General features: G+C 51.8%; 427 protein-coding genes, 4 pseudogenes and 1 riboswitch (2 of these 432 only partly in view). Of the genes and pseudogenes, 304 read left to right on the forward strand and 127 right to left on the reverse strand.

Annotation, left to right across the window (positions count from 1 at the left end; all coding sequences use genetic code 11):
• The 5 genes from H8B09_RS16635 to H8B09_RS16655 all read left to right on the forward strand — a co-directional run.
• A protein-coding gene (locus H8B09_RS16635) for a sensor histidine kinase (RefSeq protein WP_191204680.1) crosses the window boundary here: on the forward strand, nucleotides 1–1,151 show its 3' portion. The gene continues 229 nt to the left of window position 1, outside the view; 1,151 of the gene's 1,380 nt are visible here — the last part of the coding sequence; its start codon lies off the left edge, out of view; the stop codon is at nucleotides 1,149–1,151.
• 65 nt (nucleotides 1,152–1,216) lie between these two features.
• Nucleotides 1,217–2,344 carry an ABC transporter permease gene (locus H8B09_RS16640; RefSeq protein WP_191204681.1) on the forward strand — a complete coding sequence of 376 codons (1,128 nt, stop codon included), beginning with the start codon at nucleotides 1,217–1,219 and terminating at the stop codon, nucleotides 2,342–2,344.
• Entirely contained in the window at nucleotides 2,341–3,018 is a 678-nt protein-coding gene (locus H8B09_RS16645; RefSeq protein ID WP_191204682.1) for an ABC transporter ATP-binding protein, read from the forward strand. Before H8B09_RS16640 ends, H8B09_RS16645 begins: the two co-directional genes overlap by 4 nt.
• Nucleotides 3,019–3,111: 93 nt before the next feature.
• A complete protein-coding gene (locus tag H8B09_RS16650) occupies nucleotides 3,112–3,510 on the forward strand; it encodes a VOC family protein (protein WP_191204683.1) in 399 nt (132 codons plus the stop codon).
• Between the two features lie 213 nt (nucleotides 3,511–3,723).
• Nucleotides 3,724–4,188: a DUF8821 family protein gene (locus tag H8B09_RS16655; protein WP_191204684.1), complete on the forward strand. Its 465-nt coding sequence runs from the start codon at nucleotides 3,724–3,726 to the stop codon at nucleotides 4,186–4,188.
• Between the two features lie 99 nt (nucleotides 4,189–4,287).
• On the opposite strand, the gene H8B09_RS16660 is transcribed toward H8B09_RS16655, so the two are convergent.
• A complete protein-coding gene (locus H8B09_RS16660; protein WP_191204685.1) occupies nucleotides 4,288–5,832 on the reverse strand; it encodes a trypsin-like peptidase domain-containing protein in 1,545 nt (514 codons plus the stop codon).
• Nucleotides 5,833–6,046: 214 nt separating this feature from the next.
• Nucleotides 6,047–10,486 carry a helix-turn-helix transcriptional regulator gene (locus H8B09_RS16665; protein WP_191204686.1) on the reverse strand — a complete coding sequence of 1,480 codons (4,440 nt, stop codon included), beginning with the start codon at nucleotides 10,484–10,486 and terminating at the stop codon, nucleotides 6,047–6,049.
• A gap of 632 nt (nucleotides 10,487–11,118) precedes the next feature.
• Between H8B09_RS16665 and H8B09_RS16670 the strand changes: the two genes are divergently transcribed.
• On the forward strand, nucleotides 11,119–19,770 hold the full coding sequence (locus tag H8B09_RS16670) for an invasin domain 3-containing protein (RefSeq protein ID WP_191204687.1): 8,652 nt from the start codon (nucleotides 11,119–11,121) through the stop codon (nucleotides 19,768–19,770).
• Between the two features lie 213 nt (nucleotides 19,771–19,983).
• On the opposite strand, the gene H8B09_RS30545 is transcribed toward H8B09_RS16670, so the two are convergent.
• The 3 genes from H8B09_RS30545 to H8B09_RS16680 form a co-directional block, all read right to left on the reverse strand.
• Complete coding sequence (locus tag H8B09_RS30545) at nucleotides 19,984–20,655, reverse strand: transposase (RefSeq protein WP_224753691.1); 672 nt, start codon at nucleotides 20,653–20,655, stop codon at nucleotides 19,984–19,986.
• A gap of 5 nt (nucleotides 20,656–20,660) precedes the next feature.
• A complete protein-coding gene (locus H8B09_RS30550) occupies nucleotides 20,661–21,131 on the reverse strand; it encodes a hypothetical protein (protein WP_224753692.1) in 471 nt (156 codons plus the stop codon).
• 198 nt (nucleotides 21,132–21,329) lie between these two features.
• Nucleotides 21,330–22,400 (reverse strand): DUF4349 domain-containing protein, encoded by a 1,071-nt coding sequence (locus H8B09_RS16680; RefSeq protein WP_224753693.1) that lies wholly within the window; start codon nucleotides 22,398–22,400, stop codon nucleotides 21,330–21,332.
• A gap of 288 nt (nucleotides 22,401–22,688) precedes the next feature.
• Here H8B09_RS16680 and H8B09_RS16685 point away from each other — a divergent pair, with 288 nt between their 5' ends.
• The 3 genes from H8B09_RS16685 (at nucleotide 22,689) to H8B09_RS16695 (ending at nucleotide 25,581) form a co-directional block, all read left to right on the forward strand.
• Nucleotides 22,689–23,531 (forward strand): YitT family protein, encoded by an 843-nt coding sequence (locus H8B09_RS16685; protein ID WP_191205143.1) that lies wholly within the window; start codon nucleotides 22,689–22,691, stop codon nucleotides 23,529–23,531.
• A gap of 324 nt (nucleotides 23,532–23,855) precedes the next feature.
• On the forward strand, nucleotides 23,856–24,122 hold the full coding sequence (locus H8B09_RS16690; protein WP_191204689.1) for a CD3324 family protein: 267 nt from the start codon (nucleotides 23,856–23,858) through the stop codon (nucleotides 24,120–24,122).
• Between the two features lie 130 nt (nucleotides 24,123–24,252).
• Nucleotides 24,253–25,581, forward strand: coding sequence for a serine hydrolase domain-containing protein (locus tag H8B09_RS16695; RefSeq protein WP_224753694.1), 1,329 nt, complete (start codon nucleotides 24,253–24,255; stop codon nucleotides 25,579–25,581).
• Nucleotides 25,582–25,673: 92 nt separating this feature from the next.
• Here the strand turns inward: H8B09_RS16695 and H8B09_RS16700 are convergent, their stop codons facing one another.
• Entirely contained in the window at nucleotides 25,674–26,345 is a 672-nt protein-coding gene (locus H8B09_RS16700; RefSeq protein ID WP_191204691.1) for a TVP38/TMEM64 family protein, read from the reverse strand.
• Nucleotides 26,346–26,525: 180 nt separating this feature from the next.
• Between H8B09_RS16700 and H8B09_RS16705 the strand changes: the two genes are divergently transcribed.
• The 5 genes from H8B09_RS16705 to H8B09_RS16725 all read left to right on the forward strand — a co-directional run bounded on the left by H8B09_RS16705 (nucleotide 26,526) and on the right by H8B09_RS16725 (nucleotide 31,332).
• Nucleotides 26,526–27,737 (forward strand): MFS transporter, encoded by a 1,212-nt coding sequence (locus H8B09_RS16705; protein WP_191204692.1) that lies wholly within the window; start codon nucleotides 26,526–26,528, stop codon nucleotides 27,735–27,737.
• Between the two features lie 70 nt (nucleotides 27,738–27,807).
• Nucleotides 27,808–28,854: an AraC family transcriptional regulator gene (locus H8B09_RS16710; RefSeq protein WP_191204693.1), complete on the forward strand. Its 1,047-nt coding sequence runs from the start codon at nucleotides 27,808–27,810 to the stop codon at nucleotides 28,852–28,854.
• A gap of 54 nt (nucleotides 28,855–28,908) precedes the next feature.
• Nucleotides 28,909–29,703: an SDR family NAD(P)-dependent oxidoreductase gene (locus H8B09_RS16715; RefSeq protein WP_191204694.1), complete on the forward strand. Its 795-nt coding sequence runs from the start codon at nucleotides 28,909–28,911 to the stop codon at nucleotides 29,701–29,703.
• A gap of 41 nt (nucleotides 29,704–29,744) precedes the next feature.
• On the forward strand, nucleotides 29,745–30,719 hold the full coding sequence (locus H8B09_RS16720; protein WP_191204695.1) for a helix-turn-helix transcriptional regulator: 975 nt from the start codon (nucleotides 29,745–29,747) through the stop codon (nucleotides 30,717–30,719).
• Nucleotides 30,720–30,819: 100 nt separating this feature from the next.
• Nucleotides 30,820–31,332 carry a DinB family protein gene (locus H8B09_RS16725; RefSeq protein WP_191204696.1) on the forward strand — a complete coding sequence of 171 codons (513 nt, stop codon included), beginning with the start codon at nucleotides 30,820–30,822 and terminating at the stop codon, nucleotides 31,330–31,332.
• Between the two features lie 47 nt (nucleotides 31,333–31,379).
• Here the strand turns inward: H8B09_RS16725 and nspC are convergent, their stop codons facing one another.
• The 3 genes from nspC to H8B09_RS16740 form a co-directional block, all read right to left on the reverse strand.
• A complete protein-coding gene (gene nspC, locus H8B09_RS16730) occupies nucleotides 31,380–32,507 on the reverse strand; it encodes a carboxynorspermidine decarboxylase (RefSeq protein WP_191204697.1) in 1,128 nt (375 codons plus the stop codon).
• Between the two features lies 1 nt (nucleotide 32,508).
• Complete coding sequence (locus H8B09_RS16735; RefSeq protein ID WP_191204698.1) at nucleotides 32,509–33,756, reverse strand: saccharopine dehydrogenase family protein; 1,248 nt, start codon at nucleotides 33,754–33,756, stop codon at nucleotides 32,509–32,511.
• 652 nt (nucleotides 33,757–34,408) lie between these two features.
• Nucleotides 34,409–35,434 (reverse strand): YeiH family protein, encoded by a 1,026-nt coding sequence (locus H8B09_RS16740; protein ID WP_191205144.1) that lies wholly within the window; start codon nucleotides 35,432–35,434, stop codon nucleotides 34,409–34,411.
• A 203-nt stretch (nucleotides 35,435–35,637) separates the two neighbouring features.
• Between H8B09_RS16740 and H8B09_RS16745 the strand changes: the two genes are divergently transcribed.
• The 3 genes from H8B09_RS16745 to H8B09_RS16755 all read left to right on the forward strand — a co-directional run bounded on the left by H8B09_RS16745 (nucleotide 35,638) and on the right by H8B09_RS16755 (nucleotide 38,171).
• Nucleotides 35,638–36,519 (forward strand): LysR family transcriptional regulator, encoded by an 882-nt coding sequence (locus H8B09_RS16745; protein ID WP_191204699.1) that lies wholly within the window; start codon nucleotides 35,638–35,640, stop codon nucleotides 36,517–36,519.
• Between the two features lie 73 nt (nucleotides 36,520–36,592).
• On the forward strand, nucleotides 36,593–37,534 hold the full coding sequence (locus H8B09_RS16750) for a LysR family transcriptional regulator (protein ID WP_191204700.1): 942 nt from the start codon (nucleotides 36,593–36,595) through the stop codon (nucleotides 37,532–37,534).
• Between the two features lie 124 nt (nucleotides 37,535–37,658).
• Nucleotides 37,659–38,171: a cysteine hydrolase family protein gene (locus tag H8B09_RS16755; protein ID WP_191205145.1), complete on the forward strand. Its 513-nt coding sequence runs from the start codon at nucleotides 37,659–37,661 to the stop codon at nucleotides 38,169–38,171.
• Nucleotides 38,172–38,236: 65 nt separating this feature from the next.
• Here the strand turns inward: H8B09_RS16755 and metE are convergent, their stop codons facing one another.
• The 4 genes from metE to H8B09_RS16775 all read right to left on the reverse strand — a co-directional run bounded on the left by metE (nucleotide 38,237) and on the right by H8B09_RS16775 (nucleotide 42,849).
• The gene (metE, locus tag H8B09_RS16760) at nucleotides 38,237–40,507 is read right to left on the reverse strand and encodes a 5-methyltetrahydropteroyltriglutamate--homocysteine S-methyltransferase (RefSeq protein WP_191204701.1); all 2,271 of its coding nucleotides are present in this window, start codon (nucleotides 40,505–40,507) and stop codon (nucleotides 38,237–38,239) included.
• 95 nt (nucleotides 40,508–40,602) lie between these two features.
• Nucleotides 40,603–40,806 carry a hypothetical protein gene (locus tag H8B09_RS16765; protein WP_191204702.1) on the reverse strand — a complete coding sequence of 68 codons (204 nt, stop codon included), beginning with the start codon at nucleotides 40,804–40,806 and terminating at the stop codon, nucleotides 40,603–40,605.
• Between the two features lie 93 nt (nucleotides 40,807–40,899).
• Complete coding sequence (locus tag H8B09_RS16770) at nucleotides 40,900–42,141, reverse strand: sensor histidine kinase (RefSeq protein WP_191204703.1); 1,242 nt, start codon at nucleotides 42,139–42,141, stop codon at nucleotides 40,900–40,902.
• A 27-nt stretch (nucleotides 42,142–42,168) separates the two neighbouring features.
• Nucleotides 42,169–42,849: a response regulator transcription factor gene (locus tag H8B09_RS16775; RefSeq protein ID WP_224753738.1), complete on the reverse strand. Its 681-nt coding sequence runs from the start codon at nucleotides 42,847–42,849 to the stop codon at nucleotides 42,169–42,171.
• Nucleotides 42,850–43,105: 256 nt separating this feature from the next.
• On the opposite strand from H8B09_RS16775, the gene H8B09_RS16780 reads away from it, so the two are divergent.
• Entirely contained in the window at nucleotides 43,106–44,245 is a 1,140-nt protein-coding gene (locus H8B09_RS16780; RefSeq protein ID WP_191204705.1) for a 5-methyltetrahydropteroyltriglutamate--homocysteine S-methyltransferase, read from the forward strand.
• A 139-nt stretch (nucleotides 44,246–44,384) separates the two neighbouring features.
• Here H8B09_RS16780 and H8B09_RS16785 read toward each other — a convergent pair whose 3' ends face one another.
• On the reverse strand, nucleotides 44,385–44,945 hold the full coding sequence (locus H8B09_RS16785; RefSeq protein ID WP_224753695.1) for a GbsR/MarR family transcriptional regulator: 561 nt from the start codon (nucleotides 44,943–44,945) through the stop codon (nucleotides 44,385–44,387).
• Between the two features lie 229 nt (nucleotides 44,946–45,174).
• Between H8B09_RS16785 and H8B09_RS16790 the strand changes: the two genes are divergently transcribed.
• The 4 genes from H8B09_RS16790 to H8B09_RS16805 all read left to right on the forward strand — a co-directional run bounded on the left by H8B09_RS16790 (nucleotide 45,175) and on the right by H8B09_RS16805 (nucleotide 49,876).
• Nucleotides 45,175–46,416 carry a quaternary amine ABC transporter ATP-binding protein gene (locus H8B09_RS16790; protein ID WP_191204707.1) on the forward strand — a complete coding sequence of 414 codons (1,242 nt, stop codon included), beginning with the start codon at nucleotides 45,175–45,177 and terminating at the stop codon, nucleotides 46,414–46,416.
• The gene (locus tag H8B09_RS16795) at nucleotides 46,409–47,248 is read left to right on the forward strand and encodes an ABC transporter permease (protein WP_191204708.1); all 840 of its coding nucleotides are present in this window, start codon (nucleotides 46,409–46,411) and stop codon (nucleotides 47,246–47,248) included. The genes H8B09_RS16790 and H8B09_RS16795 overlap by 8 nt, the downstream gene beginning before the upstream one ends.
• Complete coding sequence (locus tag H8B09_RS16800) at nucleotides 47,241–48,137, forward strand: glycine betaine ABC transporter substrate-binding protein (protein WP_191204709.1); 897 nt, start codon at nucleotides 47,241–47,243, stop codon at nucleotides 48,135–48,137. Before H8B09_RS16795 ends, H8B09_RS16800 begins: the two co-directional genes overlap by 8 nt.
• Nucleotides 48,138–48,334: 197 nt before the next feature.
• Nucleotides 48,335–49,876 (forward strand): histidine kinase N-terminal 7TM domain-containing diguanylate cyclase, encoded by a 1,542-nt coding sequence (locus H8B09_RS16805; protein ID WP_191204710.1) that lies wholly within the window; start codon nucleotides 48,335–48,337, stop codon nucleotides 49,874–49,876.
• A 47-nt stretch (nucleotides 49,877–49,923) separates the two neighbouring features.
• Here H8B09_RS16805 and H8B09_RS16810 read toward each other — a convergent pair whose 3' ends face one another.
• From H8B09_RS16810 to H8B09_RS16820, 3 genes and pseudogenes are all read right to left on the reverse strand, one after another.
• Nucleotides 49,924–50,460 carry a P-loop nucleotide/nucleoside kinase family protein gene (locus H8B09_RS16810; RefSeq protein ID WP_191204711.1) on the reverse strand — a complete coding sequence of 179 codons (537 nt, stop codon included), beginning with the start codon at nucleotides 50,458–50,460 and terminating at the stop codon, nucleotides 49,924–49,926.
• Nucleotides 50,461–50,496: 36 nt separating this feature from the next.
• Nucleotides 50,497–50,688: pseudogene (locus tag H8B09_RS16815) on the reverse strand (Rrf2 family transcriptional regulator); the annotation flags it as partial.
• Nucleotides 50,689–50,724: 36 nt separating this feature from the next.
• Nucleotides 50,725–51,477 (reverse strand): SDR family oxidoreductase, encoded by a 753-nt coding sequence (locus H8B09_RS16820; RefSeq protein WP_191204713.1) that lies wholly within the window; start codon nucleotides 51,475–51,477, stop codon nucleotides 50,725–50,727.
• A 252-nt stretch (nucleotides 51,478–51,729) separates the two neighbouring features.
• On the opposite strand from H8B09_RS16820, the gene H8B09_RS16825 reads away from it, so the two are divergent.
• The 5 genes from H8B09_RS16825 to H8B09_RS16845 all read left to right on the forward strand — a co-directional run bounded on the left by H8B09_RS16825 (nucleotide 51,730) and on the right by H8B09_RS16845 (nucleotide 54,731).
• Nucleotides 51,730–52,314 carry a TetR/AcrR family transcriptional regulator gene (locus tag H8B09_RS16825; protein WP_191204714.1) on the forward strand — a complete coding sequence of 195 codons (585 nt, stop codon included), beginning with the start codon at nucleotides 51,730–51,732 and terminating at the stop codon, nucleotides 52,312–52,314.
• A 5-nt stretch (nucleotides 52,315–52,319) separates the two neighbouring features.
• A complete protein-coding gene (locus tag H8B09_RS16830; RefSeq protein ID WP_191204715.1) occupies nucleotides 52,320–52,949 on the forward strand; it encodes a VC0807 family protein in 630 nt (209 codons plus the stop codon).
• A complete protein-coding gene (locus H8B09_RS16835; protein ID WP_191204716.1) occupies nucleotides 52,946–53,446 on the forward strand; it encodes a GNAT family N-acetyltransferase in 501 nt (166 codons plus the stop codon). Before H8B09_RS16830 ends, H8B09_RS16835 begins: the two co-directional genes overlap by 4 nt.
• 62 nt (nucleotides 53,447–53,508) lie before the next feature.
• Entirely contained in the window at nucleotides 53,509–53,760 is a 252-nt protein-coding gene (locus H8B09_RS16840) for a hypothetical protein (protein WP_191204717.1), read from the forward strand.
• 173 nt (nucleotides 53,761–53,933) lie between these two features.
• Nucleotides 53,934–54,731, forward strand: a complete 798-nt coding sequence (locus tag H8B09_RS16845; protein WP_191204718.1) for a TetR/AcrR family transcriptional regulator — start codon at nucleotides 53,934–53,936, stop codon at nucleotides 54,729–54,731.
• A 68-nt stretch (nucleotides 54,732–54,799) separates the two neighbouring features.
• Here the strand turns inward: H8B09_RS16845 and H8B09_RS16850 are convergent, their stop codons facing one another.
• From H8B09_RS16850 to H8B09_RS16860, 3 genes are all read right to left on the reverse strand, one after another.
• Nucleotides 54,800–56,347, reverse strand: coding sequence for an MFS transporter (locus H8B09_RS16850; RefSeq protein WP_191204719.1), 1,548 nt, complete (start codon nucleotides 56,345–56,347; stop codon nucleotides 54,800–54,802).
• A gap of 211 nt (nucleotides 56,348–56,558) precedes the next feature.
• Nucleotides 56,559–58,901 carry an ABC transporter permease gene (locus H8B09_RS16855; protein WP_224753696.1) on the reverse strand — a complete coding sequence of 781 codons (2,343 nt, stop codon included), beginning with the start codon at nucleotides 58,899–58,901 and terminating at the stop codon, nucleotides 56,559–56,561.
• Complete coding sequence (locus H8B09_RS16860) at nucleotides 58,901–59,605, reverse strand: ABC transporter ATP-binding protein (RefSeq protein ID WP_191204721.1); 705 nt, start codon at nucleotides 59,603–59,605, stop codon at nucleotides 58,901–58,903. Before H8B09_RS16860 ends, H8B09_RS16855 begins: the two co-directional genes overlap by 1 nt.
• Before the next feature lie 354 nt (nucleotides 59,606–59,959).
• Between H8B09_RS16860 and pyrH the strand changes: the two genes are divergently transcribed.
• Nucleotides 59,960–60,694: a UMP kinase gene (gene pyrH / locus H8B09_RS16865; RefSeq protein WP_191204722.1), complete on the forward strand. Its 735-nt coding sequence runs from the start codon at nucleotides 59,960–59,962 to the stop codon at nucleotides 60,692–60,694.
• Between the two features lie 58 nt (nucleotides 60,695–60,752).
• On the opposite strand, the gene H8B09_RS16870 is transcribed toward pyrH, so the two are convergent.
• Nucleotides 60,753–61,640: a cation diffusion facilitator family transporter gene (locus tag H8B09_RS16870; protein ID WP_191204723.1), complete on the reverse strand. Its 888-nt coding sequence runs from the start codon at nucleotides 61,638–61,640 to the stop codon at nucleotides 60,753–60,755.
• A 263-nt stretch (nucleotides 61,641–61,903) separates the two neighbouring features.
• Nucleotides 61,904–62,653 carry a copper amine oxidase N-terminal domain-containing protein gene (locus H8B09_RS16875; RefSeq protein WP_191204724.1) on the reverse strand — a complete coding sequence of 250 codons (750 nt, stop codon included), beginning with the start codon at nucleotides 62,651–62,653 and terminating at the stop codon, nucleotides 61,904–61,906.
• A 220-nt stretch (nucleotides 62,654–62,873) separates the two neighbouring features.
• On the opposite strand from H8B09_RS16875, the gene H8B09_RS16880 reads away from it, so the two are divergent.
• The 7 genes from H8B09_RS16880 (at nucleotide 62,874) to helD (ending at nucleotide 71,209) form a co-directional block, all read left to right on the forward strand.
• Nucleotides 62,874–63,602, forward strand: coding sequence for a class I SAM-dependent methyltransferase (locus H8B09_RS16880; protein WP_224753697.1), 729 nt, complete (start codon nucleotides 62,874–62,876; stop codon nucleotides 63,600–63,602).
• A gap of 33 nt (nucleotides 63,603–63,635) precedes the next feature.
• The gene (locus H8B09_RS16885; protein ID WP_191204726.1) at nucleotides 63,636–64,388 is read left to right on the forward strand and encodes a class I SAM-dependent methyltransferase; all 753 of its coding nucleotides are present in this window, start codon (nucleotides 63,636–63,638) and stop codon (nucleotides 64,386–64,388) included.
• A gap of 72 nt (nucleotides 64,389–64,460) precedes the next feature.
• Nucleotides 64,461–64,940: a DinB family protein gene (locus H8B09_RS16890; RefSeq protein WP_191204727.1), complete on the forward strand. Its 480-nt coding sequence runs from the start codon at nucleotides 64,461–64,463 to the stop codon at nucleotides 64,938–64,940.
• A 192-nt stretch (nucleotides 64,941–65,132) separates the two neighbouring features.
• Nucleotides 65,133–66,044 (forward strand): DUF4097 family beta strand repeat-containing protein, encoded by a 912-nt coding sequence (locus H8B09_RS16895; RefSeq protein WP_224753698.1) that lies wholly within the window; start codon nucleotides 65,133–65,135, stop codon nucleotides 66,042–66,044.
• Between the two features lie 127 nt (nucleotides 66,045–66,171).
• The gene (locus H8B09_RS16900) at nucleotides 66,172–66,465 is read left to right on the forward strand and encodes an ArsR/SmtB family transcription factor (protein ID WP_191204728.1); all 294 of its coding nucleotides are present in this window, start codon (nucleotides 66,172–66,174) and stop codon (nucleotides 66,463–66,465) included.
• 121 nt (nucleotides 66,466–66,586) lie between these two features.
• Nucleotides 66,587–67,594: an NADP-dependent oxidoreductase gene (locus tag H8B09_RS16905; protein ID WP_191204729.1), complete on the forward strand. Its 1,008-nt coding sequence runs from the start codon at nucleotides 66,587–66,589 to the stop codon at nucleotides 67,592–67,594.
• Between the two features lie 1,200 nt (nucleotides 67,595–68,794).
• Nucleotides 68,795–71,209 carry an RNA polymerase recycling motor HelD gene (gene helD / locus H8B09_RS16910; RefSeq protein ID WP_191204730.1) on the forward strand — a complete coding sequence of 805 codons (2,415 nt, stop codon included), beginning with the start codon at nucleotides 68,795–68,797 and terminating at the stop codon, nucleotides 71,207–71,209.
• Between the two features lie 119 nt (nucleotides 71,210–71,328).
• On the opposite strand, the gene H8B09_RS16915 is transcribed toward helD, so the two are convergent.
• Both H8B09_RS16915 and H8B09_RS16920 read right to left on the reverse strand, forming a co-directional pair.
• Nucleotides 71,329–71,814: a pyridoxamine 5'-phosphate oxidase family protein gene (locus H8B09_RS16915; protein WP_191204731.1), complete on the reverse strand. Its 486-nt coding sequence runs from the start codon at nucleotides 71,812–71,814 to the stop codon at nucleotides 71,329–71,331.
• A gap of 86 nt (nucleotides 71,815–71,900) precedes the next feature.
• Complete coding sequence (locus H8B09_RS16920) at nucleotides 71,901–72,992, reverse strand: stalk domain-containing protein (RefSeq protein WP_191204732.1); 1,092 nt, start codon at nucleotides 72,990–72,992, stop codon at nucleotides 71,901–71,903.
• 249 nt (nucleotides 72,993–73,241) lie between these two features.
• Here H8B09_RS16920 and sigV point away from each other — a divergent pair, with 249 nt between their 5' ends.
• Nucleotides 73,242–73,727 (forward strand): RNA polymerase sigma factor SigV, encoded by a 486-nt coding sequence (sigV, locus tag H8B09_RS16925; protein WP_318152646.1) that lies wholly within the window; start codon nucleotides 73,242–73,244, stop codon nucleotides 73,725–73,727.
• 18 nt (nucleotides 73,728–73,745) lie between these two features.
• Nucleotides 73,746–74,618: an anti-sigma-V factor RsiV gene (gene rsiV, locus H8B09_RS16930; RefSeq protein ID WP_191204734.1), complete on the forward strand. Its 873-nt coding sequence runs from the start codon at nucleotides 73,746–73,748 to the stop codon at nucleotides 74,616–74,618.
• Between the two features lie 64 nt (nucleotides 74,619–74,682).
• On the opposite strand, the gene H8B09_RS16935 is transcribed toward rsiV, so the two are convergent.
• Nucleotides 74,683–75,309, reverse strand: coding sequence for an AmiS/UreI family transporter (locus tag H8B09_RS16935; RefSeq protein ID WP_191204735.1), 627 nt, complete (start codon nucleotides 75,307–75,309; stop codon nucleotides 74,683–74,685).
• 32 nt (nucleotides 75,310–75,341) lie between these two features.
• Nucleotides 75,342–76,418: a dimethylsulfone monooxygenase SfnG gene (gene sfnG / locus H8B09_RS16940; protein ID WP_191204736.1), complete on the reverse strand. Its 1,077-nt coding sequence runs from the start codon at nucleotides 76,416–76,418 to the stop codon at nucleotides 75,342–75,344.
• Nucleotides 76,419–76,907: 489 nt separating this feature from the next.
• On the opposite strand from sfnG, the gene H8B09_RS16945 reads away from it, so the two are divergent.
• The 8 genes from H8B09_RS16945 to H8B09_RS16980 all read left to right on the forward strand — a co-directional run bounded on the left by H8B09_RS16945 (nucleotide 76,908) and on the right by H8B09_RS16980 (nucleotide 84,057).
• Complete coding sequence (locus tag H8B09_RS16945) at nucleotides 76,908–77,807, forward strand: 3-hydroxyacyl-CoA dehydrogenase (RefSeq protein WP_191204737.1); 900 nt, start codon at nucleotides 76,908–76,910, stop codon at nucleotides 77,805–77,807.
• Between the two features lie 379 nt (nucleotides 77,808–78,186).
• Nucleotides 78,187–79,173, forward strand: coding sequence for a phosphotransferase enzyme family protein (locus H8B09_RS16950; RefSeq protein ID WP_191204738.1), 987 nt, complete (start codon nucleotides 78,187–78,189; stop codon nucleotides 79,171–79,173).
• Between the two features lie 141 nt (nucleotides 79,174–79,314).
• Nucleotides 79,315–80,061, forward strand: coding sequence for an MBL fold metallo-hydrolase (locus H8B09_RS16955; protein ID WP_224753699.1), 747 nt, complete (start codon nucleotides 79,315–79,317; stop codon nucleotides 80,059–80,061).
• A 113-nt stretch (nucleotides 80,062–80,174) separates the two neighbouring features.
• Nucleotides 80,175–80,783, forward strand: coding sequence for a TetR/AcrR family transcriptional regulator (locus H8B09_RS16960; protein WP_191204739.1), 609 nt, complete (start codon nucleotides 80,175–80,177; stop codon nucleotides 80,781–80,783).
• 173 nt (nucleotides 80,784–80,956) lie between these two features.
• Complete coding sequence (locus tag H8B09_RS16965; protein ID WP_191204740.1) at nucleotides 80,957–81,718, forward strand: SDR family NAD(P)-dependent oxidoreductase; 762 nt, start codon at nucleotides 80,957–80,959, stop codon at nucleotides 81,716–81,718.
• Between the two features lie 169 nt (nucleotides 81,719–81,887).
• Nucleotides 81,888–82,355: an SRPBCC family protein gene (locus H8B09_RS16970; RefSeq protein WP_191204741.1), complete on the forward strand. Its 468-nt coding sequence runs from the start codon at nucleotides 81,888–81,890 to the stop codon at nucleotides 82,353–82,355.
• A gap of 160 nt (nucleotides 82,356–82,515) precedes the next feature.
• Nucleotides 82,516–83,421, forward strand: a complete 906-nt coding sequence (locus H8B09_RS16975; RefSeq protein WP_191204742.1) for an SDR family oxidoreductase — start codon at nucleotides 82,516–82,518, stop codon at nucleotides 83,419–83,421.
• A 45-nt stretch (nucleotides 83,422–83,466) separates the two neighbouring features.
• Nucleotides 83,467–84,057, forward strand: a complete 591-nt coding sequence (locus tag H8B09_RS16980) for a TetR/AcrR family transcriptional regulator (RefSeq protein WP_191204743.1) — start codon at nucleotides 83,467–83,469, stop codon at nucleotides 84,055–84,057.
• Nucleotides 84,058–84,121: 64 nt separating this feature from the next.
• Here the strand turns inward: H8B09_RS16980 and H8B09_RS16985 are convergent, their stop codons facing one another.
• Together H8B09_RS16985 and H8B09_RS16990 are read right to left on the reverse strand one after the other, a co-directional pair.
• Nucleotides 84,122–84,871: an SDR family NAD(P)-dependent oxidoreductase gene (locus H8B09_RS16985; RefSeq protein WP_191204744.1), complete on the reverse strand. Its 750-nt coding sequence runs from the start codon at nucleotides 84,869–84,871 to the stop codon at nucleotides 84,122–84,124.
• A gap of 47 nt (nucleotides 84,872–84,918) precedes the next feature.
• Nucleotides 84,919–85,674, reverse strand: coding sequence for an SDR family NAD(P)-dependent oxidoreductase (locus H8B09_RS16990; protein ID WP_191205148.1), 756 nt, complete (start codon nucleotides 85,672–85,674; stop codon nucleotides 84,919–84,921).
• A gap of 146 nt (nucleotides 85,675–85,820) precedes the next feature.
• On the opposite strand from H8B09_RS16990, the gene H8B09_RS16995 reads away from it, so the two are divergent.
• Nucleotides 85,821–87,095 (forward strand): helix-turn-helix domain-containing protein, encoded by a 1,275-nt coding sequence (locus H8B09_RS16995; RefSeq protein WP_191204745.1) that lies wholly within the window; start codon nucleotides 85,821–85,823, stop codon nucleotides 87,093–87,095.
• Between the two features lie 83 nt (nucleotides 87,096–87,178).
• On the opposite strand, the gene H8B09_RS17000 is transcribed toward H8B09_RS16995, so the two are convergent.
• On the reverse strand, nucleotides 87,179–87,625 hold the full coding sequence (locus H8B09_RS17000) for a MarR family winged helix-turn-helix transcriptional regulator (protein WP_191204746.1): 447 nt from the start codon (nucleotides 87,623–87,625) through the stop codon (nucleotides 87,179–87,181).
• Between the two features lie 168 nt (nucleotides 87,626–87,793).
• On the opposite strand from H8B09_RS17000, the gene H8B09_RS17005 reads away from it, so the two are divergent.
• From H8B09_RS17005 to H8B09_RS17025, 5 genes are all read left to right on the forward strand, one after another.
• Complete coding sequence (locus tag H8B09_RS17005; protein WP_191204747.1) at nucleotides 87,794–88,999, forward strand: MFS transporter; 1,206 nt, start codon at nucleotides 87,794–87,796, stop codon at nucleotides 88,997–88,999.
• A gap of 61 nt (nucleotides 89,000–89,060) precedes the next feature.
• Nucleotides 89,061–89,690, forward strand: a complete 630-nt coding sequence (locus H8B09_RS17010) for a nitroreductase family protein (protein WP_224753700.1) — start codon at nucleotides 89,061–89,063, stop codon at nucleotides 89,688–89,690.
• A 365-nt stretch (nucleotides 89,691–90,055) separates the two neighbouring features.
• Nucleotides 90,056–90,871, forward strand: coding sequence for a GNAT family N-acetyltransferase (locus H8B09_RS17015; RefSeq protein WP_191204749.1), 816 nt, complete (start codon nucleotides 90,056–90,058; stop codon nucleotides 90,869–90,871).
• 126 nt (nucleotides 90,872–90,997) lie between these two features.
• A complete protein-coding gene (locus tag H8B09_RS17020) occupies nucleotides 90,998–91,546 on the forward strand; it encodes a hypothetical protein (protein ID WP_191204750.1) in 549 nt (182 codons plus the stop codon).
• A gap of 296 nt (nucleotides 91,547–91,842) precedes the next feature.
• Entirely contained in the window at nucleotides 91,843–92,496 is a 654-nt protein-coding gene (locus H8B09_RS17025; RefSeq protein ID WP_191204751.1) for a FusB/FusC family EF-G-binding protein, read from the forward strand.
• Between the two features lie 128 nt (nucleotides 92,497–92,624).
• Here the strand turns inward: H8B09_RS17025 and H8B09_RS31295 are convergent, their stop codons facing one another.
• Entirely contained in the window at nucleotides 92,625–93,128 is a 504-nt protein-coding gene (locus H8B09_RS31295) for a hypothetical protein (RefSeq protein ID WP_397376081.1), read from the reverse strand.
• Nucleotides 93,114–94,010, reverse strand: a pseudogene (locus H8B09_RS17030) (endo-1,4-beta-xylanase); the annotation flags it as partial. The gene H8B09_RS31295 and the pseudogene H8B09_RS17030, both read right to left, overlap by 15 nt.
• 567 nt (nucleotides 94,011–94,577) lie before the next feature.
• On the opposite strand from H8B09_RS17030, the gene pnuC reads away from it, so the two are divergent.
• The 6 genes from pnuC (at nucleotide 94,578) to H8B09_RS17060 (ending at nucleotide 101,268) form a co-directional block, all read left to right on the forward strand.
• Nucleotides 94,578–95,270, forward strand: a complete 693-nt coding sequence (gene pnuC, locus H8B09_RS17035; RefSeq protein WP_191204752.1) for a nicotinamide riboside transporter PnuC — start codon at nucleotides 94,578–94,580, stop codon at nucleotides 95,268–95,270.
• On the forward strand, nucleotides 95,260–96,273 hold the full coding sequence (locus H8B09_RS17040; protein WP_191204753.1) for an AAA family ATPase: 1,014 nt from the start codon (nucleotides 95,260–95,262) through the stop codon (nucleotides 96,271–96,273). Before pnuC ends, H8B09_RS17040 begins: the two co-directional genes overlap by 11 nt.
• A 35-nt stretch (nucleotides 96,274–96,308) precedes the next feature.
• Nucleotides 96,309–97,205 carry an ADP-ribosylglycohydrolase family protein gene (locus H8B09_RS17045; protein ID WP_191204754.1) on the forward strand — a complete coding sequence of 299 codons (897 nt, stop codon included), beginning with the start codon at nucleotides 96,309–96,311 and terminating at the stop codon, nucleotides 97,203–97,205.
• A gap of 73 nt (nucleotides 97,206–97,278) precedes the next feature.
• Nucleotides 97,279–98,169, forward strand: a complete 891-nt coding sequence (locus tag H8B09_RS17050; RefSeq protein WP_224753701.1) for an AraC family transcriptional regulator — start codon at nucleotides 97,279–97,281, stop codon at nucleotides 98,167–98,169.
• 468 nt (nucleotides 98,170–98,637) lie between these two features.
• The gene (gene ade / locus H8B09_RS17055; RefSeq protein WP_191204756.1) at nucleotides 98,638–100,377 is read left to right on the forward strand and encodes an adenine deaminase; all 1,740 of its coding nucleotides are present in this window, start codon (nucleotides 98,638–98,640) and stop codon (nucleotides 100,375–100,377) included.
• A gap of 96 nt (nucleotides 100,378–100,473) precedes the next feature.
• The gene (locus H8B09_RS17060; protein ID WP_224753742.1) at nucleotides 100,474–101,268 is read left to right on the forward strand and encodes an alpha/beta fold hydrolase; all 795 of its coding nucleotides are present in this window, start codon (nucleotides 100,474–100,476) and stop codon (nucleotides 101,266–101,268) included.
• A gap of 4 nt (nucleotides 101,269–101,272) precedes the next feature.
• Here H8B09_RS17060 and H8B09_RS17065 read toward each other — a convergent pair whose 3' ends face one another.
• Nucleotides 101,273–101,794, reverse strand: coding sequence for a GrpB family protein (locus tag H8B09_RS17065; protein WP_191204758.1), 522 nt, complete (start codon nucleotides 101,792–101,794; stop codon nucleotides 101,273–101,275).
• Nucleotides 101,795–102,129: 335 nt separating this feature from the next.
• On the opposite strand from H8B09_RS17065, the gene H8B09_RS17075 reads away from it, so the two are divergent.
• From H8B09_RS17075 to H8B09_RS17095, 5 genes are all read left to right on the forward strand, one after another.
• The gene (locus H8B09_RS17075; protein ID WP_191204760.1) at nucleotides 102,130–102,528 is read left to right on the forward strand and encodes an LbetaH domain-containing protein; all 399 of its coding nucleotides are present in this window, start codon (nucleotides 102,130–102,132) and stop codon (nucleotides 102,526–102,528) included.
• 26 nt (nucleotides 102,529–102,554) lie between these two features.
• Nucleotides 102,555–102,974 (forward strand): VOC family protein, encoded by a 420-nt coding sequence (locus H8B09_RS17080; RefSeq protein WP_191204761.1) that lies wholly within the window; start codon nucleotides 102,555–102,557, stop codon nucleotides 102,972–102,974.
• Nucleotides 102,975–103,097: 123 nt separating this feature from the next.
• On the forward strand, nucleotides 103,098–103,880 hold the full coding sequence (locus tag H8B09_RS17085) for a sigma-70 family RNA polymerase sigma factor (protein WP_191204762.1): 783 nt from the start codon (nucleotides 103,098–103,100) through the stop codon (nucleotides 103,878–103,880).
• A 70-nt stretch (nucleotides 103,881–103,950) separates the two neighbouring features.
• Nucleotides 103,951–104,346, forward strand: coding sequence for a VOC family protein (locus tag H8B09_RS17090; protein WP_191204763.1), 396 nt, complete (start codon nucleotides 103,951–103,953; stop codon nucleotides 104,344–104,346).
• Nucleotides 104,347–104,528: 182 nt separating this feature from the next.
• Nucleotides 104,529–105,161 (forward strand): DUF2306 domain-containing protein, encoded by a 633-nt coding sequence (locus tag H8B09_RS17095; protein ID WP_191204764.1) that lies wholly within the window; start codon nucleotides 104,529–104,531, stop codon nucleotides 105,159–105,161.
• Nucleotides 105,162–105,222: 61 nt separating this feature from the next.
• Here the strand turns inward: H8B09_RS17095 and H8B09_RS17100 are convergent, their stop codons facing one another.
• The gene (locus H8B09_RS17100; RefSeq protein WP_191204765.1) at nucleotides 105,223–106,062 is read right to left on the reverse strand and encodes an AraC family transcriptional regulator; all 840 of its coding nucleotides are present in this window, start codon (nucleotides 106,060–106,062) and stop codon (nucleotides 105,223–105,225) included.
• A gap of 123 nt (nucleotides 106,063–106,185) precedes the next feature.
• On the opposite strand from H8B09_RS17100, the gene H8B09_RS17105 reads away from it, so the two are divergent.
• Both H8B09_RS17105 and H8B09_RS17110 read left to right on the forward strand, forming a co-directional pair.
• Complete coding sequence (locus H8B09_RS17105) at nucleotides 106,186–107,184, forward strand: Gfo/Idh/MocA family protein (protein WP_191204766.1); 999 nt, start codon at nucleotides 106,186–106,188, stop codon at nucleotides 107,182–107,184.
• Between the two features lie 19 nt (nucleotides 107,185–107,203).
• Nucleotides 107,204–108,142: an aldo/keto reductase gene (locus tag H8B09_RS17110; protein WP_191204767.1), complete on the forward strand. Its 939-nt coding sequence runs from the start codon at nucleotides 107,204–107,206 to the stop codon at nucleotides 108,140–108,142.
• 89 nt (nucleotides 108,143–108,231) lie between these two features.
• Here H8B09_RS17110 and H8B09_RS17115 read toward each other — a convergent pair whose 3' ends face one another.
• Nucleotides 108,232–108,822 carry a TetR/AcrR family transcriptional regulator gene (locus H8B09_RS17115; protein ID WP_191204768.1) on the reverse strand — a complete coding sequence of 197 codons (591 nt, stop codon included), beginning with the start codon at nucleotides 108,820–108,822 and terminating at the stop codon, nucleotides 108,232–108,234.
• Between the two features lie 335 nt (nucleotides 108,823–109,157).
• On the opposite strand from H8B09_RS17115, the gene H8B09_RS17120 reads away from it, so the two are divergent.
• From H8B09_RS17120 to H8B09_RS17145, 6 genes are all read left to right on the forward strand, one after another.
• The gene (locus tag H8B09_RS17120; RefSeq protein WP_191204769.1) at nucleotides 109,158–109,589 is read left to right on the forward strand and encodes a BlaI/MecI/CopY family transcriptional regulator; all 432 of its coding nucleotides are present in this window, start codon (nucleotides 109,158–109,160) and stop codon (nucleotides 109,587–109,589) included.
• Entirely contained in the window at nucleotides 109,586–110,386 is an 801-nt protein-coding gene (locus H8B09_RS17125; RefSeq protein WP_191204770.1) for a M56 family metallopeptidase, read from the forward strand. Before H8B09_RS17120 ends, H8B09_RS17125 begins: the two co-directional genes overlap by 4 nt.
• Before the next feature lie 60 nt (nucleotides 110,387–110,446).
• Nucleotides 110,447–111,235, forward strand: coding sequence for a prolipoprotein diacylglyceryl transferase (gene lgt, locus H8B09_RS17130; protein WP_191204771.1), 789 nt, complete (start codon nucleotides 110,447–110,449; stop codon nucleotides 111,233–111,235).
• Nucleotides 111,236–111,394: 159 nt separating this feature from the next.
• The gene (locus tag H8B09_RS17135) at nucleotides 111,395–112,294 is read left to right on the forward strand and encodes an AraC family transcriptional regulator (protein WP_191204772.1); all 900 of its coding nucleotides are present in this window, start codon (nucleotides 111,395–111,397) and stop codon (nucleotides 112,292–112,294) included.
• Nucleotides 112,295–112,468: 174 nt separating this feature from the next.
• Nucleotides 112,469–113,056 carry a TetR/AcrR family transcriptional regulator gene (locus tag H8B09_RS17140; RefSeq protein ID WP_191204773.1) on the forward strand — a complete coding sequence of 196 codons (588 nt, stop codon included), beginning with the start codon at nucleotides 112,469–112,471 and terminating at the stop codon, nucleotides 113,054–113,056.
• A 12-nt stretch (nucleotides 113,057–113,068) separates the two neighbouring features.
• Entirely contained in the window at nucleotides 113,069–113,830 is a 762-nt protein-coding gene (locus H8B09_RS17145) for a glycosyltransferase (protein WP_191204774.1), read from the forward strand.
• Nucleotides 113,831–114,169: 339 nt separating this feature from the next.
• Here H8B09_RS17145 and H8B09_RS17150 read toward each other — a convergent pair whose 3' ends face one another.
• Both H8B09_RS17150 and H8B09_RS17155 read right to left on the reverse strand, forming a co-directional pair.
• The gene (locus H8B09_RS17150) at nucleotides 114,170–114,937 is read right to left on the reverse strand and encodes a DUF1829 domain-containing protein (protein WP_191204775.1); all 768 of its coding nucleotides are present in this window, start codon (nucleotides 114,935–114,937) and stop codon (nucleotides 114,170–114,172) included.
• Nucleotide 114,938: 1 nt separating this feature from the next.
• Nucleotides 114,939–115,379 (reverse strand): DUF6978 family protein, encoded by a 441-nt coding sequence (locus tag H8B09_RS17155; RefSeq protein ID WP_191204776.1) that lies wholly within the window; start codon nucleotides 115,377–115,379, stop codon nucleotides 114,939–114,941.
• Nucleotides 115,380–116,092: 713 nt separating this feature from the next.
• Between H8B09_RS17155 and H8B09_RS17160 the strand changes: the two genes are divergently transcribed.
• The 9 genes from H8B09_RS17160 (at nucleotide 116,093) to H8B09_RS17195 (ending at nucleotide 122,230) form a co-directional block, all read left to right on the forward strand.
• Entirely contained in the window at nucleotides 116,093–116,494 is a 402-nt protein-coding gene (locus H8B09_RS17160) for an RrF2 family transcriptional regulator (protein WP_191204777.1), read from the forward strand.
• Between the two features lie 78 nt (nucleotides 116,495–116,572).
• Complete coding sequence (locus tag H8B09_RS17165) at nucleotides 116,573–117,487, forward strand: NAD(P)/FAD-dependent oxidoreductase (RefSeq protein WP_191204778.1); 915 nt, start codon at nucleotides 116,573–116,575, stop codon at nucleotides 117,485–117,487.
• A 179-nt stretch (nucleotides 117,488–117,666) separates the two neighbouring features.
• On the forward strand, nucleotides 117,667–117,921 hold the full coding sequence (locus H8B09_RS17170; protein ID WP_191204779.1) for a hypothetical protein: 255 nt from the start codon (nucleotides 117,667–117,669) through the stop codon (nucleotides 117,919–117,921).
• 256 nt (nucleotides 117,922–118,177) lie between these two features.
• Nucleotides 118,178–118,870: a response regulator transcription factor gene (locus H8B09_RS17175; protein ID WP_191204780.1), complete on the forward strand. Its 693-nt coding sequence runs from the start codon at nucleotides 118,178–118,180 to the stop codon at nucleotides 118,868–118,870.
• Nucleotides 118,871–118,949: 79 nt separating this feature from the next.
• Complete coding sequence (locus H8B09_RS17180; protein WP_191204781.1) at nucleotides 118,950–119,873, forward strand: ATP-binding cassette domain-containing protein; 924 nt, start codon at nucleotides 118,950–118,952, stop codon at nucleotides 119,871–119,873.
• Nucleotides 119,866–120,606, forward strand: a complete 741-nt coding sequence (locus tag H8B09_RS17185) for an ABC transporter permease (protein WP_191204782.1) — start codon at nucleotides 119,866–119,868, stop codon at nucleotides 120,604–120,606. Before H8B09_RS17180 ends, H8B09_RS17185 begins: the two co-directional genes overlap by 8 nt.
• Before the next feature lie 23 nt (nucleotides 120,607–120,629).
• Nucleotides 120,630–121,553, forward strand: a complete 924-nt coding sequence (locus tag H8B09_RS17190) for a sensor histidine kinase (RefSeq protein WP_191204783.1) — start codon at nucleotides 120,630–120,632, stop codon at nucleotides 121,551–121,553.
• Between the two features lie 28 nt (nucleotides 121,554–121,581).
• Complete coding sequence (locus tag H8B09_RS30885; protein ID WP_263576138.1) at nucleotides 121,582–121,716, forward strand: hypothetical protein; 135 nt, start codon at nucleotides 121,582–121,584, stop codon at nucleotides 121,714–121,716.
• Nucleotides 121,717–121,738: 22 nt separating this feature from the next.
• Nucleotides 121,739–122,230, forward strand: coding sequence for a GyrI-like domain-containing protein (locus H8B09_RS17195; protein WP_191204784.1), 492 nt, complete (start codon nucleotides 121,739–121,741; stop codon nucleotides 122,228–122,230).
• Between the two features lie 44 nt (nucleotides 122,231–122,274).
• Here the strand turns inward: H8B09_RS17195 and H8B09_RS17200 are convergent, their stop codons facing one another.
• Entirely contained in the window at nucleotides 122,275–123,483 is a 1,209-nt protein-coding gene (locus H8B09_RS17200) for an MFS transporter (RefSeq protein WP_191204785.1), read from the reverse strand.
• A gap of 106 nt (nucleotides 123,484–123,589) precedes the next feature.
• Between H8B09_RS17200 and H8B09_RS17205 the strand changes: the two genes are divergently transcribed.
• Entirely contained in the window at nucleotides 123,590–124,549 is a 960-nt protein-coding gene (locus tag H8B09_RS17205) for a helix-turn-helix transcriptional regulator (RefSeq protein WP_191204786.1), read from the forward strand.
• A gap of 135 nt (nucleotides 124,550–124,684) precedes the next feature.
• Here H8B09_RS17205 and H8B09_RS17210 read toward each other — a convergent pair whose 3' ends face one another.
• Nucleotides 124,685–130,444: a CLIPPER-2 domain-containing protein gene (locus H8B09_RS17210; RefSeq protein WP_191204787.1), complete on the reverse strand. Its 5,760-nt coding sequence runs from the start codon at nucleotides 130,442–130,444 to the stop codon at nucleotides 124,685–124,687.
• 482 nt (nucleotides 130,445–130,926) lie between these two features.
• On the opposite strand from H8B09_RS17210, the gene H8B09_RS17215 reads away from it, so the two are divergent.
• From H8B09_RS17215 to H8B09_RS17225, 3 genes are read left to right on the forward strand one after another with little or no spacing between them, the layout of a single operon-like run.
• The gene (locus H8B09_RS17215) at nucleotides 130,927–131,427 is read left to right on the forward strand and encodes a MerR family transcriptional regulator (RefSeq protein WP_191204788.1); all 501 of its coding nucleotides are present in this window, start codon (nucleotides 130,927–130,929) and stop codon (nucleotides 131,425–131,427) included.
• A 2-nt stretch (nucleotides 131,428–131,429) separates the two neighbouring features.
• The gene (locus tag H8B09_RS17220) at nucleotides 131,430–131,861 is read left to right on the forward strand and encodes an SRPBCC family protein (RefSeq protein ID WP_191204789.1); all 432 of its coding nucleotides are present in this window, start codon (nucleotides 131,430–131,432) and stop codon (nucleotides 131,859–131,861) included.
• A gap of 35 nt (nucleotides 131,862–131,896) precedes the next feature.
• Nucleotides 131,897–132,337 carry an SRPBCC family protein gene (locus tag H8B09_RS17225; protein ID WP_191204790.1) on the forward strand — a complete coding sequence of 147 codons (441 nt, stop codon included), beginning with the start codon at nucleotides 131,897–131,899 and terminating at the stop codon, nucleotides 132,335–132,337.
• Between the two features lie 59 nt (nucleotides 132,338–132,396).
• On the opposite strand, the gene H8B09_RS17230 is transcribed toward H8B09_RS17225, so the two are convergent.
• Nucleotides 132,397–134,115, reverse strand: a complete 1,719-nt coding sequence (locus tag H8B09_RS17230) for a sulfatase-like hydrolase/transferase (RefSeq protein ID WP_191204791.1) — start codon at nucleotides 134,113–134,115, stop codon at nucleotides 132,397–132,399.
• Nucleotides 134,116–134,330: 215 nt separating this feature from the next.
• Here H8B09_RS17230 and H8B09_RS17235 point away from each other — a divergent pair, with 215 nt between their 5' ends.
• The 4 genes from H8B09_RS17235 to tyrS all read left to right on the forward strand — a co-directional run bounded on the left by H8B09_RS17235 (nucleotide 134,331) and on the right by tyrS (nucleotide 140,000).
• Nucleotides 134,331–134,678, forward strand: a complete 348-nt coding sequence (locus H8B09_RS17235) for a hypothetical protein (RefSeq protein ID WP_191204792.1) — start codon at nucleotides 134,331–134,333, stop codon at nucleotides 134,676–134,678.
• Nucleotides 134,666–136,429, forward strand: a complete 1,764-nt coding sequence (locus tag H8B09_RS17240; protein ID WP_191204793.1) for an ABC transporter ATP-binding protein — start codon at nucleotides 134,666–134,668, stop codon at nucleotides 136,427–136,429. Before H8B09_RS17235 ends, H8B09_RS17240 begins: the two co-directional genes overlap by 13 nt.
• A complete protein-coding gene (locus H8B09_RS17245; RefSeq protein ID WP_318152647.1) occupies nucleotides 136,401–138,266 on the forward strand; it encodes an ABC transporter ATP-binding protein in 1,866 nt (621 codons plus the stop codon). The genes H8B09_RS17240 and H8B09_RS17245 overlap by 29 nt, the downstream gene beginning before the upstream one ends.
• Nucleotides 138,267–138,731: 465 nt before the next feature.
• Nucleotides 138,732–140,000, forward strand: coding sequence for a tyrosine--tRNA ligase (gene tyrS / locus H8B09_RS17250; RefSeq protein ID WP_191204794.1), 1,269 nt, complete (start codon nucleotides 138,732–138,734; stop codon nucleotides 139,998–140,000).
• Between the two features lie 82 nt (nucleotides 140,001–140,082).
• Here the strand turns inward: tyrS and H8B09_RS17255 are convergent, their stop codons facing one another.
• Nucleotides 140,083–140,349, reverse strand: a complete 267-nt coding sequence (locus H8B09_RS17255) for a hypothetical protein (RefSeq protein WP_191204795.1) — start codon at nucleotides 140,347–140,349, stop codon at nucleotides 140,083–140,085.
• Nucleotides 140,350–140,610: 261 nt separating this feature from the next.
• On the opposite strand from H8B09_RS17255, the gene H8B09_RS17260 reads away from it, so the two are divergent.
• The 13 genes from H8B09_RS17260 to H8B09_RS17320 all read left to right on the forward strand — a co-directional run bounded on the left by H8B09_RS17260 (nucleotide 140,611) and on the right by H8B09_RS17320 (nucleotide 149,831).
• Nucleotides 140,611–141,177 carry a TetR/AcrR family transcriptional regulator gene (locus tag H8B09_RS17260; RefSeq protein ID WP_191204796.1) on the forward strand — a complete coding sequence of 189 codons (567 nt, stop codon included), beginning with the start codon at nucleotides 140,611–140,613 and terminating at the stop codon, nucleotides 141,175–141,177.
• A 132-nt stretch (nucleotides 141,178–141,309) separates the two neighbouring features.
• Entirely contained in the window at nucleotides 141,310–142,434 is a 1,125-nt protein-coding gene (locus H8B09_RS17265) for an ABC transporter permease (protein WP_191204797.1), read from the forward strand.
• A complete protein-coding gene (locus H8B09_RS17270) occupies nucleotides 142,434–143,144 on the forward strand; it encodes an ABC transporter ATP-binding protein (RefSeq protein WP_191204798.1) in 711 nt (236 codons plus the stop codon). Before H8B09_RS17265 ends, H8B09_RS17270 begins: the two co-directional genes overlap by 1 nt.
• Before the next feature lie 246 nt (nucleotides 143,145–143,390).
• On the forward strand, nucleotides 143,391–143,972 hold the full coding sequence (locus H8B09_RS17275) for a sulfurtransferase TusA family protein (RefSeq protein ID WP_191204799.1): 582 nt from the start codon (nucleotides 143,391–143,393) through the stop codon (nucleotides 143,970–143,972).
• Nucleotides 143,973–144,018: 46 nt separating this feature from the next.
• Nucleotides 144,019–144,414, forward strand: coding sequence for a DsrE/DsrF/DrsH-like family protein (locus H8B09_RS17280; protein ID WP_191205151.1), 396 nt, complete (start codon nucleotides 144,019–144,021; stop codon nucleotides 144,412–144,414).
• A 48-nt stretch (nucleotides 144,415–144,462) separates the two neighbouring features.
• Entirely contained in the window at nucleotides 144,463–144,690 is a 228-nt protein-coding gene (locus H8B09_RS17285; protein ID WP_191204800.1) for a sulfurtransferase TusA family protein, read from the forward strand.
• 311 nt (nucleotides 144,691–145,001) lie between these two features.
• Nucleotides 145,002–145,799, forward strand: coding sequence for a sulfite exporter TauE/SafE family protein (locus tag H8B09_RS17290; RefSeq protein WP_191204801.1), 798 nt, complete (start codon nucleotides 145,002–145,004; stop codon nucleotides 145,797–145,799).
• Nucleotides 145,800–145,885: 86 nt separating this feature from the next.
• Entirely contained in the window at nucleotides 145,886–146,482 is a 597-nt protein-coding gene (locus H8B09_RS17295) for a class I SAM-dependent methyltransferase (RefSeq protein ID WP_191204802.1), read from the forward strand.
• Nucleotides 146,483–146,612: 130 nt separating this feature from the next.
• Nucleotides 146,613–147,095 carry a MarR family winged helix-turn-helix transcriptional regulator gene (locus H8B09_RS17300; protein WP_191204803.1) on the forward strand — a complete coding sequence of 161 codons (483 nt, stop codon included), beginning with the start codon at nucleotides 146,613–146,615 and terminating at the stop codon, nucleotides 147,093–147,095.
• Nucleotides 147,096–147,123: 28 nt separating this feature from the next.
• A complete protein-coding gene (locus tag H8B09_RS17305) occupies nucleotides 147,124–148,347 on the forward strand; it encodes an MFS transporter (protein WP_191204804.1) in 1,224 nt (407 codons plus the stop codon).
• 177 nt (nucleotides 148,348–148,524) lie between these two features.
• On the forward strand, nucleotides 148,525–148,953 hold the full coding sequence (locus H8B09_RS17310; RefSeq protein ID WP_191204805.1) for a hypothetical protein: 429 nt from the start codon (nucleotides 148,525–148,527) through the stop codon (nucleotides 148,951–148,953).
• Entirely contained in the window at nucleotides 148,931–149,416 is a 486-nt protein-coding gene (locus H8B09_RS17315; RefSeq protein ID WP_191204806.1) for a nitroreductase family protein, read from the forward strand. The genes H8B09_RS17310 and H8B09_RS17315 overlap by 23 nt, the downstream gene beginning before the upstream one ends.
• A gap of 55 nt (nucleotides 149,417–149,471) precedes the next feature.
• Nucleotides 149,472–149,831, forward strand: a complete 360-nt coding sequence (locus H8B09_RS17320) for a prolyl oligopeptidase family serine peptidase (protein WP_191204807.1) — start codon at nucleotides 149,472–149,474, stop codon at nucleotides 149,829–149,831.
• A 124-nt stretch (nucleotides 149,832–149,955) separates the two neighbouring features.
• Here the strand turns inward: H8B09_RS17320 and ahpF are convergent, their stop codons facing one another.
• Both ahpF and ahpC read right to left on the reverse strand, forming a co-directional pair.
• Entirely contained in the window at nucleotides 149,956–151,488 is a 1,533-nt protein-coding gene (gene ahpF, locus H8B09_RS17325) for an alkyl hydroperoxide reductase subunit F (RefSeq protein ID WP_191204808.1), read from the reverse strand.
• Nucleotides 151,489–151,501: 13 nt separating this feature from the next.
• Entirely contained in the window at nucleotides 151,502–152,065 is a 564-nt protein-coding gene (ahpC, locus tag H8B09_RS17330; protein ID WP_191204809.1) for an alkyl hydroperoxide reductase subunit C, read from the reverse strand.
• Nucleotides 152,066–152,492: 427 nt separating this feature from the next.
• On the opposite strand from ahpC, the gene H8B09_RS17335 reads away from it, so the two are divergent.
• A complete protein-coding gene (locus H8B09_RS17335) occupies nucleotides 152,493–154,466 on the forward strand; it encodes a GTP-binding protein (RefSeq protein WP_191204810.1) in 1,974 nt (657 codons plus the stop codon).
• 9 nt (nucleotides 154,467–154,475) lie between these two features.
• On the opposite strand, the gene H8B09_RS17340 is transcribed toward H8B09_RS17335, so the two are convergent.
• Nucleotides 154,476–155,327 carry a CPBP family intramembrane glutamic endopeptidase gene (locus H8B09_RS17340; RefSeq protein WP_191204811.1) on the reverse strand — a complete coding sequence of 284 codons (852 nt, stop codon included), beginning with the start codon at nucleotides 155,325–155,327 and terminating at the stop codon, nucleotides 154,476–154,478.
• Nucleotides 155,324–155,968 (reverse strand): TetR/AcrR family transcriptional regulator, encoded by a 645-nt coding sequence (locus H8B09_RS17345; protein WP_191204812.1) that lies wholly within the window; start codon nucleotides 155,966–155,968, stop codon nucleotides 155,324–155,326. Before H8B09_RS17345 ends, H8B09_RS17340 begins: the two co-directional genes overlap by 4 nt.
• Nucleotides 155,969–156,179: 211 nt before the next feature.
• On the opposite strand from H8B09_RS17345, the gene H8B09_RS17350 reads away from it, so the two are divergent.
• From H8B09_RS17350 to H8B09_RS17370, 5 genes are all read left to right on the forward strand, one after another.
• Nucleotides 156,180–157,304 carry an SGNH/GDSL hydrolase family protein gene (locus tag H8B09_RS17350; RefSeq protein WP_191204813.1) on the forward strand — a complete coding sequence of 375 codons (1,125 nt, stop codon included), beginning with the start codon at nucleotides 156,180–156,182 and terminating at the stop codon, nucleotides 157,302–157,304.
• Nucleotides 157,305–157,387: 83 nt separating this feature from the next.
• Nucleotides 157,388–158,059 (forward strand): hypothetical protein, encoded by a 672-nt coding sequence (locus H8B09_RS17355; protein ID WP_191204814.1) that lies wholly within the window; start codon nucleotides 157,388–157,390, stop codon nucleotides 158,057–158,059.
• Between the two features lie 110 nt (nucleotides 158,060–158,169).
• Nucleotides 158,170–159,732 carry an SAM-dependent methyltransferase gene (locus H8B09_RS17360; protein ID WP_191204815.1) on the forward strand — a complete coding sequence of 521 codons (1,563 nt, stop codon included), beginning with the start codon at nucleotides 158,170–158,172 and terminating at the stop codon, nucleotides 159,730–159,732.
• A gap of 127 nt (nucleotides 159,733–159,859) precedes the next feature.
• A complete protein-coding gene (locus tag H8B09_RS17365; RefSeq protein ID WP_191204816.1) occupies nucleotides 159,860–160,408 on the forward strand; it encodes a GNAT family N-acetyltransferase in 549 nt (182 codons plus the stop codon).
• Nucleotides 160,409–160,423: 15 nt separating this feature from the next.
• A complete protein-coding gene (locus H8B09_RS17370) occupies nucleotides 160,424–160,930 on the forward strand; it encodes a GNAT family N-acetyltransferase (RefSeq protein ID WP_224753703.1) in 507 nt (168 codons plus the stop codon).
• 80 nt (nucleotides 160,931–161,010) lie between these two features.
• Here the strand turns inward: H8B09_RS17370 and H8B09_RS17375 are convergent, their stop codons facing one another.
• Nucleotides 161,011–161,577 (reverse strand): TetR/AcrR family transcriptional regulator, encoded by a 567-nt coding sequence (locus H8B09_RS17375; protein WP_191204817.1) that lies wholly within the window; start codon nucleotides 161,575–161,577, stop codon nucleotides 161,011–161,013.
• A gap of 224 nt (nucleotides 161,578–161,801) precedes the next feature.
• Between H8B09_RS17375 and H8B09_RS17380 the strand changes: the two genes are divergently transcribed.
• From H8B09_RS17380 to H8B09_RS17395, 4 genes are all read left to right on the forward strand, one after another.
• Nucleotides 161,802–162,356: a cysteine hydrolase family protein gene (locus H8B09_RS17380; RefSeq protein ID WP_191204818.1), complete on the forward strand. Its 555-nt coding sequence runs from the start codon at nucleotides 161,802–161,804 to the stop codon at nucleotides 162,354–162,356.
• Nucleotides 162,357–162,361: 5 nt separating this feature from the next.
• Nucleotides 162,362–163,552: a multidrug efflux MFS transporter gene (locus H8B09_RS17385; RefSeq protein ID WP_191204819.1), complete on the forward strand. Its 1,191-nt coding sequence runs from the start codon at nucleotides 162,362–162,364 to the stop codon at nucleotides 163,550–163,552.
• 353 nt (nucleotides 163,553–163,905) lie between these two features.
• A complete protein-coding gene (locus tag H8B09_RS17390; protein WP_191204820.1) occupies nucleotides 163,906–164,274 on the forward strand; it encodes a DUF4180 domain-containing protein in 369 nt (122 codons plus the stop codon).
• Nucleotides 164,275–164,366: 92 nt separating this feature from the next.
• Nucleotides 164,367–165,266, forward strand: coding sequence for an SDR family oxidoreductase (locus H8B09_RS17395; protein ID WP_191204821.1), 900 nt, complete (start codon nucleotides 164,367–164,369; stop codon nucleotides 165,264–165,266).
• Between the two features lie 158 nt (nucleotides 165,267–165,424).
• On the opposite strand, the gene H8B09_RS17400 is transcribed toward H8B09_RS17395, so the two are convergent.
• A complete protein-coding gene (locus H8B09_RS17400) occupies nucleotides 165,425–165,853 on the reverse strand; it encodes a hypothetical protein (protein WP_191204822.1) in 429 nt (142 codons plus the stop codon).
• 268 nt (nucleotides 165,854–166,121) lie between these two features.
• On the opposite strand from H8B09_RS17400, the gene H8B09_RS17405 reads away from it, so the two are divergent.
• Nucleotides 166,122–166,331 (forward strand): hypothetical protein, encoded by a 210-nt coding sequence (locus H8B09_RS17405; protein WP_191204823.1) that lies wholly within the window; start codon nucleotides 166,122–166,124, stop codon nucleotides 166,329–166,331.
• Nucleotides 166,332–166,421: 90 nt separating this feature from the next.
• Here H8B09_RS17405 and H8B09_RS17410 read toward each other — a convergent pair whose 3' ends face one another.
• Nucleotides 166,422–167,180 (reverse strand): SDR family oxidoreductase, encoded by a 759-nt coding sequence (locus tag H8B09_RS17410; protein ID WP_191204824.1) that lies wholly within the window; start codon nucleotides 167,178–167,180, stop codon nucleotides 166,422–166,424.
• A gap of 168 nt (nucleotides 167,181–167,348) precedes the next feature.
• On the opposite strand from H8B09_RS17410, the gene H8B09_RS17415 reads away from it, so the two are divergent.
• From H8B09_RS17415 to H8B09_RS17440, 6 genes are all read left to right on the forward strand, one after another.
• The gene (locus H8B09_RS17415) at nucleotides 167,349–167,954 is read left to right on the forward strand and encodes a TetR/AcrR family transcriptional regulator (RefSeq protein WP_191204825.1); all 606 of its coding nucleotides are present in this window, start codon (nucleotides 167,349–167,351) and stop codon (nucleotides 167,952–167,954) included.
• Between the two features lie 115 nt (nucleotides 167,955–168,069).
• Nucleotides 168,070–168,579: a C40 family peptidase gene (locus H8B09_RS17420; protein ID WP_191204826.1), complete on the forward strand. Its 510-nt coding sequence runs from the start codon at nucleotides 168,070–168,072 to the stop codon at nucleotides 168,577–168,579.
• 160 nt (nucleotides 168,580–168,739) lie between these two features.
• Nucleotides 168,740–170,521, forward strand: a complete 1,782-nt coding sequence (locus tag H8B09_RS17425; RefSeq protein WP_224753704.1) for an HSP90 family protein — start codon at nucleotides 168,740–168,742, stop codon at nucleotides 170,519–170,521.
• Entirely contained in the window at nucleotides 170,518–171,579 is a 1,062-nt protein-coding gene (locus tag H8B09_RS17430) for a hypothetical protein (protein WP_191204827.1), read from the forward strand. Before H8B09_RS17425 ends, H8B09_RS17430 begins: the two co-directional genes overlap by 4 nt.
• Before the next feature lie 610 nt (nucleotides 171,580–172,189).
• Complete coding sequence (locus H8B09_RS17435) at nucleotides 172,190–173,872, forward strand: PAS domain S-box protein (RefSeq protein ID WP_191204828.1); 1,683 nt, start codon at nucleotides 172,190–172,192, stop codon at nucleotides 173,870–173,872.
• A complete protein-coding gene (locus H8B09_RS17440) occupies nucleotides 173,826–174,203 on the forward strand; it encodes a sensor histidine kinase (protein ID WP_191204829.1) in 378 nt (125 codons plus the stop codon). The genes H8B09_RS17435 and H8B09_RS17440 overlap by 47 nt, the downstream gene beginning before the upstream one ends.
• A 48-nt stretch (nucleotides 174,204–174,251) precedes the next feature.
• On the opposite strand, the gene H8B09_RS17445 is transcribed toward H8B09_RS17440, so the two are convergent.
• Nucleotides 174,252–175,034: a class I SAM-dependent methyltransferase gene (locus H8B09_RS17445; RefSeq protein WP_224753748.1), complete on the reverse strand. Its 783-nt coding sequence runs from the start codon at nucleotides 175,032–175,034 to the stop codon at nucleotides 174,252–174,254.
• 338 nt (nucleotides 175,035–175,372) lie between these two features.
• Between H8B09_RS17445 and fba the strand changes: the two genes are divergently transcribed.
• The gene (gene fba / locus H8B09_RS17450; protein WP_191204831.1) at nucleotides 175,373–176,230 is read left to right on the forward strand and encodes a class II fructose-1,6-bisphosphate aldolase; all 858 of its coding nucleotides are present in this window, start codon (nucleotides 175,373–175,375) and stop codon (nucleotides 176,228–176,230) included.
• 167 nt (nucleotides 176,231–176,397) lie between these two features.
• Nucleotides 176,398–176,754 carry a nucleotide excision repair endonuclease gene (locus H8B09_RS17455; protein WP_191205154.1) on the forward strand — a complete coding sequence of 119 codons (357 nt, stop codon included), beginning with the start codon at nucleotides 176,398–176,400 and terminating at the stop codon, nucleotides 176,752–176,754.
• A 57-nt stretch (nucleotides 176,755–176,811) separates the two neighbouring features.
• Here the strand turns inward: H8B09_RS17455 and H8B09_RS17460 are convergent, their stop codons facing one another.
• Together H8B09_RS17460 and H8B09_RS17465 are read right to left on the reverse strand one after the other, a co-directional pair.
• Nucleotides 176,812–177,240, reverse strand: a complete 429-nt coding sequence (locus H8B09_RS17460; protein ID WP_224753705.1) for a DUF2752 domain-containing protein — start codon at nucleotides 177,238–177,240, stop codon at nucleotides 176,812–176,814.
• On the reverse strand, nucleotides 177,203–177,547 hold the full coding sequence (locus tag H8B09_RS17465) for a DUF4234 domain-containing protein (RefSeq protein ID WP_191204833.1): 345 nt from the start codon (nucleotides 177,545–177,547) through the stop codon (nucleotides 177,203–177,205). Before H8B09_RS17465 ends, H8B09_RS17460 begins: the two co-directional genes overlap by 38 nt.
• A 165-nt stretch (nucleotides 177,548–177,712) precedes the next feature.
• Between H8B09_RS17465 and H8B09_RS17470 the strand changes: the two genes are divergently transcribed.
• Nucleotides 177,713–178,735, forward strand: coding sequence for a phosphotransferase enzyme family protein (locus H8B09_RS17470; RefSeq protein WP_191204834.1), 1,023 nt, complete (start codon nucleotides 177,713–177,715; stop codon nucleotides 178,733–178,735).
• Nucleotides 178,736–178,847: 112 nt separating this feature from the next.
• Here H8B09_RS17470 and H8B09_RS17475 read toward each other — a convergent pair whose 3' ends face one another.
• Nucleotides 178,848–180,137, reverse strand: coding sequence for a TraB/GumN family protein (locus tag H8B09_RS17475; protein WP_191204835.1), 1,290 nt, complete (start codon nucleotides 180,135–180,137; stop codon nucleotides 178,848–178,850).
• A 339-nt stretch (nucleotides 180,138–180,476) separates the two neighbouring features.
• Here H8B09_RS17475 and H8B09_RS17480 point away from each other — a divergent pair, with 339 nt between their 5' ends.
• Nucleotides 180,477–180,896, forward strand: a complete 420-nt coding sequence (locus H8B09_RS17480; RefSeq protein ID WP_191204836.1) for a universal stress protein — start codon at nucleotides 180,477–180,479, stop codon at nucleotides 180,894–180,896.
• A gap of 114 nt (nucleotides 180,897–181,010) precedes the next feature.
• On the opposite strand, the gene H8B09_RS17485 is transcribed toward H8B09_RS17480, so the two are convergent.
• On the reverse strand, nucleotides 181,011–182,477 hold the full coding sequence (locus H8B09_RS17485) for a methyl-accepting chemotaxis protein (protein ID WP_191204837.1): 1,467 nt from the start codon (nucleotides 182,475–182,477) through the stop codon (nucleotides 181,011–181,013).
• A 533-nt stretch (nucleotides 182,478–183,010) separates the two neighbouring features.
• Entirely contained in the window at nucleotides 183,011–183,571 is a 561-nt protein-coding gene (locus H8B09_RS17490; protein WP_397376082.1) for a hypothetical protein, read from the reverse strand.
• 198 nt (nucleotides 183,572–183,769) lie between these two features.
• On the opposite strand from H8B09_RS17490, the gene H8B09_RS17495 reads away from it, so the two are divergent.
• Nucleotides 183,770–184,657 carry a response regulator gene (locus H8B09_RS17495; RefSeq protein WP_191204839.1) on the forward strand — a complete coding sequence of 296 codons (888 nt, stop codon included), beginning with the start codon at nucleotides 183,770–183,772 and terminating at the stop codon, nucleotides 184,655–184,657.
• Between the two features lie 95 nt (nucleotides 184,658–184,752).
• Here H8B09_RS17495 and H8B09_RS17500 read toward each other — a convergent pair whose 3' ends face one another.
• Nucleotides 184,753–185,829: an LLM class flavin-dependent oxidoreductase gene (locus tag H8B09_RS17500; protein WP_224753706.1), complete on the reverse strand. Its 1,077-nt coding sequence runs from the start codon at nucleotides 185,827–185,829 to the stop codon at nucleotides 184,753–184,755.
• Nucleotides 185,830–186,098: 269 nt separating this feature from the next.
• On the opposite strand from H8B09_RS17500, the gene H8B09_RS17505 reads away from it, so the two are divergent.
• Nucleotides 186,099–186,413: a hypothetical protein gene (locus H8B09_RS17505; protein WP_191204840.1), complete on the forward strand. Its 315-nt coding sequence runs from the start codon at nucleotides 186,099–186,101 to the stop codon at nucleotides 186,411–186,413.
• A gap of 474 nt (nucleotides 186,414–186,887) precedes the next feature.
• On the opposite strand, the gene H8B09_RS17510 is transcribed toward H8B09_RS17505, so the two are convergent.
• Complete coding sequence (locus tag H8B09_RS17510; protein ID WP_191204841.1) at nucleotides 186,888–187,343, reverse strand: hypothetical protein; 456 nt, start codon at nucleotides 187,341–187,343, stop codon at nucleotides 186,888–186,890.
• Nucleotides 187,344–187,639: 296 nt separating this feature from the next.
• Between H8B09_RS17510 and H8B09_RS17515 the strand changes: the two genes are divergently transcribed.
• The 8 genes from H8B09_RS17515 to thiE all read left to right on the forward strand — a co-directional run bounded on the left by H8B09_RS17515 (nucleotide 187,640) and on the right by thiE (nucleotide 194,707).
• Complete coding sequence (locus H8B09_RS17515) at nucleotides 187,640–188,665, forward strand: SDR family oxidoreductase (protein WP_191204842.1); 1,026 nt, start codon at nucleotides 187,640–187,642, stop codon at nucleotides 188,663–188,665.
• 21 nt (nucleotides 188,666–188,686) lie between these two features.
• Entirely contained in the window at nucleotides 188,687–189,292 is a 606-nt protein-coding gene (locus H8B09_RS17520) for a pentapeptide repeat-containing protein (RefSeq protein WP_191204843.1), read from the forward strand.
• A gap of 81 nt (nucleotides 189,293–189,373) precedes the next feature.
• On the forward strand, nucleotides 189,374–189,838 hold the full coding sequence (locus H8B09_RS17525) for a heme-degrading domain-containing protein (protein ID WP_191204844.1): 465 nt from the start codon (nucleotides 189,374–189,376) through the stop codon (nucleotides 189,836–189,838).
• Nucleotides 189,839–190,154: 316 nt separating this feature from the next.
• Nucleotides 190,155–191,015 (forward strand): MerR family transcriptional regulator, encoded by an 861-nt coding sequence (locus tag H8B09_RS17530; protein WP_191204845.1) that lies wholly within the window; start codon nucleotides 190,155–190,157, stop codon nucleotides 191,013–191,015.
• A 65-nt stretch (nucleotides 191,016–191,080) separates the two neighbouring features.
• Entirely contained in the window at nucleotides 191,081–192,007 is a 927-nt protein-coding gene (locus tag H8B09_RS17535; protein ID WP_224753707.1) for an NAD-dependent epimerase/dehydratase family protein, read from the forward strand.
• A 265-nt stretch (nucleotides 192,008–192,272) separates the two neighbouring features.
• A complete protein-coding gene (gene thiM / locus H8B09_RS17540) occupies nucleotides 192,273–193,079 on the forward strand; it encodes a hydroxyethylthiazole kinase (RefSeq protein ID WP_191204847.1) in 807 nt (268 codons plus the stop codon).
• Between the two features lie 120 nt (nucleotides 193,080–193,199).
• The gene (gene thiD, locus H8B09_RS17545) at nucleotides 193,200–194,021 is read left to right on the forward strand and encodes a bifunctional hydroxymethylpyrimidine kinase/phosphomethylpyrimidine kinase (protein WP_191204848.1); all 822 of its coding nucleotides are present in this window, start codon (nucleotides 193,200–193,202) and stop codon (nucleotides 194,019–194,021) included.
• The gene (thiE, locus tag H8B09_RS17550) at nucleotides 194,018–194,707 is read left to right on the forward strand and encodes a thiamine phosphate synthase (protein ID WP_191204849.1); all 690 of its coding nucleotides are present in this window, start codon (nucleotides 194,018–194,020) and stop codon (nucleotides 194,705–194,707) included. The genes thiD and thiE overlap by 4 nt, the downstream gene beginning before the upstream one ends.
• Nucleotides 194,708–194,882: 175 nt before the next feature.
• Here the strand turns inward: thiE and thrS are convergent, their stop codons facing one another.
• Nucleotides 194,883–196,802 carry a threonine--tRNA ligase gene (thrS, locus tag H8B09_RS17555; protein ID WP_191204850.1) on the reverse strand — a complete coding sequence of 640 codons (1,920 nt, stop codon included), beginning with the start codon at nucleotides 196,800–196,802 and terminating at the stop codon, nucleotides 194,883–194,885.
• A 461-nt stretch (nucleotides 196,803–197,263) separates the two neighbouring features.
• On the opposite strand from thrS, the gene H8B09_RS17560 reads away from it, so the two are divergent.
• Nucleotides 197,264–197,767, forward strand: a complete 504-nt coding sequence (locus tag H8B09_RS17560) for a GNAT family N-acetyltransferase (protein WP_191204851.1) — start codon at nucleotides 197,264–197,266, stop codon at nucleotides 197,765–197,767.
• Between the two features lie 75 nt (nucleotides 197,768–197,842).
• Nucleotides 197,843–198,121 carry a hypothetical protein gene (locus tag H8B09_RS17565; RefSeq protein WP_191204852.1) on the forward strand — a complete coding sequence of 93 codons (279 nt, stop codon included), beginning with the start codon at nucleotides 197,843–197,845 and terminating at the stop codon, nucleotides 198,119–198,121.
• Nucleotides 198,122–198,387: 266 nt separating this feature from the next.
• Here the strand turns inward: H8B09_RS17565 and H8B09_RS17570 are convergent, their stop codons facing one another.
• A complete protein-coding gene (locus H8B09_RS17570) occupies nucleotides 198,388–198,540 on the reverse strand; it encodes a hypothetical protein (protein WP_191204853.1) in 153 nt (50 codons plus the stop codon).
• Between the two features lie 270 nt (nucleotides 198,541–198,810).
• On the opposite strand from H8B09_RS17570, the gene H8B09_RS17575 reads away from it, so the two are divergent.
• The 3 genes from H8B09_RS17575 to rlmN all read left to right on the forward strand — a co-directional run bounded on the left by H8B09_RS17575 (nucleotide 198,811) and on the right by rlmN (nucleotide 201,940).
• Nucleotides 198,811–199,236, forward strand: a complete 426-nt coding sequence (locus H8B09_RS17575; RefSeq protein ID WP_191204854.1) for a MerR family transcriptional regulator — start codon at nucleotides 198,811–198,813, stop codon at nucleotides 199,234–199,236.
• Between the two features lie 206 nt (nucleotides 199,237–199,442).
• On the forward strand, nucleotides 199,443–200,672 hold the full coding sequence (locus H8B09_RS17580; RefSeq protein ID WP_191204855.1) for an MFS transporter: 1,230 nt from the start codon (nucleotides 199,443–199,445) through the stop codon (nucleotides 200,670–200,672).
• 206 nt (nucleotides 200,673–200,878) lie between these two features.
• On the forward strand, nucleotides 200,879–201,940 hold the full coding sequence (gene rlmN, locus H8B09_RS17585) for a dual-specificity RNA methyltransferase RlmN (protein WP_191204856.1): 1,062 nt from the start codon (nucleotides 200,879–200,881) through the stop codon (nucleotides 201,938–201,940).
• A gap of 71 nt (nucleotides 201,941–202,011) precedes the next feature.
• Here the strand turns inward: rlmN and H8B09_RS17590 are convergent, their stop codons facing one another.
• Together H8B09_RS17590 and H8B09_RS17595 are read right to left on the reverse strand one after the other, a co-directional pair.
• Nucleotides 202,012–202,863, reverse strand: coding sequence for an aldo/keto reductase (locus H8B09_RS17590; RefSeq protein ID WP_191204857.1), 852 nt, complete (start codon nucleotides 202,861–202,863; stop codon nucleotides 202,012–202,014).
• A gap of 4 nt (nucleotides 202,864–202,867) precedes the next feature.
• Nucleotides 202,868–204,103 carry an MFS transporter gene (locus H8B09_RS17595; protein WP_191204858.1) on the reverse strand — a complete coding sequence of 412 codons (1,236 nt, stop codon included), beginning with the start codon at nucleotides 204,101–204,103 and terminating at the stop codon, nucleotides 202,868–202,870.
• Between the two features lie 203 nt (nucleotides 204,104–204,306).
• Here H8B09_RS17595 and H8B09_RS17600 point away from each other — a divergent pair, with 203 nt between their 5' ends.
• Nucleotides 204,307–204,684, forward strand: a complete 378-nt coding sequence (locus tag H8B09_RS17600; RefSeq protein ID WP_191204859.1) for a winged helix-turn-helix transcriptional regulator — start codon at nucleotides 204,307–204,309, stop codon at nucleotides 204,682–204,684.
• 54 nt (nucleotides 204,685–204,738) lie between these two features.
• On the opposite strand, the gene H8B09_RS17605 is transcribed toward H8B09_RS17600, so the two are convergent.
• On the reverse strand, nucleotides 204,739–205,392 hold the full coding sequence (locus H8B09_RS17605; protein WP_318152649.1) for a lysoplasmalogenase: 654 nt from the start codon (nucleotides 205,390–205,392) through the stop codon (nucleotides 204,739–204,741).
• A 91-nt stretch (nucleotides 205,393–205,483) separates the two neighbouring features.
• Here H8B09_RS17605 and H8B09_RS17610 point away from each other — a divergent pair, with 91 nt between their 5' ends.
• On the forward strand, nucleotides 205,484–206,851 hold the full coding sequence (locus H8B09_RS17610) for an aldehyde dehydrogenase (protein WP_191204861.1): 1,368 nt from the start codon (nucleotides 205,484–205,486) through the stop codon (nucleotides 206,849–206,851).
• A gap of 79 nt (nucleotides 206,852–206,930) precedes the next feature.
• On the opposite strand, the gene H8B09_RS17615 is transcribed toward H8B09_RS17610, so the two are convergent.
• From H8B09_RS17615 to H8B09_RS17660, 10 genes are all read right to left on the reverse strand, one after another.
• Nucleotides 206,931–207,590, reverse strand: coding sequence for a hypothetical protein (locus tag H8B09_RS17615; protein WP_191204862.1), 660 nt, complete (start codon nucleotides 207,588–207,590; stop codon nucleotides 206,931–206,933).
• A gap of 287 nt (nucleotides 207,591–207,877) precedes the next feature.
• Nucleotides 207,878–208,570 (reverse strand): stalk domain-containing protein, encoded by a 693-nt coding sequence (locus H8B09_RS17620; protein WP_191204863.1) that lies wholly within the window; start codon nucleotides 208,568–208,570, stop codon nucleotides 207,878–207,880.
• A gap of 13 nt (nucleotides 208,571–208,583) precedes the next feature.
• Nucleotides 208,584–209,720: a TolB family protein gene (locus H8B09_RS17625; RefSeq protein WP_191204864.1), complete on the reverse strand. Its 1,137-nt coding sequence runs from the start codon at nucleotides 209,718–209,720 to the stop codon at nucleotides 208,584–208,586.
• A gap of 148 nt (nucleotides 209,721–209,868) precedes the next feature.
• Nucleotides 209,869–211,152 carry a sensor histidine kinase gene (locus H8B09_RS17630; RefSeq protein ID WP_318152650.1) on the reverse strand — a complete coding sequence of 428 codons (1,284 nt, stop codon included), beginning with the start codon at nucleotides 211,150–211,152 and terminating at the stop codon, nucleotides 209,869–209,871.
• A 217-nt stretch (nucleotides 211,153–211,369) separates the two neighbouring features.
• Entirely contained in the window at nucleotides 211,370–212,065 is a 696-nt protein-coding gene (locus H8B09_RS17635) for a response regulator transcription factor (RefSeq protein WP_191204866.1), read from the reverse strand.
• A gap of 163 nt (nucleotides 212,066–212,228) precedes the next feature.
• A complete protein-coding gene (locus H8B09_RS17640; RefSeq protein ID WP_224753708.1) occupies nucleotides 212,229–213,341 on the reverse strand; it encodes an AbrB family transcriptional regulator in 1,113 nt (370 codons plus the stop codon).
• Between the two features lie 34 nt (nucleotides 213,342–213,375).
• Complete coding sequence (locus H8B09_RS17645) at nucleotides 213,376–214,110, reverse strand: MBL fold metallo-hydrolase (protein WP_191204868.1); 735 nt, start codon at nucleotides 214,108–214,110, stop codon at nucleotides 213,376–213,378.
• A gap of 218 nt (nucleotides 214,111–214,328) precedes the next feature.
• On the reverse strand, nucleotides 214,329–216,047 hold the full coding sequence (locus tag H8B09_RS17650; protein WP_224753709.1) for an S-layer homology domain-containing protein: 1,719 nt from the start codon (nucleotides 216,045–216,047) through the stop codon (nucleotides 214,329–214,331).
• A 99-nt stretch (nucleotides 216,048–216,146) separates the two neighbouring features.
• On the reverse strand, nucleotides 216,147–218,372 hold the full coding sequence (locus tag H8B09_RS17655) for a fibronectin type III domain-containing protein (RefSeq protein ID WP_224753710.1): 2,226 nt from the start codon (nucleotides 218,370–218,372) through the stop codon (nucleotides 216,147–216,149).
• 174 nt (nucleotides 218,373–218,546) lie between these two features.
• Nucleotides 218,547–219,659, reverse strand: a complete 1,113-nt coding sequence (locus H8B09_RS17660; RefSeq protein WP_191204871.1) for a HupE/UreJ family protein — start codon at nucleotides 219,657–219,659, stop codon at nucleotides 218,547–218,549.
• A gap of 166 nt (nucleotides 219,660–219,825) precedes the next feature.
• Here H8B09_RS17660 and H8B09_RS17665 point away from each other — a divergent pair, with 166 nt between their 5' ends.
• The 3 genes from H8B09_RS17665 (at nucleotide 219,826) to H8B09_RS17675 (ending at nucleotide 223,631) form a co-directional block, all read left to right on the forward strand.
• Nucleotides 219,826–221,067: a YibE/F family protein gene (locus H8B09_RS17665; protein WP_397376079.1), complete on the forward strand. Its 1,242-nt coding sequence runs from the start codon at nucleotides 219,826–219,828 to the stop codon at nucleotides 221,065–221,067.
• Between the two features lie 329 nt (nucleotides 221,068–221,396).
• Complete coding sequence (locus H8B09_RS17670) at nucleotides 221,397–222,110, forward strand: hypothetical protein (RefSeq protein ID WP_191204872.1); 714 nt, start codon at nucleotides 221,397–221,399, stop codon at nucleotides 222,108–222,110.
• A 75-nt stretch (nucleotides 222,111–222,185) separates the two neighbouring features.
• A complete protein-coding gene (locus tag H8B09_RS17675) occupies nucleotides 222,186–223,631 on the forward strand; it encodes a polysaccharide deacetylase family protein (protein WP_191204873.1) in 1,446 nt (481 codons plus the stop codon).
• A gap of 58 nt (nucleotides 223,632–223,689) precedes the next feature.
• Here H8B09_RS17675 and speE read toward each other — a convergent pair whose 3' ends face one another.
• The 3 genes from speE to H8B09_RS17690 all read right to left on the reverse strand — a co-directional run bounded on the left by speE (nucleotide 223,690) and on the right by H8B09_RS17690 (nucleotide 226,454).
• Complete coding sequence (speE, locus tag H8B09_RS17680; protein WP_191204874.1) at nucleotides 223,690–224,568, reverse strand: polyamine aminopropyltransferase; 879 nt, start codon at nucleotides 224,566–224,568, stop codon at nucleotides 223,690–223,692.
• A 244-nt stretch (nucleotides 224,569–224,812) separates the two neighbouring features.
• On the reverse strand, nucleotides 224,813–225,994 hold the full coding sequence (locus tag H8B09_RS17685) for an NAD(P)/FAD-dependent oxidoreductase (protein WP_191204875.1): 1,182 nt from the start codon (nucleotides 225,992–225,994) through the stop codon (nucleotides 224,813–224,815).
• Nucleotides 225,995–226,061: 67 nt separating this feature from the next.
• Nucleotides 226,062–226,454, reverse strand: coding sequence for a DUF1641 domain-containing protein (locus tag H8B09_RS17690; protein ID WP_191204876.1), 393 nt, complete (start codon nucleotides 226,452–226,454; stop codon nucleotides 226,062–226,064).
• Nucleotides 226,455–226,815: 361 nt separating this feature from the next.
• Here H8B09_RS17690 and H8B09_RS17695 point away from each other — a divergent pair, with 361 nt between their 5' ends.
• The gene (locus H8B09_RS17695) at nucleotides 226,816–227,502 is read left to right on the forward strand and encodes a glycosyltransferase (protein WP_224753711.1); all 687 of its coding nucleotides are present in this window, start codon (nucleotides 226,816–226,818) and stop codon (nucleotides 227,500–227,502) included.
• An 84-nt stretch (nucleotides 227,503–227,586) separates the two neighbouring features.
• Here H8B09_RS17695 and H8B09_RS17700 read toward each other — a convergent pair whose 3' ends face one another.
• The gene (locus H8B09_RS17700; protein WP_191204877.1) at nucleotides 227,587–229,872 is read right to left on the reverse strand and encodes a GDYXXLXY domain-containing protein; all 2,286 of its coding nucleotides are present in this window, start codon (nucleotides 229,870–229,872) and stop codon (nucleotides 227,587–227,589) included.
• Nucleotides 229,873–230,048: 176 nt separating this feature from the next.
• Between H8B09_RS17700 and H8B09_RS17705 the strand changes: the two genes are divergently transcribed.
• From H8B09_RS17705 to H8B09_RS17755, 10 genes are all read left to right on the forward strand, one after another.
• Nucleotides 230,049–230,357, forward strand: a complete 309-nt coding sequence (locus tag H8B09_RS17705) for an MGMT family protein (RefSeq protein ID WP_191204878.1) — start codon at nucleotides 230,049–230,051, stop codon at nucleotides 230,355–230,357.
• A gap of 128 nt (nucleotides 230,358–230,485) precedes the next feature.
• Nucleotides 230,486–232,525 carry a molybdopterin-containing oxidoreductase family protein gene (locus tag H8B09_RS17710; RefSeq protein ID WP_191204879.1) on the forward strand — a complete coding sequence of 680 codons (2,040 nt, stop codon included), beginning with the start codon at nucleotides 230,486–230,488 and terminating at the stop codon, nucleotides 232,523–232,525.
• Between the two features lie 231 nt (nucleotides 232,526–232,756).
• Entirely contained in the window at nucleotides 232,757–233,272 is a 516-nt protein-coding gene (locus tag H8B09_RS17715) for a hypothetical protein (protein WP_191204880.1), read from the forward strand.
• A gap of 19 nt (nucleotides 233,273–233,291) precedes the next feature.
• On the forward strand, nucleotides 233,292–233,903 hold the full coding sequence (locus tag H8B09_RS17720) for a sigma-70 family RNA polymerase sigma factor (RefSeq protein ID WP_191204881.1): 612 nt from the start codon (nucleotides 233,292–233,294) through the stop codon (nucleotides 233,901–233,903).
• Nucleotides 233,890–234,918 carry a hypothetical protein gene (locus H8B09_RS17725; protein WP_191204882.1) on the forward strand — a complete coding sequence of 343 codons (1,029 nt, stop codon included), beginning with the start codon at nucleotides 233,890–233,892 and terminating at the stop codon, nucleotides 234,916–234,918. The genes H8B09_RS17720 and H8B09_RS17725 overlap by 14 nt, the downstream gene beginning before the upstream one ends.
• Before the next feature lie 14 nt (nucleotides 234,919–234,932).
• Nucleotides 234,933–236,051 carry a hypothetical protein gene (locus tag H8B09_RS17730; protein ID WP_191204883.1) on the forward strand — a complete coding sequence of 373 codons (1,119 nt, stop codon included), beginning with the start codon at nucleotides 234,933–234,935 and terminating at the stop codon, nucleotides 236,049–236,051.
• On the forward strand, nucleotides 236,048–236,932 hold the full coding sequence (locus H8B09_RS17735) for a DUF8832 domain-containing protein (protein ID WP_191204884.1): 885 nt from the start codon (nucleotides 236,048–236,050) through the stop codon (nucleotides 236,930–236,932). Before H8B09_RS17730 ends, H8B09_RS17735 begins: the two co-directional genes overlap by 4 nt.
• Nucleotides 236,933–237,074: 142 nt before the next feature.
• Nucleotides 237,075–238,823: a methyl-accepting chemotaxis protein gene (locus H8B09_RS17740; protein ID WP_191204885.1), complete on the forward strand. Its 1,749-nt coding sequence runs from the start codon at nucleotides 237,075–237,077 to the stop codon at nucleotides 238,821–238,823.
• Nucleotides 238,824–238,903: 80 nt separating this feature from the next.
• Nucleotides 238,904–239,599, forward strand: a complete 696-nt coding sequence (locus tag H8B09_RS17745) for an S-layer homology domain-containing protein (protein ID WP_191204886.1) — start codon at nucleotides 238,904–238,906, stop codon at nucleotides 239,597–239,599.
• Nucleotides 239,600–239,731: 132 nt separating this feature from the next.
• Nucleotides 239,732–240,472 carry a DsbA family oxidoreductase gene (locus H8B09_RS17755; protein WP_191204888.1) on the forward strand — a complete coding sequence of 247 codons (741 nt, stop codon included), beginning with the start codon at nucleotides 239,732–239,734 and terminating at the stop codon, nucleotides 240,470–240,472.
• Between the two features lie 73 nt (nucleotides 240,473–240,545).
• Here H8B09_RS17755 and H8B09_RS17765 read toward each other — a convergent pair.
• Nucleotides 240,546–241,354: pseudogene (locus tag H8B09_RS17765) on the reverse strand (GNAT family N-acetyltransferase).
• A gap of 166 nt (nucleotides 241,355–241,520) precedes the next feature.
• On the opposite strand from H8B09_RS17765, the gene H8B09_RS17770 reads away from it, so the two are divergent.
• On the forward strand, nucleotides 241,521–241,808 hold the full coding sequence (locus H8B09_RS17770; RefSeq protein ID WP_191204891.1) for an alpha/beta-type small acid-soluble spore protein: 288 nt from the start codon (nucleotides 241,521–241,523) through the stop codon (nucleotides 241,806–241,808).
• Between the two features lie 120 nt (nucleotides 241,809–241,928).
• Here H8B09_RS17770 and H8B09_RS17775 read toward each other — a convergent pair whose 3' ends face one another.
• Both H8B09_RS17775 and H8B09_RS17780 read right to left on the reverse strand, forming a co-directional pair.
• On the reverse strand, nucleotides 241,929–242,861 hold the full coding sequence (locus H8B09_RS17775) for an ABC transporter substrate-binding protein (RefSeq protein ID WP_191204892.1): 933 nt from the start codon (nucleotides 242,859–242,861) through the stop codon (nucleotides 241,929–241,931).
• Between the two features lie 183 nt (nucleotides 242,862–243,044).
• Entirely contained in the window at nucleotides 243,045–243,608 is a 564-nt protein-coding gene (locus H8B09_RS17780; protein WP_191204893.1) for a pyridoxamine 5'-phosphate oxidase family protein, read from the reverse strand.
• Between the two features lie 120 nt (nucleotides 243,609–243,728).
• On the opposite strand from H8B09_RS17780, the gene pdxR reads away from it, so the two are divergent.
• Entirely contained in the window at nucleotides 243,729–245,267 is a 1,539-nt protein-coding gene (gene pdxR, locus H8B09_RS17785; protein WP_191204894.1) for a MocR-like pyridoxine biosynthesis transcription factor PdxR, read from the forward strand.
• Nucleotides 245,268–245,325: 58 nt separating this feature from the next.
• On the opposite strand, the gene H8B09_RS17790 is transcribed toward pdxR, so the two are convergent.
• Nucleotides 245,326–245,757, reverse strand: a complete 432-nt coding sequence (locus H8B09_RS17790; protein ID WP_224753712.1) for a cupin domain-containing protein — start codon at nucleotides 245,755–245,757, stop codon at nucleotides 245,326–245,328.
• A gap of 223 nt (nucleotides 245,758–245,980) precedes the next feature.
• On the opposite strand from H8B09_RS17790, the gene H8B09_RS17795 reads away from it, so the two are divergent.
• The 9 genes from H8B09_RS17795 to modB all read left to right on the forward strand — a co-directional run bounded on the left by H8B09_RS17795 (nucleotide 245,981) and on the right by modB (nucleotide 253,499).
• A complete protein-coding gene (locus H8B09_RS17795; RefSeq protein WP_191204895.1) occupies nucleotides 245,981–247,138 on the forward strand; it encodes a serine hydrolase domain-containing protein in 1,158 nt (385 codons plus the stop codon).
• A 181-nt stretch (nucleotides 247,139–247,319) separates the two neighbouring features.
• Nucleotides 247,320–248,099 carry a YheC/YheD family protein gene (locus H8B09_RS17800; protein ID WP_191204896.1) on the forward strand — a complete coding sequence of 260 codons (780 nt, stop codon included), beginning with the start codon at nucleotides 247,320–247,322 and terminating at the stop codon, nucleotides 248,097–248,099.
• A 61-nt stretch (nucleotides 248,100–248,160) separates the two neighbouring features.
• Nucleotides 248,161–249,126 carry a phosphotransferase family protein gene (locus tag H8B09_RS17805; RefSeq protein ID WP_191204897.1) on the forward strand — a complete coding sequence of 322 codons (966 nt, stop codon included), beginning with the start codon at nucleotides 248,161–248,163 and terminating at the stop codon, nucleotides 249,124–249,126.
• Nucleotides 249,127–249,219: 93 nt separating this feature from the next.
• Nucleotides 249,220–249,861 (forward strand): TVP38/TMEM64 family protein, encoded by a 642-nt coding sequence (locus tag H8B09_RS17810; RefSeq protein ID WP_191205159.1) that lies wholly within the window; start codon nucleotides 249,220–249,222, stop codon nucleotides 249,859–249,861.
• 29 nt (nucleotides 249,862–249,890) lie between these two features.
• Complete coding sequence (locus H8B09_RS17815; RefSeq protein ID WP_191204898.1) at nucleotides 249,891–250,661, forward strand: threonine/serine exporter family protein; 771 nt, start codon at nucleotides 249,891–249,893, stop codon at nucleotides 250,659–250,661.
• A gap of 51 nt (nucleotides 250,662–250,712) precedes the next feature.
• On the forward strand, nucleotides 250,713–251,198 hold the full coding sequence (locus H8B09_RS17820; RefSeq protein ID WP_224753713.1) for a threonine/serine exporter family protein: 486 nt from the start codon (nucleotides 250,713–250,715) through the stop codon (nucleotides 251,196–251,198).
• On the forward strand, nucleotides 251,198–251,410 hold the full coding sequence (locus tag H8B09_RS17825; protein ID WP_191204899.1) for a hypothetical protein: 213 nt from the start codon (nucleotides 251,198–251,200) through the stop codon (nucleotides 251,408–251,410). The genes H8B09_RS17820 and H8B09_RS17825 overlap by 1 nt, the downstream gene beginning before the upstream one ends.
• A gap of 490 nt (nucleotides 251,411–251,900) precedes the next feature.
• Nucleotides 251,901–252,710, forward strand: a complete 810-nt coding sequence (gene modA / locus H8B09_RS17830; RefSeq protein WP_191204900.1) for a molybdate ABC transporter substrate-binding protein — start codon at nucleotides 251,901–251,903, stop codon at nucleotides 252,708–252,710.
• A 123-nt stretch (nucleotides 252,711–252,833) separates the two neighbouring features.
• Nucleotides 252,834–253,499 (forward strand): molybdate ABC transporter permease subunit, encoded by a 666-nt coding sequence (gene modB / locus H8B09_RS17835; RefSeq protein WP_191204901.1) that lies wholly within the window; start codon nucleotides 252,834–252,836, stop codon nucleotides 253,497–253,499.
• A 144-nt stretch (nucleotides 253,500–253,643) separates the two neighbouring features.
• Here modB and H8B09_RS17840 read toward each other — a convergent pair whose 3' ends face one another.
• Nucleotides 253,644–254,696 (reverse strand): lipoate--protein ligase family protein, encoded by a 1,053-nt coding sequence (locus tag H8B09_RS17840; RefSeq protein WP_224753714.1) that lies wholly within the window; start codon nucleotides 254,694–254,696, stop codon nucleotides 253,644–253,646.
• Nucleotides 254,697–254,972: 276 nt separating this feature from the next.
• Between H8B09_RS17840 and H8B09_RS17845 the strand changes: the two genes are divergently transcribed.
• A complete protein-coding gene (locus tag H8B09_RS17845) occupies nucleotides 254,973–256,400 on the forward strand; it encodes an MATE family efflux transporter (protein WP_191204902.1) in 1,428 nt (475 codons plus the stop codon).
• Between the two features lie 69 nt (nucleotides 256,401–256,469).
• On the opposite strand, the gene H8B09_RS17850 is transcribed toward H8B09_RS17845, so the two are convergent.
• The 3 genes from H8B09_RS17850 to H8B09_RS17860 all read right to left on the reverse strand — a co-directional run bounded on the left by H8B09_RS17850 (nucleotide 256,470) and on the right by H8B09_RS17860 (nucleotide 258,753).
• Nucleotides 256,470–257,027: a hypothetical protein gene (locus tag H8B09_RS17850; protein ID WP_191204903.1), complete on the reverse strand. Its 558-nt coding sequence runs from the start codon at nucleotides 257,025–257,027 to the stop codon at nucleotides 256,470–256,472.
• Between the two features lie 195 nt (nucleotides 257,028–257,222).
• Nucleotides 257,223–257,948, reverse strand: a complete 726-nt coding sequence (locus H8B09_RS17855; RefSeq protein ID WP_191204904.1) for a Gmad2 immunoglobulin-like domain-containing protein — start codon at nucleotides 257,946–257,948, stop codon at nucleotides 257,223–257,225.
• Nucleotides 257,949–258,174: 226 nt separating this feature from the next.
• Nucleotides 258,175–258,753 (reverse strand): GNAT family N-acetyltransferase, encoded by a 579-nt coding sequence (locus H8B09_RS17860; protein ID WP_191204905.1) that lies wholly within the window; start codon nucleotides 258,751–258,753, stop codon nucleotides 258,175–258,177.
• Between the two features lie 305 nt (nucleotides 258,754–259,058).
• On the opposite strand from H8B09_RS17860, the gene H8B09_RS17865 reads away from it, so the two are divergent.
• From H8B09_RS17865 to H8B09_RS17875, 3 genes are all read left to right on the forward strand, one after another.
• Entirely contained in the window at nucleotides 259,059–259,379 is a 321-nt protein-coding gene (locus H8B09_RS17865; RefSeq protein ID WP_191204906.1) for a PadR family transcriptional regulator, read from the forward strand.
• Entirely contained in the window at nucleotides 259,376–259,957 is a 582-nt protein-coding gene (locus H8B09_RS17870) for a DUF1700 domain-containing protein (protein WP_191204907.1), read from the forward strand. Before H8B09_RS17865 ends, H8B09_RS17870 begins: the two co-directional genes overlap by 4 nt.
• 66 nt (nucleotides 259,958–260,023) lie before the next feature.
• The gene (locus H8B09_RS17875) at nucleotides 260,024–260,848 is read left to right on the forward strand and encodes a DUF4097 family beta strand repeat-containing protein (protein ID WP_191204908.1); all 825 of its coding nucleotides are present in this window, start codon (nucleotides 260,024–260,026) and stop codon (nucleotides 260,846–260,848) included.
• Between the two features lie 114 nt (nucleotides 260,849–260,962).
• Here the strand turns inward: H8B09_RS17875 and H8B09_RS17880 are convergent, their stop codons facing one another.
• Both H8B09_RS17880 and H8B09_RS17885 read right to left on the reverse strand, forming a co-directional pair.
• Entirely contained in the window at nucleotides 260,963–262,018 is a 1,056-nt protein-coding gene (locus H8B09_RS17880; RefSeq protein WP_224753715.1) for a Glu/Leu/Phe/Val dehydrogenase dimerization domain-containing protein, read from the reverse strand.
• Between the two features lie 415 nt (nucleotides 262,019–262,433).
• Nucleotides 262,434–264,209, reverse strand: coding sequence for an ABC transporter ATP-binding protein (locus tag H8B09_RS17885; RefSeq protein ID WP_224753716.1), 1,776 nt, complete (start codon nucleotides 264,207–264,209; stop codon nucleotides 262,434–262,436).
• A gap of 422 nt (nucleotides 264,210–264,631) precedes the next feature.
• Here H8B09_RS17885 and H8B09_RS17890 point away from each other — a divergent pair, with 422 nt between their 5' ends.
• The 3 genes from H8B09_RS17890 (at nucleotide 264,632) to H8B09_RS17900 (ending at nucleotide 269,076) form a co-directional block, all read left to right on the forward strand.
• Nucleotides 264,632–264,874, forward strand: a complete 243-nt coding sequence (locus H8B09_RS17890) for a hypothetical protein (RefSeq protein WP_191204909.1) — start codon at nucleotides 264,632–264,634, stop codon at nucleotides 264,872–264,874.
• 168 nt (nucleotides 264,875–265,042) lie between these two features.
• Nucleotides 265,043–267,040, forward strand: a complete 1,998-nt coding sequence (locus tag H8B09_RS17895; RefSeq protein ID WP_318152651.1) for a GTP-binding protein — start codon at nucleotides 265,043–265,045, stop codon at nucleotides 267,038–267,040.
• A gap of 158 nt (nucleotides 267,041–267,198) precedes the next feature.
• The gene (locus H8B09_RS17900; protein ID WP_224753717.1) at nucleotides 267,199–269,076 is read left to right on the forward strand and encodes a PAS domain-containing protein; all 1,878 of its coding nucleotides are present in this window, start codon (nucleotides 267,199–267,201) and stop codon (nucleotides 269,074–269,076) included.
• 173 nt (nucleotides 269,077–269,249) lie between these two features.
• Here the strand turns inward: H8B09_RS17900 and H8B09_RS17905 are convergent, their stop codons facing one another.
• Nucleotides 269,250–269,402 (reverse strand): DUF1540 domain-containing protein, encoded by a 153-nt coding sequence (locus H8B09_RS17905; RefSeq protein ID WP_191204912.1) that lies wholly within the window; start codon nucleotides 269,400–269,402, stop codon nucleotides 269,250–269,252.
• 330 nt (nucleotides 269,403–269,732) lie between these two features.
• On the opposite strand from H8B09_RS17905, the gene H8B09_RS17910 reads away from it, so the two are divergent.
• Entirely contained in the window at nucleotides 269,733–271,511 is a 1,779-nt protein-coding gene (locus H8B09_RS17910; RefSeq protein WP_191204913.1) for a cellulase family glycosylhydrolase, read from the forward strand.
• Nucleotides 271,512–271,927: 416 nt separating this feature from the next.
• Here H8B09_RS17910 and H8B09_RS17915 read toward each other — a convergent pair whose 3' ends face one another.
• Complete coding sequence (locus tag H8B09_RS17915; RefSeq protein ID WP_191204914.1) at nucleotides 271,928–272,605, reverse strand: NAD(P)H-dependent oxidoreductase; 678 nt, start codon at nucleotides 272,603–272,605, stop codon at nucleotides 271,928–271,930.
• 137 nt (nucleotides 272,606–272,742) lie between these two features.
• Here H8B09_RS17915 and H8B09_RS17920 point away from each other — a divergent pair, with 137 nt between their 5' ends.
• Complete coding sequence (locus H8B09_RS17920) at nucleotides 272,743–273,177, forward strand: winged helix-turn-helix transcriptional regulator (RefSeq protein ID WP_191205164.1); 435 nt, start codon at nucleotides 272,743–272,745, stop codon at nucleotides 273,175–273,177.
• 55 nt (nucleotides 273,178–273,232) lie between these two features.
• Here H8B09_RS17920 and H8B09_RS17925 read toward each other — a convergent pair whose 3' ends face one another.
• From H8B09_RS17925 to H8B09_RS17955, 7 genes are all read right to left on the reverse strand, one after another.
• A complete protein-coding gene (locus H8B09_RS17925) occupies nucleotides 273,233–274,423 on the reverse strand; it encodes a response regulator transcription factor (RefSeq protein ID WP_191204915.1) in 1,191 nt (396 codons plus the stop codon).
• Nucleotides 274,424–274,453: 30 nt separating this feature from the next.
• Nucleotides 274,454–276,433, reverse strand: a complete 1,980-nt coding sequence (locus H8B09_RS17930; RefSeq protein ID WP_224753718.1) for a cache domain-containing sensor histidine kinase — start codon at nucleotides 276,431–276,433, stop codon at nucleotides 274,454–274,456.
• A 115-nt stretch (nucleotides 276,434–276,548) separates the two neighbouring features.
• Complete coding sequence (locus H8B09_RS17935) at nucleotides 276,549–277,406, reverse strand: carbohydrate ABC transporter permease (RefSeq protein WP_224753756.1); 858 nt, start codon at nucleotides 277,404–277,406, stop codon at nucleotides 276,549–276,551.
• Between the two features lie 79 nt (nucleotides 277,407–277,485).
• Complete coding sequence (locus tag H8B09_RS17940; RefSeq protein WP_191204917.1) at nucleotides 277,486–278,376, reverse strand: carbohydrate ABC transporter permease; 891 nt, start codon at nucleotides 278,374–278,376, stop codon at nucleotides 277,486–277,488.
• A 121-nt stretch (nucleotides 278,377–278,497) separates the two neighbouring features.
• The gene (locus H8B09_RS17945; protein ID WP_191204918.1) at nucleotides 278,498–279,829 is read right to left on the reverse strand and encodes an extracellular solute-binding protein; all 1,332 of its coding nucleotides are present in this window, start codon (nucleotides 279,827–279,829) and stop codon (nucleotides 278,498–278,500) included.
• A gap of 604 nt (nucleotides 279,830–280,433) precedes the next feature.
• Nucleotides 280,434–281,750, reverse strand: a complete 1,317-nt coding sequence (locus H8B09_RS17950) for a deoxyguanosinetriphosphate triphosphohydrolase family protein (protein WP_191204919.1) — start codon at nucleotides 281,748–281,750, stop codon at nucleotides 280,434–280,436.
• Nucleotides 281,751–282,021: 271 nt separating this feature from the next.
• Nucleotides 282,022–282,972 (reverse strand): L-lactate dehydrogenase, encoded by a 951-nt coding sequence (locus tag H8B09_RS17955; RefSeq protein ID WP_191204920.1) that lies wholly within the window; start codon nucleotides 282,970–282,972, stop codon nucleotides 282,022–282,024.
• A 233-nt stretch (nucleotides 282,973–283,205) separates the two neighbouring features.
• Between H8B09_RS17955 and H8B09_RS17960 the strand changes: the two genes are divergently transcribed.
• The 4 genes from H8B09_RS17960 (at nucleotide 283,206) to H8B09_RS17975 (ending at nucleotide 287,485) form a co-directional block, all read left to right on the forward strand.
• Nucleotides 283,206–283,625 (forward strand): hypothetical protein, encoded by a 420-nt coding sequence (locus tag H8B09_RS17960; protein WP_191204921.1) that lies wholly within the window; start codon nucleotides 283,206–283,208, stop codon nucleotides 283,623–283,625.
• Nucleotides 283,626–283,711: 86 nt separating this feature from the next.
• On the forward strand, nucleotides 283,712–285,103 hold the full coding sequence (locus tag H8B09_RS31045) for a trypsin-like serine protease (RefSeq protein ID WP_191204922.1): 1,392 nt from the start codon (nucleotides 283,712–283,714) through the stop codon (nucleotides 285,101–285,103).
• Between the two features lie 214 nt (nucleotides 285,104–285,317).
• On the forward strand, nucleotides 285,318–286,001 hold the full coding sequence (locus H8B09_RS17970) for a response regulator transcription factor (RefSeq protein WP_191204923.1): 684 nt from the start codon (nucleotides 285,318–285,320) through the stop codon (nucleotides 285,999–286,001).
• The gene (locus tag H8B09_RS17975; protein WP_191204924.1) at nucleotides 285,998–287,485 is read left to right on the forward strand and encodes a sensor histidine kinase; all 1,488 of its coding nucleotides are present in this window, start codon (nucleotides 285,998–286,000) and stop codon (nucleotides 287,483–287,485) included. Before H8B09_RS17970 ends, H8B09_RS17975 begins: the two co-directional genes overlap by 4 nt.
• A gap of 39 nt (nucleotides 287,486–287,524) precedes the next feature.
• Here H8B09_RS17975 and H8B09_RS17980 read toward each other — a convergent pair whose 3' ends face one another.
• On the reverse strand, nucleotides 287,525–288,163 hold the full coding sequence (locus H8B09_RS17980; protein ID WP_191204925.1) for an SGNH/GDSL hydrolase family protein: 639 nt from the start codon (nucleotides 288,161–288,163) through the stop codon (nucleotides 287,525–287,527).
• A gap of 241 nt (nucleotides 288,164–288,404) precedes the next feature.
• On the opposite strand from H8B09_RS17980, the gene uxaC reads away from it, so the two are divergent.
• From uxaC to cyoD, 6 genes are all read left to right on the forward strand, one after another.
• The gene (gene uxaC / locus H8B09_RS17985; RefSeq protein ID WP_224753719.1) at nucleotides 288,405–289,832 is read left to right on the forward strand and encodes a glucuronate isomerase; all 1,428 of its coding nucleotides are present in this window, start codon (nucleotides 288,405–288,407) and stop codon (nucleotides 289,830–289,832) included.
• Between the two features lie 172 nt (nucleotides 289,833–290,004).
• A complete protein-coding gene (locus H8B09_RS17990; RefSeq protein ID WP_191204927.1) occupies nucleotides 290,005–290,277 on the forward strand; it encodes a hypothetical protein in 273 nt (90 codons plus the stop codon).
• Nucleotides 290,278–290,668: 391 nt separating this feature from the next.
• On the forward strand, nucleotides 290,669–291,544 hold the full coding sequence (cyoA, locus tag H8B09_RS17995; protein ID WP_191205166.1) for a ubiquinol oxidase subunit II: 876 nt from the start codon (nucleotides 290,669–290,671) through the stop codon (nucleotides 291,542–291,544).
• Between the two features lie 49 nt (nucleotides 291,545–291,593).
• Nucleotides 291,594–293,573 (forward strand): cbb3-type cytochrome c oxidase subunit I, encoded by a 1,980-nt coding sequence (locus H8B09_RS18000; RefSeq protein WP_191204928.1) that lies wholly within the window; start codon nucleotides 291,594–291,596, stop codon nucleotides 293,571–293,573.
• Nucleotides 293,573–294,190, forward strand: a complete 618-nt coding sequence (gene cyoC / locus H8B09_RS18005; protein ID WP_191204929.1) for a cytochrome o ubiquinol oxidase subunit III — start codon at nucleotides 293,573–293,575, stop codon at nucleotides 294,188–294,190. Before H8B09_RS18000 ends, cyoC begins: the two co-directional genes overlap by 1 nt.
• A gap of 1 nt (nucleotide 294,191) precedes the next feature.
• The gene (gene cyoD / locus H8B09_RS18010) at nucleotides 294,192–294,533 is read left to right on the forward strand and encodes a cytochrome o ubiquinol oxidase subunit IV (protein ID WP_191204930.1); all 342 of its coding nucleotides are present in this window, start codon (nucleotides 294,192–294,194) and stop codon (nucleotides 294,531–294,533) included.
• Between the two features lie 104 nt (nucleotides 294,534–294,637).
• On the opposite strand, the gene H8B09_RS18015 is transcribed toward cyoD, so the two are convergent.
• Nucleotides 294,638–294,895, reverse strand: a complete 258-nt coding sequence (locus H8B09_RS18015; RefSeq protein WP_191204931.1) for a helix-turn-helix transcriptional regulator — start codon at nucleotides 294,893–294,895, stop codon at nucleotides 294,638–294,640.
• A gap of 186 nt (nucleotides 294,896–295,081) precedes the next feature.
• Between H8B09_RS18015 and H8B09_RS18020 the strand changes: the two genes are divergently transcribed.
• Entirely contained in the window at nucleotides 295,082–295,471 is a 390-nt protein-coding gene (locus tag H8B09_RS18020) for a helix-turn-helix domain-containing protein (RefSeq protein ID WP_191204932.1), read from the forward strand.
• A 78-nt stretch (nucleotides 295,472–295,549) separates the two neighbouring features.
• Here the strand turns inward: H8B09_RS18020 and H8B09_RS18025 are convergent, their stop codons facing one another.
• Nucleotides 295,550–296,692, reverse strand: coding sequence for a PdaC/SigV domain-containing protein (locus tag H8B09_RS18025; protein ID WP_224753720.1), 1,143 nt, complete (start codon nucleotides 296,690–296,692; stop codon nucleotides 295,550–295,552).
• A 287-nt stretch (nucleotides 296,693–296,979) separates the two neighbouring features.
• Here H8B09_RS18025 and hmpA point away from each other — a divergent pair, with 287 nt between their 5' ends.
• Nucleotides 296,980–298,206: an NO-inducible flavohemoprotein gene (gene hmpA, locus H8B09_RS18030; protein ID WP_191204933.1), complete on the forward strand. Its 1,227-nt coding sequence runs from the start codon at nucleotides 296,980–296,982 to the stop codon at nucleotides 298,204–298,206.
• A gap of 138 nt (nucleotides 298,207–298,344) precedes the next feature.
• On the opposite strand, the gene H8B09_RS18035 is transcribed toward hmpA, so the two are convergent.
• Nucleotides 298,345–298,845, reverse strand: coding sequence for a Crp/Fnr family transcriptional regulator (locus H8B09_RS18035; RefSeq protein ID WP_191204934.1), 501 nt, complete (start codon nucleotides 298,843–298,845; stop codon nucleotides 298,345–298,347).
• A gap of 106 nt (nucleotides 298,846–298,951) precedes the next feature.
• On the opposite strand from H8B09_RS18035, the gene H8B09_RS18040 reads away from it, so the two are divergent.
• The 6 genes from H8B09_RS18040 to H8B09_RS18065 all read left to right on the forward strand — a co-directional run bounded on the left by H8B09_RS18040 (nucleotide 298,952) and on the right by H8B09_RS18065 (nucleotide 305,326).
• Nucleotides 298,952–299,350: a Fur family transcriptional regulator gene (locus H8B09_RS18040; RefSeq protein WP_191204935.1), complete on the forward strand. Its 399-nt coding sequence runs from the start codon at nucleotides 298,952–298,954 to the stop codon at nucleotides 299,348–299,350.
• Nucleotides 299,320–300,090 (forward strand): response regulator transcription factor, encoded by a 771-nt coding sequence (locus H8B09_RS18045; protein ID WP_191204936.1) that lies wholly within the window; start codon nucleotides 299,320–299,322, stop codon nucleotides 300,088–300,090. The genes H8B09_RS18040 and H8B09_RS18045 overlap by 31 nt, the downstream gene beginning before the upstream one ends.
• 202 nt (nucleotides 300,091–300,292) lie before the next feature.
• Nucleotides 300,293–301,417 carry a catalase gene (locus tag H8B09_RS18050; RefSeq protein ID WP_191204937.1) on the forward strand — a complete coding sequence of 375 codons (1,125 nt, stop codon included), beginning with the start codon at nucleotides 300,293–300,295 and terminating at the stop codon, nucleotides 301,415–301,417.
• 168 nt (nucleotides 301,418–301,585) lie between these two features.
• Nucleotides 301,586–302,065 (forward strand): hypothetical protein, encoded by a 480-nt coding sequence (locus H8B09_RS18055; RefSeq protein ID WP_191204938.1) that lies wholly within the window; start codon nucleotides 301,586–301,588, stop codon nucleotides 302,063–302,065.
• Nucleotides 302,043–303,080 carry an S-layer homology domain-containing protein gene (locus H8B09_RS18060; RefSeq protein WP_191204939.1) on the forward strand — a complete coding sequence of 346 codons (1,038 nt, stop codon included), beginning with the start codon at nucleotides 302,043–302,045 and terminating at the stop codon, nucleotides 303,078–303,080. Before H8B09_RS18055 ends, H8B09_RS18060 begins: the two co-directional genes overlap by 23 nt.
• A gap of 362 nt (nucleotides 303,081–303,442) precedes the next feature.
• Nucleotides 303,443–305,326: an S-layer homology domain-containing protein gene (locus H8B09_RS18065; RefSeq protein WP_191204940.1), complete on the forward strand. Its 1,884-nt coding sequence runs from the start codon at nucleotides 303,443–303,445 to the stop codon at nucleotides 305,324–305,326.
• 78 nt (nucleotides 305,327–305,404) lie between these two features.
• Here H8B09_RS18065 and H8B09_RS18070 read toward each other — a convergent pair whose 3' ends face one another.
• Both H8B09_RS18070 and H8B09_RS18075 read right to left on the reverse strand, forming a co-directional pair.
• Nucleotides 305,405–306,406 (reverse strand): FecCD family ABC transporter permease, encoded by a 1,002-nt coding sequence (locus tag H8B09_RS18070; RefSeq protein ID WP_191204941.1) that lies wholly within the window; start codon nucleotides 306,404–306,406, stop codon nucleotides 305,405–305,407.
• The gene (locus tag H8B09_RS18075; RefSeq protein WP_191204942.1) at nucleotides 306,393–307,415 is read right to left on the reverse strand and encodes a FecCD family ABC transporter permease; all 1,023 of its coding nucleotides are present in this window, start codon (nucleotides 307,413–307,415) and stop codon (nucleotides 306,393–306,395) included. The genes H8B09_RS18070 and H8B09_RS18075 overlap by 14 nt, the downstream gene beginning before the upstream one ends.
• Before the next feature lie 242 nt (nucleotides 307,416–307,657).
• On the opposite strand from H8B09_RS18075, the gene H8B09_RS18080 reads away from it, so the two are divergent.
• Together H8B09_RS18080 and H8B09_RS18085 are read left to right on the forward strand one after the other, a co-directional pair.
• A complete protein-coding gene (locus tag H8B09_RS18080; RefSeq protein ID WP_191204943.1) occupies nucleotides 307,658–308,638 on the forward strand; it encodes an ABC transporter substrate-binding protein in 981 nt (326 codons plus the stop codon).
• 190 nt (nucleotides 308,639–308,828) lie between these two features.
• Entirely contained in the window at nucleotides 308,829–309,332 is a 504-nt protein-coding gene (locus H8B09_RS18085; protein WP_191204944.1) for a CcdC family protein, read from the forward strand.
• 64 nt (nucleotides 309,333–309,396) lie between these two features.
• Here the strand turns inward: H8B09_RS18085 and H8B09_RS18090 are convergent, their stop codons facing one another.
• The gene (locus H8B09_RS18090) at nucleotides 309,397–310,251 is read right to left on the reverse strand and encodes a sugar phosphate isomerase/epimerase family protein (protein ID WP_191204945.1); all 855 of its coding nucleotides are present in this window, start codon (nucleotides 310,249–310,251) and stop codon (nucleotides 309,397–309,399) included.
• Nucleotides 310,252–310,516: 265 nt separating this feature from the next.
• Here H8B09_RS18090 and H8B09_RS18095 point away from each other — a divergent pair, with 265 nt between their 5' ends.
• Nucleotides 310,517–310,966 carry a MarR family winged helix-turn-helix transcriptional regulator gene (locus H8B09_RS18095; protein WP_191204946.1) on the forward strand — a complete coding sequence of 150 codons (450 nt, stop codon included), beginning with the start codon at nucleotides 310,517–310,519 and terminating at the stop codon, nucleotides 310,964–310,966.
• 80 nt (nucleotides 310,967–311,046) lie between these two features.
• Nucleotides 311,047–311,586, forward strand: coding sequence for a glutathione peroxidase (locus H8B09_RS18100; RefSeq protein ID WP_191204947.1), 540 nt, complete (start codon nucleotides 311,047–311,049; stop codon nucleotides 311,584–311,586).
• Between the two features lie 66 nt (nucleotides 311,587–311,652).
• On the opposite strand, the gene H8B09_RS18105 is transcribed toward H8B09_RS18100, so the two are convergent.
• Both H8B09_RS18105 and H8B09_RS18110 read right to left on the reverse strand, forming a co-directional pair.
• Nucleotides 311,653–312,234, reverse strand: coding sequence for a hypothetical protein (locus tag H8B09_RS18105; RefSeq protein WP_191204948.1), 582 nt, complete (start codon nucleotides 312,232–312,234; stop codon nucleotides 311,653–311,655).
• Nucleotides 312,234–312,764, reverse strand: coding sequence for a hypothetical protein (locus H8B09_RS18110; RefSeq protein ID WP_191204949.1), 531 nt, complete (start codon nucleotides 312,762–312,764; stop codon nucleotides 312,234–312,236). The genes H8B09_RS18105 and H8B09_RS18110 overlap by 1 nt, the downstream gene beginning before the upstream one ends.
• A 270-nt stretch (nucleotides 312,765–313,034) precedes the next feature.
• Here H8B09_RS18110 and H8B09_RS18115 point away from each other — a divergent pair, with 270 nt between their 5' ends.
• Genes H8B09_RS18115 through H8B09_RS18135 form a run of 5 tightly spaced genes read left to right on the forward strand, consistent with a single transcriptional unit; the run spans nucleotide 313,035 to nucleotide 320,722 of the window.
• On the forward strand, nucleotides 313,035–313,478 hold the full coding sequence (locus H8B09_RS18115; RefSeq protein ID WP_191204950.1) for a DUF6385 domain-containing protein: 444 nt from the start codon (nucleotides 313,035–313,037) through the stop codon (nucleotides 313,476–313,478).
• A 48-nt stretch (nucleotides 313,479–313,526) separates the two neighbouring features.
• Entirely contained in the window at nucleotides 313,527–314,456 is a 930-nt protein-coding gene (locus H8B09_RS18120; RefSeq protein ID WP_191204951.1) for a DUF6385 domain-containing protein, read from the forward strand.
• Between the two features lie 18 nt (nucleotides 314,457–314,474).
• Entirely contained in the window at nucleotides 314,475–316,607 is a 2,133-nt protein-coding gene (locus H8B09_RS18125) for a glycosyltransferase family 2 protein (protein WP_191204952.1), read from the forward strand.
• On the forward strand, nucleotides 316,558–318,459 hold the full coding sequence (locus H8B09_RS18130) for a tetratricopeptide repeat-containing glycosyltransferase family 2 protein (protein WP_191204953.1): 1,902 nt from the start codon (nucleotides 316,558–316,560) through the stop codon (nucleotides 318,457–318,459). Before H8B09_RS18125 ends, H8B09_RS18130 begins: the two co-directional genes overlap by 50 nt.
• 4 nt (nucleotides 318,460–318,463) lie before the next feature.
• Nucleotides 318,464–320,722 (forward strand): tetratricopeptide repeat-containing glycosyltransferase family 2 protein, encoded by a 2,259-nt coding sequence (locus H8B09_RS18135; protein WP_191204954.1) that lies wholly within the window; start codon nucleotides 318,464–318,466, stop codon nucleotides 320,720–320,722.
• Between the two features lie 512 nt (nucleotides 320,723–321,234).
• On the opposite strand, the gene H8B09_RS18140 is transcribed toward H8B09_RS18135, so the two are convergent.
• The 3 genes from H8B09_RS18140 to H8B09_RS18150 all read right to left on the reverse strand — a co-directional run bounded on the left by H8B09_RS18140 (nucleotide 321,235) and on the right by H8B09_RS18150 (nucleotide 324,591).
• Complete coding sequence (locus H8B09_RS18140) at nucleotides 321,235–322,371, reverse strand: glycosyltransferase family 4 protein (RefSeq protein WP_191204955.1); 1,137 nt, start codon at nucleotides 322,369–322,371, stop codon at nucleotides 321,235–321,237.
• Between the two features lie 5 nt (nucleotides 322,372–322,376).
• Nucleotides 322,377–323,102, reverse strand: coding sequence for a glycosyltransferase (locus tag H8B09_RS18145; RefSeq protein ID WP_191204956.1), 726 nt, complete (start codon nucleotides 323,100–323,102; stop codon nucleotides 322,377–322,379).
• Nucleotides 323,103–323,220: 118 nt separating this feature from the next.
• Nucleotides 323,221–324,591 (reverse strand): hypothetical protein, encoded by a 1,371-nt coding sequence (locus H8B09_RS18150; protein ID WP_191204957.1) that lies wholly within the window; start codon nucleotides 324,589–324,591, stop codon nucleotides 323,221–323,223.
• Nucleotides 324,592–324,734: 143 nt separating this feature from the next.
• Here H8B09_RS18150 and H8B09_RS18155 point away from each other — a divergent pair, with 143 nt between their 5' ends.
• On the forward strand, nucleotides 324,735–326,105 hold the full coding sequence (locus H8B09_RS18155; protein WP_397376080.1) for a sodium-dependent transporter: 1,371 nt from the start codon (nucleotides 324,735–324,737) through the stop codon (nucleotides 326,103–326,105).
• Nucleotides 326,106–326,267: 162 nt separating this feature from the next.
• Here the strand turns inward: H8B09_RS18155 and H8B09_RS18160 are convergent, their stop codons facing one another.
• The 3 genes from H8B09_RS18160 to H8B09_RS18170 all read right to left on the reverse strand — a co-directional run bounded on the left by H8B09_RS18160 (nucleotide 326,268) and on the right by H8B09_RS18170 (nucleotide 330,511).
• Entirely contained in the window at nucleotides 326,268–328,148 is a 1,881-nt protein-coding gene (locus H8B09_RS18160) for an ABC transporter ATP-binding protein (RefSeq protein WP_191205169.1), read from the reverse strand.
• A 113-nt stretch (nucleotides 328,149–328,261) separates the two neighbouring features.
• Nucleotides 328,262–329,995 carry an ABC transporter ATP-binding protein gene (locus H8B09_RS18165; RefSeq protein WP_191204958.1) on the reverse strand — a complete coding sequence of 578 codons (1,734 nt, stop codon included), beginning with the start codon at nucleotides 329,993–329,995 and terminating at the stop codon, nucleotides 328,262–328,264.
• A 36-nt stretch (nucleotides 329,996–330,031) separates the two neighbouring features.
• Nucleotides 330,032–330,511, reverse strand: coding sequence for a MarR family winged helix-turn-helix transcriptional regulator (locus H8B09_RS18170; RefSeq protein WP_191204959.1), 480 nt, complete (start codon nucleotides 330,509–330,511; stop codon nucleotides 330,032–330,034).
• A gap of 178 nt (nucleotides 330,512–330,689) precedes the next feature.
• Between H8B09_RS18170 and H8B09_RS18175 the strand changes: the two genes are divergently transcribed.
• The 3 genes from H8B09_RS18175 (at nucleotide 330,690) to H8B09_RS18185 (ending at nucleotide 334,007) form a co-directional block, all read left to right on the forward strand.
• Nucleotides 330,690–332,351, forward strand: coding sequence for a glutamine--tRNA ligase/YqeY domain fusion protein (locus H8B09_RS18175; RefSeq protein ID WP_191204960.1), 1,662 nt, complete (start codon nucleotides 330,690–330,692; stop codon nucleotides 332,349–332,351).
• A gap of 257 nt (nucleotides 332,352–332,608) precedes the next feature.
• A complete protein-coding gene (locus H8B09_RS18180; protein WP_318152654.1) occupies nucleotides 332,609–333,391 on the forward strand; it encodes a YveK family protein in 783 nt (260 codons plus the stop codon).
• Nucleotides 333,372–334,007 carry a CpsD/CapB family tyrosine-protein kinase gene (locus H8B09_RS18185; RefSeq protein WP_191204962.1) on the forward strand — a complete coding sequence of 212 codons (636 nt, stop codon included), beginning with the start codon at nucleotides 333,372–333,374 and terminating at the stop codon, nucleotides 334,005–334,007. The genes H8B09_RS18180 and H8B09_RS18185 overlap by 20 nt, the downstream gene beginning before the upstream one ends.
• A gap of 54 nt (nucleotides 334,008–334,061) precedes the next feature.
• On the opposite strand, the gene rocD is transcribed toward H8B09_RS18185, so the two are convergent.
• Entirely contained in the window at nucleotides 334,062–335,255 is a 1,194-nt protein-coding gene (gene rocD, locus H8B09_RS18190; protein ID WP_191205170.1) for an ornithine--oxo-acid transaminase, read from the reverse strand.
• 476 nt (nucleotides 335,256–335,731) lie between these two features.
• On the opposite strand from rocD, the gene H8B09_RS31050 reads away from it, so the two are divergent.
• The 22 genes from H8B09_RS31050 to H8B09_RS18300 all read left to right on the forward strand — a co-directional run bounded on the left by H8B09_RS31050 (nucleotide 335,732) and on the right by H8B09_RS18300 (nucleotide 361,508).
• Nucleotides 335,732–337,846 carry an S-layer homology domain-containing protein gene (locus H8B09_RS31050; RefSeq protein WP_191204963.1) on the forward strand — a complete coding sequence of 705 codons (2,115 nt, stop codon included), beginning with the start codon at nucleotides 335,732–335,734 and terminating at the stop codon, nucleotides 337,844–337,846.
• Nucleotides 337,847–337,953: 107 nt separating this feature from the next.
• The gene (locus tag H8B09_RS18200; protein ID WP_318152655.1) at nucleotides 337,954–338,754 is read left to right on the forward strand and encodes a YveK family protein; all 801 of its coding nucleotides are present in this window, start codon (nucleotides 337,954–337,956) and stop codon (nucleotides 338,752–338,754) included.
• Nucleotides 338,735–339,427 carry a CpsD/CapB family tyrosine-protein kinase gene (locus tag H8B09_RS18205; protein WP_191204965.1) on the forward strand — a complete coding sequence of 231 codons (693 nt, stop codon included), beginning with the start codon at nucleotides 338,735–338,737 and terminating at the stop codon, nucleotides 339,425–339,427. Before H8B09_RS18200 ends, H8B09_RS18205 begins: the two co-directional genes overlap by 20 nt.
• A gap of 141 nt (nucleotides 339,428–339,568) precedes the next feature.
• Nucleotides 339,569–340,465 (forward strand): UTP--glucose-1-phosphate uridylyltransferase GalU, encoded by an 897-nt coding sequence (gene galU / locus H8B09_RS18210; protein ID WP_191204966.1) that lies wholly within the window; start codon nucleotides 339,569–339,571, stop codon nucleotides 340,463–340,465.
• 296 nt (nucleotides 340,466–340,761) lie between these two features.
• Nucleotides 340,762–341,418 (forward strand): sugar transferase, encoded by a 657-nt coding sequence (locus tag H8B09_RS18215; RefSeq protein ID WP_224753763.1) that lies wholly within the window; start codon nucleotides 340,762–340,764, stop codon nucleotides 341,416–341,418.
• Between the two features lie 19 nt (nucleotides 341,419–341,437).
• Nucleotides 341,438–342,727: a glycosyltransferase gene (locus H8B09_RS18220; protein WP_191204968.1), complete on the forward strand. Its 1,290-nt coding sequence runs from the start codon at nucleotides 341,438–341,440 to the stop codon at nucleotides 342,725–342,727.
• Nucleotides 342,728–343,088: 361 nt separating this feature from the next.
• Nucleotides 343,089–344,411, forward strand: a complete 1,323-nt coding sequence (locus H8B09_RS18225; protein WP_191204969.1) for a hypothetical protein — start codon at nucleotides 343,089–343,091, stop codon at nucleotides 344,409–344,411.
• 47 nt (nucleotides 344,412–344,458) lie between these two features.
• Nucleotides 344,459–345,664 (forward strand): glycosyltransferase family 4 protein, encoded by a 1,206-nt coding sequence (locus H8B09_RS18230; protein WP_191204970.1) that lies wholly within the window; start codon nucleotides 344,459–344,461, stop codon nucleotides 345,662–345,664.
• Nucleotides 345,665–345,702: 38 nt separating this feature from the next.
• Nucleotides 345,703–346,776, forward strand: a complete 1,074-nt coding sequence (locus tag H8B09_RS18235) for a glycosyltransferase family 4 protein (RefSeq protein ID WP_191204971.1) — start codon at nucleotides 345,703–345,705, stop codon at nucleotides 346,774–346,776.
• Between the two features lie 59 nt (nucleotides 346,777–346,835).
• Entirely contained in the window at nucleotides 346,836–347,843 is a 1,008-nt protein-coding gene (locus H8B09_RS18240; protein ID WP_191204972.1) for an NAD-dependent 4,6-dehydratase LegB, read from the forward strand.
• A gap of 25 nt (nucleotides 347,844–347,868) precedes the next feature.
• Nucleotides 347,869–349,044: a LegC family aminotransferase gene (locus tag H8B09_RS18245; RefSeq protein ID WP_191204973.1), complete on the forward strand. Its 1,176-nt coding sequence runs from the start codon at nucleotides 347,869–347,871 to the stop codon at nucleotides 349,042–349,044.
• 25 nt (nucleotides 349,045–349,069) lie between these two features.
• Nucleotides 349,070–350,230: a UDP-N-acetylglucosamine 2-epimerase gene (gene neuC / locus H8B09_RS18250; protein ID WP_191204974.1), complete on the forward strand. Its 1,161-nt coding sequence runs from the start codon at nucleotides 349,070–349,072 to the stop codon at nucleotides 350,228–350,230.
• A 51-nt stretch (nucleotides 350,231–350,281) separates the two neighbouring features.
• A complete protein-coding gene (neuB, locus tag H8B09_RS18255) occupies nucleotides 350,282–351,355 on the forward strand; it encodes an N-acetylneuraminate synthase (RefSeq protein ID WP_191205171.1) in 1,074 nt (357 codons plus the stop codon).
• Nucleotides 351,355–351,990, forward strand: coding sequence for an acetyltransferase (locus H8B09_RS18260; protein ID WP_191204975.1), 636 nt, complete (start codon nucleotides 351,355–351,357; stop codon nucleotides 351,988–351,990). Before neuB ends, H8B09_RS18260 begins: the two co-directional genes overlap by 1 nt.
• A complete protein-coding gene (locus H8B09_RS18265) occupies nucleotides 351,987–353,042 on the forward strand; it encodes a nucleotidyltransferase family protein (protein WP_191204976.1) in 1,056 nt (351 codons plus the stop codon). The genes H8B09_RS18260 and H8B09_RS18265 overlap by 4 nt, the downstream gene beginning before the upstream one ends.
• A gap of 2 nt (nucleotides 353,043–353,044) precedes the next feature.
• Nucleotides 353,045–353,734 carry an acylneuraminate cytidylyltransferase family protein gene (locus H8B09_RS18270; protein ID WP_191204977.1) on the forward strand — a complete coding sequence of 230 codons (690 nt, stop codon included), beginning with the start codon at nucleotides 353,045–353,047 and terminating at the stop codon, nucleotides 353,732–353,734.
• A gap of 228 nt (nucleotides 353,735–353,962) precedes the next feature.
• Nucleotides 353,963–355,249, forward strand: coding sequence for a lipopolysaccharide biosynthesis protein (locus H8B09_RS18275; protein ID WP_318152656.1), 1,287 nt, complete (start codon nucleotides 353,963–353,965; stop codon nucleotides 355,247–355,249).
• 20 nt (nucleotides 355,250–355,269) lie between these two features.
• Nucleotides 355,270–356,658, forward strand: coding sequence for a hypothetical protein (locus H8B09_RS18280; protein ID WP_191204979.1), 1,389 nt, complete (start codon nucleotides 355,270–355,272; stop codon nucleotides 356,656–356,658).
• Nucleotide 356,659: 1 nt separating this feature from the next.
• On the forward strand, nucleotides 356,660–358,051 hold the full coding sequence (locus H8B09_RS18285) for a sugar phosphate nucleotidyltransferase (RefSeq protein WP_191204980.1): 1,392 nt from the start codon (nucleotides 356,660–356,662) through the stop codon (nucleotides 358,049–358,051).
• Between the two features lie 3 nt (nucleotides 358,052–358,054).
• The gene (locus H8B09_RS18290; RefSeq protein ID WP_191204981.1) at nucleotides 358,055–359,386 is read left to right on the forward strand and encodes a UDP-glucose dehydrogenase family protein; all 1,332 of its coding nucleotides are present in this window, start codon (nucleotides 358,055–358,057) and stop codon (nucleotides 359,384–359,386) included.
• 40 nt (nucleotides 359,387–359,426) lie between these two features.
• Nucleotides 359,427–360,488, forward strand: coding sequence for a hypothetical protein (locus tag H8B09_RS18295; RefSeq protein WP_191204982.1), 1,062 nt, complete (start codon nucleotides 359,427–359,429; stop codon nucleotides 360,486–360,488).
• 9 nt (nucleotides 360,489–360,497) lie between these two features.
• Nucleotides 360,498–361,508, forward strand: a complete 1,011-nt coding sequence (locus H8B09_RS18300) for a copper amine oxidase N-terminal domain-containing protein (protein ID WP_191204983.1) — start codon at nucleotides 360,498–360,500, stop codon at nucleotides 361,506–361,508.
• A gap of 26 nt (nucleotides 361,509–361,534) precedes the next feature.
• Here the strand turns inward: H8B09_RS18300 and H8B09_RS18305 are convergent, their stop codons facing one another.
• Nucleotides 361,535–361,858 (reverse strand): hypothetical protein, encoded by a 324-nt coding sequence (locus H8B09_RS18305; protein WP_191204984.1) that lies wholly within the window; start codon nucleotides 361,856–361,858, stop codon nucleotides 361,535–361,537.
• Nucleotides 361,859–362,062: 204 nt separating this feature from the next.
• Between H8B09_RS18305 and gmd the strand changes: the two genes are divergently transcribed.
• Complete coding sequence (gene gmd / locus H8B09_RS18310; protein WP_191204985.1) at nucleotides 362,063–363,022, forward strand: GDP-mannose 4,6-dehydratase; 960 nt, start codon at nucleotides 362,063–362,065, stop codon at nucleotides 363,020–363,022.
• Nucleotides 363,023–363,050: 28 nt separating this feature from the next.
• Here the strand turns inward: gmd and H8B09_RS18315 are convergent, their stop codons facing one another.
• Nucleotides 363,051–363,365 carry a hypothetical protein gene (locus H8B09_RS18315; RefSeq protein WP_191204986.1) on the reverse strand — a complete coding sequence of 105 codons (315 nt, stop codon included), beginning with the start codon at nucleotides 363,363–363,365 and terminating at the stop codon, nucleotides 363,051–363,053.
• 333 nt (nucleotides 363,366–363,698) lie between these two features.
• On the opposite strand from H8B09_RS18315, the gene rfbC reads away from it, so the two are divergent.
• From rfbC to rfbD, 3 genes are all read left to right on the forward strand, one after another.
• Nucleotides 363,699–364,256, forward strand: a complete 558-nt coding sequence (gene rfbC, locus H8B09_RS18320) for a dTDP-4-dehydrorhamnose 3,5-epimerase (protein ID WP_191204987.1) — start codon at nucleotides 363,699–363,701, stop codon at nucleotides 364,254–364,256.
• A gap of 5 nt (nucleotides 364,257–364,261) precedes the next feature.
• Entirely contained in the window at nucleotides 364,262–365,287 is a 1,026-nt protein-coding gene (gene rfbB, locus H8B09_RS18325) for a dTDP-glucose 4,6-dehydratase (RefSeq protein WP_191204988.1), read from the forward strand.
• A 62-nt stretch (nucleotides 365,288–365,349) separates the two neighbouring features.
• Nucleotides 365,350–366,201 carry a dTDP-4-dehydrorhamnose reductase gene (rfbD, locus tag H8B09_RS18330; protein ID WP_191205172.1) on the forward strand — a complete coding sequence of 284 codons (852 nt, stop codon included), beginning with the start codon at nucleotides 365,350–365,352 and terminating at the stop codon, nucleotides 366,199–366,201.
• A gap of 227 nt (nucleotides 366,202–366,428) precedes the next feature.
• On the opposite strand, the gene H8B09_RS18335 is transcribed toward rfbD, so the two are convergent.
• The 3 genes from H8B09_RS18335 to H8B09_RS18345 all read right to left on the reverse strand — a co-directional run bounded on the left by H8B09_RS18335 (nucleotide 366,429) and on the right by H8B09_RS18345 (nucleotide 368,789).
• Nucleotides 366,429–366,578 (reverse strand): hypothetical protein, encoded by a 150-nt coding sequence (locus H8B09_RS18335; RefSeq protein ID WP_191204989.1) that lies wholly within the window; start codon nucleotides 366,576–366,578, stop codon nucleotides 366,429–366,431.
• A 72-nt stretch (nucleotides 366,579–366,650) separates the two neighbouring features.
• The gene (locus H8B09_RS18340) at nucleotides 366,651–367,883 is read right to left on the reverse strand and encodes a nitrate/nitrite transporter (protein ID WP_191204990.1); all 1,233 of its coding nucleotides are present in this window, start codon (nucleotides 367,881–367,883) and stop codon (nucleotides 366,651–366,653) included.
• A 351-nt stretch (nucleotides 367,884–368,234) separates the two neighbouring features.
• On the reverse strand, nucleotides 368,235–368,789 hold the full coding sequence (locus H8B09_RS18345; protein WP_191204991.1) for an ANTAR domain-containing response regulator: 555 nt from the start codon (nucleotides 368,787–368,789) through the stop codon (nucleotides 368,235–368,237).
• A 397-nt stretch (nucleotides 368,790–369,186) separates the two neighbouring features.
• Between H8B09_RS18345 and nirB the strand changes: the two genes are divergently transcribed.
• The 3 genes from nirB (at nucleotide 369,187) to H8B09_RS18360 (ending at nucleotide 373,278) form a co-directional block, all read left to right on the forward strand.
• Nucleotides 369,187–371,649: a nitrite reductase large subunit NirB gene (gene nirB / locus H8B09_RS18350; protein WP_191204992.1), complete on the forward strand. Its 2,463-nt coding sequence runs from the start codon at nucleotides 369,187–369,189 to the stop codon at nucleotides 371,647–371,649.
• A 58-nt stretch (nucleotides 371,650–371,707) separates the two neighbouring features.
• Nucleotides 371,708–372,040, forward strand: coding sequence for a nitrite reductase small subunit NirD (gene nirD / locus H8B09_RS18355; RefSeq protein WP_191204993.1), 333 nt, complete (start codon nucleotides 371,708–371,710; stop codon nucleotides 372,038–372,040).
• Between the two features lie 140 nt (nucleotides 372,041–372,180).
• On the forward strand, nucleotides 372,181–373,278 hold the full coding sequence (locus H8B09_RS18360; protein WP_191204994.1) for a uroporphyrinogen-III synthase: 1,098 nt from the start codon (nucleotides 372,181–372,183) through the stop codon (nucleotides 373,276–373,278).
• A 76-nt stretch (nucleotides 373,279–373,354) separates the two neighbouring features.
• Here the strand turns inward: H8B09_RS18360 and H8B09_RS18365 are convergent, their stop codons facing one another.
• The gene (locus tag H8B09_RS18365) at nucleotides 373,355–374,272 is read right to left on the reverse strand and encodes an AraC family transcriptional regulator (protein WP_318152657.1); all 918 of its coding nucleotides are present in this window, start codon (nucleotides 374,270–374,272) and stop codon (nucleotides 373,355–373,357) included.
• A 300-nt stretch (nucleotides 374,273–374,572) separates the two neighbouring features.
• Between H8B09_RS18365 and H8B09_RS18370 the strand changes: the two genes are divergently transcribed.
• The 3 genes from H8B09_RS18370 (at nucleotide 374,573) to H8B09_RS18380 (ending at nucleotide 378,201) form a co-directional block, all read left to right on the forward strand.
• Nucleotides 374,573–375,517, forward strand: coding sequence for an ABC transporter permease (locus tag H8B09_RS18370; protein WP_191204995.1), 945 nt, complete (start codon nucleotides 374,573–374,575; stop codon nucleotides 375,515–375,517).
• Between the two features lie 15 nt (nucleotides 375,518–375,532).
• Nucleotides 375,533–376,405, forward strand: a complete 873-nt coding sequence (locus H8B09_RS18375; protein ID WP_191204996.1) for a carbohydrate ABC transporter permease — start codon at nucleotides 375,533–375,535, stop codon at nucleotides 376,403–376,405.
• Nucleotides 376,406–376,506: 101 nt separating this feature from the next.
• Nucleotides 376,507–378,201 carry an ABC transporter substrate-binding protein gene (locus H8B09_RS18380; RefSeq protein ID WP_191204997.1) on the forward strand — a complete coding sequence of 565 codons (1,695 nt, stop codon included), beginning with the start codon at nucleotides 376,507–376,509 and terminating at the stop codon, nucleotides 378,199–378,201.
• Nucleotides 378,202–378,322: 121 nt separating this feature from the next.
• On the opposite strand, the gene H8B09_RS18385 is transcribed toward H8B09_RS18380, so the two are convergent.
• Nucleotides 378,323–378,490 carry a hypothetical protein gene (locus H8B09_RS18385; RefSeq protein WP_191204998.1) on the reverse strand — a complete coding sequence of 56 codons (168 nt, stop codon included), beginning with the start codon at nucleotides 378,488–378,490 and terminating at the stop codon, nucleotides 378,323–378,325.
• 51 nt (nucleotides 378,491–378,541) lie between these two features.
• Between H8B09_RS18385 and H8B09_RS18390 the strand changes: the two genes are divergently transcribed.
• From H8B09_RS18390 to H8B09_RS18410, 5 genes and pseudogenes are all read left to right on the forward strand, one after another.
• The gene (locus H8B09_RS18390) at nucleotides 378,542–379,144 is read left to right on the forward strand and encodes a TetR/AcrR family transcriptional regulator (protein ID WP_191204999.1); all 603 of its coding nucleotides are present in this window, start codon (nucleotides 378,542–378,544) and stop codon (nucleotides 379,142–379,144) included.
• Nucleotides 379,145–379,148: 4 nt separating this feature from the next.
• Nucleotides 379,149–379,463 (forward strand): annotated as a pseudogene (locus tag H8B09_RS18395) (DMT family transporter); the annotation flags it as partial.
• Nucleotides 379,464–379,570: 107 nt separating this feature from the next.
• Nucleotides 379,571–379,894: a DMT family transporter gene (locus H8B09_RS18400; protein WP_191205001.1), complete on the forward strand. Its 324-nt coding sequence runs from the start codon at nucleotides 379,571–379,573 to the stop codon at nucleotides 379,892–379,894.
• A gap of 202 nt (nucleotides 379,895–380,096) precedes the next feature.
• The gene (locus H8B09_RS18405; protein ID WP_191205002.1) at nucleotides 380,097–380,681 is read left to right on the forward strand and encodes a helix-turn-helix domain-containing protein; all 585 of its coding nucleotides are present in this window, start codon (nucleotides 380,097–380,099) and stop codon (nucleotides 380,679–380,681) included.
• Nucleotides 380,665–381,363: a YhfC family intramembrane metalloprotease gene (locus H8B09_RS18410; protein WP_224753721.1), complete on the forward strand. Its 699-nt coding sequence runs from the start codon at nucleotides 380,665–380,667 to the stop codon at nucleotides 381,361–381,363. The genes H8B09_RS18405 and H8B09_RS18410 overlap by 17 nt, the downstream gene beginning before the upstream one ends.
• Before the next feature lie 257 nt (nucleotides 381,364–381,620).
• On the opposite strand, the gene H8B09_RS18415 is transcribed toward H8B09_RS18410, so the two are convergent.
• Nucleotides 381,621–381,884, reverse strand: a complete 264-nt coding sequence (locus H8B09_RS18415) for a hypothetical protein (RefSeq protein ID WP_191205004.1) — start codon at nucleotides 381,882–381,884, stop codon at nucleotides 381,621–381,623.
• 186 nt (nucleotides 381,885–382,070) lie between these two features.
• Here H8B09_RS18415 and H8B09_RS18420 point away from each other — a divergent pair, with 186 nt between their 5' ends.
• The 5 genes from H8B09_RS18420 to H8B09_RS18440 all read left to right on the forward strand — a co-directional run bounded on the left by H8B09_RS18420 (nucleotide 382,071) and on the right by H8B09_RS18440 (nucleotide 387,356).
• Nucleotides 382,071–382,934 (forward strand): DUF72 domain-containing protein, encoded by an 864-nt coding sequence (locus H8B09_RS18420; RefSeq protein WP_191205005.1) that lies wholly within the window; start codon nucleotides 382,071–382,073, stop codon nucleotides 382,932–382,934.
• 51 nt (nucleotides 382,935–382,985) lie between these two features.
• Nucleotides 382,986–383,816, forward strand: a complete 831-nt coding sequence (locus H8B09_RS18425) for an aldo/keto reductase (RefSeq protein WP_224753722.1) — start codon at nucleotides 382,986–382,988, stop codon at nucleotides 383,814–383,816.
• Nucleotides 383,817–383,941: 125 nt separating this feature from the next.
• Complete coding sequence (locus H8B09_RS18430; RefSeq protein ID WP_191205006.1) at nucleotides 383,942–384,370, forward strand: RrF2 family transcriptional regulator; 429 nt, start codon at nucleotides 383,942–383,944, stop codon at nucleotides 384,368–384,370.
• A gap of 89 nt (nucleotides 384,371–384,459) precedes the next feature.
• Nucleotides 384,460–384,771: a thioredoxin gene (gene trxA, locus H8B09_RS18435; RefSeq protein ID WP_191205007.1), complete on the forward strand. Its 312-nt coding sequence runs from the start codon at nucleotides 384,460–384,462 to the stop codon at nucleotides 384,769–384,771.
• A gap of 191 nt (nucleotides 384,772–384,962) precedes the next feature.
• Entirely contained in the window at nucleotides 384,963–387,356 is a 2,394-nt protein-coding gene (locus tag H8B09_RS18440) for an S-layer homology domain-containing protein (RefSeq protein WP_191205008.1), read from the forward strand.
• 146 nt (nucleotides 387,357–387,502) lie between these two features.
• On the opposite strand, the gene H8B09_RS18445 is transcribed toward H8B09_RS18440, so the two are convergent.
• Complete coding sequence (locus H8B09_RS18445) at nucleotides 387,503–387,646, reverse strand: hypothetical protein (protein WP_191205009.1); 144 nt, start codon at nucleotides 387,644–387,646, stop codon at nucleotides 387,503–387,505.
• A 92-nt stretch (nucleotides 387,647–387,738) separates the two neighbouring features.
• Here H8B09_RS18445 and H8B09_RS18450 point away from each other — a divergent pair, with 92 nt between their 5' ends.
• The 26 genes from H8B09_RS18450 (at nucleotide 387,739) to H8B09_RS18575 (ending at nucleotide 412,413) form a co-directional block, all read left to right on the forward strand.
• The gene (locus tag H8B09_RS18450; protein WP_191205010.1) at nucleotides 387,739–388,647 is read left to right on the forward strand and encodes a DUF6612 family protein; all 909 of its coding nucleotides are present in this window, start codon (nucleotides 387,739–387,741) and stop codon (nucleotides 388,645–388,647) included.
• Between the two features lie 98 nt (nucleotides 388,648–388,745).
• A complete protein-coding gene (ychF, locus tag H8B09_RS18455; RefSeq protein ID WP_191205011.1) occupies nucleotides 388,746–389,846 on the forward strand; it encodes a redox-regulated ATPase YchF in 1,101 nt (366 codons plus the stop codon).
• A 208-nt stretch (nucleotides 389,847–390,054) separates the two neighbouring features.
• Nucleotides 390,055–391,791, forward strand: a complete 1,737-nt coding sequence (locus H8B09_RS18460) for a methyl-accepting chemotaxis protein (protein ID WP_191205012.1) — start codon at nucleotides 390,055–390,057, stop codon at nucleotides 391,789–391,791.
• 134 nt (nucleotides 391,792–391,925) lie between these two features.
• A complete protein-coding gene (gene prfA, locus H8B09_RS18465) occupies nucleotides 391,926–392,999 on the forward strand; it encodes a peptide chain release factor 1 (RefSeq protein WP_191205013.1) in 1,074 nt (357 codons plus the stop codon).
• Between the two features lie 49 nt (nucleotides 393,000–393,048).
• Entirely contained in the window at nucleotides 393,049–394,002 is a 954-nt protein-coding gene (prmC, locus tag H8B09_RS18470) for a peptide chain release factor N(5)-glutamine methyltransferase (protein ID WP_191205014.1), read from the forward strand.
• 304 nt (nucleotides 394,003–394,306) lie between these two features.
• A complete protein-coding gene (gene spoIIR, locus H8B09_RS18475; RefSeq protein WP_191205015.1) occupies nucleotides 394,307–395,143 on the forward strand; it encodes a stage II sporulation protein R in 837 nt (278 codons plus the stop codon).
• 179 nt (nucleotides 395,144–395,322) lie between these two features.
• The gene (locus H8B09_RS18480; protein ID WP_191205016.1) at nucleotides 395,323–396,453 is read left to right on the forward strand and encodes an L-threonylcarbamoyladenylate synthase; all 1,131 of its coding nucleotides are present in this window, start codon (nucleotides 395,323–395,325) and stop codon (nucleotides 396,451–396,453) included.
• 92 nt (nucleotides 396,454–396,545) lie between these two features.
• A complete protein-coding gene (locus tag H8B09_RS18485; RefSeq protein WP_191205017.1) occupies nucleotides 396,546–397,121 on the forward strand; it encodes a manganese efflux pump MntP in 576 nt (191 codons plus the stop codon).
• 22 nt (nucleotides 397,122–397,143) lie between these two features.
• Nucleotides 397,144–397,731: a low molecular weight protein arginine phosphatase gene (locus tag H8B09_RS18490; protein WP_191205018.1), complete on the forward strand. Its 588-nt coding sequence runs from the start codon at nucleotides 397,144–397,146 to the stop codon at nucleotides 397,729–397,731.
• A gap of 95 nt (nucleotides 397,732–397,826) precedes the next feature.
• Nucleotides 397,827–397,906, forward strand: a riboswitch (ZMP/ZTP riboswitch).
• Between the two features lie 308 nt (nucleotides 397,907–398,214).
• Nucleotides 398,215–398,673 (forward strand): ribose 5-phosphate isomerase B, encoded by a 459-nt coding sequence (gene rpiB / locus H8B09_RS18495; RefSeq protein WP_191205019.1) that lies wholly within the window; start codon nucleotides 398,215–398,217, stop codon nucleotides 398,671–398,673.
• A gap of 32 nt (nucleotides 398,674–398,705) precedes the next feature.
• The gene (locus H8B09_RS18500; RefSeq protein WP_191205020.1) at nucleotides 398,706–399,323 is read left to right on the forward strand and encodes a TIGR01440 family protein; all 618 of its coding nucleotides are present in this window, start codon (nucleotides 398,706–398,708) and stop codon (nucleotides 399,321–399,323) included.
• Nucleotides 399,324–399,410: 87 nt separating this feature from the next.
• Nucleotides 399,411–400,658 (forward strand): serine hydroxymethyltransferase, encoded by a 1,248-nt coding sequence (gene glyA, locus H8B09_RS18505; RefSeq protein ID WP_191205021.1) that lies wholly within the window; start codon nucleotides 399,411–399,413, stop codon nucleotides 400,656–400,658.
• A gap of 139 nt (nucleotides 400,659–400,797) precedes the next feature.
• The gene (locus H8B09_RS18510; RefSeq protein WP_191205022.1) at nucleotides 400,798–401,907 is read left to right on the forward strand and encodes a UCP032817 domain-containing protein; all 1,110 of its coding nucleotides are present in this window, start codon (nucleotides 400,798–400,800) and stop codon (nucleotides 401,905–401,907) included.
• Nucleotides 401,908–402,046: 139 nt separating this feature from the next.
• Nucleotides 402,047–402,676 carry a uracil phosphoribosyltransferase gene (gene upp, locus H8B09_RS18515; RefSeq protein ID WP_191205023.1) on the forward strand — a complete coding sequence of 210 codons (630 nt, stop codon included), beginning with the start codon at nucleotides 402,047–402,049 and terminating at the stop codon, nucleotides 402,674–402,676.
• Nucleotides 402,677–402,789: 113 nt separating this feature from the next.
• Entirely contained in the window at nucleotides 402,790–403,938 is a 1,149-nt protein-coding gene (wecB, locus tag H8B09_RS18520) for a non-hydrolyzing UDP-N-acetylglucosamine 2-epimerase (RefSeq protein ID WP_318152658.1), read from the forward strand.
• Between the two features lie 186 nt (nucleotides 403,939–404,124).
• Nucleotides 404,125–404,400 carry an AtpZ/AtpI family protein gene (locus tag H8B09_RS18525; RefSeq protein WP_191205024.1) on the forward strand — a complete coding sequence of 92 codons (276 nt, stop codon included), beginning with the start codon at nucleotides 404,125–404,127 and terminating at the stop codon, nucleotides 404,398–404,400.
• On the forward strand, nucleotides 404,397–404,810 hold the full coding sequence (locus tag H8B09_RS18530; RefSeq protein ID WP_191205025.1) for an ATP synthase subunit I: 414 nt from the start codon (nucleotides 404,397–404,399) through the stop codon (nucleotides 404,808–404,810). Before H8B09_RS18525 ends, H8B09_RS18530 begins: the two co-directional genes overlap by 4 nt.
• On the forward strand, nucleotides 404,810–405,565 hold the full coding sequence (gene atpB / locus H8B09_RS18535; RefSeq protein ID WP_191205026.1) for a F0F1 ATP synthase subunit A: 756 nt from the start codon (nucleotides 404,810–404,812) through the stop codon (nucleotides 405,563–405,565). The genes H8B09_RS18530 and atpB overlap by 1 nt, the downstream gene beginning before the upstream one ends.
• Before the next feature lie 107 nt (nucleotides 405,566–405,672).
• Nucleotides 405,673–405,897, forward strand: a complete 225-nt coding sequence (atpE, locus tag H8B09_RS18540) for a F0F1 ATP synthase subunit C (protein WP_191205027.1) — start codon at nucleotides 405,673–405,675, stop codon at nucleotides 405,895–405,897.
• 167 nt (nucleotides 405,898–406,064) lie between these two features.
• Entirely contained in the window at nucleotides 406,065–406,547 is a 483-nt protein-coding gene (gene atpF / locus H8B09_RS18545) for a F0F1 ATP synthase subunit B (RefSeq protein ID WP_191205028.1), read from the forward strand.
• Complete coding sequence (locus H8B09_RS18550) at nucleotides 406,544–407,092, forward strand: F0F1 ATP synthase subunit delta (RefSeq protein WP_191205029.1); 549 nt, start codon at nucleotides 406,544–406,546, stop codon at nucleotides 407,090–407,092. Before atpF ends, H8B09_RS18550 begins: the two co-directional genes overlap by 4 nt.
• A gap of 15 nt (nucleotides 407,093–407,107) precedes the next feature.
• A complete protein-coding gene (gene atpA, locus H8B09_RS18555; RefSeq protein ID WP_191205030.1) occupies nucleotides 407,108–408,622 on the forward strand; it encodes a F0F1 ATP synthase subunit alpha in 1,515 nt (504 codons plus the stop codon).
• 86 nt (nucleotides 408,623–408,708) lie between these two features.
• The gene (gene atpG / locus H8B09_RS18560) at nucleotides 408,709–409,587 is read left to right on the forward strand and encodes an ATP synthase F1 subunit gamma (RefSeq protein WP_191205031.1); all 879 of its coding nucleotides are present in this window, start codon (nucleotides 408,709–408,711) and stop codon (nucleotides 409,585–409,587) included.
• 92 nt (nucleotides 409,588–409,679) lie between these two features.
• Nucleotides 409,680–411,086: a F0F1 ATP synthase subunit beta gene (gene atpD, locus H8B09_RS18565; RefSeq protein WP_191205032.1), complete on the forward strand. Its 1,407-nt coding sequence runs from the start codon at nucleotides 409,680–409,682 to the stop codon at nucleotides 411,084–411,086.
• A gap of 24 nt (nucleotides 411,087–411,110) precedes the next feature.
• Nucleotides 411,111–411,509, forward strand: coding sequence for a F0F1 ATP synthase subunit epsilon (locus tag H8B09_RS18570; protein WP_191205033.1), 399 nt, complete (start codon nucleotides 411,111–411,113; stop codon nucleotides 411,507–411,509).
• Between the two features lie 100 nt (nucleotides 411,510–411,609).
• Nucleotides 411,610–412,413 carry a tyrosine-protein phosphatase gene (locus H8B09_RS18575; RefSeq protein ID WP_191205034.1) on the forward strand — a complete coding sequence of 268 codons (804 nt, stop codon included), beginning with the start codon at nucleotides 411,610–411,612 and terminating at the stop codon, nucleotides 412,411–412,413.
• A 52-nt stretch (nucleotides 412,414–412,465) separates the two neighbouring features.
• Here H8B09_RS18575 and H8B09_RS18580 read toward each other — a convergent pair whose 3' ends face one another.
• Genes H8B09_RS18580 through H8B09_RS18610 form a run of 7 tightly spaced genes read right to left on the reverse strand, consistent with a single transcriptional unit; the run spans nucleotide 412,466 to nucleotide 419,219 of the window.
• Complete coding sequence (locus H8B09_RS18580; RefSeq protein WP_191205035.1) at nucleotides 412,466–413,557, reverse strand: GerAB/ArcD/ProY family transporter; 1,092 nt, start codon at nucleotides 413,555–413,557, stop codon at nucleotides 412,466–412,468.
• A gap of 14 nt (nucleotides 413,558–413,571) precedes the next feature.
• Nucleotides 413,572–414,807, reverse strand: a complete 1,236-nt coding sequence (locus tag H8B09_RS18585; RefSeq protein ID WP_224753725.1) for a GerAB/ArcD/ProY family transporter — start codon at nucleotides 414,805–414,807, stop codon at nucleotides 413,572–413,574.
• Entirely contained in the window at nucleotides 414,704–414,934 is a 231-nt protein-coding gene (locus H8B09_RS18590; RefSeq protein WP_191205037.1) for a hypothetical protein, read from the reverse strand. Before H8B09_RS18590 ends, H8B09_RS18585 begins: the two co-directional genes overlap by 104 nt.
• Nucleotides 414,931–416,046, reverse strand: coding sequence for a GerAB/ArcD/ProY family transporter (locus H8B09_RS18595; RefSeq protein ID WP_191205038.1), 1,116 nt, complete (start codon nucleotides 416,044–416,046; stop codon nucleotides 414,931–414,933). Before H8B09_RS18595 ends, H8B09_RS18590 begins: the two co-directional genes overlap by 4 nt.
• A 32-nt stretch (nucleotides 416,047–416,078) precedes the next feature.
• Nucleotides 416,079–416,306, reverse strand: a complete 228-nt coding sequence (locus H8B09_RS18600) for a hypothetical protein (protein ID WP_191205039.1) — start codon at nucleotides 416,304–416,306, stop codon at nucleotides 416,079–416,081.
• Complete coding sequence (locus H8B09_RS18605; protein ID WP_191205040.1) at nucleotides 416,303–417,472, reverse strand: Ger(x)C family spore germination protein; 1,170 nt, start codon at nucleotides 417,470–417,472, stop codon at nucleotides 416,303–416,305. Before H8B09_RS18605 ends, H8B09_RS18600 begins: the two co-directional genes overlap by 4 nt.
• A gap of 1 nt (nucleotide 417,473) precedes the next feature.
• Nucleotides 417,474–419,219: a spore germination protein gene (locus H8B09_RS18610; protein WP_191205041.1), complete on the reverse strand. Its 1,746-nt coding sequence runs from the start codon at nucleotides 419,217–419,219 to the stop codon at nucleotides 417,474–417,476.
• Between the two features lie 162 nt (nucleotides 419,220–419,381).
• On the opposite strand from H8B09_RS18610, the gene H8B09_RS18615 reads away from it, so the two are divergent.
• From H8B09_RS18615 to murA, 15 genes are all read left to right on the forward strand, one after another.
• A complete protein-coding gene (locus tag H8B09_RS18615) occupies nucleotides 419,382–419,816 on the forward strand; it encodes a Dps family protein (RefSeq protein ID WP_191205042.1) in 435 nt (144 codons plus the stop codon).
• A gap of 317 nt (nucleotides 419,817–420,133) precedes the next feature.
• Nucleotides 420,134–420,526, forward strand: coding sequence for an NADH-quinone oxidoreductase subunit A (locus tag H8B09_RS18620; protein WP_191205043.1), 393 nt, complete (start codon nucleotides 420,134–420,136; stop codon nucleotides 420,524–420,526).
• On the forward strand, nucleotides 420,511–421,023 hold the full coding sequence (locus H8B09_RS18625; RefSeq protein WP_191205044.1) for a NuoB/complex I 20 kDa subunit family protein: 513 nt from the start codon (nucleotides 420,511–420,513) through the stop codon (nucleotides 421,021–421,023). Before H8B09_RS18620 ends, H8B09_RS18625 begins: the two co-directional genes overlap by 16 nt.
• A 3-nt stretch (nucleotides 421,024–421,026) precedes the next feature.
• Entirely contained in the window at nucleotides 421,027–422,031 is a 1,005-nt protein-coding gene (locus tag H8B09_RS18630; RefSeq protein ID WP_224753726.1) for an NADH-quinone oxidoreductase subunit C, read from the forward strand.
• A 1-nt stretch (nucleotide 422,032) separates the two neighbouring features.
• The gene (locus tag H8B09_RS18635) at nucleotides 422,033–423,139 is read left to right on the forward strand and encodes an NADH-quinone oxidoreductase subunit D (RefSeq protein ID WP_191205045.1); all 1,107 of its coding nucleotides are present in this window, start codon (nucleotides 422,033–422,035) and stop codon (nucleotides 423,137–423,139) included.
• Nucleotides 423,139–424,152, forward strand: a complete 1,014-nt coding sequence (nuoH, locus tag H8B09_RS18640) for an NADH-quinone oxidoreductase subunit NuoH (protein ID WP_191205046.1) — start codon at nucleotides 423,139–423,141, stop codon at nucleotides 424,150–424,152. The genes H8B09_RS18635 and nuoH overlap by 1 nt, the downstream gene beginning before the upstream one ends.
• Nucleotides 424,153–424,177: 25 nt before the next feature.
• Nucleotides 424,178–424,627, forward strand: coding sequence for an NADH-quinone oxidoreductase subunit NuoI (gene nuoI, locus H8B09_RS18645; protein ID WP_110041942.1), 450 nt, complete (start codon nucleotides 424,178–424,180; stop codon nucleotides 424,625–424,627).
• A complete protein-coding gene (locus H8B09_RS18650; protein ID WP_191205047.1) occupies nucleotides 424,628–425,155 on the forward strand; it encodes an NADH-quinone oxidoreductase subunit J in 528 nt (175 codons plus the stop codon). It abuts the gene before it with no gap.
• 1 nt (nucleotide 425,156) lies between these two features.
• Nucleotides 425,157–425,459, forward strand: coding sequence for an NADH-quinone oxidoreductase subunit NuoK (nuoK, locus tag H8B09_RS18655; RefSeq protein WP_191205048.1), 303 nt, complete (start codon nucleotides 425,157–425,159; stop codon nucleotides 425,457–425,459).
• A 7-nt stretch (nucleotides 425,460–425,466) separates the two neighbouring features.
• Nucleotides 425,467–427,323 carry an NADH-quinone oxidoreductase subunit L gene (nuoL, locus tag H8B09_RS18660; RefSeq protein WP_191205049.1) on the forward strand — a complete coding sequence of 619 codons (1,857 nt, stop codon included), beginning with the start codon at nucleotides 425,467–425,469 and terminating at the stop codon, nucleotides 427,321–427,323.
• Nucleotides 427,320–428,939: a complex I subunit 4 family protein gene (locus H8B09_RS18665; protein WP_191205050.1), complete on the forward strand. Its 1,620-nt coding sequence runs from the start codon at nucleotides 427,320–427,322 to the stop codon at nucleotides 428,937–428,939. Before nuoL ends, H8B09_RS18665 begins: the two co-directional genes overlap by 4 nt.
• Before the next feature lie 3 nt (nucleotides 428,940–428,942).
• Nucleotides 428,943–430,559: an NADH-quinone oxidoreductase subunit N gene (locus tag H8B09_RS18670; protein ID WP_191205051.1), complete on the forward strand. Its 1,617-nt coding sequence runs from the start codon at nucleotides 428,943–428,945 to the stop codon at nucleotides 430,557–430,559.
• 530 nt (nucleotides 430,560–431,089) lie between these two features.
• Nucleotides 431,090–434,029, forward strand: a complete 2,940-nt coding sequence (locus H8B09_RS18675; RefSeq protein WP_191205052.1) for a S8 family serine peptidase — start codon at nucleotides 431,090–431,092, stop codon at nucleotides 434,027–434,029.
• A gap of 21 nt (nucleotides 434,030–434,050) precedes the next feature.
• Nucleotides 434,051–434,302, forward strand: a complete 252-nt coding sequence (locus tag H8B09_RS18680) for a DUF1146 family protein (protein ID WP_191205053.1) — start codon at nucleotides 434,051–434,053, stop codon at nucleotides 434,300–434,302.
• Nucleotides 434,303–434,744: 442 nt separating this feature from the next.
• Nucleotides 434,745–436,121 carry a UDP-N-acetylglucosamine 1-carboxyvinyltransferase gene (murA, locus tag H8B09_RS18685; protein WP_191205054.1) on the forward strand — a complete coding sequence of 459 codons (1,377 nt, stop codon included), beginning with the start codon at nucleotides 434,745–434,747 and terminating at the stop codon, nucleotides 436,119–436,121.
• A 66-nt stretch (nucleotides 436,122–436,187) separates the two neighbouring features.
• On the opposite strand, the gene H8B09_RS18690 is transcribed toward murA, so the two are convergent.
• Complete coding sequence (locus tag H8B09_RS18690) at nucleotides 436,188–436,976, reverse strand: hypothetical protein (protein WP_191205055.1); 789 nt, start codon at nucleotides 436,974–436,976, stop codon at nucleotides 436,188–436,190.
• Between the two features lie 159 nt (nucleotides 436,977–437,135).
• On the opposite strand from H8B09_RS18690, the gene H8B09_RS18695 reads away from it, so the two are divergent.
• The 10 genes from H8B09_RS18695 to H8B09_RS30565 all read left to right on the forward strand — a co-directional run bounded on the left by H8B09_RS18695 (nucleotide 437,136) and on the right by H8B09_RS30565 (nucleotide 446,668).
• A complete protein-coding gene (locus tag H8B09_RS18695; RefSeq protein WP_191205056.1) occupies nucleotides 437,136–438,695 on the forward strand; it encodes an efflux RND transporter periplasmic adaptor subunit in 1,560 nt (519 codons plus the stop codon).
• Nucleotides 438,692–439,435 carry an ABC transporter ATP-binding protein gene (locus H8B09_RS18700; RefSeq protein ID WP_318152659.1) on the forward strand — a complete coding sequence of 248 codons (744 nt, stop codon included), beginning with the start codon at nucleotides 438,692–438,694 and terminating at the stop codon, nucleotides 439,433–439,435. Before H8B09_RS18695 ends, H8B09_RS18700 begins: the two co-directional genes overlap by 4 nt.
• Nucleotides 439,401–440,576, forward strand: a complete 1,176-nt coding sequence (locus H8B09_RS18705) for an ABC transporter permease (protein ID WP_191205057.1) — start codon at nucleotides 439,401–439,403, stop codon at nucleotides 440,574–440,576. The genes H8B09_RS18700 and H8B09_RS18705 overlap by 35 nt, the downstream gene beginning before the upstream one ends.
• 137 nt (nucleotides 440,577–440,713) lie before the next feature.
• Nucleotides 440,714–441,901: a stage II sporulation protein D gene (gene spoIID, locus H8B09_RS18710; protein WP_224753727.1), complete on the forward strand. Its 1,188-nt coding sequence runs from the start codon at nucleotides 440,714–440,716 to the stop codon at nucleotides 441,899–441,901.
• A gap of 121 nt (nucleotides 441,902–442,022) precedes the next feature.
• Nucleotides 442,023–442,739 (forward strand): M23 family metallopeptidase, encoded by a 717-nt coding sequence (locus H8B09_RS18715; protein WP_191205058.1) that lies wholly within the window; start codon nucleotides 442,023–442,025, stop codon nucleotides 442,737–442,739.
• 214 nt (nucleotides 442,740–442,953) lie between these two features.
• Nucleotides 442,954–443,238 (forward strand): sporulation transcriptional regulator SpoIIID, encoded by a 285-nt coding sequence (spoIIID, locus tag H8B09_RS18720; protein ID WP_110041929.1) that lies wholly within the window; start codon nucleotides 442,954–442,956, stop codon nucleotides 443,236–443,238.
• 134 nt (nucleotides 443,239–443,372) lie between these two features.
• Complete coding sequence (locus H8B09_RS18725) at nucleotides 443,373–444,380, forward strand: rod shape-determining protein (RefSeq protein ID WP_191205059.1); 1,008 nt, start codon at nucleotides 443,373–443,375, stop codon at nucleotides 444,378–444,380.
• A gap of 199 nt (nucleotides 444,381–444,579) precedes the next feature.
• Nucleotides 444,580–445,446, forward strand: a complete 867-nt coding sequence (locus H8B09_RS18730; protein WP_191205060.1) for a flagellar hook-basal body protein — start codon at nucleotides 444,580–444,582, stop codon at nucleotides 445,444–445,446.
• 29 nt (nucleotides 445,447–445,475) lie between these two features.
• Nucleotides 445,476–446,288 (forward strand): flagellar basal-body rod protein FlgF, encoded by an 813-nt coding sequence (gene flgF / locus H8B09_RS18735; RefSeq protein ID WP_191205061.1) that lies wholly within the window; start codon nucleotides 445,476–445,478, stop codon nucleotides 446,286–446,288.
• Nucleotides 446,289–446,308: 20 nt separating this feature from the next.
• On the forward strand, nucleotides 446,309–446,668 hold the full coding sequence (locus H8B09_RS30565; protein ID WP_224753728.1) for a DNA-directed RNA polymerase subunit beta: 360 nt from the start codon (nucleotides 446,309–446,311) through the stop codon (nucleotides 446,666–446,668).
• Between the two features lie 441 nt (nucleotides 446,669–447,109).
• Here the strand turns inward: H8B09_RS30565 and H8B09_RS18745 are convergent, their stop codons facing one another.
• A complete protein-coding gene (locus H8B09_RS18745; protein ID WP_191205062.1) occupies nucleotides 447,110–449,299 on the reverse strand; it encodes an Ig-like domain-containing protein in 2,190 nt (729 codons plus the stop codon).
• 343 nt (nucleotides 449,300–449,642) lie between these two features.
• Here H8B09_RS18745 and H8B09_RS18750 point away from each other — a divergent pair, with 343 nt between their 5' ends.
• From H8B09_RS18750 to H8B09_RS31055, 8 genes are all read left to right on the forward strand, one after another.
• Entirely contained in the window at nucleotides 449,643–450,227 is a 585-nt protein-coding gene (locus H8B09_RS18750; protein WP_191205063.1) for a CDP-alcohol phosphatidyltransferase family protein, read from the forward strand.
• Nucleotides 450,228–450,422: 195 nt separating this feature from the next.
• Complete coding sequence (gene fabZ / locus H8B09_RS18755) at nucleotides 450,423–450,854, forward strand: 3-hydroxyacyl-ACP dehydratase FabZ (RefSeq protein ID WP_191205064.1); 432 nt, start codon at nucleotides 450,423–450,425, stop codon at nucleotides 450,852–450,854.
• A 118-nt stretch (nucleotides 450,855–450,972) separates the two neighbouring features.
• On the forward strand, nucleotides 450,973–452,685 hold the full coding sequence (locus H8B09_RS18760; protein WP_191205065.1) for a phospho-sugar mutase: 1,713 nt from the start codon (nucleotides 450,973–450,975) through the stop codon (nucleotides 452,683–452,685).
• A gap of 13 nt (nucleotides 452,686–452,698) precedes the next feature.
• Nucleotides 452,699–454,867, forward strand: coding sequence for a DUF5693 family protein (locus H8B09_RS18765; RefSeq protein WP_191205066.1), 2,169 nt, complete (start codon nucleotides 452,699–452,701; stop codon nucleotides 454,865–454,867).
• The gene (gene csaB, locus H8B09_RS18770; protein ID WP_191205067.1) at nucleotides 454,831–455,961 is read left to right on the forward strand and encodes a polysaccharide pyruvyl transferase CsaB; all 1,131 of its coding nucleotides are present in this window, start codon (nucleotides 454,831–454,833) and stop codon (nucleotides 455,959–455,961) included. The genes H8B09_RS18765 and csaB overlap by 37 nt, the downstream gene beginning before the upstream one ends.
• Nucleotides 455,962–455,984: 23 nt before the next feature.
• On the forward strand, nucleotides 455,985–456,779 hold the full coding sequence (locus H8B09_RS18775; RefSeq protein WP_191205068.1) for a WecB/TagA/CpsF family glycosyltransferase: 795 nt from the start codon (nucleotides 455,985–455,987) through the stop codon (nucleotides 456,777–456,779).
• Between the two features lie 111 nt (nucleotides 456,780–456,890).
• Nucleotides 456,891–458,021 carry a glycosyltransferase family 4 protein gene (locus tag H8B09_RS18780; RefSeq protein WP_191205180.1) on the forward strand — a complete coding sequence of 377 codons (1,131 nt, stop codon included), beginning with the start codon at nucleotides 456,891–456,893 and terminating at the stop codon, nucleotides 458,019–458,021.
• A 185-nt stretch (nucleotides 458,022–458,206) separates the two neighbouring features.
• Nucleotides 458,207–461,373: the 5' portion of an S-layer homology domain-containing protein gene (locus H8B09_RS31055; protein ID WP_191205069.1), read on the forward strand. 985 nt of this gene lie beyond the right edge of the window; only the first 3,167 of its 4,152 coding nucleotides appear in the window; its start codon is at nucleotides 458,207–458,209; its stop codon lies beyond the right edge, outside the window.

A 461,373-nucleotide genomic window follows, 5' to 3' on the forward strand; every position in this document is an offset into this window, starting at 1 on the left:
TGACGGACGGTCAATCGGACTCGCAATTCTATGGGCGGAACTTCCGCGAGCAGGATCTGGACAAGCAGGACATCGGGCTCGTACTTGGCGGGGGCACTTATCACGGTGTGGCGCAGTTTCCGAACAAGCCGTTCATCACTGGTTTCTTCGATAACCGCCTGAGCAATACAGTGGGTGTTCCTGTTCAAGCGTCCGGGAAGACCTTCGCCTTGTTCATGCGTCCCGATGTCCTGCTCCAGTTCGGCGAGCTTCGAACCTTCTTCGCACTGGTCGGATTGCTCACAGTCATCATCAGCATTTTATTGTTCCTCATCAGTACCCGCTATATTGTGAAGCCGATTACGCGGTTAACCGATGCTACCAAACGTCTTGCTCAAGGAAACTATAATCATCGACTGTCGACGGGAAGACGCGATGAGATCGGCCAACTGGCTGAACATTTCATGACGATGAGCCGGGAATTGGAGCGGGTGGATCTTGCGCGCCAGCAATTTGTATCGAATGTGTCGCATGAAATCCAATCGCCGCTTACATCCATCCAAGGGTTCGCCAAAGTATTAGCGCAAGGGGATCTACCGGAAGAGGAACGACAACAGTATGCTTCGATTGTTGAAGCCGAGAGCCGACACCTCTCCATGTTGAGCAAGCAGTTGCTGCTGCTCTCGACGCTGGAACAAGGAGAAGAAGCGCTGAACAAGAAGGACATTTCGTTACGCGGTCATATCCGTCAGGCAGTCGAGATGCTTCACTGGCAGCTGGAAGAGAAGGATTTGCTGCTAAAGCTGTCTATACCTGAGTCTGTTTCGGTTCACGGCGATGAAGTATTGTTGATGCAAGTATGGACAAATTTGTTGAACAACGCGGCAAATCATATTCCGTCGGGTCGAAGCATTGAAGTGCTTGCGGAGGATACGCAATCGTTCACCCGCGTCGTCATCTCGGATACTGGAGAAGGGATTGCTCCTGAGCATTTGCCTTATCTATTCGATCGGTTCTTCCGTGTCGATCGTGCACGAGAACGCGCTTCGGGCCGAACGGGCTTGGGGCTCGCTATCGTCAAGAGGATTGTGCAGCTGCACGAGGGAACGATTGAAGTGAGCAGCTCGCAAGGCGAAGGTACAAGATTCACTGTAACGCTTCCCAAATTGTAATTTGTTATTTATGCGCCATTTATATTCGCTTCCTATACTGGAGACATCCAAAGGAGGGAAGCATTATGTATTTGGCCATTCGAGAAATGAGATTCGCGAAAGTTCGCTATTCGCTGATTGCAATAATTATGCTGCTTGTCGCCTTCCTGGTTTTATTCGTTACCGGGCTTGCGCGAGGGCTTGCCTATGATAACGCGGCATCGATTCAGAATATGAACGCGTCGCATTTTATTATGGAGAAGGATTCGAATCATCGCTTCACCCGCTCGCAGGTCACCGAACAAGTATTGAACCAAGCAGGTTCGGTTGCAGGACACGAGAACGTGCAGCCGCTTGGCGTTAGGATGACTACGATGACGGCAGAGGGGACAGCCGGCAAGCTGGACGTAACGATTCTAGGAATGAATCCAGAGGGCTGGTTGATGCCCAAGGTTACAGAAGGCGCAGCGATTCCATCCAACGGGTCAGGTCGTGTGCTTGTGGATCGTAAGCTGAAGGATTCGGGGGTTATTGTTGGTACGGTTCTGCTCGATCAGGCTTCAGGCTTGAAATGGACGGTCAGCGGGTTCGTCAGCCATGAATCATTCAGCCATTCGCCTGTCGTGATTCTGAATGAACAGGACTGGCAGCAGCTTCAGTCGTTGGCAGCGATGCGACCAGGGACTGGACAGTCTGAAGACGGAAAGATCTATAATGCAGTTGCCGTACAGGCGACTAAGCACCAAGCGGAGCAGCTAGCCGCAGCCTTGCCGGACTCCGAGATCGTCACCAAATCCGACGCTGTCTCAGCCATTCCTGGCTATAAGGAAGAGCAGGGTTCGCTGTGGATGATGATTATCTTCTTGTTTATCATTTCTTCATTTGTACTGGCGGTATTCTTCTATGTTGTTACGATTCAGAAGAGCAGTCAATTCGGCATCCTTAAGGCGATTGGCACACGGACGGCGTACCTGGTGCGAAGCGTTACGCTACAAGTATTGCTCCTATCCGTAGGCAGCCTATTGATAAGCATGCTGCTTGTTGAAGGGATGAAGTCGGTCCTGCCTGACGGTATGCCGTTCCTGCTGGAGTCGTCTACATTGGCGTACACGAGTGGCGCCTTTATCGCGGTGTCGGTAGTCGGGTCATTGCTTTCCGTCTGGAAAGTAACCAGAATAGACGCCTTGGACGCGATTGGGAGGAGTGCGGCATGAGACACAGACTGATCCTGGATAATATCACACATACCTTCGAGGATGGCGGTATGCAGCGAACCGTGCTTGATCACCTGAACCTGCATGTATCGGAAGGGGAATTTGTTGCTGTTATGGGGCCGTCCGGTTCCGGGAAGAGCACATTCCTATCGATAGCTGGTGCGCTGCTTAAGCCGACCAGCGGCGTGGTCTTGCTAGATGGGGAATCATTAGCGGGCAAAGAGAACAACGCCTTGTCCGACATGCGCCTGCACAAGATCGGGTTTATTTTTCAAAGCGCCAACTTGATTCCATATTTGAAGGTGGAAGAACAGCTGATGCTGGTTGCAAAGCAGGGCGGCATGAAGAAGACGAAGGCGAATGAACGCATTCGGGAGCTGTTGCACAAGCTGGGCTTGGAACACCGCAGGAATGCCTATCCCGATAAGCTGTCAGGCGGCGAGCGTCAGCGCGTTGCCATCGCAAGAGCGCTCATGAATGATCCAGCGGTGCTGCTGGCGGACGAACCGACGGCGAGTCTAGATGCCGCAAGAGGAATGGATGTTGTCCGGATGATTGCCAGGGAGGCTCAAGAGCGAGGCAAAAGCGCCGTTATGGTTACGCATGACGAACGGGTGCTGCCGCTGTGTGACCGTGTTCTTTATTTGGAGAATGGCTGTTTAATCGAGAAATAAAAATAATTTTTTTTTCAGACATGTCGATTCTGCCGTCATAGGTTCGTCGCCTTAATAGGAGTTCAAATAAACGACTATGGAAGGACGATGAACATGACAACACAACTGAATGCTTATATTCAATCGGAGGATGCGAGAGCGCAGGCTGCATTCTATATGCAGGCACTGGGCGGAGAGGTCCATTCGGTGATGACTTACGGGCAAATCCCTGGAGCGCCGGAAGAAAACAAGGACAAAGTGATGCATATGGTTCTGTCTGTGGCAGGAGGCAACATCCTGTTCCTGGCTGATTCCCCTTTCGGAGCATCCCCATCAGGAAGATCCGTTTCACTATCGCTTACGTTTGATGACGAGGCGAAAGCTCGTCAATCTTTCGAGAAATTAGCTCAAGATGGCACTGTAAAGTACCCGTTCGTGATGCAGTCTTGGGGAGCCTATTATGGAGAGATTGAAGATAAGTTCGGAGTCAATTGGATGATTGTGAAGAAGTAAACTATTGAGATGTTGGATGTTCCGACAGGTAATCGAGCGGATCATTAGTCGCTATAAGGAGCATGGTCTATTCGCAGATCATGCTCTTTTTATTTTCCGACCGTAACGATAAACACAGACGTTTAACTTGGAGCGTTTTTGGTATAATATTTGGTAGATCGATAGGGTGCATAGAAGTACGGCCTTAAGAACAACAGAAAACGAGGGATGGAAATGGCGTATACCGTTGATTTTAAGAATGTGTCTACCGTTGGCCTGGAATCGTCGCCTGTAGCAGAAGCGCTGGCAGGGCTGCGTGCGAATGAAGCGCGTTATTTTATGAACAAATACAAGCATGAGTTTACAGTTGTTCCGGCTAGCGAGAGCCAAGCCGATATGGATTATGTGAACAAGATTCTGAAGGAAGAGCGGAATATCGAGTTCGCAGCGAAGCCGCTCGAGACGTCGCGTTTTCAAGTGGAGAACATCGACTGGACTTATGTCTTTTATGAGGATGGTCTTTCGGTCAATGTCTTATATACGATTGATGACCCTAAGAAGCGGGCCGTTGGCTTCAAGCTGTCTGATGGCATGGAAGTGCCGAAAGAGCTCGAAGAGAAGTTTAAGTTTGCTAGGCAAAAGTCTAAGCTGGCCGGTACGATTCGCGGCTCTTACTTCGTCATCAAAGGTGAATATTAATCATTCATGAGCCTCTATCCCGAGTATGGGATAGGGGCTTTATCTTTATAAGAAGAAGAGGAGGACGGCCTGATCGGTCCGCCCTCCCGCAATCTTAGGTCACTTCTCCGAGTCCGACTGTTCCTTCTCCGGCCTTGCATTTGATTCCTCTGCCTTCATGGAGGGTTCCCCGACTGATGGGGGAGCCAATGGTCTTCGTTCCAACTTGAAATTAAACTTTCGCAGCAGCAGGAGGATAATGACCATAAGCACTGCGAGTATAATCACGCCGCCGGCAACGAGCACAATAACGGTCCAATTCGTTCCGGTCTCGGCGGGAGCATTGTTCATTTTCATACGGGAATCGGAAATAAACGTCTGGATATAAGGGTAGCCGGGATTGAGCTCATTGACTTCACGGAATTTATCAAGGGCGCGGGCATACTTGCCTTCATTGTAGAGGGCCAGCCCTTCTTTATACAGGGCAGTCAGTTGGCTTTCCGCCGGTGTGACGTTCAATTCCTTCAGGAACTGGTTGGCGATATTAATCGGGATGACAAAATTCATGCCCTGAACTTCGGCGCCATTGTTGGAATCGATACTGCCGAACGTGGCGACGCCGATGACTTCCCCTTGCGCATTAAAAACAGGACCGCCGCTGTTGCCATGAGTCATTGCAGCGTCGACCTGAAGGATATCCCAACCGCCAGGCATCGTCTTGCGAGCACTGATGAGTCCCGACGTGAGCGACGATTCCACTATACTTTCTTCGGCCAGCATCGGGTTAAAGGTGGCGGCGCCCGGATAGCCGATCACATAAATTTGATCCCCTGTACGCAGCGCGCTGTCATCGCCAAGCGGGACCGTTGGCAGATTGTCTTCATCGATTTTGAGAATGGCGATGTCCTTGCCTGGGCTTGGCTCTCCGCGTTTCTTAACCTCGCTGGCGAATCCCTTCTGCAACACTTGAACGCCAGGTATGGCAACGCCCATCTGGGTGTACACTTGGGTTTGAACTTCGGCAAGCGTCGTGTATCGGATATAGAAGCCGGCGGCCGCGTTACGCAGCTGCTGTAGGGTTTCTTCCGTTGGCTTGTAGTTGGATCCTTGTAGCTCGTTAACAAAATCGGTAACGTCCTGCTCAATCAGCTCCTGCAATCCTGTCGTAATGAGAAGCTCTTTAAGCTGGTCCTCAGGCGTGTAGACCACATGGGCATTGGTCAGAATATAGCCGTCCGGGGTAATGATGAAGCCGGTTCCCGTCGCGCCAGCCTTCACTTCTCGGGTCGTTACGACATCGGTTGGAATGAGGTATTTGAAAGGGTCTTTGAAGATCGCTGCCAGTATCGCATCCATGATGGCGTTGGTGTCGTTGCTCAGTGTCCCATTCATAATGTCCGCAGCCAGCTTGTTCTGCAGCTGCGCAATGGCATCCTGCGACATGACCACGCCAGGCGTAGACAGTTTAGCCGTATACAGGGTTGCGATCATGACAACACCGGGTTTGTTCGTGTCGGCAATGACCCTTGGGTCCATAGGGCTCTGTTCCGCAGCATCCGCTGGCAGGGCGCACACGGCAAAGACCAATACAGAAGCAAGGAAGAGGACGATCAGTCGGCTAGGCACTTGTTTCAACCGACGATAATCCCCGCGAGAGTAATTCATTCAAGCTCCTCCTTAAGAAACCCCCTATTTATGGTAACAAATGGGGAATTTTAAAGTACGGAACGATTATATTGGGCAGGGCCTGCGATTAGAATAACAAATGACATCAGCGGTGCGGTCACATATGTTTATATTGTGGATCAGTAGAGTATTAACCAATAGAGACCCACAGCTTTGCGCTGAGGGGCTCTTGCTTGATGAATAGAGGCTTTTGTTATTGATTTCCTTCGAGCAGCTTCAGCTGTTTCGCTTGCGCTACCGCTTTCGTACGGCGATTGACCTTGAGTTTGGCGAAAATGTTCTTCACATGCACTTTCACCGTGCCAATCGCGATAATTAATCGATCAGCGATTTCTTTATTCGACAGTCCCGCCGATAACAACGCGAGCACCTCCAGTTCACGTTCCGTCAGCGGCTCCTCCATCATGCCATCGGGCACCGAAGCCTCTTCTTCATCTGCAAGTTCGGAAGGGGCGGGTTCGTGGGAATTTTGCAGTAAGCACATAAAGATGCCATGCGAAGCCATTGCCAGCAATACGGCGGTACGGTCAGGAGCGAAGATGCCCTTCGCGAGCTTGTTCTCAAGGTAGAGCACGCCCAGAGTGGAGCCGTGAACTGTAACAGGCATGCACAAGGCGGATTGCGGTCGGTGCTTCGCTATATACGGATTATGGATGAGCCAGCTTTCCTCGCCGTCGTTATAGAGAATCTCTTCTCGCGTACGGAAGACATATCGGATAATGCCCTCCGGCAGAAGTGCGCTGTCGCTCAGCGGCCATGGGGACGCCGCAGCCTGCCGCTCCGCATCGGAGTAGGCCTGAACAAGCAAATGATCGTTGCTGGCCGTAAGCAGCGCTCCTTTGCTCGCGCCGGCTGCTTTCATCAGCGTGCTCATAATTTCAACCAGCACAGTATCAATGTCCAGCTGGGTCGTCATAGCTTGGGTTGCCTTTAGTACGGCCTTGAGATCGAGGTTATCTGCGGATTGCGAAGCTTCCTGCGCATTGTTCGCTTGCAGTTTCCGATCCTCATGGCTTATAACGATCGACGGTCGTCCATCAGCGGATGTTGAATCAGCTTCCTCCTTGCCCAGCCATTGCCACAATAATTGCTCGAGCGGCGTCACCTTAATCATAACGCCCCACTCCCGATACCCTTCAATCGACAACTGCAAATAATGAACGGCCGTCTTGTTCTTGCCAATCCGCCAGTAATGAATGGCAGCGAGCTCGCCGGCGATGCCCGTCACGTGGCAGTCGCCTTGTTCTCTTGCTTCGCGGAGCGCCTTGTCATACATCTCCTCCGCCGTTCTGTCATTGCCAGAGGCACGGTGAAGCTCAGCTTGGAGGAGATCGTACCGGGACTGATAGTTCATCGGACTCCACGTAGCCCATTTTTGAAAAAGACGTATCTTTCGCATATTCCGCTTCGATTGCCGCTGCGAACGATTATAGCAGGCGAAAGATGCGAGCGTCTCATAGAAGACGCATTCCGGCCAATGAGGCAGATGAGTAGCATAAGCCTCGAAACCTGCAGCTTGATCAGCCCAGCCGATGGCATCTTCATACTTGCCAAGCAGGAAGCATAGCTGCGTTTTATAAGTAATGTATTGATACATAGTGGTGGCCGAAGTCTCTTCCTTGCGAATAAGGTCCAGGAAACGTGCTTCGTCAAAACCACCGCCGCTGAACGAGTCCGGCGCATCCGTCTTTCCTTGAAGGGCGAGGATGATCTGTTGGTAGAGGTGGAAGTTCTGTCTGACGAACTCGTCGTTGGTCGTATCCAGCACCGCCATATACTCCGCAATCGTTCGGGCTAACTCGATTAATGTTGCCCTCGTGTACAAGGAATTGACATGGCCGCCCATCGCATAACTGGCGAATACGTAGTCGCCGGAGTTCATGCCATGCTTCAGTGCTTGGGTCAAATAATAGTCGACCTCGCCCGCGTTCCCGGCGAATTGGCACAGCACCGCGCCGAACATCGTATAGGTTCTGCTCTTGATCGATGCGCTGTCGTAACCATCGGCGAGTTCCAGACCTACCTTGCTGATCGCGTAACCTTTATCGGGTTTTCCTCGCGCCGTTCCCAGCAGCATGCCGAATGCGGAATACATAGCTGCAGACGCTGGCGCCTTGCCGTATTTGAGCGTTAAGTGAACGGCTCTGCATACGAGCAGGAAGAACACCTTCTTGTCGGTGAAGAACGTGGACGGGATGATCGCATGGATGAGATTCATCGCGGCGATCCGACTCGGGTCCGTCATTTCTTCTATGGCAGCAAGCTTGTCGAATCGGTTGCGCAGCAATGATTCAATACGCAAGCCTTCCATTAACAATGTCGGTTTGCCCGGTGCGGGAGAGAGCCAGACGTGATGCTCTTTCAGGCTTTCAAGGCCAAGGGCTGTGCTTTCCAAATACTTGCCCTGATTAATGTACTGCGTAATTCGAATCAATTGCACTCGGCTGCGCTCAATTGGGTTGCGTGCGCGCAAGAGCAGCTTATCGATTTCTTGTTCCGACACAGCGTAATTGCCGCACAAATACTCGCATTCGGCTCGCTCGGCATGCAGCTCGAAACGAAGCTCGAAATGTTCGTTCCAATCCGTAGGAGACAGCAGTTCTATGCCTTTAGCGAAATAGCTCAGCGCCACATCATAAGCGGAGGAGGATTTGGCGCGTCTGCCGGCCTCCAGATTCAGACTTGCGAGTTCCAGTACTTTGCGTTCATCTGTAATCAGTCGAGAACCTCGATTCAGATGGTTAACACGATCGAATGTGCGATCCCCGATTTCTGCTCCGCTCAAGCAAGTCCCGATTTGAATATGTATTTTTTGCTGGTCATCCTCGCCGATCCCGCTGTAGATCAGCTTCTGAATATGATCGTGAGCGAATCGGTAAGTGTCCGCGTCTAATCGAACGATGAGACCTTCTGCTTCCACTGCAGCCCATTCCTCGGTTGGCTCTCCTTCCATTCGTGCGGCCTCGAATATGAACTTCGGCAGGAAGGTACTTCCGACGCAGGCAGCAATCCGGAGCAAGCCCAAGGCACGGTGCGGCAAGCGCTGCAGCTTGCGCCCCATTAAATCTAGGATGGCGTAGCTCGGCAGCTGTTCGATGATCCGGCCCAAATCCCACTGCCATCTCCGCTGTCCCTGACAGTACTGCAGGACGTTGTCGTCTTGTAAACGAAGCAGAACTTGTTTGAAGTGAAACGGGTTGCCGTCAGTCGCATGGTACAGAAGCTCCGTCAATGCAAGCGCATCGTCTGCCGGGCAGTTCAGCGTTTCCATCACGATCCGGTTCATGTGCGCCTGGTTTAGCGGCTCTAGATGAATGTGACGGACGACGGCTTGATCGGTCGCACGTCCTCCCGGTTCATATCCAGGCAGTTTGCTCGAATCCATCTCGGTATGCCGATACGTTCCGATGAACATCAGGTATTGGCATTCAGGATCGCTCAGCAGAGCATGGATCAACTGCAGGGAAGAGGCATTGGCCCACTGCAAATCATCAACGAACAGGATAAGGGGGTGCTCTTTACCCGCCAGCGCTTGAATGAATTTGCGGAACACATACGTAAACCGTTTCTGCGATTCGTTGACCTGCAATTGTTCGACCTCCGGCATGTTGCCGAGCAGCAGGCCAACTTCCGGAATGATCTCCGCCATGATGGCTGCGTTTGGTCCCAAGGCATTCCGCAGCTTGCGCTCCCATTGTGCGACCTTGTCTATCCTCTCACCTAACAGATGACGCATAAATCCGCGAATAGCTTGAATGATCGGATAATAAGGGCTTTCTTGCGGCAACTGCTCGAACTTTCCGGTGATGCAGTGAAATTCACCGTTCTGCAGATGCCTCCGAAACATCTCATTTATTATGCTTGATTTGCCGATACCGGCTTCGCCAGACACGTATACGATTTCTGTCGAACCCAAGCACGCGGCATGGAATGCTTGCGTAAGCGTGACCAGTTCATGTTCTCTCCCATTAAAATGCTGCTCCAAGCTAAACGTCTCATGGGCCCGTCCGATTTTGTCCAGATCCGCAATGAGAAAGTCGATGCTGGGGTACCGTTTATCCGGATTTTTCTCCAACAGCTTGAAGACAATCGATTCAAGATGGGCACTCCATGATGGTGCTGCGTCGTTCATCGGAGGCGGACTTTGAGCCAAATGCAAGTATACCCATTCAAGAGCGTTATCAGCGACGAAAGGCAGCTGACCGGTTAACATTTCATAGAACATGACGCCTAGGGAGTAGAGGTCGCTTCGCTCGTCCACCGCACGCAGCATTCGGCCGGTATTCTCCGGCGAACAATAGGGCCAGCTGGCCTCCGCGATCGTTTGTCCGGGGGGACGCAGGTAGCCGTCCGGCGTGCGTTGGATCGCGTATCCGAAGTCCTGCAAACTAACCTTATGGTTATCGGCGGATATGAGCAAACGTTCCGGACGCAGGTCGAGATGAACCATATGATGCAGATGAAGTTCGCCGATGCACGATGCAATGGCTCTCGCCATACTGAGGAATGCATCTGCTTCTAGGTACGAGGGCGACTCCCTATTCATCCATTCTCTGAGCGTAATCGCTGCTTTATCTTCTAAGTCCCCGTCCAATCGGAGACGATCGTACGGGGGCAGGTTGACCACTTTCATTACGTAACACCTCTGGCTTTTACGAGTCGAGTTGGCTTATTACCTATCATTTTAATAGAAGAAGTGCCATTTTGCAGAAAATTATCGAATTTTGGCTATAAATCGGACCTCGAATACCTGTCTTGCTCGAAAAATACCCCTTATTAGGTATTCAGCAATAGAGGCAGCTCCAGTAAAGTTGGAACAAGAGCACAAATTGGAGAGGATCAGGTGAGGTTAAGATGGCTTTTTTAGGCGCTTTTCTAGCAGTTCTGATACTTGGCGCAATAATCTACGGCAAGATATGGTGGGATGGACCAGGAATGAATTGGAAGTTTACGAGGTGGTATTTCGGTCTTTTTTTCGTTGGAGCGCTGATTACGGGGATATGCGTTCATTTTGCGGTCTAACCGGAAGAGAGTAAACCGGGGAGTTCTTGCATATAGGAGGAACGGCTCTTTGTGGAGCAGGCAGAATGGTGTGCGTTGAATACTAGTTTACTAGAATGGAATACCTAGATTTATTAAATTAATATAGAATAAAACCTATCATTTCAATTGCAATTCCAATGAAATAATCAGAATGAACTGCATGAATAACTGAATATTTCTCATCTTCATGCCGAAATGGCTATGATTTAAGGAGGCTTCTAAGTGAAAAGGTTCAAATCATTGCATCAATGGCTCGCAGTTATTCTTGTTATTACGCTTAGTATCGGGGCGCCGTCCGGGGAATTCGTACATGCGGCGGGGGCAGAAATATTGGATCAAGCTCAGCCCACATCCGGTGGCAGTAATGTATGGGCAAACGCCACCTATCAGAGGTATCAATCGTTTACACCAGCCATTTCAGGGAATCTGAGCCGAATTGAGCTGAATATCGCAGGCTTTTTAAATCCGGGATTCCTTCAGGCAGCTGTATATAAAGAAACCGATTTATCGACTCCTCTTGCTACAGCGCAACTAACGGGTTTCGGTGAGGGCTGGGTTTCCTTGGATTTCACAGGTACGATGCCTTATCTTAAGAGAGAAACGATGTATCGAATGGTTGTTTCGACTCAGAACGGTGGCTCGTCTGGTATCGGATGGTACTCGAATAACAGTAACCCCTATCCAAGGGGGCGAAGCGATGTCGCCCTGATGGACTTTCTTTTTAGAACGTATATGATTCCGGACTATTCGTTATCCACGAGCGAGAGCTCGGTAGCTGTCGCTAGTCCAACGCTTACGGCGAATGGGACAAGCCAGACGACCGTAACGGTTACATCAAAGGACGCGCAAGGTACCCCTATGACAACGGGCGGCGCTTCGGTTGCGATTAATGCGACGAGCGGTACAGTTGGTCCGGTGACCGATAATGGCAATGGCACCTACACGGCGATATTAACCGCTCCCACGGTTGCGGGCGCATCAACGATCAGCGCTACGATGGGCGGGACCCCCATCGGATCGACGACCAACGTGATGTTTGTGCCGGGCGCACCTTCCTTAACGACAAGCACGCTTGCAGCAACGACCGGTACATTGATTGCAAACGGTTCGAGTACAACCTCGATTGTCGTAACATTGAAGGATGCCTATGGCAATAAATTGAATTCCGGCGGAGCCTCCGTTGCGATCAACGCGACGGCAGGTACAGTCGGCAATGTTACTGACAATGGCAACGGCACTTACACAGCGGTTTTGACTGCTCCGACAACGGTTGGCACCTCGAATGTAAGCGCCACGGTCGGAGGCAGCACCATCGCTTCCACTGCCAGCGTACAATTCGTTGCTGGCGTCCCATCTTCGACGACAAGTACGCTAACATTAGGCAGCAGCAGCCTGCTGGCGGATGGAACAAGTCAGACAACAGCGACAATGAGCCTGAAGGATGCGTCCGGCAACGCCATTAAAGGCGACACCGTTACGATGACATCAACATTGGGCACGATTGGTGCTGTAACGAACAATGGCGATGGCAGTTATACGGCGACGTTAACCGCTCCGACTTTAGCGGGCACTTCAACTATTACGGCTACGGTCAGCAGCAACAGCCTCACCAAGACGGCTGCCATGCAATTCGTGCCTGGGGCTCCGTCCACGGCTGTAAGCACGATAACAGTGGGCAGCAGTACGTTGACGGCGGACGGCACGAGTCAGACGATCGTGACGGTCACATTGAAGGATGCTAATAGCAACATGATAACCAGCGGTGGTGCTTCAGTAGCTATTGCTGCTTCATCAGGCACAATCAGCGCTGTAACGGACAATGGCAATGGCACCTATACAGCGACGCTGACCGCGCCAACGGCCGTCGGCACTTCAATCATTAGCGCCAAGGTTGGCGGCAATGCAATGGCTTCAACAACCAGCGTGCAGTTCATTGCTGGAGCACCATCTGGGATATCGAGCACAATAACAGTGGGCAGCAGCACATTGACAGCGACTGGGACAAGCCAAACCGACGTGACAGTGACGTTGAAGGATGCGCAGGGCAACGTGGTTACGACGGTTGGCCCGTCTGTTTCTATCACTGCGACGAAGGGCACTATCGGTGCGGTAACGTATAATGGCAATGGCACCTACACGGCAACGCTGACTTCAGCTACGGCGGTCGGTACATCAATCATCAGCGCCGCGGTTAACGGAAGTGCAATTGCAGCGACTGCGAACGTACAGTTCACAGCGGGGGCGCCATCTGGGGCGACCAGTACCGTAGTAGTTGGCAGCAGCACATTGACGGCGGATGGCACGAGCCAGACGGTAGTAACTGTAACTTTGCAGGATGCCCACGGCAACGCCATTGCAACCGGAGGCGCATCGGTTGCGATTAACGCAACGAAGGGAACAGTCAGCGCCGTAATGGACAACGGCGACGGTACCTATACAGCAACGCTGACCGCGCCAACGACAGTCGGAACCTCAACCGTCAGCGCCACAATTGCCGGCAACGCCATTGCATCGACGGCCAGTGTACAGTTGGTGCCCGGCGCACCATCTACAGCGGTCAGCGCGGTTGCAGTAGGGAACGGAACGTTAACGGCAGACGGGACGAGTCAAACGACGGTAACGGTCACGTTGAAGGATACGCACGGTAACGCAATTACAATCGGCGGTTCCTCGATTACGATCGCCGCCACGAAAGGTACAATCAGCGCCGTAACGGACAACGGCGACGGCACTTACACGGCGACGCTGACTGCACCGACGTCAGTTGGTACATCGACGGTCAGCGCTAAGATCAGCGGCAGCGACATTGCATCCACAGCCAGTGTGCAGTTTGTGCCTGGCGCGCTTTCCGGAGCGGCCAGTACAATTTCTGTGAGTAATAGTGCGCTGACAGCGAATGGCACGAGCCAGGCGTTAGTGACCGTTACGCTGCAGGATGCTTATGGGAATGCGATGACAACCGGCGGCGCGTCCGTTGCTATAACAGCGACGAAGGGCACAGTCAGCGCAGTAATAGATAATGGCAATGGCACTTACACGGCAACACTGACTGCGCCGACGACGGTGGGCACATCAACCATCGGTGCAACGGTTGCCGGCAGCGCTATTGCAACGGCGGTTAGCGTGCAGTTCGTGCCTGGCGCGCCATCCATCGCGACCAGCACGGTTTCTGTGGGCAATGCAGCGATTACTGCCGATGGCACCAGTCAGACGGTAGTAACCGTAACTTTGCTGGATGCCCAAGGCAACGCCATTACAATCGGCGGAGCATCGGTTGCGATTACCGCAACGAAAGGTACGATCAGCGCCGTAACCGATCAAGGCGACGGCACCTACACGGCGACACTGACTGCACCAACATCGGTCGGTACGGCGGCAATCAACGCCAAGATCGGCGGTAGCGCTATTGCCTCGACTGCCAGTATTCAGTTTGTGCCAGGAGCTTCTTCCGCAACGACGAGTACGGTTATCGTGGACAATGGTACGCTGACGGCGGACGGAACGGGCCAAGCGACAGTAACGGTAACGCTGAAGGACGGTCAAGGCAATGCCATTACTACGGGTGGCGCATCGGTTTCGATAGCCACGACGAAGGGTACAATCAGCACGGTAATGGATCAAGGCGATGGCACTTATACAGCGGTGCTTACCGCGCCAACTACAGTGGGCATAGCGATAGTTAGCGCATCGGTTGGCGGCAACGTCATTGGGTCGACGGCAAGCGTTCAGTTCATACCTGGTGCACCATCTACCGCGATTAGTACAGTCGCGGCGGACAGCAGTACGCTGACAGCGGACGGAACAAGCCAGACAACCGTAACGGTATCGTTAATAGATGCGCATGGCAACCCTATTGCGAATGGTGGCGAATCCGTGGCCATTACGGCAACGAAGGGCACCGTCAGTGCGGTAACGGATAAAGGTGACGGTACGTATACCGCAACGTTGACCGCACCGACGACAGTGGGCACTTCAACGATCAGCGCCAAGATTGGCAGCAGCGCGATTGCTGCGACGTCTAGCGTACAGTTCGTTCCTGGAGCACCGTCCACGGCGGCGAGCATGGTTGCATTGGACGACAATGCGCTGACGGCAGATGGAACAAGCCAGACAACGATTACAGTAACGTTGAAAGATGCGCATGGCAATGCAATAACAAACGGCGGCGCAACGGTTTCCATCGCCGCGACGACAGGAGCCGTTAGCACAGTAGCGGAACAAGGCAATGGGGTCTATACGGCGACATTGACTGCGCCAACGACGGTTGGTACTTCGACCATCAGTTCCATGATCAACGGCGGCGCGATTGCATCAACAGCCAGCATACAATTCGTACCAGGCGCATCATCTGCAGCGACGAGTACGGTAACAGTGAACGATAACACATTGACAGCGGACGGAACAAGTCAGACAACTGTAACGGTAACCCTGAAGGATGCACACGGCAATGCCATTACAAATGGTGGCTCATCGGTTGCGATCATCGCAACGAAAGGTTCGATTAGCACGGTAACTGATAAAGGCAATGGCACTTATACCGCGAAATTAACAGCCCCAACGACGACAGGCGAATCAACTGTCAGTGCTACGGTAGGCAGTGTCGCAATCGTATCGACAGCCAAGGTGCAGTTTGTTCCAGACGCCGCTTCAACGGCGACAAGTACAGTGATAGTCGGTAACGGTACGTTGACGGCAGACGGAACGAGTCAGACTACGGTAACGGTAGCACTGAAGGACGCGCAGGGCAACGCCCTTACCAACGGCGGCGCAACGGTTGCAATTACGGCAGCGAAGGGCACCATCAGTGCAGTAACGGATAACGGAGATGGCACTTATACAGCGACGTTGACAGCACCGACAGTAGTGGGCACTTCTAAGATCAGTGCCAAGATCGGAAGCAATGTGATTACATCAACAGCTAGCGTACAATTCACACCAGGCGCACCAGCTGCAGCAACCAGCACGGTTGCGGTGGACCATAGCACATTGACGGCTGATGGAACGAGTCAGGCGACTGTAACCGTGGCATTGAAGGACGCGTACGGTAACGCCATTACGACGGGCGGTTCCTCTGTGACCATCGCTTCGACGAAGGGCACGGTTGGAGTAGTAACGGATCAAGGCAATGGTACTTATACTGCGGAGTTAACTACACCAACGACAGTCGGCAATGCGACGATAACGGCATCGGTTGGCGGCAGTGCGATCGCGTCAACAGCCAGCGTACAATTCGTACCAGGCGCATCATCTGCAGCGACGAGTACGGTAACAGTGAACGATAACACATTGACAGCGGACGGAACAAGCCAGACAACCGTAACGGTATCGTTAATAGATGCGCATGGCAACCCTATTGCGAATGGTGGCGAATCCGTGGCCATTACGGCAACGAAGGGCACCGTCAGTGCGGTAACGGATAAAGGTGACGGTACGTATACCGCAACGTTGACCGCACCGACGACAGCGGGCACTTCAACGATCAGCGCCAAGATTGGCAGCAGCGCGATTGCTGCGACGGCTAGCGTACAGTTCGTTCCTGGAGCACCGTCCACGGCGGCGAGCATGGTTGCATTGGACGACAATGCGCTGACAGCAGATGGAACAAGCCAGACAACGATTACAGTAACGTTAAAAGATGCGCATGGCAATGCAATAACAAACGGCGGCGCAACGGTTTCCGTCGCCGCGACGACAGGAACCGTTAGCACTGTAGCGGATCAAGGCAATGGGGTCTATACGGCGACATTGACTGCGCCAACGACGGTTGGTACTTCGACCATCAGTTCCATGATCAACGGCGGCGCGATTGCATCAACAGCCAGTGTACAATTCGTGCCTGGTGCACCATCCACTGCAACGAGTACAGTTGCAGTAGATGACAGCACGCTGACAGCGGATGGAACGAGTCAGGCAATCGTAACGGTCACGCTCAAGGATGCGTATGGCAATTCCATTGCAAGCGGTGGCGCAACGGTTGCCATCACGGCATCGAATGGCTCGATAGGCACCATAACAGACAAAGGCAATGGCACGTATACGGCAGCATTAACGGCACCAACGACGGTTGGCACATCAATTATCAGTGCCACGGTCGACGGCAGCCTTATCACATCGACAGCAAGTGTGAATTTCGTACCCGGCGCTGCTTCTACGGCGACAAGTAAAGTAACAGTCGGTAACGGCACGTTGACGGCAGACGGAACGAGTCAGACTACGGTAACGGTAGCACTGAAGGACGCGCAGGGCAACGCTCTTACCAACGGCGGCGCAACCATTGCAATTACGGCAACGAAGGGTGCCGTCAGTGCAGTAACGGATAACGGCGATGGCACTTATACAGCGACATTGACGTCACCGATAGTAGTCGGCACTTCTAAGATCAGTGCCAAGATCGGAAGCAGTGTGATTACATCAACAGCTAGCGTACAATTCACACCAGGCGCACCAGCTGCAGCAACCAGCACGGTTGCGGTGGACCATAGCACATTGACGGCTGATGGAACGAGTCAGGCGACTGTTACGGTAACATTGAAGGATGCGCATGGTAACGCGATCACGAATGGCGGTGCATCTGTTGAGATTGCTGCAACAACAGGAACCGTCAGTGCAATAACGGATCAAGGTGATGGTACCTATACGGCAACACTGACTGCGTCGACGACGGCTGGTTCCTCGAACATCAGTGCTAAGATCAATGGCAGCGCCATTGCATCAACAGTCAATGTGCAGTTCGTACCAGGCTCGCCGTCCACCGCGACTAGTATGGTCACGGTTGACCACAATTCGCTGACGGCAGATGGAACCAGCAGCACAACGGTAACGATTGCATTGAAGGACGCGCACGGTAATGCCATTACAGACGGCGGCCAATCCGTTACGATTACGGCTGCGAAGGGCACCGTCGGAACCGTAATGGATCATAACGATGGTACTTATACGGCGACAGTAACTGCGCCGACGACAGTCGGAACTTCAACGATCAGCGCGAAGATCGACAACAGTGCAATTGCATCCACAACAAGCGTGCATTTCGTGCCAGGCGCACCAGCTGCAGTGACCAGTACAGTTTCAGTCGGCCACAGCACACTGAAGGCAGATGGAACTAGCAGCACAACCGTAACGGTAACGCTGAAGGACGCGTACGGCAATGCCATTAACAGCGGCGGTGCATCCGTTACGATTACCGCAACCGGTGGTACGATCAGCGCTGTAACTGACCATAACGATGGTACTTATACGGCGACGCTCACTGCACCAACAACGGTGGGTACCTCGAAGATCAGTGCCGTGGTTGGTAGTAAAGCTATCGCATCGACGGCCAGCGTACAGTTCATGCCAGGCGCAGCATCTGCAACGAACAGCAAGATAACAGCAGATCATCATGCGTTGACAGCTAATGGAATCAGCAAGACGACAATAACGGTTACCTTGAAGGATGGGCAAGACAATGCCATTACGAGTGGCGGAGAGACTGTTGCGGTCAGTGCTTCGATTGGTACGATTGGCGCTGTAACGGATCATGGGGATGGTACCTATAGCGCGGTACTTACAGCACCAGGATTCTCTGGAACAGCGACAATCACTGCTCAAGTCAATGGCACAACACTAGCATCGACATTGGAAGTCTCGTTTACAACCGAAGTCGTCAATGATCCGCTTGCAATTACCATCAACGGTTCTCAGGTGTTTGGGGTTGTATCTAGCCATACGAATCCTAATGGCGAGAAGTTTATGGAGATTCGCCCTGATGCGAACATGCTGACCAAGCCTTTATCCGGTACAAAAGATAAGATAGTGACGGTCACCGTACCTTATGAAGCAGACAGCTATTCGCTAATGCTTCCAGGCAAAGCTGTCGTGATGTTTGCTGATCAATCGGCTTCCATTACATTCGTTACGAAGCTGGGTCAATACCGTTTGCCTTTGCATGAGATCATCAGTCAAGGTTCAAATTGGAGCGATGGGGATGACATCTCGATTACGATTAAAGCAGGCCAAGTCAATGAGATGACAGGGCTGCAGGATGCGGCAGATCAAAGCGGCCTCCAATTAATCGGACAACCGCTTCATTTCCAAGTTCAAGTGCTGCACCAAGGCGAGAGCAAGGATATTACAGGGTATAACGGATATGTCGAACGCATCATGTTCCTGCCGACGAATGCAGGTGCTGCTTCAACGGTCATGGTATGGGATGAGAACGGGAAGCTTCGTCCAGTCCCAACCATGTTCATTGAAGCGGATGGACGGCAAGCTGCTGTTATCCATAGCATTACGAACAGTGTCTACGTGCTCGTATCTAAGACCTCCGGGCTCAATGACATTAAAGAACACTGGGCAACGAACGAAATTGCCGACATGAATCGCAGAGTGATCATTAATGGTGTGGATGGAAGCCGTTTTGCACCGGAGGCATCGATCACTCGTGCAGAGCTGGCTGCGCTGTTGGCAAGAGCATTGGGATTGCCGGAAGCGGAGCAGTCCGCTGGATTCCGAGACGTAAGCGATTCAAGCTGGTACGGCGGATATGTAGCTGCTGTTAAAGCCTATGGGCTGATGGACGGTTACGAGGATGGAACATTCAAGCCGAACAAACAGATCACACGCCAAGAGGCGATCGTTACGATTGTTCGGGCGATGCAGCTGATCACGGGTCTTACGGGTTCCGGCACTGCTGGGGCGCAAGCGGATTTTAGCGTTTATAGCGATAATGCGCAGGTAGGCGCTTGGGCACGCGATGCCATTCAGACTGCCCTCGATGAGGGTCTGATGAAGGGTTATGGCGATGCGCTTTATCCGAATAAGTCATTGACCCGCGCCGAGACGGCTGTTCTCCTGTATCGAATGCTGCAGAAGGTCGGATTTATCAACGAGTAAAACGAGGATAATTTATTTTCTCCCGAATAAAGGCACCCCATCATGGGCAATGTCATTAAGTTAGACTCAGAGACAGGATCATGAATAGAAAAATGAATCCGAAACGGCATGGGGAAAACTCCCATGCCGTTTGTTTTCTGTACAATGAATAAAAATGGATACAGCAAACAAACGGATGGAAAATCCGCTTAAAAAATGTTCATACGAACCGAATTATGCTACTCTGTAAACGAAGCTAACTGCAGATTTGCAACGGATTTTGCGCGTATTCTGCTGCCCTGGTCGAATGGGTCGAATCGGCAAAACGTTTCTTCGAATCAGCGCTTCAACATCGGGCGGGGGTTCCTCATCTCTTGAGCGCAGGAAATGTCTACAAACGTGAACGGCAACCGTGAAGTTGACTTGGTATTGATGCTGTTTATCCATTTGAGAAATGACGACGTGCGAGGTCATCATTTCCGTAAAATTGTACATGATCATTCTTGCGAAGACCTCTTGGATGACGGACTCTCGTCTCTTTGCGTGAAAATTCGTCAGACCGACGGTATACTTTAATGCTCTGAACGAGGTTTCAATTCCCCATCGCATGTTATAGATGGACCTAAGTTCATCCGGTGGGAAATCGTCGGCGGAAAGATTCGTAATGACAGTTTCATAACCGCCACTCGGCAGGACGAATCGAACAACACGCAAGGAAATTGGGTAAAACAACTGCTCTTTCAAATCCAAAAAATCAAAGGTAGACGTAGAAGGGACGAACTTGTAAATTTCAGGATGGGCTTTGACCTCATTGGTTTGTTTTTTGGTGAGTACCAGATGAATTTCCTTATCAAACGAACCACTAGCGGGCAAGCGCAAGCCCGAGAGAATACCACTGGAGCCCAAATCCTTTACCCGTATGACATAGTTCCATCCTTTGCGTTCAGATTTAGAAGATTGTAGCCTCTTGCGTCCGGTTGACTTTGAAAATAGGTATCTGTATCCGTAGGGTCAGTGGCAAAATGCAAATCCGAACCGTCAATGGCAAGTAACCGATACCCTCGGTAACACTTGAGATCCTTATGCGATTGCGTAAATTTGTGAAACAAGAACTCCACAGCAGAGGGCAGAATCTTATTCCTCTGTTGCACAAAAGCAGAAGTGGTTGCTGTGTTAGCATCATAGCCTTGCGATTCTAAGAGTTCCTTGTAAAGGCTGTTGCCACCCATTGAAATCAGGAGTTGCATAACTGTTTCAAAGGGAAGCTTTTTCTTCCGTGTAAAATCTTTTTCAGGGTTTTTGACATAAGGTGCTGGTGTCGCTGACATTTCTCGTATGAGGGATGTCAGCTTTTGTTTTAATGAGCTTGCGTAAGCATTCATGTGGTGAAAACCTCCTCATTTTTTCAAGGGGCCTCGCCACACATTTCCAACTGCTTGTCAAGTTCTTTTACTCTTTTTCACGAAAAAAAGGAGCAGGCTATCTTTCGATAACCTGCTCCTTTACATGGATATTTGGTTCAGCACCTTAACTTAATGACATTGCCCATCATGGGGTGCCTTTTCTCATGCTATAAGGAATCACTTCTGGTCATCGTTATTACCGTCGCCTTCAACATCGCTATCAATATCAACAGGAGTTGCCGGGTCATTCACCGGCGGAGCGATCTGAGCCGCAGGAACGGGAGCTGTCCGTTTGCGGCGGCGATTCACAATAATAACGATAAGGATGATGATTGCGGCAATCGGAAGAATCGGGAGCAGGAATGCTGCGATAATAACAAGCGCCTTGCCGAATGCAACGATCATATCCGAGCTCTGCTGCAGGGCATCCCCGGCTTTCTTCATCAATCCTGGTTTCTCGTTCAGATCCAACTCCGTGCTATTATCGCCATTCAGGTTCTGATACATATCGATGTTGATGGTGGAGTACGCAACATTCTGGTCGATGTAGCGCATGCGGCCCTTAATCCGTTCAATATCCTCCTGAACTTGCGCGAGTTCATTAGAGAAGGCGACGAGATCCTTTGACGTCTTGGCGCTCTCCATGAAGGAGATCAACCGTGCCTCAGCGACTTCCTTTGCTTTCAACCGAGCCGATAGATCCGCGTATTCTTCGGTCACATCCTCGCCGTTGATGCTTTTGCTCAGCTTCTTGTCGGGCAGCTTGTCGATCGCACTGATGAACGAATTGAAGCCCTTGGCCGGCACTTTGATCTTGAACGAGCCGCTCATACGATTGGTTGACTCATTTTCTGTAAAAGAAAGCAGGTAGCCGCCGCTGCTCGCGATAAGCTTATCGATCGCACTCCGCGCACCGGCGAAGTCTTTCACTTGCATCTGCAGATCGGCCGTATAGATGACCTGCCGATTGAAGTCCGCTTGGGCAGCCGTATCTGCTATTCCACTGCCCGACTGACTAGGCGCCTCCGCTGCAGTGTTCGCCGCAGCGTTGGTGTCCGCGTCCGAATGTCCGTCCGCCGCCTCTGAACTAGCCGCTGACGCAGACTCCGTCGAAGTCGTTGCGTCAGCGGCCTTTAACTCCGATCTCCCGCTGTCGCTGCTGCCGCATGCGACTAGTCCTGCCGCGAGCAGCAAGACCGCAAGCCATACCCCGATAATCCGAAACATTGTTCTTCTCTCTTGTTTCATATCGATCCCCCTATGGCAATGGTTTATCTGGAATTATCTAGATGCCAACTTTATAGACGTATCCGCCAACGCAAAGTTGCAGGATGATTGGACACAGCCCTTGTACCCAGCAAAAAAATAGCAACGAGAGGCCGAAAGTGGTATCATGCAGTCAACAGGTGGCTATCCTTTAGCTTATATTTGGAATTCGCAAAGCGTATTTCAGCCTAGATCAAACCGAAATGAGGGTAAGACATGAAGACGGGACAGATGGGACAGGCAGGACAAGCAGCACGCAAACAGCCTGCCATGGCAAGAAAGGTACTACGAGGGCTTATGGTGGTTATAGGAGCATTCATAACATCATACGGGCTTGAAGCCGTACTAATACCGAACAACGTGTCCGACGGCGGCGTGACGGGTCTCAGTATCGTGGGATCGGAGCTAATTGGATTACCATTAGGACTTCTAATCGCGGTGCTTAATATTCCATTCATTTTTCTCGGGTACAAGCAGATTGGCAAAAGCTTCGCTATCTTCTCCGTGCTTGGCATTGCTTCACTGGCCGTCGGCACAGCTGTTATGCATGAGTTAACGCCAATCATTGAAGGCGATACGCTGCTCATTACCGTCGTAGGCGGTATTATTATCGGCTTCGGCATGGGTCTTGCTCTGCGGAATGGCGGCGCATTGGACGGCATTGATATGCTGGCTGTACTGCTGTCACGCAAACTGCCGTTCGGAACCAGTGACTTGATCCTCTTCCTGAACACCTTCGTGTTTATCGTCGTGTCGACCATATTCGGTCTGCAAGGGGCGATACTGTCGGGTATTGCGTATTTCATTGCCTCGAAGGTCATCCATATCGTTGAAGAAGGTCTCAGCGGGGCCAAAACGTTCAAAATCATTACCAAGCACCCAGAAGTCATGGTCGAGACGATTCGTGACCGACTCGGACGCGGCGCTACCTATAATCTCGTGGAGGGCAGTTACTCCAACGAGCAGTTCAAAGAAATCACATGCGTCATTAACCGGCTGGAAGAGAGCAAAATGAAAGAAATCATCCATGAGCTCGATCCAAGCGCATTCGTTATGGTTTACGACGTGGCGGAAGTAAAGGGCGGAAACTTTAAGAAGAAGGACATTCATTAGGTGTGAAATCGATAAGGCCAGTTGCCCGGTACAGTGCCGGAGACTGGCTTTTTATATAGCATGAGCTGTTCTTGAAGTTGGAGAGAATAAAAGGAAAATAAAAACGTATGTAGAATATAAAGGTGAGCCATAGTCTCATCAAGGACAGCTTGGAAGGAGAATGAATATGGTTGGAATGAATCGCAAACCGCTTCGCTCTGTGCAAAGTCTACACTACAAACAACGGCGGTTGTTTGCATAGAGCTTCGTTATACCTTTACCGCCATATCGTAGTGCGGGCTTTGCCACCCTTCAACATTTCATATGTTAAGGAGCAGAGCAGCGATGAAATATTTAAACGCAGACGCAGTACTTCCGGAAGAGTTGATCAAAGAAATTCAAAAGTATGTGCAGGGCGAAATTCTATATGTACCGATTCCCGAGGGGCTCCGTAAGAAGTGGGGTGAGAACTCTGGAAACCGAGCATACCTGCACAGCCGAAATACAGAGATTCGCCAGAAGTTTCAAGCAGGGGGCACGATTGCGGAGCTTGCCGATCATTATTGTCTGTCCTGCGAGAGCATTAAGAAAATCGTCTACACTAGAAAATAGTTCGCCTTAGCCGCATTGGATCCCATCCGATGCGGCTTTGTTGTGTATGAATTGACTATAGATGACTCTTCCATATCCCGATCGGCTGGCGGTTGATACGATTGGATCAACGAATGAAGGGGGCAAAGATATGATACAGAGTAATCCCGATTTAGCGGGTCAGCTGCATGAAATGCTAACCGAATTTGCGACACAAGAGCAGATGCCGGGTTTATCCGTTGGCATCGTTAAGGACAACCGAGTTTGGTTTGTTGGTGAATATGGAACGGCAGATCTATCAACATGCACTCCCGTTGAACGAAGCACATTGTTCCATCAAGCCTCCGTATCCAAGACCTTCGTTGCCTCGGCCGTTATGCAGTTAGTCGAACGCCGCCAAGTGGATTTGGACGCCCCTGTCTCGCAATATCTGCCTTATTTCACAATAGACGACGAGCGATATTACAGGATTACAGTACGGCAGCTATTGAACCATAATTCAGGTATGCCTGACGAGGACGACTACGGATGGGGCAGGCCGGAATATGATGAGCAAAGTCTTGAGCGTTATGTACGGGGTCTGAGCGACCGTAAGCTGCTAAGTGATCCTGGCGAGAAATTCGCCTACAGCAATATCGGCTTCGAAATTGTTGGCGATCTTATCGCCAAGGTTAGCGGAATGAGCTTTGAGCAGTATATGCGAACGTATATCCTCGAACCGGCAGGAATGCGGTCCAGTTCGTTTCTGAAACAGGAGGTTGAGACACAGCTGTCTTCACCTCACGTGCTTGGTGCCGCTAACGGATACGGAGTCAGCGTAAGCGACATTTTTCCCTATAATCGGGCGCACGGTCCAAGCTCTACATTGTATACGAATGCAGAGGACATGTGTCAGTGCATGCTGATGCATCTGAACCGAGGAGTTGCGGAGAACGGTAATGAAGTGCTGCAGCCTGACAGCTATGATACGATGTGGAAACCACATGCTGCGACCGGTTTTGCCCTGGTGAATGCGCAGGTTGGGCTCAGTTGGTTTATTGGTGAGTATAACGGGCAGCGGATTCTTTCCCATACGGGATGGGATACTGGCTTCTTGAGCAATCTGTTTCTCCTTCCTGAATCGAATATCGGAATTGTCGTTATGACTAACTGCGAATATTTGTGGATGGACAATGTATCTTATCCAATTATCGATTGGATGCTTGGCTCGAACATCAAGCATATTAAGCGTTCCGCCGCTCACGCGATCGCCGCAGTTGCTGCATCCGCCGGAGTAGACGAGGCCGTTGCGGAATATCAGCGAATGCAGATGAACGAGCCAGATCGGTACTATACAGCGGAGTATCAGTTTATTCAAATTGCCGATGCGATGAAATGGAGAGGTCACAGGGAGGATGCTGTCCGAATTCTAAAAAGCGCCTCAATAATCCTACCCGACAGCGACGCCATTAGGGATAAACTGCAGGAGCTGCAATCATAGTTGTAGCTAAAAGGGGATACTTCGTGTGAGGGTCCATTCTATATGGAAAAGCAAAGAAGGCAGGTCCGGATTTCCGGCCTGCCTTCTCTCGTTTATAAGTTAACCTCATTCGATTTCTTATGTCTCTTCTTATTAATACGATAAAGATAAATGCCCGCTAGGACGACGATGACGGTCACAATAATGTAGATCCGGTTGTGAGCCGATGCGGATATTAAGCCGAAGGACAACGAGGAGAGGACGAGGCCATAAACCAGGTTGCCGATCGTCGTTGCGAGAACGAAATGCGTTGTTCGGATCGTGCTTAACCCCGACGTAATATTGATTAGGTTAGTCGGCATAAGCGGAAGAATACGGCCGAACAGCACGTAGGTGAAGCCGTTCTTCTCGATCCTAGCCTGAAACTGTTGGATCTTGGGCGAACCCGCGAATACGTCGCGGAATAAATAACGGATCGACAGGAAGACCAGCGTGCTGCCAATGACGCTGCAGAAACAACCGTACAGATAGCCCTCTAGGAAACCGAATAACGTTATATTGGCTGTAATGACCAAGATAAGCGGAATGAACGTGAAGATGTTCTGCAGCGTCATAATGACAAGCATAATCAGCATGATGAGGCCGATATCATCGTGTGCGATCTCTCGGATCGTATCCGGTGTTAAGTCTGCGACAGTGTAGCCGCTGCTTCTTATTAAGTAGAACAGGAACAGCAGGAAGACCAGATAGCCTGCCAAGCGTATTATTAATTTACGTTTATTCATGAAGAACCACATACTCCTTTAGGTTACCTAACTAATTATATTATAGCGAAAATTACCCCGAAGATGTAAGCAGTAATAATGAGTAATTATGCGAATCGGGGAGACGCGCCGCTGCTCTTATAGTAGAATGAATGCTGCTAGCCTTTATTAGTTGGTTTGAAAGGGTTGAAGTACAGCATCATGGAAATCACACAACATGCCAATCGTCGTTCAGGAACAGCCAAATCGGGCTTCCCGATTTCTCTGCTCTCGTTAACGATTGGCGCCTTCGCTATCGGTATGACCGAATTCGTCATTATGGGGATTCTGCCTAATGTGGCAGACGATCTGAACGTATCGATCTCCGCTGCTGGACAGCTCATTACAATGTACGCATTAGGTGTGGCAGTAGGGGCACCTATTCTTACCGTATTAACGCACCGGATTCCACAGAAGAAGCTGTTGATCTTCCTTATGCTCTTATTCATTGTGGGCAATGGTGTATCGGTGATAGCACCGAATTACGCCGTTCTTATGGGAGCGCGGGTGCTCACTGCCTTGACGCATGGTACCTTCTTCGGCGTCGGAGCGGTTATTGCAGCAAATTTAGTTCATCCTGATCGAAGAGCTGGGGCTGTATCTGTCATGATGGCGGGACTCACGATCGCCAACATTCTTGGCGTGCCGCTCGGCACCTACATCGGGCAGCATATGGGATGGCGAGCCTCCTTCGGTGCTATTGCGCTGATGGGCGTTATCGCCTTAATCGGCGTCGCTATTCTCATACCGCGTCTCAAGCAGGAGAAGTCGATCAGCATCAAACAGCAGATTGCAGCGCTGATCAGTCCGAAGCTATTGGTGTTCCTGCTCATCTGTGCGCTGGGCAACTCGGGCTTGTTCGCTGTCTTTACGTACATCACGCCGCTGCTTGTCGATATCACAGGCTTTGCTGAACATAGCGTGACTTGGATTCTCGTTCTGTTCGGCATCGGCGTTACGGTCGGCAATATCGTCGGCGGCAAGCTGGCGGACTGGAAGCTGATGCCCTCGATTCTTGGCATCTATTGCGTAATCGTCATTGCGCTAACGGCGTTAACGTTCACGATTCATAATGAGATCGCTGCGGTGGCAACGATCTTCGTCTGGGGGGCGGGTTCATTTGCCGTTATGCCAGGTCTGCAGGTTCGGATCATGAGTATCGCGAAAGGCGCACCTGCGTTGGCATCTACGTCGAGCCATTCAGCAGGCAATCTCGGCAATGCGGTTGGTGCGTTCGTTGGCGGATGGGTCATTACGCACCTGTCACTGTCATCTCTTCCTTGGGTGGGTGCGATCCTTGTAGGTCTAGCGCTGGCGGTTGGAGCGGGCAGCATGGTTTCGGAGCGCCTTGCAGTCACTCGCAATGAGAAGTAATCATTCATAAGGAAGGGGCACCTGAGAGGGTGCCCTTTCGGTTTCAAATCGAAAAGGGGGAAGAATGGTCATGCATTCTGCATCGAATAGGAGGTCGTTGATCGCCAACCGTATCCGAATTCATCCGGGGTTTTGGACGGGACTACACCAATTGGGCATTCCCGCCTCTGAAGTTGCTCGCCAAGCACAATTGCTGCCTGCTATTGTCACGGATTCAACAGTAGCCGCTTCCGAATACTTCGCGATCTGGCAGGCTTATTCGGACCTCATTGGGGATACCGCTGATGCAATTATCAGGCTTGCCACTGCCTTCGAGACCACGCATTACCCTCCGGCTGCATTGGCCACTTTTCATGCTCGTGACTATCGGGACGCACTTAATCGAATGGTTCGATACAAACGCTTGTGTCCACCTGAGAGCTTGCAGTTATTCGAGAATAGTGACTACTGTACGATACAACTGGATTGGTTGGATACGGAACAACCTGGGCCACCGGTACTCATAGGTATAACGCTGGCGTATCTTCTAGAGCTTGGCCGTCGGGGCACGGGGCAACCCCTTAAGGCACAGTCGGTTGAGTTTATGCATCCAATGGGTAACTTATCTGCTCTCGAAATTTATTTTGGCTGCCCCGTCCGAGTTGGTGCGGGATGCAATCGTCTAACATTGTCTCAGGAAGATCTGGATCGTCCCTTCGTCTCCTACAACGAGGAACTGCTTGAGATCCTGACTCCTGTTCTGGATCAATCATTGAATGAGCTGCAGCCCATCCCCTCTATTGCAGAGAAGGTCAAATGGATTATGAAGCGGAGCTTCGCAAGGGGGCGGCCTGATATTCAGCATATCGCATCCGAGCTTGGGATGAGCAACCGCACCTTGCAGCGCCGACTGACTGACGAAGGCGTGAGCTTCAAGCAGCTTCTAGCACAAGCCCGGCATGAACAGGCGCTCGTTCATTTAGCAGATCCGTCGGTAGAAATTAAGGAAGTGGCTTTCTTAACGGGGTATGAGGATATCAATTCGTTTTATCGCGCTTTTCGCACGTGGGAGGGAGATACGCCATCGAATTGGCGCGCTAAGCATGAACATTGGCGTGGTGGGCTAGTTACGGATTAATCCAATCGGGCTACGATTATTATCGAGAACGTTGATAATAAGGAGATATGCATCGTGGATATGGGATTAATGAATAGAACAGCACTCGTCACAGGGTCGACAAGAGGCATCGGTAAAGCTATTGCAAAAGAACTTGCGAGGGAAGGCGTCAACGTGTTGATCAATGGACGCGATCAAGAAGAGGTTGAACGCGTTGTCCAAGAGATTAAGGCGGAGTTTCCGGCGACCACGCCCCGTAATGCGGCCGCAGATATCGTTGACAGCCAACAAAGGGCTGCTTTATTTAATAAGTTTCCCGATATTGATATTCTAGTGAACAACATGGGTATCTATGAGATTATGAAGTATGAAGATGTAAGCGATGAAGTGTGGGAAACGTATTTCCGCACGAATGTGCTAGCCGCCAATGGACTATGCAAGCTCTATTTGCCCCAAATGCTGAAGCGTGAGTTCGGACGTATTCTGTTTATTGCGAGTGAAGAAGCTGTAATGCCGTCTGGGTTAATGCCTCATTATGGGGTAACTAAGTCCATGCTATTATCCTTGTCCAAGAGCTTGTCAAAGCTTACAATCGGTACAGAAGTAACGATCAATACACTTTTGCCGGGACCTACACTATCTGAGAATGTGCATCAAATAATTGAAAGTGTCTATGCGAATGAGGATATGACTTGGGCGGAGAAAGAGAATCGTTTCATGACAACGAACCTGCCTCAATCCGAAATTCAACGCTTCATCCGACCAAGCGAAATTGGCAGATTAGCCGCATTCGTATGCAGTCCATATGCATCGGCATTCAGAGGCTCTCCAATCCGGATGGATGGAGGCATGGTACCGACTATCTTCTAATAGACGCTTTCTTCAATATCGCGTGGAAATGAGGAATTCCGGTGGCCAAATGGGATAACATGCTGTCCATGCTGTGGATGCTTCGATCAGGCAGGAAGCTTACGGCTGCGCAGATTGCAGACAGTCTGGAGATTAGCGTCCGCACCGTGTACCGATATATCGATGCGCTATGCGCCAGCGGCGTGCCGGTTGTTGCGGAAGCGGGCCACGATGGCGGTGTTCGCATTCTGGACAGCTTCAAGGAGACGCCATTGTTCTTCAACGCCATGGAGCTGAAAGCCCTCGTGGATGCGTATAAATTTGCGCAGGGTGCAGGTTATCCGTATGCAGAGGAGCTGGAGAGCGCGCTCAAGAAGGTGGAGAACGGCCTGCATGAGGAACAACGGCATGATCTATTCCGCCAGACGAACGGCCTGGATGTCATCTCGCCAGCCCGGCCGCCCTCCGTCGTTCCATTATTGAGGGAGCTGGAACAGGCGGCGCAAGAAGGATATACCGTTCGTATCGCTTATCGCAAAGAGAAAGCAGAGCAGGCCGATGAACGTGAAGTCGATCCGTATGGCCTCGCGTATGACCGGAACGAATGGTACATGGCTGCATTTTGCCATCAAGCCCATGCGATACGGACTTTCCGAGTCGACCGCATCGAACGTTTGGAGCTGACTGAGGCGAAATTCGTGAAGCCGGATCATTTCTCCGCATCCGCCTATTTCCGTGTTCAATCGGAGAGGAACCGGGAGTCGGAAGAACCACCAATCGTCATTCAAATCGAGGGAGAACCCGATGCGCTGAACGCATTGTGCAGTCATTGGCATCTGCGCCACTATGTGATGGAGCGGACGGATCGCGATGTTCGATTTCTGCTCGACGCCGCGACGATGAATAAGTATCTGCCAATGTATCTGATCACATTCGGCACTTCCATTCGTATACGGGAGCCGCAGGAGCTGAAGCATACCATTAAGGAAATGGCGTATCGTATCGCGCGCAATTGTGAAGAAGATGACTCCGCTTGAACTTCGCTGACAGCCATTGTCAGTGAAGCTGGTATACGATAAAGGCAAGGTAAAAGCAACCAGCCACACATTAACGTATACAAGAAAGGTGGATTTCACTATGCTTCATCATGCACACCAATTGTACGATTACAATTTCTGGGCGAACGATCGGCTGTTCGCTCATCTTCAGCAGCTTCCGGAGGACGTGTTCAACGCCGAGATAACAAGCGTGTTCCCGACTGTATCGGTCACGCTCGGCCATATGTATGTGTTCGAGATGCTATTCATGTCCGTGCTGTCAGGGCTCTCGAACGAAGCTATTTATCCCGAGATGATGAAGTGGAGAGTGAATGTTCAGGGCCGCACGCTTGCTGAGATGCAGGAGCTCTTCGCTGAAGCTGCCCGGCAGTTCCGTGAACTGCTAGATCGTACGCCTGATCCGGATAAGCCAATCACCATTGAGCATCCTAGTTATGGCCGAATGGATACGCGCTTCTCTGACATCTTGCAGCATGTCGTTAACCATGGGACGTACCACCGTGGCAATGTCACCGCAATGCTGAGGCAGCAAGGACATACGGGCGTCTCGACGGACTATATCTTTTATTTGGCTGAACGTGTTTCAATCTAGATATGAAAAAAGCAGGCATCGGTCATGAACCGATGCCTGCTTCTATTTCACGCTAGACGCGTCTTGAAATCTTCATAACCGAACTCGCGTACGACACGGCAGTCGCCGTCACGGCCTTTAACCGCAATAGCCGGAAGCGGCATGCCATTGAACGTGTTCGTCTTGACCATGGAGTAGATCGCCATGTCTTCGAACACGACGCGGTCGCCTTCTTGGAGCGGACGATCGAACGAATAGTCGCCGATAACGTCGCCTGTGAGGCAAGTTTGACCTGCAAGGCGATACGTGAATGCTTTCTCGCCAGGCTCGCCAGATTGTTGAAGCGGCGGTCGGTATGGCATTTCCAAGACGTCTGGCATGTGGCATGTCGCAGATGTATCGAGAATGGCAATATCGATGCCGTTCTTATGAAAGTCGAGAACGGATGCAACCATGTAGCCTGCGTTCAGCGCAACCGCTTCGCCTGGCTCCAGGTATACCTCTAAGCCATAATCGTTCTGCATACGTTTGATGCAAGCTTCGAGTCTTGGGATATCATAATCATCTCTTGTAATATGATGCCCACCACCGAAGTTGATCCATTCCATCTTCGGCAGCCATTCGCCGAATTTCTCCACGACTGCATTAAGCGTCGTCTCGAGATCGTCGGAGTTCTGCTGGCACAGCGTATGGAAGTGCAGTCCCGTCACGCCTTCAAGCAGCTCCGGACGGAACTGATCGACAAGCGCGCCGAAACGCGAGCCCGTGGAGCATGGATCATAGATCTCATGTCCAATCTGTGTCGAGCATTGCGGATTGATGCGCAGGCCAACCTTACGGCCAGCCTTAAGCGCCTTATCCTTGAACTTCTCCAGCTGGGAGAAGGAGTTGAAAATAATGTGATCGCAGATGGACAGAATCTCATCCAATTCCTCAGCCCGGTAGGCAGGGGCAAAGACATGCGTTTCTTTGCCCATTTCTTCGTAACCGAGACGTGCTTCAAACAAGCCGCTTGCCGTTGTTCCGCTCAAGTATTCGCCAATCAGGGGGTACATGGTTGTCATGGAGAATGCTTTCTGGGCTAGAACGATCTTCGCTCCCGTACGCTGCATAACGCCGCTGAGGATCTTCAGATTTTTCTCGATGAGCGCCTCGTCGACGACATAGCAAGGTGTAGGTAGCTCTTCGAACTTCATCTTAGCGAACCATTACCGGTTGTTTTGCAACTGCAGGTGCATCCTGACCGTCATCAACCAATACCGGATTAAAGTCTTCTACCCATGGAAGTCCCCATTTGTTCAACTCTTCCATGAATGGATCTGGATCGAACTCTTCAACATTGTATACGCCTGGTTTGTTCCATTTGCCTGTCAGAACCATTGCGGCGCCGATCATTGCAGGAACGCCAGTCGTGTAAGAGATCGCTTGCGATCCCACTTCTTTGTAGCACTCTTGGTGGTCGCATACGTTGTATACATAGTACGTTTTTGCAACGCCGTCTTTTTTGCCTTGGAAAATGCAGCCGATATTCGTTTTGCCAACTGTACGTGGTCCAAGCGAAGCTGGATCTGGCAGAACTGCTTTCAGGAACTGCAGCGGGATGATTTGTTTGCCTTCGAACTCGATTGGTTCGATCGACGTCATGCCCACGTTCTCCAGTGCGCGAAGGTGCGTCAGGTAGCTTTGGCCGAACGTCATGAAGAAGCGGATACGCTTCAGACCTGGCATGTTCTGTGCAAGGGACTCCAGCTCTTCATGGTACAGCAGGTACATATCTTTAGGGCCGACTTCAGCGAAGTTGTACTCGCGTTTGATTTCCATTGGCTTCGTTTCGATCCATTCGCCGTTCTCCCAGTAGCGGCCGTTAGCCGATACTTCGCGAATGTTGATCTCTGGGTTGAAGTTCGTTGCGAACGGATAGCCATGGTCGCCGCCGTTGCAGTCGAGAATGTCGATGTACTCGATCTCGTCGAAGTAGTGCTTCAGTGCATAAGCGGAGAATACGCCCGTTACGCCTGGGTCGAAGCCGCTGCCGAGCAGTGCCGTGATGCCGGCTTTCTCGAAGCGCTCGCGGTATTCCCACTGCCAGCTGTATTCGAATTTCGCCGTATCATGCGGCTCGTAGTTGGCTGTATCCATATAGTGTGTCTTCGTCGCCAGGCATGCATCCATGATCGTGAGATCTTGGTAAGGCAGAGCCAGGTTCATAACGATGTCTGGTTTAAACTCGTTGATCAGCGCAATCAGCTCTTCAACATTGTCTGCATCAACTTGTGCAGTCGTAATTTTCGTTTTGCCGCCATCGAGTTTTGCTTTCAGATCATCGCATTTCGATTTCGTACGGCTTGCGATACAGATTTCTTCGAAAACCTCACTGTTTTGAACACATTTGTGGATGGCAACCGATGCCACACCGCCACAACCAATTACTAACGCTTTGCCCATTTCTCAATCCCCTTACCTCATGAATTTTTTGGTTAAAAATAACAAATACCCGGCAAACGATCGATTTTTACGCACAAAAAAAACAAGTCGTAAAAACGCATCGTCGCGAATCACACTTGTTTGATATAAATTACGAATATTAAATGTCACCATCACATGGGACATGGCTTTTTAAGGAAGCACATTAATATTCAAAATATATCGATAACGGATCAGAGTCTATATAGCAAATAATCGCCTTTAATACTCTTATTGATCGTTTCACAAGTTGATGCGCTCTTAACGCATTGGTCGTAAAGAAACCAGAACTTATAAAATTTGAGCTCTTCGCTCAATCAATAAGGCAACAAAGTTGCCAATCGGCATTTGACCCGGCTGTCCGTATGGCCTTAACGTCCGTAAATGGATGTGGTCAAAAATTATTCGCTACTGGAAAGATCCTCGTATATTTTGAATAACAACTTTCCAACAACACAACTCATAATATCATAAACTTCACAGATAGCAATAAGAAAATAATTAAAAAGTTTTTAGCATTTTTCGACAAGCCTTTTCCGACAGCTTAGGCAACAGGTCCAGGCGGTCAATAATGGGCAAAAATGAAGCCGACTTGCTTATAGGTTCCCGTTCAATATCGACCAATACCGCCCGCTTAATTCAAGCCGAACAGCTTCACGAGCGCATAACCTAAGCCTGAGAGCAGCACCGATCCGATCAGTCCGGCTGCGAATGATCGAATTCCAAGACGGCGGAACGCAATAAGATCAACATTGAGGCCAAGTCCGGCCATCGCCATTGCAATGAGCAGATAGGCAGCGAGAACCAACTGATCAACCAGCGCGGCTGGAATAATCCTCATTGTATTCACACAGCTTGTTAGAAGGAACCCGACAATGAACCATGGAATCGGGATCGACCGGAAGCCCACTTGCCGTGCAGCGCCGCTCTCTTTACGATCCGTACGATTAACCCAGACGCCAATCAGAATAGCAACAGGGACAAGCATCGCAACCCGTGTCAGCTTCACAACGATGGCGAGATCAACTGCATCTTGCCCGACTGGTGCAGCTGCAGCGATTACGTGCGCTACTTCATGTAACGTTGCTCCTGAGAAAATGCCGTATCCGGCAACCGATAGGCCTAGGATCGGATACATTACTGTATACAGCAGCGTGAAAATGGTGCCTAATATAGCCACCGTGGCTGCGCCTATGGCCGTTTCGTCATCATTAGCTCTGATCTGCGGCGAGATCGCGACAACAGCCGCTGCTCCACAGATTGCTGTGCCGCAAGCCGTTAGAAGAGCTAACCGCTTCTCGACTTTCATCAGCTTGGCGATCCCGTAAACGGCGAATATCGTAAAAGCGATATTGATTGCCGCTATAGCAATAACTTGTGGTCCTGCTTGGATGATATCGGCTAGGTTGAGGCGCATGCCCAGCAGGATGATGCCGCAGCGGAGCAGTTTCTTATTCGAGAAGGCGACTCCTGCCATCATCGATTCAGGTACGCCAAAGGCGGCTCTCCATGCGATGCCGAGAATAATAGCAATGACAAGCTGCCCCATTATGCTAAACAACGGAAGGCTTGCGGTGTACTTGGCGATAATAGCAAGCAATGCCGTCAATCCGATTCCGTGTGCCAGCGCACCGTTATTCTTCTTCGCACCCTCCATCATCGTGTAGACTCGAGCCATTGCCATTGTCCTCATTCCTTTATTGTAAATTCATATACGCTCGTGTTGGTTATGACCTTACTATAAGGAGTTATGGCTCGAAGGAGAAATACCGATCTGCTATCTCTATCATTAGGAATACTTATGATTGAGTTGTTGCTGCTGATCAATGGGGTTACAATAGTGGTAATAAGGGAGGAATGTCCATGATCGTGGAAACCATGCGCGTATTCGTTACGACAGCCGAACAGCGCAATTTCTCCCGGGCGGCTGAGCTGTTGAATTTGTCGCAGCCGGGCGTGAGTCTGCATATCCGCAATCTGGAGAATGAATTCGGCACGAAGCTGATGATTCGGTCCCCGAAGCTTGTGAAGCTGACGGAAGCGGGAGAGATTTTGTATCAGCGCGCAAAGGATATATTGGCGTTGTATGAGGCGGCGAAGCAGGATATTTACCGCCTTCATGATATGGTGACAGGCTCCTTGCATATCGGGGCGAGCTTCACGATAGGCGAGTATGTGCTGCCGCGTCTGCTTGCATCGTTTGCGGAGCAGTATCCGCAAGTGGAGATGGACTTGACCATCGGGAACACGGAAGCCATCATCCAGAGCATTCGCGAGAGCGAACTTGATCTGGGTCTGGTGGAGGGAGAGGTCCATGCGACCGACCTCATCATCACGCCGTATATGAGGGACGAGATGATTCTGGTAGCGGCGGCTGGACATCCGCTTGCATCATTGAAGCTAATAAAGACGGACGCCCTTCATCACCAGGTGTGGGTCGTTCGCGAAAGCGGCTCCGGCACACGGGCCTTTAGCGACCAGTTCATTGAACAGGCTGGCCTCGATGTGAAACGCTCGTATGTGTTTAACAGCAGTCAGGGCGTGAAGGAAGCCGTGTCCGCCGGATTAGGCATTGCGATTCTCTCCCGCCTCGTCGTACAGCGCGAGTTAGAGGCAGGCGAGATTATCGAGATTCCAATCGAAGGAGTCCGATTCGAGAGGAACTTCTCGCTCATTCGAACAAGGGATCAGGTAGCAACGATGTCTGTTCAGATGTTCATGGAGAGGTTGCTCGCCAAGGGGTAAACCATTCTCGAGCATCTCCAACTATTAATTTTTATTATGGTTGTAAAGGTATGGAAAGGAGGGTTCATTGCCGGTGACATTGCAGCAATTAAGATACATTCTAACGATCGTGAGCTGCGGTTCGATTAGCGAAGCGGCCAAGAAGCTTTTTATTTCGCAGCCCAGCTTGTCCAGTGCGGTGAAGGAGATCGAGCAGGAGTTCGGGATCGAGATCTTCCTGCGATCGCCGAAGGGGATCGTGTTATCGAATGACGGGGCAGAGTTTCTATCCTATGCCCGGCAGGTAGTGGAACAGGCGGAGCTCCTCGAGCAGCGGTACACGAACCAGAAGCCGTCCAAGAAGTTATTCTCGATCTCCACCCAGCACTATGCGTTCGCGGTTCAGGCGTTCGTCAGTTTGCTGAAAGAGATGAATATGGACGAATACGAGTGTACGCTGCGCGAGACGCGGACGTACGAGATTATCGAAGATGTTCGTAATTTGCGGAGCGAGGTCGGAATTCTGTATCTGAACGATTTCAATCGGAAGGTCATTCAGAAGCTGCTCAGCGAGAATCATCTGCGATTCCATCCGCTGTTCCAGGCAGATGCCCATGTGTTCATCAGCTCGGAGCATCCGCTTGCCGATCGGGACGAGGTGGATATCGAGGAGCTTGACGATTATCCTTGCCTGGCGTTCGAGCAGGGCGATTATAACTCCTTCTACTTCTCAGAGGAAATGCTCAGCACACGGACGTACAAGAAGAAGATACTTGTGAGCGACCGAGCGACACTGTTCAACACGCTTATCGGACTGAATGGGTATACCATCAGCTCGGGCGTGCTCAATAAGGATCTCAACGGCGAGCAGATTAAGTCCGTCCGTCTACGGACGGAAGAGAAGATGCAGGTTGGCTATATTACGAATCAGAAGGCGAGCTTGAGCCAGCTGGCGACCGCGTATGTGCAGAAGCTCAGAAGCGTTATTAAGGATTTTGGACATTCCGTCATCAACGAAGAGGATGGGCTCAAGTGAGCCCGTCTTCTTTTTGTATAGTGAAAAACTGGATGAAAACATCATGCGAACGGGCAGGTTAGTCTATTAATTAGGATGATATAATTAAATGATAAAGTTTAAGATAGATAATGAGGTGGAAATGATGGAAACTTGCGCGGATGTTTTGATCATCATCGATTTGCAGAATGGCGTATGTTACGACAACGAGCATCTATTTGGATTAGACAAGCTACTCGCTAAGACAAATGAAAGAATCTCCTTGTACAGAAAGCTGAATAAACCTATTATTTTCGTTCAACACTGCGATGAGGATTTAGTGCCTGGAGAGGAACCATGGGCGATTCATGCTGAGCTCGATGTTCAAGCGCAAGATTTGTTGATTAGAAAAATACATGCAAACTCTTTTTACAAAACGAACTTGCAAGAAGTCTTAGATCAATTAAATGTGCAGCGTATAGAATTCTGCGGCGCCCAAACGGAATATTGCATGGATGCTACGATTAAATTCGCTCATGGATTGGGTTATCATAACCTTATGGTTAAAAATGCGACCTCCACTTTAAATAACTCATTTATGTCTGCAGAGGACACGATTTGTTTCTATGAAAAGATGTGGAGTCATCGATATCTAGAATTCATACAAGATGACAATTAAATTAAGCATATAGAAACCCGCCTTGTCGCCAAGGCGGGTTTCTTGTGGTTAACGCTGTCTATCCATTAAAGCGTTGCACGAACCTCTTGAGCTGCTTGGATCAGATGTTTCAAGCTTGCCCATGTTTCAGCTTCGCCACGCGTCTTGAGACCGCAGTCAGGGTTCACCCACAGCTTAGCAGGGTCGATCTTATCCAGCATACGGCCAAGACCTTGCTTCAGCTCATCTACGCTTGGTACGCGCGGGGAGTGAATGTCGTACACGCCTGGGCCAACTTCTGTCTTAAAGCCGCACGCATTGATGGAATCGATAATCGACAGGTCCGAGCGCGAAGCTTCGAACGTAATGACGTCAGCATCCATCGCGTCAATATCGCGAATGATATCGCTGAATTGGCTGTAGCACATATGCGTGTGAACTTGCGTATCCGCTTGAACGCCGCTGTGCGTAAGTCTGAAGGCAGGAATCGCCCAGCTCAGGTATTCACTCTGCCAATCCGATTGGCGAAGCGGCAGCTTCTCGCGCAGTGCAGCTTCGTCGATCTGAATGATCTCGATTTGGTTTGCTTCAAGATCCAGAACTTCGTCGCGGATCGCAAGTGCGATTTGCAGGGCGCTGTCCTTCAAGCTGATGTCTTCGCGAGTGAACGACCAGTTCAGAATCGTTACAGGACCCGTCAGCATGCCTTTAACAGGCTTGCTCGTCAGGCTGTTCGCATAAGCCGAATATTCAACCGTCATTGGCTTCGAGCGACGGATATCGCCCCAGATGATTGGAGGCTTAACGCAGCGCGTGCCGTACGATTGTACCCAAGCGTTCTGCGTGAAGACGAAGCCGTCGAGGCTTTCGCCGAAATATTCAACCATGTCATTGCGCTCATATTCACCATGAACGAGGACGTCAAGGCCGATCTCTTCCTGCTGTGCGATGCATTGAGCGATTTTATCAAAGTTGAACTGCTTGTACTGCTCTTCGCTAATCGCGCCCTTCTTGAACGAAGCGCGGTTCGCACGAACGTCAGCCGTTTGCGGGAAGGAGCCGATTGTCGTCGTTGGCAGCAGCGGCAGCTTGAACTTGTCCCGTTGAATTTGCTCACGCTCTGCGAATGCAGGCAGTCTCGTGAAATCAGCGTCTGTCAGCGCAGCTGCTCTTGCTTGTACGGATGCATCGCCTGCAAATCGCGATCCGCTGAACAGTTTGTCGTTCGCTATATACAGCGGTGAAGACTTCGTATATTCAAGCGCCGTGATTGCTTTGAGTTCGGCAAGCTCCTGCAGCTTTTCTTCCGCGAATGCAAAATAGTTCTTCGTCGTCTCAGGCAGCTTCGTCTCGTTCTTCAGCGTGTAAGGAACGTGAAGCAGCGAGCAGGATGGACCGGTCACGACTTGTGCTGCATGCTGACCAATCTCTTGGATAAGCGATAGCGTCTTCTTATATTGGTTTTTCCAAATGTTCTTGCCGTTAATAACGCCAGCAAACAATACTTTACCTTGCTGGAATCCGAATTGTTTCAGAAGCGCCAGCGTTTGCGTACCTTCAACGAAGTCGAGGCCGATACCGTCGAAAGGCAGGGATTGAAGCGCTTGATAGCAGTCGCGAACATCGCCGAAGTACGTTTGAACAAGTACTTTCACATTGCCTTTCGCCGCAAGGATTTGGGAATGGAGCTCGGCGAATAACGCGATTTCCTCATGGGACAGGTCCGTAACGAGTGCTGGCTCGTCCAGCTGCACCCATTCAGCGCCCAATGTGTTGAGCTGCGCAAGTACTGCTTTATAACCTTCAACAAGTGCGCCGACGAAGTCCTTCGCTTGCTTGGAGCCAGTGAATTTCGCAAGCTTCAGCAGCGTGAATGGACCAACGAGCACAGGCTTCGTCGTGATGCCGAGCTGTTTCGCCTCGTTGAATTCGTCGAACAGCTTCGTTCCTGCCAGACGAATGTCGGCAGAATCTTCGATTTCAGGCGTCATGTAGTGATAGTTCGTGTTGAACCATTTTTTCATCGCCAATGCTTTAACGTCGCCGTGTTCGCCCTGATAGCCGCGCGCCATTGCGAAGTAAGTCTCCAGCGGGCTCAGACCAAGCACGCGGTAACGCTCAGGGATGATGTTGAACAGGCAAGCTGTGTCGAGCAGGCCGTCGTAGAACGAGAAGTCGTTCGAAGGGATGTAATCAATGCCTTGAGCCTTTTGCAGCTTCCAGTGCGATGCTCTAAGCTCAGCCGCCGTTTGGTTCAGCTGTTCGAGCGTGCCCGTGCCCTTAAAATATTTCTCCGATGCAAATTTAAGCTCTCTAAGCGCTCCAACGCGTGGATAACCGATGATTGATGTTTTCAATGTCAATCGCTCCCTGTCATGTATTGGCTTCAGTATAGGGGCGATAAGCAGCCATAGAGAAACACTTAAAAACTATTCAGGGCCATAGATTTTACCTATAGCGGGAGGTGGGATAGCACATAGAGACAGGTTAACGCTGCCGCTGCGTAGTAGATGCCGCCTGCTAGAAAGAGGGGAGACATGAGCAGCTCAGGAAGGTTGCGTACCGTTAGCCCGCCCTGCACTTGAATGGCCTTCTTCCAAGTAACTTGACCAGCAGTCAATAAAATAACGTTCACGAGAAGCAGTAACCAACTCATAAGGCATTCCTCCTCTTATCTTATCAATAGCGATTATAGAGGAGGGTTCTTAATGCCATGCTTCTGAAAAGCTTATCAAATCCTTAACTTTTGTTAACGATTTGCTGAAGGCTGCCTTATAGGCAGTGTAATCTCGAACACGGTGCGAATGCGCCCGCTGCGCACGGATACTTTGCCTTCGTGAACTTCCGCGATGCTTTTGACGATAGCAAGACCAAGCCCTGTGCCGCCGCTGGAACGCGAACGATCCCCGCGGTAGAAGCGGTCGAATATAAATGGCAGATCACTGGGCGGAATAGGCTCGCCGTAGTTCATAACCCGGACAATAGCGGCTTCGCCTTCCTGTTCGATCTCGATATCCAAGTATTTGCCGCTGCTGCCATAACGGATGGCGTTGGTCAGCAGGTTCTCGAAAGCGCGCACCAGCAGACCGCCGTCGGCTTCAATCAGGAGAGGGTCATCCGGTGCATCGAGCCGATAAGACATAGACGCTTGGTCTAGCAGAGGAACGAATTCTTCCACAAGCTGCTGCAGCAGTCCCGTTAGGTCGAGTTCTTCTATGGCGAGCGGCATGCCGCTGCCGATGCGGGTGTATTCGAACAGATCGTCAATCAGTCTTTTGAGCGCGCGCGCTTTGACATAGGCGATATTGCTATAGTGGCGCAATTCCACTTCATCCCGATAGCGGTCTTGTTCAATGACCTCTAGGAAACCGAGGATAGAAGTGAGCGGGGTGCGCAAATCGTGGGACACGCCGGTGATAAGGTCATTCTTCGTCTTCTCGGCAAGGCGCTCATCCTGCATCGAACGGTCAAGCTGCTCCGCCATTCGGTTAATGCTTTCGGTGATGCGCGTCAGCTCCCCATAAGACTGATCCGAATCGAACCGGTAGTCGAGACGGCCGGAAGCGACCTCGTTCACGCCCTCCGCGATGCGGTTGGAATACTGCTTTAATTGCCCGGCTAATCGGTCCAGGCTGGCTGCCGCCTGACCGATCTCGTCCTGAGACGGCGTTAAAGTCTCGACATTGAAATTACCGTTCTCTAAGTTGAGCAATGCCTTGTCCAGCTCTTCCAGGCGGCGAATCGTATTGCGGCTGAAGAAATTGTAGAACAGGCATAGAGAGCTGATGCCGATGATGACAAGGACAGGAGCGGAGCCGATGCGGTTGACGATGATTTTGAGAGGGCTGCTCAGCAGTTTGATCTGAATCAGATACTGAGCGAGTAAATAGCAGCCATACAGGATCAGGGTGGTTAGCAGGATGCTGCCCAGCGTGGCGCCGAAGAACTTCCAGCGAACGGACTTCAACCATTTGTATGTAAGTGGGTTCATACGCGCATGTTTCCTTCCACAGGCGAATTAATCGGGGTCGATTTTGTAGCCGATGCCCCAGACAGTCTTAATATAGCGTGGCGCTCGCGGATCCGGCTCGATCTTCTCCCGCAGTTTGCGGATGTGAACCATTACGGTGTTTCTGGATTCCATGAACGGCTCGTTCCACACCTCCTGGTAGATTCGATCCATGCTGAATACGATGCCGCGATTGGAAGCCATCAGTTGCAGAATAGCGAATTCGCGGGGCGTCAGCTTCACTTCTTCGCCGTCTATCGTAACTTTATGAGTAGCAATGTTGATGCTTAAGTCATCGATCTCGATCAACGTATTGTCCGCATTAGGGGATCGGCCGAATTGCTTATAGCGTCGCAGGTGCGATTTGACGCGAGCGATCAACTCAAGCGGATTGAACGGCTTCGTCACATAGTCGTCGGCTCCCAGACTTAATCCCGATATTTTGTCGATATCCTGATTCTTGGCGGATAGAAGGATGATAGGCAGCTCACGGGTCTCGCGTATCTTCATGCAGGCCTCCATACCGTCCATTCGCGGCATCATGACGTCCATAATAATGAGATCGACGGAATGCTTTTCTAGAATTTCAAGCGCTTCTACCCCGTCAGATGCCTTCAGCAGGATATAGCCTTCATTTTGCAAATATATCTCCATCAGTTTAATGATTTCTTTCTCGTCGTCGACGAGCATGATCGTTCTTCTGGACACTGCAATTTCCTCCTGAGCGACAGATTAACCATTTATTTATGTTCACTATAGCATGCCCGCAGGAATGGAAGTTCTTAAAACATACTTAAACTTTGGAAGTTTATTCGCAAGCCCCAGCCATTGTCATGCTAGGTATAGGTATAACTTATAGCCCTCCATCGTTTATCCGTATGACGGAATAGCCGCCCGCCCGTGCTATATTTACTCGTACCTAATAGATGAAACGAGGAGAATGAATATGAGCACACAGACCAAAGCTAACAAACGTACCGTTACTCCTTTTCGATATGATATCGTGGGCAGCTTCCTGCGCCCAAGCGCATTGAAAGAGGCTCGATCCAAGTACCAAAATGGCGAAATTACGGCAGCGCAGCTTACGGAAGTGGAGAACGCCGAGATCGTGAAGCTTGTACAGAAGCAGAAGGAAGTTGGCTTACAGGCTGTAACGGACGGCGAGTTCCGCCGCTCTTGGTGGCATCTGGACTTCTTCTGGGGTTTCGACGGGGTAGAGCGGACGATCATCGACCAAGGCTACCAGTTCAACGGGGCGCAATCGAGACCGGAGACCGCATCCCTGACGGGCAAAATCAAATTCAGCAGTCATCCTTTCGTCGCGCACTATACATTCCTGAAAGCTGCTGCAGGCGATGATATTGTTGCACGCCAAACGATTCCTGCGGCTGCGCAGTTCCTGTTCGAGCTGGATCGCACAGAGAATCAGGAAAGCACGAGGACGATTTATCCGAACCGCGAAGAGTTGCTTGCGGACATTACGCAGGCTTACCGGGGAGCGATTCTCGCCCTGTACGAAGCGGGCTGCCGCAGCATTCAGATCGACGACTGCACGTGGGGCGCGCTGTGCGACGAGCAATTCTCCGCATTCATGGCACAGATCGGCGTCAATCTTGCGGATTACGCGAACGAGTTCGCGAAGCTGAATGCGGCCGTCATCGCAGACCTGCCGGAAGATCTTGTCGTTACGACCCATGTGTGCCGAGGCAACTATGTTTCGACTTATGCCGGCGTTGGCGGCGGCTACGAGCCGATCGCGCAGACGCTGCTCGGCATCGATAACTATGCGGGTTTCTATCTTGAGTATGACACGGACCGTGCGGGCGACTTTAAGCCGCTTCGCTTCCTGAAAGACGATCAGCAGGTCGTGCTTGGCTTGTTCTCCTCGAAATTCGGTGAGCTGGAGAGCAAAGAAGACATTCTGAAGCGCATTGAGGAAGCATCACAATACGTGGATTTGAACCGAATTTGCCTCAGCCCGCAATGCGGCTTCGCTTCGACGGAGGAAGGCAACCACCTGACGGAGGAGCAGCAATGGCGCAAGCTTGCTTGGATCAAGGAGATTGCAGAAGAGATTTGGAACTAATTTAATTCATATTTATATAGAAGAGAGGGGCCTCTGCCATTGGCGAAGGTCCCTCTGTGTTATTCACTTGTATCATTCACTAAGAACACGAAAGCCCCGATTCGCTAACCATTAGCGGGTCGGGGCTTTCCTACGTCAGCTAGCCATTATCCTTCGGCACAAGCTTGAAAATTTCTTGCGATTCGAGCGTTTCGATAAGACGAATGAGCCATTGATAATACCGGATTGCTTCTTCGATCTTAGCAAGATCAAGCTGTACCTGCTGCTCCAGCTCCTCGTCGCCGGGGTACTGCTCGACAAGCGCCAGCAGCTCGAATCTCGATTTGCGGAGCGCATGTAAATTAATTTCCGCCGCTTTCCGCCACTTAATCGAGAAGAAATCAGCGAAGGTCTGGTACCAGTCGTGCTCGACCTCGTACAGGTCTTTGCGGGAGCCTTTCTCCCACACCTTGTTCACCATTTTGAGGTCGACGAGCGTTCGCACGCCGGTGCTCATGCTGGTCTTGCTCATCTCCATCGCTTGTCTCATATCGTCGAGCGTCATCGGTTTATTTTGAAAAAACATGAGTCCGTACAGATGTCCCGTCGATGGCGTGATGCCATACAGATCCATATTGTTGCCAACCGCTTCAATCACTTTCTTCCGCGTCTTAAGCAAAGCCAGCTCCTGTTCAGGGCTGAGACCGCCTCTGCGCTCCATCTTCATTCACCTGACCTTTGTATATTCGTAATTGTAAAGAACAATCTCGGCCTTGTAAAGAAACCAGTTGGATGGAAAAAGAGAGGAAACGGGAGCATTCGGGAGTATACTTCGTACAGAAATAACTGTACGTACTGTTACAACGGTTAGCATTGTTGACACTGGACAACAAAACTTTTTACACTTATAGGGAAGAAAGTGCGATCATGCAAAGGAAGGGGTGAGCTGGATGGCTATCATAGAGGTGAATCAAGTCACCAAAGTGTTTGGTAACGATCCAGAATCAATTCTCCGCCTAATGGATGACGGGTGGAATAAAGAGAAGATCTATCGCGAGAGAAAACATACGGTTGGCGTGAACAACGTCAGTTTCTCCGTTAATGCAGGTGAAATCTTCGTAATAATGGGCCTCTCAGGCAGCGGCAAATCGACGCTCGTGAGGATGCTTAACCGGCTTATTGAGCCGACTCGCGGGAGCATCTCCATACATGGCAAGGACATTGTGAAGATGAATAAGGAAGGTCTGATCAAGGTGCGCCAGAAACAGATCAGTATGGTGTTCCAAAAGTTTGCGTTGTTCCCGCACCGAACGGTGGCTGAGAACGTGGAATATGGCCTTGAAGTACAAGGCGTAGATAAGGCGGTACGCAGGAAGAAAGCGATCGAGTCGCTTACGCTCGTCGGGCTTGGCGATTATGCAGACAGCCTGCCGTCTCAGCTGAGCGGCGGCATGCAGCAGCGGGTTGGACTCGCCAGAGCGCTGGCGAATGACCCGGATATTCTGCTTATGGACGAAGCGTTCAGTGCGCTTGATCCGTTGATCCGCAAGGAGATGCAGGATGAGCTGCTGGAGCTGCAAGATAAGATGAAGAAGACCATTATCTTCATTACACATGATCTGGATGAAGCGCTGCGCATCGGCGACCGGATCCTACTCATGAAGGACGGCAGTGTCGTACAGGTCGGCACACCGGAAGAGGTCATGATGAATCCGGCTAACGAATACGTCGAGCGGTTCGTCGAAGATGTCGACCTGTCGAAGGTGCTGACGGCAGCCTCCGTCATGCGCCGTCCGGAGACGATTACGCTTGACCGCGGTCCGCGCGTTGCCCTCCAGTTGATGCGGGAGAGCGGCATCTCGAATTTGTTTGTTGTTGACCGTGGCCGCAGGTTGATGGGTGTTATTACGGCGGAGGATGCTTCCGCAGCCGTTCGAGAGGGCAAGACGCTTGCGGACATTGTCATCCACGACGTTGCCGTAGTGGACAAAGACAAGCTGCTGTATCAGCTGTTCGACATCTGCAGTACATCCAAGCATCCGGTTGCCGTCGTGAACAGCAATAATCGGCTTATGGGCGTAATTGTACGTGGTGCGGTGCTTGGCGCGCTCGCAGGCAATCCGGATCAACGGGCTGATCAGCCTGCCGAACCGATAGCCGCATTGACGGAAGGGGTGAGCGCTAATGTCTAAGCTTCCTCTTGATAAGTGGGTAGAGAATATTGTTGACGCGCTGGAGACGGGCTTGAAGCCGTTGTTTCATGTCATCTCCTTAATTATTGAGGGGATCGTGAACGGCATCGCCAACACCTTCCACTGGCTGCCGGCGCTTGTATTCATCGTCTTAGCCGCAGCGCTTGGCTATTATCTCGGCAAGTGGAAATTTGCAGCATTCACAGCGGTTGGACTGCTGTTAATCGATAATCTTGGCTTGTGGGAGCACACGATCGATACGCTGGCGCTCGTGCTGACCTCGGCGATCCTCTCGATCGTCATCGGCGTGCCGCTTGGCATCGGTTCGGCACAGAGCGATCGAGTGAGGGGCATCGTAACGCCGCTGCTTGACTTCATGCAGACCATGCCAGCATTCGTGTATTTGATTCCGGCCGTTACGTTCTTCGGCCTTGGCGTTGTACCGGGCGTTATTGCCTCGGTCATCTTCGCGGTGCCGCCAACGATCCGACTGACGAACTTGGGGATTCGCCAAGTGCCGGAGGATCTGGTGGAGGCCGCGGATGCCTTCGGTTCAACGAGCAGACAGAAGCTGTTCAAGCTGCAGATTCCGTTGGCGATGCCATCCATTATGACAGGCATCAATCAGACGATCATGCTGTCGTTGTCGATGGTCGTTATCGCATCGATGATCGGTGCGCAAGGTGTCGGCGCCGATGTATATGGCGCGGTGACGCAGATTAAGACAGGCGAAGGGTTTGAAGCGGGACTTGCAATCGTCGTGCTGGCGATTGTGCTGGACCGTATGACACAAAATATCGTGAGAAAGAATAGGAGAGGGTCGAATGTTTAAACACGCTTCGAAGCTGTTATTGGTCGTAGGGTTAACGGGTGCTATCGCAATAACCGGGTGCTCGAGCGGAAGCAGCGACGCGAGCGGAGGCACAGTCGGGGACCAGGTGAAACACAAGATCGTCGGGATCGATCCGGGCGCCGGCCTGATGAAGCAGACAGAGAAGGCGATGACGGATTACGGTCTATCTGACTGGAAGCTGGTCGAGGGTTCGAGTGCAGCAATGGCTGCCGCGCTTGATAAAGCCTACAAGAATGAAGAGCCTATCATCGTTACGGGCTGGACGCCGCACTGGATGTTTGCCAAATATGACTTGAAATATCTTGAGGATCCGAAGGGCTCTTACGGCCAAGACGAGGAGATTCATACGGTTGTTCGCAATGGATTGAAGGAGGATGCACCTTCTGCCTATGCAATGCTCGACCGCTTCGAATGGACGCCGGACGAGATGGCTGTCGTCATGAACGCGGTTGTAGACGGTACGAAACCAGAGGAAGCCGCTGCACAGTGGGTAGAGGCGAATGCCGATAAGGTTGATGCATGGGTGAAGGATCTTCCGAAGGAATCCGGCAAGAAGCTGAAGCTTGCGTTTGTGGCTTGGGATTCGGAGATTGCGAGCACGAACGTCGTGAAGCAGGTGCTCGAGCAGCGTCTTGGTTACAAGGTCGAGATGCTGCAGGTGGAAGCGGGCCCGATGTGGGCAGGCATCGCCAACAGCAGTGCGGATGCGATGGTAGCGGCTTGGCTGCCGACTACGCACCAGGATTACTACGATAAGTACCAAGGACAGTTCGAGGACTTGGGTGCGAACTTGGTCGGAACGAAGCTTGGTCTTGTGGTTCCGTCCTATATGGACATTAACTCGATTGAGGATTTGATTACGAAGTAAAACGGTTAGCAGGGATAGCTAAGTTTGCATACAGCCCTTATAGGATTCATGAGTGACCCCGACACGCGATATGCGGTCGGGGTTTTGTATTGCAGCTGCAGGCTTAACATCATATTTTATCCAATGGTTATCCTATTTATGTATGTCGTTATATGCTGTAGAATGGTGTCAAAACCGCACATTATTGGAGACAACGAATGGCGAATCCGCAGCTTACAGCGTATATTTCCCTTGTTACAACGTCGGGTGTATTGATTTTAGTATTATTTATTTATTCTTTTGTCAAAAGAAAACAGACTCCGTTCGCCTATACGTTCATGTTGTTCACCTTTACGCAATGTATTTATGTTTTCGGCCACGCGTTTGAACTGGCAAGCAATACGCTTGAGCAAATTAAGCATTGGACGATGGTGGAATACGCCGGCATGCCTTTTGCAGCCGTGCTTGGCTTGATCGTCATCCTGAAGTATATCGGCAAAACCGTTTCCCTTCGGACGGGCTTGCTGATGTGCGTGATCCCTTTCATTAGTTTCCTCATGGTGTTGACGAACGATTACCATCACCTATTCTACAAAGCGATGTATCTACGGGCGGATGCCCCGACGCCGATGGCGGACGTGTCGATCGGACAATGGTATATCGTGCATGGCGCCTACACGTTCGGCAGCTTGTTTACAGCTACAGTGCTGCTAATCAGAAGATGGAGAAGCACGAAGAAGGCGTATCGGTTCCAGTTGGCGACGCTCATTATTTCGCAGCTGCTGCCGATGTCAGCTGCTTTCGTCTACCTTCTCGGGCTTACACCGTACGGCATGGATCCGGTACCGATCACGATGTGCGTGACCGCGTCCCTGTTTATTTGGTCCATCGCAGCGAGTCGTCTGCTTACGATTGTGCCAATCGCTAAGGAGAGTATCTTCGAAAGCATGCGGGAAGGCGTTATCGTGCTGGATGCCAATCGGCGGATCATCGATTACAATCAGGCGGTTAAAGGAATGATTCCTTTCCTGCACAGCGGTGTAATCGGGACAAGCTTGGATGATATGTGGCCTCAACTAACGGGAAAGGCTTTCCCTGATGATGTCTCTATGGACGGCTTGGAGGAAGAAGTGCACTGGCCAACTGCGGAGGGAGTCTCCAGTTATCAAGTGAGGTCTTCCTTAGTTACGAATAAGAGAGGCGATGCGATCGGCATGCTGTTAATGCTGATTGATGTGACGGAGCAGCGCATGCTGCAGGAGCAGTTGAAGAAGCTGGCCTATTACGATGGATTGACCGGCATCTATAACCGGACGCAGTTTCTCGAGGAAGGCAGGGCACTGTTGGAGGATACGAACAGAGGACCAGTCTCGCTAATTCTGTTTGACATCGACCACTTCAAGCAAATCAATGATACGTACGGGCATGAGACCGGCGACCAGGCGCTCATCCATATCGTGTCGGTCTGCCAACGTTTCATTGATCCGGAGATGCCATTCGCTCGTTACGGGGGAGAAGAGTTCGTTATTGCAGTGCCAAGTGCGGCGCTGCCCGAAGCCGCCCGACTGGCGGAGAATATTCGAGCGGCGCTGCAGCACAATGCGATGCATGTCAAGGGGCAAGCCATTGCGGTCACGTCGAGCTTCGGCGTCGTGCAGCTTGGCGATCACGAGTCGCTGGAGGCGATTCTGCGCAGAGCCGATGAAGCCTTGTATACATCCAAGAAAGATGGGCGTAACCGTGTTACGGCAGCGGCATAAGCAACGAGATAGAAGAGCAAGCCAAGGCCATCCTTTATCGGATGGCCTTATTTGTTCTGCATGCTATGTGCCATTACCAACGATAGGGCCTGATTAGTTAGCGACTCGGTATCCTGTACCGTATCCAAAATAATCTCGCCATCAAGAAGCTGCTCGGCATTCGCATCTTGATAATGCTGCTTAAGCTGCGCCAGGTTCGTAATTAACTGATTCGGGAGCGGCTGCATGCTTCGCTTCGTAAGTCTGTCCGACCAGACGGAATCATCGCTGCATACGCATTGAAATGCATGGAGCGTGCCACCCCGTGACTCGATCCAATCCTTTAGGTTGAGTGCATCACGGATATGATTAAAGCCGAAATCCAATACGATCGAAGCTTTGGTGTAGATGATGGTCTCAAGAAAACGGTACAGGAAGTCGAAGCAAATCTGATTCCTAGATCCGTGTTCGGTCACACGGCTGGCAATGGAGTCATAGAGATCATCCTTATGCAGGACAGGCAGCTGAAGCCTCCTTCCCAGCTCGTTAGACAGTGTTGTTTTCCCCGTGGCTGACTTGCCTCTGAATAAGATAATGATGGACATGGCGTTTCTCCTCTTCTGATTGCCTCTCCTATTACATTACCTCTCATACAGCTCGTCTAACGTATATTTGCTCAGAACTTTCGTGAATTCCTTCTCTGTCTCCGATAAGATTCGAGACAGTACCTGGGTCGTATAGTCCGGTTCTGTCTGCTTCGTGCTGAGCGCATTGTTCATAAGCGCTTGATAAATATCGAGCAGGCGGATCTGATCGGGCGCTTTTGCCAACTGATATCCCCCATATCTGCAGCCCGCGCGCGTAACGTACTATTTCGCCATCGCGTTCGATACGAAGTCAGGGAAGTACTTGCCCCCGAATCGCAAATATTTGGACAGACCGGGAACGACTCGTTTCTTGTTGCGCTCCATTCCTTTCATGCCATGCTTAACGAGCGTCTGCACGCTCATATCGGGAATGCCGCGGTTATCCGTCGTTGACGGCTGAAGCTTCGTCTCCGATACGAGCGGGGGAACGAGCTCCATGACATGAATATTCTTATTAGACTTCTTGAGCTGGATTCGAAGGGCGTCGGTGAACATATGTATACCTGCTTTGGTGGCCGAGTACACGGGGTGGTTAGGAGACGATACAAAGGATAGGCCGGAGCTTACCGTTACTATCATCGCTTCCTGCTGCATCGACAGCTGCGGTAACAGCGCCTGCGTCAGCCATATCGTTCCTTTCAGATTCGTCTCAATCTCAAGCGTAGACTGCTCGAACAGAGCGCTTGGGTCCAGCAGATTGAATTCGCGCATTATGCCCGCGGAGTGGAATAGAATGTTGGTCTCCGGATAGTTATTGCGGACAAAATCAGCAATTGCACGTACCGATTCGGGATTCGATACATCCCCTTGGAGACCGATCAATCCTGGATTCGTCTTCGTTACCTCGTCAATCATCGCTTGATTACGACCTACAATAATAACGTTATTGCCGCGTTTCAACAATTCCTGTGCAAAGCCAAGGCCAATACCCGACGTACCGCCTGTAATTAGAATCGTATTGTTCGAAAGCTTCATCGCTAATCTCCTCTGCGGGCTGCGTTGTTTAGTTCCATAAGGGATTGTACTTCAATTTCCTCAAATGCTGAATACCTCTTCGATTTTTTCCTGTTTCTCCACGGTTACGCGTTTCTTGAACAGCTTCATTTTTCCGCGAACACCCAATTTTTGTTCCAGCTGTTGACAAACCGACTGTCGGTCTGTAAACTAAAACCATAAACATACCAACGGTCGGTTTGGTGACAACGACAAGAGAAAGCAGGATGAATCATGACAAACATAAATACAAGTTTCCAGACGATACTCGATACAGTAGAAGAGCTCGTAAGAGAGAAGGGCTGCAGACAAACGACGCTGCAAGACATTATTAATCGGTCGGGACTGTCGAAGGGAGCGATCTACCACTATGTAACCGGCAAGGATGAGCTGCTTGGGCTGGTGCTGAAATCACGTATTGAACAGATCAATGATCGGTTCCATGAGGCCGTGAACAATCCGGCAACGAATGGTCTTGAGAATCCGCTTCAGGTGATTGTGGCCGGCATGGCGAAGACCTCGAGTCATGAGGATGTTACGAACAAGATTTTCATCTATTTGCTCAGTCAGATGGATAATCCGAAAGTGTCGGAAATTATGAATAGCTTATACGATTATACGCTGAACACAAGCACGCAATGGATCGAGATCGGCCAGCAGCACGGCGTCATCCCGCCGACGATCGATAAGGTGAAGGCTGCGGAGAGCATGCTCCTATTCACTTACGCCATGCGCGTTCAGAATACGATTAAGCAAGATGCGGGCAGTATGACAGCACAAGATATGATGCAATTCATGGCCCGAACTTTAGGGAGGTAATGATAATGTCCACACGCAAATATGTCATTTTCACACTGCTGGTGAACGGGGTTATTCCATGGGCGCTCTACGTCTGGCTGTCGCACTCGATGTCCAGCATCGCAGCGCTCACGATCGCGACGATGATTCCGCTGGTCGATAACCTGTTCTATCTTGTGAAGAACCGCAAGCTGGACGCATTCGGCTCATTGATGCTGTTTACCTTTGTCTTAACCTTGGCGCTGGTGGCGCTCGGCGGAAGCGAGAAAATCCTTCTCATAAGGGAATCGCTCATTACGGGTGCTGTCGGTGTTGTGTTCCTGGGCTCGCTCGTTTTCCGGCGTCCGCTTATTTTTCACCTGGCACAACGGTTCATCGGCAGCCCTGACTTCGGTGACAACTGGGCATACAGCTACTTCCGGTTCGTGATGCGGCTAATGACTTTCGTGTGGGGCATCATGATGCTCCTTGAAGCGGCAGTTCGTACGTTCATGGTGTTCCAGTTGACGACAGCGCAATTTCTTGCAGCTTCGAATTTCATCTTGTATGGGTTTATTGGAGCAGCGATTGCCTGGACGGTTGTGTATCGGAGATATTCGGCCAAACGCTTGAAAGCAATCAAAGCGAACACGGAACATAAGGGGATTACGGTATGACAATTCAGGTCCTGCATGGCGAAGACAAGAAGTCGGTATTGTCCTTATTTCGGATCGTTACGAAGGATTTGCAGGGGCGGGGCATTCGTCAGTGGGACCGGTTCTATCCGAACCGATGGATTATCGGAAGTGATATTAAGCGCCACAACATGTTCGGGATCCGAATGGATGGCCGCGTCGTAGCAGCCGTCGTTGTTGATGCGAACCAAAGCGACAAATATAAGAGTCTCGCTTGGAGCGACAGGGACGGAACGCCGTCGTGTATCCACCGGTTGGTCGTGCACCCGGAATATCAAGGCAGAGGGCTCGGCAAGCAGCTCCTGCAATATGCCGAGGCGCTTGCGAAGCAGCAGGGAAGCAGCAGCATCCGGCTGGATGTCTACAAGGGTAACCCTAGTGCCGTCAATATGTACAGCCGCGCCAACTATAAGCAAGTGGGAGAAGTGAAGTATCCGATGAGGGAAATTCCTTATCTGGTCATGGAGAAGGTGCTATAGCGGTGGTGGGCAGGGATATGCCGAGGCAGGTTTATTTGACATTGAAAGGGGATCTCCTTGCGATGGATCAGCAGAGTCCAGTTTTCATTTTGATTCAAATCGTTCTTCCCATTGGCGTGATCTTTGCCCTTGTCTATAAGTACGTGGATTTCGTAACCCGAACAACGCATGTTGTTTGCCCGATGTGCCGCAGCAGCTTCAAGCTGACGAAGCAGGCTTTTGCATTCTCGCTGAAGACAGGGGTCATGAATGAGCGCGTGGTCACTTGCCCGGCTTGTGGGCATCGAGGCGGCATGCCGGTTATGAAGGACTAGAATGTAGAGGGCCGTCCGTGAAGGATGGCCCTTAAACGTGCTGCTGAAGTCTGTGTTTCTGCGTTAATAATCAGCCGACGGCAATCTCCCTTCACGATTTTAATGCAAACGTGATATACTGTTTATATTGTACACAATTTACTCGAAACAACTGGGTCTCCAGGAGGGATACAATGAGCGAACAAGATATAACACTGGATGAAGCGGCGAAGGCGCTTCCTGCCGGCGCAGCACTCAGCTGGGGGCTGGTGAAGCCCTCGCAGCGCGGTCCTAAGCGGGAGATGAGCATCGAGCAGATCGTACAGACGGCCATCGATATTGCGGATAAGGATGGTCTTGCAGCTGTTTCAATGGGCCGAATCGCATCGGCGCTGGGCTTCACAGCGATGTCTCTTTACCGCTACATTCCAAGCAAAGACGATCTATTAATTCTCATGCAGGATGAGGCATGCAATTTTCCACTGCCGCCAGAGCGACCGGCTTCGGAGTGGCGGGAGGGCTTGCGCGAATACGTGATGGGAACGATTAACGTTTTCCGTAAACATCCCTGGTACGGCGATATTCCGATCTTCGGCATTCCGATCACGCCTAACAATCTCCGCATCGTCGACTGGGCGCTGCGGCCGTTAAGGGAAATGCCGCTGAACGACTATGAGAAAATGTCCTTTGTGCTGCTGCTAAGCGGATATGCCCGCTCCTGCGGAATGATTCAGAGGGACATCGATCGCGCTGTACAAGCCGGTTCCAGCGAGCGGGAGTTCGGCGGACTCAATTACACGGCAGCGCTTCGACTGCTAGTCACGCAGGAACAGTACCCGAATCTGCAGCCTTTGATTATGTCAGGTGTCTACACCGAAGAGAACAGTGGCGAGAATCCGGTTGGCAATGACTTGGACTTCGGACTAGAGCGGATTCTGGACGGCATTGAACAATATTTGAATCAGAAGAAGCAAGCTGATATAGATCAGTAAGGCTTCTCTGATTGCACAAAAAGGCTTCTCCAAGGGCATCAACCTTGGAGAAGCCTTTTTTTTACGTGTTACGACGCAGTAACGACAGCTGGTTTACTATCGCGCAGCAGCACGATTGTGACTGCAGTTGTCAGCAGCAGGATGACACCGGAGACAAGGCAGGTAAAGTGCATAGCGGTCATGAAGGCATCGCGAGATGCGTCGACCACCTGTAAGGCAGTATCTACAGGCAAATGCCGAGCGGCGGCTGATGCTCCCGCAATGGTCTGCTCTGCAGCTTGTGCGGCATCAGCCGAAAGCCCCGATGGCAGGTGAGGTGCGACGGAATGGCGGTAGATCGCCGCGAGTACACAGCCCAGGAGCGCAATCCCGAATGCGCCGCCAAGCTCGCTGGACGTTTCGAGCAGACCGCCAACCGCTCCTGCGCGGTCGGTTGGCGTTACGCCAATGACATAATCGGTGACGAGCGTCATGACGGAGACAATTCCCGCCGCAACCAATCCGGCTCCGACAAGCATGATGAGCAGCGGCGAGAAGCCATCTACACGAACCTGGGTCAGTATGCCGAATCCGATTGCCGATAAAGCGAAGCCGCCGGCCATCACACGTGGTCTTCCGTGCGTCAACGACAGCTTAGCCGCCAATGGAGCTGCTGCGCCGACGGCGATGGAAGGCAGCACACTCCAGAGGGATGCGGTGAACGGAGAGTACCCAAGAACCGACTGGAGAAATTGAGTGTTGATCAACGCGCTCGCCATGAGCGTGAAGGTCGCGATCAGGTTTACGAGGATCGAACCGCCCGTCCGGCGGTCTTTCAAAGTGCGAATATCGATTAGCGGGTTGGAGATTGTGAGTTGGCGGATTACGAATATAGCTCCGACGAGCAAGCCGGCTGCGAGCAGCACAGTAGGTATGACCGCCCATCCGTCCTCTGCGATCGTCTTGACGCCATAAGTGACAGGGAGTATGGTTGCGAGCGCGAGAACTGAGCTGACCATATCGATTCGATTGCGTACGGTGCTGCGTGACTCGGGCAGAAGGAATGGCGCAATGAGCAGCAGCAGTGCCATGGCTGGGATATTAATGAGGAACACGGCGCCCCAGGAGAAAGAGTCAATGAGAAGGCCGCCAATAATCGGTCCAACGGTTACGCCGCTGGCCATAACGGCGCTCCAGATCGACATCGCTTTGGTCCGCTGCGTCTGATCCTGGAACATCGTACGAACGAGCGCCAACGTCGATGGCATAAGCGTCGAGCCCGCAATTCCTAGAATGCCGCGAGCGAGGATAAGCGTTTCGGGGGTGTGAGCATATGCGGCGAACAACGAGCATAACGCGAAGCCGATCGAGCCAATCATCAGCAGGCGCCGGCGTCCGATTCGATCGCCGATGGCACCCATCGTAAGCAACAGGCCGGCAAGAATAAACCCGTATACGTCGAAAATCCACAATTGCTCGGTAGCCGTCGGTTGCAGATCGGCAGCGATAGCAGGTGCGGCGAAGAATAAGACAGAGACATCCATCGATACGACCATCAGCGGAAGACACAAGATACATAATGCGATCCATTCTTTACGACCAGCTAGTTTGCCGGCAGTAGGGGCAGCGTTGAACATTGAAATTCACTCCTTATTGTTTATGACTTAAACAGTTATCTATGGATACAGTATATTAGGTAAACAGTATATGGTCAACACAAAAACAAAAAAATAATTTGCGTGCCTATCCGACTCCGGAAACCGACCAAATGGTACGAATAAATCTAAGCGCAAGCGTGGTTAAACAGCAGAAGAAAAAAGGCCATCCGTTTGCGGATGGCCTTGAACGTTACTCGACGCTTTTGAGCGATTCAATCATGTTAATGTTCGAGACCTTGCCCCTGAGCAGCAGATTGGAGAGTGTAGTGAGCAAGAATGCAACAGCAACTGCGATCAGAATAACCGGGATGCTCAATTGATTCGGGATTTGCTGATGCGTGCTGGACAACGCTTGAATGATAACGCTATATACATAGCTGCTGATCGGCAGAGCGACGATGGCGGCGAACACGGTGAGCATGATATTTTCCAAGAAAATGAGCCTGTAGATCTTGCCGCGTTGATAGCCCAGCACTTTCAAGGTTGCGAGCTCGCGACTCCGCTCATAAATATTGATGGACGAGATCGTGTAGATGGCGCCGAAGGATAGAATGACGGCCGAGACGATGAACATGATGAATACGAAGCTGTTCTGCTTCAGGATATATTGCGCTGACTTTTGCAGATCCTGTTGGTCGGCAATCGTATCAACGTTCGGATTGCGCTCGAAGAAGGAACGCACCGATTCAAGCGCCTCTGCATTGTCCACCTGAACTAGCAGTGAAGTCGGATGATAGTCGATGCCAAGACTCTTCAGATAGGCCGGTGTGGCGTAAAAAGACGGATTCGAATACTGCGACGATAGGCTCGCGACCCTCATCTCCACCGTCTGATCGTTCATCGCGGGGGACGTGAACTTGAGCTTGATTCGGTCCCCAACCGCTATATGATAATGATCAGCGTAAGATTGAGGCACCAATACGCCGTCATTCGATAACGCAATCTCGTGGTCATCCGCGCCATAATAATGAATGAGACGATTCCCCGGCTCCGTTACGATTAACGTGGCATTCTCCTTCGTATCGTCTTGGAGGAGTGCGACGGGGTTGGAGCTTAGATCGTAGCTAGAGGCGATGCTCGGAGGCAATTCGCCAGTCGTATCCGGCGAAAAACCGGTCTTATAATCGATGCGCAGATCGTAGCTGTACACCTCTTCCACCTGATTCGCAACCTTGAGCAGCGCCATCTGCGTGCCGAACGCGGTAATCAATAGAACGGTGCTCACAACGACCCCGATGGAGCTTGCCAGAGCCTTCTGTTTATTGAGAAAAATATTACGCAAAATCAGCTTGTAGCTGTACGAAATCGACCGCCACAAACCCGGTATCCGTTCGATGACGAGCTTCTTCATCTTCTTAGGAGGTTTGGGCCGCATCGCCTGTGCCGCATGCTCCTTCAATAACGATCTGCTGCTGAAGTAACAAGCGAGCATGCCGAACGCTGCAGAGAGCAGAATCGGAGGAATGACCGAGTAGAGGGGGAGCGAGAACGTGATGCCAGGCAGCGAATACGCCCTCGCATTGGACTCTCTGATCATTGGGATAAACAGCGCCGCGGCGAGCGCCCAGCCTGCAATCGATCCAACGATGCTGACCAGCACCGGATAGCCCATATAGTGAAGCATGATGCTGCGGTTCCGAACGCCAAGCGCTTTCATAATGCCGACCTGCTTGCGCTGGGAATCAATGATTCGCGACATTGCGAGGAATAGAATAATGGCTTCAATGATAAATAAGACGAGCGGGATGACGCGGCTCATCAGCTTATTGTTGTAGATCGTTTCGCTAATTTGGGCATAGTTAAACGTCCGATCCTTGGTAGTAAGATCGAGATACGGCAGGTTCATTCTTGCGGATGCCGCCTCAACAGCTTGCCCCAGCTCATTAGGATCGTAGCCATCCTTGGCGAGAATCATGACTTCGTTATAGGCGGAGTCTTCCGAGCCTGAGACGCTAGGGATGGCCGCTTCTGCTAGATAGGCCGCTCCGTAGAGAAGATGGTCCTGCGTGTCGCTTAGCTTCGTATGTTCAACATTCTCGCCTAGTCCGCTAATGGTCCATGTAAAGCTGTTATCGCCGACACTCATGCGGAGCTCGTCTCCAACATGGTACTGATGCGCCTCCGCATAGTGGGAGTCGAGCAGAATCTCATGGCTCGTTGAAGGAAGGTGACCCTCAATCAGTGCTGGCGTATTGATGGCGTTCTTGGCGGGAAGAGAATGAACGACTAACGATGCCTTATAATCGCCCCAAGCCTGTGTGGCGTCCAGCGTGTAGCGGCCCTCTATCCGGCTTATCCCCTCAACTGTGCCTAAAGTCGCCACGTCAGCCTGCGATATTCGATCATAAGATACGTATAAGTCACCTAGATGATGTTCTTCAAAATAACCCTTCGTATAAGCGCTGAGGTTGTTGCTATAAGTAACCAGTCCCGCATAGAAGAAGGCGCCTACGGCGATAACGAGCGCAAAGGCGACGAATTGCCCTTTGGCCTGCCAGATATCGCGGATTGACTTGACCCACAGCTTATTCATCACCATTCAATCCCTTCAATGCTCTGTTTGTTGGTATTAATGGTGACGCTCTCGATCCTGCCGCTTCTCACCTTAATGACTTTATCTGCGATGGGCGCAATCGCCGTATTGTGGGTGACCAGGACGACGCATTTCTTCGTGTCCCGGTTCAGATCCTGAAGAAGCTTCAAGACGGACTTGCCGGTTACGTAGTCCAAAGCTCCGGTTGGCTCATCGCACAGCAGCAGCAGAGGGTTCTTCGCTACCGCCCTGGCGATGGCGACACGCTGCTGTTCACCGCCGGAGAGCTGAGAGGGGAAGCTGCGGGCACGATCCCGTAACCCCACTTGGTCCAAAATCCGCTTAGCGTCAAGATGGTCGCTGCATACCTCCGTTGCGAACTCCACATTCTCGAGCGCGTTCAGATTCGGAATCAGGTTATAGAACTGAAAGACGAAGCCAACTTGCTCACCGCGGTAGGCTGTTAGCTGCCGGTCCTTGAACCTCGTAATGTCTTGGCCGCCGACGAATACTTGACCAGCAGTCGCCGTATCCATTCCGCCGAGAATGTTCAGTATCGTGCTCTTGCCAGCGCCGCTGGCGCCTAGAATGACGACGAATTCTCCTTCATTGATCAAGAAATCGACCCCATCCAGCGCTTTGATCTTTACCTCTCCAACTTGGTATTGCTTCGACACCTGCTTGAATTCAATGAGTTTGTTCACCTATTATCGCTCCCTACCCCTAATGTAGAATGATTACTAATCATCACTAGATCATCCTCCTGTCATAGCCAACTATAATTTAGCAAATAAGACTACCCTATCCATGGTTCGGAGTGATGAACTTGCGCTCGGCCTTAGGATCGAGAGTTTCTACTTCCATCGATTTAGGTCGTTGCGCGCAGCTCGTATCATCGATATAATAAATCGATGGAAGAATAGGGAAGGGGCGGGAATATGAGAAGACTGAGGAAGAGAGCCATGCGCATGAATTCCATTTTTCATATTTCTGTTCCATTGAAACACTAAAGCATTTATTGCTTTAGTGTTTTTTATTTTCATGGAGGTGTACATGGGATGAGGTATTCGAGGGTGCTGATTAAGCTGAGTGGTGGAGCGGTTGCGGGGAACACGGAATTTGGTTTCGAGCCGGAACGACTGGAGCATATCGCGAATGAAGTCATGTCTGTGGTGGGCTTGGGAGTGGAAGTGGCGCTCGTAATCGGCGGAGGCAATATTTTTCGCGGGAATATGGCGGAGAGCTGGGGAATTGAACGGGCAGAGGCCGATAACATCGGAACCCTTGCAACGGTCATTAACTCGCTTATGCTGCGAGGCGTGCTTAAAGCGAAGACCGACAAAGAGGTCCGTGTCATGACGGCCATCCCGATCACATCCGTGGCGGAACCTTATATCAGACTCAGAGCCATTCACCATCTGGAACAAGGTTATGTCGTCATTTTCGCCGGAGGCAATGGGCAGCCGTATGTCACCACCGATTATCCTTCCGTCCAACGTGCAATTGAAGTGAACTGTGATGCCCTGCTAGTCGCCAAACAAGGGGTGGATGGCGTGCTTAACGCCGACCCTAAGTACGATAGCCATGCGAGAAAGTTCAAGACCCTTCACTACAACGATGTCCTGAAGCACAACCTGAAAGTCATGGATCAGTCGGCCTTCATCCTCGCTCGAGATTATAATCTGCCGATGCATGTGTTCAACTTCGATCGACCCGGATCCATGAGAGAAATATGCGAAGGCGCCAATCACGGAACGCTTATAAGCGGGGACTCGGTTCTGGAGCTGGAATAACGCTGTGTACAAAAACAAAACACTCACTGCTGCATGCAGCGGTGAGCGTTTGTCATTGCTATGCATAGAAAGGATTCAGGTGCACGAGCACTTCATCCACATCGGAGTGACGTTTCATAATCGACTGTTTAATTTCGCGCGAAATATCATGTCCCTCTTGAATCGTAAGCTCGGCAGGGATGCTGACTCGCACATCGACCAGAATATAGTGGCCATGGTCTCTGGCCCGAACGCGGTCGATTCGTTTCACATGTTCAACGGACTTAATGATCTGACAGAAGTCATCCAGCTTCTCTTTGCTTACCGTCGTTTCCATCAGCACGTTGGTCGCTTCTTTGCCGATATCGATCGCCAGCTTCAAGACGAAGTACGATACGATAATGCCCGCAATCGGGTCGCCGTACGATAAGTAGCTGATCCCATAATGCTCGCCAACGAGCGACAGGCTAATACCAAGCACAGCAGCGATCGAAGCATACACATCGGCAAGGTGGTCGTAGGCGGTAGCCAGTAAGCCTTTGGAGTTCGATGCTCTTCCTAACTTGATGGTATAACGATACAACCAGAACTTCCACACAAGCGATATGAATGCGGCCAGCAGGGCGATATAACTTGTTGGATGAGGGTCTTCGAACAGACTCGTCACCGCATGATAAGCCATATAGAACGATGCGACAGCGAGGATAAGGCCTACAATGCCGGACGCGAGCACTTCCGCTTTGCCATGCCCATAAGGATGATCCTCATCGGCCGGGCGCTTCGATATTTGCATCGACCCCAGGGCAGCACCCGTTGCAATGACATCTCCTGCGTTATGTACGCCATCTGCTAAGAGAACAGGACTGCTGAATACAAGACCAACAGAGATTTTGCCCACGGTTAGAAAAATATTGCTGAATAAGCTGATCCAAACGGCGATGATGGATTGATTGCTGTCCTTACTCAATACAAGTGCCTCCAATGTTCACAATATCCTGTGTCATTATAGTTTACAGAAACCGTGTGGGTCTAGAGAAACAGTCTTGCCCCGATCAACTACTTTTCGTTGCGCGCAAAGAAGTTTTAACGTTCTAATAGTTTTGCCTTAGGCCAACACTGCACCCTTCTCACTATGCTCGCAATAAACAATAAAGGCCATCCTATGAAGGATGGCCTAATACACCGATTATTTATTCCACTATTGTGTAAAGATGCTGCACCAAGCTCAAATTACCTGGCCGCATACAAAATGGTAAGCCCTTGCTTTGTTGTTTGGTTAATGATCGTGAAATCCAATAATTTCTCTTTATCTTGCACAATGTTCAGGGAGGCCTTATAGGTTTCTCCATTAACGTTGAATTCACCCGATCCAACGCCAGCCTCGAACTTGACCGTGAATTTAACGCCATTTAGTTCCGGGCTACCCTTATAGGTCACCTCAGCCTCTGCTTGCGTATCGGAGTTGAAGTCCAGCTTCATAGATCCATTCGGCCTACTCCAGACCTCATCGAATAGATCACGTGCCGAAGCTTGCACGACAGGCTGCGTTGCTGTTGTAGTCGAATTAGGATTTGTTGCGATCGGATTCGATCCTGTTGCAGTTGGCTCGGGCTTTGTTGCGGCCTGTCCCGTCTCTGTTGCGGTCGGTTCCGGTTTTGTTACAACCGGATTCGTTGAATTAGATTGGACAGGTTCCTTGGATCCGGCAGTGGAGTCAATCGAAATGGTCTGTGTCTTATTGTCCCACTTAACCGTCGCTCCAAGCTCCTCTGCCACGAATCGTGCAGGAACATATGTAGAGTTCTTATAGTTCAATACGGAATAGCCATCCTCGAGCTTCTTCTCTTCGCCGTTAAACTTGAATGTAATACCATCTTTCAGAAAGGCAGAAATGGCAGTACTCTGAGAGGCAGCAGCTGCTCCAGCACCTGTTATCATCGATCCTAACAACACACCAATTACGAGCTGTTTGTACTTCATCCGTATCATCTACTCCTCTTGTTTATAATTTCCATGCAACTAAGTTAGACGATCTAGTTAAGTAAAATGTTTCTATATTATACATATAAATTAATTTCAAGCTGATGCAGGGACACGCTGCGGCTTTATTTGTTTGCATGTAGTTAGAAGGAGGATGCATGCCTTAAATGGAATATACTGTGTTGGTTTCTCACTTGAAGAGGAGGCTAACCAATGGAACTTGTACAAGAGCAATATCTCGAATCCAATAAAAAAAAGCTGGGACGAAACAGCCCCGCGCTTCTTCGGAAGAACGGTGCTGCCGGTGTACGGCCCATTCCTGCCGATCGGGGAAATGACGAACAAGAGGGTCCTTGAAATCGGCTGCGGAAGCGGGCACTCCCTGCAATATATGGCCGCGCAAGGCGCTGTGGAATTGTGGGGAATCGATCTATCCGATACGCAGATCAATACGGCTCGGGAGTTGCTCCAAGAGCATGAGGATAAGCTGCATCTGTTCCAAGGGACCATGGAGAACAACCCTGGCGTCCCAAGCGAGTATTTCGATGTTGTCTACTCTATCTATGCGCTTGGCTGGACCGTTGATCTTGGCAGGACGCTTCGCAATGTCTTCAACTACTTGAAACCAGGCAGTACCTTCATTTTCAGCTGGGAGCATCCGCTTCACAGTCGCGTGAGCCAGCATGGCGATCAGCTCGTCATCAGCAAATCCTATCATGATGAAGGCCTGCAGCAATGCGAGCCATGGAATATTCCCGCGATTATGAATCAGGTGAAGCTTGGTACATACGTAAATGAGCTCATACAGGCAGGCTTCCGAATCGAGCGGGTGGTGGAGGACGTTGTCATTCAAGAAGAGAACCGATCAGGGGATCCTGTTGTGTGGTACACCCCTATGAAGGCCGCGATCATCCCTCCTGCATTCATCATCAAGTGCACGAAGCCATAGCGGTACTAATGATCTAACAGGAGTGAAAGACACGTGAATAGCTACTACGGCGAGCTTTGTACCAAATTATATGAAGTCGACAAGTCAATTGCTGCGGGCAAGGAGCTTGAATTTTACCTTTCTTATGCGGATCGTGACAATTCGACGTTTCGTGTGCTCGAGCCGATGTGCGGCAATGGGCGGATGCTGATTCCTTTTATGCTCAATGGGATTCAGATCGAAGGCTTCGACATCTCGGAGGACATGCTCAAGGCGTGCCGGGAGAAAAGCGAGCGTTTAAATCTTATGCCTCACCTAACATTGCAGAAGATTGAGGAATTCGTTAGTCCACACCGATATGATCTCATAATGATCCCGTTCGGATCGTTTTCTCTGCTGCCCACTGATCTGGTTGGACCAAGTCTTGCGAATATGAAGGCTGTCCTTGCCGACCAAGGGAAGCTGCTGCTGACCACGATGATGAAATATGACGGCATAGTTGAAATACCGGAGTGGAAAGAAACAGGCAGGACGGAGATAGACGGCGAGTGCATCGTCACCTATCGCAAGGTTCAATACGACATGGAGCAGTCCATGCTTCTTACTCAGCTGAAGTACGAGCTCGTAGTGAACGGCCAGGTAGTTCAGACGGAGTTGATGGATTTTCCGCTTCGCCTTTATAATGACGGGGAGTTTGAGGCGCTATTGGAGGAGAATGGTTTCCAATATGTCTTGCATCAAGTGAAGGACGGATACGGAGAGGGCACACGATTCCATGTATTCGAATGCTCATTGACCCGCGCATAGTCCGCATTTGAAGAGCAGCTGCTGCTTTGACTATAATAAGAGGGACATTGACCTTATGGAGGGAACATACCTATGTACCGTGCGACAGAAGATTTTGTACAAGATTGGGCTGCTTCGGCGGCAGGAACGCTTGCTGTAATGAATGCCATCACGGATGACACAATGGATACGGCGATTGTGGAAGGGCACAGCACACTCGGCTGGCTGGCATGGCACTTGACGGGTACGGCAGGTTTCTTCGGTCAGATCGCAGGAATGCAGATTCCAGGCGTGGAACGCGGCGCTGCCATTCCAGCCCATATCGCTGACATTCTCAGCAAATATGAAGAAATCAACGAGGCATATGCACGTGAAGCGGCGAAGCTAACGGACGAGCAGATGGTGGAAGAAATCGATACGTTCGGAAAAACGATGCCGCGCGGCAAGTTCCTTCGCCTGTTGATCGATCATCAGACGCATCACCGCGGCCAAATGACGGTTCTTCTCCGTCAAGCGGGTCTGCCGGTGCCAGGCGTTCTCGGACCAACGCGCGAAATGCAAGCTAGCAAGTAAAACGTCAGAAACCGTGATAGCACTTGCTATCACGGTTTTTATTAACACGGTGACTACGAGCAACCCCGACCAAAGTCCATGGCCCGAACCATTCCGCAGCAGGTATGTAGCGACTCCCAATTGATGTAAACTGAGAAACAAGATGAGGATGGAGCAAGACCTCTTAGGGTCAATGGGGAGGATGAAGTCAAGATGAGCATGAGAAAATTTGTCGGCTTTATATTGGTCATGGTCGGTATTCTTGTATTTGTTCAATATCAGTTCGGCGGCAGCCGTAAGAGCGAGGATTATGACCGTACGTGGACCTTTGATAATAAGGAGATGCACGAGCTTAAGATCGCAACGGACAGTATGGGATTGGACGTTAAATTCGTGAAAAGCACGGACGGCAGCAACTCCGTTCGGATCGCAGGGCGGGCGAAAGAGGATATCGTCGACAAAATCAAAAGCACGGAGCTTGAGGGCGGCCAGCTGGACATTGATTTGAACGGCAAATGGCATATCGGATTCCCAAGTTTCTCCGATTTCCGGTCGAGTAATCAAATCGTTACGGTGACACTGACGGATGAAGCGGCAAAGGCACTGGAAACCTTAAATATAAGCGGTGATTCCAGCTCCCTGAGCGTAACAGGCGCATCTGCGCTGAATGGCAGCATCAAATCGGATTCGGGCAGCATCAGACTCGAGAACTACGAAGGCAAGGCGCTATCGGTAAGGTCGGATTCCGGCAGCATCAAGCTCAATGATTATCAAGGCGATACGCTGTCAATGAAGTCGGACTCGGGCAGTATCCGTGCCGAGAATGTCCGCTCGGAAGTGAAAGCATCCTCCGACTCCGGCAGCATCACGATTGAACGCCTTCAAGGTACGGCTGAGCTGAGTTCAGATTCGGGTCATATAGAGCTGGTGAAGGAAGACAGCACTGGCGCGAATGTGAAGAGTGATTCCGGCAGTGTTCGAATCGAGGTTCCTGTTTCTTATGGCGGAACATACGATCTAAAGTCGGATTCTGGATCGATTCGCAAGCCCGATCAGCACGGAACGTCCAGCGAAGTGATCAAGGTGCGTACGGACAGCGGCAGCATTCGGGTTGAACAGCAATAATGCATAGTAATGGCAGGCCACTCCTTATCGGGAGTGGTCTTGTTTATGCTGCTGCTGGTCGTTAAACGAGGCGATATGGAAATCGCTTTAGCTTGACAGGGCAGTTGTCGCTTTGTAGGATAGTTGTATGACTATCAAACAATCGACTGTTGACGACGACAAGCGGGCACTTGCCTTCAAGGCGCTTTCCGAGAAGAAGCGGATCGAGATCGTTCGTTACTTGCAGCACCAGCCGGACCATAACAGCTGCGGCGAGATTGCCAGAGCAATGGGGATGGACAAGTCCAACGTAACGTACCATCTGAAGATTATGTATGACGCTGACCTTATCCGCTACGTGCGGGAAGGACAAAATAAGAAAATTTTTGTGCAGGAAAATCAATTTCAGGCCATATTGCCAGGTTTCTTGGAGAGCCTATAACGGTGCCAAGGAACTTATTTTTTGGATAGATAGTTTGAAAGTTTTAAAACTATTAACCAAGGTTGCTTGCCGTCATCCGTCTGATCGTTACACATCCTATATATGAAAGTGGGAATTAACCATGATGAATAAACAAATTACGCTGCAATCGCGCCCGCAAGGCTACCCGACAGATGAAACATTTGCGGTAAAGGAAGTGCCAGTACGCCAGCCGGAGGAGAACGAGGTTGTCGTCAAATCCATTTATCTGTCCGTTGACCCGTACATGCGCGGCCGTATGAGCGCAGCAAAGTCGTACGTAGAACCGTACCGGATTGGCGAGGTCATTGAAGGCGGCGGCGTCGGCGAGGTTGTGGAGTCGCGTTCGGAGCAGTTCAAGCCGGGCGACAAAGTGCTTGGCATGCTGAACTGGCAGCTGTACAGCGTACACAACGCCAGCGCGCTGCGCAAGGTGGACGACCAAGCAGCGCCATTGTCGGCTTATCTCGGCGTTATCGGCATGACGGGTCTGACCGCTTATTTCGGATTGATGGATATCGGCCGTCCGAAAGCAGGGGAGACGGTGGTCGTCTCGGGAGCAGCAGGCGCGGTTGGATCGATCGTCGGGCAAATTGCCAAGATCCAAGGCGCACGCGTCGTCGGCATCGCGGGTTCCGATGAGAAAACGAAGTGGTTGACCGAGCAGCTCGGGTTCGATGCCGCAATCAACTACAAAGAGGCAGCAGATCTGTCTGCGGCGATCGGGCAGGCTTGCCCGCAAGGCGTGGACGTCTACTTCGACAATGTTGGCGGCGCGGTTACCGATGCGGTCATGAACCACCTGAACGACTATGCGCGCGTTCCGCTGTGCGGTTCCATCTCGGCCTATAATGATGCATCTGGCGGCAGCGACATTGGTCCACGTCCTTACGTGAAGCTGATCAAGACGCGTTCGCTTATGAAGGGCTTCGTGCTTGGCGAGTATATGGATCGTCTGCCTGAGGGTGCTCGGGCGCTTGGTCAATGGCTGTCCGAAGGCAAGCTCCGTTATGAGGAGACGATCTTCGAAGGCTTCGACCGTATGCCAGAAGCATTCATGGAGCTGTTCAAAGGCTCCAACATCGGCAAAATGCTCGTGAAGGTTGACTAACCACGGCTGCAATAACCGCGCATAGCTCACTTGGATCAGCGGTGTTAATAACAAGCCGTTTACCTAATTTGTAACGTGAGTTCCGTTTACGGGTGCAAATAGGTATAAAAAATGACGCTCAAACTGACAAAGTCAGTGGGCGTCATTTTTTGTGATATTCATGCGATCTGGCCTGTACTGCAGAATTATGGCTTAATCAAGGCTATCTTATGCAATACCGGAGAAGAGGGCTGCGTTTTGTATGATTTTTCGTACAAATCACCAGAGTCCATGCAGTTTTCGGACGATTTTGTATGATTTTTCGTACAGATCGCCTGGGTTCATGCGGATTTCGGACAGTTTTGTATGATTCTTCGTACAAAAGCTCAAGAATCAAAGCAGGGCCAGCCTGTTGTATACGATTTTTCACACAAATCATCGCTATGAAGCTGGCCAACGGACCACAGTGACCTTATTCTCGCGAATCGGCCTAGTTTAGCGTTCTAATGAATCCAGGAGACGTTATATGCTACTTTACAGATTATTTGAAATGGATTTATACGGAATAGTGATGCTGGAGTCCGTTAGCGCGGCTTAGGTTCATTTTCACAACAATAGCGCTGCCTCAGTTCCTTAGTGTGTCTGAGACAATTGTGCCGTCTTAATATATACGTTCGCAGCAGCATAATGACATACATGCAGGTTAACGAACCACAGTGACCTTATTCGCGCGATTTGGCCTAGTTTAGCGTTCTAACGAATCCAGGAGGCGCTATAGGTTACTTTGCAGACGATTTGTAACGGCTATATAAGGAATAGTGATGCTGGGGTTCGTTAGCGCTGCTTATGTTCATCTTCGACACAATAGTGCCTCCTCAGTTCCTTAGCGAGACCATTACCGTACCGTACACACGTTAATCCAATTGTTTTCCTACTGCCAGTTTGCTGCAGATTCGTTATGCCTGGGTAGCAATAACGGCAATAACGGCCTCATGCCGGGATCCGTCATTCACCGATAAACAAAAAAATCGGCCATCGGCCGATTATGGGTAAAATTTGAAATTGCACGCCAAGATGCGCTGTGGTATGATTAGAAAACCACTGAGCAGTTTTTAAAGTTGAGTAAAGTTAACCCATCTTATTTACACTTTAATCTTACCATGAGACTTGAAGCAATGTCAAATGTTTTTTTGCACAATCGGAAGGGAGTGTACGCAGGCTATGACGAATGAACAGGACTGGAAACAGGAGCAGGAACGACTGGATCAGGTGACCGAGAAGCTGCAGGCGAGAATCGAACAACTGGAGCCGGAAGTGGCTGGACTTCGGAATCAAGCGAATGACATTCGCAAACGTTTCTGGGAGGAAGTGACCGTCAACACAGGCTCGCACGAGGATTTCGAAGAGACGGTGCACAGCATTAGCCAGCAGGAGGCGCTGTTATCGGACCGCGAGCGCAGCTACCGGATGCGGCAGCAGCAGTGGCGCAGCGTGAATCGGCTTCTGCCGTCTCCGTACTTTGGCCGTATCGACTTCAATGAAAACGGAATGGGATTCACCGAGCAAATCTATATCGGCGTATCTTCTTTCGTTGATGCCGATGGCATGAGCTTCCTGATTTATGACTGGCGTACACCGATTGCGAGCATGTATTACGACTATTCGCCGGGAACGGCCGATTACGATACGCCAGGCGGCAGAATTACGGGGCAGATGGAGCTGAAGAGGCAGTACCAGATCCGCGGAGGCAAGCTCCAGAATGTGTTCGATACGAGTGTGACCATCGGTGATGAATTGCTCCAGCAGGTGCTTGGCAAAGGTGCAGACCCGCAGATGAAGAGCATTGTAGCTACCATTCAGAAGGAGCAAAATGCGATTATCCGGAACGACAACAATCGGATGCTCATCGTACAAGGAGCGGCTGGCAGCGGGAAGACTTCTGCTGCGCTTCAGCGGGTCGCCTATCTGTTGTACAAACATCGCGAGCGGCTGAAGGCGGACCAGATCGTATTGTTCTCGCCCAATCCGATGTTCAACAGCTATGTGTCGACCGTCTTGCCCGAGCTCGGCGAGGAAAATATGCAGCAAACAACCTTCCAAGAGTATCTCGTATACGGAATTGGCAAGGGGATGCAGCTGGAGGACCCTTTCGATCAGATCGAATACGTACTGAACGAGCAGTCGACGCAGGCTTACGAGGCGCGGCTTCAGGCGATTGCTTATAAGGCATCCGAGGCATACCTTCAGGCGCTGCGGAATTATGCGAATTGGCTGGGACGAGAAGGGATGAAGTTCCACAGCATTCGTCTGCGGGACCGCGATCTGATTACGGCGGAGCAGATAAAAGCTCAATTCTATAACTATGATCCGTCCATTCGTCTTGCTAATCGGGTTACACTGCTGCAGGAGTGGCTGTTGAAGCAGCTCACCGGACTAGAACGCCAAGAGCAGGATGCGGACTGGGTAGAGGAAGAGATCAACTACCTGGATAAGGATCAGTATGCCGCTATTGATAAAGAGCTGCGAGACGATCGAAGCATATTTGAATTTTCGCGGGTATATGAGGAGCTTCGCGAGCGTAACAGCAACAAGGTTCGCCGGGACGAAGGGGACTTCGATTACGCCGAGCAAGAAGAAGAGATGCTTCGCCGCATGCTGGTGAAGGAGTATTTTGCACCGCTCCGCCGAAGCGTGAAGCGAATGAAGTTCATCGACGTCGTCGGGCTGTATACGCAGCTGTTTGACGGTACAGACGTTTATGCTGCGATGACCGGTGAGACCGAGGTGCCGAAGCTGTGGGAAGCGATTTGTGAACAGACGAAGGAGAAGCTGAGCCGTCGCGAGCTGTTCTACGAGGATGCAACGCCGTTCCTGTACATGAAGGAGCTGGTTGAAGGCAATCGGATGAGTACGGAGGTACGGCATGTATTCGTCGATGAGGGCCAGGACTATTCGATGTTCCAGTATGAGTTTCTTAAACGGTTGTTCCCTCGCGCTCGCATGACCGTGCTCGGCGATTTAGGGCAGGCGATCTTCACGCAGGCAACGGAGCTGTATGGCGCGCAGTCGCCATTGATTCAACTCTACGGAGAATCGGAAACGAGCCTTATTCGTCTCGTTCGCAGCTACCGATCAACGCGCGAAATCGTGGCATTCACGAAGTCGCTACTCATTGGTGCACAAGAGATCATTCCGTTCGACAGAGGCGGGGAGAAGCCGCTTCTTTTGCAGGTGGAGAGCTCCGGTCAGCTGGCTTCGCGAGTAGCTGAGCAGTTAGCTGCACTTCGCGCCGAAGGTTATGATTCGATAGCGGTAATTACGAAGACAGCAGCTGAGAGCAGCGAGGTGTATGAGCTTCTGCAGGCGCAGAATTGCCCGTCGCTGCGCCTTGTTACGAAGCAGACGCCTACGTTCGAGAAGGGAACGCTCGTTATTCCCGCCTATCTAGCGAAAGGCGTGGAGTTCGACGCGGTCATTATTTACGATGCCTCGTCGAAGACGTATTACCGGGAGAGCGAGCGCAAGCTGTTCTACACCGCATGCACGCGCGCGATGCATCGGCTTGTGTTGTGTGCGGCAGGGGAGTGGACGCCGTTCCTGGCGCAGGCGGACGATTCGTTGTATGAGCTAAGGTGAAAGCGAAGACGGACTGCCCATGAAGGTGGGGATCCGTCTTTTCTGCCGGCGAGCGGCCTCGAAGAAGAATAGAAACAAGCCCCGATCCACCGTGAAAAAGGTGATCGGGGCTTTTTCAACTACAAATCCACCGTTTGATTAATGGCGGTTCCTTCAGTATTCTTGCCCAGCATTCTTCGGAACAAGAACTTCGCCATCTTGAATTTGTTGCCGGAATCCCAATACTCTGCAGCATCGGCCGTTACTTTGATCAACACGAGATTCGGATCGTCGTAGTTGGTCTCCAGCACCTTCTCGTACATCGGATTCCAGAACTGCTTAATCTTCTCCGCACTTTCTACAAGCTCGGCTTCGCCGCGGATGGAGACGTACGATTGCCCTGCATAAGCCACGTTCACCTGTTTGTTATGGAGCAGCTCATGGAATTTGCTCGTATCTTTCTTCGTCAGGAACCATAGGGTTCCGTCAAAAGCGGCCTCCTGCGTTTTCATGGGGCGCGATACGAGTCCATCGTCTGAAACGGTGGTAAGCATAGCGATCTCAATGCCTTTGATCAATTTATGAACGGTCTCGGCTGCTTCTTGATCTGCGGTGACGGTTTCCATCGGTGCCATTCTCCTTTGTTTGCATGTATGGACTCGTCGTTAGTATGTCCGAGCTCGCGACGGACTACATGCAGACATTACAGGGCTTACTCCGAGAACAAAATGGTAGCCCCGACAACTTCGCTGAAGAAGCGGACCGGCACATACAATTTGCCCTCCATTAGGATCGGCGCGGCGCCAAGCGATCGCGTCTTCTGATTAACCGAATACGCATCTTTGCCTGTCACGACTGTCGTCTTGAACGACGAATCCGCCGTCGTTACTTCCGCTGAACGATTCTCCGCATTCCACTTGATCTTGAGGCCTAGCGCTTCGGCCACTTCACGAAGCGGGAGAATAGCTGCCTTGCTTCCTTCCTCCGTAAGTGCAACCACTGCTTTCTGTTTCCCATTCAAGCTAATTACAAAGGCATCGCTGCTGCCGGCGCCCTCCGACGTACTCGGGTTATCTAACGCAAGACGGAATTCAGGCGAACCGACGTAACCCGGTGCGATCGAATACTTCTGGAACACGATGACGGCCTCATTGTTCTCGACGTGGAACGACTGTTCCTCCCCAATTCCTTTGAAATCGTCAGCGAAGTACTGGTCAGGGTTCGCGCTTATTTCCTTGCGGACTTGCGCATCAATAATGGTCTTATAGTCTGTTCCGAACAGTTCAGGCAACGTGACGCGCGTCGCTTCGCTTGCATTGCGGATCGTGTACGTATCGACTCGCGGTGCGCTTGTGCCGCCTGTAAACCCTTCTGTCGTTACGACCAGCGAGACGATGCCATTGTCTGCCCCGTCCGATTTTAACGCATAGCTGATGTACAGCTCGTATGGACGGAAAGCATAGCCATCTGCTGCGGCTTGCTCGCTTGCGCTGGCAGCCTCCTGCTCCCAGTTGGCTAGATCTTGTTGTGCATGAGACAACAGAATCCAGTTCAATTCCTCTTGATAATGCATGTCCAGCATCCCTGCCAGCTGCGGCACACGAATGTTGGTGCTCAGCAGATCGGTCTTGGAGGTAAGTATCTGTTCTTGAATGGTTACGGCCTGCGAAAGCTTAGCCAAAATTGGAACGGCTTTAACAGGGGAAAATAAGGTATCAGCAGACACCGGCACGATACCGCCAACGCCGATGGCTCCTACACATAGACTGAACGCAACACTAAGTTTAAGTACACTTTGTCTCATCGATATGATCTCCTCGCGGTTTTAATTCGGAACACCAGCAAGACTCACGAGCAGTTGGATAAAGTTTTGCTGTCACAAAACGTTCACATTTGACCGAGGAAAATCATTCTTATCCTTCATTCGCAAACTAAATGCGGAGCTAGGTCGTCTTGCCTGTGGTTAACCAGTAAGTTTCATTGTCAGTCCGAACCGATCAGCGACTCTCTTACGCTGTAAATTGTCATGACAACAAGGGAGCGATATACCATTGTGAGCAGCCGAAATTCCGCACTTGTTCCATTCATTATGGAGCATCAAGATAATATCTATCGACTAGCGTACAGCTACGTTCATAACAAGGACGATGCGCTGGACGTGGTGCAAGAATCGATCTACAAGGCGATGAAGACGAAGTCGCCGCTGCAGGACAGCAGCGCGATCAAGAGCTGGTTCTATCGCATCGTTGTACACACCGCGCTTGATCTACTGAAGAAGCGCAAGAGGGTGCAGCCGATTGAGGATGAGCAGCTGCATGCCATCATGGACGAATCAGAGGATCACTATTCCGATGTAGATATGACACGTTCATTGGAGCAGCTTCCGGACAAATATCGGATAGTCGTCGTGCTCCGTTATTTTGAAGACCTGAAAATCGAGGAAGTGGCAGAGGTGCTGCACGAGAATGTGAATACGGTGAAAACCCGTCTGTACCATGCCCTTCGTTTACTCAGAATCGAAATGAGCCAACCATCCTAATGAGCAGGAGTTGTCCGAATGGATCACCGTCTTGAGCAATTGAAAGAGCAGTATTCTCAAATTCCGATACCGGAGGAACTGAACGCTGTCGTGCTTCAGGCCTTGAACCGCAGCAGCAGAAGAAGAACGGCCCGCCGTCGGTGGATTTCCGCTGCAGCCGCAGCGATTCTAATTGTCCTCATTGGCATCAATACAAGTCCGGCAGTCGCTAATGCCTTTGCCTCTATTCCCGGTATCGGGCAATGGGTCAAAGTCGTAACGATTCGCGAGTATTTCGTAGAGGATGAACGTCATAATGCTGATATTAAAGTGCCGGAAATTTCGAATCTTGGCGACGATAAGCTCAGCGCAGGGCTGAACGAGAAGTATCTAGCGGAGGGCAAACAGCTGTATGAGCAGTTCCAGAAAGATATGCAGGAGCTGCGCGACGGTCATCTTGGGGTGGACGCCGGTTATGCCGTGAAGACGGACACGGAGGATCTGTTCGTCATTGAGCGTTATGTCGTCATCTCCATGGGATCGTCAGAAGAGAAGCTGAAGTACGATACGATCGATAAGCGCAACCACATTGCGCTGACGCTGCCGATGCTGTTCAAGAATGATCAATATATAAAAGCGATCAGCGAGAACATTATCGAACAGATGCGGCAGCGAATGAAAGACGATCCGAACCAGATTTATTGGATTGAGGGCGCTGCGGATGAACTATCCGAAGATGAATGGTTCAGGACGATCAAGCCGGATCAAAGTTTCTATATCGATGCTTCCGGTCATCTCATCGTGGTCTTCGATAAATACGAGGTAGGCCCAGGTTATATGGGGGTACAGCAGTTTACCATTCCGACCGAAGCTATCGCGGAATTGCTGGCGAGCGATCAATATATAAAGTAAGTTGACGCTCGTCCAACAATGCCGAAGCCGCCCTATCCACAGCAAGGCAGGATGGGGCTTTATTTTAGGCTGATACAGGCTTCGAATTACGCTCTTTGTGTCTGATCGCTGGGCTAGTTCGGACGTACAGTACGATAGCGGCTATGACGAATACGAGTGCGATGATCTCGACAAGCGTCGAGCTAACTTGGTCCCATTGGCCAATGAGGATGAGGAATCCAGGAATTGTAGCGGTGAGCAAGGCCTCGATTAAAGTGACCCAGCCTGTGAAGGCCGCTATCTCCTTGTTCAATGCGAGCAGCAAGAAGAACAGCGTCCATAGGAAAGCCCACATCAGCCAGATGATTCCGAACTTCACATCATCGAATTGCACGAAGCTCATAGTTGCATAACCGAGCGCAAGCAAGGCAACCCATAAGGAGAACCATCCGATGCCGGATGCGCTGAAATTCGTAAGATTGGATATTCCCACGAATAAGAAAGTCAATCCAAACAGGAATACGCCCGATGCGTTGAATATCGTCCACTGATCGCCGCCTGCTGTGAAGATGACATAGAACGGAGTGATGACTTGTATGGTGCCGATAAATATATTGAACAGGCCGGCGCTCTTATTATCTACATGCCCGAGCAGCATCAAGGCATTGAGAAATAGAACGGCACCGCATAGCATAAGACCAACCGTTTGCATAATGAGAAACCTCCCGATCTTCTAGATCGCTATTAATTTACAAGTAGTGCTGCGAGACGGGCTTCCTTCTCCCGCACGAGCGGAATGACTTTATCCCCGAATGCTTTGATTTCCTCATCATAGTGAAGGAAGCCGGTCAGAATAAGGTCGACGCCGATTCGTTTCAATTCGATGATGCGGTCTGCGACCTGTTCAGGCGTTCCGATTAATCCTGTTTTGAAGCCATCGTTATATTGCACCAGATCGTTGTAATCGGAATTGGCCCACATGCCCTCCTGCTCGGGAGATGCTTTGCCGGCGAACAGAACCTGGCTTCGGAACCCTCCTACCGCTTCGGGGTCGGAGTGAGAGATGATGTCCCGCAATACTTGTCTAGCCTCTTCCTCCGTGTCGCGAACGATAATGAATGCATTCGCGCCGAATCGAATGCTGCGGTTGTTGGCAGCAGCGAGTGCCTTCACTTCATCAATTTGTTTCTTGAAGCCGTCGATCGTATTGCCGTTCATGAAATACCAATCGGATACACGTGAAGCCATCTGCCGGGCGGCAGAGGAGTTACCCCCTTGGAAGACTGGCGGCGTGGAAATCGGCTTCGGCTTCAACGGCGCGTTATTCAGGCGATAGAAGTCGCCTCGGAAGTTCGTTTCATCCTTCGTCCACAAATCGCGCAGCACGCGAATGAATTCTTCCGATCTCCGATACCGCTCATCGTGATCGAGCCATGGCTCGCCATAGCTTTGAAACTCCCCCTTAAACCATCCGCTTACAATGTTGACGGCAACGCGACCGCGACTGATTTGATCAATGGTGGAGAGCATTTTGGCAACCGTGCCGGGGTGCCACAGTCCGGGAAGCACAGCGGCAATTAAATTGATCTTCGAAGTGACTGTCGCTAGGGCGGACGCTAAGGCAATAGCCTCCAGCTGATTCTCGGCACCGTAGCTTGCAATAAATCTCGTCTGCAGCAGGGCATACTCGAAGCCTGCCTCTTCGGCGATTTGGGCATATTTCGCATTGTCTTCAAACGACCACCCTGTGCGCTGAGGAATCTTGGAGATGACTAGTCCTCCGCTAACATTGGGTACCCAGTAAGCAAATTTCAATGACATACCTATCTCTCCTTTAACAATGGGTTTATATCAAGAGGCAAGCCCCGTGATCATGAGGATAAAGAAAGGCGCCTCGCGGAGTTGAACTCCGAAGAGGCGCCTTTAGTGGACTAAACGGCATTATTCGATTTGATCGGAGAATTGGTTGACTGTGTCTAAACTCTTATATTCCGATGAAATTTATAAGATTTATTACCCCCATTATTATCGAAAAGATGAATCGTTTACAACAATCAATTTCTCGAATATCGATGTGAATCCAACAATAGTGAATCCGTTTGTTGCAGATCTAAGAAATAAACCTATGAATGGATTAGTTATGTGGGGCAAGCGGATAGGGGAAAAGGTAAGCATAAGTTAAATATAAGCAGTCTGCTGGTGTTGGTTATCCAACAATGATTGTTTATTTGTCGGTATATGGCTACTGGATGACTTCTGAATCCGTAGGGCAAACTGTAACGTCATCAAACGTTGCAGAGGAGAGTCGCGATGGATTTCAAAAAGGTTACGGTAGCCGGCAGCGGCGTGTTGGGCAGTCAAATTGCGTACCAAACGGCGTTCAAAGGCTTTCAGGTTACCGTCTACGATATTAACGACGAAGCGCTTGATAAAGCGAAGGAACGAATTAAGGAATTGAAGCCCCGCTATCAGGCGGATCTAGGGGCGACGCAGCAAGAGGTCGATGCGGCTTACGAGCGGTTGTCTTTCAATAGCGACCTAGCAACGGCTGTCGCCGATGCGGATCTGATCATTGAGGCGATTCCGGAGGTCGTGCCCATCAAGACCGACTTCTATCAGAAGCTGGGTCCGTTAGCGCCTGCGAAGACCGTATTCGCTACGAACTCCTCGACGCTGCTGCCAAGCCAGTTCGCGGAGGCGACGGGGCGTCCGAGCCAGTTCTTGGCGCTGCATTTTGCCAATGAGATCTGGAAGAACAATACGGCTGAGATTATGAAGCATCCAGGTACGGATGACAAAGTGTTCGAGGATGTTATCGCATTCGCGCGTGCGATCGGCATGGTCGCGCTGCCGCTGCAGAAGGAGCAGCCGGGCTACATTCTGAACTCGCTGCTTGTTCCGTTCCTCGACGCGGGCCAGAAGCTGCTGGTAAGAGGCATCGCGGATCCGGAGACGATCGACAAGACATGGATGGTTGCGACAGGAGCGCCGAAAGGGCCATTCGCGATTCTGGACATCGTCGGCATCACGACCGCCTACAATATCGGTAATGCGAAGGCGGAAGCGACGGGCGATCAAGAAATGAAGAAGATCGCGGAGCTGCTGAAGACGGAGTATATCGATAAGGGCAAGCTGGGTATGGCGACGGGAGAGGGCTTCTACAAATACCCGAACCCTCGCTATTTAGATCCTGATTTTCTGAGAAGTTAAAGTTAAATAGGGCATTGATAAGATAGGGCTTCTCCCGGCTGGTTTAGCTGTGGAGGAGCTCTTTTTGTATAACGGCAATTGGTATTACTTCCATTCAAGCATGGTGTCGGTTAAGATACATATAACTTGTTCTGAAGGGAGTGAGCGGCATGAAACGCCGGGCTAATTCGACAATGATGACTTATATGGTGATTGCTAACTGAATATAGCTGGTGGACGCGAGTCCCCCACTTTCTTGAGATATACTGCTCATTTTTCCTGGTACAATGCGAGGGTTGTTTGTGATGCCCTCCTTATATAAGGATAAACAAGACCGCAGGTATAGCCTCGCGGTTTTTTCGTGCGCGCATTTATAAATAAGTAGACGAGGAGCATGCCCATGCTGAAATTGAGATATTTGTACACGAACGAGGATTTGGCCGCAATGATTTTGCGCAATTGGGAGTTTGACGAGGACTCCTTGGAGATGTTCCAGTATTACCGGATTTCCTCGAATGCGATTTATCCCTTCAGACGTGAAGGGGCCGTGCAGCTGTTGCGTTTCGCACCAATAGCGGAGAAGCGTAAAGAGAATGTGGAAGCCGAACTTGCGTTCATCGCTAACTTGCGTACCGAAGGGTACGGGGTGATGGAGGCGGTGAAGTCCAAGCGGGGAGAAGAGCTAATCGAGGTGCGGACGCCATGGGGTGATTATTATGCTTCTGTGTTCAAGCGAGTGCCAGGCGTGCAGATCGGCAAGACGGAGCTTCGCGATGGCATTGTGTTCAGCCATGGTCAGGCATTAGGACGGCTTCATAAGCTGAGCAGTCATTATGAGCCTATGGGCAGCAAGAGATGGTGCTACGAAGATGTGCTGATGTGGATCGAGGAGGAGTTGGCTGAATTTCCTCAAGAGACGGCCGCGCTGCGGGAAGCTGAGCGGCTGCGGGTATATTTTGCCCAAGTTCCGAAGACAGTGCGTAATTATGGGCTCGTACATTATGACTTTGAGTATGACAATGTGTTCTACGATGAGGCGACAAGCAGCTGTTATGCAATTGATTTCGACGATGCGATGTACCATTGGTATGCGATGGATATCGAGCAGGCGCTGGACAGCTTGAAGGACTGCATTCCGGAGGAGAGCTACGAGCGGAAGAAGCAAATCTTCATCGACGGCTACCAATCGGAGCATGAGCTTGCGGAGGGCTTCGAGGCAATCGTACCAGCCTGCAGGCGGTTCGCGAATCTGTATGGCTATGTCCGCGTGCTCCGCTCCGTTGCAGAGCAGTGGGAAAATGAGCCGGAATGGATGGTTCGGCTGAGAGAACGACTAGAGCGGTCGATGGTGGGGAAAGCCAGCCAATTCGATACGGACATCCAGTAAAACTAACTGTATGGGACTATAGCACACTCCGTTCGCGGAGTGTTTTTTTTGTTAGGCAGGCGGTTTCGTATTGACAATAATATCCATTAAATCCTAATATAATTACGAAACCGTGTAGTAATCTAATTGGGAGTCGAGAGGATGATCGAAATGATCGTACAGAAGCTTCAATGGGCAGGCATACGCATAGAGTCGGGCAATACGCGAATTGTAATCGACCCGCTGTACAATTTCCCGGTGAAGTTCGGGCAGCCGCATGAAGCGATGCTGCCGCTCGATCAATATGGACCGGTCGATGCTGTTCTTATTACGCATCATCATGGCGATCATTTCGATCCAGCGGCTATCGCATCGTTCTATGGTTCCGATATTCCGGTCTACCTCCCAGAAGGGTCACTCAAGTATGTGGAGAACAGCGAGCTTACGAATCTCCAGGGCGTTAAGCTTGGCGAGACGGTAGTGATCGGTTCAGCGAAGGCGACGGCATCCTACGCTGCAGATGGGCTTGGAGACCCGCAGATTTCATGGGTTGTGGAAGGCGGAGGCAAGAAGCTGCTCCATAGCGGCGATACGTTGTGGCACGGCTATTGGTGGCGGATGGTCCGTAAGCATGGAGCATTCGATGTGGTATGTCTGCCAGTCAATGCGGCTGTCGTGCAGTTCCCGGGTTTAATGCCAAGCGGCCAACCGATCACGATGTCGCCAGAGCAGGCAGTGTCCGCTGCTGTCGTGCTGGAGGCTGCCGTTTTGCTGCCGATTCATTATCGCGCCATTCATCGTCCGCCGCTGTATACAGAGACACTCGATATTGTAGAGCGGCTTGAGGAGGCAGCACGGGACCGAATGAAGCTTGCCATCTTGCAGTCGGAAGACACGCTCATTGTATAACAGCTCGAACGGGGCGGGACGCGAATACCTTTGCAAGAAGATGACGAGATGGCTATATTAATTACGTATCGGTATCGTAACGCAATCCATTTTCGAATCGGGGAGAGTCTACAGTGAGTTCTGATATTCCACCACGCAGACCAGGCAGGCCGCGCAGCGAACAGGCGGATGAAGCCATTCTAAGAGCAGCCCGTGAACTCATATTGGAATTTGGTGTACAAAGCTTCAGCATGGATATGCTTGCTCTTCGGGCAGGCGTCAGCAAGCCGACGATCTACCGCAGATGGGGAACGAAGGAGGAGCTGTTAACGGACGCCATCGGTTACGCTTCGGAACAAACTGTAATTCCTGATACGGGCGACGCATTGCTCGATTTGCGTCAGCTGTTGGAGCAGATGCTCGGCTCGTTAGAAGAGCGCTTCGGAGGTAAGATAGCCTCTGCGCATAAGATGATCGCAGGCATTATCGATTCGCAGCAGTCCCTTCAGCAATATGAAGAGAACTTCATCCGGCCGCGCCGCAAGGCTTACCGGGAGATCATCCAACGCGGCAAGCGAAGCGGGCAAATCCGGGAAGATGCGGACGAAGAAACACTGATTGACTTGGTAAGCGGCTCTTATTTCTACTGCTTGCTGTTCAAACCGCAGGAGATGACCTCGGGCCAATGGCTTCAGCAGGTATGGCGGCTGCTGGAGGACGGGATAGGCAAACTGCGAACGTAGGCTTGAATTGAGCGGTGCAACGGACTTTTCATTCGATAATGCAGCCCCGCCTTGGACAGGTGGGGCTGTTTGCATGGCAGAAGCATTGTTCTCCTTCTAAGACTAAAAATAGAAATGGTGCGAATACTACCCTTTGGTTCACATGGCAGTTGAATTGAAGGGAGAGCTTATCTATGACAACAATGAACGGTAAAGTCATCATTATTACAGGCGGTGCCAGCGGTATCGGTAAGGAGACAGCGCTGAAGCTGGCGGTTCAAGGTGCAACACTTGTTATTGCGGACTACAATGATGCTGCTGCGCAGCAGCTTGTGACAGAGCTGGAATCGTCGAATGTGACAGCGGCTGCTTATAAAGTCGACGTCTCCAAAGGAGACGAAGTCAAAGCACTTATCGATTGGACGGTTCAGAAGTACGGAACGTTGAGCGGCATTTTCAACAATGCGGGCATTGGCTTGGTTAAGCCGTTCCTAGAGATGGATCCTGCATCGTACCACCGTGTTATTGATGTGGATCAGCACAGCGTCTACTATGGCATGTATTATGCGGCGCGGAAAATGGTCGAGCTCGGCGTGGCCGGTACGATCGTCAATACAGCTTCGATCTACGGTACGATGGCGGCGATCGGCAGCTTTAATTACAACGCAGCGAAAGCAGCTGTCGTTATGATGACCAAGTCCGGTGCGCTGGAGCTTGCCGAACATAATATTCGGGTCGTTGCCGTTGCGCCTGGTTTCATCAATACGCCGATCCTCGGCAATGACGACTCGATTAAGAATCATCTTGGTTCCCTACATATGAGGGGCAGAATCATTCAGCCGGAGCAGGTTGCGAGCGTCGTAGCATTCTTGTTCAGCGAAGCGGCAAGCGCCATTAACGGCCAGACGATTCCGGTTGATGACGGTTATCTGAGCTTTAAAACAAAGCAGGGTTAATCCAATAGATAAGGTATTTATGAGAGAAGTCCTTCAACCGCGACTTGGCGGCGAAGGGCTTCTTTTTATCGTATATGCCTTTTAATTGGGGTCTGCATTCCGGATTTAGAAATGGGCGAGAAATGTTATAGTGATAACATATAGGAAGACCTAAGAAGGGGGTAAAGCAATGACAACTTTGAATGGAATACCAGTCGCGAAAGCCGAAATGATGATCCGTAAGCCGGTGACAGAAGTGTTCGAAGCCTTCATTGCCCCGGCCATTACGACGAAGTTTTGGTTCACGAAGAGCAGCGGACGACTGAAAGAGGGAAGCCGCGTTCGATGGGAATGGGAGATGTACGGCGTGTCGGACGAGCTGAATGTGCTAGCGGTTGAACGCAATGAGCGGATCCGAGTTCAGTGGTCGGATGGTACGGAGACGGAGTGGAGCTTCACCCCGAGAGCGGATAATGAGACGATGGTGACGATCACAACCTCTGGATACACAGGCAATGGGGACGCAATCGTTGGACGAGCTATCGACGATATGGGAGGGTACACGATTGTACTCTGCGGAGCCAAGGCTTACCTGGAGCATGGCATTCAGCTCAACCTCGTAGCGGACAAGGCCCCTTATGCGAATGTGAATCGATGAAAAGAAGGAAAAGCAAAGCCCGGCAGCCGAGTAGGCAGCCGGGTTTTGTTCATGAATATAAGCTCATAATTGGGCGCAGACCCCGGTTATAAAGTGAAGATGTCGTTCATACATTGTAAATAAATGAATGACTCATTCAATCATTACTGGAGGGGTTCCTATGAACGGACTGAACCAAGAAGATTACGCAGGTGTGAAAGGGCAATACGCCCTTATAACAGGCGCGACGAGCGGGATCGGATTAGCGGCTGCCTATGCGCTGGCGGCAAGAGGGATGAATCTTGGCATTGTTGCACGTAACGAAGCCAAAGCCGATGAAGTTGCGGCGCGGCTGCGGGCATCCTGCAGCGAGTCGATTAACGTTGATGTTTTTATCGCGGACCTATCCTCGCAGCATTCCATTCGGGACGTGGCGGACCAAATTGCGGCCAAATGTCCAAAGATCGACCGCTTGATCAATAATGCCGGCGCCATGTTCGTCGAACGCAGGTTAACGGCGGATGGGTTAGAGATGACCTGGGCGGTTAATCATATGGCGCCATTCTTGCTGACTACCCTTCTCCTAGAGCGGGGGATGCTGGCTGAGCATGCACGCATTATTACGACATCGTCGCATGGCCACAAAATGGCCAGAAAAGGCATCAGCTTCGAAGATTTGAGCGGGAAGCGGCAGTTTGGGCTGTTGGGGAAAATGACCGGCGGTCCGAATTTTCGATATGGCGAGACGAAGCTGGCGAATATATTGTTCACATCCGAGCTGGCGCAGCGGCTGGAGGGTACAGGTATTACAGCTTATAGCTTTGATCCCGGGCTTGTCTCCACGAACTTCAATCAGGACAATGGTCTATTGGCAAGAATGACGATGGCGGTCATGAAACGTTTCGCGAGCACGGCCGAGCATGGGGCGGAAACGTTGGTCTGGCTGGCAGAAACGGACGCGGCGAATTTAGCCAATGGGGGCTACTACGCAGATAAGCAGGTGAGGATACCTTCTGCAGCGGCACGCGATAAGGAAGCAGCGAAGAGACTATGGGAAGTGAGCGAAGCACAAGTACATGTATCCTAACCATAACGGATAGGCTTACTCCCTACAGAGGAAGAAGGATTCCATATGCCAAGAGTAGCGAAGGAACTGGCGGAGCAGGCTTTCGACGAACGGAGAGAGCAGATCAAACGGGCGGCGCTCCGGATTTTTGCGGAGAAGGGGCTTGCAAGTACGAAGATGAGCATGATCGCGGATGAGGCGGGCATTAGCCACGGGCTGACTTATCGCTATTTCCGCTCGAAAGAGGAGATCTTCGTGCTGCTCGTAGAAGAGGCGATCGAAGAGGCCGCGGAGGCGCTTCGGAATATTGGGCAACTGCCAGGGACGCCGCTGGAACAAGTAAGAGCATTCGCGCTTCGGCTGCTTGACGAGGGTCATCGACATTATTTTATGCTCGTCCAGCACGCGCACAAGTCAGAGGACGTTCCCCCTAAGGCGAAGGAGGCTGTGCAACGTTATTCTCCTCAGTCCACGGTCGAACTGCTAATCCCTATCTTCATCCGAGGGCAAGAGGCGGGACAATTCGCGGAGGGTGATCCGTGCAGGCGGATGATTCTGTTCCTGTCAATTCTGACGGGGCTTATGCTTCAGGATTCAAAGTTGCCGGGGGTTGAATGGGCGCAAGAGGTGAATCGGCTGATGCGCGTATTGACCTAATGCAAAGGGCTATACGCACAAAGACCTTCACTGATACTCCCCAGTGAAGGTCTTTGTCGTAGCGTTAACGCAGCATGATCGATCCGCCATCGACCATAAGCGTCTGACCGGTCATATAGCTCGCATCGTCGCTTGCGAGGAATACAGCAACGCGTCCGATATCTTGCTCGCAATCTCCCATCCGCTTGAGCGGAATGCCGTTGATCATAGCCTCATACTCGGCAGGGAAGTATTCGCTCCACTTCTGCACGCCCGGCGAATTGGCGATCGGGCTGATTAAGTTGACGTTAATGCCGTCAACGCCCCATTCATTCGCGGCTACGCGCGACAGACCGCGAATGGCCTCCTTCGCCGCTCCGTAAGCGCCCTGCGTCGGCATGCCGCTAAGTCCTGCGCCGGAGGCGAAGTTGATGACCGACCCCTTGTTCTCCTTCAAGTATGGATAGCAGTGCTGCATCAGGTGGAAGGTCGGGTAGAAGCTTGTATTGAACGACAGCGCCAGATCTTCCGGCGTCGTCTCCGTGAGCATGACCTGCTTGGAGACATGCGCATTATTGACCAGAATATGAACCGTTCCGAATGCTTGCACCGTTTCATCCACGATGCGTTTGAGCTCGGCTTGGTTTGTAATATCGGCTTTGATGAATTTGCCTTGGCCGATTTCATTCAGTTCCTTCTCCGTAGCCAGTCCGCCCTCGTTGTTGACATCCACAATGACGACCTTAGCGCCTTCCTTGGCCATAGCGTGCGCAATGCCGCGACCGATGCCGGAAGCGCCGCCTGTAATGATGGCTACGCGATCTTGTAGTTTCATGATGTAATTCCTCCTATATGGAAAGTTATAATGAGTGAAGATTCGAATTATAAGGTCAAACCGCCGTCAACAAGCACGATAGAGCCGGTCATGTAGCTTGCTTTGTCGGAAGCGAGGAATGCGACAACCTCTGCAAGCTCATCCGGCTGCGCATATCGTCCCATGCGCATATTGCCGATTTCCTCCGGCACGTAGCCGCCCGTCATGAAGGTTTGCTCGACGCTCTTCGTCAGCGCGGTCTCTACGCCGCCCGGGCAGATGCCGTTGATCCGGATGCCCTTCTTCACATATTCGATTGCAGCGCCTTTCGTCAGACCGACGACAGCATGCTTACTGGCAGAATAAGCCGATGCGCTGTGCTCGCTCTTCACGCCGGCCGTTGAGGCCGTATTGATGATCGTACCGCTCTGCTGTTGTTCCATGACTTTGAGTACATATTTCATGCCGAGGAATACGCCTCGGACATTGACGTTGATGACGCGGTCGAATTCGTTCTCATCGATGTCCGCGAGCTTCGCAAACTTCTGAACGACTCCAACATTGTTGAAGAAAATATCGATGCGGCCGTAGGCATCCATCGCAGCTTGTACATAATGCTGAACATCCTCGGTCTTCGAGACGTCGGCTTGTACGAAGATCGCCTCGCCGCCTTGTTCATGAATCAGTCGAACGGTCTCCTGACCAGATGCTTCGTTGAAATCAACGACCACGATTGTGGCGCCGTAGCTGGACATTTTCAAACTGCTTGCACGACCGATGCCGCTTCCTGCTCCCGTAACGACTGCTATTTTATGATCCAACATTTCGTTCATCCCTTTCGAGCGTGGTAGCAGATGTTTCACTGCAACCTCAGTGTAATGCGCTTTCATAACGGTTAATTGTATTTATTCATGATTTGTTGTACTTTTTTCATCATAGATGGTTAACCCTAATTGCGATGGAGGCTCGTATGAATACGTTAATCGAGCTCAATACATTCGGCAGGCTGCTTCATCATGCGCTGCAGCTTCCGGTATTTGTTATACAGCCAGGGCGGACAATCGATTCGGTCTACGTCGATGCTGTCATTGCCGACAATCCATACTTTGCACCGATTCGCGAACAGATCGCCGGTTATGCCTATGCGTTGTATGCAGCGGATCAACCGATTCATTTTACCCGTACGCGTCTTCAATACTTCTTCGTCAATGCGCTTGATGAGGAACGGCTTGTGGGGACGCTTGTCGTTGGGCCATACTTGCATGCGAGGATAGAAGAAGGTGCAAGCAATGAATTCGATATGCTGCATGCCGAGAATCGCGGGCGGCTGCTCGACTTATATGGACAGCTTGCGATCGTCGCGGAGGAACGAGCGCAAGCGATAAGTCTCATGGTTTACTTCGCCATTCGCAGGCAGGCGGTTGATCCGTCCATTACGCCTCTTTCAGCCGATGTGCCGATGCTGGTCCCGGTTGTGGAGAAGCATGAGCGGGAAACGGAGCTGTCTCGAGGCAGACGCAGCGGCCTGCTGCATACGAATCTGTCGCATGAGCGTGTGCTGCTTCAATATGTCCGTGCAGGGGAAAGCGAGCGGGTTCGGGACTTCGTCATGGAGTCCATTATCGGGGAAGACGAATTCGGTCTGTTATCCAAGCGAAGCCGCCTTCGCAGCGAGAAGAACCTGATGATTACAGGCATTGCCCTGATTTGTCGGGCAGCGATTGAGGGCGGCTTACACGAAGAGGATGCGTTAACGCTCAGTGATAGCTACATCCAGCTGCTGGAGGAGAAGGACGCGCTGCAGGAGGTCAGCATGGTCATGGCGGAGGCGCTGTTCGACTTCGTCGATCGGGTGGCGGACGTACGTCGAGGCCATTATTCGCCCGCTGTGCAAGATTGTCTGCATGAGATCGCCAACCAATTGTACGGCGAGATTACGCTTGATCGGCTCGCTGAGTTAACGCATCTGAGTCCGAATTACTTGTCTGGCTTATTCAAGAAAGAGGTAGGTCTTACGATTTCGGAGTATGTGCAACGCGAACGGATCGAGGAGGCGAAGAGACTGCTTGCTCTGACCGACTATCCGATCACCGACATCGCGACATGGCTTAATTTCAGCGACCAAAGTTATTTCAATAAGGTGTTCAAGCGATGGCAGGGCAGCACGCCGAAGAGCTATCGACAATCCGAGCAGCGTCCGGGGCGCAAACGTACCGAGCTGACCAGTACGGAACAGAACCAATAGGATAAGAAGAGACCAATCTCCCGATCGGGGACTGGTCTCTTCTGCATGCGCGAAATGCGTAAGTGCTTCGTTATTCCTGTTCATCAGACCAGCGTAATCAGCAGCTCCTTCAGTTGCCCGCGCTGCTCGGCCGAAAGCTTCTCCATCAGTTTCTCAGCGATTTCGGCGCTGACGGATCGAATCGTCTTGATATGGGGCTTGGCCATATCCGTCAGCGATAAAATAGTGGCACGTCGATCCGTAGGGTCGACCGTGCGCTGAATCAGTCCATTGTGCTCTAACGCATTAACGAAATCGGTCACCGTACGCGGTTTCAGCTCTAGCTTGGCCGCCAACTCGTTCATGCGAATTTGCTCGGCCTTCCAGACCTCCATAATGAGGCGCAAGCGCGGACCCGATATCGGAATGGGCAGGTTTAGCGCGGCCAATTGTTTCTCGAACTCGAATTTTAATACGCGGGCGGTCGTAACTAATAAATAGAAGATATCAGCGGATTCTTCATCCGGTTGGTCGTATGCAGATGTATTCATTCGTTCGAAGGCCTCCCTTCGCCATAAGTATAACCTTATCTTACTTGATCGCGTCTTTTTTTCTCAATCTAAGGTCGTATTGACGCTGCGTCCGTTAGTAGGTAAACTCACAGTATCATCAAATTAGTGAGGTTGCTCACTAATTATCGTTATTATGGAGGTACCATTATGGAAAATGCACAACAGCGGCGAGCCGAGAAGCTATGGACAGCCGATTTCATCCTGATTACGTTTGCCAGCTTCTTCTTGTTCTTCGGGTTTCAAATGCTGCTGCCGACACTGCCTGTGTACATGCAGGACTTAGGCGGGGACAATACGGCTGTCGGGCTGATCATCGGCATATTTACGATATTTGCGTTAGTGGCGAGGCCTATTGTAGGTGCGGTTATGGGCGATAGCAAGAAAGGTTGGCTGATGACCGGGCTTCTTCTCTGCTTCGTCATTATTTCGGGTTACCATTGGACAACGTCGGTCGCATTGCTGCTATTAGCACGCTGCGTTCATGGCGTTGGCTGGGGAGTTGTTACGGTTACTTCCGGTACTTTAGCGGCAGATGTTATTCCCGCAGCACGGCGGGGAGAGGGCATCGGTTACTTCGGGCTCGCGAGTACGCTTGCGATGGCGCTGGCGCCTGCGATCGGGTTAGCTATTCTTAACGGCTCGTGGCAAATGCCAGGCGTCATCTTCGTTGCGGCTGCCAGCACGGTATTGTCGTTCCTCTGTACGTTGGGCGTGAAGAGGAAGCGTAACAATAAGGACGTTCATACCGCTAACGTCGAGGGGCCGCAAGCGAAGCCGTCTTTCCGCTCGCAGCTATTCGAACCGAAAGCGTTATTCCCATCCCTTCTCGCATTGCTGATCGGAATCGTCTACGGCGGGATCGTCAGCTTTATTACGCTTTTCGGCAAAGAGGCGAATATCGGCAATGTAGGTTTGTTCTTCACCCTTAATGCCGTTTGCTTGCTCATCGTACGTCTTATCTCAGGGCGGTTGTTCGACCGAAAGGGCCATGTGTGGGTTATCCTGCCTGGCAGCATGCTGATGGCTGTTTCGCTGATTGTGCTGTCCTACACGGACAGTCAGACCATGCTTGCGATTTCGGCGATTTTATTCGGATTCGGCTTCGGTGCCGTACAGCCGTCGCTGCAAGCATGGATCTTAAATCGCGTGGAGCCTGCCCAGCGGGGGCCGGCCAATGCAACCTTCTACTCCATGTTCGACCTTGGCATCGGCGGCGGCGCCATGATTCTTGGACCTCTTGCAGAAGCGACCAGCTACGCTGCGATGTATCGCTATTCGTTCCTTGTTATTGTGCTTTTCTGCATCGTATATGTGTCATATATGTGGAGAAGAAACAAATCCTCTTTAAAATAATAAGTAAGTTACCGATATATAGTAGGTATTCATCATTGTATTTTGCACCTACTAGGAGGTAATGGAAGTGAGCGAATTTCAATCCGTCCTTATCGACCGTCGATCCGCTAATCGATTCGTCGAACATGTAGAAATACCCCGGCATGAGCTAGAAGAAATATTCGCATTAACGAAATATACGCCGACTGCTTATAATCTGCAGCATGCGCATTTCGTAGCGGTAACGGATCGTGGTCTGATTGAGCGCATTTACGAAGCAGCGTATAAGCAGTATAAAATTAGAACCGCTTCGGCCGTCATCTTTGTACTGGGCAATACGAAAGCGCATCTGAATGCTGCTGAGCTTAACGAAGGCTTGAAGACGTTAGGGTTGCTGAGCGAACAGGAGTACACGACGGTCGTCGACAACACGATCTCGTTCTACGAGAGCCGTGGAGAAGATTTTCAACGGGAAGATGCTGTGCGCAATGCAAGCTTGTCGGCCATGAATCTCATGTTAATCGCTAAGGACAAGGGCTGGGATACTTGTCCGATGCACAGTATTGAAGGAGAAGCGCTCCAAGCTCTGATTGAAGTGCCTGAGGGCTTCATCCCTGTTATGATGATCACGATCGGCAAAGCTGCTCCAGACAGTATGCGTCCTCGCGGTTATCGCAAGCCGACAGGTGAATACGTCACTTATATCGATTAAAATGGAACCCCAGTACTGACAACGTACTGGGGGTTTCTGCGTCTTCTTTTGCTTTATTCGCTGTTGACGAGCAGGAATAGCGCCTATACAATTATGGGTATTAATTACAAGGTGGTCGTTTCGTGTTTGTGACTGTACTTAACGTTTGAATTGCATAGGAGCTAGGCCTCTCGGTTCAGTATGATTGCCTGAAAAACGTCTTTACGAGACGTTTCTTTCATGCTGCCGCCCGGACGCTTCTGGCCCAAACGTTAAGCACGCGTATATCAGTCAATGTCCCTTAGAGGCATGGAATGAGGATGTGTTGACGTCCGAAATCCGTGCCTTTTTTATTTGGCATCCAATATGATGAAGGAGCTATGACGATGACAAACCTAAACGCCCCGATCGTTATCGATATTTCACAGGAATCCATGATCCGCTCGATAGACAACAGCTTGTCCTGCTATCCCTATTATCTTGCTCGCCTGCCTCACGCTGAGATTCATGAAGATGATGATCTTCTCTGGATCGATTCAGGAGTGCCGATCTATTTCTTCAATGGCGTGTTCAGAAGCACGATAGCCGCAGGCCACGCGAGACAGCGGATTGATGCTATCATACAAAGCTTTCGCGCTGCCAAACAGTCTTTCATCTGGCAGATCGGACCTACCTCGCAGCCATCCGATCTTCCGCAGCATCTGCTCGCTGCGGGGTTTCAACATGATGAGTCTGAGCCTGGCATGGCGCTGGACCTTTATCATTTTCAGGCTGAGGATGTGCAGCCATCTGCTGGAATTGTTGTCCGGCAAGTTGTTAGCGAAGACATGCTGAAGGATTGGGTGAATGTATGGGCATTTGGCGCATCGGACCACATTCCGCTTCTGCAGCAGATGTATGCCCAATTAGGGTATCAAGATTCTAGCTATCGCTATTACGTGAGTTACTTGGAGGGGCAGCCTGTTGCGACCGTCATGCTGTTTCTTGCTGCAGGCGTTGCAGCCGTTCACCATGTGGTGACGTTGCCTGAAGCGAGGAATCGGGGAATTGGAACTGCGGTTACGGCTCATGCCCTGGCAGAGGCGAAGCGCGAAGGTTATCGCATTGCAATCCTGACGGCCTCCGAGGACGGCTTTAACATTTATAGAAAGCTGGGGTTTCAAGTGTACAGCACCATTCACAAGTATGTATACCATGTCTAATTGAATAACATGATGGACGGAACCGCGAATCTTCAGCATCGTATATACATATATAACCATGCCTTGAACGAGAGGTATATTGCACTGGCAGGCCCTTATCCTATTCCACAATAGAGGAGTGGCAGTGTGGACTATATTCGTGACTATACGATGTATGCGGCGGTGTTCGGCATGTTCAGCTTCAGCTGGTTCGGATGGGCGCAGGAACGGCCAAGGGCTGGCTGGCGCAAATATCTCGGCATCGCATCCGGGTTGGCGCTGCTTGTCTGTCTCGTTGGCGTCTATCTGAGCATTAACAACTGGAGCAAGCCGTCGGCTTTGAATGACAATGCTTCGTTCACCACGTATTTGGTCACCTTTTATACGGAATTCATCGTTGCAGGTGTAGGGGCTTTTTTATTCCTCCGGAGGAATAAGAAGGAGTATGTTGCGCCGTGGATTGCACTGGTCGTAGGTGTGCACTTCAGCGGCTTAGTCAGCGTCTTCGACGACCCTGGCCTGTATGTACTCGCTGCGCTCCTCGTTGCGGTAGCGGCTGTTGCGATCTTGATAGCTCCTAGGCTGAACGTAGCCACTAGTGCGATTACAGGAATTGGTGCAGGGACGGTGCTGCTTATCTATGCCATTATAGGATTAGTCCGTTATTTGGCTTGGTATTACGTTCTGGACATATAAGCTTTTACCAACCTTTGAAGGCTGCTCGGTCCTTAATTTTGTGACGTCGGGCAGTCTTTCTTTTGCTCAGAAGCTGCATTATAATAGTGACAATTCGAACTTAGGGGGTTAGATACGATGGCAATGGCTCGAGATTGCCGGACTGGCACAGCCTCATGCAAAGCCTGAGAGGGAGGCGATCTTTGCATGGGAAGGCCACGGCTTCGCCCATAATAACGCATTTATCGTTTCTAGTGATGGCTTTGCACCTTATTGACCCACCATTATTCAACTAACAATAAGGGGCTGACATGCCAATGTGCGAACCATTCATTAGAGGTTATCAATATAATTTTATTCGAAATCAAGCCGATTACGTCCTTCATACCCTCCGCACGGTCGGGGATCCGAAGGTCGTGGAAGGCGTCCGTTCCAGCGCGCAGGCGAAGGTTGCGGAATTGTTCCCGGATGTGACGGACAGTCGGATGACGATGCTCGAATCGATCGCGGATCTGCGAACAGGCGAAGATCTGCAGAAATATGTGCAGGGGCTTGAACCTTACCTTACCGCGTTCCCGCCCATTACAGAGCAGCAGATTCGGAAGCTGTTCCCGAAGAACAAGAAGCTGAAGCTGCCCGATCTGGCGCAGATCGACTTCCGCTACGTTTCTTACCTGAGCTGGATTGATATTTCGACGAACAAGATGTTCATCGTCTATCACAAGGACGGCAAATTCGTAGGCGTGGAGGGACGTTTCACGGAGACGAACAAGAAAAGCTACTGCTTCGTGTGCAACCGTTACGAGAAGCTCGCTTTGTTCTCTGCGATATCCCGCAAACGGCCGACGAATGCCTCGCCTGATTACTACAAGTCGGTGGGTAACTATGTTTGTACGGACGGCCATGTCTGCAACAAGAATGTTACCGATATTGCGCCGCTGGAGAAGTTCATTGAGGCAGTGGTGGAATAGCATTCTAACGAACAGCGATAGGGCAGTCCAAGGGCCGCCGTCATTAACTTAAGGCATAAGGCCCGGAATCAAGAAAAAGAGCAGGTTATCATCATGATAACCCGCTCTTTTTTGCGCGAATGGAATGTTTAATTCCACAGATACACGTTATCGACGTACACCGATGCTGTGCCGGAAGAATTGCTTGCGTCAATGAACTGAATGCCGTATTCCTTGATATTGGTTTTATCGATGCCCGTCAGATCGAGCGTGAGGTTGATCGTGCCGTTCGCGCCTATTGTCGCCCAGCCGCTGTCTTTCCAGGCGTAGTTGCTGCCGTATTTGACATACAGCTTAACGCCCAAGCCAGAACCATAACCGCCCCATGTGGAACCGTGTACGGTTGCCCGGAGCTGATTGAAGCCCGTCACGTTGAAGGTGCCGGTTTTGTACATGTAGTGCGCCGAACCGCTCGCCATCGGGATGTCTACTTGCAGGGAGTGGGTATTCTTGGAGGCCCATGCCGTGGTGGACCATGGTCCGCCGCTAATAGTTCCGCCAGCCCAGCCTTCCGTGCCCGATTCGAAGTCATGATAAATGCTCGCGGTTGTACCTCCAGAACCTCCGTTGTTTCCGCTCAGATAAGTTTTCAGCCACTGGAGCGCAGGACGCTCCGTGCCGTTAGAGTTGAGCAAATGCGTGCCGTTGATCCATGTTTGGCCTTGAATATAGCCCCACAGCGTAATGCCTTTCACATTCGGATTCTCCCACAGCACAGGGAACTTCTGCTGATACCGAGCGAGCTGGGTCGCGTCATCGCCGGTCATGTCGAGCTCGGATACATAAATCGGCAATCCCGTTGCCGACAGCTTGCCCAAGACCGTATTCATCGTGCTGACGGATACGGTATCCATACTGAATTGGTGACATTGGATGCCGATGCCGTCGACCAATCCGCGGCTCTTTAGAATGTTGATGATATTGACGTATTGATCCGCTAAGTTAGGATCGTTAATGATGCCGTACTCATTAATGAGCAGCTTGGAGTTCGGGAATGCTGCCCGGGCTTGCTGGAACGACCAGACGATCCAATCCCATCCGGTTGCGCCGTCGCCGCCGATCGCGTTGCGGTAATCCGGCTTCGCGTGCAAAGGCTCGTTGACGACGTCAACATATTCGGAGCCGCCATATCGTTGGCCGGCTAATTGAATCCACTGCGTTACTTCCGCCTTCTGATCAGCAGCCGACAGGCTGCCGACCCAGCTCGGCTCTTGACTTCCCCAGACGAGCGTATGGAACTTGAATGGCATGCCATTGCTCTTGGCATAGTTATAAGACGTGTCCGCTTGCCCCCAATTCATCGAGTTGCGCGCGCCTTCGACGGAGCCCCACTTAGTCCCGTTCTCCGGCGTTACCTGATTCCAATACGTACCGAAGCTCGATGGGACGCTGCCTGCTATGATATTCCCTAGAAATTTGCTGCCGCTTACAAGACTGGCTTGTGCATAATCAACCGAGAGGGATGTAATAAGCATTCCGGCCAAAGCTATCGTACCAACAAGCTTTGTAAGTTTTTTTGCGAACAGAACAATTCCTCCTTCAATGGGTTCAATTTCTCTCTGTTTGCTCATGCAGTCAGGGATGCTGCGCTCCTCTCCAATAAACAACAGAAGCAGTTATGCTGAAAGTTCTACCACCTCCCTCGTCTGTAAATGTAAGCACTTACAACGGGATTATAGCGAATGAAAACACCGCAATATACAGGGGAAAATATAGGGGTTTACCCCTCAAAATCTAGATGTGAGCAGCACGGCGCAGACAGCAGACAGGCCCATTCGTAAATGTACCATTAAGAACATAAATTTGGTCACCAAAAGAACATCCGGTATAGCTGTTCATATATCCTGCACGCCTTAATCGGCGCCGTTCCGTAAGCATGCCGACCGCATAAGCGGCGCTCGGCAGGACGAAACGAACAACCCAAATTGGAAAAAGCTGTTGACATCTCATTCTTTTGTGTCATAATGACTATATAAATCAATAAAGTCGATATGACAATGTAAAATGCTTCTTTTACACTTTACCAACAGGGGGTACGCGTAATGAACAAACCAATCACAATGGCAGCGCTTTGCTTGGCGATGCTGGCTGTTGCTTATTTCACTTCATCAACGATGCTCGAGATGTCGGCGACGATTACAGGGCTGCTAAGCGTCTGGCTGACGGCTCGCGAGAATATATGGGCGTGGCCGATCGGGCTTATTAATGTATCATGCTTCTTCTACATGTTCTGGGACGTTAAGCTGTATGCAGATATGACGCTGCAGGTATTCTTCCTCATCTTGAGCATCTATGGCTGGGTCGTCTGGCTGACGAAACGGGGCTCGGGACGGGTAAGGCCGACTCGCCGTATCAGCAGAGGGCTGGCCATCGGACTGTTTATGCTGCTGCCGCTCGCAACGTGGGGCTGGGGCGCCTGGCTTGCAGCCTACACGGACGCATCGATTCCGTATCTGGATGCTTTTATCGCAACTTTAAGTCTGATTGCTCAGTATCTTCTTTCATACAAAATCTTAGAGAACTGGTATTGCTGGCTGCTTGTCGATGTGCTGTCAGTGGGCATGTATGCGTATAAGGAACTTTATGCGGTCGCTTTCTTATACGTCATATTCTTGGTTATTGCAGCTGCAGGACTGTATTCGTGGCGTAAGCAGTGGCGGGCATCGAATGGTGTGAATGGCGGGTATGGTGAAATCGCCGCCATGCACGAGGGGGAGATCAGCTATGAGCGATAAGAAAATCGGACTGACACTGGGCAAATATGCACCATTCCATCGCGGACATCAGCATGTCGTCGATACGGCATTGATGGAGATGGATGAGGTCATCGTCATCATATATGACTGCCCGGAGACCATTGATGTTCCTCTTACGGTCCGGGCGGAATGGATTCGTCGTCTATATCCTGAGGTGCGGGTGCTTGAGGGATGGGATGGTCCGACAGAGATTGGGGATACGCCGGAGATTAAGCGAAGCCAAGAGCAGTATGTGCTTGGGCTGCTGCAAGGCCAGCGGATTACCCATTTCTACAGCAGTGAGTTCTATGGTGAGCATATGAGCGAGGCGCTTCATGCGGTGAACCGATTGGTAGATCCAGAGCGTACGCAGTTCCCGATCTCTGGCACACGTGTCCGTGAGATGCCCTATGAGGAGCGCACATTCGTGCATCCAGTTGTTTACCGCGATCTGATCGCGAAGGTCGTATTCCTTGGTGCGCCATCGACGGGCAAAACGACGCTCGCCGCCCATATGGCGGAGCGGCACGCTACGGTATGGATGCCAGAATACGGCCGCGAATATTGGGAGCTTCACCAATCCGACCGCAGGCTGACACAGGAGCAGCTGGTGGATATCGCGGAAGGTCACAGGGAGCGGGAGGATGCGCTAGCGCTTCAAGCACGCCGTTACTTGTTCGTGGATACGAATGCGATTTCGACGTATATGTTCTCGCTCGATTATCACGAGGCTGCTCATCCTCGCCTTGCAGCTCTGGCAGATGAAGCTTCGAAGCGATACGACCTCGTTTTCCTGTGCGAGGATGACATTCCTTACGATGATACGTGGGATCGATCGGGTGCCGTTCATCGCGGTAAGTTTCATAAGCAGATTAAGGCGGATCTGCTCATGCGACGCATTCAGTTTATTCCGCTTCGGGGAAGCTTGACGGAGCGGGCTGACCGAGTCGACGAGGTGTTGAGACAGTTTGTGAAATATCGGAGCTTGGGCGAACGGCTGTAAGTTGACGGTCGATTGTAATGATGGGGGCGAAAGAGATGGTAGAGCCATTAAGTTTGCTGGATCGAATTCGGGGCGGACTGTACGGTGTCGCTGTCGGTGATGCGCTCGGGGGAACGACGGAGTTCATGTCGAGGACGGGGATACAGAAGACGCATGACTATCTGACGGAAATAATCGGCGGCGGCGTGTGGGATCTGGAGCCGGGCGAAGTGACGGACGACACGATGATGACGCTATGCGTGGCGGATGGCATTATGGAGCAGCCCGATGCGCCGATGGCGGCGATCGGGGAGCATTTTCTGACGTGGTATCGTTCAGACCCGAAGGATATTGGTAATATCATTCGGTACGTGTTGAGCAGATATGACGGTAACTGGATGGAAGCTGCATTTGTGGCTCATATGGACTTGGGGCAGAGCGCTGGCAATGGAGCATTGATGCGCTGCTTGCCAGTGGCGTTGGCATACGCCAATTTGGAGGAAGTAGAGCGAGTGTCCCGGCAGCAGGCGAAGATGACGCATTACGATGATCGCTGCGCCGCAACCTGTTCGATGTACAATCGGATTGCCTATCGGATGTTGGTAGAGGGGGCGGGGCTAGAAGAAGCCATCGCGGTCGATATCGCGGGCACCGAATATACCGATCTGCTGCAGCCAGGCGCACAACCGAACTGCGAGCCAACGGGCTTCGTCGTCGATACGATGCGCTGGGTACTGCATCTGCTGCTCACCTCGAACAGCTTCGAAGAGGTTGTTCAGCGGGCAGCCAACGAAGGCGGAGACGCCGACACCATCGGTGCGATTGCCGGCGGCCTGGCGGGTATTCACTACGGGTACGCCGGAATCCCACAGCGATACGCGGAGCGGATTTTGATCAAAGAAAGACTCGATGTGTTGAGTGAACGATTGTACGCGCTGCGGCTGGGCAGGTAAGATGGACAAATCAAAGCATTCGCGCACAGGAAGCGGAGGGCTGCCCCTTTTAAACTGAAGATGCAGAAAGGAGATGAGGCTGGTGGAGGCGTTCAGATTACTGCGGCAGGCGATCGATTATATCGAAGATCATTTGCAGACGACGATTGAAGTCGAAGACGTCGCGCAAGCGGCGATGTCCTCGAAGTATCATTTTCAACGAACGTTCCATGCGCTGACGGGCTTTACGGTAACGGAATACGTACGAAACCGCCGACTTACGCTTGCAGCGGAAGAGCTGGCGAGAGGGGATCGTAAAGTCATTGATGTGGCCTTGAAGTACGGCTATGAGAGCCCCGAGGCGTTCGCCAAGGCGTTTCAACGGCTGCATGATGTGACTCCGCTTGCCGCCAAGAAAGGGAATGTAAAGCTCAAATCGTTCCCCCGCATCTCCTTTCAAATCCAGATTAAAGGGGAAACGGAAATGAACTATCGCATCGCGGAGGGCAAGGCTTCGACAGTAGTTGGCAAGGCAGTTGTGATTGCGAGAGATCCGTACACGGAAATACCAGCCTTCGTGGAGGACATTTGGACGAACGGCACGCATGACCGTATTAATGCAACAGCAGGCAGACCTGCAGGCTCGCTGCTGAGCGGGTACCACTTTGATTTCAGCGAAGACGGAATGAGATATTACTTGATGGGATCGGATCTGCCGGAAGGACAGACAGTACCCGATGATTTTACGTTGCTCCATGTTCCGGATCAGATCTATGCGGTTTTCGACGATCGAGAGGTCTTCCCTAACGATGCGGAGACTGAGACGGGCATTCAGAAGGTGTGGAAACGCATCTATTTCGAGTGGTTCCCATCCTCCAGCTTCGAGCAAGTAGAGGGGCCGTGCATCGAAAGGTACTATTGGACCGATGACAGCCATACGGAATCAATCTGCGAAGTGTGGATTCCGGTCAGGAGAAAGGCGTAGCCGCCTCCTTTTAATAAGGGCACATGAATAGCTGCATCTTTTTTGTGTTTTCGTTTCGAGTTTCTCGAAAAAACAAATTCTTACAGGTTAAACGTCACTCGTCTAACGGTCCCCACAGTGGTTATTTCGATCAAACTGGAAGTTTGTCGTGCGCAACGGTTGTGAAAGTGGCTATGGCGGCAAAATCGGAAAATAGAGCACCATGTAGGGCTAATAAGCCCGAATACAACCTTTAGAAATCAAAATGGAACGTTTCAGCCTAAATAGGCTCATACGGCAACCATTAGAACGAAAACGCAGCAATCGCATTAGCGTTGCGGGTATCGTACCACTAATAAATCGTGTATGCTTTCAAGAAGGCCTTCCTCCGGGAGGTCTTTTCTAGTCGTAGGCGGATATTTTCCAACTGCCAACCAAACAATACTAGTTGGTCTGTTCCAGCTTTTGAACGCAAAGGAGCACTTATAAATGAAAATAAACGCTGCAACGTTGAAGAAGAGAGTCGCCGTAGCGGCCAAGCGAGAACCTGCAGATACGGTCGTGAAGAACGGGACGATCGTTAATGTGTTCACGGGACGTCTGATGAAGGGTGACATTGCGATCGTGGATGGCGTCATAGCGGGGATTGGTACATACGAGGGGCGCGAAACGATTGATGCGAGCGGCAAAATCATTGTTCCCGGCCTGATCGACGGGCATGTTCACATCGAGAGCTCGATGCTGCTGCCGAAGGAGTTCGCGAAAGTCGTGCTGCCGCATGGCGTTACAACCGTCATTACGGACCCGCACGAAATTGCTAACGTAGCAGGGGCGGAAGGCATTCAATATATGCTTGATGATGCCGAGGGTCTGCCGCTGGACGTATACGTCATGCTGCCTTCCTGTGTCCCTGCCACAGGCTTTGAAAGCAATGGAGCTACATTGAATGCGGACCAATTATCGCCTTTCCTATCCGACCCTCAAGTGCTCGGGCTCGCTGAAGTGATGGACTTCCCCTCTGTAGCCAGTGGGGATGACCGCATGATGGATAAGCTCGTGACGACTCAGCGCCATAATGGTCTCATCGATGGACACGCAGCGGGTATCGGCAGAGACGATCTGAACATCTATATGGCGGCAGGCATCCGAACCGACCACGAAGGCATCAATAGCCAAGAAGCGCAAGATCGGCTCGACCTTGGGATGTATCTTATGATTCGTGAAGGTACGGTAGCCAAGGATATGGAGGCGCTGCTGCCGGTCATTACGGAACGTAATGCGAGACGATGCGTGTTCGTCACTGACGACAAGCTGCCGGATGATCTAATCGAGGAAGGCAGCGTTGATCACATTGTACGTCTTGCCATTAAGAAGGGTCTGGATCCGATTATCGCGGTACAAATGGTGACACTTAATACGGCGGAATGCTTCGGGCTTCGCCATCTTGGAGCGGTTGCGACGGGCTATCAAGCAGATTTCCTGCTGCTCGACGACCTGAATAGCTTGTCGATTCATGAGGTATACAAGAAAGGAAAGTGCGTCGCCCGGGGTGGCAAAACTACCGATTCTTACAGCGTTCCATCATCGGACGTTCAGCGGCAAGTATTACCTTCGATTCATGTTCGGGAAGTGACACTCGGAGATCTGAAGCTGCCCGTACACTCCGACGAGTGCAATGTCATTGAGATCATTCCGAACCAGTTAGTTACCCATCACCGGGTCGAGAAGGTGACCGTACAGGACGGCGCCTTCCGTATCGATACCGGTAAGGATCAACTGAAGCTGGCGGTTGTGGAACGGCATAAGGCGACAGGAAATATTGGACTTGGCATTGTACGGGGATTTCAGCTGTCCCGCGGTGCGATTGCAAGTACGGTCGCGCATGACTCGCACAATATCGTAGTGGTTGGCGCGTCCGATGAGGAAATGCTGACGGCCATTCAGCGCGTAATCGCGATTAATGGCGGGTTAGTGGTCGTCGATGGCCATGAGGTTGTTGCAGAGGTTGCGCTTCCGGTTGCAGGGTTAATGTCAGATCGCCATTACGAAGAAGTCTATGAATCGCTGAAGGCTTTGAATGCTGCACTAACGCGAATCGAAGCCCCTCAGAATTTCAATCCGTGTCTGATGCTGTCTTTCCTAACGCTGCCGGTCATACCGGAGCTGAAGCTGACGGACAGAGGTTTGTTCGAATTCTCGTCCAACTCGCATATTGAAGTCTCAGTATAGCGAACTCCGTCAGATAAGAGGAAGAATAACGATTGTCCCCTAATATACCTTATATGTATAGGAGCAAGCATCAATTAGGGGGGATCTAACTTGAACATGATTGAATCCCGTACGCTGATGTTCAACAAGGCCCATATTCACTATTCCATATCTAAGGAGCAGCATCCGGATTGCATCTTGATGCTGCACGCTGCTTTTGCAGACCGTCATATGTTCGAAGAGCAGATGAGTGCGTTTATGAGCAAATATCGGGTCATCGCCATCGATATGCCCGGGCATGGGGATACTGTGACCAAGGGTTCGTCGGTTACGATAAAGCATATGCCCGATATTATCAAACGATTGCTCCGCGAGAATGAGATTAATGCCTGTCATTTGGTCGGCGTTTCGCTGGGCTCATTAATTGCTCAAGCTTATGCCGACCGGTGTCCGGAGCAAGTCCGTTCTGTAACAATCGTTGGTGGATACTCGATACATAAAGCGAATGAACAGCTGATAAAGGCGCAGCGTAAAGAAGGCCTTCGATGGCTCTTGTACATCCTGTTCTCGATGAAACGGTTCCGCTCGTACGTCACAGCTGTTAGCTGTCATACGGAACAAGGCCGAGCCATATTCACTGCTGCAATAAACCGATTCAATAGGAGCTCGTTCGCCGCCATGTCCGGCTTGGATCGGTTATTCGTTCCTCGAGAAACGTCTATGACGTACCCCCTTCACATTATGTACGGGGAGCATGATCTGCCGCTGGCAGCAGAAGCGGCTGTGAACCTGCATAAGCTTGAACCCAAGTCGGAGCTGACCAAGCTGCAAGGCGCGGGACACTGCGCCAATCTGGATGAACCGCTCTTATTCAATGATAAGGTTGAGCGGTTTCTCAATACGGTAGGCTGACTAATCACAATTCCGCTGTCTTATACCAATCCAGCGCTTTATGCTCCAGTTCCTTCACGAAGGCATCTTTGCCGTCCGAATAGGTCTCGATACTGGTAGGAAACTGGTCGGCGAGGCTGGTTTTAAGCTTCCCATACTGTTGTGCATCTTTAGGATGCGATCGCAAATAATCTCTCACGGCCAGATGGCGGCTCGTATCCTCGAGGTTGTCCGCTTGGAACACATGTACCTGATGCGTGCGATGGTCGCCGCCCTTGCGATAATATCTTCTGCCGCGCATTCCGAACTCACCCATACATTCGTAGCCAAGTGCAGTCATCTCCGCATCATAGGCATCTATTCTGCTAATGTCCCGTACCACTGGCATCATATCGATAATCGGCTTAGCGCTAAGTCCTGGAACGGAAGTGCTGCCGATATGATGAATATCGATCAATTCATCCGCGAAGATCGCGCGAATGCGCGCAGACTCTTCTTCATACCGCCGTGCCCAGTCTGCATCATAGGGCTTTACAATGACGTACATTTGATCAGCCTCCTTAGCTGGAAGTTAATTATATACCGTCTAATCATCTAATTCACAATTTTCGTTCATATGGTGAAGTAGTCGATAAGTTCGGAGGGGATGTTGATGATCGATCGTCTGCGTTCGTTTGCGCATTATTTGAAGCCAGAACGCCACCATTGCCAGAATCGAAGGCGCCGGCCATTAGCAGCACAGCTTTCAAGTCCGTTCGCAAGCATAATTGGCGATGTGACGATACGGGATAATGCTTTATCGCACCAGGCGCGAGTATTCGCGCGGATGAGGGGACGCCGTTCCATATCGGAAGCGGCAGTAACTTGCAGGATGGCGTTATTTTGCACGGATTGGATGATGAGTTTGTCACCGTCAACGGAAATCGCTACTCCATCTATATAGGCTCGTCCGTTACATGTGGGCATGGGGCAATCGTACATGGTCCTTGTGCAGTAGGAGATGGCTCGTTCATTGGCTTCCAATCAATTGTATTCGATGCAGTGCTCGGACAGGGCGTATTCGTCTCCAACCATGCGCTGGTAACGGGCGGTGTGCGAGTGGCAGACAATCGATTCATCCCACCGGGTGCGGTCATTGATACGCAGGAGCAGGCGAACCGTCTCGGACAGACGCCGCAAGATAAGAAGCAGTTCGTCAAAGAGGTGCAGCGGATTAATCAAGCGTTCCCGGCAAGCTATCAGGTGCTGTTCGGGAAGAAGAGGTGCATAATGCCCTATTAGTAATCTCGCGAGGAGAGTAGACGACGGTGGAGCAGACGGAAGTAAAGCAATTGGTTCATGCAATTGTTCAGGTGCGAGTGCCGGTTCGTGACATTGACGAGTCCGTTGCGTGGTATGAGAAGCATTTTGGCTTTGTTCATGCCTGGAAGATCGAAGATGAGTCAGATCTGAAGCTGGAGCCGGGCGCTTTTCTATTCTTGAAGCGGGTGGGGCCTCAGCAATTGCCGCTGCGCATCGAATCGCAGGGTAAGCCGTACGCCATGCTGTGCTTGAAAACGTCCAACATTACGGAATGTCACCGTAAGTTGGCTGAGGTCGGCGAGACCGTAACGGAAATTACGAATACTTGGGGAATCGACCGTCTTCTTGAATTCGATGTCATCGATCCTTCAGGTAACGTGATCAATGTCGCTAACTATCCTGACCTGCCAATGGAAGGTTTCTAAGCTATCGTGCTGCATAAATATTAGAGAGGGTCATCCGTGCAGGATGGCCCTCTTACCGTTTCATTCCATCCAGTCAATGGGATCAACTCGACTGCCCTTATTTTTCGGTGCTATATTGATATTGTGACAAAATGTGTAAACCCCTCTTTCCGCGTTAACCAGATAACCGACAAGGAGTTGACCCTACTGGACGAATTCGCGAAGCTGGAGCCTTACATACCGGGATTAAAGATTTACTGTCGCTCCTTAACTGGCAGTGACTGGGATGCTGACGAATTAGTGCAGGATGTTTGGACGAAAATATGGCTTGCATTAGAGCGAGACCCCGACCGGCCAATCAGCCGATCCTTCTTGTTCCGCATTGCGAAGAACGCGTGGATTGACCGTTATCGGAGGGAGCGTAAGCGGCAGGGTGATGCGGAATATGTTGAGGATTATCTACCGTCAATTCCGTTCGGCGTAGAGGGGTCGCTAGCCCGCGAACTGCTCGAGCAGCTGGCAGAATCGCTTAATCCGAGACAAATGGTGCTCGTCATTCTGATTGATGCCTTCGCATTCAGCGCGGCGGAGTCGGCGGCTTTGCTCCGTATGACAGAGGGTGCGGTGAAGGAGGGGCTGAAGCGGGCGCGTCGACGATTGCAGGCCTTCAAGTCTGGCAGTCGGCAGAACAATGGACAAGCCGGTGGCAAGCATAAGAGTCCGGATGGGACTGCAATGACCGCCTCATTGTTCGAGACATTCTTGAAGGGCTTCCGCCAAGGCGATGCCGATATGATTTGCCGGGCTTATCTCAGTCTGGCCGCACAAGGCGTCACAATTGAGAAAGTATCGCGAGAAGCGGGACGCTACTCATTCACGATGCGAGACCCGAATGGTCACTTGATCGAATTTGTCCAAAATATATAACCCGGCCCGTTTCTTTGCGACTGCCTCTTCCGTTATATAGGGTGAAAAACAACCCGAGGAGGAATTCCCCATGTCTGTTCCGAGCATGAATCAGATTGAGGCAGCCATCGTAACAAGCTATATCTACATTCCGGTGTCGGATGTAAACCGCTCTGGTGAATGGTACGCGAAGCATCTTGGCTTTCAATGGAATCCTGAGCCGGGACACAATATTGAGCTTCGCACAACAACGGGTGTCTGGATGTTCATGCGAACGGATTATCCGCTTCCTGTTGCAGCAGATTCTGCCCGAAGACCTGTATTCGGCCTACAAGTGACGGACATTCATATGCTTCATCGAACACTGCGGGAACAGGGACTGCAGGTGGGCGCAATTACCGAGGACGAGGGCGGCAGCATCTTCGTGCTCACTGTTCCAGACGGAAATTTGATCGAGATTTGGGGCGGCTGGCCGAGCGCTTGCTAATCTCATTCTCAAATGTGACGAGCAAGGCACCGATAGGGTCGGTGCTTTTTGTGTTGATTTGGTGACAACAGTGCAATTAACGGAAAACTGGACTCGTCAGACTAGCTATTATCCTTATAATAAAAAGAGACCGTACGGTTCGGTATTTTTTATCAAGATAAATAGACGGAGTGGATGATGGAATGACTGGGAGCAGGAAAGCGTATTGGCTGATGGTGTTGGTTGCGGCAGTCTTCGTTGTATACGCCGTATATACCAATTTTATCGGCGATCCGAAGGCAGCGGCCTTCCTGGATCACAAAACAGATCTAAAGCGTGCTCTGCATGTAAGCAGCTGGCTAACCGTAATGAAGGTGCACGTCGTGTTCGCCTGTATAGCTATGATCGCGGGGGCCATCAATTTCTCATCAGCGATATTGAAGCGGAGTCAGCGCCAATTTCACCGTTGGAATGGTTATTTGTACGCAGTGTCTGTTCTAATTACCGTCATTACGTCCGGCTACATGGCACCTTATGCAACCGGGGGAAAAGCAGCCAGTATGGCGTTTAACCTTATCAACATTATCTGGCCGATATTCACGATTATCGCTATCGTACAAATACGCAAGAAGAAGCTTCCGCAGCATCGGGAGTGGATGATACGAAGTTATGCGTTTGTCTTCACCAACTTATTGATTCACACGCTGCATACGCTGCTCAATGATGGATTCGGCATGGATTATGCCAACAGCTACGTCATTTCGATCTATGCAACGATTATGTTGCTTCTTCTGGCATCGGAGATGGTGATTCGTACCGTACTGAGACGAACTTAAGTCAAATTTCGTAAACATGGACAAACCGGCCCGCCCTCATAAGGCGAGCCGGTTATTTGCGTTATACCCCATACAATCTCCGGTATGCTGTAGGCGTCATTCCTTCATGCTCCATGAACCGTTTGTTGAAATAGCTGACGCTTGGGTAGCCTGCTTCCTCTGCAATCTGCCCGATGTTGTCATCCTTCCGCTCCAGCAGCCACTGCTTGGCTGCCTGCAGGCGGCAGCGAGTAATGAAATCCATCGGCGTCATACGCGTAGCGCTCTTGAACAGCTTACAGAAATAATAGGGCGTCACGCCTGCCTTATCCGCCCATTCTTCTAGAATAAACGGCTTCACCGCATCCTGCTGCATCAGGGGCAGAAGCTCCATGATCCGCTCGCCCGATGTTCCGGCCTTGCTCCCCGCAAGCGCAACCGCATGCTCGACAAAGACCGTCAGCAGCATATAGGTGAGCATGGACAGATGAGCGGGGCGCAGCATCCGGTTCGTCTCCGCCTCGTCAAGCAGCTCTTCATGAGCCTGCTCCCACACCTTGGGCTGGCCCAGCTTCCATAGTGGGTTGCGGTGAAAGCCATGTTGAATGAGATAATCGCTCAGTCCAGTTCCGCCGTAGAAATGAAACCATCGCACATCCCAAGGATCATCCTTGTTGCTGTAATAGCGCTGCTTCTGAAGAGGAAAATAAAGCACGGCTTCCCCAGCCCTAAGCTCATGCACAATCCCATCGATCTCGGCATAACCCCTGCCCGAAACGCAGTAATGAATATTGAAATTGTTAAGGGCTCCCGCCTCGCGTTCTACGCTATGCTCCGGATCATAACGGTATTGGCCTACGGATTCCGGGAAACAGAAGTAGGGCATATTCGGGAGCGTAAGCAGCAGACTTTGTCGCTTCATAGCAGCGTCCTCCAGAACAATATTGTTATAACCAAACACAAAATAATATCATTTTAATTTTAAATACCATCTCCTATAATCGCAATATAATCATAAATATTTCAAACAAAGCGAGGGTGAAGCATGAGTGAAAAGCTCAAATGGGGCATTATGGGATGCGCCAATATTGCACAACGCGCAGTCATTCCAGGCCTCCACTTATCAGAACTGAATGAGGCGGCTGCCATTGCAAGCCGTGATGGAGACAAAGCACAACGCACCGCCGAGGAACTGAATATCGGAACCGCCTATGACAGTTATGAAGCGCTTCTCGCGGATCCCTCGATTGACGTCATTTATATTCCGCTTCCCAACCATATGCACAAGGAATGGGCAATTCGCGCAGCGGAAGCGGGCAAACATATTTTGTGCGAGAAGCCTCTCGCCTTGAACGCTCATGAAGCGGCTGAGATGGCTGAAGCGGCGGACAAGGCCGGCGTTCTGTTATCCGAGGCTTTTATGTACCGTTACCATCCGCGCTACGAACAGATCAAAGATTTGATCGCATCCGGCGCGATCGGCGACGTTCGCGGCATCCGAAGCGCGTTTACATTCAACAACCCGAATGACTCGGCGAACGTCCGCTTCCGCAAAGACTGGGGTGGCGGTTCCATCTATGATGTAGGCTGTTACCCGATTAACGCAGCGCGGCTGCTGCTCGGCCAAGAGCCGGAGGCCGTAACGGTGAACGCTTTCTTCTCCCCCCAGCATGATGATGTCGATATGATGGCTTCCGGTTTGATTGAATTCGGAGGCAATGTATCGCTCACCTTCGACTGCGGCATGTGGGCGGCGTTCCGTAACCCGCTCGAGGTGCTTGGCACGGACGGTATTATTGAGGTTCCATCGGCATTCGTGACGCCTACGGAGGACAGCGGCCATATCTATCTGACAACCGGCGGCGAGCGCCGTAAGATTGAGGTCCCCTATGTGAATGCCTATACGGAGCAGGCGGATTCCATGGCCCGTTCGATTACGAACGGCACTCGACTCACTTTCCCTACCTCAGATGCGATCAGCAATATGAAAGTCATTGATGCATGCTTGTTGTCCGCCCGTGAACGGACGAGAGTCACTTTATAATCCAAGGAGGCAGCAGAGGATGGAATATTTAAAGCTTAAGGGATTGGACAAATCGGTATCCCGTTTAATGAAAGGCACGGATTACTTCTCCCATGACGCCTATGAGAAAGCTTCTGCCAACCTGGATGCGTACTTCGCTATCGGCGGCAACTGCCTGGACACTGCCCATATCTATTGCGGGGGACAAAGCGAAGAAGTGATTGGACGTTATCTAAAGGAGCGCGGCACACGCGATCAATGGGTTATTCTGACGAAAGGCGCCCATCATGATGAGGATGGACCGCGCGTCAACCGCGAAGCGATCCGCAGCGATTTGATGACGAGTCTTGAACGCCTTCAGGTCGACACGATCGATATGTACGGCTTGCACCGTGACGATCCCCATGTTCCTGCCGGCGAAGTGATCGAAATTCTGAATGAGCATATCCAGTCCGGCGCAGTGCAAACCATCGGCGTATCCAACTGGACTTGGCAGCGAATTCAGGAGGCGAATGACTATGCTGCGGCCCGCGGACTTGTCGGCTTCTCGTTCAGCAGCCCGAACTTAAGCCTTGCGAAGGCGAACGAGCCGTTCTGGGCAGGCTGCGTCTCGGCAGACGAAGAGACGATTCGTTGGCATGAAGCGAATCAGCTTCCGCTGTTCTCCTGGTCATCGCAGGCGCGCGGTTTCTTCACCGGCCGCTTCTCGAAGGAAGACCGCAGCAACGCCGATCTGGTGCGCGTCTTCTACAGCGACGATAACTGGGAGCGTTATGAACGCGCGAAGCAGCTGGCCGAGGAGAAGCAAGTGACGCAAATCCAAATTGCGCTCGCTTATGTCCTTAACCAGTCCTTCCCGACTTGTGCGCTAATTGGCGCCCAATCGCTTGAAGAGCTTCGCTCCTGCGACGAGGGCTCGCGAGTCAAGCTAACCCGCGAAGAGATGAACTGGCTCGACCTTGGCTCGGATCAGAAATAAATGCAGAAAGCACGCTCCTTATCCGCGGAGCGTGCTTTCCTGTGTTATATCGAATATATGAGATAAGTGCTCCGGAGGGGCGGCTGCGATTACGCTTTGTAGGCGTCAAGCAGCTGCTTGATGTTGTCCATTGCATAGCTGACGTGGCGATTGTCCCTAGTCAGTCGGCTTGCCATAATGGCCCCTTCAATGGATGAGAAGAGGAAGGAAGCTGTTGATTCGGTGTCCATGCCGCCGCGAAGCTCTCCGCTCTGAATGCCTTGAAGGAGCAGCGATTGAATGAAGCCAAGCATTTGCGTATAGGCGCCGACTGCGTGATCGCGCAGAACAGGGAAGGAATGATCGCTTTCGACGGCTGTATTTAAGAAGGGGCAGCCCCCTTGGATAGGCGGATTATAAGCGGTGTCGCGATAGATGCTGCACATCGCGAGTATTTTGCCAATGGCCGTATCTTGACTATCTACCGCCGCGGAGAAATGCTGCCACAGCACTTGTCCCGCATATTGGAACGCTTCGATTGCGATCTCGTCTTTGTTGGCGAAGCTGCGATAGATCGCGCCTTTGGTGAGATCAGTAGCGTCCATAATATCCTGCATCGTCGTCGCCGCATAGCCCTTCTCGTTGAACAGATAGGCGGCTTTCTCAATGATTCGGAGTTTCGTAAGTTCACCTTTACGCATGATTCGAGGTCCTCTCCGTATACTTACTATTATTACGTGTTCAAAAAGTTCGGTTTTCAGCACCAAGAAGGTTGGATCAAGCGGGGAATGAGGATCGGAGCGTAGTGGTTTGCTACGTGAGAACCGGAAGTCACAGCTTCATCCAAGATTCGACGTCGAATACTCTTCTTGTGATGCTTCGTGATCAAAAGCGGTCTTTTTGAACTACCTCTATTAGCTAATTATAGCACAACGGTTGTTGCCTAATGGATATTGCCTTATCTAGTGCATTCCCCTGTTATTGACAGCCCGTGGTCTATCATACTACAATGTGTAGTATATAAGGATGTGAGGAAATGAAGATCAAGAAGCTGAACGTCGGCGGAGAAGGACTGAATCGATTTTTTGGACCGCTTGAGGCGAAGATTATGGACCTGCTCTGGTCTTCTGAAGGGATGAGCATTAAGGAAGTGCAGTCCATTCTGAACAAAGACAATCCAATCTCGATTAATGCGGTGACGACCGTTATGAACCGGCTGCTGGAGAAGGGCCATCTGACTAAAGCGCTGGTCGGTACGGGCCGTACGCAAGCGGCGCGGTTCAGCACGGTGCAGTCGAAGGAGCAGTTTCTGTCGGAGCAGACGAAAGCCGTATCGCAAGGGCTGATTCAGGAGTACGGCAGTCTTGTCGTCAGCCATATGATCGACGCGCTGGAGGATGTCGATCAAGAGATGATCGCCAAGCTGGAGCATAAGCTAAGCGAGATTAAGAAGAGGAACAAGCAATGAATGCGGCGCCGAGGCTGAGATGGGTGTACGGGCTTGCGATTTTCTTCGTTGTTACGGTAGGTGTGCAGCTTGCGTTGTATACGAACCATTCGATACACAGCGATAGTAGGCAATGTCTGCTCGTGGCGTACATTGAGATCGGTCTGCTGGCCGGCTATACCCTCGTAAGAGCGGGATGGCGGCTCGGAGCACAGGCATATCTGTCACACAAATGGATGAAGCATTTCCGCTCGATCCAGCAGGTGAAGCTGACGAAGCGTCTCCACTACAAATATCGCGATCTTGGCGTGGGACTGCTCGTCGTCAGAGATGATGCTTTCGTCGCGATGGCGATCGGCATGCGGAAGCAGACGATCATCCTCTCCGATACCGTGCTGGACATGTTCAGCGAAGAGGAGCTTAAGGCGATCATTATGCATGAATGGCATCACTGCCGCAATCATGACAATGCGAAGCTGTTCTTCACGAAGCTGCTAACGGAAGCATTCGGGTACCTGCCGATTATGCGTCCCATCTACCGGTATTGTCATACGTGGATGGAGCTGCTTGCGGATCGTTTCGCTATCGAACGAATGGGTACAGAATTGCCGCTGGCAAGCGTACTATTGAAGCTGTCGAAACTGGTCAACATGAGGCAGCATGCGGCTGCTGTACATTTTGCCTCAGCGACGATGGAATATCGGATTGCGCAGGTGCTTGAGCCGGATCAGACCGTTAAGGTGAAGATCGCGATTGTGCGACCGCTGCTTATATCTTTGTCTTTCTTGCTGTTGATGATGATTAGCGGGGATTCCTAAAATCCCTTATTTTTTGACCTATTATACTACGTAATGTAGTGCAATTGAGGAGGCGTTATTGTGAGTGTTGAATTGTTTTCTATTGGCGGATTTACGCTGTACACGCACGGTGTCATCACCGCGCTAGCCGCGATGCTGGCGCTTGGAGTGGCGCATTACTTGGCTGCGGGGACACCCTATCGGGAGCATATTACGAATATGGTGCCTTATCTGTTCGTAGGGGCGATTGCAGGCGCGCGAATCTGGCATGTGTTCTTCTTCCAGTGGGGGTACTATTCGAAGCATCTGTCCGAAATTATTGCGATCTGGAATGGCGGTATTTCGGTGCAAGGCTCTCTTATTGGCAGCTTCATCGCGATGATCGTATACACAAGGAAGCATCGGCTGTCCTTCTGGGGACTTGCGGATGTGCTTGCACCGGCGATTGTCCTGGGTCAATCGATTGGTCGTATCGGATGCTTCATGAACGGCGACGCTTATGGCTCGCCAACGGGACTTGGCTTTGGCATGATCTATCGGGAAGGCACGCTAGCCTACGATAAATATGGCGCTGTGCCCTTATGGCCAGCTGAGCTGTTCGAGAGCCAGTGGGATCTTATTATTTTCGCTGTGCTGCTGATACTCAAAGGTCGGAAGCGGATGACAGGCATGTTGTTCTTAACCTATAACATCTTGTATTCGATTGGCCGGTTTAACCTCGAGTTTCTTCGCGGCGACTCACCCCGTTATTCGTTTGACTGGACAGCAGGTCAATGGACCAGCTTCGTGGTAATCGTCATTAGCATGTGTATGATGGCGGTGCTGTACGCCTATAATCGGCGTGGAATGCAGCAGGCTCCGGCCGCTTAGCTTCTTTGTTTCATTAGGTTATTGGAGGCAGGCAATAGTCACTGGCAGCCATGTTATACTGCAATATAGTAAACACTTCACGAACAACTTTCTTGTGCACAAATAGTTGCGAGACAAAAGAGCAGCTTTTTTATACTTTGATTGAGAGGAGGGGATAGGATGGAATGGCTTGAGCGGATGAACCGGGCAATGGACTATATTGAGACCAACCTGACTGACGAGATTATGCTTAGTGAGGTATCCCGTAGAGCTTGCTGCTCATCCCATCAGTTTCAACGAATGTTCTCGTTCATTACAGGCGTCACACTGGCGGAATATATTCGGCGCCGAAGACTTACGCTTGCTGCGTTGGAGTTACAAAACAACGAGGCTGCGAAAGTGATCGATGTGGCGATAAAGTATGGCTACGAGTCGCCGGTTTCTTTTGCCCGAGCGTTTCAATCGCTTCACGGTATTACGCCGGCAATGGCTAGGCAAGATGGCATTATGCTTAAGGCCTACCCTCGCTTATCCTTCCTCATCACAATCAAAGGAGCGGAAGCGATGGATTATCGTATAGAGACGAAGGAGTCATTCGAGGTATTCGGCATGGAGGGCATATTCCGCAGCGATGGAGAAAGCGGCGAGACAAGCACGCCCGCTCATTTCTGGCAGCAATGCCTTGCCAATGGCGAAGTGGAGAAGCTCGCTGCCAACGCCGGCGAATTGCCTTCTAGCGTGAACCCGGAGTTCAACAAGGTGCATGCGGTATGTTCGTATCGGAATACGGGGACGGATACGTTTCCTTATATGTTGTTCGCTTTTAAGAGCAGCACCAGTCAAGCCGATGGCTATAGGTCGGTTACGATTCCTGCGCATACATGGGCCATATTTCCGTCGGAGTTGTTCGATTGGAGCGCATTCGACGGGGTCATTGAATCGCTGTATCGTCGCTTCTACACCGAGTGGCTGCCGACCTCCGGCTATGAGCAGGCGGAAGGAATGGAGTTCGAAATGTACGGAACTAAAGAAGGTCTGCAATTCGTGGAGTTGTGGTTTGCAGTACGAAGAATCGGATAAGGATATTTGCACAATAAACAGCCGTCCTATGGGATGGCTGTTTTATTTTCCATAAGATGTAACAAATTGTTTAAATGTATCGAACTAAACATGGTTTATATCAAATTAGTAAAAAGGTAATATTAACCACATACCGAACGGTCGGTATGCTGAACGACGAAAGGAAGAGTTCCGTTGAACCAAGAGTCAGACAAGGACAAGGTCACTAAGCAGCGTATTGTCGATTGTGCAAGGGCTTTATTTTCGCAGAAGGGTTATGCCGCCACCTCGATTCAGGATATTTGCAAAGCAGCTGGCTGCAGCAAGGGCGGGGTGTATCACCATTTTGCGAACAAGGAGGGCCTGTTCGTGTACATTGCCGACACAGCCTTCGCGGGGTCCTGGGGAGAGTGGTCCAAACGTTCTGCAGCTATCGACGATATGGAAGAGCTGTTCTATGTGTTTGCGGACTATTTCGTTGATACGCTGCAGCGGCCGTTATCCAAGGCGGCGGAGGAATTCATGCGGGTTGCGGCGGGCAGCGAGAGTGCCGTTCGTTTTATCGGGATTATGAATGAGTACATGCGGAATTTTGAAGATTTTATCGGCAGAGTCATTGCTTCAGGTTTCTTAAAAGAAGAAGATCCGAAGACATTAGCATTCATCGTACTAAGCTTCTACTCCGGTCTAAGCGACAGTCACGCTTTCTTGTCCAAGGATGAGATGAAGGTGCTGTTCCGCAAGTCGACCGAGCTGTTGCTATCCGGCATTCGACGCTCATAAGGAGGAGTGAGTATGTTCATTGGTGCAGATTCCAGCGAGAAGATTAAGTTATCCGTCATTATTCCCGTGCATAATGAAGAGAAATATATTGCAGGCTGCTTGGATTCGATTCAACAGGCGGCTAAGTCATTCACGGGGACGATTGAGGTTGTTGTTGTGCTGAATCGATGCGAGGACCGTACGGAGGAAATCGCCCGTTCTTACAATTGCGTCATCGTTCGGGAAGATGCGAAGAATCTGTCGGTCATCCGCAACGCAGGCGTTAAGGCGGCAAGAGGGGAATGGATCGTGTCTATCGACGCTGACAGCCGCATGGCTGAGAACATGCTGTCCGAGGTAGAGAAATTGCTGTCCAGCGGGCAAATGATAGGTGGCGGTATAGGGGCGATCCGGATGGAGCGGGTTTCGCTTGGCATTATATGTTCCCTGCTCGTTGTGCTGTTACCTCTGATGCTCAAGTACGGCAATATCTCCGTCGGGATGTTCTGGTGCCGCAGGGAAGATTTCCTCGCGATTGGCGGTTTTAACGAGCAGATGCTGATGACGGAGGATGCAGACTTCGCTAAACGGCTGAAGAAGCATGGTCAGAAGAAAGGGCAGAAATTCGGTACGATTCGCACGGCAAAGCTATTCACGTCGACTCGGAAATTCGATACGCATGGAGACTGGGGTTTGTTCAAAAATCCGGGCATCATATTAGGCTACTGGACCGGCGGCAAAGGAAAAAGCAAACAGGCGGCCGATAAGGCGTATTACGAGAACCAAGCGAGGTAAATCTGGATGATTATGCGTATGGAACACAACTCATGGATTGCAAGGAATGGATAAAGCGAGATGAAGCGTTGTGACGCATTGTAGGGCTACAACCTGATGACAGGGGACGAATCCTATCACTTTTATCACAGCTATCGTGATGGGTGAGGTGATAGGCAACGCTATACGATCCCTAAACCGAAGTTTTCGAAAATACGTACACTATTTATCTAGGAAGAGCGTGACGGTACTAGCGTAATCCGCGAATAGGTTGTTACACTATTTATCGTAATTAAACGAAGAGAAGTCAATATATTCAAAAATACGAAATCCACTCTGACAATCTATGCCAGAGTGGATTCATCCCGTTAATTGATCAATGTATTCATTTCTTTTTGACCATAATATCGGTTGAACTTCATATTCATTAAATGCATTAATTATACCGGGACGTATAGATTTTTCTGAGTCATTTAGTATAGCGAAAAGTTTAGAGTCTGGTCTCCGGTTTTCTTTGGTCTCGACCCATGCGAAAAGAAGGTTTTCTGAATTTTGTTTTGTCGGGTTATTAAGCGCATGAAGTATTCTTTCAGGGAATTGCTTCGATCTAGGTACAGCAAAATGAAAAGTTTGGGGAAAGCCACTTCTTCCTGTAAAGCTGATGTTCTCCACAAATCGTATATCGTTATCGAATAGATACTGATCTACTTCTTCAAGAAAGATACTTTGAACGTTTTCTCTAGATGTCATGAACATGTCGTTCACCGTCATCATTGATTGAACTAGCATATGTTTTTTCTGTGGAAAGGCCTCTACTGTTGTTTCTACGAATAGTTCTTCTTTTGGGGAGACCTTAACACCATATCCATTAAGAATGGTTTGTAAAAGCTTCTTTCGTTTTGGTGACGAAAAAACATCACAGCCAGAAAGTTTTAGGTCAGTTAGAATATACCCTGCATCACTTAGGGTTAACTTAGTGCCCGTCTGTTGGACGTAAATCTGTAGGTAATCATTGTGCCTGTCCATAAAAGGAGTAGTTATCTCAACTGCATTTTCTAGCTCTTTAAACGTTATTTTTTGCTTAAGCCAACTGACATACGAGTCAGATAACTGTTCAACCAAACTCAAATTAGTTCACCTCGATTTGGCTAATTACTTCAGGTATTTTATTTATATTATTATACTCTAGGAAGTTAATTAATACCTGAACTAAATCATTGGGATCTGTAATAATTTCACTTGACAAAGGATAGGCCCACTTATCATCATAACCCTCTCTATATATATGGATATGCGGACATGGGATTTCAGTTCCATCGGGATTAGGATGAGCTGGTCCTTCGATATCAATTCTTAGAAGATTAATAGATTTTTTATATCTGGTTTGATAAGTGCACTTTTTTACATTCAATGTTTTGCGTTGGATATCAATTTGAAACCTATCACTTGTTTGAGAGGAGGAAGCCTCTAAAGTTATATATGATTGTAGTGAGGGGAAATTAATTTTGTTTGCGCTAACTAATGTTTTGACTGCATCAAGCAATCTACGTGCCTCGGGATCGGTCAGCATTTTGAGTTCCTCTCCTCATCCTATTTATACTATAATATTACAATTAAAGGATGATTTTGAGAAACCTTTTTTTGGTTGACACTTGTCCAAAGAGAAACTATGAGTAGATCTAGGAACTTAAAACAGGTTCATATTTAAAAAATATATTGAGTACGATGCAAAGCATTCAGGTGGGCGGTACATAAGAGAAAGCGAACTAAAGAGATCATTTAGCTTCCTCTGATGGATCATGCGCTGTAACTGGCAGTCAGCAACTTAAGGAACTTCTGATATTTAGCTATGGCGAAGAGACACTGCAATACGTCGAGACTTTAAAAGCTATCCACGTGTAGCCTAACGGTTGCGACAGAAGCTTATTTGGCTGCAAAGCAAGGATTTCACACTTTAACGGTTCTGAATGATGGCTAATTGAGCATATCCGCCCTATAACGAATGGAAATGAGGCCAATAAATCCGGGCACAACCGTTACAATTCGGAAATCGTCTTATAAGCGTAAATAAGCACTATCGCATCCGTTAGGCGCGTTACAGCAGGCTATTGCTGTTGCATGAAGGTAGAGGCACCCAGCACAGGGTGCTGCGTTAGGTAACGAAATCGAAATCTGAAAGGCAGTCCCGGCCTCAATTCCTGGGCTATCAAATGAGGCGCTTGCCTTCCGCACACATTAACGCTATTATAGATACATAAAGTCCTTAATGGAGGTTGACCCATCATGAAATATTCCCAAGCAACCGACTACGCGCTTCATGCGATGCTCTATCTCGTAGCATCCGCGCCGGATAAACCGGTTGGCGTGCAGCAGCTAGCGGAGAAGCTGGGCGTATCGCCGACCTATCTCTCGAAGCTGATGACGAAGCTCGTCAAAGCGGGACTTATTGTCTCAACGCCAGGTGCGAACGGCGGCTATCGGCTGCGGAAGGCACAGGACGAAATCTCTTTTCTCCATGTCATTCAAGCGATTGAAGGAACGGCAAGCTTGCTGGAATGCAGCTTGGACCATGGGGATGAATGCTTGATCCAGCAAGTCGTATTGGATGCAGAGCGTCAGATGGAGCAGTTGCTCGCAAGCAAGAAATTGGTTGATGTCGCAAGACGTCTGCCTGCAACGGATTAAGTTCCGTTTTTTCTTGCTCCTATTATAGATATAGAGAGTCTTTAATATCTTTAATTAAATTCAAGGAGGAACTTACAAATGAACAAGTATGACTGCATTATTATCGGCGGCGGCCCGGCAGGACTAAGCGGTGCGCTTGCACTAGGCAGAGCAAGAAAGAACGTTCTTGTGCTCGATGATTCACGGCCGCGCAATGCGGTAACGCATGAAATGCACGGCTTCCTATCACGGGATCGGATCAAACCAAGCGAGTTCCGGCGTATTGCGAAGGAGCAAATTAGCGAGTACCCAACGGTACAATTTGCTGCAGAAACAGCAGTATCGGTCGAGGGAAGCGATGGAGAATTCATGATTACAACCGCTCAGGGACAGACCTATACGAGCCGGAAGATATTGTTCGCAATCGGGAAGAAAGATATTCCGCTGCCGATCGCTGGACTCTCAGACGTGTATGGCAAGAGTGCGTTCGTATGCCCATACTGCGACGGTTGGGAACTGCAGGACCAAGAGCTCGTGATCATCGCGAAGGGGGCAGGGGCGTTTCATTTGGCCAAAATGATTCCCGGATGGTCCAGTCGTTACGCGATTTGCACCAACGGGCCGGACGAGTTGACGGAAGAAGAACGCGAGGAGCTGCGCCAGCATGGCGTGCCTGTGTACGATGCGCCGATTCGTTCCATCGTATCGAATGACGGGAAAGTCGAGCGTGTAGAGTTGGAGGACGGCACATCGGTATCGTGCACGGGCATATTCTTCGCGCCGCAGCTTACGATAGGGTCTGAACTGCCTGCATCCATCGGCTGTGAGATGAAGGAGACGGGATCGGTTATTACCGACGCGCTCGGCAGAACGAATGTGCCTGGTGTCTACTGTGCAGGCGATGCCGGAACGGAAATGTATCAGGCTATCGCAGCGGCATCCACAGGGGCGATGGCAGCCATGAGCATTAACGGTGAACTGCTTATGGAGAGCTGGAACCGTTCCAATTATTAAGCCCTTGTATACAAAGGCTGCAATTTCCAATAAAATAGAAGTTAAGTGTTCCAACTGCAAAGTCCATCTCTTCGGTGGACTTTTCGTCTGTATTCCAATTGAATCGGATAACCGTACCCGTATCCATGAACAAGATCAAGCGGACATATTGGGCTTTCCATGTTAAGGAGTGAACTGTTTTGAATCAAGACAACAATAAACCAGTGAATGCCAGATTGAAAATGTCGTTCGATATTATTTTCGTAATTGGCCTGGTGCTTATGATTATTAAACTGGTCTTTCTTGTGTTGGACAAAGTGATTGGCCTCGCTGTTCCGGCATTTAACGATAAGTTTATTTGGAATATCGGGCCGCTCGCGTTGATGGTGATCGGTGGAATTGGCTCCGGCGCGTTGAAGGAGAAACAGAAAGGGACGGATAAGGGGGAACGCTAGCCGTCTCTGTCTAATCCATAAACCCCACATCATACTCATTAATAGACGCGGAGGAATGAGTTTAGCCGTACCGCTCTGAACGGGTCTCCTAGACAGTATGGAGCAAGAGACAATATGACTGATACATGCGGCTGCACCTGAAAGATAGGGGCAGTCGTTTTTTAAAATGCAAATTGAATGGAGCTCCGCCATTCCTCTACAATAGTTGGTAGAACCCGAGCGAATGAACGGACTAGAGAGGAGCACATACACACGTATGACGACGCCAATCCGCATCCTCGTTGTCGAGGACGATAACGATATTAATGCATTGTTGTGCAGCATTATTCGCAAGAGCGGCTACGAGCCGCAGGCGGCGTATTCGGGCACGGAAGCGCTGCTGCATCTGGCTAACGGAACGTGGGACATGGTGCTGCTCGATCTGATGCTTCCCGGGATGAGCGGGGAAGACGTTATGCGCCGGGTACGCGAAGCAAGCCACGTGCCGGTGCTTATTATTTCGGCTAAGCTCGATCAGCGAACGAAAGTGGACATGCTGCGAACGGGGGCAGACGACTATATTACGAAGCCTTTTGACATCGAGGAAGTATCGGCACGGATTGATTCCCAGCTCAGAAGGTCTCGCCGCACAGCCGAACCGTCATCATCCAAGGAGCTTCGTCATAAAGACATCGTCGTTGATCCAGAGGCACGGACGGTCAGCGTCGGAGGTCAACCAATCACATTAACCGCACGGGAATACAGCATCCTGCTGCTCTTCCTATCCTCCCCGAAGAAGGTATTCACCAAAGCGAACGTCTACAGAAGCGCGTGGGGAGACGAATTTCACGACGACGATAATACGATCAACGTACATATGAGCAATCTGAGAAACAAGCTGTCGCGCGCGAATCCGAACGAGGAATATATCGAGACGATCTGGGGTATGGGCTACCGGCTTCGAACTTAAGCTTTTCTTAAGAGTTGTCTTAAGCGCTGCTTATGTTTTCCTCTCTATACTGGGAAACATCATCAGAAGGAGGAGAACCATGAGCGAATACGTAATGAGAACGAACCAGATCTCCAAACAATATAAGCAGCAATGGGCGCTTCGCCAAGTGAATCTAGCCATTCCGAAAGGTGCGATCTACGGATTCATTGGGCAAAATGGCGCTGGCAAATCGACGATGATCCGTCTTGCCGCAGGCCTTGCGTTCCCGACATCCGGGGAACTTGAGCTGTTCGGCGCGACAGGCGGGCAGGCACTGACCGAGGCAAGACGCCGGATCGGCTCGATCATTGAAGGGCCGGCGCTTTATCCGCAGATGAGCGCGGCAGATAATCTGGAGGCACACCGGCTGCTGAAGGGCATCCCGGGGCGCGAGTGTGTGAAGCGGACGCTCGAGCTTGTCGGCTTGGAGGGTACAGGGAAGAAGAAAGCGAAGAACTTCTCGCTAGGCATGAAGCAGCGGCTTGGGCTAGGCATAGCGCTGCTCGGCGATCCGGAGTTTCTGATCCTCGACGAGCCGATTAACGGACTCGACCCGATGGGCGTCGTTGAGATTCGCCAGCTCTTGATGAAGTTGAATCGCGAATATGGCATTACGATTCTGATCTCCAGCCACATTCTAAGCGAGCTTCATCTGCTGGCCACCCACTTCGGAATCATTCATCACGGACGTCTGCTGGAACAGTTAACGGCAGCCGAGCTTAATGCGAACTGTCAGCAGTATCTGCATATTAAGGTGGACGATCCGCATCGAGCGGCGTTTGTCATTGAGACAGCTTTGAGCACAACCGATTACGAGGTAAGTCCGGATGGGACGATCAAGCTGTTCCAATTCGTACACACGCCGGGCAAAGTATCGACTGCACTGGTAGGCGGCGGACTTGTCATTGAGCAGTTCATGCCGATGGGCGCCGATCTTGAGGCCTATTTCACCAGCCGGATCGGAGGTGCTGCACATGAATAACCTCATCAAGGCGGAATGGTTCAAGCTGCGGAAGGATCGGTCGTTCCGGGCGCTTATTTGGATTCTGACGGCTATCTCATTGTTGTACATGGCCGACAGCATCTATGACGGTGATTTTCAGCTCGACTCGTTGTATGCCAACGATATACTGGGGATTAATTTTCAATTTATGCAGCTCGTACCTTGCATTCTAGCCGGGTTCTTCATTTCAGGAGAATATGCGACCGGTACGATGAAGAGCATTGTATCATCCGGAAACAGCAGAATTCAGGTCTATGCAGCGAAGCTGACCGTATTCACGATAGGGGCGGCCATTCTATCTATGCTGCCTTTGCTGCTGATGACAGGCGGAGTGGGCATATATGTTGGCTTCGCCAATCTGCCGGATGGCGTATTCGTCTTACAGACTGTCGGGCTGACGCTGCTGTATGCTGCCGCATTCGGCTCGATCATGACGCTGTTCGCGACGTTGTTCACCGAAAGCGGCAAGTCGATCGGCTTTCTTCTGATATTCTTTATGTTCTTCGGTTCGCTGCTCCAAGCGCTCAGCGCGAAGCTGACTTTCCTGGAGCCGCTATGGGATTACTCCGTGTTCAAGCTGTTGTTTAGCATTGCGGACGTGAAGTCGCTGGACGGAAGCCAATGGTTTACGCAGCTTGCTGTTCCGATCGCTACGATAGTTGTTTTCGGGTGGTTGGGCTGCCGTATTTTTCAGAGAAAAGAAATTAAATAAACAACAGGCGGTGAGCGCTAAGCATGTTCTGGATCGCAGGTTTAGGTGTGATAACGGGCGCGCTGGCGCTCGTCTTGTCGTATCGGCTGAAAGGTGAAATCCGAAGAACGACGCGGCAGCTGCAGCAGTGGAATGACGGCAGGACTGCGAAGAAGCTGGATGTCATCGTTCAGGATCGAGACATGGAGGCGTTGGCCGAGCAGATCAATCGGCAGATTGATCGGACCCGGCAGGCGAACGCGGAGAAGACGCGGACGGAGAACGAGCTCAAGCAGGCGATTTCGCATATCTCGCATGATATCCGAACGCCGATGACATCGATTCTTGGCTACGTTCAGCTGATCGAGAGCGAGGAGCTGTCCGAGACACAGAAGCGGGAATATACAGCCGTTGTCCGCAAAAGCGCACTCCGACTCAAAGCGCTGCTCGAGGATTTCTTCGAGCTGTCGGTCATCGAATCGCCGGACTATGCGCTGAGCATGGAGAAGGTAACGTTGGGCGAGCTTGTGCTGGAGAGCTTAGTCGGTCATTATGAGGCGTTCAACCAGCGGCATATTGAACCGATTATCCGTCTGCCCGAGGAGGAGATCTGCGTCGTGGCCGATGCCTCGGCGGTGAAGCGGGTAATCGAGAATCTCGTTACGAATGCCATCCGATACTCGGCTGGCGACGTCTCGATTCAATTGGAACGTACGGCTGGCTCCTCCTCCGTGCGGCTCACGATTCATAACTCCGCTCCGCGTCTGCTGCAGGCGGATCTAGCGCATCTGTTTGATCGGTTCTACAAGGCTGATCAGCAGCGGACGGAGAGGGGAACGGGACTCGGCCTATCGATTGCGAAGAGCCTGATGCACAAGATGAACGGCCGTTTGACCGCGGAGCTGCAGGGCGGTGTGCTGTTTATGTACTGTGAATGGCAGTCGGCCGAGCAGGATAGTGCGGGGTGAATGAAGAATTTCAGACGAACCGCGTATTATGGTGCGTGTAACGAAGCCGCTGATTGTGCAGCCCCCGCGTATTCTAGTGCCTGGACAGGCGGCATTCGAGCTGCATCTCGTCAGCAATTCTATCCTTGAAGTTATGTTCCACATGAGACGAATCGCCAACTAAGCGCGAAGAGGGGACGAATGAAATGTCGAATCAATCGGAAATGATTCAGCAAGCCATCCCGATCAGCCGTCAAGATTTGCCGGAGCTGCAGTTTGTCGGCATGATCGTCAACGTATCGTTTAAGCATGGAGACTTCAGTCGTATTGGCGAAGTGAAAGAGGCCTTCATGCGCAGAAGGGCAGAAATCCAGAACGTCATTGACCCGGACTACTTCTATGCGCCATGGTACAGCTGCGAAGTCATGTTCACGTACTTCTACTGCATGCAGGTGAGCAGTCTCACGCATGTACCAGAAGGAATGATGGGCTTCTCGGTGGCGGCGCATACGTACTTGAGGGCCGAGTATGATGGCGTATCGCCTTGGGAGCCTGATCCGTACGGGGAGCTGCATCGCTATCGTGCAGAACATGGACTGAAGGAGCACACGAACGCAATGGTGATCGAGAAGTACGCCTTCGCCAACGAAGGCAGGGAAGGTCGCATTACGATCGATATATTTGGTCCGATTGAATAAGCAGAAGCCCTCTAGCGGCAATAGCCGCCAGAGGGCTTTTATTGTCAGGAGGGGCGGACCTCTTGTCCGGATAGTACCTTCTCGTTGTTTGGTATACTAGCTTCCCGGCGAAGAACGCCGCTGAGCAAGAAGGCAGCAAGCGACAGAGCAAGACAGATGCCGGCGAAATAACCGATCGACGAGAAGCCGCCGAGTTGGACGTAGAGAAGACTGGCTGCCCATGCACCAATCGTGTTCGCCCCATTCATCGTTGCGTTGGCAAGGCTGGAGATCGTACCGCGAATGGAGGCGTTCAGCGAAGTGAGACCCTCCATGGCGATCGGAAAGATGATACCCAGTGTTGCGAAAATGACCAAATAGCTGGCTGTCACAACGGACAGACTGGCGATATGAGGCATAACGGCATACAGCACGACGACCAAGAGCATGCCCGTCGTGACAGCTCTTATTGCACCGAGCATTCGGACGACATAGGCGCTGACCAGACTGCCGAGAAGCGTCCCGAACCCGAGGAACATCATAACGTTACCGATCTGCCCCACATGAAGTTCGAATTTATCGGCCAACCATCGGCCTGTAAAGGCGATAGCCGTACCGCTGCCCAGGTGTAGGAGAAGGTAAGCGAAGAAACCGCCTCTTGCTTTGCCGCTTCTTATGAGCGGTGCATATCGGCGAAGGATCACAGTTGGACCGCTTGGCGCCGTACGCGGTTTGATATCAGGAAGCATGTAGAATACGCCGATGCATAGCAGCAGCGAAACTCCGCCGACGGTCCAAAATGGTACCGACCAGTGAGCAGCGGCAAGCCAGCTTCCAATAGGTACGCCAAGCGCTTGGGCCGTGGCGAGACCCGAGAAGGCGATGCCCATCGTCCGCGAGATGGCTGCGGGAGGCATGACGGCCGGGATAGAGGCCCACACCTGCGGTGCTGTGAACGCGGCGCTGACGCCAGCGAGGAAGCGGAATAAACACATCGTCCAGAAGCTGTCAGCGAAGCCGCACAGGATGGTGGAGATCGAGAAGCCGAGCAAGCCGCACACCATGACGGTTCTGCGGTTCCAGCCATCGGATAATGGGCCGGCGATGAGGGCGAAGATGGAGGAGCCGAGCGTATAGGCGCCAAGCATCCAGCCGGCGATGTCGGTCGATACGCCAAACTCATGCTGAAGGGTCGGAAGAAGCGGCGAGATGAGGAACGTATCGGTTCCGATCATGAACATGACGATGAAGAATAACATAGTAAATTTCCGCACGATGGATCACTCCTACTTGTTTAGGTCCTTACGCACCTATCGTACGGTATAATGGTGACAGACTTTGTCATCAACTCGGAATAAGGTAGGAGGGAGGTGGTCCAGGTTGCCGAAGTCCAAGAGATTGATGGAATTAATGATGACCGTCAACCGCAAGAGGCGGTTCAAGGTTCAAGAGCTTGCGGATGAATTCGGCGTGTCCAAGCGGACGATCCTGCGGGACTTGCAGGAGCTCAGCGAACTTGGCGTTCCGTTATATTCCGAGGTAGGGCCGCATGGCGGCTATCAGGTCGTACGAGAACGAGTGCTTCCGCCGATCGCCTTCACGGAAGGCGAGGCGGTGGCGATGTTCTTCGCCGTACATGCGCTGCGTCATTATTCATCGCTGCCTTTCGAAGCAGAATCGGCATCTGCGCTTAGCAAGTTTTATCTGCATATGCCTGGCGATGTAAGAGACCGGATCGATAGCATGAAGGACCGGGTCGACTTCGTGGCGCCGACGAGATGGAGCGACGCGCCATGCCTAGCGGAACTGCTGGATGCTGCCATAAAGCAGAGCGTACTCGTCATTCAATACGAGTCGCAGGAGCGGGGAGCAGAGAGTCGCCGGATTCAGCCGGTATGCATTTATGCGAATAACGGCTTCTGGTACTGCACAGCCTACTGCTTCAATCGGCAGGATTATCGCGTATTCCGATGTGATCGAATTCGCGAGGCGGCGTACGATACGTCAGGGACAGTGCCGATGCAGCTCAAGGATGTTCGTCTTAGTCGGAGGGATGCCAGCCAGCCAAGAGACCCGATTCGTCTCCGGGCGGTACTAAGCAAGACTGGCGTTCAGCGCTGTGAATCCGAGTTATGGCTCGCTCCGCTGCTTCAAGTACGGGAAGACGGCAGCGGCGTGATCGATAAGGACGTTTCTCGAGATGACATGACATTCTATGCGGAATTTATGATTGGCTTGGGCGACGAGGTTGCCTTAGAGGAGCCGTACGAACTGAAGGAAGCGATCCGAACGAGGCTCGCTGCACTGTTAGCCCGATACGAAGGATACGCTGCTCAATAGAAAGAAACCAGCCCTCCAGCGGATATAGTCGCTGGAGGGCTGGTCATTTTGAATCCTATGTTGCTCTATATGGGGTCTACTTCGATGAACCGTGCAAGAGCCTCGTTCTGACGGATGCGTTAGTCCAGTTATCGTCTACTCTTCTTCTTCGGCAATGACCTGCACCGATGCGCTGGCTGTACGAGTCGGACCGTTATCCGAGGTGAGTGTCACGGGGCTCACGAAGATCGTGTCCTCTTCAACATCAGGAAGTACGAAGGGGACTCGCAGCGTCTCGCATGCCCCGACTTCAAGCCTTTCAATAAGCAGTTGTATGCGGAGCAGCGGGGCAACGATTCGAACGTTAATGAGCGGCACATTTCCTGTGTTGCATGCTCGAATGGTGAACACGACCTTCTCGCCCGGACTTCCCGTTGGACGATCGACCGTTTCGGTCAAAGAAGCATCCGGCAGTGACTGCACCGTGATCACGACTTCCTGCTGCTGAGGAGGTGTCTGGTCAGAGAAAATCGTAACGATGTTGCGGAATAGAGTCGCTCCTCGCGTTCCGGGCGGTATCGGCAACTGAAGCGAGAATACATGTCTCTCTCCAGGCGCAAGCGTTGGAATAACGGCCCGGAAATTAAGCAGAGAATCGGAAACGTGCACATGCGTCAACGTTTGGTTCGTGATATTGGTGACGGTGATGGTCTTGACCACGGTCTCCCCTGGTTTTGGCGTTTCAGGGGTTGCTTCAATCTTAAGCTCCGGCAGTTCAACGGGATCGGCAATGGCAACTCTCTCCTCGTCTTGCACAGGCGGGGAACCAGGTGCCTGTTCATCCCAAGTGACGGTGACTCGATTCGCGATGATGCTGCCGAATGTCGTGCCCGCCGGTACAGTGAATGTGAAATTCACCCGCTCTGTCTCGCCCGACGCAATGACCGGAATCGTGAACGATTGGCCTGTTAAGGAGTCGCGGACGACGACGTTGGTTGCTGGAATCCCGCCGGTGTTAGTGACTTCAATGGTGTAGTGGATCGTTTCGCCCGGCTCCGCGGCAGTTCGATCTGAACGCTTGCGCACGACTAATGTCGTCACCTGCGCAGGGGTTACGATCACCTCGCTAACCGTCTCTTGCGGCGGCGATTGGTCTGAACTGGCGATGAATGTATTGCGGATGACGCTGCCCGGCACCGCATTCGCTGGAACGATGAACGTCACGGTTCTGGTAATCGTCGCATTCGCCGGCAGCTCTGCAATCGTCTCGCGCAGCCCCAACAGCGGATCGGATAATGATACATTCGTCTGCGGGATGCCGACCAGGTTCGTTACGGTCAACGTATACGTAATGATATCGCCTGGTGCCGCTGTATTCCGGTCCGAAATCTTCTGGACCAACAACGCTGGTACAACAGGCTGGATCACGATCACTTCATTAACCGTCTCCGCTGGTGGCGACTGATCCGAGCTAGCGACAAGCGTATTGCGGATGATGCTTCCTGGCAACGCATCTGCTGGAACGACAAATGTTGCGGTTAGGGTGACGGTGCCATTCGCCGGCAGCTCCGCAATTGTTTCGCTCAGCCCAAGCAGCACATCGGTCAACACGACATTCGTCTGTGGAGCATTATTCAGATTGGTAACGATCAACGTATAAGTGATGGTGTCGCCTGGTGTCACCGTATTCCGGTCAGGAAGCTTCTGAACCAGAAGAGCTGGCTCCGGCGGCAATTGAACAACCACCTCATTAACCGTTTCAGCTGGTTCCGATTGATCCGAGCTAACGATGAATGTATTTCGAATGATACTGCCCGGCACTGCACCTGCGGGCACAGTGAACGTCAGTATCCGGGTAATGGTTGCGTTTGCCGGCAATTCTGCGACCACCTCATTCAGCCCAAGCAGCGCATCCGTCAGCACAACGTTTGTTTGTGCGAAATTACGCAGATTCGTTACGGTGAACGTATAGGTGATGGTTTCGCCCGGAGCGGCCGCATTGCGGTCGGAAACTTTTTGAATGAGCAGCGCAGGCCCTGGCAATTCTTCGACAATGACTTCGGAGATCGTCTCCTGCGGCGGCGATTGGTCCGAGCTTGTGATGAACGTATTTCGAATGATGCTGCCGGCTATCGCGCCACTCGGAATCGTAAAGGTTACGGTTCGAGTAACAACCTCATTCGCAAGCAGAATAGGGATGGTCTCGCTAAATCCCACAAGCTCATCCAGCAGTACGACGTTCGTCTGCGCGAAATTGCGCAGATTGGTAATGATCAGCGTATAAGTGACCGTCTCGCCCGGTGGGGCTGAATTGCGGTCGGGAAGCTTTTGAATGAGCAACGCCGGTCCCGGCGGTTCTACCACTACGACCTCGTTGATCGTTTCCTGCTGCGGCGTTTCATCCGAACTGACGACGAACGTATTCAGGATAACGGTGCCGGGCGCTGTATCCACCGGTACGGTAAACGAGAACGTGCGAGCGATCGTCTCGCCCCCAAGCAGGACGGGGATCGTCTCGCTAAGTCCCAGCAGCGCATCGAACAGTACGACATTGGTCTGAGGAACATCGAGCAGATTCGTTACGGTCAACGTGTAAATCACCGTGTCCCCTGGCTCAGCCACTGCTAGGCTCGATTCTTTCTGAAGCGACAGACCGGTACCAACCACTATAACGATCGATTCGGCTTGCTCTGGGCCCGTTTGATCCGACTGAACGGTAACAATATTAACAATATCCGATCCGATCGGCGTATCACGAGGGACGGTGAATGCAAACAAATGATCCTGAACTTCCCCTACATGAAGGATAGGCACCACGAAGTCGATCCCGAGGACCGGATCAAAGATTCTAATGTTGGTTAGCGGCACATTCCCTATGTTTTCCAATGTAATGATGTATTGAATCGTCTGTCCGATCACGGCCGTAGGCGTATCCGGAATCTTGCGGACCCCTAGTCGAGGATCTACGAGCACCGTCACCTCCGTGCTATCGGATACGGGCTCGCCGATCTGATCCGCGAAGGCGATTGCCGTATTAACAAACGTAATAGGTTCGATCTCGAACGGGACGAAGAAGGACACATGGAACTGGATCGTTTGCCCGACGCCAAGGACAGGAACATGGAAGTTTTCGCCGGTGAGGTCCTCGAACACTTGGATGTTCGTAAGGTCCGCATTGCCGGTATTGCTGATCGTGATGGTATAGTTAACAAACTCGCCAGGGGAAACGAAGTTTCGATCGGCTGTCTTCGTAATCTCCAGCCTAGGAACCGGCAACACTTCGACCGTCGTGCCGATTTCCTCTGGATTAGGCAGGTTGTCAGCAGTAATCTTGAGGGTATTGACAATCGTGACGCCTGCTTGCGCATCCGGGGGAATGACGAACGGCCAATCGATGACATTCACTTCTCCGGGCGCAATGTTACTCCATAATTGGTCCAATCCGAGGAGCGGATCGATAAGATGGACATTAACCAAATCGGCATCTCCGTGATTCTCCAGCGTAATCGTAAAGACGACGGTATCCCCCGGGAAAGCGGCAGGCGGATTAACCGTCTTGTTAGCTACGAGCACCGGAGATCCCGTGACGAGAATTTCCGCATCGGCCGTAAGGGGCTCTCCGAATTGATCGGAGGTAATGAACACTGTATTTCTGATGATTCCCAAAGGTTGATCGAAAGGAACCGTAAATTCAAACTTGATGACATGGACAGAAAAAGGAGGGATCTCGGGTATGGTTTCAAAAATGCCGAGCAGCGGATCTTGAACATGCACATTCGTTAGCGTTGCCGCGCTAGGGTTCTGGATTTCGATGGTGTAGGTTACGGTTTCGCCGCGAAGCACCTCGAAACGGTCCGGAAATTTAATAACGCCTGTCCCCAAGCTCAGACAAATCCTGATTACAAAGGCATCGCTGCCCCCATGCAAGAACGGCTGAAATGCGCCAGGCGTAACCGGAAAATCGGCGGAAAAGGTTTGACCGGTTACAAATACGCAACCTGAGCTGTCGACGGCAACGGCGTTGCCCACATCGCTCGAGCTGCCCCCAATGTAAGAAGAGAATACGAGCTCATTGCCTTGAATGTTCAATTGCGAAATGAAAGCATCACCGCCGCCGTGGGAAGATGGCTGGAATGCGTCAGGCGTAGTAGGAAAGTTGAACGATGTGGTGCTTCCCGTTACATAAGCAAAGCCGTTCAGCAGTGTTATGCCATTGCCTGCGTCCGACTCGCTGCCACCAAGAAAAGTCGAATAGACCAAATAATTGCCTTGAGGACTGAGCTTTGTTACAAAAGCGTCGGAGGATCCTCCGTTATACCCCTGTTGGAACGCTCCTGGCGTGGTCGGAAAATCAAACGAAGTGGTGCTTCCGGTCACGTATGCCTGACCCAGCTCATCGACCGAGATGCCCCTGCCCTCATCGTCGCCATTGCCGGTTAAATAGGTGGAGTATTCTAGGACGGATCCGAACGCACCTATTTTCGATACAAAAGCAGCTATAACGCCGGTCAGCGAGATTTGAAAAGCGCCAGGCGTCGTTGGAAAGTCTGGTGATGTGGTAGTGCCTGTGACGTATGCGCTGTCCGATCCGTCGACTGCGATACCGTGTGCTTCGTCAAGTCCTATGCCTCCAAGCAGAGTGGAAAATTCAAGCGCGCTGCCAGCAGCATTGAATTTGGTGACAAAAGCATGCTCATTCGCGATAAAAGGTTGGAGCTCGTTGATGATAGGGAAATTGAAGGAGGATGTGCCTCCCGCAACATAAGCGTTCCCTGCGCTGTTTACGGCGATAGCGAAGCCAGTATCCACGCCTTCTCCGCCGAGAAACGTGGAGTAGACCAGAGAGCCCCCGCTCGGACTTAATTTGATCACGAATGCATCTTGGGTTCCACCGATGAATGGCTGAAACGCGCCTGCCGTTATCGGAAAGTCGGGGGAAAGAGTCTGCCCCGTCACATAAGCGCTGCCCGCGCTGTCAATCGCAATGCCGCGGCCCAGATCCGAACTGATGCCCCCTAGGAAAGTCGAATAAACGAGCGCTGTGCCAGCTGCATTCACTTTGGTCACGAATACGCTCGAGGATCCATCTTTGCCAGGTTGGAATGCGCCAGGAGTGGTTGGAAAGTCTAGGGATAAGGTTTGCCCCGTTACATAGGCATTGTCCTGATTGTCTACTGCAATGCCGAAACCGATATCCGTATCGCTTCCGCCAAGGTAAGTGGAATAGAGCAGGAACATCGGATCAATAATGAGTTCAAGGTCCGGCCGGTAGTCTTCCCCGACTGCGAAGCTGTAGACGCTAGATTCTTGCCCGTCGGGCAAAAGAAACTGGCTCTCCACCGCAACCCTGCGGTCATTAATCATCTGATAGCTTACGGGTCTCTCCTCCACCAGGATGCCTAACGGGGTGTGGATCTGAAGATCGCCCTCTTCATTTAGGGATAACCGTTCTGCACCGCGGTATACGAACCGGATATCCTCGAGATTGGCGCCAGGCTTTACCACAACGTCGTATTTGAACTTTCCAGTGTCCCCGTAGAAGACAAGGTCAACGCCTGGCCACAGCTCTTCATAGACAATCTCCCGATAGTTCGGCATGTCTGTACGCCACTTCGTCGGATCATTGCCCATGAAATAATGGGATTTATTCGAGTCCTCGCGACGGGCTGTGATTCGAGGGGACCCATTCGCACCGATAAATTGCAAGGAGAGCGCTGTGCCCGTCGACTCATTCAGCTCATTTTTTCTGGTAAATACAAATAGAACCTCATCCGAGGAGAAGCCAATCTGACATCCTGGTTTACTGGACAGAAAGTGGATTTCTCTACGGGACTGCCCGACATTAGGCACGAAGGTCAGCGGGAAGTTCACAAATTCCTCGAAAGGCATCCGGCTTTTTGTTTGACTCGGTAACACAGGTATCCCTCCTCAAATATCAAATTGAAGTCTCGCGATTACCCGGTCTTAACATAGCCCTCAAGGAGACAAGGCTGTTATCAGGCTCATAAATAAAAGTCCTTCAATGTTACTAGAGGCATTACGGAGCAGCTTGATGAATACATTGGGAATACCCCTTTATCCGACCTAGCCCCCCTCTCTTTAATGGTCCGTTGAATGGCTCCCCACGCAAGTGCTTCTACACGCATACTGAACCACAATCATCCACTCCTATGTCTATTGACGTTTATCCCGAATTAGTCTAATAAATCATTAGAATGGAACGAAGACCCTCTCTGTGCATACAGCGAGCAAAAGGTTTAGTCTGCTGTCGGAGTCGGGCGGATTATTTCTCAGGAAATTATTTTCATTTTTTATCCGAAAACACTTGCACCTTACGTTACGTCATCTTTTATAGTGAAGATACCGGTAAACAAGTTAGCGCTAACGAGGGATCTGTGATGACGCAATATTGGAAAGTAGGAGATTTGGCTGAGCTGACAGGGCTTACGGTTCGCACGCTGCGGTTCTATGATCAAATCGGGTTGTTCTCGCCATCGGGCCAGACCGACTCCGGTCATCGACTGTACAACGCATCGGACCTGTCGCGCCTGCAGCAGATCGTATCGTTGAAGGAGCTGGGACTGTCGCTCGAAGAGATCAAGTCGGCACTCGAAGGGAAACAGATTAGCCCGGCAGAGATTGTGAAGCTCCAGATGACGAGGGTGAAGGAGCAGATTCAGCAGCAGCAACAGCTGTTGGAGCAGCTTCAGCATGTATCCAAGCGGATGCAGGGACAAGCTCCGCTGACGGTTGATGATTTTACGGGATTGCTGCAGGCGATGCGAATCAGCCATGAGAAGGTCGTCATTGAGCGGCAGAAGAACTGGGAGCATCGGCTGAATGCGCTAGGAAATTTTATTGTCCGTGATTATGAAGGCAACCATACGAAGGAGGAATAACGATGTCCGAACGATTCGTCAAACACGCAACATTTACGGTGGAGCGCACCTACAACGCTTCGCTGGCAAGCGTCTACCAAGCTTGGTCTGACTCTGAGGCAAAAGCTCGATGGTTCTCGAAGGCCGAAGTATTCGATTTCCGTGTCGGTGGACGAGAATACAGCAGCGGCGGGCCGCCGGAAGGCCCAATCTTCACGTTCGATGCCTGCTACCAAGAGATCGTACCTGAGCAGCGCATCGTCTATTCGTACACGTTGGATATGGGAGAGACGCGTATCTCCGCTTCGCTCACAACGATAGAGCTCATTCCGGTCGAGGAAGGCACGAAGCTGGTGTTCACCGAGCAAGGCGCGTTCTTCGACGGTCACGATACGCCAGAGATCCGCGAGCACGGTACGGGCGAGATGCTGGACGCACTCGGCAAGTCGCTTTAAGAAGTTGAATACGCACTTTAAGGAGGGCGAAGACCATGACATCGGTTGTGGGGCAAAATGAGATCATCACCGCACGTCAATTCGACGTACCGAAGGAACGAGTCTATGAAGCGTGGACGACGCCCGAGCTTCTCGCTCGTTGGTGGGGGCCTAATGGCTTCACCAATACGTTCCACGAATTCGACCCGCGCCCAGGCGGCGACTGGCGGTTCATCATGCACGGACCGGACGGCGTCGACTATCCGAATCATAATACGTTCGTAGAGCTTGTCCCCCATGAACGCATTGTTCTGCGTCATAACGAAACGCCGGAATTTCAAGTGACGGCGACTTTCGAGGATGCGGATGGCGGCACGCTGGTGACGTTCCGCCAGCTGTTTAAGAGCGCGGAGGTATTCGAGCAAGTGAAAGCATACTGCATCGATGGCAATGAGCAGAACTTCGATCGGCTTGAGACTTTGCTAAGGAATGAATAAGCGTAAGAAGTATGGCATGGGAAGAGACCGCTGCGGATAAGGCAGCGGTCTCTTTGTCGTTAACGTGTCTGCCGAGGCATTAGTCGTTTTAATGCGCGCTGCTTGGCAAGCACGCTCATCATGGATGCGAACACATCGGAGTAGGCGTCCGAATAAGCGGGATGAGCGAGATTGCGAGTCTCGAGCGGGTCATCGGTCAGGCAGTAGAGCTCGTGTTCATCTGGAACGGGAGTGATCTTGATCCTAGGAACCCACGCGATCTCGGCTGGATTCTGGGCAGTTCTAGCTGGCCAATAGGTGGCGTCCTGTACGCCGGGCGTGCTCCAGAATTTCGGATCGTCCGCGTAGCGTGAGAGCTTCCATCGTTCGCTTCGGCCATTGCGCTTCAGGGTTGTAATGACCGTCTCAATATGATTCGGCTGCGCGGCGGGTGGATAAGGAATGCCAAGCGGGCTGATCTGGTGCTGCCCGCGCAGCATATCGTCGTCGGTCATGAAGTAGATCGGCGATTCGCTTACCGTTCCCGACGCATGCTCTATGAGGGGACTAAGATTGCGTCCAACTAGCGGCCGCGCTTCGCTGAAGCGGCCTTGCAGCCTACCCCGAACGCCTTCAGCCGAAATGCTCGCCAGCCCGAGCAGCGTTGGCAGCAGATCGAGGTGGCTCGTCATTCGATTAACCGAGCGGGCGTGCGGAATAAGCTTTTTATTATAAACAATAAGCGGAACGTGAAGCATCTCTTCGTATGCACAGTACATTTTCTGATGCAGCCCGCCATGTGCGCCGAGCAGATCGCCATGATCGGATGTGAAGACGATAATCGTATTCTCGAAGCAGGAGGAATGGGTGATCGCCCCGAGAATCTTCTGCAGCTGCTGGTCGGCGTTCTTCTGCAGTTGATAATAGAGCCTGCGATAGTACGAACGATCCGTAATCGGCTGCAGCGCCACTGCGTATAGGTCGCGGTAGCTGGCTTGGCATTGAGGCTTCGTCTGAAGATTCTCGTGCAGGGTAGGAGGCGGCGCAACCTCTGGTACTGACGGATCCACATCGAATCGGAACTGCGGCAGACGGGCGGTCAAGTCGCCATATAGAACGATATCATGCGGATTGACGAGCGAGGCCGTAATCAGCCACGGCTTGCGATGACCGCTGCTGCTCTTGCGATCAAGCTCACCGATTAATCTCACAACCTCATCTGCATAAAATTCATCCCTGCCGCTTGCTCCGTAGCCGGCGGACGACCCGGAGTTGCGCGGATTCCGGCCATGCGGTTCAGGGCCAATCCAACCTGAGAAGCCGAACGGCTCCAGCCGATCGGCCTCCTTGTACAAATGTTGATCCGTATTCGGCATTCCCGTCGGATCATAGCTTGGCAGGGCATTGTTCGTCCCCGGGATCATAATATCCTCATCGGACAGATGCCACTTCCCTCTGTAGTAGGTTTCATACCCCGCCTCTCGAAAATAATCGCCCATCGTCGGCACTGTATTCCGATCGAGCCAATACAGATTCGAATCAGCCGCCTGCTTGGCGATGCCGTCCGTCTGCGTAACCCCATGCAGCGACGGATATTGGCCAGTAAACAGGGTGGTTCGGCTTGGCGCACACGCTGCGCTCCCGATGTAGTGGCTGTGGAACTCCAATCCGTTCTCTCTCAGCCATTGCTGCGCGAGAAGATTGTTCCTGCGCCATTCCTTCATCTCCGCATTCTCATAGGGAGGCGGATACCGCTCTTCGTCGACGAGAAGAAGGAGGATGTTAGGCTGCTTGACCATAAGTAGAGCCTCCTGTGCCCAAATAATTGGTATAACGTATGCCAGGGGCTAGGCGGCTAGAAGCGTGCAGAGCATAGGTATAACCGATAGTTGCAACAATGCCGCTCTCCTGCGGTCGATTCTCATTAGATGAGAGGAAACAATGGTATTTGACACATTGCATACATTTGTATACATTAGTTTGTATACAAATGTATGCATAAGGAAGTGTGACGATGAGAGAACAAGAAGGCCCCATGTCCGAAGGCAGGCATGGAGGCGGAAGAAATAAAGGGCATCGGGGAAGGCATCACCATCACCACCATGGTGCACAGACGTTCCGCAGAGGACGGGCGATTGAGTTTTTAGAGCGGCTTCACGTGAGACGCGAGACATTAAGGCAGCAGCTGAACGCTCCTGAGCTGGAGGCAATTCGGCAGGTAGTGCTTGGTGAACTGAAGGCGATCGAGCTTGTAATTGAGGAATATACAAGGCATTTCGAGCTGCAGCCGGCTCCGGAGACGGCTGAGGATGAGCAGGTGGAGCCGGTCGGAGAAGGAGACGGTGAGCCATGTGGGGACTAGCTTCGTACATTAAGCCTTATTTGAAATTCGTTATACTGGGCCCGTTGTTCATGATTCTGGAGGTATTCTTCGATCTGATGCAGCCGAAGCTGGCCGCGCATATCGTCGATTTCGGTGTTGTCGCACGGGACTTCAACGTGATCGAGCGGACAGGTATTCTAATGGCTGTCGTCACCGTACTCTCGCTTGTCACGGGCGTCGGATGCAACTTGTTCGCCAGCCGCGCATCCCAGAACTTCGGCGCAGATATTCGCGAGGCGTTGTTCAAGAAGGTGCAAACTTTCTCGTTCGACAACATGGATACGTTCAAGTCCGGCTCGCTCATTACACGGATGACGAACGATGTTGTGCAGGTGCAGAACCTGCTGCAGATGGCGCTGCAAGGGCTGGTGCGGGCGCCAAGTCTGCTTATCGGCAGCGTCGTCATGGCGCTTATCATTAACCTTCGGCTCGGACTCGTTCTTCTGGGTACATTAATCGTCCTTATTATCGTATTGGTCTTATTAATTCGGTCCTCGTCGCCGCTGTTCGCGGCTGTACAGACGAAGCTGGATGCCGTGAACACGCGCATTCAGGAGAACCTCGCCGGTATCCGCGTCATCAAAGCATTCGTACGCTCCGGCTATGAGAAAGAACAGTTCCAAGCCGTTAACCGCGACTATACGGAAATCTCGATTCGGGCGGCGCGCTTCATCGCGCTCAACTCCCCGATCGTTACGTTTATTATGAACGGGTGCCTTGTGGCTATTCTTCTCTATGGCGGTAATCAAGTATCGTCGGGCTTGGGTAAAGTCGGCGACCTGGTTGCTTTCGTTAACTATGTGGTGCAAGTGCTCTCTTCTCTTGTTATGGTCAGCGGATTGCTCATGAACGTTACGCAAGCGAACGTATCGGCGAAGCGCATCCGCGAGGTACTCGATACGCACTCCGCAATCGAAGAATCCAAGCAGGAGAAGGCGGCACCGATCGCTGCGGAGCATGTGAAGCTGGAGCAAGTATCCTTCTCTTACAACGGTTCTACCGCAGTGAAGGATCTTGTCCTGAAGGATATCAACATCGAGGCGCGGCGCGGTGAAACGGTTGCGATTATCGGGGCGACAGGCTCAGGTAAATCGACACTCGTTCAGCTGCTGCCAAGACTGTACGATGTAACATCTGGCTCCGTCCAGATCGATGGCACCGATATCCGTGAGCTGCCGCTGCTCACGCTGCGAAGGCAGATCGGCATGATTCTGCAGGATGCGTTTCTGTTCACTGGTACGATCCGCGATAACATTGCGTTCGGCAAGCCGAATGCGACGCAGGAAGAGGTCGAAGCTGCCGCAATGACGGCGCAGGCGCATGATTTCATCAGCAAGCTGCCGGAAGGCTACGACACGAAGCTTGGCCAGCGGGGCGTCAACCTATCCGGCGGGCAGAAGCAGAGGTTGTCGATTGCTCGGGCGCTGCTCGTTAAACCGCCGATTCTCATCATGGATGACAGCACGAGCGCACTCGACCTTATTACGGAGAGACGTCTTCGCGATGCGTTGAAGCAACTGACGGAAGACAATATCACATTCCTCATTGCACAGCGCATCTCGTCGGTGATGGAAGCGCAGCAAATTCTCGTCATCGACGAGGGCGAGATTGTTGGCAGAGGTACGCATACAGAGTTGTTGGCGACGTGTGACGTCTATCAGGATATTTATCGATCGCAATACGGCAAGCAGGAGGTGTCTTGTGGCAAACAGCAATCCTTCCGATCCTAATGCATCCACCAATAAGGCATCTTCGAACTTTGATCAGATGGGCTTCCGCCCGGGCGGCGGACCTCAGCATGCAGGGGTACCGAAGGTGCGATCGAAGAACGCATCGGGCACGATGCGTCGCATTTGGGGCTATCTGAAGCAGCAACGTCAGGCGCTGTTCTGGGTCATTCTGTGTACGGTGCTGACATCTGTCTTCGCACTGCTAGGTCCTTATCTGATCGGACGAATGATCGACGATTACGTCATGCCGAAGCAATTCGACGGCTTCGTGCGAATGGGTATGATTTTGCTAGGCGTATACTTGCTTAGTGCGTTATTCACCTGGTTCCAGCAATACATGGCTTCGAGTCTATCACAGAACACGGTGCGCGATATGCGGGAGGATCTGTTCAACCAATATCAGCGGCTGCCTGTACAATTTTTTGACCAAAAGACGCACGGTGAACTCATGAGCCGGACGACGAACGATATCTCGAACGTATCCAACACGCTTAACCAGACAGTCGTACAGCTTATCTCCAGTGTACTGATGCTTGTGGGCAGCTTGGTTATGATGCTCACTTTAAGCCTCTGGATGACGCTCATTACGATGCTTACGATACCGCTGGTTGCATTTATAACAAAGCGGATATCGAAGTACATGCGCCACTACTTCTCGGAGCAGCAGAAGCAGCTAGGCGAGGTGAACGGCTTCGTGCAGGAGAACATCTCGGGCCTTAAGGTCGTGAAGGTGTTCGGCAGGGAAGAGAAAGCGGTCGAGCAGTTCCGTGAAATCAACGAACGACTGCGCGCAATCGGTGTGAAGGCGCAAAGTTTGTCCGGTTCGATGGGCCCGATGATGAATACGATGCGCAACATCAGCTTCCTTGTTATCGCGGTATTCGGTGCGGTCTTCGCGTATCACGACATGATCACGGTTGGCGTCATTGTCAGCTTCCTGAACTACTCCAACCAATTCAGCCAGCCGATCAACCAGCTCGCCAACCAGTACAACATGTTCCAGTCCGCAATTGCAGGCGCGGAGCGTGTATTCGAAGTGCTTGATCTGGAGCCGGAAATCTCAGACGACACTGCACCGAAGTCTCAGCAGGCGCTCATTCATGGCGAGGTTGTGTTCGAGGATGTATGCTTCGGCTATAAGCCTGAGGTTGATGTGTTGAAAGGCGTGTCGCTCCATGCGCATCCAGGCCAGATGATCGCGCTTGTCGGTCCGACTGGTGCGGGCAAAACGACAGTGATCAACCTGCTGACGCGGTTCTACGATATCCGTTCGGGGCGCATTACGATCGACGGCGAGGACATTCAGCAGCTGGATAAGCAGGCGCTTCGCCAGCAGATCGGGCTCGTGCTGCAAGATGCCTATGTGTTCTCGGGTACGATCCGAGATAACATCCGCTATGGCCGATTGGATGCGACAGATCGGGAGGTCGAAGAGGCAGCGCGCCTGGCGAACGCGGACGTTTTCATCCGCAAGCTGCCACGCGGCTATGACACGGAACTGAGTGCCGAAGGCAGCAATTTGAGTCAAGGGCAGCGCCAGCTTCTTACGATTGCACGTGCGGTGCTCGCTAATCCGTGCATCCTGATTCTCGATGAGGCGACGAGCAGCGTTGATACGCGCACGGAGCTCCATATTCAAGAGGCGATGAAGACGTTGATGAAGGGCCGAACCAGCTTCGTTATTGCCCACCGGTTGAGCACGATTCAGGAGGCCGATGCGATTCTGGTCATCCAAGATGGGCAGATTACAGAACAGGGTACACATGATCAATTGATTGCACGGAATGGATTTTATAATCACATGTATCAGAACCAATTTGCCGCAAGTGCGCAGTAAGTTGACTCTCGAATACGGAGAGCAGGTGCACTGTGCAGAGATTGCTGGCCGGTCTGGTAGGTTGTGACCGATGGTTGACACCCGATTGGATATGTGATTAAATGTGTAACAATATTCAAATAATTCAATACCTGAACAAACATTGATGGATAAAGCAGTGCGCTTAAGCGCCTGTAGTAGGATAGCCGAAGAGTGCTACAGAGAGCCGGTGGGTGGTGCGAACCGGTGCAGGTCAGCTGTCTGAATTACAATATCCGGAGTTTGGAGAAGCGGCCCAGCTCATACTGGCGTCACTTGTCCCGGCATGTAATCATGTCGTTATACGAATGAGCGAAAGAAGCATCGGCAGCTTCTTTAATTAGGGTGGTACCGCGAGAAGACAGTCTCTCGTCCCTTTACAGGGATAAGAGGCTGTCTTTTTTATTTTATCCATGGATACAATCATTCGAGGGAGAGTAGATGAACATGGAGAAGGAAGCACAATTGCAATTGTCGGCAGAACAGCAACGCGAGGTAGAACGTCAACTAAGCATTATTCGCAGAGGTGCAGCAGAGATTGTTCCAGACGATGCGTTGGCGCGTAAGATAGCGGCATCCGTTGTGAACGGCAAGCCCCTGAAGGTGAAGCTGGGTCTAGACCCTTCTGCGCCGGACATCCATATCGGACATACCGTTGTGCTTCACAAGATGCGGCAGTTCCAAGATCTCGGCCACGAGGTGCAGCTGATCATCGGCGATTTCACCGGAAAGATCGGCGACCCGACAGGCAAATCCGAGACGCGGAAGCAGCTGACGGAAGAGGATGTACGGCGGAATGCAGCAACCTATGAGGCGCAAATGTTCAAAATCCTCGACCCGCAGAAGACGAAGTTCTACTTCAACTCGGAGTGGCTCGGGGCGATGAAGTTCGAAGACGTGCTGCAGCTGGCGGCGAAGCTGACGGTTGCCCGCATGTTGGAACGGGATGATTTCGCTAAGCGCTACGCGAACAACCTGCCGATTCACATTCACGAGTTCTTCTACCCATTGATGCAAGGTTATGATTCCGTATCGCTCGAGAGCGATATCGAAATCGGTGGTACCGATCAAACGTTCAACATTCTGATGGGACGGACGCTGCAGAGCGCATTCGGCTTCCAGGACAGCCAAGCTGCTATCCTGATGCCACTGCTCGAAGGTCTTGATGGCGTTCAGAAAATGAGCAAAAGCCTCGGCAACTACATCGGCATCGACGAAGCGCCCAACGATATGTTCGGCAAGACGATGTCGATTCCGGATGAGCTTATGCTCAAATACTACGAGCTGAGCACAATGATTACGAACGAGGAGCTCGCCGCGCTGCGCCAAGGTCTGCAAGACGGCACCGTTCATCCGCGTGACGCGAAGGTTCAACTGGCGAAGCAGTACGTCAGCATGTACCACGGTGAAGAGGCGGCCGAGCAGGCGGAGCAGCATTTTGTAACGGTGTTCTCGAAACGCGAGATGCCTGACGAGATCGAACCGTTCCAGGTTGATGCAGAGCTGCTTGAAGACGGCGGTGTAATCGTGAGCAAGCTGCTCGTGGGGCTTGGATTCGCATCGTCCAGCAGCGAAGCGCGCCGCAGCGTCGCGCAGGGTGCAGTGAAGCTGAACGGCGAGAAGCTGCTCGACCCGAACGCGCGTATTGCGGTCAAGGGCGGCGACATCATTCAAGCGGGCAAGCGCAAGTTCGCGCAGCTGGTGATCAAAGGATAAAAGAAGAATCGCTATCGAGGAGCATGAGCCCTGTAGCCTAACAAGCCCGATGCTTTAACCAAGCAACGGGCTTTCTTTCTTGCTATTTGATAGGGTAGCGTTCGATAATGGATTGATGCGCTTCGGGGTGCTTCAGAATAAAATCTCGCGCTTTATTCATTTCGGACGGAGGCAATTTCCCGGCCTCAACAGCAATCACAATTTGCGAATAATATTCTGCTTCTTCAACGGTAAACTTTCTCTCGATCGGCGACGGCGTGGCTTGTCCGTTGTTTGCTTGCGCATAAACGGCAGCGCCGCCTACTGCCAGCGTCGCAACGACAGCGCACAGAATCAGTGTCTTCTTCAATTTCTCTCTCCTTTTTTTACAAGATCATACATACGACGCTTATTCATGATCAAAAGTTTCGAGGTGAACCGAGTTTTGTGCTGCGTTCACATCCCGCGTTAAACGGAATGGCAGTTCCGTCGTTCAAGTCGTAATGGAGCTCGTTACGGCAATTGACAGCATAAATTGATTCTACTTCCCCTTGTTCAATACAATATTGGCTGTCTTTCTCCCTCAAATTTGATAAACTAATGACATTCGGACGGATAGGAGATGGTGTGAATGGGCCGGAAGAGAAGTTATACGGAAGCGGAGCTGCTCGATGTAACGAAGAAGCTGCTGCTGGAGCATGGCTATGACGGCTTCCACCTGAAGCTGTTGTCCGAGCACCTGGTTGGGGCGCGCAGTACGATCTATCAATATTTCGCGAACAAAGAGGAGATCGTGGCGGCGTGCATGAAGCGCGTGATGCGAAGCATCATGTCCAAGTCGGCAGAGGTCGATGAGACCGACTCCCTTGCTGCGCTGCAGCAAATTCTATATGTTTACGTGGAGGAGTCGGACTTCCACCAGTTGCTGGGCGACGCGCACAAGATCAATGTAGCGAATTCCGAAGCCGCAGCGCGCGACATGTCATATATCGAGCAAGGCCACGAGGAGTTAAAGGTCCAATTGGGCCGCATATTCGCTAAGGCAAACGGCGAAGGAAATCTCCGGCAAGACGTGCCGCTTCCCGCGCAAATTAGTGTGTTCTTCAACCTCATTAATACGCCGAATGTACTCCGCATGCCGCTTGACGAGTGGAGCAAACTGTTATTCAGCATGTGGATGAAGGGCGTTGCGAAGTAACGCTTCGTCGTTAATTTATTTGACACCAGTGTCTAATATATTGTTTAATGGATTTGATGAGAATTCGAAGCAGCAATAGCGCGCATCGAATCAGACACAAGTGTCAAATAAGTTAGGGGAGTGAGTTTTGGCATGTATCTAGCATGGCGAGAAATCAAACGGAATCGGATGAAATTCTCATTGATTGCAGTGATTTTCATCCTGATTGCTTGGCTTGTGTTTATCCTGTCCGGTCTTGGCAATGGCCTGCAGACGCTGGCTGCCGCCTCGTTCAAGAACATGAAGGCAGACTATGTCGTGCTCGAGCAGGGCTCGAACGCCTCGGTGAGCAAATCGCTGCTGTCGGCGGACGGCATCGATATCGTCAGTAAGATGCCGAACGTGCGCGGCGCTTCGCCAGTGGGCACCACGATGGGAACTGTGCTCAAGGGCGATGCCTCGGATCCTGCAGCGGGCAAAGTAGATGTCGCGATGATTGGGATCGAAGCCGGCAGTTTCCTTGAGCCGGCTGTCATTGAAGGCAGCGGCCTGTCCAGCGATCGAGCGGATGGCGCGATCGTGAACAAGTCGATGAAGGATGAGGGCTTCAAGCTCGGAGACACGCTGCGGCTCGATGGCTCGAACGAAACGCTCACTATCGTTGGTTTCGTCGAGAATGAGACGTATAACCACGTCGCATCTGTTTTCCTGCCGATCGATAAGTGGCGGACGATTACGTTCGCAGCGCCGGGCTCCGACAAAGGCATCCGCAATCCGGTCAATGCCCTCATCCTGCAGGGCAGCAAGATCGATCCTGATGCTGTAAACGCTGCGCTGCAGGGGACCGACACGGTTACGCTGGCAGCGGCCATTATGGGCATGCCCGGATACAAAGAGGAGAGCGGAAGCATTACGATGATGTTGGCCTTCTTGCTCGTCATCTCGGCATTCATGCTAGGCGTTTTCTTCTATGTGTTCACGCTTCAGAAGTCCAATCAGTTCGGTGTCCTGAAGGCTATTGGCGCAAGAAACGGTTTTCTTGGCAAGGCCGTTGTTTCGCAGGTTATGGTGTTGTCTATCTTTAGCATACTTGTAGGGGTAGCCCTCACATATGCCGTAGCGTCGTTCTTGTCGAAGGCCATGCCATTTATTCTGGATACGAAGCTGGTTATCATTTATTCTATCATTCTGCTTGTCATTGCATTGCTGAGCTCGTTGGCATCGGTTCGCAGCATTACGCGAATCGACCCATTGAAGGCGTTAGGGAGGGTTGAATAATGGCACAAGGATTAGATATGCATGGGGTCAGCCACTATTACAACGAGGGCAGCAGCCGGACGACCGCGCTGGACCGTGTTTCCATATCGGTAGAGCCAGGCGAATTCATCGCGGTCATTGGACCCTCAGGCTCGGGCAAAAGCACTTTTCTTTCCGTTGCGGGCGCGCTTCTTCAAGCGTCCGAGGGCGAAGTCAAGTTGAATGGAACATCGATCTCAAGCGTCTCCGCCAAGGAGCTCTCTCGCATAAGATTGCATGATATCGGCTTTATTATGCAGTCATCCAATCTTGTTCCTTATTTGAATGTGGAGGAGCAGCTGCACATTATTAAGAAAATGGCTGGCAAGGTCACGAAACAGGACAAAGCCTATGCAGCTCAACTGCTTGATGAGCTTGGACTTGGCGAGAAGCACAAAGCTTATCCCGATGAGCTTTCCGGCGGCGAGAAGCAGCGAGTGGCAATCGCCCGGGCGCTGATGAATGATCCGCAGGTCATTCTCGCAGACGAACCGACGGCCAGCCTGGATACGAAGCGAGCCCACGAAGTTGTCTCCTTGATCGCCAAGGAAGTAAGGTCGCGCAGGAAAGCGGCAGTTATGGTTACCCATGACGAGCGAATGCTCACTTATTGCGACAGGGTTTATCGGATGGCAGATGGTCAATTAACGTTGGACCAGATGCAGCCGGCTCAAGAACTAGTAAGCCGTTAAGCGGCTTCTTGCAATTTCAATTGCATGGCGTACCAATGGCCAAGGACGGAGTGACTCCGTCCTTGGTTTCTTTGTTTATGGTGAAATATACCAAGTTGACAATTGGGAGCTTCGAGCGTAAGATGATGACATGCAATTCAATACCTGTAGGGGTATGAGTATAAGATTAAATGACGTATTCTTCGGTCGCTTATCCAGCACAATAAATTCGGGTAAACAACAATCATTTCAGGGAGGGGTTTGATCATGGCTGCTAACGGCATTAAGGCCAACCATACGCTGGACTGCAAAGGTCTTGCCTGCCCGATGCCCATTGTTCGTACGAAGAAGGCAATGGACCAATTGGACCCAGGGCATGTCATTGAGGTGGAAGCAACGGACAAAGGCTCATTGGCCGATATCCAAGGTTGGGCAAAGAACACGGGGCATCATTATTTGGGAACGGTGCACGAAGGGGAAGTGCTGAAGCACTACATTCGTAAAGCATCGGCCGGAGAAGCTCAGCCGGAGCGTAAGTTTCCTCGTATCGTTTCGAACGAGGAGCTGGAGCAAGTGCTCGCTTCGGCAGGGAAGCCAACGATACTGGATGTGCGTGAGCCTGCGGAATACGCATTCAGTCACATTCCGGGCGCTAAGACGATTCCGCTTGGCGAGCTGGAGAATCGAGTGGGCGAGCTAAGTCAGGAAGAGGACATTTATGTGGTCTGTCGCACGGGCACTCGCAGCGATCTTGCCTGTCAACTGTTGGAGAGCAAGGGTTTTGCTCGCGTCCACAATGTGGAACCGGGCATGAGCGGCTGGGCAGGTGCATCGGAGAGAGAAGCTTGAGTTACAGTGAAAATCACAATTAATTAAACCTATTAGGAGGCTATTCATAATGACTAAAGTAGCAATCATCGCAAGTAACGGCGGACTGTTTGACGCATACAAAGTATTCAACATCGCAACGGCTTCTGCAGCAACCGAAGCGGAGGTAGCTATCTTCTTTACCTTCGAAGGGCTGAATCTCATTCACAAAGAAGCGCATGCGCAGCTTCCTCTTCCAGCGGGCAAAGAGCAGTTCGCAGAAGGCTTCAAGGCGGCCAATGTTCCTGGCATTCCTCAGCTTGTGGAAATGGCTCAAGAGCTGGGCGTCAAGATGATTGCCTGCCAGATGACGATGGATGTCATGAATTTGCCCAAAGAGGCATTCATTGATGGCATCGATGTAGGCGGAGCTGTTACATTCCTTGATTTCGCTAAAGACGCTAACGTAACGCTCTCGTTCTAATCCGTCTTTCAATAGCAAGAACAGAATATATAAGTGGGAGGAATAACAATGAATGTAGATTTGAAGGTCGATGCTAGAGGTCTCGCATGTCCAATGCCGATCGTACGGGCGAAAAAAGCGCTAGACGGCTTGCAGCCGGGACAAATCATGGAGGTTCTGTCGACGGATAAAGGCTCGATCAACGACTTCCAAGCTTGGATTAAGCAAACGAACAACGAGCTTGTCGAGCACAAGGCTGAGGATGGCCTATTCAGCTTCTATGTGAAGAAGAAATAACTCTGAGCAACGAGCATGGGCTTCTTCCGTGCTCGTTGCTTTAGGTCCGATCATATACAATTCGAACGCCTAACGTGCAGTAGTTCTCTTCCTTGTAATGACCATGCGGACATTGTTTGGTGAAGCATACAGAGTTATGGGAAGCCACGAGCTTCTGTTTGCAGCTTGGGCATGTTGGAGTGAACAAAGCTTTAATACGTGCGAACATGCTAATCGCTCATTTCTTATTTGTTTTGTTGGTTTTATTATAGTTGATCATACAACATTCGTATATGGCCATTTTTTACTTTTTCTCATGAGAGGGGGCTGCAATGGATACACTTTTCTATATCACCATGACGCTTCTAGGATTTGTCGGCTCCTTCTTCTCGGGCATGCTCGGCATTGGGGGCGCTGTCATCAACTATCCGCTGCTGCTTTATGTGCCTTCCGCTTTAGGCGTTGGACATTTGTCCGCGCATGATGTCGCTGCGATCAGCATGTTCCAAGTATTTTTCGCCTCGCTGGCAGGCGTTCTGGCTTACCAGCGGAGAAGCGGAACAGAGGGCAGTGTTCTGCATAAAGGACTTGTTGCCTATATGGGAACAAGCATCTTGGTTGGCAGCTTGATCGGAGGCGTCGCTTCGGGCGGGCTTGATGCTGATGGCATTAATCTTATTTACGGCATATTGGCGGTAGTTGCGGTTATTCTTATGTTGATTCCGAACCGAAGCGCCCAATCTGGCTCGAATGAAACGCTTCAGTTCAATAAATTCATTGCGGTTAGCGCTGCTTTTATCGTAGGCATCGTTTCCGGCATTGTCGGCGCTGGCGGCGCCTTTATGCTTATCCCGATCATGCTGACGGTTCTTCGCATTCCGACTCGCACGACTATTGCGTCCTCTCTGGCTATTGTGTTCATCTCCGCGATTGGAGGCGTTATCGGTAAGTTGATTGGAGGCGGCATACCGCTGTGGCCGATGGTATTTACCGTTATAGGCAGCTTGATCGGCGCTCCCATAGGCTCCAAGGTGGGCGCCAAGTTGGATGTCCGTCTGCTTCGATATGGTCTGCTGATTCTAATCGGATTCACCGCGGTTAAAGTTTGGATGCCCATACTTGTGAAGTAACCGTCTTCTATCTAGATGGTGCGGCGACACGAAAGAACGAACATTAGCTGCATGAAGCATAGAAACATAGAAGGGGCTGCTTGCACTTGAAGAAGGAATGGAATGAAAGGTTCGGTTCAACGGATTATGTTTATGGGGTACAGTCGAATGCCTTCATTAAGGATCATTCATCCCGTCTAACCGGGACTCGCATTGTCGCTTTCGCGGAGGGCGAGGGCCGCAATGCCGTCTACTTAGCCACACAGGGCTTTGACGTCACAGCTTGGGATTACGCGGATAACGGGCTCAAGAAGACCGAGCAGCTTGCTGAGCAATCAGGGGTTAAGGTGAAGACGGAGTTGGTGGATTTGATCCATGACTCTGTAGTGCCTGGAGCATATGATGGTGCCATCATGGTGTTCGGCCATTTCCCGAAGGAAAGCCAGCCTGCTGTATTGGAGAAGCTGATTGCCGTCGTGAAGCCTGGGGGAACGGTGATGGTCGAGGTTTATTCAGAGGAACAGCTTCGATACAAGACGGGTGGTCCGAAATTTGCCGATATGCTGTATCGTGCACAGGACATGTTGGCGTGGGCAGAACAGCATCAGGTGGTTCATTTCTTTTATGGCGAACAGATAAGGGAAGAAGGCAAGCTGCATACCGGGGCCGGCCATGTCATTCAAGTCATTCTAATCAAAACATAGCGCAAACAAGCAGATAACCCGCGAGTCGGTCACTTCCTTAAGTGAATGTCTCGCGGGTTTTATTTGACTTATTTAGTTGTTTGACTTATAGTTGTCTAAGCAACTAATTTACAGTGAAGGTGATCTGAACATGTCGGAGACATCGAATAAATCACACGATAACAGCCAGCTGCCGATCGGATTCGCGCTCGGGTTAACGTATAGGAAAGTATCGGGATTGTTTCAGCATCGGCTGAGTCCCTATGGCGTTACGCCAGAGCAATGGTCGGCGCTTTATCAGATCGATCGATCGCAAGGACTGATTCAGAAGGAAATTGCAGAACGGACGGGTAAGGACAAGCCAACGACAACGCGCATTCTGGACCATCTAGAGAAGAAGGGCCTCATCTACAAAAAGCCCGGCGAGCGCGACCGGCGGTCGTTTCTCGTCTATAGCACGGAGCTCGGAAAGTCGGTCATTCGTGAGACGACGTCGATCGAGGATAGCGTAACCGAGGACGTTCGCAGCTGTCTGACCGATCAGGAATATGACAAGATGCTGGAACTGCTGCAGCGCATTCGCGAGACGATTGGCAGTCTTGACAGCGCGGGCCGGCAGACAGAGGACGAGTAAGAACAATAACATAAAGGGGGACGCAACTATGCAGCAGGAACAATCACAGGCTCCGTTATGGACACGGCCTTTTATTGCATTGACCGCTAGCTTTTTTCTCTTATTCTTAAGTTTGCAAATGCTCATCTCCTCCTTCCCCGCCTATGTTAAGGAGGAATTCCACGTTGGCAACGTACAGGCCAGCATGGTTACATCCGTATTCGCGCTGTCGGCTATCGTCGCACGGTTCGCAACGGCTGCTCTTATGCGCCGGTTCACTCGGATGAAGCTGTTGATCGCCGGACTTATTATTGCAGGCATTACGACGGCGCTGTATACAACGGTCGGTGACTTCTACAGCTTCTTGGGGCTGCGGATCGGCTATGGCATCGGCTTTGGTATGGCGAGCACGATTCTGCCGACGTTCGTTTCCAGTATCATTCCGATCAAACGAATGGGCGAGGGCATTGCTTATTTCGGACTGTCGACCAGTCTAGCGATGTCGGTCGGGCCTTCCATCGGACTTAACGTGATGGATCAGGCGGGCTTCGGCCCGCTCACGATGGTTGGATTGGCGTCTGTCGTGCTTATTTTCCCTGTTCTGTTGGTATCGCGCTCCAAGCGCACACCAATAGAAACGGAGGCTCAGGCGCCTAAATCGAATGCCTCTGGCAAACCGGCGAAGATTGGCGTCAGTCGCAACCTAGTATTCCCTGTCATCCTGAATGCAATGCTGTCCATCACGTATAGCGGACTGCTCAGCTTCCTTGTACTGTTCGGCAAAACGGTACATATCGAGCAGGTTGGTCTGTTCTTCCTGTTCAATGCCGTTACGATCATCCTGATTCGTCCGATCTCAGGACGCATCTTCGACCGCAGAGGCCACCGCGCCGTTCTGATTCCAGCAGGCGTACTCGTCGCAATCAGCATGGTGATGTTGTCGAACGCCCATAGCATGCCGATGCTGATCATCTCCGCACTTATCTATGGACTCGGCTTCGGTGCTATTCAACCAACGATTCAGGCATGGATGATCCGTTCCTCCAAGCCAGAACAATACGGTATGGCGAATAGCATGTACTACAACTCGACCGACTTCGGCATCGCGATCGGCTCGATTCTGCTGGGCGTCGTATCGTCGGCAACGAGCTATCCGACGATGTACATGTACTCAGCCGGTGTTATGGCGTTGTTCGCCGTTCTGGTTGTGGTGCAGGCGGTTCTAGCGATTCGGAAGAGCAAGTCGGAGCCGTCGGGCGTACTTCCTTTGTAAGAAGTAAAAGTGTTAGATGTAAGAGCATCTCATCCGAGGTGCTCTTTTTTTTGTTTGCTCGGGGCAAGAGCGGTCTTCTCCCTTCGCTTGACATTACCTTTATCGTGGTATACATTTGTATACATAACGATAAACGTATACAAATGTATACATTTATACAGTGAGGAGGAAGTGGAAATGCGAGAAGGCAAACACGGAGGGCATCAGGGACATCGTGGACATGATCATAGAGGTCATGGTGATCATGGAGGTCGTGGCGGACGTGGGCACAGACATGGGGAAGGCCATGAGCATGGCAAGCACCGGTTTCACAGCGCGCAGACGTTCCGCAGAGGCAGAGCGCTCGCTTTCCTGGAGACATTGAGCCTTAAGCGCGCCACGCTGCTCCAGCAATTGAATCAGCCGGAATATGAGGCGATTAAACCTGTTATCAGTGGTGAGCTGAAGGCGACGGATGCAATCATTCAAGAGTTCATCCATGCATTCGAGCTGCGCGAGATGCCGCCGCAAGAAGATACGCCAAGCGATGAAGATAATGATACAGCTATAGACAAAGCAGAAGATGGAGAGGAAGAAGCGACACATGACAGTAATCGACTTGATTAAAAGCCGTCGTACAATTAAAACGTTCAAGCCTGACCCGATTGCCGAAGATGACCTGCTTGCTTGGCTTGAAGCAGCGTCCTATGCACCGAACCATCGGCTGAACGAACCGTGGGAAATTCGTATGGTCGGACCCGAGACGCGTGCAAGACTGCGGCATAAAACGGACTTCGGCGGCGCGCCCGTCGTGCTTGCCATCGTCTCAAGACCCGCGGCTACGCCATTCGAGCGAGACGAGAATGTAATGGCGGTATCCTGCTTCGTTCAGAACCTGTTGCTTGCAGCGCATGAGGGAGGCGCCGGCGTATATTGGGCTTCACTCGGTGCGCTGCCGCATAACCGCGACATTCTAGGCGTACCGCAGGACTATGATGTCATCGGCGTGTTCGGCATCGGTTATGCTGCCGAGGCGCCTGCTGCGAAGCCTAGAACGGCTATTGATGCACGCATTACTTATTTGGACTAATTCATTAGAAGGAGCCGAGGCGGATGTCTGAGCTTACGCAATCCATTGTAAGCAAATGGTTAGATGTACCCTATGGTACGGAGTCTGTCAGGTTCATCATGCAGCAGACTCGCCGGAGTCGCGGCTGCTTGGCAGCGCCATTGCAGAGGTGCCGGAGCTTGTACGAGCGGCGAATCCGGAGACGTATATCTCGGAGCGTACGCCACCGTTCCTGATACAGCACGGGACGCATGATCCGCTTATTCCGACGATGCAGTCGGTCATCTTCGCGAAGAAGCTGCAGGCTGTGATCGGCAGCGACAAGGTGAGCTTGGAGCTGCTCGAGGGTGCCTGCCATGGCGGCGAGGCATTCGAGACGCCGGCCAATGTGAATCGCGTGCTGGACTTCATTGATAAGTATCTTAGAACCGGATAAAGAATGCGGACGAGTGAGGCTGTTCCCCGAATGAATGGGGGGCAGCCTCCTCTTGTGTTTACCCCAACAAAAGCGAAAAAGCCGCCTAACGATCGCAGAGACCGTTAAGCGGCTGGATAATAGCTTAGTAGTTACGAATCAGGTAGTCGAATGCACCAAGCGATGCAGTAGCGCCCGAACCCATCGAAATGATGATCTGCTTGTACGCGCTGTTCGTGCAGTCGCCTGCAGCGAATACGCCAGGGAGCGTCGTTGCGCCTTGACGGTCAACAACGATCTCGCCCATACGGTTGCGCTCAACGTTTTCGCCGAGCCAATCCGTATTCGGTACGAGACCGATCAAGACGAACACGCCTTGCAGCTCGATGTGCTGCTCCGCACCTGTGTCGCGTTCAACGTAGGTAATGCCGTTTACTTTGTCCGTACCCGTAATTTCCTTTGTTTGAACGTTCTTCAGTACTGTTACGTTAGGCAAGCTGAACAAGCGCTTCTGCAATACCGAGTCGGCCTTCAGTTCTGGCATAAACTCAAGCACCGTAACGTGGCTTACGATGCCAGCGAGGTCAATCGCGGCTTCAATGCCGGAGTTGCCGCCGCCGATAACGGCTACATGCTTGCCTGCAAACAGAGGACCGTCGCAGTGCGGGCAGTAGGCTACGCCTTTGTTCTTGAACTCTTGCTCACCCGGAACGCCAACATTACGCCAGCGTGCGCCAGTCGAGACGATAACCGTCTTACTCTTCAGGACAGCACCGTTCTCGAGCTCAAGTTCGATCAGGTCTTTCTTCGTGAGACGCTTCGCGCGCTGCAGATTCATAATATCGATGCCGTATTCCTTCGCATGCTCTTCAAGGCTCGCTGCAAGCTTCGGACCTTCCGTGTACTTGACACTGATGAAGTTCTCGATGCCGAGCGTATCCATGACTTGACCGCCGAAGCGTTCTGCCACGATACCCGTACGGATGCCTTTGCGAGCAGCGTAGATTGCTGCGCTTGCGCCAGCAGGGCCGCCGCCGACGACGAGCACATCGAATGGCTCTTTATCGGAAAGTTCCGATGCATCTGGGCCGGTGCCGAGCTTCGCAAGAATTTCTTCGAGCGACATACGGCCGCTGCCGAACGATTCGCCGTTCAAGTATACCGTAGGTACAGCAAGAATGTCCTTGCTCTCTACTTCTTCCTTGAACGCCGCGCCATCGATCATCGTGTGCGAGATGTTCGGGTTCAGAACGCTCAGCACGTTCAGCGCTTGCACGACATCCGGGCAGTTGTGGCAGCTCAAGCTGATGTAGGATTCGAAACGATATTCACCCTTGATCGCCTTGATTTGATCAATAACGTTCTGATCGACCTTCGGCGCTCTGCCGCTCACTTGCAGGAGGGCGAGCACAAGGGATGTAAATTCATGTCCCAGCGGGACGCCAGCGAACGTAACACCAGTATCTTCGCCAACACGGTTGACGCTAAAGCTTGGCGTTCTCTCGAGCTGCGCCTGCTCTACGGTAATCCGGGAAGACATGCTGGCAAGTTCATTGACCAATGCCAGCATCTCTTCAGATACGCTATCCGACCCCGCATTAACCTTCAGCACGACGTCGCTTTCTAAGAGCTGCAGATACTGATTTAACTGTGCTTTGATTTCGGAGTCGAGTGCCATAGATATCCGCTCCTTAGATTTTGCCTACGAGATCGAGGCTTGGTTTCAGCGTTGCTGCGCCTTCTTGCCATTTAGCAGGGCATACTTCGCCTGGATTGTTGCGAACGTATTGAGCTGCTTTGATTTTGCCAACGAGGATGCTTGCGTCACGGCCGATGCCGCCAGCGCTGATCTCAACGGATTGGATAACGCCGTCTGGATCGATGATGAACGTACCGCGATCAGCCAGACCGTCCTCTTCGATCAGAACGTCGAAGTTGCGGGAGATCGTATGCGTAGGGTCGCCGATCATTGCGTACGTGATTTTGCCGATCGTTGCCGAGCTGTCATGCCAAGCTTTGTGCGTGAAGTGAGTATCCGTGGATACGGAGTATACTTCAGTGCCAAGTGCTTGCAGAGCAGCGTATTGGTTCTGCAGGTCTTCGAGTTCCGTAGGGCATACGAACGTGAAGTCCGCTGGGTAGAAGCATACTACGCTCCATTGACCTTTGAAGTTAGCTTCCGTAAGTTCGATGAATTGACCGTTTTTAAAAGCGGTTGCTTTGAATGGCAGTACCTCTTTACCGATGAGAGACATGTTCATTACCTCCAAATATATATGGTGTTGCCTGGCATACTGTACGGATGACCGGTAGCGTGCTGGGCTGATAATCATTGTCTGTTAATAATAATTCTAATCTAGCTTTTTGTCAAGAAATCTGACGTCTTATTTCTAGGCTTGAATCGGACTTGATCTGGCACTCGACAAAGTCCCACACGATACTGTGTTCCAAGAACAGTCAAATCATTCATACAGACGTATGTAATCGCGCCAACTGGGCGTAGACAAGGTTCATTTTACCATAAATACAGACGCCATACTATGTGCCATGGAGAACGATTCTCACTATTCACAGAACTATAACATATAGGAGATATCAGGACGAAATCCGCCCTCATGAGCTATGATAATGGAACAGGGAATCACGATATTTACAATCTAACGGGGAATTAAGGAGAGTCGCATGAGACCGATAACATTAGGCATGTTCGCGCACGTCGATGCGGGGAAGACGACATTGGCCGAGCAACTGCTTTACCATACGAATAGCATTCGGGAACGAGGACGTGTTGATCACAAGGACGCTTACCTCGACAGTCACGAGATTGAGCGGGCGCGAGGCATTACCGTATTCGCAGATCAGGCGGTCATGTCCTATAAAGATGCTACTTATTATTTGATCGATACGCCGGGGCACGTCGATTTCTCGCCGGAGATGGAACGAGCCATACGGGTGATGGATTACGCCATTCTTGTCGTAAGCGCGGTGGAAGGGGTGCAGGGACATACGGAGACGGTGTGGCAGTTGCTGCACAAGCATCGCATTCCGACGTTCTTCTTCCTCAATAAAATAGATCGCGTTGGCGCTGACGTCGAACGGGTAATGGACGAGATTCGCATGCATCTGACGGCGGATGCGTGCAGTCTGACCGGTAACTTCGCTGGCGGCGAGGTTGGTGAAACGCTGCGGGAGAGCCTGGCGGAGCGGGATGAGCAAGTGTTGGACGTATTCCTATCCGGTTCGGGGGATCGGGCCTATTGGCTCCAGACCCTGCGCGAGATGGTCGGCGGGTGCGTCATTTATCCGTGTGTAAGCGGCTCAGCACTGCAGGACGAAGGTGTTGAGGCATTTCTGGACCAACTGCACCTATTGACGTTGAACGAGGTGAGTGGCGAGGAGCAGGCCAAGTTCGGTGGACGCGTCTACAAAATCCGTTACGACCAAAGCGGTGTGCGTCATACGTACATAAAGGCGCTGTGCGGAACGTTGAAGGTGCGCGATGAGCTGACGTATTGCATCCGCGGGAGCGAAGGCGACGAGCAGCTAACCGAGAAGGTCACTCGGCTGCTCATCGTGAATGGAACTCGGTCCCAGCCGGTTGATCAGGTGGCCGCAGGCGATCTGTTCGCCGTTATCGGGCTTTCGGCTGCGGAGACGGGGCAAGGTGTAGGCGCCTGCTCGGACAGGCTGGATTATGAGCTGGTACCTACATTGACTTCGAAGGTGAACTTCCCGGATACGCTCAATGTGAAGGATGTGCTTCGAGCATTCCGTATGTTGGACGCCGAGGATCCGTCCTTGAATGTAATCTGGGAGGAGACGCTGCAGGAAATCCATATCCACGTTATGGGCGTCATTCAGCTCGAAGTGCTGCAGCAGATCATGAGGGATCGGTTCCAGATACCGGTGACGTTCGGCACTCCTGAGATCTTATATAAAGAAACGATTGCGAGCTCCGTCCGAGGCTGCGGCCACTTCGAGCCTCTGAAGCATTATGCCGAGGTGCATTTGCTGCTTGAACCGGCCGAGCGAGGGAGTGGTCTGACGTTCGAGAGCGTATGTCATCCGAATGAGCTAAGCATCGGCAGTCAGAATGTAATCCGAACGCATCTATTCGAGCGTGAGCATCACGGCTTGCTAACGGGTATGGCGTTAACAGACATTAAAGTTACGCTGCTGAAAGGTGCAGGGCATAACGAGCATACGCATGGCGGCGACTTCCGCGAAGCAACGTTCCGCGCGCTGCGGCAAGGGCTGGAGAAGGCGGACAATGTGCTGCTGGAGCCGTATTATCTATTCAAAATCCGTGTCGAGCTCGATGATCTCGGCAAAGTGCTGTCGGACATTCAACGGGCGAGCGGCCGGTTCGACCCGCCGCATACGACGACGACGCACGCCGTCATCACAGGCAGCGTGCCTGTTGCCACCTTCATGCATTACAGCGCCGAGCTTGCCGCGAATACGCATGGCAGAGGCACGATTCATCTCGCATTCGGCGGCTATGACCGCTGTCATAATGAACAAGAGGTCATTGAACGCAAGGCATACCGGAAGGATGCGGACCCGCTGTATTCGTCTTCCTCGATCTTTTGCGCGAAGGGACATGGATATATCGTGCCTTGGGATGAGGCAGAAGCGAAGATGCATCTGTTATAGAGAAATATGCTAAGCCGATCTTGTTAGTGGAGACAGCTGCTGACCCGTCCCCGAATCGAGGAACAACGCTTTGTCCTTCGCAATGATCCAGACCGCAATGATAGCAAGCACAACCGTCACGACACATTTGGTGAAATTGGTGATCAGGAAAGCCTCCGAGCAGACAACGACGACGGCATGGAAGACGATCGCGGCAATCATGCTGCGGTTGTTCTTGTAGTAGAGCCAGTTGGTGATAATGGTCAAGGGAATGACGCTGATGAAGAAATTGATGGCGAAAACGATATTCTCCTGAAGCAGATTGTAGTGATAGTAGTCTTGTACGAAGAACAGCGGCAGATGCCAGACTGCCCATAACGCACCGAATAGCAGCGTTGAATGAAGCACTCGGAACCGACTCCGCAGGCTGTCAATGCCGTAACCGCTCCAGCCAAGCTCCTCCAGCGCTGGGGCTAGGAATGGAATGATCCAGTTCAGCACGGCGCTGCCTTCGGTGATGTTGAATTCAGCTGTCAGTCCCAATTGATCGATGGACTCGCCCAGAGGCAGCGATACGAAGATCGAGATGATGATGACGGCCGGCATAAACAGCAAGATGAACGGAACATAGGCGGGCTTGATAAGCTTCGGGTTAACCAGCTTATTGTTGAAGTCACGTCGGAGCGGCCTGCTGCGTGAAGTAAAGATCAGGATGAGCGCGGTGATCAGCGGCCCGAGCAGGCCAAGTCCCATCCAGGAGCCAACCGTCGTTTCAGTCCCTCCATGAGTGCTGTACCATGCGGCTGTAAACCAAGTGATCCAAGTGATAAGAAAGGTAATGGCGAAAAATCGTAGTGGTCGATAGGTCCATGACGTTGTCATACGTTGCCTCCTGATCCGCTTAATAGCTGCGTAATAAAGTGGAATGTGCCTTGTGCTGCCCCGAGAATCGTTTCCATCACGTAGACGAAGGCCTGCGCCTTCTTCAGCAGCTCCTCCGGCTGCCAATGAAATAGCCCCTCATCGAACAGAAACTGCGAGGATACGAGAAGGAATTCGACAGATTCTTGGGGATAAGGGGTTGCGAATGCCCCTTCTCGAATGCCTTCCTCTACAACAGCAGTCAGCACCGGGGTCAGCCGCGTGATCGTTTCGATCAAGCTCTTCTGATGCATCTCGGCATTATTGATTTGGTGCAGCTGCTCGATCATTTGCTCCTTGCGCGGCGTGTCCGACATGTTCTGTGCCATTACGATATGGAAGATCTTCTCCGGTGCCGTAAGCGTTGGGTTACTCGCAACGACCTGTGCGGCTTCTACACCACTTGTAATGAATCGATCGATGATCGCATCCATAACCTCTTCCTTTGACTTGAAGTAATAATAGAAAGTCCCTTTGGCAATGCCGATTGCGGACAAAATATCATTGATCGTCGTTTGCGTATATCCCTGTGAGGCGAACAGCATCTCGGAAGCGTCCAATATTTCATTCCGGCGCTCTTCGGGTTTCTTGATGTTCCGCATTGATTCATCTCCTTCTATTATAGACCGACCGTCAGTCTATACTAATTATATCCAATTACAACAGGTGGTCAACAGCAAAATGGATTTATAGGAATTATTCGGAAGACCACTGGTTTGGACCTTATGATTACAGTGCACTTAGAATCGTTCTTGACGAACGCAGCGGCTGCATCAAATATAGAGATAGACAAGCGAATTGGAGGGGTATTCATTGAGAACGGAAGAGCAATTGCAAGTACATGCACTAACCGATATCGATCACCTCAAGATTCATGGCAGAACGACAGGGCGGCTGTCCCCGCTGACGTTGTTCTGGACCGGCAGCGGGATGGAGCTGAACGCGAAGGCTTCAGAGCTGTGGATTGAGGTTGAAGCTCATTACTATAGCTACGAGCCTTGGATTAGCATCGTCATCAACGGTGCTGTGGTCAGCAGGCAGATGATTACGGAAGGTCGTCGGTGGATTTGTGTCTTCCGTGGGATGAACGGAGACGCGGTAAAGAACGTTCGGATTGTGAAGGACGTGCAAGCGATGAGCGAGGATCCGCGCTGCTCTCTACAGATTCATGCAGTGAAATTCGACGGCGAACTGCTTCCTGTTGAAGATCGGCCTAATAAAATAGAATTTATCGGAGACAGCATCACCTCAGGTGAAGGTTCGACCGGAGCGAATCAGGAGGCGGACTGGATTCCGATGTGGTTCAGTGCGCTCGACAATTACACGGCAATAACGGCAGATGCGCTGAATGCCGACTATCGTGTGGTCTCGCAGAGCGGATGGGGCGTCCTGACAAGCTGGGACAATAACCCGAACAACAACATTCCAGCCTACTACGAGCAGGTATGCGGTCTGCTTACAGGGGATGACAATGAGGGGCTTGGTGCGCATGAGTCTCATGACTTTGCTGCTTGGCAGCCAGATGTCGTCGTTGTGAATCTCGGAACGAATGACGGAGGAGCGTTCTATTCGGCAGAATGGCGTGATCCGTCAACTGGCGAAATACATAAACAACGCCTCAATGAGGATGGCAGTTTTAATGGGGAAGATTTAGCGGCATTCGAATTGGCGGCCGAGCAATTCCTCGTGAAGCTGAGACGGAATAACCCGAAAGCACATATTGTGTGGGCTTACGGCATGTTGGGAACGCCGATGCTGCCTGCTATTAGCCGAGCGGTTGAGGCATATGCCAATCAGTCAGGCGATCGCATGCTCTCGATCTGCGAGCTTCCGAATACGACGGACGAAACGGTTGGGGCAAGAAGCCATCCCGGTCTCCTAGCGCATCGGCAAGCGGCATTAGTGTTAACGAAGCATATTGAGCGGCTGCTAATTTAAGGACGGCCGCGACCGCTATTTGAACCATACATTCCATTCCACGGTGATCACATACAGCACGCAGGGACACGGAGGCGTAGACAATGATTCAGCGATACATCTATCGGGCGGCATGGCAGCAGGGTCGGAAGGAAGAAGGGATCGAAGCGCTGGCGGCGAGCGGGCAAGCATTGGAGCTTGTACAACAAGGGCGTCTCATGACGGCGGCGGCCTTTCACTGGCGCGACAATTTGTTCCTTTACTATGAGTGCATGGAAGGGGAGGTTACTCCTGATGAGTTGGCCGGTGCGACAGAGACCTACCTAAGCGACTGGCCAGGGCAAGCCGAGCCGCGTAAGTGGATTCGGATGGTCGATGTGTTCCATTTCAACGAACCCGCGGATACCGAGCATTGGCTGCGGAAGTCGCCGGTTGAGCAACGACGCGGCCGCGTTGCGCATCTGAAGCCGGATATGGTGAGCAGCTATATTTATTACCATTATCAGCTTCAGGAGGAGCGGGCGTTCTTCGGCCCCAAATATGAGATCATCGGCATGCACGAGAATCTGTTGTTCGGGTATCAGGAGTTTCCGAGTGTGGTGGAAGAGCCAACGGTACAAGGACGCTTGAACACGAAGGGGACGCCGGAGAATTGGGGCGACTCGCGGATGGATCTGCATTTTCAGCCGTGGGACGATGATGGCTATTTGTATTTCAAACCGATTGAGCAGATCTTCGCGTATTATATTGGGGATTTGAAGCAGGAAGACGAATAAGTCAATTAGCGCCAAAACAGCCGCATTGCGGGAGTGGGTTGTTCTTTGATGGTCGCCTTTGTTACGATAAGAGATAAGAAAATTACGTTCAGAAGGCAGGATAATGAACCATGACAGCAAACAACGGCCAGCGATATCGCTTCACAGAGGCACCGATCTGGGAGCTGCAGCGGCAGTACTATGAGCAATTAGGAATACAGGCGTGGACGAACGATCGAGTTCCTCAATATATAACGAGCAACCCGATGATTGCGACTGCCTATGCAGAGATGATCTTGGGCGTTATGCAGGATCGGGCAAGCCAAGGGCATACGTCGGATACAGTTTATATCGTGGAGATCGGGGCAGGAGCGGGAAGATTCGCTTATCATGTCCTGCATGAGCTCTGTGAGCTTGTCGACTATGCAGGCAGAGAGCTGCCACCGTTCCGTTATGTGATGACGGACCTGGCGATGAGCAATGTGACCGCGTGGCAGCAACATCCGAAGCTGCAGCCTTATGCGGCGCAAGGGCTGCTTGATTTTGCAACATTCGACGGGGTGAATGATACGGAGTTGAATCTGTTCGCGTCTGGTCTGACCCTTCGTCCAGGGGATCTGCAGCAGCCGGTCGTCGTTATCGCGAACTATTTCTTCGATAGCATTCCGCAGGAGCTGCTCTATATCGGGGATGGGCGCATCTACGAGGTTGATGTGTTCGTGGAATATAAAGAGCAGGAGACTGTTTCGAAGGATAAGGCGGCAGACAAGCTGAATCAGATCTCGCTGCGCTACGAGCATCGTCGTGAACCGTCGTATGAACGAGAGGACTTTCCGTATCGCGATCTTGTGAAGCTCTACCAGGAGGAGCTGGAGGATTCGCATGTTTTGTTCCCTGTTGCGGGCTTAACTCTTCTAGAGCGGATGGATGCGTTGTCCCAATCGGGCTTCGTATTAGTTACAGCGGACAAAGGCGACCATCTGATCGACTGCTTTAAGTTCGCTGAGCCGCCGATTCTAACGCTGCACGGCAGCTTCTCGCTGACGGCCAATTACCATGCGTTTAAGCATGTGTACGAGCAGAAGGGGGCACTTGCGTTGTTCCCGAAGCAGCATTATCGTAATATCAATGTCGGCTGCATCATCAATATGAAGAATGCATCGCACTGCGATCAGACGAAGTTGGCGTATCGCCGATTCTTTGAACGTTTCGGGCCGGACGAATTTTTCAGCTTGAAGGAATGGTTCGATCAGTGTCTGGATACGATGGGTCTTCAACAGATATTCGGCTTCTGGCGTCTGGGCGGTTATGATGCGGAGTTCTTCATCCACAGCGCCAAGCGGATTTCGAGTCTGCTGCCGGATGCGAACGAGGAAGAGATCGAGGATCTCTACCACGGCATTCATCGCATGTGGTCAACGTACTATGTCATGGCGCAGCGGTATAACCTTGCACTGGATGCAGGACTGATCCTGTTCGAGATGGACAAGTACGAGGATGCCAAGCGTTATCTGGAGATTGCGGTAGAGGAAGAGCAGGGGGACGTTGTCTCGACGGTGTTCTATTGCCTCGCTGTATGCAGCTTCGAGCTTGAGCAGGAGGACGATGGAATCCGCTACTTGAAGGAACTGCTTAAGCTGGAGCCGGACCATGAAGAAGCGGCGGCGCTGCTGGAAGGCTTGGAGCAGGGCTGATTGCTGTGTGGGTTATACGAAGCATCTATTCGCCATTCCGAATAGGTGCTTTTTCCCGTTTACAGATTATTACTTATCGTCTATAGTATTGCTTAATTTTCATAGAGAAGAGGAGGGCGGTTGTGCGATGACTCATTCCATGACATTCATGCAAACAAATCGATTGACGCTGCGCCTGCTGGAGCCGCAGGATGCGGAGCCGATGGAGCAGATGGTTTCGGACAAGGAGGTAGCGGATACGACGCTTGGTATTCCACACCCATATCCGACAGGCTCTTCGGTTGGTTTCATTCAAGGGAGAATGGAGGCGGCTGAACGGGGCGAAGGTTATTCCTTCGCGGTCATCCGCACGGAGGATGAGTGCTTCCTTGGTGTCGTTGGGCTTCGCCTGCAGCAGGAGCACAATATGGCAGAGATGGGCTATTGGATCGGCCGTCCTTACTGGGGCAGCGGCTATTGTACAGAGGCTGCGGAACGCGTCCTTCGGTTTGCTTTCGAAGAGCTTGCGCTTAACCGGGTTTATGCGGCTGCAATGACTCGCAATCCGGGTTCGTATAAGGTAATGGAGAAGGTGGGCATGAAGCATGAGGGCGTGCTGCGCAGTCATATTCGTAAAGGCGATGCGTACGAGGATTTGACCTATTACGGGATGCTTCGCAACGAATTCCACGTGTAAAGGGAGGTGGTCACCATGATCCATATCCGCTTGCTTGATGCAACTGATGCTAATCGCTATCACGCGCTGCGGTTGCGAGGGCTGACGACAAATCCGGAGGCTTTCGGTTCAACTTATGAGCGGGAGGTTGGGTTCACCCTCGACTTCGTCGAGCAGCGGCTGAAGCCAAGCGAAGACAAGTTTACGCTCGGAGCAATTGATTCGGAGGGCGTCTTAGTGGGGATCGCGACATTCGTACGGGAGAGCAGCACGAAGATTAGGCACAAGGGCAATGTGTTCGGCGTATATACGACACCGGAAATGCGAGGACAAGGGGTCGGCCGTTCGCTGCTGCTTGCGCTTATTGAACGAGCAAGGGATTGTGAAGGTCTGGAGCAGATCAATATTGCCGTCATTACTGACAACGCGCCTGCCCGCAAGTTGTATCAATCGCTCGGGTTCATCTCATATGGCACGGAGCATCATTCGTTGAAATATGAAGGGCAGTATTGGGATGAGGACTATATGGCGTTAAAGCTCTAAATTTTTTATTATCGTAAAAAAAGGCCAGTACCATGATGGATGCACGGCGGCATCCATCGCGGTACTGGCCTTTTTCGCGTTTAGTCTTGCAGCTGCGGCGGAATAAACGTACGGCAAATCTCATCCAAGATTTGATCGGGCGTAAGTCCGCGAACATCCAATTGGAACAAATAGGCGTCGCTGGCGAGCGTCGTCAGCAGCATATCGGCCCGGAAGGTGCTGTGTCCGCCGGTTAACTCGGACAGGTTCATCTCTTCGAACAGACGAACGACCAGCTGGTGCAGCTCCTCGTATACCGGGCTGATCGTCTTAGGCTTGGATCGCGTACCGGCCGAGTTGTCCTCGACACCTGCAAGGAGCTGTTTCTTCCGCTCTCTGAAGCGGATAAACAGCTGAAGCATTCCTCTCAGCCGCACAGCTGGCGGCTTGGACTTATTGCTCTCCAGATAGGAATCGATATCGTCGAACAGCAGATCCAAGTTGTCCTTCATCAGATCGAGACATAGCTCACTCTTATTCTTATAACGGCGATAGAGCGTACCCGGACCGATCTTCGCCTCTGTCGCAATTTGGTTCATGCTGACCTGCTCGACGCCGTGCTGCTCGAACAGCCGCAGTGCGGCTTCAATGATGCGCTGCCGATTCATCGCAGCGTCACGCCGTTCGGGACGCGTTACAATGCCTTCTTCCTCACTTACGATACGATCACCTCCTTGCCTGAAGCCTTTATAGCTATCCCTATTCTATCATGTTATCGCTGCATGGACACATTGCTGATTGGGGGTGCTTGACAAGCGGAGATGTCTCCGTTTATTATCAAGTGGAGATGTCTCCGCTTAATGTTAGCATAGGGAAGAGGAGTGGGCAACGAATGAGTAAATCAGCTTTATTAGTGATGGATTTGCAGAATTCAATCATATCGCGTTACGCATCCAATCCAGAGGTTATTGCACCGTTCCAGCAAGCGATCGAAGCGGCGCGCACACACCACATTCCTGTTATTTATGTACGAGTAGGGTTCATGGAAGGCTACACTGAAGTTCATCCTCGGAACAAAATGTTCGGTCGTCTCGCGCAGTCCGGCATTCCAGCGGGAGGCGAGGGAATGCAGATCCATGACTCGGTTAAGCCTCAGCCTGGTGAGCCAGTCATTACGAAGGTGCGCGTCAGCGCCTTTGCCGGCAGCACATTAGAACAGATTCTACGCGCCCAAGAGATCGATACGCTTATCTTGTCCGGTATCTCGACGAGCGGCGTTGTGCTGTCGACGGTTCGTGAGGCGGCAGATAAGGACTATTCCATCACGGTATTGTCCGATGCCTGCCTCGATCTTGACCCTGAAGTACATGGCGTTCTGATGGATAAAGTCTTTCCGAGACAGGCGGATGTCATGACGGTAGAAACATGGGCAGGCTCCCTAGCTTAAGGGCTATGCCGATCTGGAGACGCAATCTGATCGTCTGCTGGTTCGGCATGTTTGCCACCGGCATCGGCATGAGTCAGCTTGCGCCTGTACTGCCGCTCTACATTGAGCATCTAGGCGTTGACAACTCAGATTCAGTCGCCCAGCTATCGGGTTTTGCCTTCGGCGTTACGTTCATCCTATCCGCAGTGTTCTCTCCGATCTGGGGACTCATGGCGGACAAATACGGCCGAAAGTTGATGCTGCTTCGCGCCAGCCTAGGAATGGCGATCGTGGTAGGCTGCATGGGCTTCGCTCCGAACGTCTATGTCCTCATTGGATTAAGGCTGCTGCAGGGCGTAATCACGGGATACAGCACCGCCTGCACGACCTTGATCGCGACACAGACAGACAAGGAACATGCCGGCTATGCGCTGGGCACGCTCTCGACAGCGAGTATAGCGGGTTCACTGCTTGGGCCGACAATTGGCGGATTCATTGCGGAGAACGTTGGGATGCGGGATGTGTTCGTGTTGACAGGCGGGTTTATGCTGATCGCGTTCTTCTGTACCTTGTTCTTCGTGAAGGAGACGTTCGTTCGTGAAGACAAGCAAGTTATAAGCGCACGGGAGCTGTGGCGTCAGGTGCCAGAGAAGAGCCTGACCATTACGTTATTCGTGACATTCTTCGTCCTTACGACGGCGCTCTATTCAATTGAGCCAATCATGACCGTGTACGTCTCCGAGCTGTCCGAGCATCTGACCCATGTAGCGCTGATCGCTGGACTGACCTTCTCGGCTTCTGGCCTGGCGAACATCCTTGCCGCACCAAAGCTTGGCAAGCTCTCGGATCGAATCGGCGCGCACAAGGTAATTCTGATCGCACTGCTGGCGGCAGGCATACTGTTCATTCCGCAGGCGTTCGTCCGAAACCCATGGGAGTTGATGGCGCTTCGGTTCGCGCTTGGCATTACAGCAGCGGGACTTGCTCCGTCCGTGAACATCCTGCTGCGCAAAATAACGCCAGCGTCGCTCACTGGACGCGTGTTCGGCTTCAATATGTCGGCGATGTACCTCGGCGCCTTCGGGGGCGCGGTGCTGGGCGGACAGGTAGCCGCGTGGCTCGGCGTCCGCTATGTGTTCTTCACGACCAGCGCACTGCTGCTCGTGAATGCTGCCTGGGTATACCGTAATGTGTACCGAAAGCTGCAGTATTGTTGAGCGTTAATTCATCGAATAGGAAAGGCCCCCTTGCACATATGCATGAGACGATGGTTTTACGGCCGTTGGCTTGCCAAGTCTCATTGATTACGTCATGTGTATGAAGGGGGTCTTATTCATGTCCGGGAACTCGTCTCAAGCAGGCCGAAGCATCCAGCGTAGTTTGCAGGATCAGCCGCCGATGTGTTCGTCATCGACCAGGTGCTGTTATATGCGAAGCTCATTGCCGATATTCGTCTTGAAGAAGAAGAGGAATAACGCTGATCTTTGTCCAAAATAATAGAAGGCACAGTGCCTGCGCACTGTGCCTTATTTTTTAACGAGTACACAGTAGAGGAAGGAGCGTCTGCACGATGCAGATTCAAGTAGACCAGCAGGACGGTTCGAACGTTGCCATTATTAGAAGCAATGAGGTTGTCATCAAGGAGGTGCAGGACGCATTGGACCTGATGGCAACGGTGAGTTATGAGGTGGACTGCCACAAGCTAGTGCTTTACAAGTCCAATCTTACAGAAGATTTCTTCGAGCTGAGGACGAAGCTTGCGGGCGATATATTGCAGAAATATGTGAACTATGGCGTCAAGCTGGCGATTGTCGGCGATTACAGCGGATATGACAGCAAGAGCCTGAGAGATTTCATCTATGAGAGCAATCAAGGAAAGCAGTTCTTCTTCGTAAGCAGCGAGCAAAAGGCGCTTGAGGCGCTGCACGCCGTTCGATAACGACAATAGATAAAGGGACGCCGGTCGGTCACCAAAGCCAAGATGGGCGAATATCCTGCTTATGCGAAGTATGGCGAAGGAGGATATGAACGGTGATCCCTTATTATCCGTATTACGGTTATGAGACGCACTGCACCCAGCGACCGATTACATTCCCGCCGCAGCATCAGAATGTACAGCCTGGTCTTGAATACCTCATGAATCCGATCCCGATCTCGGACAACCCGCAGTACAAGGGAAGCGGGAAGCTGACGGGGAAGGCGGCTATCATTACAGGGGGAGACAGCGGTATCGGCCGCGCGGTAGCGATTGGTTTCGCGAAGGAAGGCGCGTGCGTTGCCATTGTCTATCTCTATGAACGCAAGGATGCTGAAGCGACGAAGCAAATGGTGGAGAAGTACGGCGGTCGCTGCCTTCTTATTGAGGGCGACTTGCGCCGGCCGGCATTCTCGGCCGAGGTCGTTCGCCGAACATTGGAGGCTTACGGAAGATTGGACGTGCTCGTCTTGAATCAAGGCGTTCAGTTTCCGCAGACCAGCATTGCGGACATAACCGATGAGCAGCTCGAGAATACGTATCGGACGAATATATTCCCGATGTTCTATATGACGAAGGCGGCACTGCCGCACTTAAAGCCGGGCAGCGCTATCGTGAATACGGCTTCTGTGACCGCTTATGCGGGCGCGCCGCTGCTGGTCGACTACTCGTCTACCAAAGGCGCGATCGTATCGTTCACGCGTTCGCTGTCGCTGCAGCTGGTGAGCAAAGGCATTCGGGTGAACGCCGTAGCGCCAGGCCCGATCTGGACGCCGCTTATCGTGTCCAGCTATTCGGCAGAGCACGTGAAGACGTTCGGCCTGGAGACGCCGATGAAGCGGGCGGGCCAACCGTTCGAGCTTGCGCCGACCTATATTTATCTAGCATCTGACGATTCTTCCTTCGTAACGGGGCAGGTGCTTCACGTTAACGGGGGTATAATGACCGAGACCTAAGCGGAGCGGTTCATCCATATCCGTATCCGTATGTATGAGCAATCATAGAGGCCCATTCCTTCGCGGAATGGGCCTTAAGCTTTTCGGAAGCAAGGCAAAAAGCTCCATCCATGTTGCGGTTCCTACATAAGAGGGAGCTTAGGGCTTGACCGGTTACATTACTCGCTGATCAGAATGCCGTCGAAGTTCTCAGGGCCAACACGAATCGTGCCGAGCAGGTTGGACGATACAAATGCTGTGTAGACGAGCAGTCCATCATCAGGGATCGGCGGATTGTAATCGTCAGCAGAGAACGTCAGGATTTGTGCCGTTGTAATGCTGAGCTCGAATGTCGAATTCAACGAATATACTAGCGGATCCGTAGGCGCCGTACCTCTTACAACTGTGATCGTAATGCCAAGCAGTGCAAGCGGCAATTGCAGCGCGATCGTGCCTTTCAGCTGAACGCGTGGTGTTGCGCCTACTCCTGCAGTATTAAGACCTATCTGACCAAACAGCTCGGGAGCGTCAACAACAAGGATTGGGATTGCTATGGAGTTGCCATAGCTTGCATTTTGGGATGTTTTGCCATCAATAAGTCTGCCCATATGCGCATCCTCCTCTCTACTAAGACTAATATAGCTTATGCGAGAATCATAGAAAGGCGTGAACAAGACCTCTGATCTTATGGAAGTCGGGGAATTATTATATAGCCACAATCATCCGACCACGAATAATCCGAGAAACGTTGGAGACGATATTAGGGATTTAGACAAGGGAATGGATGCTGCCCAATCACAGGCTCTGCGCGGTCATTATACAGGTACTCTTGATAGGGGCTCACTTCGCAGGCGCGGGAAGGAAAGGAGGTGCGAGATGATTCCGTTTCTTCTGGTCGTTCTTTTTGGCGCTGTGCTCTTCTATTATTATTGGAAGCGTAAGCGGCTGAAACGGGAGATGGCTGTCTTTGCGGTTCTGTTAGTTGCCAGCATCGCGCAACTGTACACGCTTCTTACAGACAAGCCGTTTCGGATTGCGGCAGTCATTGCGGCAGTTATTCGAGGGGCTGCTTCGTTGGCGGAGTAACCCGTTGTGGTCACAAAAAAAGCTGCACCGCGATTAATTACCCCGCAGTGCAGCTTCTTCTTGTTGGCACTATCCGATTGCTGGATTAATTTAATAAGCCGTCCATCCCGCATCGGCCGCAATAACCGTGCCGTTGACGAAGCTGGACTCGCTCGAAGCAAGGAATAGCGCGACCTTCGCGATTTCCTCTGGTTCGCCGGTACGCGGGTTGATGGACATGCCGGCCATAGCGCGCTCAGCTCCGAAAGGATTGGGCGCTGTCAGCGATGCCGCAATGTTCGTGGCGACGCCGCCCGGCGCGATCGCGTTGCAGCGGATGCCCTGTTTCGCATATTGGAAGCCGACGTTCTTCGTGAAGCCGACAACGGCGTGCTTCGAAGCCGTATATGCCGCACCGGCGCGGGAACCATGCAGACCGCCTGCGGAGGCGATGTTGACGATAACGCCGGCTTGCTTCTCCAGGAACAGCGGCAGCACTTTGCGCGTCGTGCGCATAGGGCCCGTCGTATTGACCGCGAATACGCGATCCCACAGCTCGTCCGTTAGATCGCCCGCAGGGACGAAGTTGTCCATAATGCCGGCGTTGTTCACCAATATATCAATTGTGCCGAACTTCTCGACGGTTGCATCGATCAGCTGCTGCACATCTTCTTCCTTCGCTACGTTCGCTGCCACTGCTAGGGCAGTGCCGCCTTTGGCCTCGATTCCGTCTACAACGGCTTGCGCAGCTTCAATGCGCAAGTCGGATACAACAACTTTCGCTCCTTCAGCCGCATACAGCTCGGCAATTGCTTTCCCCATACCTGATGCAGCGCCTGTCACAACAGCAACTTGTCCAGAAAGTCTCATTCGGATGACCTCCAAAGGTTAGTTAGTAGACAGATGTTGAATAACCATACATCTGTTTAATTCGAGTATAATGAGTATAGAACCAGTCAAACAATGAGTAAAAACAGAGCGTTTGTTAGTTAACGATCATTTCGACGCCATTTGTTGAATAATGAAGGATGGTTTTTTATGACCGGGATGGGCAAAAAAGTGGATAGACGCGTCCTGCGCAGCAAGGAAGCGCTCAAGCAGGCGCTGCTTCGCTTAATGGAGCAGAAGGATTTCGACGCCATATCGATAACCGAAATCGTCGAGAAAGCCAACTATAACCGTGGAACGTTCTATACCCATTACGAGAACAAGGAAGCGCTGCTAGGCGACATCATGGAGGACTTGATTCAAGACCTGATGCAGTCCTTCCGTGCGCCTTATGAGCATCAGGACATTTTCCGAATCGATGAGCTTACGGCGAATTCCGTTCAAATCTTCGAGCATATTTATGCCAATGCAGCCGTCTACGCGATACTGCTCAAGAGCAAGGTCATCCTCAGCCTGAAGGAGCGGATGTTCCAGGCTATTAAGCAGATCACGATGGAGGAGCTCGTCTACGAGAACACAGACAATAATATTAATCCCGAGCTATCGGCTGTTTATGCGATTCACGCCTTGCTTGGCCTTATTTTTCATTGGATCGAAGGCGGGTTTAAGTATCCTCCGTCTTACATGCAGGAGCAGCTTATTCTCATGATTAACTGGCGGCCGCGGGAAGCGAGGACTAACCATAAGAGGAAATAGATTTATGTGTGTTGTAATTATTGGTAAATTAGAAAGCGCTTAGATTCCACTAGTTGGCGAAAACAGCATGTTATACTACCCCTACAGCACGAGACCAACAACAGGGAGGTACAACATGACACTCAATTGGATGAAAAAAACGGTCATTGCAACGACCTGCTGCTTCGCTCTTCTGTCTGGCGCATCCGTTATTGACGGCATCAATGTCGGACAAGCCCATGCGGCTGCCGCGACGACAACATCCGCGAAGGCGGACGGCATTATCGCTTACGCGAAATCGCTGCAAGGCAAAGTAACGTACAAGTTCGGGACGAACAACCCGAGTAAGCTTATATTCGATTGCTCCTCATTCACGAAATATGTGTTCGGCAAATACGGCGTCAGCCTGAAGTGGGGCACGAGCAGCCAACGCCTGCAGGGCAAGTATGTGGCGAAGAGCAATCTGCAGAAGGGCGATTTGATCTTCTTCAACAACGGCAAGACGTCGACGATCAACCATGTCGGCATCTACATTGGCAATGGCAAATTCATTCATAACACGATTGGCACGAACATGAACGGCATCTATATCCGCAACCTGAGCGATTATACGAAGCGCTATGCAACAGCAAGACGCGTACTGTAATCCGATCTTGCACCACGAAGCCTTGAACGCCGCGGCAGCGGAATTCAAGGCTTTTTCCTTCTGTTATGTTCCTATCGAAATTTGATATAGCATACATAGATTCCTTTGTTATACTAATCTTGCAGCTCGTATTTTATCCATTACCATTGAAGGTGCCGACATGAAAAATTTGAATTTTCAAGTTAATCTGCAAGGCGTTATCGATCTGTTGTCCAATCATCTCTACTCCGAACCAGGCGTGTTCATCCGTGAATTGCTGCAGAACAGCGTTGACGCCGTTACTGCCCGCAAGCGTCTCGGGCATACGTTCGATGAGACGGTTAAAGTCGAAATTTTCTCTTCGCACACGATCTCTTTCACGGATAACGGCTGCGGCCTGACAGAGGAGGAAATTGAGCAGTTTCTCGCGCGGATTGGCGGTTCTGCGAAGCGAGAGGATCAGGACTCGGCGGATGATTTCATCGGCCAATTCGGTGTCGGGTTGCTGTCATGCTTTGTTGTCAGCGAGGAGATCGTGCTGATCACACGTTCCGCTAATGAAGATGCTGAGCCGTTAGAATGGCGGGGTAAGCCGGACGGGACATACTCGATCAAGAAGCTGAAGCGGCAGGTGCCAGTCGGAACAACGGTTTATTTGAAGGCGAAACCGGAATTTGATGATTATTTTGAATATTACCGTGTCAGCGAGCTGCTGGAGAAGTATGGGCAGTATTTGCCGACGCCGGTTATGTTAATAGAAGAGAAATATGAACGGACGATTAACGAATCGAAGCCGCCGTGGCTGATGGACAAGCCGGAGGCGATGGCATACGTTGAGGGCATTGCTTACAATAAGCCGTTGGACATTATTCCGCTCACCTCGGTGATCGGCGGCGTACAAGGTATTGCGCATATTTTGCCTTATGCGGTCAGTCTGCAGGACGAGAAGAAGCATCGGGTGTATCTCAAAAATATGCTGCTCTCCGATCGGATGACGAACATTCTTCCACCGTGGGCGTTCTTCGTCAATGGCATTATTAATACGAGCAGCTTGCGTCCGACCGCATCGCGTGAAGCTTTCCAAGAGAACGATCTATTCTTCGCCGTGCGAGATGAGCTGGGCGAGTGTATCAAACGTTACCTTATTGAGCTTGCGAATCGGGATGCCGATCTGTTCCGCCGCCTTGTCCTTATCCATTATGCCTCGATCAAGACAATGGCGGTTGAAGATGATGAGCTGTATGCGTTGTTCATTCGTCATTTGCGCTTCGAGACTTCATATGGCGAGCTGACGATGGCTGAGATTTTACTTGATCATCGCTTGGTGTATGTGACGACGACGCTTGATGAGTATCGTCAGGTAGCTCGTGTGGCGCGTGCCCAAGAGCTCTTGGTTGTAAACGGCGGCTACGTGCATGATCTGGATCTGGTACGCAAGGTAACGGAGATAGCCGAAGACGTTACGGTCGACATTCTGAACACGCTGGAGTTCGCCAATCAGTTCGAGGAGCTTGATCTGGAGGACAGGCTTACGGTCCAGCCGTTCATCGATCAGAGCGATGCACTTCTGGAGAGCTTCCAGTGCCGTTCGCTCGTCCGTTGGTTCGAGCCTGCGGATATTCCGGTATTGTATAACACGAATCAGGACGTGAATTTCTTCAAGCTCGCGGAAGAGAGTGAACAGCGGGCCAATGAGCTCTTCGCGGATATTGTCCACGTCATTCGCAACGACCTGTATGATACGCCATACGCGAAGCTGTGCTTCAACTATAACAACCCGATGGTCCGCAAAGCGATGGAGTCGAACGATCCTCAGCTGCGCAAGGCGAGCATCGAACTGTTCTACACGCAGGCGCTGCTGCTTGGCAATCATCCGATGGGACCGGCCGAACTGCGAATGATGAACGATTCGCTGCTGCAGTTCATGAACCGTGGGCTCGATGGAGCCGAGGTTGCGCGATGAAGAATCGTTACGATGAACTGAGACGCAGCAGCTGGAGTATGCCGGAGGGCAAGCAGAAGCTGTTGGTGCTGGAGGAAATGATCCGGATTGCTGATCGGTATATGACGGAAGAGGACGCCTACAATGCGCGCACCAGTTATTTTGCTGCTGCAGCGGAAGCCGGTACGCAGGAAAGAATGATCACCGCGTTCGCATGGTGCCTAGCTAAGTACGATCAGTCGCCGGGTTCCTATTCCCAACATGAGATCATGTGGTATTACAAATGGGTCATCGGGATGATATGGCGTTTCCCTGTATTCCGTCTGGAACAGATTGAGGCCGTATTCGAAGACTTTAAGCGGCGATGCATCGAATACGGATACTCGCTTCGTACCTATTACCATAAGCGAAGCGTCTACCTGCTCTCGCGGGGACTTACGCAGGAAGCGACAGAATGCTATAAGCAGTGGCGTACAGCGTCCCGTGACGCGCTGGCGGATTGCCGGGCATGCGAGCAGAACGCGTTCGGCCATTATCTCTTCTCGGCTAATCAGCTAAAGCGGGGAATGCAGGCGGTAAAGCCGATTCTGGATGGCAAAATGGTCTGTCGATCCATCCCGCAAGCAACCTATAGTGAAGTGATGGTGCCGCTATTGAAGCTGAAGCAGTACGAAGAGGCTGTTGCGGTAGGCAAGAAGGCATTCCGAACGATCAAGGGACCTCAGTTTATTGAGGAGCAGGGCGTGTTCCTCGAGTTTTTCACTGTGACGGATCTGCCGAAGGCTGTGAAGATTTACAACGAGACGATCCGTTATGGGCTGGAATACAAGCCCAGTTGGGAACGGTTCAACTACTTGTTGTCTGTACGGCTGTTTCTGCAGGAATGGCATCGGAAGAAAAGGCGGAAGAAGCTGGTGGAGGATGGACGCGTAACCTTGGATTGGCTGGAACAGGAGATTGCCTCTCTCGCGGATGCCTTTAATCGTCGAAACGGCGACGATTATATGCTGGCTTATATGACAGACAAAGAGACGCACATGAGCCGTATGATTGAGGCATTTCAGCAGCGGGTCGAATAGGGTAACAACCACATATCAACGAAGAGCAACGAAATAAAGGACTAAGAAAGCCTCCGGAGCCAAGATAACTGTGGATTCGGAGGCTATTATTATACAATTTAGGTGTATGATTATGGGTTTTTAGAATATTCACGGAAATGACGCCTAGCCTTGGCATCTATTTGCTATAATGATGCTGCGGAATCTTGCAGTTACAACTCAAAGAATTTATTAGTTTTCCTAGTGTGAAGGAAAAGAACAATCGTTGTTAACAATAAATTCCATCCCCGAACGCGGTTTCCCACCCTATAAGCATCGGTAAAGGTTTTCCCATTCCATTAATGACTAGTGAAGAATTGAAGATTGAAGAATTGAAGAATCGTCCAGTACTCCATTACTTCGGCGATCGGTGGAGTTATCGGTAACAGGTAAAGCACATGTTCTGACTGCGGGGTCAACTGGCAGGAAGAACGAATATGAGATCTGGATAATGGAGGAAAGGGCCTCTTCCGTATAAGAAAGGTTAGTGAACTAGGTGGCGTACAGTAATGAAGGAGTTTAAATTTTTGAATCGAATACATCCATTTAACATGATTAAACGGCTAGATAGATGTCCATCTGGGGGGGGAGCATGATAAATAACAAAAAGTATTATGTGCATCTAGGTTTCATGCTGCTAGCGGCATGCGCGGTCTGGCTGGCAGTGTGGCGCAAGGAGACATTCACCGGAACAATCGTCAGCAACGGCATTCAACTAGCTGCCTCCTTCTACACGATGATGATGATGTTTCGTGCTTATCGATTATCGAACAAGCAGTCGAAGCTTTGGCTGTTTTTTGGTCTGGGCATGCTTGACCATACAATCGCGCAACTGGGCTGGACATCACAGGTGCTGCTTACAGGGAGTGAACCCCTTTATCTCGGGTTTCCGGGATACTTATGGTTGCTTTACTACGGATTTATTATTATCGGTATTTATTATCAGTACCGGGATAGGCTTCGAAGCGCGAAGATCGCGCGCGGCTTCATTATCGAGATCTTACTGCTCGTCGCAGTGGCGAGCACGCTGTATTGGAAGCTTCAACTTGAACGGCTGTTCATACAAGACAACCATATACCGAATGAAGTTATCGGTTATATGCTCGCTAACTCCTCGGCGAATGCGGTCGTCATATTCCTGCTGCTTTATCTCTCCTTAACGGGCCGATCAGGTTATACTTCACTTGCGAATCGGTTGCTGCTGTTAGGATTTATTCTGCGGCTTGCCGGTAATACGATGTTTATTTACTTCTTGCCGGGAATTAACTCTTGGATCAACGATGTTTGCTGGCTGCTCGGAACCTTGATGACAGGTTTTGCTGCATTGCCGGAGCTGGATCGGCGCGTTCATGCGGACGCAGCGACTGCACCAGAAGGCTCCTTCACCTTGTTTTTACGGCGGTATGGGCTCATTCTGATCGTGAATGCGGCGCTCATCGTCATGATCTGTTACAACGGGAAGCTCACGATTCTTAGTGTTGGCGCAATTCTTACGATCGTATTGCTCGTTGTACGGTTAACAGTCGGCATTTATGAGTTGGAATCAACGGGCGCAGCGTTAATACAAACGGACATCAATTATCGGAACTTCGTCGAGAGCTCGCTATTCGGCGTATTTATCGAGCAGGAAGGCAGACTTGTCTATGTAAATCAGCAATTAGAGAGCACATTTGGCGTAAAGTCGGGGCAGATGCTCGGCAAACCGCTCGCCGATTATATCGCTGTCATGGATCGGACAAGGCTGAAAGAGCAGTTTCTTTCGATAGCGGATGTAAAGCACTCCACTCGTCTCAGCGTAAAGGCGATCGGAGCGCATCAATCGGAGCTTTTTCTAGAGTTGCAAGCTTCAGGTGCCTTCTATGAGGGACAGCCGGCTATATCGGGTACGCTGCTGGATGTGACGGAGAGCAAGCTGTCCGAGCAGCGGATGATTCGTTCGGAGAAGCTGTCGGTAGTCGGACAACTAGCGGCGGGTGTAGCACACGAGATTCGCAATCCGCTAACGGCACTTAAAGGCTTTACGCAGCTGCTGCACAAGTCGGCGGGCGGCAATCAACGCTATTACGAGATGATGCTGACGGAGCTTGAACGCATTAATTACATTGTAGGCGAATTTAATGGTGCTCTCGCGGCCAGGCCAGTTGAGCCAGCTTGTTCCTTACAACATGGGGCGTATGCTGGAAGACATCGTGCCGATAATGGAGTCGCAGGCGATTCTGACCAACGTTATGATTCAAATCAATGTGCAGCCCAATGTGCCGGACGTGCTCTGTGACGTCAATCAGATCAAGCAGGTGCTGGTCAATCTGATGAAGAACGCCATTGAGGCGATGCCCGAAGGCGGAGCGCTTCGTATCCGTATTCAAGAGGATAAGGCGAAGGATGTACGGATTGAAATTGCCGATGAAGGAATCGGCATCCCGAAGCACGTCATAGAACGTCTCGGTGAACCGTTCTACACGACGAAGGAGTCCGGCACAGGGCTTGGACTAACGGTTTGCTTCAAAATCATTCAGGCTCATGGCGGCGTTCTATCGCTGAGCAGCATTCCGGGTCAAGGGGCAGTGGCGGAGATTCGTCTGCCTTCGCAAGACAAGCAGTCGTGAGTAAATTGAAGAGCAGCAGGCATTGTGCGCCTGCTGCTCTTTGGTTGACTAAGATAATGAGGACTTCTTGATGTGGATGCTGTTCCATGAGACCGGCGGATCAATAATGTTGCTATTGCGATCGAATATCGGGGATTGATAATCATCTTGATTATAATTTCCGAGCGGCACATATCGTCCGGCGATGGATGTATCTTGTACGTTGTATTGCGAGAAGTGAACGATGAGCAGGCCGTCCGGCCGCAGCAAGGGGTCGAGCCGTTCAATCTGCTCTTGGAAGCGTTCGAACGGGTAGATGTTCTTCAGGCTGCGAATCCCTTTCCGGGCTGTATCCATAGGCTTGCGCTGCATGACAGCCATACAGAATATGGCATCGTATGGGCCGTGCTTCTGAATCTCTTCAGGTGAAGAATAGATGAATGAGATCTTGTCGTCTACAGGATGCGATCGGCAAATAGCGAGGCTGCGCAGGTTAATCTCGGCACCAACGATGCGGGCATTCGGAAAATACTGACGGAGCGACAGCACTTCCTCGCCGGTCGAGCAGCCAAAGGAAAGGATGTTAAGCGGTTCTTGCGTCGCCTTATAATGATTGTACAAGTAGTTGCGGCATGCATGGAACAAAATCGGGTAACGGTTCAACAAGGTCGTGGATGAGGTCTGATGGACCTGCTGCCTGTTGAACAATCTCAAACGAATAATGGATCGGTAATTCGGATCGGTCATACCGCGTTTCAAGATATGAGCCATTCGCCAGCCCTTCGCTAGCGGATATACAGCGAGTCTAACCAAAGGATGTTTAGAGTGCTTCAACTGCCTGGCTGTCACCATAATCGACAATTCCGATCCCTCCGCCTTCGGCATCTTTATTAATACTTACAATTTAACAAAATAATGACAGACGCTCAATAGAGTTGAGAAGGATATAGACAAACCGGATCGTAGTACGAAGGCTTGCGGTCACAATGTTGGCACGAAATGGTTTCCAAATTACAGCCCTGCTATTGGTAGTTTTATCACTAATTTTGTGATAACATGTAGGAATATAAGTAGAACGTGAACGTGGAAAGCCGAAAGCCCCCATTCCGTTCGGGCCGATTATAGCTCAGGCTATAATTGGGTATGATTGAAAGGTTGACACCTGTAATTATTTTTAAGGAGGATTTACAATGGCATTGGTTTCGATGAAAGAAATGCTTATCAAAGCTCTGGCGGAAGGTTATGCAGTTGGTCAATTCAACATCAATAACCTCGAGTGGACGCAAGCGATCCTGGCGGCAGCTCAAGAAGAGAAATCGCCAGTTATTCTGGGCGTATCCGAAGGCGCAGCTCGTTACATGGGCGGCTTCAAAGTTGTTACGGCAATCGTTAAATCCCTGATCGAAGAAGGTAACATCACGGTTCCAGTGGCAATCCACCTCGACCATGGTTCTAGCGTTGACAAATGTAAAGCGGCTATCGACGCAGGCTTCACGTCTGTTATGATCGACGCTTCGCATGATCCGATCGAAGAGAACATCCGCATCACTTCGGAAGTTGTTGAATACGCTCATGCACGCGGCGTTTCGGTAGAAGCTGAAGTTGGTACGGTTGGCGGCCAAGAGGACGACGTAGTAGCTGAAGGCGTTATCTACGCTGATATCAATGAGTGCAAAGCGATCGTTGAACGCACAGGCATCGACTGCCTCGCGCCAGCGCTTGGTTCCGTTCATGGTCCTTACAAAGGCGAGCCTAAACTGGGCTTTGCTGAAATGGAAGAAATCTGCAAAACGATCAGCCTGCCACTCGTATTGCACGGCGGCACAGGTATCCCTACGGAGCACATCCAAAAGGCGATCGCACGCGGTACGGCTAAAATCAACGTTAACACGGAAAACCAAATCGCATTCACGAAAGTTGCTCGTGAGATCCTCACGAACGACCATGACGTTTACGATCCACGTAAATTCCTGGCTCCAGGCCGTGAAGCGATCAAAACGACGGTTATCGGTAAAATCCGCGAGTTCGGTTCGTCGAACAAAGCGTAATCCATATACAATGGACAAGGGTTGGACCCGCTGCATCAGCAGTGGTCCAGCCCTTTTTATATGCCGTATAGAAGCGCCGCTGCCCTTGTTCATGCTGAAAATGGTGTTGTGCGGAAATATATGATAGTGTGATGATAGATGCAGTTAACGACGAGGGAGTGAACGACGTGATTACGATCACGATGCCAGCAATGGATGTTTCGATCGAGAAGCAGAAGAACCCGCAGATGAGCAACATTTATGGGTTTACCGATTTCCATCTCATCACGCGGGAGAAGGGCGGTATTTTCTTATTCTACAATGACCGGCAGGAGCTGCTGTTCGTTGGGAAGGCGCGCAAGCTGCGGCCGCGGATCAAGAAGCACTTTGAAGATACCGTATCGCCGATGAAGAACTACCGTGATGAGGTAGCAACCATCGAGGTTTATGTTGTTGAGGATGCGGTTGAACGTGAAATATACGAGACCTATATCATCAATAAATACCGCGCGAAGTACAACGTGGAGAAGGTACTGTACAAGTAAAATAATGCTCACATACAAAAGCGCTGCAGAATCATTCTGCAGCGCTTTTGTTCCTGTTTAATCGATGATAGTCGGGGCTAAGAAGTCGCCGATCGGAATATTGCGAACGATGCCGAACGCAATCGTGAGGGTTAGCATGACCGCCATTACGGCACGTCCTGCCCGTCGATGCTGCAGTCTCATGCACAGCCAGTAGACCGCATACATTGGAGCAAGCGTGAAGACCAGCGGATTATACCGGAGCGCTTGGGCAACTTGACCATGCAGCAGGCTGAGCGCTGCCCGCGTAATGCCGCAGCCAGGGCAGTATAAACCCGTTACAAGGTGGAACACGCAAGGGATGCCGATATCTGTAAGCGGAAGCCATATCAGCAAGTACAGCAGACCGGCACAGGCGATTAGTGAACCGCGGATCAGAAGGCGACGCCCCGCCGGATCAACTGAGAGGTTACGCCAACCGGTTAACATCCAATTGTACGATTGCATAAGTCACAATGCCGAGACCGAAGAAATTCAATACGAGGTACAAGATCGAGTTGTCGGATGCGATCATGCCGCGTTGACGTTGCGCTTCTTGCACTTGTTTACCAACCTGGTAAGCCCACACATAGGACCAGATGCCGCAAGTGACAAGCGTAAGCAGGAAGTGCTTGCCTCCCGTAAAGTTATGATCTCCGCTTAATTTGCCCACATCATTGGTCAATACAATGAACCAATAAATACCGTAGATGCCGCACGTAATCAGAGTAAGGATAATAGATACTGCAATATTTCTTTGTGTGACATGAACCATTGGACACCATCCTGAACGTATTTTTACAAGGTCATCTACTATAAGAGAGCAGAACCTATTATTCCTATATCGACATCGAATTGATAGTTCTTTAGATCTACTGGTTGACGCTCTAACATTTTGAAATTAACATATGGGATATTATAGGGAACGGGGGATGCATCTTTGATCAGTCCTAGTAGAGAAGAAGAACGCTTAGCAGCATCCGCTGCAGACAAGTACGGTTTCAGCATGGAACGAGTTCGTTATCTCGGAGGAAGCCAGAATCAAATATATGCATACGAGCATGAGGGAAATGCCTATATCATTAGATTTACGCCGGTGAGCAACCGCACCGAGCAGCAAGTGCTAAGTGAATTGGACTGGATCCAGTATCTTGCTGATAATGGAATCGCCGTATCTGCGCCTGTGTTATCGCTCGACGGCAAGTTGACCGAGCAGATCATGCTGGCGGATGGTAGTGCTTGTCACTGTATCGTATTCGGGCGAGCGCCAGGCAAACAAGTGCCGTATCCTGATTGTCTGAAGGATAATGCCCTGTACGAGCGGCTTGGCGAACTAACGGGCAGACTTCATGCCTTGTCGCGCACTTATCAGCCGTCGGATGACGCGATGACACGTCGGCATGATTGGAGCGACAACTGGTTTCTTCGCCATATTGACCTGATTCCAGCAACACAGCATTTGGTCCGCAGTAGTTATAACCGACTGCTGGACGAGCTGCGGGCTTTGTCGCAGGACCCAGAAGCGTATGGGCTCATACATGGCGATATAAACGTAGGCAATTTCACGGTGGATGAGCAGGGAACCATCACGTTGTTTGATTTTGATGAAGCCGAGTACAGCTGGTTTGTCGAGGATATTGCGATTCAACTGTATTACCTCGTCTATGTCTATGGGGGAGAAGAGGGAAGAGCGAGCCGCAAAGAGCAGGCAGGTCGCTTCATGGAGCATTTCATGCAGGGTTATGAACGCGAGTATAGGCTGGACCGTCAGTGGCTGCGCTTGATGCCGCTGTTCCTACGCGTACGGGAGCTGATTGTTTACATCGGAGCGTTCCGACGCTGGGATGGCGTTGATGAGACGTTCAGCAGTTCAGACAATCAATGGTTCAAGGATTGGATTGCGGAGAGTCGGCACCGCATTGAGCAGGGCATTCCGATCGTCGATATTTGGACGGAGCAATAATAAGCATTACGGACTTTCCCATTCATGCACAAAAGCCTCCAGAATAACCGCGCCGTTGAGGCGCGGAGGATTCTGGAGGCTTCTTCCTACTGTAATGATGAAGTCCGGTAGACTATTGCTTCTCTACCGTGTATCCGTCTTTCGTCAACTGCGTGACGATGCCGTCATCGCCAATCATATGCAGGCTGCCGACTGCGACGAAATACGTCTTGTGCTCGGTGCTGTTCAGGAAGCCCTCAATCTTGTTGGTCATTCCTTTATTGCGATCGGCGATGAACGCTTGGTAGTATTCATGATCTACGTTTTGCTGCGCATTCGTGAGCGTAAGAAGTGTAGTCTCATCTCCAGTCTTCCACATGTTGAGTAGCGCGTCGACTGCGTTCTGGTCTTCACCTGAGCTAGGATCGTTATAAGCTTTGATTGCATCGACCAATAGGCTTTCCTGTAGGTCTGCAGAGAGATTATCGAATAGGCCATATTGTTGTTCGGCCGTCTCCAGCTGAACAATTGGTTTACTCGATTTCAGAGCTTGCTGCATCAAGTACTGGTCAATGCCGAGCTCAGCCTGGTAGCCGGCATCGCTGATCATTAATGAAGGGATTGTTAGGGAAACAACCCACGGCTCATATTTGTCCAGCGTGTTCTCGGGAGCCCCTAGGCCCTTCAGAATAGCAGTAACTCCTTTATAGGTGTCGGCCGATACATGATCTTTCAGCGTGGTGCCGTCTTTATAAGTGCCTAAGTCATCGAGGATTGCGCCGATTTGCTCCTGCGTGTACTGCGTCAAATCAACCTCGACGCCAAGGTAGTCGGCGGACTTGAAGGCCGCTTCAAGCTCTGGGCGAAGCGGATACGTCGCTTTGTCGGCCACGTGGATCGTGCCGAGCAGGTAGACCGTGTTTCCGTTCTTCTCGACCTTCCACATAAATCCCTTGCTTTGTGCAGCCGCTTGGACCACAGGGGATGTCAGCGAAATGGTATGCGTGGCTTGCGCCCAGCTTACATTGTAGCCGGTCGACTGGCCAACGAAGCGCAGCGGTACGAAGGTGACGTTATGGACGATGCGGGCCGCAGTCGTGAGCGTCACCTTCTCGCCGTTAACGGTTGCTGTTTTGCTGCCGATTTGCAGGCTGAAGGATAAGTCGCCTTTGGCGCCGGATACGGTTTTTGTCGTGTTATTCCATGACAGGTCGATGCTCAGCGTCTCAAATAAGGAACGCATAGGTACAAACGTTGTACCGTTGTCGACGAATGGCTCTGCCGAGCCCTCGCCTAGTTGGATCGGCTTGCCGTCCAGCAGGACCGTTGTGGATGGCTGCGCAGCAGCATAGCTGGTCGCCGAGAAGACGGATAACATGACGATTAGTGCAAGCAATAGAGAACTTAACTTTTTCAATTTCATGCGGACGTAATCTCCTTCATTCGTTGGAATGTCTGACTGATGGCCAGATGGAGTGGATTCGACACTGGATAACCAAATTCCTTTTGCTGGAAAATGGTTGTGATCCATTTTGACTACTTAAATTCCACATGTTCAAACAATATCCACAAATTTACTTGCGAGTACTCGAGTTGGCTGCACGCAAGTTTACACGGCAGGACCAGCGGTTATGGTCGTTCCTCTTTAGGAGATGGGATACTCTGATTATCCATTCATGTTATTGACGTTTACGTTAGCGTTAGTATTGGGTTATAATAAGAATAGCAAGGACGAAACCATTGTCGAGGAGGCGCATACCAGATGTATAACCGAATTGTTGTTCCGATTGACGGGTCACCGCAAGCATGGAAGGCACTCGATCATGCCATTGATCTGGCTCATGCGCACTCATCTGTTCGTTTGACCGCACTTCACGTCGACGCATCCGTTTCCCTGAATGAGCCGGTATTTGGAACAGAGCTGGATCATGCTGTTGCTGCAGAGGACAAGCAAGTAATCGATTCTGCGATTCGCAAGCTTACGTCGGCTGGCGTAAATTTTCAAGCGATGCATCAGTCAGGAAGCCCATCTGAAGTGATCTGTCAGACCGCCACACAAGAGCAAGCGGATCTCATTGTAATGGGCAGCCGAGGACTTGGCCTTGTGAAGGAAATGCTGCTCGGAAGTGTGAGTCATGCCGTCGCCCAGCACGCGATTTGCCCTGTACTGCTAGTCAAATAATGATTGTCCGATTGTAGGATAACGATGATAAAAAGGACCTCAGTCTCGCTATACAGCGAGGGACTGAGGTCCTTTCATATGTATGTGCAATTCCTGAGATCGGCGGGACCGTTGTTACTTCCGATCGGTCATTCGGCTAAGATCCGAGGTCAGCTTGTCCAACTGCAGGAAGCTCTCGACAACCTCGAGAATGCGGCTGTCCTGCGTAGTCATGCTGGCAGACATCTCCTCAATCGAGGCCATATTCTCCTCGGTAATGCTTGCGATCGTTACGATCTGGTCCGTAATCCGCGTATACTGTTCATGCAGCTCGTTCGCGGATCGATCCACCTGTGACGATTGCTGCTCCAGATGGATGGCGTCTTGGGTGAGCGAGCGCATAACTTCGACAACCTTCTGTACGGCAGTGCTGCCATCTGCGACCGACTGCTGGCCTTGAAGTACCTGCTCGGCGGCTTGAAGCGTTTTCGATCGGATGCTCTCTAGAATCGTTTCAATCTCCTCTGTCGACTGCTGCGAGGTTTCAGCGAGCTTGCGGATTTCGTGCGATACGACGCCAAAGCCTTTGCCATGCTCGCCTGCGCGCGCAGCCTCGATCGCGGCATTCAGAGCAAGCAGGTTCGTCTGGGTGGAAATATGCTTGATCGTTGCGAGGATATCGCTGATTTGCGTGTTCTGCTCGCCAAGCTCATTCATCAGCTTCGCTGCCGTGTCGATCGTCCCGTGCACTTGCTTCATCTGCGTATCCAGCGATTCCGCTTCTTCGCTGCCAACCTTCGTCAGCTGTGCCGAGCTTACGGAGAGCTGCGTCATCTCTGTCGAGCGGTCAGCAAGGGATGTAACGGATTGCTCAATGTAGCGAATGGACTCGCTAATATCGTTGATGCTGGATGTCTGTGTTTCAATGCTGGACGTAATCTCTGTGAAGGCGGTCGTTACTTCTTTGGAGATTGTGCCTGTGGAAGTGATGTTTGTTTTCAGGTTGGAACTGAAGTCATTGAGCATAGAGACCGAAGCAGATACTTGACCGACGAGATCGAGCGAATGGTTCTTCTCTTGAATGGCTTCCTCACGCTGCTTGAATACTTCATTCTGCAGACGTTCGCTGAACCTTGTTGAAGCGAAGAGCGGGATGGCAATCATGAAGAAGTACATGAACATCGTCACGATGTCGTTCTCGCCGAATACCTCTGCCCCGTATTGTTCAAATAGCACAACCGTAAGCGCAGCGCCCATCAATGAGGAAAACGCAATTGCCCGGGAGCTGGAGTACAATGTCATAATGGCCAGATTGACATAGACAAGGAAGTAGGTCGTAATGATTGGACCCGTATAAACCAATAAATACGTTAGAACTGTCACGATCGTTGAGATGAAATACATGATGTACTCGGTCAACCAGCGTTTCATGTGCAGGATCGTCGTTAATCCGCATGTAATCGTCCCGACGATTGCGAGCATGATGATAGAGTCTGCACCCGCGTTAGTAAGAGTGTCGACGACAACCCCAAGGAGCAGCATCCCCCATATGATATAGACAAGCAGTTTGTTGCGGCGGTGCAATGTTTCTAGAAAATCCACAATTCATCCTCCTTTACTAGTTATATTTACGGATAATTAGCTCAATAATAGCACAAAGCGGCAATATTCGACATAATTTTAGTAAAATTTTGCTATTATTTGCCGGCGGCTGCGTCATTTCATAATCCGTATTATGGAACGGCTGTTTGTTTGCCGTACGCAAGTTGTGCTAACGAATCTAACAAAACTTACTGTCACAACCTAGAAGCGATGTTGGCATTAATGAACGGAGCTATTCTTATTTGATATCGGCAGGGAATTATTAGTCGATTAGTCCACAAATAAGATTACATGAATTCTTTACATGATCAGACGTGAAAGACTGTCTATATTAAGCTTTCTGAAGTTCGTCTGCATAGGCGGGAGAAGGTTAAGTACGGGGTAGCTGAAGGTGGAGTATGGAGAAACACATGCGTGTGTTGTCCTAAAGTGTATGTACAACGGCAAAAGGCATCCCATCACGGGTCCCATCACGGGATGCCTTTCTCATCTATTAGGCGGGACAATCTGAAGTCCTTACGTTGGCTCGCAACTTATTTCGCGTACCATCCACCTGTGTTTTTGTGCCAAGGTTTCCAGACGGGCTGCTTCTTACTCGACTTGTTGATGGCTTTGCCCCCGCCGCCAACTGCTTGCTGCTGCCGTGTGCCAGGGCTCTCGATGGCGGAGTTCGTGCCGCTTGTGCTGTATTTGCCGGCGCCGCTTGCTACTTGGGTAGCCGAGGCATTCGCAGCGTTCTTCGGAAGCTTCACAATCTGATCGTTGAGGACGATAATGACTTCTTTGCGGTGAGCGCGATGTGCATGCTGCTGCCCATGCTTGCTATGAGATCCATAACCGCGACCCAGACGGCTGTGTTTCTCAGGCGACCAGACATTCTTGGCGGTTCCGCCCGCACCCACGCTCTGCTGCTGCTGCGTATGCGGCGACTTGATTGCTGCGTTGCTGCCTGCCGCGCTGCTGCGTCCTGCTCCGCTTGCGAGCTGCGTCGTGTTCGGTGCATTCGTGAACTGATGGTTGACCACGAATACGAGTCTATCAATGCCGTGAAGCGGCGTCCGAGTAATGATCCGCTTGCCGCGTTTCTCAATAATAACGGTCAGACGATCCCTTCGTTTGGACACATTGACCCTCCTCAATTGGACTTGATTAAGTATATGTCCTCCTCTAGCAACGGCAAGGGATGGATGCCGTCTGTATGTATTTCTATATCGGTTGTTGACTCTGGAGCGGCTCCAACGTTTAGAATGGGAATTGTTCCGGAACAAGCAAGCATCCATGGAGGTTTCTTAATGTACAAAATCGGTGAGCTATCGGAAATGACAGGTCTGCAGACCGATACGATTCGTTACTATGAGAAAATCGACCTGCTGAAGCCTAGCCGCGTCGATCCTAACAATGGTTATCGTTACTACAGCAATGACAATGCGAAGCGGCTTTTTGCCATTATCGAGTGGAAGAAGTACGGCTTCAGTCTCGACACAATACGTGAGCTGATGCAATGCACTGATAACGAGCGGCTACGAGAAGTGTTCGGACATAAGCTCAAACAGCTAGATATGGAGCGTAATCAATTGGATAAGACGATGCGAATTCTTCAGCAGCGATTCAATGCGATGATGGAGGATTCCACTATGGGACGAAACAGAGTGCTTCTTATTGATGATTCGGCGTTCATGCGAATGATGCAGACAGATGGTTTGAACAAACACGGATATGAAGTAGTGGGCGAAGCGGAGGAGGGGGAAGCGGGAATCAAGCAATTTGAGACACTGAGCTCCGATCTAGTCGTCATAGATATTGGACTGCCCGATATGGATGGCGTGGCGGTCGCCCGTACAATACGTGAGATGGACAAAGGGGTACATATCGTAATGTGCTCTGCACGTGGGCATATCAGTCAAATCGTAGCATCCTTACAGGCGGGGGCTGACGAATTCGTCGTCAAACCGTTTCAGATGGAGACGCTGGTCGCCGCTGCGGAACGCGAGCAACGGGACGGGTACGAGGAATCTACGATGTCGGCGCTGCTGGCAGATCGTCGTATCGCCGAGAATGTGAATCATGTACTTTCTCAGCCGGTGATCGACGCTTTACTTCATGTGTGCAGAGAAGGCTTTCGACCAGGCGATGACGCTTATGAATCATTCTGGAATGATGTATCCATCATGACCCCGTAATGAGAAGAAGAGAATCAACAAAAACCAGCGGCGGCCCTAGACCTTATCCGGTCCTGGGCTGCCGCTGGTTCATCTCTCGGTTATGCAGCTGCTGTTTACTTTCCGTTCGACTCCAGACGAGCGAGTTCCTTATGAACGATTGGCGCGACCTTCGTGCCGAGCAGCTCGATCGCGCGAAGCACCTCGCGGTGCGGCATCGTGCCGACGTTCACGTGCAGGAAGAAGCGCGTGAGGCCAAGGTTCTTCCGCAGCAGAACGATTTTCTCTGCGACATATTCAGGGTCGCCTACATAAAGCGCGCCGCGCGGGCTGCGCGAAGCGTCGTAAGTGGCGCGGTCATAAGCACGGCCCCAGCCGCGTTCGCTGCCGATCTTGGTCATCTGTGCTGCCGTTGGCGCATAGAACGATTCGACTGCCTGCTCCATCGTATCGGCGATAAAGCCATGCGAGTGCGATGCAATTTGCAGCTTCGACGGATCATGGCCAGCTTGCAGCGCCGCACGCTTATACAGATCAACAAGCGGCGCGAAGCTCTCCGGCATACCGCCGATAATCGCGAACGCAACAGGCAATCCGAGCATACCTGCGCGAATAGCCGACTCTGGATTGCCGCCTGTAGCGATCCACACCGGCAGCGGCTCCTGTACTGCACGCGGATAGATGCCCAGATCCTTGATCGCTGGGCGATGGCCGCCGCGCCACGTTACTTTCTCCGACTTGCGGATTTCGAGCAGCAGCTCCAGCTTCTCATCGAACAGCTCGTTGTAGTCGTCGAGGCTGTAACCGAACAGCGGGAACGATTCGACGAACGAGCCGCGGCCGGCCATAATCTCCGCACGACCGTTCGAGATGCCGTCCAACGTAGCGAACTGTTGATATACACGGACCGGGTCATCGGATGACAGGACGGTTACCGCGCTAGACAGCCGAATGTTCTTGGTCATTCCAGCAGCTGCTGCAAGTACGATAGCAGGCGCGCTGCCCGCGTAGTCCGGGCGATGATGCTCGCCGATCCCATAGACATCGAGTCCGACTTGATCCGCCAGCACGATCTCTTCCACTGCATTGCGCAGACGCTCTGCATGATTGACTGCCTCACCGGTTACCGGATGAGGTGTCGCCTCCAGAAAGGTACTAATCCCTATCTCCATCTTTTTTGCCGAATCAGCCATTCGCTATCGCCTCCATATGTAAGTATGAATAGTGTACTAAATTTTTATTAACTATAAAAGGGTAAGTGCATTTTCTTGCCACATAAGAATTTTTAAGTTCTCGTGTTTCTCGAAAAACGAACCTTATTGGCTATAAAACCCACCGCTAAACGCGGTCGCTCATCATCGAATTGCGTCGATAGAGGTTTTCTTACTTTTTATTTCTAGGCAGGTCCACTAGTGAACAGGTCACCTTCGTACACATATTGTGTACGAAGGTGGTGATAACAATGACACAAACACTCGTGGATTGGATCACATACTGCCTGCTGGGCATCTTCGGCCTAATGATTATCGACTTCTTAATAGCGTTCGCCCTATCCTTCTGGGCAGGAACATTCGAAGTCACATTCCTTCCTTATTTGAAGGACATCGTATTCTACGTGCTTCCGCTCAACTTCATCCTATCGATGGTATCCATCGATCCGACGGAATGGACGCTCATCGTCCTCTATTTCGTAGGGGCGCTGTCCGTTATGATCAAGTATGTGCGGGATATTATAAGGAGATTCCGTCCGGCGGAGGCGGCAGGCGACAATGAATAATGTCCGCAGCAACCAGCATGCAAGCCCGTTCCTTCCGTTCCCACGGATGTGATCGGGCTTGTTCAGTTTTAGATCAAATTTTCTAGTGCGAGGGCTATACCATCATTACGTTTATCCATGAAACGTATCATCCTATATAATGCAGTTAATGATACAGAACGGAATACGGATAGGGAATGTCCTGGCTATATGGAAAAGAAGACAGAAAAACGGGGATTCCGCGGATAGTCAAGCAACTGGAGCACTCATGCATTGTACGATGGTGCTTTTGTTTTGCCTAAACTCGCAAACACATGTGATTTTGTAGGTCCTGGCGGAGAATACTAGAGCCTATTCATCTTTATGATGCTGTCGGTGTAAAAGATCATATATAACAACGTATGGTAATTATAAGGCTGATGCTAACTCCGACGTTGAGTCGGTTGAGAAAAGAAAAAAAGCACTCTGATTGAGTGCTTACACAATGGTTTCCAATTAAATAATAGTTAGATAGAAACTATAAGGCAAAGTTGTTGAATAGTCCTTTCCTGTCTGTCCCCTAACTTGATAGTAAACCGTCTCCCCAGGATTAACAGTACTAATCCCAAAAGAGTCTAATCCTCCTGGTCCGTTATCACTTGCGGATGATATAGCTCCGGTAGATCCGTTAAAATAAAACATAACATTAAGATCATAATTTTTACCCGCAGGAGACTGCAATCTAGCTTCGAGGGCGACAGACCTACCAGTGTCATTTGTCCATTTATACCAGTCGACATCAACGCTCGAATTAATAGTTGTCGTCACACCATTAAGCGGACCGTTTAATGAATAGGCATCTGCGAGTGAATCCGCCCAACCATCATAAGCATAAACAGAAGACGCACCGAATAACAACATGGCTGAAGTCATTACTCCAATAACAAGTTTTTTACCAACCTTCTTCGACATTTTCAACTTCCCTCCTATGTAGTCCACATACAAACACTACTTGGATTTCATTTTACATAAAAGGATAATATTAGTATATGGTATATTACTCCTGAATTATTGGGACCCCTTAGATAATTTCAATAGGAATTGAATAGTTGCAACCAGCATGCAAGCCCGTTCCATCCGCTCCTCGGATGTGAATGGGCTTGTGTCATTTTCGTTAAAGTTTGCAGTAGGGAGGCAGGCTTTCAGCATACGTTGACGAATCTAATAAAGGTCAAAGACTGAATCCTAACACTTGCGGAGGTGCACGAATGAGAGCGCTTTTTATTGGAGGAACAGGCATTATCAGCTCGGCCATCACGCGTCAATTGGCGGCACAGGGCTGTGAACTGTATTTGCTGAACCGGGGTAACAACAACGCGAAGCTGCCGGAAGGTGTGCGTGTGATTCAAGCTGATATTAATGACGAGCAGCAGGTTGCGAAGCTGATCGAGGATCTGGAATTCGACGTTGTCGCGGATTTCATCGCCTTCGTACCGGCACAGCTGGAGCGCGATTATCGGTTGTTCAAGGGCAAGACGAAGCAGTTTATGTTCATTAGCTCGGCATCGGCGTATCAGACTCCACTGTCCGACTATCGGATTACGGAAGGTACGCTGCTGGCCAATCCATATTGGGAATACTCCCGTAACAAAATCGCCTGCGAGGAGTATCTCATCAAGCAGTACCGCGAGGAAGGCTTCCCGATCACGATCGTTCGACCAAGCCACACGTACGATGAGCGTTTCATTCCGCTAGGCGTACATGGCAGCAAAGGCGCTTGGCAGGTAGCGAAGCGAATGCTCGAAGGCAAGCCCGTTATTATTCACGGGGACGGCACATCGCTCTGGACAATGACGCATAATTCCGATTTTGCGCGAGGATTCATTGGCCTTATGGGCAATATCCATGCCATCGGCGAAGCGGTACATATTACGTCGGACGAGTCTCTTACGTGGAACCAGATTTACGAATCGATTGCCAATGCGCTTGGCGTGAAGCTGAATGCGGTGCATGTCGCTACCGATTTCCTCGCAGCATGCAGTACAGAAGACTATCGCGGTGGCTTGCTAGGCGACAAATCCAACACCGTTGTGTTCGATAACTCGAAGTTGAAGCGACTCGTGCCGGACTTCGTTGCGACGACTCGGTTCGATCAAGGCGTTAAGCAGACGGTTCAGCATATTCTCGCGCATCCGGAGCTTCAAGTAGAGGATCCTGCATTCGACGCGTGGTGCGACAGGGTGATCGGTGCACTGGATACAGCGCGGAAGGCTGTCTTGCAACAGGAAGCGTAACAGGAAGGTTGTGCAACAAGAATGAATGTATTTACGGATGAGCATTACGAGTTAGTTGATTTCAGCGACCGCGACTTGAAGGAGGCGCAGTTCGTCCGCTGTACCTTCGAGAGCTGCACGTTCTCCAGCGGATCGCTGGAAGAGATCGAGACGAGCGGCTGTCGGTTTAACAGCTGTGATTTTCGCGGGGCGCTAATGAATGCTTCGACGCATACGGAGACGGCGTTTCTGAACTGTCAGTTCGGTGAAGCGAATCTGTTCGTCGCGAAGTTCGACCGCTGCAAGCTGACCGGCTCCGACTTCGTGAAGGCGCAGCTGGATGGCATTACAATTGTGCAGGGCGACTGGTCGTATGTGAATTTGCGTCACGCACGGCTGACGAAGCAAGATCTGCGAGGCGTCGCGTTCTATGAGGCGGATCTGGCTGGTGCGAATCTAGAAAAGGCAGATCTGCGTAAGGCTGATTTGTCGCGGGCGAACCTCGGACAAGCGAAGTTGAAAGGGGCCGACCTGCGCGGAGCTGAAGTCGACGGCGTCAACTGGCTGAACGTTGATGTGAAGGGCGTTCGAATGGACACGGCGCAGGCAACTGCTTTCTTACGCTGTTACGGCGCTAAAGTGGAGTAAACGAATAGCCACACAGCTAAGCGGGGAATGAGGATCGGACTTTTAGAATGACCTTTATAAGAGAAAGGGATTACGACGACAATGAGTGAACTGCTGAATACGCTGCTGGCCCAAGAGGAAGAGCTGCAGTTGAATGATTGGACGAACGAGGATGCTTTCCGTCTGGGCTGCCTGATCGTTGAGGTTGCGAAGGAGAGAGGCGTTGGCATCTCGGTTCATATCGAGAACGACGAACATCCGCTGTTCACGCACTATATGTCTGGCACGAACAAGGGCAACACCTACTGGATGAACGCGAAAAGCAATGTGGTGAACCGCTTCGGCCACAGCTCGCTCTACGTTGGCGAGACGTTCCGTTCGCAAGGTCAGTCGTTCCACGAAGGATCGGGTCTGCCGGAATCCGACTACCAAGGCGAGGGCGGTTCTTTCCCGATCGTCGTTCGCGGCCAAGGCAAGGTCGGCACGGTGACGGTATCCGGCTTGCCGGGCGAAGAGGATCATGCGGTTGCCGTTGAAGGCCTCCGCAGACTGCTGGCCAGCAAATAAAGAATACGAAAGCCCGGGAAAGCTTGTACAGGACAAGCTCTCGCGGGCTTTTTTTACAAGTATGATTACTGTTTCCCTCTACGATAGAGATCAACACTCTTGAAGCCTTCGCCTAAGATTAACTTCATCTCCTCGCGACGTTTCTCCCGTGTTTCCTCCTGCACCGCACTGTACACGTAACGCGCCCAGTCTCTGCGATGAACTTCTCCCGATAGGAGAAAACGACGGATGGAAGACGATCCCAAGGGGTGTCTTTCGCTGTATAATAAGCTGGACGCTCTAGAGCGTCCTCCCCCATGTTGAAAGGAAGGTAACCATGCGTCGGGATCAAATGTATGCGATTGGCCAAGCGGCAGAGATTTGCGATGTCTCCATTCAGACGCTGCGCTATTACGATAAAATCGGTCTCGTGAAGCCGGAGCATGTCGACCGGCAGTCGGGGTATCGGTATTATTCGAGTCGGAATTTGCTCCACGTGAAGATCGTGAAAGAAATGAAGCTGATGAATTTCTCGTTGGAGCAGATTGCAGCTATGCTGGAGCAAGGGGCGGCGGAGGGCATGAAGGCAGCCTATGCATTGAAGCATGCTGAGCTTCTGCAGCAGCAGCAGGAGCTCGAGCGGGCGCGTCTTATGGTTGAGCAGCGGCTGAAGCAGATCGATGAGCTGGAGCAGCTCAGTGCCGATCTGACTGAACTGGATGTATTGATCGAGCTCAAGCAGCTGCCAGATCGCTGCGTGGTTTATGACCGTGGATGGCATGGCATCGATATGGAGCCCGCTATTGCCCGGTTCGTTGGGCTGTTCCGGCTGATGGAGATGAACGGTCTGCAGCCGACGGGCTCAGGCATGTCGATCTATCACGAAGAGCTCTTGACCCTCGATCGGAGTCGTGCGGATATTGAGGTATGCGTCATGATTGCGGCGGAGATACCAGCGTCATCGCTCACGCGCATTGTTCCAGGCGGACGACATGTGACGGCGACGTATTGCGGCGCCCCGAACGAGCAGTCCTGCAAGCACGCATACGGCAGGATGCAGGAATGGATGACGCTCCATGGTTATCAAGCCAATGGACCTATGGTGGAGCAGTATTTGATCGATATGACGCAGATGATGAATCCGAATGATTTTATTGTGGAACTGCAAATTCCTGTTAAACACTCGTTGACTCTATAGCTGCTATAGGGTTTATCGTGTCATTAAAGGCAGCGGCGAGCCGCAATCCGTGAGAGGGGCAATTAATGATGCGAGTGATATTGGGAACAGGTCCGTTGGGCAAGTCGGTAATGAGGGAGCTTCTGAAGAGAGGCGAGCAAGTGACGATGGTCAATTCGAGCGGGCAGGCGGCCGTACCGGCAGGCGTCATCGTCAAGCGGGCGGATCTGATGGATCGGCAGCAGGTGATCAACGTCCTGCAAGGAGCTTCCGTCGTCTACCAATGCGCGGCTCCGCCATACCATCAATGGGATCGGCTTGAGCAGATGATGGATAATATTACGGCAGGCGCGATTGCAGCCAATGCGCGCTTGGTGTTTGGTGACAACCTGTACATGTATGGTCCGGTTCAAGGCGTCATTCATGAAGAGCTGCCGTATGCGGCGAATACGAGGAAAGGTCTTATTCGTGCAGAAGTGGCCCGCAAGCTGCTTGCGCTGAACCGAGATGGCGTCCTGCAGACGGTTATCGGCAGAGGATCGGATTTCTACGGACCAGAGGTGCTGACCTCTTCCGCAGGGGCGATGTTCTTCAAGCCGATTGTCGGAGGCAAGTCGACATCGGTGATGGGCGATCCGAATTGCAGGCACAGCTACACGTTTATTGATGACTTCGGCCGGGCACTTGTTGTACTTGGCGAGGATGAGGATGCGTTCGGTCAGGCATGGCATGTGCCAACAGCTGAGGCGACGACCATGCGGCAGTTCGCGGAGACGGCGTATCGTGCGGCAGGGTTCCAGCCTGCGAAGGTTCGAACGATGGGCAGAGGCATGCTTCGAATGGCTGGATTGTTCATGCCTGCGGCCAAAGAGACCATCGAGATGCTGTATCAGTTCGAGCGCGATTTTGTTATCGATACCCGCAAGTTCAGCGAGCGGTTCGGCATAGAGGCAACTCCCCTTGAGAAAGGGGTTGCGAGCACGGTAGAGTGGTTCCGCAGAAGGAGCAGCTAACGGAATACGGATGTTGTACCATTGTATTTTGACCCGATTTGTAATACACTGATCGCAATTGAATATATGCGGGAGCTTGTGGAAGCAGGCTGAGAGTACGACTAAACCGTCGTAGACCGAATGAACCTGTTGGATAATGCCAGCGTAGGGAAGCGTTCTTTCGTTATAGGTATACTTGATGACGCGTATACGCTGTGCTTGCTCCTGCAGGCAGAGCGTTTTTTTGTGTTTATTAATAAACTTCCGACAGAGAGGTAGATTAACAATGAACATCCAAGAAGTTAAGGATCTGCTAGGCAAAGTAAGAGCAGCGAACCCGCTCGTAACGAGCATGACGAATGTGGTCGTTACGAACTTTACAGCAAACGGCCTGCTGGCGCTGGGCGCTTCGCCGCTGATGGCGTATGCGAAGGAAGAAGTGGCAGACATCGCCCGCATCTCAGGCGCGCTCGTGCTCAACATCGGTACGCTGAATGAGACGGACGTAGCGGCAATGAAGATCGCAGGTCACTCTGCGAACGAACATGGCGTTCCGGTTGTATTCGATCCGGTAGGCGCAGGCGCAACGGCTTACCGTACGCGCGTATCACAAGAATTCATGAGCGAGATGAACGTATCGATCCTTCGCGGCAACGCGGCGGAAGTGGCGAACGTGGTTGGTCAAGCATGGCAGATCAAAGGCGTCGATGCTGGCGCAGGCGACGGCAATATTGTAGAGCTTGCACAGACGGCGGCTCGTCAATTGAACACGGTAGCGGTTGTTACAGGTCCGGATGATGTTGTTTCAGATGGTACGGACACGTACGTTGCGCACAATGGCGATGTGATTCTAACCCGCGTAACGGGAACGGGCTGCTTGCTGACATCGGTTATCGGCGCGTTCGCGGCTGTTGAACCGAATGCAGCGCGTGCGGCTGCGGCTGCATTGGTTGTCTATGGCGTTGCAGCGGAAATCGCTGCAAGCAAGACGAAGGATCAAGGTCCGGGCAGCTTCCAGATCGAGTTCCTGAATCAGCTGGCACTTGTGTCGGCAGACGATATCGAGCGTCTCGGCCGAATTGAGAAGCTGTAAGCAGACGGGGCTTATCGCCACGCACAGGGTAAAGCAACAGCAAACTTTTAAACTCAGAGAGGGCCTTCGCGGCTCTCTTTTGGTATACTCGATACAACTAGATAGGAGAGTGGGCTGGCGATGACAATTGCAAGAGCATTAACAGTAGCAGGCTCGGACAGCGGCGGCGGAGCGGGCATTCAAGCCGACCTGAAGACGTTCCAAGAGCTGGACGTATTCGGCATGACGGCGCTGACCGCTGTGACGGCGCAGAATACGCTCGGCGTGCACGGGATTTATCCGTTGACGGTTGAAGCCGTACAGAAGCAGATGGACGCGATTGGCGAGGATATCGGAACGGACGCGGTGAAGACCGGCATGTTGTTCAACAGCGATATTATTCGCGGCGTGGCGGAGAAGCTGATGCAGTACAAGTGGGAGAAGGTCGTCGTTGACCCGGTTATGATTGCAAAAGGGGGCTCGGTGCTTCTGCTCGAGGAGGCCGTTCGCGCCCTCCGTGAAGTGCTTATGCCGCTCGCGCTTGTCATTACGCCGAATGTGCCGGAGGCAGAGTTGATCGCCGGCAAGTCCATTCACGGCTTGGATGACCGGAAGGAAGCGGCTCGCATTCTCGCCGATCTCGGGGCGAAGAACGTCGTCATGAAAGGCGGTCATGACGAGTCGAACCCGAATGAAGTCATCGACCTTCTCTATGACGGCCGCGACTTCTATGAATTCAGCAGCCCGCGTCAAGAAACACGCCATACGCATGGTACAGGCTGCACGTTCGCTGCCGCTGTCACAGCCGAGCTGGCCAAAGGCCGCACAGTCGTACAGGCGGTTGAAGTTGCGAAGCAGTTCATTCAGGCGGCTATCGAAGATACGATTCAACTCGGTCAAGGGCATGGGCCAACGAACCATTGGGCGTACCGGAGACGTCAGGCAGCAGGAGCGGGACGATGAGCGCGCGGGCGCATTGGCGTCAGCCTGAAGAGCTGAGCAAGCTGCTTCGCGTGTATCTCATCATGGGCAGCAACAACTGCCTGCGCGATCCGGAGCAAGTGCTTACGGATGCGATTGCCGGCGGCATCACGATGTTCCAGTATCGCGAGAAAGGCACTGGCGCACTGACTGGCGACGAGCGGTTTAAGCTAGCATCGCGTCTTCGCGAGATGTGCCGTATGAGCGGCGTCCCGTTCATCGTGAACGATGATGTCGATCTTGCGCTAGCGCTTGATGCGGATGGCGTACATGTCGGACAAGAAGATGAGCTTGCGACGGAAGTGAGACGCCGGATCGGGGAAGATCGGATTCTTGGCGTGTCGGCTTATAACATGGTCGAAGCGGATACTGCAGTACGATTCGGCGCCGATTATCTCGGTGTAGGACCGCTGTATTCGACGCAGACGAAGGAAGATGCGAAGTCGGCCTCGGGTCTTGCTGTCCTCAAGGAGATGCGGGAGCAGGGGATAGCCGTGCCGATTGTTGGTATCGGCGGCATCCATGCGGGCAATGCCGCCGAAGTTGTGCGCGCAGGCGCAGACGGCGTGTCCGTCATTACTGCAATCACGCATGCGGATAATGAGCGGTCAGCTGCAGAGGCACTGCACAGCGCGGTTGAGGCTGCTGCAGCAGCGGATAAGGCGTAACAAATAAACAAGGGCTGTTCGCTTAGCCAGAATTCTGACCTAGCGAACAGCCCTTTTACATATGCGAAAACTGTACAACGTACATCGTTATCGTGCAATCGAGCTTTTTTATACGGCTAAGCCTGCAGAATGCGCAGGAATGCTCGCGAGAAGATAGCTCGTAGTCGCACACCGTCTACTCGAGCGCCTTGCGCTCGATCTCATCCAGCACGCGCTCAACGAACGGGCTGATATCCATGCTGCCGAGATCGCCTTCGCCGCGCCGACGCACTGCGACCGTGCCGCCTGCTTGCTCTTTCTCGCCTAATACGAGCATGTAAGGCATTTTGGAGAGCTGCGCTGCCCGGATCTTATAGCCAAGCTTCTCATTGCTCTCGTCTACCTCAACCCGTATGCCTTGCGAGATCAGTTGATTCCTCACCTCATACGCATAGTCGACATAATGGTCCGACACCGGCAGCAGCTTCACCTGCACTGGCGCTAGCCATACCGGGAACTGTCCGGCGAAGTGCTCCGTCAGTATCCCGATGAATCGGTCGATCGAGCCATACACAGCGCGATGAATAACGACCGGTCTATGCTTCTGGTTATCCTCGCCAATGTAGGACAACTCGAATTTGTCCGGCATCTGGAAGTCGAGCTGAATCGTAGCGCACTGCCAGCTTCGCTTCAGTGCATCGCGGATATGGAAGTCGATCTTAGGCCCGTAGAATGCGCCGTCCCCTTCATTGATGCGATACTGAATCCCGCGGTTGTTCAGCACGCTGCTTAGCGCCGCTTCCGCCTGATCCCACAGCTCCTGCGAGCCCATCGAATCGTCGGGACGAGTAGACAGTTCCATCGTATAAGAGAAGCCGAACACGCTGTAAATTTGGTCGATCAATGCGATGACGCGGTCGATCTCGGCTTCGATCTGATCTGCGCGGACGAAGATATGGGCATCGTCCTGGCAGAATGTCCGCACGCGCATCATCCCGTTCAATGCCCCCGAAAACTCGTGGCGGTGAACCTGACCGAATTCCGAAATGCGGATCGGCAGCTCGCGGTAGGAGCGCCGGTCATTTTTATAAATAAGCATGTGACCTGGACAGTTCATCGGCTTAAGCGCGAATCGGCTGTCGTCCACATCCGTGAAATACATATTGTCTTTATAGTGATCCCAATGGCCCGATTGCTCCCACAGCCGTTGGTTCATCATGAGCGGCGTACGCACTTCGTCGTACTGCTGCCGGCTCTGCACCTCGCGCAGGAAGCTCTCCAGCTGATTGCGAATGACCATGCCATGGTGGAGATAGAACGGCATGCCGGGCGCTTCCTCGGAGAACATGAACAGTTCCAGCTCTTTGCCGAGCTTGCGATGATCGCGTTTCTTCGCTTCCTCCAGCAGTGCCAGATGCTCATCCAGCTGCGCTTGCTTCGGGAAGGCCGTTCCATAAATCCGCTGCAGCATCGGATTATTCGAATCGCCGCGCCAATAAGCGCCGGCAATGCTCTGCAGCTTGAATGCCTTGATCCGTCCTGTCGACGGAAGATGTGGCCCGCGGCATAGGTCAACGAATTCGCCTTGTTCATAGAGCGAGATAACGGCATCCGCTGGCAGCGCGTCGATCAGCTCCAGTTTCAAGTGATCCTGCTGCTGCTCGAAAATCTCCCTAGCTTCGTCACGATTCACCTCGCGTCTGCGGATAGCGAGATTATCGGCTGCAATGGCGGCCATCTCCTTCTCGATCTTCGCGAGATCTTCAGGCGTCAGCTGATGCTCCATGTCGACATCGTAGTAGAAGCCGTCCTCGATGACAGGACCGATGCCGAGCTTCACTGCGCTCCGGCCATACAGTCTCGTCAAAGCTTGGGCCATCAAATGCGCTGTGCTGTGACGGTAAATCTCCAGCCCTTCCTTGCTGTCTTGCGTAATGATCTCTACGGAGCAGTCGGATTGAATCGGTGAATATAGATCCACCAGCTTCCCGTCGAGCCTTCCTGCGATGGCCTTGTCCCTCAAGCTCGGGGATATTGCTGCAGCCACCTCTTCGATTGTTGTACCTGCCTGAACTTCTCTTACTGCGCCGTTTGGCAAAATGACTTGAACCGCCATTTTGTTCACCCTCCTGATTGTTTAGAATCAAGTTAGGCGAAATGCGTGCAAACACAAAAAAAGCACGCATCCCGCAAAGGGACGAGTGCTTGTAAACTCGTGGTTCCACCCTACATTTGACCTCTGATCCTACGGCTGCGGAACAGGGTCCTCATTGGCATCCGGTAACGGGGACGAGACGGTGATGAATAATGCCGCAAGCCGCTTGCGGGTTCCACATCACGGCTACAAAGGGGTAACTTCATCGTCATCGCTGAAGGAGCTCGCACCGAGCGCTCCTCTCTCTGGGCAGGATGGATCGTTGAAATCATGTCTTTGATAATTGCCTTGGGATATAAAGCTTGGGACTGATTATAGCGCTGGATGAATTGCGGTGTCAACATTGGAAATGCAAAGAAATTATTTTAAAATATTGAGAATAGAGGGGAAAGAGTCCCGCATGGAAGAGAGGATCTACAAGCATGGAGATTCGCCGTATTACAGCGGGAGAAGTTCCGCAAGTGTTCGCATTGATGATGGATGTCGTGTCGCGCATGCCTTCGCGGGCGCTGTTCGCAGCAGATGATGAAGCCTATTTGTACGCCCATGTTGAAGACCTCGGAGAAATTTATGGAGCATTCGAGGCTGATACGCTTGTCGCATACTCGGTGCTATCGTATCCTGGACAGCAGGAGTGGAACTTAGGAAGCGAATTTGGCGTACCTACAGATGAGCTGGACAAGGTTGCTGTGCTTGATGCGACGGTCGTGCACGAGTCGGCGCGTGGACGGGGACTGCAGCGAACGTTCACCCAATTACGGGAGAAGCGGGCGCGGGAGAGAGGGTCGCTGTATCTGTACAGTACCGTTCATCCGGACAATACGCCGAGCAGACGAAACCTGGAGGAAGCGGGGCTGACGCTGCAGTTCACACGCCCGATGTACGGAGGCAAGATGCGGCACTGCTACGCCAAGCGACTTGAATAGACGGCACCTTGCAAACATGCTATGATTTCAAGAGTAGCAATCTAGGGCGCAAACAATTGCGGAGGGACGCATATCATGGTGAAACGTAACAACAATCGCGGTACGGGAGTGGACAAGCTGGACCACCGCGTAACCGTGCTTTTGAAAGAATGGGCAGGCTTAAGCGGCTTCTACGGCTATAAGGAATTCGGGCTGGATGAAGTGCTCGCACTGCTCAATACAGCAGGATGGAAGACGGATGTGGACGCGTCGGATCCAGCGGCACGTGTCGTCGTTCAGTTCAAGGACGGATCGGTCATTCGCCGCAGCAAGTTCACGCTCGACGAGAAGGGCCGCGCGCTCAAAGTATACTAGAACCTGAATAGAAGCATCCCGATGACGCTTGGCGAATCGGGGTGTTTTTTTCTATGCGAAGATGATCTCATGATGGTGTACTCGGCACCCTGCAGCGGCCATGGGGCGCGTAATAATACTGACCGCTGCAGGTGAGGAGTACCATGCGATGGGGTGGTCAGTCCCATACTGCATTGAAGAGGTCGTTCAAAAAGTCCGCTTTTGATCACGAACTTGAAGTAAACGGCGCGTTTACTTTGCGGACGGCAGCGACAGCTTTCGAGCGTTCATGTAGTAGTGCGCGGCTCAGTGGCTAATACATCATTCAGCTCTTGCAGTGCTGCGTACAGCTGTGTCAGTCGGTCTTTCTGACCGATTGCCAGAATAGGGCGGCTGTTATCGGCACTTCGGTTCCATCGCCCTCCTCCGTCTAGAGACATGATCATGCTCCTTCTGTACTCGATTGCTGTCGTCTGTCGCCCTTACTCTAATCATGGAAGAACAGGCTGAAAGGCCGCTTAATGCCGGCTTAGCCGCCACTGAAAGTTGCTTCGTGTTTGAGTTAATAAGCTCGTCCCTGAATGAACGCGCGAAAACGAGGGACAATACTAATACTTTAAAATTGCGCCCAAAAGTTAACGTTGACGTAAACGTTGGTTTAGGATTACTATAATTCATGTCGTTAGGTACGGCGATGGAGGTCTTAAAGGATGGAAACTTACAAAATTGATGAAGTATCCAAGGTAACTGGACTAACGAAGCGCACGATACGCTATTACGAGGAGCTTGGTCTGCTCATGTCCACGCAACGGACAGAGGGCGGTATGCGGTTGTACACGCAGGAACATATCGAGCGGCTGAAGCAAATCGTGAGCGCGCGCGACGTGCTTGGATTCTCGCTGCAAGAAATTCTCGACTTCGTTCAACTTCGAGAGACGTTCGAAGGTCATCGAACCTCGATCCAGAACACCGAAGATGCGGAAGTGAAGCGCCACTATTTGCAGGAGGTTGAGCGTGGTCTTGCGCAGCAACTGCAGATGATCGATCAGAAGATGGAGACGATGGCGCAGTTCAGAAGAGAGAGGGAGCAGCTTCATCATCGAATCAAGGAAGCCATCCAGAACACACTAACTTAAAGAGGTTGTTCAAAAAGTCCGCTTTTGATCACGAAGTATCACGAGAAGCGTATTCGGCAGCGAATCTTGAATGCAGCGGAGACTTCCGGTTCTCACGTAGCACTTCACTACGCTCCGATCCTCATTCCCTGCTTCCTCCAACCTTCTCGGTGCTGAAAACCGAACTTTTTGAACACGCAATTAAAGAAAAAGGAGCCTGAGCAACAATGCAACAATCCAAAGGTTCACTTGAACCCAAAACAAGCATGTTCAGCCAGCCGATGGCGGTGTGGGCCGTTATTTTTGCCTGCATCATCGCATTCATGGGCCTCGGTCTAGTCGACCCGATTCTCCCATCGATCGCGAAGAACTTCAACGCATCGGACTCCGACGTGACGCTGCTCTTCACGAGCTATAATGCCGTCATGGCCATCGCTATGCTCATTACAGGCGCGATTTCGTCGCGTGTCGGTATCAAGGGAACGCTTATTCTAGGCGTTATCCTCATCGCGATCTTCTCAGCGCTTGGAGGCTGGTCGGACAGTGTAATGAGCCTCGTTCTGCTTCGCGGCGGTTGGGGGCTAGGCAACGCTATGTTCGTTGCAACAGCACTGACGGCGGTTGTATCGATGTCCAAGACGGGCGTTGCGAAATCGATTATCTTGTTCGAGGTTGCCGTAGGTCTTGGTATCTCGGTAGGCCCGCTGCTTGGCGGCGAGCTTGGTTCGATCTCCTGGCGTGGACCGTTCTTCGGCGTAGCATGCCTCATGATCATCGCATTCATTCTGCTAATGACGCTGATGCCATCCCGCAAGAACAACGCTGCAGCGGCACCGAAACGCAAGACGTCGCTGCTGGATCCGTTCCGCGCATTGAAAAACCGTGCGCTTCGCACATTTGGCATCGCAGCATTCTTGTACAACTTCGGCTTCTTCACACTGCTCGTATATGCGGCACTTGTACTTGGTCATATTCATCATTTCGACGAGCATCAACTCGGTTACGTCTTCCTCGGCTGGGGTCTCTTGCTGGCATTCACGTCGGTATTCGTGGCGCCTAAGCTGCAGAAGTGGCAGGGTACGGTTCCTGCAATGTGCGTGCAGCTGTTCCTGTTCGCGCTGACGCTGCTCGTAATCGCCAACTGGACGTACAACAAAGAAGTTGTTGTCTGCATGGTTGTTCTGTCCGGCGCATTCCTCGGCAATAACAATACGCTCATTACGACGGGCGTTATGAACGCATCGACGATCGAACGTTCGACGGCTTCGGCTGCTTACAGCTTCCTGCGCTTCATCGGCGGCGCGATCGCGCCTTACCTCGCCGGCAAGTTGTCCGAGTGGTACAACCCGCATATGCCATTCACGGTTGGCGGCGTCTGCGTCTTGCTGTCGGTTGTCTTCCTGTGGGTGAACCGCAAGCATCTGGCGCATGTCGATGCAGTGGAAGGTCATCATTAATCTGTGATCGTCAGGTCGCCTCTATCTTCGGATAGGGGCGCTTTTTGCATAGAGTTAGGTAGGATGCGACGGCGTCTTCAGCCGTTTCACCTTGTATTTTCGGATAAGTTCTGGGACAATACGATATAGCAAAGGGAAACGACTGGGCCGTCTTGAACGGTGCAGTGCGGTTTATTCCGAAGAAATATAAGCGAGGGCAACAACCAATGAGTAAACCATCCGTATACGGATTTACGCAGGAGCAGTTGATCGAATGGCTGCAGCCGCATGGACATAAGAAGTTTCGCGCACAGCAGGTATGGGATTGGCTGTATCGCAAGCGGGTGACTACGTTTGCTGAGATGACAGACGTGAACCCGTCATGCCTGGCGCTGTTGGAAGAGCATTATGGGATCAGCACGCTCGAGGAGCACACGAAGCAGGTATCGGCGGACGGTACTGTGAAGTTCCTGTTCCGGTTGTCTGATGGCAACCTAATCGAGACGGTGCTTATGCGCCACAAGTTTGGTCTGTCGGTATGCGTGACGACGCAGGTCGGCTGCAATATCGGCTGCAGCTTCTGCGCGAGCGGACTGCTGGCGAAGAGCCGCGACCTGACGAGCGGCGAGATTACCGAGCAGATTATGAAGGTGCAGCTGTATCTGGATGCGGCGGGCCAGGGCGACCGGGTCAGCCACATAGTCGTGATGGGTATCGGTGAGCCGTTCGATAACTACAAGCATATGTCGGACTTCATCAACACGGTGAAGGATCATAAGGGTTTGGCGATTGGGCCGCGCCATATTACGGTTTCGACGAGCGGTCTTGCCGGCAAAATTCGCGAGTTCGCCGATTCGGATCTGAACACGAATCTGGCTGTTTCGCTGCATGCGCCGAATGATGAGCTGCGTACGCGCATCATGAAGATCAACAAAGCGATTCCGATTGCGAAGCTGATGGACGCTATCGACTACTACTTGGAGAAGACTAATCGCCGCATTACGCTCGAATATATCTTGCTCAAGGATGTTAATGATCAGGTGGAGCATGCGCTTGAGCTGGCGGAGTTGGTTGGCGACCGCCGCGATCTAGTGAATGTGAATCTCATTCCGTACAATCCGGTCGATGAGCACAGTCAGTATCAGCGCAGTACGGCGGAAGCGATTGATGCGTTCTACGATACGCTCAAGAAGCAGAACGTCAGCTGCAGCGTACGTCTGGAGCATGGTGCGGACATCGATGCGGCATGCGGACAGCTGCGAAGCAAGCAGATTCGGAAGGAAGCGTAAGCAATTGTTTGTACCAAATAAAGCCTTCAAGCATAAAAGTGCTTGAAGGCTTTTTCGCATACTCGCTGCAATTAGAAATTAAAGTTGTCCGGGTCCGGACCTACCCGCTCATCGCGGTTCAGGCTGTTCAGCAGCGCCATGTCCTCATCGGACAGCGCGAAGTCGAAGACAGAGCCGTTCTCGGCAATCCGATGCGCCTTCACGGACTTCGGAATGGTGACGACGCCATTCTGCAGATCCCAGCGAATAATGATTTGCGAGACGGATTTGCCGTATTTGTCCGCCAGCTTCGCGATTGTAGGCTCGTTCAACAGCTGGCCCTGCTTCAGCGGCGACCATGCTTCCAGCTGAATGCCATTCGCTGCGCAGAACTCGCGAAGCGCCAACTGCGCCAGATGCGGATGGTACTCGACTTGGTCGACCATCGGCACGATCTCCGCACCCGCCATCACATCCTCCAGATGATGGATATGGAAGTTGCTGACGCCAATCGCCCGTACGCGGCCTTGCTTGTATAACGTCTCAAGTGCACGCCATGCCTCTTTGTATTTGCCTTCCTTCGGCCAGTGAATGAGATACAGGTCAAGGTAATCGAGCCCCAGCTTCGCCATTGTTACGTCAAAAGCAGCAAGCGTCTCCTCATAACCAAGGTCAGCATTCCACACCTTAGAGGTGACGAACAGTTCGGAGCGGTCGATGCCCGTCTCCGCGATCGCTTCGCGAATCGCTTGTCCGACGCCTTGCTCGTTGCCGTAGACAGCAGCTGTGTCGATGCTGCGATAACCGAACTTGATCGCCGACTTGATCGCATCGATCAACGTGGCGCCTTCTTCCACTTGGAATACGCCGAGGCCGAGCCAAGGCATTGTTACACCGTTGCTAAGAGTCGTTGTGGATTGCAGTGTTTGAGCTGTTGTTGTCATTATTTTAGTCCTCCAGTGGTTTGTAATTGCGGTACACCGCGGGTTGGTTCGTCTGTGAGTTAGTGTCTCTTTCTTCCAGCCTTCGCATCCATGCCGTTAGGATGACAGCGCCGAATACCATTATAGCTCCGACCCATGCAGTATGGACGAGGCCAAGCTGCTCGGCAACGATGCCGCCTGTGTAGGCGCCAATCGCGATGCCGGCATTAAAGGCTGCAATGTTGACGGCTGACGCAAAATCTTTCGCTTGCGGGGCAAATCGCTCCGCCAGTATCACAACGTAGACCTGCAGTCCGGGCACGTTCATGAACGCGAGCAGGCCAAGCAGGAATACGGTCACCAGCGCAGCGCCTTGGTACGGTGCGGTGAAGGTGAACACGAGCAGCACGATCGCTTGCAGCGCGAACATGTACAGCAGGGCGTGAGCAGGCTTCTTGTTCGCGACCTTGCCGCCGATCATATTGCCGATAGCAATAGCGATGCCGTACAGCAGCAGGATCGCAGCCGTTGTCGCTTCCTTGAACCCGGATACATGGGTAAGAAGCGGGGACAAATAAGTAAAGACAACGAATGTTCCGCCGTAACCAAGCGCCGTCGTTGCGAAAGCAAGCAGCAGTCTGCCGCGTGCGACGAGCTTCAGCTGTTCTCGAAGACGCGCTGCTTGTCCACTCGGCAAGTTCGACGGGATCAACGCGAGATGCGACAGCAGCGAAACGATGCCGATCGCAACGATGATAGCGAAGGCGAAGCGCCAGCCGAGCTGCTGACCGAGGTAGGTGCCCAGCGGCACGCCTGTTACGGTCGCGATAGTAAGGCCCGAGAACATGAGCGAGATAGCGCTGGCCCGCTTGTTCTCCGGCACGAGGTCAGCGGCGATCGTGGAGCCGATCGACATGAAGACGCCGTGGGCGAAAGCGGATATGACGCGGGCAGCTAGCAGTATGCCGATGCTTGTTGCAGATGCGGCTAATCCGTTGCCGATAATGAACGTCAGCATGATGGCGATAAGCAGCTTCTTGCGCGGGATGCGAGCTGTCAGTGACGTTAAGACAGGCGCACCGATGGTCACGCCGAGCGCATACAGCGTTACGGTCAGGCCAGAAGTCGCAACCGATATGTGCAAGTCATCGGCGATGAGCGGCAGCAGCCCGACGCTGATAAACTCCGTTGTTCCAATTGCGAAGGCGCTCAAGGCAAGCATGAGAAGCGCCAAATTAGCTTGTTTGGGATGAAGATGCATAATGAATCGTCCTTTACTTGTACGTATTGCAGTGCCATTCGTTTCCCGAAAGGAAGCGGATTATACCAAGTGGTGCTGACCGGCCGGTAAGTGCTATTATGGAGGTATTAGAACCAAAACAACAGTACGTACTTTTAAGTGCTATAGATACTAAAAAGTAATATAGGCACTTTCCAGTGCCTATGGGAGAGGTAGTGAAACGCATGACAACAACGGCAACCGGCAAGAAATACAACATCTCCGTCGAAGCAACCCTAGAGGTTATTGGAGGCAAGTGGAAGTGCGTCATCCTATGTCATCTGACGCATGGCAAGAAACGGACAAGCGACCTGAAGCGGTTGATGCCTGGCATTACGCAGAAAATGCTAACCCAGCAGCTGCGCGAGCTGGAGCAGGACGGCATCGTCGATCGGATCGTCTATAACCAGGTGCCGCCGAAGGTGGAGTATCAACTGAGTGAATACGGGCAGACGCTTGGCTCCATTCTAACGGCGCTTTGTAATTGGGGCGAGCAGCACATCATTCGCGAGTACGGCGATAAGTTCGCGGTGCTGGAGGATAACGTGCTGAATCGCGGATAAAGCAAACAGCCGCCGACCCAGATTGGGACGGCGGCTGGCGATAGGTGCTGTGGTCTAGCGTTGCTTAGACATAACAGCAACGTTGCGTGCGATGCAGTACTGCGCCGCATAGTACGTCGTCATGATGAGCGTGCCTGCATAGGTGATGTCGGAGACGAACAGGTTCCACGACAGAATGGAGTCCGATGCAAGGAAGAGCAGGCTGCCGATCGTCGCCCAGAGGCGGCCGGTCATGATGGCGGACCAAGCCATCAAGGCGATAACGGTAATGTAGGCGATGACGGGAATGACAAGTCCGTTCTTATCGTCGTCCTGAAGTGCCTGTACAAGCTGCGTTCCCATGTAAGCGGCGTAGATTGCGATCGGGACGATCGACGCGAGCCGCCAAGCGGAGAAGCGCCATTCGCCGAAGAAGCCTGTCATATAGCATAGATGGCCGATCAGGAATGCAGACAGGCCAACGACGAACCAGTCGAGCAGGCCGTCGCCGAACATACAGAAGACGAGGCCGATCAACGTCGCCCATTGTAAGCGTTTGCTTTTCTGCGGAAAATGCAGGAATGTATAGGTGATGATGAGCAGCATCGGAATGATTTTGAACAAGAGCTTAACCGCATGTGGATCTGCAGGGATGACGAAGATGTACAGCGTGCTCATGAGCAGGATGAGCCATGGGAGTAAGCTTAGCAATCGTGTGCGTAGCGCCACGGAAATTCGCTCCTTCATTGGAATTGGATTGAAAGTATTGTAACATGAAACGCAACAAGCGCAAGGGAAAATAGAGAGGACGGCAGTCGACATGGACATTCCGGCGTTAATCGGACGGCAGCGGGCATTTTTCAAGGAGGAGCAAACGAAGTCGCTTGGCGAGAGGCTGAAGCGGCTGCGGGCGCTGCGCGATGCGGTGAAGAAGCATGAGCCAGCGCTGCTTGCGGCGGTGCAGAAGGATCTGCACAAGTCGGAGTTCGAGGCGTTTACGACGGAGATCGGACTCGTGTACAAGGAAATCAGTCATGCGCTATCGCGGCTGCGGAGTTGGGCGAAACCAAAGCGCGTTCGTACGCCGCTTACTCACTGGGGAAGCAAAAGCTACATTGTGCCGGAACCTTACGGCGTCGCACTGATTATTGCGCCGTGGAATTATCCGCTGCAGCTCGCGCTTGTACCGCTCGTTGGCGCGATTGCTGCGGGCAACACGGTTGTGCTCAAGCCATCGGAGCTGGCGCCGCATGTGTCGAGCGCAATAACAGCGGTGATCGCGGATGTGTTCGAACCGGAGTGGGTATCGGTTGTCGAAGGCGGCGTCGAGACGAGCACGGCGCTGCTGGCGGAGAAGACGGATTACATTCTGTTCACGGGGAGTACGCATGTCGGTCGAATTGTCATGACGGCGGCTGCGAAGCATCTGACGCCCGTGACGCTGGAGCTTGGCGGCAAGAGTCCTTGTATCGTTAGCGGCGACGCGGATCTGAAGCTGGCCGCCAAGCGGATTGCGTTCGGCAAGTTCACGAATGCGGGTCAGACGTGCGTGGCGCCGGACTATGTATACGTGCAGAGCGGGGTGAAGGATGCATTCCTCGGGCACCTGGCTGCGGCGGTGAAAGAGCTGTATGGGGATGATCCGCTGCGCAATCCGAGCTATACGCATTTGATCAGCGATCGGCATTTTGCAAGGCTGGCGGCTTTTCTTCGTGATGGCCGGGTTGTGATTGGCGGACAGACGGATGCGAGCCAGCTTGCGATTGCGCCGACCGTATTGGACGGCGTCGACTGGTCATCACCAGTGATGCAGGATGAGATCTTCGGCCCCGTGCTGCCGGTGCTCGCGTATGATCGGATCGAGGACGTGTACGAAGCGGTACTGGCGCGGCCGAAGCCGCTCGCACTCTATCTGTTCAGCAGCAACCGTGAGCTTCAGCAACGCGTCATCGACCGTCTGTCGTTTGGCGGCGGGTGCATCAATGATACGCTCATGCATTTTGCCTCATCGTACTTGCCGGTTGGCGGGGTAGGGGAGAGCGGGATCGGCAGCTACCATGGGGAGAACACGTTCTTCACGTTCTCGCATCAGAAGAGTGTACTGCGGCAGGCAACATGGTTCGATATCCCGCTGCGTTACCCGACATCGAAGGCGGGGCTTGCGATCATTAGGAAGTTGATGAAGTAGACCCTATCGGGTCACAAACAAGGCTGAACAGATGGGAGTGTCCCTCTGTTCAGCCTTGTTGTATTTTTGACGGGTACCATTAGAAATAAGTCTTCCGATTCGGCTCAGCGACTCTGAGCTCGCGGTAGCGAATAAATGCATAACGCTGCAATCCCGCTGTATGCGCGATGGCTAATTCGCCAAGCTCGTCCGCCTTCGTGAAGTCGCCGCGACGGAATGCCTCTTCTGCTTCAAGCGCGTATTTCAGGCCTTGATGATCAACCATTCGCTTGGATTGTTCGAAGCCGGACTGATCGTCCTGCAGCAGCCTTACTAGCGCACGGGCCACATACTTCACGTCATTGTTGTCCTGCTGATTAATATGCTGCTCGGCTTCCTGCCAGCGCTCGCTTGCAATCGCAAGATTGGCACCTAGTACAGCCCGAAGCTTATCGTTATTAATGCTCCCTAATTTCTCGGCAGCTGATTCCGGCTTACCGTCAATCAGATCGCATACCGCTGCATAATAAGGAATGGTGCGGCCTAGTTTTCTAATGCACTTGTCCACTGCGTCGTTGTTGCGCGAGTAACGAAGCAAGTAATTCGTAGGAATGATCCATGCACCATAGCTGACGACCACTATACCTGCGACGATGAGGATCAACGTCGTTGTGTTAAAATTCGTACCGCTCATGCCGAGCCATACGCCGATGATGATGCCTAGAACGACCGCGAATGCTAATCGTTTTATAAATCTCATAGCGTGTGTATCCCCCTCTTATATCGAATAGAGCACAACTAACTATACACGACTGAAGGGGAGGATAAACCGTTTGTAAAATATTAACGCCAATTACTATTTTCCATTGCAATCCGATGAGGCTCGCACAACACTAGGAATCATGAATAGAAAAGGGGCCGATCCTGTGGTCATCTGCAAGGATGACTTTCAAGGACAGCCCTTTTCGTTATGCACTCTGCTGCTGTACCTCACGACGCTCGAGTGCGCAGAACAGAATGCGTAATGGTTGTTGAAACCGACCGGGATTATTTGAGCTTAGCGACACCGACCGCGATCTTCTCGAGCTGCGCTTTGGATACCATTTGGTCCGGGGAGCTGATCGTAACAATGCGATCGTCGAGCTGGAAGCTCAGCATAGGGACATCGCTAGGCGTATACCATTTGGCCTTGACGCCGTTCGATAACGTCACTTCCTTGCTCTCGTAACCGTCCGAATAATCGCGAGGGGACACGTTGACAATCATATGGGAGAAGACGAGATTTACGCCATCGCCCGTACCGACTGCTTTCTGAAAGGCGTCGCCTTTGTTCATCAGCGTAGGAGCGTATGCGGTCTCGAAGCCGTCGAAGCCGGCGAACGCTGCCTTGATCGCCTTGATCTGCGCCGCGGTATAAGTCACGTCGACTACGGCAGCCGTAGTGCCCGTGCCGATGCGGACCTGCTGCGTTGCCGCGTCGTAGACGATCGGCACGTTAAGCGCATCGCTTACCGCTCTTACAGGAAGATAGGTCGTGTTGTTGTAAGTGATTGGAGACAGCTTGTTGCCATTCCCATCCTTTGCGGTGAAGTGGCTGCCGCTCACCTGGATGTCTAGACTGCCGTTCAGATAGGCGGTGATCTTCTGCAAGTTGGTTCCGGCATACACGCCGCCTGCGCCCGCTACCGTCATCCCAAGCACCATTACGCCGAGTACTGATTTCTTCATCATGTTTGTCATATGAATCGCTCCTTTATGATTTAAAATCTATGATTTGCGTTACCGGCAGTCCATTCTCTCCACCTACCGTCACGCCGAGCCGGGTGCCGGAAGGATTCCAACTGAGAGGATACTGCGGGAAATAAGATGGTCCGACAGGCGATACTTTGCCCGTGGCCGAGTCGTATACGTACACGCCGTTCATGCCGCTCTTCTCCTCGGCGTAGACTGAGAAGGCGAGCATCGAGCCGTCCGGGGACCAGGCCACATCGTTAATGAGATCACCCTTGCCGATCATGTAGCCTTGCGCGCTGCCCGCGCTATTGTACATCGTTAACTTGGTACTCGATACGCCTTCGGCGTAGGCGGGGGTTACCGCTATTCGGGTACCGTCGGGGGATAAACGGAACTCTCCTGCTCCCTTGACTAGTGTCGTTGGAGCAGCGTCTCCCAGCGCAAAAGCCTTCAACGTCTGCTTGCCGTCCACATAGTAGATTCTGTCATGGCCGGCTTCGAACTGTTCGAACGTCTCCACGTCCGGGTCATGAAGCGGAATCACTTCGCTCCGGCCATCCGCTTGAATGGCGTAGAGCTCGCCTCGGCCGTTCATGGAGCCGGCTGCTAAGATATAAGTGTCTTCATCCAGCCAGCTGCCTTTCTCGAGATAATTGTCGACCTTTACCTCGATGCGTTGCTGCGTGGTCAGGTTCAGGACGTAGTTCGAAGCGGTGTATTTGTCGTGCCATTCCTGAATGAAGGCGAGCTTGCCGCCCGGGGAGACCGTCTCCCGCACCGTCGCTCCAGGGGCGGATGGCTCTTTAAGGGGCAGCAGCTGCCCTTGCGAGTCGGTGAGCAGGTCGACGTTCGTCTCGAAGTACTCGAACTTCGCTTCTTCCGTCTGCGTAGCGGCCTTGGTCATCTTCGTCAAGATGATGCTCACCTTGTCATCAGACAGCCACTTCGCGATCGCTGCGCCTTCCAGACGATGAATTCGCGACACCGCGACATCATCGTTAGGCTTGCGTCCTCCGTCCTTCACGACGGTCAGCGTCCGACCTTCGTTAGGCGTCAGGATCGACCCGCTGTCCGCCGAGCTGCAACCGGCAAGCCCCGTGGTCACAGCTGCGATGATTCCGAGCATCGCGATTCTCCATGCTCCGTCATGCCCCATTGTCCGTACCTCCTGATCGAGCTGCAGGGATCATCGACTCGCTGGCTTCTGCCGCCGTCTTAAGCGTCATTGACGTCCCTGCTGACTCTAAATATAAAGGCCGGATATCTCGAATAGATATCCGGCTTGTATCGAACTTGTAAACATTTCAGTTCGTCTCTGTATCCTCGGCATCGAAGAGTCGCAGCTCCAAGACGAAACGCGAGCCTTCCGGGCCGGACTCGGCGAGATGAACGGTCCCGCCTTGCTTCTCGGCGAGGCTTCGGACGAGCGGCAAACCCAGTCCTGTGCCGCCCGTCTCGCGGGAACGGTCGTCGCTGACGGTATAGAACGGGTCGAAGATCCGCTCGCGTTCTTCAGGCGGAATCCCGATCCCGGTGTCAGCGATCTCAATCTGCATAAGTTCGCTACCATCGGTGCCCGGCCTGACGGCGTTCGCGATTCGGATTGCTCCGCCTTCCCTGTTATATTTCACCGCGTTATCGAGCAGGTTGAGCAGTATATGGCCAAGGTTGTCTGGGTCCGCCCACACATTACCTTCTTCTAGTCTGGCCTCGATGCGGATATTCCTTGCATCCGCCTTGACTTGAATGCGGCCGATCGCCTCTCTTAGCGCAGGAACGATCGGAAGAGAACGCGCTGCAGCTTGGAAGTCGTAGACGTCCATAGAGGATAGCTTCAACGCCTTCTCTACGAGTTTGTACAGGCGCTTAGCTTCCTGTCGGATCTCCGTGGACGCCTTGTCCAGCAGTTCTGGATCGTCGCCGTACATGCCGAGAAGATCGGAATAAGCGAGAATGGCGGTAAGCGGGGTCTTCAGCTCATGGCTGATGTTGCCGATGAACTGTTTCTGCTGACGTTTCAGCTCCTCGAGTCGGGCAATGGCCTCGATCAGCTTCCGTTTCTCTTCCGTCAGTTCTCGTACCGACGAAGCGATGTTCTCGCTCATCTCGAAGATGCCCCGCGACAGATGCCCGAGCTCGTCCTTGCGGCGTACCGACGGGGAGGCGAGGTATCGGCCTTGCCCGATCCTGCTTGCGTCTTCGTTCAGCCTGGCTATGATGCCGACCTGGCGTCTCACGTACAGGAACCCGATCAGGAAGCCAGCTGCCAGAACGGCGCCCCCGGTCGTCAGGAACAGGTTACGGATGCGGGCGTAGAAGTCTCTCTGCTCGGCGAGAGAGCCGTGGAACTGAACGGTCCCGAGCCGCTCGTCCGCGTTATATAGAGGCGCAAGGTAGAGGATGACATCGCCCTCGGTAATATAAGCGGACTGCCCCTTCGCGGTGATCGCCAGCGCATCCCGGACGTCGGCATGCGGCTGAATCGGCAGCGACGTCCCAGCGAAGCTGCCGTCCGTCTTGTAGAGCGTGACGGCCATGCCGCTTACTTCGCCGATGTCGACCGCGAGGTTCTGACCGCTGTCGTCCATGAACGCGTCCGGCGCCACGCGTTCGCCGGTTAAGAAGGCCTCGCGCACCCGAAGGTTCGCGAGGCTCGCCTGGTGCTCGAACGTTCGCTCTAGGCGGGTTCTTTGGTCCTCGCGGATGCCCGCCAGCACAAGCGAACTGAGCAGGGTCAGCACGAAAGCGAGCAATAGGGCCAGCAGCAAGGAGATGCGCCACTTCATGCCGAAGAAGGGGCTCTCTTCACGGCGCCTTCACCATTTTATAACCAACTCCATAAACGGTCTGGATCAAGCCATGGGCGTCTCCCAGCTTCTTGCGCAGCCGCTGGACATGAATGTCGACGGTGCGCGTTCCCCCGGCGAAGTCCATGTCCCAGACAAGCTCGAGCAGACTCTCGCGGGTATAAACTCTCTCTGGATTGCGCGCGAGCAGCACGAGCAGCTCGAACTCCTTCGGGGTGAGATCAAGGGCTTGGTCCCCTCCGACCCGGGCGGTGTGGGCTGAAGGATCGACGACGAGCTCGCCGATCGTCAGAATCTCTCGCTCGGAAGCAACGGCTTTCGGCGGCGGGGCGGGAGTCCGGCGTCGCGCGAGCGCCTTCACTCGGGCAACCAATTCCCTCATGTCGAAGGGCTTGGTCATATAATCGTCGGCCCCCAGCTCCAGGCCGATCACTTTGTCCACGATGTCATTCTTCACCGTAAGCAGCATGATGGCCGGTCGATCCGTCCCTTCGAGACGGCGGCATACTTCATATCCGTTTAACTTAGGCATCATGACGTCGAGAACAAGAACGTCGGGGCGGAACGAACGTACCTTCTCGAGCGCCTCCTGGCCGTCCGAGGCCGTCTCTACCTCGTAGCCTTCTCTCTTGAGCGCATACGCGATGGCGCCTGAGATACTGGCCTCATCGTCCACCGCCAACACTTTGATCATCTTCGTCAGCCTCCTCTTCTATATAATGTACCCGGTTCCGATCTAATGCGTCGCGCCGATTTTCGCACGAAGCTATCTTACGGGCTATGGATTTCAAACTGAACTTTTTCCCTCCAGAAAAAGAGGAGGCCCCTAAGTCCGCTTGGACCTGGGGCTACCCGACTCACACGCCTTGCTGCTGCACCTTGCGACGTTTCAGCGCGCGGAACAGTAAGCGAAGGAGTGGAGGAATGGCGAAGTAGATGAACCACGTCCGGAAGATTTGATAACCGGTAACGATGGAGATGTCGGCATTGACTTCATGCGCGATAATGCCCATCTGATCCATGCCGCCTGGCGCCAGACTTAAGAAGGCAGTCGTGCTGGAGATGGCATGCAGCTGTGTCAGCAAGTAACTGAAGCCGATCGTGCTGGCGATAAGAAGGGTGCTGCTCGTAATAGCGAGAAGTACAACGCGTCCTTTATTCTGCAGCTTCTCCGGCTTAAGCAGCAGACCGACATAGGTGCCGATCATAACCTGCGCTGCGCTAAGTGCCCAGACGGGAAGCGCGGGGCCTTCGACGCCAGCCAGGTGGAGGATTGCAGTAATGATCATCGGGCCTAACATATAGGCAGATGGAAAATGAATTTTGTTCGCGAGCAGCGCGGCGGCCACACTGGCCACTGCATACAACGCCACGACTCCCCAGCCCGTGCTGGCCAAGGTTGCTGCATGTTCAACGACAGCACTCACCGTATCGGACGCTGCTCTGGCACTGCTGCCTCCGCCGAACATCGGACTGAAAACGAGCACGGGTACGCAGAAAATGATCATCAGCAGCCGTACGACCTGCAGAAACGCGACGACCGTCAGATCGATCCCTTTGGTATCCTCTGCCAAGACGACCATTTGCGTAAGTCCGCCTGGAATGCTGCCCATTAAGACCGTCGGGAAAGGCAAGCCGGACAGCCGCGTAATCATCCATGCTAGCAGGCAGCATAACAGGATTAGAATGAACGTCATCAGCGCCATGGTAGGCAGTTGATGACCGATCTGGCGCAATGTCGTCATTGTGAAGGTCAGACCGATCGAATAACCGATCAGGATAAGCGCTGTATCGCGAATCCAGCCTGGCCATGACGGGCGAACGGTCTTCACCACTCTCGAACCGATCAAGGTGAACGTCATCGGACCAAGCAGCCAAGGCAGCGGAACATGCAGCAGCTTGAACAGCAAGCCACCTACCAGCGAGAGCGTTAATGTATACAAAAGCCTTACGACAGGATGTGCAGTCAAAGATGATTGGCTCATATCGTTTCAAGCAGCATGCTTATGCTTCCGAGGATGCGATCTCGGCGATACGCTGCTGCACCTCCTTGCCGCTGACAAGTCCGCCGTGGTAGCAGATGACGTTGTCAATCTCGAATGAAGCAAGCTTGTTAAGCGAACGCAGCGCCTTCGGATAGTCGGGAGTGAAAGGCGGGTTCGGGCCATTCAGCACGCCATCCGCAGCAGTCAATGCATCGCCTGCGATAAGCGTCTTGCTTGGTGCATGATAGAAGCTAATATGGCCTGGCGTGTGGCCAGGTGTATGGATAACCGTCAACCCGCCGCCGAACGACAGGGTTTCACCGTTCGACAATACATTCGTTACATTCGCATGTTCGCCGGAGAATACGTTCAGGAATGCTTGCCGCACCGGATAAGGCATCGATTCCAGCAGCGAAGCACGGCGTTCAGGACTCACTTTGATCATTGGCGCAGTTCCATTGATCGGGGCGCGATCTTCTTCATGCGCATAGACTGGAATTTCTCTTCCTGCCGGTGCGTCCAGCCATTGCGGCAGACCGCCGATATGGTCAATATCCTGATGAGTCAGAATGATGCCCTGCAGCTTGCTCACATCAAGACCTGCTTCTGTAATCAGCGCTTCAATGGGGCCTCGGCTGCCGGGAAGTCCCGTATCAATGACCCAGTAACCGTCCGCGTCATAAACGACGGTCGGGTTGATTTGCATAGGACCGGCTTTCAATTCGAGCATTTCAATGCCTTGTGCAATTCGCATACGTTACTGCCTCAGCCAGCATTGCCAGCTTCGGCACACCTCCTCATATTTGGTTTTAATTGGAATAAAATTGCAAACATCTATTGATTTCACTATAGAACTATACCTAATCGAGTGTCAAATGAGGCAACTGCACGGATCACCGTCACCGTTTGCGGCGGGTACAGACAAACGCCCGCATACCTCGTCAGCGACGATGGCATGCGGGCGAATGATGATTAATACAGCTCTTCGTAGAGCAGACGCAGCACTTTCGCTGCTTCCGCACGAGTCAGATGGTCGAGCGGACGGAGCTTGCCGTCGCTGCCGCTAATGATGCCCGAAGCAATCAGCTTGCTAACGCTCTCCTGTGCATAAGCGGATACTTGCTTCGCATCCTTGTACGCCTTCAGTTCGGCCGTCTTCGTCAGCGGGTGACCGGAAGCGGTGAATGCGCGCTCCAGCAGCACCATCATATCTTGGCGCGTCACTGGCGACTTCGGACGGAACTCGTTTTTGCCGGAACCCGATGCAAGGCCAAGCGCTTTCGCCGTCATAACGGCATCGTAGTAATAAGCATTAGCTGGTACGTCGCTGAAGCCTTCGCCCGATTCTTCGGCATGCTTGCCAAGTACACCGACCAGCAGCTTCGTGAAGTCTGCGCGCGTGATTTCGGCATTAGGCGCGAAGCGGGTTGCTGAAGTGCCTGTAATGATGCCGCGTACGGCTAGCGCTTCGATATCTTTGCGCGCCCAAGACGTTGCGATGTCATCGAACGTCTTCGTGCTTTTAATAACAGTATAGGTGCTGAAATGCGTCGCTTGGAACACAACGGCTCCGCTTTCCGCATGGTAGCGGCCGCTTGGTACGATTTGAACATTGCCGCTCCCATCAATATAAGCAGCAAGGATGCCATTCAGATCGCCGCGCTCAGCGTCTGTTGGCGCGTAAGGGATAGAGACGGTCACGGGCGCATTGTTGTTGTTCCATGCAATTGGTTTGCCATCGAGTTCGAAGCTCAGATCGATTACTGGTTTACCGCCAAGCTGCTGCTTAACCGCCGATGACAGGGCAGCGGCATCAACTTTCTTAATGACGAGCGTAATCGTTGAAGCAGAGCCAAGCTGGTTAGCCGGGATGACATGGTCAGGAAGCGTAACCGTACCGAATGGCGTCTCGATTCGGATATAGCGGCGCTCGTTCGAGTTCACGAAGAGCGAGGAAAATTGGACGGCGATTTCATTCGCGCTGCCGATCTCGTCTTGTTTTACTTTGAAGACAGCCGTTTTGACGCCTTGTGCATCAGTCGAACCATTCTCCAGCGCCGTAAGCGCCGTGAAATCATCTACGTTAAACAGATAGCGGCCTTTGTTCGGCTGTTCATTAGAGCCATTCGAGTCTGTGCCGCCGGTATTGCCGGTATTACCAGTATTACCTGGATCAGTTGGCGTGACCGATGTCGTATTGCGAGTAATCGTGACTGTCTTGTTCGGAGCTAAGCTCTCTTTATTTGCTGTGCCGACTCCGGTAATCGTCGTAACATTCGTTTCCACGATTGTAGCGGAGGCTGACGCGTTATCTGCATAGTTAAAGGTGAGCGTGCAGACGGTGAAATCACCATTGTAACGGTTTGTCGTATCGACGAAACCAAAGTATTGCGTATTGTTGCTGACTGCGGATACTCTGTTGTTGCTCACGGTTTGATTGTACGAAATGTCTTTGAGCGTAATGGGTCCATTGAGCTTTACTCCGAATTCCAAGCTGCTGAAAGGATCGTGCTTGCCCATGACGATGTCGACCGAGAAGGTAGAGGCAGAGCTGTCGACAGCAACGGCTTGCCGCGACCATTGAATAAGATCCGACCCGCTGCTGCTGGCAGAATCAGCGGCAAATACGTTCATAGGGAGAACCAAGCAGCAGATGAAGAGAAGGACGGCTATTCGTTTGATTTTCATCATCGTGAACTCCTCGTTATTTTAGAATAGCAGGAGGAGGCGCTGTTGCCTTCTCCTGCTTCATTGAATGGCTTGCGCCGATGCAGCGAATTGAACGCTATTTTAATTCTTGTTGTGTGCTTCTTGAACAACGGCAGTCATAATGAGCGTCAAGTCCGTTACGTCGACAACATTATCGAAGTTTACGTCTGCGCGCGAAGCAGTAGGCCATTTGTCTGTATCAGCGGAGGTGACACGGTACGATTCGATAGCGCGCGATACGTCGGAGATCGTCAGATGGCCATCTCCCGTAACATCCATAATGTCTTTGTACGAACGAAGAATCGTGGACGCGAATGGCGAATCAACGTTAGCGACGATCTCATCGTTGTTGCTAATGCCGATGCTTGAGGCAGTCGATGCTTTTGCCAGCTCAATGTCGGCTTGTACTTTGTATGCACTTGGGTCGACCGGATCGAAGTTCAGCTTGATCAAGTCCGTGAACTCATTCAATGTAAGCGGATCTGTATAGGCAGCCAGAATGCGGACCGCACCATTCTTGTCATCGTTCACTTGGATAAGGCCGTTAATAGCGCCAACATTCGATGCTTGCTTAAACTTGAATTTATCAGCGTCATAATTGATCGTTACGTCAAGCGACGTCACTTGTTTCGCATGTCCGAGGGAGAGGTAGAATTCGGCATTCTCATCCGTCGTGCGGATAATGACGCCTTGCTTCGCGTAAACCTTCACATACGAAGCGGCTTGAGCTACTTGAATGTCGAACGTGTCCGTGTACGCTACGCCGGCAACCGTGTATGTGACGGTGATTGCTTTCGTACCAGCAGAGCTTGCGTCAAAGCCTGTAACCGTTACATCGCTCGGGGAGAGCGCAGTCGTGGAACCGTCAAGGTTGATTTTGTTTACAACCATGCCAGTCGTGTCAAGCGCGGTGTCGTCCGTTGTATACGTCAGTTTCGTCGGAGGAACTACGTCGAGGCCGTTCGTGTCTGTTTTCACCATCGTGTACGTGTCGACGAGTGCGCTCGCATCTGTTTTGTCTGCACGGTAGGTGTTAACCGTAATCGTGTTGTGGTCAATATTGATCATGGAGTACGTTGGAACCTTCAGCTGGCTGCGCACTTCCGAATATACCTCGGGCGTTGCTTTGAGCTCGTAGTATTTGCTGCCGCTTGCCGAGTTCGCCGTGATGTATGCGATACCCGTCGGGTTGATGACGCGACCGTTAGCGTCAACCGTCTGGTTAAGCTGTTTCTGGTCGGCTTGCATTTGGTACGTGCGTACGTACGAGTGGTCATGGCCCATGAAGACGATGTCAATCTTGTATTGATCGAATACTGGGAACAGAGCGGCGCGAAGATTCGCGATACCTGCCTCTGTCGAGTGGTTTGCTGCGCTGTAGATCGATTGGTGGAACGTTACGATCTTCCAGCGTGCATTCGGATTAGCCTTAACGGCCTGATCGATGAAATCCGCATGCGTAGCGCCGCTTGGATTGTTCGTATTCAGGACGATAAAGAGCGATTCGCCATACGTATAGTAGTAGTCGCCGCCGGCGCTCGTCACGCCGTTCGTTGTCGATTCGTTCGGTTGGTTGAAGTGATACTTGTAGTTCACCGCCGTATCGTGGTTACCGACAACCGTCGCTACCGGAATGCTGCGGAGCAGGGAGGGGCTCAGGTACTGCGAATATTCCGTTTCGCTTGTCGCTGTGTTGACTTGGTCGCCAGCGGACATGATGAAGCTGAAGTTCGGGAACATGCTTCTCGCCGTAGTCAGCGTGTTATTCCAGCCCGCAGCATCTGTAGTTGCGTTGCCGCCAGCGCCGATCTGAGGGTCGCCGACGAACATAACGCTGTATTGGTTGGCATTTTGCGTTTTGAATTCATAAAGGCCGCTCCAGTGATCCGGACTTCCATCACCGATGCGATACACATAATCGGTTGAAGGAAGCAGACCTTTAATGGTTACTTTGTTCGAATAAGAGGTGCCAGCTTGCGTAGTCGTGCCGGTGACCGAGGTTGCAACGCTTTCTGGATCAATTGCTGCAAGCAGGTCAGCTTTCCGTCCGAACTGCACGACTGCAGCGGCAGGGTTCTCCGCGGTATACCATGTGAAGTTCAGTTCCGACTCGTTTGCACCTGGGTTAAGCGCAATGTTGCTCCACGTGTAAGCAGCGGTAACGGCTTGCGTTGTAACGCCAGTTTGGGTGTCATCCGCAGCGTTAATAATCGATGCTGTCAGCGACGATGTCAGTACCGTTGCTAGCAGAAGCGAGTACAAGCTCTTGCGGATACCTTTGCGATGCGTGTTTAAAACATTAAACAAGATAATACCCTCCCTCAGTGTAGTTGCCGGTCGAACAGCTTGTCCGATCTGGCACCGCATACAATCGTAGATTCAATATGTCATGGGAATGTTAAGTAACTTAGGAATAATTTATAAAGTAAAGTAAATAAATCCCGATTGTTTCCTGTCGAAGAGGAGCGGTCGTAATTGCGGTTACATAAATGCACGTTGAATGAGCCAGATGAGACCGCAGCACGAGATAGCGGCGGACATCGCTGGAATCGTCCAACGGATTCGACGGCCATAATGAATGGCTGGGAATAACAGAAGCACAATCATAATTTGACCGAATTCGATGCCAACGTTGAATGTAAGCAGGGAAGCAGCCAGCTGTCCGCCATCCAGACGCATCTCTGACAATGTGCCTGCGAAGCCAAAGCCGTGAATAAGCCCGAAACCAAAGGCAAGCAGCATATTATGCTTCGTTGCGCTTTTCTTGTTAAGTACGCTATTAATCGCGACATAGATGATGCTAAGCGCAATGACCGATTCGACGAACCGGCTTGGCAGAGATACAACGCCGAAGCCTGCAAGCAGCAGCGTTATCGTATGGGCAGCGGTGAACGAGGTGATGACGCCAAGAATTTGCTTAATGGAGCGTGCGCCAATAAGCAGACCGAGCAGGAACAGAATGTGGTCGTAACCCGTAAGGAGGTGCTCGATGCCAAGGATGAAGAACTGCTTGATCGCTCGCAGCGCGCTCAGTTCGCCAAGCTTGATTTCACGAGTATCGAGAGAAAGGACATAGCTCTGCTTGCTGCCGCCGCTGCCATCGAGTGACATGGTGACATAGTTGACATGCCATTGATCGACGTCGTCGAAGATAGGTTGATAGTCGAGCACGAAGTGTTCGGGCTTATCGCCGACATGGAAACGCAGAATGGCTTCCGCATAGGGTTGGTCGCGCGCTTCTGTTCTTTTGATGGACAGCATTTCGCCTTCGAGAGGTAAGCTGTCGGCGTAAAGCTTGATTGTGTCGAGCAAATAGTCCGCCATCTCCTGTCGGCGGTCCTGCATCAGCTTGTCCAGCACAGGAGCGGAGAAGTCACCTACATCAATGTCGTTTGGTGCGACGGCAAGACGCAGATCATAAAGATCGATGCGCAGATCATACGTAATGTCGCCATTCTCCAGCGTAATATCGGAATAGGCGACGCTGTCACCACCGTGAGCATAGGCTGCTGGGGCAGAGGCTAGCATCATCGTAAGCAGCATCAGCCCTAGAAGACCGATCGCATATAAGCGGTATGTCCTGCTGCGTTTCATCGTTCTACAACCTCCCGAGAAATTCGTCAAAGTTCCCAATGATCGTACGGCTTATTTGTAAAATACAATCAGTTAAATTATGTAATTTTTGTAAATTAACAGACGCGTAACAATTCATTCGTATGATAGTGGCAAATTGGATCGAATCATGCGGAGGGACATGGACGTGGGAGACTGGATTAAGAGGCTGTCACAGCCGAAACTTAGATCGGCCTTATTTGTAATTATGCTGCTCGTACTTGTTGGGGCGGTGTATCGGTTCAATCGGCTGGATGAGTTTTCTTATAACGAAACAGGGGGCACCTCCTATATTCGTTATGAGAAGGCCCGAGTAGTGGAGATAACGGATGAACAACTGGAGAAGGATCCGAAGATCAGCGGCCTGTACCACGGAACGCAGCAGCTGACGCTAAGGCTGTTGAGCGGGGAGCACAAGGGCGAGACCGTATCGGTCACGAACTATCTAAGCACAATGTACAACGTACATGCGAAGCCGGGGATGAAGCTGATCGTTGATGTCGATTCGGCGAACCAAGACCGATACACTGTAACCGTTTATAGCTATTATCGAGCGCCGCTGTTGTACGGTATGGTCGGCATATTCCTCGCATTTCTGTGGGCGATTGGGGGGAAGAAGGGACTTAAGTCAGCCGCCGGCCTTGTTCTTACGTTCGCTAGCATCGTGTTCTTGTTTATACCGATGCTGTACCGTGGATACTCGCCGATGCTGGCAGCCATCTTGGTTGTGACGATTACGATTGTTTTCACCTTGCTACTGCTAGATGGATGGAGCTCGAAGTCGATATCAGCGATCCTCGGCACGATGATTGGGGTTGTCCTGGCGGGTGTGCAGGCAAGCCTAGCAGGCGAGATGCTGCACATATCGGGCTTTAATACGCCGGATTCGGAGACGCTTATTCTAATCGCGGACAATACCGGTATGTCGGTAGGCGGGCTGTTGTTTGCGGGCATTCTGCTGGCAGCGCTTGGCGCCATTATGGACGTGGGCATTACAGTTGCTTCCGCTGTCTATGAAGTGTACAAGACCAATCGGGAGCTTGGCTGGCGGTCATTGTTCCTGGCGGGCATGAACGTTGGCCGCGATATGATGGGGACGATGGCAACGACGCTCATTCTTGCGTTCACAGGCTCCTCGCTTATGTCCCTGATCGTGCTGTATGCGTACAAAGTTCCGTTCACCCAGCTGGTGAACATGAACATGGTGACGATCGAGGTTCTTCAAGGCATTACCGGCAGCATCGGCGTCATTCTGACCGTTCCGATCGTGGCGCTTGTCTCGGCGAGGTTTATGCCGTATTATGACAGACTTCGGCAAGCGCAGCAGCTGCAGACAGGGGCGTCAGTGGACAAGCAGAATGTGCAGGAGCAGGAACATTCCATCGCCTGAGGCTAATTGGGATAGAGGTGTGTATAAAGTCCTCTATCTGGCGATTAGGCGAGATAGAGGAGAGAAGTGCACCTCTTCCGTATAAGCAGAGGGCGGCCTTCCCGCCTGCGAATGTGAGAAACTAATAGCGACCGAGCTCCAATTGGAGCTCGGTCGTCTTTGTTTTCGGTAACATACTAAACTGCGCGTTTAGGACCTAAGTAGCAATTAAATTTAGGGATAAAGTCTCGTCTTGCTCATACTCAATTCCTCTATAATAAGAATAAGATCATTTCGACATATTGTGCGAATAACTTACATAATTATACTTATAAGGTGAGGGGCAGGACATGAGGTCTCCTTTTTTTAAAAAGAAAGATTCATCACCCGTTAAAGAAACGGACCCGCAACTGAATAGACCGGAACTAGAAGAAGAGCCCCAGACGAAGTCGGAGGACGCTCTTGTCTATTCGGCTGCCGCCGAAGAGGAACCGTCACCGCTTGCGACGTCGATCAACAAGACGCATATGGACAAACGCTCGCTCGATCTCGTATTCGCCGTTGAGCAGGTCATCCAGGCTAGACAGCATGCAGAACGGAACCTACAAGAGCTGCAGGATCGGCTGACGCATTCCAGTGGTTATGTGGACCGCTTGAACCGTGAGGTGAAAGCGCTCAATCAAGTGATCAGCGACCGCGAGAAGAACATTCTCGAGCTCGAGCGCAAGCTGACGGACAAGAACCTGAAGGTTGATCAAGCGATGGAAGATTATCGCGAGTTGCAAGGCACGCTGACAGGGGAAATCGAAGAAATGAAGAACGCGATCGAGCTTGAGCAGCAGAAGTACGGCAGCCTGCTGCAGAAACATAATGAAGCACTGGCCGATAAGGTGAAAGTGATCAATGAATTTGAGGACAAGCTGAACAGGCTTGAGGTTGAGAATACCCACCTGAAGCAGAAGTACGAAGCGATGCGCGAAGAGAAGACCTACTTGGCGAATATGATCAGCGATTTCACAAGCCGAATGTCCGCGCCGCTTGGACAAGGAAAGAGCAACAGCTAATAATAATTGAATAGTAACGGTTCCTTGTCATGATAGATGAATGTGGAGAAACGGCAAGGGGAGGACGAGGGCTCTATGGCACATAATACGATTCCGATGGTTGAGCTGTTATCGCTCAAGCAATCGTCTAACCGTTACCAGATGGAGATCGCGATTACCCGCGGGGGCGGAGAAGCGCACATCGATTGGTTTGAGCTGGACGATTTCACATATGGCCAGCTGTCTCTACTGCACATGGAAGACTATCGAATGCGATTGTCGCTGTATGCCAAATGGGATCCGTACAAGCGGCATTACTATAGCACGATCGTTCGAATGAAAGGTACTTTCCAGGAGACGCTGTATTTTATTTGTTCTAACACCTACATACAAGGGTTGTCTGAGCTGCGGAAGAAGTTGTCCGAAGAACAGCCTGTAACAGCGTCGAGTACGCCAGAGGCAGATCAAGCTGTTAATTCGACAGCGCCTGCAGCCGAATTAATGTCCAAGCAGCTGGCTAAACAGCTTTCCCGTAGAAGGATGCTGCAGCGAAGCCACGGCTTGCTCTGGAAAGCCTCGCTGTTAAGCTTGGTGCTGCTGCTCGCGATGATGTTCCGCATGCAGGAGTTGTCGTTCGTCGATAAGCTTGATGCAATCAATGAGCATTCCTCGCAATCGGCCCGGACAAGCTATCCATCAATGGTGGTTGAGGCTGCTGTCAACGTACACGCAGCGGGTGCGGGTTCGGCTAACAAAGTGCAGATCGAACCGTTTGACACCGCAGTGCCCCAATCGGGAACGTCAGGAGCAGCGAAGCCGGACTCCAAGACTGACGATGTGCAGACGGGCGAGCAGCAGCCTTCGAAGGAGCAACCCTCTGCGGGAGAGAAGCAGCCCGCGAAGACGGAAGAGCCGCCGAAGCAGACGAAGGAAGCAGCGAGCAATGCGAGTGTGCAGCTTCAGGAATTGAAGTCGGATGGGTATACGTATAGTTTGCCCAAAGGGTATGTGGCCTTAACTTTCGACGACGGTCCTTCGGCGTACACGAAGCAGATCGTCGATATTTTGAAGGACAATGGGATTGCTGGAACGTTCCTCTTTATAGGGAAGAACGCAAGCCGTCATCAAGAAGAGGTCCGCTATGCAGTTGAGCAAGGCATGTCCGTGGGCAACCATTCCTGGGACCACAGCAAGCTGACGAAGCTGAGCGATAAGTCGAAGCTGGCGAACATTGCGCAGACGAATGAAGAGCTGATAAGCAATGGAGCAGAACAGGTAACATTGTTCCGGCCGCCATACGGTCTCATTAACAGCGCGCTTGCTGCGCAGGTGAAGAAGCAGAATATGAAGGTGCTCATGTGGAATCGCGACCCGGAGGATTGGAATGCGGACACGCGTGATGAAATTTTAGATTATTTCGAAAAGGTTAATCCTTCTGGTGGTATCTACGTGCTGCATGAGAAGAAGCATACGGTTGAGGCGCTTCCTGCTATTATCGAATACTTAAATAAGAAAAAGTTGAAATTCGTTATTTTCAAATAAACAATGATTTCTGTAAGAGTCCGCTGCCCGTCAGGGTGGCGGATTTTTTGTTGCAGCCTTAGGATAGCAGGCCTCGCACATACCGAGGAAGCACGAAGGCTGAGCGGAATAGTTCTGGTGTTATATACTTGGCGTCTTCATCACGCAGGCGCGACAGGTCAGCGTCGAGAGGTTCGTATTGCTTCGATGCAAGTGTGAAGCTCCATATCCCGCCAGGGAAGGATGGGATGAAGCAGAGGTAGGTACGCACGATCGGGAAAAGCCGCTGCAAACTGCGTACAGTGCTGCGCAAGGTGCTGCCATTGTAATAAGGTGATCCTGATTGAATGACGACGATGCCGTCATCGCTCAAGCTGTCATGGACGTATTGATAGAAGGCTGGTTTATATAGCGTAATAGCCGGGCCATAAGGGTCGGAACGATCGATCAGCAATACATCGAACGCTTTCTTGCGCGCTTGAATCCAGCGGTAGCCGTCCGCGTAAGTTAACTGCACACGCTTATCGTTGGCAACGACAGCGGCGTTCGGCATCCATGTTTTGCACACCTCAATCACGCGTTGGTCGATCTCTGCAATTTCAATATGCTCCACGGTGTTGTATTTCAGCGCTACGCTTGCCGGTCCGCAATCGCCGCCGCCGATCATAGCGATTCGCTTAGGTGCAGGATGCGTCACCATCGGAATATGAGTAATCATCTCGTTGTAGACGAACCCGTCCTTCGTTGTTACTTGCGGTGTCCCGTCCAGCACGAACATTCGGCCAAAGCCCTTGGTCTCGACGATGCTGATCTCTTGATAGGCGGATTGCTCGTAGTGCAGAAGCTGCTCGACTAGATAACCTGTCTCCATGTGAAGCTGGGGAAGGTCGTCCCACAGCCACAGCTCGCCGTTCGGCTCCTTCAGAAAGCCAGTTAATGATGATTTCTTGTTCGTCATGTCTTATCAATCCCTCCGTCATGCTGTCATCCAAGATCGGGTTTTGTCCCAACGCTCCTACTATATGAAACAATTAATAGATTCGTATGGGCAGTAATGGAGAGTTGTATGTAAAAAAAGCAACCGACAGATTGGGATCTGCCGACTGCTGATAACGTATAATGGCCAGACGTTCTGTTACTGGAACCGCATAACCGCAACAAAAACGCCAGTGAGCAATAGCTCACTGGCGTGATTCATTGAATTAGTGTGCGAGTGCGAACAGGCCGTTGATGTGCGACAGGTAACGGATGTTCGAAGCTTCTTTCATCAGCGAAGCAGGCAGACCTTTAAGCTGCGTGTTGTTGCCGCCGATGGAGCCTACGCCGTCTTTGCGGCCAAGGCTTGCGAGCGTACCGGAGAAGACAGGATTGAACTTCTCCATAGCGCCGCCACGGATTGCTGCTGCCAGGTTCACGCCAACGAGCTCACCCATTTGCCATGCCAGCTGTGCCGTAGGCGGGTAAGGACGTTCGCTGCCCTCTGGGAATACAACCGCGCAGTCGCCTGCGAGGAATACGTTCGCGTGCGAAGTCGATTGCAGCGTAGCCGTAACCGTGGAACGACCGCGATCTTCTGCGAGTCCGCAGCTGCCGACAATCGGGTTGCCTTTAACGCCGCCCGTCCAGATGATTGTGTTGGAGGCGATAGTGCTGCCGTCCTTGAGCGATACGGTGTCTTTTGTTGCTTCCGTAATCGCAACGCCTGTCAGGAATTTGATGCCGCGTTTCGTCAGGCTCTCAACCGAACGCTCGATGAGCGGTTTCGGCAGCATTGGGAGAATGCTTGGGCCAGCTTCTACGCAGTAGATGCTGATGTCATTGAAGTCAATGCCTTTGCTGCGGCAGATCTCTGGCAGTTTGTCAGCGAATTCGCCAACGAGCTCAACGCCCGTCAGGCCGCCGCCGCCAACAACGATCGTAGCGTCTTTCTTGTCGCCCGATTTCTTGTAAGCGTCAAGACGTGCTTCAACGTGAGCGCGGATTTTGTTCGCGTCATTCGCCGATTTCAGCACGAGGCTGTTCTCTTCAAGGCCTGGGATACCGAAGTAGTTCGTTTCGCTGCCGAGTGCGACAACGAGGTAATCGTACTTCAGCGTGGAGCCGCCATCGAGAACGACTTGGTTCTCGTTCGGGTTGATGTTCTTAACGGAATCAACCAGTACGTTGATGCCTTTGCTGCCCAGCAGTTTATTAAGTGGAAGCGCCACGGCGCCTTCTTTAATCGTGCCGCCAGCAAGACGGTGAAGCTCAGTAATAATTTGGTGTGTAGAGAAACGGTTTACAACCGTAATGGTTGCTTCAGCAGGAGACAGTTCCTTGCGTGCGGACAGCGCTGCAAGGACGCCGCCGTAACCGCCGCCCAGAATCAAAATTTGTTTCGACATGTCCATCCTCCATTCGTACTCAACGGCTTTCGTTGGTTGTGGATCTTCAATCATGGTGCTGCGAAGCTTATTTCCGTTCAGCCAGTACGCTCAAGAAAGCTTGCGCGAAACGAAGCGTTTTTTGAACTTCCGGATCTTTCAGCATTTTGAGCATGCCGAACAGACCAACCGTCGTCGTATCCGCTTGTGCACGTTCATTAGCTTCCATAGCTGCTGCAGCGATGCCTTTTGCTTTCTCCGTTACAGGTGTTACGAATTCGCCAATGCCGTGCGCGAAGTCGTTGATAAGCACCTTATCCGTAGCGATGTTGTACGCGAAGTCATACGCCTTCGTGAGCGTAGTCACCATCTCTGCCAGTTTAGGCAGATTATCCACCAATACAGTCAGGGATTGCTGGATTTCTGGATTCGTCAATTGTTCAAGCACGTCTAACGGTTTGGATTCAACAGATTGCGACATGAGAACGTCCTCCTTTACGTTGAAGTGGGTTAGGTTTTAGTCTTCTCGATTGTGCCAATCACTAACGCGTATCATGTGCTACATAGTTTGCAACATTTTTCACAAAAGAAATCGCAGCATAGGCGTTGTTCTCGGTGAATGGCAAAATGCTTTAGCGACGATGACCTAATCGGTTTGTATACCTATGTTATATAGTTTACACCTTTTTGTTTCGAAATTAAAAAGATTTTTTCAAAATGAAAAGTATTTTTAATGCAAACGGTAACATTATGCATAAGTGTTACTTCCAGGACCATACTATGACGGGTTTTTCCAAACACATCAAAAACGTATTAGGATTAGGATCAGGGAGATGACCGCCATGAAACCATGGATGACGTTTACAGCAGCGGCGTTGATCGCCGCTTCGATCGCGCCGTCGATATCGAATGCCGCAGTAAAGTCGGAAGGAATGAAGGTTTCCATGCAGCTCGCGCCTACCGCAGATGCACGGCAGCAGGTTCTGACGCAGTCGGCTGTTCAGTTCTCCAAAGAGATGCGGAGGTTATGGATCGAGCATATCTTATGGACAGGCTCATACATCGTTAGCGCGATCTCCGGATTGGAAGACCAGCAGCAAGTGCTTTCGCGGCTTCTGCGCAATCAGCAGGATATCGGGAATCTATTCAAGCCGTATTACGGCGATGCAGTAGGCAATCAGCTGACTACTTTGCTTCAGCAGCATATTATGCTCGCGGGCAAGGTGGTTGATGCAGCGAAGGCAGGCAATACGGCCGACCTGAACAAATATAATGCGGAGTGGCATAAGAATGCGGACGACATCGCCCGTTTCTTGGCGGCGGCCAATCCGAGTTGGGGCTTTAAATGGCTGCAGGATATGCTGTATACGCATCTGAAGCTGATCACAGACCAAGTCGTCGCGCGGCTGAAGAAGGATTGGGAAGGGGACATTCACGCCATCGACCAGAACGAGGCGCATATGCTCCAATTCGCCGATGTATTGTCAGACGGTATCGTGAAGCAGTTTCCGAAGCAATTTCAGCAATAAACGTACTCGCCTGCGCCGCGTAAAATAACGAATAACAAGAGGGCCCTCTGATGATGGCCCTCTTGTTATTTTGTAAAAGCTCAATTATTGATTGGACAGCCGCTCCAATATTGCGTTACCTGAACGACTGACGCGAGCGTATGCGTAACGTGCGTCGCGTTGAACGTCAGCCCCTGTCCCCTCGGGGACAAAATAGGTCTCGATGCCATAGTGAATCGTTCCCCAACTATCCCAGCCATCCCAACGGCCATTAATGATGACTTCGTTTGATCCAATGGACTCTTCCTTCTTATAGAGTCGGCTGAACTGGAATACGCCATTCGCATCGGATTTGAGCACAACCTTCACGTTATGGGCTGTGGTTTCTTCTAGCTCAATCTTAGCGGAAGGTGCCGGCGTTGAAATCGTATAGGATACGGTGACATAGTCGCCCTGCAGCATGGACCTTGGATCGATAGGCGCGATTTCAAGCTTGATCGGCGTTCCTGAACGCAATGCGTATTCGCTTACAGCGACTTGATAGCTGATGAATCCCAGCTGAAGTGCGACCACGACAATGAGCAGCAGTGGTGTTGTGCCCCAATAGGATGGCGTATCGATATGCTCTGGCATGGCAGACTCTATGTCTATCCGCCGCGCATACCAGTAGGTTAGGGCCAACATAATAATGCCAATCAGCGCTAACGTAATGGATTTATGCAGCAGCGACCAGAGCAGATCATAATATTTGAAACCAATGAAGACGAACCAGAACAGTGCACAGATGACAGCCTCGACTTCCCGATGTTTCCGGATGAACCAGAACAACAGCAGCGTAGTGGCTGTCATATTCACAAGGTTGAACCCCATATACGAATGAGCGACAATGTCGTCGAAAAACGTCAGGCAGAGCAGATAGAGCAGCGTGAAGAATAAGCTAGCGATCTGAATGGGCGACGTCCATGGATGATTCGCAACGGCTTGACGATTCAACAAGATATAAGCGGCAGCATTAATCGCTAGCAGGACGAGCAGCACGCCGGCCATTGGCCAGTCCTGCGGATCGAATAGATGGAACAGTGCAATATAGCCGTGAAGATTAAGTAAAGCATACATGCTGTACCGTGGTACGGGCTTCCTCAGCAATAATAGACTAGCGGTCGATAGGACGACGAACGACATATCGAGCAAGAACGATCCGATGAAGGCAAGCGCTATGGTGCCGATTACGAAGCCGACTGTCAGCAGCGTATAACGGACTGTAGCTTCAATACGTGATAAAGCGAGCATCGGCACTATGAGAAGAAGGCCAATTGTATACAACGTGTACCATGGATCGGCGTCGTCCGTCAGCAGCAGCACGAGTCCGAATATGGAGGCACTTCCGATGACTGCGCTCAGGCCTGTAATAGCGGTAGATACGATTGCAGCCGTTAGGCGGCCGCGCTGCCGGTGTTCCGCTTTAGGGGCAACTTCTGTTACTGTCTTCGCCGCCTCAAATGCTGTAGAGGTCTGGTCGTTTATTTCATGCGGTACGTCGAGCTTGTTCAGACGGCGGAAGAACAGAATATTGCCGGTGAGAAGAAGTGCGACGAACACCAGGCCGTAGAAGAAGAAAGCGACCGAAGCGAATTCGATAAGCAGCTCGATGAACTTCAGAACGGCGAAAGCCGATGCCAGGAGTGCGCTGAGCGTTAGATAGATTTTGTCGAGACGAATGTGCAAGAAATAATATAATGAAGCCGCAATGGCAGCGACCGATACGATGTTCATCATAATGCCGTAGTGGTCGAACACGATGGAATTGGACATCCCCAGCAGCGATAATTCGCATACGAGAAAGCTCAGCACACGGATAGAGGCCGACTTAAGCAGCCTTGTCTCCGTTAGTACGAATAGGATGAGGTTGGCTAGGGCGAACAACGCGCCGATGAACAGCATCTTGCCCTCGCTATAGTGGACGGCCAGATTGGTCGGATAGAAGTACTGCCATAATGCAATTTGGCTCAAAATATAAGTGAGTGCATAGAACGGACGGTAGCGCGTAATGAAACTAAGCAGCAGTGCGGCAACCGCCCAGATCAGGAACAGTCCATAGCTGTCTGCATGAGAGTTGTAGATCTGGCCTAATAGCGCGACGGATACGCCGAAGGCTATGCACCCGCCCAGCAGCAGTACAGTAGATAGGAATAGATGATGACTGCGCATTGCCTGAATGCGGGATGCGCCATAAGAAGCGCCATAGAGAAGAACGACAAGCGCTCCGGCAAGCACCGTGCGGCTGATACGTTCCATACCGTCCCAATTGGACGCGAAGAAGTAGATGATGGCGGCAAGGATCATAGAGAGTCCAAGTATAAAGCCGGTCCTCACAGTGCCAAGTCGAAGCATTGCTTCACATTCCTTCCTGATATGGTTTAGTCTCATTATAATGATCGAATTCGCACGCTCCTAGTACCAGATTTGCATAGTACCAGCGGCTTCAGCTTGACTTGGCGGACAGACAGACCGGTACGGCCTGTGCTACGATAAGATTAACGTTAGAATTGGAAGCGAGGACGAGGGACATGGAGCCATTCACGCTGCGGGCGCTTGCGGTTATCAAAGGAATTCCCGAGGGGCAGGTCATGACCTACGGGCAAATTGCGGGGCTGGCTGGCAGTCCGCGGGGGGCGCGGCAGGTTGTTCGGATATTGCATGCGATGAGCGCCAGTCAAGGGCTGCCTTGGCACCGAGTCGTTAACGCACGCGGAGAAATCGCGATTAAGGATACGGAAGGCAAGGATACGCAAGCTTTCCTGCTTCGGCAGGAAGGTGTCCATATCGGTCTCGAAGGAAGAATCGATCTGGAAGAGTATCAATATTGGCCGGAATGATGGATATAGGAAGTATGGGGGACGAGAGGGCAAGATGAGGAATTTTGGATTATTGTAACGTTTAATCCCCTATGCTATGTTAGGCGAACAAGCGGTACGGATGATGGTTGAAGGAGGAATAGGACGGCATGAACGCTTACATCAATCAGCGGGACGGGATCGTGCCGGCAGTCTGCTCATTGGATTGCCCCGATCAATGCGGCCTGCTTCTTCATAAGAAAGACGGTATGATCGTGAAGGTGGTGGGCGACCCGAACCATCCGGTGACGCAGGGCAACATTTGCAACAAAGTGCGCAATATGGGCGAGCGGCTGTATGATGCCAATCGGCTGCGTCATCCGATGAAGCGGGTAGGCGCTAAGGGCGAAGGAAAGTTCGAGCGGATCAGCTGGGAAGAAGCGATCGAGACGATTACGTCCAAGTGGAAGGCGCTTATAGCGGAGCATGGACCGGAGAGCATTCTGCCTTACAGCTTCTACGGCAATATGGGACGGCTGAACGCAGAAGGAATGGATCGGCGTTTCTTCAACCGGTTAGGATCGAGTCGACTTGATCAGACGATCTGCTCGGTAGCAGGCGGTGTCGGTTATTCGTACACGATGGGCGGAAGTTATGGAACGGACCCTGAAGAAACGGTGAACACGAAGCTGTTCATTATGTGGGGCATTAACGCGGTTAGCACGAACATGCACCAGGTCGTGCTGGCGGAGAAAGCGCGCAAGAATGGCGCGAAGATCGTCGTTATCGATGTGCATCAGAATCAGACCGGCCGTTGGGCGGATTGGTTCATCCCGATCCTGCCGGGAACGGACAGCGCATTGGCGCTTGGCCTCATGCATGTGTTATTCGCCGAAGGACTGACGGATGAGCAGTTTCTGGCTGAATATACGGTAGGTCATGAGGAGCTGCGCGAACATGTGCGTGCTTATGATCCGGCCACGGTATCTGTGATTACGGGCGTGCCGGCGGAAGACATTGTGCGTCTGGCGTGGATGTATGGGACGACTGCGCCTTCGCTGGTCCGTATCGGCAACGGCCTGCAGCATCACGATAACGGCGGCATGAATATACGGACTATCGTTTGTCTGCCCGCGTTGACGGGTCAATGGCTCGTACCAGGCGGCGGCGCGATGAAGGGTAACAGCGGCTTCTTAAGGTTTAACACCAACGCGCTTCAGCGGCCTGATGTACGTGTGAATCCGGATGCGAGATTAATCAATATGAATCAAATCGGCAGTGCGCTGCTGGAGCTGGATGAGCCTATCCGATCTCTGTTCGTCTATAGCTGCAACCCGGCGCTCGTTGCGCCAGAGGGCAATAAAGTGAGGGCGGGGCTTGGGAGAGATGACCTGTTCCTCGTCGTGCACGATTTGTTCCTGACGGAGACGGCGAAGTATGCGGATATCGTTCTGCCAGCGACATCTTCTTATGAGAATACCGACCTGTATACGTCGTACTGGCATCACTACGCGCATCTCCAACAGCCGGTTATCGAGCCATTCTTCGAGAGCAAATCGAATGTGGACGTGTTCCGCCTGCTAGCGGAAGGAATGGGCTATGAGGATGCGATGTTCAAGGACTCGGATGCGGAAATGATTGCGCAGGCGCTCGATTTCCCGGCGAATCCGTATTTGTCGAGCATCGACTACGAGAAGCTGGAGCTGGAGCATTTCGTCAAAGCGGCAGTGACGCCAGACTTCATCAGCCATTTGCCTACTCCAAGCGGGAAGATCGAGCTGTATTCGGCTGCGATGGAGGCAGACGGCTATCCGCCGCTGCCAACGTATGTACCGCTTGTACATGATGGCGATTACCCGTATTTATTCGTGCCGGCGCCGAATCATAACTTCTTGAACACGACGTTCTCGAACAATGCGAAGCATGTAAGGATGGAGAAAATACCGAAGCTGTTCATGCATGCAGAGGATGCGAAGGCCTCAGGTATCGCAGACGGCGATACGGTGCGGATCTGGAACGACCGCGGCGAGTGCGAATTGACCGTCTCCGTCGGGGAGACGGTGCTGCGCGGCGTCGTCGTCAGCCAAGGGCTATGGGCGGATCAGCCTGGTTCGAAACATAACGTGAATGCGTTGACGCCTGATCGCCCAGCCGACATGGGCGGCGGCGCGACCTTCTTCTCGGGGCGCGTGAACGTAGCAAAGGTGTAAGGATAGGGTTGAGTAGATGGGATGTCTGCTCGACCTTTTTTGTGTTCTGTGCTGTTTGTTATTGAAGGGGGCGAGCGAGCGGCAGTCCCGCATGCCCCTTGTTGTTCCTCGCCAACCTCAACAATAACGCACCGCACAATTTTTTTTCTTCCCAATCGAACTTTTTCCCAAATTCCGACCAATAGAGCTCGAAATCACCATTTCATAGAGGGATAGGGGAGGGCTTCAAAGATGAATACACGGCACCAGAGGAGTAAGCTGTTGATGGTACTGCTGGTCAGTATGACACTCCTATTAGCTGCATGCGGCAGAGATAAGGCGACGTCGCCGCTGGACTATAAAGATCAGGTCGAGGGGATCGACCTCAGCCAAGAGAACCCGCAGTGGTCGGAATGGGGCAAGTCCGAGGCGGAAATCACGAAGGAGCGGGGCGAGCCGAAACGCCGAATACCGCAGGAAGGCGATAATCTGTCGCTCGAGTATGCCGACTATCAATACTCGCTCATACGGGACAGCGTTGAAATATACAGCCTCATGCCGGGACAGGAAACGGCGAAAGGCATTAAGGTTGGGGGGCCGGCAAGCGAAATTGAAGCTGCGTATGGAAGGGATTTCTATAAACGGACACAGAACAAAATAAATATCATTGGGTATCTCGACAAGAAGCTGGAACAAGCGCTTGAGTTCGTCATTCACAACGGTCGTATCGAAGCGATTATCGTATCGAAGTTCTCCTTGTTCGAATAACCAACAATCGGAGGTAGGCGTGACTCACGAGATAGAAGTACAGCCTTGGCTTGAGCGAATGCTGAAGGGTGACACGGGGGCTTTCCGCGAGATGTATGCGCACATTCATCCGCATGTATATCGTACCGTATCGTTCATGGCAGGCAGCAAAGACGATATTGGAGACATTGTGAATGAGGTGTATATCGCCTTGTTCCAAGCGCTCCCGACCTATAAACCCGATCAGCCATTCCGACCATGGCTTAATGGGATCATTGCTCGTCAGACGAGCAATTGGCGGCGAAGATTATGGCGGCGAATGCGGCTGGCCGACCGTAACCGCACGTTGTTCGTTGAACCTCCGCGTACAGAGCCTGGCGACGGGTTATTCGAAGCGGAGCAGAACAAAGAGCTGCTGCAGCACGTAGGGCGCTTGTCCCTAAGGCTGCGGCAAATTATTGTACTTCGTTATTATCAAGATCATTCTTACGTGGAAATAGCAGATGTGCTGGACATTCCGGTCGGAACGGTCAAATCGCGTCATCATGCTGCGATCGCCAAGCTGCGCCGACTCATGGAGCAGAACCCTGCAACTACTGCAGCAGCGGCATCAAACATCGGAGAGGGGGCGGGGCGCCATGTCCATTCCTGAGCAGTTAAAGCAGGCTTACGAGCAGCAGGCCGAATCGATAAATCCGCAGTTGGAGCCGGATTCCAAGCTGCTGTCCCGGTTTGCGCGCCATGCTGCCAAGCAGGGTCGCCGGCGAGCAAGCACAATCGTGCAATTACGGACACACGCTTGGACGACGCGTCCGCTCTTCATGAAGATCGCCATAGGCCTTACCGTACTAGCGCTCGTATCGGGCTTCGCCGACTACATCTGGGTTCGGATCAGCGACGATCGGGTCAACATCCAATACAGCGAGGGCATTAATCGCGCATTAGACGCTTCGATGCTAAGCGAGTTTCGTTCGGAGCTTCAGCAGGTGCAGAACCAGCTGGATGTTGGCGAAGCGGCATTGGTCTATTCCTCAAGCATGGGCAAGCTGATCCCTGGGATGGCCAGCATGCCGTTCATCATCGTGTCTAATCCGCATGTGATTGCAGACATCGCTGCCTGGAGGAACGTTCTGAAGCAAGAGGTAGGCGATTACAAGCTGCCGTCCGAGCAGCTACCGGACAATCGACTAACTTTCATAGGCGGCAAAAGAGAAGGTGTATCGGGACCCGACATGACGAGCACGGATATGACGCTGCTGGAGGAGTTGAAGACCGATGCGAAGAAGGCGCCTGCAGGAAGCAGTGCCAACCGGTTCGCATGGCGTGTCCGCCCAACGCAAGAAGAGGGAGGTCCGTTGATTCGCTCCTATACAGCGATGTACACCGACGCGCAGCACCATCCGATTGATGTCAGCCTGCAGCTTGCGAAAGAGCAGGTACATATGCGGCTCATTGCAAGCGGAGCCGAGCAATCGGTGGAGGTGAACGGAAGCAAGGGCGTGTACCTGCGGACGGAACCGTTTATTTTCAGCGAGACGAACCAATATCAAACGATCCAATGGCTTGAAACGCATGATGATGTTACAATTATTTACAGTGTAGGAAGTGCATCTGCTGAAGTTTCGAAGGAGCAGTTGCTCGCAATTGCGGCGAGCATGAGCGAATAAGGGGGAGATCGGAGTTGGCATCCTCGCAGGCGAATTCAACGGCAAGGCAAACGCAGGCACAGCTTCACACCGCCGCTAATCTCACAAGCAAGCCTTTCAAGCTCGCACTCGGCTATCATTATTTGACCATTCTTTTTGGCACTTGGCTCATTTGCGGTGTTTTCATCGATGGCTACGCACATAACCACGGAGTTGTTGAGACATTCTTTACGCCTTGGCATGCGATTCTGTACTCTGGTTTTCTTGTATGCGCGATCTGGATGAGTTATCTTGTCTATCGAACGAAGCTGATAGCGGGCCTGTCCTGGCGGCTTTCTATTCCGAGCGGTTACGGGCTTGGCCTCACTGGTGCGGCTGTATTCCTAACAGGCGGAATATGCGATATGGCTTGGCACATCATCTACGGGATCGAGCAGGACGTCGCGGCGCTCCTCAGTCCGTCTCATCTTATGCTGCTCGTCGGTGCGCTGATGATTCTGTCGAGCCCTTTCCGCTTCGCTTGGAACGAGGATGAAGACGCGCCGGGCTGGCGCTCGTTCGCGCCGCCGCTGCTGTCGGTCGCACTGACGTTATCCGTAATCAGCTTCTTCCTCATGTACGCATGGATGTTCCGTTACAACCTTGCTTCACAACCTGTGACAGACTGGTATTTGACCAAATTTTACTCCGGCCACATTCAGCAAACGAACGAAATGCGCGGCCTTTCCTATCTGCTCCTAAACACGATGCAATACATGATTCCACTGCTTCTACTTGTCAAAAGATGGCGTCTGCCCTTCGGCGCCGTCACTGTGCTGTTCACCTTCGTCACCGTGCTTATGAACGCGCTTGACGGATTTGAGAATGCCATATCCATCGCGTTCGCATTCGCTGCAGGGCTGATTGGCGACCTGGCTTACCGCTGGCTGAGGCCTGATGAAGCAAACCGACTGTGGGCGATGCGTATTTATGTGCTCCTCGTGCCAGCAGTGTTATGGACGCTGTATTTTGGCTGGCTGAAGGCAACGGACGGGATCGGTTGGGAGATTGAAGTATGGACCGGCGCGATTGTAAGTGCCGCGCTTGCGTCATTGGCTCTCAGCCTTCTTGCATTCCCGCCGCGGCAGCCGGAGCGCAGGCAGGAAGGCGCATGAAGGAGAAGCTTGGCCGTCGCACTCTCCGACTGTTGCTATCGGCAATTCTTCTGCCAACCATCCTAATGCTGAGCAGCGGCTGTGCAACCACCATGAGCAATGTCGATATTGACCCGCCAACGAGCGGCATCCTTCATTATCTCCAGCAGAGCAGTATGGCGAACGTATCGGATAACGGCTATCAGGTTCAGGCGTCCGGCATGGATGGGACGGACCGACTGGTCAGCGGAAGCAATAAGCTGTCCCTTCGTGTGCTTGATCCATCGGGCAAGCCGGTTACGAAGTTCACGGAAGACATGACGAAGCTGATGCATCTCATCATCGTCAGCCGCGACCTGTCCTCGTTCCAGCATCTTCATCCTACTTACGCTGGAGAAGGGCGCTTTGAGGCGACAGCTGATTTTGCCACAGGGGGAGAGTACCTGCTTATTGAGGAGTTCGTGCCGGACAATGAGCAGATAACGGTAACGAAACAGTGGGTTCGTATAACGGGTGAGGAGCGGGCAGAGACCGCGCTCGTGCCCTCGCATGGTACGGTGCAGACGATTGTAGACGGACTGTCGGCAACGATCTCGGTTATGCCGGATCTGGATTCGCTGAAGGCGGGCCAGATGGTCATGCTGGACTATCACCTAACGGATGCGAAGACAGGCGAACCTGTCGAATTGGATCCTTATCTTGGAACGGCGGGGCATTGTGTCATTCTGAATGAACAGGCCAACCAGTATGTGCACGTACATGCAATGGCAGAGATGAGCAGCGGTTCGAACGTGATGTTCCATACTGCTTTTCCAGCCGCGGGGAAGTATCGCATATGGGGGCAGTTTCAGTACAAGGGAGAGGTCGTCGTTATACCGTTTGATGTCGAAGTGCAGCCTTAGCGGGCTGTGCTTTTTTATTTTGGGTCAAGCGGGGAATGAGCTTTAAGCCAAGTTTAATGCCATATTCAGGATAGGTTCAACTTTCCGCTGTAAGCTTGTTCCATTGAGATGAGATTGAAGGACATCTAGGGGGACGAGCACAATGAACAAACGGAGAGGCTTCAGAACGGTTAGGGTCAAAATGCTGCTAGTATTCGCGGCGATGCTGTTGATGCTCTTGAGCGTTGTCGGCATTAGTGTAGGACAGATGCGAACCATGCAGCATACAACGTCGGAAATTACGGAGAAGTGGATGCTGAGAAGCGTCATGGCTTCGCAGCTAAGCTACTGGACCGAGCATGCGTCAGCCACGGACCTGAAGCTGCTTGCGGACGCGGACAAGTCGGCCATTAACGAGTATGATGCGGAATCGGAGAAAGCTTTTCAGCAGGCGGAGGACAATCTTACACGCTATCGTGAAACGCTCGACAAGACTGCTGATGCGGAGTTGATTCAGTCGGTCGATCAATTGGAGACGGATTGGGATAATTATAAGAAGCTTCACGAGCAATTCGTTACGCTTGCGGCATCGGTAAGCTTGAAGAAAGGCTCGGCGGGGCAGGAGGCTGAGGTTGAAGCGCTGCTGCAGCAGGCGAAGACAGCGATGAGTCAAGTAACCCAGCAGACGGACAAGCTGCTTCAAGCCGGTATTGAAGGTGCATTGACCAAATCGGCTGATGCGGGTACAGTGACGCAACGCGCATCACTAATGTTATACATAAACAGCGGTATCGCATGCTTGGTCGCTATCGTGTTGCTTATCCTTATTACACGTAACTTGTCTCGCCCTGTCCGTGCCGTATCGGAAGCGCTGAAGCAGGTGGCTGAAGGCAAACTGACGCAGCAAGCGCTGAAGGTTCGCAATCGGGACGAAATTGGCGAGCTCGTCGTATCGCTTAATGTGATGACCGAACGGATGCGTACGCTGCTTAGCGGCATACAGCATGCATCTGGCGTTGTATCCTCGGCGTCCGAGCGGCTGCAGGCTGGTTCGAGAGAAGCATCGCAGCGCGCAGAATCGGTCGTTGCAACGATTCAGCAAGTCGCGAGCGGCTCCAGCGATCAGCTGCTGCGGGCGGAAGAGACGGAACGGGCAATGGATGAGGTGGCGAAAGGCGTACAGCTGATCGCAGCAACTTCGTCGGATGTATCGGAAGCGGCAAACGGCAAGGCGCGCGATGCACAAATCGGAGGCGAGTCGATTGAGCAGGCCATTGCAAGCGTGAGCCGCGTTCATCATACGCTGGGACAAGCGAGCGAACATGTCGGACAGCTCGCTCAGCGCTCGTATGATATTGTCGAGATGGCCGCGCTCATTCGGGAGCTGTCCAGTCAGACGAATCTGCTTGCGCTTAACGCGGCTATTGAGGCGGCAAGAGCAGGCGAGCATGGCAAAGGGTTTGCGGTCGTGGCAAGCGAAGTGCGCAAGCTTGCCGAGAAGTCGACGCAGACGGCTGAGCATATAGCGGGCCTCGTTGAGCAGGTGAAGGCTGATACGGAGCATTCGGTGAAATGGATGAATAGCGGACTGCTTGAAGCGGGCGCGGGAATGGATGCAGTACGCAGCGCGGGTGATGCCTTCCGCAGCATTATTGCAAGCGCAGAGGATGTCGCGGACAAAATCCAAGGGGTTGCCGCCGCTGCCGAAGAGATGGCAGCAAGCTCGGAGCAGGTGACGACGGCTGCCGCGGCAGTTAATGCGATAGCGGCCAGCTCGGCACAAGGTGCTAGCAGCGTTGCGGCAGCCAGCGAAGAGCAGCTTGCGGCGATGGAAGAGACGGCCGCTTCGGCGGAGGAGCTGAACATGGTCGCGCTTCAACTGCGCGAAATGGCCCAATCGTTTGAAGTGTAGCGTATATGGCAACATTTGTTGCAAGTGGTTCGTCTGTGATGATGTAAGCTTACGAAACACATGGACGAAGGAGAATGATCATGAAGAAGAGAATGATTAGCGCGGCATTGGCGGTGGCCTTGATGGTTCCGTTCGCAGGGCAGGCTCTCGCCTCCTCCCCATTTGGCGATATTGGCAGCAGCACGGCGCAGCAGCAGATCGAATCCTTGCAATCGCAGGGCATTATTAACGGCGTAACGGCGTCTGAATTCCGTCCCGCTGACTCGCTGACGGCTGCGCAAGGCATTACGCTTATCGTTCGCAGCATGAATCTGAGCCTCGCGGCAATCGATTTCAACACGGCGCCAACGGCGTCCGGCTGGTTCAAGAATGTCAGCGACAATGCTTGGTATGCGAACGACTTCATTAACGCGAAGGCGAACGGCCTTGATCTGCCTGAGGATATCGATCCGAAGAAGCCGATGACGCGTGAGCAGTTCGTTCACTTGCTGGTGCAAGGACTCGAGAAGACAGGCAATTACCCGCTGATCAAAATGTATATCAACATTGCCGACGAAGCCGACATTACGACGGAGTATCAAGGTACGATCCAGCGCGCGCTGCTGTATAAGCTCGCAGAGCTCGATAAAGACGGCAATTTCGACCCGCAAGCGATCGTAACGCGTGCAGATGCGGCTGTACTGGTGTACAATGCAGTTAAGTTCGTAGAGACGCATCAAGAGCCGGTGGCAGAAGAGCCGGGCGATGATAGCACCGCTGCGGTTGAAATTAAATAATAGGCACCGTACGAGTGCTGTCACCGCGTGGAGCGATGAGTGGAACCATCTAACAACGGTTTCGCTGCAGGCGCCGCTCGGTTCAAACTTCCTCGTATCGGGCAGCCTTAGATACGAAGGAGTGAGACGGTAATGCAAATCGAAGTATGGTCGGATTTCGCCTGCCCGTTCTGCTATATTGGCAAACGTCGGCTGGAGGCTGCGCTTGAGCAATTTGAGCATCGGGATCATATCGATGTCCACTATCGCAGCTTTGAGCTGGACCCGACTGCGAAGAAGGATTACGGTCATGACGTCCATGAGATGTTGGCGACCAAATATGGCATGACCCGCGAGAAAGCGATCCAGATGAACGAGAACCTCGGTCAGCAAGCTGCATCGGTGGACTTGCAGTTCAATTTCGATACTATCGTGCTGACGAACACTTTCGACGCTCACCGTTTGTCGCACTTCGCCGGCCATTATGGCAAGCGTAACGAGATGACGGAGCTGTTGCTCCGCGCTTATTTCACGGATTCGAAGCATCTGGGCGATCGCGAGACGCTGCTGAATCTGGCTGCGGAGCTTGGACTCGATCGCGAGGAAGCGGCGGAGGCACTCGACTCCGGCCGCTTCACCGAAGCGGTGCGCGATGAGGAGAACGAAGCGAATGACCTCGGCATTCGGGGCGTCCCGTTCTATGTGCTCAATCGCAAATATGCGATTTCGGGTGCGCAGTCGCCGGAGACGTTCCTGCAGGCGCTTAACCAAGCTTGGGAAGATGCGAAACCAGCTAAGCTGGTGAACGCGGTCGGCGGCGACGCTGGCGTATGCACGGACGATGGCTGTGCAATCGACACGGCCGACGTGAACGCTGACGCGAAGACGAAGTAATAGGGTTTAATGAAAAAAGAGCTGTCCTCAGGCGCGCAATGTGCTGGGGGGCAGCTTTTTTTGACATCCAAACTTATAATGAAAAACCTAAGCACTGATAATGATGGATCTGCTTCAATCCCAGTCGCAGTGCCAGCTTATTAGAGGCTTCATTGCTCAGAGAACAATCCCAATAGCAGGTGCAGCCATTCTGGACGATATCGTGTATTACTCGACTTGCCAGAGTGGTTCCCACCCCTCTGTGCTGCGCCGAGGAAGTGTTTCGACTCCAACCGCATGCCTTTGCTTTGTAACAAAGCTAGAGTAACAAACCCCGATGACTTCGGAATTCTCGATTGCGGCATAACCGTAACCTTTCTCATCAAACGCTTCTTCCGTTTCCCAGAACTGATGAATATGATCATAGACAAAATTCTTATTGTCGTATTCGTTCAGCTTCCATTCCTGCGAACGTAAATTCACCACGCGGAGATTATCGGGAGTATCCATCGTGTGCGCCTCAAAACATGCCGTTTCATATACGATTTGGTCCCATGGCTGTTGCAGTTCTCTTGAAGCAAATAATGAATGCAGGTTCCAATTATCGTGGTGACCTGAAATTTCGAAATAATTCATACCTCTATCTTTCATTCTAGGAGCAATCGTTGTCGTAACAAATGCATCCAGTCCGCTGAGACAAGCTTCATTGGTTTCATCCCCAATAAGATAATGCCCTTGCATACCCTTACTCCAAACGAAAGCGGTCCTTGGTGCGTCGGGCTGATCGACAAATACCCATCCCGGGTTATTGTTTTCTAGAATGGACTGTACTTCAGGGTGAGGATGGCCGTAGTCGAGAAGGGGCGCTGCTTTATAAAATTGATCGCGAGACAATTCAAACATACGCGTACTGCCTTTGCTCTATCGTTGTATTTATAAATATTGGATTATTCTACCATGCAAATAGCGGCGCGTCATGACTAAGACGCAAGGCACATAAATTCTTGCCGCTTGGAGATGGTAGCAAAGAGAGCCATCTTATCTAAATGGCGGCGAGGAGGTGTCAAGGATGGGAAGAAGGAATCGCAATCGGCTGCTCGTGCCTGGGGCACGGCAGGGCATGGATGCATTCAAAGCGGAAGTGATGCGCCAGGAAGGCTATGCGGTCGACCCGAATCGGCCGGAGGACGTGAAGTTTGAGGTCGCGGAATCGTTAGGCGTACCGCTTCAGCATGGCGATAACGGCAATCTGACAACCGAGGATGCAGGCCGCGTCGGCGGCAAAATCGGCGGTTCGATGGTGCGCGAGATGATTCGACTTGCGCAGCAGCGCTTAACGGACGAGTCGAATAAGTGAGATGAGGCCCCACGGGTGCAGGCTGGGCGGCGGCTATGCCGTCCCATGCTGAATGCCATTCTGAACGCAAAAGCAGCATCGCCGTTATCGGACGATGCTGCTTTAGTTAACAAACCAATACTATTCTTTCACCATGTACTTAAGGACGTCATCCATGATCTGTTGACCCGCGATGCTGCCGCTGTACAGCCAGCTGCTCGATGCAGGCAGTTCGTGTACATTGCCTTCTTTCACCGCTTTGAGGTTCTTCCAGATCGCGTCATTCTTTACTGCTTCGGATGCTGCTTGGTCGCTGTTCACGAGGAAGATATGGTCGGCGTCCAGTACTGCGAGCTTCTCGAGCGAGATTTTGTTCCAGTTCGCTTTCTGATCAGCAGGGAGATCCGCTACAACGTTCGGGATCTTAACGCCCAGTTCCTTGTACAGGATGCTGCCGCTTGCCTTCGTCTCGTCAACAATGTAGAACGTGTTGCCAACGAACCATAGTGCCGCTGCGGATTGGCCAGGAGCGGTTGCTTCCAGCTTCGCCTTCACCTCAGCTGCCTTCGCATCATATTTCTCGAGTGCTTTCTTCACGTCGTCCGATTTGTTCAGCAGTTCGCCGATCTTCGTCAGCGCAGCACGCCAGTCGTTGTTAACCGCATCGCCGAGTACGTACGTCGGTGCGATCTTCGCATATTGATCATACAGACCGTTCTGAACGGAAGATTCCGAACCGATGATGATCAGGTCAGGCGCGAAGCTTAACACTTGCTCAACCGGCAGGTCGTAGCCGATCGTTGGCACGCCTTCGAGACCGCTCGCTTGCAGGTAATCTTGAATGCCGTTCGCTACCGACCACTGCGCTACAGGCTTCACGCCGAGTGTTGCAAGATGGTCTTCGAGGTACGAAGCGAGAACTTTCTGCGGGTTCGCCGGGATCGTCACTTCGTGGCCCATTGCGTCCGTTACGACTTTGCCTTCTTCTTTCTTATCGCTGCCGCAAGCCGACAGGAACATTGCGAGAATGATAATGCTCATGAGCACGATGCCAAGTTTGCCTTGCTTCTTCATTGTGTGGTTCCCCCTGAGATCCATTGTGTATTCCTGAAATCGCGTGATTCGCGATTGCATATACCGTTATCAGTCCATTCACTATGGATCATCATAATGAGAATGAATCTCAATGTCAAGGTGGAAGGACGTCAAAACAGCCGGAAACCAACAGGTTGGTGTAACTTACCACACAATCGTCAATTAATGTTCATGCTTCGTGTTCTGATCGCGCAGCGTCATGCCGGGGCGGAACAGCATTTCCTCCTGCACGGCATTCGACTTGGCGGACATCGATTCGACCGTCAGCTTGTAGATGATGGTACGGCTTCCGAGCGAAGAACGGTACTTATCGAGGTGCTGCGCGGCCAGCGGCTGATGGTAAAAGCCTGGCATGTACTTATCGATCATCGCCTGCATGACGGCGGTCGACTCCTCAAGCGTGTCTACGGTCGACAGGCGGCCGAACAGCATTACGCTCATATAAGCGGTATCGATATGGGCTGGAACAGGGGAGGTCAGCGTACCGTACGACTGGCTTACTGTGAAACAGCCCTGCGCATTGGTGCGCATGTAGTCGGCTTTCCTTCCCTCCGATGCCCCGTGAAAGTAAATGGTGTTCTCTCTCCATACAAAATTAAGCGGAACCACGTACGGCACATCATCAGCGGACAGTCCTAGAAACCCCGTCTCCGCACGCTCCAGAAAATGTTGAATGGCAGCCTCGTCGTTACACTCGCGCAGCTTTAGTCGCATCGAAGAATACATAGCTTGCAGCCCCTTTTCATCTGAGAAATATGTTAGAATCCATATTAAATAACAATTGACCATGTTGAAATGGACAGAAATCAAGTTTCTTATAGGGTCAGATTAGGGGCTGTTTCCGAGATGGAATTGACGCCAATGCTGGACCGGACAAGCGACGAGCCGCTGTATATGCAGCTGTACCGCTATACCCGAAGTCGCATGGAGAACGGAACGATCGAGGCTGGCGAGCGGTTGCCATCGATTCGGGCGCTAAGTATGCATCTGCATATTAGCAAAATAACGGTGGAGGCCGCGTATCAGCAGTTGATTGCGGAGGGCTACGTGGAAAGCCGAGAGCGCAGCGGACTTCGCGCGCTGCCCGTGGAACGGGCTCCGCAGGCCGCGGCACTTCTTGGCGGAATGGAAGGCATGCATGCTGCGGCGCGGCATGCATGGTCACAGGCTGCGGTGGTGGCCCAGCAGCAATCTCGGGAAGCAGCATCGCATACGTGCGGGGCTAACACTTCCGGCGACGGCAGTGCCGTTGGTGCTGAAACAGAAGTGCCACCGCCACAGCGCAGCATCGACTTCGATTTTCAATACGGCCATATCGAGCTGGAACGGTTCCCGATTAAGGCATGGCGCAGTGCGATGCAGACCGCGCTCGAGTATGAGCTGCATGAAGTGTTCGGATATGGTCATTCGCAAGGCGATGAAGGGCTGAGGGCAGAGATCGCCCGTTACCTCGCACAGTCGAGAGGCGTTAATTGTAGACCGGAGCAGATCATTATGACGGCGGGGACGCAGCAAGCGTTGTCGCTGTTGTGCCGATTGCTGCCGCTCGCGGGACGCACCGTTGCGATGGAGGAGCCGGGCTATCACGGCGCGCGGACGATGCTGGCTGACCACGGCTGCATGCTGCTGCCGGTTCCGGTTGAAGCCGACGGCATCTCCGTATCGGCGCTGTCCGCGTATGGTTCGGGCATATCCGCCGTTTATGTGACGCCGTCTCATCAGTTCCCGCTGGGGGGCGTGCTGACCGTTCATAATCGGCAGCAGCTGCTGCAATGGGCATCGGAATGCGGCGCTTATATTCTCGAGGACGACTATGACAGCGAGTTCCGCTATCAAGGTCAGCCGATTCCGGCGCTGCAGGCGCTCGATCGCGAAGGACGCGTCATCTACCTCGGCACGTTGTCCAAGTCTTTTCTGCCCGGCGTCCGAATGAGCTATATCGTGATGCCAGAAGCGCTCACGGGGCCATCCATGCGCAAGCAGCTTGCTCTCTATAGCTCGCCGGTATCGCCGCTGCTGCAGCGGGCGGTGCGCCATTTTATGCAGGAGGGGCATATGGAGCGGCATGTCCGGCGCATGCGCAGGTTGTATCAGGCGAAGCATCGGCAGCTTATTCAATCGATTCAAGCGCATATGGGGAATCGCGTGACGATCATCGGACAGAAGGCGGGGCTGCATCTGCTGCTCGATGTCCACGGAAGAAACCGCAGCGAACTGATGGCGTTGGCCGAAGCGGAAGGCATCCGCGTCTATTCGCCTGCAGAGCAGTGGGCGAACCCTATGGCCTGCCCGGACTCGCTCCTTATTCTCGGCTTTGGCGGGCTTCAGGAGCGAACGATCGATGAGGCAGTGCGGAGGCTGGCTGGCTGTTGGTTCGGCTTGTAACAGAGAAGAGGGTGAATGTGCGCTTGATCGCGCATTCACCCTCTTTTATTTGGATTACTTACCAGCCTAACAGTTCAGAGTTATACTGCCGGAACAGCTCTTTCATCGCTTCGGGATCTCGTCGTTCCATACGGTGTATCGCCTCGATGAGCGGATGAATCTGGCCTTGCATGATGATGAGATAGCGAGTTGTCTCAATGGAGGGGTTCCAGAACGTATGCGGCGTTCCATGGGGGACAATGACGGCCTCGCCCCGCTTGGCGGTCACAACCTCGTCTCCGATTCGAACGCAGAGCAGCCCGTCCAGTACATACCAGGCTTCATCATCCTGATGATGCAGATGAAGCGGTGCGATCCATATCGGCTCCTCGCCTGGCGGTGTGCCCGGAGCTTCCCATTCGGCTATGGCAAGCTGCGCGCCGCTAGGGAACAGCGGTCCGTTAGCAGCAACCGAAGCGAGAAAATCTGATGGGCCCGATGTTTGTGTCATACGCATGCCTCCAATCAATATGGGATTTCTTAACTAATGGTTCGTCAGTACAGTTGTCTGATATCCAATTATGACTTATATTACCAATATAGCTTGTCTAGTTATTATTGACATATCTAGGCGAAGGAACGAAGAGAAGATTCGGTTCCTCGGTGGAATGCATCTTATTTGAAGCAAAACATTCGACAGTTGGTTTGCAATTCCTTTCTAAGGAGGAATCTCGTTGGCTAATCGAACAAGACGAATGCGTATTCGACTGGCTGCGCTCGCAGCAGTACTACTCATTACTACAATTTCGGCAGGATGTTCACAATCAGGGGACTCGGAGCCCGAGCATTCAACAGCTGCTGCTAAGGAGACGGCATCTTCGGGGACGCTGCCAGGGGTTTCAGCTCTGCTGCAGGCACAGGGGGTGAAGGATGATTTCTGGCAGGCGTCGACGCCATCAGCAGAGGGGATGGATGAGGCGCTGCTTGCAGGCATTCAGGATGAGGTCGACAAGCATCATGAGCGGCTTTACAGCCTGATGATCGTACGGCATGGGAAGGTGGTGCTGGAGCAGTATTACCACGGCCGAACTGCGCAGGACCAGGCAGGCGTCTTCTCTGTCAGCAAAAGCATTCTATCCGCGCTTACCGGAATCGCGATCCGGGATGGCATATTTACGGGCGTTGAACAGGATGTAGGTTCGCTGCTCCCCGACGAGCAGCGTGGCGAGATGCAGGCGCCGCTTCAACTGAAGCAGCTGCTGACGATGTCAGGCGGGCTCAAGCCAGTCGATGATACGATCATGGATTGGTTCAACAGCTCGAATTGGGTTGATTTTGTGCTGCAGGAGCCTTCCATGGAGAAGCCCGGCATCGTGTTCCGCTATAACACAGGGCTGTCGCACCTTCTATCCGCTGCGTTGACGCACGCGTCGGGTGAATCGACGATCTCCTATGCAGAGAAGCATTTGCTCGGTCCATTAGGTATCCAGGATTACGGTTGGCAGAAGGACCCGCAAGGAATTCCGGCAGGCGGCACGATGGTTACGCTTCGGCCGCGCGATATGGCGCGATTCGGGTATTTGTATTTGCATAATGGAGAGTGGATAGGCCGGCAGTTGGTGCCGAAGGATTGGGTGGCCGCGTCGACGAAGGAGCAGATCAAGACAGATTCGGGCGGCTCCTACGGCTATTTCTTCTGGCTGGGCGAGTCGAAGACGAAGGATGGCGTTGCGCATCCTAATTTTGCAGCGACCGGATATGGAGATCAGCTTGTATTGGTCGTGCCAGAGCTTGACCTGGTCGCCGTCGCGACGTCGAATCCGGATTCGCGCGATACTTCATCGGCCGGCGAATTGATTGATCGATATGTGATTCCGGCAATCATGCAGTAATTGGTGTTGGTGTAATAGAGCCCTCGCAGCGTCTACCCTTGGTAGGTGACAAGCGTGGGCTTGTTTGACTTGGGCTGAAGCTTACCCGAAGAGGGATGTAGAGCGGAATATGCTTCTGGCCGGCGCGATTCGCACACAAAGCTAGACAAGGAGGCGCATAAGGTAGGACGGGGTGAGCAGAATGTACACCAAACGTTACCGAAGTGCTGCAATCTGGGGAAAGCTTCGCGTCTGTCGCTATATGGCGGGGAGCGAGACGCTGCGTGCCGTCGTACCGCACAGCTTGTTATTGACGCCATCTAATCTGGCTTCAATGACGGAGAGGCATGAAGCTGTTTATGTGAAGCCTGATATCGGGTCGATGGGCATCGGCATACATAAGCTCGTTCGCACAGCGAACGGGTTTATGCTGTATTCTACACAGTGGCGCAGACAGGTGAAGCGTGAAGCGAAGGATGCAAGGGACGCCTATCGTCTGCTGCGTGCGTTTAGCAAGGGTAGAATGCTTATTCAGGAGGCAATCGCAATCGACAATGTCAGCGATCAGCCGTACGACATCCGCGCGATGGTTCAGCGGCGGCCGGGCGGACCGTGGACATGTACCGGGTTCATGGCCAAAATCGGCGGCAGCGGCAGCATCGTCACCAACTATTATCAGGGTGGACAAATCTGGACGCTGGAGCGTCTGCTGCGCGAGAAGGGCTATGATGCGGATAAGTGCCGCACGTTGACAGAGCAGTTGACGGCTAAGGCATTGGATACGGCCCAATGGCTAAGCGGCAAAAAGCAAGGCATGCGCGAGATGGGCATCGATTTTGCTTTTGACCGAGAAGGAAAGCTGTGGGTGCTCGAAGTGAACTCGAACCATCCGCAGTTTCATCCGCTTAGGAAGCTGGATCCGGCCGCCTATCAGCGAATGATGTCATTTGCCCGTGCCTATGGCAGGTATGATGCGCAATAGACAACTGCTTGTCATGCTGTGCTACAATAGGGCTAATCTAACGGAATAGGTGCGGGTAGCCATGAATGAATGGAACATCAGACCAGCTCTCGCTGCGGACGGTACCATACGCGAGGATGCGATCGCACAGCGAATTCCGCTCGGCGGCGAGACTGGCGATACTGTAGTAGAACGGCTCGTGCTCCAAGAGCTCGATATAGTCGTCATTCGGAAGACGACCGCCAACATTGCGCTGGCTGCTCGGGAGGCAGCGCTGTATGCGGATGTGCTGCAGCAGCTGCCAGCGATTTATCCGCGGCTGCTTGCGTATGCATCGTCAGAGGAGCAGGACGCGGCATCGCTCGTTTATGAGGATGTCGGTGTGATCGATCATAGTTTTGACGAACAGCTTGCAGTAGAATTGATTGGTCATATGGCGCGTTGGCATGCGATGCCTACGGCAGATCTGCCGCTTGGCGGTGAGCGGGGGCCAAGGCCCGACTATGAGGAACTGGCGGCGGAGCTCATCATGACGCTGGGTTGGAGCTGGTGGCCTGCTGAGGGTGAGAACGTATTGGGCATAGATGCCGCGTTGGTGAAGCGTGTATATGACCGTGCGAAGCAGCAACCTCCTGTGATCAAATATGTTCTGTCGCATGGTGATCTGCATGCAGGCAGCTATGGCCGTTCCGCGGCAGGCAATCTCGTCGTGGCGAACTGGGTGCATGTGCACCGCAACAGCCCATATTGGGATCTCTATCACATGCTTGATTTGCCTTCGGGGACTGTGCTTCAGCAGATTGATGATGCGGCATGGGAGCGATTGCTAACGGCATATTGGCAGCAGGCGGGAGAGGGGATTATCCCGGCTGAGCAGGCAGCATTCCTGCGCGAATACTGCCTATTCGCAGCAGTGTTCTCGTTCTGGGTGCTGCAAGAGTTGGAGCGTCAGCTTGCTGCGGAGGAAGTTGAGGGGCGTAGAGAGCAATTGCTGCAGGAGCGAGGGCAGGCGGCGGCTTCGTTCCAGCGCTGCGCGGAACGGTTCTAGTTGAGATCGCAGCGTGTTACATAAAAGGTAAACTAGCAGGCTATGCTAGCCTCGTACATATGGATGGTTGATCGGAAAGTAGGTTGCGATAAGATGTCGATGTCAGATTGGATTGCCTATTGGACGGAGAAAGATCATTTGCTGGATCTGCTGGAGCAGTATCGGTCGCTCGGACCGCTGCCTGGCGTTGCGCTGACGTTTATGAAATCATTCGTGCCGCCGCTGCCGACGCTTGTCATCGTTGGAGTTAATGCAGCGGTGTATGGCCTATGGCTTGGTTTCCTCTATTCCTGGCTGGGCCTTGTGGCCGGTTGCCTGGTTACGTTCCTGCTTGTCCGGCGGATTGCGGACCATCCGTTCCTTCAGCGGTATGCGCAGCGGCGGAAGGTGCAGAACGGGCTGCGCTGGGTGCGGCGCAATGCTTTTAGTTATGTTTTTATCCTTAGTATCTTCCCCGTAGGCCCGTTCGTTGTCGTCAATGTGGCGGCAGCGCTCGCCCGGATGAAGTTCAGGTCTTTCCTGCTCGCCGTCGCGGCCGGCAAAGGCATTATGGTGTTCGCGGTGTCGCTCGTCGGTCATGACGTGGCGCGTTATTATCGGAATCCGGAGCTGCTCATCTATATCGTGCTGCTGATTGCTTTGTCGCTTGTCATTATGAAGTGGGTCGAGGCGCGGTATATGCGCGATACGGAGGAGACGGTTGTAGAGATTGCGGGCGAGGCAGAGGCGAAGTAAGAATCGTGCAGCGAGCGAGGGGGGCGGCGATGAGCGGAGTAGAAGATCGGTATTCGTGGGACAAGGTTACGGAAGTCTGTCTGCTGGCCGGCAAAATCATGATGCAGAACGGCGGCGAGACGTACCGCGTCGAAGATACGATGATGCGAATTGCCGCTGCCTACGGCAAGGACAATTCGCACAGCTATGTGACGCCGACCGGCATCCTGTTCGCCATTGACGGCGGGGCGCCAGGGACGCGTCTTATTCGCATTAATGAGCGGTCGAATGATCTGCGCAAGGTAACGCTTGTTAATGACGTGTCCCGGCGGATCAGCCGCGGCGAGCTTACGCCAGCGGAGGCGTGCGCGCTGCTGAAGGACATCGACAGCAAGCCGCCGGTATACCGCCCGCTGCTTCAGGTGGCGTCGGCTACGCTCGCAAGCGGCTGCTTCCTGCTCATGTTCAATGGCACAGCCGCCGATATTGTGCCGTCCGCGATTGCTGGCGGCGCAGGCTTCACGGCGCTTGTGCTGTTCCAGCGCTACGTGCCGGCGAAGTTATTCGCCGAGCTGCTAGCGGCGGTTGTCGTTGGCGCGCTTGCTTGTTTATTCGTCAGCATAGGGATTGGCCATGAGCTGGACCGCATCATTATCGGCGCAGTCATGCCGCTTGTTCCGGGGCTGCTGCTGACGAACGCGGTGCGCGACCTAATGGCAGGCCATCTCGTATCGGGCTTGTCCAAGGGGGCAGAGGCGTTCTTAACTGCGTTCGCGATTGGGACGGGCATCGCATTCGTGCTCTCGATGTATTACAGCTAGTCATTTGTCCGTTTGTTGGTGGGAAGCGAAGACGAGAAGGAGGGGTTCAGCATGACGATGGTCGCGTACGTTAATGATGCACTGCCGTTGATTGGACAAGCCGTCGCAAGCCTTATTGCGGCGGCAGCCTTCGGCGTCCTGTTTCAAGTGCCGAAGCGAACGCTGCTGCCATGCGGCGTGACGGGCATGGTCGGCTGGCTCGCCTACGTGCTGCTGGACCGCCGTCTGGATGCCGTCCCGGCAACGCTGATTGCTGCGTTGGTCGTAACGGTCGCAGCGCAGCTGTTCGCTCGCACGTACCGGATACCGGTCATCGTCTTCAGCGTCGCCGGCATCATACCGCTCGTGCCGGGCGGTGTCGCATACGACGCAATGCGGAGCGTCGTCGAGAACCGGTACGACGACTCCCTGCCGCTGGCGGCGAAGGCGTTCATGATGTCCGGGGCGATCGCGGTCGGCCTCGTCCTGTCGGAGGTCGTGAATCAGCTGCTGCTGCCGAAGGTCAAGAACGCCAAGCACGAGGAGCCGCAGCCTTAATGGGGAAGCAAGAGAGCCAATCCATCCGTTACTTCATCGACGAAGTGACGAGATGGATTGGCTTTTGTTTGTTTGGTGCATCTATTAGTGCAGGACGGAAGAGACGTGACGGTATTTTGAATCTGAAACTAGGCATGGGCATTGTGGCTTGTCATACGGGCCGAGACAGAGACGTGTTGCAATCAGGCTGCATTGACGTTAACGGATCATAGTAACGCTATTTCTCGTTCCTGCACACGTTTGATTTCTAACGGACTATAGTGGCGCTATTGTCCTGATGAGCAGCAGTTTTGAACTGAAATTGTATTAATAGCGTATCTAGGATCCGTTAGACTAGCGATTGGCGAGATTTCGTGGGAATAGCGTCATCTTGGTCCGTTAGCTTGTCAGCAGCGGACGCTTTCAATGGCATCCCCTTCGTCTGCTAGCCTTTCGATAGAACGCAAACGGCTGCTTTTTGACAAAAATAATTAGTATCGCTTTCGAAGAAGAAACTCTCAATTCATTGCCTTGCAGGCTAAAGGTTTGAACTTATTTTGCCTTTGGATGTAACTAGTATAAATTGCAAGAGTAGAATTGTTGATATTTTCCGAAAAACAGAAAGAAATCGTCGTAACTAGATATAACTAGATATATCTAAACATATCCAGTTGTGCTAGAATCGGCTTTGAGTACATATAGATACGCTTGGAGGAGAGAGGCATGTTGAAACCGAAGAAACGTTTAGTGATCGGATTTGTATTGTTGCTCGCACTCGCATTTACACTTACAGGGGTAATTTCATCACGATATGCAACAGACCAGCAGGCAGAGGCGGCTAGCGGTAAGACGGAGCTGATCATCTCTGCTGCAGCGAGCTTACAGGACAGTCTCGAAGAGATTGCAAAGCTATATGAGTCGGACCACAAGGACATTGATCTGACGTTCAACTATGGATCGTCGGGCACCCTGCAGAAGCAGATCGAACAAGGCGCGCCAGCAGATCTATTCTTCTCGGCGGGCGCCAAGCAGATGGATGCGCTCGTGAAGGATAAGCTGATCAGCGATCATAAGACGCTGCTGAAGAATGAGCTCGTCATGGTCGTGCCGTCGGACTCCAAGCTTACGTTTAATACAGTGAAACAGCTGACGAATAAATCGATCAAGAAAATTGCGATCGGACAGCCGGAGTCGGTGCCAGCAGGGCAATATGCGAAGGAAACGTTGACCTCGCGGCAAGTATGGGACGCGCTCAAAGATAAATTGGTTTATGCGAAGGACGTTCGTCAGGTGCTGACGTATGTGGAGACGGGCAACGTAGATGCAGGCTTCGTCTACAAGACAGATGCGCTTACGTCCAAGAAAGTACGAATCGCGCTTCATATCGCACCAGGGGTGCACACGGCAATCGTGTATCCGGCAGGCGTGGTGAAGGAAACGAAACATGCAGCTGAAGCCAAAGAATTCTATTCGTACCTACAGTCGGATAAGGCAGATGCGATCTTCGTGAAATACGGATTTAAGCTTAGCTAATCAAGCTTCGAGGTTAAATATGCTTTCTTGAGGAGCTTTGTAATTATTAGTCGACACAAAGGCCAATCAGGAAAACTTCGTGATCATTGGCCGTCTTAGATGAGGTAGGTAGGTGGCGTGGGCGTGGAATGGTCAACCTTCTTCGAGCCGATCGGGCTCTCTATTCAAATATCGCTGGTCGCCAGCATTATCATTTTCGTGTGTGCGCTGGCAACGGCACGATGGATGGCAAGAGCCCGTTTCCTCGGTCGGAGCATACTAGAGACGATTCTGCTGCTGCCGCTTGTGCTGCCCCCTACGGTTGTAGGCCTGGTGCTTCTCGTCCTGCTCGGACGCCGCAGCTGGATCGGCAAAGCGTATGAGGCGATTTCGGGCGGGCCGATCTTGTTTACTTGGGGCGCGGCCACGATTGCTGCAGTTGTTGTGGCATTCCCGCTCGCCTATCGTCAGATGAAGACGGGCTTCGAAGGCGTCGATCGGAACTTAGAAGATTCTGCACGTGCGAACGGGGCTAATGAGTGGCAGGTGTTTCGTTACATCACAATGCCGCTTGCGAGCCGCTCGCTGACATCTGCTTATTTGCTCGCTTTCTGCCGCGGACTCGGCGAGTTCGGTGCGACGTTAATGGTGGCGGGCAATATTCCAGGTCGGACGCAGACGATTCCGACGGCGATCTACGTCGCTTCCGATGGCGGAAGCATGAAGATGGCATGGGCATGGTCAGGATCGATGATTCTGCTCTCGTTCATTGTGTTGCTGCTGTCCAACCGGATCTCGAAAGAAACATGAACATAAAGGCCGTTCCTAATTAGCAGATTCGTCTGCTAATTAGGAACGGCCTTGTTTTGTTTATGCAGGGGTATGGCGGCAGGTGTCCCATCATGCCATTGCCTAGCGTGCAATGAAAGGATGTCATTTATATATTGTCGCTAGCTACCGCTTATACCGTGCGTGCAGCGAGGCAATCATTGCCTCAAGCTCGTCCGTTAGCGGCAGCTTAAGCCGCGCGGCGGAGTCGGCTACCGCGTCCGGCTGCTGGCACGTGCGGATGACCGCCTTCACGCGCTCGGCGAATGTCCGCGTCGCATCGGCTCCGATCGTCGTCAATTCCTCCAGACTAGCGGTGCTGTCTGGCACGACGATCGGATGCGAGACCGCTGCCGCCGCACCCTCGGTGCCGCCTTCAGTCGGACTACCCGTCACGCTCACATTGCTGCTACCGTTGCCGCCAGCCCCGACACTCGCCTCCGTCGAGCTCGCGCCAGTCCCCGCCGCCGCGTCATAGAACGCGCGGACGAGCGCCGCGCGTTCGCTGCCGGAGCCTTCTGCGACGACGAACGCCTGCACGATGAGCGCCTTCGCTTGGCGGCGCTGCGCGATGCCGCAGAACTTGCGCCCATCGATGCTCAGGTCATAGTCGCCAGGGCAGTAGGCGCCAGCAATCTCACCTTTATCTACCCGGCTGCCAGTGAACGACAAGGCGAGCGAGATCAGCTCGTACATCCGCTCGAAATCGTGGTTGAACCGCATGCCCGATGCGCTGCCGTCGATCGGCACGATGAGCGACACGTTGACGACGCCGCGATCAAGCGGCACCGCCGCGCCGCCCGAGTTGCGGACAGCGGTATGATAATGCCGCACCGCCAGCTGCTGCAGCGCCGTCTCTACGTGCGGCAGCCGGTTGTCGCGCTGCCCTAGGATGAAGGCGCCTGGATGGCGCCATAGATGAATGATCGGCGGCCCGCCTTCGCCAACCTGCCGACATAGCAGCTCATCGAGCGCGAACGAGTGGAGGGGGTCCGTATCCGGCTGCCCCTCGTTCATGCGGTCCAAGATGAGCATGCCCCTATAATCATCGGCAAACGCCGATATCGAGGCGCCGTCGAATGTCTCCTCTGACTCCGCTGCTGTCTCCTCTATCCACGCATCGCGATCGCTTCGCGTTCGCGGCTGCGTATCCTTTTGTCCCCAAGCATCCATAGCCATCTCCGCCGTCCCTCTCAACTAAAGCCTTTATATGCTACGACTCATATAGTCTGTTCATTCCATTGCTGCTTCTATAGTAAAGCATATTGGGACGTTAAAGAAACACCTTCGGATCAGCTTTGCCAATGTGTGCGTTTACATCGGAAAACGGCTAGTCATTTCACCAAAACTACATATAAAAACCACTTCGAATAACGGTGCAATCGACAAAAGCCTATGTTACGATAGCGTCTATGATTAGAGATAGATCGTCTAACGGATAGGAGAATAGACAACATGAGTAGTGCGCAAGCGGCAGGGAAGGTCAAGGACAGATCGCGTGAGAACAATCTGTTTCTGCTGACCTGGCCGATTTTTCTAGAGCTTTTCCTGTTTATGATGATGGGTATCGCCGATACGTTCATGCTGAGCGCATTGTCGGACCGGGCGGTATCCGGCGTTGGCGCGTCCAACCAATATTTGACCATCGCGCTGCTCGTGCTGGAGGTCATCGGCAATGGCGCATCGATCGTCGTCGCACAGTACCTCGGAGCGCGTAATTACGAGGGTGCATCGCGCATCTCAGCTGTTTCCATTACGCTCAACCTCATGGTCGGGCTTGTCATCAGCGGCGGCTTCCTCATCTTCAGCGGTGCGATGATGCGCGGGATGAACTTGCATGGCGAGACGCTTACGTACGCAACCGATTATCTTGGTATCGTTGGCGGCTTTATCTTCCTACAGGCGATTGTGAACTCCATTGCTGCAATCGTACGGGTGCACGGTTTCACGAAGGAAGCGATGTTCGTCTCGCTCGGAATGAACGTCGTCCATATTATTGGCAACTACGTGCTTATTTTCGGCAAAATGGGCGCTCCTGAGCTCGGTGTTCAAGGCGCTGCCATCTCGTCGGTTATTAGCCGGGGACTGGCCGTTATCGTCTTGTTCTGGCTGCTCTACCGAGTCATGAGGTCACGCATTCAATTCCGTTATTACTGGAATCTGTCCAAGGAATACATCGGCAAAATTCTTCGTATCGGCATTCCGTCAGCGCTTGAGCAAGTGATGTACCACTCGTGCCAGCTGGTGTTTCTGTTCTACGCGACCTACTTGGGGGATCAGGCACTGTCGGCAAGACAATATGCGCAAAATATTTCGATGTTCATCTTCCTATTCGCCTTCGCCGTCGGCATCGGAACCTCGATTCTGGTCGGCCGGCTGGTTGGCGCGAACAAGAAGGATCAGGCGTACACGCGCGTGTGGCTGAGCGTCCGCTCGGCATCGATCGCTTCGCTATGCGTAATCGCGCTCGTTATGATTTTCCGTCATCCATTGATCAGTATGTTCACCACCGATAACGAGATTATCCGCATCGGCGCACACGTTCTGCTGTACAGCATCGTGCTCGAGACAGGACGGACGATCAATATCATTCTGGTCAACTCGCTCCGCGCTGCCGGAGATGCGAAGTATCCGCTCTGGATCGGCATGGTGACGATGGTCGGCATTAGCGTGCCGCTGGGCTACTTGTTCGTGTTCAAGCTCGATATGGGATTGCCGGGCATCTGGCTCGCCATTGCGTCTGACGAGTGGCTGCGCGCGATCATTATGTCGTTCCGCTGGAAGTCCCGCCGTTGGGAGAAATACGCGCTTGTGAAGCAGAACCCGGATTCGAAGGCTGGCGCCGCTAACGGCGCTCCGGCTGGAGTTGAGGTTTCGGTGTAAAATGAAAAAGACTATTCGCTTAGCTCTTAGCTGGCGAATAGTCTTTTTAGTTGCAAGAACGTTATCTGCTTACGGATTGACGGCAATGATGCCGTAGCGCTGCGGCGTATCCGCAGTGGCGCCGAACCAGATTTGTCCGGCACCCGCCATGACGCCCTGCCAGTTGACGAACAGCTTCGCAATCGCTTGATCCTTCATCGCTGTGACGACGGCTGGCGTAACGATCTTGTCGTACTTGGCGATGAATTGCTTGGCATCAGCGATTTGCTCCGATGTGCCGTCCGCGTAGTTGACGCGGATAGGGTAAAGACCGTAGCTAGCGACGAGTGTCTGATCGCCAGCGGCAATGGCTTGCTGTACGCTCGTGAACATCTGCTCGAACGCTGCGGGATCATTGATACCGGCGGTCTCGTAAGGGTTGCTTTTATCGACTGCTGCGGGGGTGGCGGCAGGCGAAGCAGTGGATTGCTGCGAGCCTACTGTTGTATTCGAATCCGTCTTTGCGGACGAGCTTTCGTTGTCGTTGGCACTGCCGCAACCTGCGAGCAGGCATAAGGCAAGTACAATAGCGGCTCCTATCGAGCCATGCAAGAAGCGGCGGAAAGTCGGAAGACGATGGCTGCGCATGAATGATCACCCTTTCTTCGATTCCATTTAAAGTTTCAGACGAGCGCAGGGTGACAAAAGGTTGCATACAAGGCACTTCTAGTTGTTGGAAACTATCTTTAGTGTGATCCAATTGGGATTAGCTTAATCGCAGGTCGAGAATGAAAGAGACTCGCCGCGTTGGCGGCGAGTCTCTGCATAGCTAGATCACCAGCTTTATCCCTCTCCTGAAACCGGTTTGACGATGCCGTCCTTGAACTTGACCGGAATTTCTAGCTGATGAACAGGACTGCCGTCTTTGGCGCTGCTCTCATAGATAATGAGGATGCCGTAGGGGCTAGTCGGATTTTTGAAGTTAACCTCGAACTCGAATTTTCCCCATTCTGGCGCGCCTTGATCCGCCGTGACATGGCCCTCGGCCAGCACGTTGTGACCATCCTCGAACGAATAGCTGAACGCAGCTTCGAATACACGCGCCTCGCCGGACACTTTGAAAGTTGTTCCGACGATAGCATTCTCCTCCGGCGCATAGATCCGGAATGCTTCATTCTCCGCGACGATAACCGGCTCTTTAACCGGCTCTTTGCTGCCTCCGCTGCTATTGTCCACGGGCTTAGCCGGCGGCTTGTTCGGCTCGGATGTCGTTGGTATTGGTTTAGGCGTCGCTGTTGGCGTATCTGAGCCGCTGTTAGTCCCCGGATCTTTGTCGCCGCCGACAGGCGTGCCCTCTACGTTGCTGCCTGTATCTGATCCATTATCCACTTCTGTGTCCTGGCCAGTCCCCGGAGTGACGCTTACTTGACCTGAGTCAGTCCCCGAATTAGCTCCATTGTCATTCCTGGCCTGATTGGAACAGCTGGCTGCAATTCCGACAATAAGCGCTAATAGAAGCGCGAGCCCCGCGCGCGGAAGCCACCAGGATGAATCATATTTTCTTGCCATCAACATGCACCTCCAACTAAGGGGTCTAGCTTGCTTGTTTCAGCTGCAGCTATACAGTAAGAACGATAGAAGGTTTGTCCATTGTTGCGATCACAAGTAAATATAAGAGGTCGTTCCCACAAAGTCCGCTCTTGAACATGTAATATAAGCAGCAGCCTGTCCGCAGCTATCTAGTGTATGCGGGGCTATAAGATAACATGTTCGCAATAGCCTAACCAAACATCAATTATTGGGCCGTCAGCGGCTTAAACATGTGGTGGAAAGGTGTGTTGTTAATGGTTATGGTTTTGTCTGATTCGTAGCCGATCGAACGATACAGACGCTCCGCACCATCGTTGCCGTACTCGACATTAAGCGCGATGCGGCCATACCCGAGTGCAGCTCCCGCATGTTCAGCTGAAGCCAGCAGCGCTTTTGCAATGCCTCTTCCACGGTATTCAGGGAAAACCGCTATCGAATCGATATAGTACTCGTCCTCATCGGCTTCCTTATCAATCGGCGGATTCGGGTTGCCAGTCCGCTTGCGCAACCGTGCCGCAATTGGCGCATCAAGCCTGTCCGCCTCGCTTCCGTGATAGCACAAAATAATGCCAGCTACTTTCCCATCCACCTCTGCGGCGAGTATCTGTTTGCTGCTGAACCGGTTCCCCTCCTCGCGGAACAGCTCCGCCAGCGCTTTCAGCGCATCCTCCGCTGTTGCTTCGCCAGTCAGTTGATAGGCGATGTCATGAATGGCCTCGTAGATGAGCCGTGCGACCGGCTCTGCATCATCGATTGTGGCAGCGCGAATGTTCAACTTGTCCATGTTTTAGCTCCTCTGCTCGTTATCCTAGATGTTGTCCCGTTATGATCTACAATATGTTCCTGCTCAGCAGATGTGAAGACTTAGATAAGATACATTACCCGATTTGCCGGAGGGGATAAGCAGCTTGTTCTTCTTCTAAGGTTTGACTTCTGTTCAGCTGCCCAGACCCAAGAACCATTTTTGGATAAAATAAGAAATTTAGCCGCTGGCTATATTGCATTGATGAATAGCTGCGGTATATATTGGTAACAACATCTATTATATATTGATGAATAGTACCCCATGTTGAATAGGTGGCGAGCGGAGTGAACATTCAGTTTAAGAAAGGCGCGCTGGACCTATGCGTCCTAGCGCTGACGGCTAAGGAGGACCGCTACGGCTACGAGCTGGCCGTTATGATCTCGGGTAAGTTCGATATTGCAGTCGGCAGCGTCTACCCGATATTGAATCGGCTGACACAGGAGGGCTATTTTACAACTTATCTGCAGGAGTCGCCTGGCGGACCGCCGCGAAAGTATTATCGGCTGTCGCCTGAAGGAAGAAGGAAGTTGTTCGAAATGGCGGAGGAGTGGCGAACCTTCACGAGGGCGGTTAATGAGTGGATCGAAGAGGGGGACTTGCGTTGAATACGCGCAATGAATATTTGCGGATGCTTGAGCACGAGCTGCGGGATGTGCCGGAGCCGCTGAGGCAGGAATGGATCGCGGACTACGCGGAGCATTTTCGCATGGCATATGAGAATGGCCAGCCTGAGATAGAAACTTGCAGAGAACTAGGCGATCCCCGTGTTATTGCAAGGGAGCTGCGAATGAATCACCAGTTCGAGCAGGCGAAGAAGGACGGAAGCTTCGTGCGTCTCGTGCGAGCAATGCTGATCGGAACCAGCTTGGGCTTGTTCAATCTCATTTTTGTACTGGCGCCGTTTCTAGTTGTATCTGCGCTGTTGGTTGCGATGTGGATCGTTGACTTTGCTTTCTTCGCAGGCGCGCTGTATGCCGCTTGGCTTGGAGCTTTCGGTGATCCGAATGTCGGAGACGCCCGGCAGTATCATGGGGTTACTGGATTTTCGGTTGCGTTCATCCTCGTTGGCCTTGGCATTATTGTTCTCGTCGTTGGCCATCGGATGACGAAGGGCTTCGTCCGCGGGACGGCACGTTATATGCAGGCGAATCGGAAGCTGCTTCGCGATGGCATTCAAGTGTAGATTATAAGCTGGGTAGACAGTCAGCATTAGTGTGGGATAGCGATAGGAGAGAGAGGTAGTAGAAATATGCGCAAATGGATTGGCATCGGCGTCATTCTGATTGGTATCGGCATCGCAGGGTTTCTGTCGCCCTGGAGCAATTGGCGCCATAACTGGGATACAATTAAGGTGGATGAACAAAGCTCCGTTTCTGCAGAAGGAGTCAAACGGATTGCCGTGCATACAGACAGCGAGAATGTTCGACTAGCCCGTGGAGCAGGAGACGACGTAAAGATTCGTGTAAAGGGCCGTGTTATGGAGAAGCGCTGGAGCGATCAGAACGTGATAGCAGTGGTCACGGACGGTACGTTGGATATTCGGATGAAGCCGACGGATTCGGTAATGGGATATAACATTTATGAATTAAGCATGACGATCGAGGTGCCTTCTAGGCAATATGAGTCGCTGGTCATGAAGACAGATAGCGGAGATATTGCGCTGGACGGCCTGACGATTGACGATATGAAGCTGAATACCGATTCAGGGGATCTCGTGTTTGAGGGAATAGCCGCTAAGACGATTGCAATTGGTACGGACAGCGGGGATACAGCCTTTACTAACACGGAAGGCGCGCTTGTTCTGAAGAGTGACTCAGGCGACATCGCATGGACGGGCAAACAGCTTGAATGGGCTGTCGACATTGCGACCGACAGCGGCGATGTGTACTACAAAGCGGATCAAGAGCCGGTCAATGGTACGATTCGTTATGAATCCGATAGCGGAGATGGTCTTATCGAGCGGGGAGACAAGAAAACGCAGACCGGCAGCTCGATTACGGAGGAGCATGGCAGCGGGGCTCCATTAATCAGCGTGAAGACAGACTCGGGCGATTTCGTGTTGACGTCCAACTGATAGGGATAGGAAAGAGACGCCTGCGGATGTGACCGCGGCGTCTCTTTGCTTATGGGCGGGTTCGGCCAGCGGGTTACTCCGCGAACAAACACGCCGAGTACCTATCTATTCGCATTAAACATTGCGTAGTGCATGTTCTGCGAGATGGTCCGCTGCTGCGGCTGTTGTCATTCCCTCGGTCTCTGCCACCAGGTATACATCCTCCAAGGTCCGAGCAATTCGCTTCACCCGGCTTCGAATGCGGCGCGGCCCATCGCCGTCCAGCTCTGCTGCTGTCGCAATAATGCCGCCTGCATTCACGATATAATCAGGAGCGTACACAAGCCCTCTCTGCTTCAGCGCCTCGATATGCACGGCCTGTGGAGCTGCCAACTGATTATTAGCCGAACCAGCAACAATGCGACAATGAAGCCTCTCAATCGTAGACAAGTTCAGAATACCTCCAAGCGCACATGGGGCAAAAATATGACAAGGCGCATCATAGATCCGATCCGCTGCAATAGGTAACGCCTGAAACTCGCGAACGGCGTGCTCGACCAGCCGCATGCTGAGGTCGGTAACGATAAGTCGTGCGCCTTCCCGGTGCAGGTAACGGCATAGCGCCCAACCAACCTTGCCTAAGCCTTGGACCGCAATGGTCAGATTGCGCAGCCGATCTGTGCCGTATAGCCGTTTGGCGGTTGCTTTCATGCCATGCAAGAGGCCATAGGCGGTCATGTCCGCTGTCCAATCATCGGTGCCGCCCAGCGTGCCGCTCATATCGGTTACATAACGGGTGAAGCGGGCTACAGCATCCATATGTGCGGTTGTTGTCCCGACGTCAACGCCTGTCCAGTAGATGCCGTTCAGCCGTTCAATGAATCGTCCGAGCGCTTCGAATTGCTGCTCGATACGGGGATCGTCGGCACGTCCGATAACGACCGCCTTGCCGCCGCCATAGGCAAGACCGGCAGCTGCCGCTTTATATGTCATGGAGCGGGCAAGACGCATGGCGTCCGCCACGGCGTCCTCTTCACTGGCGTAAGGCCACAGTCGGCAACCCCCCAGAGCGGGTCCCCGTTTCGTACTGTGTATGGCAATGAATGCTCTTAATCCGCTTTCCTGGTCGCGGCACCAAATGAACTGCTCAAATCCACCCTTGTCCAGCTCATTCCATTCAGACACAGACATCGGCGCTCACTCCTCGGTCCTGATGGCTCCTTAATCGCACGTTAACTTCGGGATCGCCATTGGTCCAAGTTGCGGGTACAGCAGTAGGCGTGCGCAGGTTGCGTTACTAGCAGCATATTCAAGCCGAAGATCAGCTGCCACGGCGTCCTCGCAGCCGGACAGGTGCGTCCGCTGCACAACGTGCACCAGAAACGAGCCTATTCTTCATAGATGGGCATCCAATTGCAATCTGTTCGATAGAAAAAAGCCCCGCTGAGGCTCAGCGGAGCTTTACAAACGAATAAATAAGAAATTTCCCTAGATCATCCATCGCCAGCCTATGCACCAGCAGACAGGCAGCGCGAGAAGCCATAGTACCGTTCTTGCGTAACGGTGTAGAGCCTGCATCATGGCCTAGGCCTCCAATCAGCTTAGACTATCGTACGACCTGCGCCTGAAGCTGCTGCTCGGCGAACTTACGATAGAGCTCGTGGCTGTTCAGCAGCTCGGCATGCGTGCCGCGGCCGGTGATACGGCCGTTCTCGATGAATAGCAGCTGGTCGGCGTCAATGACGGTCGACAGCCGATGGGCAATGACGATCGTCGTACGGCCTTTCATCAAATTGCGCAGCGCCTCCTGCACATAATGCTCCGATTCGCTGTCCAGACTCGATGTCGCCTCGTCCAGCATCAGAATGGACGGGTCGCGCAGCAGAGCGCGGGCGATGCCGATCCGCTGCCGCTGGCCGCCGGACAGCTTAATGCCGCGCTCGCCGACCTCGGTATCGTAGCCATTCGGCAGCTGGTCGATGAATCGGTCGGCATAAGCCATCGCTGCAGCGCGCTGCAGTTCTTCCTCGCTCACGGCCCGCTCGGTGCCGTAGGCGATATTCTCGCGAATGGTGCCGGACATGAGCGTGCTCTCCTGTTGAACATAGCCGATTGCGGCACGCCAGGAGCGCAACGAGTACGAGTCAATCGAATCCTCGCCAAGACGGATCGTACCTTCCGTTGGGGAGTAGAATCGTTCGAGCATCGAGAACAGCGTCGTTTTGCCACCGCCGCTTGGGCCCACGAGCGCTGTTACCTTGCCTGGCGGAATAACGAAGCTGATACCATCCAGCACCGGGTCGGCGCCGCTCTCGTAGGTGAATTGTACATCCTTCGCCACAATCGGCTTGTTGGCTTGCGTAAGCATAGCACCCCTATCCAGTTCTTCCTCCGAATCAATGAGCGTCTCGTTGATTCGCTCCGTTGCGCCGATCGCCTTCTGCATCTGGGTGAAGAACATGGCGATCTGGCTGGCAGGCATCATGATCTGGAACAAATACAGGATGAACGCAACCAAGTCGCCTGCGGACAGGGCGCCCGACGATACGCGGAAGCCGCCATAACCAATAATGATGACGAGCATCAGCATCATTATAAGCGAGATCAGCGGTCCGATCAGTGCCTGAACTTTGCCTTCCGATAGGCCAAGCTTGAACATATTGCGGATGCCTTTCATGCCGCTCGCGAACTCCCGATCCTCCGCGTTTGAAGCTTTTACGAGCCGGATTTCGGACAATACCTGACTAAGAACGCCGGATAGCTGGGCGGTCTCGTCTTGCATGCTCTTGGATACGAGATGCATCTTCCGTCCAAGCGGAACCATGAACAACATAAGAATCGGTGCTGCGGTCAGCATAACGAGCGTCATCCGCCAATCGAGTGCTAGCAGAATGGCCACGGAGCCAATGATGCTGATAATACCCGTGATGAAACTTGTCATATGTTCGGTAATGAGTCCTTTGACTACGGCAGTGTCGTTCGTCATGCGGCTGACGGTTTCACCGGTCTGGTGATTGTCGTAGTACGTAACCGGCAGCGCCAGCAGCTTGCGCCATAGACGCTCGCGCAGTCCAGCGATGACCTGTTGGCCAACGCGGGCGAGCATATAAGTCGAAATCGCGGCCGTAACGGCTTGAATGAGGAACGCAACGACAAGCAGGCTGATTTGCGGCATTCCGATGGAAGAGAGCGAGAAGCTGTCGACGACATTTTTGGTGAACAAAGGAACGATAAGGGCGGCTATGGTCGAAGATAAACTTAGCGTCAATGCAATGGCGAGGGCTGAGCGCGACGGCTTCGTCTCCCGAATGAGGCGCCAGAAAGGCATCCAGCCCTTAAGCGGACTCGTACCGGGCGAAACAGATTGGGTTGACTTGGGCATAAGCAAATATCTCCTTCAGAACGTGCGTAATCATCTAGTTTCTATTATTACACGACTTCAGGCGGGGGTAATCGCACATCGGGATGATTCCTAACTCGTTCGCGAGACGGAGTTGGGATGCTGAACAGTACATCGTCCGATTGTACTTATGGCTCACCCTAGCATGAGTCCCAATTCATTGGCGGGCGGATGATGCAGCCGAATGGTTCTCCTATAGTCTCTAGCGGAACTTCTATAGTTATCTATCACGGACATCTACTAGGCCTCTGATGGAATATGCGCAAGGAAGCGCGCCGAATCAACATTTCTTAGCGGGGCATATGCAGAAAAGGCAATGGCTGATGGGGGTACGTCCATGCGAGATTCGATCGATTGCATAGGATAGACTATAACCAAAATCAATTTTTTAGGAGGCAGCGAGAATGTCGAATTGCCATTACAACCCTTGTAACACGAAGCTGGATCCGGTGATGCTTGATCCGGTGCAAGTCTACCAAGACTTCTACTATCCGCAAGAGTATGAGGTCGTTCACACGGTTGAAGTCATTAGACGTCATCATTGCGTTCCTTGCCCTAAACACGTGCAAGTCGTAGTTGAACGCGACGTTAACATGGGCCTGATGAGAAGCGCTAGCCGCAGTGGCAGAACGAGAGGCCGCCGTTAATTATTGCTCTACAAAGATACGCGCCGTCGGGTATTCCCGGCGGCGTTATTCATTTGGTGATCTCCTGTCATTCCTTCACTTTACGCGCAACTGCAGCGGTTGTACCATAGGAGGATAAGCATATCGGACAAGCTGTCGTACGGGCAGGCTTACATAGAGGGGAAGCACATGATGGATCAAGGCAACAACGGACAATCGATACGCAATATCGGCATATTTGCCCATGTCGACGCAGGCAAAACAACGACGACCGAGCAGTTGCTCTACCGCAGCGGCCGCATTCGGACGCTTGGCAGCGTAGACGATGGAACCGCACAGACGGATTCGCTTGAGGTTGAGCGCGAGCGGGGCATTAGCGTACGGGCGGCGGTAACGCGGTTGGAATGGAACGGCGTTCGCATTAATCTCGTCGATACGCCGGGGCATGTCGACTTCTTGTCGGAGGTGGAGCGTTCGCTGCGCGTCATGGATGCTGCAGTGCTTATCGTGTCGGCGGCTGAGGGCGTACAGGCGCAGACAGAGGTCATCTGGCAGGCACTGCGCGAGATGCACATTCCAACCCTTATCTATGTGAACAAAATGGACCGCATCGGCGCAGACGCTGCAGCTGTGCTGGCGCAGATTCGCCGGCTGTTGACGCCGAATGCCGTACCTGTACAGGCGCCAATCGGCGCCGAAGAGACGTTCACTGGCGCGCGCAGCCTGCTTGCGCCAGAGGAGCTGCAGCCAGACGCATCGTCTTACGGGACGATGCTGGCTGAAACGATCGCGGAACGCGACGAGACGCTGCTCATGCGCTATCTCGACACTGGCTCGCTCTCGGTAAGCGAGGTGGAGGGGCAGCTCGTACCCGCAGTGGGAAAGGCTGAGCTGTATCCTGTATTGTTCGGTGCATCCGCGAGAGGAATCGGGGTCGAGCCGCTGCTTGATGCAATGGTAACACTGCTGCCTCCGCCGCAGGGAGAAGCGCAGGGACCGCTGTCCGGCGTCGTATTCAAGCTGGAGCGGGATCCGATTATGGGACGCGTGGCATACGTCCGGCTGTATAGCGGCACGCTTCGCAATCGGGATACGGCGCTGAATGTGACGCAGCTGACGAATGACAAAGTGACGCAGATTCGAACCGCGGATGGGCGGCGTTCGGAAGATAGCGGCGTGGTTGAGGCCGGCGATATTGCAGCCGTATATGGCTGGGGTCGCGCTCGAATCGGCGATATTATCGGTTCGCCTGAGCATGTGCCAGGCAGCGCGCAGCTTGCGGTACCGCTGCTGACTGTACAGGCGCATTGGCCCAACGATGCCGTTTATCCGGCCGCTGTTGCCGCGCTGCAGGAGCTGGCCGATGAAGATCCGCTGCTCGATCTGCAGTGGCTGCAGGATGAGCGTGAGCTGCACCTGAAGGTAATGGGACCGATTCAGATTGAGGTGCTGACGCAGCTGATCAGCACGCGGTTCGGACTGGACGTCACGTTCGGAGCGCCATCGGTTATCTATAAAGAGACGCCGGCGTCGGCGGGCGAGGGTTATGTTGCCTATCTGATGCCGAAGCCTTGCTGGGCTATTCTGCGCTTCGCGATTGAACCTGGCGAACGCGGAAGCGGCATTGTCTACGCTTCGACTGCGCGGCGCGAGCGGCTGCTGGAAAGTTACCAGAACGAGGTCGCACGGCGCGTGCCGGAAGCGCTTCAACAGGGGCTGCTCGGCTGGGAAGTTACCGATCTGAGGGTGACATTGGTTGAGGGCGAGCACCATGTATGGCATACCCATCCGCTCGACTTCGTCGTTGCGACGCCGATGGGCATTATGGATGGCCTGAACCGGATCGGAACAAAGCTGCTGGAGCCGATCGTCAGATTCCGCTTGTCAGTGCCGGAGGAATTCGGCGGCAAAGTGATGAACGAGTTGATGATCATGCGCGCGGAGTTTGAGCCGCCGGCTCTGCATAATGGAAGGATGGAGCTAGAAGGCCTGCTGCCGGTGGCGACATCGCTTGATTTTCCGGCACGGTTGGGTGCAATGACGAAGGGAAGAGGAGCCTTGTCGACCTTCTTCCATGGGTATCAGGAATGTCCGACCGACGTAACTGCTGAACGACAGCGTCGCGGGGTTAATCCGCTCGATCAAGCGAAGTATATTTTGGCCGCTCGGAAAGCTCTATCCCAGTAGTCCGTACGCCGCGGTTAATAGGTAAAAAGTTGGATACTGTTTACATATGTTAATTTTCCCTATAAGCGGAGGAGAAGGCGGTTTCAGATCGAATATGTACTGCGTCAATGTTGTTGTGAGAGTGACGAAATGAATCATCACTCATCCGGGAGGATTTCATGGTGACACGATGGTTATCGAGGCTGCGACGAGCGATGTCCAGCGTATTTCGGAACATGAGAGAACATGGTTTACGGCGTAATGCACAACGCATGGCAATGCTGGGGAGCTGGGAATATGATGCATCCAGCGGGAGATTTTATGGAACAAGAGAGTTCTATGCCCTATTCGGCATAGGAGAATTAGTAGATAAACGATTGACGCTGGATCAAGTGTTTGAGCGAGTTCATCCGGATGATCTGGCATTGTTCCAAAACTACTTGAACGGTTCGGATCTAACCTCTGTCCAGGCCGTCGGTTTTCGAATCATTCGATCGGATGGGAATACCCGATGGCTGCATTCGCAGTTTAGGCTATATGGCACAAGCCGATGCGTTGGCATCGTACAGGATATTACGAGAACGCAAAGCCTTGAGGACGAAGTGAAACTGCTCAATTACCATATGACTGCTTTCATCGACCGTCACATTGATCCGGTTGTTATTTGGAATGCGGATTGGCGTGTCGTGCGGGTCAACCCTGCTTTCACGGCGCTGTTCGGGTTTGAGCGTGGGGAAGTAGAGGGGCGATCCATTAGGGAGTGCGCGTTCATTCCGCAGGATCATCAATCTGAACTGGAGAAGATCAGCCGTCTTGCCAATGAGCAGGGAAAGGCAATCATCATCGATACACTGCGTCAGAAGAAAGATGGAACACCGCTTCATATTCTGCTGTCCATTACGCCAATGGCCGATAGCGAAGGCAGAACAACCACTTGGATTGCGATTCTGCGTGACTATACGGGGCAGCTGGAAGCCAATCGTCAGTTAAAGGAAGCACAAGCGGAGCTGGAGAGCTTCATTGCGTGCAATCCTGATGCGATCGGCTTCTTCAACAACGACGGTACAGTTCGTCAAGTGAATGCAGCGTTTGAGCGGGTGCTTGGTTGCGCTGTTGAAGAGCTAAAGGTGAAGAAGTTGACCGAGATGCCGTTTGTCCGTACGGTTGTGCAGTCGGATGAAGAACTGACAGCAATCATCCAATCTGGCGGGATGCAAAGTAAAGAAGTGGATGTGCTCCGCGTTGACGGTACGGTACTGACCGGACTTATGTCGCTAACGCCTTTTCCCGATCAGGCGGGGTTTGCCCTCATTGTGAAGGACGTCAGCGAGCTGCGCGAAACAAAGGATTTGCTCGGCCGTTCGGAGATGCTGTCGATGATCGGGCAGCTAGCGGCTGGCGTCGCGCACGAAATCCGCAACCCTCTCACCTCGTTGAAGGGGTTTATTCGTCTGATCGAGCCGGCCTTGCAGCCTAGAGAGTTTCGTTATCTCGACATTATGAAGGGCGAGTTAGACCGAATAGAGCTTATCGTTAATGAAATGCTTGTTCTGTCCAAACCGCAAATCATGGAGCTCGCCCTCTACCCGATGGATGAGCTGCTCGATTATATTATCGAACTGCTTAATACGCAAGCCGTTATGAAAAGCATCGAAATCGAACGGATCTTCGAGCCTGTCCCGCCGATCGAGTGCGAGCAGCGGAGAATTAAGCAGGTGTTCGTCAATTTGCTTAAGAACGCAATCGAGTCAATGGAGCCTAACGGGATTATTAAGGTGAGCATTGAACGGGCGGACGAAGATCATATTCGGGTTGTGGTCAGCGACCAAGGGAAGGGGATGTCGCAGGAGCAGCTCGCTCGTCTGACAGAGCCGTTCTATACAACGAAAGAGAAGGGCAACGGTCTAGGGCTGATGATGACGGCAAGCATCGTAGAACGGCACGGCGGTACAATTGTGTTCGATAGTGTAGTGGGGGAAGGGACGGCGGTTACCGTGACGCTTCCTATTGAACAGAAGAAGCAAGAGCTGTTGTCGGGCAGGCTGTTGGCGCACTGATGAAGTGCGTTAATAGATCTGTTCGATAATAAGTGATAATAATTATCATTATTGGATATAATACAGTTGGCAGCATGAACGTCGAAGAAGGAAGTGGGCAGCCTCTCGGCAAGGCCGCCCGGGTACTAAGGCATAAGGTTCGTTAGCGTTTGGTTCAGGCGCTAACAGCTGGATTAGATTTTGGGCTCAAAAGTTTTGCAGTCCGTCTCTTCGGACTGACGTGGTTGATTGGAGCGGCTAACGACATAGATCGATGTCGCGCTGCATTTGTTTCCTGCTGCCCAGTACTTACACGAATTAACTTCACACAGGACGTCTTTTGCCATGGATGAGTCACCTCCTGTTCCCATTCGTAGCGGCGTCTTTTCGATATCGATACTCCCGCTCATTCTAAGGATGGGCTTTTTTGTCATGCTTTTATACTTTGATCGGACAGGAAAAGTGAACCGGTTATGGGCATTACAACTGGTGTATCAGATCATGCATACAATGTAAAATAATAGTTGAAACCTCTTACATTGGCGTCATACAATAGAACTACTGATAGTCTCAATAACGGTCTATTGTCGCAGGATAGTAGAACGAACGACTTGCTTATTTACATTTTTGAAAACGATTTCGATACATATTATGGGAATTCCAAAAGGAGAGACAGGATGCGATCACGCGGCAGATACGGGCTGTATGTCGTTATTGTGATTGGCGTAATGGCGATTGCCTCGATGCTGTTCATGAATCGGGATAACAAGCAAGAGCCAGCAAAGGAGAAGAATACCACCCTTCAGCACAGTGGGCAGAGCGGAGAGATTGGCAAGAGTATGATAACGCCAACCGATAATACGGCTGGTCAGGAGCCGGCTGAGGAACCGGTGCTGGACCCGTTTATACCGATTACAGCTGTTGATGCGGTAGCTCAGATGGGGGTCGGCTGGAACTTAGGCAATCAACTCGATGCGATGCCCGACGAGGGCGACTGGGGCAACGGCCTTGTCGATACGAGCGTGTTCGATGAGGTGAAGGATGCAGGCTTCGACCTTATTCGAATCCCGGTCTCTTGGAATGATCATATTGGCGCGGCGCCTGACTACACTATCGAAACGCTATGGATGGACCGCGTCGAGGAAGTTGTCGATTGGGCTATCGAACGGAACATGTGGGTCATGCTCAACGTGCACCATGACTCGTGGAAGTATATGAACTTGGATAAACAGGCGGATCCAGAGGAGTCGCTTCGCAAATTCGTGAAGGTATGGGAGCAGATTGCACAGCGTTTCAGCGGCAAGAGCGAGAAGCTGATGCTCGAGACCCTTAATGAGCCGACCGACATTGATCCTGACAAGCTTAATGAGTTGAATGATCAGATCCTCCAGATTATCCGGAACTCGGGCGGCAATAACAAAGAGCGGCTGGTCGTCGAACCCGGGCTTCATACGAATATCGATGAGACGATCAAGACGTTCAAGAAGCCCAATGATCCATATGTGATTCTAACGGTACACAACTATGATCCATGGGATTATGTCTCCAACTGGTGGGGGCATGTGACTTGGGGCACAGACAGCGACAAAACGTATTTCGACGATATGTTCAAGCGGCTGCATGACAAGTTCGTAGCGGATGGTTTGCCGGTTATTATCGGGGAATTCGGGACGCTTGGCACGAATGAGCGGCATTCGAAGTGGTCTTATCATGATTATTTCGTCCGTACGGCGAAGAAATACGGCATGGTGTCTGTCTGGTGGGATAATGGCGAGCATCTGGACCGATTGCGAGGATATTGGAATGATCCGATTGTGAAGGACATTATCGTCAATGCCTCGCACGGCATTGCGAACTCGTTCGTCGAGACTGGCGATCTGTATGTAAGGCAGGACAAGGCAGACGATACGGCTCTTCAATTAGAGCTGAACGGCAACACAATGATAGGCGTATTTAATGGCGATACAGCGCTTGGCGAAGACGACTACGGTTATGATGCTGACAATGCGAAAGTGACGATCAAGCGGGCTTACTTGGAGGGCATGCTGAAGGACAAGGGACTTGGCGATATGGGCCAGCTTACGTTCCGCTTCTCGCAAGGCGCTGACCAGATCGTCCATGTGCATCAGTATAAGGACCCTGTGCTGAAGCAGAAGGAGCTTGTCATCGACCGAAGCGGCGGTGATATTGTTGGCGATACCGGAATTGAATTGGATTATAACGGCACGGAGATGGCACGGATAAAGGCAGTAGAGGCGGATGGCCAGTCCGTTCATACGGAGTGGAAGGATAAGCAATATGTGAATCTGTCCGACGACTTCACTTTTGACGCGTACCGTGTTTATCTGAAAGCGAAGTTCGCGAATATGTTTGATAAGGATGCAACCATTACACTGGAGTTCTGGCCTTCAGGCGTTCAGCTTGAGGTGCCGGTAAAGGCCATTTATAAGAAATAAAACGTTAGCCCCCGTTGAATCAGCGCATTCGTGCCGCTTCAATGGGGGCTTTTCCGTTCGGTAGCATATCTTTCGGAGCCTGGCTGTGCGAAAGATATCGAGGTATCACGGGGCGCAGCCCCTCACTCAACTAGGGTTCTGAAGGGGCAAGGCCCCTTTATCCGGTCGAGCGCCGACCAAGAGCGTGTCCCGCAGGGACGACAAGCGGCTGTACGCACGTACTTCGGGTCGAGCTGAGACTCCCTACTCCATCATCAACCGTACCTGGGCACACTCAACGTAAAGCGTGTCCCGATCAGGGACGAAAGCGAGCATACGCCACCCGTATATAGACCAGTCCTGCGGGATTCCAAAGGGTGCAACCCTTGGAGCCCTCCCTCTCGGGAGAGGGAGGGTTTGGGTGGGTGTGCGAAAATTTAGCGAACCCATTGAACGACGCTGTCGATGGAACGGCGCGTCTTCGCGCGGGGCTCTTGAACGCGATAGCCGAAGGCGGCCATCGCAGATACACTGAATTGCTCAGGATCGAGAATTCCTTCTTCTGCAAGGATGCGATTCAGATCGTCCAGCACGAAGCCTTCTATTGGGCAGGAATCGATACCGATTAGCGAAGCGGCTGTCAGCATGTTGCCAAGGGCGATGTACGTCTGCCTGCTGGCCCATTCGAATACGTAACGGTCATCGCCGAGCAGTCGGAAGTCCGACTCCAGGAAGTTCTGATACGCTTGGCGTTTGCCTGCTGCTACTTCTGGCGGAAGCTGCTGGATTTGTTCAATCATATGAGTAATGTGGGGCGAGTCAGGTAACAGGGAAGGAGCTGTGCGAGTTAAGAATACGATGAAGTGGCTTGCTGTAGGCAGCGATCGCTGTGCGCCCCATGCTGCGCCGCGAATTCGTTCGCGAACCGCTTCGTTCTGAACAACGACGAAACGCCAAGGCTCGAAGCCGAAGGAGCTAGGCGATAAACGGCCAGCCTCCAGAATAAAGTCGAAGTCCTCATCGGAAATTTTGCGTGCGGGATCGAATATTTTAGTGGCATGTCGGAATTGGTAAGCAGCCGTAATTTCATCTTTCGTTAGGCGAGTTGTTTCCATCGATCATCATCCTTTCTTACCCAATTGCTGGGAACAACTTAATTATAAAAGGAGGGTTTTATTTCCGAAAGTACGCACATTTTTGTGATATAGTATTAAAAAAGGTACTATTGGGAGCGGAGGGAAGTCTCGTGAGTATGAAGAAAGAACAGTTGAGCGCTGCTGTGCCAGGTCAGTGTGAACAGCCTAAGGCAGGAAGTCGCTACACCTGCTCGGTTGAAGCTGCGCTGGATGTAATCGGGGGCAAGTGGAAGGGCATTATCGTCTTCCATCTGCTAACGGGCTCTCCTCGCCGGTTCAATGAGTTTCGCCGCCTAATGCCGATGATTACACAGCGTATGTTGACGCTTCAGCTTCGGGAACTAGAACAGGATGGCATCCTCCATCGGGAGGTATATCGGGAAGTGCCGCCGCGCGTGGAGTATTCGCTTACCCCGTTCGGGTTGACGCTGAAGCCGATCATCTTACAGATGTGGGAATGGGGCAAAACGTACGAGGCACGCCTCGCGGAGCAGGAGCAGACGCCGAACACGAGCGCGTTGAGCGATGAACGAAGCGAATCCTCTGAATAAAAAGAAGCCTGAACATCGATGCGCGTAATCGTGCATCGACGTTCAGGCTTTTTCTTCACCCATTCCCATTCAACTGCGCACTGTTCGCTTGCAGCTGCTGGCGGTATTCGGACGGGGTAAGACTGAACCGCTTGCGGAACTGCTGAGAGAAGTGGCGTAAGTCCTGATAGCCGATTCGCTCGGCAACGTCAGCAAGCTTAAGGCTCGGATTATGGAGCAGCCGCTTCGCCTGCTCTAGTCGAAGTTGAATGACGAACTCTTTATAGCCCTGCCCGGTCTTCTGCTTAAACAGCTGGCTGAAGTAGACCGGGTTCAAGTAGACAACGGAGGCGACTCTCTCCAGCGACAGATCCTCGTTGAAATGCGACTTAATATATTGGATCGCCGTCTCGATTGCGCGATCGCCGCCGCGTTCATCCTGTTCGTACATATGGGAATGAGAGGCTTGTCGGAGACGGCGAATTTCGGCTGGAACGAGGTTAAAGTCCTCGATCAGCTCGGAGCTGATCACTTGGAACGGAATGCGCAAATACTGCCGGAGATGCGATCGCAAGTCGTTCATCAGCAGCGAGAGCGAAGGCTCAGGTACGGTGATCATTCCGAGCAAGCTTTGCGCATCATAGCTGATGACGAAGCCTTGCCCATATCGATCGATCAGCTCGGTAAGCACGTTGTCGATAATGAAATGCTCCAGATGGACGGGACAGTCCGCATCCATTGTGATCATAACCAAATAAAACGAAGTAAAGGCCTCGATGAGCGACTTCATATCGAAATTGCCGATATCAAGCCCTGCTGCCCAACGCTGAAAGACTGCCTCGCGCAAATATTTCAAATTCATCGAAAGGCCCCGCTCCGCCCGCGTCTGCTCCGATTCCAAGCGCAGCTCTTCCTGAAACCGTTCGACCAGCTCCAAGATCCGCTCTTTGCCGATGGGCTTGAGCAGGTAGTCACGGGCGCCGAGACGGAGCGCTTCTTGCGCATAAGCGAACTCGGACCTCGCAGAAATGAATACCCAACGCACATGCGGATGCTGGGGCTTAGCGAGCTTCATCAGCTCAAGTCCTGACATGCCGGGCATCATAATGTCGCTTAATAGGAGATCGATCGGTTCATTGCGAAGTTGGACGACCGCCTCGTCGGCCGATGCGGCAAGCCAAATTCGGCATTCCGGACAATGGGTTTGAATGGTGCGCTTGATGCCGCTGCGAATGACATTCTCATCGTCAACGACTAGAATATTCATGTTTGTCTCAAGCTCCTTTATATAAAGCCATTAATGGGATGGCCGTTCGTAGACAGAGAGAGGAGGCAACGGCAGGGTGACGATGATCGTCGTTCCTGAGCCCTCCTTGCTGTCGGCGGACAGTCCATATGATTCGCCATGCATAAGAACCAATCGATGATGAACGTTCGCAATGCCGATCCCTTTGCGCCCCGTGCCGCTGCGTTTCGTGGCTTCGCCTTCCTCCTCCTCTGCGGGAGGCTGACTCAGCGCCAACTGAAGCTGTTGGAGTGCCGCGGGAGCCATCCCTACGCCGTTGTCCGCAATCGTAATGTGCAGCTGTTGTCCCTCCGCCTGCGCACATACCGTTAATAGGCCTGGTCTTGGAGATGGCTCCAGACCATGCTTAACGGCATTCTCGATGATTGGCTGGAGCGTCATCTTGGGCAACGGAACGTCCAGCCATTCCGGAGCGACTGCAATGTCGGCGGTCAGTCGATCTTCAAGCCGAGCTTCGATGATGGTCAAGTAATGCTGGATTTGTTCCAGCTCTCCGCCGAGCGTGGAGCTGGAGTTGTCCTTCCATTCACTGCTATATTGGAACATATGCGACAGCGACAGTACAATTCGAGCTAATTTATCGTTCTCTTGTTCATCGAGCAGCCAATAAATCATGTTCAAGGTGTTATACAGAAAATGCGGGTTCACCTGCGATTGCAGCGCCTGAAGCTGCGCCTGCTTCTCGCGTGCGGACGTCTCCTTTTCCCGCTGTATCAGGTCATCCATCCGATACACCATTTGATTAAAGGACGATACGAGAATGTCGATCTCTTCATAGGTGGACTTCGGATGAACGACGCCCCGGAAATTGCCGATCTCTACTTGACGCATCTCTTGTATGAGCCGTTTCAGCGGCATTGTGATGGTGCGGGCGATGAAGCTGGCAATCGCAATCGATACAAGAACGAGAATCGAGACGACGATCAGGAAGAAATGCCGCGTTTGGTTGAATTCAACGTTCAAGTTGCTGTTCGGGGTTCGGCTAATGAACGTCCATCCGACCTCCTTTGCCTTGGCGGCTACGATCAGATCGTTCGCGCGCTGCTCGAAGATAACGCCGCTAGAGGTCGTGTTCTCATGCAGCGACAGCAGCAGCTCAAGTGCTTGAAGATTGACCGGCTTCGTTGGTTCATGGCTGCTGCGAGTATTACTTGCGCTTCTTGCTGCGCTCTCGGCGGAGTTTGGCGTATAGATCGTGTCGGAATTGAAATTGTCTTTAGAATGAACACTCCATGGAACCGATGCCGACTCTGCAGGGTCATCCGAGGCAAGGAGCCGACCGTCCTCCGACATCATATAGACGTCGCTGTCCGGTCCGAGCCGCATATTGCCGAGAGTAGATATGGCAGAGGATGCATCCATCTGGAAGAGCAGGATGCCAATCGGTTTATGCGCCGTTAAGTCGAATAACAGTCGGCCGAAGGCGAAGACCGGCTGCGGAACCGTCTGATCGGTCAGCGAATGCTTGAAGACGCCAAGCCATACCATGCCGCCATCCGACTGCTTAATCCGGTTGTACCATTCCCGCTGAGCATAATTCGGGTCTACCACATTCAAGTAGTTGCCATAGCTGAATACCGCGCCGTTCTGCGCGAATACATGGATCGATACGATATCCTCTCGCGAGTAAAATACGGCGCCGATAATGTTCGATACGGCACGCTCATTGATGATGTTCAGCGCCGGATTATCCGTGTGAGTCTGCGGTATAATGCGCAGCATATCCGCGTTGCCGACCAGCGACTTGGATAAGCTGTTATAGCTGTCGAGCAGCAGTTCATACACCTGCATCGTTTGTTTGATATTTCTTTCTGCGATTTCGTTTACCTTGTCGTGATATTGACTAGTTGCCTGCCGGTAGTATAAGTAGCTGACGATCGACAGCAGACTGAGCATGCTGATGATAAGCAGTATAAACAGCCTTGCACGAAACGTGCGGAAGCTGCGAAAGCTGTGCAAACCGCGGTTCATATCGGGTGACGCCTCCCCAATGAATCTCCCGGAGTAGCATGAAACCTCCGAGAGTCAGCATAAGAAAAGAGCGCGCCTCGGAGGTTAAACAGCTATGCGGTTGAAATGCCGAGCGCTAGCCTTTGACAGCGCCGGCGACCATGCCCTTCGTAATTTTCTCGGAGAGCAGGAAATACAACACAATGACTGGCAGAGCCCCTAGTACAAGATATGCGCCGATTGCACCATAGTTGGACGAGTATTGGCTGATGAAGCTGTTTACGCCGAATGGGAGCGTTTTGAACTTCTCGGCGGAGATGAATGTAGCGGCTAGGATATACTCATTCCAGATGTTGATGAAGGTCAGAATGCAGACCGTCATGATCGGCGGAACCGAGATGGGCAGGATGATGCTGCGGAATGTGCAGTAGACGTTCGCGCCGTCCATATGCGCAGATTCTTCGATCTCGCGGGGAATCGTACGCATGAAGCCGCTCAGAATAAAGACGGCTATCGGTGTCTGATACGCGATGTAGGGCAGGATAATTGACCAGCGCGTGCCCGTAAGGCGATGATCTCCGATATGGAAGTGCTTAAAGATAAGCATAATCGGCAGCAGCGTCGCTTGTACAGGGACCATCATACCGATTAAGAAGACGAGCATGACGATGGGTGCGAGCTTCCATTTGAACCGAGTAATTGCATAAGCGACCATGCTTGCCAGCACAATGACGGATACGAGCGTGACGAGCGTTACATACACGCTGTTGAATAGATACTGCCAGTAATGAGCGTCAATCGCTTGCTTATAGTTATTCCATTGCATGCTCTTCGGCAGCGCGAAAAATTTCCCGGACAATATTTCATCGTTTGTTTTCAATGAATAGATGAGAAGCCACAGCAACGGGTACAGCTGCGTGACGAGCAGGATGCCGAGCAGGGTAAAAACGAGCGCCTTGACGATCGGGAATGGCTTGCGTCCAGGCTCATCCATTCGGGCAGCCGCTGTTGAGCGTGTTTGACTCATGAGACCCAAACTCCTTTCCTTTCGCGTGTAAATTGGCAGCAGCCAGCTAGCTGATTTTTCTCTCAACCTGATTGAACAGCGCATTGATAATGACAGTCGCTACCAGACAGACGGCGACCAGCACCATGGCAATCGAGCTGCCGTAGCCGAACTTCGACGACAAGAAGGACATGTTGTACATATGCGTGGCGATAACGTCAGTCGAATGGCCGGGGCCGCCTCCGGTCATGACCATAATCATGTCGAACGACTGCAGGGAACCGATAAAAGCAAGAATGATCGATATTTTGAAAATCGGGACGACCAGCGGGAACGTAATATAACGATCGGCTTTGAAACCGTCCGCTCCATCGATTTTGGCCGCCTCGTAAATTTCCGAAGGAATATTCTGAATGCCAGTGAATTGAATGAGCAGATGGTACCCGAGGTATTGCCACAGCGCAACGAAGTAGAGGGCATACATGGCTGCGGTCTTATCAGAGAGCCAGCTGCGTGTCCAGCTGTGCAGCCCGAGGCCATCAAGCACTTGGTTGAGCATGCCGCCGAGGGAAGCAGGGTTGTAAATCGTTTTCCATAACTGGCCGATAATGACGACGGAGAGAATGACAGGAACGAAATAGCTCGTAACGAAGAAATTCGGCTTTTTCACGAAACGATTAATCAGTGTTGCAATGTACAGAGCGAATGGAATCTCAACCATAGAGAATACGGCGAACATCAGGGTATGCCGAACCGCTGGCCAGAACACGGCATCCTTTGTAAACAAACGGATATAGTTGTCTAGCCCGACGAATTTTTTAGCGCCGATGCCGTTCCAGTCGAATGTACTGGTGTAAATACTGAAGAAGATCGGGACAAAGACTAGGCATACATATAACAGCAGACAGGGCAGCACGAATAAGGCAATCGTACGTGCAGGCACTTTGAGTGCATTCACTGGGCTCGCCTCCTTCAATTAGGTGAATGATCATGTCTAACAGAGAAGAAAGGGAGCGACGGATCGCTCCCTTTCGCCTGTTCTAGCGAACGGATCAGTTCGTTTCCGTTGGATGCAGCGTTTACTTGTTAGCTTCAAATGCCGATTGATGTTCTTGTGCGACCGATTTCGGATCGACTTGTTGAACAAACAGATTTTGGATGCTCGTCAAGTGCGTTTGAGACGTTGCCGGGTTCATCGTATTGTCGAACGACAGGTCGCCGCCTTTAACTGCGGCTTTCAGCGCTGCCACTTCCATTTGAAGCGACGAGTAGCCTGCCGCCTTGAAGTCGCCGTCGACTTTTTGCGCAACGGAAACGGCATTTTTCAACTCGAACGACACTTTCGGGTACTGCAGCATGAAGTAATTGAGGAAGTCCTTCGTTTCTTGCAGATGCTTGCTATTAGCGGAAATGGCGAATGCGCTGCCGGGAGCCAGCATATAATCGTCGGAGTTGCCTTTGCCGTTAACCGTAGGGAATTTGAATACGCCTATGTCAGCGCCGGCTTCGGATTGGTCGATCGCGCCAGTCGCCCACGTGCCCATGTAGTACATGGCTGCTTTGCCTGATTTGAAGAACGTTTCGCCAGCGTTGTAGTCCATGGATGTTGCGCCGTCCTGGAATGCGCCTGCTTGAACGAGTTTCTCGAGGCTGTCTACCGCATCTACGAAAGCAGGATCATTGAACGTCTTCTTGCCTGCAGCAACGTCGGATAGGAAGCCAGGGCCGTTGTTCGTGCGAAGCAGGATGTTCATGAACAGGAAGGAACCGGTCCATGTATCCTTTTCGCCCGTAACCATTGGCGTGATGCCTTTGGCTTTCAATGCTTTAACGTCGGCGATGAGGTCGTCGAACGTCGTTGGCGGTGCTGTGATGCCGGCTTGCTGGAACATTTTTTTGTTATAAAACATAACGCCTATGTTGTTGCCATCCGGAAGCGCATATACGTTGTTGTTGAAGCTGTAGTAGTCGAGGATGCCTTTTTGGAAGGTGTCCTTCAGTCCGTTCTTATCGATCATGTCGTTCAGCGGTGCGAGCAAGCCTGCGTCAACGAAATCTTTCATTTGTGCCGCAGGGTTTACCATCGTGATGTCCGGCACTTCTTTGGATGCCGCTTGCGTTTTCAGCTTCAACTTCTGTTGGTCAGTGTCCAGTGAATCGTACTCGATCTTCACGTTCGGATGGTCCTTCATGTACTGTTCGGAAATTTGATGCAGCACTTTGTACAACGGCGTGTTAGGGTCGGGATAAATGTTTTGGAAGGTAATCGTCACATTTTCTGCTTTGCCAGTGGAAGCCGATCCATTGTCTGTGGATGTCGTGTTGTCTTTGTCTTTGTTGCCGCAAGCTGTAAGCGAGACCATAAGTCCTGCCGCAACTGCGAGACTCATCCATTTCAAGCTCGTGCGCATGGTTTGATTCCCCCTTGTTTGGTATGGCTTAATTATCCTCTTGATGGCGTATTTTCCACAATGTGTGAACTTAAGGATGTAGGTTTGTATTTTTAAGGTGGGCATTTCGGCTAGGGAGGTGCGGATGAAGTCCAGTTGTGGTTGGAAGAGTGGCGGAAACCCGCACAGTGACGAGGGTTCCGGGGTATTGCGCAATGGTTATTCGGGGCGTTGCGGAGGTTGATTCGGGTGGGGGATTTGACATGAGTTGGCGTTACCTGCAAAAGTGCAGGAAAAGCGCCACCGTGTAATGTAGAGAGGACTAGTTAGTCTCAAAAGCTGCGGATTTGCAGGTATTCGGTCATACGGCGCGTTAGATGGTTTGGAAATCTGCATAATTGCAGGTTTGAGGGATGAACATGCCTCGTTCAGCTTTCAATCGGCGTGAATCCGTCCTCGGTCCCGCGGGAAACCTGCACAATTGCAGGTCGCTTAGGCTGATGCTGCACAAAAAAACCAATAGCCGCTCCGCGTATCATCTCTGCGCGAAGAGCAGCCATTGGTTTCATGAGCTTGGACCCGACAGTTTAAGCTTACGCCAACCTCGGTCCATCTTCAGTTCCTCTTAATCCATCTCATATATCGAGCCGGTCTTGCTCGCATACAGCTCGTTGTACACTTTGGATGCGTAAGCGTCCGTCATGCCGGAGATATAATCGGAGATGAAACGCGGCCATGACCAGTGCGACTTGTGGCGTTCGAAGCTCTCGATCCAATCGGGCGGCAGAATAAGCCGACCCCGATCGGGGTCGCAGAAGCTGTCCCACAGCCGGCGAATCATAATCTCGCTGCGCATCTGGAGCCGCTGAACGCGGAAATCCTTAATCAGCGTCACCCACGCCAGCTTCTTCAGAATCTCCATCGTCCGGAGCAGATCGAGATCTTCCGCACCCTCGCGAACGAACGTGACGCGTTTCCAGCCTTTGTCCGGATCGTCGATGATGCCGACTCGTCCAGCGAATGTGCTTACCCAGCGGGCTTTCATCTCGCGGCGCGTGCGCGACGACTCTCGTTCGCATTGAATATAGAGCTCTTCCCATTGCTCCAGATATTCATTCATCGCTTGACGGCACATGGCCCGCATATCGATCTCATCCCAGCGCAATCGACCATTGCCCTGATCCACTTCAATCTCGTGCATCAAATTATCAATGAGCCGATCATCCTCGAAGAAGGTTCGGTTCATTTGGATTTTGCCGGCACGGATTCCGTCTTCAATATCATGTGTCGAATACGCGATGTCATCGCATAAGTCCATCAGCTGCGCCTCAAGGGTCGAGCACTCCGGCGGCATGCCCCATAGATCGCGGAGGTGGTTGATTCGCTCCCACTCCTCGCGGTACACGCCTTTCAACCGACCTTCATCATCAAGGCAGAATGGATATTTATTGACGGCCAGCAGAACGGACGCAGTCAGATCGAGACCGCTGCCGCTGCCAGCGCGTTTCTCAAGAAACATAAGAATGCGGTAATTCTGTGCGTTGCCCTCATATTTCATGCCATGAAACTCCTGCAGCAGCTCGTTGAGCACTTCTTCCCCTTTATGACCAAACGGCGGATGGCCAAAATCATGCGCGAGCGCAGCACACTCCACAACGGTCGGATCAAGCAGCAGCCCAGGGTGCTCGCGGCGGTCAAGGAACGGGTACTGCTTGCCCAACCTACGGGATACCTCCCGCGCAATTTGGGATACTTCAAGCGAATGGGTCAGACGCGTTCGATAATAGTCGCCGGAGCCTGCGCCGAAAACTTGCGATTTGCCCTGCAGCCTGCGAAAAGCCGGGGATTGGATCAGGCGGGCATAGTCTCGTTCATATTCTTCTCGTTCCTCGCTGAACGTGCCGATTGCCGGTTCGTCCAACCTCATTTTGCGCAAATCCATGTGCATCGCCTCCTGTCTAATCGCACGGCGCAAATTTGTTGTTCTTCTTAATCTATGTTAGTAATGCTAACAATGTCAAAGGGAAAAAGTCTGAATTTCCGAACGTTCGGGATGGGCTTCAGCTCGTCCGCTTCCCTAAACCGAGTTTCTCACTATATGCAGGCAGCAAGCGGGTTATGTTATGAACATCCACAGGTCTAGTATTGGCATAAATAAAGCCAGGCTCATTCGCCTGGCCTATGGTTCTGCGAATTTTCTTCGATTTCACATCTTATAAGTTAAGATGAGCCGAGGCCGCTCGAAGAACGCCGCAGGAATGAGCGAACCTTGCTTGCTCTTGCGGCGTCAGATTGAGTTCCACCAGCTCGGCAATCCCTCGCCTTGTTAATATTGCCGGGACGCCCGTACATACTTCGCGCTCCCCATATTCGCCGTCAAGAATGGCGGATACGGCTGTTATATTGTAATCATCGCATAAGATCGATCGCACAATATGAGCAATCGCATTCGCGATGCCGTAGTGTGTGGAGCCTTTGTGCTGGTAGATTTCCCAACCAGCGTTGCGTGTCTTCGCCTCGATATCATCCAGCTTCAACAGGCTGAAGCGATGTGGATGCTGACCGAGAATGTCATGAATCGGTTTACCGCCGATCGTGACATGCGACCATGCCGGGAATTGAGACTCACCATGTTCGCCAAGCACATAACCGCATACACTTCGCGGATCAACCGGCAAATACTCGGCAATTAGTGTCTTTAACCGAGACGTGTCAATCGAAGTGCCCGTTCCGATGACCCGTTCGCGCGGCAGGCCAGAGAGCCGCCATACGATATGGGTGACAATGTCGACAGGGTTCGCCGCTGCAAGGAACAAGCCGTCGAAGCCGCTGGCCATAATGCGCGGGATGAGCTCGTTATACAGCTCGAAGGCACTGTCGAGCAAGTCGAGCCGATTGCTGCCGTTCTTGGGATAGCTGCCCGCACACAGCACAATAATGTCGACATCACCGCAGTCGTTGCAGGTGCCCGTGTATATTTTGGTCCGCGTATAGGTGAAGTCCATGCAGTGTGAGAGATCGAGCGCTTGCGCATGCGCACGCTCTGGCGTCCTGCCGATCAGCATAATCTCATCGCAGATGGACTGATTAATGAGCGCATACGCACAGCTTGCTCCAACATGACCGACGCCGATAATAGCGACCCTTCGTGGCTTGCTTCCCATCTTGTCGCCCCGCTCTCCCGTGCTGTTATGCCATAGTATATGACAGTAAGGATCGTTTTTGTTATATTCATGTGATAAAAGTTAACGTATCTACCCGACGAATTGTAATTTTACTGTGAGCCCACAGGGCGGACATGTGAGCTTATGAGGGATAATGTGGAAAGTATTTTCGCAACAAATCTGTAATTTCTAGCGTCATAAAGGTAAAATTCATACAGGAGGAGAGAGTGAAAATGAAGAAAGCAATACTATCACTAATTATTTGCACTTTCGTATTAGCTTTAGTAATTGGCTGCACGAAGGAGGAGGTTAGCGAAGAAAGTATGCTTAGCAGAATTGAAACTTCGCTTAAAGCGCAAGGCTTTACTGTAGTAAGTGAAGGCAGACAGTCAAGTGACAATCTTGAGCAAGTATATCCTTATAAGTACAAGATTAAACAGAATGAAATGAACGAGGATTATTTATTAATATATATTTTCTCTTCCAAAGACTTGGTTAATAAAGGAATAAGTAACCAGCACTATAATATTACAACATTAACAAAATTCAAAAACTATATTAATAAAAATGTTTTGGTGGTTCACTTTGCATCGGAGGGGAATCTAGATAAATACAAGCAGAAGCTTGAAGAAGCCATTTCGAAAATATCATAATTTCTTCCATAAAAAACAATTGTATAGATTATATGATTACTTTATACTAATAAAGATTATAAAAACACAAAAATTGGGGGTTAAAAGTGAAGAGAATCTTACTGCTAACTATTCTGCTATCGACCGCTCTTTATGTAAGCGGGTGGCATACTCCTGCCACTCAAGCAAGTGACGAAGCTGAAGCGAAACGGAACTATCAAAAAACAGTAGATTTTCAACAAGAGGTTATTCCTGTTATGGAAAGTATTTTTAAAGAACAATTCCCTGAGAAAGTTTCGATTAACGATGGTGAATACGTGGATGGAATCAATTCAGATGCATTCGATGAGATAACTGATTACTATTTTGATAACGATAATCCTAACAATCCAAAAGTCGTATTTGTCGTTGCCAAAGAAGATCGAGATGAAATGAAAACGTTAAGGAAAGCTTTGGAGGAAAAGCTTGGATACAAAGTGAAATTTATTAAAGCTAAAAAGGGGATTAAGGAATTTCGTAATCTGCAGGATCAAGTAAGCGGCTATTTAGATGTAATATATAAAGGCGGTTACTCCGTTGGTTACAACATAAAGACACAAACTATTGATGTTGAGGCAGATTTGGATAATCAACAAATTCAGTTGTTAACGAATAGGTTCGGTTCCGATCTGCTGAGTATTACGAAGACAGTTAATTTGCCAGTAACTACGGCGGCTCGTGATTATCCGTTTTTAAATATAGGCGGAGGACAAGAAATTAAGCCGGATATAGATGGAGCCAATACATATGTTTTGTGTTCTTCAGGTTATATTGCCTATAAAGATAATCAAGCATACATGGTAACAGCGGGTCATTGTATAAAAAAGCCAGTCGCTGGTGGTTCTACATACGAAGTAATTGAGGGAAATAGTAGTGATGGATACAGAACGTTGGGTTATCAGCATTGGAGTGGCTACAATTCAACGACAAAATATGATTTCGGACTCATTAGACTTACAGATCTATCCATGCAAGTGACAAGTCGGTTTTACACGAATAATAGCGGAACCGGAGCGATTGACGGTCAACTGCAGCCTTATTTGACGATCGGCTCAACGGGTATTAAGGTTGGACTTGCGATAAATAAATCCGGAAGAACAACAGGCATTACCGGGGGGACGATTAGTAAAACGGACACTACGGTAAGTTACGGTATTGAAAGTTTCTCGGTTAAAGTTTTGGAAGCTGATTTACGGTCAGGCTATGGAAAACTTATTGACGGCATGTATACGGCAGTAGCAGGCAGTGGAGATAGTGGTTCGACAGTATATAGAGCATCTGACTATGCTCTTGTCGGCGTTCAATCAGGCATAACGACGGACTACACGGATGCGAATAACTATAATTATGGTGACAATATGTTTGTTTCGCCGGCTTGGTATGCAAATTCAGTTCTTGGAAGCACATTCTATCAATACAATAAAACCTATGATACCCCAGTTTCGCAAATGCAAGGATAAGGATTGGACCAGCCAGAATATCTGGTTGGTCTTTTTTGTCGGCCATCATATAATGCGCCAGCAAAGAGAACATAGTTTAATTAATGGTTCTGTCTCTACACATTTTTGAGCTTCCTCGCTACAATTGTTTACATTCCATTTAACTTGTTATCGTAAAATCGAACAGAGAGCGGCGCTGCCGTGCATGTGGATGAAGAGAGGGAACGTGAGTGCTATGGTTAACCTATTAGTAGTCGATGACGACGCGTCGATCCGGAAGCTAGTCGGACATTTTATGAGTGAAGCAGGCTATACGGTGGAAGAGGCAGAGAACGGCTTGGACGCGCTGCGCAAGCTGGAGTCTTTCAAGGCGGACCTCGTGATTCTAGATTTGATGATGCCCGAGATGGATGGGTGGAAGTTGTGCAAGGAGCTGCGTGAGTTCTATCCCGATATGCCGCTGCTTATGTTAACTGCGATGGGAGAGACAACCCAGAAAATAAAAGGCTTTGATCTTGGGACCGATGATTACGTAGTGAAGCCGTTCATACCGGAGGAGCTCGTTGCACGGGTGAAGGCGCTGTTGAAGCGGTATCGGATTGCGGCTTCCTCCACGGTGCAGATCGGCATGGTAACGTTGAACCGACGGACGTTCGAGACGACGATGAAGGATGCGAACATTTCGCTGCCGCCCAAGGAATTCGAGCTGCTGTTCAAGCTGGCGAGCTATCCAGGTCAGACGCTGCTTCGCGAACAGCTCATCGAAGCGATCTGGGGCGTTGACTTCGACGGGAACGAGCGAACGCTCGATGTTCATGTGAACCGACTGCGCGAGCGGTTCCCGGAAGCGGAAGCGGGCTTCCGCATCGCAACGGTTCGCGGGCTTGGCTATCGGATGGAGGCAGGAACGGAATCATGAGAGTCAAGAAGCCGAAGATCAAACCGGGTGTAAGTGCATACGATCGATTTTATAGCAATATGCGCATGAAGATCGTCGGGGCTTTCTTCGGGATGACGATCGTGGTCGTCATCTTCTGGTCTGCTATGTACTCGATCGTGTCCTATGTCGGCGATGGACTGCGCCATGACGAAATGCATGATGAACTGCTAGAAGATCTGCATCATGCCGTCCAGATGCTGGAGGCTGCGAATGCAGAGTCGGAATCGGCTTCACAGGCGCAGCTGATCGCATTGAACGCTCGCCAGTTGAATGCAACCATCGCGATTCAGGCGAGCGATGAACAATGGCGTATATATGGGGATGGCAGGAGCCGTATTCAGGAACAACTATCCGAAGCGAGTTCAGGGGAGTGGTACCAATACCGCTGGAACAATCCGTTCACAACACGCGATGCAGCCTTAATTGCGACGGTTCAAGGCAGCGATGGCGCTAACTATCGGTTAGCGATCAATAAGCCGCTGGCTGCTTGGTATGATCATTTCTATTATGCGGTTTCTCCCCAAATCTTGTTTGTACTCTCGATTGCGTTGATGGCCTTCTTCGCTACCCCTTGGCGGAGTCAAATGAAGTTATTGAAGACGATGCTCGACGCAATGAAGCGGATGGCCACGGGGGACTTCTCCGTTGATCTGCCGAAGGTGAAGCGGATGGGCGATATGGAGGTCATTGTCGAAGGTCTTAGCGACATGGCCACCGAGCTGCAGCAATTGGAGCAGACGCGCCAGCGGTTTATATCGGATGTGTCGCATGAGCTGCAATCGCCCCTAACTTCGATAACGGGGTTCGCGCAGGCGCTTCATAATGAAACGCTGTCGAGGGAAACGCGGCTCGATTATTTGGAGCGGATCGAGGCGGAGAGCATGCGTTTATCGAAGCTGAGCGATAGCCTGCTTAAGCTGACAATGCTCGAAGCGCAGCGAGAACTGGTTGAGCCTCACGAATTTGCGCTTGATATGCAGTTGAAGAGAACGGCGCTTGCGCTCGAGCCGCAATGGCTCGGCAAGCGGATTGAGCTTGATATTGAGCTCGAACAAGTTACGGTGACTGGTGATGAGGATGCGCTGCGACAGGTCTGGACGAATTTGCTGCATAACGCGATCAAATTTACGCCTGAGGACGGCACGATCCGTATCCAATTGACGAAGGAGCAGCAGCAAGCGCGAGTGATAATAGCCGATACGGGGATTGGCATCGCGGAAGAGGATCTGCCGCACGTATTCGAGCGGTTCTACAAAGCAGATAAAGCCCGCACCAGCTCCAAAGGGGGCAGCGGCCTGGGATTGTCGATTGCTGCTACGATTGTACGCCAACATGGCGGCACCATAACGGCGAGCAGCGTGCAAGGCCAGGGTACAACGTTCGAAGCAACCATTCCGCTGCAGCTTGCAGAGAAACCTGCTGTCTTACCGGGCGGAAAAACGCAAACAGCCGAATCTCGCTAAGAGAATCGGCTGCTTGTGCCGCAATACCGCATGCAAGTCTTATAAAGTCTCCAAGAACGGCGCAATTCGTTGTGCCATCAACTGATGACCAGCATCATTGGGATGGAGGCCATCCGGCATGTAGCGATCTTTAATGACTTGCAGCTTCGGCTGCATGCCGCTCATTGCGTATAGGTCGAGCACGGGCAGCGCGTAATAACGCGCCCGTTCCTTCAGATGCTCAGCGAACAGCTCGAGCGTCAGGCCGGTCTCGGGATTCAACTCGACATAGCCATCATAGAAGTCTCGGTGCAGCGGCGTCAGGAAGCAGATAGAGGCTGCAGGATATTGTTCAATCAAACCCGTCATCAGAACATTCAGCGCACCAAGAAAAGTGCCAGTCGTGAAATCTTCGGTTGTGCCGATCGGCGCTGTTCCGTGACCGAAATCATTCGTCCCGCCGAACACAACGACGAGATCCGCATCATCATCCATCCCTGCATAACGGACGGACATCGCGCTTCCGCCATCATCGGGCTGACTAGCGATACGTGTGCCGCTAATGCCGTAGTGCTTCAGATCGCCGAAGCCGATCATCTCGTTCAGCATGGCGTGATAGGTCTTCGTTGTCCCAACGCCTTCGGTGATGCTGTCGCCAAGGAATAGCGCCTTCTTGCCTGCCCATTTGCTCGTGCTCATTCGTGTGAAACCTCCTGTATTCATTGCTTGTACATGGTCTCTCCTAGTGTATCCGATCGCGTTCCAGCGCGGCTAGAAGACATTTCTTTAATAATAGATAACAACGTTGTTAAAAATCGATTGAATGTCAGAAACAGTTAGAGTAGGATAGGGATGAAGCAGCAATCGTTCCAATTCTGAATGCGCATACATGGAGTTGGAATTACACGATGGCAAGATGTCATTCTCACTATAATTTCTAATGAAGGAAGGGTGTTTTCCTCGAATGAAGCCTTTCATGAATGAACAGTTTTTGCTTCGCACGCCTACAGCAATCAAACTGTATGAACAGTACGCGAAGGATATGCCGATTATCGACTACCACTGCCACTTGAGCCCGCAAGAAATTTATGAGAACAAAAGATTCCGCAATCTGACGGAAGCTTGGCTGTATGGCGATCATTACAAATGGCGCGCAATGCGCGCTAATGGTGAACCCGAGCATCTGGTCACGGGTCCTGCGGATGATTATGACCGTTTCCTCGCATACGCGCGTACGGTACCGATGACGATCGGCAATCCGCTCTATCATTGGTCGCATCTCGAGCTTCAACGCTTCTTCGGCATCTACGATCTGATCAATGAACGCAATGCCCGTTCGATCTGGGATCGGGTGCAAGCGCAGCTTGATGGCGAGGGCTTCAGCGCTCGCGATCTGATCCGCAAGTCGAACGTTCGCGTTGTTTGCACGACGGATGATCCAACGGATACGCTTGAATACCATGTGAAACTGAAGCAAGATGCGGATTTCCAAGATGTGAAGGTGCTGCCGTCGTTCCGTCCAGATAAGGCGCTTGAGCTCAATCGTGAAGGCTTCAGCGCTTGGATCGACAAGCTGGCCGCTGTGAACGGCAAGCCAATCACCACGTACGAACAATTGCTCAGCGCGCTCGACGATCGTATCGCATTCTTCGACGAAACGGGCTGCCGCGTAGCGGATCTGGCTATCGACGTTATGATGTACGCGGATGGAACGCACGAAGAGGCAGCAGCTGCATTCGCAGCAGCGCTCCGCGGTGAGCAAGCTAACGCTGAGACGGAAGCGAAGTACAAAACGTTCACGCTGCTTCATATTTGCCGCCGCTATGCTGAGTATGGCTGGGCCATGCAGTTCCACATCAATGCAGCCCGCAACAACAACAGCCGCATGTTTGCGAAGCTTGGACCAGACACCGGCTACGATTCCATTAACGACAGCCCGGTTGCTTATCCGCTGGCACGCATTCTCGGCGCTCTTGACGCTGACGACAAGCTGCCGAAGACGATTCTGTACTCGCTTAACCCTAACGACTATCATGCGATCGGTACGATTATGGGCAGCTTCCAAGGCGGCGGCACGCCTGGCAAAATCCAATTCGGCTCCGCATGGTGGTTCAACGATACGAAGGACGGCATGATCGAGCAAATGAAGGCACTGGCGAACTTTGGTCTGCTCAGCCGATTCGTCGGCATGCTGACCGACTCGCGCAGCTTCCTGTCGTATACGCGGCATGAATACTTCCGCCGCATTCTGTGCGATTTGATTGGTGAATGGGTCGAAAATGGAGAAGCGCCAGACGATGACGAGCTTCTTGGCACGATCGTTCGCGGCATTTGTTACGATAACGCGCAATCATATTTCGAGTTCTAAAAGCCATACTATAGAGAGTTGTGACAGAACAATGCGCAAATGTGTCTGGTCATTGAGCATTGTTTGAACAAAAGTTGATCATTTTTTGAACAAAATATGAACATTCTTCGATCGTTTGTGATATACTATGGACATGGAAACACTTACAACGATATGAGGGAGCGTTTTGACCATGACGACAAAGACATCATCGACAAGCGTATTATCGACGGAGCGCGGTTTTAGACCGCTTGTATGGCTAATGACGGTTGCGGCATGGGCAGCGCTGACGATCGGTGTTGTAATGTGCCTTATGTATCTTCGTCCATTCAACGATCGCAACTGGCAGCTGATGATCGGTATCGGTTTCTTAGTTGGCAGCGTTCATATTTATGTGATTAAGACTGCGATCCACCTCGTTAACGAACGTCGGGCGCAGCAGCAATCAGACAATGATCAAACTTAAATCTTCTATTTAAGAAGACATCCCTTCCGGCGGGCCGGAGGGGATTTTTTATGTGCACTTTTAATGTGTGCATATATATGTGTACATATAATTGTGACAAGCCATTCAAACATCGACTTATTTGCCTTGGTTGAATTCCCGTTTTTAAGTGCAAATTAACAGGTACAATGGTGCAACAATGCGTAAATTACGTGGTCAATGGCAGGATCGCCCTATGTCGTGTCTAAGTGGTGAAAATTGTTTTACAGAAAAGAGAATAAAGATTGACGTATTTGCAAACTGGGGTTTAAAACCGATGACGTTCTGTTATGTTGGATTTACGGAAAAGAACAACTCGGATAAGACCTCTCGAACGGAGGCGTTCGGGCGGATGAGGGAGATGAAAACTACCATGCGGAGAAAACTAACCAAGTACGCAGCTCCGCTGCTAATCATGTTGATGATGGTCATGCTATCGGGCTGCAGCACGAACATGATGGTACTCGACCCTAAGGGGCCGGTAGGTGCTGATCAACGCGACCTGATCTACATCGTAACGATACTGTGCGCCATTATCATGGTGCCGGTTATCCTGCTGACTGCTTGGATCGTATGGCGCTACCGCGATACGAAAGACAACAAAGCGAAGTACATGCCGACTTGGTCGCATAGTGCGCTTGCCGAAACGATCTGGTGGGGGATCCCAATCATCATTATCGGCATTATTGGTGTGTTTACGGTCAAATACACGTATGCACTAGAGCCGTCGAAGCCACTGGATTCGGACAAAAAGCCGCTTGTTATTGAAGCGACATCGCTCGACTGGAAATGGCTGTTCACTTACCCTGAGCAGGACATTGCGACGGTTAACTACCTCTACATTCCAGAGGATCGTCCGATTGAGTTCCATCTGACGAGTGACGCACCGATGAACTCGTTCTGGATTCCGCAGCTTGGCGGACAGATCTACACGATGTCGGGTATGAGCATGAAGCTGAACCTGCAGGCCGATGAGCCGGGCGTGTATTACGGATCGGGCGCAAACTTCAGCGGTGAGCATTTTGCAGACATGCGCTTTGAAGTAACGGCTACAAGCGATGAAGAGTTCAACCAATGGGTTGATAAGATTAAGGCAGTTCCTGACGCACTGACGCTAGAAGGTTATGAGAAGCTGGCTGAGCCGGCATCATCGCCAGTACAGTCGTTCAATTCGTTCCCGGAAGGCCTGTTCAATAAGATCGTGAACAAATATGTCGTTGATAAACCTGCTCACCATCACGGTGAATAGAACCAAGAGCTACTAAACTAATTAGACGAATTGAGAGGAGGCAGCAGCTATGTGGGGGAACTTAGAGAGCTTCTCAGATTTCTTCGTAACTGGCGACCCGATGATCTTGGGCGCACAGGTAAGCATAGCGCTGGCCATGATTGCAATAGTATTCGTCCTCACGGTATTCAAAAAGTGGGGATGGCTGTGGCGCGAATGGCTGACGACAGTCGATCACAAAAGGGTCGGCATCATGTACATCATCGCATCGATTCTGATGCTGTTCAGGGGTGGCGTCGACGCATTGCTGATGCGTCTGCAACTTGCTATGCCAGATTCAGAGTTCTTGCATGCAGAGCACTATAATCAGATATTCACGACACACGGCGTTATCATGATCTTGTTCATGGCGATGCCACTTATGTTTGGTTTGTTCAATATTGCCGTGCCGCTGCAAATCGGTGCGCGCGACGTCGCGTATCCGTTCCTGAACGCCCTTAGCTTCTGGCTGTTCTTCTTCGGTGCGATGCTGTTCAACGTTTCCTTCATCATCGGCGGTTCGCCGGATGCAGGTTGGCTCGCGTATCCACCGCTATCGGAGCTCGCGCACAACCCGGGCGTTGGTCAAAACTTCTACATTTGGGGCATTCAGATCTCCGGTATCGGCTCGCTGGCGACAGGCATTAACTTCGTCGTAACGATCCTGAAGATGCGTGCGCCTGGCATGAAGCTGATGAAGATGCCGATGTTCACATGGTCGGTATTGTCCAGCTGCTTGATGATTCTGTTCGCTTTCCCAATTCTGACGGTGACGATGGCGCTGCTGTTCTTGGACCGTTTCCTTGGCGCTCACTTCTTCACGCTTGATGCGGGCGGCAACCCAATGATGTATATCAATATGATCTGGATGTGGGGTCACCCCGAAGTATACATCGTCGTCGTTCCGGCGTTCGGTATATTCTCCGAGGTCGTGGCAACCTTCTCGCGCAAGAAATTGTTCGGCTACAGCTCGATGGTGTTCGCAATGATCAGCATCGCGGTTATGTCGTTCTTCACATGGGCCCACCACTTCTTCACGATGGGTTCGGGCGCGGACGTCAATGCGTTCTTCGCCGTTTCAACGATGATTATCGCAATACCGACCGGCGTCAAAATATTCAACTGGCTGTTCACGATGTTCCGCGGCCGCATTCGGTTCACTACACCGATGCTGTGGACGATTGCGTTCATCCCGTGCTTCATCGTCGGTGGTATGACGGGCGTTATGCTCGCCGTTGCACCTGCTGACTTCCAGTTCCATAACAGTTACTTCCTGATCGCTCACTTCCACCAAGTGCTTATCGGCGGTGTAGCATTCGGTTACTTCGCAGGCCTGTACTACTGGTGGCCTAAGATGTTCGGCTTTGCGCTTAACGAGCGCCTTGGCAAATGGGCGTTCTGGTTCTGGAACATCGGCTTCTATGTCTGCTTCATGCCGCAGTACTTCCTGGGCTTGGACGGCATGACACGCCGCTTGTACACGTACGACTTCGATATGGGCTGGGGCCCGCTGAACATGATCTCGACGGTCGGCGGCTTCCTGATGGGCGTAGGCTTCCTGTTCCAAGTATGGCAGATCGCACACAGCATCAAGTTCCACAAACGCGATACGACGGGCGACTTCTGGGATGGCCGTACGCTTGAATGGTCGATTCCATCGCCAGCGCCATTGTATAACTTTGCAACAGATCCGCAGGTTAAAGATGTAGACGATTGGTGGGAGACGAAGCAGAAGCTCGCTCGTGGCGAGAAGCTGCCGCCGAAACCGGCGCTCGAACCGATTCATATGCCTAAGAACTCTGCGATTCCGTTCATTATGTCGATCTTCTGGTTCGGATTAGGTTTCGGTCTCGTATGGGATTGGCTCTGGATGGCAATTCCGTCATTTATCGGCGTAGCTGCCTGCATGATAGCGCGCTCGTTCACGTACGATGATGACTACTACATCCCTGTAGATGAAATTAAACGTACGGAAGAGGCTGCTGCTGCATTGAAAGGAGCGACGACCTAATGGCGAAATCTGTGGCACATCATCATAATGAAGAGCATGGACATGAACATGTTCATCATGATTTAGATTCGCTTAAATCGTTTGGCTTCTGGATATTCCTGATGACAGACGTTATTATCTTCGGATGTTTGTTCGCGGTATATGTTGTACTGCGCAATAATACGGCAGGCGGACCAACGGCAGATGAATTGTTCAAAATGCCTGGGGTTATCGCTGAAACGTTCATCCTGCTGACGAGCTCGTTCACGAGCGGGCTCGCAGTGCTCGCGATGCATGCGGGCAAACGCAATCAGCTGATCGGCTGGCTTGCTGTTACGTTCTTGCTTGGCGCAGCGTTTATTACGCTTGAGGTTACCGAGTTCATCGACATGGTACATGAAGGTGCTACGATTGCAACAAGCGGCTTCCTGTCCGGATTCTTCACGCTAGTTGGTACTCACGGCTTGCACGTATCCATCGGTCTAGTCTGGATGATTGGCCTCATGCTGCAGCTTCGCAAACGCGGCATTACCAAAGTGACGAAGCGTAAAGTCGAAGTATTGAGCCTGTACTGGCACTTCCTCGACGTTGTGTGGATCTTCGTTCTGACGGTTGTTTACTTGATGGGGGTGATGTAAGATGGGTCAACCTACACATGGTCACGGTGGACATGATGCAGGGCATGAAGGCGGACATGGCTCGCTGAAGTCTTACGTCATCGGCTTCATCCTGTCGATCGTCCTGACAATCATTCCGCTCGTCGTCGTTATGAATGATATGATGGGCAAGACGGGTACGATCGTCTTGATTCTCATCATGGCTGTCTTGCAATTCGCTGTTCAGCTCTGGTTCTTCATGCATCTGAAGGAAGGCGAGAACGCGAAGTGGAACATCTCGGCATTGTTATTCGCGATACTGATTCTGTTCCTCGTCGTAGTAGGCTCTATCTGGATCATGAATTACAATATGGTTGCTCATTAATTCGGGGCAATAACTCAAAGAAGCCGTTCGAATGTGCCTATACAGGCTCGTTCGGACGGCTTCTTGCTTGTCTTAAGATTAGGTGACGGAGTGGGCGATACTGCTTACTGCTGTGCAGCAGGAGCGAGCCGATCGCGGTCGTCAGGAAGCGACGGATTGTAGAACAGGTCGCCGATTGGAAGCTGGAAGAAGTCGGACAGCTTGCGGATCGTCTCCGCTCGCGGCGAGTATCGCCCTGTCTCAATCTGTGACAGTGAAGCACGGTCAATACCGAGCGCATCGGCCAGCTGCTTCTGTGTAATACCTCGATTCTTGCGAATGTAAGAAATGCGATTACCAATTACAAGTTCCCGAACTGTCAAATTAATCACCGCCGAAAAAGGATTATGTAATAATATAATATCAACTTCCCAATTTTGCCATAATAATAATATACAGTAAAATGTGTTGAATGACAACACAAAGTTTCGGGGTGGCACACATGTTTTGTGGGACGGATTGTGTTTAGAAATACAAAACAGGTAAGATATTGTTGGGTGATCGTAAACATGGAGAACCAACAAAGCGAGTTTATGGACAAGGAGAAGCTTGGCCATACGATTCGCCTGCTTCGATTAACGAACAATTTGTCACTGCGCGATCTGGCTGAGAAATCAGGCATCAGCTATTCGTTCATCAGCTCAATTGAGAAGGGGCGTTTCTCTCCTTCCCGCGATACGATCATTGCGCTTGGTCAGGCGCTGGAAGGCGCTGACTCCAATGAATTGCTTATGCTGGCAGGCTTCGCGCCGCATGCTGGACTAGTGAAGGAAGAAAGTGCGCTGTATGAGCCCGAGGTGCAGTTTATTCTGCGAGCCAAACGGGATTTATCGCCGAAGGCGTTCAAGACGTTCATGCGGATTGCTGAGCAGACGAAGAAAGCATTAGAAGATCAATAAGACCGTTCCTCCTGCAGTCAGAAGCATAGGGAGAACGGTCTTATTTGGTATGAGGAAGTATTTGATGATCTAAGATGATTAACCCGTAATATGAACCGTATCTTTCACTGTCGACACGTTGAGCTTCAGCACCTGATCGAAGAATTCAAGCGGTACATAAACCGAGCCTTTGATAAGGCTTGGTGCAGCACCGAGCTCGAATGGTGCAACGCGATTGAACGAGTAGCTGTTTTTGCCGACCGTAACTTGCGTCCATTGGGCGCCGCGCACGACTTCTGCACTATGCGTCTTGTTGCTCCAAGTCACTTTGAAGCCAAGTGCTTCGGCTGTTTGGCGCAGCGGAACAAGCTTCGTGCCGTTAGGGCCTGCTGCCAATCGGCCTGCTTCGATGGTGACCGTTGGACCTGCTGCCGCTTCTTCTGTAACAGGGATGATAATAATGCCGCCGGCATAAGGCGCCAGATCATACTGCTGGAATACGAGCTGCACGATGCCTCTCTCGATATAGAATTGTTGATCCTCCTTCACGCCAGTGAACGTGTCGAGCACGTCTGGGAAGAAACGATCGGGATCCTGTTGGATCGCATACCGAACCGCTTTATCAGCTTTGCCAAGCCCGCCTGCGCCGAGCGCCTGCTCGAGCGTAATTGCAACAGCCTCAGTCCCATTCAATACGTTGTAGCCCGCCTCAAATGTACCGCCATGCGCGCCGCCCGTGTACGTATAAGTCGACGTCGTCATGGAGAATACGCCGTTTGCATCTTGGCCGCCGTCTGCTTTCACTTCGTATTCAACGATCATTTCATAAGGACGGAACTCATAGTCGTTCTCTGCAGCGAACTGCTTATCTTCCTCTGCCAGCTTCTTCAGCTCGTCGATCGTGTCCGTCGCTTTCTTCTCGATCTCGCTGTTCAACTTCGCTGCATATGCAGTGTCCTGCAGGCCGCTGATGACCGGGATAGACAGCTTTGCGTTGATCAGCTCCGTCTTCTCCTCGATCAGCTTCGTCGTGACCGTAACCGACTGTGCATTCTCCGTCGAGATCGGTGCAGAGATCGGAACGGCTTCAACTGGCGCAGAGATTGGAATAGCTGTGTCATAGACAGGTGCGGAGATTGGAACGGCTGTTACCGTCTCAGCGGAAGCGAGAGGGGCGGAGACTGCGATCAGGCAGGAGCCTACAGCTGCGAGTGTAATCATGCGGAATGGCGTTTTCATCATCAAGTACCTCCTAAGTTTGTATGCATCATCTCTAGTAACACTTCCTTGCAAGCAGAATACATGCTTCAGAAGCATTCGCTATGTAGTAAGAAGCGGTTTTTCGCTCTTTTTGTATTCATTTATCTTGACGTTGCATACATGCGTTTTGTTGCGTGCTTCCTTACGGAAATTTCTTTGTCACGGGATGTTCATGATCGATGTGATTGCAGTCACAACTGAATACCGGGATAGAGGGGTATACTTCATATAGGTTATGAGAAAAGTCACTTTCGAAGGAGAGATTCGAAATGCTAAATGCACAAACCGTATCCATTATTAAATCCACTGTACCGGTGCTGGCCGAGCATGGTCTTGAAATAACGAAGCACTTTTACACTAGAATGTTTGCTCGCAATCCAGAACTTCTCAATATATTCAATCATGCGAATCAGAAGCAAGGACGGCAGCAGCAGGCACTGGCGAACGCCGTTTACGCAGCAGCAGCTCATATTGATAATTTGGGAGCCATTATTCCGGCCGTTCGACTTATTGCACAGAAGCATAGAAGCTTAGGCATCAAACCAGAGCACTACCCGATTGTCGGCGAGAATCTGCTGGCAGCCATTAAAGAGGTGCTCGGCGATGCGGCAACACCTGAGATTATTGCAGCATGGGGCGAAGCATACGGCGTGATTGCCGATGCATTCATCAGCATTGAAGCAGAGATGTATGCCGAAGCAGAAGGAGCAGAAGGCGGCTGGAAGGACTTCAGACGGTTCACCGTTGACCGCAAACAGCCAGAGTCGGATGTCATCACTTCGTTCTACCTGGTGCCAGAGGATGGCGGGGCTATCTCTACTTTCAAACCGGGTCAGTATGTAACGGTGAAGGTCAATATCCCTGGTGCGAAGAATACGATGCTTCGCCAATACAGCTTGTCATGCGAACCAGGCAAGCCATACTACCGGATTTCCGTTAAACGCGAGGATGGCACTTCAGATCATCCGGATGGCGCGGTATCCAATTACCTGCACGAGACGGTAAAAGCGGGCGATGTGCTGGAGTTGTCTGCACCAGCAGGCGAGTTCGTGCTTGATCAGCAGGATACGCGTCCTGTAGTTCTGCTGAGCGGCGGTGTCGGCCTTACGCCGATGGTGAGCATGCTGGATACACTTGCAGCGGAAGCGGATAAAGGACAAGGCGAGCGGTCGGTAACGTTCCTTCATTCCGCGTTGAATGGCAATGTTCATGCACTGCGCGAGGAAGTGCTCGCAGCAGCTGGTCGAATTGGCGCCGGCGCGAAGGTGCGCTTCGTCTATGAGCAGCCAACCGAAGCGGATCGTGCGGCAGGCGCATTCGATCGTGAAGGTCGCATTGATGCAGCTTATCTGGCAGAAGAGGCTCCGAAAGATGCCGTTTACTATATTTGCGGACCAGTGCCGTTCATGCGTGCGATGGTACAGTCGCTGAAGGCTAACGGTGTAGCAGATGACTGCATTCGTTACGAGTTCTTCGGTCCTGCTGGAACGCTGTAAGCTTAAGATTCGTAGAGTTGGTTGATGATAAGGGTGTCTTGCGGAGAACAACCGTGAGGCACCCTTGTTTGTTGCGTGGAATATTCGGACAGCCTAAGGAACAGAAATGTGGTTAATTTCCGTGTCGGGTTTGCCCGATTAATGTGATTCGCGCAGCAGGCGATTGACCGTCTCGCGACGCAGCGCGATGAACTGGCCGATTTCTTCCTGCGTGAGCAGGTCGGTCAGCTTCGTATTGGGCGGCAGGTAACGGGCAATCCAGCTTCGGAACGCCTCAAGCTTCTCAGCTGGGCTCTGCAGCGCAAGCTGGTCAATCCGCTCCTGCATCATGCGGAGCCGGCTTTGCAGCAGGCGTGCGGTTTCGAGTGCGGCCTCTGTATCCGTTGTGACCTTTGCGTACCATTCTGCTGCGGGAATAAGCTCGATCTCGCTTGTCATGAGCGCAATGGCGGTCCCGTGGTAGACTTTCGGTGAAATTAGCGAATGATGAGGGATCACCTCGCCGGGCACGATGAAATTCAAGACGAGCTGACGGCCATCCTCTTGGACGCGGACGATCTTCAGCAGTCCGCTGTGCAGTCGATACAGCGGTCCGGCCTCCCCTTGGCGGAACAAAATTTCGTTACGATGAAGCAGCATGGTAAATGTTCCTCACCCTCTGAATCGGATTGACTTGAACTAATTCTAAATTTATAATAATTCTAAACAAGGGATTTCAAAGCAAGTCGGTAAAGGATGAATTACTATGAAATTGAACTTGACGATGCAGCGTAAGGCGGTGCTGGAAGTTCTCCAGCATGCCCATGACCACCCGACGGCAGCCGATGTTATGGATCGGCTTCGCGCACAAGGCAACGTATTTGCATATGGCACTGTATATAACTCGCTCCGTTATTTGACGGAGGTAGGACTCGTCAAGGAACTGAAGCTTGGCGAAGCGGCATCACGTTACGACGCAAAAATGGAAGATCATCATCATGTCGTCTGCACCCGCTGCGGACGTGTTGACGAAGTTACGATAGAACTGCCTGCCGAGTGGCTTGGCAAAGCCGCGCAAGAAACAAACTATGAGCTGCATCACGCATCCGTGGTGCTGGAAGGAGTGTGTTCAAGTTGTTCCGTACAGAACAGTCCGTCGAAGTAGGTGTTTCCGCAAAGCCACGCCGTATTATGATTGTAAGCCGTTATGCACATAGTGTACAAGAAACAGCAGCACTGCTCATGGGAGATGGATTCGACGTATTCATGACGCATCAATGCCCGGAGCGGGCGCTTATCGAGAAACTTGCCCCGGATATGATGATATACGATATGTCTGCTGAGGACAAAGCAACGGCATCAGCAATTGCTTCAGTAGAACGATTCGCAGTTAGTGAAGGGATAGCGCGTACGCTGTTTCTCGTATCCGAAGCGACGCTTGCGAGCTGTGTGTCAGCAGGATCGTCGGAGGAGCTGCTCGTATGGCCAGGCAGCCCAAGCGAAGCGCTGCTGCATGCGCGCCGCATTGTGCGAAGCGCGGAGAGTACGGCGATTGCGACGCTCCGCACATTCAAAGATTTGATGATCGACACGGGACGTATGGCAGTGTACCGGGATGGCCGCGAGCTGAGGCTGACGCGTACGGAATACGATTTGCTGCTCGTGCTCATTCAAGCAGGAGGAAGCGTGTTGTCTCGCGAGGTCATTACGGAGAAAATATGGGGCTGCGGTCTATTCGGCAGCAGCAACACAGTTGATGTGCACGTGAAGACGCTTCGCAAGAAACTGAGCGATAATGCACTGTTTCCGAAGTATGTGGCGACGGTCCGCGGTGTTGGGTACCGCCTGGCAGATGAGCGTCCGACCGCTTCGTTCTCGGTGACGCAGAGCGCAACGTACGTCTAAACTTTGATCGCTTTCACCGCCACTCATCCTACATTTAACGCAGCTTCATGATCGCATCGCATGAAGGTGCGGCCTATCCTCATATATATGACTTAGATTAAGTCTAAATCTATAGCTAATCCCATAGAGTGGACCGGAGCAGCTTATTCATAACTTTGCTAATCCGACACTTGCATGGAGAGGGAGAGGGGTTATATAGAGGATGAGTGAGCGATTGATAGCAAACTATGCGCCGTCCGCTGGCAGTCAGCGCGTTCAACGTGTCATGCATGCGCGAGGAGCGGGCGCACGGGGCATATTCGTGACGGAGCATTCGATGGCCGCTTATACGAAGGCTCATTTTCTGCAAACGGCAGGGCAGGAAACTCCTGTGCTTGTAAGGTTCTCAACCGTCTTTCACGGCAAGGGATCGCCTGAGGCTGTCCGTGATCCGAGATGCTACGCGGTGAAGCTGCTAACGCAAGAGGGGCAGCATGATATTGTTGGCAGTCATATCCCTGTCTCCTTCGTCCGTGAGGCGGCGAAATTCAAGGAACTAGAACAAGCGATGCGACCGTCGCCGGATACGAATGAGCAGAGCCCTGCGCAGTATTGGGAGCAGTTGTCGCATCTGCCGGAATCGACGCATATGCTGACCTGGCTGTTCGCCAATGACGGCACGCCAGCAAGCTATCGGCAGATGAACGGGTACAGTGCAGAGCCGCTTAAATGGGTCAACGCGGAAGGCACCGAGGTCTATGTCCGATATGCATGGAAGTCGAAGCAGGGCGTCGTCTGTTTCACCCCAGATGAAATGGCAGCTGTGCAAGCGTCCGACTACAGCCACGCGACGCGCGATTTATATGCTGCGATCGAGAATGGGGAGCATCCGCAGTGGGAACTGCATGTGCAGCTTATGGCGCCTGAGGCAGCCGCCACGCTGTCATTTGATCCGATGGATCCGACGAAGATATGGCCGGAGAATTTATTCCCGTTCATTCGTGTCGGTACGATGACGCTTCATCAGAATCCGATCAACTATTTTGGCGAGGTGGAGAAAGCTGTTTTCTCGAATGATGCACTTGTTCCGGGCATTGAGGCAGCGGAGGAAACTTTTCTTACCGAACAAGGCATAGACGACTTCGCGCAAGCAGGTGAACGTGTTCGTGCGCTGCCCGATTGCGAGCGCGATTGGCTTGTGCGCAATCTGATCAACGACCTGCAGCAGGCGTCGCAGGAGACGCAGCATCGTGCGGCAGGCAGCTTCTACCGTGCTGATGCACAGCTTGGTATGCAGATTGCTGCAGCGTTAGGCATTGATCTCGACGAGCGAATGCCAAGAAGTTGATGAATTAGTCGTTCGAATATACGATACAGGAAGCCCCTGATACGTTAGCAGCGTATCGGGGGCTTCTCTATTGCCGTTCAAGAACCCTTGCCTTGCATTGAGAGATTTTTGCGAGACCGCACGTTACAATAGAGAGAAGAGGTTAAGAGGGACAAGGGTGTTGATTCGGTGAGGAAGTTAAATCTTAAGCTGCTGTTGAGTTTTCTGATCACACTGGGAGCGATCGTCGCGATGATCGTCGCGATGGAATATACGCTGCCGGCTTCGAAGTCGCCGGCGGCGGTTCAAGGGAAGCTGGATCTGACAGGTTGGTCGTTCGAGCGGGACGGGATTGCGCTGCTGAACGGGGAATGGCAGTTTTACAGCGGGAAACTATTGACGCCCGAGGAACTGACGCCCTTGTCGGCGGCACCTGGCCTTGCTCGTGTGCCAGGCACCAGGTGGCTGGAGAAGATGAACGGGCAGCCCCGCAAAGGCAACGCAACCTATCGCTTGACGGTGCTGCTGCCTTCGTCAGAGGAGAAGCTGGCGATCAAGGTGCAAAATATTTGGATGTCCCATAGGCTCTATATTAATGGAGTATTGGTAAAGGAAATGGGCGTGCCGTCCGAGGATGCGGCAGGGAATGAGTCGGCCAATCACGATTAATGCTGGCGATGTGAAATATGTCATTCCGGCTGAACAAATCGGCATCAGTGCTGTAGCGGCAAAGCTTGGCGTTCCGACTTCGTCGCTGCGGAGTATCGAGGTGGAAATTCGATTGATTGATACAGCCCCGTCGATTGCCGCACAGATTAATGAAAAGGCTAAGACGCAAGGGTACGAGCTGCTGCTGCCGCCAGTTGAATTCGAGATCGTTGCCAGAACGACTTCGGCTTCGGGCGTGGTGAGCGAGGTCAGCATCAATGAATTTACCCAATATGTGTCCCGTATTATGCAGCTGCCGGCAGGCATCGATGGGAACAAAATTACGACGGGGATTGTCTACAATGCGGACGGCACTTTATCGCATATTCCAACGGTTGTGTACGAAGAGGACAGCATGTGGTATGCGAAGCTGAATTCGCTGACTAACTCGATCTACTCCGTCATTTGGAACCCGATAGAGGTTGCTTCGGCAGCGAAACACTGGTCGAAGGCGGCTGTCAATGATATGGCATCGAGGCTGATCGTGAAGAAGCCGGAACAATTCGTTCCTGACGCTTCGATCACGAGAGGAGACTTTGCGGAATATATTACGAAGGCGCTCGGCCTTTACCGCACAGGTGTTGCGAAGAACGGTTTGTATTCGGATGTATTGAAATCCGATTCCCGGGCTGACGCCATTTCAATAGCTACGGCATATGGCATCATTACGGGTTATCCTGACGGTACGTTCCGACCGGATGCCTTGATTACCAGACAAGAAGCGATGGTCATGTACGCTCGGGCGATGAACCTAATCGGATTGGCCGCATCGAAGACGGATAAACTGGCGGGCTACAAAGATCTGAATAAGGTCGCGGCTTGGGCTTATAAAGAAGTGGAGCAGACCGTTGAAGCAGGCGTGTTCTCCGGCCGGACCGCAACGACGATCGATCCACGCGGCGTCTTCACGTATGCAGAGGCGGCAACTGCGGTACGCAATTTGCTGCAGCAGGCAGAACTGATCAATAATCAATAAGCATCATAGGCTTCAAGTTGCGTTTCATCATGAAACAGTAAGAAGCAACAACCTTGTCCGAGGACGGCGACTGCCGTCCTCGGACAAGGTTTCTTTATTTTGCAGCGCACATTGGATAGGGGAGATTGGATTTTTATGCGTTAAGGAAAACTTTCATTTTGTTGGAAGAAACAGCTTAGAGATAAGTTGATATTGGTTATATTATTGCAAGGGCAATTGTTTTGTGAGACTATGTTTCTATTTGGATAAATAGATATATTTTACAATAATTTCGTCGTAGTCACTCGTAATGTACCACTCGAGGACAATGCGTGTAGTATTGTGTATCCCTGCAACAGAAGATGAAAGGGTGTTCTCTGATTATGAATTCTAGTCGTACTAAGCCTTGGAGGCTGTCGCTTGCAATCGTCCTGTTATTCGTTACATGGACTGCGGCAGTGTCGGAGGTACACGCTGCACAGGTTAATGTTCAGAAGGTTGTTGCAGACCGAACGAAGAAGGCCATTGTAGACCAGTGGCTCCATTATCGTCCGCTCGGAACCGATGGGAACTATATGAACGAGGGCAACATTTACGAGACAGTCCCTCAGCTTGCTGCCCCTTATGCAATCGGATCCATTAAGCAAACATTTATTGAAGATGGCCTTAATGCCGCCAATTTCGTTCGTTATCTGGCAGGGCTGCCGGACGATCTGGAGGCGGACTGGTCGCTCGAACAGCAGGAGCAGACAGCGGCGCTGCTCAGTGCAGTCAACCGCGTCTTGTCGCATACGCAGAAGAAGCCAGCGGGAATGGAACAGTCCATGTTCGACCTTGGCAATGTAGGGGCAGGAGGCAGTAATTTGATCAAAGGAAGCCTAACCTTCTACAACCATGTGCTTGGCTATATGTCCGATAGCGACGAGTCCAACATTGATCGAGTCGGCCATCGTCGGTGGATTCTTAATCCGCTTATGAGGAAGACGATGTTCGGCATGGTCTATTCTGCGCCGGACGCGAAAGGGACTGCGTATCCATACGGTACGATGTACGCATTTAATACGGATCGGGACCCGGCTGAGGTGAGCTATGACTATGTGTCTTGGCCATCGGCAGGGTGGTTCCCGCAGGAGCTGTTCGCGGTTCGCGATGCCTGGTCGGTATCCCTCAACGCTGACAAATATGACAATTCACGGACCAGCGACATTCAAGTGAAGCTCACTCGCGAGCGCGATGGACGCACATGGCAATTTGATTCGAACGATAAGGACGTCTCCGGTCATTATTTCAATGTCGAGACGAGCGAGTATGGGATCCCGTTTGCTGTCATTTTCCGTCCTGAAGGGATAGGCGCATTCGGTGACAATGATACGTTCAAAGTCGCTATCAGCGGCTTATACGATACAAGCGGGCAAGCAGCTCAACTGCAGTTCCAGACTAAGTTTTTCAACATGCTGTCATCACCTGTAGCTCGTTATACGATCCAGCTGCGCAAAGGCGAAACGCTGCAGCTTGGCGTTCGGGCGGGAGAGCGGACCGATGGCACAGCGTATGTAAGCGGCAATTCGAAGATTGCAGCTATCAACAGCGCAGGAGAAATCAAGGGCGTGGCCGCCGGAACGACATGGGTATCGGTCGATAGCTATACCGGCAGGCAGAACCGGGTCAACATTGTTGTGACGGATAAAGCAGCCGCCGAGCAGGTGAGCAAATGGGCGCTGAAAGACTATGGGAAAGCCAAAGGTAACGGACTCATAGACAAGACGCATGACCATTCGTATCAGCAGCCGATCTCGCGTTACGATTTCACGGTGCTTGCTATTCAGATGCTGGAGACGGCTGCAAGCCAATATCTGTACACCGAGGACGTAGGTTTCGGCAACTCGCCGTTTAAAGATACGGACGATTGGCGCATTACATGGGCGAATCGCAACGGCATTATTCAAGGAATGGGAGCGCAGACGTTCTCGCCGAAGACGACGATTACGCGCGAGCAGGCTGCCTCATTGATGTTGAATCTATACAAGCAAGCGAAGCAGACTATCGGAATCGACAAAGACGAGCCGGCAGATATGGGGCTTCGCTTCGCTGACGACAGCAGGATTGCGGCTTGGGCGCGTACCAGCGTCTATCGTGCAACGACGTTGTCCATCATGAAGGGCACCGGCAGCAATCAGTTCACGCCAAAAGGCATTTTGACTTATGAGCAAACGTTCGTGCTGTTGGAGAACTTGTTCGAGTTGATTGAAGAGCAGAAGAACGGCTAACAGCTTATAATAGTACAAAAGGCGATCGCTATCCGGTTCCAACCGGTAAGCGATCGCCTTTTATATACCCCTATCAACCTAACTTTGTGCTCCCTTGCGCTTAGACAGCAGCAAGTAGAGGAAGAATGGCGCGCCGATCGCGGCTGTGAAGACGCCGGCTGGAATATCGCTCGGCAGCAGCAATGTGCGTCCGGCGAGGTCGGCGGCCAGCAGCAGCAGCGCACCGACGAGCGCTGCCGTCGGGATGAGCCTGCCGTACTTGGGACCGACGAGTCGGCGTGCGATATGGGGTGCCATCAGGCCAATAAAGCCGATGCCGCCTGACATGCCAACCGCTGCGCCAGTCAGACCGACGCTTAGAACGAGCATGAACAGCCGTATGCGTTGTACGGGCGTACCGATGCCAACCGCAAGCTCGTCGCCAAGCTCCAGCACATTCAAGTAACGCGACAGATAGATTGCGGCGAAGAGCAGCACGGCGGCCCAAGGCAGCAGCGCCCATACATGTTTCCAGGCGGTGCCGTACAAGGTGCCCGTCATCCAGCCGAGCGCTTGCGAAGCCATATAAGGCGGACCGATCTTGAGCGCGAATGTTGTCAATGCCCCCATCGCTGTCGCTAGCGCGATGCCGATGAGGACGAACCGCAGCGGCGAGATTCCCCGTCGCCATGCCGCGGCATAATTGATCGCCGCTGTGATGAATGCGCCCAGAATCGCGAACAGCGGAATCCATTGAATGCTCAGGTGACCGGCGGCGAATGTCAGGAACAGGACGGATGCTACGGTTGCGCCGCCGGATATGCCGACCAAGTCAGGCGAAGCGAGCGGGTTACGGACGAGTGCCTGCAGAATAGCGCCTGCGGCGGCGAGCGATGCGCCGACCAATACCGCCATAAGCACGCGCGGCAGCCGTAATTTGATAATAATGAGCGACGAGGCCTCATCGCCTAATCCAATGAGTGTCTTCGCCGCGGTGCCGATCGGGATATAGGTGCTGCCGATCGCGACACATACCGCAACAGCTGCCGCTAGCGCGACTATAAGGATGAGCAGAATCGATGTGAATTTAAGATTGCGCATAGCTTCTCCTTCTGGCCACATAGATGAAGAACGGAACGCCGATCAATGCGGTAGCCACGCCGACAGGCAGCTCCTCTGGCTGCAAGATGAATCGGCTGACTGTGTCGGCTGCCATCAGCAGCGTCGCGCCGAGCACGATTGAATACGGGATAATCCAGCGATAGTCATGCCCGACTAGGAAACGGCTGATATGCGGAATGATGACGCCAACGAACGCGATTGGACCAGCGATGGCTACGGAAGAGCCAGCGAGCAGGACGATGATTGCTGTAAGAATAACGCGTACCAGACCGATCTTCAATCCAAGGTTGCGGGCTGTTTCTTCCCCCATGCTGAGCACGTTAACGGACTTCGTGATCAGCAGCGCCCCGACAATGCCTACGATCGTATAAGGCAATACAGCTGCCAGATGGTTCAGATCTCGTCCGGAAACAGAGCCAACGATCCAGAGCAAAATATCGTCGAGCATCTTGTTCTGTTTGAGCAGAATGCCCGTTGTCCAGGCAGAAGCGAAAGCGGCAACGGCAGATCCGGCCAATGTGACGCGGATAGGCGTCTCGCCGTTGGTTTTGCCCACTGCGCCAAGAGTGAATACGACGGCTGCCGTAACGGCTGCCCCGGCGAATGCAATAAGAATGAGGGAGGTGTTCGAGAACACGCTTCCCGCAATCGATAAGGCGACGACAACGGCAAGCGCAGCGCCTGAATTGATCCCCATGACCGAAGGCGAAGCAAGCGGGTTACGTGTCATCGCTTGCATGAAGGCGCCTGCAATCGCAAGGCTTGCGCCAACAATAGCGGCAATCGCCATACGCGGAACTTGCACATTGCGGATAATCAGGTCGGTATTGGAACCGTCAAAGTGACGGTAAGCATCAACGACTTGGAATGGCGTGAATGTATGGCTGCCGCTGAACAATACACTACCGACTGCAATCAAGAGCATGACAATGAGACTGAATATAAGAAAGATCGTCTTCTGTCCGCTGCTTTTCAGATAATGGTTCATTGCGTAATAGCTCCTACGTGGAAAATTGTCGATTCTAGCTAGCTGCATATTGTTCAATTGTAGGCTTTGTTCAGTGGAGCGTCAATGATTCTGAGAATCATTTTCAACTTTTCATTGACATCGATCAACAACCGTACTACGATACTAGGGGCTGGAGTTGATAATCATTTTCAGTCAAACATAATAGTCACTTGTCAGGTACTTACTAGATCAACAGAGAGAGTAAAGGATGGTTGAGTGGAATGAAAAGCATGAGAAAAACTTGGCTTGGCATGTTCGCGCTGCTGCTCGTATTCGCGATTGTAGCGACGGGCTGCGGATCGAAGGATGACAGCAAATCGAATAGCGATACGGCAACTGGCGAGACGAGCACCGCATCGCAGGATGAGCGTACGATTACACATGCGATGGGCACGACGAAGCTGACGGGCACGCCGCAGCGTGTCGTCGTACTGACGAACGAAGGCACGGAGGCACTGCTCGCAATGGGCGTGAAACCGGTTGGCGCTGTTAAATCGTTTGAAGGCGACCCATGGTATCCACATATTAAAGACCAGATGGAAGGCGTTCAAGAGCTGGGCGGCGAATCGCAGCCTAACATTGAGTTGATCGCCAGCCTCAAGCCGGACCTCATTATCGGCAATAAAATGCGCCAAGAGAAAGTGTACGACCAACTGAGTGCGATTGCGCCAACGGTGATGTCGGAGACGCTGCGCGGCGAATGGCAAACGAACTTCAAGCTGTATGCGGAAGCGCTGAATAAGAAAGCAGAAGGCGACAAGCTCTTGGCTGATTTCGATCAGAAAATTGCGGATGCGAAGACTGCGCTCGGCGACAAGCTGCAGCAGAAAGTATCGATCGTACGCTTCATGCCTGACAAGACTCGCATCTACTACAATGAGACGTTCTCGGGTATGCTCCTCGATAAGCTCGGGTTCGCACGTCCAGAAGCACAATCGAAGGATGGCTTCGCGGATGACGTGAATAAGGACCGCATTCCGGATATGGACGGCGATATTCTGTTCTACTTCATGTACAATCCAGATGGTTCCGATACGACGCAGAAGGTTGCCGACGAGTGGATGAACGATCCGCTGTGGAAGAACCTGTCCGTCGCACAGAACAACAACGTGCATCAAGTGGACGACGCGATCTGGAATACGTCAGGCGGTATCATCTCCGCTAATAAAATGATCGACGAGCTCGTTACTTACTTCAAATAATGGTAGTTAAAGAAGGTCGTTCAGCCTATGCTGGATGGCCTTTTTGGTAGGGTCGCAAATAAGGCGGTTAATCACGCCGAAATCATTCGAGGGACGATGCTCTTCGCTTGCGATGCGCGAGCTTTTCAAGTACGATGAAAGTGTTCGTGTTCAATCGTGCACCAGCTTGAAGGCACTAGGAGGAAAGGCAATGCTCTCATCAGCACAATGGCTTCAATATGGATCGCTGGCCATCTCGATCATTGCAGGCGCAGCAATCATTACAGTTCGAATGAAGGCGTCGAATAAACCGACCAATTTGCGCAAAATCATCATTCCGCCGCTCGGTATGTCGACAGGCTTCCTTATGTTTGTCGTACCTGATACCCATGTGCCGCTGTTATGGGCGCTGTACGCGCTGGCAGCTGGCGTGCTGCTGTTCGCTCCGCCGCTTATCGCGACTTCGCATTTCGAACGGATCGGGGAGCAGATTTATCTGCGCCGGTCACGTATGTTCATCTATATCATCATTGGGCTGTTCATCGTTCGAATTGCGCTGCATGATGTCGTTGAGAGACATGTGAGCGTTATGCAGACGGGGGCGTTGTTCTTCCTCTTGGCATTCGGCATGCTTGTTCCATGGCGGTTAGCTATGATGCTGCGTTTCCGGCAGCTGTTGAAGAACGGGGCATCATCGACAACGGCTTCGACTTAGTAAGAAAAAGGCAGTATGCTCTCGCGCCAAGCGTGAGCATACTGCCTTTTGTTGTATAAGTGCGTTAGACCGTAACAGCGCCGATCGCTGCCGCACGGGCATAAGCAAGTGCCTCCGCGACTGTCTCGGGCTTCAGCGCTTCGATCGACATATCGATGAATGGCTTGCGCGCGTGCATCCGCTGAATGAAGCTGGCGATGTCATAAGCGCCTTGTCCGATGATCGTCTCCGAGATCGATCCTTCCGGACTGACGTCGAGATCCTTCAAGTGAGCAAGAACGATGCGATCCCCAAGCAGCTCGAAGGCCGAGTCGACTATCGATGCGCATTGTTCGAACAGCTCCATCGAGGCGGAGAATAGATTGCATGGATCCAATACGACGCCCAGCGTCGAAGATGGCACTTCCTCCAACAGCCGCACCATGAGCTCGGGTGAAGCAAGGGTATGAACGGCTACCGGCTCGAGTCCGATCGTAACGCCCCACCGCTCAGCTTCCTCTGCTAGCTCCGATACGGTATCGCGAAGCACCGACCATGCAACCTCTGGATAACGGTCACCGGCTTGATGGCGCCAAATGTCTGGCCGGCCCGTCTCCGTTGCAACGATCGACGTGCCGAAATCGCGTGCAAAACGAATATGCTCCTTGAAGCGGGCAATATCGGCGCGCCGCAGCGCCGTATCTGGTTCAATTGGATTGATGTAACAGCCGAGTACGCCAATGCGTACGCCGTTCTTGTCAAACTGTTCGCCGATATGATTGGCAAGTCCAGGGCTTAAGTTGCCCGTTGCGGTATCGATATCCGCAATAGCTTTGGCGAGTGCAAGCTGAACGAAGTCAATGCCTGAGCGTCCCGCTTCCTCCGCCAGCTCAGCGAGTGGCTTGCAGCCGAATGTGTGTGCTAAAGTTCCGAATCCCATCGATCACGCTTCCCCCTGTTCATGACAATATGATGCCAGTCTTGATCACGTGTTTTTGTTCCATCGGTCATTCGCATGATCCATCGTGACATGCTGTCTGCATTGTATCATAGTTGGGGCAGGCTGGAATCATACTTTTGGCGCTTGTGAATAATGGGAACGAATCACATTTGACTTCATGTTGGCATAGTGGTATCTTTAGCTCATATTAATTGCATGCAATTTAATTGTGAGGCATCTAGTTTGGGATGGCAGGAAGGAGAGCATGACCGTGGCAGAAGATTACCCGGTGCAGCTTAAGCTGGAGCATCAGCTGTGCTTCGCGCTGTACGCCTGCTCGCGTGAGATGACGAAGCTGTATCGGCCGTTTCTCGATGAGCTCGGTTTGACCTATACGCAGTACGTTACGCTGCTCGTTCTATGGGAGCAGGATAACGTTAGCGTGAAGCAGCTCGGCGAGCATCTGCTGCTCGACTCGGGTACGCTGACGCCGCTTCTCAAGAAGCTGGAGGCGATGCGCCTTGTTGCGCGTGTGCGTGATCCGAAGGATGAACGAAGCGTGCTGGTTCAGCTGACCGAAGAGGGCAGGGCGCTTCGAAGCCGTGCGGAGCATATTCCGGAGAGTGTATTCTGCCAAGTGGGGCTTACGTTCGAAGAAGGCGGCAAGCTTCGGGAACGGCTGCAGCAGCTCGTTGAAGAGATGCAGAAGCGGTAGCGTTAAGAAGCAGGGATCGTAGGCAGGATGAAGAAGTAGTATATAGTTAACAATTCCGATAGGCTGGGGAGGAAATGAAGATGAGCGTATATGAATACACGATGGATAATGTGAAGGGCGAAGCGGTAAGCTTGGCGGATTTCAAAGGCAAGGTGCTCATTATCGCCAATACGGCGAGCAAGTGCGGTCTGACGCCGCAATACGAAGGACTGCAGGCGCTGTATGAGCAATACCAGTCGCAAGGTCTTGAAATTCTGGGCTTCCCATGCAATCAGTTTGCAGGTCAGGAGCCGGGTACGAACGATGAAGTGGAGTCGTTCTGCAAGCTTAATTACGGTGTAACGTTCCCGCTGTTCGCGAAGGTCGACGTGCGCGGCGAGACGGCAGTTCCGCTGTTCCGCTACTTGTCGAATGCGGCGCCTTTTGAAGGTTTCCCAGAAGGCGGAGAGCGTCTGAAAGCGAATCTGGAGAAGCATAATCCTCAGCTTCTCGAGGACAATGATCCGAAGTGGAACTTCACGAAGTTCGTCGTTGACCGCGAAGGCAATGTGGTTGCCCGTTTCGAGCCAAGCACGGCGCCTGCGGAGATGGAAGAGACAATCAAACAATTGCTTAAGTAATATAGGAACATGAACAAGCCGCAGGCCTCCTGCGGCTTGTTTTTATTTTGGACGAGGGAAATCGAATTAGACCTCCCACCACGATACCGTAGCAGAGTTGGCCATTACCCCTGCAACCGAAAGTGAAGAGCTGACGTTCATGGTGAAGATCTGATTGGGCGGAACGATCAGGCTCCCGGCCACAGGGAGCGTGAATATGCCTGGTGTCAGGGCATAGGACATGACGGTTGTCGCCCCCGTTGGCGCTGAGGTTGAGGAGCGGGCCGTCATGCTGCTCGTCGCGCCGCTGCCGAATTTGGTGCTGAACGGCGTAAGCGTTGCCGGAGATGTTATTGTGCCGCCGCTGTACACGGTCATGCTGCCGCTGAAGCTCGACAGCAAGCTGAGAGATACGTTAATGCCGCCTGTGATGCTCGATATGTACATCGTTCGGCCGCTCCCCGAAGGGTTGCTGATCTGCAGCGTGATGATGACCGTTCCACCGAGGACACCCAGGCTGCCCGAGTTGCTTGCTGTTACGATAAACCCGCGGTTGTTGGCTGCGGCGTCCATATCGGTGGGCGACATGATGCCGGGACTGACGTACGTATTGGTAAGCTGCCCGTAGAACGAGCTATTGGAACGATCGAATATAAAATAGTTCGGCATCAGGTTTCCCACCACATGAGGTTGAGAGAAGCCGTTACTGAGCCTGTGCCGGCGGTTACAGTCAATGTCTGGTTCGCGGGCACGATGATTGAACCGTTGAATTCGACGACATAGATGTCGGATGCGTTCGCCGTGAAGAAGGTCGTCGGCGAGCCGCCGAGCGTGCCGGTGTTTTGCCTCGCTGTGACGATGCTGGTCGTTGAACTGCCTAAATAAGCATTGACCGGAGTAGGAGTCGTTCCGCCTGTAATGGTTCCGCCAGAAGCGATAGTCAGCGTGATCGTGTTGGAAGCGCCGCCTGCAACGCGCGACAAGTAGACCGTTCGTCCGCTGCCGTTCGGATTGGCGATCTGGAGCAGCAGGCTGGCACCGGAGCCGACGCTTACATTGCTCGTCGACAAGCAGAACAGACGTTGGTTGGATGCTGCACTGTATTCCGTAGGGGAGATAATGACGGGCGATACGTAACCGTTGTTCGTGAGCATATAGACAGGGCTGTTCTGGTTATTGAATACGGAATTGTTGGTCATAGCGCTAGCCCCTTTCCTGCAGATCGGAGCGAGAGGCGAATCGAACTGACGCCTAGGAGAATGATCTCATGCATAGTTGTCCCGCTGCAAAAGGTTAGTCCTGCATATTATGCAAAACGTCTGACAGTCGGTTCGGACAACGGTGGACAACGGGCGGCAATCGGGCGCATCGCAGCGATGGCTCGCCTATGCAGGGGCGGCAGATGCCGTTACCTCGCGTGCAGGAACGCTCATAAACTATCGAAGCATGGACGTCGAGGGGAAGATGGTATGACTAGTGCACACAGCCGCTGTCGTAGAGGGAGGTCATCTCATTTCTCCCCGAAACGTAAGCATCGAAGCAGCTGTCGGCTCGCGAATCCGAAATGCAGGAAATCGAAGCGGGTCAGACGCTGCTTATTTGTCGAGCAAGTATACCCGAATGTGCGGACAACGAATGAGCTTATGCCGCTGCCGGCGCAAGCGACGACTCATATGACGGTATACTCCTATGCGGTCATTAATGAAGGGGACGCTCCGGCGGTCGTTCAGGTCCAAGTCGGACCGGATGGCTTGAACTATGCTGCCGATGTAGAGGAAACGATACCGGCAGGGCGGACCGGCGTCATTGCCGTTTCTCGATTTTTGCGATTTACGAGGCTTGCTGTCCGCTCCTTGCATGAGGAACAACCGACTTCGCTTAAAGTTTATTTTCAAGCGCAGACGCGAAAGTAGAAGCTTCCCGGACGTCCGTCGGACTTTGGTAGATGAAGGTGATGAGGAATGCCGAACTTTTCATCGTTTAACCCGAACCCGGATAATTTGCGCACGCTGATTTTCGGGCGGGACGAGACACAGCAGCCGCAGGCGCTGGCTACAGACACAAGCGGTAATCTGCTTAGCATTATTATGGATGGTACGATCAGCAATATTTCCATTCAAAGTGCAACGATCACGACCGGTACGATCGAAAGCGTCATGGGCGCAACGATCACGGCGGGAACGATCAACAGCGTGCTAGGCGCGACGATCACAGCAGGAACGATCAACAGCGTTATGGGCGCAACGATTACGGACGGAACAATCAGCAGTGTGCTAGGTGCGACGATTACGGCGGGAACGATCAACAGCGTGCTAGGCGCGACGATCACGGCGGGAACGATCAACAGCGTGCTCGGAGCGACGATCACAGCGGGAACGATCAACAGCGTTATGGGTGCAACGATTACGGACGGAACAATCAGTAGTGTGCTCGGCGCGACGATCACGGCGGGAACGATCAACAGCGTGCTCGGAGCGACGATCACGGCGGGAACGATCAACAGCGTGCTAGGCGCAACGATCACAGCGGGAACGCTCAGCAGCGTAACGTCCATCTCGCAGAAAAGTTTTCAAGAAATCAGCAACCTTGGCGTTACAACGGCCAATGCCTATACGGGACTTGCAACGGTAACGACAAGCGTGTTCGGTACGTACTCGTTCTTCGTTTATAATGTCGGTCCGGGTACGAACAGTGCCGATGCAAGGGTTGAGATCAGCGCCAACGGTACGAACTGGTATGCGGATACGTCGACAACGACGGGCATCGCAGTCGGCTCCGTCGATGTGCTTGTGCCGCAGCGTTTTCTCAAGTATACGCGTCTTGCCTACCGTTCGAGTCTGACGGGCAACCCGACGACGATCGACGTGTACTTCAACGGACAGGGAACCTGATTACGGAGAGGTGACAGCATGCTGCTCGGCGTTCATCTGATCGTGCGCAATGAAGAGCTTCATCTCGCGCAATGTTTGGACAGCATTCGGCAATGGGCGGATGAGCTGATTGTCGTGGATACCGGCTCCTCGGACCAGACGGTACAGATTGCAGCCTCGCGCGGTGCGCATATTGTGCATATGGCGTGGGCGGACGATTTTGCCCAGGCACGCAATTTCGGAATTGGACAGGCGCGGACGTTGTGGGTATTGGTGCTTGATGCGGATGAGCGTTTGGCCGACGGTACGGACATGCTGCAGCTCCGGAACAAGCTTCTTCATTCGAAGGAAACGGCTTATCGGGTTGTGGTTGAAAGCACGGTCGAGCGTCAATGCATTCGGCATGAGGCGGTACGATTGTTCCGAGCGGATCAGGGCTATCGTTATGTCGGGGCGATCCACGAGCAGCTGGCAACGAGTGTGTCGGGAGCATGGCGGGATGTGGATGGCCCATTGTCCGACATACGGCTGCAGCACCATGGTTACGAGCCCGGCGAGCTCGCACGGAAGCGGACAGCGGAGCGTAACGGGTGCATTATCCGCAAGCTGCTGGAGGGACAGCCGGACAATCCGTTCCATTGGTACAACCTTGGCGTTACGTTGAGTCAGCAAGCGAAAGCGGCGGAAGCATCCGCCGCTTTCGCGCGAGCAAGGGCGATTGTTTCGCCCGACGCGCCGTTCCGCCCTTCGCTAATGCTGGACAGTGCGCGTGCGCTGCTTGCGTCAGGGGAGGAAGGGGCAGCGCTGGAGCTGCTGACGAACGAGTCGAAGCGTTATATTAATTATGCAGATCTACAGCTATTGTATGGTGAATGTCTGGAGCGTCAAGGCGCGTGGCTTGAAGCGAAGCAGGCGTATACCACCGCGATAGAAGCAAGTCAGGTGGATAATGGGCTGTATTTAACGGAGAGCGATGTCAACTGCCGAGCATGTACGGCGCTTGCTGGCTTGGAGCGGCGGCTCGGCAACCAGAAGGAAGCGGCGCGGCGTTATGAGCAGGCGCTTCTAGCAGATCTGGGTTGGCCGGAGGCGTTGGAAGGTCTGGCCGAGCTGCTCCATGAAGCTGGGGGCAGCGATAGCGCAATCGCACAGACGTTGGTCCGGTATGCGGGTCTCGAGAGTAAAGAAAACCGTGCAGGGGATGCAAGGGCGGAGCGTAATGGCGTTGAAAAGTTACGTTCGCTTGCCCATGCTTTGACGCTCATCGGCGCTTACTCGTCGGCTGTTCCTCTATGGCGGCAGGCGGTTGTCATTGCGTCCGCGTCTGCGTCTGAGCCTGCGGATGCGGTGGCTTCATTCTCGGCATGTTTAATTCGAACGGGGCAATATGCCGAGGCCGCAGAGGTGTTGGCAAGCATGGCTAGAGACATGGGCTCGCTGCCGATGACCGCGGGAATGGACTGGGCGCTCTGCAGCTGGATGGAAGGGCGGAGACTGCCTCTATCAGCCGAGCATCTGCTTGATGCTTCGACTCTGCTGCTGTGTCAGGCAGCGGAGAGAAGGCTGCTGGGACACCGTCAACATGCCGCGGCTGATGCGTCGGAGTCGGGGGAAGCTGTAGGCAGTATAGGCAGTGAAGGCGGAGCGGATGGTATCGATGGGGCTGTCATGCTCATGGAGAGAGCGGTGTCGCATGGCCTGCTGCGAATTGCAGAACGGCTGGCGGGCAGCTCGGAAGAGCGGTTTGCCGTATCGCTGCATCGGCATGGTTACACGACTGCCGCGGCAGATCGATTGCTTCGTATGATGGGAACGGGACATTTGGGAGCGCGAGGGCTCCGTACGCTTGGCGAAATGCTGTATGGAAGACAGCTGTACAGCGAGTCGTTGTCATTGTATGAACGAGCGGTACAGCATCAGCCTGATGATGAGCATGCGAGGCTAGGCGCGGCATCCGCGAGCATCCGGCTTGCGGTACAGGCGCTGACGGAGCGGGAAGAGGAGCGATCGGCAGCCGCATGGCTGACGGAGGAACGGAAGCGGCTCGAGATGGCGGTTATCCGGCTGGAAAGCTTAGGCTGGCGAACGATGCGCAGTGGCGCGCAGAGGAGGCGAATGAGCGATGGCGGCGCGGCGGAAGCTGATTTCCTTATGCATGATCGTGAAGGATGACGAGCAAGGTCTCGCGCGCTGTCTGCGCAGCGTGCAGGGCATCGTTGACGAGACGATTGTCGTCGTTGATTCAAGCTCTGTCGATCGAAGCGCCGATGTTGCTCGCAGCTATGGCGCCCATGTGATCGAACGGGCGTGGACGGGGGATTTTGCAGCTGCTCGTAATGCAGGGTTGGAGGTGGCTCGAGGGGAGTGGATTCTAATCCTCGATGCGGATGAAGAGTTTTCGGAAGTGACTGCGGCTTCTCTTCGCCCGCTTGCGCTTGATGGGCATTCGGTGGCGGGATGGCTGCTGCCGGTGTGGAATATGCTTGGTACGGACGAAGAGGACGGGGCAACGATCAATCCTGTGCTGAGGCTGTTTCGCAACGATCCGAACCATCGATTCGAGGGACGAATCCATGAACAGATTGCGGTTGCGATCCTTCGTGCCAATCCGGATGCACGTCTAGCACTTGGAGAGGTCATTATTCGCCACTACGGCTATCGGCCATCGGTCGTCGCTGAGAAGAATAAAATCCGTCGCAATATGGAGCTGCTGCTGCAGGCCGTCGAGGAGGAGCCAGATAATCCTTTTCACCGGTACAATCTGGGAGTAGAGTTTCTTCGTGCCGGCAGGCCGCTGGATGCGCTGCTGTCGTTCCGCGAGGCGAAGAAGACGCCATCGTTCAATCAGCTCAGCTATGCGCATTTGGTGTGCAAGTACGAGGTGCGGAGTCTGCATTCTCTGGGACGATGGAAAGAAGCCGTTGACGCTGCCGAAGAGGGGATACGGCTGTTCAACGACTATGCAGACCTTTGGCATACGCTTGCGGAGTCGATGTCGCGAATCGGGCGGCGTCATAGCGCAATCATGGCAGCTTGTTATGCGCTTCGGATCGGCCAGCCCAAAGGAATCTATCATACAGAGGACGGTATGGGGTCGCATCGGACCGCTTATATGCTCGGCATTCTGTATGAGATCGCGGGCAGTTACGATGCGGCAGCTCACTGGTACAGCACAACGCTGACGATGAAGCCGAGCCTGCTGCCGCCGCTGCATAGGCTGTGCCGGATGTTTCGCGTTGTCGGGCGCAGCAGCGAGCTGCCCGTTATGATCGAGCGGCGGTTCACTCTATCGACGGAAGAGGCTAGCATCAAAATCGCCTCGGTGCTGCTCGACAGCGGGTGCACGGCGGAGGCGATTCTGTGGCTTCGGCGCAGAGCGGCTGAGCCAGCATGGGGAACTGCGTCCTCGTCGTGGCTGGTACTTGCTGAGGCTTCGCACGCTGCGGCGGAAGGGCATCTGGCAGAGGCGTGCCGCAGGGCGATACGGGCGATAGGAGCGGTTTCGTCTGAGACGCCTGGTGCGGTGGCAGGGGCAAGAGCGGGAGATGGAGCAAGTGCAAGTGCAAGTGCAAGTGCAAGTGCAAGTGCAAGGTACAGTTCAGGCGAGTATGGTGCCGCGGCGGCTTATGAACGGCTTACATCCCTGCGGCGATGGCTGCGGGCAGTCGGTGTTGGGAGCGATGAAGAGTTTGGTGGCGTGGATGCTGGATCGCTGCCTTTATCGTCGACGGATGAGGAGAATGGTGCATCTTCTGCTGGCTACGGATTGGCTCCTATCATGAAGGGTGCCGTCAGTACGAATGATGCTGGCCTACTGGAACAGGTACTTAAGCAAGTTTTGGCCAGCGTGGCGGATGGCACCGATGCGGCTGCTCAGAGTGGCTCAGCTGCATTAGCTGCTTATGCGGACTGCCATCTGGGTGAGGCAGAGCGGCTGCTCGCTGCACGCACGGCGTCGTCAGCCACCCGGCAGGTGCTGCGTTCCGTCCGACTGCTGCTTGCTGGCTGCGAGCGGGGAGAATAATCGGATGGAACGGGAGAATCTGCCGGGCGTGTCGCTTTGCATGATCGTGCGGAACGAGGAAGCTTTTATCGAGGCATGTTTAAGGTCCTCCCAACCTTATGTGACGGAAATGATCGTTTGCGACACAGGCTCAACGGATCGAACAGTGACGATTGCGCAGTCGCTTGGTGCACGAGTGGTCTATTGGGAGTGGACGGATGATTTTGCTGCCGCCCGGAATTATTCTATATCGTTGGCATCGCAGCCATGGATATTGGTGCTCGACGCGGATGAACGGTTGGAGCCAATGGCAGTGGAGGAATGGAGGACGCTGCTCGGGGCAGAGGGGCATTGGGGCTACTATGTTCGGCTTATAAGCCGCCTTGGACCGACGGATGCAGAGCAAGAAGGGGCGGCTGTGACCGATGCCGTCTGCCGATTGTTCCGCAACGATGCACGCATTCGGTTCGCAGGGATCATCCACGAAGAGTGTGCGACGGCTGTAGCCGCACTGCATGGGCAGCCGATTGCGATCTCATCGCTGGTGATACGGCATGAAGGCTATCGAAGCGACGTGGTGGCGATGCGGAGGAAGGGCGAGCGGAATGCGAGTCTGCTCACTCGGGCGCTTGCGGCGAGTCCAGATGATCCGCTGCTGCGTTATGCAGCAGGAACGGAGCTGCTTGGCGCAGGCCGCTGGTTAGAGGCTGCGGCGTGGCTGCAGCCATTAACGGGGCAACTGGACGAGAGCTGCGGCTTCGCGTCTGATGTCTATTTGAAGCTGTCCCATGCTTATCGGATGGCAGGTTGTCCAGACGAGGCTGTTGCGGCGGCTGGAGAAGGATTGCGCGTATATGGCGATTTCCCTGACCTTTATGAGGCGCTGGCAGCCGTGTATATGGATCGGGATGATGCGCGGGCAGCTCTGCAGGTGCTGCAACAAGCAATTGCCATAGGGAAGGCGGCGCCGTACTATTCATCCGTCGAAGGCGCTGGCGGCTATCGGACAATGTACGAAGCGGGCGTTGCATGTGAGCGATTGTACGATTGGCGGGGAGCTGCGACTTTTTACTCGGCAGCGCTTAAGGAGCGTCCGGGGCTGGAGCGCGCATGGGTTCGGCTGCTGCTGCTTGCTCAAGGAGCTGAAGGTGAGCTTGTGCAAGCAGGCATGCAGCTATGGCAAGATGCGGTAGAACAATTGCTGATGCTGCGGGGCAAGGCCGAGGATGGGGAAAGTGCGCGAACGTTAGAGCGGAAGCGGCTGTCGGTGGCGCAGTTGCTGCTTCAACTTCATGAAGCGGACATCGTTGCTCCTTACGTTGAACGACTGATAGAGGGAACGGGAGAGCGTGGGGGATGGCTGCTCGGATGGCTGAGGCTGCAGCAGGGCGATCTGGCGGATACGGAGCGGCTATGGGCAGAAGCGCTGCCGTATTTGCAGGACGGTGAAGCAGCAATGCTTCAAGTAGTATTGGATTGCATCGGGCATGGCAGGCGGGAAGGGCTGGACGCGGTGTTTGATGAAGCGCTGCTGTTAGCCGGGGATTGGAGGAGTTGGCTGCAGCGGACAATGGACAGCGGTGGTGCAGGGCGTCCGCTGCCGCCAGTGCTGCAGTTAGACGCGCTGCTTCGTAGATTGGAGCGGGAGCATAAGGCTGGGATAGGAAGCGAATCGAGTTATGCTGCGGATGGGATTGTCGGCGGAGGAACGGAGACGGATCGTTGCATGAAGCAGAAGGCGGGCGAGGGGAATCGGGCTGGGTATGGTGGAGAGCGGACGGGTGACGAGGGAGATGACGCGGGTTGTGGCATAGAGCGGACAGGTGAAGGGGGAAATGAGGTTGGCTGTGGTGTAGAGCGGACGGGTGGCCGAGGAACTGAGGCAGGTCGAGGGATAGAGCAGAATCCGAGAGAAGCAGCCGAGGCGAGGCGTGGCCGGGATAACGGGTTGGCAAAATACGCGTGTCAGCCTGCGCAGCTTCGTTTTGCAGGTTCGCCGTTCGCGGAGGAGCTTGCAGCCGGGCTGCTGGCGGCAGCGGCAGGCCGTTGGCGCGAGGCGTGCGACTGCTTCGCCGCCGCCCGCTCTGCGGCGGCGCATCCGTTGCAAGGGCGCGCGGCAGCGTCCGCTCTTGCAGCTGCTTTCGCCGCACGAGCGAGCGAGACGCTCGCGAGCGGCGATTATGCCAGCGCATGCGGAGCCGGCGCCGCTGACATGCTGCCGCAGCCGCTAAGATGCTGCAGCGAGCTGCGGCTTATTGCTCTCACGGCGCTGTATCCGCCGTGAGCTAGTGAGAGGGGATGCGGGACGCGAGGCCATGATGCAGACGGGGCTAGCGCTCCGGACCGTGAACGGAAATGTGCTGTGGCTTGTTGACTTCGTGGCGCTATGTCCGAATGAGATGTCATGAAGTTAGCATCGGAAGCCGTGGTGTCGACGAAACGAAAGCTCCGGTTCGCGAGCTGCGGCTTGTTGGCCTCGCGTCGCAATACCTGAGTGAGATCTCAGAGGTGATACAGGAAGCCGTGATGTCGACGAAATGAAAGTTCTGATTCGCGAGCAGCGGCTTGTTGATCTCGCGTCGCAATACCCGAGTGAGATATCAGGGGTGGTACAGGAAGCCGTTGTGTCGACGAAACGAAAGCTCTGATTCGCGAGCAGCGTCTTGTTGGTCTCGCGTCGCAATACCCGAGTGAGATCTCAGAGGTGTTACCGGAAGCCGTGGTGTCGACGAAACGAAAGCTCTGATTCGCGAGCAGCGTCTTGTTGGTCTCGCGACGCTTTATCCGAGTGAGCTATTATGGTGCGGGACGGGAAGCGAGCTGCTGCTCGATTATCTCCATCCAGCTTTTGCGCCAGCGGCTAATATCGAACGACAGCGCTGTTTCGCGTCCGAACTTGCTGAATTTGCGGCGGAGCGGCTTGTCGTTGAGCAGGCTGTCGACAGCATCGGCAATCGCATCCGAGTTCGGCGGCACGCGTCTTCCGTTCAGTCCGTCGATCACGAGATCGTTCAAGCCCCCGACATCCGTCGCCACGACGGGGACGCCGCAGCTCATTGCTTCCAGACAAGCAAGCGAAGTACCTTCCGAGAATATGGTCGGGATGACCGCAATGTCTGCTCCCGCGTAGGCTTGTCGCATCTCATCCATCGAGTAAGCGCGCTGTTCGATGCGCTTCTTCGCGGGATGTGATTCATGCCATAAGCGGAATGCGTCAGCAATATTCGTTCCGTCGACGAGTTCGCCAGCGAATTCAATTACGAGATCGCCGCGCGTCTGCAGCAGCCGCTCCGCAGCGAGCATCATCGTTATGACCCCGCGCTCATAGCTTAAACGGCGCGGGACGATTACCCGATAGCCGCGCTTGCGGGGTTGATTGCGGTTTGCGCTGCTTGTTGGCGTATAGAGCTCGGTGTCGACGCTATTTGGGAGCAACGTGATTTTATCCCTATCATCGAATTCGCATGTTGCTCTTGCATACGTCTGAAAATGCGAATCGACCGACACAATTCGGTCGAGCTGCTGCACTGCCTGTCGAAAGGCAGCCGCTATCCCGTCCTTCGTGCTCATTAGCACCGAACCATGATCCCAGTTGATCCCATGACAGATTCCGATGCTGCCCGGCTTGAATCTGATCGGGTGCCACAAGCAGCTTGCGTAGATGAGGAGCCCTTCTGCTTCTTCTGCCATCGATTCGAACGCCTCCGACACTTTGCCAAGCTCATAGGTGTGGCCGATGACCTCCGTTCCTTCGAATGAAGTACGGAATGGCTCGAAGTAGGACAGTTGATGCACGACCGGACGCAGCCCCATCGCATGGATGACGCCGCACAGCTCTCGAATATACCGTTCCAGCCCGCCGCCGAACAGTCGCTTGAACTGCCGGTTGTACCCGTCCACATAGCTATGGGTTAGAATGCTGACCGTCTGCATCCGTTTCACTCCTCCTCGACCCATCGAACCAGATTCGGCGCAGGATCGAGTATCGACTCGTATTGATCGACGTTGCCCCAGCGGCCATCGGGGTCCAATTCCTTATAACGATTGTATTTGGCGAGCCGGTCGGATGTATCGCCCGCCCAACCCCAGTGCTTCACGCGCAGCTCCGAACGCAGTCCCGGCAGTGCGGAGCAGGTGAACGGGAGTCGGGGGACGTGATGATCCCATTTGGGGTAAGCATAATGGAAGCCGGGGAGATGGCGGACGAGCATCATCGTATGGCGGCGGTGCAGGTTCCACCATAGATCGTCGCGATAGTGCGTCAGCGATCCCCAAAAATCAAACATGCGCAGCGCAGCCCAATCATATTGATCTTGATCGATTAGCTCCCGTAGACGGCGAATGGTGCGGCGCTCTAGAAACTCATCCGCATCGATGGCGAGCAGCCAGTCGGGATCGGTTGACACCGCTGTTTCCCACAGGAGTGAGCGCAGCTTCCACTCTTCGCCGAACATCGGACGCCGCAGCTCCACAAGACGTACAACCTTCGGAAACGCGCGACACAGCTCTGGCGTGCCGTCTGTGCTGGCATCGTCGACGATGACGATCTCATCGACAACGTCGGACAGCTGCGCAAGCGATGCCTCCAGATAGCGTCCGCGCTCGTTGCGCACCTGCATCATTGCGGTCAGCTTGTTGCCGGAAGCTTTGCGCAGACTTTGCATGCTGAACCCTCCCTATTGAATCGTAATCACGTGGTTGAGTGACTGATAAGCTGCAGAAATGCATCATATGGAGCGTCCGCCGCCGCCGTCCAACGCCTCGCGCTACCGCGGCCTCGCGCTACCGCAGCGTTGCGGTGCCGCCGTCGGCGAGGCGCTGGACGGCGGCGTCCAGCAGGGACAGCTCCGTCAGCGCGCCGATGGCGTCCTGTCGCATCTCCGTCGCGCGAAGGAACGATAGAATCGCCTCGCGCCGGCAGCCATTCAGCAGGAGGGCGGTGCCTTGCAATAGCTCATAGTCAGTGCGATCTTTTGCAGATAGCGCTGCCCTTTGCCCGAGCCACTGGCTCGCACGCCTTACACACCCCGATTGCAGCAGCGAGTCAACCAGCAGTTGACGAGCTGTCGATGTGTGATCGGCGTACAAGTTACTCCATTGCCCGTCTGCATTAGTGCGCATATCCTTAGTACTCCCCTTGGCATGCTGCACCCCTCCAGCATCGCTTTCCCCATTCTCGTCGTCCGCTACATTCGCTTGTTCTGTATCGCCACCTACTCTTGTCGCCAATTCGTCCACCAACTTCTCCAGTCTTGCCGCCGCTTCCCGATGATCATCGTTCAACCGCAGCAGCATGACCGCGACGAGCTCGTGTTCGCCGTCTGCTAGTCTTCGGCGGAGTTCTTCAGCCCTGGCACGTTCAATGGGAGTAGTGGCTGTTGCTTCATATGCCTGTACCGCCGACTTCAGCTTGCCCTGCGAGGCAAGCAGCGCCGAACGAAACCGATAAATGCCGTCGAGCGCATGCTCGTCGCCTTGCAGCACAGCATGCTCAAACGCGCCAAGCAGTTCCCGTTCAGCGCCGGCAGTATCGCCGAGCAAATAGAGATAGACCGAACGATAGAACATGAATACGGAGTTCTCTCCCCGCTCGGACAGTTTCTCCCGATAAGCAGCTTCCCGCCGCTGCCGCTGCAGCCTGCAGAGCGGCGAGGGGTCGGTGCCGTCCGCCGCCCATAGACCTGCTTGCGAGGCGAACCAGTCCGACGTCTCGTCCGCGCCATCCCATACAAACACATTGTCGCGGCGAAATGACAGATCCAAATAATACGGCTCCGACAGCGTCATGACGAAGGAGGCTTCTCCCGCCAGACGTCCGCGCCAGTTCGCCTCCAACTGATCCTCGCCCGCCTCCCCGGCTGTCCACGCGCCTAGCAGTCGGGGGCGTAGAGGCAAAACCGCTGCCGCCCAGCACGGATGCAGCACGAAGGCTGTCACTCGGCTCCAGTCGACGCGCTGCAATTCGCCAGTCGACAGGGCGGTAACATTGGACGGCGCGCCTGCCAGCGACCGCTGCGGATTGTTCGTGACCCAGCGGATCGGATGTTTGGCGGCAATCGGAGACAGATGAGCGGAGAATAGAGTGTTGTTCCAAGGCGCATCGGGAAAAACGACCACGCAAGGTCGGTCCGATGTTGTCGTTGTTGGTTTCACGGCTGGCGCCTCCCTGACCTAGATAATGGCATTGTATGGGCGAATGACGGGGAAGGTGCGAATCGAAGCGTTCGAATTGAAATGGATCATGTTGACAACAATACTGCTGTCGAGAGCGCGAGTATGCAGAATGAGGTGGCGGCATGAGCAAGGATCAGCAAGCAAACATGGTTCACGAAGAAACCGACACGACGACCGGCACGAAGGAGAGGTTCTCGCGATCCGGATTTATTTTGGCTGCGATCGGCAGTTCAGTCGGTCTCGGCAACATGTGGAAGTTTCCGTACATAACGGGTTTATACGGCGGGGCGGCATTTTTTCTCCTGTTCACCATCTGTTTGCTATTTATCGGTTTGCCGGTTCTTATGGCGGAAATGACGATCGGGCGGGGCGGACGAGGAAGCCCGGCGATTGCATTGGTTCGTCTCAGCGGCCAACGTCTGTGGGGCGGATTCGGAGTGCTGTCGATTGCCGGGGCTTTCTTCATCATGTCGTTCTATGCCGTCGTTGCGGGCTGGACGATGCATTATGCAGTCCTTTCATTCGGGGGAGTCATTCATGAGGGCGTCGACGTGGCGGCAACCTTCAATAACTTCATTGGCGGCTTTCTCCCGGTACTGTGGCAGTTTATCGTTATGGTAGTGACAGGATGGATTGTCATTCGAGGCGCGTCGGGTATCGAAAAGTTCAACAAAGTGCTCATTCCGGCGCTTGTTCTCATTCTGCTCTTCCTGATGGTTCGGGTGCTGATGCTGCCAGGGGCAGGGACGGGCGTCGAGTTTTTCCTGAAGCCGGATTTCAGCAAGCTGTCGAATGAATCGGTTCTCGTAGCGCTCGGCCACGCCTTCTTCTCGCTGTCGCTCGGGATGGGGACGATGATGACGTACGGCGCTTATGTCGATCGAGAGCAATCGCTCGGAGGGGCAACGCTCGCTGTCGGCGGGGGCGATCTGTTGTATGCCCTGCTGGCGGGTCTTATTATTTTCCCGACGACATTCGCTTATGGCATCGAACCCGGGCAAGGACCGGGGCTTGCGTTCGTTGCGCTGCCTGCCGCATTCTCTGCGATGCCGGTCGGATGGTTGTTCGGCGGCTTGTTCTTCCTTCTGCTAGCCATTGCGGCGCTCACTTCTTGCGTCTCGCTGCTCGAGGTGCCTATCGCGTATGCGATTGATCGGTGGGGCTGGGGGCGGAACAAAGCGACGATTGTGACATGCTCGCTCTGTTTTCTCGTAGGCATTCCGTCTGCGATTTCCGTAGGGGGAGCTGCTCAGGGGCTGCATTGGGGATCGCGGTCGTTCTTCGACTGGACCGATTTCATCGCGTCCAATATCATTCTTCCTCTTGGTGGGTTGGTAGTTACAATATTCGTTGGTTATGTCTGGAAAAATGCTGCGAAAGAAGCTGGTCTGACAGCAGGCTGGTTCATGCTCTGGTTGTTCATCCTCCGCTATGTGGCGCCCATTCTGATCGTGCTCGTATTCCTCCACACTTCGGGGATTATTAAGATCTAAGAAGCAGCTTGGCAGCGCTGAAACGAAGTCTCGATAAAAATTTAACAGCCCGCCTTCCCAGTCAAGGGAGAGCGGGCTGTTCTACCGAATAAGATACCTCTACGTGAGGTCGCTCATCCCTGAACGACCTCGATAGAGTTCTTCTCATTGCGAAACAGATTGCTAAATCGCTTCCGGCTGCTTCTTGCTTCCCGAGAATTGGCTCTCGTACAGATCAGCGTAGAAGCCGCGCTGCGCAAGCAGCTCTTCGTGCGAGCCTTGCTCGATGACAGCGCCTTGGTTCATGACAAGGATGCGGTCCGCATCGCGAATCGTCGAGAGACGGTGCGCGATAACGAAGCTTGTGCGGCCTTCCATCAGCGCGTTCATCGCCTGCTGGATGTGGACCTCTGTCCGCGTATCGACGCTGCTTGTCGCTTCGTCAAGGATGAGAATTTGCGGATCGGCCAGCACGGCGCGAGCGATAGTGAGCAGCTGCTTTTGACCCTGTGACAGGTTGGAGGCTTCCTCATTCAAAATCGTATCATACCCGTCCGGCAGCGTACGGATGAAGTGATCCGCATAGGCAGCTTTCGCCGAACGCACGACATCCTCTTCCGTTGCACCGATACGGCCATATGCGATATTGTCGCGAATCGTGCCGTTGAACAACCAAGTGTCCTGCAGCACCATGCCGAACTTGTTGCGCAGTTCGCCGCGCGGCATATCGACGATGTTCTTGCCGTCAATCGTAATCTGCCCGTCATTCAGCTCGTAGAAGCGCATGAGCAGATTGATCAGCGTTGTTTTGCCGGCGCCGGTTGGTCCGACAATAGCGATCGTCTGCCCTTGCTTCACGTCGATGTTCAGATCGGTCATGAGCGGAGCATCTTCCTTGTAGCCGAACTTCACATGCTGGAAATTCACTTCTCCTGCAGCGGCTTTATTCAGCGAAACAGCATTGCTCGGAGAAGTCGCACGTGCCTCCGGCACTTCCTCTTCCTCATCCAGCAGCTCGAATACGCGCTCCGCCGAGGCGATCGTCGATTGGATAATGTTCGCGATCTGAGCGGTCTGCGTAATCGGCATCGTAAATTGGCGCGAGTACGAGATGAACGCCTGCACGTCACCGACGGTAATCCGTTGATGGAGCACGAAGAGGCCGCCGGCTACGCTGACAAGAACATAGCCGATATTGCCGATAAAGCCCATCAACGGCATGATGTTGCCTGAGATAAACTGCGCGCGCCAGCCAGACTGGTACAGACGCTCGTTCACTTCGTTGAACTTGTTGACGGCTGTCTCTTCACGTCCGAACGCCTTGACGATCGTATGGCCCGTGAACATTTCTTCAACATGGCCGTTCAGCTCGCCGAGCGCTTTCTGCTGACCGATGAAGTGAGTCTGCGACTTCGACGCTATCATTTTAATCACAAAGAAGCTGAGTGGCAGGGTGATGACCGTAATCAAGGTGAGCAGCGGGCTGATCGTCAGCATCATGACGACAACGCCGATGAGCGTGACGATAGCGGTAATGAACTGCGTCAAGCTCTGCTGGAGCGTACCGCTAATGTTGTCGACGTCGTTGACCGCGCGGCTCAGAATTTCGCCATGCGTCCGCCCGTCGAAAAATTTAAGAGGCAGCTTCGCCAGCTTCTTATTCACGTCTTCGCGTATCCCGAAGACGGTACGCTGTGCGACCCCGGCCATAACATATTGCTGGATGTAGCTAAATACCGCACTAATGACGTACAGCACTGCCAATGTAATAAGAATACGGCCGATAGCGTCATAGTCGATGGAGGCATTAGGATCGCCATTGATGCGGCCCATCAGTCCTTCGAACAGTTTGGTCGTCGCTTTACCCATAATCTTCGGTCCAAGAATGGAGAAGACGGTGCTGAGCACCGCGGTAATGAGCACGATCATCAGGGAGAAGCGGTGCGGGCGAAGGTAGCCGACAAGCCGGCGAAGGGTGCCTTTGAAGTTTTTCGCCTTCTGACCTTTCATCATCATGCCTGCCGGGCCGCCGCGCGGTCCGAAGCCCATGGCGCCTGGTCCCATGCCCCCAGGTGGACGTTTGTCACCGCCAGATCCGCCAGCGCCTTGCGGTCCGCCACCGCCGCCGCCGCGTTCTGCCAAGTGAGCAGGTTCGGATCGGAATTGTCCAATGGTTCTCATGCGATCTCCTCCTCCGACAGCTGCGACATGACGATCTCACGATAGATTTCATTGTTGTCCAGCAATTCGCGGTGCGTGCCGATACCTGCGATTTGACCTTCGTCGAGCACGATAATTTGATCCGCGTCCATAACGGTGCTGACCCGCTGTGCGACGATAATGACGGTTGCATCCGTCGTTTCGGGACGAAGCGCCGCACGCAGCTTGGCATCCGTCTTGAAGTCGAGCGCCGAGAAGCTGTCGTCGAACAAATAAATGAGCGGCTTGCGTACGAGCGCGCGTGCAATCGACAGACGCTGCTTCTGACCGCCGGATACGTTCGTACCGCCTTGAGAGATGATCGATTGATAGCCTTCGGACATCTTCTCGATGAAATCGGATGCCTGCGCTACTGCCGCAGCATGCCGAACTTCTTCATCTGTCGCTTCTTCGCGTCCGAATCGAATATTGTCTGTTACTGTACCGGTGAACAGCATGGCTTTCTGCGGCACGAGTCCAATCGTTTCGCGCAGCGTCTGCTGCGTCATCTCTCGAACATCGATCCCGTCGACCGTAACAGCGCCTTCGCTGGCGTCATAGAAACGAGGGATTAAGTTCAGCATCGTAGATTTACCCGAACCGGTACCGCCGATAATGGCCGTTACTTCGCCAGGGGACGCCTTGAACGAAATGTTCGCCAGTGCCGTCATCTCCGCACCTGGATAACGGAAAGATACATCGCGGAACTCTACCGTACCTTTCGCTTGATATTCATTAGTTGTCGCTGACTTCGCAGGATCTTCAATGTTCGGCTGCATATCGAATACTTCCTGGATACGTGCAGCGGAAGCGGATGCGCGCGGCACCATGACGAACATCATGGAGGCAAACATGAGCGCAAACATGATCTGCCAAGCATATTGAATGAACGCCATCAGATCGCCGACTTCCATGCCGCCGTGGTCGATGCGGATGCCGCCGAACCAAATGATCGCGATGCTCGCGCAGTTGATGATCAGCATCATGACCGGCATCATGGCAGCCATCATTCGGTTGACCCGCATGGCGGTATCGGTCAATTCGCCGTTCGCCGTCGTGTAACGAGCTTGCTCATGATTCGTGCGGTTGAATGCCCGGATGACGCGGATACCCGTCAGATGCTCGCGGAGCACAAGATTGAGGCGATCCAATCGTTTCTGTTGGAGACCAAATAGAGGAATTGTCCGTTTCGAGATGAATAGAATAACAAGCGCAATAACCGGCACAATCGCGATAATGACGAAGGATAGCTTCACATCGCGCGACAGCGCCATAATGATGCCGCCGAAGCACATAAGCGGCGCCATAACGAGCACGCGCATCATCATCGTTAACACCATTTGAACCTGTGTAATATCGTTCGTTGTACGGGTAATGAGAGAAGCGGTGCCGATCCGGTCAAACTCGTTCATCGAGAACCGTTCGACGTGCGCGAACAATCGGCTGCGCAGATCGCGTCCGAAGCCGCCTGCTGCCTTGGCTGACAAATAGCTGGCACCGATAGAGCAGAGTGTGCCGATGAACGCGACGAGAAGCATGAAACCGCCGATTCGCCAAATATAATGAGTGTCGGCATACATAACGCCTTTGTCGACGATATCTGCGAGCAAGGTTGGCAAATATAAGTCGGAGAGCGTCTGCAGGAAAACGAATACAAGCACACACGTAACGGCGATCCGGTACGGTTTCAAATAACGCAAAAGCTTGAGCATGTGGAGAAAAGTCACCTCTTTCGATAAGTAGGCGGATTATTTGTCGTGCAAAGGGGAGGAACAGGTATCTGCATTCTCTGAGGAATAGAAACGGAAAATTTCTTGCAAGGTGTCAACTAGTTCGCGGCTCCGTGCTTCGCCAAGATGCTCAATAACACTGCTCATTTTGTTCAGCATGATCGTGTGGTTGCGGCTCATGACGGCTTCGCCTTGTTCGGTCAGCCGAAGGCGGACGGCTCGTCGATCTTTTGAATCGCGGTGTCGTTCAAGGAGGCCGCGCGCTTCGAGCACATTGACCATCTGGGTCACCGTCGGCATCGTTACATTCAGTGAGCGCGCCAAGTCTGAAGCCTTCGGTCCTGCAGGCTCCTGCCGAGTCGCTTTGAAAATATGAAACAGGGTCATAACCTCAGTCCTCGTATGGCCGTCACTTGATTTCAAGCCGGTCCAATTCAACTGACGCAGCTGGCGAAACGCATGCATGAGCTCACGTGACAGTTGCTGATTCTCGTCCAATCGTATATCGCCTCCTCTGCTCTTCTATATACTTTGATTAGCTAACCTAATTATATGCATTATCGCTGGCTTCCGTCAATGTGTAAGGTACCCCTTAATTTCCGCTTGACTATATAAAACGATAGAAAATTGTGTATTATAATAGGATAGAAATTTTCCGCAGGAAAGGTTGATCGCTATGGAAAATAAAACGATATCCTCGAACTTCATTCGTAACATCGTCGTGGAAGACCTGAACAAGGGTGCGGTAAGCGAGATCGTGACCCGTTTCCCGCCAGAGCCGAATGGCTATCTCCATATTGGCCATGCCAAGTCGATATGCTTGAATTTCGAGCTCGCCGATGAATTCAAGGGACGCACGAATTTGCGGTTCGATGATACGAACCCGCTTAAAGAAGATACAGAGTATGTGGAGTCGATCAAGCAGGATGTGCAATGGCTCGGCTTCGAATGGGACGACCTTCGGTTCGCTTCCGACTATTTCGAGGAGCTGTACAACCGTGCTGTTGTGCTGATTAAGAAAGGGAAGGCGTACGTGTGCGACCTGACGGCGGAACAAATGCGCGAGACGCGCGGCACGCTGACAGAGCCTGGCCAAGAGAGCCCATTCCGCAGCCGCAGCGTAGAGGAGAACCTCGATCTGTTTGCACGGATGCGTGCTGGCGAGTTCAAGGACGGCGAGCGCGTACTGCGCGCGAAGATCGATATGGCTTCGCCGAACATCAGCCTTCGTGATCCGGTCCTATACCGGATTTCGCATACGCATCATCATCGGACAGGCGACGCTTGGTGCATCTACCCGATGTACGACTATGCGCATCCGCTTAGCGATGCCATTGAGGGAGTTACGCACTCGATCTGTACGCTTGAATTCGAAGACCATCGTCCGCTGTACGATTGGGTTGTTGCGGAATGCGAGATGGAAGCGACGCCTCATCAATATGAGTTTGCCCGCTTGAACATTACGAATACGATTATGAGCAAAAGATACCTGAAGTCGCTTGTCGACAACGGTGTAGTCGACGGTTGGGACGACCCGCGCATGCCGACGATCAGCGGCTTGCGCCGCCGCGGCTTTACACCGGAATCGCTGCGCGCATTCTGTCGTGAGATCGGTGTCGCTCGTGCGAACAGCCTCGTCGACGAGCGGATGCTGGAGCATTTTATCCGCGAAGATTTGAAGCTGAAGACGCTTCGTTCGATGGCCGTTGTACGTCCGCTGAAGGTTGTTATTACGAACTATCCGGAAGGACAAGTCGAGCAGCTCGAAGCGGAGAACAACTCCGAGAACGAAGAGATGGGCTCGCGTTCGATTCCGTTCTCCCGTGAGATCTATATCGAACAGGACGACTTCATGGAAGTGCCGCCGCCGAAATACCACCGTCTCTATCCGGGCAACGAAGTTCGCCTGAAGCATGCCTACTTCATTAAGTGTGAAGAGGTTATTAAGAATGAGGCTGGCGAAGTGATCGAGCTGCGCTGCACGTACGATCCGGAGACGAAGAGCGGTTCCGGCTTCACGGGCCGCAAGGTGAAAGGGACGATCCACTGGGTGGAAGCGTCGCAGGCGAAGGCGGCTGAATTCCGCCACTTCGAGCCGCTGCTCATCGATGATGAAGCGAGTGCGGACAAGCCGTTCCTCGAGCGGATTAATCCGGAATCGCTGGAGATTCTGCAAGGCTATGTAGAGCAAGGCATGGCAGAATCGAAGGGCGGAGACAAGTTCCAGTTCTTCCGCCATGGGTATTATAATGTTGACTCGAAGCTGTCCGATGAGGACAAGCTGGTATTCAACCGGATCGTGTCGCTGAAGAGCTCGTTCGATCCGAGTAAAGGGTAAGTTTTATAAAGTAAGCGCGATTGCTGCAGCTGCGAGCTGCTGCGGTCGCGCTTTTTTTGTTAAGGAAAAATAATTGTAATAGTATCCTATATCTGCATGCTGAGGTCATTGACGCTAGAAAAATAGGAATGATAGAATAGGTAAAAATAACTATTAATTTTGTAGAAATGTGCAAGTTTGTATAGGTTTATGACTTATTATGTAAGCGCAACATGTAGACCAATGTGGTATATTCTTCGATCGGAATGAGGGAATATGTGTTGCAAGAGGAGCTTGACCTACTCGATATCGTAGTCATGCTGCGCCGTCGGTGGTGGTTGATCGCCATCATCGTGGTCGTGGGCTGCATGGCTGCCTTCGGCATAGGACGCGCACGGACTCCGATTTATGAAGCGTCTACTAAGCTGATAATGACGAATAAATATAATGATCCGGATAAGGATAATTCGATTGATCCTAAGGTCATCCAGGCGAATCTATTGATGCTGCAGACATATAAGGATATTGTGCGGACGCCTAATGTGACGAAGAAAGTAGCGGCTAATCACCCGGAACTTGGGCTGTCAGCGGGAGCGATTGCGGGTAAACTAACGGTATCTACTAGCACAACATCGCAGATTCTGACCATATCGGCTCGTGATGAGAGTTATAGTAAAGCGGCCCTTATGGTGAATGCGGCTTCGGAAGCATTAATCGCCGAGACGGTGCGGTTATATGGCTCGGGCGACTTAGAAGTTCTGTATCCTGCGGAAGATCATACTGGCACATGGCCGCAGCCGGTGAATATGGGGCTTACGACGCTGCTTGTGGTAGCGTTTGCGCTGTCAGGTATGGTTGGCGTCGGGCTGTGCTTTGTTTTGCAGTATTTTGACAAATGGATCCGGACGGAACGCGACGTGGCGCGGACACTCGGGTTTGAAACACTGGTTGAGGTTCCTTTATTTATTGAGAGTGGTAAACGCAAGAGCGGCCATCGCCATACATCCCATGTGAAGCTCCGAGGAGCAAAGGAGAGCCGAAATGTCCCGATCGAGAAATAAGCTTGTCATGCTTAGCGGGATGAATAATGAGACAGTGGAGCGGTATCGTGCGCTTCGTGCGCAGATTGATCGGACAGGCGGCGGTAGTGGTGCTCCGAGCGTTATCGCCGTGGCCGCACCGAAGGCAGGGAGCGGAACAGCGGAGATGGCCGCGAATTTGGCTATCGCTTATGCCCAGGCAGATCGGCGAACGCTGCTTGTGGATGGGGAGATGAATGTCCCGCTCATTCATCAGCTGTTTGGTTTATTGAATGTGGTGGGACTGAGCTCGATCATTGAAGCTTCCAGCACGGCAGAAGATGTTGTGAATCGCGGCGTTATTAATAATCTGGATGTAATAACAGCAGGACCGAGGCTTCCGTATTCGAAGGATTTCGTTGGTTCTTATCCGCTTCAGCCGCTGTTCGTGAGCTGGAGACAGCAGTATGATCAGATTTGTATCGCGACTCCATCCCTATTGTCATCGGCTGATGCGCAGTTGATAACAGCAGCGTGCGATGGCGTGCTTCTCGTGATTCGAAGCGGATGGGTGGATGAGAATGACGCCTCACGCGTGAAGCGATTGCTGGCGTTGCTGGATGTGCCTGCATTAGGTGTTGCGCTTGCGCATGGATGAATAAGAGACGCCCCTGCCGAATTGCTCGGCAGGGGCGTTGTTGTTATAAGGAAATTAGCCGAGTACTTGCTGCAACCGACTGATTGCCCAATTCAGTTCGTCTTCGGTAATCGTTAAGGGTGGCGCTAAGCGGATCGTGTATTGATGCGTTTCCTTGCACAACAGTCCGAGAGCCATCAGCTTCTCGCACAAGGGACGGGCGGGAACCGTAAGCTCAATGCCGATAAACAGCCCGCGGCCGCGAACCTCGCGGATGATCGGATTCGTCATCTGGTTTATGGCTGATAGCAGATGTTGTCCTAGCGTCTCGGACCGCTGGGCAAGCTGTTCCTCTTCAGTAACGGCAATGGCCTCTGCGGCAACGGCGCTGGCCAGCGCGTTGCCGCCGAAGGTGGAACCATGGGAGCCAGGCTCGAGCACATCCAGGATATCTCGGTCCGCTGCTATAGCAGAGACGGGCAGAATGCCGCCGCCTAACGCTTTGCCTACGATATAAATGTCTGGGATGACATTCTCGTAATCGCAAGCAAATCGGCGGCCTGTTCGGCCGAAGCCGGTTTGAATTTCGTCGGCAATGAAGAGTACTTGGTGAGTTTGGCATAGCGCAGCGGCTGCGGATAAGTGCCCTTCGGGCGGGAGGATGATGCCGGCTTCGCCTTGAATAGGCTCCACGAGAAATGCAGCTGTGTGCGGAGTTATGGCTTTTTCAAGTGCATCGATGTCTCCGTAGGGGATCACGCGGAAACCTGGCGTGAGCGGACCGAAGTTGTGTATATAAGCATGTTCGGACGAGCAGGAAATCGCAGTTGTTGTTCTTCCGTGAAAATTATTGGCGCATACAATGATTTCCGCTTGATTGTCGGGTATGCCCTTCTTCCGGTAGCCCCAGCGCCGAGCGGTTTTGATCGCTGTCTCAACGGCTTCCGCTCCGCTGTTCATCGGGAGTATTGCTTCTTTGCCTGTGTACTTGGTGAGTGCAGTGCACAGCCGAATATATGGTTCGTTATAAAAAGCGCGGGACGTAAGCGTCACATGCATGGCCTGATCGAGCAAAGCACGTATGAGTCTAGGATGGCGGTGACCTGCATTTAGTGCGGAATAGGCGCTAAGCATGTCCATATATCGCTCGCCGTTGGCATCTGTGACCCATACGCCACAGGCGTCGACAATGACGATAGGAAGCGGATTGTAGTTATGAGCCTCGAGCGGATATACCGATGCGACTAGGTTGGAATTTGTTGCTTGCATTTCATCCACAAGGTACACATCCTTTCAAGTGCTGACGGTGTGTAATTCAAACTATTAAATTATATGCGAGACGGGTCAGTGGCTATGCCTCGCAGGTCCGGATTCTGGGTGTTCGATAGGATAGGCTGTGTTGGGAGTAATAAAATGTATTAATGAATTTCCAATTTAAATGATACATTTTGTATTGCTATTACAAAAAGTAATAGATTCCATATGATATAACAGTGCTTTGTAATTCGAAATACCTAGATACAATACGTATCTTTAAGTAATTCTTAATTGACCATGCACTTTTTTAGATGGTAGAATTATAACAATAAATTCCCCACATCTGGTACCAACAGCTTAGAAGAGTAGCATACATAGAACAAACCATAGTTGGAGTATTTGATTCTAGCGTTTTTTTTTAGCTTGAATATTAAGGAATTGTATACTCGCAAGTCCGTCGTACCATTAATCTGATGAGGTGATAAGTAGTGAGTGTTAAAGGTCAATTGTTGAAGTATTCACTGGCAGCAGCAATCGTATCCACTAGCTTTGCGGGTATTCCGTTCAGCGAGAAAGGTCTGGCTAACCATCTTGCGGCGCAAACTGCGTTCGCGGCAAGCACGAACAATCTTCAAGTTGCTATCGATCGGTTCAATACTGTATCTGCAGCACTGACTCCGGAAGGCGCGACTAAGGTTGAAGCTGCGCGTAGTGCGATTAAGGGCTTGGCACAAGACAATGCCAAGCTTGAAGCAATTGCAGGACCAATTGCAACTAAGCTCGGTATCACGGACACTAACGATCGTGCTGTGTTCGGGAAACTTCTTCTTGATGTGTTGTCCATTCCTACTACATTAAATGTAAAGGCATTGGACGACATCCGCACAGTGCCTGAATATCGTGAAGTATTGAAACGCGCAGACGTTGGTGTTACAGATGTTTCTGCCATCACGGTTGAAGCGGTAGCAACGGCTGCAGTTCAAGCTGAAGCGTATGTTGGAAATCAACTGAAATCGAAGTCAATCCTCGAGTGGGCTGCTATTGCAAAGGATAAGAATCAAGCGAAGGAACTGGTAAGTGGTGCGTTGAATGCGGCGTTGTCTGCGTCTGATGCTGCTGCGCTTAAAGAGCTTGTTACGAACGCGAAGATTACTGGTGATGATCTTGCTCAAGCGTTGGACAAGCTGGAGCAAGAGGTTAATTCAACAGTGTTCAATGCTGCTGCGCTTGCGATTGCGGATGCATATTACAACGTTTTGAATTCGTCAACAGGGACAACGCCTGGTGGGTCGGTTATCATACCTTCAGTGACAGTAGATCAACAATTCAACGATTTGATTAAGAAGCTGGAAGGCGCATCGGATGCGGAGAAACAGGAGCTTGTGAAACAAGCGCTGGCTTTGTTCGCGCAAGTCGTGAAAGATGCGGGAACTATTGATGCTTCTTCGTTGGTGAAGACAGTGGATGGCGTAGCTGTAGCAGATGTAAGCGATGCAGTAATCGCTAAGCTGGATATTGTAATTTCGGCGTATGCCAAGTTGCAGGAATTCCTCAAGGCGGCTGGCTCCGATGCAAAGGTGACAGCAGGTGCATTAACGGTTAACCTGGGCAAGATCGCCAATGAGTCAGTAGAGATCAAATTGTCCGAAGCTGCGACGAAGAAGCTGAATGCTTCGCCGTTCGGCAAGCTGGATCTTGCATTTAATGGACTGACGGTGTCTGTTCCTAATAGTGATGAATATGGCAAGTCGCTCGGCCTCAAGGTTAATACGAAGGATAACGCAGGCGAACCAGCTGTTAAGGGTTATGCGGCTGTATCTTCGGTATACGACTTCAATCTTGCGGTAGGCGGACAAGCTGTACATGAATTCACCAATCCGATTGTAGTACGTATTCCGCTTGGTAACCTGGATGGCGTTGACAAAGAGCTGCTGAGCGTAGCGAAGATCGTCGACGGCAAATTGGTATTCCAAGGCGGTGTACTGGATGGCAATACAATCGTAGAACCGCGTGAATCGTTCTCCTCGTATGTTGTTGTCGAGAATAAAGTAAGCTTCGCTGATATTGCTTCGGTTAAATCGTGGGCTGGCCGTCAGATCGAGGTTCTCGCTGCTAAAGGCGCGATCTCGGGACGTTCGGAGAACGTGTTTGATCCGAAAGGCAATGTAACACGCGCTGAGTTTGCTAAGATGCTTGTTCGTGCACTTAACCTGGAGAGCTCCAACCTGACGTCGAGCTTCAAAGATGTGAAGTCGACGGATTGGTTCGCTCCTTATGTTGCAGCAGCAGCTAAGAAGGGCATCATTAATGGACGTACGGCAACTACATTCGCTCCGAATGCGACGATCACGCGTGCTGAGATGGCAACGATGATTGCACGCGCGCTGAGCTTGACGACGAGTGTTGAAGCGGTTGAAGATGTGGATGGCGCTTTGAAGGCGTTCAAAGATGCTGCTCAAATCAACGCTACACTTAAAGCAGGTGTTGCACTTGCTGCTAAGGAAGGCATTGTAATCGGAAACAACGGCAAGTTCAATCCGAACAATAATGCATCCCGTGCTGAAGCGGCTGTTATTCTGTACCGTGCGATTCAGGTGAAGTAATAGCTATAAATAGGTAAGTCCATCGGGTTGGCCCCCTCTCCAGAAGAATAGGGAGGGGGCCGATCTTGTTATGTAAAAAGCGACCAATGATCGTGGGGGAGAATGACGTGAAAGAACTAGAAATCAAGGACTACGTCCGAATCATTCGCAAGCGTTTGTGGTGGATTGTAACCTTGGTCGTAGTAGCAACACTGTTGTCTGGCATCGTCAGCAAGTTTGTAATCAAGCCCGAATATGAAGCATCAACGAAGATCATTGTCAATAAAACATCTGACGTGGAAAACCAACAGCTCAACACAGATACCGTTAATACCAATCTTAAGCTGATCGATACATACAAGGAAATCATTAAAACACCAGCAATTATGGATGTAGTTGTCGAGATGTACCCCGAGTTCGGGATCAATGCAGAAGGATTAATTGAGAAGGTCAGTGTTAGTTCAGTGAACAATACGCAGGTTATGACATTGGTCGTTCGGGATCAGTCTTATGAGAAAGCCGCTCGTATCGTCAATGCGGTTTCTAAGGTTTTTCAAAGTGAAATACCGGCCCTGATGAACGTTCAGAACGTATCCATTCTGAACTATGCGAAGGAAGATGGTGCGAATAAAACGCCTGTATCGCCTAATGTGATGCTGAATACGATGATTGCATTTGTTCTGACGCTTCTAATTGGAGTAGGAGTGGCCTTCCTTCTGGAGTTTATGGATGACACGCTGAAGTCGGAGGAGGATGTTCAGCAGATTCTGGGACTGCCGACGTTGGCGATGATCAATCGGGTTAGTGCATCGGAGATGAACAAGTCTCAGGAGGCCGAGATCATAGCGAAACAGCCGGCACAAGCAGGAACAAGACCGACTACATCAAGGAAAGCAGGGGAGATGGAACATGTCGCAATCGGGAAATAGACGCCATTTGATCACGCTGGCGAATCCTAGATCGCCAATCTCCGAAGCGTATCGAACACTTCGAACGAATATCGACTTCTCGGCAATCGATTCTGCAATCCAAGTTATTGTTGTTACCTCCGCTGGACCGGGTGAGGGTAAGTCTACGACGATCTCCAATCTAGCGATCACGTTTGCTCAATCGGAGCGCCGGGTGGTGCTAATAGATGCAGATATGCGGAAGCCTACTGCGCATCATACATTTCGTGCTTCGAATCGTGTAGGTCTATCTTCCTTGCTGGCACACAAGAATCAGTTGGAAGATGTTCTGCAGGAAACAAACGTGCCAGATCTGTTCATTATTACTGCCGGACCTATTCCGCCCAACCCCGCCGAGATGCTTGCTTCTAGACGTATGAGCGAGCTGCTTGAACTGCTTAAGACGGAGTTCGACATTATACTAATCGATACGCCGCCATTGTTAGCGGTTACAGATGCCCAGCTTATCGCATCGAAGAGTGATGGTGTTGTACTCGTTATGGAGTATGGTTCCGTTAAGCGTGAAGCGGCGTTAAAGGCAAAGGCAGGATTGGATACGGTGAATGCCAAGATATTAGGTGTCGTAATGAATAATGTAAAAAGAAGTAAATCGGAACAAAGTTATTATTACTATTACGGAAGTAATGAAGAATAACATTAATTTAATGAAACTTTAGGCGTGCATTGCTGACTGAGAGTAAGTTTCGTAGTATCATAGTACTATTACTGTGTCATAATACTATGAAACTTTGGCATTATTTGTGGCCGGGTATAGGGGAAGAAAGAGGTGCATTTCATGCAGTCAGTTCGGAAGGCATTGATTCCTGCGGCAGGGCTCGGGACAAGGTTTCTGCCCGCAACCAAAGCAATGCCGAAGGAAATGCTCCCGATTTTAAGTAAACCAACGATCCAGTATATCGTGGAAGAAGCAGTAGCCGCGGGTATCGAAGATATTATTATCGTAACCGGTAAGCATAAACGCGCGATCGAAGATCATTTTGATAGCGCATTCGAGTTGGAAGAGAACTTGCGGGTGAAGGGGAAGTTGAAGTTGCTTGAGAAGGTGCAAAAGCCTTCGAAGATGGCGGACATTCACTTTATTCGTCAGCAGGAACCTCTTGGATTAGGACATGCAATTTGGGTTGCCAGGAAATTTTTCAACGATGAGCCCTTTGCCGTTCTGCTTGGTGACGATATTGTTAGATCGGAAGTCCCGTGCATAGGGCAGTTGATTCAAACCTATCAGCATGTGCAGAGCCCCGTTATTGCGGTACAACGTGTTGCGGAGCATGAGACGGACCGATATGGCATTGTGAAGCCATCTAATACGAACGGTCCATTATATGAAGTTGATCAGCTTGTAGAGAAGCCCCCTGCAGGTCAGGCGCCTTCTAATCTTGCAATTATGGGTCGATACATACTAACTCCTGAAATCTTTGAACTGCTTGGTAAGCAAGAGAGAGGCGTTGGCGGAGAGATTCAATTGACGGACGCGATTCAGGCGCTCAACAGTATGCAACAAGTATACGCTTACGAATATGAGGGCAAACGGTACGATGTAGGGGATTTGCCTGGTTTCATCGACACGACGTTGGAATTTGCACTTCAGGACAGCAAGCTAAGAGAGCATGCACTGAATACGATTCAGCAGCTCTTGAAGACGTATGGTTCAATTGATGCGAACCTGAAGTAATGATATAGAGGTTCACTAAGCGAATTAGGTAATGTCTACTAGACCGTTATCATCGTAGGCACTCGGATGCACCGTGGGTTATATCAACCTTAGACGTACATCGTCAGTGGTGTGTTGTGAGGTGGGGTTTGATGCCCCACTTATATTTTGTTCGAAATACGAGCTATGCTTTTCTGTATGAGCAGGAAGGTATAGCTCGTGTTTTTAACGCAATGCTTTAGTTTAAGTTGCAATGATTTTTCGAAGGGGAGGATTAGTCAATGTTATCACCTCGCAATGATGTGGAGAACATCATCATGAACGATGAGATAAGGTTAGACCTACATGAGGTAACCGACCGAGAATGGAAAGTTTATGATCTGCTTAAGCGGTTAATGGATATGGTTGGTGCGTTCATTGGAATCATTATATTATTGCCCTTACTGGTCACGGTATCGATAATAATAAAGATTGATGATCCGAAGGGATCTGTTTTTTACTACCAAACAAGAGTGGGTAGGGATGAAAAGCCTTTTAGAATGTACAAATTTCGATCCATGGTTAGAGATGCGGACAAACAATTGGAACAATTGCTGGCTCAGAATGAGATCAAAGGTGCAATGTTCAAGATGAAACATGATCCGCGTATTACTAGAATCGGAAGGCTAATTCGCAAAACGAGCATTGATGAGCTTCCGCAGCTTGTGAATGTGCTGCGAGGCGATATGAGTTTGGTGGGACCCCGACCGCCTTTACCCAGAGAGGTAAAGGAATATACAGCGTACGATAAACAACGGTTAAGTGTAACTCCGGGATGCACGGGGTTGTGGCAAGTGAGTGGGAGAAACGAACTGAGTTTTGGGCAAATGGTCGAATTGGATTTAAAATATATAAATAAACGTAGTATTGTGTTTGATCTATTAATTATTTTACGCACTGTAAAAGTGTTACTGGGGTCTAAGGGAGCATATTAATAAGTGAGGAAGAAAAATCTTGAAAATACTGTTAATTACTAATAAGTTACCATACCCAAAAGTCGACGGTAGAAAAAACATACTGATGCAATACATAAAACACTTAAAGAAAATATACCCAGAGAGCACTATTGTTAATTTATCGTTTGTTGATGAAGAACGATATCTATCTTTAAAGCCAAATAGTATAGATCGAACAATAACGCTATTGCCCCCTGGGATTTTTGAAAAAATGGGCAATTTATTATTTAAATCACTAATATTAAGGGATTGGCCATTACAGGTGTCACTATTCTTTTCTAGAAAAACAGCGAGAGTAATTAAGGGAATTGTTGAGAAAGAACAACCCGATATAGTGATATATGATACTATTCGAGTGGCTGAATATAAGAGATATATACAAAACGCGAAAAAAAACATACTTAACTATGATGATCTCTTGTCATTGCGATATAAAAGACAACTTGTGTTTCTAGAATATAGCCCTTCGATTCTAGGGTTTCTATTATCGAAAATGCCTAGGTTTATTAGTAAAATAATCGATCATCCAATCAATAAAAGGATGATATTGAAATATGAGATGGGCTTGTTGCAAAAATATGAAATAAAAGTTAATAGAGATTTTGAGAGCTTAGTATTTACCTCAAAAATAGAGGCTCAAGAGTTTAAGAATAAAGTATCTCACAGCAGCTGTATTGGAATTCCTATGAATAGCGAGATAGTTAGTCGACCTGTTAGTCGCTGCTACGACCCTGACAAAATAGTATTTGTGGGTAGAATGGATGTTCCACACAACATTGCAGCAGTTTTATATTTTTGTAAAGAGATTTGGTCTGAAGTCAAAAAGAAGCATTCTAATGCGAAATTTTATATTGTAGGGAAAAATCCTTCTAAGCAAGTAAAGGCACTACAATCTGAATATAAAGATATTATTGTTACAGGTGAAGTAGACGATGTTGAACATATAACGCGTGATTCAGCAGTTTTTGTTGCTCCGTTATTGTTTGGGTCAGGAATTAAAACTAAAATCATTGAAGCGATGATGCAGGGGGTTCCAGTCGTTTCAACAACTGTTGGAGCGGAAGGTATCTCTATAAATAATGATGTTATGTATGTAACAGATGAAAGAATTGAATTTGCAAACCGAATAAATGTCCTTTTACAAGATACTCATCTTAACAGAAAACGGGCTATGATTGGATATGATTTTGTCGTAAATAATTTTTCGGAAGACATAAATAATAAACTGTGGCAAAGTATTTTACTAGAACAAAATGAGAATACCTCTTATAAAGAGGCGACAAGATGAATTTGAAAGTTCAATCTAATTCTGGTTGTGTACTGCTTAATCTCTTTGACCATGATGTCAGTAACGAACGAATTTGATATACAAATAAGTCGACAAGATATATCGGGTGAGTGCGGTCAATAATTATGGTGGCTTTGGCAGTCGCCTTTTTTGCATGACATATTGTGTACCGAAAAAAGGTCTCATGTGACCACTAGGGCCTTTATAATTTTTTTTGTCATTAGTTCCATATATATATATGTTTGTAACAAAAAATATTGTTCGATGATAGATGAGGCTTATTTTGCTGATATGAACTGTTGCGAGATACACTGAGAAAATTCCAGTAATCTCAATAGATTAATACAAGGGAGATGATGTTGTGATCATACCAATAACGAGGCGTAACACGGGTGCTTCGTTAGTAGTTTTCTTACTATGTTGTGTGATTTTATTAATTCCTGATTCGAAAGCAACTAAATTTTTTCAATTTAGCACAGGCATGGGGACAATATCACCAGATAAAGTGATAGTACTATTAACTATTTTTATCGGAGTTATTTCGATAATCGTAAATAAGATGAAACTACAAATTAAGTTGCCTTTGGTTATTATGTATATGTATGCCGTATGGTTGTTTGCTACAGGATTAAGTGATTTATTGTATGGTGGCTCATTTTTTGAATTAAATATGATTGTTTTTAAGTTAATAATGAACGTTATGGTTTTTTATGTTGTGTATACCTTTTCTGTTAATGACAAGCGATTTATAGATTCTTTCATTAACTTTTTCCTTAAGTTATCTTATGTAAATGCCATATTTGCAATCTTGCAATTTACGTTAAAATCCCCTTTGTTTATGGGTAAGTATTTCTTAATTGAACGAGGTTTTTATTTAAGCAGCGGGATACGCGCTACAAGAGCATGGGGGTTCCAAGGTGAACCGTTGGCATTGGGGACGGTTTCCATGGTGGGGGTTTTACTTATATCTTGGAGATTAATGCAGGATAAAGTTGATGGAAAAAAAACCAAACTATCAAATGTAATCGGTTGGGTATTGCTGTTCGTTTCCCTTATGTTGAGTTTTTCTAGAGGAAACATTTTTGCAACATTAATTTGTCTTTTAATATTTATTATAACTTACAAAATAAAAATATTTACTATAAAGAGAGTTTGTCTATCAATGATCACTGTGCCCTTCGTGGTTTGGTATGTGAACCATAAAGGTATGTTCGATGTGGTGTGGACAAGAATTAGTAGAACGGATGATAGGTCCTATACACACCGATTGTCGGTTATTGGATCAGTCGATGATATTATGAACACATACGGATTAAGATCTTTATTTGGACTCTCTCCTGGATCGAGTAATGGATTGCGAGAATTAGTTGGTGTGATGGATAATAACTACATAAATCTACTATTCGAAGGAGGAATTATTGGTTTTTTCCTAATTATTTTTTTATTTTTGCTTTGTCTAAAAATTAATGGCGATAGTACAACAAAAATTTTACGAATCATCTTATTTTCTTTAATGCTTAACATGATGACGTACGAACTTACTTATTATAGCAGTACCGGAGTTTTATTCTTTACAATATTAGGTTTGATCTCGTCGAGATATAGGAGTAGAAACGTTGAATTATTAGAAATTACAAAAAAACGAAACACTTCATATTTTCTTAATCATTTAGGTAGAAACTAATGATGATAATTTACTGTTCAAATAAAATGTCTCGGAAGTGAAAATTTGTGAAGAACATATTATTTTTAACGCATCTGTACCCTTATCCGGCGGATGATGGCGGAAGAATTGTAACTTATAACACATTAAAAAACTTTGTCCAGTATGGGCATCGAGTGTATTTATGTGTCTTTAGTGATCAAGAAAATAGTGAAATAGAATTAGAGATGCCAATTGATGTTGAAATCATAAAAGTGCCAATAAGCTATCGTAATACACCTAAATTGCTATTAAAAAATATTGTTTCGAAAATGTCGTATAATATGCAGAAATATATTAATGACGATATGAAACGTGCTATTGAAGAAATATTGGATGCTAAGCAGATAGACATCGTTTATATGGATCATCTTCATATGGCCTATTACTCCGAAAACATTCGTCTAAGAAAAAATACGACGATAGTGCTAAGACAGCATAATGTGGAGAGCCAAATAATGGAACGGGTATATAAAAAAGAAAAAAATATAATAAAAAAAATTTTCCTGTTATACCAGTTTATTAAACTTCGAAACTATGAACGTAATATTACCGGGAGATTCGACCGTGTCTATATGATAACAAAAGAAGACCAGGCATTAATGCATAAATTGAATCCTGAGGCGAATTTAGCGTTATTACCTGCAGGAGTAGATACGGAGAAGTACTATCCAATTCCAAAATCTTCAACTGGAAATGAGCCTATAATAACATTCTTAGGTTCTTTGTCTTGGTACCCCAATATAGATGGATTGCGTTGGTTTGTTAACAATGTGTTTCCAAGAGTCATAAAAGAAATACCAAATGTAAAGTTGTATATTGTAGGCAAAGACCCTTCGTCTGAACTGATAAAATATAAATCTTTATACCCTAAAAATATTATGATTACAGGATATGTTGAAGATGAAAGACCTTATATTGCTCAATCTGATGTATTTATCGTCCCTCTATTCATAGGAGGAGGGATGAGAATTAAAATACTTAATGCTCTAGCGATGAAAATGCCAGTTATATCAACATCTATAGGGGCAGAGGGTATCGAAGCAACAGGTGGAGCAATATGCATAGCGGATACTACGGATCAGTTCTTAGAGCAAACTTTAAAGATTATGCGTAATAAAGAGATTGCAGAGGAATTTGCATCTATAGGGTATAAATTGATTCTGCGAAATTATGATAATAAAAGCATTTTAATGAATCATGCTAGTGAATTGAATGAACTAATGAAAGACTAGGGAGAAATGCAATGTCGGGGTTAAGGAAAAGGTCTATCATGTTTGTGACTCATTCCGATCTGAAGGGCGGAGCGGAACAGAGTTTAATTCACTTAATCAATCACATTGATCAGTCTAAATATAAGATCATGGTGGCTGCGCCTAAGAATACGACATACCTAAATGAGATACTAGTTCCATATGAACACATTGAAATTCGTCTGGAAAGTGTGAAAAAAAAGCTTGGATTTAGCTACTTACGGAATGTTATGAAGTTGGCAAGTTTCGTTCGGAGGGAACGAATTGCAATTGTACATGCAAACGGTTGGAGAGCTCCTTGGTTCGTAGCGCCAATGAAATTTTTAACAAAGGCACGTATTATCTGGCATCATCGTGATTACTTTCCTTCGTCACTAATGTACAATTTATTGCTGCCGCAGTTGTTCGACAAAGTTATTTGTATATCAAATTTTGTTGGACAATCACTGCAATCGGGACGCAAATCAATTATTTATAACGGCATTGATAAGCGTGCATTGACGAAGAAAAGTAGAATGTTCATGGAGGATGGTCAATTTATTATTGGAACATTCGGCAGAATTGTCGAGTGGAAGCGATATGAATTGGTAATTGAGGCGATACAGCGCCTAGTAGCAAATAATATTAACAATTGTAAGCTTATGATTGTTGGCGGAACAGCAGTGGATGGTTCTGGTGCCTACTATGAAATGATGAAGAGTACAGTGAGTAGTTATGGTTTAGAAAGTCATGTTGAGTTCGTTGGACATACCAAGGAACCGCTTAAACTAATGGGGCAATGCGATTTTACGATCAACTTCTCACTCAACGAACCGTTTGGGAGAGTGATCATTGAATCATTACTTGCTCAAACACCCGTAGTTGTATCTGACTCAGGGGGTGCCCCGGAAATTATTCAGTTAACGGGGGGAGGGGTAGTTGTTGAAGATGGCAATGTTGAAGCATTAGCTGATTGTATTCAACAGCTCATGACCAGCCCGGAACATCAGCATATTGAAATGGCAGAACAGGGGTTTGAAAGAGTGCTCGAACATTTTGATATGAAGAACGTTGCATTGCAGGTAGAACAAGTATATGAGGAACTGCTTAAATAAAGACAAATTGAAATCGTTATAATCTTGTATCAAAAATGATAGAGAATGAGGCGAACAGAATGAAGAACAATAGAAAAATATTGGTTACCGGGGCGGACGGTTTTATTGGTTCGCACTTAACAGAGGCGCTAGTTCGGCGCGGTTATGATGTGCGGGCGTTTACTTTATACAATTCTTTTAATTCGGCTGGCTGGCTTGATGATTGTGCTGCTGATATACGTGGCAAGTTTGAGACATTCGCTGGCGATATTCGAGACCCTCATGGTGTTAAAGAGGCGATGAAAGGATGCGACGCCGTCTTACATTTAGCGGCGCTGATTGCTATTCCATATTCATACCATTCTCCGGATACGTATTTGGATACGAATATTAAGGGAACTTTGAATGTGCTTCAGGCTGCGCGGGAACTGCAAATTTCTAAAGTCATTCATACCTCGACGAGCGAGGTATATGGAACAGCACAATTTGTACCGATTACAGAACAGCATCCGTTGCAAGGACAGTCGCCGTATTCGGCTTCAAAGATCGGTGCAGATCAGATGGCGATGTCGTTCTATTGTTCGTTCCAGACACCAGTTGGTATTATTCGGCCGTTCAACACATATGGCCCTCGCCAATCGGCAAGAGCGGTAATCCCGACTGTCATTACACAGATTGCATCGGGACGGGACCAGATTCGACTGGGTTCCGTACATCCGACGCGAGATTTTAATTACGTGGCGGATACAGTTAATGGCTTCATTGCTATGCTTGAATCTGAGCGGAGCGTCGGAGAGGTTATTAATATCGGCAGCAATTATGAGATCTCTGTTGGGGATACGGTAAAGCTAATTGCTGAAATTATGGATCGGCAAATTGAGATTGTTAGCGATGAAGTACGTCTTCGTCCAGAGAAGAGCGAGGTCGAACGGTTATGGGCAGACAACGCGAAGGCGAAGCAGTTGCTTGGCTGGGAGCCGCAGTTTGGTGGGATTGACGGCTTCCGTACTGGCCTGCAGCAGACGATTCAGTGGTTTACGAATAGCGATAATCTATCCAGATACAAAGCCGATCAGTATAATATTTAACATCATTTGATGGGAGATGAGCGCTATGAATGAATTACAGCTTCCTTCCCGCATTGTAGAGGCACTACAGCAGGCTTTACCTGATAATCAAGGATTTATTAGTCTGCATGAGCCCACATTTCGTGGCAATGAGTGGAATTATGTGAAAGAATGTCTCGATACCGGATGGGTTTCCTCTGCAGGCAAGTATGTTGAAGATTTCGAGCTTAAGCTTGCGGAGTATACGGGATCCCCCTACGCAATAGTCGTATCCAACGGTACGTCTGCTCTTCATGTATGTCTTATGCTGGCAGGTGTTCAAGCAAACGATGAAGTGCTTATGCCATCGTTAACGTTTGTGGCGACGGCTAATGCCGTTTCTTATTGCGGTGCTGTTCCGCATTTTATTGATGTTAGTCCCGTTACGATGGGTGTTGATCCTATAGCGCTGGACCACTATCTTCAGGATATTGCGGTATATAAGGATGACGGTGCAGTATACAACAAGCAGACTGGCAGAAGAATTGCTGCTATAGTGCCAATGCATACGTTCGGTCATCCTGTTGATCTGGACCCGTTGATGGAGGTTTGCGAGCGATACCGGATTACACTAGTTGAAGACGCGGCGGAATCTATTGGATCCTATTATAAAGGCAAGCATACGGGGACGTTTGGTAAGCTCGGGGCGGTTAGCTTTAATGGAAACAAAATTATTACGACAGGCGGCGGTGGCGCCATACTGACCTCCGACGAGACATTGGCAAAAGCAGCCAAACATCTTACGACGACTGCGAAGTTGCCTCATCGCTGGGAGTTTCATCATGATCAGATTGGCTATAACTATCGAATGCCTAATCTGAATGCGGCTTTAGGTTGCGCGCAACTTGAGCGGCTCCCGATTATGCTAGAGCAGAAGCGAACATTGGTGAACAAGTATGCGGCTATTTTTGAGTCAATTCTCGGTGTGTCTCTTTTCATGGAGCCGTCTTTTGCATCAAGCAACTACTGGCTTAATGCCATTGTGCTCGATGAGCCTAGCTTTGAGTTAAGGGATCAAATTTTGGAGGTTGTCAATAATGCTGGCTTGATGACGCGTCCGATCTGGACGCCGATGCACGAGCTTCCTATGTTTAAGGATTGCCCGAGTATGCAGCTCCCTGTAACGAACCGTCTGGCTGCGTCGGTCATTAACATACCGAGCAGTGCGTCTTTATGCTCATAATTATGAATTATTTGGGGAGAGTTCTGTGAGAACGATATGTGTAGTAACCGGCTCAAGAGCAGAGTACGGCTTGTTATATCCACTTATTAAGTTGATTGCTGATGACGCTGAGTTGCAGCTGCAGTTAGTAGCAACTGGCATGCACTTGTCACCAGAGTTCGGATTGACCTACCGTCAGATTGAGGCTGACGGTTTTGTCATTGATGCAAAAGTCGAAATGCTGCTGTCAAGTGATACGCCAGTAGGCATTACGAAATCCATGGGACTTGGATTAATCGGTTTTGCAGATGCTTTCGAACGATTAAAGCCGGATTTGATCGTGCTGTTAGGTGACCGGTTCGAAGCGATGGTAGCGGCACAAGCCGCGATGGTTGCGAACATTCCGATTGCTCATTTGCATGGCGGAGAGAGTACGGAAGGGGTAATCGACGAAGCGATTCGTCACTCGATTACGAAGATGTCGCATCTTCATTTCACATCGACAGAGCCGTATCGTCAGCGTGTCATACAATTGGGTGAACTGCCAGAGCATGTCTACAACGTTGGCGCGATCGGACTGGATAATATACGGAATTTAATGCTGTTAGACCGTCCCGCATTCGAACAGTCTATTAATTTTAAGCTAGGACGTCTAAACTTCTTGGTTACGTATCATCCATTGTCATTGTCGGGCCAAGATGCAGAACAGCAAATGGAACGTCTGCTTGCGGCGTTGGATTATTTTGAACAGGCGAACATTATCTTTACGAAACCGAATGCGGATACTAATGGTAGAATTATCGGACAGCTAATCGACAAATACACGGCTGCTCGAAACGAGCGTGTCGTCTGCCACACATCACTTGGGCAGCTGCGATATTTAAGCGCTATTTCGCATGTTGACGTTGTAATTGGTAACTCGTCGAGTGGTATTATTGAGGTTCCGTATATGCACAAGCCTACGGTCAATATTGGAAGACGTCAGGATGGTAGGGTTAAAGGGTTATCTATCGTCGATTGCGACGACTCAACTGACGAGATAATTAAGGCTATTAATAAGGTGTTGTCACCTGATTTTCGGCGATTATGTAATCAAGCAGATTCAAGTATGTATGGGGACGGACAAACAGCAGAACGAATTATCGAAGTGCTGAGGAGTGTTCCGTTAGATCGGCTTCTCATCAAATCATTTTATACAATGACTTGATGGGGGCTTTGTCTTTTTTTTACCGTCCTGTTAGGAGGCCATGGATTGAACATGACACAGAAGGTTTATGTAATTGCAGAAGCGGGAGTCAACCATAATGGATCGTTAGAGATCGCTAAACAGTTGGTACATGCCGCTGCGCAGGCTGGAGCGGATGTAGTGAAATTCCAAACGTTTCAAGCGGATGCTCTTGTTAGCAAAAATGCACCTAAAGCGGAGTATCAGAAAAGAACGACGAATAATGATGATTCGCAGCTTCGTATGCTTGAGCGGTTACAGTTAAGCGAATCGGACCATATCGAGCTTATTGAAGAATGTGAACGGGTGGGTATTCGTTTTTTATCTACACCATTTGATATGCCAAGTCTGGCCTTACTCACAGAACGTTTTCAGATGAGTGAACTAAAAATCTCCTCAGGTGATCTTACGAATCTTCCACTGCTGTATCATGCTGCACGTAAAGGTGTAAAGTTGATTATTTCCAGTGGAATGTCATCTTTGGGTGATATTGAAGAAGCGCTAGGTGCTATAGCATACGGCTATGTTGGCGGGGATAAGCCTTCTGCAACGCAATTCCGAGAAGCGTACTTCTCCGAAGAGGGCCAAGTTGTGCTGCGAGAGAATGTGTCGCTATTGCATTGCACGACGGAATATCCAACACCTGCTGAAGATGTTCATTTAAATAAAATGAAAACGTTAATGCAGGCGTTTCAATTAAATACGGGCTACTCGGATCATACGATTGGTACAGAAGTACCGGTAGCAGCCGTGGCGCTCGGAGCAACAATTATAGAGAAGCATTTTACACTCGATCAATCGATGGAAGGACCGGATCACCAGGCTTCTATGGAGCCTGATGAGCTTGCCGGCATGATCCAACAAATTCGGAACGTAGAGAAAGCGCTAGGCTCCTCTGTTAAAATTCCTGCAGCATCGGAACAGAGGAACAAGAAGCCGGCTCGTAAGAGTGTCGTTGCGGCTCTGCCAATCGCACAAGGCGAATGCATAACAGAGAAACATCTTACAATTAAACGACCGGGTAATGGGTTACCTCCTTCACAATACTGGGAGCTAATCGGTACGGTAGCCAAGCGTCATTATGAGCCGGACGAGCTGATCGATTAATGAATACGCCTATTATTGTTCTAGGGGCTGGTGGCCATGCAAAGGTGTGTGTTGATCTGTTGCTTCGACAAGGACGCACGATTATTGGTTATGCGGGTCCAGTTTCATCCGATTGGATGGAACAGCGTGGTATCCATTACATAGGTGAAGATGCACAGGTAGCTGAGTGTGACGCTCGTAATGTTACGTTAGTTAATGGTATCGGAATGATCGGGCAGGATTTACTTAGAAGCCGTATTTTTAATCATTTCCGAAGTCAAGGCTATACGTTCGAAACGATTATTCATGACTCAGCAATCGTATCGTCGGATGTTGAACTTGAAGAAGGTGTACATATAATGGCGGGTGCTATTGTGCAGGCAGGAAGTACAATTGGAGTCAACACGATCATTAACACGCGCTCTTCGCTTGATCATGATTGTAGGATAGGTGCTCACGTACACATTTCTCCGGGGGCAGTACTTTGTGGAGGAGCAGTCGTGGGCGATTCCACACATCTGGGAGCATCGGCAACTATTATTCAGAATGTAACTGTTGGAGTACGCTGTGTAGTCGGGGCGGGTTCAGTCGTGTTGAAGCCTGTTGCAGATGATAAATTAGTGTACGGTGTACCTGCAAAGGAGGCTAAAAAATGAACAACATTGATCAGCTTATAGTATTGCCACAAACAACGATCATTGAAGCGATGCATCAAATTGATAGTGGATCTGTACAGATCGTATTGGTTGTCGATGAAGCGAGGAGGCTTCTTGGGACGATTACGGATGGTGATATTCGGCGCGGCATATTGCGCGGCGTTCCACTCGATAGCGCTGTCGATACAATTATGAATGCTTCGCCTAAGTATGCGCATGTGAAAGACTCGCGTGAAGCGATTTTTGGCAAGATGAAACGATACAACCTACGTCAAGTGCCAGTGTTGGACGAGGAAGAACGTGTAGTTAGGCTCGACCTGATGGATGAGATGCTTAAACTGAAGAACGATCGCGTGGACAACTGGGTCGTACTAATGGCTGGCGGCTTGGGGACTCGCCTTAGTCCGCTTACGAATAATTGTCCGAAGCCGCTCTTGAAGATCGGAGAGAAGCCCATTCTTGAAGTTATTCTTGATAACTTTATTATGAATGGCTTTCATCGCTTTATGATCTCGGTTAATTATAAAGCTGAGATGATCATTGACTATTTCGGCGATGGGTCCAAGTGGGGTGTAGAGATACAGTATATTCACGAGACGAAACGGCTTGGAACTGCAGGTGCACTGAGCTTACTTCCTTTCCGGCCAACTGAGCCTCTGCTTGTGATGAATGGAGACTTGCTGACAAAGGTGAACTTTCGGCAGATGCTGGATTTCCATAATGAAACGGTAGTACAGGCGACGATGTGTGTCCGTGAGTATGAATATCAAGTTCCTTATGGTGTCGTTAAGGCTGATAACTATCGTTTGATCAGCATCGAGGAGAAGCCGCATCAGCGTTATTTTATAAGCGGTGGTATTTATGTGATTCAGCCTGAAGCAATGGATCTCATTCCATTAGATACATTTTACGACATGCCTAATTTGTTCTCGGATTTAATTGCCGAGGGTAAAGAGACGGCGGTGTTCCCGATTCGTGAATATTGGATTGACATTGGGCGAATTGACGATTTCGAACGAGCGAATGCGGAACATGCAAAGGGGATTATCTAAAGATGATTCAGGGGAAGAAAGTATTGGGTATTATCCCGGCACGCGGAGGCTCAAAAGGCGTTCCGATGAAAAATACTCGTTTGTTCAATGGTAAGCCGCTTATTGCATGGGCGATTGAAGCAGCGAAGCGATCGCGATATTTGGATCGAGTCATTGTTTCGTCTGATAACGAAGACATTATGCGCATTGCTAGAGAGTGGGACGGAGATGTTCCAGAAGCTAGGCCAGAAGAACTGGCTAGGGATGATTCAACAAGCATTGATGTTGTGCTGCATCTGCTCGACCAATTTCCGGGTTATGACTACGTTGTTCTATTGCAACCAACCTCTCCATTTAGAACAACGGCAGATATCGATGGCTGTATTCAAATGTGTCTGACGACAGGCGCTCCTGCCGCTGTATCGGTTACCGAACCGGAGCAGAGTCCCTATTGGATGTTCAAGTTAAACAGTGCAGGCAGGCTGGACCCATTAGTACAGAGGGAATCGACTGTTTTAAGACGGCAGGATCTCCCAACTGTTTACTCGTTGAATGGAGCTGTATACGTCGCCTCGGTGGAGTGGTTTCAACAGTCAAAAGCATTTGTTACGGATCAGACAGTTGGATACGTCATGGATCAGGATCGGTCGCTTGATATCGACACGGAGCAGGATTTTATTGTTGGCGAAGCGTTAATTGGTTTATGTAAATAATAAATAGTGTAATTATTACAGTCCCAAATTGTAAACTTTAAAACCTTCTCGTTTTATAGAAGAAAGCTTATCCGCAGTGCCGTCCATCTGCATGATCTGTAACTGCTAAGAAGCCGGGTTTCAAAGGGCTTTATTAGTTTACATACAAGAATTTCATCTAAGAGTAATTAATCGGTGGACTAGAGTGCTCTTTTTCATAGAAGTCTTTTAGCAGAGGGACTGTTCAGTGTGAATATTAAATCAAGCAATTCGTTATTACGCACGTCCGGTATATACACATTGACAAATATGTTCAATGCAGGAATACCATTTTTGTTATTGCCGTTATTGACTCGCTATTTGAGTCCAGAAGAGTTCGGCATTACAGCGATGTTTACCGTGCTCTTTTCTTTCTGTATGCCGCTAATAAGTATTAACATTAATGGTACGATTAATAGAAACTATTATGATCGAGATAAGATTGATTTTTCTTCCTATGTCTTTAACTGTATTGTGATTATGATATCGTCGACTGTGCTGATTTCATTTATTGTGTATTTTATGTCCTCCAAGTTAAGTGACTGGACTTCCGTACCTGATAATTGGATCTGGACAGTCGTCGTATCTTGTTTCTTTCAAACCTTGACACTTATTAATCTAATTATCTGGCAAGTTCAGATGAAGCCAAAACAATATGGTATATATATGATATTGCAGACGGCTTTCTCTGCATTATTAACGGTATATTTACTTGTTATATTCGATTACGGATGGGAAGGACGTTTAGCTGCTCAAGTAGTCGGATATGTACTATTCGGAATAGTATCTGTATTTATGCTAACACGGAATAAGTGGATCAAATACCGATTCAACGTTGATTATATCAAGGATGCATTAAAATACGGTGTTCCACTTATCCCCCATATCATAAGCGGATTAATAATAACAATGATTGATCGTGTTTTCCTTACTAACTTTGAAGGTGTCGAGGCCACTGGTATTTATTTGGTCGGGTATCAGATTGGTTCTATGATCGGAGTACTTCAAGATGCATTTAATCGTGCTTGGACTCCTTGGCTGTTTGATAAGCTGAAGAAAGACAGTATAGAGTTGAAGATGCTTGCGATCAAATATACTTATTTCTATATCGTTATCATCTTAATAATCGCGTTGACTTTAGGTGTGAGTGCACCGTTATTACTGAAGTATTTAGTTGGTAATGAATATCATAATGCAAGCCAATATGTTATTTGGATTGCATTAGGGTTTGCATTTAATGGGATGTACAAAATGGTAACGAATTACTTATTTTATTTAAAGCGAACGGGTATTGTTGCAATTATTACGGGCTGCACAGCACTGTTGAACATCATTCTATCTTATATGTTCATCCACTATCTGGGTGTTTCAGGGGCTGCATATGCAACTTGTATTTCTTTTTTTATTTCATTTATTGGTACCTGGATTGCTGTTATAAAGCTTTATCCTTTGCCTTGGATTGCTACGCTACACGGAATGGTTAGGTCAAAACATTAAGAGTGGAGCGGAGAATGTAAATGAGAGTGTCTCAGGTATGTGGATTGATATGGGAACTAGAGCAACGTTATCAATTAAATTATAGGCATATTGGAGATGTATACTATTGGCCTCTTATTCGCAATCAATTGTTTCATCAGTTAATGAGAGAGTCTGGTGGATTTGGTGTAGCACATTCTGAGTATACAGGGGCTAAGTCTAAAAAACTGTTTAAATTCTTTATAAACACGTTGTTGCATAGTCCATTATTGACCGGACAGAAGGATATCCTAGTATTTGATCATATTCGAAAAGTTAAAGTCAATGAGAGATATATTGATATATATACTTCAGAATTAATCGAGCAATTACGCAATGAAGATGCAAATTATGAAGTGTTGGATTACGATTATTTAAACAATCATTTTATTCCAAGTGACCTCGAGCGTAAGTTCGCTGACTTTGAGAAATTGTTTAGTTACTTTTATCGGAAAACTATTCGATTGAAAATAAATGATGACGAACAAGAAGTTCTGCGTGAAATTGAACGTATGTTACATGATCAACTCGGATACGGAGATAGTCTGCAGACGCTCATAATCAATGAAGTCAAGATATTCAAATCTAGGTATCATGTATTTAAGAAGCTATTTAAGCTTAAGAAACCTCGATTAATATATGTCGTAGTCTCGTATGGACATAAGGCAATGATTGCTGCTGCTCAGGACTTAGGTATTAAGGTCGTAGAAATCCAGCACGGAATTATTAGTAAATATCATCTTGGTTATAGTTATCCAGATGCGAAACAACGTATCCCGTATTATCCGGATCAAATATTTATATTTGGGGAGTACTGGAGGGGTGCTGCTAATTATCCCATCGCTCAAAGCGAATTAATTGAGTATGGATTACCACACCTATCCAATTTTTTATTAGGCAATATTAATGCGGTGTCCAAGAAGCAGCAGATTTTATTTATTTCACAGGGTACAATCGGCAAGGAACTATCGCTGCAAGCGTTGGAGCTTGCCCAAAAGATGCGCGATTACCAAATTGTCTACAAGCTTCATCCTGGTGAATATGATAGGTGGGAGTCAGAGTATCCCGCTTTAGTAGAAGCTTTGAACCTAGCGCATTTCACAGTTATTGATCACAATCGAATAGGGCTTCACCAAATACAAGCTGAATCCGAGTTTCAAGTAGGCGTTTATTCTACGGCAATATATGAAGGGCTAGCACAAGGCTGTAAGACGATCATCATGAAATCGACAGGTATGGAGTATGTAGAAGATTTAATAGATAAAGGATTTGCATCTGTTGCCTCCAATGCGGATGAGATAATTCGCCTAATGGGTGAAAGTAAGGAAATCACGGTAGATGCCTCTTATTTTTTCACTAACAATACTCAATTGGGAGAAATGAGGTTATAAAGTGAGACTAATATTACTTTCAGGTGGTTCGGGCAAACGATTGTGGCCGCTCTCTAATGATTCTCGGTCGAAACAATTTCTTCCATTACTAGAAGATGAGAATAACCAGCGGGAATCAATGGTACAACGTGTGTATAGACAACTGAAGCAGAATGGATTGTCTGCAAAGTCATATATAGCGACGGGCCAGGCACAAGTAGAGGTTATCCATAACCAAATTGGTAATGACGTGAGAACAATTGTAGAGCCGGAACGTAGAGACACATTTCCTGCTATTGCCCTGGCTGCATCATATGTCTATTCGATGGAGTCTGCTTCATTGGATGAGACCATAGTTGTGTTACCTGTTGATCCGTATGTAGAAGACCATTTCTTTACTAGAATTCAGGAGCTCGAGACGTGCCTACATGACTCCCAAGCGGATATTGGACTTCTAGGAGTGAAGCCTACCTATCCATCAGAGAAATACGGCTATATTGTGCCGCAGTTAGGAAGCAATTCTTCAACATTTACACCAGTAAGCCATTTTGAAGAAAAACCTAGTGAAGCAAAAGCCATAGAGTTGATAAAGCAAGAAGCGTTATGGAATTGTGGTGTTTTTGCGTTTCGTCTTGAGTATATCGTAAATCATTTGGTTTCTATGAATTTGTCAGTTCATTATGAAGAATTATTAAAACAGTATAATCAAATGAAGAAGATAAGCTTTGACTATGAGGTGGTGGAGAAAGCCGATAAGATCATCGTGCTGCCGTACGATGGATATTGGAAAGACCTGGGCACATGGAACACCCTTACAGAGGAAATGGGCAGTGATAAGCTTGGTAACGTAACGATGTCGGATGATTCTAAGAACACTCATGTCATAAACGAACTAGATATCCCTATTACGGTATTGGGCATTTCTAATGCAGTTGTTGCAGCAAGTCCGGATGGCATATTAATTTCGGACAAAGTGGCAAGCCCGCGAATTAAAGATTTGATTAAGGACCTGGATCAACGACCAATGTACGAGGAGCGACGTTGGGGACGATATCGTGTTCTCGATTTTATAAAATATCCGGACGGCAGTCAGGTATTAACTAAACGTATTCATATCTCGCCTAATTGTAATCTCAGTTACCAGTACCACTTGAAGCGTCGTGAAGTATGGACCATAGTATCTGGTAGTGGTGAGATGGTGCTTGATGGACGTCATGTAAATGTAACTAGTGGAGATATCATCGTAGTTCAACCTAATATGAGGCACAGTATTCGTGCATTGACTGAACTGGAAATCATAGAGGTTCAGACAGGTGATGAATTGATTGAGGAAGATATCGTTCGATTGGAATTGCAGTGGGAAAATATACTGAGAAATTATGTTCAGATTTCCGATCTGCTAAAAGAGGTGTAGAAGGTGAAAATTGCTGTAATTGGAACTGGGTATGTTGGACTCGTTTCTGGTGTGTGTTTTGCGGAGTTGGGGAATGAAGTCATTTGTGTCGATAAATTATCGGAAAAGATTGCAATGCTTATTGCAGGTAAGACTCCGATATATGAACCGGGACTTCAGGAACTTATGATTCGAAACTCTAATGCCGGAAGACTGAGGTTCACGACCGATTTTGCAAGTGCAATAAGAGAGTCGGAGATTGTAATTATAGCAGTGGGAACCCCGTCTCTTCCGAACGGTGAAGCAAATTTGGAATTTATTCAAGCTGTTGCAAGCGAGATCGGCAGTGTGTTGAATGGATATAAAGTCATTGTAACCAAGAGTACGGTCCCTGTGGGAACCAATGACCAGGTGGTTAACTGGATACGTGAACAGACTGCCCAACCATTTGATGTTGCCTCTGTACCGGAGTTTTTACGTGAAGGTACAGCGGTTCGTGATACGCTCAATCCAGATCGGATCGTCATAGGCACAAGCAGTCAACGAGCGGCTAATGTATTGTACGAGTTGCATAGGCCGCTGACCGATCAAGTAGTACAAACCGATATACGCAGTGCAGAGATGATTAAGTATGCTTCTAATGCATTTCTTGCTACGAAAATTTCATTTATTAATGAGATAGCGAACATATGTGAAAAGGTTGAAGCGAATGTGGAAGAGGTCGCTCGCGGCATGGGTTTAGATTCGCGAATCGGATCCTCGTTCCTACGCGCGGGAATTGGCTACGGTGGCTCATGCTTTCCAAAGGATACGCAGGCACTCATTCAAATTGCCGGTAACCTGTCATATGATTTCAAGTTATTGAAATCTGTAGTTGAGGTTAATAAATTACAGCGGGGTAGTGTGCTGGATAAGCTGCATGAAACGCTTGGCAATTTGCAGGGGCGAATCATTGGTATCTGGGGATTAGCATTTAAACCAGGTACAGATGATGTCAGGGAAGCACCTGCCTTTGATATTATTCAACGGCTGCTGGATGAGGGGGCAGAACTGAAAGTATACGACCCTATTGCACAAGATAATTTCCGGCAAGTATATTTTAGTGATGAAACATCTATTAATTGGTGTAATGATATGTGGGATGTTGTTGATAACAGTGATGCGCTGTGTCTGCTGACAGAGTGGGATTGCTTCGTAAAAGCTGATCTTGAGGAGATTGATTTACGTATGCATGGCTCAATCCTGATTGATGGTCGTAATGTTTACAGGCTTGAAGATGTATCTAAGACAGGGCTGCATTATTATTCAGTGGGTAGGCCTGTTATTAATGGTCAGTTAGATCATACGCTTGCATGACAAATGAATGTTATTTGCCAGCAAAAAAGCAGGAGGTAATATGACTACCGAGATTCCAGTGAATAAGCGGGTTAGGAAAAAAAAGAAGATGCGGCGATGGTTGAAGTGGCTATTGATTATAGTTGTTACAATAATAGTGCTTGTTATCGCAGCATTAACTGCGGGCTACATTTATCTTAAGTCAATTAGTCTGGATGATATCAAGAGTCGACATCCCGTAGAAACAGAGGATAATACGGGCAGTGACATTAAAGTGAACGAGCCGGTTAAAATACCGAAGGTCATGGAAGGTGCCGTGGATAAGGCAGCAAGCCTGGTTGGCAAGGATATTGAGGGACAGGATGCACTGGACGTTGCAGCTATATTGTTGAACTCAGGACTTAGTCTCCGCGATATCAAATACCTGCAAGGAAATGCGTCGTATGATTTAACGACAGAGGAAAAACAGCGTATTCGGGATTTACTCTTAGAGAAGTTAACTTCGGAAGAAATAAAACTCTTGCGCTCTATTACAAGTAAATATGGTAAACACCTTGTCATCCTTAATCCGGATTATCCGATTGAATGGGTTGGAGAAAGAGACCCGGAGAAAATTAAAGAGCATGAGAAACAGTGGAGTGAGATGCAATCGGGTAAAGCTGCAAAACCTCAGACGTCGGGGACGAAGCAACCTTCTACCTCTACCGAATCGGACAAGCCGTCCACCGAACCAACTAAAAACGATTCCACTGTTTTAACCCAGCAACAAAAAGAAAAGCAAAAGGAAATCAATGCGAAGTACGACCAGAAGCTCTCCTCGCTTAAGTCAACCTGTACAGCCAAGAGTAATACGCTGCTGAATACGATCCTGAAGGACTTGGAGTCGGACTCGAAGCCTTCGCTTAGCAAGCTCCAGGCGAAGTTCCTTGGTCAGCTAGCGGATGCAGAAGCTGCCTGTGACAGTCAGTTCAGCGAACTTCAGTCTCAGGCGAAAGCTGACTATAAAGCGGCTGGTATTCCTGCAACCTCGATGCCTAACTGGAAATCGGAATATGACAAGGCAAAGGTTGCGGCTCGCTCGAGCGGCATTGCGGCAATTATGAAGAAAATGAACGGAAAGTAGGGATAAATTTTGGGTACTAAACTGAAATCTATTTGGGTAGCGATTCTTGCCCTTGCACTAATGCTCCCAGCTGTAGCGAATGCGCAAACAACAACGACTAAGCCGGTGAAAGTACAAACATCCGCGCTCGAGCTTGTATTCGACGGCAAGACCGTAAACCTGCCGGATGGGCAATTTATATTTGTGAGTCAAGGTACGTCCTATGTACCGGTTCGTTTTATTTCGTACGCACTTCAGAAGAAGGTTGTCTGGGATAGCGCAACGAAAAAGGTGACAGTGACAGAGCCGTCAGCTAGTGAACTTACTGTCCTTCGCGAGTATTTGATGAACGCTGCTGGGGCGCAAGGTAAGCAGTCTTCGGTAGGTGGCAAGACGATTACAGCTTCGCCAGTAGCTGCGTCCTTCGTTTTTGATGGCGTTACACGCAATCTGCCGGCAGGGCAATCGGCCTTCATGGTTAACAATTCGATCTATGTGCCGGTTCGATTCATGAGCGAGAGCATTGGAACTCAGATTAAGTGGGACTCGGTGAATCATCGGATCTCAGGTGAGTCGAAGTCATACCGTGACGAACAATCGAACGGTGGCAGCGGCGGTAAAACCGATGAGACAACTGGCGGTGAGCAAGGAACGAATACTGGTAACGGTACTTCTTCCGGCAATGGTGCAGGTACAGGCCCTGTAGGCGGCGGTGGAACGACAACCAAGCCGACCTATGATCAGATCAAATCTGAGGCAGATTCGAAGCTGCAGGCGCTCTATAACGCTGCCCAATCACGTTTCCTGAGCTTGGCTCAACAATATTTGGACGCCAAGGATAATGCTGCGAAGAAATCGATTTATGCGCAAGGTGAAGCTTACCTAACGGAAATTACTTCACAGTTTAATGCTGTTCTTGCAGACACAGAAGCCAAATTGACGGCAAACGGCTACAGTACTGCTATCATCCAAGAGTATCGTACTAAATTTGAGTCGGAGATTGCCGCAGGCCGTAAAACGCTTGAGACTATGATGAAGTAGCTCGCTCACTTCAATTTCTCTATCGTTTATAGCTTAAATAGAAATTCTACGACCTGAGTGCCATATACGTTCATACCGGCTAGCATAACTGCACCATCAGCGGCGATGCTGGCCAGTATGAAGATGGCGAGCGAAATATAATGGCGGGACATCAGTTTCATGCCGACTACATGGGAAGCTGTAAGCAGAGTTGCGTAGATAGATAGGACAATGGCGGACGCAGTTGGAATGGAGCCATCCTCTAGAATAGGTCCGCTGATGAGGTAAATCAGAACGGGAAGAAGAAGCGAGGACAGTAGTAGCTGGATAAGGATTACTGCAGATTGACGCTTCAGGTTTAAAGCAGGCATCTTTGAAAGCCCCCTTTTTTTATCCTTTATGATACATATTGTATCATATCTCTCCATTCTTTCAAGTAACCCCATCAAATAATAGACATCATATAGCCGTGTTCATATTGGTTGCAGAGCATAAAGTAGCATTAAGATGTATGCTCCCAAGTCATTCGTTATGTGCAGCAACGAAAGATATAGCAACCAGAAGGGAAAGAACACATGAAGCGCGCACTCATTACAGGCATCACGGGGCAGGATGGCTCGTATTTGGCAGAGCTGCTGCTCGAGAAGGGCTATGAAGTCTATGGGTTGAGGCGTAGAACGAGCACGCCGAATTACGAGAATGTTGCAGCGATCCAAGATCGGATTCATTGGGTGTCGGGTGATCTGACGGATCTGGCATCGCTCATTGAAGCAGTTCGAGTGTCTGATCCTGATGAGGTGTACAATCTGGCGGCGCAGTCGTTCGTCGCGGCGTCGTGGCCGCAGCCGATTGCGACGGGGCAGATTACGGCGCTGGCCGTTACGAATATGCTGGAGGCGGTACGTATTGTGAAGCCGACGGCACGTTTCTACCAAGCATCCAGCAGCGAAATGTTCGGTAAAGTCGTCGAAACGCCGCAGAAGGAAACGACACCTTTTTATCCGCGGAGCCCTTATGGGGTGGCCAAAGTGTACGGTCATTGGATTACGGTCAATTACCGGGAAAGCTTCAATATGTACGCCTGCTCGGGCATCCTGTTCAACCATGAGTCACCGCGCCGTGGCTTGGAATTCGTGACGCGCAAAGTTACTAATGCTGCTGCACGCATTAAGCTGGGGTTGGATCAAGAACTGCGGATGGGCAATCTGGATGCGCTTCGAGATTGGGGCTTTGCAGGCGATTATGTACAAGCGATGTGGCTGATGCTGCAGCAGGATGAACCTGATGATTATGTGATTGCAACGGGAGAGACGCATTCTGTGCGAGAGCTGCTGGAAGTGGCATTTGGTTATGTTGGCCTTGATTACCGGCAGTATGTCGTCATTGATCCGGCATTCGTGCGTCCAGCTGAGGTGGATTTGCTGCTGGGTGACAGTTCGAAAGCGAGTAGCAAGCTTGGATGGAAGCGGGAAGTGGATTTCAATCAGTTGATCGAGATGATGGTAGATTATGATTTGGAGCGCAATCAGAAGTAGAGCATAGGGCGTCGTGAAGCGGCGAGCGTTACATTTTGATCAAAAGGTCGATGACCGTCGTACCGTACCAGTTCATACCGATCAGCATTGCGGCGGCATCGGCAACCAGAACCGTGGGGATGATTATGGCGAGCGCCTGCGCATTGCGTTGCATAACGCGGATGCCGATGGCATGCGACAGAATGAGCAGTGAAGCGTAGACAGCGATAACCGAGGCTGACATGGTGGATAGCGAGCCCATCATCATGACAGGGGCACACAAATAAATGATGACAGGCATAAGAATCGAAGAGAGCACCAATTGCGGCAGTGCGGCCATTGCATGGTGCAGGGACATTGACATAACACAAACCTCCTATTTGTCTAAAAATATATTGGTGTATATGTTTGTACCTCATTGCTGAGCGTATATTTCTCTGGAATGAAACGGATTGCACTTCTCGCAGGATGGCGACAAGTTGTTTCATCACGGCTCCAATGATACATATTGTATCACAGTTTATTGTCGTTTCAATCCCGAAAATATCGATTTTCCATATATCAACCGTCAAAAACGTCTATATTTCTTTGCGTCTGCAAACATATGCTGTAGAAGGACGACGACGGGCCGGCGCACGGTGCGTGTTTCTTCAAGGTGTCCGGCTGCAACTATAGGAATTAGGCGGTGAACGGTACATTGAATATTCGACCAACGGGGCTGTCCGGAGCGAAGCTGATCGAACCGGCTGTATATGGTGATCATCGAGGCTTCTTCATGGAGAGTTATCAGGAACGGCTGTGGGATGAGCGCGGCCTATCCTATCGCTTCGTGCAGGACAATCATTCTTTGTCGCGTGAGGCGGGCGTGCTGCGGGGGCTTCACTATCAGCTGAATCCGCAGGCGCAGACGAAGCTGGTGCGCGTAACGAAAGGTGCGATCTACGACGTCATTGTCGATATTCGGCGTGGCTCTCCGACCTACGGCAAGTGGGAAGGGTTTATTTTATCGGCGGATAACCGAAGACAGCTGCTCGTGCCGCGCGGCTTCGCGCATGGCTTCTGTACGCTAGTGCCGGACTGCGAGGTACAATATAAGGTGGATCAGTATTACTCGCAGGAGCATGACCGGGGCATCGCGTGGAATGACCCCGTGCTTGCTATTGATTGGCCGACGAACGCTCCCGTGTTATCGGACAAAGATGGTCGGCACCCGCTGCTGGCGGATGCGGACAACAATTTTGATTACGAAGGATGAACGAAATGAGGGTGCTAGTAACCGGCGGAGCCGGGTTTATCGGAAGCAATTATATCCATTATATGCTTGGCCAATATGACGATGTATCGATCATCAATGTCGATGCGCTGACCTATGCGGGCAATTTGCGCAATTTGAAAGATGTGGACCAGTCCAAGCAATATCAGTTCGTGCGGGCTGACATAACGGACCGTTCGGCGCTTGAGCCCTTGTTCGCGGAGGGATTGGCCGCCGTTGTGCATTTTGCTGCGGAATCGCATGTCGATCGGAGCATCACGCAGCCAGATTTGTTCGTTCGGACAAACGTGCTTGGCACACAGACGCTGTTGGAACTCGCAAGGCAGTATAACGTCGGCAAGTTCGTGCATGTATCGACGGATGAAGTGTACGGCACGCTCGGGGAGGATGGTCTGTTCACGGAGACGACGCCGCTGGCGCCGAACAGTCCTTACTCCGCGAGTAAAGCGGGCTCGGATCTTCTCGTACGTGCGTATCACGAGACCTATGGGCTGCCTGTTAACATTACAAGATGCTCGAACAACTACGGTCCGTACCAATTCCCGGAGAAGCTCATTCCGCTCATGCTGCAGCGAGCAATGGACGATCAACCGCTGCCGGTGTATGGCGACGGGCTGAATATTCGCGATTGGCTGTATGTCGAGGATCATTGCAGTGCGATCGACCTGGTGCTGCGCAAGGGCAAGAAAGGCGAGGTGTACAACATCGGCGGACGTAATGAGCGGACGAATCTGCAGGTCGTGCGCACGATACTGGCGGAGTTGGGCAAGCCGGAGTCGCTTATTACGTATGTCGAGGATCGGCTCGGGCATGACCGCAGATACGCGATCGACGCGGATCGAATCCGTAACGAGCTCGGCTGGACGCCGAAGCACGACTACGAGAGCGGCATTCGGGAGACGATTCGGTGGTACCAAGCGAATAAGCAGTGGTTAGACGACGTTCGGAGCGGCGCTTACCGTGCTTACTATGACACCCGGTACGGCGGCAGTGACGACGGCGATAAGCCATGACAACTATCGAACCGAATGAGTCACAAACAATCGAACCCGCACTTTTGGGAAAAATAGCGCCTCTGCGCATTGTCGTCACGGGGGCGAATGGCCAACTGGGTCGCGAGCTTATGCTGCGAAGCGATCCGAACTATGAGCTTATCGGCTTCGGTCGCGCCGAGCTAGATATAACCGACCTGGCGCAGTGCCGGGCGGTGCTGGAGCAGGTGAAGCCGGATGCGGTCATCCATTGCGCAGCCTATACTGCGGTCGACCGCGCGGAAACAGACTCCGACAGCGCCTACCAGGTTAACGCTGCTGGTTCGCGCAATATCGCCATTGCGGCGCGTGAAGTCGGGGCGAAGCTGGCCTTCGTCAGCACGGACTACGTGTTCGATGGCAGCTCAGCAACGCCCTACAACGAATACGACAGAACGAATCCGCTGACCGTGTACGGCAAGTCGAAGCTGGCAGGCGAGCAGCTCGTGCAGACGCTGCATGATCGGTACTTCATCGTGCGGACCGCTTGGGTGTACGGGGCCCACGGAGCAAACTTCGTGCGAACGATGCTGCGGCTTGGTGAAGCGGGCGGCACGGTGAAGGTCGTCAGCGACCAGTTCGGTTCGCCGACCTATACAGCGGACCTCGCGCAGATGCTGCTGACGCTCGTTGCGACGGAAGCTTACGGCATCTATCACGCCACGAACAGCGGCAGCTGCTCGTGGTACGAATTCGCCGCCGCGATCTTCGAAGAGGGTGGTCTGCCTTCGAAGGTCGAGCCGTGCACGACCGCGGAGTTTCCGCGTCCGGCGCCACGCCCGGCGTATTCAGTGCTCGACCACAGCGCGATCCGCGCGAACGGTCTCCCGCAGATGCGTCACTGGCGCGAGGCGTTGCGGGACTTCATGCAGCAGCTGCATAATGAAAAAGGTTGAGCCCGCACAAGGCTCAACCTTTTGTCATATAAGGGCCGGTTATCCGACCATTAAGTGCGGTCATCCGAGGTTTTGCTTTTACACATCCTCAAGCTGTCGATGCAGATTTACCATACATATCGGTGATAAACCTTTAAGCGCAACCGCCCATCACCGAGTTACTCTGATCGAGACTCTCCCTCTGTAACGGGGGCGTACATCCTCGCACTGAACCCATACAGCGATTACTACTCATACATCTCAAACAGATCCACTGCGTCCATCCAATCTCCGAAATCAGCCATTTCCCAGGGGGAATCCTCGTAGGATGGGGCGTTTGAGCCTGCACCGTAGGCATCCCCTTCATTCGTTGCGTATCGACGTTCATGCTTGTTCATATCGAATCAGCTTCCTTTCGCAAAGAGATTGGTGGATCACGTTCAAATGTTCGATCTGTTTCCTGATGTTCATTAAGAGGATACGATTACGCCTTGGTCTGCACGTGCTTTGCCGCCAGTGCCGATCCAAGTGCGCTTCCAGCTGCCTTGAACGACCAGAATCGTGAACACGCAGAGCAGCGAGATGCCGCAGATAATCAGGAAGCCGGTCGAGTAGGAGCCGGTTGCTTGCTTGATGTTGCCGAGAATCTTCGGCAGGAAGTAGCCGCCAAGGCCGCCCGCTGCGCCAACGATGCCGGTGATGAGGCCAATTTCCTCGCGGAAACGTTGAGGGACAAGCTGGAACACGGCGCCGTTCCCCATGCCGAGCGACATCATCATGATGAACAGCAAGACGACGATAAGTCCAAAAGGCGGAAGAGTGGAGATGCAAGCAAGCATGATGGCAACGACGCCGTACAAGCCGAGCAGCATGTTGATGCCGCCGATGCGGTCGGACAGCCATCCGCCTACCGGTCGGAAGAAGCTGCCGGCGATCACGCACAGCGTTGCGAAGTCTGCTGCGCGCACTGCACTAAGCTCATACTGAGTGTTAAAGAAGATCGTTAAGTAGTTCGCCATACCGACGAAACCGCCGAAGGTAACGCCATACAGCAGACAGAACAGCCAGGTGTCGCGGAGCTTTAGCACCTTCGCGTAATCCGCGAGTTTCTTCGGCGCAGGTTGATTCGGGCTATCCTTAGCAAGCAGAGTGAAGACGACGAATACGATCGCGATGGGGATAATAGCAAGACCGAACACAACATGCCAGGAGTCATAGTGCATTGCAATCCGATTGGCGAACAGTGTAGAGAATACGGTGCCGCTGTTGCCGGCGCCGGCGATGCCCATCGCCAATCCTTGATACTGCGGTGGGTACCAGCGGCTCGCAAGCGGGAGTGCTGCGGCGAACGATGCGCCGGCGAAGCCGAGCAGCAGGGCGACGATATACAAGGAATCAAGCGAATCAACGAACTGCCAGCCTAATACGAGCGGGACGAACGTGATCAGCATACCGAGCTGACCTGTTCGTTTCGGTCCGATGTAGTCGGTTAGGAAGCCGAATACGAGTCGGAGGATGGAGCCGCCGAGTACAGGAAGCGCAACGAGATTTGCTTTCTGCGCTGCATCCATCGGGTAGTCATTCATAATAACAACTGCGAGCGGCCCGAGCATACTCCAGACCATGAAACTGATGTCGAAGTAAGCGAAAGCGCTAAACAACGATGGGGTGTGACCGCTTTTCAAGAAACCTTTTCCTGCCATTGAACCATTCTCCTCTCCTAGTGACCAAGCTTTCTCTCTTTTTCTTTCTGTTTTGTTTCACTCTCTTGAACCGTTCGTTCTCTCCATACTCCTTGAAACACACTTGCCTGTTGGCTTCTCTGCCATACAAAAAGGGGACCAAATCGCTTCTCTCCCATACAGAAGAGTTGCAACTTGGCCCCATTGCCTGCGGCGGATACAGCATTGTACCGACCGGTATCGATTCACGGCATTGTGAATGTAATTGGAGTATATGCGACATGTCATTTGCGTGTCAATATACCTAACACAAATAATTTCGCCTGTTGTAAATCATCTAAGGACACCTGATCCTTCGCATTCAAACACCTATCAACCATGGATAAGCTGATACACCTTTACGATCGATGCTGCGACATCGCCCATCCGTTTCCGTTCATTCATGGCTTGTTTGCGCAGAAAATCGTAAGCCTCGCTCTCGCTTATGCCGCGAATCTCACATAATACTGCCTTCGCTTGATCGATCCATTTGCGTTCTTCAATACGCTGCATAAGCTGCTCGCGTTCTTCGCCCCAGCGCTTGCGCTGCTGGTGAATGCGGGATCCCCACAGAAGCGCATGCTTCAGCTCAGCTGCCGTCATGGAAGGAAACAGAACACCATCCAAGGCGAAGCCCCAGTCCATCTGGGCCGGCAGCTTCTGTTCGGTGCAATGCCATAGCAGCGGGACGCGCCGCATCGCGGTGAGCGCCGCTTGCCAGTGATGCAGCTGTGAGAGCGGAATGTCCAGAATGACGCCTTCAACGACCGCTATTAGGCCGCAAGCTTCCTGCTCTGACCGCGCGCGATGGATCGTTCGGCAGCAATCCTTCAGCCGATCCCGTAATCCATTCTTGTCGTCATCTTCAATGAGCAGGATTGTTTTCATATCGATGACTCATCCCTCCGATTTCTGGCAAATCAATTGTTATAAAATATAACATAGAGACAGAAAACTGTCGACGGTCAAAAGGTTGAATTATCGATCAAGATAGCTTTTTTGATATTTTATGTTAGGTTAGTTGACATTAACTCCAGAGATCGATATACTGAAGCCATTAAGACCAATAGAAGTCGGCACAATGGCGTGCCGCAAACGATGGCAATGGAGCCTATCTCACTCACTGGATGTGCGTATGACGCACAGACTGCGGGAGGGATAGGCTTTTTATGTCTCTAAGATGTAGTTCAAAAAGTCGCCGACTTTTGAACACACACTCTAAGGAGACGGCGGCTGCCATGTACGTGCGAATAGAAAGAGATGGGCTTCGACAGGAGGAGAGACGATGAAGAAACTAGTGATGATCGGCAACGGCATGGCTGGCGTATCGTTTGTAGAGCAGTTGCTAAAGCTGAACCCGCATCGTTATGACATTACGATTATTGGATCGGAACCTCATCCGAACTACAACCGGATCATGTTGTCTTCTGTATTGGCCGGTGAAGCGACGATGGAAGATATCGTATTGAACAGTTGGGAATGGTATCGGGAGAATAACATTCAGCTTCATGCCGGACAGACGGTAACGGCGGTGGATACGGAAGCGCGGACAGTAACGACGAATCTCGGGCTTCAATTGGAATACGATGAGCTGGTGTTCGCGACGGGCTCTCTGCCGTTCATGCTGCCGCTTCCAGGCGCGGATAAGGAAGGGGTTATCGCCTTCCGCGATATTAAGGACTGCGAGACGATGCTCTCCGCATCGAAGCAATATAAGAAGGCAGTCGTTATCGGCGGTGGTCTGCTCGGCCTCGAGGCTGCCCGTGGTCTGGTCAATCTGAATATGGAAGTTCATGTTGTCCACATTCACCACTATTTAATGGAACGTCAGCTCGATGAGACGGCGGCGAAGCTGCTGCAAGCGGAGTTGGAGCGCCAAGGGATGAAGTTCCTGCTCACCAAAAACTCCGATACGATCATCGGCGGCGAGCGCGTCGAAGGGTTGACCTTCAAGGACGGTACTTCTGTTGAAGCCGATCTTATCGTAATGGCAGTTGGCATTAAAGCCAATTCCCTGCTTGCGAAGGATGCAGGCGTTACCGTTAACCGCGGCATCGTCGTAGACGACTACATGCAGACGAATATTCCGAATGTATATGCAGTCGGCGAGTGCGCGGAGCACCGCGGCATCGTATACGGACTCGTCGCTCCACTATATGAGCAAGGCGCTGTATTGGCGAAGAAGCTCGCAGGCATTGAAGCGGACGGCTATCAGGGCTCCGTTCTGTCGACGAAGCTGAAAATCTCTGGCGTCAACGTGTTCTCTGCCGGCGACTTCTCAGACGGGCCGGATACGCGTGCGCTGCGGGTTCAGGACGATCTCGATGGTATCTATAAGAAGGTTGTGTTCAAAGACGGCAAGATTTCAGGTGCTGTACTGTTCGGTGATACATCTGAAGGCTCCAAGCTGTTCTCCTATATTCGCAAAGGAGAGAGCTTCGCTGGCCGCGAGAAGGAAGTGCTGTTCGGTCCGAGCGGTGGCGGCAAGGCGAGCGGACCAGAAGACCTTGTCAAAGCGATGAGCGGCGACGAAATCGTCTGCGGCTGCAACGGCGTAACAAAGGATACGATCGTTGAAGCGATCACGGAGAAAGGTTGTGTCAGCGTTGGCGAGATTAAGGCGTGCACCAAGGCGTCCGGCTCCTGCGGCGGCTGCAAACCGCTCGTCGAAGCGATCCTGCTGGAAACAGTCGGTGCAGACAATGTTTCGGCAGTGAAGGAAGGGATCTGCGGCTGTACGACACATTCGCGCGATGAAGTGGTTGAAGCGGTCCGCAGCATGCGGCTCACAACCTCCCGTGAAGTCATGGCCGTACTCGAGTGGAAAAATCCTGAGGGCTGCTCCAAATGCCGCCCTGCGCTCAACTACTATCTGGGTATGATATGGCCGGCGGAACACGAGGATGAGCTGGAATCGCGTTTCGTTAACGAACGGAACCACGCGAACATTCAGAAGGACGGCACGTACTCCGTCGTGCCTCGTATCTATGGCGGCGTGACGACGCCAGAGGATCTCAAACGGATTGCTGAGGTAGCCGAGAAATACGAGGTGCCGCTTGTCAAAATAACTGGCGGTCAGCGGATCGACCTGCTTGGCGTAAAGAAAGAGGATCTGCCGAAAATGTGGAAGGATCTCGACATGCCATCGGGCTACGCCTACGGCAAGACGCTTCGTACCGTTAAGACATGCGTCGGCAAGACGTTCTGCCGCTTCGGTACGCAGGATTCGATCCAGATGGGCATCGATATGGAGAAGAAATTCGAGCGGCTTAATACGCCGCATAAAGTGAAGCTGGCTGTATCGGGCTGCCCGCGGAACTGCGCGGAATCGACGATCAAGGACCTTGGCGTTATCGCGATCGACGGCGGATGGGAAATCTACGTCGGCGGCAACGGCGGTACGAAGGTTCGCGCAGCAGAGCTGCTTGTCAAAGTGAAAACGGAAGAAGAAGTGTTGGAATGGACGGGCGCTTACTTGCAGTACTACCGTGAGGATGCGACGTACCTGGAGCGCACGAGCGAGTGGGCGGCACGCGTTGGACTGGATGCGATCAAGAAAGCGCTGGAGAAGAAAGAAGAACGCGATGCGCTCAACTCCCGCATTGACCATACGCTCAGCCTGACGCAGGACCCATGGAAGCAAATTATCGAGAATGATGAGCTGCGCAGCGCCTTCGACGCCCTTACGGCACCTGTTCATGCAGAAGCTGCAGCGGCGACGGTGACGAAGGCGGATCAGTCAATATAGAGTATAGTCGGGTTCAGTATAGAGAGGGATAGAGAGAGATTCGAGAGGAGAGAGCGGCATGGAGCAATATTTGATCGGACATATTACGGAATTTCCGGAGCGTCGGGGTAAAGTGTTTCGAATGGGGGAGCTGGAGCTCGCATTGTTCAAGCTGAGCGACGGCACGGTGAAGGCGGTCGAGAACAGCTGCCCGCATAAGCAGGGAAAGCTGTCCGAAGGGTTAGTATGCGACGGCCATGTGTACTGCCCGCTGCATGACTGGAAGATCAACCTGACGAATGGTATCGTGCAGGATCCGGATGAAGGTTGTGTGCGCACGTTCGAGACCAGCGTAGACGGAAGCGGCAATGTGCTGCTCCATCTCGATAGCGTACAGTCTAAGGTTTCGTAATACAACGTTTCGCAAGCAATGCTACTGCGTTTCCTCCGGAAACGTTAGGCTAATGCTTAAGAAGTACGTTTCCTTCGGGAACGTTAGGTGTATGCTTACGAAGTGTGTTTCATGCGGAAACGTTTAAGGAGCTGGTAGAGATGCGACTGGAAGGCAAAACAATCGCAGTGACAGGGCCGCGCAAAGCGGACGAAATGGCGCGCATGATCAGTAAATTCGGCGGAACGGCTGTTATACGCCCGGCGCAAGGAACGGTGTTTCTCGACGACTCGCAATTTGCCGAGCAGCTGCAGTCGCTGATCGAGAATCCGGTTGATTGGCTCGTCCTAACGACCGGCGTCGGGACAGAAGCGCTGCTCGCAACAGCCGAGAAGTTGGGCCAACTGGACCGCTTCATCGAGACGTTGCGCGGTGTGCATATCGCGGCGCGAGGCTACAAGACCGTCAATGTGCTGCGCAAGGCGGGCCTGACGCCTGAAGTGCGCGACGAAGACGGGACGACGGCGGGATTGCTGCAGCTGCTAAATGCATACAACTTGACGGGCAAGCGGGTCGGACTGCAGTTGTACGGCGATCCGGCGCCTAAGCTGAATGCGGTGCTGGAAGCAAGGGGCGCGATCTGCGAAGAAATCTTGCCTTACCGTCATATCCTGCCGGAGGGCGATGCGATTCAACTGCTGCTCGGCGAGATTATCGCAGATGAAGTGGACGCCGTCGCGTTCACGAGCACCGTTCAAGTGCGCTGCTTAATGAGTGAAGCGGCGGTGGCGGGGGTGCGCGATCAAGTGCTGCGGGCATTCGAGGGCCATGTGCTAGCAGTTGCAGTAGGCAAAGTGACGGCCGAGGCGCTGCGCGAGGAAGGGGTGACGCGCGTGTTGTTCCCTGAAGAGGAGCGAATGGGAAGCATGGTCGTTTCGCTGTCGCGTTACTATGATGCCGCTGCCCTTGCCTCAAGAGTGACCGATGCCATATCTCGGGAGCGGGTTGGACGCGAACGGCTCGACGAGGCTTCCCCGAACGCGGCTGTGAAACGACTGCGTGCGGCTGGTAAGGAGTCGGCAACTGAATCAGCACCGCGGAGCAGCGGAGGGATCTTGTCTTCCGCCGTTGCGCTTATGGGGCTGTCGAAGCTTACAGACACGGCGGTATTCAGCGGGCTGACCGCCGATCAAGCTGCAGCTGTCGAGGAGGCTAATGTGTCTGGCGAATGCTCGAAGGGACCAACTGCCATTCAATAATTTCATCCCAAATACAAGAAGCCTGCTGCACTCGCGAATTGCGATTGCAGCAGGCTTTTTCATACCAACATCGCAACTATTCGCTGTCGAAGCCGCCATCGGTATCAATGTCGCTCTTCTCCTCTGTCCACAGTCCCTGCTGCATCCCTGCTTTGGAAGGCGGGTAGCCCTTAATGGATCGGAACACGTTGCTGAAATAGCTGATATCATTGTACCCGCAGCGCTGGGCCGCATCGGAGACGGAGAAGCCGCCGCCCGACAGCATGCTTTCGGCGTTGTTGACCCGAATGAAATTGATGAAATGCCGAATGCTGTAGCCGGTGCTGTTCTTGAACAGCTTGCCGAGATAGACGGGATGAAGATTGACGACCTTCGATAACGTCAGCATATCCAGCGGATCAGCGAAATTGTCGAGAATGTACTCTTTGACGCGGTCGACCCGACAGTCGGCGTTGGTGGTAGGAGAGTTCTGGAACGTATTCGACAGCAGTCGGTGGAGAATGAGCATGAAGATGCCTTTGGCGGATAGCCGATACCCAGGCTGCATGCCGCTCCATACCCGGTTGAACTCCAAGATGTAGTTCAGAATATCGTTCGTAATTCGGCTCTTGGTCACCGTCTCGAATGGAAAACGAAGCTCGTTCGAAGGCTCCGGCAGCAGGAAGTTGAATGCATACGAATGCATCGGATCGTCCTTGAAGGTGTGAGCTTCTCTGACGCTTCCCGCCTGAATGAACAGCATATCCCCCGCTTCCACTGTAACTTTCTCGCCATCGACATAGTAAGTGGCCTTGCCGCCTACGACGAACGTCAAATCATAGAAATCGATTTTCTTGCGAATAATCTCCCAATCCGGAAAGCAACGGCGATCCACGAATAGGAATACTTCGGGGTTTATCGACTCGAACTGGCTGAACTCCATCGCACCTATCAACTCCAGAATCGTTAGAATCGTTGCCTGTCTATGGGATAGAGGGGCTGCGAAACTCATCATAACATGCTCGCGAGGCCGTTCAAGGCTACAGAATAAAGATGTTTAATAATTACAAGCGAATCTTGTTTTCCTCTATGTAAAAGGAACGGTTCGTTCTATAGAATACTAATCAGCAGCAGGAATGACAGCGGATACAATGTGAAAACCTGCTTCTATTATTTCGAATCGAATATTTAATTATTAAACATTTGGCGCAGCCAGCGCCCCGAATTTTCTTTAATTATTCGATCATGATCGTTCGGAATGTACGCGTGTACATTCCTGTGGAGCAGTTCATCATCAGCAGAAAGCGGTGGGTGTATGTCAAATGCAAAACAGGTCGTGCTGAAGCCTTCTCTTGCGGCGCACGTCCGTAAGGAATGGAAGCTGTACTCCTTTCTCCTCATTCCGATTGCGTACTTCGTTATTTTCAAGTACTTGCCCATGTTAGGAAATGTAATCGCTTTCCGTAAATATCGCGGCGGTCCGAACATCTTCGGTACCGAGTGGGTAGGCCTGCGTTACTTCCACATGTTCATGAAGGATCCGACCTTCTGGCGAGCTTTCTACAACAACATTTTTCTCAGCGTTACGTACTTGATCTTCCGTTTCCCGATTACGTTAATATTCGCGCTGCTGCTCAATGAGCTGCGCAATATGCGAGTAAAGAAGTTAGTGCAGACCGTATCTTATCTGCCGCACTTTATATCGATGGTTATCGTGGCAGGCATGATCAAGGAGATCGTCTCGTTGAACGGACCGATCAATACGCTGCTGGGTCACCTCGGGATGGAGAAGATTCAATTCATCTCGCTCCCTGAATGGTTCCCGACGATTTATATCACGTCCGGCATCTGGCAGGGTCTGGGCTGGGGTACGATTCTATATCTCGCCGCAATGACGAGTATCAATACAGAGCTGTACGAAGCTGCCAGCATAGATGGCGCTAGCCGGTTCCGCAAGGCATGGCATGTTACAATCCCAGGCATTCTGCCTACGATCATGACGCTTCTGGTTCTCGATATCGGCGGCATTATGGGTTCGAACTTCGAGAAAGTGCTGCTTCTCTACAACCCGCTCACGTATGAGACGGCGGACGTTATCTCCACCTACGTGTACCGGATGGGTATCGGCGGCAAAGAAGGCATTGGTGGCAACTTCAGCTTTGCTACCGCGGTTGGCCTGTTCGATGGCGTAATCGGTTTGATTCTGGTGACCTTGGCGAACTTCGTCTCGAAGAAGACAACCAAGACGAGCCTGTGGTAGAAGGGAGTATCTTGCATGAAGGTTTCATTTTCTTATCGTGCATTTCAAGGGTTTAACGCATTGGTCATGCTGTTTGTTATCACCTTTACGCTCTACCCTTTCGTTTATTTGGTCGCGCAGTCCTTCAGTTCGGAGGCGGCAATATACGCAGGAAAAGTCACCTTATTTCCGGTCGAGTTCACGTCGAATACGTATAAGCTCATCCTGCAGAAACCAGAGTTTTACAAATATTACAGCAACACGATCCTGTACGCTGTGCTCGGCACTCTTATTTCGGTATCTTTAACGGCTATGCTGGCTTATCCGTTGTCCAAAGATAAACTTCGCCTGAACAAGTTCTTCATCCCGTTCGTCCTGTTCACGATGTACTTCGGGGGCGGATTGATTCCGAACTACGTGCTCGTTGCCCAAATGATGCACATGCGGGATACCATCTGGGCGATTATTATTCCCGGTGCGATCAGCGCATTCAATGTCATCTTGGTGAAGACGTTCTTCGCCGGTTTACCGAATGAAGTGGATGAAGCCGCGAGAGTAGATGGACTAGGCACGTACGGCATATTCGCAAGAATTACGCTGCCGCTCTCCAAGCCGATTCTAGCGACGATGGTTCTGTTCAGTATGGTTGCGATCTGGAACGACTGGTTCAGCGCTTCGCTCTATTTGCAGTCGAAGGACCATTGGCCAGTTGCCTTATATTTGCGGCAAATCATCGATAGCGCCATCGGCGTGAATGAATTCAGCTCGTCCGACTCGGCTGCTACGCAGATTGCTGCAACGATCAAATCGACTGCCATGATCTTAACCTCATTGCCGATTATCTGTATCTACCCGTTCGTGCAGAAATATTTCGTGCAGGGCATGCTGATCGGCTCTGTCAAGGGGTAACACGCGAACCAATATTCAACGATGGTTTCACAGAAAGACCGCAGTTAGCTGCAGTCATTTCTATCATTTATAAAAACGATGATGGGTTGAGGAGGCGTAGTATGAACAGGTTTATGAAGGCAACAGGCGTAGCGCTTGCGGCGTCGATGGTTTTCGGTCTCGCAGCATGCGGCAGCGACAGTGACAAGAACACAAATGGGGAGTCTGGCACAACAGAGAAAACAAACACGACAGAAACGGCTGGCAACACAGAAACGAAAGCAGACGCGCTTGGTTACACATTCGGCGAAGATCAAACCTTCCGCTCCGACGAGCCAGTGAGCTACTCCATGATGTTCAGCGATAACGAAGGTTATCCGTACAAGAAAGACTGGAGACTGTGGAGCGCCATTCAGGAGAAAACGAACGTTTCCTTCGATCTGACGGTCACGGCGAGAACCGAGTACGAGAACCAGAAGACGCTGCTCGTGAACAGCGGCGATGCACCATTCATCATTCCGAAGACGTATGATGAAAGCCCGTTCGTTGCCGGCGGACAGATCGTTCCGATCAGCGACTATGTACAGTACATGCCGAACTACCAGAAACAAGTGAAAGAATGGGGCATGGAGGAAGATCTGAAGGCGAAGCTGAAGGATGACGGCAAATACTACGTGCTTCCAGGACTGTGGGAAGTTGCAGGCGGCGGCTACTCGTACATCATTCGCAAAGACGTCTTCGAGAAGGCTGGCGTTGATGTCAAAGCAAACGAAGGCAACTGGACGTATGAAGAGTTCTACGATGCAATGAAGAAAGTCAAAGATTTCACAGGCGCTAAGTATGTGATGTCGGACCGCTTCAAAGGCGAATCGACGCTCAACATCGCAGCTGTGGAGTACGGCGTAACAGGCGGCTGGGGCTTGTCCAACGGCTTGGTATTCGACCAAGACCAGAAGAAGTTCAATTTTGCCGACACGTCGGAAGATTTCAAGAGCTATGTGACGTACTTCAACAAGCTGTATAAAGAAGGCATTCTGGATCCGGAATCGTTCACGCAGGAAGACGATGCGGCGCTTGCGAAGTTCTACAAAGGCGACACGTTCGTTATCAACGGCAACTATCAGAACTTGGCGGATATGATCTCTAAGATGCAGGTTCCTGACGCGGAGCTGTACATGATCGTACAGCCGGGCGGTCCTAAAGGTAAGCTTCAAATCGAAGCATCGCGTCTGGAGAACGGCGTCATGATCAGTCAGAATGCGCTCAAGAAGCTGGGCGAAGAGAAGTTCATCGAGATGCTGCGTTTCGTTGACTGGCTGTGGTATTCCGAAGAAGGTCATACGCTGAGCCTGTGGGGCGTTGAAGGCGAGACGTATTCCAAGGATGCAGACGGCAACATCAAGCTCAACTCGGATATTACGTATAACGGTCTGAACCCGACGGCAGAGAAGAAACTGAACGTCGACTATGGTTTCGGCGGCGGCGTATTCGCTTACGGCGGTTCGGCCAAGCTGAAGCTGTCGAAGATGTCCGAAGGCGAGAAAGATTACAACGACCGCATTCTGAAGCTGCGCGAACCGCGTAAAGTCGCTCCTCCGATCATGGGCTCCGCTGACGATAGCGAAGAGATGAACCTGATCTCCAAGCCGCTGATGGATTATGTGAAGACGATGACGCTGAAGTTCATTACGGGCCAAGCGAATATCGGCACGGAGTGGGACACTTACGTGAAGCAAGCGGAAGCAAACGGCAGCACGCGTTACACGCAAATGGCGAACGATATCTTCGAGAAAACGAAGAGCAAGCTTGGCTATTAATTCGTAATTCGTAATTCGTGATTGTCTAGCACGCATGGCTTAAACCCCTCATGAAATAATGGAAAGACCCATAAGGATCGCGCTGCGAGGCGTGAATCCCTATGGGTCTCTTTGTGTATGCTTAAATCAATGCGGTGCCTTTATCGTCCGCTGCAGTCGAGATGATGTCGTCGCCCGCAGCACGATTGAACTTAATCGGAAGCTCAATCTTCGTATAGCTGTAATCTGCAATTTGTCCGTTTATCCGCCCCTTGACTTCCCCAATTCCCTCGGATACAATGATCCTCATAATTAACTAACTAACGTTCGTTAGGTACAATCGAAACGAGGTTCCGATCCCATGAACGATACTGCATACCGCATTCAACAAACAGCGCTGAAGCTGTTCACGGACTATGGGTTTGAAGGCACGTCGCTGTCCGACATTGCGAAGGAAGTTGGCATTAAGACACCGTCCATCTATGCGCACTACTCATCGAAGGAACAGCTGTTCCTTCGTCTCGTCGAGGATGTCATTGTCGAAGAGCGTGAGAAGTGGATGACGCATACAGACAGCTTGCGGACGGAGCCAACAGAGCAGTTAAACGCGAAGCGACAGCTGCGACGGTTGTTCGATTTCTATACGGATTTTGCAGGGATGTCGATCGGCCAGGCATTCTTGAAACGGGTTATGCTTGCACCGCCGCGTGGACTGGAGGAGCGGCTTCGCCAGCATATTTTGCAATACGAAGAGAAAATTACGGACGATCTTCATAAGCTGCTCCGAGCTGTATCTGAAGAGACGGGAGCTCCGCCAGTAGACCTGAACCGGCAAGTAGCCGTTATTTATGCATTGATTGATGGCCTGCTCGTTGAGGTTCAACTTTACGATGCGAAGACGCATCGTCAGCGAGTCGAGGCTGTATGGGAGTGGCTGTGGAACGGCATCATGAGAGGGGATTAATGCAATGGCTTGGTTATATTTAATTGTGGGCGGCTTTCTGGAGATCGCATGGGCATTTGGTCTGCAGGAATCGCATGGCTTCACGCGGGTCGTGCCGAGCGTGCTAACGGTCGCGGCGCTTATTGCGAGCTTCGCCTTGTTCGCAAGAGCGATGCGCGTCATTGAGATCGGTACGGCGTACGCGATCTTCACAGGCATTGGTACGGCGGGTACGGCGATCGTCGGCATCCTATTTCTTGGCGAACCGGCGGAAGTCGGCAAGCTCGTCTTCATTACGATCTTATTGTGCGGCATTATTGGGTTGAAGGTCATCTCGGGCGAGAAGAAGCCGGCTGTTCAGCAGGCGGGCGACAGTGGTTCCGTCAGTGCGGGCCTTACCACCAACGGCGGGGCTGTATCTTCCGAACGTCAGGAGGTGCAGTGACAATGGCTTGGTTTTTCCTATTGTTATCAGGGCTTGGCGAAGTAAGCGGGGTAACATTTACGAAGCTGTCTGACGGTTTCCGGAAGTGGAAAGGCACAGTCGGAGCTGTCATCTCCGGAATCGTAAGCTTCTACTGCCTATCGCAGGCGCTGCGGGATATACCGATCAGTACCGCATATGGCATTTGGACGGGGATTGGTTCTGCGGGCAGCGTGCTGCTCGGCATGTTTCTCTTCGGCGAGTCGAAAGACTGGCGCAAGCTGCTGTTTATCGGCATGATTATCGTTGGCGTCATTGGTCTCAAAATAAGCGGAGCATCTGCTTAACTATAGCAAGGTTCGGCTGCTACAGCACTTCATAAGAACATTCATCTCAATAGGAGGCATCTGCAGCGATGGGCCGCTTAATAAGTGGCGCTCGGCGGATGCCTCTTTTTATTTGGAACAGGTTGACAGTTCGTAGATCTTATATTATTATCATTATCAATAATGATAATAATTGAACAAGAAGCTGAAGGGAGCGCACAGCATGGAACAGTCCAAGGCTGATTTAATTCTGCATCCGATCCGATTGCGCATTATTCAGGCGCTGCTGCCGGAGGGCAATCATACAACTCAACAGCTTGCAGAGCGCATGAGCGATATCCCGCAAGCGACATTGTACCGACATCTGAACACGCTGTTGAAGGCCGGCCTTATTCACGTCGTTGAGGAACGCCGCAATCGCGGAACGGTCGAGAAAGTATATGCGCTCGCGCACAATGCAGCGGAGCTTACGCCCGATGATGTGACCGAGACGGCGTCAGCGCAACATATGGAGCTGTTCGTAAAGTTCGTTGCCTCGCTGCTGAGCGAGTTCGGTGCCTATGTCGGCCAAGAGCGCTACAACATGGTAGAGGACGGCGTTTCTTTCCGGAAGATTGAACTGAGTTTGACGGACGAGGAGTATCGGACACTGCTTACGGAACAGCGGGCAATTGCACAGCGATATGCGGACAATAAGCCAACATTGGAACGAAGGCTGCGCATGATTTCGACGGTTGTTATTCCAGAGACGAAGTCAATACCAACGAATCGAACTGAAGGAGATGAAGAAGATGAACATGGCGGTTGAATCGAATGAGCTGGATGTGCAATTGTCGAAAGCGACGAAGCGGGCGATCAAATTCATTCCCTTGTATGTGGCAGTGCCTGTCCTGTTCGGCGTCGGTTTCACGTTGTCGGGCTACGCAATCGACTGGAAGGCGTTTGGACTTGGTGCGCTCGGATGGATCATTGCGTTATTCCTGAGAGGACCGATCGGTGCAGCTGTCATGCGTTTGCCGCAGGAGCGCATGAAGGCGATCATGATTGCGTGCTCGGGTATTCTTGAGGAAATGACACGCGTAGTCCTGCTGGCCCTTACGTCTTTCGGCTCGGCTTGGGCGCTCTCAATTGGTCAGGGGTGGGCGGCTGTTGAGGTGTCATACGTCATCATCCAGATTATCGCGATCTCCTCCTTGGCAGGCAGAACGGATGACAAAGCGATGCAAGCTAAGCAAATGCTAGAGGCGACCGGCAATCTGCAAGCAAGTCCGCTATGGGGCATTCTGGAGAGAATCTGGGCTTCTGCGTTCCATATCGGCTGCACGTTAATCGTTGCTAGCTTCCCTTGGATGGTCATCGCCCTTGTACCGCTTCACAGCGGCATGAACTGGGCTGGCGTGTGGCTTGCAACCAAGTCGATTCGAATGTCGAGCGTGGCCATTGCGATTGTGGGCATTACGCTGCTTATTACGGGGCTTACGTTGATGTAGCAGCGATCGGGTGGAACGTAAGCAACAGGAACGCATGTGCAGAATACAGCTCTTCCTTCACGCTGCATAGCGCTGCCGGAAGAGCTTTTTAATATGACGACGTTACAACGAACGTATCCCGGGCACATGTTATGGCTGTCCTTTACACAAGAAAAAGAGCGATCACCATACTGGTGACCGCTCGAAGTAGGCGGGTGGGACTTATCGGATCAGATGCCAAACATTCGGCAGGCAGTTCGGGGGAAATCAATGCTGCTTTACGTCTTGGATTGAAACGATTCCGCAAGTCCTCGTGCTCGTTCTTCATCCTGCTTGCGAACTTGCAGGGTGCGAACCTTGTCATCGCCGGTAAGCCTGGATTTGATGCCCTGTGACTTCAAGTACGCATACAAGCGGTCAACGAGGTCAATGCGTGTGTCGCTTTCGGTCTGAAGAATCGTCCAGCGCGAGCGCGATGCCGAGATAAGGACGATAATGATCGCCAGAACGATTACAACTGTCGCACTCCACAGCCATACCATGGGAAGCACCACCTTCGGACAATAGTAGGATGACGTTCTGATTCATTCTATTCGGCGGAATGGGCACACATGACATGCAAATGCCGCACAGTTTCCTCTAGTAAACTTGAAAGGCCGCAATCGGTTCGAGTATATTCATGGAAGGAATCCGTTCTGAATAGTTGGTGTTAGGGGAGGGAAGCGAAGATGATCCAGATCGGACTTGCTGGCTGGGGCGATCATGATAAGCTGTATGCGGCGCCTGGCGCAGCGAAGAACAAACTGGGCGTCTATAGCAGCTTATTCCCTGCCGTTGAGGTGGACAGCACGTTTTATGCCGTTCAACCGGAGCGAACGCTCTCGAAGTGGACGAGCGAGACGCCAGCTGATTTTCAGTTCGTCGTCAAAGCCTATCAGGGCATGACCGGCCATACGCGCGACCGCATTCCTTTCCCAAGCGAAGGTGCGATGTTTAAGGCATTCCGCGAATCGCTGCAGCCGATGATAGAGGCGGACAAGCTAGCTGCAGCGCTGTTTCAATATCCGCCATGGTTTGATTGCACGCGAGACAATGTAAGAGTGGTACGAGAAGCGAGAGCGCGGATGGCGGGCATCCCGTGCATGCTCGAGTTCCGGCATCGGAGCTGGTTCGAACCTGACATGCAGGAGCGGACGCTTGATTATATGAGGCGGGACGATTGGATTCACAGCGTCTGCGACGAGCCGCAGATCGGCGCAGGATGTGTTCCGATTGTCGAGGCCGCGACTGATGAGAAACTGACGCTCGTTCGATTTCATGGCAGGCATGCCGAGGGCTGGCTGTCAGGCAACGCGCCGAACTGGCGCGATGTCCGCTATCTATACCGGTACAGTGAAGCCGAACTTGCCGAGTGGGCAGAACGTCTCCTCCGATTGGAGCGGCTCTCGGAGCGGGTAATCGTTATTTTTAACAACAACTCAGGCGGAGATGCGGCGGATAACGCCCGTCAGCTTATGGCGATGCTCGGACAACCCGTGCCGCCGCTGCCGAAGCCGGAGGAGCCGGACGCGGAGCAGCTTAGTTTGTTCTAGCGGTCCGGCATTGCGTAAAGGACTACATACATGAATGGGAGATGGACAACGATGAGCATTCCGAAGCATATTGCAGATACAGCAACGCTGAACAATGGCGTTCGCATGCCTTGGCTTGGACTTGGCGTCTGGCAGGCGCAAGACGGGGAGCAAGTCGTGAACGCGATTCACGCTGCCGTCGAGATCGGATACCGCAGTATCGATACGGCTTCCTTCTACCACAATGAAGAAGGTGTTGGCCGTGCGATCCGGGAGTGCGGCATTAACCGGGATGAGCTGTTCGTAACGACGAAGGTGTGGAACGATGACCAAGGCTACGACGCGACGTTGAAGGCATTCGAGATCAGCCGCAGCAAGCTGGGGCTTGATGTCATTGATCTGTATCTGGTGCACTGGCCAGTGACGGGCAAGTTCGTGGATACATACCGCGCCCTGGAGAAGCTGTATCGGGATGGCAGCGTGCGAGCGATCGGCGTCAGTAACTTCCTGGAGCCGCAGCTTAAGGAGTTGCTCGCGAACTGTGAAGTGGTGCCTGCGGTTAATCAGATCGAGTTCCATCCGCTGCTGACACAGCCATCGCTGCAGACGTTGTGCCGGGAGAAGGGGATTCAGCTTGAGGCATGGAGCCCGCTTATGCAGGGCAACCTTGATCAGCCGCTGCTGACGGAGCTGGCAGACAAATACGGCAAATCGCCGGCGCAAATTATTCTTCGTTGGGATCTGCAGCGTGGCGTGATGACGATTCCGAAGTCGGTGACGCCGTCGCGTCTCGCGGAGAACGCGGCAATATTCGATTGGGCGCTGACGGAAGAGGATGCAGCCGCAATCGATGCCCTCGATGAAGGACGCCGCTTCGGTCCAGACCCTCTAACGTTCGTTTAGGATTTGGTGCGCGGCCAACTCGCATATTACAGGCGTTGTGGAAGCACCATATAGGTTGCCGCCGGCTTGACAGAGTTAACTGTAACTGATATCATTACAGTATGAAGCGGGGTGGCAACCAGTAAATGAACAGCGAATTTACGATAGCCGTACACAGTCTGGTTTATTTGGCTTATTTGCCTGATGGTATGGCCTCAAGCGAGATGTTGGCCGATAATGTCGGCACGCATTCCGCACGGATCCGCAAGGTAATGAGCATTCTGCGCAAGTCAGGATACGTTGCGACGCGCGAAGGCGCGGGCGGCGGATATCGACTTACAGCGGAGCCTGACAAGGTAACGCTTGGCGATATTTATCGCGTCATGGCTCTAGGGTCGCTCATGCCGAGCTGGTGCTCAGGCAACCCAGACATGGATTGTGTTGTCGGATCGAACATGAAGGAAGTCATGTTCGGCATCTTCTGCACCGCAGAGAAGCATCTGGAGTCTCATTTTGACGCCATTACGATTCGTGATGTGCTCGGACAGATTCGGGAATGCAGCGACTGCGGGTGACGAGAGGCGCGGCCGGCGGCTGAAGGAATAAGCGGTATGACGGGTAACCCCCATTCCATACAAGATATCAAGGAGAGGAATGATACAATATGGCAGTTACATTGACTAAAGAAAACTTCACGCAAAGCATCGAGAACGGCGTGTCCCTCGTAGATTTCTGGGCGCCATGGTGCGGCCCTTGCAAAATGCAGCTTCCTATCGTTGAGGAGCTCGCAACGGAGCTTGAAGGTCAAGCTACGATCGGCAAAATCAACGTTGACGAACAACCTGAACTGGCTTCCCAATTCGGCGTAATGAGCATCCCGACGCTGATCCTGTTCAAGGACGGCCAGCCGGTCGACAAGCTCGTTGGTCTTCAATCCAAAGATTCGCTGAAAACGAGAATTTCGAACAACCTGTAAGGTTGACGTATTCCGCATAGCATCAGCAAGAACCTTCATTTTGCTCGCAAGAGCAGAGTGGAGGTTTTTTTTGTGTAAAAAATTACGTGGTTTCCAGCAACTATTTCCACCTATCTCGCGTTGAAATAATCAGATTGGAACGTAAAGCGGTTATTTCCAGCGGTACCGATAATACGGGAGGGGAAATGTTAATGTCCACGAAGTCCAATAAGAATAAGAAGCGGGCGATGCGCTCGCGTAAGCTCGTTGCACTGGCAACAGCTGCAGCGCTAACGCTGTCACTGCCTGCAGGCGCATTCGCAGCGACGAATGCCTCAGCGTCAACGTCGGCTGTGAGCTCTGATGCAGCCGTTTCAACTACATCATCAGCAGAAGGGATCCCAACGGTCGATCCAGTTAATGTCAAGCTTGATGCGGCGATCACGAAGTCGCAAGCGATTGCGCTCGCTCAGAAATATGTCAGCATCCCAGCAACCTATAAACTTCAAAGCGCGAGCTTGTCTTCGTCCTTCCGCACGAGCGGCCTGTACAGCGTGTGGAGCTTGAGCTATACGTATCAAGTGAAGGAGCGTACGCTCGGCAATATCAATGTGACGATCGATGCGGATAACGGCGAGTTGATCGGCTATAACAGCAATACGGATACGTCGAATGTGAAGCCTGTATATCCGCCGAAGGTTGACCGTGATCAGGCGGCTAAGGTGGCGCAATCGTTCATAGCGAAGGTCGCTGCCGCTTACAAGGATCAAGTTCAGTTGGATCCGTATATTGGCGTGGATGAGAAGCCTCCGTTGACGGGGCAGGTTGTTCATACGATCCGATTCGACCGAATCGTGAACGGCATTCCATTCGTCGAGAACTACATCGATATGCAGGTGGACGGCGAAGGGCATGTGCTCAGCTTCAACCGCTATTGGGACAGCTCCGTCACGTTTGATAAAGCTGCTGCTGCAATCTCAAGCGACGATGCAGCCGTTAAGCTGCAAGCCGCATTGAAACCAACGCTCGGGTACATCATTCCTTATCAAATGAAGCCGCGCAAACCGTTGCTCGTCTACAACGGTGCACCTGTCGCCATTTCTGCGATCACAGGCGAGAAAGTGGGCAATTCGGTCGCGCCGGCTAAGGAGACGCAGGTTAGCGCGAAGCCGCTTGGCAATAAGCCATCGGCAAATGGATCGTTGACGAAGGAGCAGGCAGCAGCTAGGGTTGATGCGGCATTCGGCATACCGAAGGATGCGAAACTCACGGACTCCCAGTACGGCGAATACGCGGATGAATCGACGGGCAAGAACAGTTCCTATTGGTCGCTTTCTTATTCCGTGGACAATGCTGACGGGAAGAACGTGCGGTCCATCTACGCGCAGGTCGATGCGCAAACAGGTGAAATTCGCAATTACTCGGGTTATAACTCGGCGAATACAGGATCAGGCGTATCATACGCCGCTGCTCGCACGAAGGCGATTGAGGTGCTTGGCCAACAACTCGGATGGCTCGCGGACCAATATTACCTCATGGAGTATGATACGTCCAACTATGAAGGCAAGAAGCCGGAACAGATCGGCAGCTACTACTTTAATGCGATTCGTAAAGTGAACGGCGTGCCCGTTGACAGCGAGTCTGTACAAGTATCGATTAATGCATACGATGGTTCGGTCGAGAATTATTGGTCGAATACGTCCGGCTTCGAATATCCAGCCACGGCGCCTGTTGTTATTGGAGACGAGAAGGCTGCGGATGCTTGGATGGATTATTACCGTGTCCAACTGACGTATCAATCGGATTATAACTACTATTGGGACGGACAGCCGATTCCAATTGAGAAATATAAGGTTCTGATTGCGGCTGGCGAGATTAAGCCGGATGAGGTGAAATCGAAGGGCGAAGCGAAGCTGGTATACCAACTCGTGCCGCGGTATAACCTCGACGAGAACGTGACGCTTGATGCAGTAACGGGTAAGTGGATTAATTCCAATGACGGTACGGTAACGACGCTGGCGCGTCAGACAGCGACCGACATTGAAGGCCACTGGGCACAGCGTGAGTTGGAGCTGATGGTTGCGTACAAAGCGCTTGATCTGCAGGATGGCAAAGTAAATCCGAATGCCGTCATTACGCGCGGCGAGATGATCAAGATGCTGGTCCTTGCGATGAATCAAGGCACGCCGATTTACTACGCATCGGATTCGAAGGCAGCAGCCTCCTTCAGCGATGTTGCAACGAGTTCCAACTATTTCGCATACGTGGAGACGGCTGTTCAGCAGCAGTTGATCGATGTAGGCGACGGCACGTTTAATCCAGAGGGTAAAGTGGACCGCGAGGAAATGGCGGAGCTCATCGTGCGTGCGCTGGGCTACAATCCGCTTGCCGAGCATGACAATTTGTTCAACATTGCATTCTCGGATGCGGCGAAGGTCGAACAGAAAGGGCAGGCTGCAATTGCCGTTGGCCTTGGCATTATGTCGCTGCAGAATGGCAAGTTCCTGCCGGAGCGTCAGGTGACGCGAGCAGAAGCGGCGACGGCATTCTTCCGCTTCCTGCAGGTGAAGGCCGATCTGAAGGAAGCGCCGCTGCGCGATAAGTAAGACGAAGTCGAAGGCGAATGAATCAGGCTTGGCAAAATGAATCCCCGCTTGCAGCATTGTTGCCGCAGCGGGGATTTTGCGTGAGCAGCAGGTTTATCCACTAAGATGAAAAGCATTGCGCCACCGTAGTGACGTCGCGTTCGTTACTAATCGGACTTCTTCTTTTTGCCGGAAAAGTTTGTGACGGATTTCGTATCTTCAATCGTATCGTTGACGAACGCCATATCCTGATTTTTGGCCTTCATATTCGTCGTTCCTTTGTAGTTGCCTTTATGCGATTGGTTTTCCATTGGTTTGTCGCACCTCCCTTTCGGGTAGTATCCCCTGTGTACCCTGGGACATTCTAAGTACAATGACAATGGAGCGAAGGAGGGACGCGGGCATGGGACAACGGATCAGAGCGGGACGAAGAATGCTGCTGGTTGGCACTGCGTGCATAACATTGATGATGACAATAGCTTGTTCGCCCGGCAAGAAGGAGGAAGCATCGACTTCTGGCGATGCATCGAAGCTGCAGCAGCAGCTTGAACAGGCGGCTGAGGCGGCAGCGAAGCCTGCAACCTGGACCATAACGATGAAGCTGAGCCAGAATCTGGATGAAGAAACGATGAATATGACGACGACAGGTGACGTCGTGCGTGAGCCGCTTCAGATGAAACAGTCGATTCAATCGGAGTACGAAGGCGAGAAGTCGAAGATGGAGACCATTTTGACACCGGATGGGTACTACATGCATGACTTGGCGACGGATGATTGGACCAAGATGGCAGCTTCGGCTATTCCGCAGGTGAAGCAGACGTTATCGGATTATCAAGTGAAGCCGTCAGAGCCGTTGAAACGGCTGGAAGTGTCCTCTGCACAATTGAAAGGCAGTACGAATACGGCAGGTCAGCTTCAATATGACTACACGGGGGACGGAACGGATGCAGGGGCCAAGGCCATTATAGACGATGTGCTGCGCGGTACGTTCGGCGGCGGAACGATGACGAAAGAGGTTGCGGATACGATTAAGGTGAACAGCTTCACTTATCAGCTGACGACGGATGCGACGACGAAGCTTCCGATGGATGTGAAGATGGCGATGGTGCTGTCGATCGAGTTTGAGAAGGGACATCCAACGACGCTTAACCAGACGCTTGATATTACGTACAGCGGCTGGGATGGCGGCCAGACGGTTACGGTGCCGGAGGCAGCCAAGAAGGCGGAAGAGATTACGCCGCCGACGCAGGATCTTATCGATGAACTGCAGCGTCTGCAGGATGAAATGGGGCAGCAGACTCCTGCTTCGTAAGGCTGGTATACGGGCAGTCGGCGGTAGAAGCTTTCCATGTGCGGCGTGCTGCGGTATAATGTCCAATATTGATAAGAGATTAGGAGTTGTTGTGCGTCATGGCGCTTTCATGTGGAATAGTCGGACTGCCGAATGTCGGCAAGTCGACATTGTTTAACGCAATAACGCAGGCCGGAGCGGAATCGGCCAACTATCCATTCTGTACGATCGACCCGAACGTTGGTGTCGTTGAGGTGCCGGATGAGCGTCTCGTCAAGCTGACGGAGCTCGTCGTACCGAACCGTACGGTTCCTACAGCTTTTGAATTCGTCGATATCGCAGGCCTCGTGGCAGGCGCGAGCAAAGGCGAAGGTCTGGGCAATAAGTTTCTTGCGAATATCCGCGAAGTAGATGCGATCGTACACGTCGTTCGCTGCTTCGTAGACGAGAACATTACGCACGTTGCCGGCAAAGTCGATCCGCTGGGCGACATTCAGACGATTAACCTGGAGCTGATTCTCGCAGACATTGATTCGGTTGATCGCCGTATCGATCGCTCCCGCAAGAACATGAAGGGCGGCAATAAGCAATACGCGCAGGAAGTTGAAGTGCTGGAGCGACTGAAGGAAGCACTCTACAACGACCAGCCAGCGCGCAGCGTCGAGCTGAGCGATGAAGAGCGTCTGCTTATTCGTGACCTGCATCTGCTGACGATGAAGCCGGTGTTGTATGCGGCGAACGTGAACGAGACGGAAGCAGCGAACTCGGATGACAATCCGTACGTCAAGATCGTACGTGAATTCGCAGCAGAGGAAGGCGCAGTAGTTGTTCCTATCAGCGCGAAGGTTGAGTCGGAGATCGCAGAGCTTGAAGGCGAAGATAAAGCGATGTTCCTCGAAGAGCTTGGCCTTGAGCAATCTGGCTTGGATCGTCTGATCAACGCGGCTTACAAGCTGCTTGGCCTGTACACATACTTTACGGCTGGTGTGCAAGAGGTTCGTGCTTGGACGATTCGCAAAGGAATGAAGGCGCCGCAAGCAGCTGGCGTTATTCATACGGACTTCGAGCGCGGCTTCATCCGTGCAGAGGTTGTTTCCTACAACGATCTGGTAGCCGCAGGCTCCATGAACGCAGCGAAGGAGAAGGGCCAGCTTCGCCTTGAGGGCAAAGAATATGTTGTGCAGGACGGCGACGTTATGCACTTCCGTTTCAACGTATAATCGATGCTTTTTGCATAGAACGAAGGAACAAGAATGCCATAACAGCGCGGTTTGCTGAGGTGGCATTCTTTTTTTGTATTCTAATTCATTCATTTTGTATTCCATGTAAACTGATTTGAATTATTTCAGAAATCACTAATTGAAAACGGTTGCAATGCCGTTATCAAGAGGAGATAGTAATTTTCGTACAACAGGGGGCGTTAACAGCATGAAGTGGTTTCGGAATATGGGGCTTGTGCTGAAAAGTTCGTTAGTGATGTCGGTTTTCATTATCGTGGTAGTCAGTATCATGGTGGCAGAGAATAGCATGAGGGATAAAAGTACATATTTCGAGCATTTGAGCGATTCGGGACGCTTGATGGAGAAGCAGTACATGCCGGAAGAGGCGGGGATCACTGCTGCACTTGAGAAAATCAAGAAGAATCAGCCGTTTACATTAGCCAAGTCGTATCAGAAGCTGAATGAAATTACGGAGCTGTTGACGAAGGAGCTTAACGTTAGTCATGCCTTCGTGCTGGTGCCAGGCGGGCAAGACGGGGCGATGACCTACATGTTGTCTAGCGAGACCGATAGCGAGAAGGGTCCGAAGGCAGGCGATACATTTACTGCATCGAAGGAATTCCTTCGCAATTGGGAGACCGCCCAGAAGGACGGATCGGCCGTGTACGAGGCTAAACTGGACAACGGCGAAGAGTGGATCACCTATTTGCAGCCGATCCTGAATAACAACGGGGATACGATTGCGTTGTTCCAGCTCGATTTTGATCCATCTCATATGCAAGAGCAGTTGAATACAATGATGAAGAGCGAAGCAGTCATTGCGGTCAGCATAGAGGTCATTGGTATTCTGCTTATTGTGCTGTTCCTTCGCAGAATGCTTGCTCCGCTCAAACGTCTGGCGCGTTTGGCGGAACAGGCGGCGGGCGGCGATCTGACCGTATCCGTGGATGTGCGTTCCAATGACGAGATTGGTCGTTTGTCCACGGCGTTCAACGGCATGATCTCGAATTTGAACGGACTCATTCATAGCGTCCAAACGTTGTCGCAGACGGTGAATAACAATGCGGAATCGGTCCATCACAATGCAGGCGATTCTTCGTCGCAGACGCGCATCGTTGCAGATGCGGTACGCGAGGTGGCGGCAGGCTCGGAGCAACAGCTGCAGAGCTCGAAGGAAAGCCAACGCGCGATGATGGAGATTACGATCGGCATTCAGCGGATTGCGGAATCGGCATCGGCGGTTGCGGACCTCGCGCAGGATACATCGGAGAAATCGACGACAGGCGGCGAACGGATCGATAGCACCGTTGCGCAGATGAATACGATCGAGGGCCGGCTTGTTCAGGCGGCGGCGGAAGTACAAGAGCTGCAAGCGGGGAATCGCAGTATTCGTGAGGCCATGGATCTCATTGGCGATATCGCGACGCAGACTCATTTGCTTGCCTTGAACGCGTCGATTGAAGCGGCGCGCGCAGGCGAGCAGGGCAAAGGTTTTGCTGTAGTTGCGCAAGAGATTCGCAAGCTTGCGGAGCGGGCAGGCGAGTCTTCCCAACAGGTAAGCGATATGCTGGGCAGCATTGTGCTTCGTACGAACGCAATGGCGCATTCGGTTACGAACTCCCTGCAGGAAGCGCAGGAAGGAATGGTTATCGCGGCAGAGGCAGGCGAAGCGTTCCGCGGAATCGAAGAAGGCATTCGTACGCTGGTCAGCCAGATGCAGGAAGTTTCCGCATCCACCGAGGAGATGTCAGCGGGCAGCGAACAGATCGCTGCATCACTGGATGAACTGGAACGGATCGCAGAACATGCGGCTAATCAAGCCTCATCAGCGTCCAATGCAGCTGAACGTCAGCTTGAACTGATGGGAGAGGTCGAAGGGGCATCAGAGTCGATGAAATCCGCTGCAGGCGAGCTTACGGCAGCGGTGCAGTCCTTTAAAGTGTAGTCAGGCGGCCATTTGGTCACAGTTCCGTCTCTTTCCACGAGCAAAACAGTTTATGAAGATGCGGTGTTGTGCTATAATTGTCGGATGAATACAAAGTTCCGGCTGTGCCCGGGCTTTATAGGGGTGAATGTACGGTGATAGACCGGTTATCTGTACTAGCCGACCGTTATGAGAAATTGAGCGAGCTGCTCTGTGACCCGGATGTTGCGGGAGATCCTAAGCGTCTGCGCGAATATTCCAAGGAGCAATCGAGCCTTCAGGAAGCGTATGAGGCCTTTACTGAATACAAGAACGTCAGTGAACAGCTCGACGATGCGAAAGCGATGCTCGGCGAGAAGCTTGATGACGAAATGCGCGAGATGGTGAAGCTCGAGGTTGATGAGCTGTCTGAACGCAAAGCTGAACTGGATGAGCGTATTCGCATCGTCCTGCTGCCGAAAGATCCTAACGATGAGAAGAACGTTATCGTTGAGATTCGCGGCGCGGCAGGCGGCGACGAAGCTGCTCTGTTCGCATCCGACTTGTATCGGATGTATACCCGCTATGCGGATTCGCAGGGCTGGAGAACGGAAATCATGGATATGAACGAGAGCGATCTCGGCGGCTTCAAGGAAGTTGTGTTCATGATTATCGGCAAAGGCGCTTACAGCAAGCTGAAGTTCGAGAGCGGCGCGCATCGCGTTCAGCGTATTCCTGCTACGGAGTCGGGCGGACGTATCCATACGTCGACGTCGACCGTTGCCGTTATGCCTGAGGTGGAAGAAGTCGAGATTGAGATTCATGACAAAGATATTCGTGTCGATACGTTCTGCTCGAGCGGCGCTGGCGGCCAATCCGTCAACACGACGAAATCGGCTGTTCGCGTAACGCACGTTCCGACGGGTATCGTCGCAACTTGCCAAGACGGCAAATCGCAGAACGAGAACAAAGCGAAGGCGCTGCAAGTGCTTCGCTCCCGTATTTTTGAGATTCATCGTCAAGAAGAAGAAGCGAAGTATGCAGGCGAACGTAAGAGCAAAGTGGGTACGGGCGACCGCAGTGAACGGATTCGGACGTACAACTATCCGCAGAGCCGTGTAACGGATCACCGGATTGGCCTCACGCTGCACCGCCTCGACTCGATCATGAACGGTGACATCGAAGAGATCGTACAGACGCTTACGCTGACGGAACAAGCGGAGCTGCTGGAACAAGAGAACAACCAATAATGCAGCTGCAGGCAGCGATGCCTGCGGTTAAGAGGGGCGAACAAGACCGATGACACAATCGGAGGTTACTTATCGACCCGGCATGACAATCGGAGAAGCCTGCTTGCAGGCTTCTTCTTTGCTTGCAGGGGTCGGTATCGGTGAGCCGCGTTCGAACGCCAACCTGCTGCTCTGCCATATTCTCGGCTTCACGAAGGCAGAACTTCTGCGCGATTGGCATGAACCGATGCCGGAGCCGCTGTTCGAGCAATGGGCGGCGTTAATCGCGCGTAAGGCGGCTGGCGAACCAGTACAGTATTTGATTGGCGAAGGATGGTTCTACGGGCGGCCTTTCACTGTAACGCCGGCTGTGCTCATTCCGCGTCCGGAGACGGAGCTGCTTGTCGAGGCTGTCATTGAGGCGGCGGACAAGCTATGGCCTGCCGCGGATAAGGGGACTGTACCATCGGTTGTTGACGTTGGTACAGGGAGCGGGGCGATTGCGGTGACGTTGTCTGCGGAGCGCACGAGCTGGCGTCTATTCGCGTCCGATCTATCGCCGGAGGCTCTAGCGGTCGCGAGTGGCAATGCGGCTCGTCATGAGGCGGCGGAACGCATCACGTTCGTGCAAGGCGATTTGCTGCTGCCGTTCGTACCGGATGGCGGAGGTGTTGAGCACCAGACCGATGCGGCATCTGGGCTGCGCATCGACGTGCTCGTCTCCAACCCGCCGTACATTCCGGCGGCGGATATTCCCAGCCTTCAGCCGGAGGTGCGCGACTATGAGCCGCGCCTTGCGCTCGTCGGCGGCGACGATGACGGCTTGGAGCCGTATCGGCGCATGTCTGTCCAGCTGCCGCAGCTTGCGCAGCTGCCGCGTATCGTTGGCTTCGAGCTTGGCATCGGCCAAGCGCAGGACGTGGCCGATCTGCTTCGCGCAATCGGCCATTGGGATGAGATCCGCATCATCGCCGACTACGGCGGAATCGACCGCCACGTGCTGGCGATTCGTCATGCGGAGTAAGCTGGTTTGTGGGGGATAGGGGTGATAATCACCTCTATCCTTTTATTTATGTTTATCTGTGCAGGATAGGGGCGGTAAATCGCCTCTCTATCCTGCATCAACACTTATACAAGTAACTTATCCGTCCTCACAATTCGTCCTTCTAACCACCCGCAACTAATTCTTCAAAAATGAAAACATCCTCTCTCTATTTTCATTTTCTCTACTAGGTTTATAGAGTCCCACCCTCGGACATACTGCCTTATAGATACGTTCCGGAACGCAAGCTGAAGCGCCGACGGGTGCCTGAGAGGGGCTTGTGTATATGATCCGCCATCATTCCTATTATTCGGTTGATAGTAACGACGCTTCTGTTTCTTCTTCTTCTAAACTCGCACAACCGCGGCGCCGCCGCTTCGCATATCGTCCGATGTATGGTTACTTGATTCTCGCTGTTTTCGTTATCCTCATGAGCTGGGAGCAGGTGCGCACCGACGCATCCGCGATTGAGGGAGCTATTCCGGATCAATCGATCCGACTTCGCATCCTGGCGAATTCCGATGCACCTGCTGACCAAGCAGTGAAACGCCATGTACGCGATGCGGTCGTCGAAGCCATGAACAACTGGGTGAGCGGTCCTGCGACAATCGACCAAGCTCGCGCAACGATCAGCAGCCATATGGGCGAGATCGAGGCGGTCATCGCTCACGAGTTGGAGATTCGAGGTTTCGATTACGGGTTCAAGGCAGAGCTTGCAATCGTCCCGTTCCCGACCAAAATGTACGGCAGCCGCGTCTACCCAGCCGGTGACTACGAAGCGCTCCGCATTACGCTCGGCAAAGGCGCAGGTCAGAACTGGTGGTGCGTATTGTTCCCGCCGCTGTGTTTCGTAGATGCAGCTACCGGTGAAGCAGAGCCGGCACAAGCAGAGGCCGCTGTCGACCAAGCAGATAGCAAATCGTCGAAAGCCGAAGGCAAGGCAGAAGCGAAGACAGCCAAAGCGGACACGAAAGAAGCGCCAGTCAAGAATGCCAAAGCAGATGGCCAAGTGAAGAAAGCAGACGATCAACAAGCACAATCCGGCCAAGCGCCAGAAGCGAAGTTTTTCCTGGTGGAATTGTTTGAAGCAATCATTCGTTTTTTCCATAACTTGTTTTCTTAAAAGCAATTTGCATTATCCTCGAAACTGCTTACCTGCCAGCAAATTGCTTGCATCGTAAGCATACACTCAGCATTCGCCATTTCCATTAACGAACCCCAGCCGGTCTGCCTAAGCAGCCGGCTTTCATTGTGCTATAATACAACTACAACATTAGTCGATTAATCGAGATACGAGGAATAATGATGACCATTCAAACATCCACATGGCAGGTGCTCCCGGGTGCTGACGACCGTGCATCGCAGGAGGCAATTGCCGAGGCTGCGCGGCTGCTGAGCGGCGGCGGCGTAGTTGCTTTTCCGACGGAGACGGTATATGGCCTTGGGGCAGATGCTCGTCAGACGAGTGCGGTGGAACAGGTTTTTGCGGCAAAAGGGCGCCCCTCCGACAATCCGCTTATCGTCCATATTGCGGACGAATCGCAGCTGGAAGGGCTAGTGATGCCGGTAGGCGATACGGAGCGCGCGCTGATGCGACGTTTCTGGCCGGGGCCGCTTACGATCGTCATGCCAGCTGTTCCAGGCGCGGTATCCCCGCGCGTCACAGCTGGCCTCGACACCGTCGCGGTGCGCATGCCGCAGCATGAAGTAGCGCTGCGGCTGATCGCGGCAGCGAACTGCCCGGTCGCTGCGCCAAGCGCTAACCGCTCGGGCCGGCCAAGCCCGACGCTCGCGGAGCATGTCCGCGAGGATCTGGACGGCCGAATCGACGGGCTTGTCGACGGCGGCCCGACGGGCGTCGGTCTGGAGTCGACCGTCGTCATGACGGAAGGCCCGGGCGTCGTACGCATTTTGCGCCCGGGCGGGATTACAGCGGAGCAGTTGCGGGAAGTTGTGCCGACTGTGCTGCTGGACGAGACGCTGGCTGGGCTGGACATGGCCAGCAGCGACCAAGTTGCGGAGGCTCATAAGGAAGCGGCAGCGTCCGAGCAAGCGGGCGCAGCACCGCGTTCGCCTGGCATGAAATACGCGCACTACGCGCCGCGAGGCACGATGCTGCTCGTCAGCGGAAAGGCGGAAGCCGTGCGCGACTACATCCAACGCGAGGTGGCTGCGGCAATGGCGCGCGGTGAAGTGACGGGGGTGCTCACATATGAGGAGCATCAGAATTATTTTACGGCGGATGAAGTGGTTGTCTGCGGCAGTCTGGAGAAGCTCGAGACTGCTGCTCAAGGGCTGTATGCCGCGCTGCGGGAATTTGATGTTAGAGGGGTGCAAAGCATCTGGGCCGAGGCTTGTCCGAGCGATGGCATCGGACTTGCGCTTATGAACCGGCTTGCAAAAGCGGCTGCGAATCAGATCGTTTATGTATGATGCAGAAACCGAATAATGATAATGATTACGTAATGAACATGAACGCCCGCTCGTCCGCATAAAGTGTACAAGAATGCGGCAGGACGGGAGAGATGAATGTGCATTGGGAAGCGAGTATGGGAGCTGGCCAGCTGTTAACACTGCTTATTATGGCGATTGCGCTTGGGATGGATGCTTTCTCGCTTGGCGTAGGCATTGGGATGAGAGGGATACGGCTTCGGCGTATCGCGCTTCTAAGCACCATTATTGCGTTGTTTCATATGCTGATGCCATTGCTGGGTATGTTCGCTGGTCAGTATGTAAGCGGCTTGCTGGGTGATGTTGCGACTCATGCAGCGGGTGTGCTATTGCTGCTGCTGGGCGGGCATATGGTGTACAACTCATTCAGAGGCGGCGGCGACGACGCGAAGGCCGTTAACCACAGCTCCCTCTGGGGAATGCTGTTGTTTGCTTTCAGCGTCAGCATTGACTCGTTCTCTGTTGGCGTCTCGCTTGGGATGTTCGCGCTGGATGTGATGCTTACGGTGCTGATGTTCGGCCTCGCGGGCGGCGTCATGTCGGTGCTCGGCCTGATGATTGGGCGAAGCGCTGGTCGGAGTCTTGGCGGCTACGGAGAAGCATGCGGCGGCGTCATCCTGCTCACATTTGGTCTATTGTTCGTGTTCTAACTGGAAGGGAGTACGACTTGCCTTGAAACGGATATTGTTCGTATGCACCGGCAATACGTGCCGGTCGCCAATGGCGGAAGCTATTATGCGCGATAGAGCGGCGCGGCGCTCGCTGGACATTGAGGTCCGTTCGGCAGGCGTCTCGACCGTAGATGGGATGGCGGTATCAGCGAATGCGGCTGAGACGCTTAGACGCAAGCAGATTGCTCATAACGGCACAAGCCGTGTGCTTGCAGAATCTGCGGTGCAGTGGGCGGATCTGATTCTAACGATGACGGCCTCGCATAAGCGAAGCTTGCTTGGGCGATTCCCGAGCGCGATGGAGAAGACGCATACGCTGCTCGAATATGCGTCACTGGACGAACAGACGGCTGCTAAGTTGGCCGAACTGGAACGTTTATATACGGAATGGCAGATGAAGCAGGCGCTTGGACAAGAGGTTACGGATGCGGATCGGACACGCATGATCGAACTGGAGCGTCAAATTCCCGGCTTCGATATCGATGATCCGTTTGGCGGTCCGCTGCACGTATATGAGAGCTGCGCGGCACAGATCGAGGAAGCGGTGGAGAAGCTGCTGGATAGACTTGCGAAAGACGGCCATTCGTAGTCCAGTCGATCTGGAAAGTGCGCTGTTGCGCTGATTATGGGCTGTTAAGGATTGATTTTGGCTGCCGGATCAGGTATGATGAAGACAAATTTAACGGTTTCCGATGTAACTGGCGACGAAGTGGGATACCACGGTGGAGCATCGGAATATACGGCCGGTCGCCTGGGCAAAGAGCATCGCGCGTTGAGCGCGTTATGCTCTTTTTTGCTTTTAATCAGGTAATAATCAGGTGTTTGCTGGTGTCGATAGGTGTCGTGTATTGCGGGCAAATTAGGTATAATAAGTGCGGACTGGTTTCTGAAATTTATAGTTATCGCAAAAAAGTGTATGCTTCCGATGCGGCTTTTGCTGCATGTCACACCAGAGGATGGGTGTGAGGCTGACGCAAAATCTTAAAGCGTATGCTTCCGATGCGGCTTTTGCTGCATGTCACACCACAGGTTGGTGTGAAGCTACCGCAAAATCTTAAGGAGGGTTTTCACCATGAAAATCTCGATTGGGGCCGACCACGGCGGCTACCGCTTGAAAGAAATTTTGGTTCCGTTCATCGAATCGCTTGGCCATGAAGTGACGGACGTTGGCTGCAGCTGCGACCAATCCGTTGACTACCCAGACTATGCGCTTCCGGTTTGCGAAGCAGTAGCGAACGGTCAAGCTGACCGCGGCATTCTGATCTGCGGTACAGGCATTGGCATGTCGATCGCAGCGAACAAAGTTCGCGGCATCCGCTGCGCGCTCGTACATGATATGTTCTCGGCGCAAGCAACGCGCGATCACAACGACACGAACGTGTTGGCAATGGGCGAGCGAGTTGTTGGTCCTGGCGTAGCGCAAGAAATTATTCGCATCTGGCTCGAAACGCCATTCTCCAATGGCGAGCGCCATGTCGGTCGCATTAGCAAAGTAAAAGAAATCGAAGCGAAATACGCGGCGCAAGTATAAATCTTAATGACGTACACGCGGGAGGCATTGCGATGAGCGACGTCCAAGGTGTTTTTTACAGCGAACAGGCATCTGTCGTGAAGCAAGCCGTGCAGACCATTGTCAGCGAGCTTGTGACAGCGGGCAGCATCAAGCGCGGCCAGCTTGTCGTCATTGGCTGCAGCACGAGCGAAGTGCTTGGCAAACGCATCGGCACGTCCGGCACGACGGACGCGGCTGCGGCGATCTTCGCCGGTGTGGAGGCGGTCCGTCAGCAGGCTGGATTTTATCCCGTGTATCAATGCTGTGAGCATCTGAACCGGGCGCTCGTCGTGGAACGCGAGGCTGCAGAACGTTACGGGCTCGATGAGGTAGCGGCTGTACCCGTGCCGAAGGCGGGCGGATCGATGGCGGCGTACGCGTATCGTCATTTGAACGATGCGGTGCTGGTCGAATCGGTTCGCGCCCACGCAGGAATCGATATCGGGGACACGTTCATCGGCATGCATTTGCGGCCAGTAGCTGTACCGGTTAGACCGACGATTCGTTCTATCGGTCAAGCGCATGTGACGATGGCTTACAGTCGTCCGAAGCTGATAGGCGGGGCGAGAGCGGTTTATACATTGGACGATAAGGCTGAGCCGGAACGTCCAGGCGGCACCTGCGAGTAGCATCTCATACTTATCATTGCGTTCAACCATGCGGGCAACCGCTTGTGAATATAGCACCACCATTTTATTTAAGGAGGATTTTATCCTATGGAAAACTTGCGTAAACAAGATCCGGAAATCGTAAAAGCACTTGGTCTCGAGCTTCAACGTCAACGTGACAACATCGAACTTATCGCATCGGAGAACATCGTCAGCGAAGCGGTACTCGAAGCAATGGGCACGGTTCTTACGAACAAATATGCCGAAGGTTACCCAAGCAAACGTTACTACGGCGGCTGTGAGTATGTTGACATTGCAGAAAATATTGCACGCGACCGTGCGAAAGAACTGTTTGGTGCTGAGCATGCGAACGTTCAACCGCACTCCGGCGCGCAAGCGAACATGGCTGTATACCTGGCATGTCTCAACCCTGGCGATACGGTTCTCGGCATGAACCTGGCGCACGGCGGCCACCTTACGCACGGCAGCCCAGTTAACGCATCCGGCCTTCTGTACAACTTCGTTCCTTACGGCGTGCAAGAAGACTCCTTCACGATCGACTATGAAGAAGTTCGCAAGCTTGCGTTCAAACACCGCCCTCGCCTGATCGTTGCCGGCGCAAGTGCATACCCGCGCATCATCGATTTCGAGAAGCTTGGCCAGATCGCTCAAGACGTAGGCGCGCTGTTCATGGTTGACATGGCACACATCGCTGGCCTTGTTGCAGCGGGCCTGCACCCAAGCCCAGTGCCGCATGCACACTTCGTAACGACGACGACGCACAAAACGCTTCGCGGTCCTCGCGGCGGCATGATCCTCTGCCGTAAGCCATGGGCTGCAGCGATTGATAAAGCGGTATTCCCAGGCTCCCAAGGCGGCCCGCTCATGCACATCATCGCAGCGAAAGCCGTTGCATTCGGCGAAGCGCTTCAACCTTCGTTCAAAGAATACGGCAAACGCGTAGTCGAGAACGCACGCGTACTTGCTGATGCGCTTGTTGGCCACGGCCTGAACATCGTATCCGGCGGCACGGACAACCACCTCATGCTGGTTGACCTGCGCAACCTCGGCATTTCGGGTAAAGAAGCAGAGCACGTACTCGACTCTGTTCAAATTACATGTAACAAGAACGCGATTCCGTTCGACCCTACGAGCCCATTCGTGACGAGCGGTATCCGCATCGGTACGCCAGCGGCTACAACGCGCGGCATGGATGCGGAAGCAATGAAAGTTATCGCTGACGTTATCGCGATGACGCTGAAGAATCCGAAGGACGAAGCTGTCCTTGCTGAAGCGCGTGCGAAAGTTCAAGCGCTGACGGCACAATACCCGCTGTACCCAGGTATGGCTTACTAATTATCGCAACGATCCAAGACGCCTCACTCCGACAGCGGGTGGGGCGTTTTTTTTGACTACATTATGACGCTCTGCAATGAACCGAAACCCCTCCCATGCTATACTCATTACATAAATGGAAATAAAGAGGTGTTCGGGGATGGAACTCATTGTAGTCGGGATTTGCGTTATCACATTCATTATCGTGCTCAAGGTAATCGGGAATCAGAAACCGCGCATGAATAACGGAGGACTAGCTGGTCGCCCCTCTGCAAGGAGACCTTATTCAACGCCTTGGCCGCACGAGCAGCCGCCGGCTGCGCTCGGGGTTGCGTTCGATCATCCTGCCCGCAGTGCAGCCGAGAGGCTGGATGCTGCGCTTCCAACGGAGTTCGAGTCTCGCGTCCAATATCGTGTCCAAACGGCCAAGCCAGGCATGACCCAAAGCGAATGGGCCTGGACCTGGTTCGAGCTGAAGCGTTACTTCCTCATGTGCGCTCTGCTTCGGAATGTTCCGATGTATAGCACGAAGGCTGATGAAGTATGGCATGAGATGCTGATGTTTACGCGAGAGTACGAAACCTTCTGTCAGCAATTTTGCGGAGCTTACATTCACCATGCTCCGCATGGGCAAGATGACAATAAGCCGGAAGCCGGGAGTCGGGCATGGTTTGATTGGCTGTATGCCGAATTGTTCGAGCTGTCGCCTGTAAGCGGGAAAGTGTGGGGCTCGTTCTTCCGGGAACCGTTATCGCCTAACAAGTTGTCTCAGATGGAAGCCATGAACGAAGACCAAATTCGAAACGAATGGTCCCGCAGCGATACAGTGTCCCGATATGAGGATCTAAACCGTACAGCTGTCCATCTAGCAGCTTCGGCGAGGCGGCAGATCGATGCCGCGCGGCAAGGCGCACGAGGACAAGGAGTGCCGGATTACAAGATGCCGAACCGTATGAACAACGAATCGTCATACGACAGTATGGCAATCATGTCGGGCGGTTGGCTGCTGCTCTATTATTCTGCTATAGAGCCGAATAATCTGGAACAGCGAATGAATGAACACATACACCGAGACGAGGATCGACATGGAAACTCCTCCGCATGCACCTCGTATAGCGGAGACGATTCTAACCGCCACGGTGGTTCCTCCCATCATAGTCATTCTCATCACGGGCACGACAGTCACCATGACGGCGGTTCTTCCTCCTGTGGAGGAGGAGGCGATTCCTCGTGCGGAGGCGGAGGAGGCTGCGGCGGAGGAGGGGACTGACTCATCTCGGATCAAAGCGCTGCTAATGTTCTCTCTGCCCCAGATGCAACGACTGATTTACAATGCTATAATAAACGGGATCATCGACGATTACTTATAGTTGTGTTACAACAGCTAGCAAATCAGGAGGCAGTTCCCCATGAGCAAATTGATAGTGTGCGATCATCCATTAATTCAGCATAAGCTGACCTTTATTCGTAATAAGGACACGAATACGAAAGACTTTCGTGAGCTTGTTGATGAAGTCGCTATGCTGATGGCATACGAAATTACACGAGACGTTCCGCTGCAGTCCATTGAAGTGGAGACGCCTGTGCAGAAGACGGAAGCGAAAGTCGTGTCCGGACGTATGCTTGGACTTATTCCGATTCTGAGAGCGGGCCTTGGCATGGTAGACGGTATGCTGAAGATGATTCCAGCTGCGAAGATCGGCCATATCGGTTTATTCCGCGACCCGCAGACGCTTCAACCCGTAGAATACTATATCAACCTGCCGACGGACGCGACGAATCGACTGCTTATCGTCATCGACCCGATGCTTGCGACTGGAGGTTCGGCTATTGCAGCGATCAATTCGCTTAAGAGCCGCGGCTGCGAGCAGATCAAGATGATGTGTCTGATCGCAGCGCCTGAAGGGGTAGAGGCATTGCAGAAAGCGCATCCCGATGTAGAGATCTACACGGCTGCGCTCGACGAGAAGCTCAATGACCATGGCTACATCGTGCCGGGTCTGGGCGATGCCGGAGACCGGATGTTCGGTACGCACTAGACTCATTTATTGATCTCTGCATGACGACGCTGGTCCAGACCGTTGTAGGGTGGATACAGCGCGTTATGCCATGCCATCATGTTATTTCATTGTGAAGTTAGGAGCTGACCTTTGTGTCCAAATTGAAAGTCATGACGATCTTCGGAACTCGACCTGAAGCGATTAAGATGGCTCCGTTATTTCTAGAGCTGCAGAAATTCAATGAGCAGATCGAACCGATCGTATGTGTAACCGGACAGCATCGCGAGATGCTGGATCAGGTTATGCAATTTTTTGGGATTCAACCGGATTACGACCTCAACGTCATGAAAGCGAATCAGACGTTGACGGAAACGACGATTCGTGTGCTGGAAGGCCTGGAGCCGATTCTTCGTGAAGCGAAGCCGGATATCGTGCTTGTGCACGGCGATACGCTGACGACCTTCCTTGCGAGCTACGCGGCATTCCTGCAGCAGATCCAAGTCGGTCACGTTGAAGCTGGTCTTCGCACATGGAACAAGCTGTCTCCATATCCGGAAGAGATGAACCGTCAGCTGACGGGGGTTCTCGCGGATGTGCATTTTGCACCGACGGATTGGTCGGCTGGCAACCTGCGCAAGGAGAACAAGCCGGAGGAACGCATCTATGTAACGGGCAACACGGTTACGGACGTGTTCCAGTACACCGTTAAGAAGGACTTTGCGCATCCGGTGCTCGAATGGGCAGAAGGCAAGCGTCTTGTTCTGATGACAGCACACCGCCGCGAGTCGCAAGGCGAGCCGCATCGCAACATTTTCCGCGCGGTACGCCGCATTGCTGACGAGTTCGATGATATTGCGATCGTGTATCCGGTTCACTTGAGCCCGGCGGTTAAGGGACCAGCGGAAGAAATGCTCGGCGGTCACCCTCGCATCAAGCTGATCGATCCGCTCGACGTTGTCGACTTGCACAATTTCTACCCGCATACGCATCTGATTCTGACGGACTCGGGCGGTTTGCAGGAGGAAGCGCCATCGTACGGTGTGCCGGTTCTCGTTCTCCGCGACACGACAGAGCGTCCAGAAGGAATCGAGGCAGGCACATTGGAGCTGGTTGGCACGGACGAAGCGGACGTATATGAGCGTACGCGCGCGCTGCTTACCGACCAAGATCTGTATAATACGATGAGTCGGGCGGCGAACCCATACGGTGATGGACAGGCATCCGTTCGGATCGTTCAGGCGCTTCTGCACCATTTTGGAAAAGCGGACAACCGTCCGGCTCCGTTCACACAACGTTCATAGTTTACAAGAGATATTTGGTAATCCCAACGAGGGTACAGCATACAGTTGTACTGTACGGTTTCGGAATCCGAAAATCCTTGCTGCACAAGGGTTTTTGGACTCCTGTTCACTAAATGTTTGAATTTATATGAATTGACAGAATGGATGCCGCTTGGATAAAATAAATGAGAGTTTTGGAGTGATTCCATGAATCCGTCCAATGAAAAACCATCATCGGAAAATAATCGGAACGCGCGGGACAGTGGCCTTGGGGACAATCCCTGGCGCGCAATGGGGTTGGTCGGCACCGTAGGGGCTGACCTTGCCGTATGTTTAGGGGTAGGTTATTGGCTTGGTTCCAAGGCGGACGCCTCTGGCGGCACGCAATATTGGTATCTTGTCGGACTGCTTGCAGGCCTTGCGGTCGGCGTCGTAACGATCTATTTTCTAATCCGAGCGTTTACGGGGGGCAAAGGAACTTGATTGACAACCTGTCGGCCCACCTACGAACCGTTACACGATTGACGTTCTTTTTTTTGTCCGTTTGCTTTATCTGTTGGGCTGTCTTTCCGGCGCAGCAGGCTTGGTGGGGCGGTCTTGTTGTGGGAACGGTAGCTAGCTTGGTGAATGCGCTTCACCTGGCGTGGAAAGTCGATTCGATTGGCGCGCGTGCCGCTGGTGGCGGCGTGGGGCGCCCGTCGCTTGGATTTTTCACTCGGGCGTGCATTGGCTTGCTTGCAGTCGTAATAGCAACGAGAACGTTCGATTTCAGAGTTGAAGGCGTAGCCATGGGATTATTTGTCGCCCAATTGGCAACACTCATACTGGGATTTTGGACCATATGCAGACGGGGACGTATGCAATCCCTCGATGAAAGGGGTGAAAACAACTAATGGATCATATTTTTCCTACCGTCCATAAATGGGGAATTGAATTTGACCTTGCGGCCATCTTCATGATCATTGTCACCAGTATCATCGTACTCGTACTGGCTCTCCTGGCCGTGCGTGGCGCTTCGGTTGATAAACCGACCAAGATGCAGAACTTCCTGGAATGGGTTATCGAATTTGTTACCGGCATTATCGGTACAACGATGGACCTGAAGAAGGGTAAGCCGTACTTGACGCTCGGTCTGGCGCTGATTATGTATATCTTTGTCGGCAACATGCTTGGTCTTCCGTTCGGCTTCGTGACGGAAGCGCATCATGGCGCGTCAATTTTCGGTATGGAGCTCGACCTTGGCGGCGAAGAAGAAGCGCACATCGCATGGTGGAAATCGCCTACGGCTGACGTAGCGGTTACGGCTGCATTGACGATTATCGTCATTCTGCTGACACACATTGAAGGTATGCGCCGCAATACAAAGCATTACTTCAAACACTACTTCGAGCCTTACATTCCTTTCTTCCCGCTGAACCTGATCAAGGAAGTGTCCAAGCCGCTGTCGCTTGCGCTTCGTCTCTACGGCAACATCTTTGCCGGCGAGGTTATGATTGGCGTTATCATCGGTGGTCTGAGCTGGATCGGCGTTATTCCGCTCATCGTATGGCAAGCATTCAGTATCTTTGTCGGCGCAATCCAAGCTTTCGTCTTCGTTATGTTGACGATGGTTTACATGTCGCAGGCGATCGTTCACGAAGAGCATTAATTCGCTCGAATGAATCCAGCTATAGGTTTCATTCCCGAAGCACAGGAACAATGGCCTGTCTTACGGGCCTCAATACATTCAAACATAATTAAGGGAGGATTTTTCTAATGGGAGCATTGGCATTGGTTGCAGCAGCAATCGTATTCGGTTTGGGCGCGCTTGGCGCTGGTATTGGTAACGGTCTGATCGTAGGTCGCACGGTTGAGGGTATCTCCCGTCAACCAGAGCTGCGCGGTACACTTCAAACGACGATGTTCATCGGTGTAGCACTCGTCGAAGCACTTCCAGTTATCTCGCTCGTATTGGCGTTCATGTTCTTCGCCAAGGCTTAATTTAAATCGAACAAGAACGGCGGGGAGTGCCTTAGCCTCCGCGCCTTCCTTATGTTCGAGCAATAAGTTCGCCTAGCCTTAGAGCGCCAATGGCGGACTTTTCATGCATCGAAATCCTCGTGTACGCACGTGTAATACCGACTGCATTAAGAAGGGAGTGACGCCCAGTGCATATCGTCTGGTCGACATTTGGTATTCAATTAGTGGCGTTTCTGATTCTCTTTTGGCTGCTGAGTCGTTACGCATTCGGTCCTCTGTTCGGCATTATGGAGCAGCGCAAAGCGCATATCCAGAGCCAGCTCGACAACGCAGAGAACAGCCGTAAACAGGCTTCCCAGCAACTCGAAGAGCAGAAACAAGCGCTTCAACAAGCGCGTAAAGAAGCTCATGACATTATCGAGCAAGCTAGAGCGACTAGCTCGAAGCAAGCTGATGACATTATCGTCGCTGCCAAGTCCGAAGCTACGCGTCTCAAAGACGACGCAGTTCGCGATATCGACAGCGAGAAGAACAAAGCAATCGCAGCACTTCGCAGCGAAGTCGGCGGCATGTCCGTTGCTATCGCATCGAAGATTATCGAGAAACAAATCGACGAGAAGTCGCAAGAGCAGCTTGTTGACCAATACCTGAAAGAGGTTGGAAGCAAATGAGCCGCGATGTCGTAGTAGCGAAGCGCTACGCCAAAGCCTTGTTTGACATTGCTCAGCAGCAGCAGATCGTTGCTGAAGTCGAAGATCAGTTGAAGCTGATCGTAGAAGCAATCGAAAGCGAAGTTGACGTACAGAAGTTTCTGGCGCTTCCATCGGTTGATGCTAGTCGTAAGATCGAACTTCTCCGCGGCGTGTTCGCGGATCGCGTTTCATACATTGTGCTGAATACGTTGGAGCTGCTCCTGACGAACGGCCGTCAAGACGTTATTGTTGACGTCTACGGCGCTTACGTGAAGATCGCAGGCGAAGCTCTTGGCCAAGCGCGTGCGACCGTTTATACGGCGCAATTGCTGGAAGCTGACGAGCTCGAGAAGGTAGCTGCACAATTCAGCCAGATCACAGGCAAGAAAATTACGGCAGAGCAAGTCGTTGAACCAGCGCTGCTCGGCGGTATTCAAGTTCGCATCGGCGACCGTCTGTACGATGGCAGCCTGGCGGGTAAGTTGAATCGTTTGCAAAAATCGTTGAACAAACGAGCACTGTAGATAGGGGTGAGCGAATTGAGTATCAGACCTGATGAAATCAGCACATTGCTGAAACAGCAGATCGAACAATATAAATCCGAAATTCAAGTGGTTGACGTTGGTACGGTAATTTCCGTCGGTGACGGTATCGCCCGCGTTCATGGCCTCGAGAACGCGATGCAAGGTGAGCTCCTGGAGTTCTCCAACGGCGTAATCGGCATGGCACTCAACCTCGAAGAAAGCAACGTCGGTGTCGTTATCATGGGTCCTTACAAAGGCATTCGCGAAGGCGACCAAGTTAAACGTACCGGCCGCATCATGGAAGTACCAGTAGGCGAAGCGCTTCTCGGCCGCGTTGTTAACGCACTGGGCGAGCCAGTTGACGGCAATGGCCCAATCAACACGACTGCTACGCGTCCAGTCGAATCTCCAGCTCCGGGCGTAATGGCTCGTAAGTCGGTATTCGAGCCTATGCAGACGGGTATCAAAGCAATCGACGCGATGATTCCAATCGGCCGCGGCCAACGGGAATTGATCATCGGCGACCGTCAAACGGGTAAAACGCAAATCGCGATCGACACGATCGTGAACCAAAAAGGCAACGGCGTTATTTGTATCTACGTTGCAATCGGTCAGAAGCAATCGACGGTTCGTACCGTTGTTGAATCGCTCCGTAAGCAAGGCGCGCTGGATTACACGATCGTCGTAACGGCGAGTGCATCCGAACCGTCCCCAATGCTGTACATCGCACCCTACACGGGCTGCGCAATGGGCGAGTACTTCATGTACCAAGGCAAGCACGTTCTTATCGTATACGATGACCTGTCGAAGCAAGCAGCTGCATACCGCGAGCTCTCGCTCTTGCTCCGCCGCCCGCCGGGCCGCGAAGCATACCCAGGTGACGTATTCTACCTGCACTCCCGTCTCCTCGAGCGCGCAGCTAAGCTGAACGACGAGCTTGGCGGCGGTTCCCTGACGGCACTGCCGTTCATCGAAACGCAAGCAGGCGATATCTCTGCATATATCCCAACGAACGTAATCTCGATTACGGACGGTCAGATCTTCCTTGAGTCCGACCTGTTCTACTCCGGTCAGCGTCCAGCGGTTAACGTTGGTAACTCTGTATCCCGTGTAGGTAGCGCGGCTCAAATTAAAGCAATCAAAAAGGTTGCAGGCACGCTGAAAACCGACCTCGCGCAATACCGCGAACTCGCGGCATTCGCAGCGTTCGGTTCCGACCTCGACCGTGTTACGCAGTCCCGTCTGGACCGTGGTGAGCGTACGCTCGAAATTCTGAAGCAAGGCATCAACGCTCCTATGCCGGTAGAACGCCAAGTTGTTGCACTCTACTGTGTCACGAAGGGCCATGTGGATGAAATCCCAGTTCAAGACGTACGTCGTTTCGAAGGCGATTTCCTTGCATACGTGGATGCAAACAAACCAGAAATTTTCGCTTCCATCCGCGATACGAAAGATTTGACTTCCGACAACGAGAAAGTTCTTGTTGAAGCGATCAACGCGTTCAAAAAGGGCTTCGCACCGTCGGTATAAACCATTTCTTCAAACAAATGCGGAATAGAACTGGCTAAAGGGGAAACCGCAGGTTTCTCCTTCCAGTAATAAGGTGGTGACAACGAATGGCTAAAGGTATGCGCGAAATTAAGCGCTCGATCAAGAGTACGCAGAATACGAAGCAGATTACGAAGGCAATGGAGATGGTTGCGTCCGCCAAGCTCAGAAGAGCTCAAGACGCAGCAGTAGCATCCCGTCCATATACCGACAAAATCCGCGACGTAGTTGCAAGCATCGCGTCGGGCGGCGGTACGATCAAGCATCCGATGCTGCAGTCCCGCGAAATCAAACGTACGGCTTACTTAGTCGTTACTTCTGACCGCGGTCTGGCTGGTGGCTACAACTCCAACGTGCTCCGTAAAGTTTGGACGGAGATTCAAGAGAAGCACAAGTCTCCTGCAGAATACGAAGTGTTCGTTATCGGACGCAAAGGACGCGACTACTTCAAACGCCGCGGCGTAACGCTGACGGAAGAAGTTGTAGGACTGTCCGATTCACCGACGTTTGCTGACATCAAGGCATTGGCTGCATCCGCAGTCAAAGGCTTCGAAGAAGGCAAATTCGATCAACTGAACTTGGTGTACAACCAATTCATTAACGCAATCTCGCAAGTTCCGGTAATCAAGCAGCTTCTGCCGCTTGATGCATCGAAATTCGCTGGCAGCTCTGACGCTGCAGCTAAAGCGAGCTATGAATATGAGCCTTCACCTGAGAAGGTGCTCGACGTTCTTCTTCCTAAATACGCTGAGACGGTAATCTACAGCTCAGTTCTGGAAGGCAAGGCGTCCGAGTTCGGCGCACGTATGACTGCAATGGGCAACGCAACGAAGAACGCGACGAAGATGATTGCAAGCTTGACGTTGACGTACAACCGTGCACGTCAGGCAGCGATCACGCAGGAAATCGCGGAAATCGTCGGCGGAGCGAATGCGCAGCAGCAATAATGTTTCGTTCAATGCGACCTCTGACAGGCCGCACTGCTTGACCGTGGTGCGGTAAAGAGGCCTGCGAATGACAACCATAAGGAGGTACAGGAATGAGCAAGGGACGCGTAGTTCAGGTAATGGGTCCGGTTGTTGACATTGCATTCGACAATGGCCAACTGCCTGATATCCTGAATGCAATCAAGATTGAGAAGAAAGCTCAAAACCCAGGCGAAGTTGATATCAACCTGACGGTTGAAGTCGCTACTCACCTTGGTGACAATATGGTTCGTGCCGTAGCAATGTCGTCCACGGACGGTCTGGTTCGCGGTACGGAAGCTGTTGATACGGGTGCTGCTATTACGGTGCCAGTAGGTCCTGCAACGCTGGGCCGCGTATTCAACGTACTTGGTGATCCAATCGATAACAGCGGTGCAGTAGACCGTTCGATTGCAAGCCCAATCCACCGCGAAGCGCCAACGTTCGAAGAGCTCTCGACGCAGCAAGAGATGCTCGTTACGGGTATCAAAGTTATCGACCTCATGGCTCCATACGCGAAGGGCGGTAAAATCGGCCTCTTCGGCGGTGCAGGCGTAGGTAAAACGGTAACGCTGCAAGAACTGATCCACAACATCGCACAAGAGCTCGGCGGTATCTCCGTATTCGCCGGCGTCGGCGAACGTACTCGTGAAGGTAATGACCTGTACCACGAGATGAGCGATTCCGGCGTTATCAACAAAACGGCGATGGTATTCGGTCAGATGAACGAACCTCCAGGTGCACGTCTTCGCGTAGCGCTGACGGGTCTGACGATGGCTGAATATTTCCGTGACCAAGAAGGTCGTGACGTACTTCTGCTTATCGACAACATCTTCCGTTTCACGCAAGCAGGTTCCGAAGTATCCGCACTGCTCGGCCGTATGCCGTCGGCAGTAGGTTACCAACCAACGCTCGCTACGGAGATGGGTCAGCTTCAAGAGCGTATCACGTCGACGAAGAAAGGTTCCGTTACTTCCATCCAAGCAATCTACGTTCCTGCCGATGACTATACGGACCCGGCTCCTGCAACGGCGTTTGCTCACTTGGACGCAACGACTAACCTTGAGCGCAGCATCGCGGCAATGGGTATCTTCCCGGCCGTTGACCCGCTTGCATCGTCTTCGCGTATCCTGACGCCAGAAATTCTCGGCGAAGAGCACTACCAAGTAGCGCAAGGCGTTAAGAAAATTCTGCAGCGTTACAAAGAGCTTCTTGATATCATCGCGATCCTCGGTATGGATGAGCTGTCTGAAGAAGACAAGCTGATCGTACTCCGTGCGCGTCGTATCCAGAACTTCCTGTCCCAACCACTGCACGTTGCAGAACCGTTCAACGGTATCCCAGGCGTGTATGTGCCAATCAAAGATACGGTTCGCAGCTTCAAAGAAATTCTCGATGGCAAGCATGACAGCCTTCCAGAATCCGCGTTCCATAACGTTGGTACGATCGAAGACGCAGTGGCGAAAGCTAAAACGCTGTAAGGCGTTAGGCGGGAGGATGCGAGAATGAGTACCCTTTTACTAGAAATCGTTACGCCTGAGCGTAAAGTTTACGCGCAGGAAGTTAACATGGTGAGCGTAAAGGGCGCAGACGGTGAGCTCGGTATTCTGCCGAACCACATTCCGCTCGTTACACCGCTTCGCATTGCACCAGTCATCGTGAAGAAAGACGGCGCTACGGAGAAATTCGCTGTTTCCGGCGGTTTCATCGAGATCCGCAAGGATAAAGTCGTTATTCTGGCAGAGAGCGCTGAGCTCGCTTCCGAGATCGATGTCGATCGTGCAGAGGCTGCGAAGCATCGCGCTCAAGATCGTTTGAACGCGAAATCGGACCATGTTGACTTCAAACGTGCAGAACTAGCTCTGCAGCGTGCGATCAACCGTATCAATGTAAACGGCAAATAATAATTTGCTCTTCTATAGAAACACCGCCAGGCTTAAGCTTGGCGGTGTTTTTGTGTTAAAATGATTTTATATACATAGATGCAGATCGGAGCGAGCAGCGATGATTGACATTCATAATCATATTTTACCCGGAATCGATGATGGTCCAAGAAATTGGGATGAGGCATTGGAGCTGGCCCGTAACGCTGTTGCGAATGGGATAACAACGGTTATTGCCACACCGCATCATGCGCACGAGCAGTTTCATAACCCGGCCGAAGGTGTAATTGCACTAACGGAACAAATGAACGAACGGCTGAATCAAGAAGCTATTCCGCTGCAGGTTCTGACCGGGCAAGAAATTCGTGTTCACCATGAGCTGCTGGACCGTTGGGAGCAGGGAGCATCTGGCGAACTTCTGACGCTGAGTGGTACGAAATATATGCTGATCGAGCTTCCGTCTGGACGTGTGCCGGAGGGGACGGAGGAACTGATATATGAGCTTACTCTGAAAGGGATAACCCCTATTATTGCTCATCCAGAGCGTAATCGAGAATTGGCGGCGGATATCGGCCAGCTGCAGCGTCTTGTTGATAGCGGTGCATTAGCGCAAGTGACTGCACACTCGCTGGTCGGCATTTTTGGCCGAGGGGTAGAGAAGGCTGCTTGGGCGATGTGCCGGCAGGGACTTATTCATTTCGTAGCATCAGATGCGCATCATGCGACGAGGCGATACTTCTGTCTTCGTGAGGCCTATGATGCTGTTCGTGACAAAATGGGCGATCAAGCGGTTAATTATTATAAAAGAAATGCACAATTGCTTCTTAATAATGGCACCATAGAGCAGCAAGTGTTTGAAGCGACGGCATCTTCAGACGGAGCGTGGGGCAAGGTCAAACAATTGTTCGGACGAAGCAAAAAATAGTGAATAAGTGAAGAGACTGCAGAAGGCGCGATAGTGTCTGCTGCAGTCTTTTTTAATCCGATGATTGCGCCTTAAAGCCCCTCAGCTTAGCTGCTGCCAGCAGGATCAGCGGGTAGATAAAGTTAAATATATTGTAACTGACCGCGATCAATGGCGCCGAGCTGGCGAACACGATCGTGTTCGGAAAGGACCAATAGGTGAAGCACATGATCAGAAGGCCAACGGGAAAGATCAGAGGATTATGGTCTTTCAGGCCCAAAAAATGAGCGAAACCAATCACTACGCAATAGTAGGTCAAACAAGCTCGAAGAAATACGTCCAGCACCCAGAACAGCATAACGAGCGAGTCCAGATGGGCAAGAAACTCGAAAGCCTGCGTATAGCGGGTTATGACCATGAATGGGTAGGTGAACGCGCCAAGAGCGCTTCCCATAATGCCGATTGTGTAAACGAAAGTGAAGAAGAGGCATAAAGCGACTGTAGTAACGGAAATCCAGCCCCAGCGCTGCATTCTCTTATTCGATTCGACATGCGGCAGAAAGAAAGTCAAATAGACGAACATGGAGTACCAAATATTGAGCGCCAGAGTTCCTTGAGCGATGGGGATAAAGCCGTGCTCCATTACAGGCAGCAGACGCTCTAGATTTATCGTATAAGTCAACGGCAATATGATGATCAGAATGATGAGGATGATGATCGGCGTAAGCAACCTTGCAATTCTGGCGATGACCTCGACGCCGCTCCGAATGGCAAGAGCAGTAAGGAGCGTAAGACTAGCCGTAAAAACGATGCTTGGCGTTCTCGTGAAATAGTTCATCGACACGAAGTCGATGAACTGCCTAGTCTGATTGCCGTTAAGGATCAGTGCATTGAGGAGGAAAAGCAATCCTATCGTTTTTCCCGCTGGCGCCCCCAGAACAGTGACGCTGTACTGAATGAGGTTGCGCCCAGGAAATAAACGATGCAGCGCAACGACTGTAGATATTAAGATAAAGCCGCTGACCGGTGCGATAATCGCGGAGATCCACATGTCCCTGCCTGCTTCCGAGAAAATAGCAGCCGGAGCAGACAGCATAGAAGTGGACAACACTGCCATTAGCAGCAGACAGGCAATCTGAATGGGCGAGATCTTCGTTATTTTCATACAGCACCTCCTCGTCAGGTTGGGATCTTCGGACTGCTGCCTCTCAGTAGTGCAGTAGCAAACAACACGATTGGGATACAGAGGTGGGCATAGATATAGTAGAACAGAATAATGTGACCGAGACTGTAGTTATAGGTCGTAGCGTCGGGAATGGACCAGAAAGCCAGCAATATAATGGCCAACCCGACGGGTAACGTCAGCGGCTTGTAAGAGCTGAGCTTGAACCATTGCGCCAACCCGCTGGTAGCAGCGTAATACATGACGATTGTGCGGATGAATACGTCCATTACCCATACGATCATAATCAGAGAATCGAGATGGGTCATGAAGCTTGCGATGGATACATAACGGCTTAGCTGCAGGAACGGATAGGAGAAGAAGTTGGTAGCCGTGCCTAGAGCCATTAGTACATATAGGAACGTTAAGGTGAAGGTGACGACCGACCATCCGACGGCCCAGTACAACCGACCTTTGTTCTGATCATGCTTGGAAAGATAGGGCAAAAACATCGATGCGTACATATACATCGGATACCAGAGCTGCAGCGTAATGGCTCCACGCAGCACAGGCGCCGCCCCTTGACTGAAGATAGGCAGGATTCGGTCTGGTTCCATCTCTTTGATAAGAGGGAGGATGAGCACGACTACGATAACAACAATGAGCGGCGTCAACGAGAGCGCTAATCGGCCTATAATTTCGACACCTAAACGGACGGCGATCGAACTCACCAATACCATCGTGCATGCAAACACGACGAGGGGCGTATTCGGCATGAAAGCCATACTCATAAGCTCGGAGAACTGACGAAGCTGATTGGCATTCATCATCAGGCAGACGATCAAGAAGGTGAGGCTGATGAATTTGCCCACTACTGGTCCAAGGATAAGCTCGCAATATTGGACAATTGTGCGGCCAGGGTAGCGTCGATGAAGCGATAATGCGATATAGATGGAAGCGAAACCCGTAACACAGCCGATGATCGGCGTCATCCACATGTCGGTGTGCGAGACGTTATAGGCAAGCGAAGGAGAAGACAGCGTAGCCGTTGCGAGCAGCGACAGAAACAGCATGCAGGCAAGCTGCGCTGAAGATATTTTTCCGGCTTCGATATCGTATCGCTCCTTTATAATGAAATAGGTCTGCTCGCTACGATTTGAATAACATCTTGGCCAGCGGCTGGAACAGCGGCTGCATCCATTGAACCGGGCCAGGAATATTAGGATTGATAACGAGAAGTATGGCAAGAGCAACCCCCGGGACATAGAGGATCAGATAGGCAGCCTTCGTCTTCGCATCTTTTAATCCTCGCCAATCAAATAGCAGCATCAGTATTGCGATAAGCAAGATTACAACAATATAGGTCTTGGGGTGATTCATACGGCATATTCTCCCTTCTCTTCTGTGTCCTTCTGCTGCTTTCCGAATCGCCGCTTCATCAATGACGCCAGGTAAAGAAGGAGAGGCAGAAGCAGGCCGAAGGTCAAGTAATACATCACGATTTCAGGCGAGAATACGAATTCGACATTCGTAATGCCCCAATAGCTGAACAGCACCATAATCATGGATATCGGCAATACCAGCGGACGATATTGCGGGAGTCCGAGGCACTGCGCGAGCCCGATCGAGGCGCTGAATAAGCCGAACGTAATACGGATAACGATCTCGACGACCCACACCATCATCACGAGCGACTCCAAATGCTCGAAAAACTCGGTTAAACTAATGAATCGCGCCAGCACCATGAATGGATATACATAGATCGGGGTTGCATCCCCCAGAATCGCATAGACAAAAATGAAGGTGACGAACAAGATGACCGTAAAAATAGCGACAGAACCAAATGCCCACCCGAGCATATGCCGCTTGTTGGATACGAAAGGAAGGTAGAAATTCATAAAGGTGAACACGGGCACCCAGGACATTAACCGAAAAGCCCCCTTCAGAGGAGGCGTCATTCCTTCGCTTAAGACAGGTTCGAAGTTATGCGCGTTAATATCCTTGATTGTCGGCATATACAACATGAGAATAAGCACAACTACAACCGGGAGAAGCAGCGTAGCGAATCGTGCCACCGTTTCAACACCGCCGCGCACGATGAGTGCGCACACTAGAATCATGCTGCCTGCAATTACGAGTGCGGGCGTCGTGAGCAGAAACGTCATTTTTATGAAATCGGTGAATTGACGTAATACGTTCGCTGTCGTCTGAATGATAAACAGCAGATACAACAGTCCAATCGTAACCCCCAGGGGGCGACCGAGTAGTTTCTTCATATATTCGATTAAAGTTTGGTTCGGATAAGCCTGGTTCAGCTTGACTAACAGCCATACAATCAGAAAACCAACGGTAGAGGCCAGTATTGGCGAGAGCCACATATCCTGCTTAGCGACAGAGGATGCGACTGTAGGCGCCGTTAATAAAGAAGTTGCCGTCACAGCCATGAAAGATAGTACCGCAACCTGCGCTGCGGATATGCGCCCTCGTTCCATACGGATTCCCCCTCCAAACGGTTTATCTCGTCTTACTTCCGCATCCAAGGCAAGATAAGAGGCCTGAATAGCGTGCGCACCCCTTGCAATGGACCGGGCGTGTCCGGCCACAATGTAATGACGACCGATATGATAAACACCGAGAAAACGATCGTCAGATAGACGGCTTTCGTCAGTGCATGGTCCAGCGAGGGCCATTCCAACCAGAGAATGCTGCCGATGACAAGCCCGACAAAGCCTAGAAACATCACATGCATCATGGCGTTTCGCTCTGCTGCAGCGTTTTGTTATCCCCAGTCAGACCGTTGCGAGCGACGACTAGACGAATGTCGTAGCTAACGACGACTTTAGGGAAAATTTCGTCCCAATTTTTCTTCGACTTATTCCACTGTTTGGGGTAATGCCGATAAAATTGTTCCGCGAAACCAAGATAATCAACGCCGCTTTTTTGAGCGATTTTGACCGTTTCCTCGATTCGCTTCTGCAGCGTTCGTTTGAAATTCTGCTGAAGCTTGACGATATTGGGCTCTTTGGTCGTATCCAAGGTACTTGTGTTCTCGTTCAAATTGCCGGTTGCATCGATTACGACACGCATGCGCCATTCCCCGTTCTTGATGGAAGGTACAAGCTTCGAACTTGCGTGAAATAAGTAAACCGATGCAATTCCGCCACCTCCTTGAGGTACTGGCGAGGTAATCGTTGCCGATTTGATTTCATTGCGGAGCCAGAGCAGTCCGCGCGTAACGGATGTATCCAGCCTGTCGGCCATCCGTAAATCTTTGAACGTTGCTGAGCCGCTGATGAAAGGGGAAGACTCGCCATCCTTTTGCAAAATGTGAACGACGGGCAGGACCGCCGTATGCGCCTCCTCGGACAACTCTTCAATCGCTTGCAGAATGGATACGTTCAAGCCGGTCTGTAGAATTGCCATTTCACGCAGCGTCTCCGCGCTATTGCGCTCGATCGGCGTATTCCACTTGAGTACGTTCTCCGCAGGTCCGTCACTAACGAACAGATTGGCACGTTCCCTCGGGTGCGGATGGCGAGTAAGAAACTCAAGCGGTTCCTTAATGCTCTTTCTTGCAAGCTTCTCCCCGAAGACGAATACATCAGCCTGTCCCCAGAACACTTTTCTCGAGAGCCGCTCCTGCAGTCGTGCAGTTGCATCAGCCATGTCTATTCCTATCGCATCTCTAACAACCGTCTTATTGGTTGAGCCGCTGGAAGGGCCGGATGCTGACTGCTCAGAGGATGGTGGACTCGGAACGAACAGCTGTACAGAAAGCTTGATGCGGTCATTGTCGGTCAAATCGACACCTGCAGCTGTAATGATTGCGAGATCATTGATTTCAATCCGATCCCAACAGCCTGATAACAGAATTGCGCTTAGCAGCAGTGTCAACAGCGTGCGACAGGTAGGCTGCATGCTACGAATTCCTCCTTGACTTGTATAGCTCGGTCCGTATGCGAATGCGGTTGAAGAAGGAACCCGTTAAATGCGGCCTTGTCAATGCGTGCGGGCTGGATGTACGGATTAACGTATCCTTGAGCTGACTCGTCTGAACCGGCGCGAGCGGCGATAGGTAAGGTACGCCAAACGACCGCAGCGTCATTAAATGGATCAGAATGACGAGCGCCGCTAGAACAATTCCATATAGCCCCAGTATTCCTGCGCATAGCATTATCGGGAATCGAATAAACCGAATGGCGATGCCGAGCGAATAGTTCGGAATCAAGAACGATGATACAGCCGTAATGGCTACGACCATAACCATCGGAGAAGAGACGATGCCAGCAGCGATCGCAGCTTGTCCGATAACGAGCGCTCCCACGATACTTACTGCAGAACCTACCTGTCTAGGCAGCCGAATACCTGCTTCGCGAAGTGCCTCAAAGGTGATTTCCATGAGCAGCGCTTCTACAAGTGCCGGGAATGGTATCTGCTCCCGCGATACCGCGATGGTAAGCAGAAGGGAGGTAGGGAGCATCTCCTGATGGTACGATAATACGGCGACATAAAAGGAAGGACCGAATATTGTAATCAATGAAAACAGCATACGCAGCCAACGAATCGCTGTTGCAACGATCGACCGCTGATAGAAGTCCTCGGGCGATTGCATCATGCTCATGAAGGAAGCGGGAGCAATGAGTGCAACGGGCGATCCGTCAGATATAAGCGCAATTTTGCCTTCAAGCAGATGGGCAGTGACAACATCCGGCCGTTCGGTGGACATCAGCTGCGGGAACGGAGATAAAGGGTTATCTTCAACCCACTCCTCGATGAGAGACGTATCCGTCATGCCGTCCACATCGATAGCCGACAGCCGTCCTTCCATTTCCTTGACCAGATTAGGGTCTGCAATTCCTTCGATAAATGCGATAACAGTAGCCGTCTTCGTATAGCGGCCAATAAAGATGGGCTTCATCTTGAGCGCCGGTGTATGCAGACGTCGACGCAGCATCGTCGTATTCGTCCGTATCGATTCCACGAAACCTTCGCGTGGGCCCCGAACGACCGTCTCGGCCTCCGGCTCCTCAATCGAACGGATAATCGGATTGATCACATCGTACACAAGTGCGGATGTTACCCCGTCCATGAATAGGACGGCGTGTCCATAACCGATTTTGTCAGCGACATTCTCAAAGTCCATTGCCTCGAGCATGGCGGAGATCGTCACGCATTTCACAACAGCTTCTTTGTTATGTGCGCCGTCGGTCCCAGTGTGCTGTAGAGGGGTTAAAATTTGCAGGTCGATCAAGCGCATATCACTTAAACCGTCTAAGTAAACCAGAGAAGCAGCCGGACCGTTCAGAATGTCAAACTCGTGAACGATGATGTCTGAACAGTCCTTAAATAACTCGCGCACCGTGTTTATATTGTCCTGCAGCTTGCCGGTGACAGGCAGGCTGAGCAGTTGGCGCTGATAGGCCAGTACTTCTTCAACAGATGGCGTCGGCGCCATCTGGATGCCAGAGTTATAAGCGGCGTTAGTCGAATTCGAGCTGGCCTTCTGTTCTTGCGAAGGCTGCTGTTGTGCCGACTGCTGTGCCTGATTCTGATTATCGGTGTTCGATCCGTTCGTTGATTGGGTCCCGTTATCGGGCATTGCGTCAGAAGACGGAGCGGCGCCGACATCTGGCTGAGTGCTTCGTTCGTCCTTTGGATGAGTCATCGGCATCTCCCCGTTCCTGATTTGTCGTTATTTTGATCATTTTTCCAGCTGAATAATACATGGATTTGTTATAAATGCTAATTTTGTTCAAGTGACAACGATTAACTGTGTCGAAAACGCACGCGGCGAGGACAAAGTGAACGTTTGAAGGGAGAATACAAGATGACCAAAGTGACGGATATGCTTAACGGGCAGTTGGCCGACTGGAGCGTGCTGTACGTCAAGCTGCATGATTATCATTGGAATGTGAAAGGATCGAACTTTTACACGCTGCATGTCAAATTTGAGGAGCTGTATAACGAGGCGTCGTTATTTGTCGATGCTGTGGCGGAACGCATTCTGGCGCTCGGCGGCAAGCCGGTGTCCACGATGAAGGCTTTTCTTGAACAGTCCAAGGTAACCGAGGCGACCGGCAGCGAAGACGCTGCGGCGATGGTGCGTTCGCTTGCCGATGACTTTGCCGGCATTGCGGACAGACTCGGAGAAGGTGCGGCAATCGCGGACGAAGCGGGGGATTCGCCGACGGCGGACCTGCTGATCGCAAGGAGGGAAGAGGTGCAGAAGCATCTGTGGATGATGCGCGCTTTTCTCGGATGAACATTGCGGTCGAATTAAGTCGAATACAGAAGCAGCACAGGAGCGTTCCTTAGCAGGAGCGCTTTCTGTGCTGGAAGGAGATAGGAAACCTTCATCGTCAGGCAGGCATAAGCCGTCCTGTTGGCGAATAGGGATATCAGACGAGTAGTCGTTCAAGTGACCCAGGCGGGAGTGAGCAAGAAGATGTCCTGAAGGGGCTTTACAGGCAAGGGGGCGTTTATAGAGAGATGGATTTCATAGACGCTAGTAACAGGTTTTGCTATAATTGTGAGGTAATTTTATACCCTGCTTGTCGAGTTCAGATGTTGTAGCCAGCTATGACTAATGGAGGTGAACGGGTGAATACGTACATGAATCAGTACATCATCGTTGCGATTTTCATCTTGTTAGGAATTCTGCTTCCTGTAGCTGCTCTTACTGTCGGGCGACTGCTTCGGCCTCATAAGCCTACCGATCCGAAGCAAGCGACGTACGAGAGCGGCAACGAGCCTGTAGGGGAAGGACAAGTTCGGTTTAATGTGCGCTATTATCACTATGCGCTTATGTTTGTTATCTTCGATGTGGAAACCGTTTTCCTATATCCATGGGCCGTTGCTTATAAGAAGCTCGGCCTTTTTGCGATGGTGGAGATGCTGTTGTTCGCCGCAATGCTGGTACTTGGTCTTGCTTACGCCTGGAAGAAGAAGGTGCTGACATGGAATTCGATTTAGATTGGATTACGCAGGAAGAACGGCAGGAGCTGGAACGCAATGTGTTCTTGGGCACGCTGGAGCAGGTCAAGGCGTGGGCACGCAGCAACTCCTTGTGGCCGCTTACCTTCGGGCTGGCGTGTTGTGCGATCGAGATGATGGGAACGGGAGCGTCGCACTATGACCTTGACCGATTCGGCGTCATGTTCCGCACATCGCCGCGTCAGGCGGACGTTATGATTGTTTCGGGAACGGTAACGAAGAAAATGGGACCGCTGCTGCGTCGACTGTACGACCAAATGCCGGAGCCGAAGTGGGTCATCGCAATGGGCTCCTGCGCAACGGCAGGCGGACCTTATGTGAAGTCCTATGCGGTTATTAAGGGTGTCGATCAGATCGTTCCTGTCGATGTCTATATTCCAGGCTGCCCGCCGAGTCCGGCTGCGCTTATCTATGGCATTAACAAGCTGCAGCACAAGATCCGGTATGAGGCGAAGACCGGGAAGCAGGTGACTTAACGCATGAGCGAGCGTCAGGATGATGCGAAGGAACTGAAGCCGGGGGAGCCAAGCGAAGCGGAAGGAACGGCGGAGGTACAGGCTGTGAGTGATGCAGCTGGAGCGGAGGGCATGACGGAGGAGAAGGCCGCGAGAGATGCCGATGGAGCTGATGGCACGACGGAGGAGAAGGCTGTGAGAGGTACTGCTGGAGCGGAAGACACAACGGAGGAGAATGCCAAGAGCGATGCGGTGATGGAGGCGGGCAGCGCAGTTGTAGGCGAAGCCACAGCTGGAGCAGTCGCGGAAGCGGGCACAGAAGGCGGAGCGACGGCGCAGGCGACCGCAGCGGCGGATGCGGAGCTGTCGGCGAAGCGCCAAGCGGCGGCCGAGGCGAGAGCAGCGCGCGCAGCAGCGAAGGCTGCAACGGAAGCGGGCAGCGCCGAGGGGGCGTCTGCGCCGGCAGTGCCAGCCGAGCGGCCTGCACGGGCGCCGCGCGCCGCTGCTGGGGCCGCGGCCGATGCCGCGCCGTCTGCGCCGAAGGAGCCGTCGCCGCTGCAGCCGCAGCTGGATGCGGCAGCGGCGCTTGTCCTCGAGCTTGTGGACGCGGACGCCATTGAGGAGGCCTATGTGAACGAGCTTGGCTCGCACATGCCGACGCTCGTTATCCGTCCGCCATATCTTCGGCGGATAGCTGAGCTGTTCCATGCGCATGAGTCGCTGGGGTGCACATATCTGCGCAACGTATCTGGCGTCGACTACGAGACGCATATGGAAGTTGTCTATTACATGGTGAATATGACGAGCGGCCAACGTTATGCGCTGAAGGCGCGTGCTGACCGCAGCAATCCAGCGCTTGATTCCGTAACCCCTGTGTGGGAGACGGCCAACTGGAACGAGCGTGAAATATACGATCTGCTAGGCATTCATTTCCACGGTCATCCTGATCTGCGGCGCATTATGATGCCGGACGACTGGATCGGCCATCCGCTGCGCAAAGACTACGAGCCGCTTGATCCGGAGGTGTAACGTGGGCGCGATACGAACAGAAGAGCTGCTGCTGAACGTCGGTCCGCAGCATCCGAGCACGCATGGCGTGTTTCGCATTATCGTGAAGCTTGATGGCGAAATCATCACCGAAGCGACGCCTGTTATGGGCTACTTGCACCGAGGAACGGAGAAGCTTGCGGAGAACCTGAACTTCACGCAAATTATTCCGTATACCGATCGGATGGACTACGTGTCCGCCATGACCAACAACTATGTGCTGTGCCATGCAGTGGAGAAAATGATGGGCCTCGAGGTGCCCGAACGGGCCGAGTTCCTTCGGCTGATCGTGATGGAGATGCAGCGCGTGGCGAGCCATCTCGTCTGGTGGGGGACTTACCTTCTCGATATCGGCGCGATGAGCCCGTTCCTGTTCGCCTTCCGCGATCGGGAAACGATCGTACAGCTGTTCAATGAGCTGAGCGGCGCCCGCCTAACTTACAACTACATGCGAGTCGGCGGGGTGAAGTGGGACGCTCCTCCCGGATGGCTTGATAAGGTGAGAGAGTTCATTCCCTATATGGAAAAGAAGATAGAGGAATACGACCGGCTCGTGTCCGGCAACGAAATTTTCCTCTCTCGCATCCAAGGCATCGGGCGTTACGATGCGGAAACTGCAATACGCTACGGCCTATCGGGTGCGAACTTGCGCTGCACGGGGGTGCAATGGGATCTGCGCCGCAGCGAGCCATATAGCCTGTACGACCGTTTCGAGTTCGACGTGCCGGTCGGCAAGAACGGCGATTGCTTCGATCGTTATCTGCTTCGCCTTGAAGAAATTCGCCAAAGCCTCCGCATCCTTAGACAGGCGCTTGAACAAATGCCCGAAGGCGGAGAGACGATGGGCAAGGTGCCGCGTGCCATCCGTCCGCCAGCGGGCGAATCTTATGTAGCGATCGAATCGCCGCGCGGCGAGATTGGCTGCCACATCGTATCCAAAGGCAAAGCAGAGCCGTATCGGCTGAAGTTCAGACGGCCCTCTTTTGTAAACCTGCAAATTCTTCCGAAACTGCTCGTCGGCGAGACGATGACCAACCTCATTACGATTCTGGGCGGCATTGATATTGTCGTCGGGGAGGTTGATGCCTGATGGATTGGTTGTCCGCTTCACCCGTAACCTGGTACGATGCGCTGTTCGTTTTCCTCTGGGGTGTCGTATTAATGCTCGTCGTTCTTGGCTTCGTCACCTATGCCATCTACTTCGAACGCAAAGTCATCGGCTGGATGCAGTTTCGTCGAGGCCCGAACCGGGTCGGTCCGTTCGGATTGCTGCAGACGGTTGCCGATATTCTGAAGCTGCTCATCAAGGAAGATACGATCCCGCGTAAGGCAGATCGACTGCTGTTCGTGCTCGCCCCTGTGCTGGCATTCATTCCAAGCTTTGCTGTGCTGGCCGTTATCCCTTATACGCAAAAGCTTTATTTTGCCGATCTGAACGTCGGCTTGCTCTATTATGTGGCACTATCGGGCATATCGACGCTGGCCATCGTGCTCGGCGGGTGGGCGTCCAATAACAAATACGCGCTGCTCGGCGGCATGCGCTCCGCTGCGCAGATGATCAGCTACGAAGTGCCGCTGGTCATCTCCGTAACCGGCGTCGTCCTTATGAGCGGAACGCTCAATCTGCGAGGCATCGTAGATGCGCAGTCGGGCGGTTGGTTCTGGGACTGGAACTTCCTGCCCCAGATTATCGGCTTCGCCGTCTTCGTCATCGCAGCGATTTCTGAGCTGAACCGTACGCCATTCGACCTGCCGGAGGCTGAATCCGAATTAGTCGCAGGCTACCATGTCGAATACAGCGGCTTCCGCTTCGCCTTCTTCATGCTGACGGAGTATGTGTATGTCTATGCCATTGCGGGCCTTGCAACAACGCTGTTCCTCGGCGGCTGGCACGCGCCGGCGCCGTTCCTTGATTTTATACCGGGTATCATCTGGTTCGCGCTGAAGTTCGCCTTCATCGTTTTCTTCCTGTTCTGGCTGCGTGCAACGCTGCCGCGCATTCGCATCGATCAGCTGATGGGCCTCGGCTGGAAGCTGCTGCTTCCGCTGTCGCTCGCGAACATTTTCTTAACAGCGCTCTTCTATGAGCTGTTCCAGCGCTAGATCTAACCATTAGGAGGCTTACGGTATGAAAGGGATGTTGAAAGGAATGGGCGTCACGCTGAAGGCGCTGACGGCTCCGAAAGTGACGACTTCTTACCCCGACACACCTTACATGATGCCGGAGCGGTATAGAGGCATTCAGCATTTTATACCGGAGCTGTGCATCGTTTGCAATCAGTGCGCGCGAATCTGTCCGACGGAATGCATTACGCTGACCGGCAAGCCGAACCCTGATCCGGAGAAGAAGGGCAAAGTGATCGACACGTTCGATCTCAATTTCGAAATTTGTATCTTGTGCGACCTATGTACAGAGGTTTGTCCAACCGAGGCGATTGTCATGACCGGCAACTTCGAGCTGGCCGCGTACAGCCGCGATGAGCTGTATAAGGATCGGGAGTGGCTGACAGACAACAATACGCGCGTCCGCGAGGACAACAACAACATTGGAGCGCCGCAGAAGGGAGGCGCCAAATGAATGAGCGGCTTAACCTTTAACTTCGACGGCGGCTATGCTGCGTTCTTCGCTTTCGCCGTCCTTATCATTGCAGGAGCTGTGCTGATGATCAGTACTTCTAAGGTCGTTCATATGGTCATGTCGATGGCGGCTGTATTTCTAGGCGTGGGCGGCATGTACATTTTGCTCGATGCAGAGTTTCTCGCGTTCGTACAAGTGCTCATCTATGCGGGTGCGATCTCGATTCTCATGATCTTCGGCATTATGATGACGAACCACAGAGATGCGGCCGCCGAGGCCGTGAAGCCCTTGAAGGAGACGCTTGCCGCAGTTGGTGCGCTTGCCTTGTTCGGACTGTTGTTCTATGCGATTCGCGATGCGGATTTCGCAGACATGGGCGGAGGCACATTGGTGCCCGAGGAAGATAATACGGCAGCGATCGGCATGATGCTGTTCCACAATCAAGTGCTGCCGTTCGAGATCGTTTCCGTGCTGCTGACTGTCGCTTTTATCGGGGCTATCGTTCTGGCCAAGAAGGAGGCGGAGTAACGTGCTGGCATCCTATCTGACGATGGCGGCTATTCTGTTCTGCATCGGCTTGTACGGTGCATTCGTGAAGCGGAACGCCGTCGTCGTCCTGTTGTCGATCGAGCTAATGCTGAATGCGGTCAACTTGAACCTGGTCGCTTTCTCCAAATACGGAATGATTCCGTCGCTTACGGGTCAAGTATTCGCGCTATTCACTATTGCAGTGGCTGCTGCAGAAGCGGCGGTTGGCGTTGCAGTGCTGATCGCGTTGTTCCGGGCCAGAGGCACCGTCAAGGCCGATGAATTCGATGAGTTAAGGAGGTGAGCGTACAATGGCATACTCAGAGGCGGCGTGGCTAGTCCCTCTCTTTCCGATGGCGGCGTTTCTCGTGCTCTTGTCCTTCGGACGCGGAATGAGAAGCTGGGCACCGATCATCGGGGCTATCGGCACGCTCTGCTCACTTGTCTTGTCAATTCTCGTGCTGCTCGAAGGGATTGAATATCAGGATCGGATCGATTGGATCAAAATGGGCGGCCTAACGCTCTCGCTCGGCTATGAAATTACGCATTTGACTTCGCTGATGCTCGTTATCGTATCGCTCGTTAGCTTCCTTGTGTGCGTTTATTCGGCTGGCTATATGAAAAAGGATGAGCGAATTACCGTCTTCTACAGCTACATATCGCTGTTCGTTTTCTCCATGCTGGGCCTCGTTATCGCAGATAACATCTTGCTGCTCTACATCTGTTGGGAGCTTGTCGGCGTCTGCTCCTTCTTGTTAGTCGGTTTCTGGTATCAGAAGCCGGAGGCGAAGGCGGCCGCCAAGAAAGCATTCATCGTCACTCGGATAGGCGATGCCGGGCTGCTGCTCGCCGTCATTCTGCTGTTCTGGTACATGCCGAACCATGCGCTTGACTTCGCAGGCATTCAGAACGTATTCCTCGGTCAATCGGGTGTAGTCGACGATGGCATTGTCACCTTGATCGCACTTCTGATCTTTATAGGCGCGGTCGGCAAATCGGGTCAATTCCCGCTGCATGTATGGCTTCCGGATGCGATGGAAGGTCCGACGCCGATCAGTGCGCTCATCCACGCAGCGACGATGGTCGCCGCAGGTGTATTCCTCATCTGCCGAACGTTCGTCCTGTTCGAGGCTTCATCGATGGCTATGGATACGGTCGCTTATGTCGGTGCCTTCACCGCTTTGTTCGCCGCGACAATTGCGCTTGCCCAGCATGATGTGAAGCGGATACTCGCTTATTCGACCATTAGCCAGCTGGGCTACATGATGCTGGCGCTTGGCGTTGGCTCGATGTCGGGCGCGATGTTCCACCTCATGACGCATGCGTTCTTCAAGGCGCTGCTGTTCCTCGCTGCTGGCAGCATCATTCACGCGACAGCGAAGCAGGACATTCGCGAGCTTGGCGGACTTGGCAAACCGATGCGAATTACCGCTATTCTGTTCGGTGTTGGAGCATTGGCCCTGTCGGGCGTTCCGCCGTTCTCCGGCTTCTGGTCGAAGGACGCGATTCTATCGGCAGCGCTTGATCATAACCCGTTCCTGTTTGGCGTCGGCATTGTTGGTGCGCTGCTAACGGCTCTGTATATGTCGCGGCTCTTCTTCCGCGTATTCGCCGGCAAGCCCGCATCAGCTGTTGATCATGCACATGAATCTCCGCTTGTAATGGTGCTCCCGATGGCGGTGCTCGCCGTATTGGCGGTTGGAGCGGGTTTCATCGATACGCCTTGGAATGAATGGTTCAGCGGCTGGCTTACCGGCGATGATGCCGCGGCAGAGAGCGCAAGTCCTGTCGTGATGATCATCAGCGCGGCCGTCTCGCTGCTCGGGATCTATATCGGTTGGCTCGCTTACGTCAAACGGACGATTCGTCCGGGCGCTGCAGCCGAGGCGATGCCGCGTGTGGCACGCTGGGTGGAGCAGGGATATCGTATCGATGATCTGTATGCGGCAGCGATTGTCCGTCCATACCGGATGATCAGTCAAGGGATCCGATTATTTGACCGCTATGTAGTAGATGGGGTTGTAAGATTAACTGCCGCAGCCGCTGCAGGGCTTGGCCGTACAACTGCATCGCTGCAGAACGGGCAGGTGCAAACGTACGGACTTGCCGCGGTTATCGGTCTTATCATCGTAGTTGTCGTATTCGCCGGAAGGAGGTTCTGGTCATGACGATCGATTGGCCGATTCTTTCCTTTCTCGTGTTCTCGCCGCTAGTTGGCGCTGCTGTACTGCTCGCCATGCCTTCGCAGCGAATGCGGTTGCTGCGGTGGACCGCTATTATTGCAACGCTGCTGCCGCTCGCGCTCGCTATCGTGCTCTATATCGATTACGATCCGAGCAAGCCGGGCACGGCGTATGATGAGCAGGCAACGTGGATCAGCATTCCGCTGGATAAGACCGCAATCGGGGGAGAAGCCACGTATGATCTGCATTTTGATTACTCGCTGAGCCTCGATGGTCTGTCGCTTCCGCTTGTGCTGTTAACGACGATTGTAGCGTCCATGGCGGCGCTTGCTTCGATCTCGATTCGTAAACGATGGAAGTCCTATTACTTCTGGCTGTTGGTGCTGGAATGCGGCATGCTTGGCGTTTTCCTTGCAAGGGACTTATTGATGTTCTTTATTTTCTTCGAAATTACGCTCATTCCGATGCTTTTCTTAGTTGGCATATGGGGATTATTCGATCGGGAACGGGCTGCGATCCGGTTTCTGCTGTACAACGGATTGGGCTCGGCCATTATGCTCGTCGTCTTCGTCATCCTGGTTGTAACGGCAGGGTTCTCGTATGAGCAGACTGCGGCTGGTATGGCGCATTTCGGGTACAGCGGCAGCTACGATGTCATTGCGGCGAATCTGTCCGATCCGCAGGCTTATGCGAACCAGTTCTCGCAGGCAGGCGAGAATCCGTTCTACCTGTCCGATACGATGCAGACGGTATTGTTCATCCTGCTGCTGATCGCCTTCGGCATCAAGCTGCCGATCGTTCCTTTCCACACGTGGATGCTTGATGTGCACAAGGAGGCGCCGGCGCCTGTCGTCATGATTCATTCGGGCATTTTGCTCAAAATGGGCGCTTACGGCCTCATCCGATTCGGCTTCTTCCTATTCCCGGAACAAGCGGATAAGTGTTCGACGCTGCTTGCGATACTTGGCTTGATCAACCTGCTGTACGGTGCGGTTATCGCTTTCAGGCAGACGGAGCTGCGGCTTGTGCTCGCGTACTCGTCGCTCAGTCATATGGGCATCGTTCTGCTCGGTCTGTCTGCGCTTAACGAGATCGGCATGCAGGGCGCGGTATTCCAGCTAATCTCGCATGGTCTCATCTCAGCGCTGTTGTTCCTGCTTCTCGGTGCGTTCTATGAAAGAACTAGCACGACGAAGCTTGACGAGCTGGGCGGTCTGGCTCGAACAATGCCGTTCATGGCTGGCGCGCTGCTGGCCGCGGGGTTAGCCTCGCTAGGCTTGCCAGGCCTGTCTGGATTCGTTGGCGAGCTGCTGTCTCTTCTCGGAGTATTCGATTCGCATAGAGTGATCGCGTCTATTGCGGTAGTCGGCATTATTCTGACAGCCGTCTATGTGCTTCGCGCTGTGATGGGGGTTAGCTTCGGTACGATGCATCCGCGGTTCGAAAGCGTGAAGGATGCGCGGTTCATTGAAGCGCTGCCGATTGTCGTGCTGCTTGCGCTTGTCGTGCTGCTCGGCATCTATCCGGCATTCGTGACGGAGCAGCTTCATCACAGCTTCGATTCCATGCTGCAGCAATTGAACCTGAGGGTAGGGGGGTAACGCATGGCTTATGAACGAACATTGCAGTCGATGACATGGGCCGATGCGGGACATATGGCCCCTGAGCTCATACTAATCGCCATGATGGCGCTGCTCATTATCGTGGACCTGGTGCTCCCGCGGCGGATCGACCGGTCAATCATAGGCTGGCTGTCGCTTGCATCGTTAATTGGCTCCTTCGTAAGCGTCGTCTGGCATATTCAGGACCAGGCGGATCAGTCGCAGGAAAGCATTGCGCTTGGTTTGCTGAATGATAACTACCGGATCGACGATTTCGGTGCGATGTTCAAGCTGCTGCTTCTGACGGCTGCCGCACTGATCGCGTTGTGGAGTTTAGGGTCGATGAAGCGGGGAACCCGAGGTCAGTTGGATCATCAAGGCGAATATTATTACCTGCTGCTTCCGGCAACGGCCGGGGCGATGTTAATGACGTCGACAGGCGACCTCATTACGCTCTACACCGGATTAGAACTGCTCAGCATCTCGACCTATGTGCTTGTCGGGCTCCGAACGAAGAGGGACGTCGCACTGCAGGCCGCCTCTTCAGAAGAGAAAGTGTCAGCGAAGCCGGCGGAGGCGGCATTCAAGTATGTCGTAACGGGCGGGATCTCTTCGGCGTTCATCCTATTCGGAATGTCGTATCTTTATGGTCTGACCGGATCCACTCATGTAGGGGAAATCGGGAGTATGCTTACGCAGACCGTCGATTCGTTCCGTGGACTTATTTATATGGCATTCTTCTTCATGATTGCGGGTTTCGGGATCAAAATCGCGGCAGCGCCGTTCCATGCTTGGGCACCGGATGTGTATGAAGGCGCGCCTACGCCGGTGAGTGCTTTCCTTGCCGTCATCTCGAAAGCAGCCGCAGCAGCAGCCTTGTTCCGGTTGTTCTATAACCTTGTCTTCCCGGAGAGTCTGTCGAACGGAAACACAATCGGACATGACTTGTTCCGGGCTGTGCTGGCAGTGGCTGCTTGCGCGATGCTCGTCGGTACGCTGAGCGCGCTGCGTCAGCATAACATGAAGCGGCTGCTTGCGCTGTCGGGCGTTGCCAATGCCGGTTATTTGATCGTACCGATCGGCTTATCCTTCTACGGCGCTCACTCGAACAATGCGGCAGAGCTGTTCTTCTATGCTGCCGCCTATCTGTTCATGAACATCGGAGCGTTCGCTGTGTTATCAATTGTAGCCGGGGCGCGAGATTCGGAGTCGGATGACAGCGTTCAGCTCCGCACATTCGAAGGGTTGTACCATCGTGCGCCATGGACGGCGAGCGCAATGATTATATTCGTTCTGTCCTTAGCAGGACTGCCGATATCCGGCGGATTCTTCGGTAAGCTGTTCATTATGATGGGGGCTGCGAGCACGCATGCTTACTGGCTTGTTGCGATCATGGCGGGTTCGAGCGTGATCTCATACTATGTGTACTTTGGTATCGTGCGCCAAATGTTCATGCGATCGTCAGGCGATGTATCGGTTCATGTGCCTGCTGCATCCGGTACGGTCGTCTGGCTATGCGCCGCGGCGACGCTTGTCCTCGGTGTCTATCCGAACGGGCTGTTGCATTGGTTCGAGCACGTTTTCTCGGTCGTCAATGACCTGCTTGTTCTGCGCCGCTAAGCGCTGCTATTATCGTTATCTCAGGAACGCCCGGCCTTCGAGCAGATCATCTGCTGCAAGGCTGGGCGTTCTTTGCGATATTTTAAGACTGAACGAGCGCTAGGCGGGCTGTTTGGATTAGAAGTTTCTCATATAAGCACAGCAATCGCCATATGGATTAGTAAGGCTGATAAAGCCATGCAGAAGGATAGAGGGGGAATAGTCGTCCGGGTGCGACAGATAGAATCGCTGACAACGAGGCGCCCGGAAGTCGGAAAGACCGTAAACCGACTAACTTGGAGTAGTTCAAAAAGTCCGCTTTGATCACGAAGTAACACGAGGAGTATTCGCAGCATCAGGTGCTGACATCCGAACTTTTTGAACACGGACTAAATGCAGTCGAATGCGGCAGCGGGCGAAAATATTTCGCCGTCAGCAAGGAAAACGACCGTAATGGATCGAAACTATTGGGATGGATTCTGCGTTTCAATAAGCAGAGAAGCAGCAAGGATCGGGCTACGACCGGGGACTTTGCACAAGGACGAGGTCAAATGAACAACTATATACGAAATCTCAATTGTCGATCACAACAAAATAGAGAAATAGAGCGTCACTATACGCTTCGCTGCGCTGCCTTGTTTATGTTGGCAGGACTGCTGTTGTGGGGTACAGCTGCGGATTCGTTCGCGTTGGACGGACAGTCTAGCGTATCCGCGTCAATGGAACAGGCAGTCGATGGCATGGAGGCGCTAGATGCACGCGAAGCGGGATCAGCAGACGAGACGGAAGTCGAGAGTTGGCTGCTGAAGTGGCGAGATACACCGCCGGACGTCGTTCCAGCTGGAACGCGGATCATTAGTCGGCAGTCGGAGTTGGCGACGGATATCGTCGCCCCAGAGGGAGGCCGTGAGAACGTCGCGCAATGGCTGGCAGAGCTTCGTGCGAATGACAAAGTGGCGTATGTGCAGCCGAACGAGCGGGTGCACGTTTTATCATCGCCGCAGGCGCGTGTCGAGGCGAATGACCCTTATCTATCGCGGCAAGCTTATCTCGATTTGATTGGCGCGAAGAAGGCGTGGAACACGGTACATGACCAGACGGATATTACGATCGCGCTGGTCGATACGGGGGTTGACTTTAACCATCCAGATCTAAAGAATAGTTTGCTCGGAGGCGTCAATCTGCTTGATCCTACTCAGCCGCCGCAGGATGATAATGGACATGGGACGAACGTCGCCGGCGTACTTGCCGCTTCAGGCAATAATGGAGCTGGTATCGCAGGCATTCTATGGCGTTCCCGCATTATGCCGATCAAGGCGTTGGATGAGGATGGAGCAGGCGACGAGAGCAAACTTGGCGAAGGGATTATGTATGCGGTTCGCAAAGGGGCGACGATCGTCGTCCTGTCTGTAGGACTTTACCGGTACTCGACCTATATGCGGGACATCGTGCAGTATGCAGAGAGCAAAGGCGTTCTGCTCGTTGCAGCTACTGGCAATGACGGGATGCAGCTGGGCAGCCGGGTTGCGGTGGAATATCCAGCCGCTTATCCGACGGTGCTCGCGGTCGGAGGCGTGAAGCCGAATGGGCAGCCGGAGCCGCGCTCTAATTCAGGCCCGGAGGTTGACATTGCGGCGCCTTGGAACGTGTTTACGACCGCATTGGGCGGTGGATACAAGGAGGAGGAAGGCACGTCGATGGCAGCTCCGCAGGCTGCCGCCGCCGCTGCACTCGTCCTGATGGTGCATCCGCATTTTAAGCCATACGAGGTAAGAGAAATGCTGCGCCAGACAGCGAAGGACATCGGCAATCCCGGAATCGACGAGGCAACGGGTTACGGTCTGCTGCAGATCGATAAGGCGGTTACCGCAGAGCTGAAGCCGGATGCTTATGAGCCGAACGATACGAGGGACCGTGCAGCGCAGTGGCCGCTGCAAACCCGCATCACGGCTCGGCTGACGGGAGGGCTTGACCAAGACTGGTATCGGATCGAGGCCCCTTATGATGGAGTGCTGACGATTCAGCTGCAAGGATTGAATACGCCGGGAACGGCGATGCCGCCCGTGCGGATGATGTTATACTCGGGCAACCAAGCGGCTAATTCACAGGATGCGAAGCTTGGCAACACATCCGTCGAATGGCCGGTTAAAAAGGGGACGAACTGGATTAAGCTGCAGCTGTATGATCATTCGCGTAAGGATAAGCTGCCTTATCTGCTGACCTCTGATTTTCATATGAATCCGGATGAGTACGAGAGCAATGACAAGTCGTATGCAGCTTCGACGCTGCAGCCGCGTTCGCAGATCATTACAGGGTCGTTCGATAAGCAGGGCGATCGAGACTGGTATGTAGTGAACTTCAAGCGGAGCGGAACGCTCAAGCTGCTGGTGCAGACGGATACGGTACGCATCGATCCAAGTCTGGCCGTGCAGCGAGAGGGGCAGAAACTCGTCTCATACGATGATAATGGGGATGGCGAGCAAGAACAGTCGCCGCTCATTACAGTGACGCCTGGCAAGTATTATATACGGGTCTATAATGCTGCGGCCGCGGACGCGAGCCCAGTTACAGGGATCTATACGTTGGAGCTCGATATTGCAACCAAATATGATGACCCGAATGAGCCGAATGATAAGTCGTATACCGCCACAGCAATGAGGCAGGGGACGGAGTATCTAGGCGTTGTCGACAGTGCATCCGATGAGGATTGGTTCCAACTGAGGCTGACGGACGAAAGTTATGCATCGCTCGATCTGAGCGGTATTCCGGCTGACCGGAAGATGACCATCACCGTGTATGATAAGCGTCAGAAGGTTGTCCAGACGATTCGCTCTGTCTCAGGTAGACAGCGTGTATATGCCGGAATGCCTTTGGAAGCAGGCCTATATTATTTCAAAATAACGGCGAATGCCGCTTTCAATCAACAGTACTACCGGTTTACCATTCGAACGGAATCGCTGAAATCCGGTTACCGGGATATTGACGGGCACTGGGCGGAGGCTGCCATCACGGCTCTGTCCAAAGAAGGGATCGTATCTGGTTACGCCGATTACAAGTTTGAGCCCGACCGTGCAATCACGCGTGCTGAAGGTGCGGCGCTGCTCGTTCGCGCCTTCGAGCCCAAATCGACAGCCGCAAAGCTGAATTACAAGGACCTGACCACACGACACTGGGCATACGGCGTTATTGCTACCGCGGTTTCTGCTGGCTACATGACCGGATATCCGGATCGAACGTTCGGACCGGATCGTCCGTTAACGCGTGCCGAAATGGCGGTTATGCTCGGGCACGCGGCAGGCGTACAGCCGACTTTCGTTAAGACTGCGCCATTCTCAGACGTACCAATCGGCAACTGGGCGGCGTCGATGCTTGCTGCTTTAAGTGCCAAGGGTTGGATTGCAGGGTATTCAGATAATCGTTTCCTGCCCGGACAGTTTGCCAGCCGAGCTGATTTTACATCTATGTTATTCCGAATCCGTAACAGCATCTAACGACTGAAGGGACATTTACCGATGAATATGGAAGACGTACAAATTACCTATGGCATGAATGGGCTCTTCTCCATTGTGGTCGTGCTGCTTTGCATTATTTTGTGCTGGGTCGTGCTTCAGGAACTAAAACTAGAGTCCCTCATGCGTTACCCGAAAGGGCCGAAAGCACGTCTGCTGCTTGTTGTTCTAGCCGTCGTTCTCGGCCATTCGCTGGCTTCGTTCATCCTTGATTACTACAGTTGGACGAGGATGCTCACCGCTTTTGTCGAATAACAAAATCGATTCCTGTCAACAATGGGTAGTATATGACGGAACGAAAAACGCAAAGCGTCTCGAATGGTATGAAAACGGTTGTCAAAACGAGCCGTAATCAGCCGCTTCGGCGCTGCTGTTTCGAACGAAAAAAGCCGCGCAACAAAGGCAATTTTTACATCTTGTTAAAGGCGCTCGAATGAAGGCGTTTTATGAAAATTACGCTTGTCGATTCGTGCAGCACAATGGTAAGATGAAGTTTGGAGCAAATGACTATCGGTAGACAGAGTTGGAATATTATACAAATTTGATCGGCATGTTTTGAACGCTTGTCCCAAGGCGTGCATAGGGAAGCGGACTTGCCGTCATGAACGTCCTAATCGAAGTCCAATACGCAGCCACATACAGTGAATAGTCATAGCGGCAGAGAATAAAATTGCAGCGTGCGGAGGGAATTCATAAGATGAGCAAAATAATCGTCCGCGGAGGCCAGCGGTTATCAGGTACAGTTCGGGTTCATGGTGCCAAGAACGCAGTGCTTCCTATTCTTGCGGCGTCCGTACTCGCGAGTGAAGGGGAAAGCGAAATTGCAGACGTTCCTCTCCTTGATGATGTACTGACGATTCGGGAAGTTATTGCGTCGCTAGGAGCGGACGTGTTACATGGGGAAGAAACGATGACAATTCGCGCACAGCGGTTGACTACGTATGAACCGCCTCATGAGATGGTTCGCAAGATGAGGGCCTCGATCCTAGTCATGGGGCCATTGCTTGCGCGTACGGGACGAGTGAAGATTGCGCTGCCTGGCGGCTGTGCTATCGGGATGCGGGCGATCGATCAACACTTGAAAGGCTTTGAAGCGATGGGCGTAGAGATTACGCTTGGTCAAGGCTTTATCGAGGCGAAGGTGGATGGCCGCCTGAAAGGATCCAAAGTATATTTGGATGTTGCCAGCGTAGGCGCAACTGAGAATATTATGATGGCAGCGTCCCTTGCTGAGGGCACGACGATCATCGAGAATGCGGCGAAGGAACCGGAAATCGTTGACCTTGCCAACTATTTGAACGCAATGGGCGCGCATGTTCGCGGAGCCGGTACGGATACGATTCGCATCGAAGGCGTGGAGTCGCTTCATGGCGTTCGACATACGGTCATTCCAGACCGTGTGGAAGCAGGCACTTATATGATAGCGGCTGCCATTACTGGCGGTGACGTCTTCATTGAGGGCGCAATCGCTGATCATCTGGCACCGGTAATCTCGAAGCTGCAGGAGATGGGTGTAACCGTTAACGAGGCGGATAATGGACTGCATGTCATTGCAGATAAACCGCTCAAGGCGGTAGATGTTAAGACGCTCCCTTACCCAGGCTTCCCAACGGATATGCAGTCGCAGATGATGTCGCTGCTGCTTGTATCTGACGGTACGAGCATCGTGACGGAGACGATCTTCGAGAATCGGTTCATGCATGTGGAACAATTCGCGAAGATGAATGCGCAGATCCGCGTTGACGGCCGCTCGGCGATCGTGAACGGCGGTATGCCGCTAACGGGCGCGAAAGTAACAGCTACTGACCTTCGTGCAGGGGCGGCGCTCATCTGCGCGGCACTAGTTGCTGACGGTGAATCGGAAATTTCGGGTACGCACCATATTGACCGCGGATATGTGAATATTGCGGGCAAAATGGCTGCGCTCGGCGCCGATATTCAGCGCGTTGAAGCGGTGCGTGAAGCTGCAGCGGCGGCTGCGCCGGAGCCAGCGCCTGTTGCGGTGATCGAGACTGTAACGTTCAAGCGTGAGAAAGAGGTTGCCGTTCGAAGCGCACAGCCGACTTGGGCTTAATGGAACTGAATAGATTTGAAGCACAAAAGCTGCCCTCCAGAGGGCAGCTTTTGTGCTGTAATGCGCTTAACTGGTTGTTTGTGCGTTAGCGTTGTTGTTAGTCTGGCCGCCGTTCTGGCCATTGCCGTTTCCTCGCATACCGCCGCCTCCGAAGCCGAAACCGCCCCCGAAACCGCCGCTAAGCGATACGTATTCGGCCTCCTTCGTGCCGCTCTTCAGCCATACGTTAATAATATCGTCGGCCGCAAGGTCTGCCAGCTTCACTTGCTCGTAATTCATGGTGCCGTCATCTCCGCGTACGAGCTTATAGATAGCTGTACCCTCCGAGATGGAAATCGTCGACTCTTCGCCGGTGAAGAAGTCCGGCATGCTGCGAGCTTGACCGCTGCCATTGCCGCCGCCCTGAGGCGCCTGGCCGTCCGCTGGCGGCTGCATCTGACCATCGCCCTGCGGTGCTTGACTATCCGCTGGCGGGCTGCCTTGAGGCATTTGTCCATCGGCTGGCGGCTGCATCTGCCCGATATCTTGCCCATTGCTATGCCCGTTGCGTCCGCCGCCTTGTCCTCTTTGCTGCATCGAGCTCATATCAGCCTGTTTCACGACGAAGGACGTGCCGTCGATCGATACGATCTTGGCGAACAGATCCGCTTGGCGTTCCGGTTGATTAGGAGCCGAAGCCATTTGGCGGAATCCGCCGCCTTGTCCATTCTGCCCTTGCTGCTGGGAAGCAGCTTGTCCTCCGTTACTTGCCCCATTCGAATTGTCATTCTTAGAGCCGCATGCAGACAGGATTGACGCTGCTAGAAGCAGTGCCGCTGCTGCCTTTATGCTGTACGCCCATTTCGATTGCTTCATTCTTGTAATCCTCCATTCCATCCTGAAACCTTATGTTCGGACATTCTAGCACAAGAAGATGAACGAAATATGAATAAGGATGTTCATCTTCCGTTCATGATCCTATGCTACGTTTTAAAGAAAAAATGGGTACAGAGACAGGAAGGTGGCGTAAAGGCAATGAAGAAATGGTTACTGGCATTACTGGCGGTTGTAGTTGTCGCCTCTGCCGGCGCTTATTATTGGTACAATCAAGACGATCAAACGCAGGCGGAAGCGGTGCAAACGCCGACAGCGAAGGTGACCAGAGGCAGTATTAATGTCCAAATAACGGGCTCTGGCTCCGTTAATACGACGGAAACCATTTCCGTATATGCTGGCGAAGAAGGTACGGTCAGCGCGGTGCATTTTAAACAAGGCGATAAGGTTAAGAAGGGACAAGTCCTGGTAGAGTTCGAGAAGGTGGATTACACGTCCCAGATCGAGAAAGCTCAGATCAACGTGAAGAAGCAAGAGCTGCAGATGGAGAATTATAAGAAGCAGTATATCGCAGCGGCGGATGACGAGAGCAAACAAAACGATATTAAGGTGCAAATGGACAGCTTGCGTCTCGACATGGAGTCGACGCAGCTGGAACTGGATGATCTGCTCGACAGTGCGGCGGATACGCCAAGCATCGTAGCGCCGGCTGACGGCACGGTAACGTCCGTAAGCGTTGTAATCGGCGATAAAGTATCGGGATCGAAAGTTATTGCGCAATTGATCGACTACACGAAGCTGCAATTCACGATGAACGTCGACGAACTCGATATTCCGAAAGTGAAAGTCGGACAGACGACGAACATTACGCTGAATGCACTGCCGACTCAGCCTCTGACAGGTAAGGTGTTAGAGATTGCGCAAGAAGGCTCTTCCTCTAACGGATCTGCATCTTATGCGGTGAAAGTGTCACTGGATCAACTCGATAACGTCATCTCCGGCATGTCGGGTGAAGGTGCGATTATAACGGCATCTACGGAAAATGCGCTTCTTGTGCCTATTGAAGCCGTACGTACGCTCGGCGGCAGAAGCTTTGTTCGTGTTCCTGAAACAAGCTCGACGGCATCGCAAGGAACGCAAAGTAAGGGAACTCAAGGCACACAAGGCACGCAGGGTCAGGGTCAAGGTCAAGGTGAAGGTGGCGAATTCCAACCGCCAGCGGATGGCAGCTTCCAACCACCAGCAGGCGCTGCAGACAGTGCGGCAGGCGGACAAGCAAACAGCGGCCAGAGCGCTGGCAATGGTCAAAATGCAGGTAACGGTGAGAGCGCAGGTACTCGCCAGAATGCGGGCACGGGCACTGGTAACCGTGGCAGCTATGGTGCAAACGGCGGTTACGGTCGTAACAGCAGCGGAACCAATGCGAACGGCAGCGGCGCACGCAATGGTACAACAGGAACAACAGGAACTAGAAGTGGCCAGAACCAAGCGGCTCTTGAAGGCCGTATGGTAGAAGTAACAATCGGTATTAGCAATGATACGTACGTGGAGATCAAGTCCGGCGTGAACGAGGGCGACACGGTTTATTTACCGGTTCCAACCGTCAATAAGGCAACCGCTTCCTCCTCGCAGCAGCAAACGCAAATGTTCCAATTCGGCGGCGGCTTCGGCGGCGGTGCTATGCCTTCCGGTAATTTTGGCGGCGGTGGCAACTTCGGTGGCGGCGGCGGTGGCAACTTCGGCGGAGGCGGAGGCCGATGAGCCATAACGATAACGAAGTATTGATCGAAATCGAGAAGCTGGTCAAGACGTATCGGATGGGACAAGAGACCGTGCAAGTGCTGCACGACGTTGATTTGACCGTTAACAAGGGTGATTTTCTTGCCATTGTAGGCCCCTCTGGTTCAGGTAAATCGACGATGATGAACATTATAGGCTGCCTAGATATCCCGACGTCAGGCAGCTACAAGCTCGACGGCGTTGAAGTGAAGGGACTAAGCGACAACAAATTAGCCGCGATCCGCAATGATAAAATCGGGTTCATATTCCAAGGGTTTCAACTGCTTCCGAAACTGACGGCCATCGAGAACGTCGAGCTGCCGCTCGTCTATCGAGGGCTGTCTAATAAGGAGCGTCGTAAGAGGGCGGCCGAAGCGCTTCGCAAGGTCGGTCTGGAGGAAAGGATGTTTCACAAACCCAGTGAACTATCTGGCGGTCAGCAGCAGCGCGTAGCGATCGCTCGCGCATTAGCTGGCGAGCCGCCGATGCTGCTGGCGGACGAACCGACCGGCGCCCTCGATACGCGAACGGGCCAAGAAGTGCTTGCCCTCATGGAGCAGCTTCATCAACAGGGACATACGATCGTCCTCATTACGCATGATATGGAAGTTGCCGCCAGGGCAGAGCGTGTAGTACGGATGAAGGATGGCGTGCTGACAGAAGACCATGCCGAAAGGAGGGAGAGACGTGAAGCTTTCGCAGGCATTCAGGATGGCATTTAAGAGCGTCTTGGCAAATAAGCTTCGAACTGCGCTATCCATGCTTGGCATGCTGATTGGTGTTGCGACTGTTATCGCGCTTGTCTCGATGAGCGAGGGCTCTTCCCGCCAAGTACAGGCGCAGGTCGAGAGCCTTGGCGCAGCGAATATGCTGCAGGTGACGATTACAGGACGCGGTCTGACGACCTCGCTCTCCAAAGACGAGGCGATGGAATACGGCGACATTGACAACGTAGAAGGCGTATCGCCGATTGTTAATGGCAACGCTTATGCGAAGTATGGCACGACAAGCGAATCTTACACGGTTGAAGGGATTACGCCTGAGTACGCGGATGTTCGCAACGTAAGCTTTGTGGAGGGCCGTTACATCGTTGACATGGACCTTACTAATTATAATAAGGTTGCGGTGATCGGCGCTAACGTCGCGAGCGATTTGTTCGACACAGAGGACCCGGTTGGCAAGACGCTTCTGCTTAACGGCAATCGGTACAAGGTTGTCGGGCTGCTAGAGACGAAAGGGGATTCTCTTAACGGCTCTGCTGATGACAAAATATTAATACCGCTCACAACGGCTGAACGGCTGCTGAGTTCGAAGGGCGTTAAGTCCATCTATCTGAAAATTACGGATACGGACAAATCCGAGGCAACGCAGGCGCTCATTACCGCGAAGCTGGCCGCTAAATTCCCGAACTCGACGAATGCATACCGTGTCATCGACCAGCAGGAATCAATGGAAACGCTTGGTTCGATTACGCAGACGATGACGTCTATGATGGCTGGTATAGCAGCAATCTCGCTCGTAGTTGGCGGCATTGGCATTATGAACATCATGCTCGTTTCTGTCACGGAGCGTACGCGCGAGATCGGTATTCGCAAATCGCTTGGCGCGAAGAGGCGTGATATTCTGACCCAGTTTCTGATCGAGGCCGTTGCAATCAGTGGTCTCGGTGGTGCGATTGGCATCGCAATCGGCTATGTGGCATCGCATATAATAGGCGTCGTGATGGATACCGAAACCGCCGTCTCGTTTGCAATGGTCGTCGAAGCGTTCGCCTTCTCCGCTGGCGTCGGCGTGATCTTCGGCATTTTCCCAGCGAACAAGGCTGCTAGATTGCGGCCGGTTGACGCGCTGCGCCACGACTGACCAGTATTAAAGTACTCTCATCGATTCTATCCTATCGTTCTCGCTCATATAGTAGAGCAAGAGGCTCACAAGACAAAGTCCGCGCCCATGCGCGGACTTTCGTGTCTCTAAGACGATTAGGAGAGGGCGGTGCTGCTTTGATCAACAGCATTCGAGCGTTGGGGATGCAGTTTGCGGCAGGGATTGGACTAGGCGTTATATTGTTTATTCTATTACACGGCGGCGTTCTCGCTGATCAAAATAAGACGGCTGGTAGGGTCCAAGTGGTCAGCGAACGAACGGAAGAATCAACGGTTCAAGCGACAGATACGAAGCAGCCGGAACGGGCGAATTCGAATCGCAGTGCGAATCCCCCATCTGGCAGCAAGACGGACACCAAAGCTAAACCGACGAGCTCATCGACGAAGGAACAGTCTTCTAGGCTTCAGCAACATTCTAATGGGAAACAAACTGAGAAGATACAGAACAGCAATTTGGACAAGCTGATGGTGCATGTTTACTTAACGAAGCAGAAGCGAATCGAGACCGTGCCGCTGGAGTTATACGTCAGAGGAGTTCTGGCTGGGGAGATGCCGATTGATTTCGAACTTGAGGCACTCAAGGCACAGGCCATTGCAACGCGTACTTATATTGTACGTCGGCTTGCCATGCAGGACCGCAGCGGCGTGCCTGGCGAGAAGGCGGATGTTACCGATACGGTCGACCACCAAGTGTATGTGCCGCTTAAGGAGCTTGCAGAGAAGTGGCCAGCTGGCGAAGAACAGAAGTCGTCCATGCAGAAGCTTACGAAGGCTGTAGAGGAGACTAGCGGAGAGGTGCTTACCTATCAGGGGGAACCGATTGAAGCCGCCTTTTTCTCAACGAGCAATGGGTATACGGAGAATGTGGAAGACTACTGGCAGCTCTCGCTTCCTTATCTGAAGAGCGTTGCTAGTCCATGGGACGAAAAAATCTCACCACGCTATAAACAGACGGTAGAGATGAAAGAGAAAGAGCTTTATCGGCGGTTGGGCGCCAAGGACGATGGTAAGCCTCCACGCATACTAGAAACGACGGAAGGGCATCGCGTGAAAACAGCCGTCATCGGCGGCAAAACGTTTACAGGGCGCGAGGTGCGGGAAAAGCTGGATCTGCCTTCCTCTCAATTCGAATGGACGATCAGCGATGGGAAGGCTACTATTACAACCTATGGCCTAGGTCATGGCATTGGTCTCAGTCAGTGGGGCGCGAACGGAATGGCGAAGGAAGGGGCATCAGCGGCTGAAATCTTGCTTCACTATTACACAGGCGTCAAGCTCGAACAAGCTTATAAGCTACCTGAATGATCGGCAGAGATAGATGCGCTTCAGACCGCGTCACTACGCGAATCTCAAAATTTAGAAAAATAGCGTCACCTCACGTATAAACCTAGTAGTTCTGGCAACAATGGCTGATGAGGTGATCGACATGAATGATCAAAACAACAAGCCAAAAGAATCTCCCAAATCGATTCCGGGAGGTGCAGCTGCTAGACCGAAAGGCCTGCGTAGAGTGTTAGCTAAAAAATGGGTGACACCGGCGGCTTTCATGGCGGCAGCGGCAATTATCGTAACCTTAATGTGGCTCTATCGGGGAGAGCAGCCAGATCAAACAACAACAACGCCTGATACAGAAGTCAGTCAAGGTGACGAAACGCAAACGAAGCCTGCAGATGACACAATTGCGGTCGTGACAGGCAATGAAGACTTGCAGTGGCCAGTGCTGAACTACGATGATCTGGAAGTTGCGCTTCACTACTATGATGAGAAGGGCACCAACGAAGAGAAGCAGGCGGCGCTCGTATCAACGAGTGATAATAAGTTCCTCGCCCACACAGGCGTGGACTTGACGAAGCCGGACAACTCGACGTTTGATGTAGTAGCTGCGCTGAGCGGTAAAGTATCGCTCGTAACGAATCATCCGACGAATGGTCAGACGGTTGAGATTACGCACGGCAACGGGCTCGTAACGGTGTACCAAAGCTTGAACGATGTTTCGGTCAAACAAGGCGACGAAGTGAAGCAAGGCGCTGAAATCGCTAAAGCGGGCCGCAACGATCTGGAGAGCGAAGAAGGTATTCACCTTCACTTCGAAATCCGTCAGGATGGCAAAGTACTTAATCCGAACGAGTACATTAAGCGCTAATACGCGAGCGCAAGATGCTGGACGCCTTCCCTCTCTATAGAGGGAAGGCGTTTTTGTGTGCGCACAGATGGGCTTTATGGACCGTAAGTCCTACTTCTCGAACAAAAGATTGAAAATAATTGGCTATTGCGGCTTGTCAGGCTTGGCCTTAAAGAATATATACCCGGACCCCTCATATAATGTACCAAACTATCTCGAGTAGGGAGGCGGGAACGTGCACGATTACATCAAAGAGCGAACCATTAAAATAGGCCGATGCATCGTGGAAACGAAGCATACGGTTCGGACAATCGCCAAAGAGTTCGGGGTTTCCAAAAGCACGGTACACAAGGATTTGACCGAGCGGCTGCCCGAGATCAATCCCGACCTGGCGGATCAGGTGAAACACATCCTGGAATACCACAAGTCGATCCGGCACCTGAGGGGAGGAGAGGCGACGAAGATTAAGTACAAGAAGAGCAGCAAGAAGCGTGAAGTGTTCGCCGCTTCAAAGAGCTGATCGTAATAAATTTTTCTACAAAAATAGAGGGTTTTCGAGAAATTCAGCGAATAATATTCGTAGGAAGTTCCTGCAATTTGTGGGGCTTACGCGAACGTGCACTATATTTATATTCGTTGGAGGACTCACGCCTAATGTTCAGCAAGGATATCGGAATTGACCTGGGGACGGCAAATGTATCGATTCATGTAAAAGGGAAAGGTGTCGTGCTAGATGAGCCGTCAGTCGTTGCCATTGAGAGCGACTCCAAACGGGTTCTAGCAGTTGGTGAAGAGGCGCACCGGATGGTCGGGCGTACGCCCGGCAACATTATCGCGATCCGTCCGCTGCGGGACGGCGTCATTGCGGACTTCGAGATTACGGAAGCAATGTTGAAAGCGTTCATCGATCGGATAGGCGGACGCAGCTGGTATGGCAGACCGCGCATTCTGATCTGTGCACCTACGAACATTACGTCCGTAGAGCAGAAGGCAATTCGTGAGGCGGCTGAACGCAGCGGAGCACGCGAAGTATTCATGGAAGAAGAGCCGAAGGCAGCAGCGATCGGCGCGGGCATGGACATTTACCAGCCAAGCGGCAACATGGTTGTCGACATTGGCGGCGGCACGACGGATATTGCGGTTCTCTCGATGGGCGACATCGTTACCTCGTCGTCCATTAAGGTTGCAGGCAATAAGTTTGACGATGCAATCATGAAGTATATCAAGAGCAAGTACAAGCTGCTCATCGGAGAGCGGACAAGCGAAGATATTAAGATCAAGATCGGCACGGTCAACGGCGAAGGTCGCAATGGCGAGATCGACATTCGCGGCCGTGACATGGTATCTGGATTGCCGCAGACGGTTACGATTCACTCGACAGAAGTGCGCGAAGCGCTTTGGGATTCGGTCATGTCGATCGTATCCGCAGCGAAGTCGGTGTTGGAACGGACTCCGCCTGAGCTTTCGGCGGACATCATCGACCGCGGCGTCATCTTGACGGGCGGCGGCGCGCTGCTGGACGGATTGGACACGCTCCTGTCGGAAGAACTGATGGTCCCTGTGCTCGTTGCAGAGGATCCCATGCATTGCGTCGTGAAAGGGACAGGCATTATGCTGGACAACCTGGATCGACTCATTCGCAAAAACAAATCGTTTAAATAAAGAAAATGGAAGTCCGGCGGGTAGGGCGTTCTGGGGGGACGCGCCGAGGCCGGCTTCCGTTTTATTTGCATATAAGGTGAGCCCTTAGGCTTATTAATGCTGTGCCCTTAAATGCCGATATAGAGAAATAGAAGACTATCGAACTAGCACTTTCTATTACATATCCGGTTCGGACCGGACAAGCCGGGAGGATTACCAGATGCTAAGAGGACTCTATACAGCGGCTGCCGGACTGACGACGCAGCAGCGCCGTCATGATACGGTGACGAACAATATTGCCAATCTGAACACGCCGGGTTACAAACAGTCGAACGAAGTTACACGCTCATTTCCTGAAATGCTGCTTTCTCTGACGGGGACAAGCGACAACTCGGATAAGAGAATTGGCCGCGTCTCGACGGGCGTATTCGCAGAGGAAAGCCTGTCGCTGCAGCTGCAAGGCGATCTGACGGAATCAGGCCGCTCTTCGGACTTTGGACTGTCGTCCAACATCGAAGTGCCGGGCGTCCAATTCGACGCATCTGGCAAAGCGTTTACAGCCAACGGAGATCCCGTCTTCCAGCCGCAAGCTTTCTTCACCGTAGAAGGAACGGACGGGCAACCGCGTTATACGCGTGATGGTCGTTTCGATCTGAATGCGCAAGGGTATCTCATTACAGCGGAAGGTACGCGTGTGCTGGGTACGAATGGGCAACCGATACAGTTCCAGCAGGGCGTAAGCATGGATGACCTTGTCCTGACATCGGACTTCCGCTTCGTTAACGGGCTGACAGGCGATGACACCGGCAATGCACTTCAATTGACGCGTATTAACAACCCGAACCTGCTCGTTCGCGAAGGCGACGGCAAGTTCCGTCTAGAAGGCGATGCCAGCATTGCCGTGCCTGTAACGGCAACTGACGGCGTTCAAGTGCGTCAAGGCTACTACGAGCGTTCCAACGTCGATGCGGCACAGTCGACGGTCGATCTGATGGCTGCTATGCGCGCTTATGAGGCTAACCAGAAGGTCGTGCAGTTTTACGACAAAAGCTTGGACAAAGCAGTCAATGAGGTCGGACGGGTATAGAATAGCGTAGAGTCAGGGAGGCTGTCTGAATGAACGGATCGATGATCAGTGCAATGGTATCGATGAACGGCTTGCAGCAGAAGCTGGACATTATGTCCGATAACATTGCGAATATGAATACGGTTGGATACAAGCGCAAGGAAGCGTCGTTCGAGGATCTGCTGACGAATGCGAAGGAGCAGCCGTCTGCTTTCAAGGAGCCAGGCCGCTTGTCTCCAATGAACTATACGCAGGGCTGGGGAACCAGATTGCTGGGCATCCGTCCTGATCTGACGCAAGGGCCGCTGCAGGAGACGGGCAACCAATTCGATATCGCAATTGCAGGCGATGCGTTGTACCAAGTACAGACGCCAGAGGGCACTGCTTATACACGTAATGGCGCGTTCCAATTGTCGCTGCAGAGCGATGGGACGGCGCGTCTGACGACGAGTGACGGGCATCCGGTATTGGGTGATAACGATCAGCCAATCGTCATTCCTCCGAACCGTTCGATTCGTGTCAATGCGGACGGAACGCTTGATGCAATCGCGCAGGATGGCACAGCTGCAACGTTCGGCAAGCTCAAGCTGGTACAGGTTACTCGCCCTTCGCTGCTGTCAAGTGTGGCGGATAACTTGTATGCTGTGGCAGATGGTGTTAATGTAGAAGATGTGTTGAGAACCGTAACAGCCGGCGAAGGCAATGATATCTCGCTTCGTCAAGGCTTTCTCGAGCAATCGAATGTGGATCTAACAACCGAGATGACGGAACTCATAAACGTGCAGCGCGCCTATCAGCTGACTTCTCGAGCACTTAGCTCCAGTGACACGTTAATGGGAATGGCCAACGGCTTGCGCGCATAAACGGAGTTGAATAAATCGATATGAGTAATGATTGGCAACCAACGACAGTCCAAGGCAGCAGAAGTAGCAATGTAAGGGCATCTGCTCAGACCGATGGGGCTCGGCGTATTCCGGTACAGGAACGCGCTGCGTCTGAAGTACAACAGTCTGAGCGCCCACAAGCTTCCAAGTCCTCTGGCAAGCCTTCCAAGAAGCGTAAGAAGAAACGGAATCCGTGGCTTCGAATGCTGCGTTTGCTGGTCGTACCAGTCTTGTTGTTCTGGGCAGTTGTTGCGGGCTTATATGTGGGTTACAGCGTCCTCGGTCATCAGCCGAAGGGCGAAGTATTCGACATGCAGACGTGGAAGCATGTGTATGACCTTATGTTCTCGAATGAGTAACCACCCACCCAAACCACTCAGGTATGGCACCCACCCAAACCCTCCCTCTCGAGGGAGGGCTCCAAAGGGCTGAGCTTATGCTTCCGATGTGGGTTCCTTACGGAACCCTTTACCTCTGGACACCCGTAGGACTGGTCTAGGTACTGTGAGTGATTGGGGTTGATACGGAGGGGTTTGGGGACGTTCGAACGTTTGCATACGATTCGGCGCACCTGAGCTTGTACGTGGGAATGCTCGCTATCGTCCCTGCGGGACACGCTCTACGTTAGTGCGCCTGCAGGTTGATCCCTGCGGGATCTGAGTCCTTCATTAAGAGGATACAATAGACATGATAAGAGGCTGTCCAATTGGACAACCTCTTTTTTATATACCTCTCGTTGTTAGTAAATAAAAAGCCGCAGTGAATACTTGAATGCATTCACTGCGGCCTTGCTGTTTCACTTACTTTACGGTTACGCGCAGGGTAACGGTTTTGCCTTCGACTTTGGCTTTGATCGAAGCGGAGCCTTTGGCCTTGGCTACGATAATTCCGTTAACGATTGTGACAACGCTTGTATTCGAGCTTGTCCATTCGGCGTTCTCCGTCTGGTCGATGTACGTTCCATCATCGTAGAATGCTTTCAGCTTCAGCGTCTTTGCATCGCCAATTGAGAGCTTCAAAGTTTTCTCCGATAGGACGAGCGTTTTCAGCTTAGGGACCACGGAGAGTGAAATCGTTACGGATTTGTTTTGATAAGTACCGGTAATAACGGCAGTTCCTTTGCTGAGCGCTCTGACGGTGTTTTTACTAGAGAACTCAGCGACTTCATCATCCGAGATGCTCCAGTTTACTTTCGTGCTTACGATAACGCTCTTGCCGCTCTTGTAGAACGCTTTGATCTTCAGCGATTTCGACTTCTTCGGATTGAGCGTCAGACTCGTCGGATCAGCGACAAGCTTGACGACCTCTTCTTCAATCGTTACGCTAATTTTAACAGTTTTGTTTAAGAATGTGCCTGTCAGCGTTGCATTGGCAGAAGTAAGACCCTTAATGCCAGATGGTTGAACGAGCAGGTTGGTGGACGATGATTTCCAATTGATTTTCTCCGTTATGTCTTCCTCATTGCCATTCTCATAAACAACTCTAACTTGAGGGAACGAATAATCCTTGCCAATGATGAGGCTCAGTTCAGTCTGAGCAGCAATCAGCGTGAGCGGCTTGTCGTTTACGGTAATGGTTACCGATGCAGCGTAACCATTGACCGAAGCGGTCAAGACAGCCGTACCCGTTGCGACTGCTTTCCATTTGCCGCTGTCGATCGATACAATGTTGTTGTTGCTTGATGTCCATGTGACAAGCGGCGTAACGGTTACAGAGTCTCCGCCGTATGTCGTTGCTGTCAATTGCGGAAGGGTACCGGTCTGATCAAGGAACGTCTCGACCTTCTGGTCGGCTTCTTTAATCGTTAGTCCGTTGACCGTTGGGTATATCGTTACTTTAATCGAACGAGTTGCACCCTTGTAGGAAGCTTTAATCGTCGTTGTGCCGATGCCTTTTGGCGTTACAACACCGTTCGCGACAGTGGCAACCATAATGTCCGAGGACGTCCATTCGGCCGAATCGGACACATTAGGCGTACTGCCGTTGAGCTCTAGAGCAGATGCGGTAATGACAACTGGCGCATCTTGCAGCTGCAGCGACAGGTCGGTGCTTGGCGTCAGCTTCAGTTCTTGCGTACCTTGTCTAACGGCAATCGTTACTTTATCCGAGGCACCCAGGTGCGAGACTGTAATTGTCGCCGTGCCTGTGCTTAGCGGCGTGATCGTACCATTCTCGACTGTTGCGACAGCCGTATTCGAGCTTGTCCAGTCCGCGTCTTTCGTAATATTAGCTGATGACCCATTCTGGGACACAGCCGTCGCCGTTAGGTCGACACTTGCATCGCCGACCGTGAACTCAAGCAGATCCGGACCAGAGAGCGTAATCGATTTATAAGGAGAGATGACGGTTAGCTTGATTTTATCCGTCTTGCCCTTGTAACTTGCAGTAATGGTTGCTGTACCAGCGCCGAGAAGTGTCACATCGCCGTCCTCGACGGTAGCGACCGCTGTGTTGGAGCTCGACCAGCTTGCCGTAGTGGTTAGATTACTAGGCTGTAGACCAGTCTTTAAGCCGGACAGCGTATAGCTAATGTCTTGTCCTAATTGTACTGAAGCTTCATCGGGTGCTTCGCTATTGTTCGATAGGATTTGAATGGAGTCATACAAATCATCAACGGTAACCGTAACCGACTTGGTATAACCGCCATAAGTGGCGCTGATTTTGGCTGTGCCTTTGGCAACGCCGGTAATCGTACCTTGCGTAACTTTCGCTACGGCTGTATTCGAGGATTTCCAAGTAGCGCTGTCCGTGACGTCAATCTGTGAAGAAGATCCTGACAACGTCGCATATAAGTTCAAATAATAGGGATCGTCAGCTGCAAAGACCGTGATGGTAGAAGCTGTAGTATCAAAGTTTAGATCAGTGACGGTGTCGGCGGCATAGGAACGGCTTGGCAATATCGCGAATACCATAAGGATGGCAAGCGTCAGAGCCGTTAGGGAACGTGCGGACCATTTGCGATGATGCATGGATGTTGTAGCGCGCTGCATGGAGTATTCAAAACCTCGCTTTCGTCTTTTTGCTCATTATGGCTTTTCTTTAATAACGGCTTTTGCGACGTAATAATGAAGAGAAAAACGACATTTTGCACTTATTGAGGGTTGTCAGTAGGAAGGGATGGCGCGCCTCTGGATTCATATTGTTGCACTTAGAGTAGCGCAAACTGCCAGCCGTCAAGTGCGAGGGGTGCGTTTCTGCATCTAGATGATGGCGATATGCGTGCGGATGTCGAGCAGGACGGGGGGAACGGTTTTATTTTTCAATAGCTAGAGGTATAATGGTTGGGTAACTTTGAAGCACTATCCATTTCGTGGTGATAAAGGACGTGAACGCTTGAATCTTCCGAATATGCTCACCATATTGCGGTTTGTTCTCATACCGGTTTATATCGTTGTTTTTGCGGGAGGAGAGCGAATGATTCCGGCGTTTGTCGTTGTCGTTGCCGCTGGCGTGACAGATGTGCTGGATGGGTATATAGCTCGTAAGAGGGGTCAGATTACAACAATAGGGGCGATGCTCGATCCGCTTGCGGATAAGCTGATGCTTGGTACGGTCATTTTATCGCTGCTGCTGACTGATCATATTCCATTGGCGGCTGCCATTCTTATGTTTGTGCGCGACCTTGGGATGATTGCCGGTTCGGCTGTGTTTCATTTCAGCGGTCGCAAGACAGTGCCCGCGAATTGGATGGGTAAGCTGACAACCGTGTTACTGTACTTTGCTATTCTGTTTATTTTCTTCGAAGCATCATTTGCCAGGACGTATCTGTGGTGCGTCGTCGTATTCTCCTTCGTCACTTCGATCATGTATATGATCAAGATTTTTGCGATTAATCGCGATCAGGAAGGGAATGGCGCGCTGCCGTTCGACAGTCCGGATAAACCGGCGGGTCCTACGGGCAGCACACGCGAGTTGTAGACCGAAACATCATGCGAATACGCATATGCATACAAAGAAGCTCGTCTGCTCTGGCGCTTCTGGCCAACAACAGACGAGCCCCCTTATCTTAACCTTCGCGAACTGCAGTTTCCGCGCAGGATAAGATTAGGTTGCCACAGATTGGCTGAATTATGCTCTGTTCTAGGGTTTATTTTAAAAATTGGAGGTACATACATGCTAGATATTAATGAAATTCAACAGATTATTCCTCATCGTCAGCCTTTTCTGCTCGTAGACCGCGTTCTTGAATTGGAGGAAGGCGTTCGTGCAGTCGGCATCAAGAATGTAACGATGAACGAGCCGTTCTTCGCAGGTCACTTCCCAGGCTATCCGGTTATGCCGGGTGTGTTGATCGTGGAAGCATTGGCGCAAGTCGGTGCGGTTGCCATTCTCAAAATGGAAGAAAACCGCGGCAGACTCGCCTTTTTCGCAGGCATCGACGAATTCCGTTTCCGCGGACAAGTGACGCCGGGCGATACGCTGCGTCTTGAGGTTGAGATTACCCGTCTTAAGGGTAAGATCGGTAAAGGACATGCGGTTGCGAAGGTTGATGACAAAGTTGTTGCCGAGGGCGGTATTATGTTCGCTCTATCCGATCCATCCTAATGGAGGAAGATTGATTATCCGGCAGCAGTTAATAATTGTTCTAGCAAGAGTAACTATATAGAGAACGACGCAAAGTCGGCGCCATAGGCGAACATTGGGAGAGAGGAATGGTTTGTAAATGTCGGTTAATGCAGCAGCAGTAGCAAAGTATGAGGAATGGCTTAACGACCCATCGATTGGCGAGGAGACGAAGAATGAGCTTCGCGCCATTGCAGGCAATGAAACGGAAATTGTCGACCGATTCTATCGCGATCTGGAGTTTGGCACAGGCGGACTCCGCGGTGTTATGGGTGCAGGTACGAATCGGATGAATGCTTATACAGTAGGCAAAGCGACGCAGGGGCTTGCGGATTGGATTCTGTCATCGAACCCAGAAGCTCCGTCTGTCGTGATAGCCCACGATTCTCGCAACAATTCGCCTGAGTTTACGCTTGATGCAGCACTTGTACTTGCAGCGAATGGCATTACGACGTATTTGTTCCCGTCCCTTCGTCCTACACCTCAATTGTCGTTCGCGGTCCGCGCGCTGAAAGCTACAGCTGGCATTGTGATTACAGCAAGCCATAACCCGCCTGAATATAACGGCTACAAAGCGTATAACAAAGATGGTTGCCAGCTTGTACCGCATGAAGCAGAGCAGGCGATTGGACGCATTAAGCAGGTAACGAGCTTTGATCAAGTCCGGACAATTACGCGTGAAGAAGCGGAAGCGCAAGGGCTGCTGCGCTGGCTTGGCGAAGACGCGGATGAGCAGTTTATTGAGACGGTTGCAGCACGCAGTGTCAATCCAGACCTGCTGAAGAACGGTCTTGGCGAGCGTGTATCGGTCGTGTTCACTCCGCTTCATGGTTCGGGTAATTTGCCAGTGCGCGGCGTACTTGCGAAGGCTGGTTTCAGCAACGTGCATGTCGTACCAGAGCAGGAGCAGCCAGACGGCTATTTCAGCACGGTGAAATCGCCGAACCCGGAGGAGCGCGAAGCATTCACGAAGGCGATTGCGCTTGCGAAGGATGTTGATGCAGACATTATTATCGGTACGGACCCTGATGCGGACCGTATGGGTGCTGTTGTCCGTAACACGAATGGCGAATACGTTGTGCTGACCGGTAACCAATCTGGTGCGATCATGGTCTACTACCTGCTCAGTCAACTGCGCGAGAAAGGCACATTGCCATCCAACGGTATTGTCGTGAAGACGATTGTAACGAGTGAGATGGGTGCGGATATTGCGCGTTCATTCGGCGCGGATGTAACGAACACATTGACAGGCTTCAAGTATATCGGCGAGAAAATGACGCAGTACCAAGAAACGGGCGAGCGGACATTCCTGTTCGGCTATGAGGAGAGCTACGGCTATCTGACAGGCACATATGCGCGTGATAAAGATGCGGTAGTAGCTTCCTTGTTGATCTGTGAAGCTGCGGCATACTATAAGAGCCAAGGCAAGACGCTGTACGATGTGCTGCTCGAGCTGTACGCTCAGTATGGTACTTATCTCGAAGGCTTGCAATCACGTACGCTCAAAGGCTTGGATGGCGTTCAGAAGATCGGCGCTATTATGGACAACTGGCGTACGAGCCCGCCATCTGAGATCGCTGGCACAAACGTCGACAGCGTCCTCGACTACAGTAAAGGATTGGATGGACTTCCGGCTGAGAACGTGTTGAAGTTCCTGCTCTCTGATGGCTCCTGGTTCTGCTTGCGTCCTTCAGGAACGGAACCGAAGATCAAAATCTATTTTGCCGTTCGCGGTCAGTCTCCTGATGAGGCATCAGCGAATCTTGAGCGTCTAACGACCGCTGTCATGGAGCGAGTCGATCAACTAGCATAAGGAGAGAACATCAGTGCTTCAATGGCAGCTTTGGAATCGTAAGTTTAGAGCCGTGCTCTGGACGCTTACCCTTATCGGCGTAATCGCTGCATTGCCGCTTGGCATGCAGCGGTGGCAGATGGAGGGAACGTCTAAGCAGATCGAATATGTAATGAATTATAGAGATATCGAGCTGGTCGCTTCGTATCAATATAATCCGTCAGCATTCATTGATAAACAATTGCAGCAAATGAAAGAAGCTGGCGTGACGACGATGGCCGTCTTCGAGACGACGCTGGACGATCTGGTTACTGCGAAGCGACTGACCGTCTATAATCAGTCTCAGCTCGCTTTGCTTCAAGGCAAAGCGGCTAACCTGGGATTGAATGAAACGTACGTCCTATTCGCAGGAAATGAAGAAGCACAGGTATTGAAGCCGCTTATCACTGCTTCCTTTGAACGCGCAGGCATCAGTGTTGCGCCGTGGGCAATGGATGGCCGTACGGGACTTCAAATCAGTGCACCGATCGAAACAGCATCGCTCATCTCGATGAACCCAGACCCGCTTGCCATGGATCGTATCCATGCAGCTGGTTTCCGTATTCTTCCTCGCATCTCGGATCGGATACTTCCTTACAACGAGGATGAGGCGCGAGCGCAGCTGCAGCAGTTCAAGAGCTACGGCGTAGACCGTATCCTGTTCGATGGCTCCGCGGTGAAAGGGTTCACCGACAATGCAGAACTGCACAGCTTGAACTCGTTCGCGAATCTTCTTAAAGAAGAGGGCATTGGTATTGCGGCGATAGAGGGGCTGAAAGCGCCGCAGAGCGGATTTAATACGCTTGCTTATTTGACGGACTATAATGTCGTAAGGCTGCATTCGATTGCGAGCACACTATCGACTACGATTTCGCCAGAGACGCTGAAAGACCGGTTCTTGCTCGCTGCTAAAGATCGTAACATTCGCATGTTCTATCTCAATGCCGGTGCAAGCCGAAGCCTGGATAAGGGCGGCGTCGTAGATCCGCTGGACAAGCTTGCTTCTGCGCTTCAAGGTCCGGATGGCGCCATCCAGAAGCTTAAAGACTTCGGATTCCCTCCTGGTCCAGCAGAACCATTCGATGTGAAGACAGCTAGCTGGGCGAAAGCGGCCAAAGCCATTGTATGTCTTGGCGCTGTCAGCCTGATCGCGCTGCTGATTGGCGCATTCGCTAACTGGCTTACGATTCCGGCATTCCTTCTTGGCCTTGTTGGCAGCGGAGGGCTGTATGTCCTGTCCAAGCAGACGCTTGAACAGGGGTTGGCGTTGGGCGCTGCGATCAGCGCTCCGACGCTATCGCTGATCTGGGTGCTAAACGTCATCCGCAGACGGACGGAAGGGACCCGTCGCAATGTAGGCGGCGACTGGGGCTCCAATAACCGTCCGCAATCGAATGCTCCAACGGGCAATCGTGGAGAGAATGGCAAGTGGACTTCGCTGCTTGGCGATGTGTTTGCAGTAGGTCGCATCAAATGGATTTTCACTGGTTTGCCAGCGGGGCAGCGCTTCGGCAATGCGATTACACTCTTTGTCTTCGCTAGCTTGATCTCGATGCTAGGCATTCCCTTCGTATTCGGCTTGTTGAACAACATTACGTACAGTTTGCTGCTGGAGCAATTCCGCGGGGTCAGCCTGCTGCACCTCGCGCCGATTTTCCTCGTAGCGCTGTATCTGTTCCTGTATATGGGCTCTTCGGTGCTTGAGAATCTTCGCAAGCTGTTGTCGATCCAGATCACTGTATTTTGGATTATCGCAGCTGCGATATTGGGCATAGTTGGTTTGTATTATTTGTCGAGAACGGGCAATGAAGGACAAGCTTCTTCGCTAGAGATGATGATGCGCAATACGCTGGAAACGACATTTGGCGTTCGCCCGCGGTTTAAAGAGTTTGCACTTGCGCACCCACTTCTGCTGCTCGGATTGTTCTTATCGCTTCGTTATCGCGCAGCATGGGTATTGGTAGTTGTAGGCTCCATTGGCCAATTGTCGATGGTGGATACATTTGCTCATATTCATACGCCGTTGCAAATTTCGTTGATTCGCGATCTGCTCGGCCTCTGCATCGGAGCAGCTATTGGCTGCGTACTCATCGCAGTGTGGCAGCTTGGGGAAGGGGTATGGCGCAGATGGGTAAGACCAGCAATCGTCAAGTCCGTCGGGTAATCGTTTCTGGATACTATGGTTTCAATAACAGCGGCGATGAGGCGGTTCTGAAGTCGATTCTGAATGCGCTGCATGCGGAAGGCGAAGCGCAGGGCGTTACATTCGAGCCTGTTGTGCTCTCTGCCGATCCAGCATGGACTACGAAGATGTACGGTTGTGAGGCAGTTCCACGGATGAGCCCATCCGTACTGCTTCGCGAGATCCGTCGCTGCGATGGACTTATCAGCGGCGGCGGCAGCCTTCTGCAGGATGCGACAGGATGGAAGACGATTCCGTATTATACGGGCGTTCTTACGCTGGCGCAGATGCTCGGCAAACCGACTTTTATTTATTCGCAAGGCGTTGGTCCAGTCAATCGCGGATGGTTGTTCGCACCTATTCGCCGCGTCATGAACAAGAGCAAATATGTATCTGTTCGTGACGCGGAATCAGCAGCGCTGCTCGGTCGAATTGGCGTCGCTCAAGAGCGGATCGAGGTCGTTCCTGACCCGGTAATGGGATTGCCGCTTCCGGAAGGCGCTGACCTGTCATTAGCGGCTGCAGCTAATGATATGCCGATCATCGGTGTATCCTTACGCCATTGGCGCAAGGATGGCGCGGATCTGGAGCGTGCGGCTGCTGCGCTTGCGGCATTGGCATCCCGCCGCGCCGTTCGTTTCCGCTTCCTGCCGTTCCATACGCCTGACGATGCTGTTACATCGCAGGTCGTCATGGATCGGCTGAAGGCGATTGGCATTGGCAGCAGTGTTGCAGAGCTTGCAGCGCCAAGCGATGATCCGCAGCAGATGCTGCTGGAAGTCAGCCGCTGCGACATGATGTTCGGCATGCGTCTGCATGCGCTGATCTACGCTGCCAATCAGCGGATTCCGCTGATCGGTTTGTCTTACGATCCGAAGATCGATCAGTTCCTTAATCGATTGGGGCTAACCGCAGTCGGAACGACCGAACAGCTCGATCCGGAGCAGTTCGCTTCCGGCGCAGATGCGCTGCTTAACGATCTGGACGGGTGGCGCACACGGCACGGAGAAGCAATTGATCGGTTGAAGCGCGAGGCGCAGCGTCCGGCACAGCAAATTGCAGCGCTGCTGAGTTAAATTACGAAAAGGTGAACGACGCAATGACGACGACTGTAACGAACAATATAGAGACAGCACATTCACTGAAACAGATTCCGACCGTATCGATTTATGGTCTGCCATTCAGCAAAATGGGCATGGACGAGACGATCGCGACGCTGACTAGTGCAATTGACAACCGCAAGACGATGCATGTCATTACGGCAAATCCGATAATGATCATGTCAGCGCTGGAAGATTCGTCTTATTACAGCATGATGCGTACGGCCGAGCTCATCGTACCGGATGGAACTGGCGTTGTATGGGCCGCAGGCTATGTAGGTCAGCCTGTGGCGGAACGTGTGCCGGGCTTTGATATTTTGCACCGCCTGATGGCGCTGGGCGAGTCCAGAGGATGGGGCGTATACCTGCTTGGCACCGATCAGCAGACGATTGATCAAGCGGCGGCGAATTTGAAGCAGCAATATCCGGGCACACGCATTGTTGGCGTTCGAAATGGCTATTTCGGACCCGAGCAGGATGCGGAGGTTGTGGCCGAAATTCAAAAAGCCAAACCGGACATTTTGTTCGTGGCACGTTCGGCAACGACGCAAGAGCCCTGGATTGCACGTTATAAGGCGGAGCTTGGCGTCCCTGTCATTATGGGTGTTGGAGGCAGCTTTGACATCATTGCAGGCAAGCTGAAACGGGCGCCGAAGCTGTTCCAGAAACTGCGGTTAGAATGGTTCTACCGCCTTCTGCAAGAGCCTTATCGGTATAAGAGAATGCTCGTTTTGCCTAAATTTGTGATCAAAGTTGTTCGAGAGAAAGAAAAGGTGACAAAAGCACGTCCTTAGTCGTCCAAAACTCGTGAAAATCGGTTATTTCGGCAAAAAACGAGGATGGCGAAAGTTTTTCACGCGGAGTATAATCAATGCGGTAGAAAATAAGAGGAGTTGGGTACACCTGTGGGTATTCTCTACGGCATCTCATTTGCAATCGCTTTGATCCTTGCGCTCATAATGACACCATTAGTCAAGCGGTTTGCGTTTGCTGTTGGTGCCATTGACAAACCGAATTACCGCAAAGTGCATACACGAATAATGCCGCGTCTAGGCGGGCTAGCTATTTATATTGCGTTTGTCGGCGCTGTTCTGATCGCATTGCCTTTCGTTCCGGAAGGCACGCTTCGTCACTATGACCTTAATATGATCCGGGCTATCCTAGTCGGTGGATCGATTATCGTCATCGTTGGCGGCCTTGACGATCGCTTCGAGTTATCGGCTAAAGTGAAGCTTCTCGGGCAAATCGCTGCAGCCTGCGTCGTTGTCTTCGGCTTCGGCGTTAAGATCGATCTGCTGAACATTCCGTTCGGCGATGCGATGCAGCCGATTGCTTCTTGGGTAAGCATTCCGCTGACGATCTTCTGGATCGTAGGGGTTACGAATGCGATTAACCTTATCGACGGATTGGATGGTCTGGCAGCTGGCGTGTCCGGCATCGCCATTGCAACGATTCTGACGATGGCTGCGATTATGGGCTTCGTGCCAGTCATTCTGCTCTGCACGATTTTGCTCGGCGGCGTTATAGGCTTCCTGGTTTATAACTTCCACCCGGCGAAGATCTTCATGGGGGACTCTGGCGCCTTGTTCCTAGGCTTCTGCCTAGCAACGCTGTCCATGCTTGGCTTCAAGCAGGTAACGATCGTCTCGTTCGTAACGCCGTTGCTCATTATCGGCGTACCGCTGTCGGACACGTTCTTCGCGATCATTCGCCGCTGGCGCAGCAAGAAGCCGATCTTTGCTCCGGACAAAGGACATCTTCACCATTGCCTTCAAGAGCTTGGCTTCGGCCATCGCAACACGGTATTGATCATTTGGGGGATTGCGGCATTCTTCGGCGGCTGTGCAATCCTGCAGTCGACGCTCACGCAATCGCACGCCGCGAACTGGATTACTTTCGTCGTCATCTGCGTTCTGACCTTCTGCTTGCAGATTGGAGCCGAACTGATCGGGATTGTCGACAAATCGAAACGTCCAATATTGGACCTGTTGTTACGTAATCGTCTGAAGACACATGCAGAATCGCGTTCGAAGTAACCATTATTAGCAATCATTCATGCTCCGACCTCCTCAAGAGATCGGGGCTTTTTTATTGTTTGGTACAGAACGCTCAGATTAGAAATGAACGAATTGGTCGTTCAGCCTAAACTTTTCAGCGCGCCCCTCCGATACATTTAAGTACATGTATCTAGCGAGACTTGAGGTAATGGAGGAGGCTTATTGTGGTTAAGAAATGTAGTATTTGGTTCGTTGTACTGTCGCTCTTGATCGGCATGCTGCAGCTGACCGGAAGCGAGCGCGTCATCGCCGCGACTTCGGGCAACTTTGCTTTTCCTAGTGAGTTCGATCAGCCTGATAAAGCAAGAATCACGTCGAGCGGAATGGTGACGATCAATGGTACGATCAATGGCGTAAACCCGTCGACCATCTCCTACAGCGTGTATCAGATCGTCGACTATGACGTAAAAGATCCTTCGAAAGAGAAAACCGGCTCCCAACGTGAAGGCTTGACGAGCGGCGTTTATTTGAATGGCAGTTCGATTCAAGTGTTCAACGTTCAGTTGTTCTCCGGTCTTAACAAGATCACGTTCCAAGGTACGAAGGGCGGCGGACTTGTCGAGAACTCGATCTATATCGACTATCATGATGGTCCTACGCTGTACGATCTGCAAGCATCCTTATACGGCAATAACTTCCCGATGAACGAGAATAGCACAACGGTCGTTCACTCGACCGCTACCAAGGGCAAATCCCAAACGGACATTTCGATTACCGGTAAAGCGCCTAACGCACAGAGCGTAACGGTCGAAGTGAATGGCAGCAGCCGTACGTTCAGCGTGAACAGCACGAACGGCTATACATTCGTTGCATCGCCGGTCAACGTCCTCAAAGGCAAGAACCTTGTCAAAATCAAAGTAAGCAACGGTACTCAAACCATCGAGACGACGCGTGAGGTTGCCTTCTACAATGGTGCGGTAACGTTCTACGATATGACGCTTTCGGATGATAAAGGCAATAGTGCTTCGCTTGAATATAATCCGAATTTAATTACTTCTAAGTCTGGCTTGGAGATTACCGGTAAAGTTATCGTGCCGAACTATTATGGCAAGAAAACTTCGGATCCGGCGAATGTACCTCATCCGGATCCAAAGCTTGAATTGGATTCGCTGAAAGCGGAATTATACGAAGTTGGTGTAACGGCAGCGAAAGAAACTTTCGATAATGCAAAGATTACTTCTGCGGCTGTTCAACCTTATAGCGATACAGATGCTTTCTTCGTCTATGAGTTCTCCTTCGCTGTCGACGGCGCAAACGGCGGTAACAACTTAGCGTACAACAAACGATACAATGTGCGCATTCAAGCGAATAATGAACAAAACATTGCGAATGGCACGACCCCAACGGTTGAAGGCAACAGTGCACTGTACTTCACGCTGCTTGACGCGAATACGCCATTCATTGAGCAAGTGAACTATTTGCCGGGATATCAGCCGAACAATTACCTGGGCCTAACAGGTGACCCGTTGGATGGCAAGAGCCTGTATGGCATGCCAATCGGTATCGAGGTTCTAGTCGGCAACCCAGGAAATCTTGATTCTTCGAAGAGTACAGGCGACTTCCTGAATACCGGGCTTGGAATCGAGAACATTACGAATGCAGCCGGCAAATCTTCTAACGCCTATAAGATTAAGGTGTTGAGCCAGTCGGATGAACTGCTATCGATCAACGGCAAGACGGGCACTTATCGCCGTATTATTATGGAAGTGACCAAGCTGCCGTTCGAAGGCAAGCAGACGATCAGATTCCAAGCGCTAAGCTCAACGAGCGACCCGACCAAGCCGGCGACCTATAATTCCTACGATGTTACGGTTACGATGCTGTTCGGACCGTATGTAAGTTATACGAAGCTGTTCGATTCGATGATTGTTAAGAACGACACAACATCACCGACCGCTGCCACAGATATAATAAAGACAGAGCTTGGCCTGTTCGCAGGTACAATTCAGAACGTGAACAATACGGAAGAAATTCGTTATGTTCCGCAGAAGACCAATGGCAAAATAACGGGCGCACAATCGATTTACTTCTATGTGAATAACGTTGCGTTCCCACTTATGCCGCAGGATTCGGCAGACGTTCATGACACAGACTTTGTGCTTGATAGCACCGTAAAGCTTGATGATGTGTTTGCGGTCATGTTCAACGGCGAGAACACGATTCGATTCGTATTCCAAGGTACGCAGACCTTCTACGAGCGCTCGGTCAAGCTGAATATCGTTCCGACTAACCTGCCGGTCATTCCAGTAGAGGGTTCGGCAGGGGTGTTCCCATTCACGTACGCGCCGACGATTAACGATGCTGATATCATCCCGACGCCTAACGATCCGAACTTCCCGATGTCCGGGTCGATTTATACGACGTCTAAGTCGAAGATGAATATTTTCGGTACGTTCGACTTTATCGATTTGGGTAAACTAGCTAACGATGGCAGCATCTCGGGCAGTATGCCGGCGAATCCAGAAGACTACATTCTCAAAATTAAGAGCTCATCCTCGGATAAAGAATATACATGGGATCTAACCATGCCATTCTCTGTTTATAGCAGTGAAGATCCGACGGTTAAATCGATTTACGATCCCAAAAAAGTAGGAATCTCAGGCTTGCTCGTTGTACGCTATGACATTGCGAAACAGACGTTCTCCTTCATTCTGAAGGATCAGGATCTGAACAGCGATGGCAGCTCCAGCGTGTATAACTTCTTCGTTTATAACAGCGGCATATACGGTCCTAAGGCCAGCTACCGGATGGAAGTTGACCCGACTGCGCTGCCATATGATATTGTACGTCCGATTCTGCCAGCCAAGAGCATTGTGAATCAAAACTTCGTTGAAGTTATCATCAACGCAAAAGGTGCTCAAACGGTTGTCATCAACAAAGAGAATGCCGTGAAGACGCAGTTTGATGCTGACTACGACGGCACGATTGATTATTACGATGCTTATCGCGCAACGATTACTGACCTGAAGGTCGGTAAGAATACGATCAAGTTCACGATTACGAGCGCTAATGATAAAACGACTGGTTCGATCGATATTACGTACGCACCTACGAATATCCCAGGCGCTCAATTCATGAAAACAATGGCTGCATCTCAGAAGGTATTCGACGGGGCGCTGTCGCTGACGTTCCCGAAAGGCACAACGCTCATCCGTCGCGACTATAACGTGCCGGCAGAGTTCAAGAACCAAGTCTTTACGAACCACAAGGTGTTGTATTCGATCGCAAACTCTGAGGACGGCGTTGTTGACCGCCATGAATTCGATGGATGGCCGGCCGACTTTGACAAAGTGATCACGTCCAACGGTGAACAGTTCAAGTTCTCGTTCCC

Source organism: Paenibacillus terricola (genome assembly GCF_014779765.1).
In the GTDB taxonomy this organism is placed as follows: Bacteria; Bacillota; Bacilli; order Paenibacillales; family Paenibacillaceae; genus Paenibacillus_T; species Paenibacillus_T terricola.

Bases quoted from the DNA above. Each gene is read 5' to 3' on its own strand.
- H8B09_RS17565 (WP_191204852.1), top strand. From the start codon at position 197,843: ATGGTGAAACGTAACAACAATCGCGGTACGGGAGTGGACAAGCTGGAC.
- H8B09_RS17660 (WP_191204871.1), bottom strand. From the start codon at position 219,659: ATGAAACGCAGCAGGACATACCGCTTATATGCGATCGGTCTTCTAGGG.
- H8B09_RS18110 (WP_191204949.1), bottom strand. From the start codon at position 312,764: ATGACCAACAATTCCGTATTCAATAACCAGAACAGCCCTGTCTATATG.
- H8B09_RS18360 (WP_191204994.1), top strand. From the start codon at position 372,181: ATGCGACTGGAAGGCAAAACAATCGCAGTGACAGGGCCGCGCAAAGCG.
- H8B09_RS17595 (WP_191204858.1), bottom strand. From the start codon at position 204,103: ATGCATCTTCATCCCAAACAAGCTAATTTGGCGCTTCTCATGCTTGCC.
- H8B09_RS18305 (WP_191204984.1), bottom strand. From the start codon at position 361,858: ATGCCTGCTTTAAACCTGAAGCGTCAATCTGCAGTAATCCTTATCCAG.
- thiD (WP_191204848.1), top strand. From the start codon at position 193,200: ATGACAATTGCAAGAGCATTAACAGTAGCAGGCTCGGACAGCGGCGGC.
- H8B09_RS17875 (WP_191204908.1), top strand. From the start codon at position 260,024: ATGCGCAAATGGATTGGCATCGGCGTCATTCTGATTGGTATCGGCATC.
- H8B09_RS17390 (WP_191204820.1), top strand. From the start codon at position 163,906: ATGCAGATTCAAGTAGACCAGCAGGACGGTTCGAACGTTGCCATTATT.
- H8B09_RS18620 (WP_191205043.1), top strand. From the start codon at position 420,134: ATGACTAATGGAGGTGAACGGGTGAATACGTACATGAATCAGTACATC.
- cyoC (WP_191204929.1), top strand. From the start codon at position 293,573: ATGGCGAAATCTGTGGCACATCATCATAATGAAGAGCATGGACATGAA.
- H8B09_RS17570 (WP_191204853.1), bottom strand. From the start codon at position 198,540: ATGTCTCTAGACGGAGGAGGGCGATGGAACCGAAGTGCCGATAACAGC.
- H8B09_RS18430 (WP_191205006.1), top strand. From the start codon at position 383,942: ATGAACAGCGAATTTACGATAGCCGTACACAGTCTGGTTTATTTGGCT.
- H8B09_RS18040 (WP_191204935.1), top strand. From the start codon at position 298,952: ATGAAATTGAACTTGACGATGCAGCGTAAGGCGGTGCTGGAAGTTCTC.
- H8B09_RS17375 (WP_191204817.1), bottom strand. From the start codon at position 161,577: ATGAATCGGCAGCGCATCATTGAAGCCGCACTGCGGCTGTTCGAGCAG.
- H8B09_RS16645 (WP_191204682.1), top strand. From the start codon at position 2,341: ATGAGACACAGACTGATCCTGGATAATATCACACATACCTTCGAGGAT.
- H8B09_RS16980 (WP_191204743.1), top strand. From the start codon at position 83,467: ATGCCAAGAGTAGCGAAGGAACTGGCGGAGCAGGCTTTCGACGAACGG.
- galU (WP_191204966.1), top strand. From the start codon at position 339,569: ATGCAGTCAGTTCGGAAGGCATTGATTCCTGCGGCAGGGCTCGGGACA.
- H8B09_RS18415 (WP_191205004.1), bottom strand. From the start codon at position 381,884: ATGGTATGGCTGTGGAGTGCGACAGTTGTAATCGTTCTGGCGATCATT.
- H8B09_RS17310 (WP_191204805.1), top strand. From the start codon at position 148,525: ATGCGAGAAGGCAAACACGGAGGGCATCAGGGACATCGTGGACATGAT.
- H8B09_RS18500 (WP_191205020.1), top strand. From the start codon at position 398,706: ATGAGCGACGTCCAAGGTGTTTTTTACAGCGAACAGGCATCTGTCGTG.
- H8B09_RS17850 (WP_191204903.1), bottom strand. From the start codon at position 257,027: ATGCGCAGCCATCGTCTTCCGACTTTCCGCCGCTTCTTGCATGGCTCG.
- H8B09_RS18625 (WP_191205044.1), top strand. From the start codon at position 420,511: ATGGAATTCGATTTAGATTGGATTACGCAGGAAGAACGGCAGGAGCTG.
- H8B09_RS18695 (WP_191205056.1), top strand. From the start codon at position 437,136: ATGAAGAAATGGTTACTGGCATTACTGGCGGTTGTAGTTGTCGCCTCT.
- H8B09_RS17960 (WP_191204921.1), top strand. From the start codon at position 283,206: ATGAAGAAAGCAATACTATCACTAATTATTTGCACTTTCGTATTAGCT.
- H8B09_RS18670 (WP_191205051.1), top strand. From the start codon at position 428,943: ATGGCTTATGAACGAACATTGCAGTCGATGACATGGGCCGATGCGGGA.
- thiM (WP_191204847.1), top strand. From the start codon at position 192,273: ATGAACATCCAAGAAGTTAAGGATCTGCTAGGCAAAGTAAGAGCAGCG.
- H8B09_RS17685 (WP_191204875.1), bottom strand. From the start codon at position 225,994: ATGTCGAAACAAATTTTGATTCTGGGCGGCGGTTACGGCGGCGTCCTT.
- H8B09_RS17890 (WP_191204909.1), top strand. From the start codon at position 264,632: ATGTCGAATTGCCATTACAACCCTTGTAACACGAAGCTGGATCCGGTG.
- H8B09_RS17025 (WP_191204751.1), top strand. From the start codon at position 91,843: ATGTGCGAACCATTCATTAGAGGTTATCAATATAATTTTATTCGAAAT.
- H8B09_RS17560 (WP_191204851.1), top strand. From the start codon at position 197,264: ATGGAGATTCGCCGTATTACAGCGGGAGAAGTTCCGCAAGTGTTCGCA.
- H8B09_RS17755 (WP_191204888.1), top strand. From the start codon at position 239,732: ATGCAAATCGAAGTATGGTCGGATTTCGCCTGCCCGTTCTGCTATATT.
- H8B09_RS18175 (WP_191204960.1), top strand. From the start codon at position 330,690: ATGGAAAATAAAACGATATCCTCGAACTTCATTCGTAACATCGTCGTG.
- nuoL (WP_191205049.1), top strand. From the start codon at position 425,467: ATGGCATACTCAGAGGCGGCGTGGCTAGTCCCTCTCTTTCCGATGGCG.
- H8B09_RS18725 (WP_191205059.1), top strand. From the start codon at position 443,373: ATGTTCAGCAAGGATATCGGAATTGACCTGGGGACGGCAAATGTATCG.
- H8B09_RS17975 (WP_191204924.1), top strand. From the start codon at position 285,998: ATGAGAGTCAAGAAGCCGAAGATCAAACCGGGTGTAAGTGCATACGAT.
- H8B09_RS17515 (WP_191204842.1), top strand. From the start codon at position 187,640: ATGAGAGCGCTTTTTATTGGAGGAACAGGCATTATCAGCTCGGCCATC.
- nirD (WP_191204993.1), top strand. From the start codon at position 371,708: ATGGAGCAATATTTGATCGGACATATTACGGAATTTCCGGAGCGTCGG.
- H8B09_RS17950 (WP_191204919.1), bottom strand. From the start codon at position 281,750: ATGGATTTGCGCAAAATGAGGTTGGACGAACCGGCAATCGGCACGTTC.
- H8B09_RS16640 (WP_191204681.1), top strand. From the start codon at position 1,217: ATGTATTTGGCCATTCGAGAAATGAGATTCGCGAAAGTTCGCTATTCG.
- ahpC (WP_191204809.1), bottom strand. From the start codon at position 152,065: ATGTCTCTCATCGGTAAAGAGGTACTGCCATTCAAAGCAACCGCTTTT.
- H8B09_RS17290 (WP_191204801.1), top strand. From the start codon at position 145,002: ATGGATACACTTTTCTATATCACCATGACGCTTCTAGGATTTGTCGGC.
- H8B09_RS17580 (WP_191204855.1), top strand. From the start codon at position 199,443: ATGCAACAATCCAAAGGTTCACTTGAACCCAAAACAAGCATGTTCAGC.
- H8B09_RS18035 (WP_191204934.1), bottom strand. From the start codon at position 298,845: ATGCTGCTTCATCGTAACGAAATTTTGTTCCGCCAAGGGGAGGCCGGA.
- uxaC (WP_224753719.1), top strand. From the start codon at position 288,405: ATGAAGGAAGGGTGTTTTCCTCGAATGAAGCCTTTCATGAATGAACAG.
- H8B09_RS17880 (WP_224753715.1), bottom strand. From the start codon at position 262,018: ATGTCTGTGTCTGAATGGAATGAGCTGGACAAGGGTGGATTTGAGCAG.
- H8B09_RS17525 (WP_191204844.1), top strand. From the start codon at position 189,374: ATGAGTGAACTGCTGAATACGCTGCTGGCCCAAGAGGAAGAGCTGCAG.
- H8B09_RS18260 (WP_191204975.1), top strand. From the start codon at position 351,355: ATGAATACGCCTATTATTGTTCTAGGGGCTGGTGGCCATGCAAAGGTG.
- H8B09_RS18100 (WP_191204947.1), top strand. From the start codon at position 311,047: ATGAGCGTATATGAATACACGATGGATAATGTGAAGGGCGAAGCGGTA.
- H8B09_RS17980 (WP_191204925.1), bottom strand. From the start codon at position 288,163: ATGAGCACGAGCAAATGGGCAGGCAAGAAGGCGCTATTCCTTGGCGAC.
- H8B09_RS17675 (WP_191204873.1), top strand. From the start codon at position 222,186: ATGGCACATAATACGATTCCGATGGTTGAGCTGTTATCGCTCAAGCAA.
- ade (WP_191204756.1), top strand. From the start codon at position 98,638: ATGAAAATAAACGCTGCAACGTTGAAGAAGAGAGTCGCCGTAGCGGCC.
- H8B09_RS17405 (WP_191204823.1), top strand. From the start codon at position 166,122: ATGATTCCGTTTCTTCTGGTCGTTCTTTTTGGCGCTGTGCTCTTCTAT.
- ahpF (WP_191204808.1), bottom strand. From the start codon at position 151,488: ATGGCACTCGACTCCGAAATCAAAGCACAGTTAAATCAGTATCTGCAG.
- H8B09_RS18245 (WP_191204973.1), top strand. From the start codon at position 347,869: ATGAATGAATTACAGCTTCCTTCCCGCATTGTAGAGGCACTACAGCAG.
- H8B09_RS17735 (WP_191204884.1), top strand. From the start codon at position 236,048: ATGAAGGAGAAGCTTGGCCGTCGCACTCTCCGACTGTTGCTATCGGCA.
- H8B09_RS30885 (WP_263576138.1), top strand. From the start codon at position 121,582: ATGGTGCGTGTAACGAAGCCGCTGATTGTGCAGCCCCCGCGTATTCTA.
- H8B09_RS17855 (WP_191204904.1), bottom strand. From the start codon at position 257,948: ATGGCAAGAAAATATGATTCATCCTGGTGGCTTCCGCGCGCGGGGCTC.
- H8B09_RS17175 (WP_191204780.1), top strand. From the start codon at position 118,178: ATGACGACGCCAATCCGCATCCTCGTTGTCGAGGACGATAACGATATT.
- H8B09_RS18205 (WP_191204965.1), top strand. From the start codon at position 338,735: ATGTCGCAATCGGGAAATAGACGCCATTTGATCACGCTGGCGAATCCT.
- H8B09_RS18120 (WP_191204951.1), top strand. From the start codon at position 313,527: ATGCCGAACTTTTCATCGTTTAACCCGAACCCGGATAATTTGCGCACG.
- H8B09_RS17715 (WP_191204880.1), top strand. From the start codon at position 232,757: ATGAATACACGGCACCAGAGGAGTAAGCTGTTGATGGTACTGCTGGTC.
- hmpA (WP_191204933.1), top strand. From the start codon at position 296,980: ATGCTAAATGCACAAACCGTATCCATTATTAAATCCACTGTACCGGTG.
- neuB (WP_191205171.1), top strand. From the start codon at position 350,282: ATGACACAGAAGGTTTATGTAATTGCAGAAGCGGGAGTCAACCATAAT.
- atpD (WP_191205032.1), top strand. From the start codon at position 409,680: ATGAGCAAGGGACGCGTAGTTCAGGTAATGGGTCCGGTTGTTGACATT.
- murA (WP_191205054.1), top strand. From the start codon at position 434,745: ATGAGCAAAATAATCGTCCGCGGAGGCCAGCGGTTATCAGGTACAGTT.
- H8B09_RS18080 (WP_191204943.1), top strand. From the start codon at position 307,658: ATGAAAAGCATGAGAAAAACTTGGCTTGGCATGTTCGCGCTGCTGCTC.
- H8B09_RS18445 (WP_191205009.1), bottom strand. From the start codon at position 387,646: ATGGAAAACCAATCGCATAAAGGCAACTACAAAGGAACGACGAATATG.
- H8B09_RS17045 (WP_191204754.1), top strand. From the start codon at position 96,309: ATGGTAGAGCCATTAAGTTTGCTGGATCGAATTCGGGGCGGACTGTAC.
- pyrH (WP_191204722.1), top strand. From the start codon at position 59,960: ATGAGGTATTCGAGGGTGCTGATTAAGCTGAGTGGTGGAGCGGTTGCG.
- H8B09_RS18095 (WP_191204946.1), top strand. From the start codon at position 310,517: ATGACCGTGGCAGAAGATTACCCGGTGCAGCTTAAGCTGGAGCATCAG.
- H8B09_RS17955 (WP_191204920.1), bottom strand. From the start codon at position 282,972: ATGGGAAGCAAGCCACGAAGGGTCGCTATTATCGGCGTCGGTCATGTT.
- H8B09_RS17230 (WP_191204791.1), bottom strand. From the start codon at position 134,115: ATGGTCAAGCAGCCTAACATCCTCCTTCTTCTCGTCGACGAAGAGCGG.
- H8B09_RS30565 (WP_224753728.1), top strand. From the start codon at position 446,309: ATGAGTAATGATTGGCAACCAACGACAGTCCAAGGCAGCAGAAGTAGC.
- H8B09_RS17500 (WP_224753706.1), bottom strand. From the start codon at position 185,829: ATGGCTGATTCGGCAAAAAAGATGGAGATAGGGATTAGTACCTTTCTG.
- H8B09_RS17370 (WP_224753703.1), top strand. From the start codon at position 160,424: ATGATCCATATCCGCTTGCTTGATGCAACTGATGCTAATCGCTATCAC.
- H8B09_RS17780 (WP_191204893.1), bottom strand. From the start codon at position 243,608: ATGTATTCTTCGATGCGACTAAAGCTGCGCGAGTGTAACGACGAGGCT.
- H8B09_RS16835 (WP_191204716.1), top strand. From the start codon at position 52,946: ATGACAATTCAGGTCCTGCATGGCGAAGACAAGAAGTCGGTATTGTCC.
- H8B09_RS18485 (WP_191205017.1), top strand. From the start codon at position 396,546: ATGAATGTGCATTGGGAAGCGAGTATGGGAGCTGGCCAGCTGTTAACA.
- H8B09_RS16955 (WP_224753699.1), top strand. From the start codon at position 79,315: ATGATCGAAATGATCGTACAGAAGCTTCAATGGGCAGGCATACGCATA.
- H8B09_RS18090 (WP_191204945.1), bottom strand. From the start codon at position 310,251: ATGGGATTCGGAACTTTAGCACACACATTCGGCTGCAAGCCACTCGCT.
- H8B09_RS17065 (WP_191204758.1), bottom strand. From the start codon at position 101,794: ATGTACGTCATTGTAAAGCCCTATGATGCAGACTGGGCACGGCGGTAT.
- nuoI (WP_110041942.1), top strand. From the start codon at position 424,178: ATGAAAGGGATGTTGAAAGGAATGGGCGTCACGCTGAAGGCGCTGACG.
- H8B09_RS17465 (WP_191204833.1), bottom strand. From the start codon at position 177,547: ATGGTTCATGTCACACAAAGAAATATTGCAGTATCTATTATCCTTACT.
- H8B09_RS16995 (WP_191204745.1), top strand. From the start codon at position 85,821: ATGAATACGTTAATCGAGCTCAATACATTCGGCAGGCTGCTTCATCAT.
- H8B09_RS17615 (WP_191204862.1), bottom strand. From the start codon at position 207,590: ATGAGATTTATAAAACGATTAGCATTCGCGGTCGTTCTAGGCATCATC.
- H8B09_RS17810 (WP_191205159.1), top strand. From the start codon at position 249,220: ATGTCGATGTCAGATTGGATTGCCTATTGGACGGAGAAAGATCATTTG.
- H8B09_RS18525 (WP_191205024.1), top strand. From the start codon at position 404,125: ATGAATCCGTCCAATGAAAAACCATCATCGGAAAATAATCGGAACGCG.
- H8B09_RS18760 (WP_191205065.1), top strand. From the start codon at position 450,973: ATGTCGGTTAATGCAGCAGCAGTAGCAAAGTATGAGGAATGGCTTAAC.
- atpG (WP_191205031.1), top strand. From the start codon at position 408,709: ATGGCTAAAGGTATGCGCGAAATTAAGCGCTCGATCAAGAGTACGCAG.
- modA (WP_191204900.1), top strand. From the start codon at position 251,901: ATGTTGAAACCGAAGAAACGTTTAGTGATCGGATTTGTATTGTTGCTC.
- H8B09_RS18745 (WP_191205062.1), bottom strand. From the start codon at position 449,299: ATGCAGCGCGCTACAACATCCATGCATCATCGCAAATGGTCCGCACGT.
- H8B09_RS17335 (WP_191204810.1), top strand. From the start codon at position 152,493: ATGAGACCGATAACATTAGGCATGTTCGCGCACGTCGATGCGGGGAAG.
- H8B09_RS17510 (WP_191204841.1), bottom strand. From the start codon at position 187,343: ATGTCGAAGAAGGTTGGTAAAAAACTTGTTATTGGAGTAATGACTTCA.
- H8B09_RS17600 (WP_191204859.1), top strand. From the start codon at position 204,307: ATGACAACAACGGCAACCGGCAAGAAATACAACATCTCCGTCGAAGCA.
- H8B09_RS17305 (WP_191204804.1), top strand. From the start codon at position 147,124: ATGCAGCAGGAACAATCACAGGCTCCGTTATGGACACGGCCTTTTATT.
- H8B09_RS17505 (WP_191204840.1), top strand. From the start codon at position 186,099: ATGACACAAACACTCGTGGATTGGATCACATACTGCCTGCTGGGCATC.
- H8B09_RS17625 (WP_191204864.1), bottom strand. From the start codon at position 209,720: ATGGGGCATGACGGAGCATGGAGAATCGCGATGCTCGGAATCATCGCA.
- H8B09_RS18335 (WP_191204989.1), bottom strand. From the start codon at position 366,578: ATGAACAAGCATGAACGTCGATACGCAACGAATGAAGGGGATGCCTAC.
- H8B09_RS17800 (WP_191204896.1), top strand. From the start codon at position 247,320: ATGTACACCAAACGTTACCGAAGTGCTGCAATCTGGGGAAAGCTTCGC.
- H8B09_RS17100 (WP_191204765.1), bottom strand. From the start codon at position 106,062: ATGAAGCGACAAAGTCTGCTGCTTACGCTCCCGAATATGCCCTACTTC.
- H8B09_RS18365 (WP_318152657.1), bottom strand. From the start codon at position 374,272: ATGATGAGTTTCGCAGCCCCTCTATCCCATAGACAGGCAACGATTCTA.
- H8B09_RS17090 (WP_191204763.1), top strand. From the start codon at position 103,951: ATGTCTGTTCCGAGCATGAATCAGATTGAGGCAGCCATCGTAACAAGC.
- speE (WP_191204874.1), bottom strand. From the start codon at position 224,568: ATGACGAACAAGAAATCATCATTAACTGGCTTTCTGAAGGAGCCGAAC.
- H8B09_RS17050 (WP_224753701.1), top strand. From the start codon at position 97,279: ATGAGGCTGGTGGAGGCGTTCAGATTACTGCGGCAGGCGATCGATTAT.
- H8B09_RS16970 (WP_191204741.1), top strand. From the start codon at position 81,888: ATGACAACTTTGAATGGAATACCAGTCGCGAAAGCCGAAATGATGATC.
- H8B09_RS18600 (WP_191205039.1), bottom strand. From the start codon at position 416,306: ATGATGCATGTGATGTTTCTAGGCTTTGTCGGGCTTGTCATCGGCAGC.
- H8B09_RS16780 (WP_191204705.1), top strand. From the start codon at position 43,106: ATGAGCACACAGACCAAAGCTAACAAACGTACCGTTACTCCTTTTCGA.
- H8B09_RS18135 (WP_191204954.1), top strand. From the start codon at position 318,464: ATGGAACGGGAGAATCTGCCGGGCGTGTCGCTTTGCATGATCGTGCGG.
- H8B09_RS18025 (WP_224753720.1), bottom strand. From the start codon at position 296,692: ATGATGAAAACGCCATTCCGCATGATTACACTCGCAGCTGTAGGCTCC.
- H8B09_RS16665 (WP_191204686.1), bottom strand. From the start codon at position 10,486: ATGAAAGTGGTCAACCTGCCCCCGTACGATCGTCTCCGATTGGACGGG.
- H8B09_RS17775 (WP_191204892.1), bottom strand. From the start codon at position 242,861: ATGAAGAAGCAAGGCAAACTTGGCATCGTGCTCATGAGCATTATCATT.
- H8B09_RS17935 (WP_224753756.1), bottom strand. From the start codon at position 277,406: ATGGATGAGCCTGGACGCAAGCCATTCCCGATCGTCAAGGCGCTCGTT.
- H8B09_RS17300 (WP_191204803.1), top strand. From the start codon at position 146,613: ATGTCGGAGACATCGAATAAATCACACGATAACAGCCAGCTGCCGATC.
- H8B09_RS18440 (WP_191205008.1), top strand. From the start codon at position 384,963: ATGTCCACGAAGTCCAATAAGAATAAGAAGCGGGCGATGCGCTCGCGT.
- H8B09_RS18160 (WP_191205169.1), bottom strand. From the start codon at position 328,148: ATGGGACCAGGCGCCATGGGCTTCGGACCGCGCGGCGGCCCGGCAGGC.
- H8B09_RS17920 (WP_191205164.1), top strand. From the start codon at position 272,743: ATGAAGAAAGAACAGTTGAGCGCTGCTGTGCCAGGTCAGTGTGAACAG.
- H8B09_RS16775 (WP_224753738.1), bottom strand. From the start codon at position 42,849: ATGCTCGTCGACGACGAGAAAGAAATCATTAAACTGATGGAGATATAT.
- H8B09_RS18315 (WP_191204986.1), bottom strand. From the start codon at position 363,365: ATGTCAATGTCCCTGCACCATGCAATGGCCGCACTGCCGCAATTGGTG.
- atpE (WP_191205027.1), top strand. From the start codon at position 405,673: ATGGGAGCATTGGCATTGGTTGCAGCAGCAATCGTATTCGGTTTGGGC.
- H8B09_RS17135 (WP_191204772.1), top strand. From the start codon at position 111,395: ATGGAATGGCTTGAGCGGATGAACCGGGCAATGGACTATATTGAGACC.
- H8B09_RS16690 (WP_191204689.1), top strand. From the start codon at position 23,856: ATGAAATATTTAAACGCAGACGCAGTACTTCCGGAAGAGTTGATCAAA.
- H8B09_RS18405 (WP_191205002.1), top strand. From the start codon at position 380,097: ATGGAACAGTCCAAGGCTGATTTAATTCTGCATCCGATCCGATTGCGC.
- H8B09_RS18265 (WP_191204976.1), top strand. From the start codon at position 351,987: ATGAACAACATTGATCAGCTTATAGTATTGCCACAAACAACGATCATT.
- H8B09_RS16875 (WP_191204724.1), bottom strand. From the start codon at position 62,653: ATGAAGTACAAACAGCTCGTAATTGGTGTGTTGTTAGGATCGATGATA.
- H8B09_RS16660 (WP_191204685.1), bottom strand. From the start codon at position 5,832: ATGAATTACTCTCGCGGGGATTATCGTCGGTTGAAACAAGTGCCTAGC.
- H8B09_RS30550 (WP_224753692.1), bottom strand. From the start codon at position 21,131: ATGAATGCTTACGCAAGCTCATTAAAACAAAAGCTGACATCCCTCATA.
- H8B09_RS17215 (WP_191204788.1), top strand. From the start codon at position 130,927: ATGACGCAATATTGGAAAGTAGGAGATTTGGCTGAGCTGACAGGGCTT.
- H8B09_RS18730 (WP_191205060.1), top strand. From the start codon at position 444,580: ATGCTAAGAGGACTCTATACAGCGGCTGCCGGACTGACGACGCAGCAG.
- H8B09_RS16740 (WP_191205144.1), bottom strand. From the start codon at position 35,434: ATGATGGAGGGTGCGAAGAAGAATAACGGTGCGCTGGCACACGGAATC.
- H8B09_RS18235 (WP_191204971.1), top strand. From the start codon at position 345,703: ATGTTTGTGACTCATTCCGATCTGAAGGGCGGAGCGGAACAGAGTTTA.
- H8B09_RS17235 (WP_191204792.1), top strand. From the start codon at position 134,331: ATGAGAGAACAAGAAGGCCCCATGTCCGAAGGCAGGCATGGAGGCGGA.
- H8B09_RS17860 (WP_191204905.1), bottom strand. From the start codon at position 258,753: ATGGACAAGTTGAACATTCGCGCTGCCACAATCGATGATGCAGAGCCG.
- H8B09_RS17520 (WP_191204843.1), top strand. From the start codon at position 188,687: ATGAATGTATTTACGGATGAGCATTACGAGTTAGTTGATTTCAGCGAC.
- H8B09_RS18775 (WP_191205068.1), top strand. From the start codon at position 455,985: ATGACGACGACTGTAACGAACAATATAGAGACAGCACATTCACTGAAA.
- H8B09_RS17400 (WP_191204822.1), bottom strand. From the start codon at position 165,853: ATGGGCAGACTTATTGATGGCAAAACATCCCAAAATGCAAGCTATGGC.
- H8B09_RS17635 (WP_191204866.1), bottom strand. From the start codon at position 212,065: ATGATCAAAGTGTTGGCGGTGGACGATGAGGCCAGTATCTCAGGCGCC.
- H8B09_RS16700 (WP_191204691.1), bottom strand. From the start codon at position 26,345: ATGAATAAACGTAAATTAATAATACGCTTGGCAGGCTATCTGGTCTTC.
- H8B09_RS16820 (WP_191204713.1), bottom strand. From the start codon at position 51,477: ATGAAGCTTTCGAACAATACGATTCTAATTACAGGCGGTACGTCGGGT.
- H8B09_RS17185 (WP_191204782.1), top strand. From the start codon at position 119,866: ATGAATAACCTCATCAAGGCGGAATGGTTCAAGCTGCGGAAGGATCGG.
- H8B09_RS16695 (WP_224753694.1), top strand. From the start codon at position 24,253: ATGATACAGAGTAATCCCGATTTAGCGGGTCAGCTGCATGAAATGCTA.
- H8B09_RS17180 (WP_191204781.1), top strand. From the start codon at position 118,950: ATGAGCGAATACGTAATGAGAACGAACCAGATCTCCAAACAATATAAG.
- trxA (WP_191205007.1), top strand. From the start codon at position 384,460: ATGGCAGTTACATTGACTAAAGAAAACTTCACGCAAAGCATCGAGAAC.
- H8B09_RS16795 (WP_191204708.1), top strand. From the start codon at position 46,409: ATGTCTAAGCTTCCTCTTGATAAGTGGGTAGAGAATATTGTTGACGCG.
- H8B09_RS18550 (WP_191205029.1), top strand. From the start codon at position 406,544: ATGAGCCGCGATGTCGTAGTAGCGAAGCGCTACGCCAAAGCCTTGTTT.
- H8B09_RS16945 (WP_191204737.1), top strand. From the start codon at position 76,908: ATGGATTTCAAAAAGGTTACGGTAGCCGGCAGCGGCGTGTTGGGCAGT.
- H8B09_RS17610 (WP_191204861.1), top strand. From the start codon at position 205,484: ATGGACATTCCGGCGTTAATCGGACGGCAGCGGGCATTTTTCAAGGAG.
- H8B09_RS17475 (WP_191204835.1), bottom strand. From the start codon at position 180,137: ATGAAATTGAAAAAGTTAAGTTCTCTATTGCTTGCACTAATCGTCATG.
- H8B09_RS17160 (WP_191204777.1), top strand. From the start codon at position 116,093: ATGAAATATTCCCAAGCAACCGACTACGCGCTTCATGCGATGCTCTAT.
- H8B09_RS16965 (WP_191204740.1), top strand. From the start codon at position 80,957: ATGACAACAATGAACGGTAAAGTCATCATTATTACAGGCGGTGCCAGC.
- H8B09_RS17740 (WP_191204885.1), top strand. From the start codon at position 237,075: ATGAACAAACGGAGAGGCTTCAGAACGGTTAGGGTCAAAATGCTGCTA.
- H8B09_RS18280 (WP_191204979.1), top strand. From the start codon at position 355,270: ATGAGAGTGTCTCAGGTATGTGGATTGATATGGGAACTAGAGCAACGT.
- H8B09_RS17095 (WP_191204764.1), top strand. From the start codon at position 104,529: ATGACTGGGAGCAGGAAAGCGTATTGGCTGATGGTGTTGGTTGCGGCA.
- H8B09_RS17195 (WP_191204784.1), top strand. From the start codon at position 121,739: ATGTCGAATCAATCGGAAATGATTCAGCAAGCCATCCCGATCAGCCGT.
- H8B09_RS18050 (WP_191204937.1), top strand. From the start codon at position 300,293: ATGAGTGAGCGATTGATAGCAAACTATGCGCCGTCCGCTGGCAGTCAG.
- nirB (WP_191204992.1), top strand. From the start codon at position 369,187: ATGAAGAAACTAGTGATGATCGGCAACGGCATGGCTGGCGTATCGTTT.
- H8B09_RS18700 (WP_318152659.1), top strand. From the start codon at position 438,692: ATGAGCCATAACGATAACGAAGTATTGATCGAAATCGAGAAGCTGGTC.
- H8B09_RS17915 (WP_191204914.1), bottom strand. From the start codon at position 272,605: ATGGAAACAACTCGCCTAACGAAAGATGAAATTACGGCTGCTTACCAA.
- H8B09_RS18240 (WP_191204972.1), top strand. From the start codon at position 346,836: ATGAAGAACAATAGAAAAATATTGGTTACCGGGGCGGACGGTTTTATT.
- thiE (WP_191204849.1), top strand. From the start codon at position 194,018: ATGAGCGCGCGGGCGCATTGGCGTCAGCCTGAAGAGCTGAGCAAGCTG.
- H8B09_RS16705 (WP_191204692.1), top strand. From the start codon at position 26,526: ATGGAAATCACACAACATGCCAATCGTCGTTCAGGAACAGCCAAATCG.
- H8B09_RS17345 (WP_191204812.1), bottom strand. From the start codon at position 155,968: ATGCGGAACATCAAGAAACCCGAAGAGCGCCGGAATGAAATATTGGAC.
- gmd (WP_191204985.1), top strand. From the start codon at position 362,063: ATGAAGCGCGCACTCATTACAGGCATCACGGGGCAGGATGGCTCGTAT.
- H8B09_RS18630 (WP_224753726.1), top strand. From the start codon at position 421,027: ATGAGCGAGCGTCAGGATGATGCGAAGGAACTGAAGCCGGGGGAGCCA.
- H8B09_RS16785 (WP_224753695.1), bottom strand. From the start codon at position 44,945: ATGGAGCGCAGAGGCGGTCTCAGCCCTGAACAGGAGCTGGCTTTGCTT.
- H8B09_RS17725 (WP_191204882.1), top strand. From the start codon at position 233,890: ATGTCCATTCCTGAGCAGTTAAAGCAGGCTTACGAGCAGCAGGCCGAA.
- H8B09_RS17425 (WP_224753704.1), top strand. From the start codon at position 168,740: ATGAAAAATTTGAATTTTCAAGTTAATCTGCAAGGCGTTATCGATCTG.
- H8B09_RS16950 (WP_191204738.1), top strand. From the start codon at position 78,187: ATGCTGAAATTGAGATATTTGTACACGAACGAGGATTTGGCCGCAATG.
- H8B09_RS16920 (WP_191204732.1), bottom strand. From the start codon at position 72,992: ATGAGACAAAGTGTACTTAAACTTAGTGTTGCGTTCAGTCTATGTGTA.
- H8B09_RS17930 (WP_224753718.1), bottom strand. From the start codon at position 276,433: ATGAACCGCGGTTTGCACAGCTTTCGCAGCTTCCGCACGTTTCGTGCA.
- H8B09_RS18680 (WP_191205053.1), top strand. From the start codon at position 434,051: ATGAATATGGAAGACGTACAAATTACCTATGGCATGAATGGGCTCTTC.
- nspC (WP_191204697.1), bottom strand. From the start codon at position 32,507: ATGAAGTTCGAAGAGCTACCTACACCTTGCTATGTCGTCGACGAGGCG.
- H8B09_RS16900 (WP_191204728.1), top strand. From the start codon at position 66,172: ATGACTATCAAACAATCGACTGTTGACGACGACAAGCGGGCACTTGCC.
- H8B09_RS17155 (WP_191204776.1), bottom strand. From the start codon at position 115,379: ATGCTGACCGATCCCGAGGCACGTAGATTGCTTGATGCAGTCAAAACA.
- H8B09_RS17445 (WP_224753748.1), bottom strand. From the start codon at position 175,034: ATGGTGACAGCCAGGCAGTTGAAGCACTCTAAACATCCTTTGGTTAGA.
- H8B09_RS16680 (WP_224753693.1), bottom strand. From the start codon at position 22,400: ATGAAACAAGAGAGAAGAACAATGTTTCGGATTATCGGGGTATGGCTT.
- csaB (WP_191205067.1), top strand. From the start codon at position 454,831: ATGGGTAAGACCAGCAATCGTCAAGTCCGTCGGGTAATCGTTTCTGGA.
- H8B09_RS18390 (WP_191204999.1), top strand. From the start codon at position 378,542: ATGAACGATACTGCATACCGCATTCAACAAACAGCGCTGAAGCTGTTC.
- H8B09_RS18590 (WP_191205037.1), bottom strand. From the start codon at position 414,934: ATGAATCACCCCAAGACCTATATTGTTGTAATCTTGCTTATCGCAATA.
- prmC (WP_191205014.1), top strand. From the start codon at position 393,049: ATGACACAATCGGAGGTTACTTATCGACCCGGCATGACAATCGGAGAA.
- H8B09_RS18340 (WP_191204990.1), bottom strand. From the start codon at position 367,883: ATGGCAGGAAAAGGTTTCTTGAAAAGCGGTCACACCCCATCGTTGTTT.
- H8B09_RS17645 (WP_191204868.1), bottom strand. From the start codon at position 214,110: ATGCGAATTGCACAAGGCATTGAAATGCTCGAATTGAAAGCCGGTCCT.
- H8B09_RS17410 (WP_191204824.1), bottom strand. From the start codon at position 167,180: ATGAGACTTTCTGGACAAGTTGCTGTTGTGACAGGCGCTGCATCAGGT.
- H8B09_RS17825 (WP_191204899.1), top strand. From the start codon at position 251,198: ATGGGGAAGCAAGAGAGCCAATCCATCCGTTACTTCATCGACGAAGTG.
- H8B09_RS17120 (WP_191204769.1), top strand. From the start codon at position 109,158: ATGAAGATCAAGAAGCTGAACGTCGGCGGAGAAGGACTGAATCGATTT.
- H8B09_RS16845 (WP_191204718.1), top strand. From the start codon at position 53,934: ATGAGCGAACAAGATATAACACTGGATGAAGCGGCGAAGGCGCTTCCT.
- H8B09_RS18450 (WP_191205010.1), top strand. From the start codon at position 387,739: ATGGGACAACGGATCAGAGCGGGACGAAGAATGCTGCTGGTTGGCACT.
- H8B09_RS18380 (WP_191204997.1), top strand. From the start codon at position 376,507: ATGAACAGGTTTATGAAGGCAACAGGCGTAGCGCTTGCGGCGTCGATG.
- H8B09_RS18665 (WP_191205050.1), top strand. From the start codon at position 427,320: ATGACGATCGATTGGCCGATTCTTTCCTTTCTCGTGTTCTCGCCGCTA.
- H8B09_RS17190 (WP_191204783.1), top strand. From the start codon at position 120,630: ATGTTCTGGATCGCAGGTTTAGGTGTGATAACGGGCGCGCTGGCGCTC.
- H8B09_RS18295 (WP_191204982.1), top strand. From the start codon at position 359,427: ATGACTACCGAGATTCCAGTGAATAAGCGGGTTAGGAAAAAAAAGAAG.
- H8B09_RS17440 (WP_191204829.1), top strand. From the start codon at position 173,826: ATGATTCAAATCAATGTGCAGCCCAATGTGCCGGACGTGCTCTGTGAC.
- H8B09_RS17010 (WP_224753700.1), top strand. From the start codon at position 89,061: ATGGAAGTGAGCGAATTTCAATCCGTCCTTATCGACCGTCGATCCGCT.
- H8B09_RS18155 (WP_397376080.1), top strand. From the start codon at position 324,735: ATGAGCAAGGATCAGCAAGCAAACATGGTTCACGAAGAAACCGACACG.
- H8B09_RS18615 (WP_191205042.1), top strand. From the start codon at position 419,382: ATGACCAAAGTGACGGATATGCTTAACGGGCAGTTGGCCGACTGGAGC.
- flgF (WP_191205061.1), top strand. From the start codon at position 445,476: ATGAACGGATCGATGATCAGTGCAATGGTATCGATGAACGGCTTGCAG.
- H8B09_RS17260 (WP_191204796.1), top strand. From the start codon at position 140,611: ATGGGCCGGAAGAGAAGTTATACGGAAGCGGAGCTGCTCGATGTAACG.
- H8B09_RS17415 (WP_191204825.1), top strand. From the start codon at position 167,349: ATGACCGGGATGGGCAAAAAAGTGGATAGACGCGTCCTGCGCAGCAAG.
- H8B09_RS17650 (WP_224753709.1), bottom strand. From the start codon at position 216,047: ATGATGAAAATCAAACGAATAGCCGTCCTTCTCTTCATCTGCTGCTTG.
- H8B09_RS17990 (WP_191204927.1), top strand. From the start codon at position 290,005: ATGACGACAAAGACATCATCGACAAGCGTATTATCGACGGAGCGCGGT.
- H8B09_RS18425 (WP_224753722.1), top strand. From the start codon at position 382,986: ATGAGCATTCCGAAGCATATTGCAGATACAGCAACGCTGAACAATGGC.
- H8B09_RS16915 (WP_191204731.1), bottom strand. From the start codon at position 71,814: ATGGAAACCGTCACCGCAGATCAAGAAGCAGCCGAGACCGTTCATAAA.
- H8B09_RS16985 (WP_191204744.1), bottom strand. From the start codon at position 84,871: ATGAAACTACAAGATCGCGTAGCCATCATTACAGGCGGCGCTTCCGGC.
- H8B09_RS17060 (WP_224753742.1), top strand. From the start codon at position 100,474: ATGATTGAATCCCGTACGCTGATGTTCAACAAGGCCCATATTCACTAT.
- H8B09_RS17015 (WP_191204749.1), top strand. From the start codon at position 90,056: ATGACAAACCTAAACGCCCCGATCGTTATCGATATTTCACAGGAATCC.
- H8B09_RS17420 (WP_191204826.1), top strand. From the start codon at position 168,070: ATGACACTCAATTGGATGAAAAAAACGGTCATTGCAACGACCTGCTGC.
- rocD (WP_191205170.1), bottom strand. From the start codon at position 335,255: ATGCAAGCAACAAATTCCAACCTAGTCGCATCGGTATATCCGCTCGAG.
- H8B09_RS18145 (WP_191204956.1), bottom strand. From the start codon at position 323,102: ATGCAAAGTCTGCGCAAAGCTTCCGGCAACAAGCTGACCGCAATGATG.
- tyrS (WP_191204794.1), top strand. From the start codon at position 138,732: ATGGAGAAGGAAGCACAATTGCAATTGTCGGCAGAACAGCAACGCGAG.
- H8B09_RS16735 (WP_191204698.1), bottom strand. From the start codon at position 33,756: ATGGGCAAAGCGTTAGTAATTGGTTGTGGCGGTGTGGCATCGGTTGCC.
- H8B09_RS17945 (WP_191204918.1), bottom strand. From the start codon at position 279,829: ATGCGCACGAGCTTGAAATGGATGAGTCTCGCAGTTGCGGCAGGACTT.
- H8B09_RS18020 (WP_191204932.1), top strand. From the start codon at position 295,082: ATGGAGAACCAACAAAGCGAGTTTATGGACAAGGAGAAGCTTGGCCAT.
- H8B09_RS16895 (WP_224753698.1), top strand. From the start codon at position 65,133: ATGAGCATGAGAAAATTTGTCGGCTTTATATTGGTCATGGTCGGTATT.
- H8B09_RS17225 (WP_191204790.1), top strand. From the start codon at position 131,897: ATGACATCGGTTGTGGGGCAAAATGAGATCATCACCGCACGTCAATTC.
- H8B09_RS16990 (WP_191205148.1), bottom strand. From the start codon at position 85,674: ATGTTGGATCATAAAATAGCAGTCGTTACGGGAGCAGGAAGCGGCATC.
- H8B09_RS18690 (WP_191205055.1), bottom strand. From the start codon at position 436,976: ATGAAGCAATCGAAATGGGCGTACAGCATAAAGGCAGCAGCGGCACTG.
- H8B09_RS18605 (WP_191205040.1), bottom strand. From the start codon at position 417,472: ATGCAGCCTACCTGTCGCACGCTGTTGACACTGCTGCTAAGCGCAATT.
- H8B09_RS18345 (WP_191204991.1), bottom strand. From the start codon at position 368,789: ATGAAAACAATCCTGCTCATTGAAGATGACGACAAGAATGGATTACGG.
- H8B09_RS18130 (WP_191204953.1), top strand. From the start codon at position 316,558: ATGGCGGCGCGGCGGAAGCTGATTTCCTTATGCATGATCGTGAAGGAT.
- H8B09_RS16765 (WP_191204702.1), bottom strand. From the start codon at position 40,806: ATGAGTTGGTTACTGCTTCTCGTGAACGTTATTTTATTGACTGCTGGT.
- spoIIR (WP_191205015.1), top strand. From the start codon at position 394,307: ATGATCCGCCATCATTCCTATTATTCGGTTGATAGTAACGACGCTTCT.
- H8B09_RS16905 (WP_191204729.1), top strand. From the start codon at position 66,587: ATGATGAATAAACAAATTACGCTGCAATCGCGCCCGCAAGGCTACCCG.
- H8B09_RS17275 (WP_191204799.1), top strand. From the start codon at position 143,391: ATGGCTGCTAACGGCATTAAGGCCAACCATACGCTGGACTGCAAAGGT.
- H8B09_RS18185 (WP_191204962.1), top strand. From the start codon at position 333,372: ATGTCCCGATCGAGAAATAAGCTTGTCATGCTTAGCGGGATGAATAAT.
- H8B09_RS17575 (WP_191204854.1), top strand. From the start codon at position 198,811: ATGGAAACTTACAAAATTGATGAAGTATCCAAGGTAACTGGACTAACG.
- H8B09_RS16755 (WP_191205145.1), top strand. From the start codon at position 37,659: ATGGAAACTTGCGCGGATGTTTTGATCATCATCGATTTGCAGAATGGC.
- H8B09_RS17820 (WP_224753713.1), top strand. From the start codon at position 250,713: ATGACGATGGTCGCGTACGTTAATGATGCACTGCCGTTGATTGGACAA.
- H8B09_RS18675 (WP_191205052.1), top strand. From the start codon at position 431,090: ATGAACAACTATATACGAAATCTCAATTGTCGATCACAACAAAATAGA.
- H8B09_RS17630 (WP_318152650.1), bottom strand. From the start codon at position 211,152: ATGGACGACAGCGGTCAGAACCTCGCGGTCGACATCGGCGAAGTAAGC.
- helD (WP_191204730.1), top strand. From the start codon at position 68,795: ATGACGAATGAACAGGACTGGAAACAGGAGCAGGAACGACTGGATCAG.
- pnuC (WP_191204752.1), top strand. From the start codon at position 94,578: ATGAACAAACCAATCACAATGGCAGCGCTTTGCTTGGCGATGCTGGCT.
- H8B09_RS17320 (WP_191204807.1), top strand. From the start codon at position 149,472: ATGGTTAGATGTACCCTATGGTACGGAGTCTGTCAGGTTCATCATGCA.
- H8B09_RS18370 (WP_191204995.1), top strand. From the start codon at position 374,573: ATGTCAAATGCAAAACAGGTCGTGCTGAAGCCTTCTCTTGCGGCGCAC.
- H8B09_RS17365 (WP_191204816.1), top strand. From the start codon at position 159,860: ATGACTCATTCCATGACATTCATGCAAACAAATCGATTGACGCTGCGC.
- H8B09_RS17220 (WP_191204789.1), top strand. From the start codon at position 131,430: ATGTCCGAACGATTCGTCAAACACGCAACATTTACGGTGGAGCGCACC.
- H8B09_RS18570 (WP_191205033.1), top strand. From the start codon at position 411,111: ATGAGTACCCTTTTACTAGAAATCGTTACGCCTGAGCGTAAAGTTTAC.
- H8B09_RS18000 (WP_191204928.1), top strand. From the start codon at position 291,594: ATGTGGGGGAACTTAGAGAGCTTCTCAGATTTCTTCGTAACTGGCGAC.
- H8B09_RS16650 (WP_191204683.1), top strand. From the start codon at position 3,112: ATGACAACACAACTGAATGCTTATATTCAATCGGAGGATGCGAGAGCG.
- H8B09_RS17770 (WP_191204891.1), top strand. From the start codon at position 241,521: ATGGGAAGAAGGAATCGCAATCGGCTGCTCGTGCCTGGGGCACGGCAG.
- H8B09_RS16850 (WP_191204719.1), bottom strand. From the start codon at position 56,347: ATGTTCAACGCTGCCCCTACTGCCGGCAAACTAGCTGGTCGTAAAGAA.
- H8B09_RS17480 (WP_191204836.1), top strand. From the start codon at position 180,477: ATGTATAACCGAATTGTTGTTCCGATTGACGGGTCACCGCAAGCATGG.
- glyA (WP_191205021.1), top strand. From the start codon at position 399,411: ATGGAAAACTTGCGTAAACAAGATCCGGAAATCGTAAAAGCACTTGGT.
- H8B09_RS16685 (WP_191205143.1), top strand. From the start codon at position 22,689: ATGGCAAGAAAGGTACTACGAGGGCTTATGGTGGTTATAGGAGCATTC.
- H8B09_RS16890 (WP_191204727.1), top strand. From the start codon at position 64,461: ATGTACCGTGCGACAGAAGATTTTGTACAAGATTGGGCTGCTTCGGCG.
- H8B09_RS17895 (WP_318152651.1), top strand. From the start codon at position 265,043: ATGATGGATCAAGGCAACAACGGACAATCGATACGCAATATCGGCATA.
- H8B09_RS18650 (WP_191205047.1), top strand. From the start codon at position 424,628: ATGAGCGGCTTAACCTTTAACTTCGACGGCGGCTATGCTGCGTTCTTC.
- H8B09_RS17380 (WP_191204818.1), top strand. From the start codon at position 161,802: ATGAGTAAATCAGCTTTATTAGTGATGGATTTGCAGAATTCAATCATA.
- H8B09_RS18070 (WP_191204941.1), bottom strand. From the start codon at position 306,406: ATGCGCAATCTTAAATTCACATCGATTCTGCTCATCCTTATAGTCGCG.
- H8B09_RS17240 (WP_191204793.1), top strand. From the start codon at position 134,666: ATGTGGGGACTAGCTTCGTACATTAAGCCTTATTTGAAATTCGTTATA.
- H8B09_RS16770 (WP_191204703.1), bottom strand. From the start codon at position 42,141: ATGAACCCACTTACATACAAATGGTTGAAGTCCGTTCGCTGGAAGTTC.
- H8B09_RS18410 (WP_224753721.1), top strand. From the start codon at position 380,665: ATGAACATGGCGGTTGAATCGAATGAGCTGGATGTGCAATTGTCGAAA.
- H8B09_RS17900 (WP_224753717.1), top strand. From the start codon at position 267,199: ATGGTGACACGATGGTTATCGAGGCTGCGACGAGCGATGTCCAGCGTA.
- pdxR (WP_191204894.1), top strand. From the start codon at position 243,729: ATGGAATTGACGCCAATGCTGGACCGGACAAGCGACGAGCCGCTGTAT.
- H8B09_RS18085 (WP_191204944.1), top strand. From the start codon at position 308,829: ATGCTCTCATCAGCACAATGGCTTCAATATGGATCGCTGGCCATCTCG.
- H8B09_RS16805 (WP_191204710.1), top strand. From the start codon at position 48,335: ATGGCGAATCCGCAGCTTACAGCGTATATTTCCCTTGTTACAACGTCG.
- H8B09_RS18215 (WP_224753763.1), top strand. From the start codon at position 340,762: ATGAACGATGAGATAAGGTTAGACCTACATGAGGTAACCGACCGAGAA.
- H8B09_RS17360 (WP_191204815.1), top strand. From the start codon at position 158,170: ATGACAGCAAACAACGGCCAGCGATATCGCTTCACAGAGGCACCGATC.
- H8B09_RS17705 (WP_191204878.1), top strand. From the start codon at position 230,049: ATGGAGCCATTCACGCTGCGGGCGCTTGCGGTTATCAAAGGAATTCCC.
- H8B09_RS18580 (WP_191205035.1), bottom strand. From the start codon at position 413,557: ATGAAAATAACGAAGATCTCGCCCATTCAGATTGCCTGTCTGCTGCTA.
- H8B09_RS16825 (WP_191204714.1), top strand. From the start codon at position 51,730: ATGACAAACATAAATACAAGTTTCCAGACGATACTCGATACAGTAGAA.
- H8B09_RS17700 (WP_191204877.1), bottom strand. From the start codon at position 229,872: ATGCTTCGACTTGGCACTGTGAGGACCGGCTTTATACTTGGACTCTCT.
- H8B09_RS17710 (WP_191204879.1), top strand. From the start codon at position 230,486: ATGAACGCTTACATCAATCAGCGGGACGGGATCGTGCCGGCAGTCTGC.
- H8B09_RS16790 (WP_191204707.1), top strand. From the start codon at position 45,175: ATGGCTATCATAGAGGTGAATCAAGTCACCAAAGTGTTTGGTAACGAT.
- atpB (WP_191205026.1), top strand. From the start codon at position 404,810: ATGGATCATATTTTTCCTACCGTCCATAAATGGGGAATTGAATTTGAC.
- rfbB (WP_191204988.1), top strand. From the start codon at position 364,262: ATGAGGGTGCTAGTAACCGGCGGAGCCGGGTTTATCGGAAGCAATTAT.
- H8B09_RS16810 (WP_191204711.1), bottom strand. From the start codon at position 50,460: ATGTCCATCATTATCTTATTCAGAGGCAAGTCAGCCACGGGGAAAACA.
- H8B09_RS18510 (WP_191205022.1), top strand. From the start codon at position 400,798: ATGGAACTCATTGTAGTCGGGATTTGCGTTATCACATTCATTATCGTG.
- H8B09_RS16840 (WP_191204717.1), top strand. From the start codon at position 53,509: ATGGATCAGCAGAGTCCAGTTTTCATTTTGATTCAAATCGTTCTTCCC.
- H8B09_RS18375 (WP_191204996.1), top strand. From the start codon at position 375,533: ATGAAGGTTTCATTTTCTTATCGTGCATTTCAAGGGTTTAACGCATTG.
- ychF (WP_191205011.1), top strand. From the start codon at position 388,746: ATGGCGCTTTCATGTGGAATAGTCGGACTGCCGAATGTCGGCAAGTCG.
- H8B09_RS17790 (WP_224753712.1), bottom strand. From the start codon at position 245,757: ATGACACAAACATCGGGCCCATCAGATTTTCTCGCTTCGGTTGCTGCT.
- H8B09_RS16710 (WP_191204693.1), top strand. From the start codon at position 27,808: ATGCATTCTGCATCGAATAGGAGGTCGTTGATCGCCAACCGTATCCGA.
- H8B09_RS17925 (WP_191204915.1), bottom strand. From the start codon at position 274,423: ATGAATATTCTAGTCGTTGACGATGAGAATGTCATTCGCAGCGGCATC.
- cyoA (WP_191205166.1), top strand. From the start codon at position 290,669: ATGCGGAGAAAACTAACCAAGTACGCAGCTCCGCTGCTAATCATGTTG.
- H8B09_RS16725 (WP_191204696.1), top strand. From the start codon at position 30,820: ATGCTTCATCATGCACACCAATTGTACGATTACAATTTCTGGGCGAAC.
- thrS (WP_191204850.1), bottom strand. From the start codon at position 196,802: ATGGCGGTTCAAGTCATTTTGCCAAACGGCGCAGTAAGAGAAGTTCAG.
- H8B09_RS17340 (WP_191204811.1), bottom strand. From the start codon at position 155,327: ATGACAACGTCATGGACCTATCGACCACTACGATTTTTCGCCATTACC.
- H8B09_RS18125 (WP_191204952.1), top strand. From the start codon at position 314,475: ATGCTGCTCGGCGTTCATCTGATCGTGCGCAATGAAGAGCTTCATCTC.
- H8B09_RS17460 (WP_224753705.1), bottom strand. From the start codon at position 177,240: ATGCAATCGTACAATTGGATGTTAACCGGTTGGCGTAACCTCTCAGTT.
- H8B09_RS18480 (WP_191205016.1), top strand. From the start codon at position 395,323: ATGATGACCATTCAAACATCCACATGGCAGGTGCTCCCGGGTGCTGAC.
- H8B09_RS17110 (WP_191204767.1), top strand. From the start codon at position 107,204: ATGGAATATTTAAAGCTTAAGGGATTGGACAAATCGGTATCCCGTTTA.
- H8B09_RS16800 (WP_191204709.1), top strand. From the start codon at position 47,241: ATGTTTAAACACGCTTCGAAGCTGTTATTGGTCGTAGGGTTAACGGGT.
- H8B09_RS18385 (WP_191204998.1), bottom strand. From the start codon at position 378,490: ATGAGGATCATTGTATCCGAGGGAATTGGGGAAGTCAAGGGGCGGATA.
- H8B09_RS17745 (WP_191204886.1), top strand. From the start codon at position 238,904: ATGAAGAAGAGAATGATTAGCGCGGCATTGGCGGTGGCCTTGATGGTT.
- H8B09_RS17905 (WP_191204912.1), bottom strand. From the start codon at position 269,402: ATGGCAAAAGACGTCCTGTGTGAAGTTAATTCGTGTAAGTACTGGGCA.
- rsiV (WP_191204734.1), top strand. From the start codon at position 73,746: ATGGATCACCGTCTTGAGCAATTGAAAGAGCAGTATTCTCAAATTCCG.
- H8B09_RS17270 (WP_191204798.1), top strand. From the start codon at position 142,434: ATGGCACAAGGATTAGATATGCATGGGGTCAGCCACTATTACAACGAG.
- H8B09_RS17165 (WP_191204778.1), top strand. From the start codon at position 116,573: ATGAACAAGTATGACTGCATTATTATCGGCGGCGGCCCGGCAGGACTA.
- upp (WP_191205023.1), top strand. From the start codon at position 402,047: ATGAGCAAATTGATAGTGTGCGATCATCCATTAATTCAGCATAAGCTG.
- H8B09_RS17815 (WP_191204898.1), top strand. From the start codon at position 249,891: ATGAGCGGAGTAGAAGATCGGTATTCGTGGGACAAGGTTACGGAAGTC.
- rpiB (WP_191205019.1), top strand. From the start codon at position 398,215: ATGAAAATCTCGATTGGGGCCGACCACGGCGGCTACCGCTTGAAAGAA.
- H8B09_RS17435 (WP_191204828.1), top strand. From the start codon at position 172,190: ATGATAAATAACAAAAAGTATTATGTGCATCTAGGTTTCATGCTGCTA.
- H8B09_RS18270 (WP_191204977.1), top strand. From the start codon at position 353,045: ATGATTCAGGGGAAGAAAGTATTGGGTATTATCCCGGCACGCGGAGGC.
- H8B09_RS17690 (WP_191204876.1), bottom strand. From the start codon at position 226,454: ATGTCGCAATCTGTTGAATCCAAACCGTTAGACGTGCTTGAACAATTG.
- H8B09_RS17105 (WP_191204766.1), top strand. From the start codon at position 106,186: ATGAGTGAAAAGCTCAAATGGGGCATTATGGGATGCGCCAATATTGCA.
- H8B09_RS16935 (WP_191204735.1), bottom strand. From the start codon at position 75,309: ATGCAAACGGTTGGTCTTATGCTATGCGGTGCCGTTCTATTTCTCAAT.
- H8B09_RS17910 (WP_191204913.1), top strand. From the start codon at position 269,733: ATGCGATCACGCGGCAGATACGGGCTGTATGTCGTTATTGTGATTGGC.
- cyoD (WP_191204930.1), top strand. From the start codon at position 294,192: ATGGGTCAACCTACACATGGTCACGGTGGACATGATGCAGGGCATGAA.
- H8B09_RS17000 (WP_191204746.1), bottom strand. From the start codon at position 87,625: ATGAATACATCTGCATACGACCAACCGGATGAAGAATCCGCTGATATC.
- H8B09_RS18105 (WP_191204948.1), bottom strand. From the start codon at position 312,234: ATGCCGAACTATTTTATATTCGATCGTTCCAATAGCTCGTTCTACGGG.
- H8B09_RS17495 (WP_191204839.1), top strand. From the start codon at position 183,770: ATGTACAAAATCGGTGAGCTATCGGAAATGACAGGTCTGCAGACCGAT.
- sfnG (WP_191204736.1), bottom strand. From the start codon at position 76,418: ATGTCATTGAAATTTGCTTACTGGGTACCCAATGTTAGCGGAGGACTA.
- H8B09_RS17125 (WP_191204770.1), top strand. From the start codon at position 109,586: ATGAATGCGGCGCCGAGGCTGAGATGGGTGTACGGGCTTGCGATTTTC.
- H8B09_RS16855 (WP_224753696.1), bottom strand. From the start codon at position 58,901: ATGAATAAGCTGTGGGTCAAGTCAATCCGCGATATCTGGCAGGCCAAA.
- H8B09_RS16975 (WP_191204742.1), top strand. From the start codon at position 82,516: ATGAACGGACTGAACCAAGAAGATTACGCAGGTGTGAAAGGGCAATAC.
- H8B09_RS17590 (WP_191204857.1), bottom strand. From the start codon at position 202,863: ATGACAACAACAGCTCAAACACTGCAATCCACAACGACTCTTAGCAAC.
- H8B09_RS16745 (WP_191204699.1), top strand. From the start codon at position 35,638: ATGATCGTGGAAACCATGCGCGTATTCGTTACGACAGCCGAACAGCGC.
- H8B09_RS18400 (WP_191205001.1), top strand. From the start codon at position 379,571: ATGGCTTGGTTTTTCCTATTGTTATCAGGGCTTGGCGAAGTAAGCGGG.
- rlmN (WP_191204856.1), top strand. From the start codon at position 200,879: ATGAGTAAACCATCCGTATACGGATTTACGCAGGAGCAGTTGATCGAA.
- H8B09_RS17970 (WP_191204923.1), top strand. From the start codon at position 285,318: ATGGTTAACCTATTAGTAGTCGATGACGACGCGTCGATCCGGAAGCTA.
- fabZ (WP_191205064.1), top strand. From the start codon at position 450,423: ATGCTAGATATTAATGAAATTCAACAGATTATTCCTCATCGTCAGCCT.
- H8B09_RS17115 (WP_191204768.1), bottom strand. From the start codon at position 108,822: ATGCGTAAAGGTGAACTTACGAAACTCCGAATCATTGAGAAAGCCGCC.
- H8B09_RS17805 (WP_191204897.1), top strand. From the start codon at position 248,161: ATGAATGAATGGAACATCAGACCAGCTCTCGCTGCGGACGGTACCATA.
- H8B09_RS16655 (WP_191204684.1), top strand. From the start codon at position 3,724: ATGGCGTATACCGTTGATTTTAAGAATGTGTCTACCGTTGGCCTGGAA.
- H8B09_RS17385 (WP_191204819.1), top strand. From the start codon at position 162,362: ATGCCGATCTGGAGACGCAATCTGATCGTCTGCTGGTTCGGCATGTTT.
- nuoH (WP_191205046.1), top strand. From the start codon at position 423,139: ATGGATTGGTTGTCCGCTTCACCCGTAACCTGGTACGATGCGCTGTTC.
- H8B09_RS17845 (WP_191204902.1), top strand. From the start codon at position 254,973: ATGAGTAGTGCGCAAGCGGCAGGGAAGGTCAAGGACAGATCGCGTGAG.
- H8B09_RS18065 (WP_191204940.1), top strand. From the start codon at position 303,443: ATGAATTCTAGTCGTACTAAGCCTTGGAGGCTGTCGCTTGCAATCGTC.
- H8B09_RS18115 (WP_191204950.1), top strand. From the start codon at position 313,035: ATGACTAGTGCACACAGCCGCTGTCGTAGAGGGAGGTCATCTCATTTC.
- H8B09_RS17040 (WP_191204753.1), top strand. From the start codon at position 95,260: ATGAGCGATAAGAAAATCGGACTGACACTGGGCAAATATGCACCATTC.
- H8B09_RS17355 (WP_191204814.1), top strand. From the start codon at position 157,388: ATGATTCAGCGATACATCTATCGGGCGGCATGGCAGCAGGGTCGGAAG.
- H8B09_RS16830 (WP_191204715.1), top strand. From the start codon at position 52,320: ATGTCCACACGCAAATATGTCATTTTCACACTGCTGGTGAACGGGGTT.
- H8B09_RS18140 (WP_191204955.1), bottom strand. From the start codon at position 322,371: ATGCAGACGGTCAGCATTCTAACCCATAGCTATGTGGACGGGTACAAC.
- H8B09_RS17535 (WP_224753707.1), top strand. From the start codon at position 191,081: ATGATGCGAGTGATATTGGGAACAGGTCCGTTGGGCAAGTCGGTAATG.
- H8B09_RS17005 (WP_191204747.1), top strand. From the start codon at position 87,794: ATGGAAAATGCACAACAGCGGCGAGCCGAGAAGCTATGGACAGCCGAT.
- H8B09_RS17430 (WP_191204827.1), top strand. From the start codon at position 170,518: ATGAAGAATCGTTACGATGAACTGAGACGCAGCAGCTGGAGTATGCCG.
- H8B09_RS17265 (WP_191204797.1), top strand. From the start codon at position 141,310: ATGTATCTAGCATGGCGAGAAATCAAACGGAATCGGATGAAATTCTCA.
- H8B09_RS17315 (WP_191204806.1), top strand. From the start codon at position 148,931: ATGACAGTAATCGACTTGATTAAAAGCCGTCGTACAATTAAAACGTTC.
- H8B09_RS17840 (WP_224753714.1), bottom strand. From the start codon at position 254,696: ATGGCTATGGATGCTTGGGGACAAAAGGATACGCAGCCGCGAACGCGA.
- H8B09_RS17145 (WP_191204774.1), top strand. From the start codon at position 113,069: ATGTTCATTGGTGCAGATTCCAGCGAGAAGATTAAGTTATCCGTCATT.
- H8B09_RS18060 (WP_191204939.1), top strand. From the start codon at position 302,043: ATGAGTCGGCCAATCACGATTAATGCTGGCGATGTGAAATATGTCATT.
- H8B09_RS18075 (WP_191204942.1), bottom strand. From the start codon at position 307,415: ATGAACCATTATCTGAAAAGCAGCGGACAGAAGACGATCTTTCTTATA.
- H8B09_RS18595 (WP_191205038.1), bottom strand. From the start codon at position 416,046: ATGGAACGAGGGCGCATATCCGCAGCGCAGGTTGCGGTACTATCTTTC.
- H8B09_RS17620 (WP_191204863.1), bottom strand. From the start codon at position 208,570: ATGACAAACATGATGAAGAAATCAGTACTCGGCGTAATGGTGCTTGGG.
- H8B09_RS18575 (WP_191205034.1), top strand. From the start codon at position 411,610: ATGATTGACATTCATAATCATATTTTACCCGGAATCGATGATGGTCCA.
- H8B09_RS18715 (WP_191205058.1), top strand. From the start codon at position 442,023: ATGAATGATCAAAACAACAAGCCAAAAGAATCTCCCAAATCGATTCCG.
- H8B09_RS18460 (WP_191205012.1), top strand. From the start codon at position 390,055: ATGAAGTGGTTTCGGAATATGGGGCTTGTGCTGAAAAGTTCGTTAGTG.
- H8B09_RS17885 (WP_224753716.1), bottom strand. From the start codon at position 264,209: ATGCCCAAGTCAACCCAATCTGTTTCGCCCGGTACGAGTCCGCTTAAG.
- H8B09_RS17285 (WP_191204800.1), top strand. From the start codon at position 144,463: ATGAATGTAGATTTGAAGGTCGATGCTAGAGGTCTCGCATGTCCAATG.
- H8B09_RS17695 (WP_224753711.1), top strand. From the start codon at position 226,816: ATGAAACCATGGATGACGTTTACAGCAGCGGCGTTGATCGCCGCTTCG.
- H8B09_RS18610 (WP_191205041.1), bottom strand. From the start codon at position 419,219: ATGACTCATCCAAAGGACGAACGAAGCACTCAGCCAGATGTCGGCGCC.
- H8B09_RS18165 (WP_191204958.1), bottom strand. From the start codon at position 329,995: ATGCTCAAGCTTTTGCGTTATTTGAAACCGTACCGGATCGCCGTTACG.
- H8B09_RS17670 (WP_191204872.1), top strand. From the start codon at position 221,397: ATGAGGTCTCCTTTTTTTAAAAAGAAAGATTCATCACCCGTTAAAGAA.
- fba (WP_191204831.1), top strand. From the start codon at position 175,373: ATGGCATTGGTTTCGATGAAAGAAATGCTTATCAAAGCTCTGGCGGAA.
- H8B09_RS18420 (WP_191205005.1), top strand. From the start codon at position 382,071: ATGATCCAGATCGGACTTGCTGGCTGGGGCGATCATGATAAGCTGTAT.
- H8B09_RS17530 (WP_191204845.1), top strand. From the start codon at position 190,155: ATGCGTCGGGATCAAATGTATGCGATTGGCCAAGCGGCAGAGATTTGC.